This is a genomic window from Peptoniphilus indolicus (assembly GCF_900454665.1).
In the GTDB taxonomy this organism is placed as follows: Bacteria; Bacillota; Clostridia; order Tissierellales; family Peptoniphilaceae; genus Peptoniphilus; species Peptoniphilus indolicus.
Map to the genome: position 1 here is coordinate 1,266,125 of NZ_UGTH01000001.1, position 461,373 is coordinate 1,727,497.

Sequence of the window (461,373 nt, forward strand, 5' to 3'; positions counted from 1 at the left end):
GGCTGATAAAACTTATGAAGGTAAATATATTTAAAATATTTCTCAAATGTCAGTCCGTCCTTTTCAAAAAGAGTGATGAAAAATATAGGGAGTGTGGACAAAATGAGAAATATGACGGCTATATCATTTGGAACGATCTTTCGCATAAATAAATAGACTGGTAGTCCTACCAGTCCTGCGAGTGTGAAACCTATCATCTGCCTTTTTGTTAAGTTAAAAGCTACCTTTGTTTTTACCTTCTTTAGGTCTTTTGGGATTGGTACATACGCCATAACTTACCTCCCATCTTCTTTTTCCTTTGAAAGCTCTGCCATGTGTTCATAAACAGAGCCGATTTCTTCCTGAATGCTTTCTATCTGTTTATCTGTATTTTTGTTATATCTTTCCTGCAAAATACAAAAGTCATTATGGCAGCGACCGATGTCTTTTGTTCTTTCTTCCAAGTCATTAATCTTGCTAAAAAGTTTGATTCTATCAATCACCGCTATAACACCTGCTCCGATTACTACTGCTGTAAATACTGTTTTTCTTTTGATCATCCTATCCTTCCTTTCTGTTAGTGTGCATTTAATACGCTTTTGGCCAGAGTTCCGCTCTTTAGCATCATTAACCCCAGCAAAACCGCATATCCAAGTATCGTCATGGTACTTGTGTGTATATCTGTTATCTTTATTGTCTTAACTAATACTGCGTATATTCCAAGACAAACCATTAAAAAGAGTCCTTGTAGCCCAAGTGCAAATAGTCCTTTGATATAGTTTGTTCCAATTTGTCCCCACTCTTTGTTTCCCATTGTGGCAAATGGAATGGCTGAAACCGATGAGTAAACATAAATCTCAAACATTCTTCCGTAAACCACAAGCATGATTACAATGGAAATTACCTCTATGGCAACCTTTATGAGTGAGGTTTCAAAGAGAATCATGACAAGCTCTCCAAGCCCCTTTTCTTTTAAGGTATCCATCATTGCCACTATCTGATCTCCGGAAACGGTGGCAGAGGTATTTATCACCCCTGCCGCCTTATTTACCATATGTTGTGCCACATCAAAGACTGCCATTGAAAATTCAAAAGCATGAGATACTAACCATACAGCAATCCACATCTTAATGATGTACTTAAAAAATTCAAAGGTGTCCGTATCATGCATATTGTTCTTTTGCATTACCATATTGATAAGCTCAATACAAAGGACTGCTGTGATGATTAGTCCCGCTATGGGAATAATGACGGAATCGTTAATGCTTTTGATAAAGGCAAATACATCTCCGTTCCACCCCATGGGAGTTTTTCCTACATCTGTTGCAACTGCACCAACTTTATCGTTGATGTCAAGAAACATGGTCTCTAAGTTTGCTTGGATACCGCCCAGTAGAAGTTCCTTAAAAAATTCTTCTATCTTGTCGAATATTCCAAACATCTAAGCTCTCCTTTTCTTCTTACTTGAGTACATTGGCAAGAAGTGGAATGAGCTTTAATCCGATAAGGACAATACCGCCTCCTGCCATAAGCTGCTTAATACCCTGAGATTTTGCACCGGGATTGTCATTCCCATATCCTTCCATCAGGTTAATAACGCCCCATGCTCCAAGTCCTGCACCTACTGCCATAACTAAAATCTTTAATACATTTACTGCCTGTGTAAAAAATTCCATAATTTATTCCTCCTCGTTTTCTTCTTTCTTTTCAATTTTATTGTATGACTTCACAACAAAGTTTTTGTAAGTCTTTCCGTCTTTTTCACGCTTCTTAAAGTAACCAAAGATATGAATCAAATCGCCCTTTTCAAAGGCTTTTGCTGTTTCTGACTTTTCACCATAGGCTGCACAATTGATATATTCCTTACCTTTTCCATACTTTTTTACAAGTGTGAAGTTTGCAACCTCAACAGCTTCTCCCTCTTTGTCAAAACTCGAAAAAGTTGGTTCTGCCAATAAATTGGCATTGATGTTAATCATTTCTTGCTTCATTAAAAATTTCTCCTTTTCTTTTCAATAAAAAAAGCGATCGGAGTTTTTCTTTTCCAATCGCTAATACTCTTGCTATTTAGTTTTCCTTAGTGGGACTTCTTATCCTTATCATATCTTCTCCTTGCAATAAAAAAAGCAGTAAATCTATGTTCTTTAGACTTACTGCACTCTTGTAATAACCGTTTCTCTATTTAATTTTGCTTTCCCTTTTCGCTTGATATATTCCTCAATATCAAAGGCATTTTTCTTATCAAAATCTTCAAGTAACTTGTAATTCTTATGCTTTGTAATATCAAATTTATCTGATAAAAACGGTCTTACACCTCGAAGCTGAAAAATACATTTACTGCCATCCATAACCGTTATCTCATCTTGACTCATCAGCTCTTTTCCTGTCTTTTGGTAATTCAGTCCATAGCTATTGGCATTGGATCGTGTTTCCGATGTGTTATATAGATCTATGGTTTCTTTACCAAGTGTTTCAGATAGCTCCTTTAGTGTGGTCTTTTCCTTTCCACCAAGAAACAAAGTGCTATCGCAGTTGCCTACAATGGTATCTGCATTATCCTTGTAGATTGCCTTTAGCTGAGATTGTGCCTGCAAGATAATACTTGCTGAAATCTCTCTGCTTCGGATTGTTGCAATCAATTTCTCGAATTTTGGAATTAAGCCGATGTTGGCAAACTCGTCAAGCAAGCACCTTACATGAACAGGTAATCTTCCCCCGTATTCATCATCTGCCTTATCGCAAAGTAGGTTAAATAACTGCGAGTACATAATAGACACCACAAAGTTAAAAGTATCATCTGTATCAGAGATAATAACAAAAAGTGCTGTCTTTCTATCTCCGAGTGTATCAAGCTCAAGTTCATCTTCTTTCATCAAGTCCCTAAGCTCTTGAATATCAAAAGGAGCAAGCCTTGCACCACATGAAATAAGAATAGACTTCGCCGTTTTTCCAGCAGCAAGTTTGTACTTTTTATATTGCTTTACCGCAAAGTGCGTAGGCTCTTTCTTTTCCAATGCTTCAAATAGTCTATCAATGGGATTCATATATGTTTCATCATCTTCCCTGACTTCTGAAGCGTCTATCATATCCAGTAGTGTTGCAAAGTTCTTTTCTTCTCTTGGAGCTTCATAGAAGATATATCCAATAAGAGCTGTATAGTAGAGTTTTTCGGCTTTCACCCAAAAGTCCTCACCTGCTTTTTCACCCTCTCCCTTTGTGTTTGCAATAATTGTCTGCACTAATTTGAGTATATCTTTTTCACTTCTAAGGTAGGCGAATGGATTATACTTCATGCTCTTTTTGAAGTTGATGGTATTTAAAATTTTTATCTCATAGCCATTATCTTCAAGCATCTTGCCACACTCAATGACTATCGTTCCTTTAGGATCTGTTACGCAATATGACGAGTGCATCTGCATAAGATTCGGTTTTACATAAAATCTCGTTTTTCCACTTCCTGATCCACCGATTACAAGCACATTTTTGTTACGAGCATATTTAGGATTTGCCGGTCTGCCATTCATGGTTAATCGCTCAGTTTGGGTAAGTAAGATGTTATTTTGGAACTTTTCATCAACATAAGGCTCTATATCTTTTCTCGTTCCCCATCGTGCTGATCCATACTCTTTCCCCTGTCTGAACTTTTTAGCATTTTTCCCTTTGGTATAGACTATAAATTTAATTAAAACTGCTACTCCTACGCCCATTAAAATATCAGTTGGATGAATACTCGGAATAAAGCTCATGGTATTAAGCTCTAATATTCCTTGAAAGATTTTGTCTATCACATCGCCACCAGTATAGGCTCTTACATGGTGAGAAAAGATATTGCCAACATAGAAAAATGCAAGATAGGGAATATTCTGCTTTAGAAACTTTGCCTTATCTTGCACCTTAAATAAGCCTTTGATGTCTTTTAGTATCTTATCTATCATAGGCTCTGCTCCTTTTGTTTATTCTTGACTTTATCTTTAGAAATAGTATTCTTTGCCATCTCCTTGAACTTCTCAATATTTTTGTGAATGGACTCTTTCCTTTCCGTTTTCTTTTCCGATTCTGAAAGAGCGTGTTTAAAGGCTTTATCCATCACTTTCATATCTTTCGCTTGAAAGAACACTGAGTATTTACCTGATTCTTTGTCTTTCATTACCGAAAACTTAACTCCATATCTGTTCAGTTCTTTTTTCAGTTCCTTCAATTCTGTTTCTTCTACTGGTATCTCTTCAAGCTGTCCCTTTTTAACCATATCTTTGAGCTTCACTTCATTTCCTTTGCTACTAACGAGCTTTTCCAGTCCTCCGAGTTTCTCAGCCTCTTTCATTAGTTTCTTGAGTAAAGTCAAAAGAAGTTTTGCTGTTACTTTTCCGGCTTTAACCTCCATATTCAGCGTTTTTCTTGCAATTTCTTCATTGATCAAGTTCTCTCACCTCCAGTCAGTAATCTTTCTTTATTCCTCTTTAATTTTTCTTCCTGAATAACTTTTCTGTAATCTTCTCCAAGTACCATCACAGGAATACACATCTCAATAATCCTTGAGTAAATCCTCTGATATTCCACACTATCCGTACAGTTTTCAATTTGGCTGTATGAAAAATTTGTGGTAAAGATTGTTGGCTTATGCTTTAAATACCTGTTATTCACAATGTTATATACCTGCTCTTTGGCATAGCTTGTATCTCTTTCAATTCCTAAATCATCTAAGATGAGAACGGAAGTGTTTACAAGGGATTCGATATATGCGTTTTTATCAAGGTCAAATCCGCCTTTTTGCAGTTCGTTGATTATCTGTGAAAAGTTTCTAATCTTAACGCTTATCTGATATTGTTCAATCAGTGCATTGGCAATAGAGCAGGCAAGATAGGTCTTTCCGCTACCCACCGAACCATAAAACAAAAGTCCGATGTTTTCTTTTTTCATCAGTTCATAATCTTTTACAAAATTCTTTGCGATAATAAGGCTCTGATTTTCTTTTCCATGATAGTTTTCAAAGGTATATGCCCATTGAATCATGGATGTGAAGCAGATACTTTTTAATCTCTCGATTTCAAGCTGCTTTTGTCTTTCTTTTTCTTTTGTTTCTCTATCTCTATCGCATTTACAAGCTGTCTTAAATATCATCTGTTTTCCGAAAAATTCTAATGCTTTTCCATCTTTTCTTTCATGACACACTTTACAGTAGGCGTGTCCGTCTTTAATGTATTCTTTTTCAGGATTGAAGCTGTACTCCACATCTTCTATCATCACTTTCTCTAATTCTTTAATCATAAATGTACTCCCTTGTTATATTCCTCCCATGTAGGGATATTGGATTTTTTCTTACTTCCCTGATCTTTATAAAACCAAGAAAGGATTGTTGCTTTATGGTCTTTATATGTCTTTCCGGTACTTTGAAGATAGGTTGATAGTCTTTCAATGTAGTTATCAAGCTCTCCTGCCATTTTTATTTGTAATTCTCCTATGTCTTCGTCCTTTAAAAAGACATTTTGAAATGTTCCAAGTCCGCTTTTCCCAAAACTATATTCTCTCTTACTATACTTACTCTTATTATTCTCTATATAGTTAGAGTCAACATTTTGAACTTCCTGAAGTTCATTTTCTTTACTTCTGAGGTTAAAATCTCTTACTTCTGAAGTTAAGTTTTTTGACTTCTGAAAGTCATTTTCTTTTACCGCTATTATGCTCATAAAGTCTTTGACATAAATGACATTCGGCTTACCAAGTCCAAGCCTTACTCTTTCAATCAGTCCTATTCCTTTTTTGCTGTCTAACTCGTCCAATGTTTTTATGGCAGTAGGCTTTGAGATATTTCTTCTTCTCATAATTTCTTCAACAGTAAAATAGATAAATACTCTGCCTTCCTTGTCCACCCAGTTATTCTTAAAGGACATTCCTGTGCGTTTCAAAAGCATGGAGTATAGGATAATGGCTTCAGCAGATAGTCCCTTAAATTCTTCTCCATCTACCAATATTTCAGGTACTTTCAGAAAGTTAAATCTTTCCGCTTCTCTGTTATAGAAATAGTCAAAGTCCATGCAAGATCACCTCCCTCCTTAAAAATTTGCAAAGAAAAAGACGATAGTTTTTTCTTCTATCGCCTTTGGCAACCATTTTTATGAAATTTTTTAGATTGATTTTATCGCTTCATTGATACCTTGTAAAAAAGCTATAACTGTTGCTCCAACCATCGGTATTCCGTATGGACTAACTAAGAATCCAATAATCAATGCTTCGATTCCGATGGTAACTTCTTTTTGCAGAAAAGATGCAATTGCTCCAAATATGCAAAAAATCATCAGCAAATACAGTAGGGCTGTTCCGATACCAAGTAGAAATGTCAGAAATGCTGTGAGGATACTTAATACCAAGCTAATTGGAAATAAGATTATTTTTATTATCCAACTCATAAATACCCTCCATTTCTATTAAATCATTTTAAAATGCCTTAAAGCATCCATGATAGCTTCCTCTTTTTCCGGTGTGCATTGTGGAATAACTTGTTTATCTTTTTTTGACTTATTATAGTGCTCCCTTAATTCAATACCACATTTCCTTTTAATCTGAGCAATATAGAGTGTCGAAACCTTTAAATTGAATTTTTCTAATATATATTCTTTGATTTGTGCATAAGTAGCCTTGCTTTCAGCACTTGTCAAATCAAGCTCATCCAGCTTAATTTCAACATCTATATGCTTATCGACATCAAGTTTGGACAATAACGCTACCGTCTCCACATGAGAAGTTCTTGGGAACTGGTCAAGAGCCTTAATTTGAACTATTTCATATCCACGTTCTACAAATTTTTTTAAATCTCTCGCCTGTGTCACCGGATTACATGAAATATATAAAAACTTCTCTGGTGAAAAGTCTATTATTTTATCTATTGCCTTTGGATTTATTCCCTCTCTTGGTGGATCAAGCACTATTACATCCGGCACATATTCCAAATCTTTTACTGCATTTAAAACGTCGTCTGCTATGAATTTTATATTTGTCATGCCATTTAGTTTGGCATTTTCTCTTGCAGCTTCTACAGCTTCTTCAACTATCTCTATGCCAAGGGCCTCTTTTGTTCCCTGTCCCATTATTTGAGTTATAGTTCCCGTTCCACAATATAGATCTAGCAACACTTTGTCTCCCATATTTCCAAGCATATCTCTCGCCAAGCTATACAACACCTCGGCAGATTTTGTGTTTGTTTGGAAGAATGAATACAAACCAACTTTAAATTTCAATCCTAAAACTTCTTCGTTTAGATAGTCTCTTCCGTAATAAACTTCAACAACTTCCGGAACAATTGCATCGGATAGCGCATCATTCTTAGTGTGTATAATTCCGACTATTTTTCCATCTAGTTCTAATTTTAAAAGTTCTTCAAAATATGTCGTGTAATCAAATTCTTCGCTTGTTGTTACTAAATTTACCAATATTTCTCCAAGAATAGATTTTCTAATCAAAAGGTGTCTTAAATTTCCAACATGTCTCATCTTGTGGTATGGTTTTAAAACTCCGTCAAAATAATCTCTTGTAAAAGCTCTTATTGTGTTGAAATCCTGACTTACTATGTTGCAATCTGTTGTGTTTACAACTTCATAAAATCTATTTTTCATGTGTAGCCCAAGCGCTAATGGACCGTCCTTGTACTCATCTGAAAATGTGTACTCCATTTTATTTCTGTAGTCTTTATAAACGGGCGAAGCGACCATTTCTATATCAAAGTCAAATCCCTCGTCTCTATATAATTTATTTAATAATTCTCTCTTGTATTCTATTTCATTTTCATACGAAAATCTTTGGTATGTACATCCTCCGCACACTTCTAAATGTTCACAATTATTTTCTGTTTCAATCGGTGCCGATTTTAATACATTTATCAGTTTCCCTTTTCTGTGTCCTGCTTTTTTAATTTCTACAACTTGTCCTTTTATTCCGCCCTTTATTTTAAGTTCAAAATTTTCTCCCACAACTGTTGACTTGTTTGGAAATTTTGAATCTATTATAGTTCCTGTAAGTATTTTTTTCATAATTCACTCCTCTTTTGAATTATACCATAGAAGATTGTTTCTTAGGTTTATGTTAAAATGTTTACAACACATTATTTTAATCGGAGGACTTTATGAAAAAGTATATATTTTTAATTCTCATCGTGCTTGGTTTCGGACTTATATATTGGTTTCGAATTAGGACTGTGGGCAAGGGAACTCTGCCAGTGATAACTTACCATGGAATAAGTGATGAAAATCCAACTAATAGTGAATATGTGATTTCAAATGCCAAGTTTGAAGAAACTATAAAAGCTTTGAAGGAAGCTGATTTTACTTTCCTAACTCTATATGATTTAGACAAGCTTGTGAGTGGAGAGATGAAACTTCCAAAAAATCCTATATTTATAACTTTTGATGATGGTTACAGAAATAACTATGAAAATGCATATCCGATACTAAAAAAATATGGTGCTAAAGCTTCTCTCTTCATGGTAGGCTCTCAGCTCGAAAGACCTGATTTTCTAACTCGCCCGCAAATTATAGAAATGGCTGAATCGGGTGTATTTGCCTTTGGCAGTCACACTTATAGTTTAGATGGAACTTTTTTGGATGGTGCAAACAAGGGCAAGACTTTTCTCTCTTCTAAACTCGAAGGGGAAACTGACGCGGAATTTTACGCAAAAATAAAAAATGATCTGGTTTGGAACAATGACGTAGTTTACAATATGTCTTCAACTTTTCCAAATGCAATTGCATATCCAGGTGCAATGGTAAATGAAATTGCCAAAAAAGCGGTTGTTGATGCGGGATTAAAATATGGTTTTGTCGGCGCAAATAAGTTTGCTACAAAACTCAGCAAACTAGACCCTGATAATCCTGAAACCTTGCTTGAAATCCACAGATTCCACGTAAGTCCGTCTACTAACGTAAAAAATTTAGTTAGATTTTTACAATCAAATAACTAGCAAAATATTTTGAACTTTGTACTCAATAGGAGTTAGCTATGGTATTTTCCTTCTTAATTTTATTTTCTGTAACGATAATTTTATATGTGCTTTACAATAATGGTATTGTCTCTTTATCTACTAAGGTTGCTCTACTCTTTTATGAAAAATTTAGTCTTTCAAATGACAATCACTATGCTAAATTTAAATTTTGTACCGGTTTTACAAGGCGTGTTTTAATACTATTATCCTATTAAATCTAGATATATAACCAATCCCTATTGGTGATACTTTTAACCATCTCTTTTGTTAATTTATTTATCGTTTCACACAACCTATCCACTACGTCTGATAATGTGTGAAAAAATTCATTTTTAAATCCCATAGTCCTAATTTGTTTCCAAATCTGTTCTATGGGGTTCATTTCTGGTGTATATGGTGGTATATGCATTATTTCTATGTTTTCCGGTATTCTTAATCCTTTGGATTTATGCCATGTTGCTCCATCACATACTAGTAGTATCATATCATTCTTATAGGTTTTGGAGAGTTCTTTAAAAAATATGTTCATACAGTCTGTATTACAATACGGCAATATTAAAAAGAAGTTTTCTCCTGTTGTTGGTTCTACTGCTCCATAAGTATATCTGTATTCTCTTAAATGATGACAAGGTATTGATGGTCTTATTTTATGGTTACACCAACAGTATTTCGGCTTATTTATGCGACCGAATCCCGCTTCATCTTGGAACATTATTCTTACTTTTTTATCCGGGTTAACGTTTCTAAGTTTTTTTGCTCTGCTGTTAATTTTTTTGAGGTCTCTATGACCTCTTTACTTGCTTTCTTAGGATGTTTACTTCTTGGCATTATTTTTCTAAATCCGTGTCTTTTTAGTACTCTATATATTTGACCCGTTCCTATGGAATGTCCTACAAGCTTTACATATGCTTTTTCTATTTCTTTGGCTGTTACTATTTGTCCACTTTCTGCTTTTTCTTCAAATTGCTTTAGGAATTCTTTTTCTTCTTCAAAGCAGAGATTTCTATGATTGCCTTGTCTTTTTTTATTTTTTAATGCGTTTACAGAATCTTCTCTGTATGCTTTTAACCATGCGAATACTGTAGATTTTCCAACATCTAATTTTTCAGATATGGATTTGGCACTGTTGCCTTTAAGTTTTAGCATTATGGCTTTAATCCTTATATATTCTCTTTTGTTATTAGTTTTTTTGAGGTCTACTTCTAATTCTTGAATTTGTTTTTGTATATCTTTCATAATATTATTATACTACATTAAATCACACAATTGTATCTATTGTTTAACGGATATTAGTATAAAATTTGAACAAGACAAAATATATGATTTTTATTTAGAAAATAATCTTTCAAGAGGTGAAGTTTGTGTGGAAATTTTAGATTCGAAGAAGAATGTTTTATTTACTTTAAATAGTTTAAATCCTTCGCACAGCCAATATATGCTAACTGATGCAAAATATTTTTTTAAAGTCAATTTTAAAAAGGCTTCCGGTTATTATAAATTTTCCTGGAAATAATAGACAAGCTGAACACTTAAATTGTGTTCAGCTTGTTTCATTTTATTATTTAATTTTCTGCCAACTTTTTATATTTAGCATATCTAAATTTAGAGTCTTCTTCTGCCATTTGATACAATTGTTCTGCAACTTCAGGGAATGTCTTCTTCAATGAAGTGTATCTAACTTCTGAATCTAAAAATTCTTGGAATGATGCTGTCGGTTCTTTAGAGTCCAATGTGAATGGATTCTTTCCTTCTACTATCAATTGAGGATTGTATCTATATAAGTGCCAATATCCTGCTTCTACGGCGCGTTTTTCTTGCGCTATACTCTTGCCCATTCCATTTAGTAGCCCATGGTTTATACATGGTGCGTAGCAAATTACTATTGATGGTCCATCATAGCTTTCTGCTTCTTTTAAAGCTTTCATCAATTGATTCATATTTGAACCCATTGCAACTTGTGCAACATATACATAACCATAAGTCATAAGCATTGCGCCAAGATCTTTCTTTCTAACTCTCTTTCCACCTGCTGCAAATTTTGCCACTGCAGCTCTTGGTGTTGATTTTGAAGATTGACCACCTGTATTTGAATAAACTTCTGTATCGAATACCAAGATGTTAAAGTCTTCTCCACTTGCCATTGTGTGATCAAGTCCGCCGTATCCAATATCATAAGCCCAACCGTCTCCACCAAAGCTCCAAATTGATTGTTTTACAATGTAGTCTTTAAGTTTATATATTTCTTTTAGATTTTCATCGTCTGAATCCTTAGTAAGCTCTACGATTTTAGATTCTAATTCACGAGTTACTTTAGGGTCTTTCATATTTTCAATCCACTCTGTGAAGATTTCTTCTTTTCCGTTTGCTTCCATGTATTGTTCCATATGGAATTTTATAGTATTTCTAAGCTTCTTAACTGCAAGCGCCATACCATATCCATATTCTGCATTGTCTTCGAATAGTGATGATGCCCAAGCTGGTCCATGTCCATGTTTATTTGCACAGTATCCTGCTGATGGATATGAACCTCCCCAAATTGATGAACAACCTGATGCATTTGCTATAAGCATTCTATCTCCAAATAGTTGAGTTACAAGAGTTGCATATGGTGTTTCTCCACAACCCGCACAAGCTCCGTGGAATTCAAGAAGTGGTTGTTTGAATTGTGAACCTTTTACTGTGTTATCTTCCATAACATCTTCTTTAGGTTCAACTTTCATTGCGTATTCCCAATTGCCTGCTTGTGAAAGTTCTGCTTCCAATGGTTCCATTGTAAGAGCTTTTTCTTTTGCCGGACATGTGTCGGCACAGTTTCCACATCCTGTACAGTCAAGCACTGAAACTTGAATTCTATATTGTAAATCTTCAAGCCCTCTACCTTTTGCTTCAAGAGTTTCAAAAGCTTCCGGTTTAGATTCAACTTCTTCTTTGTTTAATAAGAATGGTCTGATTACTGCGTGAGGACAAACGAAAGAACATTGGTTACATTGTATACAGTTTTCTATGTGCCAATGAGGTACATTAACTGCAACTGCTCTCTTTTCATATCTTGCAGTTCCTGTAGGCATTATACCTTCTTCAACTCCAACGAATGCTGACACCGGAGTTTCGTCTCCCTTTTGAGCATTTAGTGGATTTAAGATTGTCTTTACATATTCCGGCAAGTCTTTTTCTGCAAGTGTGTCTTCGCCTTCTAACCAAGAAGCATCAAGTTCAATCTTTTGTAATTTTTCTATACCAGCGTCAACTGCAGCATAGTTCATTTGAACTATCTTGTCGCCTTTTTTGCCGTAAGTTTTCTTTATTGATTCTTTTAATTTAGCTACAGCTTCTTCGATTGGCAATACTTCTGCTAATTTGAAAAATGCTGATTGCATAATCATATTAGTTCTTGAACCAAGTCCTATTTCTTCAGCTATTCCTGTTGCATTTATAGTGTAGAATTCAACTTTCTTTTCAACTAAAGTCTTCTTCATTTGAAGAGGTAAGTTTTGTTTTAACTCTTCTTCTGTCCAAAGTGTATTTAGTAAGAATTTTCCACCGTCTTTGATTCCTTCTAACAAATCATAGTTGTATACATAAGATTGTTTTGAGCAAGATATAAAGTCAGGTTTTGTAATTAAGTATGTTGAGCGTATTGGTTTGTTTCCAAATCTCAAGTGAGAAATTGTAACCCCACCTGATTTTTTAGAGTCGTATGCAAAATATGCTTGTGCATACATTTCTGTTTCATCACCTATTATCTTTATAGCTGATTTATTTGCGCCAACTGTACCATCTGATCCAAATCCCCAGAATTTACACTTAATTATATCTTCAGGTTCTGTTTGAATTTCTTCTTTAACTTCAAGAGATGTATGTGTAATGTCATCGTTTATTGAAATTGTGAACTTGTCCTTTGGTTTTTCTTCTGCCAAGTTGTCATACACACTCTTTATATGTGAAGGTGTTGTGTTTTTAGAAGCTAATCCATATCTTCCCCCAACTATGATTGGCGCATTTTTTTCTCCGACAAATGCACTTAGTACATCAAGATGTAGCGGCTCATAAGGAGCTCCCTTTTCCTTAGTTCTATCTAGAACTGCTATCTTCTTAACTGTCTTTGGAACTACGTCTAAAAGATATTTTTTAGAGAATGGTCTATACAATCTAACTTTTATAAGACCTACTTTTTCTCCGTTTTTATTTAAGTAATCTACAGTTTCTTCTATAGTTTCATTTACAGAACCCATTGCTATGATAACTCTTTCGGCATCTTCTGCTCCGTAGTAATCAAATGGTCTATATTTTCTACCTGTTATTTCGCCCATCTTATCCATATAGTAAACTATTGTCTCTACTACATCTTCATACATTTGGTTTGTACTCTCAGCTGCTTGGAAATATACATCTGAGTTTTGAGCTGTACCTTTTGTGTATGGTCTGTTTGGATTCATAGACTTTAGTCTAAATTCATTTATAGCTTCAAAATCTACCAGCTTTTTATAATCTTCATAATCTACCGCTTCTACTTTTTGAATTTCATGCGAAGTTCTAAATCCATCAAAGAAGTGCATAGTAGGTATGCGAGATTTTATTGAAACAAGATGAGATACTGCACCTAATTCCAATATTTCTTGCACTGACGAAGACGCTATAATATTAAATCCGGTTTGTCTTGCTGCCATTACGTCTTGATGGTCTCCAAAAATTGAAAGCGCATGTGTTGAAAGAGCACGAGCTGCAACGTGTAGAACTCCCGGTAAAAGTTCCCCACTCATCTTGTACATATTTGGAATCATGAGCAAAAGTCCTTGTGATGATGTAAAAGATGTAGCTAAAGCTCCAGCTGATAATGCTCCGTGCATTGCTCCAGCTGCTCCACCTTCTGATTGAAGTTCTGAAACTTGAACTTGTTCCCCAAAAATGTTTTCCTTTCCGTTAGCAGCCCATGCATCTATTAACTCTGACATATCACTTGATGGCGTGATAGGATAGATAGGAGCAACTTCAGAGAATGCGTATGCAACATATGCCGCAGCTGTATTCCCATTCATGGTCATCATTTTTTTCATTTAATTTCCCCCTGTTAGTTATGTGAAAAATACTTCTTAACACCTGTATATATACCTATTAACTATATTGAACAAACTTCTTTATTTTGTATAGGTTTATAATTGCTAATTTATAGTTCATACGGTATAAATTTAGCACTCATTTTTTCTTAGCTCTTACATTCTTTAAAAGAACTCACAAGTTAACTCATGAGCTCTTTTATCATATTTTCTGTAGGATCAACAACATTTAATTTCGTCATAGATTTTATCTCATTTGATAGTTTTGAGAAATGTGTACATCCTATCAAGAGTGTATCAATCTTATATTCTCCAGTTATTCCCTCTATATAATTTAAAAAACCTTGTATATTCAAGACATTTAAAACATCCGTGTCCTCTGCTTCTATCTTTTCTACAAACGGCATATTGCCAATACATACTGAAGAATTTATGACATTATTTTCTGCAACTAATCTATCTAGAGAATAAGCTGAAAATCCATTAGCAGCTATAATAGCAAGATTTTTAACTCCTTTTAAATTTTTGTAAGTTTCAAGCGGAGTAATAATTTCTATCTTCTCGCGTTCTCCAATTTCTTGATAATCCACAGATAGACTTAGCGAATTACAATATACAAAAATTTTCTCTGCGCCTAAAGTTTTTGCCTCTTGAACATTTTTTTCAAACATTTTATTCAATTCTTCCCTTGAAAAATATTGCATTCTTGTCTGTTCTTCAGGTGTGTTTGAAAAAGGATATTCAATTGTAGAAATGTCAAATTTGTTTAAAATTTTCACCCCTTCTCTTGTATCTCCCTTTGTTCCTGCAAAAACTGCTACTTTCATAAATCCTCCCTATGCAATAAATTATACTAGTTGGTCCAACGCCGCTTTAAGGTCTGCAATTATATCTTCTGCATCTTCAAGACCTACTGAAAGTCTAACCAAACCTTCTGCTATGTCAGATGCTTTTCTTTCTTCCGGTGTGTATGGAGAGTGCGTCATTGATGCTGGGTGTTGAATAAGTGTTTCACAATCTCCAAGACTTACTGCAAGTGTACACAGTTTAACATTATTCATGAGTTTTATTCCAGCTTCTTTGCCACCTTTTACTTCAAAAGATATCATAGCCCCTGGAAGTCTCATTTGTTTTTTAGCCAATTCGTATTGTGGGAATGATTCAAGTCCCGGATAAGCAATTTTTTCAACTGCCGGATGTAATTCCAAGAATTTTGCAACTTCAACAGCATTTACACAGTGTTGTTTCACTCTAACCGCCAAAGTCTTCATTCCTCTGCCAAGTAAATATGCTTCAAAAGGTCCTATTACCGAACCTGTACAATCTTTTATACCCACAAGTCTAACAGCATCTATTATTTCTTTTGAACCCACTGCAAATCCTGCAACTACATCTCCATGTCCATTTAAATACTTAGTTGCTGAGTGAACTACTACATCTGCTCCCAATTCAATTGGTCTTTGGATATATGGAGTACAATAAGTGTTGTCAACTACCAATATACATCCTTCAACAGAGTGAGCCACCTTTGCCGCCGCTTCTATGTCTGTTAAATACATATTTGGGTTTGCCGGCGTTTCTATATATACTATCTTAGTGTTTTCTCTCATGGCATTTTCAATATTTTTTACATCTCTTGTATCTACAAAATCAACTTCTATGCCAAATTTAGAAAGTCCGTGATTTAATAGTGCAAATGTACATCCATATAGTGTCTTTGCCGCTACAACATGATCTCCCGCTTTTAATTGAGACCAAAATACAGATGAGATGGCTCCCATTCCTGATGAAGTTGCAACTGCTGCATCTGCTCCTTCAAGATTAGCTAATTTCTTTTCTATTACTGTTGTAGTTGGATTGCCCAGTCTTGAATATATGTATCCTTCTTCTTCAAGGGCAAATCTCTTTCCGCCTTGTTCTGCTGAATCAAATACAAATGTTGATGTTTGATAAATAGGTGTAGCTAAAGCACCATATTTATTTGTGTCGCTACCTTCGTGAATTGCTCTTGTTGAAAACCCTCTATTGATCATTTTTTACCCCCTGTTTATTTAAACCAACTTATATTTCTTTAGGTTGCCACTTTTCAAAATCCCAAGGATGTTTCTTTATAAAGCCATCTGCAAAAGGAATAAAAATTGAAAGTATTACAAAGAATGCAAGTGCAAACTGATACCATAACAACGGCATTATTTCAAATGGAGAGACTTTTCCCTCTGTGAATTGTACTGCCATTAATACTTGAGCTCCGTAAGGGATGAACCCTTGCATAATAGCTCCAAAACTATCTAACAAAGATGCTGACCTTCTTGGGTCAACTTTATATTCTTCAACTATATTTCTAACAATCGGTCCGTCGATTATTATAGCAACTGTATTATTGGCTGTTGCCATATCTGTCAATGAAGTTATAAGTGCAATACCTACTTCTGCTGACCTTCTGCTCTTGATAAAACTCTTAATTTTAAGTAGTAGCCAATCTATACCACCACCATAGCTAACAAGACCTGCAAGTCCTCCAGTGAGCATTGACAAAAGGAATATTTCAAACATTCCCGCAAAGCCATCATATACAAAATTTGAATACTCTAATAAGTTAAATACTCCAGTTGACATACCTATAACCCCTGAAAGCAATGTTCCAAGAACAAGTACAACGAATACATTCATTCCTGCTATAGAGGCAACTAGTACAAATATATATGGAATAACTTTTATAAATTCAAAATCATAAACTGCCTTCGTTGGCGCAACTTCCGGTCTTCCAAAAATAACTAACAACACTAAAGTAACGATCATTGCCGGAACTGACATCGCCAAATTGGCTCTGAATTTATCTCTCATAGCAACCCCTTGAGTTCTTGTAGCTGCAATTGTAGTATCTGAAATTACAGATAAGTTATCTCCGAACATAGCCCCACCTATCAATGTTGCAATTATAAGTGACATTGAGATTGTTGTCTTCTCAGCAAATCCTACTGCTATAGGTCCAAGCGCAACTATTGTTCCAACTGATGTTCCTGTTGAAATTGATATAAAACAAGCTATTACAAATATACCAACTGTGATAAGTCCTGGAGGAATAAATGATAATCCAAGATTTACTGTCGCATCAACACCACCCATTTGTTTTGAAACAGTGGAGAATGCCCCTGCAAGTATATAGATTATGCACATTATAATTATGTTTTCGTCTCCACAACCTTTTATAAAGACATCAAATTTTTCATCAATCTTTCCCTCTATTATTAAAAATGCTGCGATTATACCTATGATTACTGCTATTGGAGCTTTAAATCCATAAAATCCCATTGCATCTCCATTAAAAACCAAACTCATTCCTATTACCAAATAGGAAACTATAAATAGTAGAAATGGTATCAATGCTATAAAACTAGGTTTTTTCTTTTCCATACTCTAAACCTCCTACATTTTGTCTAATGAGTATTTTTTAATTCTATTAAGTAATAGAGTGTGAGTAGTGTTTAATTTTTTAGCCGCACTCCTTATAGAATTTGAATTTTTAAGAATACCTTTTATATATTGCTTTTCAAAATCTTCTACAGCTTCTCTCAAACTCTTTCCGTCTTGTTCCATAAACGCTTCTTCATGATCAAATTTTATATGCTTAGGCAAAACTTCTTGGTTATTTGACAAAACAACAGCTCTCTCCAAAACATTTTGAAGCTCGCGTATATTCCCCGGCCAAGAATAATTTTTTAGCATATCTTTTGCAGAATCGGTAAACACTATTGAATTTCTATTATATCTTTTACTCATTCGCTCTAAAAAATAACTTATTAAAATATCCAAGTCTTCCATCCTATCTCTCAAAGGTGGTATTTCGACAGAAAAAGTATTTAACCTGTAGAACAAATCTAAACGAAATTTACCTTCTTCTATAAGTTTTATAAGGTCTCTATTCGTTGCTGATACTATCCTTATATTCAAATCTATTTCTCTATTTGAGCCAAGACGTCTTACTTTTCTCTCTTGGATAACTCTTAAAAGCTTTGCTTGAAGATGATAATTTAATTCTCCTATCTCATCTAGAAAAACTGTTCCACCACTGCATGCTTCAAAGATTCCCATTCTACCGGCTGATTTAGCCCCGGTAAAAGCTCCAGCCTCATAGCCGAACAACTCTGACTCCAAGAGTTCCTCGGGAATTGCAGCACAGTTTATGCCCATAAATTTTTCATTTGGCCTTGAATAAGAGTGAATGGCCCTAGCAAACATCTCCTTGCCTGTCCCACTCTCTCCCAAAAGCAAAATACTGGTGTCAGAATCAGAGAACAATTTTGCCATTTCAACTGCATTTAATAAATTTGCAGATTCTCCAATTATATCATCAAAAGTTATGTAACTCTTGGTTGAAAAATTAAGCTCCCCAAATTCTCTTAAAGTGACCAAATAACCACTAAAAATATTTTCTTCAGAAAATAATTTATCTACATTTAGTAAAAAATTTCTTCCATTTATCATACAGATTTTATTTTTTATATTCTTATCAGCTTTATTTATAAGCTCTTCAACTTCTTTTTCTAAGATATAAGATGTTATCTTTTCTCCATCTTCAATATTTACAAAATACTCTCTCGCAAACTTATTTGCATATTCAATTGTTCCTTTCTTGCTAAGTAACATCACCCCTTCTGTAATCAAGTTGAGAACCGACTTCATTTCAATATCTTTTTCTTCAAAACTCATTACGTCAATTTCTTCAATGTGATCAAATCCATAGACGTTTTCCCATTCTGCATAAACTGACTCATAAACTTTATTTGACATATCAGGCAGTTTCAGATAAATTACATTACTATAGACTTCCATTGAAAGAATCGGTACGTCATGAATTTGTAAAACTTTTAGAATATCGAAGGTCAGATGCGGTCGGTTAATGTTAAATATTATTTTAACCCTTTTGATTTGCATGACTCCTCCTATGTTCTCATTAAATGTATAAGCAAATTTCATGCCAAGTTTTGTTCGCTAAAACTCTGTATAATAAAAAAGTATCCGTTTCTACTTTGGAATAATATTAAACCATCGTAATAAAAAAGTAAATATTAATCTTTTAAATGGATTAATTTTAAACCAACGTGGTAATATTTTATTCCATTTTTGTATTTTAAATTTTTTGAGGTGACTTATGGACGATTTAAGACTTACTATAAATAAAATAATTAGAACTTTTGATGATGAAGATTTGAATTTGGTGTACTCTCTTGTTAAAAGATTGAGTGAATCTTATGAAGAATATGAACCGACACAAACAGACTCTGAAAAACCAAAAGAGCAAATTAAAAATAAAAATGAAGTTATGGAAGACGAAACAGAAAGATTTAGCGTTGATGATGTTCCTTCTAAAAAATTGGACTATGCATCTGATGAACTATTGGAAGACTATGGATTATCTGAAAATGAAGAACTTTTAGAGCGTCTTATGATGTGGAGAAGAGATTAGCTTTTTGAATAAAATTAATCTTTACTACTTTATTTAATTTGTTATATTCTAAAGAGGGTGAGCAAATTGGAAATAAATCATACTCTCTTTAAAAAAATTCTTTTATATTTGATTGTGATAATTTTGCTGTATTTAGTCATAGATGGAGTAAATCTTTATCCTATTAAAAGTGTTGAAGATAATAACAAGAAAATTATTACTCAAAATAATTTTAATTCATATCAAAGTGAATTAACTAATAAATCCGGTAATACAATCGTTTATGTCTACAGAAAAAATGGCAACGTACTATTTTTAAACTATCTAAAAAGCAATGTTTTTAATAAATATAAATTAAGCTCACAATTTGTCACTAAAGATAAATCTTTAATTGGTACTGTCGCAACCGAGCAATTTTTAGTCAAATTAATTCATGTTTCAAAAGAAGATATTTTAATTAAAACTGTCGGTAAAACTGAAACCATAAAATTCTTTTTCTATAGTATTATAATTAAATTAGCAATTGCACTTTATAAAATGATTAGAAAAAAACTCCAACGCTGATATTAACCAAATTACTTGAAATATCAATGTTGGCGTTTCTATTTTAATCTAAATTGTGTAGTTCGTATCTTTCTATTATTGAAATAATTTTTTCGGCATACCTTGGGTCCGTTGCATATCCAGACTTTTGTAGTGCTCTGCAAGCTTCTTCATAGCTTCCGGCCTCTTTTACACTCTTATACCTCTTAGCTCCGGTTATCAGCCTTGCATAGTCCTCAAAACTTTCAGTCTTGGTATTATAACTTCTAAATGAAGCGCTTAAAGTTTCTTCTTTCCCGTCTATATATTCAGTGGTTTTGTAATCTACATAATCTTTACTATTTCCTCTTTTAATTCCAAAATAGTTGTTGTTTGTGTTGGACAACTCGCTATTTCCAAAGTTTGATTCGAGTGCTGATTGCGCCAACACCACTGATGGAAATAATCCAAAATTATTTGCCGTCTGCACCGCAAGATAAGTTGTATTATCCAAATATTCTCTTTTCCTATCTACAGTTTCTCTATCTGCTTCTCTTGAAATTACCATAAATATTATGAGAATAAATAAAAAACTGCTAAAAAAGAAGAATCCTCCACGTCGTCTCCTACGTCGTCTTCTCATACCTTCTCCTAACTTGTGATGAGGCTATTCCCAATTCATCACGATATTTTTGAACTGTTCTTCTCTTTATCTCAATTCCATCTTCTTCTAAAATAGCAACTATTTTGCTATCTGAAAGAGGTTTTGAGTTATCTTCAGCCATTATCAACTCTCTTATCTTCTTTTTAATATAATCTTTTGACACTGTATTACTTAAAGTTGCTCCTGCAAATAAACTTTTTAAAGCAATCGCACCCTTTTTATACTCTAAATATTTCCCATTTATCGCCCTTGAAACAGTTGAAATAGATATGCTCAAATCATTTGCAACATCTCTTTGTCTCAATGGTTTAAGCGGCAAATCATATATGAAAAAATCTCGTTGATGATTTATTACATACTCCATAACTTCTTTCAAAGTCTTATTTCTCATCTCTACAGACTTCATCAAAAGCACAGTTCTATTTAACTTGTTTTTTAAAAATTCCTTAGTTTCTTCATCTATTTCAGTTGATAACATATTTAAATAACTTTCATTTAGATGAATATTGTTTACTAAGTCCATCTTTATTAAGACATCCCTATTATCCACTTCAACAAATACATCCGGAATTACATATTCCACTCTTTTTTGAGTTTGGTAAGCTTGCCCCGGCTTAGGATTTAACTTTTTCAACGAAGAAATTAAAAGCGTAACCTCTTGTTCAGTTACCCCTAAGCTCTCTGCAATTTTTGATATTTTATTTTTTGCAACATCTTCCAAATGAAATTCTATTAATTCTCTTAACTTAGTTTCAGATTTTGGAACCTGACTTATAAGACATTCAGATAAATTTCTTGCTCCAATCCCCAATGGTTCGAATTTTAACAACATAGAATGAGCATTTTTAACTTGTTCTATACTTTGCGATAAAGTTTTAGCAACTTCTTCCAATTTAATTTTTAAATATCCCGACTCATCTAAATTTAAAATCAAATAGTGAACTATCTTTGCAATATCTTTATCTATCTCACACTCTCTAAGTTGTTCAAGTAGATATTCTGTCAAATCAATCTCTTGAAAAGCCAATTCTTCTATAAAATTTTCAGAGTGATTTACACTTCCTACTTTAGATTTTAAACTCTTGACATATCTTTCATCTTCTAGCCTAGATTTAAAATCCAACATCACATTTTCTTCACTTTCATCTTTTAAAAATGTCTCAAGTTCAAAAGAATTCATAGAAAGAATTTCCAATGATTGAATAAGACCATTTGAAATATTTAGTTTTGGTTGTAATTTTAAATCTAATTTTAACATATTCTCACCAATGAAATTATATCATAGTAAAGTGACCAAACTTCTAAGATATTCCTACTTTTTGTTTAAATTTACTGATTTGACTTTTTATAAAATTTAAATTAAAATTATCACGATATCAAGTTGTGCACACATAGCTCAGTAGGATAGAGCAACGCTCTCCTAAAGCGTAGGCCGGAGGTTCGAATCCCCCTGTGTGCACCAATTGTATCTCAGTGCTAGATTGAAAGCACTTTTTTATTTTATATTTACAAAAAAGGCGTTTTACATGATCCATGTTAAAACGCCTTCTCAACTTATTTTATATTCCCTTTAAATTTACAATTTATATCACTCTTTATATACTACTTTTCCATTACAGATAGTGTATTTTATTTTTCCAAATAATTTTTCTCCTATATAAGGTGAGTTAGATGATTTTGAATGAAATTTATCTACTACAAATTCTTCATCTATATCAAAGATTACCAAGTCTGCAACTGCTCCAACTTCTATTGAGCCTCTTTCCAATTTGTATAGTTCTGCTGGATTTATAGTCATTTTTCCAATGAGTTCCATCAAACTCAAATGTCCCTTTTTAACTAAGTTTGTAAATCCCAATCCAAATGCTGTCTCTAATCCTATTATTCCACTTGGAGCTTTTGTAAATTCCACCATTTTTTCATCTTTTATATGTGGAGCATGGTCTGTTGCGATTATATCTATTGTTCCATCTTTTAAGCCTTCAATTATCGCTTTTCTATCAACTTCTGTTCTAAGAGGTGGATTCATTTTAGCAAGAGTTCCCTTCTCTCTTACCAACTCTTCTGTACTTGTAAAATGATGTGGAGTTGCCTCTGCATAAATATTTGCTCCTCTGGATTTAAAATATCTTACAAGTTCAACCGCTCCAGCTGAAGAAATGTGTTGTATATTTACTTTACATCCTGTTTCTAATGCAAATACTCCTTCTCTTGCAACCATTACATCCTCTGAATATGAAGGTGCACCAAAAAGTCCCATCTCATCTGAAACAACTCCATGATTTATTCCATTTTCTACATTTAAATTTGGATCCTCTTCATGAAATGATATTGGCACATCCAATTCTTTCGCTTTTCTCATAGCTTCAAGTATCAAAGGATTATTAGTATTTGGAATTCCATCGTCTGTAAATCCTAAAGCACCATTCTCTATCATAGCATGCATATCAACGAGTTCATTGCCGTTGAAATTTTTTGTGAGCGCTGAAATTGTCAGTACATTTATGTCTTCTTTGCTTGCTCTATTATTAAAGTCTGACAAAGTTTCTACATTGTCCATAATTGGTTTTGTATTTGCCATGCAAATCACTGTTGTATATCCACCTGCTGCAGCTGATTTTGCCCCTGTGTGAATATCTTCTTTATGTGTAAACCCAGGATCTCTAAAATGCACATGCACATCTATAAAGCCCGGAGCCATTACTAAATTTGTTCCATCTATGTCACCCATAGAATCTATATCCCCTATTTTTTTTATACGTTCGCCTTCAATTAAAATATCTGTAACTTCATCTATACAACTTTTCGGGTCAATAATTCTTATATTCTTAATTATCATTTCTCACCTCTAAAAATCAATAATATTTTCTTTTAGCTTTTCTTAAATTTATTTTTACATACATTAATAAGCTTTGTAAAGTTTATATCATATCTTTAGTTTTCCGAATAGAAAACTCCCTCGAAATTTTCTTAATTTATCCTAAGCGATATTTCTATACTTGATTATTTATAATTGATTTTTTACTAATTTTCTATGTAATTGATTGAAATTCATCTCCAACGCAATAAATATATAATAAATTACTTTATTTAAACATTAGTATGATTAATCTTAAATAAACATCTAATACGTCATTTATTCTTCTAAAAATATCACATCATAATCTTTTTAGAAGAATATTCTATTCCTCCCATAATTTCTAAATATCTTTCACATAATTTTAATTTTTCAATTCACTACTGATAAAACTCATAATTTTTAGTTTTGTGTTCTTCTCTCCTTTGTCTTGTACAAAATCTGCCTTTTTACATAGGTAATTAGTTTGTTCTATATCAATAAAATATACTTTTTAACTTCAAATAGTTCTAATTTATCTAACAATCCTAATTTTTTTGTGTGATTTTAATAAATTAACTATAAAAAAACGGCTCATTCTCATAAATTTGCCGTTTTTTTGAAGCTGTTTTACAACAGCTCTTTATCTAATTCTATAGTATAATTATAAATTCAAAATTTAATCTTCCTTTTAATTTATTTTTTATTTCGTATGATTCCAATACCCCTTATGTAACTCAAAAAATTTATCTTCCAATTCCAAAAAAGGTCCTAATGTTTCAAATTCTTTTTGTCCACAAGCCAAGACAACTCTGCTTGGCAAATCTAAAGTTGGATTTCTTATATCATCACCAGTGTATTTTTTTAATTCTGACTCTCTTGCAATATATACATGTCTGCCCAAATTAGACCAATACATTGCCCCTGTACACATAGCACATGAATCAGCACAATTATACAAAGTAAAATCATTCATTTCTTCTTTAGAATAAATTTGAGATGCTTTTCTTATTAATAATGCTTCTGCATGTGCAGTACAATCCCCTCCTAAACTAACTTCTTCATTCCCCTGTTCCATAAGTATATTTCCTTCTTTATCCGCCAATAAGCAACCAAAAGGATGATTCCCTTTTTCTTTGGATTCTTTGCATATTTCTAAAACCCTATACAATAATCTCACTTCGAATTCTTTTAAGTCAGTCAATTTATAGTTTTCTTTTTGTTCGTATTCTATACTAAATCTCTTTTTCATTAAATTTCCTTTTCTCTATTTCACCTATACCTAACAGCTGTAATTTGAATTATATCAGTATTTATATACTCTTTAGTAAACAATACAGGTTCATTGTCTGTACTATACTCAATTCCTTCAATCATCAAATATTTTTTAGGCAATTTATGCTTTATATCAGTACATAAATTTAAATCATTATCATTTGCTCCGTGAAACTTTATACTTCCAACTGTCAATTTAATATTGTGATTTTTTTTCAAATACTCAAAAATTGAATCTGAGTATTCTTTTAGTTCGTCTATATTTTTCTCATATTCATTGGATAAAAAATCTATACAGACAACTGCTATCTGACTGTCAGCATAAAAGATTCTAACAGTCATAACCATTTTTTCTCCATCATAAAGCTTTGATTCTCTAATAAATTCAGGTGTATCAACTATTTTAGTAATAAAACTTTCTACTTTTAAATAGTGTCCTGCTTCTTGTATCAGTTGTCCATATGTTTTCATCCTAAATAAATCTAACTTCATATTGTCAAAACTTGGGCTTATGTAAGTTCCACTACCTTGTCTTCTTGTAATTTTGCCTTCTCTTTCAATATCAGCAAGAGCACTTCTCAAAGTAACCCTGCTTACTCCAAACTTACTTGATAATTCTTGCTCAGTAGGTAATTTATTTTTTCCTTCTTCTTTTAATAGATTTATCTCTTCTAAAATCAGTCTCCTTACTTTATCTCTTAAGATCATTTTTTCTTCCATTATGGTTGCCACCTTGAAAAGCCTATAACTGACAAAACAATACTAATACATAACAATATAGTACCAATATTAATATACATTTTTTCAGTAGCTAAACAACTCATAAAAGATGCGATTCCCATAAGTACAATTCCTATAATAGCTATAATTCTATACTTTTTTACAATATCATTATCTTTCATTTTCTACTCCTTTTTGCTAATTTAACAATCAAAGTGTAAATAATCAACCCGGATAAAATTCCATTTAGTGCCGGTAACCCGAAAATACCGTTCATCGCACTTCCACCACTAAATATACTCTGAAGTAATTTTACTACTATCAAAGACGCCCCCCAGCTAACCCAAGGTATCCACTCCCAATCTCTTATTTCATCACTATCTAATTCAGGATATTTACCTCTATTTATAAAGTAATAATTAGCGAGTATAATTCCGGCTAAAGGTGGTACCACAACTCCTAGCACATTTAAAAATTTAAATAGCATAGCTATATTATATGGCTTTGTCAAACATAATAATCCTGAAACTAATAAAACTATAGCTATTATTTTTCTTCTATCCGTCCTAAAACTATTAGCTAAGTTTAATGATGATGAATATAAATTTGCCGCATTTGTTGTAAAAATGTTTGTAGTCATTAAAATTAAACTTGGAATAACTAAGCCTAACTTAAGAAGTACTGACGTTAAATCACTTTCATTCATTGCTATTCCCGCAATTGCTCCACACAAAATTAAAAGACTGTTTCCTCCTAATAATCCAACTGCAGCACTAATCATAGCTTGTTTGCTATTCCTTGCAAACCTCATCGTATCCGCTATACACGTAGCTGTAGATAATATCCACGTTCCTATTACTATAGTTACTCCATTTACCAAAGATATATTTTCATTTGGAATCCAAGTGATTACGTATTCCCATCCTGCTAAACTTCCTGCCTTAATAGCAGTCCCTATCGATAAAAAAATAATGGCAGGAATAGCTACATATCCCAATATTGTAATTGCTCTAATCCCTGAAAAAGCGAAGATTCCCATAATTATCGCACTTAAAAATAAAATTAAAAATTCTCCGATTCCTTCTATGTTTAGAACACTTGCTATAAAATTCCCATAAGTTGCCGCCTGAATTGTGTACCATCCTATGTTTACTATGGGAACAAAAAGTGTCGCTATTTTGGATCCCTTATTTCCAAAAGTATAACGTGTTATCAAAGCAAAACTTAAACCTGTTCTGCTTGACATATTAGCTACAGCAATAGCTATAATACTTAAAAATATATTTCCAATTGTAATAGAGATTAAAATTTCTTTGAAAGAAAGACCCGCAGCCAAGCCTCCTCCTGTCATCATACTTGTTATAACAAATACAAATCCTAACCACACAATAGTTATACTCCAAAAACTTTTTCTTTCTTTTTGTGGAACCGCAGAACTTTCAAAATCCATATCAATAGCAGAACTTTCAGCCTGATTTAAATCTCTCATCTTAAAACTCCTTTCATAAACATTTTAAAATTGGTATTACCAATTTAGTTTGAGTATATCATCAGTGTATATTTTTTACAATTAAAAGTCTGAAAATTTTTTAGGCTTTTTATTTGTTCAAAATTATTTTAATATCTTTATTATGATTATCTATTGCGAATTGTCTTTTTATCTTTAAATTCTCAATTAAATACTAGTTTTAAAATTTTTGTTGACATATTAAAAACTAGATGATATTATTCACTTAGTTAGTTAAGTGATTAACCAATTTACTTGGAGGGATTATATGGAATTTACACAAGATAAACCCATTTTTCAACAAGTTGCTGAATTTATAGAAAATCAAATTTTAGATGGTCTTTTACTCCCCGATGAACAGACACCTTCTACAAACGAATTTCAAAAAATATATGAAATAAATCCAGCGACTGCACGAAAGGGACTCAATATTTTAGTTGATGAAGGAATAATTTATAAAAAAAGGGGAATGGGAATGTACGTGAGCGAAAATGCTAAAGAAATAATATTAAATAAACGACAAGAGGAATTTTTTAATACGCACATTCCTCAAATCATAAAAGAACTTAAAAGAATAAATATCACTCCGGCGCAACTTGCCTTAGAGATAGAAAAAAGACAGAAAGAAGGGAAATAAATGATAACTGTATCTAACCTAAATAAAAAATATGGTTCTAACATAGTTTTAAACAATTTAAATTTTGAAATAGAGCCCGGAAAAATATACGGTCTTCTTGGAAGAAATGGTGTAGGTAAAACAACTTTATTAAAAATACTTTCAAACCAAATCGTTTCATACACAGGCGAAGTTAAACTCGATGAAGAAATTGTAAAAGAAAATCAATCTTCTACTGATAGAATTCTCTTTATCAGTGAATTTATGGTTCCTGACTCAATGAAAGGTGAAAAAGTAAATACAATTTTAAAATTTGCTTCAAATATGCTTCCGAATTGGGATGAAGATTATAAAGACGAACTCCTAAAAGAATTTAAATTAAATCCCAAATTATCTATAAAAAAACTTTCAAAAGGCAACAGAAATCTTTTGAGCTTAATAATTGGTTTGGCCTCAGGTGCTCAATATACACTGTATGATGAACCGTCTGTTGGTTTAGACGCCAACAACAGATATAAATTTTACCAACAAATTATGAAACTTTCTGAAACTAGCGAAAGAACTTCAATTATCTCCACTCATATTATAGATGAGGCTGAAAATATTTTTGAAGAGGTAATAATTTTAGAAAATAGTGAAATTTTATTAAATGAAGATATTTCAAACATCCAATCAAAAGCTCTTTCAATAACAGGCTCTAAGGGTGAAATTTTGAGAATTCTAAACAATAAAAATATAATTTCAGAAGATAGTATTGGAGCAGTTTCAATTGTTTCGATATATGATGAATTGAATTTTGATGAAAGAGCACGTCTAAAAAATGCAGGTGCTGAAATCACAAATCTCTCTCTGCAAAAATTATTTATCCATTTGACAAATAAGGAGGCTTAAAATGAATACTATAAAAAATATATTTAAATTTCAGTCTATAACCTTTTTAAAGAGTTTAATAACAACAAATATTGCAGCTGTTGCGATTGTTACATTTATGCTAATTTTTGGGTTTGCAGCTAACTCAGATCCCACTTTAATATCAAGCGACCCTGATTATAACGTATCTACCCCGTTTGCGATCTTAGCTGTATACCTTACTGCAATAGCATTTGCTTCATCAGCTGTTTTGGTCACAAAATGCTTCAATGCTTTTTTTGTAGATCTTAAATTCAGCTTACGTCTTGGCACAACTCGTAAAAATTTTATAATTTCAAATATAATATTTTTTACAATTTCAATAATAATATTTGCTCTTCTTGCAATTATATATACTCAAATAATGAGATTTGCATTTCAGCAAACCATTGATAGTATTGAAGTACTTGGCAATAAGTTTCCCTTTTACGAAATAATGCCTAAGATCTTTTCATTTCTGTTTTTTATGGTGGGAGTATTCAACATATTAGCAGTACTTGTATTCCTATTCAGATGGAAAACTATAGGCTTTTTTGTAGCTCATAACATCTTTTATAATTATGTAGATGCTTACACAAAGTTTATAGATTTCATATTCTGGGAGCTTCAATTATCTCGTGGAATTGTGTTCTATATAGTATCATTCATCCTTGTTTCTCTTGTAATCTATAAATACAATGATGATTCCAATTAAAAATATCTCTAAAAAAACTCTCTTTGCTAAACAAATAGTAAAGAGAGTTTTTAATGCTCCACGTGGAGCATTAGTGTCTAAAATGTCTTGTTCTCGTAAATATGAGCGTTATATCTGCTTCATTCGCGGCTTCTATAACTTCTCTATCTCTTATAGAACCTCCAGGAGAGATGGCAGCTTTTATTCCATGGTCTTTTAAAAGTTCCACTGTATCGGCAAAAAAGAAGCCGTCTGATGCCAAAACTACTCCATCCAAACTTCTCGTTCTGTGAATAACTTCTTCAACTGCCCAAGCTCTCTTAGTCTGTCCTTGTCCTATTGCATAAGTTGAACCGTCTTTTGCCAAAACTACTCCATTTGAAGCAACATGTTTAACAGCTTTAAATGCAAATTCTAAATCTTTAAGTTCTTTTTCTGTTGGCTTTCTCCTGCTCACAACTTCAAACTTTTCAAATTCTACTTCGTCTAAATCTTGTACTATTACTCCGTTCAAAGTTTGTTTAAACTGTCTTCCAACTTCAAAATCCATCAAGTTTGAAATCTCAACCAATCTTATATTTTTCTTTACGCTAAGTATTTCAAAAGCTTCTTTGGAAAACTTCGGAGCGATTATAACTTCCAAAAATATCTTTGAAAGTTCCTCTGCAACGTCTAAATCAACTTCTCTATTCAACGCAACTATTCCGCCAAATATTGATTCCGTATCACATTCATACGTTTTTAAATATGCTTCTTTTAAATTTTCACCTGTTCCTATACCGCAAGGATTGGTGTGCTTTATTGCAACAGCCGTTGGCTCTTTAAAATCTTTTACAACTTTTACAGCTGCATAAATATCGTTCAAATTATTATATGAAAGTTGTTTGCCGTGAAGTATTTTAACCTCTGCAACTTCTTCTCCCACATAATATGCCGCCTTTTGATGAGGATTTTCTCCGTATCTCAAATTTTCTTTCAGCTTGCAATTTAAACTAAAGTTTTCGCCACTTAGATAATCTGAAATAGCTCTGTCATATCTAGCTGTAGTTTCAAAAGCTTTAATTGCCATTTGCTTTCTGTAATCTTCTGAAATAGAATCTAAATTATCCAACACATCTTGGTAATCACAAGGGTCTGTAACAATTAGTACATCTCTATAATTTTTTGCAGCTGCTCTTATCATAGACGGCCCGCCTATGTCTATCATCTCTATAATCTCGTCTAAGTTATCTGTCTTTGTTATTGTATCTTCAAAAGGATATAGAGTGTTCACTACCATATCAATTGATATAATTCCCTCTTCTAATATAGTAGATTGGTGTTCTGTGTTCTCTCTTATATTTAATATTGCTCCGTGTATCTTCGGGTGAAGTGTCTTAACTCTGCCATCCAAAATTTCTCTCTGTCCCGTTACCTCTTCGACAGTCATAACTTTTATGCCACTCTCTTTTAACAAATTGTAAGTTCCACCAGTGGATACTATCTCCCAATTTCTCTTTTCAAGTTCTCGTGCAAATTCTTTTATTCCAGTCTTGTCAAAAACTGATATCAAAGCTCTCAAATCCCCACGTCCCTTCTGTAATAAGCATCTTTAAATTTTATTTTCTCAACGTCTTCATACGCCATCTTTGTCGCTTCTGCTCTATTCTTTCCTCTTCCAATTACCATCAAAACGCGACCACCTGATGTATAGAACTTTCCATTTTCAAAAGATGTTCCGGCGTGCACTACCGTTGAGTTAATTACATCTTCTATGCCACTTATTTCATACCCCTTTGCATAGCTTCCAGGATATCCGCCTGAAACCATCATCACACCAGTATAGTAGTCATCATTGTATTTAAAATCTTCTTGAGTCAGCGTTCCTTCAATTGCCTTTTCTGCCAATTGAATTAAACTTGAATCAAGTTTCTCCATTATAACTTCTGTTTCAGGGTCTCCAAATCGTACATTGAATTCCAATACATAAGGTTTATCAACCACCATAAATCCTACAAAAAGTATTCCAGTGTAATTAAAATTATCTTTTTCCAGCCCTAAAGAAATCTCATCTAATATTTTTTGTATTTGAACTTTTAAATCATCCGACATATCCTCCACGGGAATTATATTTCCAACTCCCCCGGTGTTTGGCCCTTTGTTGCCATCACCTATTTTTTTATAATCTCTTGCATATTCAAAAGGATAAATCTTGTTGTGAGATACCATACATATTGCCGATATTTCATTTCCGTCTAAAAACTCTTCAATTACAACTCTATCCGAGTTCATCTTCTCTTCGACAAATACATCTCTTAGTGCAGCTTTTGCTTCTTCCATGTTTTGAGCTATTGTAACTCCCTTGCCAAGACAAAGTCCGTCAGCTTTTATCACTATTGGATAGTTTATTTCGCTTAAGTACTCAACTGCCTTTTCATATTCAAAAAAAGTTGCATATTTTGCAGTTGGAATATCATGTCTTACTAAAAATTCTTTGGTAAAGTCCTTGCTCGCTTCAAATTTTGCTCCGTTTTTCTTAACCCCAAAAATTTTTAAACCCTCTTCTTCAAATCTGTCTGCTATTCCAAGACACAATGGATTTTCCGGGCCAACAATAGTCAAATCAATTCTATTTTCCTTTGCAAAATTTACCAATGACTCTACATCTTCCGGCTCTATGTCTATATTTTTAGCAAATACACTTGTTCCACCGTTTCCCTTAGCTGCAAAAAGTTCAACGCCATCTTCCGATAACTTCTTTAATATGCTGTATTCTCTTCCGCCATTTCCAACTACAAGTACCTTCATTTAGTTTCCTCCAAAACTTTTTGGACTGTTTCTACAATCAATCTGTGTTCAACTTTCAAAACTCTCTCAGCCAAACTTTGAGCCGTATCATCTTCTTCTACCTTTACACTCTCTTGTAAAATTATAGGTCCTGCATCAGCCTCTTCATTTACAAAATGAGTGGTGACTCCGGTAACTTTGCACCCTCTATCCAAAACTGCTTGATGAACTCTTTTCCCGTGCATTCCCTTACCACAAAACGAAGGAATTAAGGACGGATGAATATTTATAATTCTATTCGGATACGCCTCTATAATTTTCTTAGGAAGTATCTTTAAATATCCGAGAAGAAGTATATAATCTATCTCTTCAGATTTTAATACACTCAAAATTTCATCAAAATTATTTGAAACTAATTTTTTATCTGCAAATTGTAGACCTTCCGCCATACAATTTGAAATTACTATCGATATTTCAGCATCTATTTTTCCACTTTCAATAGCATTCTTTACCGCTAAATAATTAGACCCTCTTCCAGATATAAAAACTGCAAGTTTAGAATTTGATTTCAAGTTCAGTACCTCTTATCTCACCTATTTTAAAAGCTCTGTAATCCTTAAAATGTTCTATTACCTTTTGTTCATCTTCTCTATCAATCACCAAAACCATACCTATTCCACAGTTAAAAGCACTTAGCATATCTTCTGTTGCCACATCTCCCAGCTCTTGTAACTTTTCAAATAGAGCCGGCATTTTATACTCTGTTAAGTCAATTTCTGCACCATGTCCATTTAAAGCTCGTGGTATGTTTTCATAAAGCCCACCACCAGTTATGTTGGCAATGGCTTTTACTTCAACCTTTTCAATTAAATCCAAAACATCTCTTACATATATTCTCGTTGGTTCCAATAATGCCTTTTTTACAGATATACCTTCATACAATTCGTCTTCAATGTCTAATCCCGCTTTTTCAAACACTATTTTTCTAACCAACGAAAAACCATTTGAATGTACCCCTGAAGATTCAAGAGCAATTACCAAATCTCCGTCTTTTATATTTTTCCCATCAACTATTTTTTCTCTATCTACAACTCCAACTACAAAGCCTGCCAAATCATAGTCTTCTTCGCCGTACATATCTGGCATTTCCGCAGTCTCTCCACCAATTAGAGAGCAATCAGAAATTTCACAGCCTTTGGCAATTCCCTCAACTATATTTGCCATTTTAGTAGGCTCAAGTCTACCGGTTGCAATATAGTCTAAGAAAAATAACGGCTTTGCACCTTGGCATATAACGTCATTTACACACATTGCAACAAGGTCTATACCGCAAGAATTGTGCACATCGGCTTTTTGTGCAATTAAAAGTTTTGTACCAACTCCATCAGAGCCACTTACTAAGACGGGATTTTTATACTTTGTAATGTCTAAGTTGAACATAGCTCCAAATCCACCAACACCTGATAATACATCCTTGCTGTAAGTTTTTTCACACATTTTTTTGATTAGAGAAACTTCTTCATAGCCTCTCTCTACATCCACACCTGCATCACTATACTTCATTATTTTACAGACTCCTTCTCTTGTTCAGTTTTAAACTCTTCAAGCTTTTCTTTTAAACTATCATCACAAATAGCAAGCATTTGAACTGCCAAAATTGCCGCATTTTCTCCACCATCTATTGCAACTGTCGCAACCGGCACTCCTTTAGGCATTTGAACAGTTGAAAGCAAAGAGTCTAAACCGTCCATTGTGGAACTCTTAACCGGAATACCTATTACAGGTTTTATAGAAAGACCTGCTATAACTCCTGCTAAGTGCGCAGCTTTTCCCGCAATTGCTATAAATACACTTGCTTCTGAATTTCTAACATAATCTACCAATACATTGTGTGCTCTGTGTGCTGAAATCACTCTAACTTCATGCTCTATGCCAAAATAATTTAACTTTTCAACAACTTTATCTGCAATCTTTTGGTCTGATGAGCTTCCCATTATAACTGATACTTTCATTATATACCTCTTTTCTCTAATCCTAAAAAATAAAGCCCAAGAAGAGAAGGTTGAACCTCCCCTCCTGGGCTTTTATCCCTTAGGTGTAATATCTTACGATATCCATATCGCTAGGTCCTTAGCCTACGGCTCGGCTCCCTAGATATGCTTCCAGTTTACATTTTTGTATAATTTGGTGATTCTTTTGTGATTGTTATGTCGTGAGGGTGGTTTTCAACTAAACTTGCTGAAGTTATTTTCACAAACTGTGCCTTTTCATGAATTTCTTTAATATTTGCACTTCCTATATAGCCCATACCTGACCTTAGTCCACCTAAAAGTTGATATATTACATCTGAAACTCCACCTTTAAATGGAACTCTACCCTCAACTCCTTCAGGTACTAACTTTTTGGTATTGTTTTGGAAATATCTGTCGCTTGAGCCGGATTTCATAGCTGCAAGAGAACCCATTCCTCTGTATTCTTTATATCTTCTACCTTCGAAGATAACTTCTTCTCCAGGGCTTTCGTCACATCCCGCAAATAGAGAACCTGCCATTACTACGCTTGCTCCACAAGCCAACGCCTTTGTTATATCTCCTGAATATTTTATACCACCATCGGCAATAATTGGAACTCCATATTTATTTGCAACTTCAACTGCGTCCATTATAGCTGTAATTTGTGGAACACCAACTCCGGTTACAACTCTTGTCGTACAAATTGAACCAGGTCCTATACCTACTTTGACACAATCTGCACCAGCTTTTATAAGCGCTTCTGTGCCTTCTCCCGTAGCCACATTCCCAACTATCAACTCAACATTTGGATATTTTTCTTTGATGCTTGAAATTGCCTTTAAAACATTTAGTGAGTGTCCATGAGCTGTATCCACAGTTATAATATCAACATTTGCATCAACAAGAGCCTTTATTCTGTCCATCATATCAACAGTTATACCAACTGCCGCCCCTGCCAAAAGTCTTCCCTTTGCATCTCTTGCAGAATTTGGATATTGTTTTAATTTTTCTATGTCCTTTATAGTTATAAGGCCGTCTAAAGTTCCATCATCTTTTATTATTGGAAGCTTTTCAATCTTCTTTTCTTTCATTCTAAAAAGGGCTTCTTCCATAGATATGTGAGGTCTTCCGGTAACTAAATTTTCTTTTGTCATTACCTCATCTATAATTCTGTCCTCATTCATTTCAAATCTAACATCACGATTAGTTAGAATTCCAACAAGTTTCATATCTTTATCTACGATGGGAACCCCTGAAATTTTATATCTTGACATAATTGTAAGAGCATCTGAAATTTTATGGTCTCTTGACAAATAAAAAGGATCTGAAATAATTCCGTGCTCAGATCTCTTAACTCGATCCACTTCAAGCGCCTGTTCTTCAATAGACATATTCTTGTGTATTATACCTATACCACCTTCACGTGCTATAGCTATAGCCATTCTGCTTTCAGTTACTGTGTCCATTCCCGCACTCATAAGAGGAATATTCAATTTTATATTTTTTGTAAGTCTTGTACTCAAATCAACTTCATTAGGAAGTACATTAGATTCGCCCGGAACTAAAAGTACGTCGTCAAATGTCAAACCTTCTTTTAATTTAAACATACTACACCCCTTTCTTCTTCAACTCAAATTTACAATAACCTTTAACCATTGTCAAGATGTTTAGATTAAATTATCAATTTATTGTCTTTTTCTACTAAAAATTTTGCCTTTTATTATTTTTACAATAAATTTTTATTAAAATTATATTTACGCAATAAAATAAGACACTTTTACGTGCCTTACCAATAAATTTTTACTTCTATTCCCTCATCATATAAATCGCCAAATACATCTAAAATTTTTAATCCATATTCTTCAAGTGCCCTTGGAATTTCTCTAGCATTTTTTATCTCGATTACAACATCTTCTAAATCCGTAAGTTCATCCCAAAGAGCATCTAAGTTGTTTCCAAATGAGTCAGAAAATCCAAATACTTTAGTTAAGTGATTATATGCTGACTCTCGTGTTGCAAACTCATTGCCATCTACTATATATTTCTTCATAAAATCTCCTGCTCAATAAAGTCTCTCAAAAGTTTCATAGTGGTCGTCAGTGTAGTATATAAATCCGTCGTCAGAATATATAATTCTCATCGCACCTCTATTGTGAGAATAGCCTTCAGAAATATCAGCTTCATAATATTTTTTGCCTTTTACTTTCGGAAGTTTTTCTTCTCTATTTCCAAATCTATCCCCGCCTATTACAAAACCTCTACTGTCCTCAACAGACCAATTGATTTCTTTAGCTTCTTTCTTGGTTATATAATTCTTTGGCAACTTCCCATATTGATGTACATACTCCACCACATCATCTTTACTGTAATAACTTTCGTCTTCTAACAGAAGTCTTTCCTTACTGTCTTTTGTGGCGCTACTTGTTGCATTAGTTTTACTTTCATTATTTTCGACATTTTCTGTATTCTGACAACCTACAGTAAATAACATAAGGATCAGTAAAAAATACAGCGTTATATTTTTTAAAAACTTTTTCAATAAAAACCTCTATCTATAATTCATTTAATAGTTTCTCAGCCACTGCCACCATACTCAAAATACCGGTTGGTATAGCTTCTTCATCTGCCATAAATTTATCTGAATGTAGCGGTGCGTTTTCTCTATCCTTAAAGCCAACTCCTAGCCTATACATAGCTGATGAAACGTAATCAGAATAATATGCAAAATCTTCCGAGCCCATAGACGGTTCAGGATTTTCTATATAATTTTCATCTCCTAAAACTTCTCTGCAAGCTCTCTCAATAAGCACAGAAACATTTCTGTCGTTATACGAAACCGGAACTCCTTTGTGTATTTTCACTTCAGAACTTCCTCTCATGGACTTGGATACATTTTCTACAACTTCTTCAATTCTCCTATGAACATACTCTCTGGTATCTTCTGAAAGAGTTCTTATCGAACCCTTGAGTTCAACTTCTGACGGTATTTTATTCGATACATTCCCACCATTTATTGCCGCGAAACTCACAACCGCTGAATCCAATGGGGATAATTCACGAGATACAATGTTTTGTATCATAACTATTACATTTCCTGCAATTACTATTGGGTCCACTGTCTTTTCAGGGTGTGCTGCATGCCCGCCTTTTCCAATTATCTTTATTTCAAATCTATCCGAAGCTGCCCCCATCTTTCCATGTCTGTGAAATATCTTACCAGCTTCTACATCAGGCCAAGTGTGAAGTCCAAATATCGCAACAGGCTTGGGATTTTCCAAAGCACCATTTTCAATCATATACTTTGCTCCTATTCCCTTCTCTTCGGCCGGTTGAAATATAAGTTTCACAATGCCTTTTATTTCATCTCTATGTCTATTTAATATATATGCACTTCCAAGTAGAGATATTGTGTGAATATCGTGTCCACATGCGTGCATAATGCCATCTAATTTAGAAGCATATTCAAGATTTGTCTTCTCTTCAATATGTAATGCATCTATGTCCGCCCTTATTGCAACACATTTTTCGCCATTGCCCCTTATAATTGCAACAACACCAGTCTCGCCAATTTTTTCTATCTCATAAACTCCAAAACTCTCGAGAGTTTTTATAATTAAATCAGTGGTTTTAAACTCTTCCATTCCTGTTTCAGGGTTCATATGAATTTTTCGTCTAATTAAAATAAATTCAGGCAATCTCTCTGCAATTTCATCTTTAATTAATTCAAAATTCATACTCTCTCCTTTTATTTGTGGTATGGATATCCGTTTATAATTCTAAAACCTCTGTATATTTGCTCTATTAAAATCAATCTCATAAGTTGGTGTGGAAATGTCATCTTAGAAAAAGACAACTTATATTTACAAGCATTTAAAACTTCCGGTGCCAATCCCAACGAACCACCTATTATAAAATTAATTGTCGACGCTTCCATTGTTATATCTGAAATTTTTTCTGCAAATTCTTCTGAAGTTAAAGTCTTTCCCTTTAAATCCAAAGCTATGGTATAATCCGAGTTTGATACGTACTTTAAAAGCTTCTCTCCCTCTTTTTGCTTAACTCTCTGTTCTTCACTCTCTGATAATTTTTCCGGAGCCGGTTCGTCAGGAACTTCTATAATTTTAATATTACAATGAGGAGTCAGCCTTTTGGCAAACTCCTCTATTCCCATCAATATATATTTTTCCTTAACTTTTCCGACAGCTAAGATATTTATATTCATTATGAGTTTAACTCTTCTACTGCTTTTAATGCTCCGTCAAAGTTTACTTCATTAGTAACTTCTTCAACATACTCAACATATTTTACAACGCCTTCTCTATCAACTACAACAACACCTCTTGATAGAAGTTTTAACTCATCAATCAAGAAACCATATTTTTCTCCAAACTCACGATCTTTATAATCAGAAATAATTTTAGCATTTTCAATTCCTTCAGCAGCACAGAATCTACCTTGTGCAAATGGAAGGTCAACTGTTACAGTATAAATTACAACATCATCTGAAAGTTGAGTTGCCTTTTCGTTAAATGTTCTCGCTTGAATTGCACAAACTCCTGTATCAATAGATGGTGCAACTGAATAAACTACAATCTTTCCCTTTAAATCTTCCGAGTTAAATTCAGAAAGGTCAGGATTTACAGATTTAAATTCCGGTGCCTTATCTCCGACTTTTATTTCTTTTCCAACTAATGTCAATGGTTGTCCGTTAAATTTTATATTCAATTTCAATTCCTCCTTATTTTTTATATTTATATCCATTTTATACTTCATACACTCATAATATTTAAAATAAATATGGTATAATTATCATTAATTAACTGGAGGTGTCTTATGAAATATAAACACAAAGCAGTAGTTTTAGGAACCAATTATTACATAGGTCTTGCTGTTGTTAGAAATTTAGGTCGAAATGGAGTTCAAGTTACTACCGTAGACTACGAACCATCACACTATGGTGTTTCTAAATATGTAAACGAAAGACTTATTGCTCCTCACTACAAAAATGATGAAAAAAATCTTGTTGAATTTTTAATAGATTACTCAAAAAAGCAAAGCGCTAAGCCAGTTCTATTCCCCACAGCCGACTTATATGTCGAATTCATGGAAAACAACTTTGATGCGCTTAAAGAATATTATCTATGGCCAAATGACCAAAAGGGTCTACTCACAGAGTTAATGGACAAAGAAAGCCTTTTAAAATATACTGAGCCATTAAATATTCCAACTCCGGAGATAATTCCAATGGACGACCCTAATCTATACGCAAGAGCAACTGAAGAGCTTGGATATCCTTGTGTTTTAAAACCTCGTGATTCAATGCCTTTTGTAAATTTATACAGAGAAAAAATGTTCTTTATAAATTCAGAGGCAGAACTTCGAGAAAAAATGGAAATTTGTAAAAAGGATAATCAAGATGTATTTGTACAACGTATAGTTAAAGGCCCTGAAAGCAATTGTTATTCATTTGATATGTATATGCAAGATAACGAAGTAAAGGCATTTTTAACTACATCAAAAATCAGACAGTGGCCAATAAATTTCGGAGCAAGTACTTACGCTAAGCAAGAGTACATTCCAGAGTTATACGATTTATGCTCGCCTCTTTTCAAAAGTGTAAACTACAAAGGTTTCGCAGAAGTTGAATTAAAAAGAGATGAAAGAAATAATAAAATATACTTAGTCGAAGTAAACGTGAGATTTATAAACTTCACAGAAATGCTTTGTCAACTTGGTTTCAACTCACCTATGATGTACTTCTTGGACTCTTTAGGAGAAAAAGTATCCGGTGCACAAATCAGAAAAAATACAGAAACTCACTGGAAATATAAATACGAAGATATTCCTGCAATCAAGAGATATTTGAGCACAGGTCAAATGACTTGGGGCAAAATTATTTCAGATTACAGATTCAAAAAAGTCAGCTCAACTTGGGCAAGTGACGATATCGGACCGGGCTGGACTTTCTTTAAGTGGGCAATAAGCAGTAAATTAAAAAGAATGTTTAAATAGAAAGTAGGTAATATGAAAGAAATCTAATCTCTCATATTACCTATTTTTATTACTTATTTTTTAATATTTATGATAACATTATGTCTCATTTTTTAATTTTATTATTATTTTCAAAATATATTGATAAAAATTTATATAAACCGAGTGGTTTTGAGGAATTTTTAATTTATTGTGCTATAATATTTGTTAGTTCTAATTATCAAGCACTTTTAAATGTTGTCCTAATTTTGGAGGAATGACATTGAAAAAGTATTTATCATTAGTTGCTATAATTGCAACTCTTACACTATTCGTTGTTGGTTGTGCTAAAAACCAACCTAAAACTGAAGACGCTGCTGAAAAAACTGCCACAGTTCAAACTATGGAAGGCGCTGAACTTGACAAGATTATGGAAGATAAGAAAGAAAAAGAAAATTATCTTGTTATCGATGTGAGAAGTAAAGAAGAATATGATGCCGGTCACGTTAAATTTGCTATCAACATGGATATCGAAACATTCGAAGAAAATCTTGATAGAATTGCAGACTTCAAAGATAAAAATGTTGTTACAGTTTGTAACACAGGTAAAAAGAGCTTAAAGGCTGCTGAAATTCTAGTTGCAAACGGATACACAAATGTATTCAATGCTCAAGGAGTTAAAGATTTCGAATATACTACTATGTCTCAAATAGAAAATATATTTGGTTCTGAACTTCAAGCTATCGCTGATGCAAATGATGGTAGCAATACTATCATTGATGTTAGAGATGCTAAAGACTATGAAGCTGGTCATTTAAAAGGTGCTATAAACATTCCTGTTGATGGCATCGAAGCAGCTTTAGCAGACATCCCAATGGATAAGGGAGTTGTAACTTATTGTTATTCGGGAAATAAATCAACAGTTGCTGCTGAAACTTTAGTTAAGAACGGATACAAAGACGTTAAGAACTCTCTTGACGGAACTAAAGAATTTGAATTTACTCTTGAAAAATAATTTTAAATTCTTGTATAAAATTTAAATAACCTCTACACTTTATACTATGAAGAGAAAAATTATTTTTTTTACAAAAGCTCCTGCTCTCAATTATGGCAAATCAAGACTGAAAAATTTTCTATCTGCAAAAGATAGATATGAACTATCTGTATTTTTAATAAAGGATAACTTAAAAGTGCTTGAAAAATCAGGTTATGAATTTGTCGTATACTTTTCAGGAGATATCGAAAACCTAAACTTTATAGATTATGAAAAAATCCCTCAAAGAGGAGAAAATTTGGGGGATAGAATGTTTAACGCTTTAAAAGCTGAATTAAATTCAAATGACCAAGTTATCCTCTTGGGTTCTGACCTGAGAGGAATAACTTTAAAATTAATTGAAAGTGCCTTCTCAGGACTAAATAATTCAGATTGTGTTATAGCACCTGCAGAAGATGGTGGCTATGGTTTAATAGGACTTAGAAAACCTTTAGATTTATTTTCTAACATAGTCTACAGCCAATCAGATGTCTTTGAAAAAACTTTACAAAAAGCAACTGCGCTTGATATTTCAATTGAAAGGCTTGATACAGTGAGAGATATTGATGAAATTATAGATTTAATAAAAGAAGAACTACAAACAAAAGATGTTGAGATTCTTGGAAGCGGAGAATATAACTTAAACTATAGATTTAACAAAAATTTTGTATGTCGAATTAACTTGGGAAGTCAACTGCACCTTGGAGATGAGCAAATTACATACGAATACAATGCCCTCAAAACACTTGAGTCATCAGGTGTAACTCCAAAGCCACATTACTTAAAAAAGAATTCAACTTACATTCGCAAGGGGTTTTTAGTTATGGACTATTTAGTAGGTCGTCCACTCAACTATGACACAGATATGTCCATTGCTGCATATCTACTTTCAAGAGTACACAACCTCGAATTTAAAGATACAGACTTAATTCGCGTTGAACAACCTTTTAAGGCTATGTTTGAAGAATGTTTTGAAATGTATTCAGTTTATAAAAATTCTAAAATTTATAATAATTCAATTGGAAAATATATAGAGCATTTTTTTGACTATGTAAAAGAACTTGGCATTAAAGATAACATTTCAAACCCTTGCATTATAAACACCGAACTAAACAACAGAAATTTCATAATCAATGGTAATAATTCTTACATAATAGATTGGGAGAAACCTCTAATCGGTGAAGCTGAACAGGATTTGGCTCACTTCTTAGTTCCCACTACTACAAATTGGAAGACAGATAAAATTCTTTCTGATTCTGAAATAGAAAAATTTATATATAAATATGAAAAGTATCGTAAAATAAATAGACAAAAACTAAAAAAATATTTTGCCTTTAATGTCTTGCGCGGCATAACTTGGTGCAGTATGGCAAAAGTTGAATACGAAGCTTCAGAAAGAATACTTTCTAATCAAGATACCTATGAAAAAATTAATAAATTTTTAAGCGAAGATTATTTGAAAATGTTACATAAAAGATTTTATGAGGTTTAAATATGAAAAAACATACACCTAAAATATTTTTAATTTTAACACTACTACTGTTTTTAGTAGTATACCTGCTTGTACCAAGTGTAAATCAATCAGTTAACGATGCAATCAAAATACTTTCAACAATGGGAGTTGATGGAGTAATAGAATATATAAGAGGCTATGGAAAATACGCAGCTGCAGTATCTTTCTTACTTATGATTTTACAATCTATCATAAGTCCCATCCCCGCTTTTTTAATTACACTTTCAAACGCAGCCATATTCGGTTGGATCAAAGGTGCAATTCTATCTTGGAGTTCCGCGATGGTAGGCGCTGCAATGTGCTTCTACATAGCAAAGATCTTAGGACGCGATTTTGTTGAAAAACTAATTTCCAAAACAGCTTTAAAATCAGTTGATGACTTCTTTGCAAGATATGACAAGTATGTAATTTTAATTGCAAGACTACTTCCGTTTGTATCTTTTGACATTGTAAGTTATGCAGCCGGACTTACATCTATGAAATTTTGGCCTTTCTTCATTGCAACCGGCATAGGTCAATTGCCGGCAACTATAGTTTACTCATATGTTGGTGGAACTTTAACCGGTGGCGCTAAGACAATGATGACGGGACTTTTAATATTATTTGCAATAAGTATAGCAATTTTTGTAGCGAAGAGTATGTACAATGAAAAACTTAAAAAATCTAACTAAAATAATAATCAGCCTATTAATTCTAATAGGCTCAATTTTCATTATAAAGATAGCTTCGTTTGAGTCACTGAGAAATTGGGTGAATGAATTTGGAAACTCAGCTCCAATTGTTTACATATTACTCTACACAATACTCCCTATCTTCTTTTTTCCAGTTCCAATTTTTGTATTAGTTGCAGGAATCTTATTTGGAATTTGGAACGGATTTATCTACACAATGATTGGGTGTACCTTAAACAGTACAATTATGTTTTACCTCGGTAGATTTTTAGGACAAGATTTCTTTGAAAAACTAATTTCAAAAATACAACCCAATTTAAAAAACCGTCTCTTACACTCTGAGCAAAAATCTCTTTTTTATCTATTTTTCATTCTCAGATTAGTCCCCTTAGTTTCTTACAACTTGATAAACTATGTGGCGGGTTTCACAAAGATAAGCTATCTAAACTACATCATCACAACTATCTTGGGAATAATTCCAGGTATGCTAGTGTTTTTAAACACCGGAGATAAATCACTAAACACGAATAGCAGTGAATTTATTGTTTCAATTTTCTTGTTAATAGCGCTTGTGTTGGTTTCTACTGTCTTTGCAAAAATTTATATAAACAGAGGTAATGATGATTTCGATAATAATTCCAACATATAATGAGTCTTTAAAAATTGAAGAGTTTCAAAAACAACTAGAAACACTTAAAGGTGACTTTGAAGTTATTTTTTCGGATGGATTCAGCACTGATAACACTTATGAAAAAATCTACTTTCCAAAAATACAAGAGTCTAAATATAGAAGCAATCAGATGAATTCGGCTGTCAAATATTCTAAAGGCGACTACCTTTGGTTTCTACACGCCGATTCTAAAATTCATGAGGATTCAATCTTGGAGATAGAAAATTCAAACTCAGATGTAGGGTGCTTTACCCTTGCCTTTGACTCTCCAAAATGGCAAATGTCAATGGTCGCATTCAATAGCTCTCTAAGAGTTAAATTTAGGAATATAGCTTTTGGGGACCAGGGAATATTTATAAAACGAGATTTGTTTGAAAAAATTGGAAGATATGCTCCAATACCTCTTATGGAAGACTACCAACTGTCAATGGATTTGAAAAAATTAGGAAAGAAATTCTATCTTTCTCCTCTTCCGATAACCACCTCTGCAAGAAGATTTGAAGAGAATGGAATTTGGAAGACTGTACTAAAAATGCAATTACTACAATATAAATATCGAAAATCACATGATATAGACGAAATTTACAGGAGATATTAAAATGATTGAAAAAACTAAAAGAGAGTGCATAAACTGTAATCTGTGTACAAAACATTGTAGTTTTTTAAAGAAGTACAACTTAAATTTAAAAGATTATACTTCAAGAGAAGACCTAAAAAATGAATGCTTTATGTGTGATTCGTGTAGGCACTATTGTCCTAAAGATTTGTCGGGAGCTGAAATCACAAAGAAATTTAAATCTAAATCAAAAAATAAATTTTTAATAACTCTCTCAAAAGACCCTTATATATTCAACAACAACTCAGATAAAAAAAGTAAAACTCTCTTATTTTTAGGTTGTAACTATCCTAAATACTATCCTGAGACTTGTGAAAAATTAATATCCATCTGCAGGGATAAAGACATAGATTTTTCAGTTGAATGTTGCAGAAAACCGCTCTATGAAAACGGAGTTGCACCAACTTCAAGGCTTGATGATTTATTAAAATTAAAAAGTACTGAAAAATTAATATGTCTATGTCCAAATTGCTACCATACTTTAAAAGATAACCTATCAATTGAAGTTATAAGTGTGTATGAATTTTTAAAACAAGAAAATATCGGCTCAACTATTATGGAATCTGCTGACATATTCTTTCCATGTTCAGATAAGTACAACTTAGAAATTTTTAAATATATAAAGCCTTTCTTACATTCATACCAAGACTCTTTCTCTGATATAAACTGTTGTGGTTTGGGCGGTGGAGTTTTGTCCAAAAATAAAGATATTGGAAATGAAATAAAGTCACAAATTTTAGCTAAAGAGAAAAGTTGTATATACACTTACTGCTCTTCTTGCTCTCACGCTTTTGACAAATATGGAATTTCAAATATAAAAAATATTTTGTCTGAAATTTTAGGTGCATGTGAAGAACCGTCATCAAATACATTAAAAAACAGTCTGTATTTTAAATTTAAAGACTCCAGGAGATAAATATGAATAGAGAATTAGTTATGAAATTTTTAACCAACGGATACAATTGTAGTCAAAGTGTCTTGTGCTACTTTGCCGAAGAATTTAACCTAGACCATCTCGCTGCAAAAAGAATTGCCGAAGCTTTTGAAAGTGGACAATTCCAAGGCACAACTTGCGGCGCTGTGTGTGGTGCATATATGGTATTGGGATTAAAATACGGCTCAGATAAACCTGACCACCGTCAAATAATGGAATCGAAGATAAATGAATTCAATAAGCTCTTTAAAGAAAAATATAATTCAATACTTTGTAGAGATTTACTTGGAGAAGATATCTCCGCAAAAGACGGTCTTGAAAAAATTATAAATCAAGGTCTGCTTGAAAAAGTGTGTCCTAATGCAATCTTTACATCAATAGAAATTTTAGAAAAAATTTAACACCCCTAAACTGACTCCCTTACCAAAAGGTAACGAAACAGTTATAGGGGTGTCTTTATACTTAAATTTGTCCCAATAATTTTAAAATACCTTGTGCTATAATTGCTGAACCCAAGTATGTTCCAAGCATTACAACTATTGCAAGAACTATTATCTTCGGTCCTGTCTTTTTAAGTTGGTCTATATCTTTTCCTGTGTAGATACCTGCGTATGCAAGTATTGGTGTACAGAGAGATAAGAAGTCAACATTTGCAGTGTGTTCTGATACAATTTCTGAAAAAGGAACTCCGGGTATTGTAAAAATTGTAGCTATTGTAACTATATATGCAACTGCCGGAATTTTAACCGGAATAATTTCTGCAAGTCCAATTCCAATAATTGAGAATAAAACTAATATCAAAACTCCCGGTATAGATTTCATTGGACTGGTTCCAAGTCCCACTAAATTACCTACAACAGTTAAAGCTCCTGTAATTAAAAGGACGATTATTGCTTCCTTAAGTTTTAATTTCATTTGTTATTCCCCCTTTTAAGTTTTGCATACAGCTTTTCTGCCAAAGGCAATGCTATAAATACAGACATATACACTCCATCAAGTCCTGAAAGTAAATTTGACGAAGCTCCAAAAGCTGTTATCATCTGTTCCATATCAGGATATAACTCAACAAGAGTACCAACTGAAGCAGTCATCATTGACGCACTTCCAACTCCACTTGCCATTGCAAGTGCATAAGGGTGAAGTGGTGTTGAAGTTGCAAGTATACCTGCAAGAAGTCCGATAAGAATAGTTCCAAAAACTGTTCCCACAATATAAACTCCCAAAACTCCTCGACCTTCTTCTGAATCCAAACCATATTTTTCTGAAACTACAGCTATGTTTGGCTCTCTTGCTATTGAGTGTGCTCCACCTATAACTTCTCTGTTTAATCCTAAAGCTATTCCCAGAGGAACCCCTAGCAATACTGTCCCCAAATTACCAAATTCTTGTAGTATAAGTGCTGGAGATGATTTTACAATAACTGAAATAGTAGGTCCTATAGTAGTTCCATACTTAGCCATCAAAAGCATTAGTGTGAATGCAATTAGAGAGCCCGCATCCACCATTTCTTTTTCTGATGAAATTTTTAAAAATTTTGGTGTAGTAAGTACGCCTATAATCAATGCAAACAGCATTGGTAACAGTACAATTTTACCTATTCCTATGTCGAATGAATGCTTTCCTATTAACTCTGCAATAATTACTATCACAAGAGCTATCAAATGTAGTTTTATATTTTTCATTTAATCTCCCCTAATTTTCTAATTGTATCTAAAAATATTGCAATTCCCTTGTAAAACTCAGATTCATCGACATCAAACTTAGAATTGTGATGAGGATATATCTTTCCATCAACCTCTTTTAAATTCGACATGAAAAAATAGCATCCCGGTACTTTTTGTAAGAAAAACGCCATATCTTCTCCTCCCATATTTGCAGTTTCAAGTTCTCTAACATCTTCCGGGAATAGTTCCGTTGCTACGCCCTTCACTAACTTAGTAACCTCAGGATCATTTACAAGTACAGGATACATTCTGTTGTAATCCACTTCAGCATCTCCGCCATGAGTTCTGGCAACACCTTTGCATATTGCTGTTAATCTACTCTCTACAGTATCTCTGTCCTTTTCATTTAAAGTTCTCGCCGTTCCAACAAGCACTACTTCGTCAGGTATAATATTTTGGCTGCTTCCACCATTTATTTGACAAATTGATATAAGTGCAGATGAAGTAGGTGCTATCTCACGAGATACTATCTTTTGAACCGCCAATATTATTTCAGCTGAAATTACAACCGGGTCTATCGTATCTTGAGGATTTGCTCCATGTCCGCCTTTACCCTTCACCTTTATAGTAAATTTATCCATTGAGGCCATCATAGAACCCTCTTTAAAATAAATAGCTCCCTTGTCCATTCCCTTTACAAGTCCACCTTCGTGAAGTCCAATAATATAATCTACCTTCGGGTCTTCAAGAGCCCCCTCGTCAATCATAGGTTTAGCACCGCCCGGAATTTCCTCTCCCGGTTGGAATAAAAATTTTACTTTTCCTTTAAAAGAGTCTCTGTTCTCAGCCAAAATTTTAAGAGTTGTAAGCGCCATAGCCGAATGTCCGTCATGTCCACAAGCGTGCATCTTTCCCTCGTGAGTTGATGAAAATTCAAGTCCTGTCTCCTCTTTAATTGGCAAAGCATCCATATCAGCTCTAACTCCAATACAAGGACCATTTGTATCATTCGCTTCAACTGTCGCCACAATGGCATTTCCATTTACAAGCAACTTGTATTCAACACCAAGTTCTTTAAGTTTACCGGTTATAAACTCTACAGTCTTTGGAAGCTCAAGTTCAAGCTCGGGAATCTTATGCAACTCTCTTCTAACTTCGACAGCATAACTTTCATTTTCTCTTGCAAGTTTTAAATTATCCATCTTAATTCCTCCTTTCGAAGTAGTATAACACTTTAATCCGATTAGTAAAGATGTATTCACGTTTTAATTGTTTATTCTTTCAATTTCTAAACCATTACAAAAATAGTAAAACCCTTTAGTCCAAATTTGGACCTCAGGGTTTATTCTAATCACATCTTCTATTTTTTATGTTTTTCACCATCTATTACATTGTAAATATAAATAATCATTCCTATAGCAAATAGTATTCCAAATAAAAACATAGGTATTACATTCGCATTTGTTTCCATGGACACAAGACCTGTTATCAAAACAAGGAAAAATATAATATAAGTTAGCGCTTTATAAGTTTTAAAACCGGCTCTATAAGCTTCCAATTGTTCTCTTTCGTCCAAAGAATCCATATATTTTTTCCCAAATTTTATATCGAGTGTATTTTCATACTTTTCAGGATTGTATGTCTTTATAAATCCAACAATTAATTGATTTAATACTAATGTTTGTAGAACTCCTATTATAAAAACTGCCAAAGCTATTCCGAAAATTTTATTAGTTATATAGTCTTCGCTAATACTTCTCATAAAATTTGCAAAAAATATAATTCCAAATATTGCTATACAAGCAGTAATTACCATTGAAATACCCAATAGAAAATCCTTTACATATCCCTCTTCATTCTTAAGAGACCTCTTTACTTGCGCCTTTCCTAAAAAATAAAATATCCAAGCAGCTACACTTAGACTCAGAATTGAAATTACCAATGCATTAAATCCATTTTTATATAATGCTTTATCTAAATCTATAATAAAATCATAAATTAATAACCCCAAACTGTTCCTTGAAGACATAAAACCAAAAATGCCCCCGATAAATCCGATTCCTATTAAGATTAAAATACTTTTAAACTTCGACTTCACTTAAAATATCCTCCTCTAACCTTTCGTGTGGTGTCTCAATTCTAAATTCTTCTCTTCTGATGTATTTGCTAAATATAAAACCACCATAAATTAACAATACTGATACGATATTTATAGCTACCATTTGCCAACTGTATACTTGATTTTCAATCACACTTGAATCAAAATTAGTTGCAAAAAATAAAATCAAGTTGTTGTTAAAATAGTGCATCATTACCGGAGCCCAAATAGATTTTGAATACGCATATGCAAACCCAAACATTATACTATACGCAAGGCAAACTCCTATTTGGTTAACTAAACTCAAAAATCCTGTGTTTTCTGCTGAATAATAAAATAGATTAAGTGGTAAGTGCCACACTCCCCAAATAAGTCCAAGCAATAAAATTCCCTTGACCATTCCATATCTTTTTTGCATTATCGGCTGCAAAAAATATCTCCATCCATATTCTTCGCCTAAAAAAGGTATGAACACCAAGAAGAAATTCGGAACTAATATGAAAGCGAAAATTAATTTCTGTAGCGTGAAATATGATATGAAAACATCAATGCCTTCAGTTGGAATAACAGCTACAGCAATCCTCAAAAAATATAAACATAAAAATAGAATCACAATTAAAGTTACCTTCTTCACACTTCCTCTATTCAAGCTAAATAAATATCTCTTTTGTTTCTTATCTACTTTTATGCCAATTAAAAATAATATCGTGCTTACTATCAAGGTAATATTCATGACATTATTAACAGGGAAATTCTTTACAAATAAAGATGCTATACTCAAAACCCCCATCACAAAACTGACTATCGTATATATTACAAAAGAAAACTTTGGAACTTTATCCCAATCTGTCCACATAAATGCAACCATAACTCCTAAAGCCGGAGTCATCATTTGAAAGACGGGAAACATATTTACATCTACACCATTGCTCTTGCCATAGTAAATTCCCAAACCCATCAGATAATTGAGTCCAAATGCAATTGCAAAAAATATTTTCAACTGTTTTTTAACCTTATCTTGATAATGCTTATTTTCAAAAATGTCTCTATTCATCAATTTCCTCCTCATAAATAAAAATTTCTTCAACACTTACACCTAAAATTTTTGACAATTTGAGACAAACCGTTATCGACGGATTATAATCTCCTCTTTCAATTAAACTTATCGTCTGCCTACTAACTCCGACCAAAGAACCCAAATCTTGTTGATTTAATCCTTTTGCTGAGCGGAGTTCTTTTAACTTATTTAGTAAAGGCATATCTATTTCCCCTTTCATTTGACAACTATTATTGTCATTAATTATATATTTGACAACTATTATTGTCAAATAAAAAGAGATACCCTTTCAAGTACCTCTAAATTTCTATCAGATTATTTATTTTTCTGAAATTATTTTATAATATGCCTTTGAAGTCATCTTGTATACAACAAAATATATCCACAAGTACAAGATAAAAATTATTCCAAACGATGTTGCCTTATCAACTGTGTTTGTAATTCCAATTATCAAAAACAAATCATTGATTAAGAAAAACGCAACAAATATGTGTATAAAAGCTACGCTCGGCGGCAATAAAAACACCATCCAAACCTGTGATTTTATAGATTTTTTTATCTCTTCCTCTGTCATTCCAACCCTACGCATTATGTTGAAATTATGTTTTGACTCATAACCTTCTTGAAGTTGTTTATAGTAAATTATAAGCGCAGTCCCAACTATAAACACAAATCCCAAGAAAGTTCCTACAAACATCAAAGCTCCAAATATAGCTAAAAATTCCGATTTAGCATCAGTATAGCCGGTAATTTGTATATCATATTTCAAATTAGACCTTACATCTTTCATCGCTAAGCTTGGGTCTCCGTCAACATTAAACATTTCAAACTCAACCAAGCTCGCATCTCCTAATTTAAAATTCTTTAAATCTTTTACCTCTAAAACTAAGCTCCCCAAAATACTCATTTGATTTATAGCTTTCTCATTTGCAAACTCTTTTCTCTTATCTACAACCTTATAAATATTTCCATCTATGTTTAATTCATTTGCAACATCGTGCTTAGAATATGCAATTACCTCATCAGACTTTAAATTCTTATCACTTGTCTGAATAACTACCAATGCCGTTGACGCACTATTAAAAGTCTTTACAAACTTTACGTTGCTACCTTCAATTTGAGTCATTTCCATTTTGTACTCTATTTTTTCGTCATCTTTTTTCTTATAACTTCCCTTTGAAAGTCCAGCATTGATTTGAGATTTTATCTCCTCTATTTCAGCTTTAGAATATATTTTATGCTCTATAGAATAAACTATATCTCTTGGGAAAATTCCTCTTAAAATTTTATCTCCTGACCAGTAAATTGAAAAAGCAGAACCAAGCAGTACAATAGCGGCACAACTCATAATAGTTATGCTCGCAAGGCCATTTGCATTTTGTCTTATTCTGTGTACTATCCCGGACAGAGAAGTAAAATTCTGAGGTTTGTAATAAAAATTCTTTTTCTTCTTCAAAAATCCTATCACAACTTCAGTAACCGCTCCAAACCCGACAAAAGTTCCAAGCACAACAAGTAATGTTGCAATGAAAAATATCTGTAGCGATTCAAGAGGATTCTTAGTCTTGAGCGCTAAATAATATCCCGCTCCGATTAAACAGACACTTAAAAGAGCACTCACACCAATCTTTAGAGAAGACTTTTTGTGCATTCTCTTCGCCTTTATAAGTTCTAAATTTCCAAGTCTTTTTATTTTGTATATTCTTCTAAATAATATTAAAACTTCTATTCCGGTAAAAACCAAAAAAGTAATTACGATTGGAATCATAGTAGGTAAAAAACCAGTTTCAGCTTGCACATGAATAGTTTTTAAAAGAAGACTTATCTCCAATTTATAAAACAAAACCGAAAAACATATCCCCAAAACCATTCCCATTGCATAAACTAATAGAGAATCTAAACAAACCACTTTAATAATTTGGCTTTTGTCTAAACCAAGCACACCGTACAGCCCATACTCATCACTTCGCTTATCCATCAAAAAACCATCACAGTAATATAAAAACTGTGTGGAAAATACAAACAGTACAATTGCTCCGAGACCTAAAAGAGTTTGAACATGCTGCATACCATACTCTTTTGCCAAGCCCTCCATAACCGCAAGAGATACCAACGTTGAAAAACTCATTACCAAAAAACTGAAAGCTAAAATATATGGAACGTAGACACTTTTATTCTTTCTTATTCCCTCTAAACTCAGTCTTCTATAAAGATTCAATTTTTACCTCCTAAATTTGTTAGAGTGTTCATAATATCTTGGTACATTTCCATAGGTTGTCTATTCGCTCTATAAAGTTGATGGAAAATTTCGCCGTCATTTATGAACAAAACCCTACTCGCATAAGAAGCAGCCTTAACAGAATGCGTAACCATTAAAATAGTTTGTCCAGATTTATTTATCTCATCAAAATATTCAAGAAGCGTATTCGACGAATTAGAATCCAAAGCTCCGGTCGGTTCATCCGCCAATATCAAATCAGGAGAAGTTATAAGACTTCTTGCAATAGCCGCCCTTTGAGCCTGACCACCCGACACTTCATAAGGATACTTATCAAGTAAATCTTCAATCCCCAAAATGCCAGCGACATTTCTCAATTTATTTTGCATAATTGTTGGCTTTTCCTCAGACAACACCAAAGGAAGCACTATATTTTCCTTTATAGTCAACGTATCTAACAAATTATAATCTTGGAACACAAACCCAAGATGTGTCCTACGATACTTCGCCGACTCACTCTCAGAAATTTTTGAAATATCACGCCCATCAATCATAACCGAGCCATCAGTCGCCCTATCCAAAAGCGCAAGAATATTTAATAAAGTCGATTTACCACTTCCAGACTCGCCCATTATCGCAACAAACTCACCCTTTTCAACCTCAAAGTTGACTGACTTCAACGCCTCAACTGTCTTTAAACTAAATTTTGAACTATATATCTTTTTTAAATTTGAAACTTCTATAAATGCCATATCATCACCTCATAAATACATTATATAAAAAAAGAGAAAATGTACCTTTATAAAAAACTTACATTTTCTCCTTTGACCTTACATTTTTGTAAGATACATATTTTATTTTTCCCCTATAGCCCGCTTGACTTAAAATGGGTGGTTAAATTGGATAAGAAAAAGAAAAACCCCACAAGGCTGAGTATTTAGAGTTAATAACGGCAATTATTAACCTACTTACAACACTTGCAGGACTATTCAAAATTTTCAAAGGGTTAGGCTTTTAGCCTTTCCCTTAACTTCTTACCTATAAGTTTAACAGACGAAATAGGTAAACACAATAGCAAACGCATACAAAAGCACTGAGGTAAAACTCAGAGCTTCTGCTAAATGGAATAAAATAGGCTTTAAATGAAAACTTAATAATAGTTTCTATCCCCTGTCGGGGATTTTTTTGTTTTTTCATTTGAAGACACGTATGCTTGCGGACATACAGGTAAAATAGTTTCCGTCCCCTGTCGGGGATTTTTTTGTTTTTTCGAATTGAAGAAATCGGCTTTATAAAAGCTGAAAATTTAACGTTTCCGTCCCCTGTCGGGGATTTTTTTGTTTTTTCAGTTTTAGCTTCTAACTCTAAACATTCATATTCTATTAAGGAAAAGTTTCCGTCCCCTGTCGGGGATTTTTTTGTTTTTTCATTATTGAAAAATTTGGTAATACCAAGGATTTCATGTTTCCGTCCCCTGTCGGGGATTTTTTTGTTTTTTCCCTGTCCTTTATAGATGTTGAATTTGCTGGATTGTAAAATGACTTTGCGGACAGGGGTTGTTTTTATAGATTTTATCTGAATAATTTTTTAATTTAAGGCCCTATCTCTTGATTTTAAGCCATCGGTCAAAATATAACTATATCTTCTATGGCATCATTCTTTTCACTTCCAAAGTTATAAACTTTCCCATGAGCTGATAATTTGTAACAGCGTACATTATCTTCTTCTTTATCTATATAGAATGGGATTCTGTAAGCTAATTTTTCGAATTCACTTTCTGTTAAATGTGATTCGAAACAAGATTTTTGAACCGATATCATATATCCTGATAATAGTTTAAAAAATTTATTCCTTCTTTTGTTATCTACTATATCATAAATTATCAAAATTAGGTGTTTTTCTTCATAGAAAATATCTTCTTTTGCTTTTATAAGAAAGTCTTTCTGCATAATTCATCCTACCTTATTCTTATTGGGTTATATTCTTCGATATTTTTATTTTCTATAGCTCTTACTAATTTAGTTGTTTGATGGTATAGTGTCTTTCTGTATGTTATTGGCGTTTCTATTTCGTCGATATATTTATGTGTTGATGCCAATTTTTCCTGAAATTTTTTTAAGAATTCTTTTAAAAATTTAGGTTCTAAAAATACTCCTTCTCTTGTAATTTCAAAATCTTCTATTTTTGTGCTACCTGAGTTTATTAAATCCATTACAAATGCGTCTACTATTATTGCTCTGTACTCCTCTAACATATCACTCCCCAACGATGGATGATTTAATCTATGTCCATGTATTATTCCCCCATAAGGTGATAGTCCTACGCTTTCTATCTGGCCTATTATTTCGTGTAATAATATTGTATAACCCAAGCTTATCATTGAATTAAACGGGTCTCTTGGAGGCTGTCTTGTTCTCTTGTCAAATTTGAATTCTTCGGGCAATATTTTGGATAGTGCTCTAAAATATATTCTTGAAATTGCTCCTTCGTATCCCAACATTTGGTCCACGTTATCTTTTTGTGTAATTTTTCTCTTTATTATTCCTATTTCTTCTATTTCTTTATCTACTATATTTCGTCTTCGGTTCAACCTTCTAAGTAGTGTTAATTGGTTATTAATTTTATTTTCAATTATTTTTTCTGCAAATTTTCTTCTAAATTCTTCGTCTTCTATTGCTTCTATCTGGAGTTTTAACCGTTTGAAATTTCCGCTCGATGTATTTACTAATTTACCAAAGTATTCTCCTGTGTTAGAATAAAATGAAACTGTTATCTTTCTTTTTAGACAATGTTGAATAAATTGTGTGCTAAGTTGTACATTTCCAAATACCGCTACATTTTCTATCAATTCTTTAGGTACGCTTCTTTTTAAGTCGTCAGTCTCCATTACAATCCTGTCGTTATTTATTCGAACGTTACTTCCTTGTTCTGTTATTAATAAAATCATTTATTTTATCTCCTCAAACTTTATACTGCATAGTCCCATTTCAAATTTTCGATTGTTATAGTTTGTTAGTTTTATTACTCTTGGAGAAACTCCTTTTTTCCAGTCGTCTTCGTGGATATTTTTTGTATCGTTATTTCTTTTTTTATAATTAAATTTATCGTCTAATATTCTACTAACTATTTTTGTACTAATTTTCTTATCTCTTATAAGGTTATAGACTGAAGTTTTGGATTGATAACCTACACCTCCTCCTATATATATTTTTAAGTCTTCTTTTTTTGAAATCTTAAAATTTCTTATGAATTTTTCGTAAACTACAGATTCAAATTCTTTTATTGCTTCTTTTATATCTTCTATATTGTATGGAAATCTTTCATCAATATTTAATGTAAATTTAATTTCTACTTCTGGTTTTATGGCTTCTCTGTATACTGGTAGTAATTTTTCTTTTCCATCTGTTCTTCTGTCAATTTTTCTTGCAAATATTAAATTTTCTATATCTATCGGTTCACTATCTGAAATGGATATATATTTCATATAGCTATCTTTATTTTTTTCATCTACCTCAAATTCAAATGCTGCTTTATCAATATTATTAGCCATTTTTTCTAATCGTCTTATTCTATTTCTATTATTATCTTCTGAGTTTAAATATTCTTGGAATGTTCGATTCTGAGTATTTTTCATTTTATAGCTAAATAATATATTTCTTATAGCTCCTTTTAAGCTGCTTCCCGGTATATAAGGCATTCCATAAGCGTCTTTTACAAATGTTTGGATATCGTTTAATCTCTTTTTTTCATAATTTGATAAAGACTTCGCACTTAATTTATAGGCTGAAAAATCTTCTACTCTCTGCATTGGTGCAACTCTCTTAAACCATTCATATAAGTCTTTATTATCTTTAGTGTATAAAAAATTTTTTTCGTATTCTGATAGTAGTCCTTTTTTAACTAGCCAAGTTAAAAATTTGTTTTCATCTATTACGTGTACTTCCGATCTATTCATATCGTATATATATTGGCTCTTATTCTTTGTCTCTCCACTTCCTATAAATACCGGCCCTTTTGTTTTTAATGTTACTATATAATTTTTCAAGTTACACCTCCATCCATAAAGGTACTCCATATCTATAAATTTTATGATATTCATTTTCTCCTATTTCAAATATATCCCCTTCAAATTTATTATTAAATATAGAGCCTGTATCGAAATAATACATTGTATGTTTTTTAAATGTCGGCTTTTTACTTCCTCTTATATCTTGACTGTATGAAAAACCACCTCTCCTAATTATTTTATATTTTGCTTCTTGATCTAGTGTTTCAAGTTCTTCTATTCTTGCCATGCTTGATGCGAGTAACATTTTTGATTTTTCATTATTTAATTTATTTTTTAGATTTTCTGGTATGTCATCTTCTTCCATTTCAAATTTGCCTAATCCTGATGTCTTTTTGCCTCCTATTCCTGTAAAACTCAAAGAATAGAGAATGTCATCAAATAGTTCATAGTCTTCTTCATAGCCCAAGATAAAATACAATCCGTTTCCTTCGTAAAATCTATAGTATGATAAGTTATATATTTCATTTTCGTCTTTTTTATAGATTTTGGTATCCAGTGCTGATTTCCCTAATTTTTTATTTAATTTTACGATTTCCTTAGGGTTTGACTTTCCTTTTATATATTCATTCCATAAGCTTAGTGGAATGTGATTTATTTTTTTATACAGTTTTTTCTCTGTTGAGTCTCCTATATTGTCTGATATATTCAAAAGTGGCTTAGGTAAAAATAGTTCTTCTCCTATAAACGGAAATGCGTTACTTATAATTAACTTTCTATTTTTAAATTCTTCTAGTATAGTTTCTATTTTTTCTTCATCTTGAGCCGCTTCATTTATTATTGCTGAAAATATTATGTCCGCCGGAATTTCTACTACACTACTATCTATTTTCCCATTTCCTATTCTAAGCCCTGTCTTGAAATACAATTTATATATCTTGTACTTCATCATACTTCTCCCATAATTTCTCTAAGCTTTTCTATATTTTCATAATCACCTACTGCCATATTAATTTCTATATTTTCTATTTTTACTCTTCCATATCCTCTTGATCCACTCCCTCCTAGATAGTCAAATTCTAAAAGTTTAAATGCTTCTTTTAGTATTTCAAAGTCTTCTTCTATTTCTTCTTCGTTTTGTATGTTGTAGATTATTTCTAAATCAAATTCAGCGCCTCTTATAACTCTCTCTATCTGTCTTGGATTTGCTACTGCTGTGAACCTGTTTATTGAGTTTTCAAACTTAACTTCTGTTATAGATTCTATGCCTATTTTTTCTAAATCTTTTTTATTTGATATGAAAGCATCAGAAAAATATAATCTGCTAATTCTATTTTCTTCGTTTGTGTTTGTTGAGCCAAATAGTCTTAAAACTTCCGGTTCATCATTTTCGTGTCTTCCACTTACATCAATATTTCTTTGATATTGTCTTTGTAACAAATATCTAAGTTTTCCTTTTAGTGAACTTCCCGGTATAAACGGGTCATTTGTGAGTGTATCTCTCATAACTGGTGAATCTACTGCTCCTATTGCTGAGAATTCTACTGAGCCTCCTATATGAAGTCCTGTTATTAATCTGATTTTTCCTGTTATTTCTATTTTCCCGTACATTTTATACTCCTTTATTAATTACTCTTATTTGCTAAATAGTACTTATGATATGCTACCAATGCTTCCATATATCCACAAAATATTAATAATTTTTCTCGGCTATCTCCTATTTCTTTGATATTTTCTACTAGTTTTGCTTCACTTACAAATCTTCTAACTCCCTCATCTCTTCCTGAATCATATATTAAGTGTGCTCTTAATACTTGTAAGTCCATTTTTTCTTGTTCTGTAAGATTCCCTGTCTTTCTTTTTGCTTTTTCATATATAACTGAAACTTTGCTCAGTATCTTACGTATTTGATTTGTATTTAAGAGTTTTCGTTCACTTAAATTTTTTATTATCTTTTCTGCTTCATCTACGTATCCTAATTTACTTATCATTTCTTACGTCCCTTTCTAAATATACATATATATAAATAGCTGCTATTAATTCTTTTCTATCTTTTTTATTTTTTGAATAGCTATAAATTTTTTGTGAAAATTCTCTGTGCAATAAAGAATTTTCTTTGTTACTTGGCTCCAATCTTCCTAATATATAGGCCAATCTTGCCAAGTCTAATTTTTCTTTTTCCAAGTCGCCTCTCAATAACTGAACTATTTTATATATAAAAGCTTTTCCTCTCTCCTCAACTAAACTTAAATATCTGTCTATTAATTTAAATTTCTCTCCTAAAACTTTTTCTTCAAATTCTTCCCATGAAAAAGTTAGTCCACTTTCAAATAAGCTTACAGAATTTTTTGTTTTTTCTACTCCGTCTACATAATAAACATTATTTTTAGCATTTTCTTCTAAATCTCCTGTTTTTAATGACATTGTCTTAATAGGATATTTTTCTGGATATATTCCTATCCCAGCTGATATAGTCAGTGAATTCATAGTAAACTTCTTTAGACTGTTTTTTATGTCTATTGAAAATTCTAAAATATCTTTCCATGCACCTACTATAAATATGTCATCTCCGCCAGAGTATATTATCATTGCTTTTCTATTTTCTGGTTTTACATTTCTAATAGAAAATATGGGATTTTCCAATATATAATTTATGTTGTACTTAAAGAATAATGACATATTTCTTGAAAATGTCGCACTTCTTGTAAGTGATGCATATTTTGCTTCAAATCCTTTTACAAATGCTTGCCCTAAATTATCTACGTCTGCTCTAATTACTGCCAGTCTATTTATCCCTTCGCTATCTTTTGACAATATATTTAATTCTTTATTGTACACATAATCTCCAACCCACAGTTTTGTTGACATTTTTTTGCCTGAAAAACTATCATTTTTACTATATGCTCTTATCAATCCTGAATCTGATATTAATTTTTGTTGAAGTCTTTTTTTGTTTATAGCTGTTAAAATATGATTAAATGGTAAATTTAAATAATCAACTTCCGCACTCTTTTCTGCATTTTCGACACAAAAAAATTCGGCTTCCATTATCTTGTTTGAAAATTTATTGATATTATCACAGTTAGTACAAATCATATCTCCATCGTCTGATTCAATAAGATTATCTGTACATTGGCATATTTTACACTCTCTTTGATTTCCTACTTTATCTGTAAAATTTAATTTTTTTAATTGTTCTTTGTCATATCTATGAAGTTTGCTGTTTGATAATTTTTGAGATATATTTCTAAATATTTCTGTATAGGATTCTGTATTTTCTGCATTAAATGCACTACTACTGCAAGCAGTTCCTCCATACGCTAAAAATAGTTCAGTTTTAAACTTATCAATTATCCAATCATTTACTTCTTTAATTGTTTCTTCTACTATCTGCTTAACTCTTTCTGTATTTGGCAAAAGTAAGTAACAATGTCCTCCACCTGAGTACAATAAATTCGCTCTACTAAGTGAAAGTTTGTTTAAAAGCGTATCTATAACATCTTCTAATAATATTTCTAAATAAAACGATCTTGTTCTAAGACCTTTTAGTGCGTTTTTACTATTTACTGTATATATAAAATTTTGAATTCCTGACAGATCAAAACTACACATATAAAACATTTTCTCTTCATAGTATTTTTTAGAATCACTTTTTAGTGCAGTAAAATCATCAATTTTTTTATCTTTTAAATAATCATATATACATAAAGCAAATGCTGCTGTCAATTTTAAATGGTCAAATAATGAAATATCACCTATCTGATATACTGATGTAGATGATGGCACATATGTTAAATATCCTTCTAAAATTTCTTGTAATGATTCAATATATTCTTCACTTAACTCAAATTGTTTTAGTTTATCTATTAAATTTAATTTAATATCTTTATAATAATTTGAATCATACCCAACTTCTTTTTCTTCCGGAAAATTTATTCCCTTATCATGATTTAAATATTGTGCCTTATACTTTCCTTGTTTATTATTTCCATTTAAAATATTAAAAACACTGGTTAGCGCCAATTCTTTATCAAAGCCATATCCATTTTCTATATTTCTTCTATCAGCTGCCGCTGACATATTGTCGGCGATATATGTTATATACGCCAAATCATTTTTTTCTAATTTTGCTCCTTTAAAATCTTCTCCATGATGAAAACGAATGCAATTTAAAATTTGTTTGTCTTTTATATTGCATTCATTTTCTATAAATTCTAAACCTAATAAAGAGTGCTTCCTTATATCGTTTGTTCGATAAATAACTTTTCCTATGTCATGTAGCATAGAACCTATTAATAATTTTAATTTATCGTCTGTTGTATTCCCTATTTCCAACTGTCACTCCCCCCATTCCTATTGATGTCTTAATACCTATTCCGCTATATTCTGCAAATTTTAACAATAAATTTGATATGTTTATTAATTCCTTTGAACCTTTGGTTGAAATATCTAAATTACCTTTAAAACTTGCTATCTTAACTCCTTCTAAACTATACTTTGAGCTCATTATATGGTATCTACTTATATGACTATTATTCACAAGTTCATTTAACAACTCTTCACTATAGAGCTTATCGCTACCAGTACTATCAAATTTATTTAATAGATTTTGATATATTAGCTTAACTGACGGCATATTTTGATAATATCCTTGGCTTTTAAATGAAATTGGTGTAATTACCTTTAAATTTTTAGTCCTCTCATTTTCTTTTCCAAACATTATCTCACTTACAAAATCTTCTTTTTTTACAACAGCTTTTCTGACTTCTTTTACGGTTAACAATAGATTTTTACTATCTAAATTAATTTCTCCAATATTTTCTATTTTCTCAATTATATTTTTGTATGCAAATTCATCTATTCCTGATACTATCCACTCCACTCCTTCTTCTGTTTTATTTATATATTGTGAGTATGGATTATATGGTAATGTATGCAAATAGCTTGCAACATCGCTATCTAAATTTTCCATCAAAAATCCTTGAAACAATGAACCTGAATTATAGTTTAATACATTTGCTTTTTCCCCTAGCTTTAAAACTATTTTACTAAGCAATATACATTTCCTCCTATTTAAATGACTTTTTTATTTTTTTGTTCATTAAATCATAAGAATCGTAATGATTATTTCCTATTTCTAATCCACTTAATTTCATTAGTTCGAATATTTTATCCAATATTTCATCTGAACCAAATTTTGACTCTCTTTTTATTAGACTATCATCTATTCTTATAATTTCATGTGCTGCTCTATTTCTAAGCTTTCCTTCTACATCTCTAATTTCTAAAGATAAATCCAGTATTTTTTGATTATCTATTATTCTTTCATTTTTTATTATCTCTATCAAATGAACATTTTGTATAAAACTATTGTAAGTAAAATATGGGAATTTACTTTTTATAGCATTAACTATCTCTCTTCCTTTTTCATCCCTATTTAATTTATCTTCATCCCAAACATAATGTTTTTTCCCATAATTGTATTTCCAATAATTCTTAAGTTTTATATCTGCATTTTTATCTATTATCAATATAAATAACTCTGTTACTAGCGGAGTAATTCCTCTTATTAAATCCAAAAACATTTCTTTATTTTTTAGAGTTTTCAAATATAGGAAATATTCAAGTATGTCTTCTCCATCCCCTTTAATTCTAAAAAAGTCTTCATCAGCTTTTCTTAAAAAACTTACCATTGATTTTATATTTAAAATTGATCTATAATAAGCTGCATTAAGTAAGTTCATTGTTTTTTCAGATAACATTTCTTCAATTGTTCTTGCTATTTGAAGTGCAGATGAATAATTATAACTATCTAACTGTGAAAATATTAATTCTCTTTTAATTTCATAGTTAAAGTTATTACTTGCAGCTTCTCTACTTCTATTAACTATATTTTCATTAGATTTTTCTGCTATAATTTCTAATACTGCATCTAAGTCAAAATCATTATCTTCAAATTTTCTATTAGCCGCTTTAGTTGGTGTATCAACTTGTATGGCTTTCATTTTGTAGTTTCCCAATTTACTAAGCACGAATAGAGCGTTTTTCATTGCCGGTGTTCCTGAAGATATATTCAATAAAATCTCATCATTTGGATTTTTATAGTGTATATCATTTAAAGTTTCTCTAAATATCTCATAAAAATTATCAAATATTTGAACTTCTTCTAAAGATTCATCTTTTATAATCTCAATTTCAACATTTTTATTCATACTTTTATATAAAGTCTCAATTGAAAGCACATATCTATTATCTATTTTATGCAATTCATATATTTCTTTAGAGAAAAACAAAACTATCTTTTCAGGTTTATACATTCTACTTATATGTAATAATGAACCTTCATCATAATTTGAATAAGAAACCGGATCTGTCATGCCGACAGGTGAAAAAAGAATTTTCATTTAAACCTCCAAAATCACTAGAATAAACATTTTCCCAAATATATTATATAACTATTATATTTTTTGTTAAACCATCTTTCTAAAATATCTTTTACTATTTTTTATAAATCTATATAATTATTTAAAAAGAAAAAGTCAATCTAATCTACCTGGTACGATGTTTTAAGCAAAATAAATAAACCAAGCGGAATAACTCAGCCAACTAAATTTACAATTAATCAACAAAAAACTTAAAGCTTAACTAATGAATCTACTGATAATAGTATTGCTAATTCCGTATTTTCCAAATTATTCAATCAACTGATGAAAAAAGATACATATCTTTAGAATGCCTCTTATTAAAGAAAGAGCAATATAAAATCCTATATAAATTGCTGTTAAAAACATTACTATGACCACTGAAATAATAATCTTACCCTTAAGAATTCCAAAATCAAAAGACAGAAAATTTTCTATATACCTATCAAAATATAACAAAGAAACAAAAAATAATTCTAATAACCTTATTAGACATGTATATTCAAAGTATCTTAACTAAAAATATCAAAAATAAGACTGTGTAAAATTTTGTGTATAGAACTTCCTAATTAGGGTAAGGAGAACTAATCCGGATAAATTTTTATTCCAAGAAAAATATCAGAAACAAGATCAAATAAAATATCAAAATGTTAATCCAAGAGTATCAACCGTAAACAGTACAGTACCTACAAGAAACTTAAAAAATTTTTAGGAGATACAATGGAGCGAATATTAAAAGCTGAATTAGGTAATCATTTATACTATGAATATGGTGAAAAATCCTTATCTTTTAATGCAATAAATGATTCAATTAAGAAAACCGTTAAATCATCTTATGGAAATGATATTCCAAGAGATAGAGAAGGATCCTTCGAACCACAAACTTTAAAAAATACGAAAAATATATATCAAACTTTGACAGTTTATTAAATTTATGTAAAATTAAGTTAAGCTTCATTTCTATATTAATGGATATTTATCAATACATAAAAAATGTATCAACCCTTATCCTTTTTCAGGATTTAAGTTGATACACAAAATTCACTAAATATATTCTTATAGAAACATATAGCCTAGACTCTCATAAATATTAGCTTTTAATCTAATTATAAGAATTTCCATAAAAAATTATTTAATAGTCTTTTATTTTCGTGTCATATAAAAAGTGAAATAATTAGGATTAAAATATGATCTTCTATAAAAGGCTACCGTTCCATCTTGTTTTCTCATAACCTCACTAAAATAAATAATATAATCTCCAACATGTATATTCATTTTATTAGCTATCGATTCTCTAGCCTTAAATCCTTGAAAATTCAAATCGCTTTTTACAATTTTTCTTACTATGAATTTATCTATAAATTCTTTAAGTTCACTTTTCGTTCTTAAATTAAGATCATACTCTTTAACTTCATCATAATTTATAAAATACATCAATAGAGCTGCTACTTGATCTTTTATATAATATTTTACATTTATCAACATGATTATAAAATTTTCATCACGTTCAAAAAATTCTTTCATCTTAATTCCGGCAGGTTGAAATTCTGTCACAAACTGTACATTTGTAAACTCTACATTATTGAAATCAAAAATAGGAACATTTATAGATTCCATCCCCATCTTTTGATTTTTTTTTGGATCCAATAATATATTTCCTACTCCTTGTTGATTATATAAAATACCATCTTCTTTTAATAAAGCAATAGCCTGTCTTACAGTACCTCTACTCACATTAAATAACCTAGATAGTTCATTTTCAGATGGAATTGTCTCTTCAGGTTCTATATTTTTATCTTTAATAAGCTTAAGAATTTCTTCATATACTTCTACATATTTTAATTTAGTTCTTTTTATATTCATTTTTTTCTTCATAACTTATTTCTATCATTAATAATTATTTTACGTAAAGATTCTATACCAACTTGTATTGCTCTGTCAATGTAATTGATTGGATATCCATTAGAAGATATATCGCTTGAAACTTTATTTTCATAATCGGTTGCTGATACAAGTACTGAAGCCGCTCTTGAATTTAAAGAGGCTGATACTAAAAATAATGTAGCTTCTTCCATTGCCGTACAAACAGCTCCTCCTTTAATATAAGAATTCCAACGATTTATTAAATCATATCCCACAGGTTTTGTTTCAGGTTCAACTTGCGTATAAAATGAATCTTTAGTTATTGAAATTCCTACTTTAGTCTTGTATCCTAACTCAATTGAAGTTTCCTCTAATATTTTTGTTAAACTATAATTAGGTACAGCCGGAAATTCCATTGGTAAATAATGTAAGCCTGTACCTTCCATTCTAACGGCTCCATTTACTACAACAATATCTCCCTTTGAAACGCTAAAGCTTGTAGATGCTCCTGTTCCTATTCTTATAAATGTATCAACTCCACATTTATAAAGTTCTTCAATGCAGATAGCTGTTGAAGGTCCTCCCATTCCCGTTGAAGTTACAACTACTTTTTCACCCTCCAAGTATCCCTCATAAGTTGTATGCTCTCTATTTTGTTGTATTTTTCTTGAATTTTCTAAATGTTTTGCTATAAGTTCGCATCTTGCCGGATCTCCCGGAACAATTGCATATCTACCAACGTTATCTGAGTTTAATTTTATATGAAGTGTTTTTTCTTTTTGCATTATTATCTCTCCTTATCCAATTTTATAACATTTCTTATTGATTCAACTCCAACTTCACAAGCTTTATATTCAACTTCTTTTGGATAACCATTTTCAGAGGTGTCTATGGAACTTTCATCATTATAATTGGTTGCGGAAACAAGTACCGTCGCCATTCTTAATCCATAACAACTTGCTATTAAAAACAATGTTGCCGATTCCATAGAGGTTGCAATTGCTCCCCCTTTTTCATATGAATTCCAACTATTGTATAAATTATATCCAAAAGGTTTTTCTAGTGGATTGATTTCAGTAAAATATGAATCCTTTATAATAGTTATTCCGACTTTAGTGTCAAATCCTTTTTTAATCGAAGTTTCTTCTATTATTTTTAACATCTTATAATCAGGAATAGCCGGAAACTCAAGTGGTAAATAGTGAAGTCCCGTACCTTCCATCCTTACCGCTCCATTAGGTATGACTATTGTACCTAATTTCACCATTTTGCTGGTTGAAGCACAAGTTCCTACTCTAATAAATGTATCAACTCCACATTTCTTTAGCTCTTCCATGCAGATTGCAGCAGATGGGCCTCCCATTCCTGTTGAAGTTACTATTACTTTTTCTCCTTCTAAGTATCCTTCATAAGTTGTATGTTCTCTATTTTCTTGGATTTTCCTAGGATTTTTCATAAGCCTTGCAATTTTTTCACATCTGTCAGGGTTCCCTGGAATGATTGCATACCTTCCCACATCTTTTTTATTCAATTTTATGTGTAACGTTTTGTCCATATTATTATTCAACCTTTCCTAATGCTTTTGGAGATTGTTTTCTATTACCAAAAAAAACTAGTGCCAAAATTGTTATTAAATATGGAACCATCTGTATAAATTGATCCGGGATTTTTAAGCCTACAAGATTAAATCGAATTGCTTGTGCAATAGCAAATATAAAACTTGACCCCACTGATCCAAGAGGTGTCCAGCCACCAAAAATATTTGCTGCTACTCCTAAAAACCCTCTTCCTGCTACCATATTATTTACAAAAACATTGTTTTGAACTATTGATAAATAACTACCACCAAGTCCAGCCAAACACCCAACTAATAACATGGATACGTATTTATATTTTTTAGTATCAATCCCAACACTATTTGCAGCAATAGGATCATCGCTTATTGCTTTCAATCTAAGTCCTGTCTTTGTATACTTTAATACATACCAAATTAATCCTGCAAATATTGCAGTTATATATAAAACTGGCGATTGATTCTTAAATAATATTCCTATCCCGGGTATGTTTTTAAGAAAAGGGATACTAATTAAATTTAATTGAGTAACTTTTGCGCTAATTCCTTCTTGTCCCCAAATTATAAAAGTTCCAAATGCAGTAAAGCCCTGAGAAAATAAATTTAACCCTACTCCGCAAACAGTTTGATTTGCCTTAAATTTAATACATAAAATAGCAAATAACAAAGCAAATATTGCAGTAAAAATCATTCCAAAAATAATCCCTAATATAGGACTTCCTGTAAAATATGTACCTACAACAGCTCCAAAAGCTCCCATAAGCATAAGTCCTTCTGTTCCTAGACTAATTATCCCACTTAGTTCTGATAATGTGCTTGAAAGTGAAACTAAAATTAAAGGAATAGCTAATCTTATAATCATCAAAAATGTATCTGCTGAAAAAAAATAATTCATTTTTTTATTCTCCTCTTCTTAGTTACAAATTCAAAAATACCTGGAGTTGCAATAAAAAATATTACCAATCCCTGAATAACTACTACCATGTTAGCTGAAAGTCCTGCTCTTATATTCATCATTCTCGCTCCTGAATCCATAATCCCAAATAAAAGACCTGATAAGATTACAATTAGAGGATTATTATTAGCGAGAACAGCAACTGCTAAACCTGTAAATCCAACATTACCTGAAAATCCATTGAACAGCTTTCCATACGTTCCCATAAGTTCAGTTGCTCCAATCAAACCTCCGATAGCTCCCGAAATAAGCATAGTTATTATTACAGTTTTATTAACCGATATTCCTCCTGCTAAAGCAGCTCCATAATTATCTCCAACAGCTCGTATCTTATAACCCATAACAGTTTTGTTTATAACTATATAAGTTACAAGAACGGCAATAAAAGCTATAAATACACTGGCTGAAAATTGAGTAGACTTAACTAGAGTGAGAAACCTAAAATTCTTTGAAATCATTTCAGTTTCAGGCAATCTGGCAGATGAAATAAAGGGATAATTTATCATATATGATGTAAATTCTATTGCAATATAATTTAACAAAATAGCAATTATTACTTCATTTATCTTTAAATTAACCTTTAAAGTTCCAATCAAACCTCCCCATAACATTCCTCCTAATATACTTGCAAATAATGCAAGTAGTATTGCTACTATAGGTGGCGTAGTGTTTGGAATAAAATATAAAACAGTATATGCAAAAATTGCTCCTATATGAATTTGTCCTTCAACCCCAATATTTAAGATTCCCCCTTTAAACGCAAAACTACAAGCTAATCCTGCAATAACTAAAGGAACAGTCTTATTAAAAGTATTAGCTATAGCTGTATGAGATCCTAGAGCTCCTTTCAATAAAGAACTAAATGCTAAAATAGGAGACTTCCCCACAGCTAAAATTAAAATAGAAGCTATAGAAATGGATAAAAGAATAGAAAATATTGAAATAAGAACTGTACTTCTTGCCTTACTTAAATTTTTCAAACTTGACATTTCACTATTCACTCCTTCCGGCCATTAATAGACCTAATCTTTCTTTAGTAAAATTTTCAGCATAATCAATAGCCATAATTTCGCCTTTATACAGAACAGCAATTCTATCAGACATTTCCATTATCTCATCAAGGTCTGCAGAAATTAGCATAACACACTTCTTATCATTTCTTATCCTAACAAACTGTTCATGAATAAATTGAATAGCTCCAATATCCAACCCTCTACTAGGTTGAGAAGCTAGAATAAAATCATTATCATTACTAATTTCTCTAGCAACAACAAGTTTTTGCTGATTCCCTCCTGATAATCCTGAAATATTTTGGTTAATATCAGAATACTTAACATTAAATAGTCCTAAAATTTTAGAAGTATACTCTTTCAATTTTTCGTATCTTACAAATATTTTATTCCTAAACTGATCAGATTCCTGATTTCCAAGCATTACATTTTCAAATAAAGTCATATTTGGTAAAATTGCTCTTAAAAATCTATCTGATGGTATGTGGCCTATCCCACTATCTTTAATTTTTGCTGTTGACAAATTCGATAGTAACTTGCCTTTATAATAAATTTCTCCATCATATTTCATAAGTCCCATAACCATTTCTTCAAGTTCAAGCTGTCCATTACCATCAACACCTGCTATCCCAAATATTTCTCCAGCCTTAATTTTTAAATCAACAGTGTTTTGTGAATTCTTTAAAACCTTTAAATTCTTAATTTCAAAAATCACTTCATCTGTATTTATTTTTTTATGACTGCTAATTTGGGCAATAGAATGTCCTACCATTTTAGTTGCTAAATCTTCGGCTGTTTCATTGGCAATATCAACTGTTTCTATAAGTTTTCCATTTCTCAAAATAGTAGCTCTATCAGCTATTTCCATGGTTTCATTTAATTTATGAGTTATAAAAATTATCGTCATTCCCTTAGTTTGAAGATTTTTTAATACCTTCATCAAAAGTTGAGACTCTTTAGGAGTCAGTACTGCAGATGGCTCATCGAGGACTAAAATATCAGCGCCTCTATATAAAGCTTTAATTATTTCAGCTCTTTGCTTCATACCAACTGATAAATTTTTTACTTTTTCGTCTAGATTTATATCCAAACCATACTGTTCAATTATTTTTTTTACAGATTTTTTATTTTCTGCATAATCAATTTTATATTTTCCAATTTCATTTCCTAAAATAATATTCTGTAATACTGTCATATTTTCAATCAACATAAAATGTTGGTGTACCATACCTAACCCATGGTTAAAAGCATCCCCTGTATTTTTTATTTCAACATTTTTGCCATATAATTTCAAATATCCTTTATTGGCCTGGTATAGACCAAAAAGGATATTCATAAGAGTTGTTTTTCCAGCTCCATTTTCACCTAGAAGACAATGAATTTCTCCCTTTTTAACACTAAAATTCACATCTTCAAGTGCGGCTTTACCATTGAAATATTTTGAAATATTACACATTTCAACAGCTAAATTCATAAAATCACCTTAGTTTAAAGTATCTTCAAAAGTTACTAATTCATCCATATTTGATGGAACTTTAATTTCTTCATTTATTATTTTCTCTTTAGCTTCATCAACAGACTTTATAATTTCATCAGGAAGTTTTACATTAGATCCCTCAGTTACAAAATCTACACCATTTTCTTTCAACCCTAATTTAATAACTTCAGCTTTGAAATTGTCTTCTACTACAGACTTTATTGCTTCGTAAGCTTCAATATCAACATTTTTAATCATAGAGCCTACTATAACATCAGGTTCTGTAGCATTTTGATTTAAATTAACACCAAAAGCAAAAGTGCCATTCTCTTTGGCAGTTTGAAAAAGGCCATTACCACTCATTCCTGCTGCATGAAATATAACATCAGCCCCTTGCTGGTTCATAGATTTAGCAATTTCTTTTGCTGTAGTAACATCAGTAAAACCACCTACGAAATCTGACACAGATTCAATTGAAGGATTTACAGATTTTGCTCCCGCTGTATATCCTGAATAAAATACACGAATGTTAGGTGCGTCTACTCCTCCAATAAATCCAATTTTATTGTCTTCTTTTAAATTAAATCCTGAATTTTGAAATTTCATACTTGCTGCCACAACACCTACTAAGTAAGAAGCTTCTTCATCTCTTGTCATATAACTAACAACATTAGGTGCTTCAATAGAAGTATCAATCAAAGCAAATTTTTGATCCGGAAATTCAGGAGCAACAGTTTTCATAGCCTGAATAGCTTCATAAGTTAATCCTATTATTAAATCATAGTCTCCGGTAGAAGCCATATCTCTAAGTGATAATTCAATATCTCCAACAGCTTTAATTTGAACTTTATCATACTCAATTCCAAATTCACTTTTAGCCCTTTCCACCCCTTTTAAGGTCAAATCATTAAAAGCCCCGTCTCCGAAACCACTGCTTGAAGAAACTAATCCTACTCTAACAACTTCTTTTTCATTGGCGATATCCGCATTCTTCTTAGCGCATGCCGTAAAAATAACCATAATTAAAAATATTGATACTAAAACTTTTGCCTTCCTCATAATAAATCCCTCCATTTTTTTAGTTGTATATACAACCTAGCTTTGTTTATATGATGTTAACATTTTCCCATACATGTTGTCAACACCTTTCTTAATATTATAGGTGATTTAAGGATTTATTTGCCCCTTTAACTTGTATATACCTATTTACCTTCATTTGATATCTAACTGTATTCTCTTATTTTGATAAAACTGTGACTCTTAGAGTCAACTAAATTCGTGCACAAATGTATCAAAAAGGTGTATATGATTTGGACATTTTATAATTCTATTATTAATCTCCATTATATTTTTAATTAATTCTTCTATATATAATATTTATCAAAATTTAATAAGGGTGGTGTTGTAGAATGAGATGAAATCATTCTACAACACCACCTTGTCTTCAGATTGAATTTTATATTTATTTTCTATTTAAAATATATGCCGACTTTAGTGCCTGATTCTGATTCTATTTTTAAATCTAAATTTAATTTCTTTAAGATTTCTTTTGTTAAATAGAGTCCTATGCCTGTTGATTTTGAATATATTCTTCCATTGTAGCCCGTATATCCCAGTTCTGTAACTCTTTTTAAATCTTCAGGCGCTATTCCTATGCCCGTATCGGTTATAAAAATTCCATTTTCTTTTATCTCTATTTTTACTTTTCCTTTTTCTGTATATTTTAAAGAGTTTGACAGCACTTGTTCTATCGCAAACATAAGCCATTTATAGTCCGTAACTATTTCTACTTTTTGTGGCTCATATTCGATTTTTATCCCCTTTTTAATAAACAATGGTGCATATTTTCTGATGACTTGTCTAGTCAAATCGTCTAAACTCACTTTTTTAAATACATAGTCTGTGGTTTTTGAGTTATGCCTTAGATAGTTTAAAAGCAAATTCAAATATTCTTCAACTGAAAAGATATTGTTTTTTAATTCAAATTTATCTATATCTCCTTCTAATTGCAGATTAATTGCTGCTATGGGTGTCTTTATTTGGTGAGTCCAAGTGGTTATAAATCTTTTAAATTCTTCTGTATTCTTATTATTTTCTGATATTTGTCCCTTACATTCTTCAGTGATATTCTTCATTTCCACTATGGCTTCTTCTAATTCAACATTATCTATCTCTAAGTTTGAATTGATATTTTGCATATATGCTTTTATATTTTCAATGTTCTTTTTTGTCTTATTAACTTTGTATTTTAAAACTATTCCCCAAAAAACTATCGTTATCAAAGAAGTATATGCATAAATTCTTAAGTCTATATCAAATGCATAGAAGAAAATTCCATATAGCACCAACATTGAAAATACTGTAGTATATATTTCTCTGTGATGTCTTAAATATCTATTCCACATAATATCCCATTCCGATTTTTGTCTTTACAATATCTACTACGCCTATTTCAGACAACTTTTTTCTAAGTCTGTTTATATTCACCGTTAATGTATTGTCGTCTACATATTCATCTGATTTCCAAAGTTTTAACATCAGTTCTTCTCTCGATACAATTCCCGGTCTTTGAATTAACAGTGTTTCTAATATTTTTAATTCGTTTTTAGTAAGACTTTGTTGATTTTCATCTTTTTCTACTTCCATAGTTCTAAGGTTTAGGATGAAGTCTTCATGCTTTATAACTTCTTCTTGTTGCTTTTTACCTGTTCTTCTTAGAATAGTTTTTATCTTTGCCAACAACAAATCCATATCAAACGGTTTTGTAAGGTAGTCATCTGCACCCAAGTCCATTGCCATTATCATGTTCAAGTTATCATCTGCTGATGATAAAAACAGTATTGGAACTTCGGATATATTTCTTATCTCTCTTGTCCAGTGATATCCGTTGTAGTATGGTAATTTCAAATCCATTATCACAAAATCCGGCTCAAAGTTTTTAAATGTTTTTAAGACGTCTTTAAAATCTAATTCACTTTCAACTGTGTATTCCCACTTAGTCAATTCTCTTTTTAGTATATCTCTTATATTTTTATCATCTTCTACCAATAGTATTTTCATATTCACCACATTAATTTATTTTTTCTCTTGTATTCGTATATAAATAAAAGCAAAACTCCCATAATTGCTATATAGTTTATATAACTATTTTCAACGTATTTAAAACAAATTATACCACCAAATACCAACAGCGACTCCAAGTAAAAATACATTACTCCGATTGTGTTGTTATTTGTTTTTATATCTTGCCACAATAGATATTTTAATACTTGTAAAATCATGTTAATTTATCTCTTAAAATTTATTTTATACTGAAAAATTCTATTGCATTGTTGTGTAATATTGAATCCACTTCTTCTTGATTTAATCCTGATTTTTCGATGTATTCTACAGCTCTTATATATCTTTTCATCTTTAAAATACGGATAGTCACTATAAACAAAAAATTTATCCGGATATTTTTTCATCATATCAGCATATAAATTGTTTATCATCTGTGCTGACTCCAAGGCTTCTTTTGCACTTCCATATTCCGACACTTGATGTGTTGCTGAAATAATTTGCATTCTAGCTCCAGCTTTATCCATCAATGAAAATCTATATTTTAAATCTTCTTCAAAATTTGTATTGTTCATCATTATCGCTATTTCAGCACCTTATGAGCAAAGCTTTTCAATTTTATCTAAGTACTCTTTACTCCACAAGTGGGAGTGTGTATCTGTGTGCTTCATAAAAAATCATTCTCCCTTTCTAAATTTTTATACCTTTTGAGATAATTATACCCCTTATTTTCCACTTGAATTTTCAAATTAAATTAAAATAAGACAGAAATAAATCAACCTTAAGAAACCTTTAAATATTAAGTTGTCAAATATTGTATAATATTATAAAAACTATATTAAGTAGAAGATTAATTTGAGATACAATATGGGATTTTCCTATGATAAATTATGGAAAATTTAATAGATGCAAAGATGAATAAGCTAGAGCTGCAAAAATCTACAAACACTACTCCTAATACCTTAGCCAAAATAGGACGAGATTAGAATGTGAGCATGGAGATACTTGGTAGAATTTCTAAATATTTTAAACGTAATATATTTGAAATATTATAGTATGAAAATGAATTATAGATTATATAAGTAATTAGTATAAATCGTCTTACTTTAATCTTTAATTGAGTGAGGTTATACATATGAAAAAGATACTGATAATTGGAGATGATAAAAATTTAAATAAAGGTCTTTCCATAGCTTTAAAAAAGAATTACAAATTAATTTCTACATTTACTATAAGTGAGTCAAAGAATTATATTGGCTTTTCTGATTTAATTTTATTAGATATGAATTTACCGGATGGTGATGGACTTGAAACAATAAAGTATACAAGGCAAATTTCCACAATACCTATAATAATTCTTTCTGCCGTGAATTTAGAGTCCTATATAATTTCAGCCATCGATTTAGGTGCAGATGATTATTTAACCAAGCCTTTTTCTCCGGGAATTTTAGAAGCTAAAATAAAAAGAACTTTTGAAAAAATCAATTCTGATGATTTAAGCATTTATGAAAAAAACGGACTTAATTTTAACTTTAATGAGAATAAATTCATGGTTAATAATAAAAACATTGATTTGACAAGAACAGAAATAAAAATTTTGTATTATTTTATAAAAAATAAAGCTCAAGTTTTGACGAAAGAATTGTTATTTGATTTTGTTTGGGGAATAGATAATGAATTTATCGACCAAAATACTCTAAGTGTCAATATTTCTAGAATCAGAAATAATACTAATATCCGTTAAACAATAGATACAATTGTGTGATTTAATGTAGTATAATAATATTATGAAAGATATACAAAAACAAATTCAAGAATTAGAAGTAGAACTCAAAAAAAACTAATAACAAAAGAGAATATATAAGGATTAAAGCCATAATACTAAAACTTAAAGGCAACAGTGCCAAATCCATATCTGAAAAATTAGATGTTGGAAAATCTACAGTATTCGCATGGTTAAAAGCATACAGAGAAGATTCTGTAAACGCATTAAAAAATAAAAAAAGACAAGGCAATCATAGAAATCTCTGCTTTGAAGAAGAAAAAGAATTCCTAAAGCAATTTGAAGAAAAAGCAGAAAGTGGACAAATAGTAACAGCCAAAGAAATAGAAAAAGCATATGTAAAGCTTGTAGGACATTCCATAGGAACGGGTCAAATATATAGAGTACTAAAAAGACACGGATTTAGAAAAATAATGCCAAGAAGTAAATATCCTAAGAAAGCAAGTAAAGAGGTCATAGAGACCTCAAAAAAATTAACAGCAGAGCAAAAGAACTTAGAAACGTTAACCCGGATAAAAAAGTAAGAATAATGTTCCAAGATGAAGCAGGATTCGGTCGCATAAATAAGCCGAAATACTGTTGGTGTAACCATAAAATAAGACCATTAGTACCTTGTCATCATTTAAGAGAATACAGATATACTTATGGAGCAAGAGAACCAACAACAGGAGAAAACTTCTTTTTAATATTGCTGTATTGTAATACAGACTGTATGAACATATTTTTAAAAGAACTCTCCAAAACCTATAAGAATGATATGATACTACTAGTATGTGATAGAGCAACATGGCATAAATCCAAAGGATTAAGAATACCGGAAAACATAGAAATAATGCATATACCACCATATACACCAGAAATGAACCCCATAGAACAGATTTGGAAACAAATTAGGACTATGGGATTTAAAAATGAATTTTTTCACACATTATCAGACGTAGTGGATAGGTTGTGTGAAACGATAAATAAATTAACAAAAGAGATGGTTAAAAGTATCACCAATAGGGATTGGTTATATATCTAGATTTAATAGGATAATAGTATTAGGTAGTGAAGAAGGAATTGACAAAAAGTTTATTGATGAAATAGAAAACTATAAAGGTTTTAAAGGCGGGGGAGCATTATACTATTATGGTTATGAGTACGCTTATCCAGATATAAAAATAGAAGATAATAAAGTTGCTCCAATATTATTGGGAATAGATGAGTTTCTAATAAACAAACAAAAAATTACAGATGGAGAGTTTGATAAAGAAAAATGGAAAACAGGAAATTATGTTATTATAGGCGAAAGAATAAAAAATAATTCTGACTATAAAACTGGCGATACAATAAAAATCAATGTAAAAAATAGGGTCAAAGAAGTCCAAGTTATGGGCAAGGTTGAATATAATTTTTCAAATGGTCTTAGATATTTTCCTGTAATTAAGGAAGATATAAACAACGAATCTAGTCCTACTTTAGGTTTGGAATATATTTATATGAATCCGAATGAGTATAAAGAGCTCACAGGAGATAAGAGTATAATGTCCTATGGATTTGATGTGGCGGATAGTGAAAAGGAAAATTTTAATAAGTTATTAAAATCTTTTGAAAATGAACCGGAATTTTCCTACGATTCAAGAGACCTTCAGATAAAATCTACAATGGAATTCAAAAACCTAATAGAATTTGCTGGTTACAGCTTATCAATAGTATTGTTTTTAATGTCTGTATTAAACTTTATAATTATTATTGCTACTGAAATATTGAGAAACATGGTTAACTTATCAATACTTGAAGCTATAGGAATGACAAACAGAAGCATCAAAAAATACTTATTCAAAAAGAATTTGATTTATTCTTTTTCAAGCTTAATACTTTCTCTTCTAATCATGCTGCTTGTAAATAAATTTATTTTAATAGATTTTATGGCACAGACTAAGTGGAGTTCATTTCACTTTGTAATTATTCCGCTTATACTTGTAAATTTAGTAAATATGATAATAGGAATATTATTTACCAGCAAATTTTATGAAAACCGCAGTCAAAATAGTCTTGTCGATAGAATGAGAAATTTAAAATAAATATTTTCTCTAAAACAAAAAATAAAAAAGGTATGGGCATTCAACCTCATAGCCTTTTTTATTACTCCTAAAAACTCTTAGAATCAGTTTTCTAAAATCCCTATCCTTTCTGTCCGTTCATACTAAGCCTCTCAATTTAAACAGTCCATAAAAAACTGCCAACACAATATAGAGAACTGCTAAATTTTTTGTAAGATTTTTTGGTGCATCTTTATCTTTTTTCTCTTTTGGCTCTCTGTCATAACTAATTGTAAATCCAAAGCTCGTTGTCACAACCAAGATTAACAAAATAATTCTTGCTATCTCCATCTCTTGAGGAACTTGCTCCATCTTTGTAGCCACATAGTGCACTACTACAAATATTGTCACAAAGAGTATCAAAAGCCTTTGTATATTTTTATTCATAACTTTCTTTATATACGTCTAATGCTTTTTTAATTATTTGTATACTTCTTCTAATGTCTTTTTCATTTATTACATATGCAAGTCTAACTTGTTTTTTTCCTATATCTGTTCCATGATAAAATCCAAATGCCGGTGCAACCATTACAGTTTCGCCATTGTCATCAAATTCTTCTAATAACCACTTTGCAAAATGGTCTGAATCTTTAATTGGAAGTTCAGGCATTACATAGAATGCTCCTTCAGGTTTTGTTAGTTTAACCCCTTTAATTTTTGAAAGCTCTTCATATATTGCGAGTCTTCTTTTGTTGTATTCTTCGTTTACTTCTTTGAAGTATTCTTCGCTAACTTCGTAAAGAGCTGCTGCTCCAACTTGGTCAACTGTAGAAACTGCAAGTCTTGATGTTGCAAGTCTTACTGCTGCGTCCATTACTTCTTTATTCTTAGATAGTAGAGCTCCTATTCTTGCCCCACAAGCTCCAAATCTCTTTGAGATTGAATCTAAAAGAATAAGTCTGTCGTCTATTCCTTCAAATTCTGTAAATGAGCAGAATTCTGCACCATCAAATACAAATTCAGAATAAACTTCATCTGCTAAGATGTATAAGTCATTTTCTATAGCTACATCTACAACCGCTTGTAGTTCGTCTCTTGAGTACACTGCTCCTGTTGGGTTTGATGGGTTTGAAATCAAGATTCCTCTTGTTCTTTCATCAATTCCTTTTTGTATAACTTCCTTAGCCGGTAGTCTGTATCCTTCTTCTACTAATGTATCGAATGTATTTAAGTGAATCCCTATTTCTCTAAACATTGTATAATAGTTTGAGTAGAAAGGATTTGTTGTAACTATATTTTCGCCCAAGTCCGCAACTATTTCAGCTGCAAATTTAAGCGCTTCACTTGCCCCTGAAGTAATTACTATTTCAGTTTCCGGATCATATTGTTTGCCCTTTTTAGCATAATAGTTGCAAGTAGCTTCTCTAATTCCCTTCATACCTTTTGATGGAGCATAGTCAATCGTATCTAATTCAATTGCTCTTATTGAATCCAAAAATTCAACAGGTGTCTTTGTATCGGGTGCTCCTATATTTAAATGATAAACTTTTTTTCCCTGTTTTTTAGCTTTTTCAGCTACCGGTGTCAATTTTCTTATTGCTGAAAAAGGTACTTCATTTACTCTTTGTGATAGTTTCATCTTCCCATTCTCCTTGTCATCTTAATCTTAAGTCTTCTCCATAAAATTTCAAAGGTACAAACTTTTGAAATACTCTGGAAAAAACTCTGTCTGTATAAGTTCCAGAAAGTTCTTTTGGAGATAAATTAGTAGATATCAAAGTCTTTTTAGCTGATATTAGTCTTGTATTGACTATGTTAAAAATCTCTGATGTACTAAATGAATTTATCATCTCTATTCCCAAATCATCGATTATAAGAAGTTCAGCTTCAAAAAGCATATCATATTTCATCTGTGCCATTTCTGAATGTCTAAATCTCTTATTTTCAACTATATCAAGTATATTAAATGCCGTTTGATATATTACATTTATACTTTTATCTAACAGCTCTTTAGCTATACAGTTTAACATAAAAGTCTTGCCTTGTCCTGTACTCCCATAAAAAAGCATATTAAAATCATTGTCTTTGTTAAATGTGTCTATAAATCTTCTACTCACATTTAAAATCTCACTTATATTTTCTCTCGGTGTCAATTCTTCATCTTCAAATTTTTGGTCTGAAAATACTTTTATATCGAAGTTTGTAAAATTTTCCTTGGTAAGTGCATAGTTTATGTTGCTTGCATAGTAGAGCTCTTGTGAAATTTTATTTTTAAAACAAGTACATCTGCTACCGTCTTCAAGCTTTCCCGTGTCTTTACACAATGTACAATCATATTGCACATCTAAATAGTCACTTAAATATCCATTTTGCATTAACAAGTTCTCTTTCTCTTTTTTTAGAGAATATATTTCCTCGTTCAACTTCATAAGACTCTCACTTGATGGATTTAAAAGCTGTTCCCTTGAGCCTCTTATTCCAATTTTAGTGATGTACTTATCTACTTCTTCTATTTCCGGTATTTCTCTATATATCTTTTTTATTCTTCGTTCGTTTTCTCTCTGATTCTTATCTCTTATTTGTTGATATTCTATCTCTATTTTCTTGAAAACATCCATATCATCATCCTAATTTCTTATAAAAGTCTTCACGTTTCTTTCTCGCTAAATTTTCCATTTCATCTTCTGACATCTTGTCTGTTGCCTGAGTAAAGTTGTGAAATTTCGTTCTCTTAGCTATTTTTTTCTTAACATCTTTTTGAACGATTTCTGAAACTTCTGTAATTCCCTTTTCTCTCCAATTCATCAAAATCCTATCTACATATCCTATGTTAGGGTTTGATGTGTTTACTGTTCTATCACAAGCTGCCATAACAAGTTCCATGCTAAATTTATATTCATCAAACCATGAATTCACTTTTTCAAAATCAACTTGTTTGTATGCTTTATTAGCAAGTCCTATTCTCTCTTTAACTTTCATAAGTCTATAGAATTTTTCATCATGTTCTCTCGATGCTTTTTCTATATCTTCCTTAGTTCTTATATTATCTCTAGACCAATTTCTAACAACTGCCTCAACATAATCTACACTTTCTTTCTTTTTTATTTCTGTTGAGTACCAAAATGCTTCTTCAATCATTTCAACCGGCATATTGTAAGTTTCTCTCCAACTTGCAATATCAAGTTTTTTTGAGTTTGTCAGCATCCCTCTCATATAGTAGTCAGCTGTAGACAATAGTCTGGCTATATCATTGTCGTCTAATACACTACTTCTAGTGCTCTGTTTTGGTTCAGGTTTAGTATATACATTCTCAACATAGAGTTGTTTTAAGTTTACAAACACAATATCAAAACTTCCGTCTTGATTTAATTCTCTCCTTACAACTCCAGCCCTCTCCCAATATTCAAACGCTCTTCTTATGTCCGATTCTATAAGCCCGAGCAAATCTGCAAGTCTTCCAAAGTCAAAACTGGCAACCCCCTCGGGCTCACGGGCCAGTTTCAACCCCAACAAATATACTTTTACAAAATTTCCATCTGCTTGAGGAAGATAGTCATTTATAAAAATATTTTCTATGGGAGTATCCCCTAAATCCATATTCATTTTTTCAAGTTTAAATTCCATAATTCCTCAAACCTTTCCTTTGTAAGAACCAATTTATCTACTGTAAAAAATGTAATTCCCAAAAAATTAAAAAATACATCTTTATTTTCTAAATAATCTTTGCTTTTTTTATCCAATCTGCCATTTGGATATTTTATAATGATAGAACTATATTTTTCAAAACCTATTTTTTTATAGAGATGATACGCTCTTTTGTTGTATTTTGCAACATCTAAATAGATTTTATTATATCCTAATTCAATAAAATAAAATTTAAGCATTTCCATTAAAGTTTCATACCCAAATCCCTTGTTTATATAATTTGGGTCTAATACAATTCCAAGCTCTGCTGTTTTTAAAATTGGTTTTTGATTTTTAAAAGAGATATACCCTATTGCTATTTCCTTTAAAAATATAGTATAGTATGTCGACATTGCTACATTTGTCTTCCACTCATACCAATTTTTTACATTTTCTTCTGTTTGCTCTGAAAAATTGTAATCATCATACATTTTAGATTTGTGCTTACCCCAATTTCTAAATTGACCTACATCTTCCAATTGCATTTCTTTAAAACTCAAATGCTCACTTTTTATCATAATTTACTCACAATTCTAACATAAAGACTGTCATATATTGGTGGACAGTTTAACATTTCAGCTGTAACTAATGCCACTATACTGACCACTGCAAGCATAAGCATTACCGAAAAATTCCCTGTCATCTCCAACACCAATATTATAGCTAGTATCGGCGCTCTTACCACTGCTGATAAGATTCCCACCATTCCTAGTATTATAAAGTTAATTAAGTATATATTAAAAATATTTTGGTCGAGTAATTGGTAGATACAAGAGCCTACTATTGCTCCAAGAACAAGCACCGGTAAAAAGATACCTCCTTGAGCTCCACTTCCATAAGCTACCACTGTATACACCATTTTTAATATCAAAAATGCTATTAAAATCTTTATTCCATATTGACCTTTGGCAAAATTCTCAACTAGTCCGTGTCCGCCTCCAGTAACCGGGAAGAATAAAATTCCCATAAACATTCCAATAACTACTAAGATTTGCATCTTAGTTTCCATTGAAATCTTCGCCCTATTCCAAATGTCTTGACTTTTTAAAATTCCTCTATTAAATAGCATACCTATAATGCCCGTTGCTATTCCTATAATCACTGCCACCCAAATATATTTTAATGGTAAAATTTCATCTACTCTGAATGAAAATGATCTTTCATGTCCCATAAGTAAATATGAAACTGAATTAGCAACCGTTGTAGCTGCAATAGTTGGCACTAATATTCTGTGAGAAACTTCTTTGTGTAATTCTTCTACACAAAACATAACACCTGCTATTGGTGCATTAAATGCTGCTGATAATCCTGCGGCTGCTCCTGCTGAAATCAACATCTTCACATCTTCGGCTTTTAATTTAAAGAGCTTTCCACACAGTTTACCTACCATGCCACCTGTCTGAATTGAAGGGCCTTCTCTACCAAGTGAAAGTCCCACGATATTTAACAAACTTCCACCTGCAAGCTTTGAAACTATTACTCTTTCAGCTCTCATTTCAATTTGACCTTCTAATTCAGCTTTTATTTGTGGAATCCCTGAACCGCCTGAAAAGGGAGCCCATTTCAAGAGCTTTGCTGCTAAAGTTCCTATTGCAATAAATATCAATACTATAAACAATAAATACAAAGGCTCTAATCCATAGACATATTTTCTAAGGTCATCTGTAAAATGAATTAAATATCTGTAAAAAACAGATATTATACCCGCCAAAGCTCCAACTAAAATTCCAAAACACAAAGGCTTTATTACTTCACTCTCATTAAATTTTTTTAAAACTCTACTCCGATACATTACTTAAAGCACCACTTTTCCAATTCCCAAACTTATAATAAATAGCCATCATTACAAAAGATATAATCCATGTAAGTGGATATGATACATAAATCACTTCAATTTGATATCTAAAGCTCATTACTGAATATAGGAAAATCAATCTGATTACACACATTGAAATTATAGAGATATACATCGGCACAATTGCACTTCCTGAACCTCTTATAAATCCACTTAATACTTGACTACTTCCCAAGAAAACATAAGCCCAAATCAAATATCTCATAAAGTCTACACCATATTTTACAACTCCCGGGTCACTGTTAAACATAGATATTAAAGGAACTGCAAAAGTATAACCCAAAACTCCTAACACAAATGAAATCCCAAGAACCATGTAAAGAGAAATCTTAACCCCCTCTTTTATCCTGTCAATTTTTCCTGCTCCAAAATTTTGACCTGAAAAAGTTGTCGCTGCAAGAGCTATTGCGTCAAGAGATAGAAATATAAAACCATCTACTCTACCCTCCGCTGCAGCACCGGCTATAGCATCCGGTCCAAATTTATTTATCATACCTTGAATCATAACATTAGAAAATGATATTACGGCTGAAGCTATTCCCGTTGGAATACCTATTTTAAATATTATTCCAAGGGAACCTCTGTAAAATTTTATATCTTTTAAATCTAATCTGAAAACTCTGTCCGATTTTACAAGGTTGTAAGTTACAAGCACTGCTGATACAACTTCAGAAGAAACTGTTGCTATACCTGCTCCAACTACGGACATCTTAAATAAAGCTATAAAAATTATATCTAAAACGACATTTACTAAAGCTGATATAACCAAAAAATTAAATGGTCTTCTTGAGTCGCCAACACTTCTTAAAATTGCCGCACCCATGTTGTATACCAAAAGTGGCACCATACCAATGAAGAATATTCTCATATATAACACTGAATCATGCATAATTTCCTGCGGTGTGCTCATCATATTCAAAATCATAGGAGCAAAGACACAACCTATTACAGAAAGTAATATACCTCCTGCAATTGCTATTGCATAGGAAGTATGTATTGCCGAGCGCAAATTTTTTCTATCCATTGAACCATAAAATTGACTTACTACAACTGAAGCTCCTGTTGTGAGTCCAACAAACAATCCAATCAATAAATTGGCTATTGGTGCTGTTGCTCCTACTGCCGCCATTGGATTTTTTCCTGCAAATTGTCCAACTATCATAAGGTCTGCAGTATTATAAAGCTGTTGTAGAAAATTAGACAGTAGTAAAGGTATTGCAAAGTATATTATTCCTGAAACTATTGAACCTTCCGTTAAATTTATATTTCTCTTTTCATTAAGTCTTAATCTCATAAATTACCTTCTTATTTTCATTATACCATATGCTAAAATAGCAAAAATCTACAATAAAAACTTCCCTATATTACATTATATTTGAAGTTGTTTTTCATACCAAGAGTAAATTGAAATTTAAATTGAATATATAATTAAGATTTATCCAATTTCTTACATAACATCAAATTTTTGGAGCTGATAGGGGGATTTGAACCCCCGACCTATTGATTACGAATCAATTGCTCTACCAACTGAGCCATATCAGCTAATTACATTTATTATTTATATTGTACTCTTACAAAATGTTTTTTTAAAGTTTTGTAATCAGTTTATCTAAATAAACTGTTGAACTTGTTTTTTTCTTAAAATATAATTATTGGTAGAAAGGAAGTGAGCTATGCATTTTAGAGATAAAAACTCAGCCCAGATTTATAAACTATTATATTTTTTAGCATCTGTACTATTTTTTTCATCATTTATTTTTAATACACCATTTGAAGTTTTGAATGGATTTTTCAAAATATTAGTTACTCCATCAAATCTTTTAACTGATTACATGGCAGTTGGAGGAATTGGTGCAGCATTTTTTAACGCTTCTACCATAATGTTTGTATCTGTTTCAATTACAAAATCACTTAAAAATGATATAAATGGCTCTGAAGTTGCCGCAATAATATTGGTTACAGGATTTGCCTTCTTCGGAAAAAATATTTACAATTCCATTCCAATAACATTGGGAGTTTTTCTATATGCAAAACTTGAAGGTTCAGATTTAAAATCTGTTATCTTACCCGCACTTTTTGGTACAGCTTTAGGACCTATTGTGAGTGAGATTACTTTTGCATTTGGATATTCATTTTTAAAAGGATTTTTAATCAGTTATGCTGTGGGGATTTTAATAGGACTTATAATAACTCCTGTGGCGGCGGCTTGTCTTCGTTTCCATCAAGGTTATAACTTGTATAACTCCGGCTTTACTGCCGGCATTATTGGAATGATAGTCGTTGGTGGGCTCAGGATGTTTGATTTAGAAATTGAAACAGTGAATGTTGTGTATTTAGAAAATGATTTTAGAATAAGAATATTATTGTACTCAATATTTATAGCAATGATTTTATATGGTTTTGTTAAAAATAAGATGAGCTTCAAAGGTTTTTCAAACATCTTGAAAAACTCCGGCCGTCTTCCAAGTGATTTCATATCTCTAAATGGACTGTATCCGACTATTATTAATATGGGAATTATGGGACTTATATCCACTAATTATGTTATATTAATTGGTGGTAAATTCAACGGCCCTATAATCGGTGGAATACTTTCTGTAACTGCCTTTGGCGCATTCGGTAAACACCCTAAAAATTCTATTCCAATCTTAGTCGGCGTATATTTAGCTTCGCTATTAAACATCTATGATATAACAGCTACATCAAGTATATTGGCAGGGTTATTCGGCACGACTCTTGCTCCTATCACTGGAGAATTTGGTTTCTTCCCAGGAATCATTTCAGGATTTCTACACATGGCGCTTGTATTTAACATAGGTGCTGTTCATGGAGGAATAAATCTATACAACAATGGATTTTCAGGTGGTTTTGTAGCTGCAATGTTGGTGCCAATTTTGAAAGAATATAAAAAAATAATGCTTAATTTAAGGAGACATTATGATAGAAGACCAAAAACACAAATCTAAACTTATAAGTTCCGGACTTTTAGAATATTACTTTCACATCGGAGGAAATAATATTCATCTTGATATAAAATTTGTAGATAATAAATTAATTTTTAACTGTTCAGGTGAAGTTCCCAAAGAACCCGATGACCTTGAACACATAAACGAACTCATAAATCTTCCAAGATATGATGATGTTGAGTTATACTATGCTGAATTGTTGGACCTTTCCGATGGCGATAGTTCTATGTTTAATTTATTAAGTGATTTAATAGATAGCGGAAGCGCTGTATATAAAGATGGAGTTTTATCTTTTAATTTAGAAAGAATTTATATTTAATATGAGAAAAGTGTGTTGAAAATTTCCAACACACTTTTTATACTAAATTTAATTTTTGATTTAATACATATATCTTTTCAAGACCATAGAGCGCCAAATCTTGAATTAATTGAACTTTAAAATTTAATTCCTCAAGTATTAACTTGCTATGTTCTCCTGTCGCCACAATTTTTAAATTTTCGTGTTCTTTAGATATATTTTTTATCACATATTCTACTGTGCTCAAATAATGGTGGTATATTCCAGCTTGGATTGCCTTTGTTGTTGAGTTGCCAAATATTGAATCAACCTTCACCAATTCAACTTTTGAAAGCTTGGCCATCTCTTTTAAAGAATTCAAAGCCATATTCATACCGGGTATTATCATCCCACCCATAAAATTATTTCCATTTAAGAAGTCTATTGTTATAACTTCATCTATATTTATAATCAGCGCCTTCTCTCCTAAAGAATAAGCCGCTCTTATAATTCTATCCGAACCAACTTCTTTAGGATTTTCACATTTTATATTTAATCCCGTCTTCACTCCAGCCCCAACTACTAATGCCTCCGGAAATATTTCTCTATAGGATTTTGTCACATCCGGAACTACTGATGATATTATAGAATTTGTAACTTGATTTAAGCTATACGGCTCCATAAGTTGTTTTATCTTAAGTTTTATTTCATCTTCCGTTTCAGACGGGTCAGTTTTTATTTTAAATTTATGAACCAAGAGATTATCTTTAAATAACCCTATTTGAACACTTTTATTTTCTATATTTATTGCTAAAAGCATAATTACCTCTTTGAAAGTAGAACTCCCTTAACTACTGCCGTAGTTACTATTACAGAAAGTATTGCCTCTGGAATTCCCGAAGTTATGGCAATGCCAAAAATAACTTTTCTTGCTAGTTCAACAGGTTGTCCAACTGCTATCATATATTGTTCTGCGTATAATACGTACATCATTCCCAAGAAGAATACTGTATTGGTCATAGAGCCTATAAATGAGCTTGCAACTGCTGCAAAATCTGAATTCATCTTTTTATTTGTGTAATACAACATAAACAAGCTAAGTGCTAAAAATATTGCACTTAAAATTATTGTCATGGTAGTTCCACCATTAGCAATATTAGAATATAGTACATACCCTAAAAATGCTGAACAAATTATCCATGCGATGTATGATAAATTCTTGAGCAATTTTTCATCTAATTTTTTTACCCAAATATATGTGTATCCTGCAAATATACCTATTAAAACTCTTGGCAATACAGACACCAATGGATTCATTATAAAAGGAGTAAGTGGTGTGGTGTTCATTATTGACCTCATTATTGACGATATGCCAAAAATCAAGCCTACCAATGCTCCAACTAATGGTCCTTCAACTATCGCTCCTATAATTACCGGAATGTGTAAAGTAGTCGCATTTAAAATTCCAAGCGGAATAAATCCCAACGGAGTAAATCCTAAAGCGACCGTAATCGCACCTAAAATCGATGTAATAATAAGCTTTCTGTTTTTTGTCCTACTGTTTGTTCTATTCATTTTTCCTCCTGATAGAGTTCTGTTAAGATACTCTTCAAATTTTTAGAGATTTAAAGATTTAAAACTTTTTAAATCTCCACCGTCTTCTGAACCATAAATTGCATTTGCTATACTTCTTGAAATACACCTTGCTGCCATAGAGCCTGTAAAAGTTACATCACATTCAACTTCTCCAGTTGCAACTGAAAATATTGTATCTCCATCAAACATAGTGTGAACGGGTTCAATAGACCTTGCATATCCATCATGAGCCATTTGAGATACTTTATTTAGTTGTACTTTTGAAAGTTTTCCATTTGTGGCAACTATTGAGATTGTGGTGTTTCTTCCCTTAAACGCATCATAGTCACTCAAATTTTCATATACTTTTAATGTATCTAAAAATTTTCTCTCTTCTTGTGAGTAACATCCTGCAATTTGAATTCTTCTTTCAGAATCAAACACATCTCCAAATGCATTTAATATTGTAAGCGCTGCAATTTTAAGTTCTCCGAACTGCATACTTGCTTGCCCTAAACCGGACTTCATGGCATATTTATTTCCAAGTATTTTTCCAACACTTGCCCCTGTACCTGCTCCAATAGAACCCATACCGGTGCCCTTTGAAACATTTTCACAAGCAGAATATCCCATTTTAAAATCCGGTCGTATATTTGCATTGCCAACGGATAAATCAAATATTACGGCAGATACGACAATCGGAACTTTAGCAAAACCTGTATCAAGTCCAATTTCTCTTTCTCTTAAATATTCCATAACTCCGCTGGATGCTTCAAGACCAAATGCAGAACCTCCTGATAGGACTACTGCATTGACCTCGTCAACCATGTTTTCGCTCTTTAACAAGTCAGTTTCTCTTGTCCCCGGAGCTGAACCCCTAACATCAACTCCGCACTTAACTGCTTTGTCAGGTATTATTACAGTTACTCCTGTAAGAGCGTCATAATTTTGAGCATGACCTACCTTTATGCCCTCTATATCACTTAAATAACCCGGATAAAATTTTTCAGTCATTTTTTCTTATTTCTCTCTCCAATTCATAGAATAAAACGTCTTTTTTTATCTTTTCAGAAGTTTCATCATCTTTAAATAAACTTATTAATTTAAACGCCAAAATTTGAGCTATTGAAGGTCCCATAGCAGTGATTATATTCTCATCTTCAACTACTATCTCATCAATTCTATCTTGGTTTGTAAGTCTATTTTCAACTCCTGGATAGCATGTAAATTTTTTGCTTTTAAGCACTCCTGCCGCATCAAGCACCATTGGACCTGCGCAAATTGCAACAACATACTTGTCTGAGCTGTCATACATTGAAACCAATTCTCTAACTCGGCTATTATTGCTCAAATTAGTCGAGCCAGGTTGTCCACCGGGAATGTATATACCTCTGTAGTCATCAATTTTAACTTCATCTAACAAATAATCAGCTATAATTTTTACTCCATGTGATGACTCAACTTCTCTAACATTTTTTACTGATACTAAATCGACTTCTATTTCAGCTCTTCTAAGATAGTCATTTATCGTAAGAGCTTCAATTTCTTCAAAACCATCTTCAAGTAAAATTATTAAATCTCTCATATCTATTCCTTTCTCATAGTCTTGGATTTCTTCTCAGCCGCAAGTATTGCATCTATAACTGTTCCTCTAAATCCCTTTTCTTCAAGTGCTCTAACACCTTCAATTGTAGTTCCACCCGGAGAAGTTACCATATCTTTTAATTCTCCCGGATGTTTCTGAGTTTCCAAAACCATCTTAGCTGAACCAAGTACAGTTTGTGCAACAAATTTGTATGCATCATCTCTCTTTAGTCCGGTTAAAACAGCCGCATCAGAAACCGCCTCTATAAACATATATACATACGCCGGCAAAGCTCCACAAGCTGCTCCAAATCCATGAAACAAGTCACTATTTAAAATACTTACTTTTCCAAATGAACTAAAAATTTTCTTAACATCTTCAATTTCTTCTTCAGTTACTTTTTCACTAGGACATATAGCGCTCATTCCCTCTCCGACCATCGCCGGTGTATTTGGCATTGATAAGATAAATTTTCTCTTCCCGAGTAAATTGGTTAAACTCTCAATGGTTTGACCAGCTGCTATTGAAATTACAATAGTCTCTTCTCTTAAATGGTCTCTTATTTCATCAACTACCACTGAATAAACATGAGGTTTCACAGCTAAAATTATATAGTCTGATTTTTGAGTAAGCTCTTTTGCTCCTACTATATGTACATTTTCTCCTTTGAACTCTTCTAAATTTCCTGACTTATTTGTCAAATATAACTCGAATCCATTTTTTATAAGAGCATGAGCGATTGCTCCGCCCATATTACCTACACCAATTATTCCAACTTTCATATTTATTCACTCCCATTCTTATTAGCTATTATCACACAAAATCTTTTAAATTTCCACATTCCTAAACTAGTGATACAATATAATTTAGGAGGATAAAAATGAATATATCTCTATTTGAATTGTTTATAATTTTCTTTAAAATAAACGCCATAACATTTGGTGGGGGCTATACTATAGTTCCTATAATTTCTAATGAATTTGCTAAGAATAAGAAGCTTTTAAGTGAAGATGAAATGTATGATATTGTTGCACTTGCACAGAGTGGCCCGGGAGCTATGGCAATCTCTACTTCATTTTTAACAGGCTACAGACTTAGAGGATTTTGTGGAGCTATAGTTTGTTTAATAGCTTCAACTCTTCCTTGCTTGATAATTTTGAGCATTGTTTCTATGTTTTATGTTCAGTTTAAGACAAATTTTTTTGTAAGGTCAATTTTAGATGGAATCAGTGGAATAATTTGCGCTGTACTCTTAGTTACGGTATACGAGATGGGTAAAAATGCTACAAAAAAATATAAATACTTTTCATCAATAATAATTGTTTTGGTGTTCATCTTGAGTTTCTTTTTTAAAGTTGACACTGCAAAACTTATTTTTGGAAGTGCAGTTATAGCTATTTTAACTTTTTACCTTAGAAATGGAGATGTGAAATGATGTTTTTAAAATTATATCTGACATTTCTTAAAATTGGCACATTCGCCTTTGGTGGTGGTTATGCAACCATTCCCCTTATAAGAAAATTTGTAGTTGAAAAAAACGGATGGCTCACAATGTCAGAATTTATTGATGTGGTAAGCATATCCCAGATGACTCCAGGTCCTATAGCGATAAACTGTGCAACATTTGTCGGACAAAAAATTGGTGGAATTTTAGGCTCTATAGTTGCAACTACAGGCTTCATAACCACTCAATCAATTTTGATGTTGCTACTAGGATATTTTTTATTTAAAAAGCGTAAAACTTTTAAAGGTTTGAATTATATGTTGATAGGCATAAAAGCTTGTGTGGTATCGCTTATATTTATCACAGCACTCTCTCTAATACAGAGTTCAATTCTCACAAATCCTTTAAATATTTCCGCTATGGTAACTTTTGTCGTAGGACTTATATTGTATTTGAGAAAAGTTAGTCTATATAAGCTACTATTAATAGGTGGAGTTGTCGGATTAATTATCAATATTGTACTTAACAATTTTTTATATTAAAATTAACTTAATATTACAATATAAAGGAGGATAATATGTGGACTAGACCTGAGTTAAAAAACAAATCAAAACAATTTTTAAGAGAATATATCCTAAAAGCTGTAATAGCTTGTCTTATACTTACTCTGGTGGAAGGAATATTTTCAGGAAATGGTGGGTCATCTAATTCAAGTTATGAAGATAATAACACTTCGGTTGAACAAAACCAAATAATTGATGCACCAAAAAATCTTCAAATTGAAAAATTTAAAAATTTCCATGTTGATATGAATGAAAAATATGAGTATTCAATCTACAACAAAAACACATCAGATAATATTTTTATCAATAAATTAACTACAACTCCTAAAAATAGTTTTGATAAATTGGCAAAATTTGCCACAATATCTGTAACTGGTACACTACTTTTGATTTTGTTTGTAGTTGGTATCTTAGGCTCAATATTTATTGTAAAACCTATGCGCATTGGACTTAAAAGATTCTTTTTAAACGGCTATAGATATGATGAAGTCAGAGTCGCAGATATGTTTACAACTTTTACAGATAATCATTGGGTTGGATATGCTCTTAAGATGTTATATGTGGATATAATTATATTTTTGTGGTCATTACTTCTTGTAATTCCTGGAATAGTTAAAGGATATCAATACTACTATGTACCATATATTCTATCTGACCATCCTGAATATTCCGCTAAAGAGGCCATGATGCTCTCTAAAGAAATGACTTCAGGAAAGAAATTTGAAATTTTTATATTAAATCTTTCTTTCATTCCATGGGTTATTGTATCTGTTCTTACATTTGGGCTTGGATTTTTAATTCTAACTCCTTACATGGAGGGAACTTATGCAGCACTATATTTGCATGAAAATGATGAAACAAAAAGTGATTATGAAATAATAGAAGAGCTTTAAAAACCAAAGGTGGTGTTGCAGAATGCGTAAAAATCATTCTATAATACCACCTCTTTAGTCAATTTTATTTTTTCAAATTTACCGGGATTTCAAATTCTATTACATTTGGTATTTTTTCATACACTCTTCTGTCTTTTATTTCATACTTTTCAATTTTTCCCTGTTCATTATAGCCTATTATATCTGATTTTCTCATTGTGCATTTTAAAATATAGTCTTGGTCAGTATCTATCTTTTTAGAAAATTTAGCTTCTGAATTTACAATATCTTTATTTCCCCAAATACCTTTTTGTTCTAATTTAAAGCTATTCCCATTTGTGTCTACTAAATAAATATCATCAACTTGATTTATCATAGCATCTAATTTTAAATCATTCCACCAAGAAATTTTAAAATTAGTTCCCACATCATCAATCTCAATCCTATCTATGTTCAAATAGATTCCATTTTGTTCTTGTTTATTATTTAATACATGCACATCTGACTTTAAATTTTCTAATTCTATATCAAATTTCCAATTTCCTTTTATCTCTTTCTTGGTTTCATAGTTAAATATCCCGTCAATTTTATACTTAACTTTTATCTTGTCAGCTTTTTCAGCAAATTTTTTTGATTTATGCTCTTTAAAATCTATATTCATCTTACTTTCTGATATATAGATCCCATTTCCCATATATTTAACTCCAGAATTACCTGTCATTCCAAGAATATTAAAATTTTTAATTGCTAAATCTGAACTCAAAGCTACATTTTCTCCAATTGGCTCTTTCATTTTTATAATAGTGGTCAAACTAACTTCATTGTTTGAGTAAACAGCATCTACAAGTCTTATGCTAACTCCATTTGAAACTACTTCTTCATCAATGTGCTCACTTGCACTCTGATAGTTTCCATCTCCAAATAACTCAAATATATTGTTATACAGCGGTAAATCTTTTGTATATTTTGGAAACGCCATTCCCAATACAAATATAAAAGCCAAAGTAGCCGCTATATAAGAATATCTGAACTTCTTAGCCTTACTATTCATTTCATCTCTATACAATTTTTCTTTTAATCCATTCAATTCTTCTGGAATTTTTATATTATCTAAATTTTTTAAATCCATATTATCCTCACTCCATATCACTCCATTGAAAATTTAAGCTTCTTTAAAATTCTGTGTACCCTGCTCTTCACCGTTCCCTCTTTTATATTCATTTCCCGAGCTATTTCAAAATTTGAGTATCCTTTAAAATACTTTAAAAATATTAATTCTCTTTGCTCACTTTTCAATTCTCCTATTGCATTTATGAGGTCTATTGTATCTTCATAATTTTCTATTATCTCTTCTCTTGTTATTTCTTCATTTAATTGAACTGTACTTTTATTTTTATTTATATAGTCGATACAAGTGTTGATTAAAATCCTTATAATCCAAGTGTCAAAGTATTTTTTATTTTGAAGTGTATGATAGTTTTTTAGTCCTTTTAAGAGCGTCTCTTGAACGCAATCCATAGAGTCATCTCTATTTCTCAAATAAGTAAATGCAATTTTATAAAGTTTATCTTCTCTATTTTCCATTAAATTTTTAAAATCTTCATTTACGCCCATTTCTCCCTCCTTTTATACTATTAGACTCTATAAAATCAAAATAGTTCCATTTAAATAAATATTTTGCATAAAAAATAGTGTCGATAATTTTATGACACTACTTTTATAATATTTACCTAATACTAAATGAATCTTTAATTGTACATCTTCTTATTCTACAAAAACTTTTTGCCGAAGTTATTCCTTCCCCTGTAGGTCCCGCAATCGTAAATGTAGTACTTCCTTCTCCCCCTACTCCTATTCCTGCGTAAGATGGTGCATTTTTAACAAAAATTGTACACTCTAAAAGTTTTGCCATATTTGATAAATTATCTACATTTTTAGAATGCATAATAGCCGTATGTCTATTACCATGTTCCGCTTCATGTGCATATTTTATTGCTAAGTCTACATTTTCACAAGCTACTATAGGTAATATAGGCATCATCATTTCTTCTTGAACTAAATGATGATTCTTCCCAACTCTCATTATTATTAGTTTAATTTCATCAGGCACATCTACTCCTAATTTATTTAAAATATATTTAGCACTCTTTCCAACAAATTCCGTTTTAGGTTTGCCATTTTCTTGACTAACCAATTCATCTAATTGCTGAATTGTCTCTGCAGATGTCAACTCATATGCTCCATATCTCTTCATATAATGTATTAACAAATCGCAAATATTCATATCCGCAAATACTTCTTTTTCAGCTATACACGGAACATTATTGTCAAAACTTGCTCCCGCAACAATACTTTTTGCAGCATTATCCAAATCTGCTGTTCTATCTACTACAACCGGAGGATTACCGGCTCCTGCTCCTATTGCTTTTTTACCTGATGACAATACTGACTGTACTATTCCAGGTCCTCCTGTAGCTACTAACAATCTTATCTGCGGATGATTCATCATTATGTTAGTATTTTCTATTGATGGCTCTTCTACCATTGTTATTAAATTTTTTGGTGCTCCCCTTTCTTCTAATGCTTCATTTATCATTTTTATTAATAATTTTGAAGTTTCTTTAGCTCTTGGATGTGGAGAAAATACTACTGTATTACCACCAACTATCATAGATATAGAATTATTTATTATTGTTTCAGTTGGATTAGTGGTTGGTGTTATTGAGCCAATAACACCAAACGGACAGTATTCTTCTATCATTAAACCATATTCTCCAGAAATTGCTCTTGTAATCAAATCTTCTTTTCCGGGTGTTTTTTCAGCCGCAACTTTATTTTTTATAATCTTATCTTCATATTTTCCAATCCCAGTTTCTTCTACGGCTTTATATGATATTAACTCCAAGTTTTCTGTTTTTAGTACAACTTCTCTTATAATATTAGCTATCTCATTTCTCTGTTGTAAAGATAGAGAATATAACTTTTTTTGGGCTTCTGCACTGGCTTCTATCGCACTATTCATGTCTTCAAATATTCCAAATCTGCTCTGAGTATATTCTATACTCTTTCCTTCATTTTTTATATCATCTATTACTTTTCTAATTAAATCTTCCACTATTATTTTATCCATATTGCCTCCAAACTAACAGTTCTTTGCTATGCCCAACGGTGTTATCAAATGTGGGTTTTTTGCTCTTTCAGTTTTTATCCCTGTAATAGTATTAAAGATTTCTTCTATTCCGTTAAAATTAGAAGCCCCTCCAACTAAATAAATTTTATTGACGGAAAAATCTTTAATAAAGTTTTTAGTTATATATGCCATTTTTTCTAAAACAGGTTTAATTATAACAAAAACTTCTCTTTCTCTCTTCATATCTATTTTTATTTTTTCTGCTTCATCAAAATCTATATTGTAATATCCAGCTATAGTTAAAGTCATATGTGAGCCTCCCGTCGGTTCATCAGCAGTGAATATAATTTTACTGTCATTTAAAATACTTATTCCTGTAGTTCCCCCACCTAAATCTACTATAGCTCCCTCTTTTATTTCTAAAACTGTAGCAGCAGCTGTAGGCTCATCTAATACAACTGAAACTTTAAATCCTGAACTTTCAACAACATTCTCTATTATTCTTATACTGCTTTTGTGTATTCCTGGCGGTATTGCACAACTTGCAACATCCAGCGTTGTATTTAATTCTTCTTCTAGCTCTAATTTTAATTTTCTAACAACTTGTACAGCTTGTATATAGTCAACAACTATACCATCTTTTACCACTTTTGATTTACAAGATTTAGCTGCTATAAGCTTATTTCTTGAATCTAATACTACTAAAACTATATTAGAAGTCCCTAAATCAACTCCAACTTTTAATTTCCCTTTAAATTTATTTTTTTTATTAATTTCTATTAATTTACACAACTCTTCTACTTCTTCTTTTTCAATCAAAATATCACCCGTTTAAAATCTTGCTTAATATTATGAAATCACCATTCTTAACTCCTATAGCATTTGCTTCATCTGTATCTAAATGCATTTCTATAGAATATTTTTCTGAAACTCTAATTAAGACATTACTTATTGTAGCTTTTCTGCAACCAAAACACTGTACATCTACAAACTCTCCTTCTTTTACATTAAACTTTTTAGCTTGAGATGGTGTCAAATGAATATGTCTTAATGCTACTATAGTTCCTCTTTCTAATTTTACACTTCCTTTTGGCCCAACTATTTCAATTCCCGGAGTGTTTTCTAAACTTCCCGACTCTTTTATTGGCGCTGATACTCCCAATCTAAAAGCATCTGTAAGTGATATTTCAACTTGACTCTCTCTTCTAATAGGTCCTAATATCCTAACATTTTCAAATTGTCCCTTTGGTCCTACTATAGTTACTGCCTCTTCCGCCGCAAATTGTCCCGGCTGTTTTAATTCTTTTTTTACTGTTAATTCATAGTCTTTTCCAAAAAGTATATCTAAATCTTCTCTTGAAATATGAACATGCCTATTGGATACTCCTACCGGTATTTTATAATTTTCAAATTTTTTTAATTCTAACATTACTCTATCGGCTATTTCATCTATTAATTTTTCTTTATTCATAGGTTGTTCCTCTTAAAAAATTAAATTAGCTATCAATAAACTTGTTGCTATAACAATAGCTGGAGGATCTATATATGTATCACAATCAGTATTAAATATTTTTGCCGCTAAAACCCACCCTATAGAATTTAAAGCTGAAAAAATTGTTGCCACAACTATGCTTCCCGACATAATATAAACTGCTGCTGCAGGATATGCTATATGGTGTGTTATAGGTATGCTCCATCCAGCTTGCAAAAATATAAGTGAAAAAGCACTTATTCCGAATATAAGTACAGGATAAATTTTCATATTTTCTTCAGATATTCCTACACCAATCAGCTGTTTTGCACCTATTATTACTAATAATCCTAATACTGCACCAAATAAACCATGGTGTATGATTTCAATCGATGTTGGTTTCCACACTTTTTTCTGACCATTTAAAGGTTTCCCAGTAATTCCTGTATTCCCCAGTACATATCTATTTATTATAAGTACTCCCGTTACAGAAACAGCTGGAAAATCAGTTATCATAACTGTTTGATTACTAATTAAATACCATATTATATATCCTAATATTCCATACAATCCTCCCACCAATAAAATAGTGGGATCGTTTTTCCCAAATAAAGGGGTTAAGATTTCCTGAGATGATTCTAATTTATTTCTTCTGTTTTTTGCAAATGCTGCTGCAGCTGCTCCTGCTGCAAAAGTTATATGTGGTCCAAAAAAAGGTCCAAAAGCTATAATTCCTAAAGTATTATCACTTATCCCTGACAACCCCAATATGCCTGATATTATTGCAAAAAATCCTGTCATTATAAATGCAGGTATTGCTCCTATAGAGGCTCCTACAAATCCGCCACAAAATGCTACTATTATTGATAATATTTCCATACCTTTACTCCTAAATTAATTTTTTTAACAACTCAACTTTATCCAGTCTCTCCCAACTAAAATTTCTACCAAAATGGCCATAACAAGCTGTATCTCTATAAATTGCTCTTTTTAAGTCTAAATGTTCTATAATTGAATTAATGTTAGTATCAAATATTTGTCTTACTCCCAAATATAAATTTTCTAAATCTATATTTTCAGTTCCAAATGTATTTATATTCATGCTCTGAGCTTCTTCTCTACCTATAACATAGGCTAATTGTATTTCACATTCTCTAGCTAAACCTGATGCAACTATATTTTTTGCAATATATCTTGCCATATATGCTGCACATCTATCTGCTTTAGAATAATCTTTGCCTGAAAAGGCTCCTCCACCATGTTTTCCTGCTCCACCATAGGTATCAACTATAATCTTTCTGCCTGTTAACCCTACATCTGCTTTAGGCCCCCCTATAGAAAAATTTCCCGTAGCATTTATATATATTTTTGTTTCATCAGTAATATATTTCTTGTCAATCTCTTTTAATATAACCTCATCAACAATTTTTTTCTTTAGTCTATTTAAATCTATGTAGTCATGATGTTGAGCGGCAATAACTATAGATTTTACAGATTTAATTTTTTTATCTTCGCTATATTCTATATTTACTTGGCTTTTACCATCCGGATACAATCCTTCAACTATATTTTCTTTTCTAACAAAAGCTAGTCTTTTTACAAGATTATGCGCTAATTCAATTCCCATAGGCATATAATTTGAACTTTCATCTACTGCGTAACCATAAACTAATCCTTGATCTCCGGCACAAATTCTTTCCTTATTTACTCCTTGGGATATGTCTTTAGACTGCTCATCTATATTTGTAATAATGGTACACTTATCTACATTGAATCCGGAGTTATCATCTGTATAACCAATTTCTTTTAAAACTTGTTTCGCTATTTCCTCTATATTTACTTTAGATTTTGATGTTACTTCTCCTGCTATTACTAATAAATTATTTGAGATCATCGTTTCAACGGCAACTCTTGAATCCGAATCTTTTTTTAAATACTCATCTAATATAGCATCTGAAATTTGATCACACACTTTATCCGGATGTCCTTCTGTAACAGATTCAGAAGTTAACAAATATTCTGTCATATTATCCCCTCAACTTAAATTTAAATTCCTCTATTGTGCTCCCTTCGTACTTTTTAAACACTTTACTAAAATATCCCCTTTCATTGTATCCTAGTCTAAAAGCCACTTCTGTTGCACTAATATCCTCTTCAATAAAAATTCTTTTAGCTAAATTTATTTTTTTTAAATGAATATATTCTAAAACTGTAAGATTGTATTCAAATTTAAATAACCTGCTCAGGTAACCTTGAGAAATTGCACATATATCAACCACATCTTTTAAAGAAATATTCTTTTCCAAATTTTCTGATATATAAACAAAAACATTTTCCAGTATTGGATACTTATCTACCGATTTAGCATTAAAATAATAATCTAAAATTTCAAAAATCCAAACTAAAGCACCTTCTTTAGAAATGTCCATTAATGAGTCTGCATATAACAGTTCTTTTATGCGCTTTTGACTATATGTATTACTTGATGTAATAATATTTTGTCCTAGCACAAATGTTTTATCTTTCATTTGCATTATTGTTCCCGTATTATATACATCTATTAATTCTTTTTTTATAACTGCATACGAATTTAAAAAATCTCCCTTACATATTAAACTGTTTATTTTATTAATTTTTGCTCCGTATTTTTCTTTATACATTTCAGTAGTTGTATTTATCAACTTTTCTTTTATATCTTTTACACTTATTGGTCTAAGTATAATATTATTTAATCCTATCTTCATTACATCAAATTGCTCTAATTCAAATTTGAAGACTATTATGTACAGTATTGTGTTATTTATTTCTTTAATTATTTTTTTAAAATTAATAATTTCTTCATTTGTTGTCAGCAAATCTGAAAAAACTACATCTATTTTTTTATATTTGCATATCTCTAATGCATCTATGTAATTCTGAGATTCATTAAATACCTTTATCGAACTAAATTCAGAATTGACTATTTTACATATTGTTTTCTTTAATAAATTTTGATTACTAATCAATAATATATTTTTCATAATTTATCCTGTAATTTCTGAATTGGAAATTTTATACACACAGTAGTTCCATTGGATGATTCACTATAATTAGTAGAGTACTGTTTGCCAAACTCAATAATCATTTTTTCATTTAAATATTTTAAATGCTCATCTAATATCGATATGTCTTTTCTTTCACCATTTACAACAACATTTTTGTCATCATTTATGCTCCTATTGTCCTTTATAACGATTTTAATATCCTCTCCATCTTTATTTATATCTAACGAAATATTATAATTCTTATTTCCTAAAGAAAGTCCAATTACACTTAATTTATACATGTATGGAATTAATATTCTATACGGCATTATAAAATTTTGAACTTCTTCATTAACCTCTATTCTATAATTTAGTCTTTCTCCATACTCTATTTTTCTTATTTCAAAATAGCTTTCTATGGCTTTTATGGTTTTATATATAGTTTTAGGAGAATCATCTAAAGCATAATTTAAATATTCATTTAAATAACTTATATATTCTGACAAAATAGTTCTATCTTCTATCAATAAAAGGTTTGATATTGAGTCAATCACTTTTAAAATAAAAAACTTATTTACTGTATTAGTTACAATCTTTAATTTTGAATCTATTTCATTATTTTTTTTAATCATAATTTCCAATTTATTTTCCAATTCTCTTATCTTAGATTTATTTTTATTCTCATGATATCCTGAAATTAACTCTTTTTTTATTATTTCTAAGATTATAAATTCTATTAATTTTACCACTGAAACAAATTCGCTATAACTATATACTCTATCTTCTTCGTATTCTAGATCCCTTATCTCATCCAATACAGATTGTTCTAATAAAAACTCCTCCATTTTATACACGTTATCCGGAGCATCATTGCAACAAACTTGTCCTCCTAAAAAAGCTCCTAAATAATGTCCCTTTATAACTATTGGAATCGCTACTTCTAATCTACCAAAAGGACAAAAATAAATACTTGTCTTATGTGTTACTGCAGCTCTTATAGCTCCTGATGCATCTGATAATTTGCATATCATTTCTGCCATTTTATGTTTTCTAAGTTTTTTACATTTTTTTGAAAAATTAGTCATACTTGTAACAGGTTCACCTTTATAATCAACTATTACTATTGCTAAACCTGTAACATCCGAAATTATCCTCTGTAACTGTTCTAAATAATCCTTTCCAAATATTGAAATAATATCTAAATCTTTGATATTTTCAGTATATTTATCATCTATTTGATTTTGAATATTCATATTACATAATAAATCTTTCGAAACGTTATCTGTATTCATAATATTTCCTCCATAAAACAATACATTTTTCTTTGTGTATTATTTTACAATATTTCAAAAAATTTTTTTCAATATCTTTATAATCGCTTCTTCTGTAATATTGATTGGTGTAGTTTTCATACAATTATCTTTCTTTGCATTAATTGCTATTTTTTTTAATTTGCTAAAATAAACTTCCTTACTTATATTACACTTAGATATATTTTGTGGAATATTCATTAAGCGCTGTATTGCATGTATAAATCCTTTTAATAAAACTATTGTTTTTTCATCTGACATAGAATTATTTGCCAGTCCTATTTTTACAGCATACTTTACATATTTTTTCATAACATCATTATTGCTTGAATTATAATCTATAACTTTTTCCAATAGTAAACTGTTAGCTAATCCATGGGTTACTCCGAATTGCCCTCCTATTTGATGTGCAATCGCATGGTTTAATCCGAGTCCAGCTATCTCAAAAGACATACCCGCAAGCGTAGAAGCATAGTGCATTTGCTCTTTAGAGTATTCTTCGCCTTTATAACTTTTATATAAATGCTTTACTACGATTTCTCCAGCTTTTTCTGATAAAGCATCTGAAAATATATTACTATTTTTGCCTACATAAGCCTCTAAAGCATGTGTAAATACATCCATTCCCGTATTTGCCACTATTGTATTTGGTAAACTTTTAGTAAGTTCTGCATCTATTATTGCAACTTTTGGTAACATTAATTCTGACTTTAACAAATGTTTTAAATGTTTGTCTTCATCTTTTATAACTGCAACACTTGTAACCTCTGATCCGGTACCACTTGTTGTAGGAATTGCTATTAATTCACAATTTCTCATATATCCCTTCTGAGCCACATATGCTACTGCTTTAGCGGCATCTATTGGAGAACCTCCACCAAATGCTATTAATACATCTATTTCATTTAATAGAAGTTGTTTCAAAGCATTTTTTACAGTATTTAATGTTGGGTCAGGGAAAACTTCATCAAAAAGATTAACCTTATTCTCTGACAAATTTTTTAATACGTTATCTATTAACTCACTATGTGCCAAAAATTTATCTGTTATAATTAAAATATTTTTATTTTTATAATCTTTTAAATAGTCTAATGAATTTTTCCCAACAATAATTTTTGTATTGCTATTTATAATATTCATTCATATCACCTTATTGAAAAAGCATCTACCAATGTACATCTTCTCCTTCTTGCAAAATGTCTTGTTGTTATAGCCCCTTCTCCGCTTATATTTGCTATTGTAAAACTAACAGGATTTCCATCAGAAAAACCTATTGCGTCTAGAGAAGACCCATTCTTAACAAAAATTGAAGTCTGCAATTTTCTAGCTGCAATATTTAATCTTTCTATAATATTAGAATAAATCCCTGCTGTATGATGTAATCCCTGCTCAATAAATATTGCTTCATCTAGAGCGCTTTCAAAGTCCTTAGTTTTAACTATCGTTATTAAAGGTACTAATAATTCTTCTGTGACAAATGGATGAATTTTAGGAACATCTACCGCTATTAAAGCATACTCCTTGTCAACTTCTATTCTAGCCATCTTTAAAAGATCACTTGCTGATTTTCCCCCGACAAACTTGTTTGGTTTTAAATCCTCTGTCAACAATATTTTTGCAAGTTTTAACATTTCATCAATTGAATCAACATAATAAACTGAATTTTTTATAAGTTCTGATTTTAAATTTTCATATACATCATCAACAACAACTATATTTTTTTCAGTAACACATAATATATTATTATCAAAAGTTGCACCTTTTACTATATTTCTGGCAGCTTTTTCTATATCTGCTGTTTCATCTACTATAAACGTTGGATTGCCGGGACCCGCAGAAATTACTTTTTTATTACACTTATTGGCATATTTGGCTATGTATGAACCTCCTGTAACCACTACAAGATCTATGTCCGGATGATTCATGATTTCAGATATATTTTGCATCGATATATCTTCAAGCGTAACTACTAAATTATCTAATCCGGTAATTTTTGAAATAATATCGCTGATTATACTTACTAAAAATTTAGTTGTTTCTATTGCTCTTGGATGAGGGCATATTATTACTCCATTGCCTGCAGACAACAATCCTATTACATTATTTATAACTGTTGCACAAGGATTTGTACTTGGTTGTATTGCACACGCTATTCCATATGGAGATAATTCATATAAAGTCATTACTTTATCTCTTGTGATAACTTCGGTGTATAAATCTTCAGTGCCCGGTGTTCTTTCTATTGCTAATTTTATCTTTTGTTTTTTTGAAGCTATATCCCCCATACATATTTCATCTATAGTTTTTTCAGCCAACACATTTACATGTTTTAAAAGTTCTTTTCTTATCTCCCTTACTATTTCTTCTCTATCTGATATTCCAAATTCTCTATATGTTTTGAATGCTAACGATACGGATTCTATAGTTTCTTGAACTGAATTGAAAACCCCTCTAAATTTTTCCATAAAATTAACCTCTAAACTATTAATTCGTCTATTATTCCAATTATCGCTAAATCTATAACAGATGATTTTTTACTCTCTTCAACTCTTACAGAAGAACCTGAACCAACTAATACAATTTCACCTATTCCGGCACCGACATAATCGGCAGCTACGCTTTCTCTTCCTGTATTTTCTCCTTTAGCCGTTAAAGGTTGAATTATCATCAGTTTATATCCTATTAAACTTTCACTTTTTCTTGTAGCAACAACATTGCCAACGATTTTTGCAATAAACATACAATCCCCACTGTCACTTTATTTTTATAAATATGCACTACTGATTTTTTTTATCTTTATCAAACTTAGCTTCTATCTGTTTTTCATTAGTTTTTACCTTATTTTCTTCAACTTTTTTATTTTCTTCTTTTTTATTCTTTTCTTCTTTTTTATTTGTAATTTTACCGTCAATCACTTCCGTATTTTTCAAAAATCTTTTATTTATAACATCAGCCGGTCTTGGTATAACCTTAGATGTAATAAACTTATCATTTTTTATTGCCAAGGCTTTTCCCGAACTTATTGCTGCATTTACAGCTCCTACATCGCCAGTTATTTTGACAGTTACATATCCGCATCCTTTAGTTATTTCAATGTCTTGTATAGTTATATTTGCTGTTTTAGCCATAGCATCTGCTACAACTATCCCATTAGTTAATCCAATAACCTCTATTAATCCAAGAGCTTCTTTCATTCTTGACTCACCACCTCTAAATCAACTATATCTACTCCCATCTTAGAAATCTCATCATAATACGATAGAAGTTTTTTTCTGTAATAAGAATTTTCTCCTTTTTTAAATCTCTCAACACTACATTTCCACAGCAAAATTTTAGTGCCTTTTTGGAGTAATTTAGATACTAACTTACTTTCAAAATCCCCTTCTCTAAGAAGTGCAATGTCTACCAAAGAGTTTCTGTTTATATTTAAAAATAATGTCTTTATCTCAGCCATATCTTCTAAACTTACTTCTTTAAAAAAAATTATTTTATTCCAATTCAAAAATTTAGTTATAATATCTTTATAATTTGCTTCTAAATCCTCAGAAATAACTGCGTTTAATTTTATTTTAAATTCCCTTAAACAATCCAGTGCTAAAAAATACTTATTTTCCCATGGAGCTGAAAAAACTATATTGTATTCTTCAATTTTTTCTTTTTCTTTATAGGCGGAAATAATTTGAAATAGTCTTTCTAAATCTTTTTTATTTATATTCATAATATTAACTTCCTCAACTCACATACTACAGTTAAAGTATTGAATTTAATTAGATTCAATACTTTAACTCATAGCAATATTAACTAAAGAAAATAAATAACATTTAAAAACAATTTATTTGCCAAAGTTTGGAATAATTTTTTCTGTATCTGTATGTGGTCTTGGTATTACATGAACAGATATTACTTCACCTATGGCTCTCGCTGAAGCTGCTCCAGCATCTGTAGCCGCTTTAACTGCACCTACATCTCCTCTCACCATTACTGTTACTAAGCCCGATCCTATCTTTTCATATCCAACTAATGTAACATTAGCAGCTTTTACCATGGCATCTGCCGCTTCTATAGCTCCTACCAAACCTTTAGTTTCTACCATTCCTAATGCATCTGAATTCATAATTTCCTCCTTATTCTAATAACTATTCTAAAATTTATATATATGGTGTTGTTGTAGATTTAGGTTCAACATCTAATGAGCCTAATAATTTCTTACCTACCTCTATGGCTGCCCTTACCGATTGTCTAACGGCGCCTGAATCGCCTGTAAAAGTCAATATTGTTTCATTTGAATATGAAGTCCCCTCTGCCGGTGATGCATATCCTACCACCTCAACATTTGCAGCCTTAACTGCTACATCCGCTAATACTGTACCTATAGCGGCAGGAGCTCCTATTACCATTCCAAAACTTTTTCCTATTGGTGTACCAAAAGCCTTTTCTAAACAATAACTTGCTCTTGCTGTATATTGAAATTCAAGATGTCCAGCTTCATTTGAATATACATCTCCGAAATACTTAGGAAGAACATCCAATGCTATTTCAACTGCACGTCTTGCATCTGAAACATCTTCTGCCCCTATGTATATTAGAACACCATGTCCTGCTCCACCCTTTGTATCCCTTGGTAATTCTACAGAAATGACCTCAGTATTAGTCGCTTTTACAGCATCATCTACTGCCATTATTTGAGGTCCTGCCCCTGTTCTTGAGCCAATTATTCCTATTGATTTATACTTACCTAATTTCATTGTTTCAGTTAATAAAGGATCTACGCTTGCAATAACTAGACCTATAGTATCACCTATGGCTGTTCCAACAAATTCGGTTACTCCTATATCACGATCTCCTGAACATTTTTCTTTGTTATCATTTATGTTCAATTCTTCAGAAACTTGACCCATGATTTTCTCTAACATTTCTCTATCCATTTCTACCTCCATTAGCCTCCTATTTCACACTTATAACCGAACTCTTCAACTATGTTTTTTAATTTATCCACATATTCTTCGTTTAATTTTTTAGTTTTTGAAAGCTGATAGTCTCTTCCTAAAAGATAATATTTGCTCTCTCCAAAATTATGATATGGCAGAATGTGTATCTCATTTACATTTTCTAATGTCTTAACAAATTTTATTATGTCTGTAAATTCTTTAATATCACTGTTCACTCCTGGTATTAAGGGAATTCTAATAACTGTATTTGTCATTTCTTGTATAATTTTTGCATTTTTCTTTATTAATGTATTGTCTACTTTTGTAAATTTTTTATGAATTTCGGAATTATTTGCCTTTATATCCAACAAAACTAAATCTACATACCTCAGAATATCTTTTATAACATTTTCTGAAACATAGCCTTCTGTCTCTATAGTAGTATGCCATCCCCTTGACTTTGCAGCTTTTAATAATTCCTTTGTAAATTCAGGTTGCATTAATGCTTCTCCTCCCGACAGTGTTATTCCTCCATTAGATTTTAAATAATAAGATTCATCTTTTTTCAATTCACTTATTACTTCTTCAACACTCATCAGTTTACCTTTTACAACTAATGCACCTGCCGGACAAACATTCACACACTCTCCACAAACTACACATTTTTTTCTATCTATCCAATTTTCATTTTGGGGTCCTATAGCTTCATTTTTACAAACCTTTACACAATTCCCGCAATTTATGCACAATATTTTTCTATACATTAATTCTTTTTCATACGTTTGTGACTCAGGATTTGAACACCAAACACATCTAAGTGGACACCCTTTTAGGAAGACTATAGTTCTTATACCTGGTCCATCATTTATAGAATATCTCTGTATATCAAAAACCATGCCCTCTTTACTGTAATCTATCGCTTCCATAGTCTCCCCCTAAGAAATATATTTACATCATATGTTCTGTTCTACTTATGATATCGTCTTGAACTTCTTTCGCTAAAGTAATGAAATGAGCTGAATAACCTGCCACTCTTACCAATAAATCTTTATTTGCTGCAGGATCTTTTTGTGCATCAAGTAATGTTTGTTTATTTACTACATTAAATTGAACATGGCTTCCTTTATGATCAAAATAAGTTCTTATTATCGAAGCAAAATTTTGTAATCCTTTTTCACCTTCTACAGCCTTAGGTGAAAATTTTTGATTGTAAAGAGTTCCGTTAGAAGCTTGAGCATGTGGTAATTTTGCAACAGAATTTGCCGCCGCTGTAGGACCATTGACGTCTTTACCTTGTCTTGGTGATACTCCATCAGCTAAAGGCTTCTTTGCAAGTCTTCCATCAGGTAAAGCTCCTACATCTTTCCCGAACAATACATTTGCTGATACCGGATAAATTCCTGCTTGGAACTGTCCTCCTCTTGGATTTACATACTTGTCAACTTCATTACAATAGATTTTTGCACATCTTATCGCAAATTCATCACATTTTTCATTATCATTTCCAAAGCTATCTGTATTTTCAAGAATTTTTTGAATAGTTTTAAATCTTCCTGTTGTTTCTTCACAAGAACATCCACAGCTTGTATTAATATTTCCTTCATTTAATTTCTTTTCCAAGATATCTAAATCTACGGATCCTGTACTTGCTAAAATATTTTTAACAGCTTCATAAATTTCATTTTCAGACATTTCTCCAGTTGTTTTTTCACAAGAACCCGGCATTATTGAATCTGTGAAGCCAAAATTTACTTCTAATGCTTCTTTTAATTCTTCCAAAGTTATTTTTTTATCTTCAAAAACGTTTTTATATATTGCATATAGAGAATCCCCTGAATCAGCCACACCAAAAGCTTGAGGTCCTGTAAAGTTATATAGCGCTCCTCCTTCTTGAGCAGCTTTTCCTCTCTTTATACAATCATCAACTAACGCTGACATAAACGGCAATTTTGCTCTTTCCATATGTGCATAATCTACACAGTTGTCTGCCTCAGCAAGTAATTTTACAAAATATTCCATTTGTTTTTGATATGCACAAAAGATATCTTCTATTGACTTCATATCAGTGAGCTCACCCGTTTTCGGACCCAATTGTAACCCATTACAACGTCCATTATTCAATGTTATTTCCAAAACTTTTGCTATATTAAAGAAAGCTGCATCGTGCCAACCTTCAGTTCTATGTGCTGCCTGAGGTTCTACACATCCTATAATTGCATAATCTCTTGCATCTTCTAACGATACTCCTCTTGCAACTAATCCTAAAATAATTACCTCATCATTATAAAATGCAGGTACTCCATATCCTAATCTTGAAACTTCACATGATCTTAATAAAAATTCTTGAGGCGTATTTTGGTGAATTCTTACAGAGAAAGATGGTGCCGGTAATGCAACATGTGCTACAGCTTCCATACACATATATGAGATTTCATTAGTTACATCTTTACCTTCTGAATCTTGTCCTCCTACGCAAAGATTTTGGAATGCTTGATATCCTGCAAATGCTTGTGAAGAAACATCGTCTCTAGCCTTATTAATATCATTAAGTTTTACAAAAACACAATCTATTAATTCTTGAGCAAATTCAGGATCTATATTATCATTCTTATAGAAAGGATACATATATTGATCAAATCTTCCTGGTGAAACAGAATGTCCATTTGACTCTATTTGAACTAAAATTTGAACAAACCAGAAAGATTGACATGCTTCATAAAAATTAGTTGCCCCATACTCCGGAACTTTTTGACAGTTTTCAGCAATTTTCAGCAACTCTTGTCTTCTGATAGGATTTGTTTCAACAGATGCCATCTCCCTTGCTTTTTCTGCATATCTGTGCGCAAAATTTATTGCTGCTGTATAAGAAATTATTACAGCTTTATAAAATTGAGTTTTTTGAATACTTTCAGGATCATTAGGATCTAAATCATTCATAGCTTTTATAGAATCTTCAATTATCCCTCTAAATCCTCTTTTTAGTATTTTTTCATAGCCAACATTTACGTGTCCCACACCACCATAAAAATAGTTTCCTACTGTAAAGATACCATTAGCTATACAATCTTTTGTTTCTTTACTCATAAGTGATTCAGCCAGAGCAGAAGTAGTTTTCCCTTTCCAATATTTAAACTCTTCATGTAATATTTTTTGAGTTTCTTTAGGGATTTCAAATCTATCTGTCATTCTTGTACTCATCGTATCAAATTCTTTTTCAACCCAATCATACGAGAACTCCGGACAAAGTCCTGTTGATCTTGGAGATACCGTTATAGCCCCTACTATTAATTCATCATCACGAATTGTCACAGGTAAATTATTGAAAATTTTTTCTACTGCTTTAGCACGTCTTAATATATTAGGCATTCCTTCTGTTTCTTTATAAGACTCAGTAATCAAAACTACTCTGTCTGCTTCAACTTGAGGTTTAGCATCAATTATTACTTGTCTTAATCTCTTAACTCTTTCTGTAGGATTTGAAAAACCTTTTTCTATCATTCGAATATCCTCCTTTTTACTGATAGTTTTATGTAGCGACAAACCTTAAACTTGATAATTCTTGTATCAGTTTTCATTAATTTTACACAATAATTTAAGCTTTTCGAGAATAGTTATAAGACTTTTTTATGGTAAAATTAAAACTTATTTAAAAATTAATATCATCAATATAATTGTTATTTTTTAATTGTGTAAAATATAAAACTATATTATGCTCTTTCAAAACCTTTTCATATAATTTATTGCATTAGTTTTAATAAAGTATATAATAATCGTTAACTAATCAAATAGGAGGATTGTACATGAATAAATCTTTTATTCTTATAGAATTCAATCAAATTTCTAAATCTTATGAAATTTTAAATAATATTCTTCTGAATTATCCGGTTAAAATTTTTTTAAGTAAAAACATATGTCCCGGTAGAATATTATTTATTTTAGAAGGTTTTGATTCAGATCTTATATCTATAAATATTTTTTGCAAAGATAATCATGTTAACTCAGATCTAGTTTTAAACATATCTAAAGATATTATAAAAATTATAAACAAAAATCCTTCATTTAAAAATTTTTCATCTCTATTTGTTTTAGAATCTAAAAATAGTATTACTGCTATTAAAGCTGCCGATATATGCAATAAATATTCAAATATAAATTTACTGAAAATTCAAATAAATTTAGGATTATTCGGTAAAGGCCTATTCTTTGCACAAGGAGAACTTTCCTCTACAAAGCAATGCTCGAAATTAATATCAAAATTTTTTAATGAAAATGATATTATAAATACTTCTATAATTGAACGACCTACTCAGGAGTTGTTAAAAATAATATGAATAATATAAAAATTTTACAAGAACAATATAAAACCCTTTTAAAACAAGGAAAAGAAAAAGATATCCTTCCTATAATTGAAAAATGTATTAAACTTTCAGTAAATGAAAATAATATTGTAAAGTTAATTGAATTATTAAATGATTATGGTGGAGCCCTTAGAAATACAGGTAATTATAAAAAAAGTATCTCTACTCTTCTCTTGGCAAAAGAATTAATTGAAAAAGAAAATTTAAAAAATACAGAAGCTTACGCTAATACCCTTGCTAACTTAGGAAATGCCTATCGCTTGAAAGAAGATTATAAAAAAAGTATAGAATACTTTTCACTTGCTAATATTATTTTTGAACAAATTCATTCCTATGGCTATTCATATGCTGCAAATTTAAATAATCTATCTTTATTGTTTATTACATTAAAATTTTGGGACAAAGCTTATGATCTTTTAAAAAAAGCTGAAACTATATTGTTGGGTTTGCCTGAATATAAAATACAATTAGCAACTACATATAACAACTTATATGAAGTTGCCTTAAATCTAGAGAAATTTGATGAATCTAAATACTGTTTATTCAAAGCTGAGGAAATTTTATCTTTGAATATAAATGCTAATAATCCTTTATACGCAAGTGTTTTAAATAATCTAGGAGATTATTATTTTAGAAAAAAGGATTATCAAAATAGCCTAAAACTTTACAAATTGTCTAAAAACTTTATAACGAATACATATGGAATAGATAGTGAGGCATATAAAATAGTGCTTAAAAATATTAAAAAAATTGAGTCATTCATAGAAGATAGTTCAAAAAGAATATCCGGCTTAGATCGAAGTGAAAATTTTTTTAATAACTATGTTTCAGATTATGTTTTAAAGCATCATAAAGATTTATGGAACATTTCATGTTTTGGTCTTGTTGGAGAAGGTTCTGAATGTTACGGATATGATGATTACATATCTGAAGACCATAATTTTGAAACAAAGTGTTATTGGTTTCTTCCTAAAAGTGCCTATAATGTTATAAAAAATAAAAAAATAGAAATTAATTCTAATTTACTATTTATAAAATCAATAGAAAGTTTTTATAAATATTACACTCTTTTTGAAGAAGGTCCCGTAACTATTTCTGAATATAGAAAAGTTCCTCAAGATTTACTAAGTTTAGCTACTAACGGAAAAATTTTCTTAGATAATTTAGGTTATTTCACTAAAATACGAAATAGGCTTTTAAATTATTATCCCCAAGATTTAGTTTATAAAAAAATTGCTTATTGTTGTAATAAAGCTGCTCAAGCAGGTCAATATAACTATGAAAGATGTTTAAAAAGAAATAATTACTTTGGAGCACAAATATCATTGAGTGAATTTTTAGAAAACTACTGTGAATTAATACATTTAATAAATAAAAAATTCATGCCTTTTTATAAATGGCAATATAGAAGTTTAGAAAATCTTAAATTATTAGGATATGAAAGTAAGTGTAAAATAGATGATCTGCTTTCATTAAATGATAAAACAGATTCTATTAAAAAAATCAAAATTATAGAAGAGTTATGTGTTTTATTTGCTAATTATTTAAGAGAAAATAAAATTTCAAAAACTGCAGATAATTTTCTATTAAGACATTCTTCTGAAATAGTTGAAAATATACATGACAATAATTTAAAAAATGAAAATACTTGGATTAAGTAGGTTATTATATGAATAAAGAAATTTTATTAAAAAATATTTTAGTATCCGAATGGATATTTTTTAAATCAGTAAAAAGTATTAAAGGTAAAGAACCTTGCCAAAAAGATATGGCTACTTTTTTAAACTCTCGGTTAAGTTACTGGTCTATATATAATGAAAATATTCTAAAATCTTATTTATTTGATTTGGAATTAGCAAAATCTCAAGATAGAAATTTGATAACTGAAAAATATGCTTATATGATGAAAGAAACAGACTATTTATATTATAAAGAAATTGAAAATTTTCTTCCCATTGTAGATTCAGAAAAAAGTTCATTAGTTAATTCTATTTTAAATATACATATTTTTTGGGAAGAAGAGCTGGTATCATCACACTCTAATTTGTTAGATAATAGCCGCAATCTTTATAAGAATACTCTATTACCATCTATATTAACTTATTTTAGAAGTGAATTATATACATACTCTAAACAAACTTTAAAATTAATTTTAGAACAATATAATAATTCTTATAGTTTAGGAATTAATTTAGTTGAAGAAAATTTAAAAAATTTAAGAAAATAAATTTCATTGACTTAGAATTAATTCTTTAATCTATAGTTTTTAAAATATGTTATACTTCTAAATATAATATTAATATTAAGAAGTGGTGTTATGAATAGAAAAATACAAATGTCAGAAACAATTTTAATAGGCATCTTACTTGCTATTTCAGGTGGGTTTATGGATGCATATTCCTATATTTTTAGGGATCATGTATTTGCAAATGCTCAAACCGGAAATATAATTCTCTTTGGAATTTATCTTTCTGAAGGAAATATCCACGAGTCTATTAAATATTTTTGGCCTGTTATTGCCTTTGCATTTGGAATAATTTTAGCTGATTTTTTTAGATATTTTGAAAATAAATATAAACTACACTGGAGACAACTTTCTGTCCTGATTGAAATTTTAATTTTTTCCGTTGTTGCTTTTATTTCAACTGAATACAATCTTTTGGCCAACAGTTTAATTTCTCTAGCTTGTGGAATTCAAGTCGAAAGTTTTAGAAAAATTTATTCTCATCCAATTGCAACAACAATGTGTATCGGAAATCTCAGAAGCGGAACTGAAAATTTGTATAACTTCTTGATGTATAGAGATGAACTCAGTTTAAAAAAGACTCGACTATATTTTGGTATTATACTTTGTTTTATACTTGGAGCAATACTTGGAAATATATTTATTGAATTATTCTCCTCTAAGGCAATTTTAATGAGTTCTATAATACTTAGCATTGTATTCGTTTTAATGTTCATAGAAGAGTTCAATCCTGAAAATTCAATTTTTAAGTAAATTAAGGTAGAGTTTAGAAATATTTTATTTTCTAAATTCTACCTTTCTACATTTTTCTAATACAATAAATATGTTTTTAAGCAACTCCTAAAATACTCACTATAATAGGTATTATAATTGATGCAATTATCGCATGAAGTCCTATTGAAAGCCCACTTATTGCTCCTTGAACTTCACCTATTTTTATAGCTTCACTCGTTCCCACGGCATGGCTTGCTGTACCTATTGCCAAACCTTGAGAAATTGGATTTTTTATTTTAAAAGTTTTTATAATCGGCCTTGCTATTACAGCACCAACTATTCCTGTTGTACATATATACATGACTGTAATAGATGTCATCCAGCCCATTTTATTTGATATCTCTATTCCTATTGCTGTTGTTACTGACTTAGGTATGCTTGCAAGTAAAACATCTTTTGGCATGCTCATTGCACTTCCAATAAAAATTACAAACAATACTACAAATACACCTCCAATAAATGTCGATATAATCATAGATATAAAATTTTTCTTTAGTGTTTCTACTTGTTTATACAACCCCACTCCTATAACTATAGTCTCAATTGGAGATATCATAAATTTTATTATTTTACCTCCGTTTTTATAATTTTCAAGCGGTATTCTGAATAATACCAATGTAAATATTACAATTAGCATAGCTACCAACATTGGATTGAGTATGTTATAGTTATGTCTTTCTTTTATTTTTGTCGCTAATAAATAGGCACTTACTGTTATAAATACGCTAAATAGAGGATCTTTTGTCAATATATCAATCATTTATTTCCCCCTTATTAAATATTTTTATTGTAAAATCTGAAGCCTTTCCGGTAATAATCATTGTTGCTGCTGTAGATAATATTATTAATAAAAATATTTTCAACCATACTTCTATACTGAATTGAGTTGCATATTCTAAAATTCCAACTCCTACAGGAACAAAGAAAAGAGCTAAGTACTTATGTGATACATCTATTATTCCCTTTAGTTTGTCTATTTTTATAATTTTCATCTGTAAAAGTATAAATAAAATCAAACTGGCAATAATTGTCCCCGGAAATGGAAATGGTAATATATTTGATATAAACTGCCCTATATAGGCTGTTCCAAACATAACAAGTAATTGAAATAACATAGTTTCCTCCTAATTGTGTTTTTTAGAAATCGTTTTAAATTAGTAGTATTAACTTATAAGTGTTATTATTTATTTGTTACTGACAATCTTATTTATCTCTGTATTGAATAGTGGTAATATTTTTTCGCAGTCTCCAACTATTCCTATATCGGATATATTGAAAATTGGAGCATCTTCATCTTTATTAATTGCAATTATAAAGTTAGATGATTGAATTCCTGAAACGTGTTGTACTGAACCACTCACACCACATCCTATATACAGTTTTGGTGCAACTATCTTTCCTGATTGACCTATTTGTGATGTCTTAGGTAAAATACCATCGTCTATCACCGGTCTTGTTCCTGAAATAGGAGCTTTTAATATATTAGCTAATTCATTTACCAGCTCATATCCTTCGCCTTTTGAAGCCCCTCTTCCACAAGTAACTATAATTTCTGCATCTTCTAAAGCTATTGTGCCTTGAGATTCTTCAAATATGCTCTTTATATTAGTTTTTAATCCTGCTCTTTCTACCTCAATATTTTCTTCTGTTGCTAAGTTATTTAAATTTTCTTTTTTCTCAAATGAACCTAATCTAATATTTGCAACTTTAATTTTTTCATGCTTTATTTTAGCTTCTGTAAGTACAGTTGAGCCATAAGTTGGATATATAAATTTAATATCATCTTCTTCAACTTCTATGGATTGTACATCTGTAACTGAAATTGAATCTAATTTAAATGCTGTATGTGCTGATATATCTTTACCATCCAACGTTCCTGCCATTAAAACAAATTTTACATCTTTTTCTGTTGCAATTTTTGAAATAATGCTAGCATAATCTCTTGCATTAAATTCTTCTCTTTTTACATTTATTACTAAATCTGCACCACTTGATGCCAACATTGAAGTATCAGCATTTTCACTTATTACAACTGCTATTACTTTTGAGTTGACCTCTCTTGAAAGTTCATGTGCTTTAGATAGAACTTCAAGGCTTGATTTTATAGGAGTATTCTCTTTTGTTTCCACATATATTAAAAAATCTTTTGTCATATTACACCTCAAAGAACTTTTTCCTGAACCATTATTTCTATGGCTTTTTTTACACTGTCTTCAATCTCTTCTTCTTGAATTTTAATTCCTGATTGTCTCTTTGGAGGCTCTGAATTGGATATTATTGTAAAATTATCATTTGGTATAATTTCTATCTCAATTTCAGAAATTTCTTTTCTTCTAGCTGCCATTTTAGACTTTATAGTAGGGTATCTTGGGTCATAATCCGGTTTATTAATAGTAACTACACTTGGTAGTTTAGTTTCTATTATTCTGTAGCCAAAATCTGTTTGTGATTTTGCTTCTAACAAATTATTATTTACCTCCATTTCAATAACGTTTGTTATAACACCAACATCTAGTTCTTCAGATAAATATATCCCTACTGAAGAAGATTGAGTGTCTGTGGATTCTTTTCCTAAGCAAATTAAGTCAAATTTTTCATCTATCTCTAACTTACAAATTGCCTCCTTAAGTGCAGTTGCAACATCTCTTGAATTTAAATCTTTATAATCATCATATTTTACAAGAACAGCTTCATCAGCTCCAACGGCCAAGCAATTTTTAAGAGAATTTTTTACTTCTTCATTTCCTATCGAAATCACGGTTACTTTTCCACCCAATTTTTCTTTTAATCTAACTGCCATCTCTAATGAATATGTGTCAAATGCATTAATAACCGGTGTTATTTCATCTACGACAGGTACTCCTGATTCTACCTTAACATCTACAGAATCATCTGGAACTTCTTTAATACAAACTAAAATATTCATATTTAACCTCTCATCATGTTATTTGCAACTACAATTCTCAAAATTTCGTTAGTTCCTTCAAATATTTGGAAAATTTTTGCATCTCTTAATAATTTTTCAACAGGGTATTCTCTACTATATCCATATCCGCCAAATAATTGAATTGCATCAGATGCTACCTGCATAGCTATATCAGAACCATAACACTTAGCTATAGCTGATTCTCTACTAAAAGATAGTCCTTCATCCATTCTATTTAATGCACAAGCAACCATTTGTCTTGCTGTTTCAGTTTTTATATCCATATCTGCCAATTTAAATTGAAGTGCTTGGAATTTTATTACAGGTCTTCCAAATTGTTCTCTCTCATTTGTATATTTAAAAGCTTCATCTATTCCTCTTTGGGCAATTCCAACTGCGATACATCCCATCCAAGCTCTTGCTTGATCTAAAGTTTGCATGGCTATTGAATAACCTTTTCCAACTTCTCCAATTAAATTTTTTGCAGGAATCCTACAATCTTCAAACACTACATCACAAGTATTTGAAGTTCTAATTCCCATCTTATCTTCTTCTTTTCCGGCAGATAATCCTTTTGTTCCAGCAGGTACTAAAAACATGGACATAGACCTTGAACCTACAGATTTATCAGTTATAGCTGTTACACAATAGAAAGAGGCAACTGCTCCATTAGTTATAAAGCACTTTCTTCCATTTAATACATATTCATCTCCATCAAGAATTGCAGTTGTAACTCCAGAGCCAGCATCACTTCCTGCGCCAGGTTCTGTTAGACAAAAAGCTCCTATTCCTCCTTCAAGTACATTATCACAAACCCACTTTTTTTGTTCTTCATTTCCTGCAATTAAAACCGGTTTCATTCCAAGACCTGAGGCTGAAACAGTAGTTGCAAAACCTGCATCTGCCTTTGCCATTTCTTCTATTAGTGCTGCTACATCAACTCTTGAAAGCCCTGGTCCACCAAATTCTTCTGGAACTTCCAATGCCAAATATCCTTGCTCTATTGCCTTATTATATATTTCCTCTGGCCATTCACCTGTTCTATCAAACTCTTTACATTGTTCTTTTACTTCTTTTTCACAAAAATTTTTAACATCTTGTAGCAAATCCTTTGCTTCTTCTGAAATCAAATATGCCATATTCTATTTCTCCCCTCTCAAATTTAAATTATTTTATTTGGATTTAAAATAAATTTAGGATCAAATGCCTTCTTTATTTCTCTCATCAAATTTACGTTTAATTCACCTTCAAACTGTTTTAGATATTCTTTCTTTCCATATCCTATTCCATGTTCTCCGGATATCTGTCCACCCATTTCATAAGCTTTTTGATATATAACGGTCATAAATTCATGCACTTGTCTCATAAATTCATCTTTTTCCATACTATTTGAACAAGCATAGATGTGTAAATTTCCATCTCCTGCATGTCCAAAACTCTTTACAGAAAAATCGTAATTTTCTCCTTCTTTATTTACAAAGTTTATATACTTGGCAATCTTATTTATAGGTACTACTACATCACATTCATCTAATAGTTCTGTTTCTGCTTCTATTGCTTCTAAGAAAGATGATCTTGCTGCCCATGCATCTTTTATTTTTGCTGGTGTATCAGCTACTAAAACATCTATTGCTCCAGCTTCTATTACAACTTCTGCAGCTTTTTCCACTATGTCATCCAACATATCTCTATTTTCACCATCAAATGTAACTAATAGGTATGCTCCTATTTCAATTCCTTCTAATTCTTTAGGAAAAGTACTTTTACCTATGAATCTTTCAGAAGTTAAGACTATTTCTCTTTCCATAAATTCTATGGCTTGTGGATTTAAATTACTTCTGAACAGTTTAGGAACAGTTGATATACAATCATCTAAGTTTTCATATGGAATTACTAGAGATACTGTTTCTTTTGGTGCTGTTATAAGTTTTAAAGTCAACTCTGTAATTATTCCAAGTGTTCCTTCAGAACCTATCATTAAATTTATAAGCGAATATCCTGTTGAAGTCTTAGCAACATTTGCTCCAAATCTTGTAATTTCTCCTGTAGGAAGTACAACTTCCATTTCTTTTACATAATTTCTTGTAGTGCCATATTTCACAGCTCTCATTCCACCAGCATTAGTAGAAACATTTCCACCTATTGTCGCAAATTTTTCACCCGGGTCTGGTGGGTACATATATCCTCTTGAAAGAGCATCTTGAGCTAAATCATTTAAGTAAACTCCAGGTTGTACTCTAACTACAAAATTGTCATCATCATATTCTAAAATTTGATTCATAGATTTTAAATCTATCATTACTCCGCCTTTAATGGCTACACCTGCTCCGGTAAGTCCAGTTCCTGCACCTCTTGGCACAATTGGCAAATTGTTTTGATAACATATTCTAACAACGTTTGCAACATCATTTGCATTTTTAGGTCTTACCACTACATCAGGTATACCTTCTCCATAAATAGGCATCTCATCATGAAAAAAATCTTCATTTATTTCATTTCCAACATATACTTTTCCTTCAACAGAGGATTTAATCTGTTCTTTAATTTCATTTGTAACAGCATTGTATTCTCTATTCATAAACTTCCTCCTACTTCTTAATTCCTAAAATTAATTTAATTTTGTGATAATAATATATTTTTTAAATTTCTTTGTCAATTTAAAAAAACCTTCAAATTGTGTATTTGACTAATTTATAGAGGTTTTTGATGTTCTATTTTGTATGAATTTTTTATTGTTATTTATCAACTAAATCAAGTAATAATCAAATTTCTATTTATTTTAACAAAATAAATTGTTATCACAAAATCTTACAAAAAATTGTATTTTTTGAACTTGTTGAACTTTTATTCAACTTAGGTCATATTTAAGTTGTTTTTATTCCACACAAAATTATTTATCGTATGTTATAGAAAACGTTTTAAGTTATTCATGTAGATAATTACTTATTATGTTGTAATTAAAAAAAGTAGGAGGAACAATTATGGATTTTAATTTAACAAATGAACAATTAGTAATTCAAAAAGCTATGAGAGATTTCGTCGAAAAGGAAATAGCACCTGGTGTTATGGAAAGAGATGAAAAAAGTGAGTTTCCTATAGAACAATTTAAAGCACTTGGTAAATGTGGTTTAAATGGTATTCAATATCCTAAAGAATATGGTGGACAAGGTGGAGATTATATATCATATGCAATAGCTGTTGAAGAACTTTCAAAAGTTGATGGTTCTATTGGTATTGCTTATTCAGTTAATGCTTCCCTTTATGCTTTCCCTATTTTTAAATACGGTAGCGAAGAAATCAAAAAGAAATATCTTCCACCTGTTTTTAATGGGACTTCTATAGGAGCTTTTGGCTTGACAGAACCTAATGCCGGTTCAGATGCCGGCGGTTGTGTCACTATAGCAAAAAAAGAAGGTGATAATTATATTCTTAACGGTTCAAAATGTTTTTCAACAAATGGGCCTTTAGCTGACTATTACATAGTATTTGCCTTAACTGAACCTGAAAAAGGCGCTAAAGGATTATCAGCATTTGTAATTGAAACTTCTTGGGAAGGAGTAAGTGTTGGTCATATAGAAGATAAGATGGGCATTCGTTCTGCTAAGGTTAGTGAAATGTTCTTAAAGGATGTAAAAGTTCCTGCTTCTAATTTACTTGGTGAAGAAGGACAAGGATTCAAGATTGCAATGGCTACTCTTGATGGTGGTAGAATCGGTGTTGCTGCTCAAGGTTTAGGTTTGGCAAAAGGCGCTTTTGAAATCGCTAGAAAATATATGATGGATAGAAAACAATTTGGTAAACCAATTTGTGCTCAACAATATCCTGCATTTAAAATGGCTGAACTAAGAACTAAAATTGAATACTCTGAACTATTACTTTACAAAGCAGCTCAAGCAGAAACTGAACATAAGCCATATACTATCCCTGCAGCTATGGCAAAACTTACTTGTACAGATACAGCTATGGAAGTTACAACTCAAGCAGTTCAATTCTTGGGTGGAAATGGATACATGAAAGATTATCATGTTGAAAGAATGATGAGAGATGCAAAAATCACTCAAATATATGAAGGCACTAACGAAATACAAAAGCTTATTATAAGCGGTAGTCTTTTTAGATAATTATTATATATAGGTTATAAAAATATATCCTATAATTGGAGGCAGATTATGATACCCAAATTTACAAATCTCAAAGAAGCTCTTTCGATAATAAAAGACAATGATGTTGTCGTAACATCAGGTTTCGTTGGTTGTTCAAACCCCGAAGCATTAGAAGCCGGAGTAGAAAAAAGATTTAAAGAAACTAATAGTCCAAAAAATTTAACTTTATTTTATGTTGCCGGTCAAGGTGACGGTGATGATAAATCAGTAAACCATTTAGCACACGAAGGTCTTTTAGGAACAGTCATTGCAGGTCATTTCAATAAAGCACCCAAATTGATGGATTTGATGGCAGCTAATAAGATCAAGGGCTATAATGTTCCTCAAGGCGCTCTAGCACAAATGTTAAGAAATGTTGCCGGAAAAAAAGTTGGAGTTGTAACTCATGTTGGACTAAATACTTTTGCCGACCCTCGTAAAGAAGGTAGTAAAGTAAATGATGTCACCACAGAAGATATAGTTGAACTCATAAACATTGGTGGAGAAGAAAGACTTTTTTATAAAGCTATGCATTTTGATATAGCTCTAATTAAAGGAAGTTTTGCTGATGAAAGAGGAAATATTTCTATGGACTTGGAAGTAGTTCCTACAGAAGTTTTATCAATTGCACAAGCAGTTCACAATTGTGGTGGAAAAGTTATTGTTCAAGTAAACAAAGTGGTTAAAAATGGTTCTTTAGACCCTAAACTTGTTAAAATACCTGGTGTTTGTGTTGACTATGTAGTTGAAATACAAGAACCTTCCCTAAAACAACAAGCTTACGGTATAGACTATGAACCGGAACTTGCAGGTAACACAAGAATCGCTGAAAAAAATTATAATGCTTATATACCTCTAAATGCAAAAAAAGTAATAGCAAGACGTGGTGCTATGGAAATTGTTCCTGGCCTTGTTGGTAATTTAGGTATAGGCATACCTGAACTTGTTTCAAACATTGCAGCAGAAGAAAATATAAGTGACCACATAGTTTTAACGGTTGAATCAGGACCTGTTGGAGGTATTCCTCAATCCGGACCAAGATTTGGTGGGTCAATAAATGCAGATGCAATAATTGATCAACCTTACCAATTTGATTTCTATGATGGAGGAGGTCTTGATATATGTTATCTCGGACTTGCTCAAGCAGATTCTCATGGAAATCTAAATGTATCAAAATTTGGTACTAGAATTGCTGGATGCGGAGGATTTATAAGCATCTCGCAAAATTCAAAAAAAGTTATTTTCTGTGGAACTTTCACAACTAAAGGATTAAAAACAGAAATAAAAGATGGAAAATTAAACATCTTAGAAGAAGGACAAGTTAAAAAATTCAGAAAAGATGTTGAACAAATTACTTTTTCTGGAGACTATGCAAGAAGTGTTTCTCAACCTGTTTTATATGTAACAGAGAGATGTGTCTTTGAATTAAAAAAAGACGGTTTAACACTTGTTGAAATCGCCCCGGGAGTGGATCTACAAAAAGATATATTAGACCAAATGGAATTTGAGCCTATAATTGATAAAAATCTTAAATTTATGGATCCAAGAATATTTATAGACAAACCAATGGGTTTGAAATAAAAAATTAAAATTACTTTATCCTAAAAATTCAAATTGAAGTAAAATTCATAAAATATTAATTAACCTATTAACGTGAAATTAAATGTATCAATTACAAAAAGAGTGTCAGGAACTTATCCATTCTGACACTCTCTCCTTTTAAAGTATATAAAATTTAATCTTCTACATTCTCTGAAGAAATTTCCATAATTTTTAAAAACATACTTCCATAATTATTCCATTTTTCTTCAAGCTCTTCAACAGTATATTCTCTACAATTATCTCCATTTTTTAAATTTTCTAAAAATTCATTTACGCCATCAACTAAGTTTTTATCAATTACGGTATGTATAAATGGTTCTAAATTTTTAAAAAATCTTGCATAATTCTTTATAAAAAATTTCTTTTGATTTAAATATATTCCAATGTTAAATTCTTTAAAGTCACCACTAACTTTTTCACCATCTATAATATATATTTTTATATTTTTATTCTTTTTCATCAGTCTAATTACATTGAAAAAATGCTCTTTTCTCTGCTCTATTGACATGGTATATTCTGTATCTATATATACTAATTTTCCCGTTTGTATATACTTATAAAGAGAAACTTTAGGTATAAAAAAATTTATATTTCTTTCATGAAAAATTTCTTCCCACTCTATTTGAAGTTTTTTTATTTGTAACATATTTTCCAATACATTAAAATCTTTGTTTTCTCTCTTTTTAATATTTTCACATTCTTTTTTTGCAATGTCTTCAATTATTTCAGATGGTAATAAAAATTCAAACCCATAGCAACAGAACATATTAAAGTGATTATCTGTATAAAAATCCGTTCGATAGCCACTCCTATTCATTTCAAGACTATTTACATTTTTCATTAAGATATTTTCATTTTTAAATTTTGCAGCTAAAATCTTATAAGCTTTATCAACTTCTTCCTCATCATTTGAATAAGATATTATCTCCATCTTTTTATTTTTATCAAGAGAATAGTTTATTACAAAATTGTTTTTTGCTATTATTGCATTAAAGTATTTGAATTCGCTATTCTTATACATTGTTACATTCAGGTTAGATTTATCATTTAAAAGTTGATATAGTTTTTTTAGTTTTTCTGATTTTTCTCCTTCTAAGTCATCCACATCAAGACCTATTTTTATATTTATATTTTTAACCTCACTTATCAAGTTTAAAATATACTCTACTCCATCTGATATAAAATCCATTGTTATTAATAAGTCTGTAAAACCTTCTTCATTTTTTAAGTTTTGTTTTTGTATTACATCACTTAAAAATAGTTTTATATTGCTATTACCTATTACCATTCTGGTGTTATTTTCTACACTATCATAATTTTTAATAGAATCTTTATATTCTTTCATAAGTATTTTATTAATCTTTTCTTCAATGAATTTTGAATCTTCTAGATAATTTGAATTTTCCGGTAATTTTATATCAAATTCCAGAAAAAAATCTAATACTTTATTTTGTTCAAAAATTTCCCTTGATAATACCTCACTTATTTTTTTATTTGTTGTTCTTATGTATTTTTGAGATGGTAATTTAGAAGCATTACACCACTTGCTTATGTATGAGATATCATAATCTAATTCATTTGCAAGTACTATTAATTTAATATTAGTAAAATCAATCATTTTTTTTAAAACCGGTGAATATTTATTCATAACATAACTCCTATCCTCACAAATAGAAACAAAATTTCTTACAATAACTTATCTTGTATATAGCATAAACTTTTTCATTTAAATTATCATTTGAATTTATTGAATTTTTTGTTCAAAATTGAATTTTTTGTTCAACATCGGGCATACTATGACGATTTAAAAGCCATTGATGTTTTTGTAAAATTATATCAAGAGAGAAAAACATTTTCAATTATTCAAATCTATAATTATATTGAGATTAAATTGTATAAAATATTCTGAAATAAATCAAATCCCAATATATTATAGATTAGACAATCGTTTTTCTTCAAATTTTAAGGAGTTGAAGTTATATGAAACCAATGAGAATGCACCATGTGGGAATTGTACTTCCTACACTTGAAGAAGCTTATGAAATGATTGAAAGACTAGGTTTAGAAATCGATTACAAAGGTCATGTAGATGCTTACCAAGCAAAATTAATTTTTACAAAATCCGGTGATCATTCAAGTCCTATAGAATTCATCATTCCTGAAGCAGGTGTTTTAAAAGATTTTAATAATGGAAAAGGTGGTATAGCGCATATTGCCTTTGAAGTTGATGATGTTGAAGCAGTTAGAAAAGAGTACGAAGAAAAGGGATTACAAATGCTTGAGCGTGAAGCTGTTCCAGGTACAAGCGATATAATAGTTAATTTTCTAAGACCTAAGTACAATAGTGGGATATTGGTAGAATTTGTTGAAACTATAAATCCTATTGATAGAGAATATAATAAATTCTAAATAAAATCTAATACATTTATTTAAAGGAGATATATTGATATGTACACTATGGGAGTAGATATCGGTTCTACATCATCTAAAATCATAATACTTGAAGATGGAATAAAAATTATCGGAAATATTGTAGTACAATCTGGAACCGGTACAAGTGGGCCAACAATTGCTACTGCAAAAGCTAAGTCCTTTCTTTCAAATAATAATTTAACTTTAGATGATATATCTAAAATCGTTGTCACAGGTTACGGCAGATTTTCATTTGATATTGCCGATAAACAAATAAGTGAAATAACTTGTCATACAAAAGGTATTAACTTTTTAGTGCCTGAAGCTCGAACTATTTTAGATATAGGTGGACAAGATACAAAAGCTATTTCAGTTAATGATAAAGGTCAAGTTCTACAATTTTTCATGAATGACAAATGTGCCGCCGGCACTGGCAGATTTTTAGAAGTCATGGCTAAAATTTTAGAAATACCTTTAGAAAAAATGGGTGAATATGATAGATTATCAACTAATCCGGTAGCTATAAGTAGTACTTGTACCGTTTTTGCTGAGTCTGAAGTTATTTCTCAGCTATCAAAGGGCATATCTAAAGAAAATATATTAGCCGGTGTACATAATTCAACTGCTAACAAAGTTTGTGGTCTTTTATATCGTACAGGAATTAAGGAAAAAATAGTTTTATGTGGAGGAGTTGCTCAAAACCAAGGTGTTGTTAGAGCGCTCCAAGAGGAATTAAAAAAAGAAATAACCATAGCTCCTCACCCACAAATGACAGGCGCCATAGGTGCTGCTTTATTTGCTTATGAAGAGGCGAATAAAAATTTATAGAATAGAAGGGTGAATATGAATACTATAGATATATCAAATATGAAAGCTAAAGAAATGCTTGGATATTTTCAAAACAAACTTGACGAAGAAGCACGTGAAGCTAAAAAAAATGGAAAATTAGTTTGCTGGTCAGCCTCTGTAGCTCCATCTGAATTTTGTGTAACCATGGATATCGCATTAGTTTATCCAGAAACTCACGCAGCCGGTATAGGTGCTAGAAAAGGCTCTTTAGCTATGTTAGATGTTGCTGATAGAAAAGGTTATAATACAGATATATGTTCTTATGCCAGAGTAAACTTAGGATATATGGAACTTTTAAAAGAATATGCTAAGACAGGAGTGAAACCTAAAGAACTTGAAGAATCTCCTGCTGCAGATGTTCCTCTACCTGATTTAGTAATAACTTGCAATAATATATGCAACACTTTACTAAAATGGTATGAAAATTTAGCTGCAGAATTAAATATTCCTTGTATAGTTATAGACGTTCCTTTTAATCATACTATGCCTATTCCTAAGTATTCTAAAGAATATATTGCTGACCAATTTAAGGAAGCAATAAGACAACTTGAAGAAATAACAGGAAAAGATTTTGACTATGATAAATTTTTAGAAGTTCAAGAGCAAACGCAAAGATCTGTTGCTCAATGGAATAGACTTGCTGCACTTTCTAAATATGAACCGTCTCCTCTAAATGGATTTGATTTATTTAACTATATGGCTCTTATAGTTTGTGCAAGAAGTAAAAATTATGCTGAATTAACTTTTAAAAAATTTGCCGATGAACTTGAAGAAAATATGCAAAATGGAGTGTATCCTTACAAGGCTGGAGAACAATCCAGAATTACTTGGGAAGGTATAGCTATTTGGCCATATTTAGGACACACTTTTAAGACTCTTAAAGGCTATGGCTCAATAATGACAGGCTCTGCTTATCCTGGACTTTGGAACTTAGAATACACACCTGGAGATATGCTTTCAATGGCAGAAGCTTATACGAGAATATATATAAACACTTGCCTTGACAATAAAGTTGATGTATTGAGAAAAATCATTAAAAACGGTAAATGTGATGGGGTCGCATACCATCTAAATAGAAGTTGTAAATTGATGAGTCTTCTAAACGTTGAGACAGCTGAAATTTTAAATAAAGAAAATAATCTTCCATATGTTAGTTTTGATGGTGATCAAACTGATCCTAGAAATTTCTCAGAAGCACAATATGATAACAGAATACAAACTCTTACTGAGATGATGTCTGCCAATAAAAAAATGAGGGGTTGAAATAATGAACAAAATTAATGAAATAATAAATTTATTGGATGAAGTTTCTAAAGATCCTAAACTAACAGTTAAAAAATATAAAGAAAAAACAGGAAAAGGTGTTGTAGGTGTCATGCCATTATATGCACCTGAAGAAATTATTCATGCTGCAGGTTTTCTACCTATGGGACTTTGGGGTGCACAAAAAGAAGTATCTAAAGCAAGAATTTATTTACCTCCTTTTGCATGTTCAATAATGCAAACTAATATGGAACTTCAAATAGAAGGTGCCTATGATGACTTAGATGCAGTTGTATTTTCTGTACCGTGCGATACTCTAAAATGTATGAGTCAAAAATGGAAGGGTAAAAGTCCTGTTATAGTATTTACTCATCCTCAAAACAGAAAATTAGAATCTGCAAATAAATTTTTGGTTACAGAATATGAAATCTTAAAAGATAAATTAGAAAAGATATTAAATGTAAAAATATCTGATGAATCCATAACAAATAGTATTGAAATTTACAATGAAAATAGAAAAGTCATGAGAGAATTTTCAGACCTAGCTGGTCAATATCCTAATATAATTGACCCTATTCAAAGACATATTGTATTTAAGTCCAGATGGTTTATGGAAAAATCAGAACATACTAAATTAGTTAAAGAACTAATATCTGAAATTAAAAAATTACCTATTGAAGAATGGGATGGCTATAAAGTTATAGCAACTGGTATTATGATAGAACCTGAAGAAATACTTCAAATATTTAAAGATAAGAAAATAGCTATTGTTGCAGATGATTTAGCTCAAGAATCAAGACAATTTAGACATGACGTACCTGAAGGAGATCAACCTCTTTTAAGACTTGCTAAGTGGTGGCAAAATTTAGAAGGATGTGCTCTTGCAACTGATACAAAAAAATTAAGAGGCCAAATGCTAATTGATATGGCGAAAAAATATAATGCCGATGCTGTATTGATATGTATGATGAAATTCTGCGATCCTGAAGAATTTGACTACCCTGTATACTATAGAGAGTTCCAAGAAGCTGGCATAAAGAATTTACTAATTGAAATTGACTTAGAAATGACAGCTTTTGAACAAACTAACACAAGACTTCAAACTCTTGTAGAAACTCTCTAATATAAGGAGATTAAAATGCTGGAAAAAGGTAGTACACAAGAACTTACCGAAATTGTTACAAAAGAAAATACAGCTGATGCTGTAGGAAATAAATCAGTATTTGTTTATGCAACTCCATTTTTAGTAGCATTAATGGAGCGAACTTGTATAAAATTGATGGAAGAAGATTTAGACAGTGGAGAAGTTTCAGTTGGAACTAATATAAATTTAGATCATCTTGCTCCAACACCAATTGGAAATAAAATTTTATGCAGAGCAGAACTGCTTGAACAAAGTGGTAAAAAATATGTATTTGATGTAAAAGCTTTTGATAATGACAAACTTATTGGAAAGGCAATACATACAAGATACAAAGTTAACTTAGATAAATTTTTAAATAACATTTAAAGATATATTCAATATAAATCACTCAATATTAAACCAAAAAAGATTTTGTATTTTCACAAAATCTTTTTTGGTTTTATTCGAAAAATTAAATTCTTATTTTAAAATGTGTATCGAAATCTCTTCAATCAATCCCTCATCATGTATTTTCTGTATTTCATAAATGTATTTTCCATCATCCAACATCTTTCCAACTTCTAAATCTTCTCCCTTTTCTGAAAGTAATTTAGAAACAAGACCACCTAAAGTTTCAGCACCTTTTGAATCTATACTGTAGTTATATACCTCATTTATCTTGGTTATTGGCGATGATGCTGAAAATACTTTATTATTTCCTAATGAAATCAACTCCGAACTCATATGTGTTTGAATTAAATACTTTCTAATTACAAACAATACCGCAAGCGAGATTACACCTATTAAAATATCAGATAAAGATTCTGTATATATTAACATTTTTCTCGCTATTACAAGTGTTACCAGATGGACTATTGTAGTATCATTATGAGCAACCATTAAAAGTATAAACTCCATAGCTATTACCAACAAAAATACATGTGATAAAAACTTTTTAAATAATTCTATACTCTCTATAGCTCCACTACCAAGTATATTTATATAGTACTTAAATATATCAGGTACCGATATGAGTATTCCTATCATAAGTAATATAGATATTACTATTTCAAATAAAAAGACAACTCTGTTGAGCTTGAGTAAAAATTTTCTCCTGTTCATTTTAGTTTCCTCTTATACTTGCATTGTTTTTTTTAGTTCAGCTTGCATTTTTTTCAATACTTTTTTTTCTATTCTAGATACTGTCATTTGTGATATATCTAACTTTTTAGCTATGGCAACTTGAGTTTTCTTGTTCATATATCTGTCAATCAATATTGTCCTTTCAACTTCATTTAAGTCTACCATCGCCTTTTCTAGTAAATCATTTATTTCTATTTTGTCGAAATATTTTTCTTCTTCTCCAATCAAATCTGAAAGATTTATTTCTTTATCGTCCCCACTTGAATCATATACTACATCTAATGATTGAGGTGAATACACTTTTGAAGCTTCTATGGATTCCAATATCTCTTCAGGAGTTGAATTCAAATATTCAGCTATATCTTCAACAGTTGGAATTCTTTGGTATTTTTGAGCAAGTGTATTTTTTGCAAGATTTATCTTCTTAGATAACTCTTGAATTCTTCTTGGGACTCTTATTGTCCAACCCTTATCTCTAAAATATTTTTTTATTTCCCCTATTATTGTAGGTGTTGCAAAAGAAGAAAATTCATATCCTCTGCTCAAATCATATCTATCTATCGCATAAATCAAACCTATTGATGCAACTTGGTATATATCATCGTAATCTATACCTCTTCCCGCATACTTTTTAGAAAGAATTTCTGCTATATATAGATGCTCTTCAATAAGAATATCTCTTATATCAGGGTCTTGAGTATCTTTGTAGATTTTAAAGAGTTCCCTTCGCTCTTCTTTTGTAAGTTTTCTGTTTAATTTATAATATTCTTCTCTATTCATTTTCAAACCAAATTTATAATAAGTTGAAGTTTATCTTCTTCTATTCTGCTTTCGTCAACTAAACAATTTATTATTGTCTTAGCAAGTTCTGTTTCTTCACTTGTTTCATCTGTGACATTTGGACAAAATCCTGAAATTTCTATTTCAACTTTTTCTTCTGAAATTCTGTACTCCAAGTCAATATCCAATGAGCAATCATGTTTCATTGCTATGTTAAGTCCTTCGTTCACAGCTGCTTTAACATCTTCTATTTGGTCAAAGTCCAATTGATAGCTCATAAGTAGTCCAGAAGTCAAAAGTCTTACCGAACTAAAAAATTGTGGTTCCTTAGGTATATTTAATTTTATAACTTTCATTTACTCACCCATTTTAAAAACAGTATCAAGTTTTGTTATTGTAAATAACTTTTTGATTGATGGTTTTACTTCTTCAACTTTTATTTCAAATCCGTCTTCTTTTAATTGATTGAGAATGTAAATTAAAGCTCCTAACCCTGTTGAGTCTATATATTCAAGTTTTGAACCATCTATAATTATATTTGATTTTTCTTCTAAATATTTTTTTATAACTTCTTCTTTAAATTGTGAAGTAGTAGTTATATCCAATTCTCCAATCGGAATTACTTTTAAATTTTCTTTTCTTTCAAATTCTATATTAAAAGCCATTTTTAATCTCCTATATATTTAGCAACTGCAACTACATCTGAATCGGTTATATTCATAAGCTTAACACCTGATGTAGATCTACCCATTACTGAAATTCCTTCAATTTGAATTCTTATGATAATACCTTTAGAAGTTATCATCATAATATCATCATTACTTTCCATTATTTTAGCAGATACAAGCTTTCCTGTCTTTTCTTTTACTTTATAAGTTATTATACCTTTACCGGACCTGTTTTGTACCTTGTATTCAGACATAGGGGTTAATTTTCCATATCCTTTTTCAGATATTACTAACATAAGCTTATCATCGCTTGCAATTTCCATACTGACTACTTCATCATCTTTATTTAAACTTATTCCCTTTACTCCCATAGCAGTTCTTGCCATAGTTCTTATGTCCGTTTCTTTAAATCTTATACTCATACCGTCTTTAGTAACAAGCATAATCTCTTCATCACCTTTTGTGATTCTAGTTGAAACTATTGAGTCTCCATCTTTTAAAGTAATAGCAACTAGTCCTGATTTTCTGATATTTTTAAATTCTTCAAATGATGTTCTCTTAACTATACCACTTCTTGTAGCCATTACAATATTTAAATTTGGATCAAAGTCTTTTACATGAATTATTGATTCAACTGACTCATCTTGTTCTAAGTTAAGCAAGTTTCTTATTTGAGTACCTTTAGATTGTCTTGAGCTCTCCGGTATTTCATAAGCTTTAAGTCTGTATACTCTTCCTCTTGTTGTAAAGAATAAGATTGACTCGTGGCTTGATGTTATGAATAAATCACTTACAAAGTCTCCGTCTTTTGGAGTTGTAGCAGATATCCCCCTTCCACCTCTCTTTTGAGGTTTGTAAGTTCCCTCAGGCATTCTCTTTATATATCCACTTTGAGTTAGAGTAATTATTACATCTTCTTCTTTGATAATATCTTCAATTTCTATATCACCTTCAGAATTTTTTATGACTGTACGTCTAAGGTCTGAATGTTTATTTTTTACCTCAACAAGTTCTTCTTTTATTACTCCCATAAGTACATCATGGTTTTCTAATACTTTTGTCAACCATTCGATAGTTTCCAAAAGTTGTCTGTATTCTTCATCTAACTTATCTCTTTCAAGACCTGTTAAACGTCTTATTCTCATATCCAATATAGCTTGAGATTGTGCATCTGAAAGTCCGAATTCTTCCAAAAATTTATCTTTTGCTTCTTGGTCATTGTTAGATCCTCTAACTATTTGAATTATTCTCTCTATGTTGTCTAGTGCTATCTTTAACCCTTCGACAATATGTGCTCTTGCCTTTGCCTTCTTTAAATCGAATTCAGATCTTCTTGAAACCACTTCTATTTGATGGTCAACATAGTGTGTTATCAAGTCTTTTAAATTTAAAACTTTAGGAACTCCGCCAACAAGAGCAAGATTTATAATACCAAATGTTGTTTGCATTTGAGTATTTTTATATAGCTTATTTAAAACAACATTAGGATTTGCATCTCTTCTAAGGTCTATTACAATTCTTATTCCCTTACGAGATGATTCATCTCTGATTGCGGTTATTCCGTCTATTATCTTGTCTTTGGCAAGTTGTGCCATCTTCATTATCAAGTTTGACTTATTTACTTGGTAAGGTATTTCTGTTACAACTATTCGTGTTTTATTTTTTACTTCTTCAAATTCAGCAACTGCTCTTACTTGAATTTTTCCACGTCCTGTTTGGTAAGCTTTTTTTATTCCATCACGACCCATAATTTGAGCACCTGTAGGAAAATCAGGACCCTTTATAGTCTTCATTAATTCATCAATTGTGATGTCATTGTTATCAATGTATTCAATTACACCGTTTATAACTTCTCCCAAGTTGTGAGGAGGCATATTTGTTGCCATACCTACAGCTATACCATTTGAACCATTTACAAGTAAGTTTGGAAATCTTGATGGTAATACAACCGGCTCCATTTCTTCTTCGTCGAAATTTGGAGCGAAGTCAACAGTTTCTTTATTTATATCTCTTAACATTTCAAGGGCAAGTTTTGACATCTTGACTTCTGTATAACGCATAGCAGCTGCGCCATATCCGTCTATATTACCAAAATTTCCCTGTCCGTCTACAAGAGGGTATCTAGTACTAAAACTTTGAGCAAGCCTTACCGTTGCATCATATATTGAGCTGTCACCATGAGGGTGAAACTTACCCATTACATCTCCTACAAGTCTTGCAGATTTTTTAAATTGTCCTGTTGGAACCAATCCCAAAACTTGCATTCCATATATAATTCTTCTGTGAACAGGCTTCAAACCATCTCTTACATCAGGTAAAGCTCTTGCCACGATTACACTCATGGAATAATCGAGATATGACTTTCTCATTTTCTCATTTAAGTCTACTTCAACTATTCCATTCTTAGTTTCTGTCATATATATCTCCTAAATTATGCATCTATGTTTTCTGCAAAAAGTGCATTTTCTTCAATAAATTCACGTCTTGGTTCTACATCAGAACCCATCAGTATAGAGAATGTTTCATCTGCTTCAACAGCATCTTCTATATCTATCTTTAAAAGTACTCTCTTTTCCGGATCCATTGTAGTTTCCCACAAATCTTCAGCATTCATTTCACCAAGACCTTTGTATCTCTTAATATCATATTTTTTATCTCTTCCAAGTTCCTCTAATGATTTTTTAAGTTCTAACTCGTCATATACATATTTCAAAGGCTTATTCCCCTTTAAGATACCAAATAGAGGAGGTTGTGCAACATAAACATGTCCTTGTTCTATAAGAGGTCTCATATATCTAAAGAAGAATGTTAGTAACAATGTCATTATATGCGCACCGTCTACATCGGCATCGGTCATTATTACAATTTTATTGTATCTAAGATTTTCGATATTAAAATCTTGTCCAATTCCAGTACCAAAAGCTGTTATCATGGCTTTTATTTCATCTGATGCCAACATCTTATCAAGTCTCGCCTTTTCTACATTCATAATCTTTCCACGAAGAGGTAGTATAGCTTGGAATACTGAATCCCTTGCCTCTACTGCAGAACCTCCCGCAGAATTACCTTCAACTAAGAAAATTTCTGTATTTTCGTTATCCGATAATTGACAATCTGAAAGTTTTCCCGGAAGTGGCATTGCATCCAACATATTTTTCTTTCTTGAAAGATCTCTTGCCCTTCTTGCCGCTTCTCTTGCTCTTCTCGCTGAAAGAGCCTTATCTAAAATAAGTTTACCGACTTTAGGATTTTCTTCTAAGAAATCTGTCAATACATCTGAAACTACAGAATCCACAATTCCCCTTGTCTCAGAATTTCCAAGTTTAGCTTTGGTTTGACCTTCAAATTGAGGATTTGGAAGTTTTACACTTATTACAGCGCTCAAACCTTCTCTTACATCATCTCCGGATAGATTTTCTTCTTTTTCTTTTATGATATTATACTTTCTTCCATATTCATTAATAGTTCTTGTAAGAGCAGACCTGAAACCACTTAAATGACTTCCTCCCTCTTCAGTGTTTATATTATTTGCAAAACTTATTACATTTTCTGAATATGCATCAGTATACTGTATAGCTATTTCAACTAATGTCTTATCTTTTTCTTGGTCTATATATACTATTTCTTTGTGTATAGGTGTCTTTTTTCTATTGATGTATTCAACAAAAGATTTTATACCACCTTCGTAGTGATAAACCTCTTCTCTGACTTTTTCTTCTCTATAATCTCTGAAATTTATTCTAACACCTTTGTTTAAAAATGCCATTTCCCTAAATCTCTTAGACAAAATATCCCATTCAAAAATTAAAGTGTCAAATATTTCCGGGTCAGGACTAAATGAAATCTTAGTTCCTGTATCACTTTCAGCTACTTTACCAATTATTTCTAATTCCGAAGTAGGAATACCTCTTGAGAAAGTTTGTTGATGTATCTTTCCTTCTCTTTTTACAGTTGCTGTAAGTTTAGTTGAAAGAGCATTAACTACACTCACACCAACCCCATGTAGACCTCCTGACACTTTATAAGCGTCATTAGAGAACTTACCACCTGCATGCAGTATTGTAAGTACAGTTTCCACAGTGCTCTTCTTTGTTTGAGGGTGTATATCTGTTGGTATACCTCTACCATCATCACTAACAGATACACTTCCGTCTTTTTCAATTTCTATAGTAATTTCACTACATCTTCCTGCAAGAGCCTCATCTATTGAGTTATCAACTATCTCATATACTAAATGATGAAGTCCCTTGGAACCTGTAGAGCCTATGTACATACCAGGTCTTTTTCTTACCGGTTCAAGACCGGTAAGTACCTGTATGTTTTCAGCTCCATAATGCTGATTATTCTTTTCCATTTAATTCTCCTGTTCGTAACAGTTTAAAGTCGTTCTACATTAATTTTATTTGAATCAATTAAAAAACTATCTTCATTCAAATTTGTACTAGTTATAAAAGTCTGCATATTATCTAAACTTTGAGAAAGATACATAGCCCTTGTCTTATCAAGTTCCGAAAACACATCATCTAAGAGTAGTATTGGTCTTCTCTTGTTAAATTTCTCAAGAAAATCCATCTCGGCAAGTTTAAGAGCAAGTACTATACTTCTCGTTTCACCTTGAGATGCAAAACTCTTTGCAGACATTTCATTTATTTTAAAATCTAAATCATCTCTGTGTGGTCCTACAGTTGTAAATCTACTTTCAAAGTCCTTTTCTCTCTGTTCTAACAAAATTTCCATAAAAGTTTGTTCCATTTTATCTTTTAAAAATTTAACAGTTGAAAGATAAGTTATCTTTAGTTTAGAACCCTGAGAAAGTCTACTGTAGTGTTTTTTTGCAAATTCTTCAATTTCCTTAATATACTTAAGTCTTTCAAAGAGTATCTTCACACCATACGACGCAAGTTGAAAGTCATAAACTTTTAGCAATTCTTCATTAGGTCTCTTTAATAGTTTATTTCTTTCAAAAAGTATTTTTCTATATTTAGCTAAATTATATTTATATACAGGACTTACTTTTTCTATTAAAGAATCAATGTATTTTCTTCTTTCGCCAGGTGATAATTTTATCATATTTAAATCATTTGGTGAAAATATCACACACGAGAAATCCCCAGCATAGTTTTTTATATTTATAGAATCCGAATTCATTATATATTCATTCTTCTGATTTAAATTTAATATTATTTTAAGCTCATCTGAATATCCTCCACTCTCTACAGTAGCTCTTATATTAGCTGAGCTCTCTCCCAATCTTATCATTTCACTGGCTTTTAAAGTCCTAAAACTCTTTCCAACTGTTATCAAGTATATAGCTTCTAATAAGTTTGTCTTTCCTATTGCATTTCTACCTAATATTAAATTTATTCCATCACTGGGTTCTATTTCAAAACTTTGATAATTTCTAAAATTAGTAAGTTCTAATCTGTCTATCCTCATTCTACCATATCTACTATAAATTCTTCTGAATCAAACTCAACACGATCTCCCTTTACAAGTTTTCTACCACGTCTTGTTTCTACTTCAGAATTAACTTTTACAAGTCCTTCTTGTATCAAAATCTTGGCTTCTCCACCACTTCCAACCAAGTTTTTATACTTTAGGAAAGAATCTAATTTTATATAACCACTTTCCATTTAATTACCTACTTTGCAAGTCTTACAGGAAGTACTAGATATAGATAATCTTCGTCATCTTCTCTTATTATGCAAGGGTTAACTGAGTCTGTGAAATAAAGTCTAACTTCTTCTGACTCCATAATTTTTATTCCATCTAATAGATATTTTGAATTAAATGCAATTTTTAAATTTCCACCCTCAACTTTGGATTCTACAATTTCTTCAACATTTCCTATCTCAGAATTAGATGATATCTTGATAAATCCCTCTTCAATTTCAAATTTTACAAGATTTGCTCTATCTTCTTTAGCAAGTAAACTTGCTCTTTCAAGAGCTGATTGTAAATTTACTCTTGATATAGTACAAATTGTAGTATGAGATTCAGTTATAAGACCTTGATATTTAAAGAATTCACCACTTAGAAGAGTTGTATAAACTTCTGTAGTCTTAGTTCTGAAAAGAGCCATATTTCTTGAAATACATACGTTCACATCTTCGTTTTCTAAAACTTTTATAAGTTCATTTAAAGTTCTAGCTGGAATGATTGCTGAAGTTGTATTCTCATTAGGATTATTTACTGTTTTAAGTGCCATTCTAAATCCATCAAGAGCTACAAAATTTATCTTTGCAGGGCTTAAATCCATTAAAACACCTGTAAATACCATTCTTGTTTCGTCCATAGAAACTGCAAAAGATGTCTTTTTAATTGAATCGCTAAGTTCTTGTGATGAAATATTAAATGTATTATTTTTTTCAACTATAGGTAACATTGGATATTCATCAGGTAATTGACATTGAATGTGAAAATTTGATTTTTCACATTTCAAATTCATTGAAGTTCCATCTAAATTTATATCAATTGTATCACCTTGAAATTTTCTTATTATATCTCCAAATAATCTTGAATTTACTACTATTTCTCCTTCTTCCATAACAATTGCAGCAATTGAAGTCTTAATAGTTATTTCAGTATCAGAAGAAATCAAAACTATTTCATTATTTTTAGCCTTTAAAAGTATACCTTCTAATATTTGAATTGTACTTCTAGGAGATATTGCTCTTTGAGCAATTTGTATAGCTTTTATAAATTCTTTTCTACTTACTTTGAGTTTCATAAAGCCTCCTTTTTAATGCCCTATTATATTTTAGTTAGATAATAATAGTAGTAGGGCCTGTTAATTTGTGTATAAGTCGATTTATTATTAAAACTATCGAAAAAATTTAAATTAATAACATGTTGATAACTTTTTAATTAAAATTTACTTATCAACAACTATTCTTTAATCTCTTTTATTAAATTATTTATTCTTATTTTAAAAGATGTATCTTGATCCATATCTTTTTCAATTTTATTATATGCATGTATTACTGTTGTATGGTCACGTCCGCCAAATTCCTCACCTATTTTTGGAAGAGATAGTTCGGTCAGTTCTCTTGTTATATACATGGCTATTTGTCTTGGATAAGCTATATTTTTAGTTCTCTTTTTAGAATTTAGTTCGTCTACTGTGACATGGTAGTGTTTCCCTACAAATTCTTTTATTAAATTTACATCTATTACCTTTTCTTTTTTAGTATTATAGATATCTTTAAGAACTATTGCGGCAGTTTGCTCAGTTATTACACCAGTTGTCAGTTTAGAATATGCCATTACACGAGAAAGAGCACCTTCTAATTCTCTTATGTTACTTTTTACATTTTCAGCTATAAAATTTATTACATTTGCAGGTACATCATATCCCTCAGAATCAGCTTTAGACCTTAATATTGCAATTCTAGTTTCTAAATCCGGAGCTTGTATATCCACCACAAGGCCCCATGCAAATCTTGATATTAAACGTTCTTCTAAAGCTTTTATTTCTTTAGGTGGCTTATCTGATGTGAGTACGATTTGTTTATTTGAGCCGTGTAATTCATTAAAAGTATGAAAAAATTCTTCTTGAGTTCTATCTTTATCGGCTATAAATTGGATATCATCTATCAATAAAAGGTCAACTTTTCTGTATTTGTTTCTGAATTGCTCATTTTTATTAGTTTGAATTGAGTTAATCAGCTCGTTTGTAAATTGCTCACTTGTGACATACAGAATTTTTTTAGACGAGTCCATTTGATTTATAAAATGTCCAATAGCCTGCATTAAATGTGTTTTTCCAAGTCCTACTCCACCATATAAAAAAAGTGGGTTTGAATGCGCCATTGATGGATCTTTGTAGTTTTCAGCTACTGATAAACTTGCTGCATGAGCAAATTCGTTACTCTTACCTACTACGAAATTTTCAAAGACATATTTTGGATTTAATCTAGATTCAGGTAAGAAGTTATCAGATTGTGTTTTAACCGGAGATTCATTACCAGTTAAGATTCTAACGTCATAATCTTCATCCATTACGTCTTTTATACATTTTTTAAGAGTTCTTAGTTGCGAAGGATTGTTTTCAATCCTATGTTTTATAAAGTCTGATGTAACTAAAACATAGAAGATTTTATTGTATTCATCGATATCTTTTAGTTTCATATCTTTGAACCAAGTATCGAATGAAACTTGACTCATGGATTGACGTTCAAGAACACTCATAACTCTATTCCATAAATTGGATAGTGGGTCCATAATTCCTCCTGTTGAAAAGTATTTGTTGATAAAAAAATATGTATAATGTTATACACAATTGTAGATAATATATTGATTGATTTAAGATTAATATTGTTGGTTGTGGAAAAAATAACCACTATAATACAGCTATTTAAACAAAATAAGTTTAAAAAATAGAGTTTATCAACATTCTATCAACAAAATGTGGATAACCCTACTTATAAACAATATTTTTAATATAAACAGTCCTAAAAATTTATCCACATATATTTTAACAAAAAAAGATACACTTATCAACAAGCCAAAAGGCTTATAAACTTGTTTTAAGTGTATCTAAAATAAAAAAATATTAATTTGACATGAAACAAAGTCTTTTTAAATTTAAAATTTTAGAAGGGCCTGCAATTGTAGTTCCGTAGAAATATACTTCTTTATTTTCTAAATTTAAGAAATTCATAATACTTCTATTTCCTATAGTAGAACCTGTACAGAGTATTATATTAGCCCAACTTATTGCCTCTTTAAATAAATTGCCATCTTCTATTTTGATTCCATATCTAATTTCTCCTATGTTGTCTACATTTAAATCTAAAACTCTAAGATTGTATCCGGCTGATGAAAGTTTATCTATAAAAGCTGGTTGATAGCCAATCAAAAGTATGTTTTTATATAAATCGGCATTTAAAAAATTAGCTATTTGTTCAGCGCATAATTCAGGCTCTTCGTTTTTACAGTGAACGGTATTTGATATCAATCCTAAGTGCTTCATAACTGAATTTAAAATAGATATGAAAATTGCAATGTCATAATCGTTATTTTCTATATCTAAATCTCTTACATTAGATAATTTAATAGATAGTGCAGAACGTGAACTTGTAAAAGCTTGTCCAAGTGAATTTTTAAAATTTGCCTCAATTAAAACTTCTTTTCCATTTAGTAGAGGAAAATCTTTCCTTTCGGTTATACCTATAGCTTCTTTTTCAGTTAAAGATTTTAGAGAAACAAATATTTCTTCATCATCAAGATTATGTTCAGATATTAAATCTGAAAAATAATTCATCAAAATTTTATATATACTCATGGATTTTATTCTCCTTTATAATTTTATTAAAATCTTCAGATGAAAACTTATTTGAAAGTTCGCCTTTTTTCATAAAATAAATTTCATCTGCAAAGTATTTACATTCTTCAATATCGTGTGTAACTAAAATGCTCACAATTCCAAACTCTGAAATTAGATCTTTGGTTATTTGTTTAGCCGAGTCTTTATTTATATAGTCAAGAGCACTGAAAGGCTCATCTAATAAGAGTAAATCAGGTTTTTTTAGTAGAGCTCTACAAAGTGATACTCTTTGCTTTTCTCCACCTGATAGATTGTGTACAGGTTTGTCTTTTAAGTAATAGATATTTAATTTTTTAAGCAGGTTTTCAGCTTCAATTGTGTAAAAAAATTTATTTTGTTTTAAAATTTTAGGTGCGAAAATTATATTTTCAAACACATTTAAAAAGGGAAACAAGTTAAAATTTTGATATACAAGAGAAATATTTTTTTCATAGGACGGTATATTTTCTAAATGTCTCTTATTTAATATAATTTCTCCTGTTTGTTGATATTTTCCAGCTATAGTTTCTAAAAAAACAGTTTTTCCACTTCCGCTCTGGCCTAAAATTACAATATTTTTGGCTTCAGATTTTAAAGATATGTTTTTTAAACTAAAGCCATTTAAATTAAGATTTAGATTATTTATAGTAAATATTTTTATCACCCACACTTTTCTCTTTTATGATTATTTTAATCATTAAATTTATAAATAGATTGATTAACATTAAGATTATTGCAACTCCGCAGGCCACATCAAAATCTCCTGTGGTCATATTTAAAAATATAGAGGTTGCAAGAGTTTCAGTCTTCATTCTCGTAACCCCAACCAACATCATAACAGCTCCAAATTCTCCAAGACATCTTGAAAATATTAGTAGCACCATAGTTATGATATGTTGTCTTATAAGTGGAATTAAGACGTGAATAAATACCTTAAAGTTGTTTAGTCCAAGATTGTTAGCTGTAAAAAATATACTGTCGTCTACAGAATCCATAGCAGAATTTAGAAAAATTATTGCATATGGCAAATTTATAAAAAATAGCGCAAGAACTATTCCGGATGGTGTGTAGACGAAATCTATATTAAATATTTCCAAGTATTTGCCTAAATTGTTGTGACCATATAGCGTTATAAGAGCAAGTCCACTTACTAAATGAGGCATACTAAGAGGAAATGAATATATATATTTTAAAATTTCTTTATGTTTAGGATTGAAATGTATTTTTTGTGAAATTATAACTGAAGTTACGGAAACTAAAAAAGTTGCCAAGATAGAAGTTTTTAATGATAATTTAATTGAAAAAACAATTTCTTGTGGAAATGGAAGAGATATTATGAAATTGAAACCTTCAAAAATTATAAAAATAAAAGGTGTGATAATAAAGAGTATCGAAAAAATAACAAGTATTTTTGATACTCTTTCAAATAACCAATCCATTATTTTACAGTTTTGAATCCAAATTCTTCAAAGGCAAAACTTGCAGAATCTGATTTCATATATTCAACTAGCTTTTGAGCTAATTCTTCATTTTCTGAAATTTTTAAAGTGCCTATTGAAATAACTTGGTCTATTAAGAATTCAGGCTCAATTTCAACTATTTCTAAGTCATCTTTTCCAAATGCAGAGTCTTTAGTTACAATAGCAGCATCTACAGAACCTGTTTTAATAGCTTGATAAAGTTCGTTTACAGTTGCTGTTTTAACAACTACATTTTTTTCATAGTCAGTTATACCTGCTTTTTCAAACATTTTTACGGAAGTTTTTCCTATTGCATTTGCTTCTGCATCTCCAAGTGCAAGTTTTATGCCATCTTGATTTAAATTCTTTAAACCATATATGTTCTTTTCATTACCTTTTTGTGTAACTATAACGGGTGTATGATGAGCTACAGGCACAGATTCATTTGCAAGACCTTTTTCAATAGCTGCGTCATATGTAGGTTTTGAACCAACTATAAACACATCACCTTTTCCTGATTGTTCAAGTTGTGCTAAAAGTTGTCCTGAACCGGCATAAACTATTTCTAATTTTGCACCCGTTTTTGTTTCAAATTCGTCTTTTATTTTTTCCATAGGTTTTTTAAGACCCGCTCCGGCATAAACCAATAGAGTTTGGTTTTCGAATTGATTTTTTTCAACTTCAACAGCAGTTTTTGAATTGTTTTTTTCTTCAGTAGCTTTGTCTTTAGCACACGCTGTTAAAAATAAAAGACATATACATAAAAATAAAGCTGAATTTTTAAAATAATTTTTCAAAATAAATCCCCCTAAACGAAAAGTTTTTATAAACTATACGCTAACATATAACGTTTACATTGTCAATAATTCATAATATTTGTTCAAAAGTTATAAAAAATATAAAAAAACAAGTAAAATTTTTGAAAAATTAAGTACTGTCAGCTAATTTACTTGACTTGAAGGGATAAGTACAATATAATTTAATGATTGAAAAGAAAGGGGTGAAGTCATGAAGAGAACTTTCCAACCAAAGAACAGAGCAAGAAAAAGAGAACATGGTTTTAGAGCAAGAATGAGAACTAAATCAGGAAGAAGAGTATTAAGTGCAAGAAGAAGAAAAGGTAGAAAAGTACTTTCAGCGTAAGTTGAATATAAAGGATTGTTATTTAAAAAAGAATAGAGATTTTCAGAGAGTATATTCTAAGAAGAGAACAGATGGAAATAAGACTTTCACGCTCTTTTATAAGAAAAATGGTTTAGACTATAAGAGAGTGGGTTTTGTAATAACCAAGAAAGTTGCCAAAGCTGTTTGGAGAAATAAGATAAAGAGAAGACTTAGAGAAATATACAGAGCTAATTTTGATGTTTTAAAAGACGGATACGACTATGTATTTGTTGTGAAAAATCAAGCTATAGAACTGGAATATAAAGATTTAGAAAAGTCATTTCTTCATCTTGCAAAGAGGTTTGAAAAAAATGGTAAAAATAGCAAAGTTGTTAATTAGATTTTATCAAAACTATATTTCCAAATATATACTCGTGGGTAGTCATTGTAGATTTACTCCCACTTGTTCTGAATATGCCTATCAAGCCTACGATAAATATGGATTTTTTAAGGGAACTTACTTAGCGGTGAGAAGAATTTTAAAATGTCATCCATTTCATAAAGGCGGATATGATCCTTTAGTATAAGGAGGCAAGATGACCTACATTAGTAGTATCTTGGGAAGATTTCTAAAGCTTATATATGATGTATTAGCAGGTGCCTTCCCGCAAGAACCGGCGAGTATTTCTTTTTATGCAATAGCTATAATTATTGCAACAATAATTATAAAGGCAGTTGTATTGCCAGTTAATATTCACATGATGAAAAGTCAAAAGAAAATGGCTGAATTACAACCTGAAATACAAAAGCTACAAAAGAAATATAAGAACGATCCACAGACACTTGCTGTAAAACAACAACAACTATATAAAGATGCAAATTATAATGCACTTTCAGGTTGTCTACCTATGATTATTCAATTGGTAATATTAATGGCATTCTATAGAGTGTTTATGTATCCGGAGAAATTTGCTTTCACTGATAAAGTTATGTTTGAAAGTATGAATAAAAATTTCTTTTATCTGAACACTTTATCAGCAACAGATAAAACTATGATATTGCCATTAATAGCAGCATTTACAACTTTCCTTACTTCATTTTTAGCAAGCAAGAGTCCTGCAAATGCAGCAACTAATAATCCAAAAGCTCAATCAATGAATACATCAATGATGGTAGTTATGCCTATAATGATTTTTATGATGGGAAGAAATTTCCAATCAGCACTTACTTTATATTGGACTGTAAGTAATATATTTTCAGCAGTACAACAATATATAACAAATAAAGTTATAGCGCATGAAGTGGCGGAGGAAATTAAATGAATTATGTAATCAAAACAGCAAAAACTGTAGATGAAGCCGTAAGTCAGGCTCTAATAGAATTGAATATAGATAGAGAAGATGCTCAAATAGAAGTAATTGAAGAATCTTCAAAAGGTCTTTTTGGATTAATAGGTTCTAAAAATGCGACAGTAAAAGTTTCTAAGATAGAAGACACAGAAGACATCTTAAAAGAAATATTCACCGAATCAGAGAAGAGCCAACCAACAGATGAATTTGAAAATACAGTATCGACTGAAGAATTTACAGTTTCAACACAAGAAGTAGAAGAAGTTGAAGTTACTGATAAAAAATCAGCAACATCTGGAGAAATAGAAGAAATCAGTCGAGAATTTTTAGATAAGGTACTTAACTCACTTGGCATTGAAACGGATTTAGACGTAAACTTTGAAAACAACGTCTTAAAAGTTGAAATAAAAGGTGATGAAGAAAAATTAGGTATAGTAATCGGTAAAAGAGGTGTAACTCTTGACTCAATACAATATCTACTAAGTCTTATCGTAAATAAAAATACAGATGAATATGTGAGAGTTCAACTTGATTCAAGCGGCTATAGACAAAAGAGAGAAGACACTCTTAAGGATTTAGCTCAAAAGATGGCATCTAAAGTCTTAAAGACAGGTAGAAATGTCAAACTTGAACCAATGAATGCACACGAAAGAAAAATCATCCACGAAGCACTACAAGAGTATGAAGGAGTAATTACACATTCAGAAGGTAAAGACCCTTACAGAAAAGTAGTAATTCAAAAAGAAAGAAAATACTAAAATTAATCCCCAAAGCTTATGCTAAGGGGATTTTTTTATTTAGTTTTAATTTAAAAGCTGTCAACGTCTAGGGATTTGAAATTATTTTTTAAGTTCTAATTCACCACGGCACTTGCCGCATTTGATATTTTTAGAGTTGGCCTCTAAATATTTTATAACTTTTCCTTTTTTAAAATATTTGTATTCAAGACCACAGTTTTTACATACGACGATGTATTTAGGTTTGACATTGGCTTCAGAAATATCTCCAAGCCTTGTGATATTGTATCCATATTTTGAATTTACTTTTTCAGCCATAGCTTTCCATTTTTTTTGATGGTTAAAACAACCTTTTACAGAGTGTAAAATTTCATGAGCAATGGTATTTTTAAGAGCTTGTTCATTTGCAATATACTTTGTAATTCTAATTTCAAAATCAAAATCAGAATTGTTTAGTTTATTACAAGTGCCAAGAGTTGTCTTATTTGATGTCAACTTTACACTTGGTTTAATCTTGCCAACTTGTATGCCGAGTTGCTCGATTTCAGATTTTACTTTTAATAGAGTTTTATCTGCAATTTTTTGAGTAATGTACATAAATTACCTCTTTATTCATTATTTATGTATTATATCAAAAAAAGAAGCCAGCTGTTGATTAGCTAACTTCTAACAATAATTTATTCTTCAATTTTATCTATAAAGAACATTTTGATAGCAGATACAACTTGAAGTATGAATATAAACAGTACTACAAATCCACCTGCTGCGGCAAGAGCTTTTACTCCGGCAACTCCTTGCTCTCCTCCGCCAAATGCTGCCATTACTATGGCGATAACACCTATTGTAGCCCCCCAAAGTACCTTTAGTGTTCCAGGAGCTTCTGAGCCTATAGGAATGTCTTTAATACACATAGAAGCGATGTTGTTTGCTGTCGCATCTGCAGATGTTATGAAAGAAATTAAGATGATAAATAAGTTTACTGGAACTAATATAGCTGCAAATGGTAGATGTTTCATAAATTCAAATAGACCCATTACAGCATTTGAATTTTGAATAATACCTATAAGGTCAGCTTGACCTGTAAGTTGCATATTGATAGCTGTGTTTCCCCATACTCCAAACCAAATAATACCGAATACTGATGGTAAGATAAGGTTTACTATTAAACATTCTCTTATTGTTCTTCCATAAGAAATTTGCCCTAAGAATATACCTGTAACAGGAGCATATCCAACCCAGAATGCAAAGTCAAAAAGTGTCCAAGAACGAACCAAAGGTGCTCCACCTATATCTATAGGGTCAAGTCCCCATAACCAGAAGTTATGTAGCCATTCAGCCATACCTGCACTTGTGTTTCTAAGAATGAATAGCGTAGGTCCTGTAACTAGTAGTAATATTAAAACACCATAGTAGAAATAAGCATTTATATCGGCTAATTTTTTTAGACCTTTATCAAGTCCAACGTATGATGAAAGTGTGAACATAGCTACTATGAAAATACCTAGTGCAACGAAAAGTGTAGTGTTAGTTTCAAATCCGTAAGATGCTTTTAGTCCTGTGGTAACCAATGTTATACACATTGTAAGAGCTGAACAAAGACCTATTGAAATTGCAAGCATTGAAAGTGTGTCTATTATGTTTGCAAAGATACCACCTTTTATTTTATCTCCAAATAGTGGAGTAAGTGTTGCTGTTACGTTTAATTGTTCTTTTTTATTGAAGTAAACGTAAGCTACGATAACACCTGCCAAAGCATAGATTGCATATGGTACAAATGTCCAGTTGTAGAAACTTCTTGCAATTGCAAATCTAACGGCTTCTGGACTGTTAGCAGCGATTCCAAGTGCGTCAAGTTCTCCCCAAACATTACCAAGATATATAATAGGTTCGTTTACACCCCAAGTTACTATACCTGTTGCAACTCCACCTGTAAGAGTCATTGCAAAGTAAGTAGCAAAAGAGTATTTAGGTTTTGCATCTATTCCACCAATTCGAACATTTCCAATTTTAGAGAACATAATTACAAATGTAACGATGAGTACAGTCATACAAAGTAGTTGGTAAAGCCAACCAAATGATTCAAGAGACCAAACAAAGAATTTATTTGAAACATCACTAAGTGTTTGGTTACTTACAACGCCTATTATTGCAACTAATAGTACGAATAAAAATGCCGGAATGAACACTGGCCATCTCATTCTATTTTTCATAATTTCACCTCATAATTTCCAATAATTTTTTAGATTTTATAAATTGATATATTGTTTCTATATCTTTACTTAAGTTTCTATCTTTTTCATAGAAAGGCAACACTTTTCTAATTGCTTGGTAAGCGAGCTTTGTGCCTTCTCCGAGTTTAATATCTCCCCTTAAGTCTATTGCCTGTGCTGCGTGCATTGCTTCAATTCCAAGTATGTACTTGATGTTGTCTAACATTTGTAAGATTTTATAGCAAGCAAGTGGCAAATTAGAAGCATGATCTTCAATGGTTCCTGCTAGTGAGTAGAAATCCATTGAGGATGGATTTGCAAGGCCTCTGTTTTGAGTATCAAGCATTGTATAAGTTTTTTGAATTGTACCAAAGGCGATAACATCTATTTCCTTTGGAGTTAAAAATCTTGTCAATTTTGTAAACGCAGGGTCTGCAAGTTTAATCATTCTATAGCAAGATGTCTTAGACAAATGTGCCAAAGATGTTGCGACCATTTCAACTCCTATTGCAACAGTTGTGACTTCAAAGTTTGCACTTACAAAAGAAGTTCTCTTGTCTATTAAAACGCAAGGGTTGTCGTCTGCTGAGTTTACAGTGTTGTATAGGTGCATTTTTACAAAGTCAAGGGCATCTAGTACTGTACCGTTTATTGAATGTGCTCCTCTAAAACTTAGAGGGTCCTGAAGTGCACGGTCAGGATGTGGCTCGTTTAAATAACTGCCTTTTAAATATTCTCTACATTCTCTTGCAACTTTAACTTGACCTGGTATATTTCTAAGTTCATTTACATCTTCTCTAAGCGATTCAACAACTCCGTTTAAGCCTTCTAAACTCAAACAATAGATGATGTTTGACATCTTAACTATGTCTTCAACTTCTTTTATGATTATAGCTGCCATAGCTTCACCTTGAGCATTTGAAGAAACTATACTTAGACCGTCTTTAGGGCCGAGTTTTGCAGGCTTCATACCAACTTTATCCATAGCTTCTTTTGAATTTATAATTTCTCCGTTGTATGAAACATCACTCTCTCCTATAAAGGCAAGCCCAATGTGAGATAGAGTGGTTATATCTGCCTCTCCAATTGACGAACGCATAGGAATTCTCGGATATATACCATAATTTAAGAAATCCTTATACATGTTTACGATTTCAAGAGACATACCGGTATGCCCTTGAAGTGCTTTATGTAGTCTTATTAGCAAGATAAGTCTAACCTGTTCATCTGTGTGGTAAGGTGGAACTCCAAGACAGTGGCTGTTTAGAAGATTTCTGTTATATGTTTCAAAAAAATCTTCATCAAATTCCTTATCTTTATTCCAACCTACCCCACGATTTAAGCCGTAAACCGGCTTTCCTTCAGCAGCCATTTCAAATAAAATACTTCTGGCTTCTTTGACTCTTTCTTGCGCTTCGGGAGATATTTCCAATTCAACATTGTTGAAGGAAATATCGTATAGCTCTTTTAAACTTAGAGGCTCTCCCGTTAACACAAATTTTCCCATTTATTACACCCCTTTCGCTTTAAGTTCTAAAGCTTTTATAATTCTTTCCGGATTTGCCGGATAGTTGGTAATGTTAGTTCCAAGAGCATTATTTATTGCATTTATAGTTGCAGGACCTGGAGCTACAGCGGAAACTTCCCCAACACTCTTGATTCCATAAGGAGAAAATTCATCTTCTGTTTCGATGAGTTCAATTCTGACTTTAGGCATGTCTTGAGAGTTAAGTATGTGATATTTAGATAGTGTTCTGCTTGGAACGTATCCATTTTTATCTACGACTACTTCTTCATTAAGAGCCATACCAAGTATAAATTGACATCCTCCGTGTATTTGTCCTGCCACTAGTTCAGGATTTACAGCCTTTCCAATATCGTGTACTGCAAGAATATCTTCTATTTCGACAAGGCCTGTATATTTGTCCACTTTGACTTCAACAAATGCAGCGGCAAAAGCAGCTGGATTTTTATCAGGTGCATGGTGTACATATACAGATGTTTGGTCGGCGTACATCTTTTCTCTTAGAATTGCAAGTTCGGCATAGGTATATTCTATGTCTGAATCTTTGACCTTAATTTTTCCAAGGTCTGAATAAATTCTATCTATTTCAATATTTTCAATTTTGCTAACAGTTTCGATGAGTTTAGATCTTAATGCTTCTCCGGCTTTCTTTAGTGCCCCACCATTTACAAATGTAACTCTGCTGGCTTGTGTTCCGGCTGAATCATAAGGAGTAAAGAAAGTATCGGCTTCTGGCATGTGTATTTTTTCAATTGGTATATCAAGTGCTTCGGCTAACATTTGAGTAAGTGAAGTGATAGTTCCACAACCTTGCTCGTGAATTGCTATTTTGGCTAGTACACTACCATCAAAGTTAAGTACCAATTCTACATTTGTAAAATCAGGAAAGGCTCCAACATATCCGTTTCCATGAGTTGCACAAGCCATTCCAACGCCATAGGCATACCTGTCGGTATTCTTTGAGTGGATATTTTTATATTTTTCATACCAGTCAAATTTTTCCATGCCAACTTCTATACACTGTTTTATTCCTGCATTCCCGATATTAGGTCCCCCTACTCCATCTTCTGAATGAGGAGCAAGTAAATTTTTAATTCTAAATTCACAAGGGTCCATTCCAAGTTTTTCGGCAGTGTTTGTCATATTTATCTCTGTTATAGCGTGAGCTTGTGGCCCACCATAAGCTCTGCAAGCTCCACCGGGGATAGCATTTGTATAATATGCAACACCATGGAAATTTTGGTTTGGTATGTCGTAAAGTCTGAAGATTTTTTTTGCAAAGGCATTTGTAATACTTGTGTTGTTGGTATCATAAGCTCCGCCATCAACTGATAAGTCCACAAATCTTCCGAGGATTTTTCCTGATTTATCTACTGCCGTCTTTACATTTATCTCAGTTGAATTACGAGTAAAAGTTCCTATTATGGCTTGCTCTCTATCCATATATATTTGAACGTGGCGATTAAATTTATAAGCCACCGCTCCGGCAATTAGCTCTAAAAGAGGCATTTGCTTTCCGCCAAATGACCCACCCATTGTGGATTTTATAACTCTAATGTTTGAAACAGGCAGAGAAAGTATTCTTGAAAGTTGCATTTGTATCGCATATACAACTTGGCTCGGGCTTGAAACTGTGAGGATATTACCTTGCATATAACCCTCAGCAATGTGCGGTTCTATTGCCAAATGGTGTGTACGAGGAGTTGTTCCGGTGTCTTCTACAATCATATAGGCTTCATCTTTGATTGAGTTGTAGTCTCCCCTCGCAATTTCCTTTTCGTATGCAATGTTTGAATCACCGTGAACACAAATTTTATTCTCACGAGCTTGTTTAAGTCCAAGGACTGTTGGAAGTTCTGTATAATTTACGACTATTCGTTTTAAAGCTTCTTCAACACATTCTTTGTTATCGCCAAGCACAAGAGCAATTCTATCTCCAACACACTTGGCTTCGGAGTTTAAAAGACGTTCGTTTTTAGTGGCATTTATACCTGAAAACCACTCCATTGAATTATAGGGAACATCTGGTAAATCTTCAGCAGTCAATATTTTAAAAATCCCATCAACTTTTAAAGCTTCTTCAAAATCAAATTCGAAAGTAGCATGAGGTTTTTCACTCAAAAGTAGTTTTCCATAGAGCATATCTGAGTTATAAAAGTCTCCAGTGTATTTAAGTTCACCAGTTACAGCCTTTGTAGTATCAAATTTTTTTATGTTTTTTCCAATAAATTTATAATTCATAATTTTAAATCCTGTAATAAATCATCCATTAGACCCTTTATAGCAACTCTCTTGTAGTGTCTGGACTCTCTTGTTGGAATTGCCAAGTCAACTTCTTCGCTTGCAAGTTCTTGTAATTTTTTCAAGTCAATTTCACTAGTTAAGACAGAAGATAAGTATTCTTCAATCAATTTTGCCCTTGTAGGCACTACTCCAACTGCTCCTAAATATACAGTTGGATTTGAAATTTCAGAGTCTTTTACAATTAAGTTTACAGCACAGCTGATTTTGGAAATTGTAACAGCTTTTCTTGAGCCAATTTTACAAAATCCTGTAATTTGGTTATCTTTTTTCTCTAAAATTATTGATTCAATTACTTCGTCATCAGCTAAAGATGTCTTTTCCCTACCAAGTATCAATTCTTCGATAGGAATGATTTTTTCTTCACCTAATGAATTTAAAATCTTAATTTTTGCATTTAAACTATATAACGCAAGCAATACATCTGCTGATTGAGATGCATTGGCAAGATTTCCACCGACAGTTGCTAAATTTCTAATTTGTTCAGAACCTAGATGGTAAGCAGCTTGATATACTGAATGGAAATATTTTTTGATAAGTTCACTCTCTGTAAGTTCTGTCATAGTGACGATAGAGCCGATAGATACAGTAGAATCGTTTTCTTCAATTTTTGCAAACTCGCTCATTTTAGTTAAATCAATTATGTTATAATCAGTGAGTTTTTTATTTTTTATTTTGATTATGATATCGGTACCACCGGCAATAAAATATGTATTGTTATCTTTTATTTTAATTAATTCAATTAATTCGTCTTTAGTTTTTGGAGAGTATATCATTTAGAAACCTCCTTAACAGCAGCATCAATAGCCTCAATGATTTTTATATATCCTGTACAACGGCACAAATTGCCCTCTATTGCCCTTTTTATATTATCCATAGTTGGGTTTGAGTTATTCATCATAAGAGCCTTAGCGCTCATTATAAATCCCGGAGAACAGAAGCCGCATTGAACTGCGCCGTGTTCTACAAATTTTTCTTGAAGAATATCGAATTCGCCATTTTGTTTTAGCCCTTCAATAGTCAAAACTTCACAGTCGTCAACTTGAGCGGCAAGCATTGTACAAGAAGTTACAGCTCTCTTGTTCACTATCACAGTGCAAGCACCACATTCACCTTCAGAGCAACCCTCTTTAGTTCCGGTAAGATGTAGTTCATCTCTTAAAAAATCAATAAGACGAGTTTTTTCACTTACATCTGCAGAAACTTCCGCTCCATTTATATTACATGTAATATTCATATAACCACCTCATTATGCACTGTGCATACTTTAACATAAAAATAATACCAAGCTAAAATATTTATGTCAATACGTTTTAACGTGATAACATAGAAAATAAATTTTTAATTTGATATTATTTTTGATTTAAAACTCGAAAGATGATTCATCTTTATTAAACAATTCTTTTAGAGAGTCTTTCATCTTAGAATAGTTTTTTTCAACAAGAGCATTATATATTTCAATGTGTAATTTGTAATGAACATCTCTGTATGTTTTTTTATTATATGAAGTTGCCAAGATTAGAACTGAAAACAAGTTATCAAAAATTCTAAGCAAGAATTTATTATCAGCTGCCAAGACTATATTTCTATTAAAATCTACAAAAGTCTTTACAAAGTTAAAGTTTATATCGGCTTGTTCATCTTGAAGTTTCTTCTGTTTTTTTAGAGATTGTTTTTCAAATTCAATTAATTTTTCTGTGTGATTTTCTTCGATTACTATATCCAGCGCTGCAAGAATATTTACTAAAACTGCATTATTAAGTTGGACTATATCTTTTACAGTGAGATTGACAACAGAGTATTTGCCATCAGAAAATTCCACAAGTCCTTCAGATTCTAAATAACTTAAAGCCTCTCTTATAGGAGTGTTGCTAATACCGAGTTCATCACTTAATTTAGAAATTTTTAAACTTTCACCAAGTCTATATTGTCTTTTCAGTATTCTATCTTTTATTAAATTATAAGTTTGTTCTTTTAGATTGATCTTTTTAATTTCCAAATCGTACCTCCTCAATTAATTATAAACCAAGTGTTAAATTAAGAGTAGTTTTAAAAATCAAAGTCTTGTAATAATTGTCAAGAAATGGTTAAGTTTAAATTAAATAAATCAATTAAAGTTTTACTTAAATTGCAACTTTAGTATAATAGAATTTAAGGAGGGAATATGAACGACAGATACGATGACGGAGAAAACAAAAATAGAAATAATTTCTTTTTAAATTCTGATGAACTAAGTAAAATTGCAAAGACACTAAAGAATAGCTTTGGAAATTCCGTAAGAGAAATTATGGATATGATAAACAATGCGGAGGTCCCTCAAAGAGCGATAGTTCCGGCAAAGAATAAAAAAATAGTCGAGCAAAACCCAAGAGAGATAAAAAATTCAGCTAGTATGGTTAAACTATTAAATATAGCTACAATTTTTTCTATTGCTACGGGAGTTATAGTAATATTTCAGGGATTTATTGACTTTTTAGATATAACAACAATATTTGCAGGACTTATGTTCTTAGTTGCAGGATTTTTTACAAGAAGAGAAATGAGAAAGCAAAAACTTATTTCCAAAGTAATGCAAAGATACAATAAATATCTAAGAGGTTTTGGAAGCGGGGCAATTTGCAATATAAGAGAACTTGCACTACTTGCAAATGTAGATGAAGAAACAGTTTTGAACGACATATCATACTACATTCAAAAAGATTATTTTAAAGAGGCAAGGATTGTTGACGGGGCAGTTATGCTCGACAATAAGACCTATGAAGAATACAGAAGAATACCTATAAGAAGTGTAAAGCAAGAAGAAAAAATAGAAGAGCCTAAGGCAATAGAGAGAAACTATCTTGGAGAGATGTTGAATTACCATGAATCTCTTGAAGAGCCTATGAAGTCTGAAGTTAAAGAACTATTGCTCTTAGTTGAAAAGATATATTCAAATGCAAAGGCCAAGCCTCAAGATTTGGAGCAATTTGAAAGGTTCAGGGAGTACTATCTACCATCAGTATTAAAATTGTTAGGAGAGTATGAACTAATTCAAAAATCAGGATTGGATTCGCCAAAGATTTTAGAATTAAAAGAAGACATTAAAAGCTCCATAAAGATAATAAATGAAGCATTTAGAAATCTGCTTGAAGATATGTACGAAGGGGCTGTAATAGATATAAAGACAGACATTTCAGTTTTAAAGAGCATGTTGCACCAAGAGGGATTACTAGATAGATTATAGGAGGATATATGGATTTTGAATTGACGCTCGAACCGAATGAGCCGAAGAAAGAACAAGAAACACAAGTTATAGTTGAAAATACAGAAGAAGTAGATATAAAGCTGACAGAAGAAGAGCGAAAAAAAGTAGAAGAATTTGCCAAAAAGATAGACATCACAAATTCAAACCAAGTCCTAAGCTATGGAAGCGGAGCGCAAAATAAAATAGCAAGTTTTTCAGAAAAGACTTTAGAATCAGTATATACAAAGGATTTAGAAGAAGTTGGAACACTTTTATCAAATGTAGTAAATCAGTTAAAGAGTTTTGAAATAGACGAAGAAGATAAGGGGTTCTTTAAAATTTTCAAAAAAGGAGCCAACAAAGTCACAGCATTTAAGACCAAGTTCACAGATGTAGAACACAATGTAAACGATGTAAAAAAAGCACTTGAAGGACATCAAATAACTTTGATGAGAGACATTGCAAACCTAGATGAGATGTATAAATTAAATGCAGATTACTACAAAGAACTTTCCATGTATATAATTGCAGGAAAGAAAAAATTAGAAGAAGCTAAAAATGTAGAATTAAAAGCATTAGAGAGCAAGGCAAACACATCAAATTCTCCGGTAGATGCCCAACTAGTAAGAGACCATATCAACATGATAAACAGGTTTGAAAAGAAACTTCACGACCTTGAACTCACAAAGATGGTAAGCCTTCAAATGGCACCGCAAATTAGAATGATACAATCTTCAAACACAGTCATGCTTGAGAAATTGCAATCCACAATAGTGAATACAATACCACTTTGGAAGAATCAGATGGTTCTTGCGCTTTCAGCAGGACACTCACTAGATGCGGCGAGAGCTCAAAAAGAAGTTACAGACTACACCAATCAGTTGCTTAGAAAAAATGCCGAAAATATTAAAATGGCGACAGTTGAGACACAAAGAGCAACAGAGAGAGGAATTGTGGACATAGATACAATTAAGTACACAAACGAAAAGCTAATAGAAGCCTTAAATGATGTCAAAGCAATACAAGCAGAAGGAAGACAGCGAAGAGCAGAGGCAGAAAAAGCTCTTGCAGAAATTGAGGGAAATCTTAAAAAGACACTTATGGAAGGCAGTAAGATAAATTAATTAAAAATACAAATTTAGAAAATATCTATTGGGATTGCTCCGATAGATATTTTTAGTTTTGAGGAAGATTAAAGACATACCAACTATAAAAATTTAGATATGTTTACATATACCTGATTGAGTTATATAATACTGTTGTAATCAACTAAATCGACAATTAAAATACATATTTTTTAAGGAGGAAAATTATGAAAGACAAAAAGATAAAGGTTTTGCTTGGAATTTTATTGTCTTCTACACTAGGACTTGTATTAGTCGGATTTACATTAATGGGCGATAAATATAGAACCAATACTATTGATATTGAGAGAAACTTAAAAGCTATAGGGGTAAATGAAATCAGTAGAAATGAAGGAGAAATTTATTTTTCAGAAAATCAATTATTAAATGTCTTTAATTCTTTAGAAGAGGTAGAAGAGAAATTAGACTATAAATTTTTACATTCTTATATAACAGAAGGTGCTAAAGTTGCATATTCAAATAGAGACATGACACGAATTGATGTTTTTCATCCTTCAAAAGAACTTACAGATGATAACATTCTAGAGCAGATAGGTAGAAGACCAGTGACATATTATACTATGCAATTTTTAAGAGAAGGAAGTGCAAATTTTGAGCACACTTATGGTGGATACTATACTGATGAGGGAATTGTCAGCGTAAAAGGAGTTTCAGCACATATTTTAGGACCGACAGAAGAAGTTAGAGGCGGATATACATTAGATTTTCAATATAATGATGTTATTTATATAGTAGACCGAATACCATCTAAAGAAGAAGCAATTAAAATTTTTGAATCGTTTTTGTCAGAAATTTAAGTATTTAAATAGATTACCGTAAATTATGAAATCAATTAATATAATTTAACACGTAGTATTCACTTTGTTTTCTTTTACCAAATATTTAGGAGGGAAAATGAAAGACAAGAAACTTTTAAAATTTATATCGCTGGTTATTGCAATATTATTTTTAGCTAGTTGTTCAAAACAACAAAAAGCCATGGAAATAAAGCAAGAAAACCTTAATACAATAAGTGATAAAATTGGAAATTTAAGTGATTTTGAAGTAGTGAATTTTCAAAATGGTTCTTTTCTTGGAAGTAAGTCAAAAAATGATGAAGAAATATATTTTTTAAAGCTTACAGACAATAATTTAAAGATAGTAGTGAAGAAAGTTAGACCTCAGTATATAGATTATTATGGCAAATACAAAGACAAGAATATTATTGTTTATACAGAAGGAAGTGTATTAAATATATATACTGTTGATGATTTAGGAAATGAAAATACACAGGTAATTGACTCAATAAATTCTGTGGCAACTTATGATATGGATGAGTACATAGCTGTAAATTATAATTACTTAGAAAATAATGAGATGACTGATGTAATCGGTTTAATAAGCAAAGACGATTTAAGTTATACAAAAATAAAAGAAGAAAAGAGCATCTCTGGTGATGGAAGTATTTACAAATTATCGGGCAATGTATTTTCCGGCGTATCAGCTGTAAATGAGAGAGTATATTTTCAAGTTTTGAATTTGAAAAATGAAAGCTTAGTTGATAATAATGCGGATGTTGTAGGTTCTTTTGTATATGACACAAAAAGTAAAAAGGAAGAAAAAATTGATTTGTCAAAAAGGGTAAATTCATTTTTTATATTCAACGACATGTTAATTTATAACGAGTATTTAAAAGGAAAGCCGTCAGAACAAGGTTCATATATAAAAGTAGGAGATAAAATCGAGCCTATCCCTTTGGGTGACAGTGCAAATTATTTTTATGAAATTAATGAAAAAAATAATAGATTACTTATAATATCTCAAAGAGCTATTTACTGTATTAGAGAAAACGGAAATATAGAATATATTGAAAAGAAGTTTACAGAAAAAGACAATGGAATAGTCTCGGAAAGTGGTTTTAGTTTAGATAAAACGGGTGAATATGATTTAATTAGACCTGACCATGAAAATGGTTGTATTGAGTATTCGAATTTCAAATAAATTTAGAAAGAAACTTGTAGATAACAGGTTTCTTTTGTTAGGTAATAATAAATATGTGATAAAACAATAAAAAAATAGGAAGCCATCTGGTAATATAAGTTTAATCACAAAACAAAATATCAGAAAGAAGGCTTCCTATGCAAACCAGCATAACAGAAGAAATGAGATTTCGTCAAATGTTTGAAATCCTAGAATAAAAATATTAAATAATAAGCTCTCTATTTTCTTAAAAATTCTTTTTTATATAATCAAATACGATTAAAAGTAAAGAGATAATATAAGATAAGATTAAATAAAGAACTAATTTATTTGAGAGGTAAATATTGATTAAAATAATTGGAATTATTAAAAGTAATATATAAGGCTTATATTTTTCCTCTTTAGTATATTTACTGTTTATAAATATACTAAATAAAGAGTATAGAACAACAACTCCAATTATAGCCTTTAATCTATTTTGCCATATTAAAAGATATATTAAAGATATTATAAATAAATTTACAACAAAAGTAACTCTTCTCATATTAATTAATAGCATCTCCATACCAATATGAAGTTTCAGTATGTATATAGTCTCTATAAGCACTATCTCTATAAAAATCTATTATATCGCGACCTTGATATCTATTAGTAGAATAATCATGTCTATAACTTCTTTTTCGAACATACCATAAATCACCCAAACCTTCGTTAACAACTGCGACGGCCATTCCGGCAGCTAAAGAATATGTTATACCACCACCAAGGACACCAACGATGATAGTAACCGCAGAAGACAGAGTAATACCTCTAGGAAAAGATGTATGTCCTCTTGTAATAGTTGGAGAATTCCATTCACTCCAAGAATAAGGTTTTATTAATAAGTCTTCAAAAGTATCATCATTAGGAATGATATTATGTGAAGAACTATCAAATTGCATTTCTTCAATGATATTTCCGTCCGTATCTTTTAAAATATATTTTGACGTACTTCCATTAAGATATGTTTCAGCAACATAAGTATCTCCATTTTTCTCTTTTAAAATTACTTTTTCATAATTATCATTTTGTTCAACTATGTAAAAATCTGCACGGTCGGAACTAAACGAAAATGCGCTAACATCAACATTATTTAATAAAATAATAACAACTAATAACACTGAAATGATTTTTTATACGTTTTCCCCATTTTCACAATAAACAAATAATAAAACAATACATATTATTTTTATAATGAAATAGCATATAAAAATAATATATTGCCACAAGCAAATGATATCATAAACTTAAAAAGAAGACAAACACTATAAAGATTCTCAAATATCCCCTATTGACATAATATACAAAATTAGATGTATTATTGTAGAAAGTTTTAAAATATTTAAATTAAAAATATTATTGAAAAAGCATGGTTATCAATTTATTGTAAACTATTTACTTCTGTTATATGATATAAAGTCAGGGGGTGTATGATGTTAACAGATACTATAGCTGCTATTTCAACTGCTACGGGGCAAGCCGGAATAGGTATTGTCAGAATGAGCGGGGATGAATCGATTAGAATAGCAGATAAATTTTTTAGACCAATTTCTAAAAAGACAATTGAAGACAGCAAGAACAGAACTATGATGTACGGACATATCTACGACAGTGAAAAGCTTGTAGATGAAGTTTTAGTATGTAAGATGCAGGGCCCTCATAGCTACACTCGTGAAGATATTGTTGAAATATATTGTCACGGTGGGATAGTTTCTGTGAGAAAAATTTTAAATTTATTGTTATCTGCCGGAGCAAGGCTTGCCGATAGAGGGGAGTTCACTAAGAGAGCTTTCTTAAACGGAAGACTGGACTTATCTCAAGCAGAGGCTGTAATAGATGTTATAAATTCTAAGAGTGAAATTTCATACGATATGAGCATTAAGCAACTTGAGGGGAACTTGAGCGGTGCGATAAGGTCGATGAAGGAAAAGATAATGAGAATGACGGCTCTTATAGTTGCAAATATTGATTTTCCGGAAGATGAAATTGATATGGCAAATTATAGAAGACTTGAAGAAGAGGCAATCGATGTGATAGGGGATATTGATGGGTTGCTTGCAAATTCAAACAGAGGACGTCTTATAAGAGACGGCATAAATACCGTAATCTTAGGTAAGCCAAATGTTGGAAAGTCATCTTTGCTAAATGCCATGTTAAAGGACGAAAGGGCGATAGTTACTGACATTCCTGGAACCACAAGGGATATAATCACAGACTATGTAAATTTAGAGGGAGTGCTTTTAAAGATAACTGATACTGCGGGCATTCGTGAAACTGATGATGCAGTTGAAAAGATAGGTGTTGATCGTGCAAAGCAGAGCATTGAAGAAAGTGATTTGATAATTACAATTTTTGATTTATCAAGAGAGCTGGAAAGTGACGATTATGAAATACTAAAGTTAGTTGATAATAAAAAGCACATAATTTTATTGAATAAAATAGACTTGGATAGAAAAGTTTCTGATAAAGAGCTTAGAGAGTTTTTAGGAGACAGGGAAGCGATAGAGATATCCGTTGAAAGAGACGGAGCTAAGGTGCTTGAAGACAAGGTTGTTGAGATGTTCTTTGATGGAGAGATAAAGGAAACATCTGATATATATGTAAACAACGTAAGGCATATAGAGTCTCTAAAGGCGGCCAAGAAGTCTATGGAAGATGCTCTAACGGGTGTAAAAAACGAAGTGTTTATGGATTTAATAGAGGTGGATTTGGAAGATGCAATTTCAAGTCTATCCAATATTACAGGAGAAACTACTACAGAAGACGTGCTTGATGTGGTGTTTAGTGAATTCTGTATTGGAAAGTAGGTATTATGGAAAAAGTTAAAAGATATGAAGCCGGAAGCTATGATGTTGTAGTCATAGGTGGAGGGCATGCCGGCTGTGAGGCGGCTCTTGCTTCAGCTAGAATCGGCAAGGATACGTTGATGTTGGTATTAAATTTAGATTCCATTGCAGCTATGAGTTGTAATCCGAATGTCGGAGGAACCGGCAAGGGACATTTAGTAAGAGAAGTTGACGCCTTGGGCGGTCAAATGGCAAAAGTAATAGACGCAACTTATATTCAGTCGAGGATGTTAAACACATCAAAGGGACCGGCAGTACACTCTCTAAGGGCACAAGCGGACAAGAGAGCGTACCATGATGAGATGAAGAGAGTCATCGAAAATCAAGACAACTTGAGAGTTAAAGAAAATGAAGCTGTGGAACTTTTAATTGAAGACAAAAAAGTTACCGGGGTTGTAACTCACACCGGAGCAATATACAGAGCAAAGGCAATTGTTGTTGCAACGGGAACTTATCTTCACGGCAGAATTCATATTGGAGAGTTAAACTACGCCTCAGGTCCGCAAGGCTTTAAACCGGCAAATGAACTTACTTCTTCACTAGAGGCAAACGGTCTTGAAATAATAAGATTGAAAACCGGAACACCGGCAAGGGTTAACAGAAGAAGTATAGATTTTTCCAATATGCAAGTTCAAAAGGGAGATTCTAAGGTTGTTCCTTTTTCTTTTGAAAATTTTGGAAAAGATTTTAGCAAAAAGCAAGAAGATTGCTATTTGACTTATACTACAGAGAGATGTCATGAGATAATCAGAGAGAATATCGGGCGTTCAGCACTATCTCTTGGGAATATAGAGGGTGTTGGGCCTAGATATTGTCCTTCTATTGAAGATAAGGTTACAAGATTTTCAGATAAGCCTTCGCACCAGGTGTTCATAGAGCCGGAAGGGCTTACGACTGATGAAATGTATATTCAAGGGGTTTCATCGTCTCTACCTGAAGATGTTCAAAATGAATTCTACAAGGAGATTATAGGTCTTGAAAACTGTGAGATTATGAGACCGGCTTATGCGATAGAGTATGATGCAATAAATGCAATGGCATTAAAGAGATCTCTTGAACACATGGAGATAGAGGGGCTTTTCTTTGCGGGACAGATAAACGGCTCGTCAGGATATGAAGAGGCGGCGGCACAAGGTATAGTTGCCGGAATCAATGCAGCTTTAAAGGTTGCCGGAAAAGACGCAATGGTATTGGATAGGTCGGAAGCATATATTGGAGTATTAATTGACGATATTGTAACTAAGGGAACGAGAGAGCCTTATAGAATGATGACTGCAAGAGCGGAATACAGATTGACCCTTAGACAAGATAATGCGGATTTAAGACTCACTCCAAGGGGATATGAAGTAGGACTTATAAAAGAAGATAGATACCAAAGATTTTTATCACGTAAAGAGGCAATAGAAAAAGAGCTTGAAAGAATTGAGAGCATAAAGATAAATCCAAACGAAGAAAACAATAGAAAAGTTCAAGAGCTTAGTTCTACACCACTTGTAAATACGGTTACTTTGAAAGAACTGTTGAGAAGACCTGAGTTGAATTATGAAAAATTAAAAGTGTTTGATTTAGAGAGACCTGAGTTGACAGATGATGTAACTGAACAAGTTGAAATAGAAACTAAGTATGAAGGATATATCACTAAGCAACAACAACAGATAAATCAGTTCAAAAAGTTGGAAAGTAAAAAGTTGGAGCAAGACTTTGACTATACAAAGGTAAATGGATTAAGACTTGAGGCGGTTGAAAAACTTAGCAGAATCAAGCCTGAGTCCATAGGTCAAGCTTCAAGAATAACAGGTGTTTCACCGGCAGATATAAATGTGTTGTTGATTCATTTGGAACTTAGGAGAAGAGATGCTGAAAGACAGACTAATTGATTTCAATTTGGACACATCAAAAGTAGAACAGCTTGAAAAATACAAAGAAATGCTACTTGAAAAAAATAAAGTAATGAATTTGACTGCGATCACAGATTCTGATGAAGTTGATGTTAAACACTTTCTGGACTCGCTATCAATAGCAAAGACGGAGTATTTAAAAGCAGGGAAGACTTTATTAGACGTGGGAACCGGAGCGGGGTTTCCCGGACTTCCACTCAAAATTTATAATCCGGAAATTGAAGTGACACTACTTGACTCTCTAAACAAGAGAATTGTTTTTTTAAGAGAAGTAATAGGAGAACTTGGATTAGAGGGCATAGAGGCAATCCATGGAAGGGCGGAAGAAGCCGCAAGGGGAGAGATGAGAGAATCATTTGACATAGTTACATCAAGAGCTGTGGCAAATATGAGGACACTACTCGAATATGATTTGCCTTTTGTAAAAGTTGGAGGACATTTGATTTGCATGAAAGGCCCTGAACACAAAGAAGAATTGAAAGAGTCGAAGAATGCACTTTCAATTTTAGGCGGAAAACTGAAGGAGATTATCGAAGTTAAATTGCCGAAAGATATAACTCACTACCTAGTAGTTATAGAAAAGGTGAACTCAACAAAAGATAAGTATCCAAGAGCCGGAGGCAAACCAAAATCACAGCCACTATAAGCACTGAGATATCAGTGCTTTTTGTATGCAGAAAACTTTAAAACGTGAGAGCTGTAAAAAGGAAAATAAAAATGCTCCACGTGGAGCATTTTGCCACCAAAGCATTGAAAACACTGGATTTCATTTTTAAAAAAGCAAAAAAATGACTCGAAAAATAAAAGGAGCATGAGGAGAATAAAAACAAAATAGAAATTAAAAATAGTTTTGATAAGAAGTGATAAAAAAATAAATGAGAGAAATTAAAAAATATAAGTTGAATTTAAAAATGCTCCACGTGGAGCATTTTACCTCTAAAGCATTGAAAACACTAGGTTTAAATTTTAAAAACATCAAAAATGAAACTTAAAAATAAATTCTAAATAATATTTATTGTAGTGATTCGCTTGAAAAGTTTTTAAAGCAATATATAATTAATTATAGGAAATAAAATTTGTTGTAAAGATGACAAAAATTTTCTAATAAATAAATTGTAATAGATAGAAATTATGGAGGGGAAATGGCTAAGGTCATAAGTGTTTTTAATCAAAAAGGTGGAGTTGGAAAAACTACCACAGTTATAAATCTCTCAGCTGCAATAGCGAGAAAAAAGAAAAAGGTATTAGTTATAGATATCGACCCACAAGCTAATGCAACTTCAGGTTTAGGACTTGGAGAAAGTGAAGGAAAAAACATATATGATCTTCTTGATTCAGGAGAAGTTGAAATACTACATTCTTCAACAAAAGGCTTGGATTTAATAGCATCAAGCCCTGATTTAGCGGGGATTGAGCTTGAAATATCTAAAAGAGATAATTGGCAATATATTTTAAAGGTAACTCTTGAAAAGATAAAAGGAGATTATGATTATATATTTATAGATTCTCCTCCGTCATTGGGAGTTCTTTCAATGCTTTCTCTTGTAGCTTCTGATTCTATATTCATTCCGGTTCAAAGTGAATACTATGCCCTTGAAGGAGTTGGGCAACTAATGAATACAATCTCTATGGTAAAGGAAAATTTTAATCCTGATTTGACCATAGAAGGTGTAGTTATGTGTATGTATGACAGTAGAACCAAGCTTTCTACGCAAGTTAAAGATGAAGTCAAAAAATATTTCAAGGAAAAAGTATACAACACTACAATTCCGAGAAATATAAGATTGGCAGAAGCACCAAGTTTTGGAGCGCACATTTTTGACTATGATAATATTTCAAAAGGCGCTTGGTCTTATAGAAAGTTAGCTAAAGAGTTTTTGAACAATCAGGAGTAGTATAGATGAAAAAAGGTGGATTAGGTAGAGGATTAAATAATTTTCTAAAAGATACTGATGAAGTAGCGAAGATTTTAAACGAAGAAAGTAAAACTGGGGTTACTAAAATTCCAATTAGTAAAATAAAGCCCAATGAAAAACAGGCGAGAAAGTTATTTAATGAAGAAAAATTAAAAGAGCTTGCTGAATCTATAGAGGAATTTGGTATAATTCAACCGTTGATATTAAAAGAAAATGGCGAAGAATACCAAATAATTGCTGGGGAGCGTAGATATAGAGCAGCTAAACTTGCAGGACTTGAAGAAGTTCCGGCAATCATTAAAAATATAACGGAAGAAGAAGCTGATAAAATTTCTTTGATTGAAAATGTGCAAAGAGTTGACTTAAATCCAATTGAAGAAGCTTTGGGATATAAATCGGTAATGAAAGAGTACAATATAACTCAAGAAGAGCTTTCAGATGCGATAGGAAAGAGTAGACAGTACATAGGAAACACTGTCAGACTATTAAAGCTTGAACCAAGAGTAATTGAGTTTTTGCAAAAGGGATTGTTGTCGCCGTCTCACGGAAAACTTTTGTTGACTATAAAAGACCCTAAACAACAGTACAGAGAAGCAAAGAGAATAGTTAAACTTGGGAATACGGTAAAAGAGACAACTCTATTGTTCTCAAGACCCCCTGAAAAGACAAAAAATATCTTTTTAGATGATGCACGAAGAAGCTTAGAAGATGCACTTGGAACAAAAGTTGAATTTAAAGGTAAGGGAAAAAACAAGAAGATTGTAATAGAGTACTATTCAGAAGAAGACCTTGAAAGAATTTGTGAGAAGATACTCGGAAGTGAGGAAGAATGAGATATTTAAATATGTATCTTGTAAATGCATTTACAGACAGAACTTTTGATGGCAACCCGACGGGAGTTGTTGTTGGCTCAAATAGTTTAAATGATGAAGAAATGCAAAAGATAGCAAGAGATTTGAGAATGTCTGAAACTGTCTTTATAGATAGACTTGATGTGGGAGTGTACAAAACCAGATTCTTTACACCAAACGAAGAAATATCATTGTGTGGACACGCCACTATTGCCACTTTTTACGCACTTTGCAAACACAACTACATATTGCCGATAGAAGACGGAATAAAAAAAGTTGTGCAACACACTAAGTCAGGTAAAGTGTATGTGGATTTAGAATATAAAGATGAAGAAATTCAAAATGTGTATATCTTATTAGATGGAGTTATCAACAAGAGGATAAGTTCTGATGAAGAAATAATAAATGCACTGGGGATAACCAAAGACAAGCTTGGAATTGGGGATAAGTTTTATGCTCCGGCAAAGGTAAAGACCGGGTTACAGGATATAGTTGTGCCGGTAAAAGATATTGAAACTCTATATTCAATAGAACCGAGTTTTGAAGAAGTTTTAAAAATATCTGAAAAAGATGAGGCAATTAGCGTTGAAGTGTTTACAGTGGTGAATGGCAGTCAAATCGTGCAGAGAACATTTTCATCGAGCATAGGAATAGACGAAGAAGCCGGTTCAGCTACCTCTACAGGAGCAACACTCTTGTATCTAAATAAAAACACAGATTTAAACTTTACGAATATAAAGTCAACTCAAGGAGCCTGCTTGGGAAGAGAGTCAAAACTTTCAGCCGAGATGATAGGAGAAGACAGAGTTAGAGTTGGCGGAAAAGCATTTGTATTTATGGAAGGTGTCCTTCACATATAGAAAGGGAAGTAATGTCGAGAAGAGAGAGGAAAAAAAATAACAATAAAAAGATGAATCAAGTGTTGATATCTACATTCTTTTTAATATTGCTCTTAATATCATACAATGTGTTGGCGGAGAGAAATAAGGTCATACACTTAGAACTTGGAAATACATCTTATGTAGAACTTTTAAAATATGAAAATTCAAGCATGAAGACCATAACCGACAGAGTTGTAATCAGAGATATACTGCTAATGATAAATGATTTAGGAGCTAAAGAAGTTGAGATGACAACAAGTCCGGTGAGTGAGAAGTTTATCAATATATATGACAAAAGTTATAAAAAGACAATGGTTATAAAGTCGGGAAAATATATAAAAATTGAAAATAAATGGTATCTTTTAGATGATAGGAGCGTAAACAGCTTTGAAAAGATATTCAATAAATATAACTAAAGCAGACAGAAATGTCTGTTTTTTTGTTAAAGTATGTTTAAAAATAAAAAAGATGGGTAAAGGTATCGCAGATCGCGTTAACATATAATTCATGAATTGATTGTCATTTTCGCGAAATGATGGAAGATTGGTGTTATTAGTTATGAAATGTAAATTTATGAATTAGGATAAAAATGAAAAAGAAATTTAGCTTTTTGTTAGCAATGACTTTTTTAATCCAGTCTATGAGTTTTGTATATGCGAATGATGTTCTTGATTAAGAATTGGAATGGAGATAGATAATGGAAAATTTATTGATTCAAACACCATTGAATAGCTTTATTTTGCTATATAGTTTCATTATTTTGAGTGCAGCTGTTAAGTCGTATAGGGAAAATCAAAATAAATACGTTTTTGTAAATCTGTTTTTAGCGGTGGGTATTAAATATATATTCATGATTTTAGCATTGATGAGAATGTCGCTACCTATAGATTTTAAACCTATTACATTCACTTATATTTTGGGACAAACAAGTTTTTTAAAAGCTATTATGGCAGTGGATTTAATATGTTTTATAGGCGGAGTATTCGCTTATAAGAAGAAGAATTACAAAATATTACTTACTTTAGTTTTTGTTGCAGTATTATTCCAATATTTGGGATTAGTGTTATAGACAAAAAGGGCAGACATTATAGAAATGTCTGCTTTTTCGTGTATAAATATAATGTTTATTTTGCAAAGAAACTTTTTATAAAATCTATGATTTGAGCGAATATTCCCTTAGATTTTTCGAGAGCCTGCTGTCCTTTTTCAGAACTCAAATAATCGCTTGCTTTATTAGCCAAATCCTTGGCAACTTTTGAGTACTTATTCGCTTCTTTAGCCACTTTATCCCAATCTACATTTGAATTTTTCATCTTAGTAAATAAATTTACAAGAGAATCAACTTGGCTGTCGCTGATGTTGATATTGTACTCTTGAGAGACGCTGTTTATAATTGTACGCACTTGCTCCTCATTTTCAGGCATATTTTTGCTCATTTGAATTTTTATAGCATTGATTAAATCGTCAGTTTTTTTCTCACCAACTTCTTGTTGTAGATTTTGAGTAACTACCATCTCTTGATTGGCAACTTTTTTTAAATTCTCATCAAGCTTGACACCGCTTGATTGTTCGTAGGCTTTTAAAATGCCTGTCAGAGCTGCCGTTCCGGTTACAGAAACCGGTGCGGTAATCTTGACTTCTGCATCAGTTACACCGGCTGTTGTCAAGGCATTTCTGTAAGTTGATTCAGTTATGAAATTTATATTGTCAGAAACTTCGATCTTTAGACCACTGCCGGGTTTTGTGTAAGTTATCATGGAACTTGAAATAGATTTATTACCTATTTTAGATTTTGGAATACTATCTCCAAGATATTTATACTCTTCAGCATTGGTAACCTCGATAATTTCAGCTGCTTGTGGTGCATCCAACTCATCTAAAATAGCTTTTCGTTGGTTTCGGTCCAAATTGGCACCAATACTTACAATACTGTCTCCAACTGCCACATCTGCAAACACCAAATTAGGCACTAAACTAAGTCCGATAAGCGCAACGGCTCCGGTGTAATTTATTTTAGATTTAAAATTTTGTATCTTCATATTTTCACATCCTTTAACAAATAAAATTTTATCAAAGGAATTTGAATTTTTGGTGAAATAAAGAAAAAATTAGAAAATTCTTAACTAAATTAATCAACATGTGCAAAAACTTTAAAAAAGTTGTCAAATGTGGACAAAATTAAGCATAAAGACAGTTTTCGCATGTGGATAATACAAAAATATTAATAAAGCTAACAAAATCTGAGCGGATTTTAGAAAAATAATCCACAAATTAACCGAACTTATTAAAAATTGTGGACTATTTAAAAATAAAGCTCAAAAATATAAGAATTGTCTATTAAAATATTAAAATATGAATTATAAATAAGCATCTTAAAATGTATAAATTTTATATTCTAAAAACGGAATATAAATTCAATTCAGTGTGATATAATCAAGCTAATAGAAGGAGGTTTTTATGAATAAGAAAGATTTGACAAAGTTCAAAACTCCACACACCTATGCAATCATATTTTGTGTTGTACTCTTCTCTTGGCTGATAACTTTTTTAGTGCCTGCGGGAAAATTTACCACTCATGAAGTGGAGTATTTGGATTCGAGTGGGGAAACTAAGACAAAGACAGTTTTGATGGCGGAAACTTTCAGATATAGCTATAATTTGAATAATAATTTTTTATCAGAAGAATTGCCGAAATTGTCAAATGATACGGCTAAGCTGGAAGAGTTTGAGGTTGATAAGGAGGCTTTTACAGCTCTTGTTGCAGACCTTAAAGATGTTGACCAAGCAAAGCTTGATGAAGTTGGACTCAGTGATGATGAGTTGTACTCAATGTATGGTGAGTCAATGTATGACATAAGCACAAAACTTCACAAGACAGCTAAGCTCTGGGGAACTGATGACTTTGGGGGATTTGGTTTTTTAAATTATCTATTTGAAGGTCTTGTGAGCGGGGATAAATACGGTTCAGCAGTCGGGATAGTTGCACTGATCTTAGTTGTAGGTGGAGCATTTGGGATAATTATGAATACGGGTGCAATTGACGCCGGAATATATGCGTTTATATCTAAGGCAAAGGGAATGGAGAGATTGGCTATACCGCTATTTTTCTTTTTATTTTCACTTGGCGGAGCGACATTTGGCATGGCAGAAGAGGTAATTCCGTTTTCTATGATAATGGTACCTTTTGTAATTGCTCTTGGATATGACTCAATTGTTGCAGTAACAGTGACTTATGTGGCATCTCAAGTTGGAAATGCGGTTTCATGGATGAGTCCGTTCAGCGTGGCGGTGGCTCAAGGGATAGCCGGCATACCTGTGCTTTCAGGTGCAAAATTCAGACTTATAATGTGGTTTGTAGTTACAACTCTTTCTGCGGCGTACTTGATGAGATATGCTGAAAAAATCAGAAAAAATCCTGAGCTGTCAGTTATGCACGATGCAGATGCTCATTTTAGAAATGTAGTGACCAATGCAACAGAGGAAGAAAAAGAATTTAAACTTGGACACAAATTGATATTACTTGAAATGCTATTGGGGTTTATTTGGATAGTTTGGGGAGTTACTTCAAAGGCGTACTATATACCTGAAATTGCATCTCAATTTTTTGTAATGGGATTTGTCTCCGGTATTACAGCTATAGTATTTAAGCTAAACAATATGACTATAAACTCTATGGCTTCAAGTTTCCAAAACGGTGCATCTGACCTTGCCGGAACTGCAATAGTAGTTGGTATGGCAAAGGGAATACTTTTGGTGCTTGGCGGTTCAGAGGCTAATGTGCCTTCAGCGCTTAACACAATACTTTACAGTGCAGGAAATGTTTTAAATGGAGTACCAAAGACAATTGCCGCAATAGGTATGTATGTGTTCCAAAGTTTATTTAATTTAGTAGTTACTTCAAACTCAGGTCAAGCAGCACTTACTATGCCTATAATGGCGCCGCTTTCTGATATAGTTGGAGTTTCAAGACAGATAGCAGTTCTATGTTACCAACTTGGAGCGGGATTTGTAGACGCCTTTACACCGGTTTCAGCAAGTCTTATAGGTGTGCTTGGAGTAGCGGGGATAGATTGGAGCAAGTGGGCTAAATTCCAAATTAAAATGCAAGCTTTCTTCATGTTAATGGGATTTGTAATAGTTTCAATTGCAGTGGCGATGAATTTCCAATAGGGTGAAAAATGTTAAAGATAATAAAGAATATAGACGTGTATTCTCCTGAAAAATTGGGCATTAAAGATGTCTTGATAGTAGGAAATAAAATAGGTGCTATTGGAGAAAATATAGAGATAGACACCAAGGTTATTGAGATAGAAAAAATAGATGGAACAGGGAAGATTTTGGTGCCGGGCTTTATAGATTGTCATGTGCACATCCTTGGTGGAGGAGGCGAAGGTGGTTTCGCAACTAGAACACCGGAGGCAAACTTATCTGTTTTAACTACTTCGGGAGTTACCACAGTTGTTGGGACTCTTGGAACAGACGGAGTTGCAAGAGATATGCAAGCTCTACTTGCAAAGGCTCATGGGCTTGAAGAAGAGGGAATCTCAACTTATGTATACAACGGCTCATATAGATTGCCGATTAAAACTTTAACCGGAAGTGTTATGGGAGATATAATGGCAATTGATAAAATAATAGGGATTGGAGAAATTGCCATTTCAGACCACAGGTCTTCACAACCGACCATTGAGGAGTTTTCAAAAGTTGTAGCCGATACGAGAGTTGGCGGAATGCTTTCAGGAAAAGCCGGAATAATAAATGTACATCTTGGAGACGGCAAGAGAGGACTTGAGTTGATAAATAGAGTTGTAGATGAAACAGAAATTCCAATTACTCAATTTTTACCAACGCATATAAATCGAAATCCTCATTTGTTTGAAGAGGGGATTGAATACGCAAAACGTGGGGGATATATAGACTTCACCGCAAGTGAAAATCCTAAACTTTGGGAAGATATGTACGGAGAAATTAAGTTTTCAAAAGGCTTAAAGCGACTATTGGACGAAGGAGTTAGCGAAGAAAATTATACACTTACATCAGATGGTCAGGGAAGTTTGCCTATGTTTGATGAAAAAGGAAAGTATCTTGGCATAGGTGTCGGAAGTTCAAAAAGCCTTTTGAGTTCTATAAAAGATGCAGTCATAGCAGAAAAATTGCCTTTGGAAAAAGTTATAAGAGCAGTCAGCTCAAACCCAGCTGAAATTTTGAAATTAAAAAATAAGGGCAGAATTAAAGAAGAGTTTGACGCAGACTTATGCATACTAAATGAAAATTTAGATATAGACACAGTTATAGCAAAAGGTAAGATAATGGTTAAAGACGGCGAAGCTGTTCGATTTGGAACATTTGAATAAGAAGTAAAAATGGGAGGGCGTTGCTCTCCTTTTTTATTTGTTTGAAAACAAGATACTTTAGTTTGTTTTAGCAATATAATTATAATATAATAAAGGAAAGTTAATATTTGGAGGAGCCTATGAAATATACAAATAAGAGCAAGCTAATAGCAGGAGCATTAATTTTAGTAATAGGGTCAAGTTTATGGCTAAGCAAAGATTATTTGACAAAAGGGAATGCGTTTCCAAACCTGCCAAGAGTTGAACAGACAGTGAATACAACAGAAGACTATTTAGCAGACTTTGACTATGCCTACGAAGTTTTAAAAGAAACTTATCCATATTTTGAAGTAAATAAAATTAAAAGCGGAGTGGATTGGCTGGCAAACAAAGATAAGTACAGAGCTGAAATCGCAAAGAGCAAAAGTACTTCGGATTTTTATAATAGAATGAATTTGATTTTAGAGGATTTACATAATGGGCACACACAACTGATTGATGAAAAAATAGGGTTTAATATGTATATGCTTATGAAAAGTTATCAAATCAAACCTGAAGATAAATTTTATTATTATAGGGAGCAGGAAATAGAGCAATTCGAGGCACCAAAGGTAAGAGCAAGATATAACATAAACAATGAAAGTATAAAAAAGGCACTTGAAAATGGAAATAAAAAAGATTTTTTAAATAATATAGTAAACAATGGAAATTTAGGTAATGTATTAGTAGGAGATATAAAAAATGATATAGGATATATAAAAATAAATGCAATGCAAACTGATATGGGAATTGAAGAAGATAAGAAGACAATCTTGCCATATTTAGAAAAAATTAAAGACTATAAAGCATTGGTAATTGATTTAAGAGGTAACGGAGGTGGAGATGAAAGTTACTATTTGAGATTTTTATATCCTAGTTTAATGGATAAACCTTATTCAACAAAAAGATACCTTTTTATAAAATCTGATTTTTTTAAAAATAGAATAGAGAATAGATATAATAAGTTAGATAAAAAAATATTAGAGTCTTTTAAATTTTCTTCAGAAACAAATGATTTAATAAAAGATTTTAAGTATTATATGACATATGATACAAATTTAGAACCGAATGATGACTCAATTAAGTTCAAAGGGAAAATTTATTTATTAGTAGATAGAGGTGTGTACAGCGCAGCAGAATCAATGGCATCTTTTTCAAAAGAAAGTGGATTTGCCACTTTGATTGGAGAGAGAACCGGTGGAGATGGCATAGCAGAAAATCCAAGGATAGTTGCACTTGATAAAACAGGTTATATGATGAGATATTCTTATAGTTTAGGAACTACAGAAAGTGGCAGTGTAAATGAGTTGGAGCAAACAACACCTCACATAGTTTGCAATCCTGATACAAGAGGTGCATTGATAGACCAGCCTTGCATACAAGAGGTTTTGAGACTGGAAGAGTAGAGCGATGGGAAAGATCCGCAGGACAGTTTTGGTTTACTTTATGGATGAAATTTTATTTAAACGTAGGGGCGGCACGTATATGCAAGACAGAAAATGAAATAAAAATAGAACAGACAAAGAGAAATAGGAAGTAAAAAAAACAACATAGGCCCGCCCGCAAATGAAAAAATAAATAGATGGTATGGAGTTAGTATTAATAAATTTATTTGTTTAGGTTATTAATATTTCAAAATATAGTATTTGACGGGACGGCCTCACGCTGAATCGTTAGTGCGTCCTCTACGATTTTATGAAACATAAGTTATTTTGCCAATCAAAAGTAGGGGCGGCACGTATATGCAAGACAGAAAATGAAATAAAAATAGAACAGACAAAGAGAAATAGGAAGTAAAAAAAAACAACATAGGCCCGCCCGCAAATGAAAAAATAAATAGATGGTATGGAGTTAGTATTAATAAATTTATTTGTTTAGGTTATTAATATTTCAAAATATAGTATTTGACGGGACGGCCTCACGCTGAATCGTTAGTGCGTCCTCTACGATTTTATGAAACATAAGTTATTTTGCCAATCAAAAGTAGGGGCGGCACGTATATGCAAGACAGAAAATGAAATAAAAATAGAACAGACAAAGAGAAATAGGAAGTAAAAAAAAACAACATAGGCCCGCCCGCAAATGAAAAAATAAATAGATGGTATGGAGTTAGTATTAATAAATTTATTTGTCTAGGTTATTTATATTGTATTTCATAATTTATTATTTCGAGAGAGAGCTAAGGGAGTTGAGATTATCCATAACGACCTCCCTCAAGCGCCCTTCCCCGAAATCCTCAAAACGTTTTTTGGGTTTATTTTTATACATATTATTTCTAAATTGTTGATGTTTTGGATTGTTTGGCTTGATGGGAAATTTTCACTGTTACAAATTAGCGTGTCCCCACGTATTTAAGAATTATTGTGTTCTGTAATCCTATTTTATTTGTTCCATAATTACAAAAAATCGGACCTAAGTCCGATTCATAAAATCAAATTAAATTTTAGTAAGTTTCTTTGAAAACTTCAAAATGTGCACGTGGGTGAGCACAAGCCGGACAAACTTCAGGAGCTTCCATTCCTTCGTGAATATATCCGCAGTTGTTACATTTCCATAGAACTACCTCATCTTTTTTGAATACTCTGTCATTCTTGATATTTTCAAGAAGTTTTCTATATCTCTTCTCGTGAGCCTCTTCAACTTCTGCAACTTCTCTAAATACTTTTGCAATCTCAGGGAAGCCTTCCTTTTCTGCAATATCTGCAAATTCAGGATACATTTCGCTGGCTTCTTCATGTTCGCCGTCAATTGCGCCTTGCAAGTTTTCCTCAGTTGTTGAGAAAACCACCGGGAAACTTCCTGTAACTTCAATAGTTTCTCCGGAGTCAAAACTATTCTTTAAAAATTTATAAAATCTCTTAGCATGCTCTTTTTCATTTCTCGCCGTTTCTTCAAATATGTTTTGGATTTGTACATAACCATCCTTTTTTGCTTGTGATGCTGCATAAGTATAGCGCATATTTGCTTGAGATTCTCCTGCGAAAGAAGCCATCAAATTTACTGCTGTTTGTGTACCTTTTAAACTCTTCATAATTTCCTCCTACTATTAAAATAACTTTATCTACTTTCTAATTATTACCCTTATTCAGCGAAATAAACACAATAAGCTAACGATTTTCCTAAATATAATTGTAAAATTTACCAAGACCGAGTATAAAGGAAATTCCCACTAAAAAAGCCAAAACTTCAGAAACAATAGTCGCAGCCCAAATACCACTAAGACCATAGAAAATAGGCAGCACAAGCACTGCAACTATTTGAAATACAAATGTCCTCATAAACGAAATAATTGCCGACACAAACCCATTGTTAAGCGCAGTGAAAAAAGAAGATGAAAAAGTGTTAAATCCAACAATTAAAAAAGAAATCGAAAAAATTCTAAAGGCTTTAGATGTCATATTAAAAAGCTCAAAATCATAACCTACAAAAATTGTGCTTATACTATCCGTTCCAATTTGAGCAACTAAAAATAACACAACACCCGATGAGAATAGTAACACCAAGCTCTTTTTCAACATATTATTTAATTCCAAATGATTTTTCGCGCCATAATTATATCCAATAATAGGAGCAGTACCGATATCATATCCCAAATAAATTGAAATAAATATAAATTGAACATACATAATTGCCCCATATGCAGCCACACCATTCTCTCCGGCAAATTTTAAAAGTTGTAAATTATATACTATACTTATCACTGATGTCGATACGCTTGTCATCACCTCGGACATTCCATTGGAACAAGATTTTAATATTACATCCCACTTAATATCAGTCTTTGTCAACTTTAAAATACTTTCCTTAGAAATTATAAAATATATTAGAGGTATAACTGTACCGACGGTTTGACTTATACCCGTTGCAAGAGCCGCTCCAAATACACCCCAGTTAAACCATATAATAAAAATAGCATCTAAAACCATATTGGTTATACCGGCTAAGATGGTAACCTTTAATCCTAACTTGGGATTCTCTGCAGTTACCAAAAAAGTTTGGAAGATATTTTGTAGCATATACGAAACATTAAATATCAACAATACTTTTCCGTATATCAAACAATCTTTCATCATATCGTTTGTTGCCCCAAGAAGTATGGAGATGTCCTTTAAAAATAAAATGCTAACGATGCTTATACCTATGCCAAAAATTATTGCAAACAAAATGAGCATTGAAAAATACTTACCGGCAAGTTCAATTTTCCTTTCCCCGAGAGTTTTGGAAACTAAGGCGCTTCCTCCGGTGCCTATCATAAATCCAAATCCGCCAATCATAAGTAGGAATGGAATTATTATGTTCACAGCAGCGAAAGATGTCTTGCCTATAAAATTTGAAATAAAGAGTCCGTCTATGACAACATAAAAAGAAGTAAACAACATCATAAAAATAGACGGCATACAAAATTCAATTAATTTTTTATATGTAAAATGTTCTGATAACTTCATTTTTTCTCCCCAAATATATTAATTATCTTATTATACATTATTATCAATTAAATTTTCATTCACATATATTTTAGAGGTATTTAATTTTGGTGTTTATTTTGTAGAACTTCCACTAACCCTTTAGTAAGGTAGACCCATCATACTAAAGATGATGAAATTTTTGAAAATCATAGATAAATTAGATTATGCAGATTAAATTCCGCCAATTTGTTTTTGACAATAAAACAATATGTATTGCTAAATTCATGTCACCTCTGCATTTATTTTCAAAAAAATATAAATCTAAATATATAAATTTTAAAGGATTATATAATGAACTGTTTATGATCTTTATAAAAGATAATTAAACATAGATTGAATATGGATTTTATATACTATAAATTTTAAAAAAATTGAGATTTTAATATTTATAGGCATATTAGAGAAGATATTAAATCTATATTATATTTCGTACCATCAAGATGTAGTGAGTTTTAATGAATATAAAATTAAATTTTATTTAGATTTTTGTGTTTATTACAGTGCAAGAGGAAAGATTAAAAAACAATTTAAATACAATTATTTTATTTAAAATAATTGACATAAAATATTTTCGAAAGTATAATTTCTAACTGGTAAAAATTTACAAATATTAAATAGATTTTAACTAAAACATATTGTTTTGTTATTTAAAAGTGAATAAAAAAGGAGAATTATATTAATGCAAAAAAATCAATTAAAAACAATGGGAAAAATTAGAGTTAGAAAAACAGGGAAAAAAATGTTTTTAGCCAGCGCAGCAATGGCAGTAGTACTTGGTGTATCTACAAGTACAGTTGGGGCATGTAGTGTAAGCCCAACTGTATGTGCTAATCAGAAAGGACTTACTTCAAGAGCTGATGATAAATTTAATTGCGTTGCATGGTATGAAGAAAATGAAAGAGAAACTCTTAGTGGACAAACTCCAATGGGAAGCCTAGAAGGAATAGATAGAGAAACAAACTATCCAACAGAATCAGGATTTGGTGGACAAACTCCAATGGGAAGCCTAGAAGGAATAGATAGAGAAACAAACTATCCAACAGAATCAGGATTTGGTGGACAAACTCCAATGGGAAGCCTAGAAGGAATAGATAGAGAAACAAACTATCCAACAGAATCAGGATTTGGTGGACAAACTCCAATGGGAAGCCTAGAAGGAATAGATAGAGAAACAAACTATCCAACAGAATCAGGATTTGGTGGACAAACTCCAATGGGAAGCCTAGAAGGAATAGATAGAGAAACAAACTATCCAACAGAATCAGGATTTGGCGGACAAACTCCAATGGGAAGTTTAGAAGGAATAGATAGAGAAACAAACTATCCAACAGAATCAGGATTTGGTGGACAAACTCCAATGGGAAGCCTAGAAGGAATAGATAGAGAAACAAACTATCCAACAGAATCAGGATTTGGTGGACAAAAGCCAGGAGAAACTGAAAATGATGGAACAGAGACACCTCATTGCTCTACTCAAAAAGGGCTTACTTCAAAAGAAGACGACAAACATAACTGTGCTGCTTGGTATGAAGAAAATGAAAGAGAAACTCTTAGCGGACAAACTCCAATGGGAAGTTTAGAAGGAATAGATAGAGAAACAAACTATCCAACAGAATCAGGATTTGGTGGACAAACTCCAATGGGAAGCCTAGAAGGAATAGATAGAGAAACAAACTATCCAACAGAATCAGGATTTGGTGGACAAACTCCAATGGGAAGCCTAGAAGGAATAGATAGAGAAACAAACTATCCAACAGAATCAGGATTTGGTGGACAAACTCCAATGGGAAGCCTAGAAGGAATAGATAGAGAAACAAACTATCCAACAGAATCAGGATTTGGTGGACAAACTCCAATGGGAAGCCTAGAAGGAATAGATAGAGAAACAAACTATCCAACAGAATCAGGATTTGGTGGACAAACTCCAATGGGAAGTTTAGAAGGAATAGATAGAGAAACAAACTATCCAACAGAATCAGGATTTGGTGGTCAAAAGCCAGGAGAAACTGAATGTAATTGCGTTGGATGGTCACAAAGAGATAATAGTGTTTGGAAAAAAATTAAAGATTCAATTTCAGGAGCTTGGTGGAACTTCACAGGATGGATTAGAGGCTGATAAGATAATATTTATCTTTTAGACTATTAACATTTATATAAGGTTTGATTTATTATAAATTCAAGTTATAAAAATATCTGTTAGGGAGTAATCTTTAACAGATATTTTTATGTATAGAAATACTCTATAATGTTTGCAAGAATTTTATCTAAAAAATATTATAGGGATTAAAATTTTAATTTAATTTTGTGAATCGGGCTCAGGCCTGATTTTTTATAATTTTTAGAGTATTAAATACAGCTGCTGAGTTGAAATTATACAACTGAATTTCATAAATAAATTTATAGAGTAAGAATAAATTAAAAAATATTTTTAATATTGGTAATTAATTGCAAATAATGTTCTGTTCACACAGGATCCGTGGTATATAGCACATTTTAATCAAAAAAAACCTGAGGAGGGTAAAAATGAACAGTTTATTGTTCCTAAAAATATTCATTTGTGGCAAGGTTCAAAGGAGAGCGGAGTTTATGGTGTTTTAGGTAAGATATTGCCAGCAACAAATGGAGAGCCGGATAGATCCAAAGGGGAATATCATAAATGGGAAGATAAGATACCAAAACAAGATTTTATATTAAAAGAGGGTACTAATCTCACTATGGCATATATGAAGGTGCTTTCCGGAGTAAATATTATAGTTGAAAATGGTGCGGTATTAAATTTATATGATTCTTCAATTTTTGGAAAAATTACAGTTGATGGCGGTACTTTAAGAGTAAATTATGATACGGAAGACAAGTTTACCGGTGATATAGAGGCAAAAAATCCAAATAAATTAATATCCGGAACATCGATACAGGGTCAGATAATTTTAAAAAATGGAGCGGTGCTGGAAGATTCATATGTGTATTCACATACAAACAATCTGGTAGATGGGGGAGCTGCGCTTGAAAATATAAGACCTGTTGTATTGGTCCAAGGAAAGGCTTTTATCAAAGGCAATGTCTTTATAAGAGGGGATGAGTCGCCGACAGGAGAGGATAAGCAAACTAAAAAGGTATATAGGGGACAGAATGCAATGGCTATAGAGAATGGAAGTCTCACAATAGCTGATAAATCTTCTTTGTATTTATATGAAGGAGGAACTAATGTTACAACATCTTTAGGAGGAAATGCGCTTGAGTTAAAAGATGGAAAAGTTTTAGGCGAAGGAACTCTTGTTGCAATGGGAGGAGTAGGGCATGCTCCGATCAAGGATGAGAATATAGCAGGTTATGCAGTTGTTGGCAGAGGAGATATTTCTTGTGAGAAGGTCTATTTAAGATCCGGAAATGCTTATGCAGGAAGTGAGGAACAAAGAGCGATTAAGAGTAATGATGGTATTAAAATTCATAAGAATGTAAAGGGAAAGATCATTGACTCTAAAGGATGGGATGGAGAGTACAGGGAATATTGGAAAAGGTCGTCTATACTGTATAAAGTAGATTCACTAATACCAAATGAAATATTACGACCTGATGGTGATGAAAAAATATTTGGAGAGGCAGTTCCGGCGGATATTTTTAAACCGGGCAAAAAGATAAAAAGAGTTGATTTAAAATCATCTAATGTATATCAAAAATCTATAGCAGTAAGTTTAAATGACGAGGGCAGAGCTTGGTTAGAAGAAATTAAGAATAAATATGAGAATGAAACTACAGGTCAAAGAGAAACCGGGCACTATGAATATAGAAAATTAGTGAGAAACGGCGAGGGAAAAGTACATAAAACTGAGAAAACTAAAGTTGAAGAAGGATATATTGAAGGTTATCCGGACGGAAGTTTTAAGCCGGAAAATTCGATAACCAAAGACAAAGAAAAAAAGGATGAATTTAAGTTAAAGAAAGTAAAATTTGAAGCACAAGGATGGATACCAACGCTACAAGGTATAAAAATTTCAAGATACAAAGAAAGCCAAGAATGGTTAAAAGCCATATCAGAAGGTAGAAGCGAAATAAAGAAAGAAAAAGGGGAAAAAATAGAAAAACAGAAACATGGTAAAGAAGGTTACAGTGCTAACATAGAAGCCTCAACACTACAGATAAGTGGCTTGAAAGAGAAAGACACAGTAACTATAGAAGTAGAAGGATATGAAACTGTAACTCTAGAAGCTAAAAATGACAGCTGGGGAATTTATTACCTAACTCAAGTAGAAAATACTAAAAAATCAGAAGAAGAGAGACTTTGAAATAGTTTGTCTATAAAATTCCTCCTGATAAGATAATAATCAGGGGGAATTTTTACGCCAAGAAAAAGACTGGAAACAAAATTAAAAATATTAAAAATGTCAATCTAAGAGTATCAACTGGAAACAGCTGAGGACGTACAAGAAGCTATAGAAGAGTTTTTAGGAGATACAATGAGGCAAATGTTAAATCAAACTGGATTAGCATCTTTCTTTGGATACATTTATTTAAAAATTCAGTTTTTTCTAAATCATATATAGCATCCTTTATTAATTAAAATATTTAAAAAAATTCATAGTTTATTAAAAAAATATTAAAAAAATTTATTTATATTATTTTTTTAAAAAAATGTGATATATTTACATATGTCAATTAAATTTTTAAAGGAGGATTTAGAAAATGAGAGGAAAAACAAGTATCAGTTTTTTACTAGCTTTTGTTATGTTTTTTTCACAAGTATCTGTTTCTTTTGCAAATGAAATTAAATTTTCAGCTAAGAATACTGAGAATAGTTTGAAAGTTCATAATGAATTTATAGAAAAAACAGCAAATAAGTACAAAGATGATGATCAAGTGGAGATTATTGTTACTTTAAAAGATGACAAAGAGGAACTTTTAAAGGCAATGAAGAACGATTATAGTCAAAAAAAGGTTGCTCCTTATACAAAAGTAGCATCAATTGATTATTATGAGGCTGAAAGGCAAGCTAAATTGTATAAACCGCAAACTGTTCTAAAACCAACTGATGAACATGGTGTAGTAAATACAGTTAGGTATAATCTAGCTACTCAGAATTTATTTGAGTATGCACTTGATAATAAAGGCTATAGGTTTGAAATTATAAATCATATAGATTATATTTTTAACGGAATCGGGATAAAAACTAATTATAAAACTGCAAAGGAGATTGCAAAACTCCCGTATGTAGAATTAGTAGAACCTGTTGTTGAATACAAGAGAGTAGAACCTATCCATACTGAGATGCACACATCTACAAGTATTATTAAAGCCAATAATTTAAACAAGACAGGTTATACAGGTAAAGGAACTGTAGCAGCAGTTTTAGATACGGGATTATGGCATGGAAGTGAAAGTAAAATAAAACCTGAATTTAAAGATGATAAATTAGATAAGACTGCTTTAAAACTTAAAGCAGAAGAAGCTAAAGCATTAATTGCAGAGATAAATTCACATAAAAAAAATAATGCTGATGCTTTTTATATTAACAATAAAATTCCATTTGCAAAAGATTATTATAAATTTGGAGATAGTGAAATAATTGATATTACCAATGATCATACTTCTCACGGGACTCATGTTTCAGGTATATTAGTTGCAAATGGAGATCCTGAGCAAAATCAAATAAGAGGTGTTGCACCTGATGCACAGCTTTTATTTATGCAGGTTTTTAATGAAGTTGGAGGAGCAACGGGTTCAAACTTTATAGCAGAAGCTATAAACGATGCTATTAAATTAAAGGCGGATACTATTAATATGTCTCTTTCTATGGGAAATGTTGGTAACACAAGATCTGGAGATAAAATTATAGAAAATGCTATTAACAAAGCTACAAGCGCTGGCATTACAGTAGCTGTTGCAGCTGGAAATTATGGTTCGTCTGCTTATCCAAAGTTGGAAGTTAGAAGAGATAACTTTGATTATGGCACTCTAAGAGATATGGCAGCTTTTGAAAATTCTTTTTCTGTAGCGTCTTTTAATAATGAAAAACTTTATACTAACTATATTAAAATCGTGGGTAGTGAAGTAATAGTTCCTGCTTATTTAACTGATGGATTTGCAGGTGCAGCTATTAGTAATAATTTCAACAGGGAAGAAGAAAAAGAACTTGAAGTAATAGATGCAGGGATCGGAACGGATGAAGATTTTAAAAGATTAAAGGAACAAGGCGTAAAGTTTGAGGGAAAGGCTGTTATTATGAGAAGGCAGCCAGGGACTTTATATGTGACAAAAGTTGGAAATGCAAAAAAATATGGAGCTCTTTTAGCAATTGTCTACAATAATGTAGGCGATGAGCTTCAAAGTATGGGAGTAGGAGATTACTCTTCATCGATGCCATCTTTATTTATAGGGCAGAAAGCAGGAGAAGAAATTGTAAAAACGAAGGCTAAGGTAGTGTTAGGGAAAGGGTCTATAGTAATAGATAATCCTAATAAAGGGAAGATGTCTGATTTTTCAAGTTGGGGAGCAACTATTGATTTAGGGTTTAAGCCTGAAATTACTGCTCCTGGTGAGGGGATTTATTCAACTAATACCGGAGCACCAGATGAGTATATAAGTATGAATGGAACGTCTATGGCATCTCCTCATATAGCTGGAGCAAGTTTAATTTTAAGGCAATATTTAAAAGATAAGGCGCCTGAATTAGCTAATAGGGATGATATTTCTTATGTAGTTAAAAATATTATGATGTCAACTGCCAAACCTGTAATTGAGCCTTTATCCAATGTAGAATATTCACCTAGAAAAGAAGGAGCAGGATTGGTAGATTTAAAAGCGGCAACTGAAACTAGGGTTTATGCTTATGAAAAAAATACCAAAGAATCAAAGGTCAACTTAAAAGAGTTGCAAGAGAATGAGTCTTTTGATATAGATTTGAAAAATTTTGGGGACACAACTGCATCATATAAGGTATCTCTTGTTATAAATACAGACCTTGTAAATGAAAATCACATAACTTTGAGACCTAGAAGAATAAGTGAACAAGACATTGGAAGAATAGATGTAAAACCAAAAAGTATAGCAGAACAAAAAGTAACTATTAATGTTTCTAAAGAAGAACAAAGAAAATTAATAGAAGATATGCCTAATGGGTTTTGGATAGAAGGATTTGTATATTTTAAATCAGAAAAACCAGAGGAATATCCTGATCTGTCTATTCCTTTTATTTCTTTAAAGACAAAGGGTAATTTAAATGCAGGAGCTGTAGGGGTTATTGAACCTTTAATTTATGATTTAAACAAAGGGTTAAATAATTTAAATATGTTTTATAATGAAAAGAATAATGAAGAAGTTGGAAGGTATCAAAGTTACTCTCCGATAGAACAATACAAGACTATTGGTTTAGAAGTTGGAGGAACATTAGAGAATTTAAAGGCGAGAAAGGATAAGATAGCAATTTCACCAAATGGAGATGGTATAAGCGACAATATTATGCCTAAACTTGTTTTGAACAGATATATTTCAAGAATCTTTTTTGGAATTGAAAAGGATGGTAAAAATATAATAGAGACTTCGGCTATGAGCGGAAGCAAACTTGATCAATTTAAAGGGGTGTTTTTTAATTCAAACCTGATTTTAACAGTGAATGATGATATTAAAGATGGAGAATATGATTTAGTAACTACTGCTATAACTGATTATTCTGAAGCAGGAATCAGAAACGAGTCTAGTGACTATGAAAATGATGAAAAGTATGTTCTTAAAAACAAGATAATAATTGATAGAAATAAACCAAGAGTTACTAAGGTAGAAGTATTTGGTAATAAAGCTATATTGAATTTTACTGATCAATATCCTGAATTTAAAGGTTCGGGCGTTAAGTTAGTTGAAATTAAAGATAAAAGTCCTGGAAATATTATAGCAATAAAGGATGATCAAACGTCTTTAAGCATTATATTACCAGAAGGAAAAACTGTAAAAGATACAAAAGTTGCAATAGAAGACTGGGCAGGGAATAGATTAGAAGGAACTATTGAAGAGCTTAAAGAAAAAACAGTTTATAAAGCTATTAATGTTGTACCTATTGTAACTAATTCAGCATATAATGCTAAAGGCTTTTCTTACACAATAATAAATAAGATGACAAATCAAAAAGTGGAAGATGATAAATTAATTGCAGGAACCTATATTGTTAAAGTTACAGACTTGACAGGGGGATTGGAACTAGTTGATGAAAGAGAAAAAGAAGTTGTTTTAAAAGATGAAGATATTTCAAAGACAGTTTTCTTTAAAATATTTAGACCCGAAGATGCTAATAGAGATAAAGTGGATACTGTTACTTTGAGCTATCTTAAAGGATTTAATGGAAGTGAAAATTATGATCCTAAAAAGATAAAAATAACTGCTACAAATTTAATAGGTCAGGAATTTGAGTTTAAACAAAGTGATTTTAATGAACTTGAATTTATAAATGACTTGAATTTAGGGAAAGTTTATAATTTTAAGATTAGTCTTGAGGACTCTGAATACATAGCAGTTCCATCAGAATTTAGTACGAAGCTTAGTTATAAGGATCAGGTAAGAACATTCCAAGTTTATAAAAAAACAGATAAGTTGCTTGATACTGTAGATATAAATGTCAAATATGAATTTGAAGAAAGCAATATTTATCCTATTGATAATAAATTTGTTCAGTTATTAGTAAATGGAGTTGCGCCTAAATATGATAATGGTTACCCTAAAATGGGAACAAGGATAGAGATAGATTTTTCGAATAAAGGAACTTTTTATAACATGCCAAAGTATGACAGTTCTGGGAATATAATCAACTATGATATTCAGGCTCAGTATAATAGAAGACATGATTATGAACTGGCAGGATATAATAAGGATTGGGAGTTAGATAAAATTGAAAAGGTTTCTGACTACAATTTTGTCATTAAATACAAATTAACTGAAAAGTCTAGAACGGAAGGAAAAGCAGGAAATTATAATCCTAAAGTAGATGTTTCTGTTAAGGCAAATTGGGAAGGAGAATATATTGATAAAAATAATTTACCTGATGTGTATTTTAAATTAATGAATGGCAACAAAATTGTTAAAGGACCTACAAAACTTGAATATGGAAAAGATACTTTAGTTTGGAAGGATCTTCCCAAAGAAAAGGACGGACTGACAATTTATTATAGTGTTGAGATGGTAAATGCAGATGGAAGCCCTTGGAAAGCTGAAAATTTTGAGGGGGGAAGAATTATAAGAAGAGGTAACACCAACGAAGAAGATATTAATTCATTTAATTTCTCAGTTACAAATTCTTTTATTAAAAAAAGAGGAAATAGATTTATAACAAAAGAAATTCATGTAAGATAAATTATAAATGTAAGATGCTTAGATTAATATTGAAGCATTAATTAAGATATCATAATAGAATAGCAGTTAGTCTTAGTAGAACTTAATTAAAAATTATTAAAGTTTATTAACTATTTTATGTATCAACCTAAATTCTTAACAAAGATAAAGGGTTGATACATTTTTTATATATGTATTCATTTCTTTAAACAAGAGGAATTTATTTATATGGTATTGTTTATAATTTTCTATAAGTGGTATAAAATACTTAAATATGGAGGTTGAAAATGAAATTAATTATAAAAGTGCTTGTAAGTGCATTGGCAATAGCAATAGCAGCAGCTCTTAGTCCTATGAGAGTTTCAAATTTTTCAGCGGCGATAATGGCTGCGATTGTAATGGGTGGTTTGGATTGGTTAATAGGTAATTACACAAATTTGAGAACGTCTTCAGCTGGAAGAGGCGCTTCAGGATTTTTGGTAGGAGCGGCTGTAATTTATATTACCGGTAAATTGGTAAGTGGATTTTCATCTGGAATTATAGGTTCATTGATAGGAGCGGCAGTTCTTGGCATTGTAAGTGCAATAATACCGGGAGAAAAGACATTTAAATAATATGTTAAAAAACAAATTTTTAAAGGGAAGTTATTATTTTATAGCATTTGCAATCTTTTCAAATATGATTGCAAATGAAAACGACTTAAAGATTAGATTGTTATTATCTGTAATGATAGTAGCATCTTTGAGTTATTTTTTTAACTTACTAAGAAATAAAGATTGAATAAGATAAGTTTGGGCGAAGTTATTATACTTCGCCTATTTTTTCACAAAAAGAGTCATAGAGAGATATTTTTAACTCAACTCCAAGCTCTTTAAAACATTCATCTAAAGCTTTGAAGAGAGCTTTAAAGTTATCTTTTGAAATATTTTGACCCATGTGTCCGATTCTAAAAAGTTTTTCACTCATATTTCCAACGCCTTTTGATATGGCAATATATTTCTGTCTCATCAATTTAAGAAGACTTTCGGATTCAATTTCATTTGGCATCAGTACGGCTGTTACAGTATTAGAACGGCAATTTTTTGCATAGAGTTCAAGTCCTGCTGATTGAATTATTTCTCGAGTTATATCAGCGTAAGTTTTGTGAAGTTCTATTGAATTTCTGTTAAATAGCTCTTCAAGTGCAATGTCCATTGCATAAATTAAATTTTCATTCATTGTGTAACAGAAAGGTGCGCCTTTAAAATCATAGTAGTTTTTAAAGTTCATATAGTATGAAATTACGGGAGTTTTTCTGTCATCAATGACTTTTTTGGCTCTATCTGAAATAGTAACTATGGTTATTCCAACCGGCGCTGAAAGACATTTTTGGCTTCCTCCGAGCAACACATCTAAGCCGCTTTCATCAAAGTCGATAGCTTCTCCACCCAGTGAAGAAACACAATCAGCTATTGTAAGTATGTTGTATTTTTTTAGTACGCTGACTATTTCGTTTAAATCATTGGTAAGTCCTGAAGGAGTTTCACAGTGCACGAAAGTTGCAAGTTTGAAGTTTGAATCTTGTTGTAAGAACGAATCCAGTTTATTTACATCAATGCCATTTCTAAAATCAAACTCCAACACGACAGGGGTTCCACCGGCAAACTTTACATAGTCTGCAAAGCCGGCGCCAAAGAAACCATTTGATAGTACTAAGACTCTATCTTGTGGCTCCACAAGTGAAATTATGGCTGCTTCAAGTCCCATAATTCCCTCGCCAAGCATGAAAAAAGAAGTAGCTTCTGTATTTAGTAATTTTGAAATCTTTTTTTCAACGCTTCTGTGAAAAACTTGATACTCCGGGTCTAAGTCGGGGTTTGTTTTTGATTTAGAAAGTGCATTTAAAACTTCAGGGGATATTGAAGTTGGACCGGCACAAAGAATTTTCATTTAATCACCTCAAATACATTATATATGATATTGTCGGGAATACAATTTTAAGTAAGGATACTTTTTATATAGCAAAAACTTTTTAGAAATAGGATAAATTTTAATTATATACATTTGAAAAAGTATAAGGGTTTAGATCAGTAAAAATTTATTTGAAACTAGTTTCTATATTTTTACCACCTGTTAAGTCAAGGATGATAGAGTGATTATCGTCCTTTTCTTATGTGAAAATTTAGAGCAATGTTAAAAATGACAATAAAAATATTAAGTTTAATAAGTATATAAATATTTTAATTTATAACAAGAAAATATATTATAGTGTATGGAATAGTTTAATGTATAGCTCTAGAATCTAGAGACATCAAATTAATAGTAGGGTTTAAATTTAAATTATGAATAGCAAATTTTATCAAACTATGGTATTTGATTTGCAGAAAAAGTAAATACATATTTTTCTATGGGAATGGGAGGGAAAAAGGTGAAATATGGCTACGTAAGAGTATCAACCAAAGAACAAAATGTAGATAGGCAAATGTCAGCTATTCTAGAAGAGGGAATTGAAATAAATAAAATATACATTGATAAAGCAAGTGGTAAAGATTTTAATAGGAAAAAATATAAAAGACTTATAAAAAGAATAAAGGAAGGGGATGAACTCTATATAAAATCAATAGATAGGTTGGGAAGAAACTATGATGAAATTATAAAAGAATGGAATAAAATTACCAAGGAAAAAAATGCAGATATTATTGTCTTGGATTTTCCACTTCTTGACACAAGAGCTAAAGTCAATGATTTAACAGGGAAATTTATAGCTGATATAGTTCTTCAAATATTATCTTATGTTGCTCAAATAGAAAGAGAAAATATCCATCAAAGACAAATGGAAGGCATAAGAGAAGCTAAAAAAAGAGGAGTCAAATTTGGCAGGGTTAAAAAGGAAATACCAAAAGAGTTTTATAATTTAGCAGAAAAATGGAGTAGAAATGAAATAAGTCTTAGAAAAGGAGCTAAAGTTTTGGGAGTGAGTCATACTACTTTTTCTAATTGGGTGAAAGAAAAGGGATACTATTTGAGAGAAGTGTAAAAAATACTAGACTTTTATTTACATATAAATCACATACTAATTTAGTGATAGTAATCTTTTATAAAACAGTAAATTTAACATCTATATGTACTTTATTAGTATATCACAGTTTGTATTTTATTTCCTAAAATTATTGCCAATTAAAGTCTAACATTATTGACAGTTAAGGTAGAATCAAACCACAAAAATTACAAGAAGGAGGAGTTAAAAGGCAATAATTAAATAGAGACATACTATTAATTTTAGGTATTTTTGATGTGGTTTTAAAGCTTAGATATTAAATCAGTACAACTAATTAATGACAGGTAAATCTATATGACACAGGTCTTTATTAAGCAAAAAAAACTTAAAATCAAGTCACAAGGAGGAAAACATGACAAAAAAAATTAAAAGTTTACTAGCTATAATGATGGCGCTAGTAATGATTCTATCAGTAGGGTTTGGAAGTGAGAAGGCTTTTGCTTATGCAATTGCTAATCAGGGGAAAATTACAGTAAATAAAACAATAAAGGATAAGAAATATGCTATTTATAAAATCTTTGATTTAACTTATACAGGCGAAGATGAAAACAAAAATGTTTCTTATACCATTGCAGAAGATTGGAAAGATTTCTTTGAAAATGGCGCTGGAAAAAGTTATATCGTTAATGACAATACAGGAGAATTAAACCCTATAACAGTAGATGGCAAGGTAAAATATATTAATATCACTGAAGCGAATATTAAAGACTTTGCAAAAGCTGCACAGAGTCAACTAAGTAAGATGAATAAAACCGAAGTAAAAACGGCACAGGGAGAAACATTAGTTTTTGAAAACCTAGAGCTTGGTTACTACATGGTTAGTCCGGAAGGAGCTACAGAACCAACAGGTGAGAAGCATGGTTCAATCGTATCTTTAACATCAACCTTACCAGAAGTAACAGTGAACTCAAAAGGTAAGTATCCAACTATAACGAAAAAAGTGGATAAAAAGTCTGAAGACTATAGTAAGCCGGTTAAATTTACACTTGAATCTAAGATTCCCGATACAACAGGATATGATAAGTATGAATTTTTTGTAACAGATACCCTTTCAAAGGGACTTGAACTTGATACAGATACTATAAAAGTAAAAATTGGAGATAAACAAGAACAAACTGTAGGTATAGAAAAAAGTGCAAACTATTATTATGAAAAATCAGCGGGAACAGATGGTTCAACTGTTTTAAAGATATTTTTCAATATGAAAGAGCTACAAGAAGATGTAAATAAAAAACTTGAAATTACCTATCAAGCTAAAATAGGAAAAGATGCTCTAGTAGGAAATACTGGTAACCCAAACGAAGTTGAATTAGAATACAGCAATGACCCTAAAAATAATGATTCAAAAGAAAAAACACCAAAGGTTACTGTAAAAGTTTATACAGGGAAAATTAAGCTGATAAAACATGAAAAAGATAATGAGGGGAAAAAACTTCAAAATGCCGAATTTGTTTTATACAAAAAAGAAGGAGGCAACAAAGTTAAATACTATAAGTTAAATGAGAGTAGCGATAAAAAAGAAGTTATTTGGGTTGATGATATTAACCATGCTACAGTTGTTTATACGGATTTTGAAGGTAAAGCTGAGTTTAAAGGTCTAGCAGCCGGAACATTTTTCCTAAAGGAAACAAAAGCACCGGACGGATATAACCTACTAACAACAGATACAGAGGTTACGCTAACAGATGATGATTCAAGTACAAGTACATTAAAAATGGAAGCTGAATCCAAGATAGCAAACTCAAGCGGTATAGCACTTCCTGGCACAGGCGGTATGGGTACAACCCTATTTGCAGTTCTAGGTGGAGCAATCATCCTAATCGCACTATATAGTCTTGCAAAAGGAAAAGTAAAAAAAGAAAGGAACTAAAAAATCTTGGGTAGAGCCGGTTATCCGGCTCTGTTCAAATAAAAATTATTTATGGAAAAAAGCAAATCAATTTTTTTTCGTGTTCTTTTATTAATAGGTTGTAGTATTTTCTTCTACCCTACTATCAGCGACTATGTCAACAGCATCACTCAATCCAGAGCGATTGTTGAATACCAAGAAGCACTAAGTCAGTTTGAAGGGCTGGAGATTGAGCAAATAAAAGAAAGGGCGGATAAGTACAATCAAAATTTATTAAAGATAGAACATCCATTATCCAATCCTCTTTCACTCATAGGATATAGAGAAAACCTGGACCCTTTTAAAAACGGAATGATGGGAACAGTCACGATAGACAAAATAAATATAAACCTTCCTATCTACCACGATGTAAACGAGGGGGTTATCCAAGTAGGAGTTGGACACCTGCCGGGGTCATCTTTACCGGTAGGAGGTAAGGGTACTCATACCGTTATATCAACCCACAGCGGACTGCCGTCAGCCAAACTGTTTACCGATTTAAATAAGCTGAAAATTGGGGACGAGTTCATCTTATCTGTATTAGGTGATGATCTAACCTATAAAATAAATCAAATTATTACTGTTTTACCAAAAGAAGCAGAAGCCTTAAAAATAGAAGAGGACAAAGAATATGTAACCATGTTTACATGCACCCCTTACGGAATAAATACTCATAGGCTTCTAGTAAGAGGGGAAAGAATAATAAAAGATACAAACCATAAAGAAGTAAAAACTCTTGAAAAAGCGGAAAAAAATATAAAAACACATCTAATTAAGATGATAATTTTCTTGAGTGTATTTCTTATCATTCTATTTACAATTATAAAAGATCTAATATCTTTAAACCAAAATAGAAAAAAAGATAAAAATTAAAAATTTGCTTTAAGCAAGATTTATTGGAGGTGAAAGATGAATAAAATAAAAAAAATCCTACCATTATTTCTTATGTGCTTAATAATTAGTCTTATGATATTTCCCTTAGATGCTTTGGCAAGTAGCGACTTTGATATAGATAAATACGTTCAATTTATTATAGACTATCAGAATGATGGAAAGAAATTATCTAATGCAGACTTTGATATATATAAAGTGGCAGATGTTGATAAAGATCTAAATATTAAACTCACAGAGAAATTTAGTAAATATCCTGTGGATTTAACAAAATTAAATCAAGAGGCCTGGAACGATTATGCTCTGACTCTTAAGGGATATGTACAAAGAGACGGGTTAAAAGCTCTAGTTACAGGTACAACTGATGTTAACGGAATTTACAAAACAAGACTAAAAGCAGGCTTGTATCTTGTTATCGGTAAAAATCTAACTTTGGATAATTATATATATGAATCCAGTCCTTTTCTAGTTTTACTACCTAATGTAGAAAAAGAAACAGGAACATGGAATTATGATGTTATCTCAAAGCCAAAGACAACAAGAAATGAAAAAATCATAAAGGAAGTATCTAAAAAAGTTATTAAGATTTGGAAAGATAAAGGTTTTGAAAACTTTCGTCCTAAAGAAATAGAGATTGAACTATTAGGAAACGGGAAGCTAAGAGAGACCATAGTTTTAAGTGAAAAAAATAATTGGCAGCACACATGGCATAAATTAGATGCAAGTGTTAATTGGACAGTGGCAGAAAAAAGTGTGGACAAAGGTAAATATAAGGTGATGATATGGGAAGATTGGAATACTTTCTTTGTTGAAAACACTTGTATTCCACCGGAAACATTACCGGGGAAACCGCCTAAAGTTCCACCCGAAATGCCACCTAAAACAGCATTAAAAGTGCCATTAGAAATACAACCGGAAATAACGTCAAAAGAAACAAAGCAACATTTACCACAAACAGGTCAGTTGTGGTGGCCGGTGTATACACTAGTTGGTCTTGGTTCAGTTATGATTGTGTTAGGCTTTATTCAAAATAGGAGAAAGAAGGTGGATGAATGAAAATTAAAATTAAAAAAGTTCTATCGCTTGTTTTAGCACTGCTAATATTACTTTCAAATTTTCCTATTTCTCTAGCTATGGGTAAAGAGTCTTTTGATGAACAAACAAAAAAGGCTGAGTCAATTATCACAACAAAGGAAGAAAGAAAAAAAGGATTTTTAGATAAAAAAGGAAATAGTGAGAGTAAAGGTAATGTGTTAGAGGAAGAAAATAGCGATGAACCTACAAAAGAATCTAAAACAGTTTTAGATGAAGAATCGAACAAGAGAAAAAGCACAGATTTATTTCCTATAATTAAGGAAGCAAATGACGAAAATAGCAAAATTCAACTTCTAGGTAAAAACTATGAACTTAACTTACAGAGAGATACAAATAGTAGTATTGATTTTTCAGATAAAATAACAAGCATTAGAATTTCTAAACAAGTCGGTGGTTCATGGATTCCATCAGAGGAATTTCAGGATGGAGATAATGTTAGAGTAAATATAAACTATTCTTTAAAACCTAATGATATAGGACCGAAAAATACAAAAATACATTATCAACTTCCCAGAGGAATAATGGTTTCAGAAGAGGAAATGGGACAGGTTTATTCTAAGGGGAAGGCTGTTGGAACTTATAAAATTGGGACTGACGGCAAAATAGAAATAACATTTAATGATGATTTTATTGAATTTGGAGCAGGTATTGATGGCACAGTAAGTTTTAAAGGAACTGCTTCAAAAGATGGTGCAGATGAAGAAGGAAAAATTAAATTTCCAGGCACAAATTTTGAAATTACAATTGTGAAACCACCAGCTCCACCGGAAGAAAATAAGTACGATATAAATACAAAGAAAACAGGAAAGATATCGGACAATAAAGATATAATTGATTATAAAATAGTAGTTTCTACATGGAAAGGAACCGGTAATATCATTAAAATAGAAGATACGATACCTGAATGGAACTCCAATACAATTAATTATTACCAAAATCGTGATATTGTCGTTAAGAAAATTTATTCTAATGGTTCGAGTACAAAGGTTAATAATCAATATAACCTACGTTGGAAAGATAAGGAAGGAGGATTTACAATTGAAAGTCTTCCTAAATTAGAACCGGGTGAAAAATATGAAGTAACTTATAGTGTAAGGGTATCTCCAAAAGACCTTAATGCTGAAGTGTATCAACTAAATAATAATGCGTATGCCAAATCAAACAATAATGAAGATAGTGGCGAAAATTATATAAAATGGCATAAAAATAATATTAAAAAATCGGGTTCTTATAATCCTAAAGATGGTTTAATTCAATGGACAATTGAGATAAATCCTGATGGAATGGATTTAACAAATTGGACTTTCGAAGATTGGGTATTTGGAGAAATTCATGGAGATGTAACTCTTCGTAGAGACTCAGGAGATTATAAATCAATCAATATTAATGATTCTGTTCATAAATATTCAGATAGAAGCTTAATCCAATATACTTTTCCAAATTTTATAGACGAAGCTGCTAAGAAGTCAAAATATACTATCTTTTTTTATACAAAAGCCACTGAACAACAAAAAGAACAAGGAGAGGCTAAAAATACAGCCACTATCAATAATGAAAGTGATGAAGCTACTGTTAAAATTTCAAAAAGAGAATTTGATTTACAAAAAACATTTGATAAGCATGAGTTAGTTGAAAAATCTAATAAGTTATTAAAAAACAAATGGTATATTAATATCGATCTTCCAGAGGGAAATCTTCCAGAATTTACTTATGAAGATGAAATTTTAAATGCCGTTGATGAGAAAGGAAATGATTTAGGAGCGGATAGCCACTATGGGGTCGCTTCTGAACTTGACCATATTTTTAAAAGTGAGATTTATTTTCATGAACAAAATGGAGAGCATATTGATCAAAGTAATATTGATGTAGCCATTAAATATTTTGATCAAGCTGGAGCCGAGATCTCATCTAGTGATTCTACAAAAAAAGTAAAATCATTTAAGATTATTGTTATCCCAAAAGAAGGTAAGGCTTTTAAGGCTAGATACATGAGAACAGGTCTATATTTTACCTATACAGATTTATCCAAAGCTTCAGCGAATGCAGAGGTGAAATCTGTAAATAAGGGTAAGCTTTCTAATGTCGAAAGAGAAGCTGAAAGTAAGTATAAAAAAATTCCAAAACTTTCTAAGAGTGTATACAAGGGCAAAGATAATTCAGGCAAAGGCATTTATGAGTATGAATCTTCTGAATTAGCCTATAAAGCTTTTGGCGGAAAGATTAAGTATCGAGTAATGTTAACTACTTCAAAAGAGGATACTAATAAAGACTTAATATTAAAAGATGCTTTACCAAAAGGTATAAAATTTGATGAAAGTTCTTTAAGAGTAAAATATTTTGAGTCTGAGTATTACCAGCCAGAAACTATTTGGCTTAATGGTCAACAATATAATATTAATGAAAATTCGACATCTAATTTAGATAAAAACGATTTAAAGATTACAATTAAAAAATTTCAGTTTGATGAATCACATCCTTTAATTGTCGTATATTATGACCTAGATATAAGTCAAGATGACTATTGGGACGATATAAAAAACTCTGAAAAAGAGTATTTAAATAAAGTAACATGGGGGAATGAAGAAAGCCAAGTAGTAACTAAGGTTAAAAGAGATCCTGAAAGGATTGATAAAAGAGGAGTACAACTGGATGACAAAGGTAATCCACTTATAGGATCTGATGGTAAACCAATTCCTGTGAAAAGACCAGCAGGTAGAATTAAGTACACAATACCAATAAATCCAGCAGGAGAAGACTTGAATAAGGGTTCTAATACATTAATCTTAAAAGACAAGTTTTCTGGTCCTGAGAATTTACAGGCTATGCTCGATATTGATTCTGTAAAGTTATATAGATATGACCTTAAAGCAGGTAATAATAAGGGAACACTAGTAGATGAAAGTAATTATACTCTAAGTTATGATTCAGATAATAAAGAATTAACGATGAAGATTCCTGATGAAATGGGATTAGTTTTAGAATACGAGTATGTTTTAGATACTAATTATGCTGGTGATATAAAAGTTTCTAATGAAGTTTCATTAGATGGTGAATGGTCAAATAAAGATGAGACTGTACTAAAGGAAGTATCATCATCTGCTACTGCAACTAAAAAGCTTATAAAAATATATAAGGTTGATAGTGATAACTTTAAAAAGGTCTTACCTGGCACAGAATTTAAGCTAGAATACTGGGATAAGCTAGAAAACAAATGGAAAACCCACAAAGAACGAATTGTAGTTGAAAAAGATGGATACATCTTGTGGAATTTAGCGGGAAGAGATAAAGATTTAGAAGAGGATACTCTCTACAAATTAATTGAAACAAAGCCAGTGATTGGTTATCAAAAAATAGAAGAAGAAATTTATATAATATGGCAAGGTGACCATGAAAACTTTGATACTTCTTATAATAATTCTGGGGCCTTAAACGCTGGTATACAGAAGAATAAGATACTAAAATTTGCGAACGGTGGTGGCATTAACTATATTACAAATAAATATACTAGACTTACTGTAAATAAGATTTGGCAAGATGCACAAGGAAATGTTATCAAGAAACCTAGTGACAGAGATATCAACATTAATTTGTATCGTAGCTTAAAAAAACCAGATGGCTATGAAGTTAAAGTTATATTAAAGTCTATGGCTTCTTGGGTGCAAGATGACCAAGAATATACTGTAATAGTTAATAAGTCTACGGGAATGGGAATAACAATAAGTTTTAACGGCTGGATGGGTAGTCCAAGCTATTCTTATGATGGCAACAAAGGAGAATTGGACGATAATAATGCAAGTTTAACCATTCCGTCTATAACTAAAGATACAGTTATTACAATAACACACAATAATAACCATGTAGTCCCTAGTTTTTCTAACTATGATAAACCTATCCTTAAAATAGAAGATAAGGAGTTTATGGAAAAAATTACTTTGAATAGTAGAAATAATTGGACAAAAAGTTGGGATGATTTGCCTTATCAGGACACAAATGGAAATTCATATTACTATACTGTCGAAGAAGAATCAATTGCAGGGTATACAACAACATATACCAATAATGAAGGTATCCAGCAAGGAGACATTAATGTAATTAATACTTCCGATGAGGTAAAAGGCTATGAACTGCCAACAACTGGTGGATCAGGAAGTACTATGTTCAGATTAACAGGGCTTTTCGTCTTATCTATTGGCTTAATAATCCCTTATAGAAAGAGACAAATTAAATGCTAAAGGTAAATAAGTTTTTCTTATTTGGCACGATCTGTATTTTGTTTGGACTCCTACTTTTTTCTAAAAACTTATGGGAAGATTATCAGGTAGGAAAAGAAACTGAGTTAATCAAGGAAAGTCTTAAAGAAAAAAGTCGCACAGAAATTGAAAAACTAATGGATAATAGACCTGATTATATTAAAAATCCGCATATGGAAATGCCAAAGCTAACAATAAATGGCAATGACTATATCGGATATGTAATTATACCGAGCTTAGAGCTGGAACTTCCGGTTCTGAGCTCTTGGTCTTATCCTAAGCTTAAGATCGCCCCAGCAAGATATGAGGGATCGGTATACCTAAATAACATGATCCTGTTAGCACATAACTATAAAGTCCATTTTGGCAAGCTACATCGATTAAATATTGGAGATATCATTCAATTTAAGGATATGGATGACAATCTATTTGAGTTTACCGTAGAAAAGAAAGAAGAGCTGGATAAAACACAAGTTAAAGATATGCTTTCCGCAGACTGGGATCTAACCTTATTCACTTGTACTCTAGGTGGTGAAGCAAGAACAACGATACGATGTAAAAGAATACAAAAGTAAGTGTTATCGATATAGCATTGTATAAATAAAATTTAAGAGAGATTTTTTTGAAAAAAGAAAATTTTTGTAGATATGGTATCGAAGGATTTAAAAGAAATAAATAAAAATGATGAGCTTATAGGGAAAAGGTTTGGAAAACTGAAAGTGATATCTGTTTATAAAAAAGGCAAGTACAAAAAATGTAAATGTATTTGTGATTGCGGAAACACTACTTATGTATACTATAGCAATCTTATCTCGGGAAGAACCGTAAGCTGCGGTTGTAGAGGGGCAGAGATTGCTAATAGCTATAAAAACATAGTAGGAGAAATATATCACGACCTTATAGTTGAAGAGAAAACTGAAAAACGTAAAGATGGCTTGATAGTTTGGAAATGTAGGTGTCTTAAATGCGGAAAATATATTGAAGCCACCAAAAAACAACTGGACAGAGGATATGTCAAAGACTGTGGGAATCATAAATATGAAGACTTATTGGGACAAAAATCGGAGAACTTACAGTTATCTCATTTGATAAAAATAGAGAAAAATATCTTTGCCTATGTTCTTGCGGTAAGTCCACTTATGTATCCAGATCTAATTTAATCAGCGGGCATACACTTAGTTGTGGTCATCTTGGTAATGACCGAAAATATAACTATGTAGACGGAGCTTTACCATACCTATTAACAGGAAAAGTCCCATCAAATAATACCAGTGGTGTAAAAGGCGTTAGTCAAACTAAAAGTGGCAATTGGGTTTCATATATTACATTAAGAAAAAAGAGATATACACTGGGAACATTTAAGAAAAAAGAAGATGCTATTATAGCTAGAAAAAGGGCTGAAGAAAAACTATTTGAGCCGATTTTAAAAAAAGCAGGTAAAAATATTAAGGTAAACAAACAAGAACAGCAAAAACAATATGTCGTTAAGAAAAAATATAGATGGGGTGAAAGGTAAAAAGATAAAAACAAACTATTAAAATGCTCCGGTTTATTTTCGTAGTAAGAAAGATGGTTTATATTTCGTATTTTCTATATACTATTTAAGAAAACTTATAAAACTTTAACATTTTAAAAAATTTTACAACTCACCACAGTATTTCTATGAATTATGTAATTTAATTTATTTAAATTAAATCAAATAAGTATTAGATAATGTTTTTGTTATATTGAGTTGTGTTTAATAAAGAGACTAGTATAAAAAGGATTAGGCTGATGCAAAATAGCTCAAATTCAAGAAAAGGCTTACTCATTTCAAGGTAGTCGGTTTTCTTTTTGACCATTTTGCATCAGTCTATTTTTTATTAAATATTAAATTAAAAAAAGTTATAGACTATGGAAGAGTTTACGATATTTTTTGGGAGTTAAACCGTATTCTTTTAGAAACAGTTTATTATAATAGCTTTGTTGAAAAAATCCACATTCTAGTGATATTTCTGTTATAAGAGCGGAAGTCTCTTCAAGCATTTGAGCGCTACGTTCCAATCTATAGCTATTTAAAAATTCTATAGGTGATTTACCGGTGTATTCTTTAAAAATTCTCATGCAAGTACTTTTACTTACTGAGCCGGAATTTGCAATATCATCAAGAGAGATTTTTGAACCAAAGTTTTCGTAAATAAATCTAGACATTTTACGTTGGATTTGTATGTTCGGATTTTCTCGGTCCTTTATAGTTTCGTTTGATGTTTGATATGCAATATATAGTCTGCGCAGTATCATAATCATAATTGAGGTTATTTCCATTTCATAGCCAAGTGGTTTTGAATTGTAAATGTCTTCAATTTCATTTATGAGATTTAGTATTTCTTTAGATAGTGAACTTTTATAGCTAAATCTCATGTGAGAAAAGCCGTTATCAGAGAGCATAGGCAACATATATTTTTTGTACATAGTTTCATCTTTAAAGAGTATATCCGGGTTGAAGATAAAAGTTTTCTTTTTGCAAATTTTTAATGAGTTATCGTTTAATATTCGGTGAATTTTTCTGCGATTTATCACACATACATCACCAGCTTGAGCCTCAAGGTTTTTACCGTTGACTTGACAGATGAATTTACCTTCTATAACTTTTATTATTTCTATGGAATTGTGCCAATGAGCTAGTTCTTCATTTTTATTTTTTGTAGAGCAAGTATTTTCTTCTATATAAAAAGGTATTTCTATATCAGTTATTTTCATTTTCTATAAATCCTTTACAAATGACCATATATTATTATTTTTTAGTTATAAAATACTATTTAGTAGTCCTTTTGTATCATATAATATCAATTACAAAGAAGCAATATAAAAAAGGAAAAGATTTATAAAATAAAGGAGAAAATTATGGAAAAGAAATTAAATGTTTTATTGTCAGATCTGATCGTATTTTATCACAAGTTACAAAACTTTCATTGGTATGTTTCAGGACTTAACTTCTTCCAAGTTCATGGACAACTAGAAGAAATGTACAATGGAATTTTACCTCAAATAGATAGTATTGGAGAATTAATTCTGATGATAAATGGAAAACCGGTATCAAACATGAAACAATTTTTGGAAAATGCTGAAATAGAAGAATCGGAAGGAGAATTCCAAAATGATGTTAAAAAGATATTTGAAGTATTAAAGGAAGATTACAAACATCTATTGAATAAAGCTGAAGAGATTAAAGCTGATGCAGATGATAAAAATGATTATTTAGTTTCTGCTAATATGGATGAACTTATTGGAAGTTATAGCAAAGTAATTTGGATGATTTCACAAGCAAGTAAATAATGAGGATAAGAGCTAAAGATATTAAATTGTCTTTAGCTTTTTTATTTGTTGTCTTTAGTTAATTGGAATATAAAATAATGCACTTGAAAAAATGTAATAAAATCTCAAAGATAATATAAAAAACTATTATATGGATGTCTAAATAGTCAAGAAAAATAAATTTTGAAGAAAACTAAGGTAGTGACTTTAGACTATAACTAGGAAAACTTTGGATTATAACTATCTATCAAATCATATCTTTAATAAGAAGCTGCGAATGTATGTTAGAATAATTAGTAAGATGTAGATTGTAAACAGAAGGAGTTGAGCTTTATGTATGGTGCAATTTTGGGAGATATAATAGGCTCTCCTTATGAATTTGATAGAGGAGAAAAGACAAAAGATTTTGTTTTGTTTAATAGAGAGTCTAAATTCACTGATGATACGGTAATGACTTTGGCAGTTGGGGAAGCTTTAATGAATTTAAAAATCAATACCGAATTGAAAGATGTAGAAATTGAAGTTGCAAAGTCCATGCAAACTTGGGGTAGAGAGTATCCAAATAAAAGTTATGGACTGTCTTTTAGAGAATGGATATTTGAAATTGATCCTAAGCCATATAACAGTTTTGGAAATGGTTCGGCAATGAGAGTTTCTTCTGTTGGTTGGTTATATGATTCGCTTGAAAGAACTAGAGAAATAGCTAAGGCTACAGCGGCAGTAACACATAATCATCCTGAGGGGATAAAGGGAGCTGAGGCAATAGCTTCTGCAATTTATCTAGCTAGGAATGGAGCTACTAAAGAAGAAATAAAAGGTTATATCGAAAGTGAATTTGCGTACGATTTGAATAGGACGATAGACGAGATAAGGCCAACTTACCAGAGGTATGAAATTTGTCAAAAGACAGTTCCTGAAGCAATAATTTCTTTTTTAGAGGGGATTGATTTTGAAGATACTATTAGAAATGCTGTGTCATTGGGTGGGGATACAGACACAGTAGCAGCTATAAGCGGCAGTATTGCAGAGGCTTTTTTTGGGATTCCTGACGAGTTAATTGTAAAATGCAATAAGTACATAGATGGAAAAATGCTGAGCGTGTTAGAAAAGTTCTACGGTATTTTGAGCTGAAAAGTGTTAGATGAATTAGGGGATTAAATCTGAAAAAGTTAATGTTAAATAAAATAATGGGAAGCATAACATTTAAAAAATTAATATTTTACTGGGTGATTATGGTAATACTATTTAATTTACTAAATGATTTTACAATTAGAAGTTCATTTTTAAATTGTTTGATATTTGCTTCAATAGGGATATTTTTGTTGTTTTATCCGGTGTATACTTTTGAGATGAAACAAAAGTATGGGCTTGAAAAGAGTAAAAAATATATAAGAATAATTGCAATTATAGAAATAATTTTAGCTTTTTTATTAAACTATTCTCTTTAAAATAACAGACTGTTTAATTGTATAGAGAATAAATTTGTAAAAAGTATTAATTATTCTTGCAAATATAAAATTTATTGTTATTCTATTACTTAGAGATGGTATTTTTTTAACTATACTCATGACACAAACTTATAAAACTGAACAATCAAGCTTATATTTTTAATAAGACTTTAAATATTGTAAATACATGACTTTGTCATTTATTTTTTCATGCGATGAATTGATATTTGAGTGTTAGTCATTTTTTTATTTTATGGGTTGAATGTCGTGCTGTCTCTAATAAAATTTAGAGGAGAAAATATGAAAGTAGTAAAAACAGTAGCAGAAGTAAGAGAGATTGTAAATCCCATAAAATTACAAGGGAAGAAAATAGGATTAGTTCCAACAATGGGATTTTTACATGATGGGCATATGAGTTTAATTAAAAGAGCCAGAGAAGATAATGATTTTGTAATGGTATCTATATTTTTAAACCCAACTCAATTTGGTCCTAATGAAGATTTAGATAATTATCCAAAAGATTTGGAAAGTGACCTTAGCAAGTGTGAGGCACAAGGAGTTGATTTAGTTTTTACTCCTGATGTTGATGATATGTATGACAACTTAAAAACTTATGTAAAAGTTGAAGAACTTACAAATCAATTGTGTGGGATGTCTAGACCGATACATTTCCAAGGAGTTTGTACAGTAGTGTCTAAACTATTTAACATAAGCAAAGCTGACAGAGGATATTTTGGACAAAAAGATGCTCAACAATTGGCCGTTTTGAGAAAAATGGTTAAAGATTTAAATTTTGATATAGAACTTATAGGATGTCCAATAGTTAGAGAAGCTGACGGTTTGGCAATGTCTTCAAGAAATAAATATTTAAATGAACAAGAGAGAAAAGACGCTCTTTGTCTTTATAAATCAATACAAAAGGCAAAGGAAATAATAGGAAAGGGAGTTGCTTCAAAAGATATAATATCTGCGATGACAGAAGTTATAAATGAAGTACCTTATGCAAAAATAGACTATATACAAGTTGTAGATTCTGAATTTTTACAACCCGTAGAAACGGTAGAAGGGGATGTATTGGTTGCTCTTGCTGTTGATATGGGAAGTGCAAGACTAATAGATAACTTCACTTACGAGGTGTAAAATGGCAAAATTTAATAAATTTTCAAGTTTTGTAGTTAATAAAATTATCTTCATAATAGTGATTTTATCTACAATAGCATTTTTTTATCCATCGGGATTTGCGTGGATGACAAAATACACTGCAATTTTCTTAGGGGTAGCAATGTTTGGAATGGGTACTACAATTGATTTTTTTAGTATGAAATCTATAGTTGTTAAGCCAAAAGAAATAATAATAGGTGTTATAGCACAATTTATATTTATGCCATTAATAGCATGGGGATTGTGTATAATGTTGAATTTGCCAAGCGATATAGCATTGGGTGTGATTTTAGTCGGATGTTGCCCGGGTGGTACGGCAAGTAATGTAATGACACACATAGCTGGTGGAGATGTAGCTCTTTCAGTTACAATGACAACTGTTTCAACTCTCCTTGCACCATTCTTGACACCGGTTTTAGTATACCTATTGGCAGGAGCGTGGATAAATGTTTCGCTATATGCTATGTTTATAACTGTTATTAAAGTAATTTTGATACCGGTTTTATTGGGGATATTTGTAAAAAATATAGCTGGAGAAAAAATGGAATATGTAACTCCTGTATTGCCGCTTGTTTCATCAATTTCAATAATTCTTATAATATCAGGAATAATTGCAATTAATTCAGATAAAATAGTTGAAAGCGTAATGCTAGTTACAATGGTTGTATTTATACACAATGTATTGGGGCTTTTGATGGGAATGGGAATTTCTAAGCTATTTGGAGTGGAATACAAAAAAGCTACAGCAGTTGCGATTGAAGTTGGAATGCAAAACAGTGGTTTAGCTGTGTCATTAGCTACAGCAAACTTTGCAATGAATCCATTGGCAACTTTGCCGGGAGCAATTTTTAGTGTAATGCACAATTTAACAGGCTCTGTATTCGCAAATATCAGAAGAAGTGGAAGTAAAAATATAGAAAATAATATGAAAGCTGAGTTAGAGAGTATTTAAAAGTTTTCATAATATTTAGAGAGGTTTAATATGAGATTGTGGCATGAGGATCTAATAAGTAAATTACCAAGGCAACAACTCTTAGGTCAACACAGAGAATGTTGTGCGCTAAGAGGAAATGGATGGGGCAAAAGACATTCCACAGTTGACTATGTATTTACTCACTCTCCTTATAAATTGTATAAGTACCACTCTCTTGTTATGCAAGAGATGAAAAACAGAGGATATAAACCGAATTTAAAATGGGAAAATCATTTGTATAGAGGAGAAAAATGTAGAGCGTACGATACACTCGAGCATGAAAAAATCTCAAAGCCAATATATTCTGAACACGACGATAAATATTTAGAAGAGTGTTTAAATAATTTAGCCGAAAAAGGAATTAAAATAGAATATAAATAAATTTTCAATAATCCTGAGTTATGTAACTTGGGGTTATTTTTTATTATTAAATAAAAAATTTAGGAAATAAATAATTTAATATAAATTCAAAAAAACTATTGCAAATATATTAAAAAAAATGTTTAATATATTATGATATTTTTTTGAGGAGGTAGTTAATTGAAGAAAAGGTTAAAAGTTTTAATGAGTGTGCTATTTTGCATTCTCGTTGTTGTAGGTTGTGGGCAGAAAGGTAATTCTGTGGATTCAAAGTATTCAGAAATTCAAGAAAAAGATTTTAAAAATTACTTGGAAAAAGTAGATACTGAATATGCACATAAGATTGCACTTGACTTGGGAGAGTTCAAACAAAATCAAGAACTAGGGTATAGAACAGCGGGAAGTTCTGCTGAATATGAAGCTGGAAAATACTTAGAAAAAGAAATGAAAAACATAGGCCTTACTGAAGTAAGTGCTGATGAGATAAGAGTAGATAAGTGGGAATTTGAAAAAGCTAATCTTATTTTTAAAGATAAAAGTGGAAATGAAGTTAAATCAGTTTTAGGTGGATATCAGATAAATTTTGACACTAAGGGTGAAAAGGAATTTGATATAGTTTATGCCGGCAAGGGCACTAAAGATGATTATGAAAATATAGACGTAACTGGTAAATTGGTACTCTTAGATATAAATCAAAGAGAAGAATGGTGGGTAAATTATCCTACGCTACAAGCTCATTTTAAGGGTGCGGTGGCAGTGATTGTTGCCCAAGATGGTGGATATTCTGAAGTAGATGATAAAGCTTTAAACGCTCAAGATATTTGTGGGCCAGATTATGCTCCGGTATTTTCAATATCAAAAGCTGACAGGAATGTGTTAAAAGAGGCCATTGATAATGGGAATACAAAAGTAAAGTTAGATGCAAAATCTAAAGTTGATTTTGACCAAAAGACTTATAATTACATTGGGAAAATAGAGGGTAAGGATAAAGATAATGTAATAGTTTATTCTGCACACTATGATGCTTATTTCAGTGGTCTGCAAGACAACAGTATGGCTGTTGGACTTATGATGTCAATAGCTAAGGCAATGGTTGAATCAGGATATCAACCTGACAAGACAATTGTATTTGCTGCATTGTCTGCTGAAGAGTGGGGAGTATCAAACACAAGATATGATTGGAGTACTGGAGCTTACAGACAGATAAACGAAGCCAGACCTGAGTGGATAGGAAATGCTCTTTTAGATATAAATTTTGAGTTGCCGGCTTATGAGCATGAAACTCACGATGAAATAAGAGCGATATATGAATTGAAAAATTATCTAACTGATTTTTCTAAATTAGTTCCAAAAGTAGATGGTGTGTATAAGGATGGCATAGAAGTTGTTGCTCCGCTTAGAACGTGGTCTGATGATTTTTCTTTTGCAACTTCTGGAATTCCTGCGCTTAGAAATGATTTTCAAGACAGTGAATTTATGAAGACTCATTACCATACTCAAATGGACGACAAAGAAACTTACAATGAGAAAGCTTTAAAATTCCACCAAAATTTATATGGGTTACTTGGAATTTATTACGATAAGACAGCAGTTGTGCCACTTGATTTTTCAAATAGAATGGAAGCTTTAAAAGAATCTATAAATGCTGAAATGAATAAATCAGAGGGAACGGAATATAAAGAGTTAATTGCTGAGAGTGATAGAGCAATTTCAAATGCCAAAGAAGTAATGAAGAAAGTTGAAAAATTAAATCAAGACTATAAAAATGCCTTGGTAAATAATGAGCCAACAGATGGAATCTTAAAAGCGTCGAAGGAATTAAATTCTAAATTGCTTGAGACTTTTAAATATGCTGAAAGTAATTTGGTGAGACTTACTTGGGAAGATGAGCCTATCTTTGCGCATCAAAATCCTCAAACTAACATAGAAGCCTTGTCAAATTCGAAAGGTTTGATAGAAAAAGGTGATGTTACAAAAGCTTTAGATGAGGAATTATATAAAGTTGACAACAATTGGTACGCATATAGTTTTGACAAAGATGTTTTTGAATATTTTACTAACTATGTAATCAATGCAGAAAAAGGAAAACTTATGTGGGGCGCTGGCAAAGTTGTTTCGCATAGAGATTTGTATGATTTAATAAATTCTTTACAAGAAAAAGGCGATGGAAAAGAGTACAGTGCTGAACTTGAAATAATTTCTAAATCTATAAAAGAAGAGCAAGAAATTTTAAAACAAACTGTAGCTGAAGAATTAAAATCTGTGAAAGAAATTAACAATTTGTTGGAATCAATTAAGTAATACTTATTTGATTGGAAAATTATAAATAAAGAGATAAAAGTATGAAGAAAATAAAAGTTGTCGCGGCAGTCATAAGAGCTGAAAATAAATTTTTTATAGCTAAGAGAGGCTATGGAGAATTCAAAGGATTTTGGGAATTTCCCGGTGGCAAAGTTGAAGCTTTAGAGAGCGATGAAGAAGCTTTAAAAAGAGAGATTAGAGAAGAATTAGAAATTGAAGTCGAAGTTTGTGAAATGCTGTGTAAAATAGAACACAACTATGAAAATTTTTCTGTCGATTTGTCTGTATATATGGCAAGAATTTTAAAAGGTAACATAATTTTAAAAGAGCATATGGATTCAAGCTGGATTACCATAGATGAAATTGACAAATTTGAATTTTTAGCTGGAAATGTCAAAGTCATTGAAGAGTTAAAATCAAAATTTATAGTTTGAAATTTAGGTTTATAATTAATTTTTTGGATAAATATATTTAAAAGCTAAACTTTTTGTGGGGGTGTATAATTTGGATAAGTTAAATAAGTTAGAAATACTTAAAGTTATATTGGAAGATGTTGAAGAAGAATTAACGGATGAAGAAATTCTTCATCTAATATTGGATAGGACAGTATTTAAAGATTTAGCGTCTAAAAAGAAATATACACTTGGTCAAAAAGCAGCTGATAAATTAGCTAAGTTTGCGGGAAGTTGGACTTTTATAATATTATTTACTGTGGCTCTTGCGGCTTGGATTATGATAAATAATAAATTAGGAAATAAAGCTTTTGACCCGTTTCCTTTTATATTATTAAATTTAATCCTTTCTTGTACGGCAGCTATACAAGCTCCGTTGATTATGATGAGTCAAAATAGACAAGAAGAAAAAGATAGGCAAAGAGCAGAAAATGATTATAAAGTCAATTTAAAGACAGAAATAATTATACAAGATATTCACAGAAAATTAGATATTTTGTTAGAAGAAAAAGATAAACAAAGTGAATAAAAAATATTATTTGGTAGCAATATCTAGCTACTGTTTAAAAAGTATTGTTTGCATTAATCACAAATATAGCGTAAAATTGATTAAAGGAAAGAATTTGGCAGTCGAGTTCAGCTCGATTGCCTTTTTCAGTTTAAGAATCAGAAAGGAAAAATTATTGAAATTTAATGAATTATCTCTTTCAGCAGAGATTTTAAAAGCTGTTGAGGAAATGGGATTTGAAGAAGCAAGTCCTATTCAAGCACAAAGTATAACACCACTCTTAGAAGGTAGAGACCTTATAGGACAAGCTCAAACAGGTACGGGAAAGACTGCCTCTTTTGGTATACCTATGATAGAAATTGTAGAACCTGAAAATTATGTACAAGGTTTAGTCTTATGTCCTACAAGAGAACTTACAATTCAAGTTGCAAATGAAATAACAAAATTAGCTAAATATAAAAAAGGGATTCACGTTGTTCCAATTTATGGGGGAACAAATTTTGATAGACAAAGAGTTGCATTAAAAAATGATGCTCAAATAGTTGTTGGAACTCCGGGACGTATAATGGACCATTTACGAAGAAGAACATTAAAACTCGGCGATTTAAAGATTGCAGTTTTAGATGAAGCGGATGAAATGTTTGATATGGGCTTTAGAGATGATATGAAGACCATATTCGACCAAACGAATAGAGAAAAACAAACTTGTTTCTTCTCAGCGACAATGGGAAAAGAAATAACAGAATTTTCAAAAATATATCAAAATGACCCTGAGGTTATAAAAGTAAAACACAAAGAGCTTACAGTTGAAAATATAACACAATATTATCTTGAAATGTCAGAAGTAATGAAGACAGAAATTTTAAGCCGTATAGTGGATATTTACAATCCTAAACTTTCTATAGTGTTCTGTAATACAAAGAGAAAAGTTGATAAATTGGTTGAAGACCTTTTATCACGTGGCTACAGAGCAGATGGACTTCATGGAGATTTGAAACAAAATCAAAGAGACCAAGTTATGAAGAAGTTCAGACAATCTAACATAGAAATCTTAGTTGCAACAGATGTTGCTGCAAGAGGTATTGATGTTGGAAATGTTGATGTAGTAATAAACTTCGATATACCACAAGATGAAGAGTACTATGTACACAGAATAGGTCGTACGGCTAGAGCCGGTAGAAAAGGAAAGGCATTTTCTTTTGTTGTAGGAAGAGATATCTACAAACTACAAGATATAATGCGTTACACAAAAGCTCAAATGGAATATATGGAACTTCCTACAATTTCAGATATGGATGCAAGACAATTTGACAGATTGATAGAGATTGTTGAAGAAAAAATGGAAAGAAAACCAGATATTTCTAAGTACCTACCTATAATTGATGGACTATTAGCCAGAGAATATGGAGCGGTTGAAATTGCAGCACTACTTCTTAAAATGGTAGATGAGCAAGAAAACCAAAGAAATCATCAAAGACTTGACCAAGTTGACTACGGTAAAAAATATAAGTGGTCAGGAAAAGGCGGTTCCAAAAAAGGTAAAGGCTTTAATAACTACAACAGAAACAATAACAACAAAAATAGAAATAAGAATGGCAAGAAATCTAATAACTATAAAGATTTCAAAAAAGGCAACAAAAAAAGATATTCAAATTAATTTAGAAACTGTGTGATGAGCACAGTTTTTTTGGTACAAAATAAAAAAATTTGTTATACTAGTAAAAATAAATTTAGGGGTGAAATATGAATATAAGAAGAGTTAATTTAGATGACACAAAAGACTTACTTGCAATATATAGTCCTTACGTTATAGATACATCCATAAGTTTTGAATATGAACCACCAACAGAAGCTGAATTTAGAGACAGAATAGAGAGCATATCTACCAAATATCCTTACATAGTTGCGGAAGTTGATGGAGAGATAGTTGGATATGCATATGCAAATGTATTTAAGAGCAGAGCGGCTTATGACAAATCTGTTGAAACTTCGATTTATTTGAGAAAGGGAAATAGAAGAAACGGAATAGGTAGAAAACTATATGATAAACTAGAAGAACTTTTGATAGAACAGGGAATAGTGAATATGTGTGCTTGTATAACTACAGCAGATGAAAAAGATTCAAAGAGTGATGGAGCAAGTATTGAATTTCATAAGAAAATGGGATTTGAATTTGTTGGAGAGTTTAAACACATAGGATATAAGTTTGGTAAATGGTATGGAGTTGTATGGGCTCAAAAGACTATTGGAGAAATTAGATAAAACTATTTTTTAGGGTATAAATTAACTACACTATAATGTGCAGGAGGATAAAATGCTTAAAAAAATCTTTTTGGGTTTAGGATTAGTTTTGGTGATTATAGTTGTTTTTTGTGTAAATGCTTTTAGACCCACTCCAGAATTTATGAGAAATAATACGGTTGATGGTGTAAAGGTGGATGTGAGACTTAGCACTGATAAGAGAATACCAATAGTAAAGACATTTACACAAGAGGAATTTTCAAAGAAGGATGAAGCTGATTTTGAAAAATTAAATGATTTTCTAAACGGCAGAATTGAAGGCGATATTCCAACGATTCACTTGGAAGAAGATAAAAACATCTATCTTTTATTTAATAAGGATGGGAAAGTCATAGAACCGGATGAAACTCCTAAGATAACTATTGTATCTAAACCGTCTTATTTAGATGTTCAAGATGGCGAGAGAGTAATAGAAGGGAAACTGAAAAAACTTGACAGTGGATACGTCTATGAAATGAATAGATACAGAACTCAATTTGAAAAATATTTTATGGAGTCAAATCTTTTAACCGTGAACTTTGCCATAGATGGAGAAGCATTTGTAACATCTTTTTATGCAATTACTAACAATGCCATTGAAGGAACAGATTTTTTTGAAAATGAAACATTAGCAGAACCAATACCTGCAGAAATTTAAAGGAGAAGAATATGTGGTTTTTTAAATCCGTTCCCTCTGCAACATGGGACGAGATAGAAGATGATGGGATTATAGTTGATGTAAGAGAACCTTATGAGTTTAAAGCTGGACACGCACCTAAGGCGAAGAATGTACCTCTTTCTCAAATTCAAAATTTTGAATCAAAAAAGAAAATTTATTTAGTTTGTGCAAGTGGAGCGAGAAGTAAAAGAGCAGCAATTTATTTACAGAAAAAAGGAATGGACGCTGTGAACATAAAGGGTGGAATGATGACCTATAGAGGCTAGAAAGTGTATCAAAAGATGCACTTTTTATTTTTTATAAATAGTTGGTGGCTGTGTATAATTTTAATAATATTAAAAATAATTTTTAAATAGAGAGTTGAAAAATGACAAAGGGATTAGTTTACGTAGCAGATGATGAAAAAGATATAAGAGAATTGATAAAGAGTTTTTTGGAAGAAGCAGGACATACTGTGAAGATTTTTGAAAATGGAGATTTATTATTTGAAGAATTTAAGAATCAAGAACCGGATTTGATAATATTTGATGTTATGATGCGAGGGACTGACGGATTTGCAGTGACAAATAAAATAAGAGAGATATCAGAAATTCCAATTTTATTATTAACCGCAAGAGATACAGACATGGATTACATAACAGGTTTTACAGCGGGGTGCGATGATTATTTTACAAAACCATTTTCGTTGGTAAAGCTTATGATGAGAGTAAATGCTATTTTAAAACGTGAAAACAAGACAAAAAAAGAGTCTGATGAACTTGTTTTTGGAGATATAACTCTATTTCCGTCGTTAAAAAAGTGTGAGATAAATGAGGCAGAAATAAATTTAACCAAGACGGAATACAGTCTTCTTAGTTATTTAATAGAGAGAAAAGATTTGGCAGTATCAAGAGAAGAACTGTTAAATGAAGTTTGGGGTTACAGTGTGTCAGTTGAAACGAGAGTAACTGATGATACAATCAAAAGGCTTAGAAAAAAATTAAAAGATAGTGGCAGTGAAGTTCAAATAGAAACTGTTTGGGGATATGGATTCAGGTTAAAATTAAAGGATTAAATTATGAATAAGAGAAAAAAACTTTCAAATAGTCTTTTGATAATTCCTCCAATAAGTATTTTGTCAGTTTTTATTTTTGTAACTATAATATTTCATGTAATTATGAAGGGATATATAACAGAGATAACGGCAGACTCCATAAATGAAGAATTTGTTTTAAGGTATGTAAATGAGCCTGAGATGACAGAATATTCATTGGAAACCTACAACAGAATATTTTTTCCAGTACACACAATCATAGTGCAACCTCAGAAAGACCCAAATAAGTATATAGGAGATTGGTACACGGATAGAGAAAAGATAGAGTCAGAAGCAATCTTAAGAGAATTATCGAAAAAAGATGAATTAAAAGACGGACAAACTTCTGTAACTGTTGGAGACCAATCATATATATTTGAGAGGAGAATGTACACCGGAGAGTTTGATGGATATTTTATATTTGCAGCTGGAAAGGAAAAAGAGCCATATGAAATAATAGTGTATATAAACACAACTTCTGTGCAGAGCATAGTGAAGTTGATGGATAAATTTATAGTTGTGCTGTTTACAATTTTTGCAGGACTAAGTGTTTTGTTAATTTCTCTACATCTAAGACGAATAAATATTTCTTTTAGAAATTTGAATAAGTATTTGTTGAAAGTCGGTCAGAGGGAAAAGGATATAGAAAAGGCAGATGTACTGTATGAAGAATTTGAAAGTGTTGTAGATACGATAGACAATATGTCAAATTTGATAGATAAATCAGAAAATTTACAAAAGAGCTTTTTTCAAAATGCCTCACATGAATTGAGAACTCCACTTATGTCAATTCAAGGGTATACAGAGGGTATAATGCATGGAGTGATAGATAAAGAAAAAGGGCTTGGTGTAATTTATAAACAGAGCAAGAAAATGTCCCGATTGGTCGATGATATTTTATATTTATCAAAATTTGAGACAAAAGAATTGGACGAGAGAGAAGTTGATATTTCAGATGTAATTTACGAGTCTTCAAATAACATTTCTGTTGGCAACAACAAAGATATAAGTTTTAAAATAGATTTAGATGATGATTTAAAGATTATCGGAGATGAAGAACTTATCGAAAAAGTATTTGATAATATAATTTCAAATGCCTATAGATATGCCAAGACTACTATTAAAATAAGTGGATTTAAATCTGAAAATATGATAAAAATAGACATAGTTGATGACGGAAATGGAATAGAGCCTACTGAAATAGAGCATATTTTTGAGAGATTTTATAAGGGGAAAGAGGGAAATTTCGGGATAGGGCTATCTATTGTAAAAGACATAATGAAGAAATACGGTGGTGTAAATGTCAGTTCAATGATTGGAGAAACTAAATTTACATTGTAATTTAGAATATAGAAATAATTTGCCACAGTTTTGCCACAAATAAACTAATAATTCATTCAAAGTTGAGGGGATTTCTCCTAAACATATTTTGTAGAATAATGACAGATAGAAAAACAAACTATCTAAAAAATAAAAATAAAGATGAATTTAAGGAGTGAATTATATGAAAAAACTAGGTACATTATTATTAACAGAGGTAGTATTTGGAAGAACAATATTGACAGGCATGATGCCAGTAAATGCATCATCACAAAACAAAGATAGCAAAGAAACTACAGAATGTGCTTGTGTTTTTGAAGACGGACAAAAAGAAAAAAGTTTTATAGATTGTATAAAGAGTTCAAAAAATATTACAGAAGCAGAAAAGCAACAATTGCTTAAAACAGAGGCAGAACTTGCACCAACTTGGAAGAAGATTGATGACTTAGAAGCACAAGTGGATATCATCTATGAAAAAATTATGAATCCTATCTATGAAAAGTATGACAAAATATACGGCTCAAACGAAAAACTATGGGAAAAATTCTATGAAGGAATAGATGACGAAGCTATGTCAGAAGATACAATAGCTGAAATTGAAAAAGCTAAGAATTTAACAGCCGGAGAAAAAGCTACTCTAAAGGCAGAACAGGAGAAGATTAACACTTTAGATTCAGAATGGGATAAGCTAAGTGAAAAAGCTGAAGCAGAGACCAAAGAATTGTCAGTTGAATTAGACAAACTATATTCTGTAGTAGAAAAAGCTAACGAAAAAAATCAAAAGATATTAGATAAGTTATTTCCTGAAATAACACCGATAGACGAAGAATTTAATAGATAAAGTTTAAAAGGCAGCTGGAAACAGTTGTCTTTTTGTTAAGTAAGATTTGGTAGCAGTGGGTAAAAGTATAGTATTAAAAGGGAGGAATAATTTTATGAAAAATATATATTTAGCAGGCGGATGTTTTTGGGGCCTTGAAGATTATTTCAGCAGAATTGAAGGAGTAATAGATGTAGTGTCAGGTTATGCGAATGGAAGTGTTGAAACTACAAACTATCAACTTATAAAGACAACAGGTCATGCAGAGACAATACACATCACTTATGATGAATCAAAAATATCTTTAAGAGAAATTTTGCTTTATTATTTCAGAGTTATAGATCCAACTTCAATGAATAAACAGGGAAATGATGTTGGAACGCAATACAGAACTGGAATTTACTATACAGATGATTCAGAATTAGAAGTCATTAAAAAAGTATTTGATGAAAAACAAAAGAACTATGCTGAAAAAATAGTAGTGGAAGTAGAGCCATTGAAACACTTTGTGTTAGCTGAAGAATATCATCAAGACTATTTACAAAAAAATCCAACAGGATATTGCCATATAAACGTCTTAAAAGCTTATGAGCCATTAGTTGATTCTGAAAAATATGTAAAGCCAAGTGAAGAAGAAATTAGAAACAAACTTTCAGAAGAACAATATCAAGTCACACAAAACAGCGCAACAGAAAGACCGTTTGAAAATGAATATTGGAACTCTAAAGAAGAAGGACTTTATGTTGATGTAGTCACTGGAGAACCACTTTTTGCTTCAAAAGATAAATTTGATTCAGGTTGTGGATGGCCAAGTTTCACAAGGCCAATTGCTCCTGAAACTGTAAAATATAATCAAGACAATAGCCACAATATGAATAGAATAGAAGTTAAAAGTAACTCAGGAGAATCCCACTTAGGTCATGTTTTTGAAGATGGTCCGGCAGAAAAGGGCGGACTTAGATATTGCATAAACAGTGCGTCAATTAAATTCATTCCAAAAGAAGATTTAGAAAAAGAAGGATATGGATATTTAAAAGAGTACATTAAGTAGCAATGAATACGTTCAAAAGAATAGAGATAAATTTACTAGAAAAATTTGGAGTAAGTGAAAAAAGTTTTGAAAAGTTAGATAATTTTGAAAAAAGAAAAATAGTTACAAAAATTTTTTTAATAGAAGAATTAGAGGAAATAAAGAATAATAAAAGACAATTAAGTGAACTTATTAAGTTTCATGCTAGAAATAAATATTTATATTTTTGTTATGATATAAATAAAAAAGACGAACTTGGAAGGATAATTGCAAACAGTAAAAGTAAAAACTTAGAAAAAGTATTTGAAGATTATAAAAAAGTACTACTTGAAATTTTAGATGAGCCGATAACAAAAGGTAGAGCAGTAAATGCATATTTTCATATTTTTGGATATTTTAGAAGTGATTTATCAGAAGATGAAAAGGCAGATTATTTTAGAATTATCAATGAATTTGAAAAAACAAATATCAGTGATTTTGAAATCAGAAATAAATTGTTTGAGTTTTCAAAAAAATATAAAAAAGAATATATTTCAAACCAGTTCATATTAAAAAAATTTTGGTGGGAATAAAAAGTCGTGTATTTAGCTTGGATTTAAACTAATTACACAACTTTTAATTTACTTATAAAAATTATCTAAATAAGAAATGTGCGAAAGGTGCAGCTAAAAGTATAGACAGAGCAACTCTTTCAAACCAAATTATAAAATAATCTCTCATTTTTAAAGGTATTTCTGTACTCAACATTGAAGGGATTGAACCACTGAAGAATAAAATTTCAGAAACACAAGTCACTCCAACTACAAATTTTGTTACCATAGCAGATTCAGTCATAGGCATTGCAGGTAAGAACATTTCAGCAATACTCATTGAAAGAGATTTTGCAGCCAATCCAGCATCAGGAAGACGTGTAATATACGTAAATGGATAGAAAATATATCCTACAATATCAAATACAGGAGTGTATTTAGCTATGATAAGACCTATAGAACCTACAGCCATAAGAGATGGAGCCATTGCAAAAGCAAGTTTTATACCGTCGACAAAATTTTTCTTAGTGTTTTCAACCACACCAGGAGCTGAAGAAGCAACTTCAACAGCAAGGTCTGTCGCAACCGCCAACTTATTTTGTTTAATATCTTTTTCAACGTCTCCTTCAATGCCATCATAATATTCATCAGGTTTTTTAGAAAGTGGATAAATTCTTGCAGTGATTGCTGTTACCAAGAAAGTAACTATTACTGTAACTAAAAAGTATTGAGTCCAATGAGTTTCCATAAAACCAAGAGTCTTAGCTACTATAATCATAAATGTAGCGGAAACTGTAGAAAAACCTGTTGCAATAATACAAGATTCTTTAGCAGTGTATTTGCCTTCTTTATATACTCCATTAGTTATTAAAAGGGCAAGAGAATATGAGCCAACAAAAGATGCAACGGCATCTATTGCAGAACGACCGGGAGTTTTAAATATAGGCATCATTACAGGTCGCATAAATACACCGACAAATTCCATCAAACCGTAAGAAATTATAAAAGCTAAGAATACAGACCCAATTGGAATTATAGTAGTTACCGGAACTACAACCTTATTAAATACAAATGGAATCATACTGTCTTCCAATAGACCTTGAGGTCCAACATTAAACACAGCCATTATTACAAATGGAATAGCTAGTAAATTTATAAATGTAAATGCAGTTTTGATTTTACTGCTTTTCCAAGTTCGCTTTACAAATGGATATATAACTCCAAATATAACTATTATTAATCCATAAACTGCTTTATAATAAGGTATGCTTTGAATTAATGTAACTATATGGTCAAGAGGAATCGAACTTTTACCGTTAAATGTAATAGGTACAAAAAACATGAAAATTCCAAAAAGACTATACAGTATAAATTTTGATAGCGCACTACTTCTACTGTTTTTCATAAAAACCTCCTTTTTATATATTATAACACGATAAAGATTTTACGGTGACTAATTAGCTAAGTAAACGATGATTGAAATATTTAAAAATCAAAAAAAGAAATGTAATTAGATTTGACTTTGTGTAGACAGTATAGGAGTTAAAAGGGGGTATATAATGTGTTGTTATATGGGGAAATATAGTGTAAGATTTACTGACGGAGGTATCTATGAATTCTGAAAAAATGGCTAACCAACCTATACCTGAGTTGGTTTTAAAAATATCAATACCTATAATGATATCAATGCTTATACAAGCTCTATATAATATAGTCGATTCAAAATTTGTATCTATGATAGATGAAAAAGCATTCACGGCAGTTTCAATTGCATTTCCAATACAAAATTTGATGATAAGTTTGGCAATAGGAGCAGCAGTTGGCTCGAATTCACTTTTGTCGAGAAGCTTGGGTGAAAAGAATAAAAAACTTACAAGCAAGATTGCATTTAACAGTTTATTTTTGTGTGTAGTGCACAGTATTATATTTTTAGTTTTTGGACTTGCATTCTCTAAACAGTATTTTGAATCTCAGACTACAGACCCAACTATAATAAAGTATGGAGTAGACTATATAACTATAATTACAGGAGTTTCAATCTTTGTATTTTTGCAAATCATGACTGAAAGACTTTTGCAAGCTACGGGTAAAACTCTCTTTACAATGTTATCTCAAGGGATAGGTGCAATTGTAAATATAATTTTGGACCCTATATTGATATTTGGTCTTTTCTCTTTACCGTCAATGGGAGTAAAGGGAGCGGCAATAGCAACTGTAATAGGTCAAGCAGTGGGCGCCATAATAGCGATATTATTTAATCATTCATATAATAAGGAAGTTGAATTTAACGTCTCAAAACCGGATTTTGAAACTATAAAAAAAATATATGATGTTGGTTTACCAAGCTTTGCGTTGATGTCTATAACTTCTGTGGCAGTATACTTTTTGAATAAAATCTTAAATCAATTTTCTGACTCAGCAGTTGCAATTTTAGGGGCGTATTTTAAATTACAAAGTTTTATATTTATGCCATTATTTGGTCTCACAAACGGAATGGTTTCAACTTTGGCATATAATTATGGAGCTGCAAATAAAGAAAGATGTATGGAAATAATAAAGTTCTGTATGAAGGGTGGAATAATAATTTGCACGATAGGATTTTTAATATTCCAAATATTCCCAGCTCAATTAATATCTTTCTTCAATCCATCACAAGAAATGTATGAACAAGGGATACCGGCGCTTAGGATAATTTCTACTTGCTTTATATTGGCAGCATATAACATAGTTGCAGGTTCGACTTTTCAAGCGCTTGGAAATGGAATGATATCTTTTTGTTCATCATTGGTAAGACAAATTGTGGCATTAGTTCCAGCGGCTTATCTGTTGTCTTTTTTGGAAAAGATAGAATATGTTTGGGGATCATATCTGATAGCAGAGATAGTAAATTTTATATATTCAAGATATTTTATAAAAAATTATACGTATAAAAAAATTAACGAAAGAGTAGTTACGATAAAAGGCTAAATATTGATTTTACAAACTTTTTATTGTATTATAGAGACAATTAAAAAGAAAATTAGGGAGGCATGAAATGGCTAAAGCTAAATTTGAAAGAAACAAACCACACGTAAACATAGGAACAATAGGACACGTAGACCACGGAAAAACAACACTAACAGCAGCAATAACACTAGTACTAAACAAAAGATTCGGATCAGGTGAATTCGTAGACTACGCAAACATCGATAAAGCACCAGAAGAAAGAGAAAGAGGAATTACAATCTCAACATCACACGTAGAATACGAAACAGCAAACAGACACTACGCACACGTAGACTGTCCAGGACACGCTGACTACGTAAAGAACATGATCACAGGAGCAGCACAAATGGACGGAGCAATCCTAGTATGCTCAGCAGCAGACGGTCCAATGCCACAAACAAGAGAACACATCCTACTAGCAAGACAAGTAGGGGTACCAAAAATAGTAGTATTCCTAAACAAAGAAGACCAAGTAGATGACCCGGAACTAATCGAATTAGTAGAAATGGAAATCAGAGACCTACTAAGCGAATACGACTTTGACGGAGACAACACACCAATCGTAGTAGGATCAGCCCTAAAAGCATTAGAAGATCCGGACGGAGAATGGGGAGACAAAATCCTAAAACTAATGGAAGCAGTAGACGAATACATTCCAGAGCCAGTAAGAGACATAGACCACCCATTCCTAATGCCAGTAGAAGACGTATTCTCAATCACAGGAAGAGGAACAGTAGCAACAGGAAGAGTAGAACAAGGAACAGTAAAAGTAGGCGACAACGTAGAACTAGTAGGACTAACAGAAGAAAGAAGAACCCTAGTAGTAACAGGAGTTGAAATGTTCAAGAAGCAACTAGACCAAGCCCAAGCAGGAGATAACATCGGAGCCCTACTAAGAGGAATCCAAAGAGATGAAATCGAAAGAGGCCAAGTACTAGCAGCACCAGGAACAATCAATCCACACACAAAATTCGAAGCCGAAGTATACGTACTATCAAAAGAAGAAGGTGGAAGACACACACCATTCTTTAACGGATACAGACCACAATTCTACTTTAGAACAACAGACGTAACAGGAGACATCCAACTAGCAGACGGAGTAGAAATGGTAATGCCGGGAGACAACTCAACATTCACAGTAACACTAATTACACCAATCGCAATGGACGAAGGATTAAGATTCGCAATTCGTGAAGGTGGAAGAACAGTAGCATCAGGCGTTGTTTCTAAACTTATCGACTAATTTAATTAACAATTAGGCCTTAGACCTTAGATTATTCTAAGGTCTTTTTTTGAGCAAATAAAATAAATTAAAAAATTATAAAAATATTTCTATTAAAAAATTAAACCTTTATTTAGCATTAAGCATGGTTGGGGTAAATAATAAAAATGAATTATTTTCTAATTAATTATTGAGACTTAAAAATAAATAGAGTAAAATACATAAGAAAGTTTGAAAAAAAGTTGAATTTTTAAAAACTAAGATGGGGGGAGAAATGAATAAGAAGATTATAGGAGTGGATGAAAAAGTACCTTTAAATCTGCTTATACCTTTGAGTTTGCAACATACGTTTGCTATGTTTGGAGCTTCTGTACTAGTTCCATTAGTATTTAAAATGGATCCAAGTATTGTACTTTTAATGAATGGTATAGGAACATTTTTGTTAATTTGGATAACCAATAAAAAAGTGCCAGCTTATTTAGGTTCAAGTTTTGCATTCTTAGGACCAACTCAAGTTATTTTATCAAAATATCCATTTGAATATGCACTTGGCGGATTTGTGGCAATAGGATCAATAGGTTGCCTTATTGCATGGTTGATTAAAAGAAAGGGAGTTAGTTGGTTAGATATAGTTCTTCCTCCAGCAGCAATGGGAGCCGTAGTAGCGCTTATAGGACTTCAATTGGCATCAGCGACAATATCTGGTGGAACAATAGGAGCTAATATAATGGGAGAAACTGCAACTAATCCGGACAGAATAGTTTTTGCAGTGACATTATTAACAGCAATTTTTGGTTCAGTTCTATTTAAAAAATTTTGGGCAACAATACCAATCTTAATAGCAATAGTAGTTGGATATATAACAGCGTATTTTTTTGGAATGATTGATTTTTCGGGATTAAGAGAAGCTAATTTATTTGTGGTTCCACATTTTCAAGCGCCAGCTTTTCACTGGGAACCGATTTTGACAATGTTACCTGTGACATTGGTTATAATGAGTGAAAATATAAGTCATCAAGTGGTAACAAGCAACATAATAGGAAGAGATATAATAAAAGACCCAGGACTTGATAAGACTATACTTGCAGACAATTTTTCTACAATGGTCTCAGGATTTTTGGGTTCAGTTCCGACTACAACATACGGAGAAAATATAGGTGTAATGGCAGTTACTGGAGTATATAGTGTTCAAGTAATAGCTGGAGCGGCAGTAGTTTCAATATGTATGGCATTCATTGGACCTTTAGCGGCACTTATTCAAACAATCCCTGGAGATGTAATAGGAGGAGTTACGTTCTTATTATATGGAATGATAGGGGCAAGTGGATTGAGACTTTTGGTTGATGCAAAAGTAGACTATTCAAAAAGTGCAAACCTGATTTTGACAAGTGTAATATTATTTACAGGTCTTAGTGGTTTGATAATTTCTGTTGGAAATGTAGAACTATCAGGAATGGTATTGGCAAGTGTGGTTGCAGTTATTTTAAGTATAACATTCCATATTTGTAGAAGATTAAAAATATTAGAAGATTAAAAATATTAGAAGATTAATAATAACAAACTCTGATTTACTAAGTAAGTTGGAGTTTGTTTTTTATTGATTTGAATTTCCAAAATATAGTTATTTTGTGCAAATACTATTTTCTAATAAATTTGTGAGCATTTTTTGGACTTATATTTAAATTAGTTCAGAGTAGTTTTTGAATCTTTTTAATTTCTTCGATTAATAGATTATTAAATGCTTTAACATAATGTGGTAGATCTATGTATTTATTCTTAACAATATCAATTCTTAAAGGATAATTAAAATCTTTTATAGGAAATAAGAAAATTTCTGGATTGTCTAATAAATGTATTGATAACATTCTAGGGACAATAGCACAGGTAGTGTTATTTAAACATAAACTAATTTGAACATCACATTCACTTATAAAGTAGGGAGTTTTATTTAATTGTATACCATGACTTAGAATATGCTGTTGCATAAGTTGATATAAAGCCCCAGTATTATAGTACATAGTGATAGGGATATCCTTTAATAAATTTAAATCAAATCCATGCTTAAATAATAGAAGATTTTCTTTTGAAAAATATTTTTTAAATAAATTTTTATTAATAACTATGTACATGTAATCTTCTGCGACAGGAGTAATATCTAAATCTAAGTCTAAACTAGAATTAATTCCAAGAAATAAGTCAATTTCATTCTTTAATAATTTGTTTTCTAATATAGATGTATCTCCACTAAAAAAAGAAATATTCACTTCTGGGAAATACTCATAATATTTATTAAGGACTTTTGGAAGTAGAACCTTAGATCGAGATGTACTAATTCCGAAAGTAAAAGAACCCCTTTTTTCATTAGAAAAATTTTCAATACTTGATTTTAGATCATTTTCGATTCTATTTATGGTAGATAATGATTTATATACTGTTTCACCAGCTTGAGTTAAATGTAGATAAGGCTTTCTATAAAATAATTTAGTTCCATATTCATTTTCTATTCTGTTAATATGGTCACTAATACATTGTTGAGTAACAAAAAAATGTTTAGCAGCTTTACTAAAACTTAAATTTTCAGCGATAAATAAAAAAATTTTTTGATTTTGTGTCATATTATCACCCCACAAGAAATATATTGTTAATAATTATATATTATTGAAAAAACTTGTGCTAAATAAAAATGATTAATTTATTTGATCAATAAAACAATAATAATACATAAATTATAACATTACGGGGGAATATAACAAGTTAAAACTTTAATCAATAAAAAAATTGCTTGTTTTACTTTGTTAAATTAAGTTTATAAAATAAATATGAAAATACTTAGAAAGGAGAAAAAGTGGAAGATTTAATTTTAGATTTATTAATAGGTTCATATGATTTACATACACATAGTAGTCCATCTCATGTAAAAAGAAGTATAGATGATATAGATTTAATAAAAGAGGCAAATAAATATAATATGAGTGGAGTAATGATAAAAAATCATTATGAATCAACCATAGGTAGGGCGCAGTTAATAAATTCGCATTTTAATTTTAATACTAAAGCTTATGGAGGGATAGCGTTAAATTATCCAGTAGGAGGATTGAATCCATATGCATGTGAAAGTTCTTTAAAATTAGGTGGAGTATTTATTTGGTTTCCTACTAGAGATTCAGAAAATTCTTTAAAGTATGGAAATATGAAAGGAGATTTTTTTAGTAGAAAAGGAATAAGCATTTTAAATGATAAGGGAAAATTGAAAAAAGAGGTTTACGAAATTATTGAGGTTGTTAAAAAATATAATGCAGTTATAGCTACAGGGCATCTTAGTGTTGAAGAAAGTATTATTTTGTGTGAAGAATCAATTAAAAACAAGGTTAAAACAGTACTAACACATCCCGATTGGCTAAGAACTGATATTGATATTGGCACACAATTAATGTTAGCAAAAAAGGGAGTAATATTAGAAAAAGTTTGGGCCAATTTAGAAGATGGAGATTGCTCAAAAAACAAGTTTTTAAATGTAATGAGAAATCTAGATTATGAAAACATTTTTATTAGTACTGATAGAGGTATATATAATAAAAAAACACCTATAAATTCAATGAAAGATGCTATCAAATTTTGTTTAGAAAGTGGAATAGAAATAAAAAATATAGAAAAAATGATAAAGTTTACACCTAAAAATTTAGTGGAGGGCTGAAATTGAAAAAATATGCAATAGTAGTAATTATTTCATTATTAATGTTAAATTTAGTAGGTTGTTCGAAGAGCAGAACTGAAAATAAGGTATTTCAAATTGGTTTTACAACAGCTCCAGTTGAAGATGACCCTTATTTTATATTTGCTAAGAATTTTTCAAATGAAGTTTATAAAAAAACCAATGGAAAAATTGTTATAGATATAAAAGGTTCAGGCCAGATTGGGCAAGAAGGGGAAATGTTCACTGGAATGCAAATAGGTACAACTGATATGGCTATTATGACAAATGCATATATAAGTGGTTATATAAAAGAAGCAGGTTTATTTGATTTACCTTTTATTTTTGAGAATTCAAAAGAAGCTGCAAATATACTTGATGGGAATATAGGGAAAAAAGTTTTGAATGAGTATGAAAAATATGGGATAAAAGCATTAGCTTATGGAGAAGGTGGATTTAGACATTTAGTAACAGCTAATGCAGAAGTTAGATACCCTGGTGATTTTAAAGGTCTAAAAATCAGATGTATGGAAACAGATACATATATAAAGACTTATCAACAACTAGAGACTAATGCGGTTCCAATGTCATGGTCAGAAACTATAACAGGATTACAACAAGGAACTATAGATGGGTTAGATATACCTATAAGTGTAACTTATACAAATGGGTTTGTAGATATAGCAAAAGATCTAAATTTAACAGGGCATTTTTACTCACCATTAATTCTATGTATATCAAAAAATATATATGATGAATTAAATGATGAAGAGAAAGAAATATTGAAACAGGCTGCAGAATATGCAGGTAAGATTACTAGAACTAGTAATGCAGATAAAGAAACTAAAATGTTAAAAGAAATGGAAAATCAAGGTATGAAAATAATTAGAGATATAGATAAAGGCGCTTTTAAGAAAAAGTTTAAAGATTTTTATAAAAGTAGATCTCAAGTTATCGGAGAAGAATATTTTGATGAATTATCGAGTGAATTAAACTTATAAAGGTGGATTTTATGGTGAAGTTAAATAATTTGATTACTAAGGTATTGAAAATATTAATTATAACAGTTTTTTTAGCGTTGATAATATCTTGTGTATTACAAGTATTCACAAGATTTATTCTAAACTCTTCTTTATCATGGACAGAAGAATTAGCTAGATATAGCTTTATATGGGCTAATTTATTAGGAGCAGCATTATGTACAAAAAACAAAAGTAATGCCACCGTGAGTGTAGTTATAGAAAATATAAATGAGAAGAATAGAAAGAAACTAAGTTTAATAATAAATATTTTAACTATTTTAATAGGAACTATATTAATAGTTTTTGGATCAAAAGTAGCTTGGGCGGTTAGAACTCAGCTTAGTCCTGCATTGAGGATTAGCATGGCATTTGTATATATGGCTGCACCGATATTTGGAGCATTGATAACTTTTTATTCTATATATGATATATATATGAATATGGCAAATTGTATAGGAGATGATATTTAATGGTAGGAATTATGTTTTTGTTAATGTTCATATTAATTTTTATAGGGCTACCAGTGTTTTTGTCTATATTGGGTTCAGGTATTATATTTTTATTAATAACTGACATGAAACCTTTATTACTAGTAAGTCAAAGATTTATAACAGGATTAGATTCATTTCCTTTATTGGCAATACCATTATTTGTATTAGTGGGCGAGATAATGGATAAAGGGGGGATATCAAAAAGGATGATTCATTGGGCTGATGAATTGATTGGTTGGTTACCAGGAGGATTAGGAGTTGTAACAATAGTTTCATGTGCTATTTTTGCAGCTTTAACGGGGTCGGGTCCTGCTACAGTAGCAGCTATTGGAAGTATAATGATACCATCTTTAACTAAGAGTGGATATGATAAAAAAACAGCAGCGGGAATGGTTGCTGCTGGGGGAGCTTTAGGGCCTATAATTCCTCCAAGCATTCCTATGATAATTTATGGAGTTACAATGGGAATTTCAATACCTAAAATGTTCATAGCTGGAATTATACCTGGAATTGTAATGATGTTATTTTTGATTTTAGTAAATTTTGTAATTATAAAAAATAATCCGAAAATAATGGAGAATGATAGGAAAAAGTTTAATTTTACAGAATTAATAAAATCTACATGGTCAGCTCTTGGAGCTCTACTTTTACCGATAATAATATTAGGGGGGATTTACTCAGGGATATTTACACCTACAGAGGCAGCTGCTATTGGAGTAGTGTATTCATTAATATTAGGTATGGCAATATATAGAGAGATAAAAATTTATGAATTACCAGGGGCGTTATTAAAAGCGATGGAGACATCAGCCATGGTAGGTATAATCATGGGGGCGGCAAATTTGCTTTCTTGGATAATGTCAGTAACTAATATAGGGTCTACAATAGCATTATATTTGAGTGAAATAATAACTAATAAGTATGTATATTTATTAGTACTAATGATAATTTTATTCTTTGTGGGGGCTTTAATGGATACTGTTGCAGCAATTATTATAATTGCTCCTGTAATTGTTCCTTTTGGATTACAACTTGGAATAGATCCGTTACATTTAGGCATGATTTTTGTAATAAATTTGGTTATAGGATATGTTACACCTCCTTTCGGATATAATTTGTTTACAGCAGCATCGATAACAGGATTAAAATTTAATGATATTGTGAAAGGAGTTTTACCGTTCTTGATTATAGAATTACTAACTGTATTGTTATTTGCTTATATACCTCAAATAATTCTTTTTTTGCCAAATATATTAAAATAAAAATAAAATTTTTATGTAAAATGAATTATTAATATATTAATTATAGAAAATATTAGAAGATTAATAATAACAAACTCTGATTTACTAAGTAAGTTGGAGTTTGTTTTTTATTGAAAATTTAATTTACGAGTTTAAAATTTACTAATACTATCATCCTATTAAATCTAGATATATAACCAATCCCTATTGGTGATACTTTTAACCATCTCTTTTGTTAATTTATTTATCGTTTCACACAACCTATCCACTACGTCTGATAATGTGTGGAAAAAATCATTTTTAAATCCCATAGTCCTAATTTGTTTCCAAATCTGTTCTATGGGGTTCATTTCTGGTGTATATGGTGGTATATGCATTATTTCTATGTTTTCCGGTATTCTTAATCCTTTGGATTTATGCCATGTTGCTCCATCACATACTAGTAGTATCATATCATTCTTATAGGTTTTGGAGAGTTCTTTTAAAAATATGTTCATACAGTCTGTATTACAATACGGCAATATTAAAAAGAAGTTTTCTCCTGTTGTTGGTTCTACTGCTCCATAAGTATATCTGTATTCTCTTAAATGATTACAAGGTATTGATGGTCTTATTTTATGGTTACACCAACAGTATTTCGGCTTATTTATGCAACCGAATCCTGCTTCATCTTGGAACATTATTCTTACTTTTTTATCCGGGTTAACGTTTCTAAGTTCTTTTGCTCTGATGTTAATTTTTTTGAGGTCTCTATGACCTCTTTACTTGCTTTCTTAGGATGTTTACTTCTTGGCATTATTTTTCTAAATCCGTGTCTTTTTAGTACTCTATATATTTGACCCGTTCCTATGGAATGTCCTACAAGCTTTACATATGCTTTTTCTATTTCTTTGGCTGTTACTATTTGTCCACTTTCTGCTTTTTCTTCAAATTGCTTTAGGAATTCTTTTTCTTCTTCAAAGCAGAGATTTCTATGATTGCCTTGTCTTTTTTTATTTTTTAATGCGTTTACAGAATCTTCTCTGTATGCTTTTAACCATGCGAACACTGTAGATTTTCCAACATCTAATTTTTCAGATATGGATTTGGCACTGTTGCCTTTAAGTTTTAGTATTATGGCTTTAATCCTTATATATTCTCTTTTGTTATTAGTTTTTTTGAGTTCTACTTCTAATTCTTGAATTTGTTTTTGTATATCTTTCATAATATTATTATACTCCATTAAATCACACAATTGTATCTATTGTTTAACGGATATTAGTATAAGCTTATAAATTTTTATTATAGAAATTATTTTAAAGAGAAAGAACAAAAGTCAAGGATTTAGAACGTATGTTTACAATGTATAGGGCAAATGTTATAATTTTTTAAGAGGTGAGAGCATGGAGTTTCAAGAAAAGTTGGAAATTTTAACAGATGCTGCAAAATATGATGTAAGTTGTTCGTCCAGTGGCTCGGATAGAAAAAATAATAAAGGGCTTGGCAATGGACATATGGCGGGGATTTGTCATTCTTGGAGTGAAGATGGAAGATGTATTTCATTACTTAAAATTTTACTTACCAATAAATGCGTATACAATTGTGAGTACTGTGTCAATAGAAGAGATAATGATGTACTAAGAGAGGAATTCACTCCAAGAGAAGTTGCGGATTTGACAATAAATTTTTATAAGAGAAATTACATAGAGGGTTTATTCTTGTCATCGGGAATAGTTGAAAGTCCGGATAAGACTATGGAAAAGTTGATTGAAGTTGCAAGAATTTTAAGATATGAATACAATTTTAATGGTTATATTCACATGAAGGGGATTCCGGGAGCTAGTGAAGAATTGATAAGAAGTTTGGGAATTTTGATTGATAGAATTAGCATAAATATAGAGCTCCCAACTGAAAATTCGTTGGCTCTGTTGGCCCCACAGAAAAACTATCTAAAGATATTTAAACCTATGAAAGATATAAAAAATAATCTCTTACAAAATATTGAAGAACGAAAAAAATTTAGAAGTGCGCCAAAATTTGTACCGGCGGGACAAACTACTCAAATGATTGTTGGAGCAACTGGAGAAGATGATTTGACTATTATAAACAGAGCTGAGGGATTGTACGAAATTTTTGATATGAAGAGAGTTTATTATTCAGGTTATGTGCCGGTTGTAAAATCTAAGTATACAAAGGGAATTGAAAAAGTTCCGCTCCTTAGAGAACACAGAATTTATCAAGCTGATTGGTTGCTAAGGTTTTATGGTTTCAAGGCAGATGAAATTTTAAAACGAGAAAATCCATTTTTTGATCTGAGAATAGATCCAAAGGCAAATTGGGCAATAGAAAATATAGATTTATTTCCGATTGAAATAAATAGAGCAACTTATGAAGAGCTTATGAGAATTCCGGGATTTGGTAGAAATTATGCTCTTAGAATCATAAATGCAAGAAAGTTTGCAGCTCTAAAGTATGACGACTTAAAGAGTTTGAAAATATCTACTAAGAGAGCTGTTAATTTTATAACTGTTGGCGGAGTTTATAGAGGGAGAAATTTTTCTACAAAAGAATCCTTAAAAGATTTTATGGGGCAACGCGATCCAGATTCAGTTGAGCAGCTAAAGATGTGGTGATTATGAAATATATATATGACGGAAGTTTTGAGGGACTCTTAACAGCTGTGTTTGAAGCATATTCTATAATAGAAAATGTTAATTTCTCAACTGAAACCGAGCAAGTAAATTTTTTTGAAGATATTCATGTGAGTACAGATTTGAAAAAATATAATAGAGTTAAAAACTCTATTATAAAAAATATTTCTAAAAGCTTTTTTAATGATTTAGTTGTAGTTTATCACTCTGATAATTTGCAGAAAGCAGATGTTATAGCTAAGTGTATAAAAGGAGTTTATAAGTATGGATTGTCATATTTGAATTCGGCGAAAGAAGAAGCTGTGATGTATAGAGGTATTTTAAAAAATTTTGGCTCAGAAAATCATGACTACAAAGGACTGCTTAGATTTAGAGAAATTCAAGATGGATTTTTATTTGCAGAGTTCACACCTCACAATGACATATTAAAATTTATAACTCCACATTTTTTAAAGCGAATGCCAAATGAAAAGTTTGTTATATATGATGTGAGTAGAAAGACAGCAGCATTTTGTATGCATGGGAATTGTGAATTTATGGAAGTTGAGTATATAGAAGCGGTAGATAGTGCTAGAGAGATGTTTTTTAAGAGTGCGTGGAAGAAATTTTATAGTGCAGTGGGTATAGATGAAAGAAAGAATAAAAAACTTATGGTGTCAAATATGCCTAAGAAGTATTGGAAATATCTTCCTGAAAAAGATATAGAAAAGAGTGATTGATTTGAGCAAATTTACAGGATATGAAGTAATAGATTATTTATACGGATATATAACTAAAAATTATAACGGAGCAGTGTTGTTGCAAGAAAAAAGTTTGGATTTAAAAGACTTTTTACAAAGTGAATTTAAAAAATCAAATAAAAATTGCTCGATAGTTTCAATAACTCGAGTTTTGAGTTACTACGACAAAATTTTTGGCGATTTATCGGAACAAGAAATTTTTGACCAAATTTTTACAATTGCACAGAGCTACGGATTTGATGAAACAGTTGGAACATTGCCAACAAAAATAGATGATATAATGAAAGACTATTTCAGATATTATGGAATAAAAGTTAAGGCGAAGGGGAAGTATTTTTCTAACTTTTATAATCCGGTAAAAAGTGAAATCGATGCAGGAAGACCACTTCTTATGAATATAGCTTTTGGAGAGTATCACAATCATACTGTAACCATTAGCGGGTATAAAATATTTAGATATAAAGGAATGAATATAAAATTTATAGAGGTATTTGATGGGTGGAGAAAAAATAAAACATATATAGATTACAATATTTTTTCTCATAGTTTATTATCTACCGGACTTTGTTCGTATAATACTCTGGCAATTTTAAAAAATTAATAAATAAATTTTAAAATTGCCTAAATTGGATAAAATTGTTAATTTTTTAATTGACAAATGTGATAAAGAGCAGTATAATTTTATTAAATAGAGGAAAACGTTATGAAATAAAATCTATTATAATTTAATAATATAATTTATATAAGCTTATAATTTGGTTAAGCGTATCTATCGACTACCTAATAGTCCGACTATAAATTATAAAATACATTGTTATGCCTGTATCTCTGTAGTTTTGCAATGTTTTTTAATTTATAGTGGGTTTTTGAGTAGTTTTTTTATTTTTAAATTAGAAAATAGTATGTAGAAGTTTGTCTCCTCTATTTTAACGGTCATATTTTAGGAGGGAAAGTTATGAAACAAAAACAACAGGGATTTTTTGAAAGATTTTTTGAACTTTCAAAATACAACACAAATGTAAAGACTGAAATTTTAGCCGGTATTACTACGTTTATAACAATTGCGTACATATTAATAATTATACCAATGACAGTTTCAGAGCCTTTACGAATATTAGGGCAAGATGCGTATGCGACAAAAGTATCAAACGGTGCATTTATAGCTACGTGTATAGGAGCTTTTATAGGAACCTTTTTAGTAGCTGTTTATGCAAAGCTTCCATTTGCACAAGCTCCGGGGATGGGTCTTAGTGCTTTCTTTGCATATACTGTAATGTTAGTAATGGGTTACACATATTCACAAGCTTTAGTAATAGTATTTTTATCAGGGGCAATATTTATAATAATCACTGCCATAGGACTTAGAGAAGCTATAATAAGAGCAATTCCAAACTGTATAAAAGATGCTATGACACCTGGGATAGGTTTATTTATAACTATAATAGGTTTAAAAAGTGCCAATATTGTAGTAGATAACCCGGCGACATTGGTCAGTATGATCGATTTTTCACAATGGCAAAATCCTGAATTTGATACACAACTAATAATGAGTGCAACGGTTGCATTAATAGGGCTTATAATAATAGGAGTATTGAACGCAAAGAAAGTAAAGGGCTCTATATTAATAGGGATAGTGATTGCTACTTTAATAGGAGTGCCATTAGGAGTTACAAAATTTGACGCTTTTGATTTGAACTTGGCTACAAAATTCCATGATTTTTACGAAGTATCACTTTTTAAGTTAGATTTTGTGGGACTTTTTGCAGGGGAAGATTTAATACACAATATATTTATAGTATTTATGTTGGTAGTAAGTTTTTCGTTAGTTAATATGTTTGATTCTTTAGGAACATTACTTGGAGCTGCTAAACAAGCAAATATGATAGATGAAAATGGAGAAGTTATAAGAATGAAGCAAGCTCTTATGTCAGATGCAATTTCGACACTTACAGGAGCTTTAGTTGGGGCGCCAACTGTAACAACTCTTGTAGAATCAAGTGCGGGAATAGCAGAGGGAGGACGTACAGGGTTAACAGCGCTTACAACATCTATGTTGTTTATAGCAGCAATAATTTGTGCTCCATTTGTAAGTATAATTCCGGCAGCAGCAACAGCACCGGCTTTAATTTATGTAGGGGTTTTAATGCTATCTAATGTAAAAGATGTTGATTTTAGTGATATTACAAATGCTATTCCGGCATTTATTACGATAACATTTATGCCATTTACATATTCAATTGCAAATGGTATAGCAATGGGATTAATAAGTTTTTGTTTATTGAAATTATTCACTGGAAAAATTAAGGATATAAAATTATTAACAGCAGTGGTTTCAGTTATTTTTGCATTACGATATGTATTAATTTCATTAGGTTAAAGAATGGAGGATGTTTATGAGAGCATCTTTTATAATAAAAGGAGATATTTGCTATAGCGAAAATCTGGAAAATTTAACAACAAGAGAAAATAGCTATTTGGTGTGCGTGGAGGGTTATTCATGTGGGGTATTTGATAAAATACCTGATGAGTATAAGGACTTGGAGGTCTGTGATTATAGTGATAAGTTAATAATACCGGGTCTTATAGATTTACATGTTCATGCGCCACAATATCATTTCAGAGGGCTTGGAATGGATTTGGAACTTTTGGATTGGCTAAATACATATACATTCCCTCATGAGGCAAAGTATATAGACACAGAATATGCTAAAAAAACATATGAAAAATTTGTAGGAGACTTGGTAAGTAGTGCAACTACAAGAGCGGTTGTGTTTGCAACATTACACGTACCAAGCACCATAATTTTAATGGATATGCTTGAAAATTCAGGATTGGTTTCTTACGTTGGAAAAGTCAATATGGACAGAAACTCAATACCGGAATTACAAGAAGTTTGTGCAAGAGAGAGTATTGAGAATACAATAAAGTGGTTAGATGAAACCAAAGTAAAATATAAAAACACATATCCGATAATAACTCCAAGATTTACACCATCATGTACTGATGAATTGATGGAGAGCTTAGGTAAAATTACAAAAGAGGAAAAACTTCCGGTGCAGTCACACTTATCTGAAAATCAATCAGAAATAGAATGGGTTAAAGAGCTATGCCCTGGAACAAAATGCTATGGAGAGTCTTATGACAGATTTAGACTGTTTGGAGAATATTCCAAGACTATAATGGCTCACTGTGTATGGTCAGACGAATACGAGCGAAAATTGTTAAAAGATAGAGGGGTATATATAGCACACTGTCCTGATTCAAATATGAACCTATCTTCAGGAATAGCCCCAATTAGAAAATACTTAGAAGAAGGGCAGAGAGTTGGGCTTGGAAGTGACGTTGCAGGTGGAGCATATTTATCTATTTTTAGACAGATGACAGATGCTATCCAAGTTTCAAAACTTTTCTGGAGACTTATAGATGGAAATTCAAGCCCATTGAAAGTAGAAGAAGTATTTTATTTGGGAACACTTGGTGGTGGAGAATTTTTTGGAAAAGTTGGTTCGTTTGAAAGAGGATATGAATTAGATGTAGTTGTAATAGATGATTCAGAATACAGAACAGAAGATTTAAATTTACGACAAAGATTAGAGAGGACAATATATTTGTCTCAACACAAAGATATTAAACACAAATTTGTAAGGGGAAATAAAATATTCTAAATAATAAGTAATAGAGACGAAAAAAAGCGTATTTTGGCTTGATGCCAAGATACGCTTTAAAAATTAATAAAATCTATTTACTTTAGAGTTAAAATAGTTTGGCAGCTCAGAAGGGTCATAAATTCCCTTGTCAGTTATAACACCGCGAATTAACATAGGTGGAGTGATGTCAAACGAAGGATATATAGCTTTTACACCCTTTGCAGTCCAGTCGCCCAAAACAAGAGATGAGTCTCTCAATTCAATTTTTATATCATCTTTTGAAAATTTATCATCGTCAGGAATGCCGGTTACAAAATAAGGAATATTAAACTCTTTAGCTAAAAGAGCAATTTGGAAAGTACCTATCTTGTTTGCTACATGAGCATCTCGCGTTATAGTGTCAGCAGCTGAGGTGAATAAATCTATTCCAATATTTTCCATAGTATAGGCAATCATATTGTCTGTTAGAATAGTTGTCTCAAAACCCATTTCGTTGCAACAAGTTGCAGTTAGACGAGCACCTTGATAATAAGGGCGAGTTTCTGCACAGTAGAAGCTGACAATTTTTCCGCTTTCTTTTAAAGTTCTAAGCATCATTCCAACTATAGTTTCTCCAAAGCACTGAGTCAAAACTTTTCCATTTTCAGGAATTAACTCACATAGATATTTTGCAACTTTGTTCATAGTATAATATCTTCTGTTTAAAGAGGCAACGGTATTTTTTAAAATAGCTTGAATTGGGTCAAGTCCATTTTCCATAGCATTTATTGCAACTTTAACAGAGTCTTCAGTAATTTTTTTCATCCTGTTTGCAGTAGTCGGACGTGCGTTGGAAATTTTATCAGAAGCTTTTTTTAAAAAATTAATTTTTTCATCATCATTTAAATCACGAGTTTCATAAGCCGCAAGAGCCATACCCATTCCAGCTGCGGTATAAGGTCCGGCACTTTGAGTGACCATGTCAGTTATGGCTTGAGCCACATCAACATGACTAAAACATTCTACAAATTTAACCTCTTTGGGATAAATTCTTCTATCTAAAATTTTAACACTACCATTTTCATACCAAGCAACATGTTCATATTGAAGCATAAAAGGTAGATTATAATCTTGTCTTTCCATATTACCCCTCAAATTTTTCTAACATTTTCAGTATTAAATTTCTAAAGTTTTCAGAAGCCGCCATTGCAACATCTTCAACTTCGCTACCGTCCATGTTGTCCACTCTGTCAGAGCTGTAATTAGTTGCCAAAGAAAGACACAATACCTTTATGCCACAGTGCCCAGCAGTCAGAGATTCAGAAAGAGTAGACATTCCAACTAAATCTCCGCCTAAAAGTCTTATCGCTCTTATTTCAGCCGGAGTTTCAAAGAAGGGACCTACAGTGTAGAAATAAACGCCTTCCTTTAGAGAAAAGCCAAGTTCAATAGCACAATTTTTTGCAAAAGTTCTTAAATCTTTGTCATATAGATTGTCTATAGGATAAAATCTTTCGCCGAATTCATCTAAGTTGTTTCCACGAGTAGGAGAAACCCCACCAAAGTTTAGATGGTCAGTTACAACGCAAATATCTCCAGGGTGGAAATTATAATTTATTGCACCCGCAGCATTAGTTAAGATTACAGTCTTAACACCAATAAGCTTTAAAACATACATTGGAGTTGCCAACTCGCTGTGGTCATAGCCTTCATAGTAGTGGAATCTACCGGACATACAAATTATATTTTTACCGGACAATTTACCATAGATAAACTTTCCTGGGTGACTTTTAACAGTAGAGATTAAAAATCCCGGAATTTCTTCATAAGGTATTTCAATTTTATTTTCCATACAGTCAAGTAGAGTGCCAAGACCAGTTCCAAGCACTATGGCAAAATCAACAGGATCTCCTATTTTAGATAAAATATAATCTGCACTTTCTTTGTAAACACTAAAATTTTTTTCTTTTAACATAACAACCTCACTTATTTATGACTTTTTGATATAAGGTTCTCTAAGCTTAGCATAAATAGCCACTATCACACAATATCCAAACAATACTTTCATTCCAAATGGGCCTATGAAGTCTACATTAGAATAAAATCCTGCAGCGAAAACTATTAAGCAAAGTACAGGAAGTACTCTCATAGCCCATAAAGGTAATTTAAAATAAGCATTTTCATAGGCATTTTTGTTTCTTGAAGGTAAGAAAAGCACAGCGACAATTGGAAGAGCGGCAAATATAAGACCTATATTATTTCCAAGAACAGCTATGATTTCCAAAGTTCCACCAGTTAAGATAGGAATCATACCAAGTATGTAGAAAATTAAAAGCAGATAATGTGGAGTTCCGAAGGCTTTGTTTTCAGTAGCTAAAAATTCAGGAAGCCAACCATCTTCAATTGCAACCTTAAGTCCTTTAGGAGCCCAAGCAAAAACAGCATTTAAAGAAGAAGCAACAGCAAACATAGCTCCGCCAACCATGAAGAAATAATAAACAGGTTGAGAGAAAATTTCTTTAGCAACACTTCCAAGAGTTTTAAAAGCTACCTCTTCAATAGGAAGTACACCGGTAGCTACAAAACCAACCCCCAAATAAATTATAGAAACTATAATCGTTGAAATTATCATTGCAAGAGGGATGTTTTTACCGGGATTTTTAGCATCATTACCAAATTCATTTATGTATTCAGCTCCGACAAGTGAAAATCTAACAAGGAATATAGCTGCGATAAACTCAGAAAAACCATTAGGCATAACCTTAGTGATATCCATATAAGGAGAAAAATCATTTATCTTAGGAAGACCTAAAAAAATGAACAAACCAATAGATACTACAAGCACTACAACAAGTAGGTTTTGGAACTTAACAGCAGTTTTTACACCTGTTAAATTCACAATAAAAATTATAGTCATCATAATAGCTGAAACCAAAGTTACATTGATTGAAGGAACAAGCTCCTTTAGGTATTCAGAGAAACCGATTGCATAATTTGCTAATACCAATTGACCGGCAGCTAAGAGTGCAACATAAAAGAAACCAGTTTTTTTACCGATTAAGTCCCTTACATATGTATACATGCCGCCGTTAGCAGGAATTGCAGAACCGAGAGTTGCAAGACATAAATTAGTTATGGCAACTATGATTCCGGCAACTATAAAAGCCCAAGTAACACCATGACCGGTTTTGCCGACTGCAATTCCTGTTAAAATCATTACTCCGGAGCCAATTATTTGTCCAACCCCAATTCCAATTAAATCCAACAAAGAAATTTTAGAATTTTTCATAAATCCTCCTTAAAATTAAATTATAATTTTATTTTAACATTAGGCAGTGAAAAGTCAAACAAAATTGGTTAAAGTTGGAAAAGTAAAAATCAAATAAATCCGATAAAATAGAGAAAAAAATAATAATTGAAATCAAAAATGATATAAAAACAAATAAAAACCAATAAATAACAAAAATATTTGCGTAAAATCCAAAAAACTCCAAAAAAATCGATTGCAACTTTTTTATATTTAAAATATACTTAATAAATAAATATAAATTTAGAAATTTAAATTAGAGGTAGAAAATGAATTACAGAAAAATTTTAGTAGAAGCAGGGATGAGATTGTACAATACAAAATTAGTAGCGGGAACAAGTGGTAATATCAGCCTTAGAGGAGAAGATGAAGACAGTTTTTATATAACACCGAGCGGAATGGACTATGGAAAAATAGAAGAAAAAGATATCGTTAAAGTACATGCAGATGGAACACCTTATGCAGAAGAGCAAGTGCCATCATCAGAATGGCAAATGCACCTTGAAGTATATAAAAATTATCCTAAATACAGTGCAGTAGTTCATACGCATTCAACATTTGCGACAGCTTTTGCGGTTGCTAGGGAAGAAATACCATTGATTTCAATAGAAATGGAGCCGTTTATAGGTGGAGAATTAAAAGTTGCACCATTTGAAAGAGCAGGTTCAATTGAACTTGCAAAAGCTATAATACCTTATTTAGAGAAATCAAACTCATGCCTCTTGGCAAACCATGGAGTTATATGTTGTGGAGAAAATATGGAAAAAGCATTTTTATCAGCAGAATATGTAGAAGACTTGGCAAAAATATATTACTACTCAAGAGGAATAGGGAAAGTATATACAATAAATGATTGATTTTAATATTTTATTGGCAAAGTATCTTCCTTCCAAATAAAAAATAAAACCGTAGAGAAAAAGAGGTGCAAAATGATAAAAATAGAACGTCATAGCCAAATAATAAGATATCTAGAAACACATAACGTACTCAGCATAGCTGAAATCGCAGAAATGCTAGAATGTAGCGAAGAGACTATTAGAAAAGACTTAATAGAACTAGAAAAACAAAACAGATTAAAGAGGACAAGAGGTGGAGCATATTTAGAAAACATATACGATAGAGGATTTGGAAACTATATAAAAAAAGAGTTGATGAAGGATGAAAAAAATTACATAGCAATTATGGCTATGAAACGCATAAAAGCAAAAGACTTAATCATAATGGACTCAAGCACAACATGTGTTGAATTAGCCAAAAACCTAATAGGTAAAAAAATATATGTCACAGTGATAACAAACTCATTGGAAATAGCTAACCTGTGCTCAACCTCAGAAAATATAAATCTAATAGCAATAGGAGGAGAATTTCACAATAAAACAAACTCATTTATAGGATACCAAACTCTAGATATGCTGAAAACATACAGAGCGGATATAGCATTTGTGAGTTTTCCTACAATAGATATGGAATTTGGATTAGGAGAAAATAATATAGAAAACTTAAAAATTAGAAAAATTATGCTAAAACATAGTAAAAATAAAATATTACTAATGGACCATACAAAATTTACAGATGAATCGGCAGTTATTTTCACAGAAATTGAAGGCATAGATACTATAATAACAGACCAAGAGCCATCAAAAGAATGGAAAAATTTACTTTTAAGAAAAGGAATAAGAGTAGAAAGTTAAATGTGCTTTCAAAAATTAATCGCTGGCATTTATAAATTGCCATAAAATTTAAGAATTTTCACGGGAAAATTTTAAAAGTAATGAAATTATGCTAAAATCATTTTTTTAATAATACTTAAGTATTATTAAAAAAATGATAGATCTTAAGATTAAAGAATTGAGTTGTAAAATTAACTTCAAGTTTATTGATAATTAAACGTAACTAAATATGATTTACTTGTTTGCCATAAAATAGTATCAGTTCCAATTTCCAATGAACCTTCTGAATTAAATATATAAGGGTCAACTGTAATTAAGTTACTAATTATAATCTTACCTTTTATTGTTTCTTGGTTTTTAGTGGAAAATGTTTATAGTGGTTTATAGTTTCTCTTGACTTTTAGTTTTATTTGCTAATTCTATTTTATCAGAAAATTTTGAATCATTTTTTGTTGTGCTTAGATTATAAATTCAAGAGACATGAAAACTCCCCATGTTTATTATCATCTTATTCGGGAGGAGTTTTCAAATACAAATTACTTCACATTGCATTATTTTATTACAAGTAGGTTTATAAATTTTTAACACTGAAAGTATCTCCAGCTTCAATTGTTCCGGATTCATATCCTTTTTTGAACCATCTCATACGTTGTTCGCTTGTACCGTGTGTGAAAGTATCAGGTATTGATTTTCCATAAGCTTGTTCTTGAATTCTGTCATCACCAACTCCGGCGGCAGCATTCATGGCCTCTTCTATATCACCAGGTTCTAAATATCCCATTTTTTTCGCATAGTGTGCATAAACTCCAGCATAATAATCTGCTTGAAGTTCAAGCCTAATCATATATTGATTAAATTCTACTTCACTTAATTTATTTTTTAGAGCAAAGACTTGGTCTAATACACCTAATTGGTGTTGAACATGGTGTCCAACTTCATGAGCTAATACGTATGCTAGAGCGAAGTCTCCAGTTGCACCAAATTTATTGTGCAAGTCATCATAAAAATCTGTATCCATATACACTGTTTCATCACCCGGACAATAAAATGGTCCTGTTTGAGATGAAGCTGTCCCACAGGCACTTTGGGCTGAACCTGTATAGAGTGTAAGTTGTGGTTCTGAATAATTTAAGTTATGTTGTTTAAATATTTCCTTCCATACGTCCTCTGTGTCAGCTAAGACAACTGAAAGAAATTCTTGACGTGTTTTAGTTTCTTGTGAATGTTGTGTTGAAACTTGCTGAGTTGTATTTCTACTTGAGCCATTATTTAATACTTCAAGTGGATTTCCTCCCATTAAAAATACTATTAACATGATTATTAAGAGTCCGCCACCTCCGATTGGAGCCATACCACCTCTTCTTCCTGCTCCACCTATATTTACATTAGAACTTTGTCGTCTACCTTGCCATTTCATAATATCTCCACCTATTTATTACATTTTTATCTATTTACCCAAAATGTAAATGTAATAATAAAATTATAAAGTGAAAGAATAAATCTATTTCTATGGTTAATTGAAGATTTAATATGGTTTTGATATAATTATTTCTAATAAATGTTCTGAGGTGAGAAAAAATGAAAGAAGTAATTTATAGGGCATACGAGTTGTATACAGAAAATAATCCTTTGATAATAGCTACTATTATTTCTAAGAGTGGTTCAACACCAAGAGGAGAAGGTTCTTCTATGATTATAACTGAAAATGGATATGATTTTGGAACAGTTGGTGGTGGGGCTCAAGAATTTCAAGCGATTGAATTAGGGAAAAATTTAGTTAGAGAAAAAAATTCTGACAATCATAAATATATATTGACCAACAATGAAGCTGAAGATATAGGAATGGTTTGTGGTGGAACTAATAGAATTCATTTTGAATACATTGACCCAAGTGATAAATTGGCTGGGGAGTATTTAAAGTTTATTATGGACAATTATTCTACTGCTGATATTTCTGTAGTATATGATTTAGATTTGAGTTGTGGTTTTACTATTGAAGTAGATGGAGGATTAAAACCATTTACTAAAGGTGGAAGTTCTGAAAATTTATTCAAATTTAAAATTGAAGCAGAGCCTAAGATGTTTATTTTAGGTGGGGGGCATGTATCTCAAGCAACAGTTCCAATTTTGAATTATCTAGGATATGAGACGATAGTTGTAGAGAACAGAGCAGAATTTTTAAAGGAAGAAGATTTTCCAAATTCTAAAAGATATTTGATTGAATATGAAGATGTAAAAAAATTGGATATAACTAGAGATGACTATGTGATAATACTCACAAGAGGTCATATTTCTGACAAGATTGCTCTTAAGTCAGCACTTGATAAAAAGCCTAAGTACATTGGAGTAATAGGAAGTAGAAAAAAAGCTATTTTGATGTTTAAAGATTTAGAGGGCACAGAGTATGAAGAGATTGCAAAGGGAAGAGTATTTTCTCCTGTTGGCATTGAGATAGGTGCTGAAACTCCTAAGGAGATAGCAATTTCTATAACTGCTCAGATAGTGGCAGTAGCGAGGGGGATGTATGAAGACAATAAGAACTGAAGATGCTGTTGGATACGTTTTAGGACATGATTTAACTCAAATAATAAAGGGGGTAAGCAAAGGGGCGAGATTTAAAAAAGGTCATTTAATAAAAGAAGAAGATGTGCCTGTGCTTTTAGAAATGGGAAAAGAGCATATTTACATTTTTGAAGTATTGGAAGATGAATATCATGAAGAAGATGCTGCAAAGGAGATAGCTCGAAAAATTTCTGGAGACAATATAAAGTTTTCAGACGTATCTGAGGGTAAAGTTAATTTAATTGCGGATGCTGATGGGGTATTGATTATTGATGTAGAAAAGCTTTTTAATTTGAATTCAATAACTGATGTAACTATAGCGACTAAGTTTTCTGACATAGCTGTAAAAAAAGGAGATATTATAGCTGGAACTAGAATAACTCCGGTAAAGATAAAAAAAGATGTCATTGATGAAATTAAAGATGAAAAAGTAATAGAAGTTGTTCCTTTTAAAGCTTTAAAATATGCAATAGTTACTACCGGAAGTGAAGTTTCAAAGGGTAGAATTGAAGATAAATTTACAGATGTTGTAAGGACTAAGTTTGCTCAGTTTGATTTTGAAGAGATAAGCCAAGAATATGCGTCTGACGATTTAGATGAAATTTCAGAAAAGATAGATAGAGCAGTAGTAAAAGGAGCAGATGTTGTAGTTTGTACTGGTGGGATGAGTGTGGATCCTGATGACAATACACCGGGAGCGATTAAAAAATCTTCATCTGAAAAGATAACTTATGGTACTCCTGTGCTTCCAGGGGCAATGTTTATGGTTGCTTACAAGGATAGTACGGCTCTACTTGGGTTGCCGGGGTCTGTTATGTACTGTGAAAAGACAATCTTAGATATGATATTACCTAAGATTGCAGCGGGAATAAAGTTGGGAAAAAATGATATTGTCAAACTTGGTCATGGAGGTCTACTATGACAGATTTAACTCATTTTGATGAAAATGGGAATGCAAGAATGGTGGATGTAACTGAAAAATCTGTAACGGATAGGATTGCTATTGCAAGTGGGATAATAAAAATGTCAGAGGTTGCTCTTAGCAAGATAGTTAACAAGGAAATTCAAAAGGGAGATGTTTTAACTGTGGCTCAAGTTGGTGGGATTATGGCGGTTAAAAAAACTTCTGATTTAATTCCAATGGCACATCCAATAAGCATTACAGGTACAGATTTGAATTTTGAAATAGACGAAGAAAATTTACAGATAAAAGCTATTTGTAAGGTAAAAGTTTCTGAAAAAACAGGTGTTGAAATGGAAGCTTTAACTGGTGTTTCTATGGCATTACTAACTATATATGATATGGTTAAGGCGGTAGATAGGGCTATGGAAATAACTGATATAAAATTAGAATATAAGGCCGGTGGTAAAAGCGGTGAATTCAAGAGGAATTGTTGATAAGTCAGGCAGAATAATAGACTATATAAGAGTTTCTGTAACACAACAATGTAATTTGAGATGTGTTTATTGTATGCCTGAAAATTGTAGGATTGAAGAAGAAAGACTAGACTTTGAAGACTATTTGAAAATTTTAAGGGTTTTCAGAGAGTTAGGTGTGAAAAAAGTTAAGATAACAGGTGGAGAACCTCTAGTTAGAAAAGGTATTAATGAGTTTGTAAAGTCGCTAAAAAATGATATTGGATTTGAATCTGTTACATTGACAACCAATGGAATTTTATTATCTGAAAATATAGATAGCTTATTAGAAGCCGGAATAGATGGAATTAATATTTCTCTAGATACTATGGACAGGCAAAAATATAGAGAAATTACTCGATTTGGAGAATTTAATTCTGTAAAAAATGCAATAGATAAACTTTTGGCTAAAGGGTTTAAAAATTTAAAGATAAACATGGTTCCAATTGATGGAGTTAATAGCAACGAGATTTTAGCATTTGCAGACTTTGCACATAATAATCCTGTTGCAGTGAGGTTTATTGAGCTTATGCCTATATCAGAAGCTGTAAACTATAGAGGAATTAAGAGAGAAGAAATAATTTCTAAAATAAGAGTGAAATATGGTGAAGAAAAGCTATTAAATGAAAAATTGGGAAATGGACCGGCTGAATATTATACTTTTAAAAACTTTAATGGAAAGATTGGTTTTATAGATGCAGTTGGACACAGATTTTGTGAAAACTGCAATAGAGTTAGAATGGATTCAAATGGTAATTTGAGACTTTGTCTTGAATATGGAGATGGAATTTCTATGTTAGATTTTATTGAAGGGAAAATTTCCAAAGACGAATTTAAGGAAAAGTTGAGAAAAATTATTTATAAGAAACCAATAGCTAATGATTTTGATATGAATTCGGTTAGTGATTTCAATATGAATAATATTGGGGGTTAAAATGTATAGTGTATTTATTTTAACGGTGAGTGACTCAGGTTATTATGAGCAAAAAGCGGACTTTAGTGGTCCGGAGATTGTAGACTTGATGAAAGAAAATGGATATGAGGTAGTAGGAACTGGAATGGTTCCGGATGATAGAGAACTCATTAAAAAAGAACTGATAAAAAATGCAAGCGCAAATTTAATTTTAACTACAGGCGGAACCGGGCTGGGTATGCGAGATATAACTCCTGAAGCAACAAAGGATGTAATTGATAGAGAAGTTCCTGGGCTTTCTGAGCTTATGAGAATGAAATCTTATGAAGTTGTGAAAAGTGGTATTTTATCCAGACAAGTTTGTGGAACAATTGGAAGTTGCCTAGTGGTAAATCTACCGGGCAGTCCAAAGGCAGCTAAAGAAAATATCAGTTTTATCTTAAGTCCGTTAAAACATGCTCTTAAGATGCTAAATACTGAAAAATCCAATTGTGCGGGGATAGAGAGATGACAATAGCTATTATAATTCCAGATGAAGATTACAACTTAGATGTGCTTAGGACACTTATGGTAAATGTAAAGCCGGCTGTGAGCGATGTTTTTGTAGTGGAAAATAATGTTGATAAAAATCACTTGATAAAATCGGGTGCTATTTTTATAGATAAGAGTTCGACAGAAGAAATTATTGATAAGTATGAGAGAAAGTTCATATTTGAAGATTTAGTTGAAGATTTGTTAAGAGTTGATTATTTAGCTCTGGAAAAAGAGAGCGCAAATGGTATCTTCAAAGTTAAAGACGGTTCCTTTAGGTTAGTCACGTCTGAAAATGAGACGGAAAAATTTGAAGCTCCGGGAGACATTCAAATGACTTGCCAGGTGAAATTGACTCTAAATAAAAACAGAAGATTTTATGGTCCGGGGACTGCCCAACTGCTTAATTTAATAGATAGGACTCAATCTGTTAAATCAGCTGCCGCAGCTATGAATATTTCTTATTCTAAAGCTTTACAGATGATAAGAACTATGGAAAAGGGATTGGGATACAAAGTTGTGGAGAAAAAACAAGGCGGAACAGGTGGAGGAGAAAGCTTTTTAACGGAAGAGGGAAAGTTGTTTGCAAAGAAATACATTAAATTTAACTTAGAGGTAGAGGAATGTGTAAGAAAAATTTTCAAAAAGTATTGGTAGGAATAATGATGTTGATGTTAGTTTTGGCAGCGTGTCAAAGTAAGTCAGCTGAAGAAACTAAAAACAATGCTCCAAAAGAAGAAGTTCAAGCTATGGAACCCATAACAGTTTCTGCAGCAGCTTCATTAAAAGAAACTATGAACATTATAGGCGAGCAATATGGAAGTCCTGTTGAATTCAACATGGGTGGTTCAGGTACTTTGAGAACTCAAATTGAGTCAGGAGCACCGGCAGATGTATTTATCAGTGCCTCTAAAGAACACGTTGCAAAGCTTGAAGATAAGGGATTAGTAAAAGAATCTCAAGATTTATTAAAAAATAAATTAGTAATCGTCGGTAAAAAAGATTTAGCGTCAATCGAAGATGTATTAAATGGTGGAAAATTTGCAATCGGAGAACCTGAATCAGTTCCAGCAGGTAAGTATGCAAAAGAAGCTTTGACTAACTTAGGATTATTTGACAAAATGCAAGACAAAATTGTATTAGGTTCAGACGTTAGAAACGTATTGGAATGGGTTAAGAGCGGAGAAGTTGACTACGGAGTAGTATACAAAACAGACGCTTTAGTTGCTAAAGACGATGTTAAGATTGTATATGAATTCGAAGATGGAACTCACAAGGATATAATTTATCCAATGGCTCTTTTAAATGACAAACCTGAATCAAAACAATTCTATGAATACATCAAAGGCGAAGAAGTTAAGAAAGTATTTGAAGAATATGGATATGAGGTAATAGATGGAGCTAATAAGTAATTCTATTTTATTTGCAAGTGTGGCTAGTATATTTACATTTATACTAGCCATATTAGCAGCACGAGTTGTTCTAAAAAGAGAGTCGAGAATTTTAGACATATTATTTACACTGCCAATGGTATTGCCGCCAACAGTAATGGGTTTTTTGTTACTTATAGTTTTAGGAAATAAAGGTATATTTGGTGGATTTTATAATTTGCTGAACATACAAATACTTTTTACACCAGCAGCTAATATTATAGCAGCGACAGTTGTCAGTTTTCCAATTATGTATAAAAGTGCATATGCAGCATTTAAATCAGTTAACGAAGATTGTATATTAGTTTCAAAGACACTTGGGTTATCTGATGGAGAAATATTTAGAAAGATAACATTGCCACTTTCTAAATATGGATTGGTTTCAGGACTTATCTTATCTTTTTCAAGAGCGCTTGGAGAATTTGGAGCAACGATGATGGTCTCAGGCAACATAAAAGGCAAAACTCAAACTCTTTCGACGGCAATATATACAGCTGTGCAAGCCGGCAATTATAATCAAGCATATATGTTGGTGTTACTTGTTATTGCAATCAGTGCGGTGTTGATATTTTTAACTATGTTTTTTACGGAGAAGAAATGACACTTGATATAACTATAAAAAAGAAATTAAAGAGTTATGACTTAGATATTGAATTTAAAAGTGATTTCCAAAAAATAGGATTGTTTGGGCCATCAGGTGCAGGCAAAACTCAATTATTAAAGAGTATTGCCGGAATAACAGAACTTAAATCGGGATGTATTAAACTTGATGGTGAAGTACTTTATAATTCAGATAAAAATATAAATGTGAGACCTCAAGATAGAGAAGTTGGGTACCTATTTCAAAGCTATGCACTCTTTCCACATATGACTGTAAGAAAACAGATAGAGTTGACATCAAAAGTAGAAAATTTGGAAGAACTCTACAAAAAATTTAGAATAGAACATCTACTTGATTCTAAACCAAACAATATAAGTGGTGGTGAGGCGCAAAGAGTTGCAATGGTGAGAATGTTGGCAAGCAAGCCAAAGATAATACTCCTAGATGAACCTTTTTCAGCTATTGATATGAATTTGAAAGTCAAGCTGAGAAGTGAACTTAAGGAAATGCTAAAAGAGTTTTACGGAACAGTTGTAATAGTTAGTCATGATATAGACGATATAACGGAATTATGCGAAGAAATTATCTTTATTGAAAAGGGTAGGGTAATTGCAGATGAAAGAGTTGAATCTTTTGGAAATTATTTAAATAAAGATATGGCAAGATTAATAGGGTATGAGAGCATAAAAATAAAAGGTAGAGACATTTACTATAACCCTAAAAAATTTAAAACCGAGTATAGCGATGGTGATACTAAATTTAAAGGAAAAGTAGTTTCAATTGTAAATTCTTTGAATTACAATATTTTAAATTTAAAAGTTGAAGGGCAAATTTTAAGAGCTGAATTTTTAAGAGATCTATACACTTTTGAAGTTGATAGTGATTTAGAACTTTATCAAACAACCGTTAATTAATTTTTAAAAATAGGATAAAATAAAAAAAATATCCTATTTTTTCTGTTTATAATAAAATTCTATGTTATAATAAAAAAACAACAATATTCGTAATCTATATAAGAGGTGTAAATTATGGAAAATACTTTTGAAGTAATAGTAAATGGGAAAAGGTTTATTCATGATAAGGATATAACCTTGTTAAATTTTTTAAGGGATGAGCTAAAGATTAAGTCCGTAAAAGACGGTTGTAGTCAAGGCGCTTGTGGAACTTGTACTGTAATCGTAGATGGTAAAGCAACAAAAGCTTGTGTATTTAAATTATCTAAGCTTGTAGGAAAAGAAATCATAACTATGGAAGGTTTAACAGATAGAGAAAGGGAAGTATATACATATGCATTTGCAGAAGTAGGGGCTGTACAATGCGGGTTCTGTACTCCGGGAATGGTTATGAGCGCAAAAGGATTGTTGGATAAAAATTTAAATCCAACTGATGAAGAAATAAAAGCTTCTATAAAAGGTAATATCTGTAGATGTACTGGATATGTGAAGATTGAAAAAGCTATTAAACTTGCTGGAGAAATTTTCTCTGGAAAGACGGAAATGAAAAACAAAAATACAAATGGTGTTGGAGAAAATGCTATAAAAATTGATGCTGAAGCAAAAATTCTAGGTACTGGAAAATATGTGGATGATATGGAATTTGATGGCATGGTATATGCATCATGTGTGAGAACTGCTCATCCACGTGCAAAAATCTTAAAAATAGATACATCAGAGGCTGAAAAATTAGAAGGTGTAGTTGGGATTTTAAGAGCTGAAGATGTTCCTAACAACAAAGTTGGACATATTCAACAAGATTGGGATGTTTTAATTGCGGAAGGAGAAATTACAAGATGTATAGGCGATGCAATTGTACTTGTAGTTGCAGAAGATCAAAAGATTCTCGAAGAAGCTAAAGCGCTTGTAAAAATAGATTATGAGGTGTATGAGCCTATAACAGATATTTTTGAAGCACTTAAAGAAGATGCTCCAAAGATACACTCTAATGGAAATCTTTGCCAACAAAGACATGTTACAAGAGGAAACGCAAAAGAAGCCATAGCTAATTCTAAATATGTTATAACTCAACATTACTCAACTCCTTTTACTGAACACGCTTTTATGGAGCCTGAGTGTGCTATTGCTATGCCATATAAAGATGGTGTTAAAATATATACATCAGACCAAGGTACTTTTGACACACGCAAAGAAATTTCTATAATGTTTGGTTGGGAACCTGAGAGAGTAGTTGTAGAAAATGCAATTATAGGTGGAGGTTTCGGAGGAAAAGAAGATGTATCCGTACAACATATTGCAGCTCTTGCAGCGGTTAAATACAATAGAATAGTAAAGGCTAAATTCACAAGACCTGAATCCATAGCTTTCCACCCTAAGCGTCATAAGATGGAAGCTGATTTTACAGTTGGGTGTGATGAAAATGGAATTATACAAGGATTGGATGCTGAAATTTATTTTGATACAGGTGGGTATGCATCGCTTTGTGGACCTGTACTTGAAAGAGCTTGTACACATTCAGTAGGCCCATATAGATATGAAAATACTGATATCCGTGGATATGGAGTCTATACAAACAATCCACCAGCAGGAGCTTTTAGAGGATTTGGGGTTTGTCAGTCAAACTTTGCTTTTGAAATGATTTTAACTCAATTAGCAGAAAAAGTTGGAATATCTCCATGGGAAATCAGATATAGAAATGCTATTAGACCGGGGGATGTTCTTCCTAATGGACAGTTTGCGGATGTATCGACAGGATTAGTAGAAACTCTTGAAGCAGTAAAAGATGTCTATGAAGAAAATAAAGGACATGTTGGAATAGCCTGTGCACTTAAAAATTCAGGTGTAGGAGTAGGTTTACCTGATAAAGGTCGTGCAAGACTTGAAGTGAGAGATGGAAAGTTGTATCTTTATGCAGCGGCATCTGACATTGGACAAGGTTACTTGACGATAGCAGTTCAATTTATAGTAGAAACATTGGGAATAGATAGAAATGATATAATTCTTATGCCACCTAATACTGAAACTTCTCCTGACTCAGGTACTACATCAGGTTCAAGACAGACGCTTTTGACAGGTGAAGCTATTAAAAAAGTTTGTGAGTTATTAAAAGAAGATATGGTAGGAACCGACCTTAGCAGTGTTGAGGGAAAAGATTATTACTATGAATATTTTGAGCCAACAGATCCTCTTTCTTCAGATAAACCAAATCCTAAATCACATATAGCATATGGATATGCAACACACGTTGTAATTTTAGACGATGAAGGAAAGGTTAAAAAGGTAGTAGCAGCTCATGATTCAGGGCAAATAGTAAACCCAATAAATTTTGAGGGACAAGTTGAAGGTGGAGTTCTAATGAGTTTAGGGTATGCATTAACAGAAGATATGAGATTAAAAGACGGGGTTCCTACTGATAAGTTTGGACAATTAGGACTTTTACGCTCAACAGATGTTCCTGAAATAGAAACTATAGCCATAGAAAAAGAAGAACTTTTAAATGTTGCCTATGGAGCTAAAGGGGTTGGAGAGATAGCTTCTATTCCAACTGCAGCAGCAGTGGCAGCAGCATATATGGAAATGGACGGAATTGTAAGAAGAAAGCTTCCTCTTGATGAAACAGCTTATTCTAAACCTAAGAAAGTTTTTAATAAATAAATTATTTTAAACCTCTCATTTTTAAAAATGAGAGGTTTAAGTGTACATAGGGGTTTTGGGATGTATAGAAAATTTGAAATACAAAAAAATGATGTAGTATCCATTGTGGGGAGTGGGGGAAAAACTACTTTAATGTTTAAGTTGGGAAGAGAATTAAAAAAAATGGGTAAAGTATTAATAACAACTTCTACCAAAATAGGTATTCCAACTGAATTAGAAGATGATGAAATATGCGTTGAAAACTTTGATGGAAATTTCAATGGAATAAATTTAGTGATTACAGGTGGAGAATCTACAGATAAAAAAATAACGAGCGCTGACTATGATTATTTAAAAGAGATTTTGTCAAAATTTGATTATGTACTAATTGAAGCTGATGGTTCTAAACAAAAACCATATAAAGCCTCTCGCGAAAATGAGCCTGTAATATACGATATAACTACTAAAACTATAGCAGTATTGCCAATGATGAAATATTTAAATGAGTTGAACAAAGATGATATATTTAATTTTAAATTGTTCAAAGACAGATTTGGAAGAGTAGTTTTAGATGATTCATTAATTTTAAAAATGCTATCTCACAGGGAGGGAATTTTTAAAAATTCAGTTGGCGAAAAATATCTCTACTTAAATAGAGTTGAGGAAGATATTTCAAAACTTGAAGAAGAAATTGGAAAATTAGATATAAAACTTAGGAGGTAAGTATGAATATTAGCGCTATAGTAATGGCTTCCGGATTTTCAAAGAGAATGGGAGATAACAAATTAAAACTTGAAGTCAAAGGTAAGAGAATGTTTGAATACACAGTTGATTTATTAGATAGTTTAGATTTTTCAGAAAAAATTTTAATAACAAATGATGAAGATATTAAAAATATGCTGAAGGAAAGTTGAAAGTATATGACAATGAAAAAGCTGATATAGGTAAGAGTGAATCAATTAGAATAGGCGTAGAAAACTCAGGTAATGTTGACGGATATATGTTCTTTGTATGTGACCAACCTTTTGTCAGCGAGGAAACTGTTAGAAAAATAGTGGATAAGTTCTATCAAGATGAATTGATAACTTTTCCGATGTACGGCAAAAAGCGTGGGGCTCCGATGATTTTCCCGAAATTTTTTAAAGATAGATTGTTGAGTTTAAAAGAAGATGAGGGCGGAGTTGTTTTAATAAACGAAGAAAATTCACAAAAAGTTGATATAGAAAGTGAAATGGAACATATAGATATAGATACAAGGGAACAATATGAAAAAATTAGATAATTTGATAATAATTAGGGGTGCGGGAGATATTGCAACGGGTTCAATTCAAAGATTACATCGTTCCGGTTTTAAAGTGCTGTGTCTCGAAGTGAAACAACCAACTGCAATAAGAAGAACTGTTGCACTATCTGATGCTATTTACGTTGGAGAAACAAGCGTAGAAGATATAACAGCAAGAAGAGTTGAAACTATATCTGAAATGGAAAAGGCATTTGAAGATAGAGTAGTGCCTTTGATGGTGGACCCTGAATGTAAAATCCTAGAAGAACTTGAACCTGATGTATTGGTTGATGCGATTTTAGCTAAAAAAAATCTTGGCACAAGAATAGATATGGCAAAGGGAACTGTTGCACTAGGACCGGGATTTATTGCTGGGGAAGATGTTGACATAGTTATTGAAACTAACAGAGGTCACGATTTAGGCAGACTTATATTTGAAGGCTCTGCAGCACCAAATACAAATAGACCGGGGAATATAGATGGTTTTACAAGAGAGAGAGTACTGTATGCACCTAAGGCCGGAAAAATAATAAACAGACACGATATAGGGGATATAGTAGAGCAAGGAGAAGTCATAGCTACAGTTGAAGGCGGAGAAGTTACAGCTAAAATTTCAGGGATTTTAAGGGGGATTATTAGAAATGGTACTGAAGTCTTTGAAGGTATGAAAATAGGAGATGTGGACCCAAGAACTACTACAAATCCAAATACAATATCGGACAAAGCAAGAGCATTAGGTGGAGCAACTCTCGAAGCCGTTATGATTTTGAAAAATAGAAATGCTGATAAGTAAAGTAAGTTATGAAAATATAGAAATTTATAAAATAGGAAGTTGAATTATCATCATTTCCGATTTTATTTTAGTGTGTTAATATGTTTAGTAGTTGAATCAAAAGTGCATTGAATAAGAAATTTTATGACGAAATATTATTAGGTAGATTAATAAGATAATTAAAAGGTGATGATAATGGATAGAGATAATTATATATTAGGACTTGCACTAGGTAGAATACCAATGGAAGCATGTAAAATAGAATTAACAGAAGAAGAAAAAGATTTACTCGAAGGTATGAAAGAGCGTATAGAAAAAGATATATCAGAAGGTAAAAAGTATATATACGAAGTGCCATTCGATGATTAATTTAAACTTTAATGATATAAGTTAAATTTAAACAATTTGAAGAAAAGAGGAATGAATAAATGGGAATGAGCAGAGATAATTATATACTAGGACTTGCAACAGGTAGAATACCAATGGAAGCTTGCAAAATAGAACTAACAGAAGATGAAAAAGAAGAACTTGAAGCATTAAAAAAGGAAATAGCAGAAGATAAAGCAAATGGATACAATTATATTTACGAAGTTCCACAAAATTGGGATTGATAGATATAAAAAATTAAAAAGATTCAAAGTTAATATTTAATTTAATATATAAGTTTTGTTATGTTAGTGAACATATTGTAAAAGCAGCTTTCTCTATATGAGTTAGCTGCTTTTGTGTTTGTTTTATTAAATTATTTGGTAGGGGCTATCTACCACCGCCACCAGTTCCACCACCTGAGAATCCACCGCCTCCACCAGTTCCACCACCTGAGAATCCACCGCCTCCACCAAAGGAAGCTGAACTCGAACTTGAACTTAAGCTGTAAGCTTGATATGAATTTTTAGAGAAATAAGTTAAATATAAATAGTGTGGATATAGACTGTTAGGACCAACGTATAAAGGTATGTGACCGGCATATTTATCTTCAGGATAAAAATGTTTGAATGCATCGGTTACTTCTTCGGCGGCGCCCAATAACACTCCCATAATTAATAAATCATCGAAATTTGAAATTTCTATTGATTCTTTTTCACTCAAATCTTCTAAATCATATAAAAATCTTTCAAAGGCACATAGACGAGAAGTTTCAGTAAGTCCTTTTTCTGTTAGGTAATATTTATTAGAAGCTCTTTCTTCAAGATATCCATTGTCTATTAAATAATTTCTTCCTTCTTCTTTTGTAGATTTTAAAAACTTATATGGGAAGTCTTTTGATTTAAATAAAAATCTTTTGAACTCTTTTGGAGTTAGAATATCATCGTCGCCCTTAGCTTTTAAAATAAATTCAAATAAATTGGATTCAAATCTATTTTTTGTATTAGGAACACTATTTATCTTTAAGACAGTATCTTCTGGTTTTAACTTTTCTTTTGGTAATGCTAAATTTTTAGCACTTTCAAATGATAAATTACCAGATTTTACCCACTTTAGAATTTGAGCTGAGATTATAGCATTTAATATATTGATTTCTTTTTGTCTTAAATAAAGTAAGGCCGTCAGATTGCCGTTGAAAGGTGCTTCACGGTAATATTCGGGATGGTCTTCATCGACCTCATTTATATTCTTCGCTATAGTACGCTTTTTTGAAGTAGATACTAGAATCGAAAAGAATATGAAGACAGGCATTAAAATAATAAAGAAAATTATTAAGGTAACCGGGCCTGAAAAATCTTTAGAACTTTGCGAAATAGCATCTCCTGAAATACCATTTAAATCATTATAGTCATTTTCATAGCTTGAATTTTCAAATGCAACTGATTTTAAAGTTTCAAAACTATCATTTAGGGTGTAAGAAGGATTTATTATTCCCTTATTCAAAGACATTAGAATAGTTAAATTTTGATTATTTGAAAAAGGTTCTGTATTTTTAGCAACGATTTTGCCATCTTCAAATAAGATATTTCCAATGTATCCGAATGCCCAAATCTTTGCATTGCTCTCGTTTAAATCAACACCATTTTTTTGAATAGTTACTTTTACATTATCAGGGACCGGATCCATATCATGGTTTATAAATCTAATATTAAATCCGTCTAAATCTGTGTAACCTATCATGGCATTTTTCAAAGTGTAGTTTATTGTGTAGGTCTTTGGTTCTAATGCAGTTTTACCAAAGCACAATTCAATGCCGTCGACTGTTTTATTAATTCCGTATTTGTTCGCCTTTTCTTCAAAAGAAACCTCTACATCCCAAGGAACTTCTGTATAAGGACCATTTTCATCTGAAACTTTAAAGTCAGTTAGTTGCATGTGGTTTAAGTTTTGCATGGGAATATAAAATTCTGTTCCGCTATCAGCTGTTGCTTTCCAAACTTGTGTTACTTGTAGAGAACCGTCATCAAGTATATTTGCATTTACTTCAATAGAGTCTATTGAATCAGCAAAGACTATACTTGGAGCGATTGCAAATAGTAGTAATAGTATAGAAAATAATTTTTTCATAATAATCACCTGAATTTTAAATTTAGCATTTAACAATGTAAAAATTTACGAAGTAGTTTTTGCAAGACGATACTATTTATTTTTTAATTATGTATAATAAATATAATTAGTTTGTACAACAGTAAATGCTATTTAAATCTATTATATAGTATTTACTTGAGATAAATATACAGTTATTTGAAATAGTAGAGGTAAATTATGAAAATAGTTTTTTTAGATTATAAGACATTAAATCCCGGAGATTTAAGTTTTGATGAATTGGAAAGTTTAGGAGATGTAATTTTATATAGAGATACTGATGTTAAAAATGAAAGTGAAATTATAGAAAAAATTGGAGATGCTGAGGCTATAATAGTGAACAAAGTTCCAATTTCAAAAAATATCATTGAGAAATGCAACAATTTAAAATATATAGGCCTTTGCTCTACCGGATATAATAACATTGATATTGTAGAGGCTAAAAAGAGAAATATATCTGTGAGAAATTGTCCTGAGTACTCGACCTATGCGGTCAGTCAATTTACAATTGGACTGTTGCTTGAAATTTGTCACAACACATATAGGCATACTGAATCAGTAATGGCAGGAGAATGGATTAAGGCGGATGATTTTTGCTATTGGAAGCATCCTGTGATTGAGCTATATGGAAAGACGATGGGTATAGTTGGGTTTGGAAACATAGGCAAAAACACCGGACGTATTGCTAAGAGTTTGGGAATGAATGTAATCGCAAGTGGTTCAAGACCAACTGACGAGGGCAGAGAGATAGGAGAGTATGTTTCGTTTGATGAGTTATTGGAAAAGTCGGATGTAATAGCTCTGCACTGTCCATTAAATGAAAAAACTGAGAAGATTATAAATAAAGATACTATTTCCAAAATGAAAGATGGAGTTATTTTGTTAAATACTGCAAGAGGCGGGTTGATAGATGAAGCTGATTTTAGAGAGGCTTTAGATTCTGGAAAAATATATGCTGCAGGGATAGATACTGTTGCAGTTGAGCCAATGTTAGAGAACAATGCTCTACGTGGAGCACAGAATTTATTGATTACACCGCATATAGCTTGGGCATCTTTAGATACGAGAAAGAGGTTGCTTGACATAATAGTTGGGAATTTACAATCTTATATGAACGGAGAGTCAATAAACGAAGTTAAATAAATATTTAGATTATAATTTAGCTTTTGTTTCTAAAATGTATCTTAGTCTTAGAGAGCATATTGCAAAGATAAATTGAAATGAGAGTAAAGATTAAATATAATATACAAAGGAAGGGCAATCAAATGAAAATTATAATAATTGGCGGAGGAATCTCCGGTGTCTTTGCAGCAATTGAATCTAAGAGGTTAGGGCATCAAGTGACTGTTTTAGAAAAGAAAGATAGAATCTTAAAAAAAATGCTGACAACTGGAAATGGAAGATGTAATTTAACTAATTTAGATGTATCTTATAAAAATTATAATTCAAAATTTGTAACAGAAGCCATAAATGGATTTACAAATGAAAATTTTATAGACTATTTGAAAACTATTGCGATTTTTACGACTTGTGAAGGGAATAGGGTCTATCCTCAAACTTTAAAAGCTCAAACTGTTGTGAATCAACTTTTAGAGGAACTCGAAGAGTTGGGTGTTGAAGTTATTACGTCTTCGCCGGTTTTGAAGGTGGAAAAAGAGAATAATAAATTTACAGTTTATACCAATGAAGAGAAGTTTGTGGCTGATAGAGTGGTATTTGCAACTGGAGGCTGTTCTTCTCCTAAGCTTGGGAGTGATGGCAAGAGTTTTGAAATTTTGAAGAGTTTGGGGCATAAAGTAACTAATCTTTATCCCGCATTAACTCAAGTTACTTCTGAGTCAAAGGATTTAAAATCAATAAGTGGTGTAAAAGTATACTCTAAGCCAAGGCTGTATATAGATGATGAACTAGTACAAGAGGAAGAGGGAGAAGTATTGTTCACTGATTATGGATTAAGTGGCCCACCTATCTTAAATTTATCTAAGGCAGTTAATATTAAAAGCGGAAATAAATATATTAAATTTTCTCTAGTAAATTATTCTGATGAAAAAATCAAAGATGAGCTTTATAATATGTATTATATGTTGAGTCATTATTCACTAAAAAGATGGCTTACGGGAATAATAGATAAGAAATTAGTTGGATATATCTGTAAAAATTTAAATTTGCATCAAGATATTCCAATGAGTAATATTGACGAGAAAGTTTTTGAGAAAATGGTTGAAGAAATTTTAAATCACAGAATAGATATCTCAGGGACTAAGGGATTTGATACTTCTCAAGTCACTTTAGGTGGAGTTGAGTTATCACAAGTTGATGAAAAGACTTTCGAGTCTAAGTTGGTAAAAGGGCTTTATATAATAGGTGAGGCTCTTGATATAGATGGAATTTGCGGAGGATACAACATACAATGGGCAGTATCTTCGGCTATGATGATGAGCAGAAATCTTTAGGAGGTAGAATGTTCTACTTACAGAATAGATTAAAAGAATACGGAAATATATCGGTTGGAATAATTGGTTGTGGAATAATGGGAAGTTCACTTTTAACTCAATTAAAGGGATTACAAAATTTCACACCGCTTATTTTGTCCTCAAGAAGAATTGAAAAAGTGAAAAATACTTTTATATCAGCAGGGTTTACTGAAGATGAGTTTTTGGTAACTGATGATATTGAAGTGGCAAGAGAAGCTATTAAAAATGGAAAGTCAATTGCCACAACTGACAACATGATTGCAGCAGAGCTACCTGATGTGGTTGTGGATTGCACAGGAGATACTAACGCCGGTTGTGAAGTTACATTGAGAGCAATCGAATCCAACACACATATTGTAAGCTTAAATGTTGAAATGGATGCGACAGTTGGTCCTTATTTAAAATCATTGGCAGATGAAGCAGGGGTTGTTTACACCGGTTCAGCTGGAGATGAACCGGGTGCTATAATTGAACTCTATGAATTTTTAAATACAATGGGGTTTGAAGTTTTAGTTCTTGGGAAGGGAAAGAACAATAAGTTGGATAGAAGTGCCACACCTGAGGATCTAAGCGAAGAGGCAATTAATAGAGGGTTAAATCCAAGAATGTTGACTTCTTTCGTGGATGGTACAAACACAATGACAGAGTTAAATGCCGTGTGTAATGCAACCGGATTTGTTCCGGATATTAGGGGTTGCCATTCTTTTACGACAACTCCTAAGACAATAGCACAGGATATAGATTTAGAATCAAGAGGGTCTAAGTTGAATTCTTATGGGACGGTAGATTTTTCAATGGGAATAGCGCCGGGAGTTTTTGCCATTGCAAAGGCTAATTCTGAAATAATAGATAATGAGATGGAATATTTGAGTGTTGGCAAGAGACCAAATTTCGCCATATATAGACCGTATCATCTAACAAGTTTGGAAACTCCAATTTCAATAATAAGAGCAGTTGTTTTAAAAGATTCTACAATAGCACCTTATAAGGGTTCTGTAGCAGAAACTATTGCAATTGCAAAGAAAGATTTGAAAAAGGGAGAAAAACTTGAGGGAATAGGTGGAAACTCAGTTTATGGAGTGTTGGAAAAAGCAGAAATTCAAAGACGAGAAAATCTTCTGCCGATAGGAATTATCACAGAGAAAACTAAACTTGCAAGAGATGTTGAGATCGGCAAAGCTTTAACCTATGAAGATGTAATTTTAGATGAGGAAGCAAGTATAGTTAAAATAAGAAGGCTACAAGGTAATTGACAACTAAGGTGATATTAATATAAAATATAAAATTGAAATGCATAGTTACATTTTAGAGAATGACTTTGGTAGAGTAGTGCATTTAGAAAGGACGAAAAGCCATGAGAATCACAAAAGAAACAGATTATGCATTCAGGATATGCGGTTACTTAGCCCAACATGAAGGAGAAGTAGTAGGAGCTCCCAAAATTGCACATGATAGAGTTATACCGGAAAGATTTACTCTTAGAATACTTAGAAAGTTGAATTTAGCGGGGATAACTACAGCAAAAAGAGGAGTTACAGGCGGATATATGCTAAATAAGCCAAAAGAGGAAGTTTCTCTTTATGATATAATGGTTGCTATAGACGGACCTATAGTTGTTAACAGATGCATGAATGCAGAAGATCCATATTGTTCATATATGGGAGTTAATTCTTCAGATTTTGACGGTTGCAGGTTTCACGTAGCTCTTGAAGAAGTACAAAATTCGGTAATAAAAATTTTAAAATCCAAGACACTTGAATGTTTTGGAGAAAATAAGCAATGAAGAGACAGTTATAAATAGAGAGTTTCAAGAGAGCATTCGGTTGGTGTGAGAATGTAACTTGAGTTTATAAGATCAACTTGGAGCAAATTGGTAAGTCTGCCTTAAAGACAATTAAGTGATAGGACCTATAATAAGGGTGGTACCGCGGCGTAAGTCGTCCCTTAGTTGGGTCTTTTTTATTATATAAATAAGGAGGAAAAGTTATGGAAAATTTTAAACCGCTTTCAAAATCTCCAGTAAAAGATAGAGAATCTGAAATATCAAATTACTGGGACGATATTGATCTATTAAAAAGATCTGTTGAAGCAAGGGAAGGTAATCATTCGTATATTTTTTATGAAGGACCGCCAACAGCAAATGGTAAGCCGGGTATTCACCACGTAATTGCAAGAACTCTAAAGGATTTAACTTGTAGATACAAGACAATGAGTGGTTATAAGGTAAAGCGTAAAGCAGGTTGGGATACTCACGGTTTGCCGGTAGAAATTGAAGTTGAAAAGAAATTAGGACTTCACAATAAACAGGACATAGAAAAATATGGTGTTGCACAGTTCAATGAAATGTGTAGACAATCCGTATGGGAATATGAGTCTGAATGGAGAAAATTGACTCGAAGAATGGCATATCTAATCGATTTAGATGACCCATATGTAACACTAGACAATAACTTTATAGAATCTGTTTGGAGTATTTACAACAAAATGTTCAAAGACGGATTAATCTATGAAGGACACAAGATTCTTCCATATTGCCCACGTTGTGGAACAGGACTTGCATCTCACGAAGTTGCACAAGGTTATGAAGAAATCAAAACTGAAACAGTTACAGCTAAATTTAAGGTTAAAGGAAAAGACAATGAGTATTTCTTGGCATGGACAACAACTCCTTGGACACTTCCTTCAAACGTAACACTTACTGTAAATCCTAAAGTTGAATATATCAGAGCAAAAATTCATGATGATGTTTATATAGTTGCTAAAGAATTGGCAGATTCTGTATTTGAACACGAATATGAAATTCTTGAAACAATGAAAGGTAGCGACCTTGAAGGCGTTGAATATGAACAATTATTGAAATTTATACAAACTGACCAAAAAGCTTTCTATGTTACAACAGCAGATTATGTAACTACAGAAGATGGTACAGGTGTTGTACACACAGCTCCAGCATTTGGGGAAGACGACTATCAAACAGGAAGAAGATATGGGCTACCAGTTTTCAATCCAGTTGATGAGTCAGGTAGATTCACTGAAACACCTTGGAAGGGTATGTTTGTAATGGATGCAGACAAAGAAGTTATCCAATACTTGAGAGAAAATGATTTATTGTTCAAGAAACATAAATTTGACCACAATTATCCTCATTGTTGGAGATGTCACACTCCATTAATCTACTATGCTCACCCATCTTGGTATATCGAAGTTACTAAGTTTAAAGAAAAACTTGTAGAAAACAACAATGGTGTAAATTGGTTCCCAGATTATGTAGGTGAAAAGAGATTTGGTAATTGGTTAGAAAATCTAAACGATTGGGCAATTTCTCGTTCGAGATATTGGGGAACTCCACTTCCTATTTGGAGATGTGAAGAATGTGGACACACAACTTCAGTAGGTTCAAGAAAAGAACTTGCAGAAAGAGCGATTGAAGATATAGATGATTCAATAGAACTTCACAGACCATACGTAGATGACGTTCATATCAAGTGTGATAAGTGCGGCCATACTATGTCAAGAATACCTGAAGTAGGCGATGTTTGGTTTGACTCGGGAGCAATGCCTTTTGCACAATGGCACTATCCATTTGAGCACAAAGATGATTTCAACGAATTGTTCCCAGCAGATTTCATCTGTGAAGGTATCGACCAAACAAGAGGTTGGTTCTACTCACTTCTTGCAATTTCAACTTATATGACAGGCAAGAGCCCATATAAGAATGTACTTGTAAATGATTTAATTTTAGATAAATTTGGTAAGAAGATGTCTAAATCAAAGGGAAATACTGTTGAACCATTTGATTTATTTGATAGATATGGAGCAGACGTAGTTAGATGGTACTTGATGTATGTATCTCCACCATGGACTCCTACAAAATTTGATGAAGATGGACTTAGAGAAGTTGACTCTAAATTCTTCAGATCAATCAGAAATATCTATAACTTCTTCAGTCTATATGCAAACACAGACGGTATAAATCCTAGAGAATTTGATATTGCATATGAAAAGAGAGATGAAATTGACAAGTGGTTATTGTCAAAATACAACAATCTTGTAAAGACTGTAAGAGAAGATATGGATAAATTTGAAGTTACAAAGGTTGTTAGAAATATTCAAGAATTTGTAATAGAAGATTTGTCTAACTGGTATATCAGAAGAAACAGAAGAAGATTCTGGGCAACTGAAATTGATGATGACAAGAAGTCTGTTTATGCGACAACTTATGAAGTTATGCTTGGAATAGCTAAGTTAATAGCACCATTTGTTCCTTTCACTTCTGAAGAACTTTACAGAAGTCTTACTGATGGAGAGTCAGTTCACCTTGAACTATATCCTGAAGTAAACGAAGAATTGATAGATGAAAAGATAGAAGAAAAGATGGACTTAGTTAGAAACTTAGTAGCATTAGGACGTGCTTCAAGAGAAAATGCTAAGATAAAAGTTCGTCAACCACTTTCAAAAGTAATCATTGATGGTAAATACAAGGAAACAATCGCTGAGTTAGATGAACTTATAAAAGAAGAACTTAACGTAAAAGAAGTTCACTTTGAAGAAGATCTTTCTCAATTTATGAACTATGAATTAAAACCTAACTTCAAAGTTGCAGGTTCAATCCTTGGAAGTAAGATAAAAGAGTTCTCAAAATATTTGAATTCTGTAGATCCTAAAAAATTTGTTTCAGAACTTTCTAATGGTCCAAAAGAAATAGAATTAAACGGTGAAAAGACTGAAATTAAAGAAGAATATATCTTGATAAACATCAAATCAAAAGAAGGTTTTGACGTTACAATGGAAAACAATCTATTTGTAATCCTTGACACAGAACTTAGTGAAGAATTGATTAATGAAGGATATATCAGAGAATTCATCTCAAAAATTCAACAAATGAGAAAGAACTTAGATTTAAATATCTTAGACAACATCAAGATTGAGTATACTTCTGATGGAGAAGTAGTAAAAGCAATTGAATCTGGAGCGGAATTTATTAAGTCTGAGACTCTTGCAGTCGAAGTGACTAAGAATGATTCTGTTGATGGAGAAGAAGTAGACCTTAACTCTCATATGTCAAAAATAAAGATACAAAAAGTTTAAAAATAAATCCCTTGAGCTATTAGCTTGAGGGATTATTTATTTTAAAATAAAAGAATAGTTTCTAATTATAAAGGTTAGTAAAAGATTAGATTAAATTTATTTAAATTTGATTTATTTTAAGATTATAATTACATATTTAATGGTATTATATGATACAGCAGTATAAGTAATTACAACTAAAAATTTTTAGAAATATTCAAGTTATATATTGCATATGTCTAAAATTTATGATATCATCAAACGTTTACTTTATTTACTTGCTTTGATATACTATATATGTCCAGGAGGTATTGTGATGTATAACGTTGGAGACAAGATAGTATATCCTATGCATGGAGCAGGTGTAATAGTTGGAATCGAGGAGCGAGAAATTCTCAGTGAAAAAAGAAAATATTATATATTAAAGCTACCTGTAAAAGATATGGAAGTAATGGTACCGGTAGAAAATGCAGATGAAGTTGGCGTAAGAGATATTCTTACAAGAGAAGATATGGACAAGGTGTTTGAGGTATTAGGAAGTGAAGAAAAGGTTGAAATGCCTAAAAACTGGAGCAGAAGATATAGGTTCAACATGGATAGAATTAAATCTGGAGATATTGAAGAAATAGCTAGAGTAGTAAGAGCCCTAGAAAGGTCGGATACTTCCAAAAACTTATCAACAGGTGAAAGAAAATTACTTAATAGTGCTAAACAAATTATAATCTCTGAAATGGTATTAGTTTATGACGAAGATTATGAAAAAATTGTAAAAATTGTAGATGATGCCATTTTAAGATAAGGGGTGAATGGTATAAGCAGAAATAAAAAAATAGTAACTACGATGTTTAGGTTCTTATTTACTATTATAGGAGCAGGTCTTGGAGTAGCGCTCGTGATATTTTTAAAATCTATGGATTTTGCACGAGGCTTTAATACAACCATAATTAACATAGCAACAGTTGTGATAATTGGTATTTTCGCACTCATATTTTTTATTTTATCTCCAAAGATTTTTAGGTATATAGAAGTAAATTTAAAGGGAGTTGAAACAGAACTCAAAAAAAGGACTCTGTCGGAAAATTTAACCGGTAGTTTAGGACTTATACTCGGCCTTTTTATAGCATTTCTTCTATCACAACCAATTAATAGAATTCCAGTGATAGGAACGGCGCTTTCTTTAATACTCTATGGAATTTTAGGCTATCTTGGAATTAACCTATCTTTAAAGTATAAAGATGAATTAATTTATAGGCTTAGAGAAGTTAGTTTACCTAAAGCAACAAGTAGAGAAAAAGATAAAGACAAAAAGAAAGTTATGGCCGGAGCAAAAATACTCGACACAAGTGTAATAATTGATGGACGTATTAAAAATGTTTGCGAAGCAGGATTTTTAGAAGGACAGTTAGTCGTATCTAAATATGTGCTTGAAGAGTTACAACATATTGCGGATTCTTCAGATGCATTGAAGAGAAATAGAGGTAGAAGAGGCTTAGATATTTTAAAAGAACTTCAAGATAATTCTAATCTGGATATTGTCATATATAATGAAGACTATGATAATATAAAAGAAGTTGACTCTAAGTTAATTCAAATTACAAAAGATTTAAAGGGGAAAATTGTAACAAATGACTACAATTTAAATAAAGTTGCGGCGGTACAAAATATACCGGTTCTAAATATTAATGAACTTGCGAATTCAGTAAAACCTGTGTATTTACCTGGTGAAATTATGAAGATACAAATTGTAAAACATGGTAAAGAACATGGACAAGGACTTGGATATTTAGATGATGGAACTATGATTGTAGTAGAAGATGGTAAAGATCGTGTAGGTGAGGATGTCGAAGTAATTGTTACATCGGCGCTACAAACCTCTGCCGGCAAGATGATATTTGCAAAACCGACAAAGGGGGAATAATTTGGAACAAAATATTTATTTAGACAAGGAGCGCTTAAATGAAGCGAAATCCTTAGTAGAAAGCCTTGGTGAATCTCTTTGACCTGGCTGGTCTAAGAGAAAAGGTAAAAGAATTAAATGATAAACAGTTAGAGCCTAATTTTTGGGATAACAGTGAGTCAGCTCAAAAGGTGATAAAAGAATTGAATCATCATCAAGGGAAAGTTGATAAATATGACAAGCTCTCTAAGAAGATTGAAGAAGCAAATGATTTAATTGAATTGATGGAATTGGAAGAAGATTTCACTTTCTATGACGAATTTAAAAAAGATTTAGAAGACATAGAAAAATTTGCTGATGAGTTTAAGCTAGAAACGCTATTAAATGGGGAATATGATGCAAATGACTGCATTCTTACAATACACGCAGGAGCAGGTGGAACAGAGGCTCAGGATTGGGCTAGCATGCTTCTTAGAATGTATACAAGATATGCAGAGAGCAAAGGCTTTAAAGTGGAGATATTGGATATCCAAAAAGAAGATGAGGCCGGAATAAAATCTGCAACACTTTTAATTTCCGGAGACAATGGATATGGATATATGAAGGGGGAAAAAGGAGTTCACAGATTAGTTAGAATTTCTCCTTTTGACTCAAATAAGAGAAGACATACATCTTTTTCATCAGTTGATGTGTATCCACAAATAGACGGAGCTGTTGAAGTGGAAATCAGAGCTGAAGATTTGAAAGTTGATACCTACAGGTCTTCCGGAGCTGGCGGACAACATGTAAACACCACAGATTCAGCCGTTCGAATTACACACATTCCAACTGGAATAGTGGTTCAATGTCAAAATGAAAGAAGTCAGATACAAAATAGAGAAACTGCAATGAATATGTTAAAAGCAAAGTTGATTGCTCTTGCTGAAGAAGAACAAAAAGAAAAAATTGACGATTTGCAAGGGAACTATTCTCAAATTGCATGGGGTTCTCAAATAAGGTCATATGTATTCCAACCTTACACACTGGTAAAAGACCATAGAACAAATACAGAAGTTGGAGATGTAAATCGTGTAATGGATGGAGATTTGGATGAGTTTATAAATAGCTATCTACAACTAAAAGCTACTGAAAATTGAGGTATAATATGATAATTACAACAACTGATAAAATTGAAGGTAAAGAAATTGTTGAATATTTAGGAGTTGTTTTCGGTGAAACTGTAAACGGAATTAACTTTGTAAAAGATTTTGGTGCAGGGATAAGAAATTTAGTAGGCGGTAGAAGCGCCGGCTATGAAGAAGAATTGGTTTCAAGTAGAGAAGATGCCATTGCAGAAATGACTAGTAGAGCTACTAAGATTGGTGCTGATGCAATAGTTGGATTAAAGATGAATGTTGAGGCATTTGGACAAGGTAATATGCTTTTAGTAAATGTAATTGGAACAGCGGTTAAGTTAAAATAAAATTTTAGATTTAGTTAGATTTAAATAAATGGAAATTTAATTATATATGAAAGAATTGAAATTTTATCAATTATTATAATGGTGATTTCTCCTGTAATTATTTATTTAATTTTTGCTCAGAAATATAAAAATAATTTTAATTAGGGGGATTCTTAATTAGGGATTTATATTCTTGACATTAAATCGGCATGAAGGTATTAACCTTTGTGCCGATTTTTAAATATCAAATTTTCCCATAAGGTGTTAATAGAACCAAATTGCTTGTTTTTTATATCAACAAATAATTAAATTTTTATATTCAGCCAATCTCTATGAGTGATGCTTTCAACTATTTATTTAGTTAAATTATCCATGATTCTATCATATAATTTTGTCAAGACATAGTCAGTGATTAGTATAATATTGTATTTTGAACTTTTTCTGATTGTTCTGCATAGATCTTGCCTACAAATGTTTTAATGATTTCCGGGTAAAGTTCTTAATATTTGTATATTTTTTACAAGTTTAAGAAATGATTCTATATTAAATTAGTTAGATTGTAACTTTGTAATAGCCTCTTCAAGTTCAGCAATTTTTTGAAGTGTTTTCTTCATCATAAGCTTTAGAAATTTTCTCAAATCGTTTATAAAATATTTTGATTTCCAAGTTATCTTAATTTAGATTTTGAACAATGAGTCAAGTTTGATTGCCTTATTTTTATATAATATCTATTATTATCTAAAATTCTAAAAATTTGTAACATATGTTTTGACAGTTAAGATTTTATCAATAGAAAAATTGACACATTTATTGAGAATGGGATATAATAGACTATATTTGATAATGATAATCAATAATTTATTGTAAATTATATAAATTTGTGAATTAAATAGGTGAAAAAATGGATCAAAAATTTATTTTTAATAAATATAAAATAAGTGATGGTGTTTTTTTAGAAATCTATGATTTGGAAATTGAAGAATTGGAATATAAAACTAAGAATGGGTATGGAGATGAAGATTGGACTCTTAGAATTGATCATTGTTTAAATGGACGAATGGAGGCGGATTTTTTTAAACACAAGTATTCTTTTATTGAAGCGGGTGAATTTGCCATAAACAGCAGTAAATATCATTTGATTTCCAGTGCTTTTCCGGGAGGAAGATATAGAGGCTTGAGTATTATTTTTCATGAGGATAAGATGAATAAATTTAATCGCGAGATGCTTAGCTACATTGGAGTAGACTTGTTTAATTTCAATAAATGTATTTCTCCCAATAAACCTTGGTATACAAGAAGAGTATCTGGTAAAATTGAAGATATTTTTACGCTTTTATATATTGAATCTAGACTTGAAACACCACATTACATATGGTTAAAAATAGTTGAACTTCTATACTTTCTAAAACTAAATGAAGTTGAAATAGAAACTGATTTTGATTATTTTTCTGGTGCTTATATAGATATGATGAAAAAGAATGTTAATAAAGCTCTTAAGTCAGATGAAGTAGTAAAATTAAAAGAATTAATTAAATCTACTGGATTAAATACTACTATTTTTTACAAATTGTTCTATCTAATTTATGGTTCCACACCGGCAAATTATTTTAGAGAATATTATTTAAATCTTGCATCTACTAAGTTAGCTACTACAGATAAAAGTATCCAATCTATTGCTATGGAAGCAGGATACAATAACGCCAGTAAATTTTCATCAGCTTTTAAAAAAATTTATAAAGTTTCTCCAAGAGAATATCGTAAAAAAAATTTAATTTTGGAGCATTAAGAAGAAAGATGGGGGAGAGTTAGAAAATTATTTATTATAAAATAGTAACTGAAGTTTATTAAAACTAGCTTCAGTTACTATTTTTTTAGGAGGAAATATGAAGAAAAAAATTTTTATAATTATGTTTTTAATTTTATCTTTAATTATAGTTTCGTGTACAAATAAATCGAAAGAAGTAAATAGCAGTGATGATAAAAAGAGTAAAGTTGCTACAGCAGATATAAGAACTGAAGATAACGTTTTAAATGTGGGTTCAATTAAAGATTTTAAAACTTCTAAAGAGGGACATAGTTTAATATTTGACTCTCTAACTCGTATTGATCATTTATATAAGCCCATACCATGGTTGGTAACTAAATGGGAAATAAGCAAAGATTATATGGAGTATGATCTTTTTTATAATACAAATGTTAAATTTCATGATGGAACTATGCTAACAGGTGATGCTCTAAAATATAATATAGAAACTGGCGGCACTATTAATTACTGTTCTTATTCATATGTTTTAGATAATGTAGAAGTAGTTGAAGATGGACATTTGAAGGTTAAGTTAAATGCGCCATACCTATATTTGTTGCAGGATTTATCAAAAATTCCAGCTGTTCCAAAAGATAGTTTGGATGATAAGGGTAATAAGACTTCTCTTGTTGGAACTGGTCCTTTTAAATTTGTTGAAACTACTCAAGCAGAAATTTCAATTTTAAAGAAAAATGATGATTATTGGGATAAGAATTATAAGACTGATATAGATACTATAAATTGGCATGCAATAGCTGATGAACAAACTAGAAAACTTGCTCTTGAAAGTGGTCAAATAGATGTTTTAGGTTTGACAGAGCATTATATTTCTCTACCTTATAGTACAATTTACGATTTTAAAAAAAATAAGAATTACAATATTGTAAAAGAGTCTGATGAAAATTATACCTCTGTAGCTAGTATAAATTCTAATTGGAAAACTGGAAAGATGTCAGATATTAATTTAAGGAAAGCTATTTTAACTATGTTTGATCGTGAAGAATTGGTGAAAACTGTATTGTTTGGTATACCTAATCCTTGTGGATATTTATATAATCCTAAATTTGAAGATGGTCCTGATGAAAATAGTGAACTTAAATATGATTTAAATATGAGTAAAAAATATCTTGAAAAAGCTGGTTATAAAGTTGGAAATGAAAGTACACCTACTGTTGATAAAGATGGAAAGGTGCTTGACATGAAATTCATTATAGATGATGAAGAATACCAAAAAGATGTCTCTATTTATTTAAAATCTCAAGCAGCTAAACTAGGAGTTAACTTAAATATAGAAGTTTTATCTGGAGCTAAAAGAATTGAAACAATTAAAAGTGGTAATTTTGATTTAATTATGTCTCATCCGTGGTTTGTACCTCTTATTGACAGTTTGGGCTATATGGGATTGTCAGATGACTATTCGGATTATGGTTTAGGATATGGAATTAATCAAGAGATGAAAGATGCGGGTAAGAATTTTATAGAAGCTACAGATCCGTCAAAAATAAAAGAATCTGCTCAAGATATTTGGAAAATTCAGCAAGATGAAGCAGTTTCAACTCCGTTATTTAGTGATATAAGATATATAATTCACAACAAAAAATTTGAAGGATTTAAATTTGATGGAAATGTATTCCAAATTGACTTAAACGGAGTTAGGAGAGTAGAAGATGAAAGCTCGCTTGATTAGAAGTTTTATTTTATTAATACCAACAGTAATGATAGTATCTCTACTCTCTTTTGCCGTTATGTATTTTGCTCCTGGAGATGCTGCCAGACTTTTACTCCAGGAGCAACTTGATACAAACAATGTAACAGAAAAGCAGGCCGATGATTATAGACAAAGATTAGGGATTGATAAATCTTTTGGGAATCTTTATTTTGATTGGCTTAAGGGAGTTTCTAAGGGAGATCTTGGAAAATCCTTAAGTTTTAATAAGCCCGTAAGTGAAATTTTCTGGTCTAAATATAAATTAACTTTAAGAATATCACTTCTTAGTGTTTTATTTGAGATTTTGCTTGCATTTCCAATTGCACTTAAATCCGGAATGAAACCAAGGGGACTTGCAGATAAATTTGTTAATTTTTGGTCTGTATTGACTTGCTCAATACCATCTTTTTGGATTGCTTTAATTATAGTTTGGATTCTATCTGTAAAATTAAAGTGGAAATATACAATAGGATATTATGGGCTCAAAAGCTTAGTAGTGCCGGCTTTGATTATGTCTTTTTTATCAGCAGGAAATTTGGCTAGAATATTAAGAAATAAATGTATGGATGTAATGAGAGAGCCTTATATTGAATTTGCTCGCTCTTACGGCTTAAAATCTTTTGATATTTTAAAATACCATGTCCTTCCGCACGTTCTTCCGGTTTCTATTTCCATTTTGGTCCTTGATATTTCAAATTTTTTGGGTGGGGCAGTTTTGGTTGAAACAATTTTTAATATACCGGGCTTTAGTACTCTTATCCAAAAAGCAGTTCAAATTAAAGATTTTACGCTTATAAGCGGTTCTTTGTTCATTATTGGGATTATGATATGTTCTTTAAATATTTTTGCTGACTTCATATATCCAAAGCTTGATTCAAGAAATAAAAATGATATAAATCATAAAGTTAATAAGAGGAATTTAAAATGAAAAAAATTAGGAATAAAAAAACTTTAATACTAGGTTTTACATCCCTGTTTATAGTTGTATCAGTAATTGCCATCTCCACATTTACTGACGGCAATTTAATTAGTGTATATAATAGTTTTGAACAACCATCACTTTCTCACTTTTTTGGAACGGATAATATGGGCAGAGACCTTTTTTTAAGAACAATAGTTGGATTTAGAAATACATTTTTATATGCCTTATTAGTTCAAATTATTCCTTTTGTTTTAGGTTCGTTTATAGGTGCATTTTTAGGATATTATGGAAGTATAATTGACGAAGTTCTTTTACATTTTTTTAATATATTGTTATCATTTCCATCCATATTAGCTGCTATATTTTTGAGTGTGTTTGTTGGAGGTGGTGTATCTGTTGTTATAATGATTTTTTCAATATACGGATTAATTTACAATATAAAGCTTGTAAGAGCGGAAATTGGTCAAGTAAAAAATAGTGATTTTGTTTTAGGATTGAGGCTAAATGGAATTAGTGAAAAAAAGATTTTGTTTTCACATATGATTCCAAGAGCATTTTTTATTTTATGGCCACTTCTTCCTCTTCTTATTGGGCATACAATGATAGGGCTTTCTTCGTTTTCATTTTTAGGATTGGGAGTTCAACCTCCTACACCGGAGCTTGGAGTAATTCTAAAAGATTCTTTAAGATTTGCTAATAGCTTTCCTCATATGATAATTTTTCCGGGCCTATTTCAGATAACTTGTGTTCTAATTTTTACGTTATTTTCAGATTCTTTAAATATGGATTTAAGAACTAGACGTTTAGGAGGAATAAATGATTAATAAAATCTTTATAGAAAATCTTAGCATAAGTCATAGAGAAGCCGGAATGCTTTTGAAAGATATTTCCTTTAATATACCAAATGATGGGATATTTGCTATTTTGGGAGAAACCGGTAGTGGAAAGAGTTTGCTGGCAAAATCTATATTGGGTCTAACTTCACCTGAAATGAATATTTGCGGAAGTATAAAATATTATGACGAAAAGTATATAGAATATTCGCTTTTAGATCTTAAGATAAAGGAAATTGAAAAACTAAGGGGGAAAGAATTGCTTTGGATTCCGCAGAACGCCGGAGGAGCATTAAATCCTCTTGTAACTTGTGGCAAGCAAATTATTATAGCTTTAAGAAATAGTTTGAAAATTTCTAAAAGTGAATCTTTAGATAGAATTGATAAACTATTTAAACTTTTGGATCTTACGCCGACAAATAAAATTATGTCGATGTATCCTTATGAATTAAGTGGTGGTATGAAAGTTAGGCTAATGATTGCTATAGCACTTTTAATGGAAACTAAAACTTTGATTCTTGATGAGCCAACCAAGGGATTAGATGAAAAAAAGGCTTTTACTTTAATAAAACTTATGAAAAAAGTGGCATATGAAAGAAATATTAAACTAATAATCATTACTCATGATTTAAAACTTGTATTAGAATACGCTAAGTATTGTGCTGTACTTAATAAGGGCGAACTTGTAGATTATGGTAATACAAAAAACACATTAATGGATTCATCGATTCCTTATATAAAAGAACTTTGGAAAGCTTTACCTTCAAATGGAATGGGGATTTTAAATGGATAGGTTAGTAGAAGTTAAGGATATTTGTGTTTCTTACAATAATAGTAAGAAGATTTTAGAGAAGGCTTCACTTTATATTAATAAAAATGAGATTGTAGGATTAGTAGGAGAAAGTGGTTCAGGCAAGTCAACACTTCTATATGTAATTTGTGGTATAAAAAATGTCGATTACGGAGAAGTTTCTGTATACACAGATGATATAGGAATAGTCTTACAAAATCCGCAAACTGCACTTGATCCGTTAAAATCAATTGGATATTCATTAAGGGAATCCTTAGTAAGTTTTTTTAAAAAGAAAAATTTACCACGATTAAGTAAAAAAGAAATGAATCATAAAATAATTAAAGAACTTGAAAAGGTTGGGATTTCAGGAAGTAGAATCAATGACTATCCATATCAATTTAGTGGAGGTGAACTTCAAAGGATTTGTTTAAGTCGTGTACTTATTAAAAATCCGAAACTGTTGATTTTAGATGAAGCTACTTCCATGCTAGATGTATTGGTTCAAGCAAAGATTATGAAATTACTTTTAAAGTTACAATTAGAATATAATCTTAGCTATTTGATAATAAGCCATGATATGGATTTGATCAATTTAGTTTGCAACAGAGCCTATATTTTAGAAAATACACATATAAGAGAATTATTCAATAAAGAAGGTGATAGACAGTGATGATTCATAAAAGAATAGTTGAAATGACCCAAGGGGTAAGAAAATATATTTTTTTGAAGGGCGCAATTGGAATAATAATCAGCATAAGCTATATTATACAAGCCATATTTTTAGGAAAAGTAATTGCTCAAATGTACCAAGGTTCAGCTTTATTAGCTATGAAGAATAATTTAATTGTTTTAGCATCAATGTTATTATTGAGAATTATATTGGTTTGGTTTAATCAATTGTATGGTAAATGGATAGTAGCAAAAGTTAAAAATTATCTCAGGATGAGAGCTTACAAAAAATTAATGAAACTTGGACCGGGATATATGATTCATAATAGAACGGGAGAAATTGAATCTACTATTGTGGCCGGAGTAGATTATTTAGAAGGGTATTTAACATTATACATTCCTCAAATACTGGTATGTATCATGGGATCAGGGGCTATGGTTATTTATATTTTTTCGATTAAATTTGTATTGGGAATGATAAGCTTAATTTCAGTTTTAGCATCTTTGTTTGCGCCTATGCTTTTTGTATCAGTTCTAAAAAGGTTTACAAAAGAGCATTGGAGTTCATATATGGATCTAAATGCAGAGTTTGTGGATGCTGTACAGGGAATGATAACTTTAAAAGCTTTTAATGCAAGCCAAAGAATAGGAAAATTTTTAAAAGCAAAGATGCATATTCTTTTCCAAAAGACAATGAAAAGTTTAAGGTTTAATCTTCTTGATGTAGGAATTGCAGGTTTTTCTGCATCTATTGGATCAGCTTTTACTCTTGGACTTGCCGCATATTATACGGCAAAGGGAGAATTAGCTATTGAAAAATTACCGACACTTTTATTTTTAACTTCTGAAGTTTTTAGACCTATTACAGAACTTTCAATTTATTTTCATGCAGGTTTTATGGGAATAACATCAACTGATGGAATATTAAAACTTTTTGATGAAGAAGAATTTGTGATTAATAAAAAAGATAATGAATATAATCACTTAAAATCACCGATAGAATTAAAATTTAACTCTATTTCTTTTAATTATCCTAAATCTAAAAAAACTGTATTAAAAGATATGAGTTTTAAAATTAAAAAATTAGAAAAAATTGCAATTGTAGGAGAATCGGGAAGTGGAAAAACCACTCTAATAAACTTGTTGTTGAGATTTTATGACCCTGACAAAGGGAAAATTTATTACAATAATATTGATATTAAAGATATTCCTTTAGAAGTTTTAAGAAAGCAAGTAGCGGTAGTATCTCAAGACACTTATCTATTTAACGGAACTATTATGGAAAATTTGAAACTTGCAAAAGAAGATGCGAGCATGGATGAATTAATAAGTGCTTGCAAAGCAGCAAAAATTCATGATTTTATAAGCGGTATGGAAGAAGGATACTTAACTTTTGTAGGTGAAATGGGGTTAAATCTTTCAGGTGGTCAAAGACAAAGAATAGCAATTGCTAGAGCGCTTTTAAAAAATGCTCCTTTAATAATATTAGATGAAGCTACATCGAGTGTAGACATAGAAAACGAAAAAGCTATACAAGAAAGCTTAGATATTTTACTTAAAAATAAGACATCGATAACAATTGCTCATAGGCTTTCAACAATTAAAAATGTAGATAGAATTTTAGTGTTAAAAGATGGTGAGATAGTTGAAGAAGGAAAACATAAAGAGCTTATAAAAAATAAAAAAGAGTATTATAAATTAATTTTAGCTCAAAGAGAGGTTATGTAAAATGATGGATAGATTTGAAAAATATATCAGCATAAAGAAACTTTCTCCTTATGCTTTCAAACATAAAAAAGTATTTATAAAATCAATAATTGCAGGAGTTTTTAATAGCTTATTTACATTGACTTCTCTTTTACTTGGAGCATATCTTACAGCCCTTGCATTTTCCGGAAGTTCACCAAATGAGATTTCAAGATATTTTCCTTTATTGCTGGGACTAATTATAGGCAAAGGTATAACAGCTTATCTTCATATGTTATTATGCCATGATGTAGCCTATTTAGTTTTAGAAAATTTACGTGGAGATATGTTTGATGCAATTGAATTTGCATCTCCATTAAATCCCGTAAAATATAGAACGGGAGAAGTATCATCTATAATAATGGAAGATGTAGAAACTTTGGAAACTTTTTTTGCTCATATGTTAGGAGATTATATTATAGCCATAATATGTATGATTTTATACATATTATTGTATTTAATATTATCATGGCAAGCAGCATTACTATCATTAATGGCAGGCATTATAATTATTACAATTCCCTATTGGTTTGGAAGTATAAATCAAAAATTAGGAAAGGAATCAAGAGAAAAACTGGGAAAAACAAACGCATCAGTAGTTGATACGGTTCAAGGTTTAAAAGAAATTATAATTTTTGGCAAAGAAAGTAAATATATACAAAAAGTAGTGGATGATACAAAAAAATTGGGAAAAATAGATACCAAGGATGGATTTATGAAAGGATTACAAGCTGGAATAATAAATTTTGTAATGTCAGTAGTATTAATTTCAGTGCTTATATTAGGTAATAAAATGGTAATAAGAGGACAATTAAATCCAAATTACATTGGAATTTTAGTAATGATGGCATTAAATATTTTTATACCGGTAGTTACTGTATCATCAACTGCAGGAAAAATAAATGTGGTTGCTGCATCAGCAGATAGAATAAATGCATTGTTAAATGAGCAACCTATGATTTTTAATATCCAAAATACAAATTCAAAAATTATTAATAATGATTTGCTTTTTGTAAAAGATGTATCTTTTTCTTATGAAAATAAAAAAGAAGTATTAAAAGATTTTAATCTTAGTGTGAAGCCCATGGAAAATATTGCGATTACAGGAAAATCCGGTGCCGGGAAAAGTACGCTTATCAATCTTTTGATGAGATTTTATGATCCTTTAAAAGGAGATATTTTTTTTAATGGACGAAATTATAAAAATATGACCGCTCAAGAGGTTAGAAAAAATATTGCATACGTTCCTCAAGATGTATACCTTTTTCATGGAACTTTGATTGACAATCTTAGGATTGGAAAGCCGGATGCGAGTTTTGAAGAAGTTGAAAAAGCTTGTAAAATTGCTGTAGCAGATGAATTTATTAAACAACTTGATGACGGATATAACTCTTTTGTAGGAGAACGCGGAATTACCTTATCCGGAGGCCAAAAACAAAGAATAGCAATAGCAAGAGCTTTAATTGTGGGAGCTCCGATTTTAATAATGGATGAAGCTGTTTCAAACTTAGACACTAAAAGTGAAGAATTGTTCCGACAAGCTTTAAAAAATATATCTAATGAGAAAACTATCATTACAATTGCTCATAGGATGTCAACTATACTTGAAGCAGATAGAGTCGTTGTTATTGAAAACGGACTAAAAGCTTTTGATGGGAAATTAGAAGACTGGAAAAGATTGTAAATATAAATTAATAATACTTTTACAAAGGCTATGAGTTTGAATTCTAATAACCTTTTCTCTCAGTGTTTAAGACTTCCTCTTCAAATTTTTATAGTAATCAATAATTTAATGAACCTTTTAAGGAGTTTTCTATTTATATATGGCTAATTTATGTTAAAATCTTTGAAGGGAGGCGATAAAATGAGCAGAGATGTAATAATTGCTTTAGACTTTGATTCTTCTGAAAAAGCTTTAAATTTTATAGATAAATTTCAAGAAGATGAAGTCTATGTAAAAATTGGTATGGAATTATTTTACAAAGCAGGTCCTGAAATTGTAAGAGAATTTAAAAAGAGAGGACATAAGATATTTTTAGACCTTAAGCTACACGACATACCTAATACTGTAAAAAAAGCTACATTATCTTTAATGGACTTAGATGTTGATATGATAAATTATCATATAACCGGCGGTTCGAAGATGTTGAAGGAAGCTATTGAGGCAGCTAAGAAAGTTAAACCTGAGATTATAACTTTAGGGATAACAATGTTGACTTCAACTGATGAAGAAACAATGCACAACGATATACTTATAAAAGATGAATTAACTGTTGCAGATACGGTTAAAAAATATGCCGAGATTGGTAAGAATAGTGGACTTGATGGGGTTGTATCTTCAGCTTTAGAAGTACCTGAAATAAAAAAAGTTGCAGGGGAAGACTTTTTGACAGTAACTCCCGGAATTAGACTTGATCAAATAAAAGGTGATGACCAAAAACGTGTGGTAACTCCGGCTGATGCAAGAATGTTGGGTTCTGATTATATAGTTGTGGGACGTCCGATAACAGATGCAGAAGACCCCGTTAAAGCATATAGAGAAATAAAGAAAATGTTTATAGGTGAATGATGAAAGAGATATCAAAAATTTTATTAGACATAGAAGCTGTTAGTTTATCGCCAAGTGAACCGTTTACATGGGCATCTGGGATTAAATCTCCAATATACTGTGACAACAGGTTGACACTTTCTTATCCTGAAGAGAGAAGAATTGTGGAAAGTGGTTTGACTAAATTGATTGAAGATAATTATCCTGAAGTTGAATATATAATGGGTACCGCTACAGCAGGTATTCCTCACGCAGCTTTAATCGCTGAAAATTTAAAACTTCCAATGGGTTTTGTAAGGTCATCAAATAAAGACCATGGAAAACAAAATAAGATAGAAGGAAAGATTATAAAGGGAGCTAAAGTTGTGGTTATAGAAGATTTAATTTCAACAGGGGGGTCTTCTATTGAAGCTGCTAAGGCACTTGAAGAAGCAGGTTTTGAGGTGTTGGCTATAGTTGCAATATTCTCTTACAATTTAGAATCTGCGAATGAAAATTTTAAGGGAATGAACTTTGGATTAAAAACTCTAACTAATTTTGAAGAGTTAGCAGAAGTTGCGGCAGAAAATGGAATTATAGAAGAAGAAGATATATTGAAGTTAAATAAGTGGAGAAAAAATCCAAAAGATGAATCTTGGATAAAATAAATTAAAGATATAAGAAAGAGGAGTTTATTCAGCTTCTCTTTCTTTTAACTTATTATTTTCTCTATATTTTTTCAACTTTAATATAAACATAACTGAAAAGGGTACTACCATTAAAACTGAAACAAAATCTATTATGTTATAAATATAATCACTTTGCATGGACGGAGGAAGTGTTGAATAAAAATTATTTAACATATGCAATAAAACAGGATAAAATAAATTTTTAGTTTTCATATAAGTGTAACCAAGGATTAAGCCCATAATTGCTGTATAAATACTTTGAACAGCTTGCCCATGCCAAATTCCAAATAAAACTCCAGATAATATAGCAGGGAATAAACCACTTTTATATTTTTCTAAAAAATTATATACAATTCCTCTAAACAAAATTTCTTCAAATAATGGTCCAATAAATACGATTGACAAAAATACCCAAAAGTAAGCTCCGTTTTCAAATTGAGTCCACATATTAGAAAAATCAGTAAATTCATCTTTTAAAATTCCAATAGGAACCAGAAATCTTTCTATGAGATCTAAGACTATATATGAAATGCCGCCTAATGCTAATGAAAAAGGTATAGATAGCAATATAAAATTTGATTTTATAGGTTGTAATGTAATTTTATTTTTAGTAATCCATTTGTAGAGTGGGAAGAATAAAATTATTAAAAGTAGGCTGATTAAAGTGTCAGTCATAGCATAATTGTTTTCTAAAAAATTACTTAATCCGTCATAAAGAGATGATATGTAAAGTAATAAGTTATAAATTATTGCATTTAACAAAGGATATGTAAATACTATTATAATGGGGATGAAAAGATATATTAAATTCTTAGTTTTTAATTTCATAATAACTCCTTGTAATATTGTTTGATAAGTTTCTCATATATTGTTTAAAAAACAATATTAATTATCAAATTTTTAAGATTGTAATTAATTTGTTAGAAATAGTTTGTTTAGATAAATAGACAAAAGATAGAATGCTGTAAAAAGCTTGACAGTTGGCTGATTTTCTACTATAATCAGTTAGAATTTAACGGAGGGCGTAATAAGTATAGCGCCTTATTTTTATATATAAGGAGAGAATTATTTTGGTAGAAAAAGACATTTTTTTTACAGCTGAAGGTTTAGAAAAAATTGAAAATGAGATAGAATATTTAAAAACTGTTAGGAGAAAAGAGGTAGCTGAAAGAATTAAAGTGGCTCTTGGTTATGGAGACCTTTCTGAAAACTCTGAATACGATGAGGCTAAGAACGAACAAGCTTTAGTTGAAGAAAAAATAGCTAAACTTGAAATGATGGTTAGAAATGCTAAAGTCATTTCTGAAGATGAATTGAATTCTGAAATTGTAAATATAGGATCAACTGTTAAAGTTAAAGATGTACAAAGTGGAGAAGTGGATGAATATACAATTGTAGGTTCTGCTGAAGCTGACCCGCTAGAAGGAAAGATTTCAAATGAGAGCCCGGTAGGTGGAAAATTATTGGGACTTAAAGTTGGAGAATTTGTAGAAGTTGATGTTCCAGATGGAATCATTAAACTTGAAGTTGTAGAAATCTCATTATAGGAGGAAAAATGCAAAGTACTGAAGAAAAGAAGCTAAATGAAATGCTTGTTGCTAAGAGAGAAAAGCTACAAGAATTAAAAGATGCTGGTAAGGATCCGTTTCAAATTTCAAAATTTGACGTAACTCATCATTCAATAGAAATTAAAGATAATTTTGAAGAACTTGAAGAAAAAGAAGTATCTATTGCTGGACGTATAATGAGTAAAAGACGTCATGGTAAAATTGCATTCCTAGACCTTCAAGATTCTCAAGGCAGAATTCAAATTTTTGCAAAGAAAGATGTTCTTGGGGATAATTATGAAGATATAAAGGGATATGATATTGGCGATATCGTAGGTGTAGTTGGGAATGTATTTAGAACAGAAGCAGGAGAAATAACTGTAAGAGCTGGTAAAACTTTATTGATGTCAAAATCTCTTCAAATTCTTCCTGAAAAATTTCACGGACTTAAAGACCCTGATTTAAGATACAGACAAAGATATGTAGATTTAATTGTAAATCCTGAAGTTAAAGACATATTCTTAAAGAGAAATAAAATTATAAAATCAATTAGAGAATACCTTGATAACAGAGGATATCTAGAAGTTGAAACACCTATTTTGGGAACTGTTGCAGGTGGCGCAAATGCAAGACCATTTATAACACACCACAACACATTGGACTTAGATATGCAACTTAGAATTGCAAACGAGTTATTCTTAAAGAGATTAATCGTTGGTGGATTCGATAAAGTTTATGAAATGGGTAAGATGTTCAGAAACGAAGGTATGGACACTCGTCATAACCCTGAGTTTACAAACATAGAGTTGTATGAAGCATATGCAGATTACAATACAATGATGGAAATTACAGAAGAAATATTTGAAAATGCAGCAATGACACTTTATGGAACAACTGTTGTGAATTTCCAAGGAAAAGAGATTGACTTAAAAGCTCCTTGGAGAAGAGTTACAATGATTGATATTATAAAGGAACTTTCTGGAGTTGACTTCAATCAAATTCAAACTGATGAAGAAGCTAGAGAAATAGCAAAGGCTAAGGGTGTTGAAATTGAAGAAGGTTGGACTAGAGGAAAAATCATAGCTGAGTTCTTTGAAGAATTCTGTGAAGATTCACTTATTCAACCAACATTTGTAATTGGTCATCCTGTTGAAGTTTCTCCTCTTTCAAAGAGAAATGTAGAAGACCCAAGAATAACAGATAGATTTGAAGCGTTTATAAACGGATGGGAGTTTGCGAATGCATTCTCAGAACTTAATGACCCAATTGACCAAAAGGAAAGATTTGAATCTCAATTAAAAGAAAAAGAAGCTGGAGATGAAGAAGCACATCCAATGGATACAGATTTCATCAATGCTCTTGAAGTTGGACTTCCTCCTACAGGTGGATTAGGTATTGGTGTAGACAGAATGATTATGCTTCTAACAGATCAACCATCTATTAGGGATATTGTATTCTTCCCTACTATGAAACCACTAGGTAAAGAATCTGCTGGAAATTCTGATAAAGTTACAGTTGAAAAAATTGACTTTTCAAAAGTAAAAGTTGAGCCGCTATTTGAAGAATTTGTAGAGTTTGAAACATTCCAAAAATCAGATTTCAGAGTAGTGAAGGTATTGAATTGTGAAGAAGTTCCAAAATCTAAGAAGTTATTGAAGTTTACATTAAATGACGGTTCTGGAGTTGAAAGAACAATTTTATCAGGAATTAAAGAATATTACTCAGCAGAAGAATTGATTGGCAAAACATTAGTTGCAATTACAAACTTACCGGAAAGAAAGATGATGGGCATCCCATCACAAGGTATGTTGATATCCGCTGTATGTGAATATGAGGAAGAAGAAAAATTGAATTTGTTGATGTTAGACAATAACATTCCAGCAGGGGCAAAATTATATTAATAAATAATTTATTAAAAGGTGATGTTGCAGAGTAGAATCATCTATTCTGCAACATCACCTTTTTATATTTATGATTATTTTTTTATTTTATTTATATTAAGGCGTCAACTATTGTAAATTTGTCATATTCAATTGAAAAAGATATCTATTTATGGCATAATGAGAAATGCGAGTTGATGGTATATTGCTTTAAATGGGAAAAGAATTGTAATTGAATCTAATTTATTATGAGCAGTGTACTGAGATTTAAATTTAAGGAGAAATAATGAGACTTAGAAAAAAACATTGGGCAATTCCTGAAATGGAACAGAACCCATATATATTTTTTGAACCTGAGGTATATAAAGGTAAATGGAAAAATGTATTTGGAAATGAAAATCCAATACATCTTGAAATTGGCTCAGGTAAGGGAAGTTTTATAGCTAAGATGTCAAAAAGGGAGCCTAATATCAATTTTATAGGCATTGAAATGGAAACTAATGCATTTGCATATGCAGCGAGAAAAATTGCTGAAGAAGAGTGTTTTAATGTTAGAGGAATTTCAATCAATGCTGAAAAGGTTGAGGAAATCTTTGAAAAGGGAGAGATAGAAAGGATATACATAAATTTTTGTAATCCTTGGCCAAAGAAAAGACATCACAAGAGAAGATTAACTCATACAAGATTTTTGGACAGATATAAAAATATCTTAAAGTCTGGTTCAGAAATAGTTTTAAAGACTGACGATAGACCATTCTTTGAAGATACTATTGAATATTTTAAAGATGGTGGTTTTGAGCTTACTAATTGTACATTTGATATGAAACTTGAAGATTATCCTGAAAATATTGTCACAGAATATGAATCAAAATGGAGATCTCGAAATATACCTATTTGTCATTTGGTAGCAAAGTATAAATAGGGGGTTTGAATATGGAAAATAAAAATAGAACTTTCAGTTCTAAAATAGGATTTATTTTAACAGCTGTTGGCTCGGCTGTTGGTATGGCAAATGTATGGGGGTTTCCATACAAATTACAACAAAATGGTGGGGGAGCCTTTTTATTAGTCTATCTATTTTTTGTTTTAGTTTTTGGATATGTTGCGCTTTCTGCTGAGTTTGCAATAGGAAGAAGAGCTAACACCGGTACATTGGGTGCTTATGAGTATGCTTGGAATTCGAGAAATCTTGGAGTTGTAGGTAAATTTATAGGCTTTTTACCTTTGATAGGGTCTTTGTGTATCGCACTTGGATATGCTGTAATCATATCTTATGTTGCAAAGGCTTTGGGGCAATCTATAACTGGTACACTTATGAGTGTTGATTCAGGAAAATGGTTTGAACAGTTTTCAGGAATGGATTACTCTGTAGTTCCTTATCATGCAATCATTTTATTTGTAACTTTACTTACTTGTATAAAAGGTGCTGATTCAATAGAAAAATCAAACAAGATAATGATGCCTGCATTTTTTGTGCTGTTTTTAATTTTAATGATTAGGGTTGCAATGATACCTGGTGCATTTGATGGATATACTTTTATGTTGAGACCTGATTTTTCAAAGGTTTTAAATGTAAATACTATTGTTACTGCAATGGGGCAAGCATTTTTCTCTCTTTCAGTTACTGGTTCAGGGATGATAGTTTGTGGTGCATATCTTTCAAAATCTGAAGATATAGTAGATGCAAGTAAGCAAACTGCAATATTTGATACCGTAGCAGCTATGGTTGCGGCGTTTGTAATGGTGCCGGCTGTTTTTGCGTATGGAATGGACCAAGCTGGCGGACCGGGACTTTTATTTGTTGTTTTACCTAAGATATTACAAGATATTCCCGGGGGAAGAATATTTGCGATGGTTTTATATACTGCTGTAATTTTCGGAGGAATTTCTTCTCTTCAAAATATGCTTGAAGTAGTTACAGAATCTTTGATTCACAGATTTCCAAAGTTAAAAAGAAAATCTGTTTTAGCTGTTCTTGGAGTGCTTTTATTTGGAATAGGTGTAAATATGGAATCTATAAGCAAATGGGGACCTTGGATGGACTTAGTTTCTATATATATAATTCCTATAGGAGCAACTATAGGAGCTATTTCATGGTTTTGGATTTTGAAAAAAGAGGAATTGTTAGAAGAAATAAATACTTCATCTAAGAAAAAATATGGTGATTTATGGTATAACATAGGTAGATATCTGTATGTTCCTTTTGCTATAATAATTTGTTTTATAGCATTGGCATATAAAGTCGCTTTTTAATTTTAGAAAGAAGGATTGCAATGATAGAATTTAGATATGATACACAACTTTTAATTGAAGGTAAACATTTAAGTGAGGAAGAAATAAATGATTATTTTGTAAATAATTTCAAAGGGGATTGCCTTCTTGCTGTTGGAGATGATGAACTTATAAAAATTCATTTTCACACAAATGAACCTTGGCAAGTTTTAGAATATTGTTCAACTCTTGGTGAAATCTTTGATATAGTAATTGAAGATATGGACAGACAGGCAAGAGGACTACAAGGATAGATAAAAATAGCTCGTAAATGGAAACATCTACGGGCTATTTTTTATTGAAGAATTTTAATTATATAATTACATATATTTGCCAAATTTATTTCTAGCTTTTATTCGGGTGTTTAAATATACAATTTTGGCAAGGCGTTTGGTTGGAAATAGACTTTTCTTACCAGTAACTTTTGTGATTACAGCTTTTTTAGCACTTTTTAACAATAATTTTTTTAACATAGTACACCACCTTTAATACATTTATACCACTTTAACATAATTTTAATACAGAATTTAGCTAATTGGCTATAATTATTGTATAATGTTATTATGGAAAATAATATAAATAACAAAATAGAAAGAGTAATAATAGTTGGAACAGACATAGGGGCTAGACCTCATAGTCTTGCAACTTCAATAAATGAGTTAGAAGAGTTAGTAAAAGCAGCAGGAGCTGAAGTTGTGGGAGTTGTAACTCAAAATATAGATAAGTACTCTCCAAAATTTTTAATTGGTACAGGAAAATTACAAGAAATAAAAGATATGATACCAAAACTTGAAGCCAATGTAGTTGTTTTTAATGACGAACTTTCAGGAGTGCAACTTAGAAATATAGAAGATGAATTAAAGGTAAAAATTTTAGACAGAACAAGCCTTATACTTGATATATTTGCAATACGTGCTTCAACTTATGAGGCTAAATTGCAAGTTCAATTAGCTCAACTAAGCTATCAATTGCCAAGACTTTTGGGAATAGATGGCTGGTCCAGAACTGGGGGAGGGATTGGTACAAGAGGACCAGGCGAACAGATAATTGAAACTGACAGACGTAGAATATTAAGAGAAATTCAAACTATAAAGGAAAAGTTGAAGAAGGCAGAAAAGACCAGAGAAACTCAAAGAACTGGAAGAAAGAATTCTATGATTCCAATAGTTTCTTTAGTTGGATATACAAATGCCGGAAAATCTACTATCTTAAACAGAATAAAAATTTCAGATGCAAAAGAAGTATTTGTAAAGGATATGCTTTTTGCAACTCTTGACCCAAGTTCAAGAAAGGCTAAGCTATTAAATGGAATGGACTTTATAATTTCAGATACAGTTGGATTTGTATCTAAATTGCCTACAAAACTTGTAGAAGCATTTAAGTCAACTCTTGAAGAAATAAAACATTCGGATTTAATTCTACACGTAATAGATGCTTCAAATGAAGATTTGGAAATTCAATATAAGACTACAATGGACATATTGGAGGAACTTAAGGTAGATAGAAGTAGAATCTTAACTGTGTTTAATAAAATGGACAAAGTGGGCGGAGATTTGATGATAAATCCAAGGCATGGCGAAAATAGAATTTATATTTCAGCTACTCATGATGAAAGTATGGATAAACTTTTAGAGGCAATAGAGGAGAATTTACCTGAAAGATTTTATAATGTAAAACTTTTAATAGGATATGCCGACTCAGATACATTGTCAGAAATTTTGAATAAGCACAATCACGAAAATTTAGAATACAGAGAAGATGGAGTTAGTCTTGAAGTAGTGTTAAGTGAAGCTGAATTTAGAAAGTATGAAAGGTTTGTTATGTGATGTTTTTAAGCATATTTAAAAATGGACGAGATGAATTTATTGAAAAGAAATCTAAATTTATAGGACATAGCTTCATTATTCACAGCGAAGAAGAAGCTCTTGAAAAACTTGAAAAGATAAAATCAGAGTATAAAGATGCAACTCATAATTGTAGTGCTTATATAATTGGAGAAGACAGACTTATCCAAAGGTATAACGACGATGGGGAACCTTCAGGAACGGCAGGTATACCAATGCTTGAAGTTTTAAAAAAGGAAGAACTAACCAATGTTTTGGTAGTGGCTACTAGATATTTTGGGGGTACTTTGTTAGGAGCCGGAGGATTGGTAAGAGCGTACACCAAGACGGCAAAAGTGGCAATAGACGCTGGGATAGTCGTGTCTATGATTGAGCATGAAGAAATCGCATTTTCGTATGACTACACTTTTCATGGAGCAATAACTAATTATCTGATTAAAAATGAATATATAATTTTAAATGAAAATTATACAGATAAAGTTGAAGTGACTTTGCATAGAAGATTAGATGATGACAAACTTATAAAAGATATGATGAATATGACCGGTGGGGGAGTTAGTTACGAAGTTAAAAATACTCTCTTGTTGCCGGTCAAGGAAAATAAAATACTTTATTAAGAGGAAATTATGAAAAGAGAAATTGAAGATATAGTAAAATGGATGAGAGAAACAGTTGAAAATGCCGGATCAAAAGGTCTTATATTGGGACTTAGCGGAGGAATAGATTCAGCGGTGGTTGGAGCACTTGCAAAGCGTGCATTTCCAGATACGACATTGGGTTTGATTTTGCCTTGTGAGAGTAACGAAAATGATGAAGCAGACGCAAGGTTAGTTGCGGAAGCAATAGATTTGAAAATTGAAAAAGTTGATTTAACACAAACTTATAGACAGTTGATATCAAGTTCATTTAATTCTGAAAATAGAATGGCTAGGTCAAACATAAAACCACGTCTTAGAATGACAACTTTATATTATTATGCACAAGATTTAGGATACTTAGTATTAGGAAGTTCAAATGCTTCTGAATTTTATATTGGGTACTATACAAAGTATGGAGATTCAGGTTCTGACTTAATACCTTTAGCTGAATTTTTAAAAAATGAAGTTTATGAGTTGGCAAGGGAACTTGGGATACCAAGCAAAATTATAGATAAAGAGCCATCTGCGGGACTTTGGGAAGAACAGACAGATGAAAAAGAAATGGGATTTAGTTATGCCACTCTAAATGCTCACATCAAAGGAGAAAAGGCTGATGGAGAAATTGGAGAAAAAATAGATAGAATGCACAAAAATTCTGAGCACAAGAGAAAATTTGCCTTAATTTACAAGAGAAAAAAGTAAACTATAAACAAGTTGATTTTAAAAAATATGGAATTTATAAAAGCTACAATAGCTGATTTACCAAAGATAAACACGATATATGCAGAGCTTGTAAAAAAGATAGAAAATGATGGGATGAATTTTTGGAATGAAGAATATCCTTTTTGTTTTTTAGAACAAGATATTTTAGAAGAGTCTCTCTATTTATTAAAAGATAGAGGAGAAATAATATCTTGTATAAAAATAAGTTCAGAAAGAAGTGAGTCCAAGGGGATTGAATGGGCAGAAACTGATAAAAAAATAATATATTTTTATAGATTTGGAGTAAATGTCAAATACCTTAATAAGGGTTTGGGATTTAAAACCATTGAATGTGCAAAAAAAGTAGCAAAGGAAATGGGTGGAGAGTGTATAAGATTTTTAGTAGTTAGAGAGAACACACCAGCTATAAACTTGTATATCAAAAATGGTTTTACAAAAGTTCCGGGAATGTACACAGAAGTCATAGATGAAAACTACACTTTTCATGAATATGGATTTGAACTTATGATTTAGAATAAGTATAAATAATAAAATAAATATAAAATTTTAGCTCTTAATAATTAAATTTATGGTGTTGCCAGGATAATTTAATTTTTTATGAGCATTTTTCATGTTTTATAGTAAAAGTTTGATAAAAACTTTTATGTTATATTTTTTATCTATACCCAACTATATTAAAACAGTATTAACACTAATAACACAATATCGTTTATATTAAATAAATAGCATAGGAGGGGTTAGATGAATTTAATTGCACAAAAGTTGGCTGAATTCTCAGAATGGATTTGGGGTTGGCCATTAGTTGGAACGATATTGTTAGCGGGAATTTTACTGACATTTTTTTATAGGGGAAAATATTTATTACATCCGATTTTTCATTTTAAAAATACTTATTTTCAAATATTTCAGAAAGATAATAAGGGGAAGGGAACAATTTCAGGATTTGCAGCAGCTTGTACAGCTCTAGCCAATACGATAGGTATAGGCAATATAGGGGGAGTTGCTTCGGCGGTTGCCTCAGGAGGACCAGGGGCGGTATTTTGGTTGTGGGTAGCTGATATTTTTGGAACATCACTAAAAGCTTCTGAAATAATTTTAGCTCAAAGGTATAGAGTTAAATTTAATAAGTCCATTGATGAATACGTAAGTGATAGGTCTTTTGTAATGAAGAATTCAATGGGCTGGAAAAAGGGTGGATACATAGTGGCGTTCTTTGTAATTATCTTTGGACCTTGGACTAATGTGGTTCAAAGTGAATCTATTCAGTCGTCAATCAGACAAGCGGCTGATATATCATCTGTAATAATATTAGGAATTTTGGGACTGAGTGTATTTTTTACGATATATAAAGGAATTAGAAGAATATCGGAACTATTAGAAAGAGTAGTGCCTGTAATGGCAATTTTTTATGTTTTATTTGGAATAATAATCATGGTAGTTAATGCGGATAAAATCTTACCGTCATTTCAATCTATTTTTATATATGCGTTTAATCCGGCAGCTGCGAAAGGCGGTTTTATAGGAGCTACTGTTAAAGAATCAATAAGGTATGGAATTGCAAGGGGAATATATTCCTCAGACGCTGGAACGGGTTATGGAATGGTGGTTCATGCACCGGCTATAACAGACCACCCTGTTAGACAATCATCTTGGGGATGGGGAGAGATTATAGGTGATTTGGTAATATGTACTGTAACCGCCTTGATAGTAATAGTTACTGACTCATATATAAAGTTTGGAGAAGCTTACAGCGCTGAGCTTACAACTCTTGCTTTTGGAGAAGTTTTTGGTAATTTTGGAATAGTTTTAATGGCAATAATAATATCTGTATTTGGTTGGACTACAATTGTTGGGATGTATTATAGTCTTTCAAAGTCTGTAAATTATATTTTTGGGGATACTAAATTTAATAAGATTGCGACAAATTTATATATTATTTATTTTTTAGCTCCAATAGTCTTTTTCTCAAATATTAAAGCTGACTTGTTGTGGTCTATAACAGATTTAATTTCAGGAATGTATGTATTGTTGACATTAGTGTTAATAGTTGGAAATTTAAAGGAGATTAAAAGATTATTTACAGATTTTTGGTACAGATATTTACCGGCTTTGAATAGAGGAGAAAATCCACCTATAGTTTCTTACGGTGTATTGGAGGAGAGAAATGAAGAAAAGTATTGATGAATTAATTAGTTTAAAAAAGATATTAGTTTTAGATGGAGCGCTTGCCACTGAACTTGAAAGGGCGGGCAAGAATATAAATGATTCATTATGGAGCACTAAAATATTAATAGAGGATTCAGAGGCTATAAAGAAGGTTCATCTTTCTTACTTAGAGGCGGGATGTGATATAATTTTGACATCTAGTTATCAAACGACGATAAAAGGTCTTATGAAGAGAGGTTATACAAAAGATGAGGCAATAGAGATAATCAAGAAGTCATTTAGAATAGCCAATGAAGCTAAGGAAGAATATTTATTAAAGAATAGTGTTGAAGTTGAACCTATAATTGGTGCGTCAATAGGACCGTACGGAGCTTTCTTGTCAGATGGAAGTGAATATACTGGTAATTATGAAGTTTTAGATAGTGAGATGAGAGATTTTCACTATGAAAAGATTAAAATTTTAAAAGATGAAGGGGTAGAGTTATTTGCTTGTGAAACTATACCTTCTTTTAGAGAGGCTTTAGTAATTCAGAAAATTTGTGAAGAACTTGAAGTTGAATACTATATAAGTTTTAGTGCAAAGGATGAATATAGTATTTCAGATGGAACGTCTATACGAGAGTGCGCTGGTAATTTAAATGGAAAATATTTAAAAGGTATAGGAATAAATTGTACTGCCCCTGAATTTTTAGAGAGTTTGATAAGGGAAATAAAGTCAGTTTACAACGGAAATATAGTAGTATATCCAAATAGTGGAGAAATTTTTGACCCTGTTTCAAAAACATGGTCTGGAAATGGTCAATGTGTGTTTGATTTAGCTGAAAATTGGATAAGAGCTGGTGCTAATATAATAGGCGGTTGTTGCAAGACTACACCGCAAGATATAAAGAAACTTGCAGATAGTATAAAAAACAAAAAGATTAAAAACTTGTTGACATCAATTGCACTTTAAAGTAGAATACATTTAAAGCTGAGAAAGAGAAAAAGATATGTATCTTTATCCAAGAGAGTCGGGGTTGGTGAGAGCCGATATAAAGTAAGTATGTAATATTCACTCTTGAGCTTAATGGTAGAAATTTTAAGTAGACTGTTACGGCGGCCACCGTTATCTAAGGCAAGGCGTTTATTGACGCTAGTGAGGTAATCTATACATAAAGTTAGATTATAAAATTAGGTGGTACCACGATGCTTCGTCCTATGTAGGACGAAGCTTTTTTTATTATCTAAATTGTATATTGCTGCTGTAAAAATTAAAAATGTATTTTAAAGAGCTTAAGGCCTTAGCTCATACAAAATAAATTTAAACTTAAAATATTTAAGAGTGTATTTTTAGGAGGAAGAAAAAATGAAAAAGTTATTATCGCTATTAGTTCTTTTGTTATTAGTTGGTTGTCAAAGTAGTAAACCGGCTGAGCAAGCTGCAGAGAGTGGAAAAGAAAGTGGAAAGAAAGTAAAAGTTGGAATTGTACAATTTATGGACCACGTATCATTAGATGCGGCAAGAGAAGGATTCGTTGAACAACTTAAAGAGAGTGGAATTGATGCTGAAGTTATTGAGCAATCAGCAAATGGAGATATGTCTCTAACTAACACAATTGCTCAAAGTTTAAAAGCAGATGGCGTGGATTTAATCTATGCAATTGCTACACCGGCTGCTCAAGCTGCAAAAAATACTGTAACAGATATTCCAATTGTTTTTAGTTCAGTAACAGACCCTGTAGGTGCTGAGCTTGTAAAAACTTTTGAAAAACCTGATTCAAATGTAACAGGGGTTTCGGATTATGTAAGCAGTGAAGCTCAAATTGATAGCTTCTTAAAAATATATCCTGATGTAAAAACTTTTGGAGTAATCTATAACACTTCTGAGCAAAATTCTTTAGTGCAAATAGAAGAATTAAAGAACAATTTAGCTAAGAGAGGAATTAAACTTGAAACTGTTGGCGTAAGTGCAGTAACAGATATACCACAAGCAGTTGCTTCAATAGCTCCTAAGATTGATGCATTGTTTGCACTAACTGATAATTTAGTTGCAAATGCAGCTCCTATTGTTTCTGATACTCTTATAAAGAGTAAATTGCCATCATTATCAGCAGAAGAAGGACAAGTTAAAAATGGTCTATTGATGAGCGAGGGAGTTAACTATAAGGAACAAGGAAAGCAAGCGGGTAGAATGGCAGTAAAAATTTTAAATGGAGAACAAGTTGCCAACATTCCTGTTGAATTAAATGAAGTTAATACAAAGCTTGTAAATGTAAAAACCGCTGAAGCATTGGGCGTAGACTTAAATGCAGAGGGTTTTAAAGATGTAGAAAAAATTCAATAATTAATCTTGACTTTAAACCGATATAGTACTATAATTCATATTAATTTAAAAAAGCCTATTGAGGAAAGAAAGAAATACAAGGTTAATCACAGAGAGTCGGACTGAGCTGAGAGTCGATATTAAACGGTATTTTAATACATTCCTCAGGTTATCTATTGAAATAATAGTAAGTAGATACGTGTCTGTCGTTACCAGAAAAGAGATGTAGCAAGTGCTATAATCAGGGTGGTACCGCGGAGTTTAGTCCTTCGCCCCTCATACTAGAGGGGTTGAAGGGCTTTTTTTATTAAGGAGGAGAAAGAGATGAAAAAATTATTATTAGTACTTATCAGTTTGGTGTTAGTGGGTTGTGGAAACACAGCAACAAAGAATTCTAAAGTTGAGAATTCAAACGAAGAAAAAGTTAAAGTTGGAATTATACAATTTGCAGAGCACATTGCACTTGATAGAGCTAGAGAAGGTTTTGTGGAAGAACTTAAAACTTTGGGAGTAGACGCTGATGTTGAAGTTGTAAATGTGCAAGCGGATATGGGACTTATTCCAACAACTGCTAAGAAATTTGAGGGAGATGGAGTAGATTTAATCTATGCGATTGCTACACCAGCAGCACAAGGAGCTCAAAGTGCTGTAAAAGATATTCCGATAATATTCAATGCAGTAACAGACCCTGAAAGCGCAGAACTTGTAGCAAGTAATGAAAAACCGGGTGCAAATGTAACAGGAGTTTCAGATTACTTTTCAGTAGAAACACAATTAAATAAATTTTTAGAAATTTTCCCTGAGACAAAGAGCATAGGAATTCTTTACTCAACAGGAGAAGTAAATTCAGAAGCACAGATAAAAGAAATAAAAAGTTTTGCTGATAAAAAAGGAATAGAGATAGTTGCACAAGGACTTAGTTCAACTAATGATGTTGCTCAAGCTATAAATTCTTTAGTTCCTAAGATTGACGCATACTTTGCAATACAAGATAATTTAGCATCATCAGCAGCAACTACAATTTCAAAAGTATTGATGGAAAATAAAATTCCTTCTCTAGCTGGAGAAGAAGGACCGGTTGAAAATGGAATGTTATTAACTGATGGAATTGATTACAACGTACTTGGAAGAGAAGCCGCTAATATAGCTAAGAAAATAGTAGATGGAGAAAAACCATCTGACATACCGGTGGTATTTTTAAAAGATTCAACAAGAGTGGTTAATAAAAATACAGCAGAAGCCTTAAATATTTCTGATAGAAAAGATTTATTTGAAGGAGCAAAAGAAGTAAGTAATTAAACGGAGGAAAAAATGTTAGAAAGACTATTGCCGGTTGTTACGGCATCTGTAGAAATGGGATTAATATTTGCCCTATTATCAATAGGAGTCGTAATCACATATAAAATTTTAAGAATAGCAGATTTATCGCTTGAAGGTACATTTCCTTTAGGAGCATTCATATTTGCAAAATTTGTAACTCAAGGAATGAATATATATGTTGGAATGGCATTTAGTTTTTTAGGAGGGCTATTGGCAGGTTGGATAACATATTTATTGTATAAAAAGTTAAAAATAGAAGCACTATTAGCAGGTATCTTAACCATGACAATTTTATATTCTGTGAATTTAAAAATAACTGGAAAGGCGAACATACCTCTTATAAACAGCGAAACTATTTTTACAAAATTTCCAAATGTTCCCAAAATAGTGTTACTTGGAATAATAGTAATAATAGTTAAATTGGCCCTTGATTATTTCTTTAAAACAGAAAAAGGATATCTTCTATTTGTAACAGGAGATAACGAATCATTAGTGAAATCATTGGGACAAAACCCAGACTTTTATACAATGTTCGGGCTTATGATTTCAAATGCGATAATAGCCTTTAGTGGAAGTTTAATGGCACAATACAATGGATTTGCAGACGCAGGAATGGGAGCGACAATGATAGTAACAGGACTTGCTTCTATAATAATTGGAGATACTTTTTTAAGAAATTCAAATAAATTGGGAGTTACTACAAGAGCCATTATAGGTGCAATAGCATATAGATTAATAGCAGGACTTGCGCTTTACAAAGGACTTGACCCACAAAGTTTGAAGATGGTAACAGCACTTATTGTAATACTTTTCATTGCATACAATAATACAACAGCAACTTATGGATTAAAATTTATACAAAGTAGGAGGAATAAAAATGCTTAGTATAAGAAATTTGAGCAAAACTTTTTATGCATCAACACCTGAAGAAAATAGGATATTTGATAATTTTTCACTTAATATAGAAGAAAATAAATGTACAACAATTTTGGGACCTAATGGATGTGGAAAGAGCACTTTGTTTAATATGATAAGTGGTGCAATTGATGTTGACAGCGGCAGTATAGATTTAGACGGAGTGGATTTAACAAAACTTTGTGAAAAAGATAGAGCTGTATATATAGGAAAAGTAAGCCAAGACCCGTCAAAAGGAGTTAGCCCATCATTAGATATATTAGAAAACATGGCGCTATCTTTGAAAAAATCTGAGAAATTTTCGTTTGCAAGGCTGTTGAGAAATACAGATGTAAATTTAATAGTAAATAAATTGAAAGAAGTTGACTTAGGACTTGAAAATAAATTGAAAACAAAAGTGAAATTTCTTTCAGGAGGGCAAAGACAATCCCTATCACTTTTGATGGCAACTTTAAAAAAACCATCAGTATTACTACTAGATGAACATACAGCAGCCTTGGACCCTAAGACTTCTAAAATAATAATGGATAAGACAGCAAATCTTATAAAAAGAGAAAAAATCACTACTTTGATGATTACACATAATTTAAAAAATGCTATTGATTATTCTGATAGAATAATTATGCTAAATAAAGGTAAAGTTATATTAGATGTAAAAGCTTCTGAAATAACAGAAGATGAATTAAATAGGAAATATAACGAAAATATAGAAAGAAGCATAGCATAAATAAATATAAATAATAACTAACTCCAGCTAAAACTGGAGTTTTTGGTTGATATGAGGGCTTAATAACGATAAAATATTAACATAAGGGGGTTTATATGATAAAAAATAATAATAATTCACTGTTTGATTTAGATGGTCAACCAAGTTTCAATAGGTCGTTTCCTATAGCTTTGCAACATTTATTGGCTATGATTGTAGGAAATAGTCTTCCGGCACTTGTGCTTGCAAATGCTCTTAAGGGAACACCGCATGAAATAGCTCCAGAACAATCTATCTATATCATACAAGCTGGAATGTTTTTAGCTGCAATAGCTACAATGATACAATTGTATCCTGTTTTAAAATTCGGTGCAAAATTACCGGTGATTATGGGAGTTTCATTTTCTTACATACCTATTTTATTACAAATAGGATTAAAATATGGAATGCCGGCTGTTTTTGGTGCTGAAGTTGTAGGTGGATTGGTAGCTATAATAGTTGGTATGTTAATTGGGAAGATAAGAAAGTTTTTTCCACCTATAGTTAGTGGTACAGTGGTATTGACAATTGGATTGTCACTATATTCTGTTGCAATTGGATACATGGCAGGGGGAAATGGCAATCCTATGTATGGAAGTATTTACAACTGGGGAGTTGCAATTCTGACATTGGTTGTAGTTTTAATCTGTAATATGTATGGAAAGGGGATAATTAAGTTAGCTGCAATTCTAGTGGGAATGTTAGTAGGTTACATAGTTTCTATTATTCTCAATTTAACTATTGCTCCAGGCTTTATTAATTTTACAAATGCACAAAATGCAGCTTGGTTTACATTTCCCAAAATTTTACCTATGGGAATAGAATTTGTACCGTCCGCATTATTTGTGATGTCCATAATGTTTATCGTGAACTCAGTGCAAGCAGTTGGAGATTTATCTTCAACTACTATAGGAGGATTGGACAGAGAAGCTACTGATGTAGAAATCTCAGGAGGAATAACTTCTATGGGGTTATCTTCTATATTAGGTGGATTTATGGGATCTCTTCCTACAGCTACATATTCACAGAATGTTGGTATAGTATCAATGACTAAAGTTGTAGCTAGAAAAGTTTTAGTAATCACTGCTGCAATGATTTTAATAGCAGGTTTTATACCAAAGTTTGGAGGAGTTATGATGTCAATACCTCAATGTGTAATTGGTGGAGCTACTATTTCAGTTTTTGCACAGATAACTATGAATGGTATGAAGCTTATAACTTCTGAAGAACTTTCAGTTAGAAACTCTACTATAGTGGGTTTGGGAATTGCACTTGGAATGGGAGTCAATTCAGTAAAACCGGCAACTGAATTGTTAGAAGCAGCTCATCCTACAATTCATATGATACTAACTTCATCTCCTGTAATTTTGGCTACAATGGTTGTTTTCTTTTTAAATATAATTTTACCTAAGAAGACTATTGAAGAAGAACAGAGAGAAAGAGAAGAAATAGATAAGTGTAATTAATAAATAGTAATTTCCTAAAATAAATAAAAAAGTCGCTTTCAATGATATTTGCAGATTACCAATTAAAAGCAAATATGAACAAATCTAAAAAGGCGATTTTTTTATTACTAAAATTTATTGAGAAATACATTATTATTAAATTAATAATTTTGTTTTATTAAAATGGCTAAAAGCAAACATTTAAATTAGAAAATAGTAATAAGATATGAAAAATAAAGATAAAATTCTAGCATTTAAAATTGAACGCTTTAGTTAACTATGATATACTATTTTTTGATTAAACATGGTATAAGAATACGTTTATTAATCAATAAAAAATTATACCAATAAAAAATTATTTAAATCAACTTGAAAATGCAAAAATTTTATTAAAATTATAAAAAATCTAAATTTATAAAAAAAATTTCTTAAAAAAAGTTGATTTTTAGAAAAAAATATTATAAAATAAACTTAAGAGGAGTGAGAAGTTGAATAAATTAGAAAAAAATCAACTTTTAAAATCCTACATACCTTATGTGGATTTCATGGCAAATGTGACAGGGAAGAAATGTGAAGTAGTGCTTAGGAATTTTCATGAAGGAGAAAGCGATATCATCTATATAGTAAATGGTCATCTTTCAGGCAGAAAAGTGGGTGATTCTGTAACGGGATATGCACTTAAGAAAATAATGAAAGCTGATTATAGAAGTAATAATTATGTTACCAACTATATAATGATAAATGAAATCAACCAAAAAGTTTTCAGAGCTTCAACTTACTACATAAAAGAAGCTGGTGAGTTAATAGGTCTTATAAGTATCAATTATGATCTTACTGATTATTTGAAATTTAGAGATTTCTATAATGAAGCTGTACTATATGGTATAGAGGAGTCACCTGAATCTAATAGTAAGGATTATTTTGGAGATTCATTAGATGATATAACAGAAGCCGTCATACATAATGTACTAATCTACTGGGACAGATCGATACCGATAAGACACATTTATCATGACGAGAATCCAATAAGACAGATGTACAACCTAGGCGTGTTCAAGTACAAAGGTGCTGTGAATAAGGTTGCTGAAATGCTTGACATTTCAATTCAGACAATTTATAGGTATATCAAAAATATTGAGAGCTCTAATGAGCGAGTAAAGAAGGAGAAGTAAATGGAATTTAAAGATTTGATAGGAAAGCTTGATGATTTAAACTTTGAAAATTTATACCAAGATGATTTTTTACTAACTTGGGATAAAAGCGATGAAGAATTGGAAGCTGTATTTGTGGTAGCTGATGCTATTAGAGAATTAAGAGAAAATAATAAATCTGCTAAGATTTTTGATTCTGGATTAGGTATCTCAATTTTCAGAGATAATTCTACAAGAACAAGATTTTCATACGCATCTGCTTGTAACTTATTAGGACTTGAAGTTCAAGATCTTGATGAAAAGAAATCTCAAATAGCTCATGGAGAAACTTTACTTGAAACAGCTAACATGGTTTCCTTTATGGCTGATGTTGTAGGTATCAGAGACGATATGTACATCGGACAAGGACATGAATACCAAGTTGAATTTGCTGAATCAGTTCAAAGAGGATATGAAGAAGGAACACTTAACCAAAGACCTACTTTAGTATCTCTACAATGCGATAGAGATCACCCAACTCAAATGATGGCTGATACACTACACTTCGCAAACTATTTTGATGGACTTGAATCATTAAAAGGTAAGAAAGTAGCTCTTACTTGGGCTTATTCTCCTTCATACGGAAAACCGTTATCTTGCCCACAAGGCGGTATAGCGCTTTGGTCAAGACTTGGTATGGACGTTGTACTTGCTCATCCGGAAGGATATGAAGTAATGGAAGATATCGTTGAAATAGCTAAGAAGAATGCTGAAGAATCAGGCGGATCTTTCACAGTAACTAATGACATGGCTGAGGCTTTTAAAGATGCTGATATAGTATATCCTAAATCTTGGGCACCTTTTGCAGCAATGGAAAAGAGAACTAACCTTTACTCAGCAGGTGACTTTGACGGAATCGATGAATTAGAAAAAGAATTATTAAAACAAAATGCAGAACACAAAGACTGGACAGTAACTGAAGAATTAATGAGCACAACTAAGGATGGAAAAGCTCTTTACTGTCACCCACTTCCAGCTGATATAACTGGTGTATCAACTAAAGAAGGAGAAGTTGAAGCTTCTGTATTCGACAGATATAGAAAAGACCTTTATCAAGAAGCTAGCTACAAACCATATATAATTGCAGCTATGATATTCTTACAAAAGATAAAGAATCCTAAGGCAAAATTAGAAGAACTTTGGAACGCTGATACTCCAAGAATTAACAAATAAGGAGAGTTATAAATATGTTAGATTTTGAAGCAATAAAAGCAAAAGCAAAAGAATACGAACCGGATATGGTAGCTTTCTTAAGAGATTTAATTAGACTTAAGGGAGAATCATGTGAGGAAGGCGATAAAGCTAAGAGAATCAAAGAAGAAATGGAAAAACTTGGATTTGATAAAGCTTGGATCGACGGACAAGGAAATGTTCTTGGTGAAATGGGAACTGGAGAAGTTCAAATAGCATTTGATGGACATATCGATACAGTAGGTATCGGTAACATTGAAAATTGGGAATTTGATCCATATGAAGGATTTGAAGACAAAGACTTAATAGGTGGACGTGGTGGTTCTGACCAATTAGGTGGCCCTGTTTCAGCTGTTTATGGCGCTAAAATCATGAAAGACTTAGGACTTTTAAATGACAAATACAGAGTTCTAGTTACAGGTACAGTTCAAGAAGAAGACTGTGACGGAAATTGCTGGCTATATATGATTGAACAAGAAGGAATCAAACCTGAATTTGTAGTTTCTACAGAACCAACTGATGGTGGTATCTATAGAGGGCAAAGAGGAAGAATGGAAATTAGAGTTGAAGTACAAGGTGTTTCTTGTCACGGCTCTGCTCCAGAAAGAGGAGAAAATGCTATTTACAAAATGGCAGAAATCCTTAAAGAAATCGAACAACTTAATGAAAACCCAGCTGATGATTCAGTAGAAATCAAAGGTCTAGTTAAGATGTTAGATGAAAAATACAATCCTGAATGGAAAGAAGCTAGATTCTTAGGAAGAGGAACAGTAACAACTTCACAAATATTCTTCACATCTCCTTCAAGATGTGCAGTAGCTGACTCTTGTGCAATTTCACTAGACAGAAGAATGACAGCTGGTGAAACTTGGGAATCTTGTATAAAAGAAATTGAAGATTTACCAGCAGCTAAAAAATATAATGCGAAAGTTACTATGTATGATTATGAAAGACCATCTTGGACAGGACTTTCTTACAAACAAGAAGCTTACTTCCCAACTTGGGTAATTCCTGAAGATCACAAAGTTACTAAAGCATTAGAAGAAGCTTATATAGGTCTTTACGGAGATAAGAGAATTGCTCCTCCAATAATTAAAGAAGAAGAAAAGAGAGCTGCAAGACCACTTACAGACAAATGGACTTTCTCTACAAATGGTGTAGCTATAATGGGTCGTCATGGAATTCCAGTAATTGGTTTTGGACCAGGAGCTGAAGATCAAGCGCACGCACCTAACGAAGTTACTTTTAAGCAAGACTTAGTTACATGTGCAGCGACTTATGCAGCGCTTCCTACTATTTATACAAAATAATTGTTAAGGAAATAAACTTTGAGCTCATGAATTTTTACATGAGCTCTTTTACTTAAAAAATAAAGAGGGATATTTTAAATGAAAAAAATAGTTTTAGCACTTGGTGGAAATGCTCTAGGAGATACTCCTGAAGAGCAAAAAGAAGCAGTAAAAAATACAGCAGTTTCAATTGTAGATTTAATCGAAGAAGGCAATGAAGTAATAGTAGCTCATGGAAATGGACCTCAAGTAGGTATGATAAACTTGGCTATGAGCACAGCTAATGCAACAGATAGCTCTGTACCATCTATGCCTTTCCCAGAATGTGGAGCAATGAGCCAAGGATATATAGGATACCATTTACAAAATGCAATTGGAAATGAATTGTCAAAGAGAAATATTAATAAACCTGTAGTTACACTTGTAACTCAAACATTAGTAGATAAAAATGACAAAGCTTTTTCAAATCCTACAAAACCTATAGGAACATTCTATTCAGAAGAAGAAGCGAAAGAACTTGAAGCAACAAAAGGTTACACAATGAAAGAAGATTCAGGAAGAGGATTTAGACGTGTAGTACCTTCACCAAAGCCAATTGATATAGTTGAAAAAGAAGCTGTTGAATCACTAGTTGGTAAAGCGGTTATTATATGCGGCGGTGGCGGCGGAATACCTGTTATAAAAACTGAAAGTGGTTTAGAAGGTGTTGCAGCAGTTATTGATAAAGACTTTACATCAGCTAAGATAGCAGAAGTATTAAATGCTGATTCACTTATAATATTAACAGCTGTTGACAAAGTTGCTATTAACTTTGGAAAAGAAAATGAAAAATGGCTTGATGAACTATCAATTGCAGAAGTTCAAGAATATATTGATGCAAATGAATTTGGTGCTGGCTCAATGCTTCCAAAAGTAGAAGCTGCAGTTGGATTTGTTAAGAGTAAAGAAGGAAGAGAAGCTCTTATTACATCTCTTGAAAAAGCAAAAGCAGCTTTAAAGGGTGAAACAGGAACTAAAATTATCAACAAATAAAAAAATTTTATTAAATTTAAAATAAATGATAAAAAGATAAAATTAATTTGTTATAATAAATGTAACAAGTTAATTTTATGTGATAAAGCGATGTTTTTTAGGAGGCAAACGATGGATAAATTTAATTTAGTTGAATTAGAACTAAATAAAGATGAAGTCAACATAGACTTTGTAAACGATGAAGTGGCAAAAAAAGCAATAGGATTTCATAAGAGCTTTCCACAATATTCTAAAACACCTTTAGTAGAGCTTAAAGATTTAGCAAAAGAAGTTGGAGTTAAATCAATTAATGTAAAAGACGAATCATACAGATTTGGATTAAATGCGTTCAAGGTATTAGGTGGCAGTTTTGCAATAGGGAATTATATTGCTCAAAAACTTGGAATGGACATTAGTGAACTTCCATATGAAAAAATGATTTCAGAAGAAATTAAAGAAAAACTTGGCGATGTAACTTTTGCAACTGCTACTGATGGAAACCACGGAAGAGGTGTGGCTTGGACAGCTAATCAATTAGGGCAAAAGTCTAAAGTGTTTATGCCAAAGGGTTCAGCAAAAGAAAGACTTGAAAATATTAGAAAAGAAAACGCAGATGCTGATATCTATGAATATAACTATGATGAATGTGTAAGACTTGCAGATAAATATGCAAAAGAAAACAATGGAATCATGGTACAAGATACATCTTGGGATGGATATGAAGAAATTCCAACTTGGATTATGCAAGGCTACATGACAATGGCTAAAGAAGCTTATGAAGAATTGAAGGAAAAAGGACAAGAGCCAACTCATATATTCCTTCAAGCTGGAGTAGGTTCAATGTCATCAGCTGTAACAGGATACTTCGCAAATGTTATGAAAGATAACATGCCTGTAATTACAATAGTTGAACCAAATCAAGCAAATTGCTTATTTAGAACAGCTAAAGCAGATGATGGAAAACTTCATATTGTAGAAGGAGATATGGATTCAATTATGGCAGGACTTAACTGTGGTGAACCTGTTACCATTGGATGGCCTGTATTAAAGAAACACGCTAAATTCTACTTGTCAGTAGATGATTTATATGCAGCTCATGGAATGAGACTACTTGGAAACCCACTAGGAAATGATACTAAGGTTATTTCTGGTGAATCAGGAGCAGTTACAGCTGGTGTTGTACACAAGCTTTTGACAGATGAATCATTAAAAGCTGAAAAGGAAAAATTAGGTTTAAATGAAAATTCAGTAGTACTTTGCTTCTCAACAGAAGGAGATACTGATAAAGAAGGATATAGAAGAATAGTTTGGGATGGTCAAAACCCTAGTCTATAAGACTAAATACTTTGTAATTATTTAATGTGAGAACTTGCGCTGTGCGTGAGTTCTCAAAGTAATATTTGTAGGAAAAATTTAGGAATTGTATTTGTAACATTACAAATGTTTTCAGTACATTAAAGTCACAGGAGGATAATTATGAGTGAATTTATGAGACCGATTTCGTTTAAACATCTTATCGAGTGGAGTTTAGAAGAATTTAAAAATCAAGAGACAATCTTCGGAATACACAAAGACAAATTTTATAGGAATACTAGTGGAAATTATTTAAAAACAGTTTTTGGAGATGAAATAGCAAGTGCTGTAGGTCCTGCTGCTGGTCCTCATTCACAATTAGCACAAAACATAATAGCTTCATATTTGACTGGTTCAAGATTTATTGAAGTAAAGACAGTTCAAATAATGGATGGAGAACAAATTCAACAGGCTATAGGAAGACCATGTATTTGGGCTGAAGACGAATGTTATAACTGTGAATGGTCAACAGAGCTTACTGTACAAGAAGCGTTTAATGAATACACAAAGGCTTATTTTGCAATTCAAGTTTTAGCTAAAGAACTTGGAATATCAGATAAAAAAGACTTTATGTATAATATGTCTGTAGGATATGACCTTGAAGGAATCAAATCTGAAAAAGTTGACAATTACATAGAAGGATTAAAAAATGCTTCTAATACAGAAATCTTCAAAGAATGTAAAGAATATTTAAAAGAAAACATAGGACAATTTAAAACATTTACAGTAGATGATGTAGAAAAAATTTCTCCAGAAATCTGTCATTCTATAACACTTTCAACACTTCACGGATGTCCGGCAGTTGAAATAGAAAGCATAGCTAACTATCTGTTAACAGAAAAGAAATTAAATACATTTATAAAATGTAATCCAACACTTTTAGGGTATGATTTTGCAAGAAATACTTTAGATGAAATGGGATTTGATTACATTGCATTTACGGATTTCCATTTTAAAGATGATCTTCAATATGCAGATGCTATAGAAATGTTCAAGAGATTACAAAAACTTGCAAAATCAGAAAATAAAGCATTCGGTTTAAAACTTACAAATACATTCCCTGTTGATGTAAAAAGAAATGAACTTCCATCAGAAGAAATGTATATGTCAGGACGTTCACTATATCCACTAACTGTAAGCTTAGCTGCTAAATTATCTAAAGAATTTGACGGTAAGTTACCTATGTCTTATTCAGGTGGAGCAGATGCATTAAATATAAGAGATTTATTAAAGACAGGTGTTCAACCTATAACAATGGCAACAACAATATTAAAACCAGGTGGATACCCGAGATTTAAACAAATCGCAGAAGCATCAGAAGACCTTTTATCAAAAGAATATAGAGATATCGATGTTGAATATATTACAAGATATGCTAAAGAAGTGGTAGAAAATCCACAAAATAATAAACTATATAGAGAAAAGGTAAAATCAAGAAAAACAGAATCTGAACTTCCTTTAATTGATTGTTTTAAAGCACCTTGTAAAGATGGCGGTTGTCCAATTAACCAACAAATACCTGAGTATTTAAAATTAGTTGCAGAAGAAAGATATGATGAAGCTATGAAAGTCATAGCTAATGACAACACAGCTCCTACAATTTTGGGAACAATATGTGCTCATCACTGTCAAACTCACTGTACAAGAGTGGATTATGAAAAATCACTACAAATTAAAGATATAAAACTTATAGCAGCAAATAATGCACAGGATAAATTTATAGAAGAAATTAAAAAAGTTGATATAAAATCAGATAAGAAAGTAGCAGTAATTGGCGCCGGTCCAGTTGGTATAGCGGCAGCTTCTTATTTGAGAAGAAATGGTGTTGATGTAGTTGTATTTGAAAAACTTTCAAAACCATATGGAATTGTAAGCCATATCATTCCTGAATTTAGAATTTCTGATGAAATGATAGAAAGAGACTTCAGAATTGCTGAAGCTCAAGGGGTTGAATTCAAATTCAATACAGAAGTAACTCAAAGCTATGAAGAGCTTAAAAAAGATTATGATTATGTAATCGTAGCTACAGGAGCATGGGAAAAGGGAACTTCTCCAGTAAAAGAAGGTACTGAAAACATCACTGATGCACTTGATTTCTTATGGAAGATGAGAATGGAAGATGGTTTTGAACTTGGTAAGAAAGTTGCCGTAGTAGGAGCTGGAGACGTTGCTATGGACTGTGTAAGACTTGCTCATAAACAAGGTGTTGAAGCTGTCTTAGTATACAGAAGAACTGAAGCTTATATGCCTGCTACACAAGAAGAAGTTGAAGAAGTTAAAGAAAGCGGAATCCAAATCATGGAACTTACAGCACCTGTAAAATACGATGGAAAGACTTTAACTTGTGAAAAAATGATGCTTGGAGATTTTGACGCATCAGGAAGAAAATCAGTAGTTGGAACTGGAGAATTTATAGACTTAGAATTCGATACTGTAATAGGAGCTACTGGAGCGAAAGTAAATCTTGCACCTTTTAAAGAAAACGGAATAAATATGGATGATAGAGGAAGAATGAAATTACTTCCAACTCTTGAATCTAATATAGAAAATGTATATATCATAGGGGATTGTAAAGAAGGTCCTTCAACAATTGTAAAGGGAATGGGAGATGCTAAGACTGTAGCTCTTGATATTCTTAAAAAAGAGGGATTAGACAATGACTTTGAAAGATTCATCGTACCTGAAAAAGATAAAGTAGTATATGAAAAGAGAGGTATACTTGAAAATATTCTTGAAGGTAACAAAGAAGGTAACCGCTGCTTGAAGTGTGACCAAATTTGTGAAGTTTGTACAGAAGTTTGTCCTAACAGAGCAAATGTTGCAATCAACTTAGAAGGATATGAAAACAAACACCAAATCGTTCATATAGATGGAATGTGTAACGAATGTGGAAACTGTGCTGTATTCTGTCCACACGCTGGAAAGCCATACAAAGATAAGATAACTTTATTCTGGACTAAAGAAGACTTTGAAGATTCAACAAATGTTGGATTCCTAAGAACAGGTGAAAATACATTCCTAGTTAGAGCTGAAAATGGAAATATAATTGAACATGAATTAGGCGATGGAAAGATTTCTGATAACTTAGAAAACTTTATAAAAGGTCTTTTAAAAGAATACGGATATTATTTTGAACCAACAGTTTGTTAATAGGAAACTATTAACAAACAGGTTCTTTAGAGAAAAGGAGTTGCGACAATGATAATAGGTAATGGTAAATTAATTACTAATGATGCTGAAAATAACTTTTACGACAATGGAGCTGTTTTAGTAAGAGGAAACATCATTGAAGAAGTCGGAAATTTTGAAGATTTAAAGAAAGCTTATCCAGAAGAAGAAATAGTAGATGTAAAAGGCAATGTAATAATGCCAGGTATGATTTGTGCTCACTCACATATTTACAGTGCTTATGCAAGAGGTATGGGAGTAAGTAAACCTACAGTTGACTTTTTTACAGTGCTTGAAAATTTATGGTGGGCTCTTGATAAAAAACTTACACTTGAAGATGTCAAGTTAAATGCTTATACAACTTATATCGAATCTATTAGAAACGGTGTAACAACACTTATAGACCACCATGCAGGTCCAAATTCAGTTACAGGTTCATTGTTTACAATAGCTGATGCGGCAAAAGAACTTGGGATAAGAACTTCTTTATGCTATGAAGTTTCAGACAGAGATGGAAAAGAAATAGCATTAAAGGGAATTAAAGAAAATGTAGACTTCATAAAAGCTTGTCAAAAAGATGATAATGGAGATATGATAAAAGGCCTTTTTGGAATGCACGCTTCATTTACAATTTCAGATGACACTCTTTACAAAGCAAGAGAAGCTATGGAAGGTGTATACGATGGATATCATATTCACGTAGCAGAAGGAATTGAAGATGAGTATGACTCACTTAAAAAACATGGTAAGAGAGTTGTAGAAAGACTACACGATTTCGATATTCTTGGCGAAAGAACACTTGCAGTTCACTGTGTACACGCAAACCCAAGAGAAATTGATATAATAAAAGCTACAAACACAAATGTAGTACACAACCCTGAATCAAACATGAACAATGCAGTCGGTTGTCCACCTGTAAAATATATGTTAGATAAGGGAATAGTAGTTGGACTTGGAACAGATGCGTACACAAATGATATGTTTGAATCAATGAAAGTTGCAAATATATTACAAGCACACCACTTATGTGATCCAACAGTAGGATTTATGGAAACTATAAATATGCAGTTTAAAAATAATCCTATAATCTTATCTAAATACTTCAACAGACCATTGGGAGTTATAGAAAAAGGAGCATATGCTGATTTAATCACATTAAAATATGATCCATTAACTCCATTAAATGCAAATTCTTGGTATGGACATTCACTATTTGGATTTAATGGTGGAATAGTACAAGATAACATGATTAATGGTAAGTTCGTAATGAGAGGCAGAGAAATACTAAATGTAGATACTGCTGAAATTATGGCAAAATCAAGAGAAAGAGCCGCTAAAATTTGGCCACAAATGTAATATAAATTAAGATAGCTGTGAGGTTTGCTCACGGCTATTTATTTTGGCTCTATGTCAAACATTGGGGAGGCTCATAAATCGAGCCTCTCATTTTATGTAAAAATCAACACATAGCAGCTAAAATAAGTCCAAAACTAAAATAAAACAAAAACCACTAAAAATAAGCATAGCAAACAAAACTCCTAGGAGTTTTCAGAAAATTTAATACCCTTTTACCAACTACTTACACGAAAACATAATTCGTTTTCTAAATAAATCAAAATTCCTCATAACAAAACAATTTCTCTTTAAAGTCTTTATCTTAGTATGCGTACCCTCAAGAAGACCATTAGACCAAGGATAATCAAAAGAATTACATATCTCATCAAACCAATCATTAAAAGCAGTAATACAAGAACTAAATTCCTTTAAACAGTACTCCTTAGCCCTTCTTATCCACTCACTCAAACATATACTAGCCATCTTTTTATTAGGCTGAGTAAGAACATATTGCTAGAACAACTCTTTTAATTGATAAGCTAACCTTAAATCCTCACTTAACCCAAGCATTAAAGAAACCTCACTAGCCTGCATAGAACTAAGCATAGAAGAAGGCTTTGTAACTAAACCCTTACTTCTCTTAAAACACCCTAAGCTTAGAAGAAACATCCCTTTGAATCCTCTTTCTAACATTCTCCAAAGCCCAAGAAACCTGTCTTATGAAATGATACCTATCAATAATATGAATCGAACTTCTAAAGAACCTATCCCTAACAGATTTAAAAATATTAGACATATCATTTACAAAAAAACGGCTCTATAATATCTGTTAGAGATTTATTCCCCAACAGATATTTTAGAGCCTTTTGCATATTGTAAACTTTAAATACTAAAACAGATGACAAATCTACTTGGAAATGTTAATCTTTTGAAGGGGTGAAAAATGAAAGCTAGAAAATTATCTTTTATTGCTATTTTATCTGTGTTGATAACTATGAGTGCATTTTTTAAATTGCCAAATCCATTTTTAGGAGGAGAGTTTCAAATGTCTGCACCTATTGCAATTATAATAGCGTATATATTTGGGTTTAGGAATTATTTTATAGCAGGTATTATATCAAGTATAATTTCTTTTATACTTGGATTTATGACAGTTTATGGAATAATAATTTCAATGGTTTTTAGAGTATGTGTTGGGATAGGCGTTTATATTTTTAAAAATAGAAACATAGGCTTTTTTATAATAGGACCAATTTCAACTTTTATAGCACGATTAGCTCTTAGTTTAATTTTTAAATTGAACTTGTATACTATATTAATACCTACAATACCAGGGATGATATTTACTGTTATAATATGTAAAGTTTTTTTTAATGGATTTTACAAAGTAGTGGAAAATAGTGTGTATAGTGATTTTATAGTTTGTAGAAGGAGTTAAAAATGATTTATAGTGTTAAAATGAGAGCTTCTAAGAATATAAATGGCGAGAAAGTTCATATATCAGGAGCAGAAAGAATGGTTGAAGAAAGGGCACTTAGTGAGGTGATAACCTATTTAAAAAATAGGGCAATGAGTCATGAAAAGGGTAAGCCGGATTTTATAAATATAAAAATAGAAGAAATTGATAAAAATGAAATACTAGAGTTAAATGCTTTAAAAGTTAGAGACATTAAGGTTAAATCTGTTATAGAAGGGTTTGTATTTATAAAGTCATTTTTAGAAAGTCAAAATATAAAAAATGCAGATTACATATTAAATTTATTAAAAAGTACTTCGAATATGAGAGGGGCAATAATCTTAGATGTAAATTCATTAGAGCGATTGGAGCCGGATTTGAAAAGCGGAGTTAGAGTAACATATATGGATTATAAAAAGATAAAAAATTTTAAAGAATATAAGATGCATTTTAATGAAGCTCTTGTATTAGCAACTAAGGTTGCAAATGCACCAGGTATAGTAGGGGAGTTATGTATTTCGGATGATCCAAATTATACAATAGGATATGTAGCGACTAAAAAACATGGATATATGAGAGTTAGTAAATTAAAAGAAATTGGTTCGCAAAATGGCGCTAGAATTTTTTTATATGATAAAAATAAAGCAGATCTAAAAGAAACAATAGAATTTTTAAAAAAGAAGAAGGTGCTTGTTATTGGATGATAAGTTTAATTACATAGATTCTAAAATGAAATTTTTAAGTAATCAAAATTTAATTAGAAAACAAAACATATTTTCTAGTACACAATCTGCAATTTCAAAAATTAATGGTAAAGAGTTATTACTTTTTTCTTCAAGTAATTATTTATCAATTATTGAAAATGAAAATATTTTCGATAAGGGAGTTAACTTAGCTAAAAAATTTGGTATGGGGTCAGGAGGTTCAAGACTTACTACAGGAAGTACTATACTACATATGGAACTTGAAACGAAATTAGCTAAATTTTGCGGGTATGAATCTGCTTTAGTTTTTAACTCGGGGTATACAGCTAATTTAGGAGTGATATCATCAATTGCTACAGAACAACATATAATATTTTCAGATGAAAAAAACCATGCTTCTTTAATCGATGGATGTAAATTATCAAAAGCAAAGATAGTTGTATATGAACACAATAATTTGAAAGACCTAGAAAATAAGTTAAAATTATGTTACAAATTTAATAAAATAATAGTTTCTGATTCTGTATTTAGCATGGATGGAGATATTATAAATTTAAAAGGTATAAGCATGCTAGGGAATAAATATAATGCACTGACAATAATCGATGACGCTCATGGATTTGGGGTTCTTGGAGAGAATGGCAGAGGAATTATAGAATTAACCGAAGAAAAATTAAAACCAGACATACTTATTGCCACACTAAGTAAAGCAATAGGGGTTGAGGGGGGATTTGTAGGCACCTCTAAAAAAATAAGAGATTATATATTAAATCATGCTAGAAGCTATATTTTTTCAACTTCTATGAGTCCTTTAACAATAGCATGTAATATAGCTTCTTTAGATTTTATTTCAGAATCAAATGAAAATTTAATTAGGCTTAAAGAAAATATGCAATATATTAAATTAAGCTTAAAAGATATAGGAATTGAAGTAGATGGTAGAGTACCTATAATAAAAGTTTTAATAGGTGATGAGGAAAAAGCTATTAGAATTTCTGAAAGTCTATATGATGATGGAATTTATGTTCCAGCAATAAGATTTCCAACTGTAGAAAAGAATAAAGCAATTTTGCGAATTACTTTAATGAGTTCTCATACTAAGGAACAAATAAATTTTTTAGTAGACAGATTAAGATTTTATATTAATGAAGAGTGAAAAATAAATTAAGATAAATAGATATTTATAATGAAAAAGGGTATAATATAAATAATAACTTACCAGTACAATGGGGAGTAGCTAATTACTTACAGTCGTCATTACGAATTTTTATTCCGGCTGTAAGCCATAACTATGGTAGCAAGACCACTGTTTCTCGTCAGAGACAGTGGTCTTTTTTAAAAGTATTTAAGGGGGAATTAAATGCAATGGTATAACAAAACTTCTGAAGAAGTTTTTACTGAACTACATAGCTCTAATCAAGGGCTTTCTACGGAAGTAGCTGTTCAAAAGCTTCAGGAGCATGGGAAAAATGAATTAAAGCAAGAGTCAAAGACACCTTTTACTCAAAAACTTTTAGCTCAGTTACTTGACCCAATGATTATAATACTTGTGCTTGCAAGTGTTGTTTCGGCAGTGGTTGGGGAAGTAATAGATGCACTTATAATAATAGCAATTGTGTTGATAAACACTGCACTATCTCTTTATCAAGAGGGTAAAGCTGAAGCTGCTATTGAAGCTTTACAAAAGATGTCATCTCCTAAAGCTAAGATTGTCAGAGATGGCAAAAGAGTTGAAATTGATTCTACAGAATTAGTTCCTGGGGACTATGTTATTTTAGAAACTGGAGATATAATTCCGGCTGATTTAAGGCTTGTAGATTCTGCAAACTTAAAAATTGATGAATCATCTTTGACAGGAGAGTCAGTTCCAGTTGAAAAAGACTATAAACAAACTTACGAGGGTAAGATGGAAATAGGAGATAGAGAAAATATAGCTTATTCTTCAACTATTGTATCTTACGGAAGAGGTGCGGGAGTTGTTGTAGAAACTGGTGAAAATACTGAAATTGGTAAAATAGCTACTTCAATAAGTACACCAGAAAAAGAGCAAACACCTCTACAAAAAAGACTTGCTGGTCTATCAAAGACACTTGGAATTTTAGTAATTGGAATATGTCTACTTGTTTTGGTAGTTGGAGTTCTTAGAAAACACGAAATACTTGAAATGTTTATGACTTCAATCTCACTTGCCGTTGCGGCTGTTCCTGAGGGATTACCGGCTATAGTTACAATTGTATTGTCTCTTGGAATGAGCAAGATGGCTGAAAAAAATGCGATTGTAAAGAAGCTATTGGCTGTTGAAACTTTGGGTACTACAACTGTAATATGTTCGGATAAAACAGGTACTTTAACTCAAAATGAAATGACAGTTGTAAAGGCATACACTGATGGCGAAGTTTATGATGTTGTAGGAACTGGATACAATCCAAATGGAGAAATTGTTTTAAATAACGAAAGCGTGGATGTAAAATCTAAAAAAGGTTTGAACCTTTTAGCTAATATAGCAGCACTTACTAATGACGCAAAACTTATTCAAAACAATGAAGAGTGGGGTATAATAGGAGACCCTACAGAAGGTGCATTATTAACTTTTGCCGAAAAAGCAGGATATGGAATTGAAGACACCAATGCAAAATATGCTAGAGTGGAGGAAATTCCATTTGACTCAGATAGAAAGATGATGACTACTTTCCATTCGGAGTTTATAAAAGATAAAGTGATTTCTTTTACAAAGGGAGCTCCAGACATAGTGCTTTCAAATTGTAAATACTTTTTGGACGGAGAAGAAGTAAAAGAACTTACTGAAAAAGATAGAGAAAATATAATGCAAAAGAACTCTCTATTTGCAAGAGATGCCCTAAGAGTTTTAGCTTATGCATATAGAGAATGGGATTCTATTCCTAATAAGAAAACTACTGAAAATGTAGAAAATGATATGATTTTAGTTGGGTTAACAGGAATGATAGACCCTGCAAGACCTGAGGCTAAAGAGGCAATTAAAGAATGTAAATCTGCGGGAATTATACCTATAATGATTACCGGAGATCACTTGGAAACAGGGTTTGCAATAGCTAAAGAACTTGGAATAGCAACCGAAGAATCACAGGCTATAATGGGACGTGAGTTAAACGAATTATCAGATGAGCAAATGAGAAAAGTGGTAAGAGAAAAGAGAGTATTTACCAGAGTTTCTCCTGAAAATAAAGTTCAGATAGTACAAGCGTTAAAAGAAGAAGGACATATCACAGCGATGACTGGAGATGGGGTAAATGACGCACCGGCTATAAAGAAAGCTCATATAGGTATTGCGATGGGAATAACTGGTACAGATGTTGCTAAGAGTACAGCCGAAGTAATCTTAACTGATGATAATTTTGCTACAATAGTCCACGCTGTTGAAGAGGGAAGAATTATCTACTCAAATATTAAAAAGTTTGTAGGTTTTTTACTTTCTTGTAACTTAGGAGAAGTATTAATAGTATTTATAGCAATTCTATTAAACTTGCCAGTACCTTTACTTCCAATACAACTTTTATGGTTGAATTTGGTGACAGATTCATTCCCGGCACTTGCACTTGGAGTTGAAAAGGGAGAGGCAGAGATAATGGAAGAACCGCCAAGAAACCCTGATGAACCTCTTTTAGATTCAGAACTAAAATTGACAATTGCAATTCAATCAGTGGCTATTACGATAGCTACTCTAGGAGCATATATGCTTGGTCTACAATGGTATGGGAATCAAGAAGAAGGCGTAGCTATTGCAAGAACAATGGCGTTTGCAACTCTTATAATTTCTGAATTGTTGAGAAGTTACTCTGCAAGGTCTATAAAAGACACGCTATTTAGTATAGGAATATTCTCTAACAGAAAACTTGTTTGGGCGACACTATTATCACTTGCATTGACATTGGTAGTAATGGAAATTCCAGGAGTTAGAGAGCTATTTAAATTAACTCCATTATCGCTTAAAGATTGGGTTGTAATATTAGTAGGAGCTCTGATACCGCTTGCGCTAGGTGAAATTCAAAAAGTAATTAGATTTAATAAGACACATAACTCAAAATAAATTATTAAGAGAACTCCTAGATTAGTTTTGGAGTTCTCTTTTTATACTATTATCCTATTAAATCTAGATATATAACCAATCCCTATTGGTGATACTTTTAACCATCTCTTTTGTTAATTTATTTATCGTTTCACACAACCTATCCACTACGTCTGATAATGTGTGGAAAAATTCATTTTTAAATCCCATAGTCCTAATTTGTTTCCAAATCTGTTCTATGGGGTTCATTTTTGGTGTATATGGTGGTATATGCATTATTTCTATGTTTTCCGGTATTCTTAATCCTTTGGATTTATGCCATGTTGCTCCATCACATACTAGTAGTATCATATCATTCTTATAGGTTTTGGAGAGTTCTTTTAAAAATATGTTCGTACAGTCTGTATTACAATACGGCAATATTAAAAAGAAGTTTTCTCCTGTTGTTGGTTCTATTGCTCCATAAGTATATCTGTATTCTCTTAAATGATGACAAGGTACTGATGGTCTTATTTTATGGTTACACCAACAGTATTTCGGCTTATTTATGCGACCGAATCCTGCTTCATCTTGGAACATTATTCTTACTTTTTTATCCGGGTTAACGTTTCTAAGTTCTTTTGCTCTGCTGTTAATTTTTTTGAGGTCTCTATGACCTCTTTACTTGCTTTCTTAGGATGTTTACTTCTTGGCATTATTTTTCTAAATCCGTGTCTTTTTAGTACTCTATATATTTGACCCGATCCTATGGAATGTCCTACAAGCTTTACATATGCTTTTTCTATTTCTTTGGCTGTTACTATTTGTCCACTTTCTGCTTTTTCTTCAAATTGCTTTAGGAATTCTTTTTCTTCTTCAAAGCAGAGATTTCTATGATTGCCTTGTCTTTTTTTATTTTGTAATGCGTTTACAGAATCTTCTCTGTATGCTTTTAACCATGCGAATACTGTAGATTTTCCAACATCTAATTTTTCAGATATGGATTTGGCACTGTTGCCTTTAAGTTTTAGCATTATGGCTTTAATCCTTATATATTCTCTTTTGTTATTAGTTTTTTTGAGTTCTACTTCTAATTCTTGAATTTGTTTTTGTATATCTTTCATAATATTATTATACTACATTAAATCACACAATTGTATCTATTGTTTAACGGATATTAGTATTAAATAAAATATAAAAAAACAATTTTTTTTTAATGATAATAATTATAAATAACTCTCAAACAAGTTGAGAAGTCTAGCGCTTAAAACTTAATGAAATATAGTATCAATAAGGGTTTCAGCCATTTTTGATTTGAAAAATTATTATTGTTATGTTAAAATCTATTCATAAGTTGAGGAGTCAACAAACTAATAGGAGGTGCTATTATGGCATATGTAATTAATGATAGCTGTATCGCATGTGGAGCATGCAAACCAGAATGTCCGGTAGATTGTATTGAAGAAGGTTCAATTTACACAATCGATGCTGATTCTTGTATCGACTGTGGATCATGTGCATCAGTTTGTCCAGTTGGCGCACCAAACCCAGAAGACTAATTAAAAATTATTTACTTAGAAATTAAGATGGAGTTCAAGCTCCATCTTTTTTCATGTACAAAAAATAGCAATTCATTTTGGGTATATATATAAAAAAATTATTTAAAATAAATTGTATTGAATGAGAATTTTTTGTGGTATAGTTTCTATACAATTTTAGTTTTCTATTTTTGTATTGTTTTAAGGAGAAATAAAAGATGAAGATACACATGGGTCTTGATATTGGTTCAACTACTGTTAAATTAGTAGTTTTGGACGATGCTTTCAATATACTTTATCAAACTTACAGAAGACATTTTTCGGATGTTAGATTTACTGTAAAGCAAGTTATAAATGATGCTTATGCACATTTTAAATATGATACGGTTACGATAGCAGTGACGGGTTCGGGAGCTTTATCTATACACAAGTCATTACAAATCGAATATATACAAGAGGTTGTGGCTGCTACAGAGGCTATTCAAAGATATATTCCACAAACTGATGTTGCAATTGAACTTGGTGGAGAAGATTCAAAGATTACCTATATGAGCGGTTCGGTAGAACAAAGAATGAATTCTATATGTGCAGGGGGTACAGGAGCTTTTATTGACCAAATGGCATCATTACTACAAACAGATGCTTCAGGTTTAAATGATATGAGTCAAAGCTATGAAAAGATATATCCAATAGCTTCAAGGTGTGGAGTATTCGCAAAAACAGATATCCAAGCTCTTATAAATCAAGGCGCAAAAAAGGCGGATATAGCAGCATCTGTATTTCAATCGGTAGTGAATCAAACAGTTTCAAATTTGGCTTGTGGTAGGCCTATAAAGGGAAAAGTAGCTTTTTTAGGAGGGCCATTACATTTTTTACCAATGCTTAAAAATAGATTTGTGGAAACTTTGAAACTATCTGAAGAAGAGACCATAGTTCCTGAAAACTCTGAAATTTTTGTGGCGTTGGGTGCAGCGTTGTCAAGTTTTGATGGAGATATGATTTCTTTTATGGAACTCTACAAAAGAGCAAATAATTCTAAGGAAAAAATAGATAAGGAATCGAAGATTTTACCTGCTCTATTTGAAAGCGAAGAAGAACTTTCAAATTTCATTGAAGAACATAAGACTAAAGATTTAAAGAGAGAAGATTTAAAGTCATATTCCGGAGCAATGTACCTTGGGATAGACTCAGGCTCAACAACTTCAAAGGTGGTTTTGATGGGGGAAGACAATCAACTTCTATATACTTATTATGGAAGCAATGAAGGGAATCCACTTGATATAGTTGTAGAGCAATTAAAGGAAATTTATAAGAGAAAAAATGAAAATTCATATATAAAATCAGCTGGTTGTACAGGATATGGAGAAGATTTTTTAAAGGCTGCACTCAATTTAGATTTTGGAGAAGTTGAAACAATTGCTCATTTTAAAGCCGCTGAATTTTTTGAACCGGATGTAGATTTCATACTCGATATAGGTGGTCAAGATATGAAGAGTATGAAAATAAAGAATGGAGTAATAGAGTCTATTCTTTTAAATGAAGCTTGCTCTTCAGGGTGTGGTTCATTCTTAGAGACTTTTGCAAAAACTGTAAAAATGGATGCAAAGGAATTTTCTGAAATAGCACTACATTCAAAACAGCCTGTTGACCTTGGTTCAAGATGTACTGTATTTATGAATTCCAATGTAAAGCAAGCTCAAAAAGAAGGTGCTCAAGTAGAGGATATCTCAGCGGGACTTGCATATTCTGTAATAAAAAATGCAATACAAAAAGTTATAAAGGTCAGAGACCCAAAACAACTTGGAAAGAACATAGTTGTTCAAGGTGGAACTTTCCTATCAGATGCAGTTTTAAGGGCATTTGAATTAATCACAGGGGTAAAGGCTACAAGACCGTCTATTGCAGGGATTATGGGAGCTGTGGGAATGGCTTTAATAAGTAAAGAAAGAGCAGATTTTGAAAAATCAAGCATATTGAATTTGGAAGAACTTGAAGCATTCACATATAAGACGGTCCAAACTCATTGTAGACAATGTACAAATAATTGCGCACTCACAGTAAATACTTTTTCAAATGGAAAAAGATTTATAACCGGAAATAGATGTGAAAAAGGTGCTGGAATAGTAAGAAAAGAAGCTGACCTTCCAAATTTGTATTCTTATAAATACAAGAGATTATTTGACTATAAATCACTTAATGAAGAAGAGGCTAAGAGAGGGACAGTTGGTTTGCCAAGAGTGTTGAACATGTATGAAAACTATCCTTTCTGGCATACATTTTTTACACAACTCGGGTATAGAGTAGTGCTTTCTGATGAGTCAAATAGAAAAACTTATGAGAAGGGGATAGAATCCATAACTTCAGAGACAGCTTGTTATCCTGCAAAAATATCTCATGGACATGTGGAAAACTTAATAGAAAAAGGAGTAAAGTTCATATTTTATCCTTCAGTTTTCTATGAGGAAAAACAATTCGATACAGCTAATAATACGTTGAATTGTCCAGTAGTAGCCGGATATTCAGAAGTAATTAAAAATAATCTGGAAAATTTAAGGGAAAATCATATAAAATTTATGAATCCTTTTATGTCATTTGACAATAGAAAAAAACTTGAAAAGAGACTTTCAGAAGTTTTTGAAAATATTCCATCAAATGAAGTAAAAAAAGCTGTTAAAATAGCTTATGAAGAGTCTGATAGGTATAAAGCAGATGTGAGAGCAGAGGGTAAGAGAGCCATGATGGAAATTGAAGAAAGAGATATAAAGGGAATTGTGTTGGCAGGTAGGCCATACCATATTGACCCTGAGATAAACCATGGAATACCGGAGCTTATAAATTCTCTTGGACTAGCAGTTTTATCAGAAGATTCGATTTCAAACCTGGTAGATATAGATGGTAAACTCAGAGTATTAGATCAATGGAATTACCATTCAAGACTTTATAGAGCAGCTAAATTTGTCGGGATGCATAAAAATTTAGAGATGATTCAATTAAATTCATTCGGCTGTGGAATCGATGCGGTAACAACAGACCAAGTAAATGAAATATTAAGCGGTTATCACAAGATATATACGGTTTTGAAAATAGACGAAGTAAATAATTTGGGAGCTATAAAAATTAGAATAAGATCTCTACTAGAAGCATCTGACAGACGGGAGATAAATGAAGAACCTGAGATAATTGACGAAAAACCGGTTGAGTTTACAAAGAAGATGAAAAAAGACCATACAATATTAATTCCACAAATGGCTCCAACACATTTTGCACTGCTAAAACCAATACTCAAAATTCTTGGATATAATTTTGAAGTGTTACAAGACTTAGATTCAAAAGTTGTAAATGAAGGGCTTAAATACGTAAATAATGACGCTTGTTATCCTTCAATATTTGTAGTTGGTCAATTTATGGATGCACTTAAGAGTGGAAAGTATGACCCAGACCACATAACATTTTTGATGTCACAAACAGGTGGAGCTTGCAGAGCATCAAATTACGTAGGATTTATAAGAAAGGCATTAAAAGATGCAGGATATGGACAAATTCCCGTGCTTGCACTATCTCTACAGGGAATAGAAGAACACGAAGGGTTTAAACTGAACCCAACAGAGTTAATACCACTCGTAAATAAGATCATAATGGGACTTTTATATGGAGATTTAATTATGAGATTGACTCAAAAGATTAGACCTTATGAGATGATAAAGGGTTCAACAGATGTTTTATATAGAAGATGGGTTGAAATTTGCCAAAATCCGTTGAGTTTTCAATTAAAGAAATTTAAAGAAAATGTAAAACAAATGGTAAGGGAATATAGTGCGCTTGAAATAAGTGATGAGGTTAAACCTAAAGTTGGGATAGTTGGAGAAATATTGGTAAAATATCTTCCGGCAGCTAATAACTATATTGCAGAAAAAATGGAAAAAGAAGGTGCTGAAGTAGTAATACCGGATTTGACAGACTTTATAATGTATTCATTTAAAAATGCTGAAATCAAACACAAAGAACTATCTAAAAGATTAATTCCTGGTATTATATGTAATTTTGGAATAAAATACATTGAAAAATATAGAACAATAGTTAGAAATGCCTTGCAAGAACATGGTTTTCATACTCCAAGGAAGATAGAGGATATAATGGAGTATGCTAAAAAATACGTGGACTTGGGCAATCAATACGGAGAAGGTTGGCTTTTGACAGGAGAAATGGTCGAGTTAATAGAGGACGGATGTGAGAACATAGTATGTGTTCAACCGTTCGGTTGTCTGCCAAATCACATTACCGGAAAAGGTGTGATAAAAGCTATAAGAGAAACCTATCCAACTTCAAATATAGTTCCAATAGACTGCGACGCTTCAGCTTCTGAAGTAAATCAGTTCAACAGAATAAAACTTATGTTGGCACAGGCAAAGAAGAATTTAGAAAATAAAGAAAGTGTACCAATAATTAAAAAGAATATCAAAATAGCAAAGAGATAAGGTGAAATTCTTATCTCTTTCTTATTTTGATTTTAAGTGTTAAACTTATATAAATAAATCTTTTTACAAAGCTAATGAAAATGATTATTGACATGTGGGGAGGTAAATATATACTAAAATCAAGCGATGGCTATTATAGAGTTTGTAATTCTAAGGTTTAAAGCAGTAAACTTTAGTTAAGGAGATAAAATGAAAAAAGTATATAATATTTTTATGTTGTTGTTTTCTTTTGTTTTAATAGTGTTGTGTGTAAAGAAGACAAGCATAGATGAATTTAAAAGAGTTATGGAAAACCCATTTAGAAATGGTGTTAAAATAGAACAACAAAAAGGGTCAAAAGAAGTTTTAGAAAAATTGTTGGATATGTCTAAAAAATACAATTTGACAATAGTAAAATCAATAAACGAACATAGTAGTGTTGATTATTACATCTATTCGCCGAATAATGAATTTCAAAGAAATATTTTAAAAATTTCAGATGATAATTTTAAAACTATTACAAATATGCCAAGTGATTCAAAAGAAAAGGTCTTTAGCATGTTATATAATAATAAAATAAATTTTAAATCACTTGAAGAATTAAAAAATATAAGTCTTGAGGGAATCTATAATATCTATGGCGAAAGCTCAAATATATTTTTGAACGATTTAGAAAAAGTTAATACGGAATATCAAGAATTTTTTAATGTTTCTATAGAAAATAGCGATAAATACCATGGGAAGGGCTTTAATGATAATTATGAAAGCGATATGTATTTGATATTATCTATGGGAATGTTGGTAATCGCTTGTGTATTGGCTATGTACTTGGTTGATTCAAATGAGAGAGGATTTGCCATAAGAAAATTAAATGGGCATGATGAAAATACTATATTAAAGAGGACTTTTTTTAAAGATATAGGATTTCCTTTAGCTTTAAGTGTAGGTATAAGTATTATAATTTCAATTTTATTTATATATTTAAAAGGTTACTTATCAAGAGTAGAAAATCTTTATATATTTTTTAAAGGATTAAAGTACTATATTATATTTTTATTTGTACACTTAGTTTACGTAGCCTTATATTTAAAATTTAAATTGAGTAGACTAAGAGCTAAACAAATGGCAATGGTAATAAAATCCGGAAGACGAAACGGCAATATTTTAAATCAATTGACAGTTATGGGGTCGATTTTTATTGTAGTCATTAGTTTGGTATGGCTCTATCCGGATGCAAGTGAGCTGGCATCTAAGAAGAGTATGATGAATAACTATAAAAAGTATATGGACTATACAAAAGTGGGTGTTTGGAATTCTAAGGAGGTAAAAAATGAAACAATATATAAATTGGGAGAACTTTGGAAAATTTTAAATGACAACGGGGCAATTTTGTTTAGTAAAATAGGCGAAGATGATGCAAAAGTTCCAATTAATTATATTTACATAAACAAGAAATATATAGAGATTTCAAATTTAAAAGACCAAAATAAATCGCTTCAAAATTTATCTGATGACTCAAAGGTTATGGATATTATTGTGCCAAAAAAATTAAGGGAATATGAAAGTGATATTTTACAAAAGGCTCATATGTACCACGTGAGAGATAAGTTTTTGTACGAAGATATATTGAATAAAACAGACTACTATTCTGAAAATATAAACAATCCTGATTATAGGGAAAATATATACTATATAGAAGATAGTAAAAATTTATTTAATTTCTCTAATGCTGCTAGATCAAATGGCAATGATGTATTTCTTGTAATAAATAATAAAAATGTAAACGGTAATGCCTATATACCGACATTACCGGAATTAAATATACCAAATGATAAAGTGCTTGAACAGAAAATTGAACAATTTTTTCAAAGCGATAGCATGAGGCGTACTACTGACTACACTATTACTCCATTAAAGGTTGCATTAGGAGATGGGCTTAGGTTTTATGAAATAAATGTGAAGATAGCTGTTTCTGTGTTTATATTTAGTTTATTATTTTTACTAATGTCAATCTACACTTATGCGTCTGTATATTTTCAAAATAATAAGAATAAAATTTCTATTAAAAAATTCTTAGGATTTGATTTTTTCAAGATACATAAGAAGATTATGATAAATTTTGTTGTATCTGAAATATTAATTTTTGCATTATCAATAGCAATGGCTAAGTATTTTGAAAATAGTATTAAATATTTTTATGCATTGAAACCCGCGGTAGTAATAAATATATTAGTTTTATCTATAAGCTTTATAGTTTTCATATTTACTTTGAGAAGAAATGAAAAATATAAGATTGTAGAAGTATTAAAAGGAGAATGATATGGAAAAAATCATAGAATTAAAAGATATATCCAAAAGCTATGGGGAACATAATGTACTAGAAGGTTTTAGTGATATATTTTCAACCGGAGAAATGGTTGCCTTGGTTGGAAAGAGCGGAAGCGGGAAGAGTACGTTGTTAAATATTATAGGTCTGTTGGAAAATAGTGATAGCGGAGAAATAATTTATAAAGGTCAATCCATAGGCAATATTGATTCTAAACAAGCTATGCGGATTAGAAGATATGGACTGGGATATGTATTTCAAAATTTTGCATTGGTTGAAAATGAAACTGTTCTAGAAAATTTAAAACTGGCACTTGAGTATAGAAAAGAAGCAAATAAAATGAGTTTAATTGAAGAGGCTTTGAACAATTTTGGGCTGAAAGATTATGTAAACCACAAAGTATATCAGTTATCTGGGGGACAACAACAGAGAATAGCTATGGCGAGAGTTGAGTTAAAACCTTGTGATGTTATTTTAGCTGACGAACCTACGGCATCTTTAGATAGAGAAAATGGGGCTGTTGTAATGGAAACTTTGAAAAGATATAGAGAGGAAGGAAAATTAGTAGTTATAGCAACTCATGATATGGAAATAGCTAATGAATGTGATAGAGTAATTAATTTAGATTAAATTATAGTTTAAAAATAATTTTAAATAGAGTAAATTATGAAGCCTACAGTAAAGTTGGCTTCATTTTTATATCTAATTATAATCATAAGGGTTGGAGCATAAGTTTGATTAAGATTAAGGGTTAGTAAATATATGATTATTAGAAAATATATTTTATTTAGCAATATATATTCGTAAAATGTATAATGTTAAATATTGACAACAGATATTTTTTGAAGTAAAATTAAAAATTTGACTTAAGTAGTGAAATAGTATATAATAATCATGATAGTTTTCGCACGTGTAGAGAGGACGGTAATCCATGAATCAAATGTATGAAATAAGAAATGAGTTGGAAGAAAATCTTGGCAAGAAAGTTATCATAAAAGCTAATAAGGGTAGAAAGAAATACATTACAAGACGTGGTGTTTTAGAGTCTGTATATCCTAGTTTGTTTTCTATTTCTGTAGAAAATGGCGATGAAAAATCAATAGTAACTTATACTTACTCAGATGTACTTACTGAGACGGTTAAAATTTTAATTTTAGATGATGATGTTGATTTTAGCGACTTGAAATCAAAAAAGATATCGTAAAATAGAGATAGAGCCTGAAGGCTCTATTTTTTTGTGTTATAATTTCAAAGAGGTGGATATGGTGAAGTCGTATGCGAAAATAAATTTATCTTTGGATGTGGTGTCTAAAAGAGAAGATGGCTACCACAACATTGCAAGTATTATGCAGAGAATAGATATTTATGATGAAATGGAAATTGAAAAGTCGGATGTTTTTAAATTTTTCTCTGATATGGAATTACCTGATGAGAACACTGTAACTAAGGCGTACAAGATAATTACAGAGTATATTGGAAGAGAATTGCCTGTTGGTATTAAATTGTATAAGAAAATTCCAACCGGAGCCGGACTTGCCGGTGGATCAGCTAATGCTGCGACTTTGTTTGAAGAGATAAATCGGATTTATAATTTGAATTTGAATACAGATGAGCTTAGAGAACTTGGGGTTAAGGTTGGAGCTGATGTTCCATTTATGATAGGAGGAAAAACTGCACTTTGTGAAGGAATAGGCGAAGCGATTACAGATTTGGATATTGATTTTAAAAAGTTAAAAGCTCTTATTGTTAATCCGGGGTTTGAAGTAAGTTCTAATGAAGTTTATTCAAATATGAATTTAAAAGTTGATAGGGTTGATTTCAATTCACTAATATATGCATTAAGGAATGAAAATTTAGTAGAAATTTCTAAATATCTTAGAAATGATATGGAAGATTTCGTGTTTAAAAAATATATTGAAGTGGAAAATATAAAGAAAGAGATTTTAAAGTACACAAGTGCTACACTTATGAGCGGTTCCGGCTCTACTGTGTATGGTCTTTTTGACAACGAAGAAGCTTTAATGAAGGCGTATAATAATTTTAGAGAAATCTATAAAAATACTTACATGGTGAATTTAATATAATGGTTTATTTGATTGATGATTCAATAGGAGCGCTTATTTTTTTAAATGAGTGTAATGTGGGCGGTAATGTAATCATAGATAATATGTACTGGCCCTTGGCGATGATGCCAAAGACAATTAAATATAGGATTGATAATATTGAAAAAAATACAAATGGGAAGTTGATATGCACTAATCCATCTATGTCTATTTTTTTCGAAGATGCTATCACTGGAATTGAATCATTTAAAAAAGATTTTGAAGCAAAAGAGGGAGTGGTGTTGTCCAACAAAATTTTTGCTGAAAAGTTTAATGGTGTAGATGTTCAAGTTTTAGCTAATACTGTGGTGGATGGAAATGTGAGCGAGTATGTTGCCAAAAACTTATTGGATTCTTACATAGGTGATGCAAAAGTTGTCTATATTATGGAGCCTTGTATTCATTATTACAGAGAGTTTATGGAAAAGTTTTATCCGAATGTAGAGTTTAGGTTTTTATTTGACTATTTAAAGGCTGAGATTATAGGATTAGAATTTACAAAGAGTAAGTTCTACGTTACTGGAAATAGAATAGGACTTTATATGGGGGCTGAAGAGCTACTTGGAGGGAACTATTCTTCTTTTAGGAGATTGAAATGGTAGAAATTGATGATTTTCAAGAAATTCTTGAGGAATTATATGAAGAACTTCCTGAGAGTATTTACGATGGTCTTACAGGCGGAATAATTGTTGAAGAAGAATGTAAGTACTATGAAGATGAACCTGGTCTTATATGTCTTGGAGTATATGAAAGAAGTATGCTTGGGAAGTGTATAAGAATTTACTACGGCTCATTTATGAATATGTATTCTTGGTATGATAGAGATAGTTTAAAGGATGAGCTTAGGAAAACTCTACATCATGAATTGACTCATCATATAGAATTTTTGGCTAAAGACAATGATTTGGAGTTAGAGGACATAGAATTTTTGAATAAGTATAGAGAAAATAAGGAGAGTTAATGAATAAAATCGCAGGTTATTTTTATAAGTCGGTGGGGTCTATAATAGACTATACACTTCAAGGGCTGATATATATTTTTACAGTGTTAGTAAATATATTTTCGTCTATAAAACAGTTGTTTGGTTTAGTTTTTTCGGCGGCCGGATGTTTAATATTATTTTTTATATTCAATCCTTTCTTTTTAGCAGCACTTTTGAGAAGCCCTTTATTTTGGATTGGAGTATTGTCTTTAATAGTTCCGATTATAGGGACAATTGCCGTAAGTTATTTGAAGTATATCCACTATATGGCGACTGAATATTTCTATGATAAGGCAGATTTTTACATACTTGGAAGAACTGCAGCTTATAAGAGAATGGAAGATTATGGGAATAAATATAGAGAAAATCTTGAAAGGGAGAGATTAAAAAGAGAGCAGGAGAGAAGAAAAAGACAAGAGGAAGAATTTAGAAGACAATTTGGAAATTTTGGAGAAGGTGCTCAATGGGGAAGTTGGACTTTTGGCTCTTTTGAAGATTTTGAACAATTCTTCGGACAAGCTCAAAGTGGGGGCTATTATAATGGCTATGGTCAACAAAGTGGAAATCAAAATCAGAGATATCAAGCTCCTAATTCATTTAAAAATCAGTATGAATCAGCTTGTGATGTCTTAGGAGTTCCCTATACAGCAGATAAGTATGAAATAAAGTTGAGTTATAGAAAAATGGCTAAGATTTACCATCCGGATTTAAATAAAGCAGAAGATGCTGCAGAAAAATTTAAACAGATAAATAATGCGTATGAGTTTTTAAACGATGAAAATATTGTGAGGTATAAGAATTTACATTGAAACAGAAACAAAATTATAATTTTTTAATGGAACAAGAGTTAAAAAGATTAGACCATAGACCAACACTTTTATTACACGTTTGTTGTGCTCCATGTTCATCAGCTGTAATAGAGAGAATGGTAGAATATTTTGATATATGTGTGTTGTTTTATAATCCAAATATGGACACTGATGTTGAGTTCATCAGAAGAGCAGAAGAGATTGATAGACTTTTGAGTGATTGTGGGTGGAGTGTGGATGTAAAAGTTTTAGACTATAACCACGATGAGTTTTTAGAAATTGCAGAGGGTCTTGAAGAAGCTCCGGAAGGCGGAGCAAGATGTATGAAATGTTATAGACAACGTCTTGAAAAAACTGCCGAGTATGCAGCTGATAATGGGTTTGAATATTTTACTACAACACTTTCAATAAGTCCCTATAAAAATGCAGAGGCATTAAATTCAATAGGTAAAGGGCTTGAGAAAGAATACAATGTAAAATATTTGTATTCGGATTTTAAAAAGAAAAATGGGTTTAAACGTTCGACAGAACTTTCAGAGGAATATGGACTTTACAGACAAGATTATTGTGGATGTGAGTTTTCTAAAGTGGAGAGGTAAGTGCCTCTCCATTTTTTGTTTTGAAATAAAAATTAGCCCTGTAGTATAAAATTAATCTACAGGGTTGGGTTTAAAAATTTAATATAGTTCTTCGATTTTAAAGAGTTTATGCAAATTATTTATGATGTCAGAAGCTATCATAGAGTCCATACTCAATTCTTCTGCGGCAAAATCTCCCGCCATTCCGTGAATAAACACTCCAAGCTTGGTTGCAGCAAATGGTTCAATATTTCTCCCAAGAAGTGAGGTAATTATACCTGATAGGACATCTCCTGAACCGGCCGTTGCCATACCGGGGTTACCTGAGTTATTAATGTAAGTCTTGTCTTTTGAAACAACAATTGATTTATTTCCCTTTAAAACTAAAATTACATTGTATTCGCTTGCAAATTTTTTGGCAGATTCTAATCGATTTTCATTTATGTAGTCAGAAGACAATCCACTAAGTCTTGAAAATTCAACCGTATGTGGAGTGAGAATAGTTGGGTATGTCCTTGTCTTTAGTAAGTCTAAATTTTTGGCAAGCAAGTTTATTCCGTCGGCATCTATTAGAAGTGGTTTTTCTAAAGTTAAGACGGCCTTTAATATTTCTTCAGCTTCTTTTTCCGTTCCGATTCCAGGACCTATACAAATTGAATTTAAATTTTGTAGAAATTCTAACATTGAATTTAAATCATCAAAACTTTTTGCAATTGGTTCTACATATTTTAGTGTCATAATATCTAAAATATCTTTTGAAACAACATTGTATACAAGACCTGAGCCAGTTCTAAGAGCTGAGTTACTAGCGAGGTATGCTGAACCTGTCATACCTTTTGAGCCGGCAATTATTCCGATTTTTCCATAAGTTCCCTTGTGTGAAGATGGGTCTCTTTTTTTTAATATTCCCTTTATTTCTGATGGGATGTAATACGATTCAAAAAATTTTTTCATAATTCACCTACTTTTAATTAATATTATCATAAGGAGTTGATAAAATAAAAAGGCTTGAGATACACTCAAACCCATAATTATTTATGCTCTATTACATATTCAAGAATTTGTATTGCGTTTAGCGCCGCTCCTTTTCTTGTGTTATCTGAAACACACATAAAGTTTATACCATTTTCAACAGAATGGTCACGTCTTATTCTACCAACGAAGACTTCATCTTTTCCGGTTGCAGTGATTGGCATAGGATAGATATTATTTTTTACATCATCTTGTAAAACAATACCTTCTGAATTTTTGAAGATATTAAAAATTTCTTCAACTTCAAATGGTTCTTCGGTTTCCACTACAATATTTACCATATGACTTTCAAAAACTGGTATTCTAACGGCAGTGGCAGTTATTCTTAGAGAGTCATCAGATAAAATCTTACGACTTTCATTTACCATCTTAAGTTCTTCTTTTGAATATCCATCTTCAGTAAAATCATCTATGTGAGGAATTGCATTGTGTGAGATTTGGTAAGGATAAAATTTATTCTTTCCACCCCAATCTCCTAATTTTAAATCATCAATTCCATTTACTCCACTACCTGCAACTGCTTGATAAGTAGTGTATATAATTCTCTTTATTCCAAAATTTTTATATATAGGGTTAAGAGCAACTACAGATTGTATTGTAGAGCAATTAGGATTTGCTATAATTCCGTTCGCCTTCAAAGCTTCTTCCGGATTTATTTCAGGTACCACAAGAGGAACTTCAGGATCCATTCTAAAAGCTGAAGAGTTATCTACAACAGTTATTCCGTTTTTAGCAGCTAAGTTAACATATATTTTTGCAAGTGGAGAATCAAGTGCTGAAAGAGCATAATTAATATTATTATTTAACAAATTTTCTTCATTTAATTCGATTATTGTATATTTTTTACCCTTAAAATAGATATCTTGCCCAGCAGAATTTTTTGAAGCAAAGAAGAATATATTATCAAATTTAAAGTTTCTCTCAGCTAAAATTCTTCTCATTTTTTGTCCGACAAGCCCTGTCGCACCAAGTATTGCTAAATTTATCATCTATTTCCTCCCGTCTTTTTAAGTATTTTAGCATTATAATAACTATTTTTCAATATCATATATTCATTAACTTATACTTATAATTTTAAATGAGTGGTATAATAAATCCAAAAGAGAAAGGGAAAAGTTGATGATAAATATAGCATTTTTAGGATATGGCACAGTTGGGAAAGGTGCATACAAGATAATTAATGAAAAGAAAAGTGAAATAGAGTACTTTGTAGGCGATGAAGTAACAGTAAAAAAAATATTGAGAAGAAATATAAATGTTACCACAGAAGATGGAAGAGCAATTTTCACTTCTGATTTTAATGAAATTGTAGATGACGAAGATATAAGTTTAATTGTTGAGATGACAGGAGATTTAAAATCAAGTTATGAGTATATAAAAAGAGCTCTTGAAAACAAAAAACACGTTATTTCAGCTAATAAAGCAGTTGTAAGTGAATATTTTGATGAGTTTAATAAATTAGCTGATAAAAATGGGGTATCATTTTTATATGAAGCCGCTGTTGGAGGAAGTATTCCAATAATAACTCCATTAAAGAGCCAAGCTATCATAAATAAAATAAATAGAGTGCGAGGAATTTTAAACGGCACTTCTAACTATTTGTTGAGTAGAATGTATAACGAAGGAAAATCTTATTCAGAAGTTTTAAAAGACGCTCAAGAACTTGGATATGCAGAGAGTGACCCATATGATGATGTGGAAGGCGTAGACACTCTTAGAAAGTTGACAATATTATCTACAATTGCATTTAATGGCATTGTAAAAAATGAAGACATTTTGAGATTTGGTATATCTAAGATAAATGATACAGATATCGAATATTTAAAGTCTAAGAATTTAAAGGTTAAGTTAATGGCAGAGAGTGTGCTTGAGAGCGAAGCTTTTTCAGCCGTGGTAGAACCTGTTGTCTTAGATGAGAGAGATAATTTATACAATATCGAAGGCGCGGATAATAGTGTGGAAATTTTTGGAGAAAACTACTCTTCACTTGTATTTAAAGGCGAAGGCGCTGGAAGTCTACCGACTGGGAATGCAATTGTTTCAGATGTGATTGATGTGCTAAGAGGAGCGGCACTAAAAGTTAAAACGGATGAGAGTTTAATTTGTAGCAATAAAATAGATGCTAAGTACTATGTCAGAGTTCCAAAAGATTTTAGTTTAGATGTTGAAGTTGAATCTGAAGAAGTTATTGGAGAATATAAGGTATTTAAAACTGAGAATGTATCGAGAGAAACCCTAATTGAAAAATTAAATTGTGAAGATTATTTTATGGCGAGGTATGAAATTTAAATAAAGGTCGTGATAAATTGAAAATAAGTAATGAAGCAATGGAGTATTTAAATAAAAATAATGCTGATTATATAGTTATAAACTCTGAAATTTCTTTTGATAGAGTCGCGTCATGTTGTGCAAATGCTGTAAATCCAAAATTTGATATGAATGTAAGTTTTGGAAACGGCACAGTTGATGAGAAAAATTATGTTGTAAAACAGTATGAAGATAAAAAAATTTATATAGGTCAAAAGGCTGAAGAACTTATCGGAAATGATTTTATAATAACATTGAAAAAGAGTTTATTTTCTAAAAAATTAATTGTAGAAAATTTTGAAGCTATAGATTTAACTCACGTTGAAGATATGAAAGGTAAGATAGGAGGCTAAATTGAAAGTTTTTATAACAAGTAGAGTACCTAAAGAAATTTTACAGAGAATTGAAAATTTGTGTGAAGTTGATTATGAAGATTCTAATATACCGTTAAAAAATGATGAGATAGTCGAAAGACTTAAAGGTGTAGAGGTCTTGATATGTCCGCTTTCAGATAAGATAACAAGAGAAGTTTTAGAGAGTGAGAATGCTAAAAATTTGAAGTTGGTTGCAAATTATGGCGCTGGATATGACAATGTGGATATAAAAGCTGCGAGAGAGAATGGAATTGATGTGACAAATGCTCCTGCGCCGTCATCTGCAGTTTCTACTGCTGAACTTTCTTTTGCTCTAATGCTTGCAACTGCAAGAAAGATAGTGCAAGGCGAAAAGAATTTAAGAGAAGGTAAATTCTTTGGTTGGAGACCAACTTATTTTCTTGGTGAGGAACTAAAAGGGAAAACTCTTGGTATAATAGGTATGGGAAATATAGGCAAAAATCTTGTAAAGAGAGCATTGGCATTTGATATGAATGTAATTTATTATTCAAGAAATAGAAAAGAAGACATAGAAGCTTTAGGAATAGAGTATTTATCAAAGGATGAAGTGATAAAAAATTCAGATTTCTTGTCTTTACACACTGCTTTTTCTCCTGAGTTAAAGCATATGATAGGGGAAAGAGAATTTAAGATGATGAAGCCTACGGCACATTTGATAAATGCAGCAAGAGGACCTTTGGTTGATGAAAAAGCTCTTGCAGAAGCTCTAAAGAATAAAGAGATACGTTCAGCGGCGCTTGATGTATATGAATTTGAGCCTAATGTTACAGAGGAATTGCTTGAATTAGATAATGTTGTATTAGCTCCACACCTTGGAAATGCAACAGAAGAGGCAAGACTTGAAATGGGAAATGCAGTGGCAGATAATTTAGAGGATTATATTGCCAAGAGAAATTTAAGGAATAGGGTGAATTAATGAAAATTGGAATTGGGTCAGACCACGCAGGGTTTGAATTAAAAGGAAAATTGAAAGAACATTTAGAAGCTAAAGGCTATGAAGTTGTAGATTATGGAACACATTCGCTTGATTCAGTAGATTATCCTGACTACGGAAAAGCTGTTGCAAATGCAATTTTAGCAGAAGAAGTTGAAAAAGGAGTTTTAATTTGTGGAACAGGAGTTGGAATTTCAATTTCTGCGAACAAAGTAAAGGGAATTAGAGCTTGCGTATGCTCAGAACCATATTCAGCAAAGATGAGTGTAAGACATAACAATGCTCAAATAATTGCAGTTGGCGCTAGAGTTGTTGGCGAAGACCTTGCAAAGCTAATAGTTGATGAATTTTTAGCAGAAGAATTTGAAGGTGGCAGACATCAAAGAAGAATCGACAAGATGCTGGAAATAGAAAAATAATAAAATGATTTTATTACGCTCTCCAATTTTTAAAAGTTGGAGAGTTCTTTTATTTTAAAGGCTTTCAAAAGTGAGTTAATTCAAGTATACTTTCTATAGTATGAGGAGGGCGTATGAACAAAATTATAACTAAAATTATTTTAATTGTATTTATCTTTATGTTGATACCAACAAAAATTTTCGCATCAAATTTTGACACAGAAAAGATAAATGACTACACAAAGTGGTTGAGAAATTATCAAGATGGTTACAGAATTCAAGTGCCGGTAAATTCTGAAATCGAAATGAAGAGAAATTTGCTGTCTACAGAAATTAACTTCTTTGATGTGAATATGAAAATTTTTATTCAAGATTTGAACAAAGACTTCAACTATGAAACATATGAGTATTATTCACTAAGAGGAGTAAGAAACACTAAAGAACATAAAGTATCATTCGATGGAAAAGTTAGCACAAAATTGGGGAATATGCACAAGATAAAATTCACAAGACAACACTTAAGTGCAATTGAAAATGACAAACCTAATTATATGATACTGTTTAAAAACTTAGGAGGAAAAGCTCTTACAGTTATGATTAAGAGTAGCACACCGATAAATGAAAAATTGGTTGTGCCAATGGTGGAGTCAATTAAGTTTGATGTTGCAAAAAATCCTAAAGCTCCTGAAAAAGTGCCAAATAGTATGAAAGATGGAAACTTTGATAGACTTCTTGATAAGAAGACATTGGAAGTATATCAAAAAGATTTTAATTCAGAGCATCCGACAACTTGGGGATTGTATTCAGTGGATTTTTGGAGATTTCCAGACACTACAAATGTTGAGTCAGAAATAGGACATAAATTTAAATATGCATTGGTGTATCACGATTTTAGTTTTCCAAATTCTCAAGTAAAAGATGCACTTGATGTGGCTATGATACAAGAGAAGACAGTTGAGTTAACTTTCCAATCTCAAATAGTGGACGGAGAAAATCAAACCTATGATGTTTTAGATGGAAAGTACGAAAATTATTTCAGAGAGCTTGCACGAATGATAAAAGTTAAAAAGTTGCCTATTTTATTTAGAATAGGAAATGAAATGAACGGAGATTGGTGCGCTTACTCAGCTTACAATACGGGGCTTGATTCTGATATTTACAGAGAATTCTATAACTACATCTACAAAATATTTGAAGAAGAGGGAGCAAATCCATATATATTATATGTGTTTAACCCAAACGGCAGAAATTTCCCAAACTTTAATTTTAATGACGGTTCAGAATACAGACCAAGCGTTGAGAAATACGACATAGTTGGAATGACACTTTACAACACCGGAAATTATTATTCATTTGAAAAATGGGAGACATTTGATGAACTCTATACACCACTTTATAAAAAAATGGTGAATTCATACGACAAACCACTTATGATAACAGAGTTTTCTTCTTCAACAGTTGGAGGAGATAAAGTCAAATGGACTAGAGATATGTTTGAGGCTTTAAAAAAGTTCGACAAGATAAAAGTGGCTATTTGGTTCAGTGGAACTGACTTAGATGAAAACAAAAATCCTGCAAGAACCTATAAAATTGATGAACCAAAAGAAGTGTTGCAAGTGTTTAAGGAAAATTTACCAAAGAATAGATAAATTGAAAAAATAAACTTTGTTTATAAAATCAAAAATATAAAATTGGCCTATAATTTAATTATAAGCCAGTTTTTATATTTAAAAGAAAGATGAATATTTAGTAAATAGTCATAATAAAAGGTTTATGATATAATCTATATCAAATCAATGAAAACGAATTCTCAAGGTTATTTATTATAAAGAAGTTATATAGTGTAATTTATGTGATAATCTAACTTTATAAAAAATTTAGATGCATTAAAATTTATTTAAAATATACAGTGATACCATAAAAATAGTGATTAGGGAAATATGGTAAAATTTATTGATAGTACTTAGGAGGAAATATGAAAAATCTATCAAAGAGAACTATTGTTTATATAGGATTATTTATAATTATATTTGCTATAGGATTTAGTAAAGTTTATATGAAATATTATAATAGTGATAAAAAAATTATGAGTGATGTTTCAAAATATATGGTTGAAGAGAATGGAGAGAGATACTTCAACTTAGAAAAAGCTAAAAAAGATAGAGTTAGAGAAAAAGTAATAAATTTAGGAAATTTAGTAAATGATTTAGCTGATGTTTGGGAATTTAGAAATTTAGAAGAAACAGAAGATAATAATGTATCTAAGAAAGTAATATATGGGAATTTTTGTGGAAAAGATAATAATGGATGGGATAAAAATCCTATTGATGATTTAGATGCAGCTTGTAAAGGATTTGCTAAATGCTCTTTATACAACAAAGATAACACGGGTTGTAGTATCCAATTTTGTAAGGAATTAGATTGGGTGATAGAATTTGCTCAAGATGGGAGTAGGAAAAAAGAATATGCTATGGCATTAAGAGTTTTGTTTGGATATAAGAATCAATGAGTTTTTATAAAACAATTATTAATGAAAGAGATTTAAAGATAATTTACCAAAGAATAGATAAATTGAAAAAATAGTTTGACTTTAATTTATTTAAGTGTTAGAGTATATACAATTTAAAAAAACAGACGATTGTAAAAGAGGCTGCGAATTTCATCAGTAAGAAATGAAAGGGGAATTCGCCGAAGGGAAACCTGGGGATGCGTAGAATATGCGTATAACTGTCTATCTAAGAGTGCCCGCTTTTGGATAGAGGTGCTTTTACAAATCGGGGGCGAAAGTAAACCATGGTGCTTTTGCTCATGGTTTTTTTGTATTTAAAGGAGGGATTATGAAAAGAGTTGTTATGAAGTTTGGCGGCAGTTCAGTTGCCACAATAGAAAAGATAAAGAAAGTTGCGGAGATTTTAAAACGTCGAAAAAACGGAATGAACGACATAGTTTGTGTAGTATCAGCCATGGGAGATACTACAGATGAACTACTAAGCCTTGCTGGAGCACTCTCTAAAAATCCTTCAAGACGTGAACTAGATATGTTGCTGGCAACAGGAGAGATGGTTTCAGCTTCTCTACTTGCAATTGCGTTAAACGAAATTGGAGAAAAGGCGATAGCTTTAAATGGAGCTCAAGCGGGTTTTGAGGTTAAAGGTAGATATGGATTTGCAAAAGTTGTTGATGTAAATACTTCGAGAATAGAACGCGAGTTATCTGAAGACAACATTGTAATTGTTACTGGGTTTCAAGGTATGAATTCTAAAGAAGATTTTTCAACTTTGGGAAGAGGTGGCTCGGATACTTCGGCTGTTGCAATAGCTTCGAAACTTGGAGTGGATTGTGAAATATACACTGATGTAGATGGGATATACACAGTTGACCCAAGATTTCACAGTGAGGCGAAGAAGTTATCAAAAGTATTTTATGATGAAGCTATGGAGATGGCGCACTTAGGTGCAAAGATAATAGATCCAAGGTCTGTTGAGATTGCTAAAAAGTACGGAATAAGAATTTACGTTGCGCTTAATAGTGCAAATGTGTTGGGAACATATATAGGAGAGGAAAACGTGGAAGAAAGTATAATTTCAAATTTATCTGTTCAAGATAATATTTTATTAGTGAAAAAGACTTTAAGGAATGAATCTGTTGCTGAGCTATTTTTAAATTTGGCTAAGGAAGATGTAAATATAGACATAATTTCAAAGATGGACACTGAGGGGAAAACTCTTGTAAGATTCACATCTGTGGTGGATGAAAGAGATTTGATTGAAAAAGTTGCTGACGATTTTGAATTTGTAGAAAATGTTTCAAAGGTTAGCATAATAGGAAATGCTATGAGAAATCAACCGGGAGTTGCAGCGAGAGTATTCGATTTATTAAATTCTAACGGAATAAATTTTCACGGACTTTCAACTTCTGAAATATCAATTTCAATAATTGTGGATACGTTGGTAAAAGAAAAAGTTATGAGTTTATTGATTCGTGAATTTGAACTGTGAGGTGCGAGATGAGTATTTTTAGAGGTAGTGGAGTTGCATTGGTTACTCCTTTTAATGAAAATGGCAGTGTAAATTACGGTGTGTTGGATGAGTTATTAGAGTATCATTTGGAAAACAAAACTGATGCAATTGTAATAGTTGGAACAACAGGTGAAGCTTCAACTTTGACAGACGAAGAGCAAGTTGAAGTTGTAAAGTTCACAGTAGATAAAGTAAATAAAAGAATACCTGTAATAGCTGGGGCTGGTTCAAACGACACAAGACACGGAATAAATTTATCAAAGATGATAGAAAATGTTGGAGCAGATGCCCTACTTCAAGTTACACCATACTACAATAAGACTTCTCAAATGGGACTTTTAAAACATTATGAAGCAATGGACAATGCTGTAAATATACCAATGATAGCTTATTCTGTTCCAGGTAGAACTGGAATGGGAATAACGCCTGAGAGTGTAGTTGAAATTTCAAAGATGAATAATTTTGTAGCACTAAAAGATGCGACTGGAGATTTGGGATACACAGCAAAGGTTGCTTCTATGATAGATGAAAATTTTGATATCTATTCAGGAAATGACGATGTAGTTTTACCGCTATTATCTCTTGGAGGTATAGGAGTTATATCAGTTTGGGCAAATATTTTTCCAAGGGAAGTACATGAGATGTGCGAAGCATTTTTCAACGGAGATATTTTAAAAGCAAGAGAAATCCAACTTAAGTTTAAAGAATTTATAGACGCATTATTTATGGAAGCAAGCCCTATTCCATTAAAAGCTGCAATGCAAATTTTAGGTTATGAAGCTTGTAACTTGAGATTACCACTTTATGAAGCGAGTGAAAATACTAAAGAAACACTCTCAAGAATTTTAAAAGGACTTGGTAGGTTATGAGAATATTTTTAGTTGGGATAACTGGTGCTATGGGAAGTACAGTGCTGAGTTTAACAAATGAAGTTGTTGCTGGATATGCTTCTGAGTCAAAATATATCAATGGTATAAAAGTATACGATAAATTTGAAGATGTAGCAGAAGAATTTGATGTAATTTTAGATTTTTCTAATAGAAACATAACGAACGATGTACTTTGTTTTGCAAAAAGAGTTAAAAAACCACTTGTGATTGCAACAACAGGTCTTGATTCAGAAATAGAGGGCAAAATTTTAGAATTGTCGAAAGAAATATCAATTGTATATTCTAAAAATTTCTCTATGGGAATGAATGTAATGAGCGAAGTGGTGAAGGTATTGACGAAAGCTTTAAAAGAATTTGATATAGAAATAATAGAAAAACATCACAATCAAAAAGTTGACGCACCTTCGGGAACGGCGAAAATGTTATTTGACTCAGTAAAAGAAGAGAGAGAAAATGCAGAGGCTGTGTATGACAGAACACAGATGAGTGAGAAGCGAAAAGCTGAAGAGGTTGGGATTTCAGTAGTAAGAGCAGGTAGTATAGTAGGAGAACACTCAGTTATATTTGCGGGACTTGATGAAGTTTTGGAGATAAAGCATCAAGCGGGTTCTAAAAAGATTTTTGCAAGCGGAGCTTTAAAAGCTTGTGAGTTTATAGTTGAAAGAAGTAACGGAATTTATGATATGAAAGATGTAATGAGGGGATAAAGATGATAAAAGTAGGTATAGTTGGATATGGAAATTTAGGTAGGTCATTAGAAGCTTTAATTGACTTAGAAGAAAATATGGAGCTTGTTAGAATTTTTACAAGAAGAGACCCTAATTCTATTAATAATGAAAGAATGGAGTCTTTGAAAAATATTTTAGATTACAAAGACAGAATAGACGTCATAGTATTAGCTCTTGGTTCAGCAATAGATATTCCTGAAATGGGGCCTGAGATTGCAAAGAATTTTAACACAGTGGATTCATTTGACACTCACGCAAAAATTCCGGAATATTTTAGTGAGATGGATAGAATTTCAAAAGAAAATAATTTAGTTTCTTTTATTTCAACAGGCTGGGACCCAGGTTTATTTTCATTAAATAGAATGGTTGCAGAAAGCATTCTTCCTCGTGGGAATACTAACACATTCTGGGGGAAGGGAGTTAGCCAAGGACATTCCGACGCAGTTAGAAGAATAGCGGGTGTAAAGAATGCAGTACAATATACATTGCCGAAACAAGAAATTATAGAAGATATATATAATGTAGAGAGAGATTTAAAATCATACGAAGCTCATTCCAGAGAAGTATTTGTTGTAGCTGAAGAAGGTGTAGATAAAGAAGCTATAAGAAGAGAAATAGTTACAATGAAAAATTATTTTGACGAATATGAAACTACTGTACACTTTATATCACAAGAAGAATTTGAAAGGGAACATACGGGAATGCCTCACGGAGGTCATGTGATAAGAGTTGGAGAAACTCCAAATGGAAAGGAAGTTTATAAATTTACACTTGAATTAGATAGCAATCCTGATTTCACAGCTTCTGTAAATGTGGCTTGTATAAGAGCTTGCCAAAAATTTTTTGAAAATAATAGTTTTGGAGCTCATACTGTTCTAGACACTCCACCAATATATTATATTGACTTCAATTCACGAAATGCCATTGAAAAATATTTGTAAACTATATTTAATTTTATAAACATAAGGGTATAAAAAAATTGGCTCTATTAAAAATTTTTAAATTTATATAGTAAATATTTTGACACTAAAAAATTTATTATGTAAAATAAAGAGCGTGTTTATAAATATTATACTAATGGGAGGAATCGATGGAGAGAACAGTAGTAGAACTAGGGATGTTTGAGACCCTGTTCTTAGCGGTAATAGGTATATATTTGGGTGATTTTTTAAGAGCTAAGTTCCCGGCACTTAAGAAATACTGTATACCTTCAGCGGTAGTAGGTGGAACAACAATAGCAATCATAACAATGATTTTATATTATGCTAACATTTTAGAACCAAATTTTGACTTCAAAACAGTTAATACTTTGTTCTATTGTATATTCTTTGCGGCAAGTGGTACAGCTGCAAGTATGGCACTTTTGAAAAAAGGTGGTAAGCTAGTAGTAATCTTTGCAATTTTAGCAGCAGTATTATCAGCAGGACAAAATGCGGTTGCTTTAGGAGTAGGTTCAATTTTAAAAGTAAACCCTCTTATTTCAATGATGACTGGTTCAATTCCTATGACAGGTGGACATGGTAATGCTGCAAGTTTTGCTCCAATAGCTGTTGAAGCTGGACAATCAGCGGCAATGGAAGTTGCAATAGCTTCAGCAACATTTGGTCTTATCGCAGGTTCTATGCTAGGTGGACCTTTTGGTAACTTCTTAGTTAAGAAATATCACTTTGAAGACCCTGAACTTGATAACAATTCAAGAACTCTAACAGATACAGTTTCTGATATTTTATTCAACAAAAAGACTGTTATGTCAGCTGTATATATGTTGATGGTTGCTTGTGGTATAGGTCAAGTTATATTCTTAATACTAAAATATTTCGGACAAAACTTCCCAATACACGTTTGTTGTATGTTCGGGGGTATTATGGTTAGATTATTCTTAGATAAAACTAACAGAGTTAACGACAGTATTTTAGAAGCTTTAGATACAGTTGGAGAGTTCTCTCTTGGATTGTTCGTATCTATGTCAATCGTAACAATGAAGTTATGGCAATTGGCTGGACTAGGCGGACAATTAGTAGTACTTCTAATAGCGCAAGTTGTATTCATCTTACTATTCGTTTACCTATTAACATTCAGATTATTAGGAAAGAATTACGATTCAGCAGTTATGGCAGTAGGTCACCTTGGATTTGGTACAGGAGCTGTTCCAGTTTCAATGACAACTATGAAAACTGTTTGTGATAAGTATAGATACTCTAAGATAGCATTCTTTGTAGTTCCAGTAATCGGAGGATTCATCAGTAACATTACTAATGCAATCATAATTACTAAATTCTTAGACATTGCACTTAAATTAAACGCAGGTATGTAAGAACATTTTATAGCAGGGCTTAGGCTCTGCTATTTTTTATGGATTTTATTAAAAGATAAAGCTAAACTTTTAAATTAAGTTATAATGTATTTAAGAATTTAATTTGTTAAGGAGTAAATATGTTTGCGATAGTTAATGTAGATGAAAATTGGGGAATAGGTGCCGACAATGATATGTTGGTGCATTTAAAAAGTGACTTAGAATTTTTTAAAGAAACTACTATGGGTAAATTGATTTTAATGGGAAGAAAGACTTACGAAACACTTCCAGATAAAAAGCCACTACCTGGCAGAAGAAATGTAATTTTGACAAGAAGTGATATAAATCCAGAAGGATACGAAGTGATACACAGTCCTGAAAAAGCTATGGAGATATATTCTGAAATGAATCCTGATGATTTTGCAATCATTGGTGGAGCTGAAGTGTATAAAATGTTTTTGCCTTATTGTGAGAAGGCGATTATAACTAAAACTCACACTGCATTTGAACGTGTAGAAAAATATTTTCCAAATTTAGATGAATATGAAGATTGGGAAATTGAATCAGAAGGGGAAACTGTTGAAGATCCACAAATTGATTATCATATAGTTGTCTATAAAAACAATAATGTGAAAAAATGGGACGGAGTAAAATTCTAATATAAAAGTAAAATCAACCCTTGTGTTTGGGTTGATTTTTAATATCCAAAATTATGTACAAGATTTAAAATTATAAATGAAAGGCTAAGTCCAAAAATAGGTAACATTATAGCTAATATAAAACGCAACAAAAGTGAAACAAAACTTATTTTTAGATACAAATTTCTATTTGAGTCTTCGCTTGAAAAAATGTAATAGATAAATCCAAACAATGGAAACATAAAGCATAGAAACATTAGAATTATCTTTTGCATGACAGTCTCCTTTTAGGAAAGTTTAACACAGTGTATACAGTCTGAGCAATGTTTTAATCTAATATTAATCTAATTAATGGATAACAAATTATAACGTTTAAAAATTTATATATAATTTAAAATATAGTTTTAAAATATAAAATTGCAAGAATAAAAAGATAAATTCTATTTGATAAAATAAATCTGAAAGTATATAATAAAAGAAAACACCTCAAGATTTTGTCTTGGGTAATATTTTTTTTCATATTGGCATTGGGTATGCCAATTTTTTTGTTTTTTATGGAAAATTTATTATAGTGGAGGAACAAGATGGAAAATTTTGGGAAGATGACGTTTAACAAGGCGCGTATGAAAGAAAGACTACCTCATTCAGTTTATATTAAGTGGAAAGAAGTAGTTAGAAATAATCTTGAGTTAGATCGTGATACAGCAGATGCCATAGCTCATGCTATGAAAGAATGGGCAATTGAAAATAATGCAACACATTATTCACATTGGTTTTTTCCATTAAATGGTCTTACTGCTAAAAAAATGGAGGCTTTTATAGATAGAACTGACAATGAACCTCTTATGCGTTTTTCAGGAAAAGAATTGATAAAAGGGGAGCCAGATGCTTCATCTTTTCCAAGTGGAGGTATAAGGTCTACATTTGAAGCGAGAGGATATACTTATTGGGATGTTACTGCAAACTCTTTTATTATAGATAATGTGTTGTATATTCCAACAGTTTTTGTTGCTTTTACAGGTGAAAAATTAGATACTAGAGCACCTCTATTGTCTTCAACAAATAGGTTGTCAAAAATTGGCTCTGACATAATGAATATTTTAGAGAAAAAGCATACTTACAGAATGAGAGTTAAGGTTGGACTCGAACAAGAATTTTTCTTAATTGATAGAGATTTATATAATAAGAGAATTGATTTGGCATGTACTGGGAGAACTCTTTTCGGTGCAAGACCACCTAAGGCACAAGAGCTTGAAGACCATTATTTTGGTATAATACCTGAAAGAGTTGAAAAATTTTATCGTGAAGTAGATGAGAAACTTTGGAGTTTGGGAATTTACGCTAAGACTGAGCACAACGAAGTTGCTCCGGGACAATTTGAAGTTGCAATTCTTTTTGAAAATGTAAATATAGCTGTTGATGACAATCAACTTTGTATGGATATTTTAAAGTCGGTTGCAAAAAAACACAATATGGTTTGTCTACTACATGAAAAGCCATTTAAGGGAGTAAACGGAAGTGGTAAGCATAATAACTACTCAATAGCTACTAATTATGGATTAAATTGTTTTGACCCAGGGGACAATCCTGAAGAAAATTTACCGTTCTTAGTTTTTGTAAGTGCCCTCATAGAAGTTGTGCACAGAAATCAAACACTTCTTAGAATAGCTTCATCAAATGTATCAAATGACCATAGATTAGGAGGGAATGAAGCCCCACCTGCAATAGTTTCTATGTTTTTAGGTACAGATTTAGAAGATGTATTTAGAAAAATAAGTGATACTAATTACAAGCCAAAGACTAAATTTGAACCTATGAGAATTGAAACTCTAGGGGAAGTTCCAAGTGATAAAGCAGATAGAAACAGAACTGCTTCTGTTGCATTTACTGGAAATAAATTTGAATTTAGGATGCTTGGCAGTTCTAAATCAGCAGCTGAGTTAAATATTGTAATAAACACTGCAATGTCTGATGCTCTTGAAAGAATGTATGAAGAGTTAAAGAATGCTGTTGACATAAAAGAAACGGTGTATAATATTGTAAGAGATAGAATGGAAAAATATAGTGGAGTAATTTATGATAAAGACAATTACTCTGAAGAGTGGGTTCAAGAAGCTAACAGAAGAGGTCTTAAAAATCATAAGACTTTATTTGATGCTTTAAAGGCGGTTAAAGATGAAAACTGCTATGAAATATTCTACAAGCAAGATATTTTTTCAAAAGTTGAGTTAGAGGCTATTTACAAGATAGCTTATGAAGAAATAAAACAAGTTCATCTATTAGAGCTTAGAACAATGCAAGAAGTAATTCAAAAACAAATTATTCCGGTTGCGATGAAACAAGCCGTTGCATATGGGAAGTATTTAGATACAATAGAAAATCCTGTTGTAAGAGCTGAACTTGAATTATTCAATGACTCAATAACTGAACTTTATAATTTAAGAGAAGAAATGGTTGAATTACACGATAGGCTTGAAACCGATGAAGATATTTTTAAGTCTACCGAGGAATTACAAAAAAATGCTACAATGTTATTAGAAAAAGTTAGAAATATAATTGATGAATTGGAACTTAGAATTTCAGAAAAGATTAATTATATACCAACTTATAGGGAAATGTTTAATTCATTAGTTTAGGAGGAATTAATGTCAAAGTTTATATTCGTAACAGGAGGAGTTGTATCTGGAATAGGAAAGGGAATATCTGCAGCAAGTATAGGTCGCCTTTTAAAAGAAAGAGGACTGAGCGTGTTTATGCAAAAATTTGACCCTTATATAAATATTGATCCGGGAACAATGAGTCCTTATCAACATGGAGAAGTGTTTGTAACTAAAGATGGAGCGGAAACTGATTTAGATTTAGGACACTATGAAAGATTTATTGATGAAGAGTTGACTAAGAGAGCGTCTATAACAACAGGTAAAGTTTATTCAAAAGTTATTGAAAAAGAAAGAAGAGGAGATTATAACGGTTCAACAGTACAAGTTATACCTCACATAACTGATGAAATAAAAAATGCTGTGTATAAAGCAGCTAAAGAATCTCAAGCAGATGTAGTAATCACTGAAATTGGTGGTACTGTTGGAGATATAGAGTCTCTACCTTTTTTAGAAGCAATAAGACAAATTCACGCTGAAAGCAAACCTGAAGATGTACTTTTTGTACACACTGTATTAGTTCCTACTATACCCGGTTCTGATGAATTGAAGACTAAGCCGACACAACATTCATATAAGGTGTTGATGAGCTATGGAATAAAAGCTGATATCATAGTAGTTAGAAGTGGAGTGGAAATCACAGAACAAGTAAAAGAAAAGATTTCTCTATTCTGCGATGTGCCAAAGGAAGCAATAGTTGAGTCAAAGACAGTAGATTTAATTTATGAAGTTCCAATGGTATTTCATGAACAAGGAATTGACAATTATATTATAGAAAAACTTGAAATAGAACCTGAAGAATCAAAACACCAATGGAAAGAAATGGTTGAAAGATTTAAAAAAGCAAGTGAAGAAGTTAAGATTGCTTTAGTTGGTAAATATGTAGATTTACATGATGCATATCTATCAGTAACTCAAGCTCTTATAGATGCAGGATATGAAAATGGAGCAAAAGTTTGTATAAAATGGGTTAATGCAGAAAATCTTGAAAAAGAAAATATTGAAGAAGTATTTTCAGATATAGATGGCATTATTGTACCAGGAGGGTTTGGAAGTAGGGGAACTGAAGGGATGATATTGACTTCAAAATATGCAAGAGAGCATAATGTACCTTATTTTGGGATTTGCTATGGTATGCAAATAGTTCTCATAGATGTTGCAAGAAACAAACTTGGACTAAAAGGAGCTAATTCATCTGAAATAGACCCGGATACAAATTATCCTATTATAGATTTGTTAGAAAATCAAAAGACTGTCGAAAACATTGGAGGGACTTTGAGACTTGGAGATTATGATTGTACAGTTGAAGAAGGCACTCTAGCTAGAGCGCTTTATCAAAGTGAACACATAGTTGAAAGACACAGACATAGATATGAATTTAACAACTCATTTAGAGGAGAGATAAGACGCGCCGGAGTTGTATTCTCAGGAATAAATGAAGATTTAGATTTGGTGGAAATCATAGAAATACCGGAAAATAAATTTTTTATAGCATGTCAATTCCATCCGGAATTTAAGTCAAGACCTAATAGGGTTCATCCACTATTTAATGGATTTATAAAAGCTTGCTTAAAGTGAGAAAATAAATTTTATGGCTGAATTTTGGGATGTATATAGTAAATCCGGCAAAAGAAAAAATAGAGTCATAAAACGTGGGGACAAGATGCTAAATGGAGAATATCACTTAGTCTCTGAAGGTTGGATTAGGGTTGATGAAGACCATTATTTGATTCAAAAGAGGAGTAAAAATAAAAAACTTTTTGGGGATATGTGGTATTGTTCTGTTGGCGGTTCAGTTCTTGCAGGAGAAGAGCCCAAGGAAGGGCTTATAAGAGAAGCAAGGGAAGAAATAGGTATTGATATTTCAGATGCTAGGATAAGATTGAAGAGAATTATTGTAGAGAGTTTTGGAATATTTTATATCTATTTGATAGATAAGAAGATAAAATTGGAAGATTTAGTTTTACAAGAAGATGAAGTTTCTGAAGTTAAGATTGTAACTTTGGAAGAAATCTTTGAATTGATAGAAAATGGGGATATGATAAAGTTAGATTATTATGAAAAGTTTTTCGATTCGGTAAAGAAGATTCCAATTAGTTTAGATAATTGACACATAGGAGGAAAAATGAAATTATACAATACTTTATCCAGAAGTCTGGAAGAATTTCATCCTGTAGTAGAGGGTGAAGTTAGGATGTACAATTGTGGACCTACTGTCTACAACTATATCCACGTTGGGAACGCAAGACCTCTTTGTGTTTTTGATACTTTGAGAAGATATTTCATATATAAGGGAAATGATGTTAAGTTTGTAGTTAATTTTACAGATATAGATGACAAACTTATAAATAAGGCTAACCAAGAAGATACAACTGTAAAAGAAGTTGCTGAAAGATTTATAAAAGAATTTAAAACAGATGCAAATGGATTACATCTTTATGATTACAATACAATGAATCCAAGAGCTACTGAACACATCCAAGAGATAATAGACTTTATAGCAGGTTTAGTTGAAAAGGGAGCTGCTTATGAATCTGACGGAGATGTATACTTTAAAGTTGAATCTTTTACTGAATATGGAAAGTTATCTCACAAAAAATTAGAGGATTTAATAAGTGGGGCAAGAGTTGATATTTCATCACTAAAAGAAAATCCGGCAGACTTTGCACTTTGGAAGAAAAAGAAAGAGGGAGAACCATATTGGGAATCTCCATGGTCCGAGGGAAGACCTGGCTGGCATATTGAGTGTTCTGTAATGGCAAAATCTCTGCTTGGAGATACAATAGATATCCATTCAGGGGGAGAAGATTTACAATTCCCACACCATGAAAATGAAATAGCGCAATCAGAAACACTAAACGAAAAACCTTTTGCAAATTATTGGCTTCACAATGGAATGATTACAGTGGATAATGAAAAAATGAGTAAGTCTAAGGGGAATTTCTTCACAGTTAGAGAAGTTGCCGAGGAGTTTGATTTAGAAGTATTGAGATTTTTCTTATTGTCAAGCCACTACAGAAGTCCAATTAACTTTTCAAGAGATGTAATGGTTCAAACTAAGAATTCTCTTGAGAGAATCTATAACGGAAGAGATAAATTAGTTGATTTACTTGAAGTTACAAAAGAAGTTGAGCTTTCTGATAAAGATAGGGAATTTTTAAATTCAATTGAAGAAGAGGTTAAATTCTTTGAGACTTCAATGGAAAATGATATAAACACAGCAGATGCAATAACAGCAGTGTTTAACATAGTTAAAAAAATCAACACGGGACTTAATGAAAACTCAAATAAAAAAATAGTTTCATCAACATTTGATACACTTTTAAAACTTACAAAAGTTCTTGGTATTTTAGAGATGAGCCAAGAGACAGATATAGAAGTTGAAAGACTTATTGAAGAACGTGTCCAAGCGAGAAAGAATAAAGATTTCAACAGAGCGGATGAAATAAGACAAGAACTTCTTGATATGGGAGTAGTAATAGAAGATACAAGAGCGGGAACGAAATGGAAAAGAGCTTAAAGTTTTTAAAAATTTCAAAAGGATATGATGAGAGTTCTATTAGGGAACTCTCTCCTCTTGCTCTAGCTTTTTTAGGCGATTCAGTTTATGAATTGTTGGTTAGAACTACCATTTTAAATAAAAATAAAAATCCAAAAAAATTACACATAGAGACAATCAATTATGTAAAGGCATCTAGTCAGTCAGATTCTATAGAAAATATTTTAGATAATTTAACAGAAGAAGAGTTGAGTGTCTTTAAAAGAGGCAGAAATGCTAAATCGCATACAGTACCAAAAAATCAAAGTGTTTCTGACTATAGAAATGCCACGGGGTTAGAATGTCTATTTGGATATTTGTACTTATTGGATAAGTCGGATAGAATACTTGAGTTGTTTGAAATGATTACAGAAAGTAGGGGTAGAATATGAAAGTCGAGATTATAGCTCACACTCCAAATCCGGAGGAGTTGATAGCAAAATCAGCAAAATTATGCTATTCAAAAGTAGGAGTGGAAGAAATATCTGAAAATATGACAAAAGAAGATGCTCAGAAATTTTTGAAAATGTTGATGAGTTTTTCTCACGCATCACCTATTGAGCATGCAAGTTTTACTTTTGCAGTTGAAGGAGTTTCAAGAACTTTGACTCATCAATTAGTAAGACACAGAATTGCATCTTTCTCACAACAATCGCAAAGATACGTTAGGCTTGATGAATTTAACTATATTATCCCACCTGAAATTGAAAAAAATGAAGAAGCTAAGAAGATTTTTATAGATGCAATGGAAAATTCAAAAGAAGCTTATAAAAAGATAACAGAAATTTTGATTGCTGATAAAGAGGGAGAAGGCAACAAGAGTGCCATAGAAAAAGCTTCAATAGAAGATGCGAGATATGTATTTCCAAATGCTTGTGAAACTAAGATTGTATTTACGATGAATGCAAGGACTCTTTTAAACTTCTTTGAACTAAGATGCTGTAATAGAGCTCAATGGGAAATTCGTCAATTGGCAACTGAAATGCTTAGAAAGTGTAAAGAAATAGCACCGACACTATTTAGTTTAGCTGGACCAAGTTGTGTTTCAGGAAGCTGTCAAGAGGGAGCTATGTCATGTGGAAAAGCTAAAGAAGTTAGAGAGTTTTACAGAAGTCTATAAATTTTGGCTCGATAGGAGAAATTATGAAGTATATATATGGAAGAAACCCTGTAATTGAAATGCTAAAAGCTGAGAAAGTAGACAAGCTATATATTCAACAAGGCAATAGAGAAGGCTCTATCAAAAAAATATTTGGAATGGCTAAGTCAGCCGGAGTATTGATAACAGAAGTTAACAAGAATAAATTAGATGAATATGCAAATGGCTCAAACCACCAAGGAGTTGTTGCTTTGGTATCAGACTTTGAATATTCAAGCATTGAAGAAATTCAAAATTTGGGAATAGAAAAGATTTTGATATTGGATAAGATAGAAGACCCACACAATTTTGGTGCTATAGCAAGAAGTGCAGAAGCTTTTGGTTTTAATGGAATTGTAATTCCAAAACACAATTCAGCTTACGTAAATGATGTAGTTTATAAAACTTCAGCCGGAGCAATAGAAAGACTTAAAGTGGCGATTGTTGTCAACCTTACACAAACTATAGAAAAGCTTAAGGAAAATGGATACTGGATATATGGAACTGATTTACAAGGGGAGAACTATAGCTCTGTAAATTTAAAAGGGAAAATAGCTCTTATAATTGGCAATGAGGGCAAGGGAATGTCTCAAGGTTTGAAGAAACACGTAGATGGAATGCTTACAATACCGATGATAGGCTCAATAAATTCTCTAAACGCATCGTGTGCAGCATCTGTTTTGATGGCAGAAGTTTTAAAACAAGATGAAGCGACTAAACTATAAGAAATCAGAAAAATATTTGTTTGTAGATGGGTACAACATAATAAATGCTTGGGGTAGTTTTGATAAATCAATTCCGCTTGAAGACCAGAGGCTACAACTTGCAGATGTACTTTCGGAATATGCTCACACAGTTGATGAAAAAGTAATAGTTGTGTTTGATGCGTACATGGTAAAAAAATCTGCTGGAGCTATTTATGATTACAAAGGAATTTTAGTTGTATTCACAAAAGAATTTGAGACAGCGGACCACTACATCGAAAGACAATTATCAGAGATGAAAAGAGTCAAGGGTGTAAGAGTTGCCACATCAGATAATATAGAACAACAGATTATATTATCAAGAGGTGGGGTTAGACTTTCGGCTAGAGAATTTCAAGTTGAGGTAGAACTTTCAAAACAAAAAATTTCTACAAAACAAAAAGTATTAAAGAAAAAAGCTGAACTCACAAATAGAATTGATGATGAGCAGTTGAATAAATTAAAAGATATGAACCTATAAAACACAGTACTAAACAAACTGTGTTTTTTGTTTGTTAAGTTGCAAAAAATATTAAATTTATTTATTTAATATTTGATAAAAACTATTAAAAATTTGAAAATATTGTTATAATAAATAACAGAGCTTATGTTTATACATAGTAGTTAATCGTGTGACGTAGTAAAATATGCTATGTCTTTTTAAATTATATAAATTTTTCAAAGTTTTGTTTAACTTTTTCGGAAAAACTATATTTTTTTTGAAATAAAGTATATAATAAGGGTTAGCATAAAAATGGCTTAACAGAAAGGGTGGTTAAGTGGGTTTATTTGAAAAAATCTTTGGAAGTTATTCCTCAAGAGAATTAAAAAAGATTGAGCCTATAGTAGATAAGGTTATGAATCTTGAATCAGAAATTGGGAAATTAACTGATCAAGAATTAAAAAATAAAACACAAGAGTTTAAAGACAGATATAAAAATGGAGAAAGTTTAGATGACTTATTGCCAGAAGCATTTGCAGTAGTAAGAGAAGCTTCATGGAGAGTTTTGGGAATGAAGCATTTCCGTGTGCAAGTCATCGGTGGTATTATACTTCATCAAGGCAGAATTGCAGAAATGAAAACAGGGGAAGGTAAGACTTTAGTAGCGACACTTCCTTCATATTTGAATGCAATCACAGGAGATGGAGTTCATGTAGTTACAGTAAATGATTACCTAGCAAACCGTGATAAACAATGGATGGGAAAAGTATACAATTTTCTAGGACTTACTGTTGGATGTATCATTCACGATATGACTCCGGAAGAAAGACAAGTTGCTTATGGAGCAGACATAACATACGGAACTAATAACGAGTTTGGATTTGACTACTTAAGAGATAATATGGTCATCTACAAACACGAGAGAGTTCAAAGAGAGCTTAACTATTGTATAGTTGACGAGGTCGACTCAATTTTGATAGATGAAGCTAGAACTCCACTTATTATTTCAGGTATGGGAGATGAATCAACTGAACTATATACAAGAGCTCGTGATTTCGTAGAAACATTGAGTTTTAGAATAAAGACAGAAGATGAATCAAACTTTGAAAGATTTAATAGAAAATTTGATGAAGAAACGGTTGATTTTGTAATTAGTGAAAAGGATAAAACAGCTACTCTTACTGACCATGGTATAGAAAAAGCTGAAAAATACTTTGGAATTCAAAATTTAGCAGACCTTGAAAATATGGAATTATCTCATCACATAAACCAAGCTCTAAAGGCTAAGGGAACTATGAAAAGAGATATTGACTATGTAGTAAATGACGGCGAAATTATAATCGTAGATGAGTTTACAGGTCGTTTGATGTATGGTAGAAGATATTCTGAAGGTCTACACCAAGCAATTGAAGCCAAGGAAGGACTTGAAGTTAAGGCTGAGAGCAAAACTTTAGCTACAATAACATTCCAAAATTACTTTAGAATGTATAAGAAACTTGCAGGTATGACAGGTACTGCAATGACAGAAGAAGGCGAATTCAGAGACATCTACAATATAGACGTTGTTGAAATTCCAACAAATAAACCTATACAGAGAGTAGATAACAACGACTCAATTTACAAAACTGAAGAAGCTAAATTCAGAGCCGTAACTCGTGAAATTAAAGAAGCTCATGAAGTTGGACAACCGGTCCTTGTTGGTACAATTTCAATTGAAAAATCTGAAGAACTTTCAAAATATTTAAAACACGCAGGGATTAAACACAACGTATTGAATGCCAAAAAGCATGAACAAGAATCTGAAATAGTTGCACAAGCAGGTCGTTTTGGAGCTGTTACAATAGCTACAAATATGGCGGGCCGTGGTACTGACATCGTGCTTGGAGGAAACCCTGAATTCATGGCTAAACAAGAGATGAAGAAAAAGGGATACGAAGAAGCAGTTCTTGAAGAAGTGGATTCATACAATGAAACTGATGATGAAGTAATTGTAGAAGCAAGAAAGACTTATCAAGAATTAGTTGCTAAATACAAAGTTGAAACAGATAAAGAAGCAGAACAAGTAACAGCTGTTGGTGGACTTAGAATAATCGGTACAGAGCGTCATGAATCTCGAAGAATTGACAATCAGTTAAGAGGTCGTTCAGGTAGACAAGGAGATAAAGGCTCTACAAGATTCTATATTTCAGGTGAAGATGATTTAATTCGTCTATTTGCCGGAGATAGATTTAAACAAACTATGGAAATGGTGGACACTCCTGATGATGAACCGATAGAAGCCGGAATTTTAACAAGACTTATTGAGTCTGCCCAAAGAAAAGTTGAAGGTAATAACTTCTCAATTCGTAAACACGTTCTTCAATATGACGATGTTATGAACAAACAAAGAGAAGTAATTTACGGAGAGAGAAAAAGAGTTCTTGAAGGCGAAGACCTAAGAGAATATATAATCTCTATGATTGAAGACTTAATCGATAAAACTGTAGACTTCTACAACAAGACTAACGAATCTAATCAAAAATATATTGATATGGAAGGTCTTAGAAACTATGGAATAAATCAATTTGGGTTTGAAGAAAATTTCTTAGATGGAGAAGAAGCAAATGTAGATTCTCTAAAAGAATTATTCAAAGACCTTGCTCTTGATAAATATGAAGACAAGGAAGATGAATTCACACCTGAGAAATTTAGAGAAATAGAAAGAGTTGTACTTTTACAAAATGTCGATCAAAAGTGGATGGACCACATTGACGCAATGGATCAACTCAGAAAGGGAATAGGTTTAAGAGCAGTAGGGCAAGTAGATCCTGTTCGTGCATACGGACAAGAAGGATTTGATATGTTTGAAGAAATGAACGAATCAATCATGGAAGATACAATTAAGATGTTGTACCATGTTGTAAATCCTGAAAGAGTTGAAAGAGTAAGAGTTGCAAAAGAAGTAGAAACAGTAAATCCTGATGATGGAAAGAAAAAACCTTATGTTAGAAAAGATAAGAGAGTAGGACGTAATGATCCTTGTCCATGTGGTTCAGGTAAAAAATATAAAAATTGCTGTGGCAAAAAATAAATAGTTTAGTTTATAAGAATCTCAAGTTTAGGCTTGAGATTTTTTGTATTGTAATAGTAAAAGAAAGGTGATAATCTGAATAAAATAAATTTAATTAAAAGGGAAGTGAAGTAATGAATATTATAAAGAAAAATATAATTTTAATTTTATTTTTTATAACAATTAATTGTGTATTTATATTGGCATTTAATTATATAGTAGGAAATGATGAAGCGAAATTCCCTTATAACATGAGTGAAAATTATATAATTTTTACTAAAGATGAAGATTTACCATACAAAAAGAAAAGTTTTGACTTTTTAAATATGTATGATGATATAAGAGTTATAGCAGAGGGAAAAGATAATATAGTTTTGGGGGTATATGACCCTCAAATGTACTATTATATACTTTCTACTAAATTTGTTATTCCGAAATGGTTTAGGTACTTTTCAAGTGAGGATTATGCAGATAAAAACAAAGTAGGAATTGCAATTGTATCGATAGAAGATATTAAGAGAAAAGGTTTTGACAATAAATTTATGACTGAAGTAGAGGCTAGTTATGATTTTGAACTCATAAATTTGTTTGATAGAAGTTCAGTTATAGCTGATGGACATTTTCAAATTATTAAAAATCTATTTGCAATGGATGAAGAAATATCAAAAATTTACATAGATTCACATGATATAAAGACAATCAAAAATGTGAGTAAGAATTTTAAAGATTTAGGATATAAAGAAACATCAACAAAGAATACGAAGGCTATATTAAGTTTATTATCTGAAACGTTAGAGAGCAAGAGATATGTACAATATATGGTACTAAGTGTAGCTTTTATATATTTGTTATTAATATATGGGATTTTTATTGGGTTATTAAAATACGATAAGCATATTTATATAAGTAAAATATCAGGGGCATCAACATGGGATATGTTTAAAATATTTATAAAAAGAATATTGCCTATTTCTATAGTTATGAGTGCAGTTTCAACTTTATTGTCTATATCATATTTAAACTTTGCAGGTAAGATAGATATCAGTGGAGTACATTTAATTAAAATTCAAGGGTTTATACTTTTTAGTTTGTGGACTGTTTTATTTATAAAATATTTTTTAACAAGTTTAAAAATTAAAAAGATAATGAGGTGAATGAGATGTTTTTAGATATATTAAAATTAGGCATAAAAGATATATTTAAATATAAACGTGAATTTCTTATTTTAGAACTTGTTATTATGATAATAACTCTAATATCTATATCATCTTTTGGCTCCATGATTTCTGCCTTTGAATCTGAAAAATTTGAAACCTATTATTCTGCTGTCCCGATATCTTATGATCAAAAAGAAAAAGATAGTATTATAAATAGATTAGATTCTATTTTTAAAAAGGGTGGATATACTTATTTTTACTCAAATTATGTAAATACAAAATTTGATGTAGAAGTGTTGGTATTAGTTGGAAAATATGAAGATAGGTCTGAGAATAATATAATCTGGTGTGTTCATAAAGAGGATTTAAGAAAATTAAAAAACAGTTCATTAGGGAAGATTGAAATTATAAATTCAAGAAAAATTAATGAGAAAAAAATGGAACTTATTGGAATGGAGAATTTATTAAAAGATAAGAGTGTACAGCTTATAAAGTTTGAAGGCGAAGAATTTAAAAATTTGGTAAATTATCAAATTGCAGATATTGAACTCATAGCTTTATCAAAAGATGCAAAGTTGGTAGACGGGATAGATAATAATGATGTGCATAAAGAATTTGAAAAAGCTTTTGAGAATACTTTTTTACATTTACAAAAGGATAAATTTTCAAATATTGAGGAAATTAGTTTTGTAAAGAGATTTATGTCTGTTTATATTATTGTTAGCATAATGGTTGTTGCTTTGGGGATAGTAATTGTAACTAAACATATATATGCAAAATTACACAGAGAGTACATTATTCATTTGATATGTGGAGCAACAAAGCTAAATATTTTTATAAGAAACTCAATATTTTTGATGTTTTTAATAGGCATAAATTTTTTGTTTATGGGTTATTTAAATGCTTTTCATATAGATGCGTTTTTTATTATTAATATTTTCATCTCATTAGTATTTATAATAATTTTTGAACTTATTACTTTGAGAATTTTAATAAAAGAGGATTTAAGTATCAAGTTGGAAGGGGAATAGAAATGTTGGAAATAACTAATTTAGTTAAAAAATATAATGAAAATTCTAGTTCTGAACAAATTGTATTAAATGATTGCTTTTTTAAAATAGAAGAAGGAGAGAAAGTTATTATAACCGGAGAAAATGGCTCGGGGAAGACAACTTTGTTAAAAATTGTAGGATTATTGGACAAAAACTTTTATGGCAAATATCTAATAGATGGCAATAATATAGATAACTTATCTAATAGAAAAATAGCAGAGCTAAGAAATGAGATGTTTGGTTTTATTTTTCAAGAATATAATCTCTTGGAAGAAGAAACTGTTTACGAAAATATAGTAATACCACTAATATATTCAAAAAAATACAATAGATTAGAGAAGAAGGACAGAATTTATCATGTTTCTGAAATTTTAGAGATAAAGGAGTTTTTAAATAAGAAAGTTAAATTTTTATCCGGGGGAGAAAGACAAAGGGTAGCTATAGCAAGAGCTATAATAAATGACCCAAAGGTGCTCATTCTTGATGAACCCACAAATGCTTTAAATCCAAGATTGAAAGCAAAGGTGATATCATATATAGAAAAATTGGGAAGTGAAAAGAGTTTGATTTTAGTTACTCATGATTACTCTTTAGTCGAATTATTTAATTGGCATCACTATGAAATAATAGATGGGAAATTAATTAGGAAATAAATAATTAAGTAATAGGTTAATAATTAAGTTAGCTTATTTTTTAGGTTCTATAATATCTGTTGGGAGTAAATTTCTAACAGATATTATAGAGCCTAAAATTTAAAGCATAGTTTTTGAAAATATTTTCAAAAACTATGTTATTTTTTTGTTAATTGGGTATTAATGAATAGACAATTTGATACGGTACATTTACAAAAAAAAGTAATGTAATAGACTAGCATATACAACACTATTATGGTATAGTTTATTGCGTGGAATTTATTTGTAGGAAAAAGTTTTTATCAATACTTAAATGTATAAAAGCAAGATAGAAATATAAATAGTAAATATAAATGAGTTTTACTATAGGTTATGCCGGGGATAATGTTATAAATAATCAGCAATAGCTGAAACTGATGAGATTTAAATTATGTAGTAAGAGAGATTTAGATTTCTCTTGAAATTAGTAGGAAAGAGGAGGTACAACGATGTTGTATAGCACTACAAAAGAACATGAGGAACTCCGTAAGGCTATAAGAGAGTTCGCAGAAGCAGAAGTTAAACCGATAGCATTTCAATTAGATCAAAACAATGAGTTTCCGCATGATGTTGTAAAGGCAATGGGAGAACGTGGATGGATGGGAATCCCTTATGCAAAAGAGTATGGTGGAGCAGGTTTAGATGCTATATCATATGCTATCGCTGTTGAAGAGTTATCAAGAGTTGATGGTGGGGTGGGTGTAATTTTATCAGCTCATACATCACTTGGTTCATATCCAATTGAAGCATTTGGTACAGAAGAACAAAAGAAAAAATACTTAATACCATTGGCTGAAGGTAAGAGCATAGGGGCTTTTGGTTTAACTGAACCTGAAGCAGGTTCTGACGCTGGTGGAACTCAAACTGTAGCAGAACTTGACGGAGACCACTATATATTAAATGGTAACAAAATATTTATAACAAACGCTCCAGAAGCGGACACATATGTTGTATTTGCTGTAACTACTCCAGGAATCGGAACAAAAGGTATTTCAGCATTTATCGTAGAAAAAGGTTGGGAAGGGTTCTCTTTTGGAGATCCATATGACAAGCTTGGTATAAGATCATCTAAAACTGCTGAACTTATATTTGACAATGTAAAAGTTCCTAAAGAAAACTTACTTGGTCAAGAAGGTCAAGGCTTTAGAATCGCTATGCAAACACTTGATGGTGGACGTATTGGTATAGCGGCTCAAGCTTTAGGAATAGCTCAAGGTGCGTATGAACACGCTCTTAAATATGCAAAAGAAAGAATTCAATTTGGAAAACCTATAGCACAACAACAAAGCATAGGATTTAAATTAGCTGATATGGCTACTAAATTAAGAGCAGCAAGATTCTTAATTTATTCTGCAGCAGAAATGAAGACTTTACATGTTCCTTATGGAACTGAATCAGCTATGGCAAAGATGTATGCTTCTGATATAGCTCTTGAAGTTGTAAATGATGCTCTTCAAATCCACGGAGGTTCAGGTTACCTAAAGGGTATGGAAGTAGAGAGATTCTACAGAGATGCTAAGATTACTACAATCTACGAAGGAACTAACGAAATTCAAAGAGTTGTTATCGCAGCTAGTTTAGTAGGTAAAATGCCTAAAAAATCTAAAGGAGCAGCTACAGCTCCAGGCAAAAAAGAAGGTCCTATCACTGGAGAAAGAAAACGTCAAATAATTAAAGCTGATACTGCAAAAGAAGCTGTAGATGAACTTATAAAAAACTTAAAGAAAGACGGATATGATTTTTCCGTAGGTATAGATATCAACACACCTATTGCCGATGCTGAAAGAGTAGTTTCAGTTGGTAAGGGAATAGGTAGTGAAGAAAACATGGAACTTGCAAGACAAACTGCAAAAGCTTTTGGAGCTGCACTAGGTAGTTCAAGACCTGTTGCTGAAAACCTTAAATTAGTACCGCTTGAAAGATACGTTGGTATGTCAGGACAAAAATTCAAAGGCAATCTTTATGTAGCACTTGGAGTTTCAGGAGCATCTCAACACTTAAAAGGTATTAAAGACGCAGCGACAATAGTTGCTATAAACAAGAACTCAGGAGCTCCTATATTTAAAAATGCTGACTATGGTATCGTAGGGGATATGTTTGAAATCATGCCACTTCTAATTGAAGCTCTTGGAACAGAAGAAAAAGCTCCAGCACCTGAATTTAAAAAAGTTAGAAGATCAAAACCAAGAAAATTAGCTCCTAATTACGGTGTATATGTATGCCAAGGTTGTGGATATGAATATGACCCTAATGTTGGAGATCCAGAAGGAGAAATAGATCCGGGAACAACATTTGAAAAACTTCCGGAAGATTGGATTTGCCCTAAGTGTCAAAAGGAAAAATCACAATTTGTAAAAGAAGAATTCCCTAAAGATAGACAATAGTTTAAAGTTTGTGTAAGATTAGGGAAATAGAATAGTAGTTATAAATTTAGGAGGCAAATATGTACACTGTTAGAAACGTAACAGAAGATTTATATTGGGTGGGAGTCAATGACCACAAAACAAGTTTATTTGAAAATATTTTTCCAATACCAGAAGGAGTTTCATACAACTCATACCTATTATTAGATGAAAAGACAGCTCTTTTCGATACAGTAGATTGGCAATTCGCACAAGAGTTTGTAAAAAACATTGAATACACTCTTGATGGAAGAGATTTAGATTATTTAGTAATACACCACATGGAACCGGATCACGCAGGAACAATTGAAGAAATTTGCTACAGATATCCAAATGTAAAGATTGTTTCAAGCGAACAAGGTTTTGAAATCATGAATCAACTTGGCTATACAAAACAAGATGAACATGAACAAATTATAGTTAAAGAAGGAGATACTCTAAGCTTTGGTAAACACACTAATGCTTTCGTAGAAGCTCCTATGGTTCACTGGCCGGAAGTCCTAATATCTCTTGACTTAACTGATGGAGTTCTATTCTCAGCAGATGCTTTTGGTACTTTTGGTGCACTAGATGGTAAACTTTTTGCAGATGAATTGGATTTCGATAGAGACTATTTAGATTATATGAGAAAATACTACAGCAATATCGTAGGAAAATATGGTCCATTCGTACAAGATGTTTTAAAGAAAGCGGCAGATTTACCAATTAAATATATCTGTTCTCTACATGGGCCGGTTTGGAGAGAAGATTTAGGATATATCATTGGCAAATATGATACTTGGTCAAGATATGAACCTGAAGAAGAAGGTGTTATGATAGCTTATGCATCAATGTATGGACACACAGAATATACTGCACAAGCATTAGCATCAGAACTCTGCAGAAGAGGAATGACAAAAGTTATACTTCACGATGTGTCTACAACAGATGTAGCTGATTTGATTTCAGATACTTTCAAATATTCTCATCTTGTATTAGCTTCAGTAACTTATAACTTGGGAATTTATCCTAAGATGAAAGACTTTATCCACGACTTGGAAGCTCTTAACGTTCAAAACAGAACGGTTGGTATAATTGAAAATGGTACTTGGGCTTGTACAGTTGGAGACAAGATGGAAGACTATGTAAATGAAAACCTAAAGCTTGTTGACGTATTAGGCGATAGAGTTACCGTAAATACTTCTCTAAGTGTTGCTAATAAGAATGATATGGAATCTCTTGCAGAAGCAATTTTAGAATCTATGGCTAAAAATAGAGAACTAAAAGCAAAGTTAAGCAAATAAATTATAAAGGGGCTACTTAGGTAGTCCTTTTTATATCTATTTTTAATAGATTTTATTTATATCGTCATATAAAAATAAATTTTCAAAAAAAGTATTGATTTTTTTTTTTTTTTTTTGTGATATAAAGCTTTTAAAAGCGATAGGTTATAGTAAAATGTTAACTTAAAAAAGGAGGATTGTAATGAAAAAGACGATATCAACATTCTTGAGTTTTTTATTGTTATTTGTTTCAGTTCCACAAATGAGTAGAGCACAATCATTTACTATTGGTGGAGGGTACGAAGTTAAATCCGATAAAGAGGAAATAAATTGTTATAGAATTGGAAATAAGATTTATGTAAATGGAATACATGAAGCTACTATAAATTGAAAATACATTTCCTAATAATTTAAATAATAATATAAATGAAAATATGCTTAGGACAGGCTGGATGTATACAGAAACTTGTCCTTTTGGAACAGCATCTGATTATACAAACTATATTGACACAAAAACCAGGAATATTTATCTGGAAAGAGAAATAGCAACATATACTTCAATTGTTTTAGGGGCGATAATTTCAAGTGTTTATTCTAGTATACCTCAAGGGATAGCTATAGGGATAGCTGGAAAAATTTTAAGTAACTTACCTGGTTCAAATTATGGTAATTTAAAAACTTTGTATTTTAAAGAAGATATATATGCTCATAAATCAGTGGGAAGTATTTATAGAAAAAATGTATTAAATTTTTATTTTGATTCTAATTTTACAGAGTATGCTACAAGTCAAGTTATGTATAGTTGGTGGGGTTAGATTTATTAGTTAGTAATAATATCATTAAAAATAGTATTGTTTTAAGTATAATTGGAGAATCCTATGCTAAAAGAAAGAATTAAATCAAAGAAGCTATTTGTTATAGTCAATAGTATTGTTTATATATTGTTACTTTATCCTTTAATAAATGGACTTTATAATATATTTAATCCACTTTTTATTGTGTGCTATACAATCAGCTTTATTTGGAGTTTTAAATTATTGAAAGATGAAAATAAAATATCAATAAATAATGTCTTAGGAATTACCATAGTATATGGGCTTGGATTTTATATGATGTGGCAAGTTTTTTTTAAACATAATATATAATGTTGTTATAATTTCAAAACATGTGTTTAATTTTATGGTTTATGAGTAAAATAAGTAGTATAATAGACGGTCTCATTTAGTTATCTTTATAAAGGAGGATTGTAATGAGCTTGAAAAAGGTTTATAAAAAAATTATATTTTTTGGATTGCCAGTAGTTTTAGTTACAGCAATTTTTATGAATTACACAAGAGAAGAAGTACATATTCAAAGTTTTGGAAAAGATAATCCTATTTATGTAGCTGAAAGGAATGGAAACTATGTAAGTTCCTTTAGAAATATGTATTTAAATCATTTAAATATAGCTACTACTGGAAATGGAGAAAACTTAACTATAAAATTTACTGATAATAAGAACAATGAAGTTACAGATTCCGTTACTATGAAAGCTGGAGAAAGTAGGGAAATAAAATTATCAAAATTACTGACTTTTGATGATAGTATAAATGTTAAAGTAGTTTTTGATGATTCGTTAAAAGATAATGTAACTATAGTTGCTAAAAAAGCAGGGTTACATTGAGATATAAGATGAGGTGAGATGCCTCATCTTTTTTATGTTGTGAAAATATTTAAACTTAGAAAATAAAAAATCAGCCCGAAGGCTGATAATTATATACTCTATTTAGTTGCGTAGTTATCGAAGTAACCTTGGATTAAGATTACAGGAGTTCCCTTATCTCCAGAACCTGAAGTTAAGTCGCAAAGAGAGCCAAGTAAGTCAGTAAGTCTTCTTGGAGTAGTACCAAGAGTTTCATTTTTACCAACTAAGTTGGCATCTTTATTATTTATTTTTTCTCTCATAGCTTCAGAGGCTTCTTCGCCTGAAAGACCTTTAAGTTCTGTATCAGCGATATACTTAATTTTAAGTTCGTTTGGAGTACCGATGAGACCTTTAGTGTGTCCAGGACTTACAACAGGGTCTGCAAGTTCCCAAATTTTACCTACTGGATCTTTGAATGCTCCATCTCCGTAAACCATCACTTCAATGTTGTTACCTGAGTATTCGTTAAATTTCTTTTGAAGTTCCTCAACGAATGGTTGAGCATCTCTTGGGAAAAGTTTAACAGTTTCTTCATCTGAAAGGTTAGAACCTAATAGACCGTATTCAGAGTTGTATCCACTTCCGTCAATAGATTCGTTCATTATGTCATCAAGACCATAAACTAGGTTTGCACCGGAATCTTTAAGTTCTTGTTTAACAAGTTCACGAGTGTGGATAGAACATACTAAAACATCTTTAGTGTATTTTAATATTGCCTTTGGGTCATTAGAAAAGTGAATTTCTGAATTTGGAGCAATTTCTTTATAAAGAGAAACATAGTCTATTCCAGTGAATTCATGTTTAACTTCTTCTCCAAATAATTTTCTATAATCACTTTCTTCTAATACATCAGAGTAAGGATTGATATGTTTGTCATAAAGGGCTTTTTCGTCCATTAAGTGATTTCCAACTTCATCAGATGGATAAGAAAGCAATATGTGAAGCTTTCTGCCACTCTTTGCAATTCCTCTTAAAAGAGTTGAAAATCTGTTTCTGCTTAGTATTGGAAAAACTAATCCGATTTCGCCATCAAATTTTTCTCTAACATCTTGAGCGATATTGTCTGTGCTCACATAATTACCTTGAGCTCTAGCAAGTAGAGATTCAGTAATTGCAACTACATCTTTATCTACAAGTTTAATGTTTTGAGATTCTACAGCTTTTACAACTGAATCAAATACGATATCTGAAAGGTTATCTCCTTCTTTTACAATCGGTGTTCTAATTCCTCTAACAACAGTACCAAAATATCTTTCCATTTAATTTCCTCCTACAGGTGTAAATCCATCTTCAGATAGAAATAGATGTAACTGTTGGTCATTGTCATCGTGGTCAAGCTCGTCAGATAACATATACGAATAACCTATACCTAGACGAGTTGGGTTAGTTTTGAGAATAGCGAAGAATTTATCATAAAAACCTCCACCATAACCAATTCTATATCCATTAAGATCAAATGCAAGACCTGGAGTTAAAACTAAATCTAAAACTTCAGGATCTACTAAGTTAATGTTTTTCTCAGAAGGCTCGAGTATTCCCATATAATTAGGCTGTAAATCTTCAAAATTTTCTATTTTGGAGACGCCCATGGTGAATGTTTCTCTATCGACTACAGGCACATAAATATTTTTTCCGTCTTTTAGAGCTTGTTTTATAAACTGATGGGTATCAACTTCATTTTGATAGCTAACAAATGTAAAAATGTGTTGGCTATCTTTGTATAATTCTGAGTTGGTTAAATTTGTAAAAATTTGAGCCGATGCAGAATTAATATAATCGGTCGTAAGATTTTTTCTTTTTCTTAAGTTTTCTTTTCTCATTTGGATTTTATCCATTCTCATCACCTCAACATTAACATTATACACGAATTTTATGGAATTTCCAGTTTTTTATAAATTTAGAACAATAAAAATTTATAAAAAATAATTTATTCTACTGTTAAAAATGAGTTTAATCCATTAAAATATCGATAAAGGTTGTAATTTGTTACTGTTTTGTAATATAATAAAAAATCAAGAATAATTAATTTTTATGAAAGGAATAACAATGATAGAATTTAAAAATGTATTTAAAGAGTATGGTAACGGAGTTATGGCTCTTTCAAATATAAACATGGTTGTTCCGAGAGGGGATTTTGTTTTTTTAGTTGGTCCAAGTGGAGCTGGAAAATCAACTCTTGTAAAGCTACTCATAAGAGAAGAAAAAGTTACAAGGGGGAACATCATAATAAATAATACTGATATAACTAAGTTAAAGAACAGTCAAGTTCCTAAGCTCAGAAGAGATATTTCAGTAGTGTTTCAAGATTTTAGACTTTTGGCCAAAAAAAATGTATTTGAAAATGTGGCATATCCTCTTGAAGTTCAAGGAGAAAGTAAAAAGAATATAAAAATAGCAGTGGAACATGCTTTAGAACTTGTAAATTTGGAAGATAAAATGAAATCTTATCCTTCGGAATTGTCAGGTGGACAAGACCAAAGAGTATCAATAGCAAGAGCTATAGTAAATAAGGCGCCTATACTTGTCTGTGACGAGCCGACAGGTAATTTGGATCAAGAAACTGCTTGGGAAGTTATGAATACTCTTGAGAAAATAAATAATCAAGGCACTACAATCATAATGGCGACTCATGCAGTTGAGATTGTAAATAATATGAAAAAACGTGTTATAACTCTAAAAGATGGTCAAGTTGTAAATGACGTTAAAAATGGAGGATATTATGAGAATATTTAGACAATTCATAAATATCCTAAAAGAGAGTTTAAAGGGAATAATAAGAAATTTTGGTATGGCGACTGCATCTACTATTTCAATAGGTGCTATGTTGACTCTTTTTGGAATTGTATTGTTACTTCTTTTAAATATAAATAGCGCTGTTTATAATTTAGGTCAAGAACTTGATAAAGTTGTGGTTTTCATAAGAGATGAAGCGCCGGCAGCAGACATAAATAACCTGATAGCTAAATTGAGCAAAGATGAACGTGTAACTCAAGTGCAATATATATCAAAGGAAAAAGCAGTTGAAAAATTCAAAGAACGTTTGGGAGATAAGGCTTATGTAATGGATTCATTGCCGCCAGATGCACTTCCGGCATCTTTAATTGTGAGTTTAAATGATTTGACAATTGCATCAGAAGTTGCAAGAGAAATGACAGGACATAATATTGTAGAGAGAGCTGACTATCAGTACGAATTGATTGAACAAATGTATAAATTTGAAAACATGGTAAAGTATGTTGGTGCAGCAATTGTATTGGCATTAGTGTTTGTTTCAGTTTTAATTATCCATAATACTATTAGAATAGCAGTTTCTAATAGGAGCCACGAGATAAATATAATGAAATATATAGGAGCGACAGATTCGTATATTAGAAGTCCATTTTTAATAGAAGGAATAATATTTGGATTAGTTGGCGCTGCGTTGGCGTTTTTTATTGTTCACCATTTGTACAGTTTTTACTATGCAGGTCATAATGCACAAATAACAAATATAATTGAGGTTGGGCTTGTAAGTCCTACTATAATAGGTAAGCATATTTCAATTATATTTGCCTGTATTGGAGCAGGCATAGGTTATTTAGGTTCGTTGGTGTCTACTGAAAGACATTTAAATGTATGAGGAGACTTTAATGAAAAATATGAGGACATCAGTGGCGATTATATCAGCTACTGTTTTATTAAGTAGTAGTGTATATGCTTCAAGTAGTTCACTTGAGAAACAAAAGACTAACATACAAAAACAAAAGCAACAAATTTCAGAGCAACTTAAAAAAAGCAAAAACAGTATAAATGAAGTTCAAAAGAATGTTAATACTGTGCAAGGTGAAATTATAGAAATAGATAAAAAAATAAGTGGTTTATCAAATGGCATCTATGCTTTAGAAACTGAAATTACAGCTTTAAAAGAGGACATAGATAGAAAGAGCAAAGAGTTAGTTACAGCCCAAGAAGATTTAGAAAAGAGTAAAAAATTATTTACTGAGAGAGTAAGGGCAATGTATATGAATGGAAAAGTAGAATACATTGAAGTAATTTTAAATTCACGTGATATTGAAGAATTGCTTTTAAATTATGAAATTATTTCGTCCATAGCTGATTCAGACAAAAAATTACTTGATGAAATTTCAGAAAAAATCAATGTGATAACTAATACAAAAAAGATTTTAGAAGATAACAAAGTAAAAATCGAAGCCTCAAAGAGTAAATTAGAATCTGAAAAAAATCAATACGTTGCGGCAAATCAAAAGAAACAAGAATATATGAATAAACTTCAACTTGACGTTCAAGCATATACTAAAGAATATGAAATTGCTGAAAATGAATGGACTAACTTAGATAAAGAAATTCTAAAATTACAAGATGAAATAAAAATTGCTAAACAAAGAGAAGCTTTAGCAGCACAACAGGCAAAAGCTGGAATAAATAGAACTGCAAATTTGAGGAACTTAAATTTAGGACCTAGAAACGGAGCAAATTTATCTTGGCCAGTTCCAGGATGCTATAGCATTTCATCTCCTTTTGGCTACAGAATTCACCCTATTTTAGGAACTAGCAGATTCCATTCTGGAGTAGACATTCCGGCCTCAAGTGGAACACCAGTAATAGCAGTTAGAAAAGGTACTGTCATAATGTCAAAATTTATGAATGGATATGGTAATGTTGTAATGGTGGATCATGGAGATATCGTAACCGTATATGCGCATAACAGTGCACTAAAAGTTATGCCAGGGCAAACAGTTAGTACTGGAGATGTAATAGCATTAGTAGGTTCAACAGGTCTATCTACGGGACCGCATTTACATTTTGAAGTAAGGGTTGAAGGGCAGCCGGTTAACCCATTAAATTATATATAGGTAGATACAATGAAAAAATACTTAAAAGTTTTAGTGTGTATAATATTATTAATAGTTACACATATATTTACCTTTGTCTTAGGGGCAGGGGGATTCATTAAAGTAGATAAAGATAAATATACACAGATTGCACAATTAGAAGATTTTGTAAGGAAACATTATCTATATGAAGTTACAGACAAACAACTTTTAGAAGGAGAATTAAAAGGTGTTGTATCCGGATTGAATGACCCATATTCAGAATATTATACAAAAGAAGAATATGATAGACTTATGGACTTTACAACAGGAAAATTCTTCGGAATAGGCGTGGTCATAACTAAAGGCGAGGATAATTTAATAACTGTAATTTCTCCAATAAAGGGCTCTCCAGCAGATGTAGCCGGTGTAAAAGCAGGAGATAAAATATTAAAAGTTGCAGACCAAGAATTTAGTGGGGATAAATTACAAGAAGCGTCTAACCTTATGAAGGGTAAAAAAGGGACAGAAATAAAGATTACTCTTTTAAGAAAAACTGGTGAAACTGAAGACTTGACTATAAAACGTGATGAAATAAGAGTTGATACAGTAAATTCAGAATTAATCGGCAATATAGGATATGTAGATATATTACAATTTGATGAGATGACTTCTAAAGATTTTGAAAAGACTTTAAAAGAATTTAAGTCTAAAAATGTAGAAGGAATGATTTTAGACTTAAGAGGAAATCCAGGTGGTGTAGTTACATCAGCAGCTGAGATAGCAGATTTACTTTTACCTAAGGGTAATATAGTCTATGCAGAAACTAAAAATGGCAAGAGAGATTTTGAATTCGACTCTGACGAAAATCATTACAGTGCACCTTTAGTGGTATTGGTTAATGAGGGGTCGGCATCTGCGTCAGAGCTTCTAAGCGGAGCTCTTAAAGATTATAAAAGAGCTACCATAGTAGGTAAAAAGACATTTGGTAAGGGAATTGTTCAAACTGCAGTTAGATTTCCAAACGGAGATGGAATAAAATTAACTACATCTGAATACTTTTTACCAAGTGGTAAATCAATTCACAAATTAGGAGTAGAACCTGATGTTGAAGTTGAATTGAATAAAGAGACTAAGGGAATAGGCCCTAATTTTAAAGACACAGACAATCAATTACAAAAGGCAATTGAAATATTGCAAAGTGAAATAAATAAAAAATAAGTTTAGAAATCCTTTTAAAATGAAAAATTTTAAGAGGATTTTTTAATTGTAAATCTATAATAATTTTAATAAAAATATTTTAATACTATAAAAAGTAAGTTTTAATGTTGAGTAAACTCGATTTGATATGTATAATAGTTTTAGAAAAATGTAAAGGTGTGGTAAAAAAATGAAGGTTTCTGTAATCCTTGCGGCAGGCGAAGGATCAAGAATGAAATCAAAAAAACCTAAAGTAATTCATGAAATACTGGGAGAACCAATGCTTGGATATGTCGTTAAGGCTGCGAGAGAAAGTGATGTCAGTAGAGTAAGTGTTATAGTGGGACATGGCAAAGAAGAAATTGTCAAACGTTTTGAAAATTCTGAATTGATTTTTAGAACTCAGCCCATAGGAGATGATGTGCCTTATGGGACTGGATTTGCAGTTATGCAAGCCATTGAAGATTTTGAAGATGAAGATACAGTACTTATATTAAACGGAGATACACCTCTTGTTAAGGCTGATACTTTAAACGGACTTATGGAGTATCATGAAAGAGGTAATTTTTCATGCACAATTTTAACAGCCGATATGCAAAATCCATTTGGCTATGGAAGAATAGTTAGAAATGAAGATGCACAGATTACAAGGATAGTTGAAGAAAAAGATGCCGGAGGAAAAGAAAAACTTATTAGAGAAATAAACTCCGGAATTTTTGTGTTTAACGGTAGAGAATTAAAAAATTCTTTAAAAAATCTAAATACGGATAATTCTCAAGGTGAATTATATTTAACAGATGTAGTAAAAGATTTATTCGAAAGTGAAAAGAGAATAGGTGGCTATAAGTTAAAGGATAATACAGAAATTCTCGGGATAAATTCGAGAGATAGCTTGTGTATTGCAAATGAAATTATGCAAACTAGAGTTAATGTTGAGTATATGAAAAAAGGTGTAACAATGATAGATAGCAAATCAATTATCATTGAACCTACAGTTGAGATAGGACGTGACACCAAAATATATCCAGGAGCTATTTTACAGGGCAATACAGTTATCGGTGAAGACTGCACCATTTATGGAAATACAAGAATTATAGATTCTAAAATAGGCAATGGAGTTATTATAGACAATGCACTAATTGAGGAATCTGTTGTTGGAGATGGAACTACAATAGGACCATTTGCACACTTAAGACCTAAGAGTAATGTTGGCAAAAAAGTTAAAATAGGTAATTTTGTAGAAGTTAAAAATACAAATTTTGGAGACGGATCTAAAGCGGGACATCTTGCATATATTGGAGACGCTGATGTGGCAGAAGATGTAAATGTTGGGTGTGGAGTAGTGTTTGTAAATTATGATGGAAAGAACAAATTTAGAAGTCAAATAGACGAAGGTGCTTTTTTAGGTTCTAATTCCAATATAGTTGCACCAGTTCACGTTGAAAAAAATGGCTATATAGCAGCTGGTTCTACAATAACAAAAGATGTTGTCGAAGGTCAATTGGCAATAGAGAGAGCAGACAGAAGAGATATTAAAGGTTGGGTAACAAAGAAAGGTTTAAACAGGAGGTAGTTATGTCAGTTTCAGGAGATATTCAAATATTTACAGGTAATTCAAACAAAAAATTAGTTGAGGACATTTGCAGAGAACTTGGAGTGGAAATGGGAAAATGTGAAGTAAAGACATTTTCTGATGGTGAAATAGCAATAGACATCGCAGAAACAGTTAGAGGAAGAGATGTTTATGTAATTCAATCAACTTCAAATCCTGTAAATAAGAATTTGATGGAAACATTGATTATGGTAGACGCTCTTAAGAGAGCTTCAGCAGGGCATATAAATGTTGTGCTTCCATACTATGGATATGCAAGACAAGACCGTAAAACTAAGGCTCGTGAACCAATCACATCTAAATTAGTTGCAGACCTTTTAACAGTTGCCGGAGCAAACAGGGTAGTTACTATGGACCTACACGCAGGTCAAATTCAAGGTTATTTTAATATTCCTGTTGATCATTTGACAGCTGTCCCAACTCTTGCAAAATATTTCACAGATATAGTTGAAGGAGAAAATTTTGTAGTTGTGTCTCCTGATTTGGGGGGGGTAACTAGAACAAGAAAGTTTGCCAACCAATTAAATTTACCTATCGCAATTATAGAAAAGAGAAGACCAAAGCCAAATGTATCAGAAGTTATGAATATAATTGGGGATATTGAAGGTAAAAATTGTATTTTGGTTGACGATATAATCGATACAGCTGGAACTATTTGTAAAGCAGCAGAAGCTTTGAAGGCAAAAGGGGCAAAGAAGGTATATGGTTGCGCAACCCATGGGGTACTATCGGGACCGGCAACTGAAAGATTAGAAAGTAGTGTTATGGAGAAATTTATTATATCGGATACAATTTTCTTACCTGAAGAAAAGAAAATTGACAAAATTGATGTAGTGTCTGTTGCAAGTTTATTTGCTGCTGCAATAAGAAGAATAAACTCAAATAGTTCAGTAAGTGAAATGTTTGAATAAGGTGATTATTTGTATATAGTAGCGGGCCTTGGCAATCCGGGCAAGAATTATGAGTACACAAGACACAACGTTGGATTTTTGGCAATTGATAAATTAGCAGAAAAGCTCAATGTGAAAGTCAAAAAGATAAAATTTAAAGGACTTTATGAAGAGGTCCGAATAAATAATGAAAAAGTAATACTGTTGAAACCTCAAACTTATATGAATAATAGTGGAGAGTCTATTAGAGATGCCATGAATTTTTATAAGCTTGAGCCTGAAGATGTGATTATTTTAGTTGACGACATAGATATAGCTCCATATACTCTTAAAATAAAAAAAAGCGGCTCTGCTGGAACGCATAATGGATTGAAGTCAATTATATATCAGTTACAAAGCGATAAGTTTTTGAGGATTAAGATAGGCGTTGGAAACAATGAACATAAAATAGATTTAGCAGAATATGTACTTGGGGGATTTAGCAAGGCAGATGGCCCTAAGATAGAAAATGCTATAGAAAGAGCAGCTGATTCGGTTGTAGAAATTATTGAAAACGGGTCAGATGCTGCGATGAATAAGTTTAACTAATCGGGGAGCACTCTTCCCGATTTTACTTGTTATATTAGATTCTAGGAGAAAATATTGTTATTAAAATACGGTTTTAGAAATTTAAGCAATTTTTCAGAAATTCAGAGTAGCATAGAGAGAGGGGATACCTTACACATTTATGGTGTAACTCCATCAGCAACTTCTCATTTTGCATATGCAATTTTTGAAAATAGACCCTTAGTGATTGTAGCTAACGATGGTTTAAAAGCCAGAAAAATATATGAAGACTTGAACAGTCTTGGTCAAAAAACTGAATATTTTCCTGAAAGAGAAGTATTTTTATATAATAAATTTTCTAAGTCGGCAGAAAATACTTACAGTAGATTAAAAACCATGACAAAGTTGGCAAGTGGAGAAGTAGATTTTTTAGTTTGTACTCTGGGTGCATTGGCAGATAGATATAATCCAGTTGAAATTTTTAAAAATTATTCATTCGAAATAATTCAAGGTAAAAATATAATTGAAAATATCGAAGAAAAGTTAATTCAACTTGGTTATGAGAGATATTCGCAAGTAGAAGCTCAGGGTCAATTTGCAATCAGGGGGAATATAATCGACATATATTCTGAAAATCCATATAGAATAGAGCTTTTTGATATTGAAGTAGATTCGATAAGAACTTTTGATATATCTACTCAAAGGTCAATTGATACTTTGGGAAATATAAAAGTACTGCCAGCTCAAGAAATGATTTTAACTTCAGAGATGAAGGAAATAGTTATAAAGAAAATAAATTCTGAGTTAAAAAAGACAAAGCTTACAGGCAAAGAAAAGGAAAGGCTTGAAGAAAAATTTAAACGAGTTATAGAAAAAATTGAGACAGGAGATATAGGACCGATAATAGATTTGGCGACACCTTTTTTAGAAGCGGAACACACATCAACTGTACTTGATTATTTTGTAGAAAAACCAATTGTTTTGATGGAAGAACCAAACATATCTTTTGAACATTTTGAAGCAAGTTCTAGGGACAGCCTGGATAATTTGTCTGAGTTGATTGCAAGAGGAGAGGCTTTAAAAGCACATGAGAATGTAAAATTTGATGAAGCATTTTTGATTGAAACTTTAAATAGTTCAAATTTGATAACTTTAAACACACTGACTGTTTCTCAAAAATATTTTAAAACTGGAAAGCCTTTTAATATAAAAATAAAATCATCTACGAACTATCGAGGAAAAATAAAATTATTCATCGATGATTTGAAAGATTATGTTTATAGAGGCAATAAGGTAATAATATTAGCGGGTAGTGAAACTAAAGCTAAAAAATTTGTTACGACTTTGGAAGAATTTGATTTACATTCAAGGTTTGATAAAGATTTTGAAACTGAAATAAAAACTTCTGAAATTGTAGTTACAGAAGGAAGTATTCACGAAGGCTTTGAAATAGTAGATTCTAAATATGTCGTTTTAAGTTATTCAGAAATTTATGGCAGCTCAAATAAGAAAAAACACAAAAAAGATAAAAATGCCAAGAAGATAAATTTTGATGATTTAAAAGTTGGAGATTATGTAGTACATGAAGCCCATGGTATCGGAAAGTATATGGGCACTGATAGACTTGAAGTACAAGGAACTCAAAAAGACTATGTGATTTTAGAATATCGTGGCGAAGACAAACTATTTATTCCCATAGAAAATCTGGATTCAATCTATAAATATGTTGTTGGAGACGGTACTAAACCGAAAATAAATAAATTAAACTCTGTTGAATGGAGTCGTACAAAGCAAAAAGTAAGAAAAAACATAGAAGATCTGGCAGATGATTTAATAAATTTATATGCTACAAGAGAGAAAATTAAGGGATATAAGTTTAGTGAAGACACTCAATGGCAAAGCGAGTTTGAAGATGCATTTATATATGAAGAAACAGAAGGACAAACAAGCTCAATAGCAGAGATTAAAAAAGATATGGAGTCTGAAAGACCAATGGATAGATTGTTGTGCGCCGATGTGGGATATGGAAAGACAGAAGTTGCACTTAGAGCAGCTTTTAAGGCGATTATGGATTCAAAACAAGTTGCATTTTTGGTGCCGACAACTATACTTGCAGAGCAACACTATAACACAATCGTAGAAAGGTTTAGAGATTTTCCAGTGAAGATAGCATTGTTGTCAAGATTTAGATCAAGAGCACAGATTAAAAAAGATCTTGAAGATTTAAAGGACGGATTCGTGGATATAGTTGTTGGAACTCATAGATTACTTTCAGAAGATGTAAAGTTTAAGGACTTGGGATTATTAATTATAGATGAAGAGCAGAGATTTGGAGTAAGACATAAAGAGAAGTTAAAGACTTTGAAAAAAAATGTGGACACATTGACCCTTACAGCAACTCCAATTCCAAGAACATTGCAGATGTCTATGATTGGCATAAGGGATATGTCAGTTATAGATGAACCGCCGGAAGAGAGATTTCCAGTTCAAACTTATGTGTTAGAGCACAATCCTCTTATGGTTAGAGAGGCGATTATAAAGGAAATTGAAAGAGGCGGACAAGTTTTTTATGTGACCAACAGAGTTCAAGAAATGGAACTCAAAATGGCAGAGTTAAAAGATTTAGTTCCTGAGGCGAGTTTTACAATGGCTCATGGGCAGATGAGTGAGAGAGAACTTGAGAAGACTTTCGTAGATTTTATTAAGGGAGAATATGATGTTCTTATAGCATCGACAATTATAGAAACCGGATTGGATGTTCAAAATGCAAATACAATTATAGTAACTGAAGCAAACCGATTGGGACTATCTCAGTTATACCAATTGAGAGGTAGAGTAGGTAGGTCAAACAGAATTGCATATGCATATTTTACGTATGAAAAAGATGTTTCACTTACAGAAGTTGCAACTAAGAGACTTAAATCTATAAAGGAGTTTACGGAATTTGGAAGTGGATATAAACTTGCTCTAAAAGACCTTGAAATAAGAGGCTCAGGCTCCATACTTGGTTCAAGACAATCGGGTCATGTAAATTCAATAGGATATGATTTATATATTAAATATTTGAAAGAAGCAGTTGCTAAAAAGCGAGGAGAAGAAGTCGAAGAAGTTGAAGATACACAAGTAGATATAAAAGTAAATTCATTCATTCCACACAACTACATTATGGATAATGAACAAAGACTTGAAATTTACAAAAAAATTGCTATGATTGATAGTGAGACTGAATACCAAGACTTAGTAGATGAGTTGATAGATAGGTATTCAGATGTACCAGAAGAAGTTTCTAATTTGATGGATATTTCCTTGATAAGAAATAAAGCTAGAGAATCAGGCATTACATCAGTCATGCAAAGCGGCGATAGATATGATTTAAGGCTTAAGAATTTACCTAATTTAGAGTTGATAAATGTGTTGCAAGATATGTTTAGAAATATAACTTTTGACTTGGGAACCTCGCCGGGACTTATAATAAAAGGTTTAAAATATCCACTACAAGATTTGTTGAAAATTGTTGGGATAGTTAAGTTACACAAAATTAACACCAATGCAACGGCTTCTTAGTGTATAATAAATAGAAAAAGAGAGGATGAATGTTTTGAATTTAAAAAATACTATGAATAAAATTGTGTTGGGAGTAGGACTTTCAGCATTACTTATTACAACAGCTTGTGGAACACCTAAAAAAGAAGGAGTTGCCGCTACAGTTAATGGAGTGGATATAACTCAAGAAGAATTTGTAAAGAACTATGCAAGCCAAAGAAATTATTATACTCTGTCAGCAGGAAGTGAAAGTTATTTAACCGAAAAATCACCTCAAGATCCATCAAAAACTATGGACCAAGTTATTAAAGAATCTGTTTTAAATGACTTAATTGATATGGAAATTTTAAAACAAGATGCTGAAAAATTAGGGATCAAAGCAGAAGAGGCAGAAATTGACAAGGAATTAAATACTGTTAAAGAGCAAATGGGTGGACAAGAAGCTTTTAATGAACAATTAAAGCAAATGGGTTCAAATGAAGCGTATTACAGAAAATACTTCACTAACTTAAATATAATGAAACAATACTATAAAGTAAAAGAAAAAGAATTTAAGGCAAGTGAAGACGAAATTAAAAAATATTATGATGAACATAAAGATGAATACTTTACAGCGGATGCAGCACATATTCTTGTTAAAGATGTAAATGAAGCTAATTTAATCAAGAAAGAGCTATCTAAAGGTGCGGACTTTGCCCAAATTGCAAAAGAAAAATCAACAGATAAAGGTTCAGCTGAAAAAGGCGGAGAACTTGGAGAATTTTCAAATGGAATGATGGTAAAAGAATTTGAAGATGTTGTTAAATCTATTAAAGTTGGAGAAATATCTGACCCGGTAGAATCTCAATTCGGTTTCCACATCATTAAACTTAATAAATTTGAAAATAAGAAATTAGAAGAAGTTAAAGAAATTATTGAAAGTGCTGTAACTCAACAAAAATATAAAGATCATCTTGATAATCTTAAAAAAGAAGCTAAAATAGAAAAATATGTAAATGTAAAAGACGACATCGAAATTCCTGAAGAATTTAAATTACCAACAGCAGCTACAAAAGCAGAAGACAAGAGTAAAGAAACACCGGCAGATGAAGTTGGAAATTCAACAGTAGAAACAAAAGAAAAAGCTAAAGCAAACAAAGCTTCAAATACAAAAGAAAATAAGAATGCAAAAAATACTGAAAAAACAGAAGAAAAAAGCAAATAATTAGAAAAGAGGAGGGGTGGCTTTAAGCCACCTTTTTTATAAGATGATAAATATAATAGGACTTGGAGCAACAGACCAATATGGCATCACTTTACAAGCTTTAGAATATATAAAAGATGAAAATCCAAATTATTTGAGAACTGAAAAAGTAGATGCAATTAAAAAATTTATTGAATTAAATGTAAAATACAACACATTTGACTATCTATACGAAAGCGAAGAAACATTCGAAGAAGTTTATGATAAAATAGTAGAAACACTGATTGAAAAGTCAAAAGAAAGAGATATAAACTATTTTGTACCAGGGACACCACTTATAGCAGAAAGAACAGTTTTAAAATTAATTGAAAAGAAAATTGATATTCACTTGGTGGCTGGAGTGAGCTTTATAGAACATATTTTAAATGCTGTGAAAAGAGACCCATCAACAGGCTTTATGTTACTTGATGCAGATGATTTTACTCCATTTAACATAAACACTAAGCTTGATATAGCAATAACTCAAGTTTATAACATGAGAACAGCAGTAGACTTAAAATTGTCTCTATCTGAAATATACGGGGATGAATACAAAGTTTACTTTATAAAAAATGCCGGACTCGAAGATGAAACTGTAGAATATATATCCATATATGAAATGGACAGAATAGAATATAATCATCAGTGTGTAATCTATATTCCAAAATCAGATATAGTTGGGTTTGGAGATATATTAAATAAATTTAGAAAAGAAGATAAGAAAATAGATGTGGATGTGGAAGAATTAATTGAAAATTTAAAAAATGATTTAGAAGAATTAGTTGCAGTTGACACAAATGGAGAGAGTTATATATACGATATTTTACAGAAAATTTACAATAAAAATGTCTAAAATTAGGCTTTTTTTATAAATTTAAGTGGAAAGATTAGGTAAGATAGGGTATAATAACGATAGTCTTAGAAGATAAGGTAATTGCACAGCAAAAAAACATGGCTGAAACGGCAATTAATAAAGGAGGATTTATAGTGAACAAATCAGAATTAGTAACAAGCATAGCAGAAAAAAGTAATTTAACAAAAAAAGATGCTGAAATGGCTCTTAACGCATTTTTAGAATCAGTACAAGAAGCTCTTACAGATGGAGAAAAAGTACAATTAGTAGGATTCGGAACTTTCGAAGTTAGAGAAAGAAAAGCAAGAGAAGGAAGAAACCCAAGAAATCCTGAAGAAGTTATCAAAATTCCTAAGTCAAATGCCCCTGTATTCAGATCAGGTAAAGCATTAAAAGAAGCAGTAAATAAAAGCAAATAAGCTATTGGGGGCATAAGTAGCTCCCATTTTTAATATGAGATTAGATAAATTTTTAAAAATATCAAGAATTATAGTTAGAAGAACTGTAGCTAAGACAGCAGCTGAAGGTGGTCATATTAAAGTGAATAACAATGTGGCAAAACCATCAACTGAAGTTAAAGTTGGAGATTTAATTGAAATAGAATTTGGCAATTCTACAAGAAGAGTAGAAGTCTTAGAGATAAAAGACCATGTAAAAAAGGACGAAGCTGATAGTTTGTATAAAATTATTGACTAACTCCTTGAAAAAACTACTTTCGGGTGTGATAATGACTTTGGAGGCTATTTTATGAAAAGAAGAGGAATTCCTAAAATATACATAGCTATCGTAATTATTTCGGCGGTTTATGCTGGACACAATATGAGTACAGCTATGTCTAAAGCTCATGATAAAAATATTCAGTTAGCGGAATACAATAGGGAAATAAAAACTTTAAAGTCAGATATAAAAAATCTTGAAGAAGAAAAAAAATCATCAGGCTCTCTTGAGTTTATTGAAAAAGTTGCAAGAGAAGAACTTGGGATGGTTAAACCTAGAGAGGTAGTTTATATTGATAAGGAAAAAGCCGAGAAAAAATAACAGAAGAACATAGGAGGAATTATTTAATGGCATTAACTGTAGGCCAAATAGTAGAAGGTGTTGTATCAAATGTAATGAAATTTGGTGCGTTTATTAGTTTACCGGAAGAACAAAGCGGGTTAGTACATATATCCCAAATATCAGATTCATACGTTGAAAATGTCAGTGACCATTTAGAGAAAGGTCAAACAGTAAAAGTTAAAATACTTTCAATGGAAGATGGCAAAATTGATCTTTCGATAAAACAAGCACTTCCGAAGACCTCTAAACCGGCTGTAGTCGATTTTGAAAAAACTGAAAAAGACTCTTCTTTTGAAGATAAACTTTCAAAGTTTTTAAAAGATTCAAATGAAAAATACGAACAAGCAAGATCAAGACAAAATGCCAAAATGGGAACAGGTAGATCTCGTAGATAATGGCCATCAAAGATGGCCATATTTTTTTGATATGAAATATAATAAATCATTTTATGAAAACTTAAAAAAATATAATATGATAGATGGTGGAGAAGAAGTCATAGTTGCGTGCTCAGGTGGAGCAGACAGTATGTTTTTACTCTACAATTTATTTTTGTTAAGAGAAGAATTCAATATAAAAATTAAAGTTTGTCATGTAAATCATGGGATAAGAGCAACTGCAAAAAGAGATCAAGATTTTGTAAGGAATATTGCTCAAAAATTAGAACTCGAATTTGAAACCATTGATGTGAACATGGATGAATTTGCTAAAGAAAATAAAATGAGTTCAGAAGAAGCAGGAAGATTTTTAAGATATGAGTTCTTTAGAACTTTTAACACAAAAATATTTACAGCTCATAACCAAGATGACCAAGCCGAAACTATTCTGTATAGAATAATTAGGGGGACAGGTTTAGAAGGGTTACAATCAATAGAGTATGTAAATGGAGATTTATATAGACCAATGCTAAATATTAGTCGTAGGGAAATAGAAGAGTATCTTTTAGAAAATGGAATAGACCATGTAGATGATGAAACAAACTCAATGGCTGTATACACCCGAAATAAATTAAGACTTGAATTAATTCCATACATTGAAAAAAATTTGAATTCTAATTTTAAAGGAGCTCTTTTGAGGTTACAAGATTTAGCACATAAACAAAATACATATTTTCAAAAAATAGTTGATAGATATTTTTTGGATAATATGAAAGAAGATGTATTAGATATTAAACCTTTAAAAGATGAAGATGAATATTTAGTAAGCATCATAATAAGAGAATACCTTAGAAGGTTAAATCTTATCGAGGGTATTAGGAAAGTACAGATTGAAAATATAGTTGATTTAATAAAGCAAGATTCTGCATCAATTACAGTGCATAAATTAATTTTTGAAATTTCTCAAGGATATTTATTTTTAAAAAAAGAAGTTGAAAAGATCGATGAAACTTTAAAATTTGGAATAAATAAAACTAAATTAGGAACTTTGATTGTGGAAGAAGGCATTAAAAAGGGTAAAAATTCAATTCAAGTAGACGCCTCAAAGATTAAAGGACAATTGAGAATTAGAAATAAAAGAGATGGAGATAAATTTACTCCAATAGGAATGAAAGGGTCAAAAAAGATAAAAGATTTTTTAATAGATAATAGAGTTCCTAAGTACAAAAGAGATTTTGTGCCTCTAATAGTTGATGATGAAAATATAATTTGGGTTGCTCCGTATAGAATGAATGAAAAATACAAGATAGAAAGTAGGACTGAAAAGATAATTAGTATAAGTTTGGAGGTATAAATTGGGTAATATAAAAGAAGTGTTAATCAGTGAAGATAAAATACAAAATAGAATTCTTGAGTTGGCACAAGCAATAGAAAAGGATTATGATGGTGAAATTTTGATGATTGGTATTCTAAAAGGATCCACTATTTTCATGTCAGATCTAGTTAGAAAAATTAATAAAAATGTCTACATGGAATTTATTCAAGTTTCAAGCTATGAAGGAACTGAGTCCACAGGGACTGTAAATATCAAAAAGGATGTCGAAATTGAGCTGGTTGGAAAGGATGTTTTAATAGTTGAAGATATCATAGATACAGGGAATACTATGGGATATCTTATTGAAAATTTAAAACAAAGAGGCGCAAAGTCTGTTGAAATAGTTACATTGCTTTCAAAACCTGCAAGAAGATTAAAAGAAATAGAGTGTAAATATATAGGATTTGAAATAGAAGATAAATTTGTAGTTGGATTTGGTATGGACTATAATCAAAATTACAGAAATTTACCATATATTGGTATATATGATAACTCTGAAGAAAATATTTAAACAGGAGGTATGTATTGAATAAGAGAATAAGTGGGATATTACTCTATTTGATGTTAATAGGACTTGTTTTATTTGGCTTTAGAATGATAACTCCACCGCAAGAAGTGGTAGATAAAGTTTCAGCAACTAAATTTGTACAAGCGCTTGAAAAAAATGAAGTAACAGATATACACTATGATGATTCAAAAGTAACATATAAATTAAAAAATGAAAAAGCATATATAACTTATCTTCCAAGTGAATCAAGAGTAAATATATATGAGAAATATATAGCTCCTAAAGTGAGTACAGGTGATATAAATATTTCACAAGAACCAATTAAAGTTAAACCATTTTATGTTGAATGGATACCAACAATACTGATACTTGTAGTATTTGTAGGCGCTTGGTACTATATGATGAATCATACTCAAGGAAGTAGCGGTTCTAAAATGGGAAGCTTTGGAAAGAGTAAGGCTAGAATGATTAAACCGGAAGATAAAAAGGTGGTAACATTCAACGAAGTGGCAGGACTAGTAGAAGAAAAAGAAGAACTATCTGAAATAGTGGATTTTTTGAAAAGTCCTAAAAAATTCGTTGAGATGGGAGCTAGAATTCCAAAAGGCGTTCTCATGGTAGGACCTCCGGGAACCGGTAAAACTTATCTTTCAAGAGCAGTTGCAGGAGAAGCTAAAGTACCTTTCTTTATAATGAGTGGTTCAGACTTCGTAGAAATGTTTGTAGGGGTTGGAGCTAGTCGTGTTAGAGATTTATTTGAATCAGCTAAGAAAAATGCACCTTGCATAATATTTATAGACGAAATAGATGCAGTTGGAAGACGTCGTGGAGCCGGAGTAGGTGGAGGACATGACGAAAGAGAACAGACATTAAACCAGTTGTTAGTTGAAATGGATGGTTTTGGAGAAAATGAAGGCGTAATAGTTATGGCAGCGACTAACCGTGCCGATATACTTGACCCGGCGCTAATGAGACCAGGAAGATTTGACAGAACTGTTTATGTTGGAAAGCCTGATGTAAAAGGTAGAGAACAAATATTAGAAATACACTCTAAGAATAAAAAAATTGCAGAAGATGTAAATCTAAAGACCATAGCAAAGAGAACACCAGGATTTACTCCAGCAGACCTTGAAAATCTTATGAATGAAGCAGCTCTTTTAGCAGCTAGAAGAGGCGAAATAAAAATCAGCATGGAAGATGTCGATGAAGCCTCTATAAAAGTTCAAGCAGGTCCAGCTAAAAAATCTAAAGTAGTTACAGAAAAAGAAAGAAAACTTACAGCAGTTCACGAAGCAGGTCATGCAGTTGTATCTGTGTCATTAAAAAATACAGACCCTGTCGATATGATTACAATAATACCTCGTGGAATGGCAGGAGGATTTACTTCATATCTACCAGAAGAAGAATTGACTTTTATGACAAAAGGTCAAATGGAAGATAAAATAGTTACACTACTGGGTGGAAGAGTTGCCGAAGACCTTGTCTTAGATGACATTTCTACCGGAGCTCACAACGATATTCAAAGAGCAACTCAAATGGCAAGAGATATGGTCACAGAATATGGTATGAGTGAAAAAATAGGTACTATAAATCTTTCAACAGATGAAGGAGAAGTATTCATAGGTCGTGATTTGGGAAGAAGCAGAAATTATTCAGAACAGACAGCATATGCAATAGACCAAGAAGTTAAGAGAATGATTGATGAAGCATATGCTAAATGTAAAGCGATACTTTCTGAAAATATGGCTAAACTATTAAAAGTTTCAGATACATTACTTGAAAAAGAAACAATTACAAGAAATGAATTTGAAAAAATAATAAGCGGTGAACAAGAACCGGTTGAAGGTGAAGTCCACATAGAAGAATCAGACTTATCAAAAGAAGCTAAAAAAATAATAGAAGAATAAAAAGTCTTTAGAAATTTTATTCTAAAAAAATCGGCATAGCTAGTAGAAATAATAGCTATGCCGATTTTTTTGTGATCTATTTTATAAGTTTTAGATTTTATTTAATACAAAAAGAGAATAAGATTATGCAATTAAAGGCTCTATAATATCTGTTGGGGAGTAAATCTCTAACAGATATTATAGAGCCAAATTAAAAGGCATCTAATAAAAATTAAATTATCTTACTAAAATTATCTAATGATTTAAGATTAAAAGAAATAAATTTATTTTATCTGAAATGGTATAATTAAAAAAAATCATAAGAGGGATTTGTAATGATAAAGGTTCTAATAGCAGATGATAAAAGTTTAATACGGGATGGGATTTCAATGATATTGAGTTTGTATGAAAATATAGATGTAGTTGGTGAAGTTAATAACGGTCAAGAAGTTATAGACTTTGTATCTAAAACAAACGTAGATTTAATATTAATGGATATTAGAATGCCGGTAATGGATGGAGTAGAGGCAACAAAGATTATTAAAGCAAGATATCCTGAAATTAAAGTTTTGATACTGACTACGTTTAATGAAGATAAATATATTTTTGAGGGATTAAAAAATGGAGCCGATGGTTATCTATTAAAAGATATAAATTCAGATAAGTTAGTTGAGTCAATAGAAATGGTGTATAGTGGAAGTGTATTACTACAACCTGAAGTTGCAAAAAAGATGGTAAATTTTATTGATAGAGGTAGTTTAGAAGAGAACTTTAAGGGAAATAAAAATTTTTCTATTTTAACTAATAGAGAATATGAAATAGCTATTTTAGTCAGTGAGGGGAAATCTAATAAAGAAATAAGTGAGATGCTTTTTATAACAGAGGGAACTGTAAAAAATCACATAACCAAAATATTAGACAAATTAGAAATTAGAGATAGGACTCAATTGGCTATATTAATTAAATAAAATTATGACTTTAGTAATGGTTTTTACATAAATATCATTACTTTATTCAGTTTTGATAAACATCTTATATTTTTATAATATTTTTGTAGTTAACAAGTTTTAGAAATATTATAAGAAAGTAGGTTGTAAATTGAAAGAATTAAAAAGAATTGTGTATTATACATCTTTTTCGAAAATATTTATAAGTATATTTATACCGGTTTATATTCTATCTTTTGAAACAAACATTATACACCTAGGGGGTTTTTATTCGGTATTTAATATATTCGGAGTTTTGTTTAGAAGGATAGTAGGTAAAATAATTGATAATAAGGGAAGAAAAAGCGGAATATTTAGCGGAATTATTTTACATATTATTTCTATGGCGGTTTTTATAAAAGGATATAGTTTTATTAATGTTATTATAGGTACTGTAATTTACAGTATAGGAGAATCTTTTTTACTTGTGAGTTTTGATTCATTAGTAGCTGATTTAAGTAATGAATTTGACATATCAATTAATTTTGGAATAATTAATGAAACTTTTAGTAAGGGGAGTATAACAGGATGTTTATTAATATTACCTTTATTATTTAAATTTTCATTACAAGATGGATTAAAATTTATATCTATATTTTTTATTCTCGTAAATTTATTTGCTCTATACAAGGCTAAAAATTATTTCTATGATACATCATTTTTGAGAAATAAGAATGAAATGTGGTTTAAAGGTAAAATTATTAAAAAAAATAATTTTTTTCTGTATATAGGGGTTGTATCGTTTGTGACAAGTTTAACTTCTCCTTTATATCTCATCTATTTTAAGGAGAATGTAATTTCAGAAATTAATTCACTAGCATATTTATATTTGCCATCAGCAATTTTCATGATTTTTCTACCTAGTAAGCTGGGGAAATTTATTAGCAAGGCTAACAAATATGATAGTGTTTTTTACGGAATATTATTTACATCTGTACTGTATATGATGATATCATTAAGTAATTCAGGAATATTTTTTATAAGTATTTTTACTGCTATTTTAATGACAGAGGTATTTTATACTCAAGCTTCCAGCAGTATTTTAATTGAGATAACAGAGCCCCAAAAAATAGGTATAGCTTATGGAAATTATCGAAAAGCATTAGGAATTGGAAAGTCAATAGGTCCAATTCTAGGAGTCTATCTATATAGATTTTCAGGTGGTAAATTATCGTTTTTCATAATAGGATTTATCTTATCTATTATAGTTTTTATTTTTTATAGAAAGTACAAAAATAATATGTTATTGAGCATTAGGAAGTGAATAATGAAAAAAACATTTAAATATAATTTATATATTAATATTATTTTACACTTTATGATAGGAATAGAAGTCATAAATAGAACTAAGGCACACGGACATAATTTAAAAATTTTTTTATCCATTTTCTTATTTTTGTCTATAAATAATTACTTACGTGTAAATAATTATTTTAAAAATAAGGTTTCTTTAATTATATCCATTTTAATTTATTTAATACTTGGTAGTTTTATAGTTTATAAAATAGGTGGATATACAGATATTTTATATTTTATGATTATTTATGAGACAGTTCTGTTTGGAAGTGATAAAGAGGCATTGTATATAACTTTAACTTCATTGATGGTAATTTTTATATCAAGTTTGGCGAGAAAAGTTAATTTGAGCACAAGTTTTATTAAGCTAAATTTTCAAGATTATATATTAGATGTTTCAATGCTTATGATATATTTAATATTTTTTTGTTTACTAGTATATTCTTACAAAATAGTTGTATTTGAGAGATTGAGAATAAAAAATTTAAATATAGAACTGGAAAAGGCATATGGAGAGATTTTAGAAATAAATAAAAAAGTTAAGGAACTTACATTGTTTGAAGAGAGGAATAGAATAGCTGGAGAAATACACGATTTTTTAGGACACAACTTAGTTGCACTTAATATGAATCTAGATGTTGCTAATAAGGTTGTGGATAAAGATATCAATATGTGTAAGGTTTTATTGAAAAAATCTAAATATTTGGCAGAAAAAAGTATGGATAGTTTGAGAGATGCTGTATATGCACTTAATGAAGATGATTCTAAAAGTTTAAAAGATAAGATAAATGAATTGGTGGAAGAAATTAATAGTACAAGGATTTTAGAACTTAATATAGCTTATGTTGGAGATTTAAATGAGATAGATAGATATAAACAGAGTTTAGTATATAGAATAATAAAGGAATCTATATCGAATAGTATAAAACATGGGCAGTCAAGTAAAATAAATATTTTTATTAGGATAAAAGATGGTATTAGAATAGAAATTATAGATGATGGAAAAGGATGTAATTTTATATTTAAAGGAAATGGATTGAAAGGCATTGAGGATAATGTTAACAAATTAAACGGGAATATAGTCTATAGAGCTAAGATAGACGAAGGCTTTCAAATTTTTATAGATTTTTATAATGAATAATTCCACTATAGTTGTGCATAAATTATGAGGATTAAATTTTATGTATAAGTATACTTTTATTTAAAGGAGAGAATTTATGAATAATATTATTGAGTCTTTTAATAGTACAATTAATTATATTGAGAAAGTTTTGTGTGAAGAAATTGAAGAAAGAAAAATTTTAGATTTTTCTGGTTATTCGTTATCAATGTTTAGTAGGATTTTTTCTATTTTAACAGACATGACTTTATCGGAATACATCAGATATAGAAAATTAACTAAAGCTGCTATTGATTTGAGAGAAACTAAAATTAAAGTAATAGACATAGCAATAAAATATGGATATGAGTCTTCAAATTCTTTTGCAAATGCGTTTAAAAGATTTCATGGAAATTCTCCTATAGAAGTGAGAAAGGGAGCAAACTTTAATGTTGTTTCCTGTGTGCAGTTATCTGTAATTGTAAGTGGAGGTAGGGATATGAATATAAGTATACAAAGAAAGAAAAGCTTCAAAGTTGCAGGAATAAAATCAACAAATATTGATACTTCAGAATGTTCAAAATTATGGGAAAAATTTTATTCTGAATTTAGACATGATGAATTAGCAAATCTTGGTAATGGACAGATGTATGGGATGTGTTATGATGTAAAAGACTGTAATAATATTAATTATATGGTTTGTTATGACGTTAAAGATGTAGAAGTTGCAAATAAAATGGGGCTTGAGATTGTGGAAATAGAAGAAAGTGAATACGCAATATTGAGTTTAGAAGGTAAGATACCAGAAAGTATTCATAATGGATGGAAATATGCCATGGAAGTATTTTTCCCACAAAATGGGTATATGCATTCAGGAGATCCAGATTTTGAAGTATATGGCGAGGGTAACATGGATGAAGAAAATTATAAGATGGAGTTATGGATTCCAATTGTTAAAGTAAATAAATAACTATGAAAGAGTCGGGTTAACCGACTTTTTTAATTTACATCATTTGAAAAAAGTATTTTTTAATTTTATAATCGGTATAAGATTTAGTTTTAAGGAGGGAAAGTGTGTTGTATTTAAGGGAATTTAAATTTCCTACGATGGAAGCTGAAGCATATTATTTTAGAACTTTGAAAAGGACTTGCCATGATACATATTATCCTTTCCAAATTTTTAGAAAGAATAGGCTTACTCATCTTGCTTTTGAACCAATAACTATCTTGTATGGGGGAAATGGCTCTGGGAAGTCTACAATTTTGAATATTATATCTGAAAAATTAAAATTAAATAGAGATGCTTTATATAATAGGTCCAATTTTTTTGAAGATTATATTAATCTGTGCCATTATGAATTGGATAATAAGATTCCAAGGACAAGTGAAACTATAACTTCTGATGATGTATTTAATTTTATGCTAGATTTGAGAAGTATAAATAATGGAATTTCGTCAAAAAGGGAAGAGCTTTTTGAGGAGTATTTGGAAAATAAATATACTGATTTTCAATTGAGGTCGTTGGACGATTATGAAAAACTGAAAAAAATAAATATGACACGAAAGGTATCACAGTCTCAGTATGTGAGAAATAATCTGATAAATAATACACGAGAGTATTCAAATGGAGAGAGTGCTTTTATGTATTTTCAAAATAGAATAAGGGAGAATGCTCTTTATTTATTGGATGAGCCTGAAAACAGTTTGTCTCCTCAGAAGCAACTTGAGTTGATTAAATTTTTAGAGGATAGTGTCAGATTTTTTGAATGTCAATTTATAATAGCAACTCATTCTCCATTTATTTTGTCGCTTAAGTATGCCAAAATTTATGATTTGGATGGAGATTTTGTAACTGTAAAGGATTGGACTGAGCTTGAAAATGTGAGGATTTATTATAATTTTTTCAAGGAGCATTCAGATAGTTTTAAGGAGTAATATGTACGAAATTATTTTACTTGATTTAGATAATACGATTTTTGATTTTGATATGGCTGAGGAAAATGCATTAAAAGATGTTTTTAAACTCAATGGGTTGAGTGAGAGTAGGGAAAATTTAGAGGCGTATAGAAAAATCAACGTGTATATGTGGGGCGAGTTGGAAAAGGGAAATATGTCCAAGGGCGAGATTTTGACTAAGAGATTTGATGAATTTTTTAAACTTTATAATATTCAAGTAGACTCTGAAAAAATAGAAAAGATTTTTAGAAGTAATTTGGATAGAAATTGTCAGTTGATTGACGGTGCATTTGAATTGTTATTAGACTTGAAAAAAATGGGTAAAAAAATTTATACAGCTTCTAATGGAGTTTATAGCACTCAAATTAAAAGGATGACTGATTCAAAAATATATAGTTTATTCGATGGACATTTTATTTCTGAAAGGATTGGTTTTGAAAAACCTGATAGGAGATTTTTTGAATGTTGTTTTGAAAATATTGATGGAGCAAATTTAAAGAATGTGTTGATGGTTGGAGATAGAATAGAGTCGGATATAAATGGTGCTAAAAATTTTGGGATTGACAGTTGTTATTTTGACAGAAAAGGTACAATGAATGGTAAGTTTGCAACATACACTATAAGCAACTTAACTGATTTGTTGAAAATAGTATAAAAAATGCCAAGCTCTCCACAAAGCTTGGCGAAGTAGACAGATTTCTCTGCCCAACGGTATTTAAAATTATACAAGAGAATTTAAGTCGTGTCAAAGCTTTACAAATATTTGTAGAGCTTTATAATTTAAAGTAATAGATTAAATAGGAGGATAAAATGGAATTAAAAAATAAGTCAGTGTGGCAATCAATAAGTCCGGAACAATACAAAGAAATTTTTGAATATTCAGATAGATATAAGAATTTTTTAGATAAGTCAAAGACGGAAAGGGAAGCTACTAAATTCATAATTGAAGAAGCTGAAAAGAGAGGATATGTTTCTTTAGAAGAAGCTTTGAAGAGAGATATAAAGTCAGGGGATAAAATTTATTTAAACAATCACAACAAGTCATGTGTTTTGTTTGTAATAGGTAAGGAAGAATTGGAAAATGGTATGAACATAGTTGGTTCTCATATCGATTGTCCAAGACTTGATTTAAAGCAAAGACCTCTTTATGAAGATTCTGATTTAGCTTTATTTAAAACTCACTACTATGGTGGAGTTAAGAAATATCAATGGCCTACAATTCCTTTGGCACTACACGGAGTTATCATCACTCAAGACGGAGAAAAAAAGGAAATTGCAATTGGCGAAAAAGCTGATGACCCTGTATTTTTTATAAATGATTTATTGCCACATTTAAGTCAAAACCAAAATACTAAAAAACTTAGCGAAGGTATCGAGGGGGAACAGTTAAATGTAGTTGTAGGACATTCAACTTACGGAAGCGATGAAAAGGAAAATCCTATAAAGAAACTTGTACTTGAACATTTAAATAGAGAGTTTGGAATGGTTGAGGAAGATTTTATTGTTTCTGAACTTGAAATTGTACCGGCTAGTCCGGCAAGGGATGTTGGGTTTGATAGGTCGCTTGTGGCAGCTCACGGACATGATGACAGAGTTTGTAGTTATGCAAATTTAGAGGCGATATTTGAGGTTGAAAATCCTAATAAAACTGTAGTTGCTCTTTTTGCAGACAAAGAAGAGATAGGTTCTGTAGGGAACACAGGAATGCACGCAAGATTTTTTGAAAATGCAGTTGCTGAACTCATAAATAAAATGGGTGATTACAACGATTTAAAACTTAGAAGAGCTCTTGCAAATTCAAAAGTTCTTTCAGCGGATGTAACAGCGGCAATTGACCCTGCTTTTAAAGAAGTTATGGATGAAAAGAACGCATCTAAGCTTGGATACGGTATAACAATGTCAAAGTATACAGGTTCTCGCGGTAAAGGTGGATCTAATGATGCCAATGCAGAATTTTTACATGAAATTAGAAAAGTATTTAATGAAAATGGAATAATTTGGCAAACAGGGGAACTCGGAAAAGTTGACCAAGGGGGCGGTGGAACTATAGCCTATATATTAGCTGAGTCAGGTGCTCAAGTTGTAGATATGGGAACTGGAATGCTTTCAATGCATGCTCCAATAGAATTGGTTTCCAAAGCTGATGCTTATATGACTTATAAAGCTTATGAAGTTTTTATGAAGAATATATAATGAGGTAATATATGAGGAGAAAAGATAGGGAACAAGATACAAATTTTGGACTAAATGTAATAGATAATACAAATTTTGGAGTAATGACTTTAAAGAAAAATGGTTACTCTCTTCCACTTACTTTTAGTAGAGATGAAAATACTCTTTATTTTCACTGTGCTATGCAAGGTCAAAAAGTAGATTATATCGAAGATGGAGATTTAGTGAGAATAGTGTTTGTGTCTCAATCTGAAACTCCAAGAGAGTACACTCCTCAAAGTATGAGAGATATAATAAAAAATGGTGGGAACACATCTGGTAAAATTTTTACAATTGAGTACAAGAGTGCAATTGTAGAAGGCAAAATTTACAATGTAGAGGATGAGAAAGAAAAGATACATTCTTTGAAAATTCTATGCGAAAGGCTTGAACCGGATATGATGGAGTTCTTTGACCACGCAATAGAAAGGTCTCTCAAAGTTACAAAAGTTTATAAGATAGAAATAGATGAAATAGAGGCAAAAGCCAAAGAAGTAGTGAAGATGTAGAAAAGGTCCATTGTGTAAAAGCAATGGATTTTTTATTTTTATGGAAAATAGTTTATAATAGTAGTGTAAGTTTAAAATTAATTTAGTTTAGATATAGAGGTAATTTGTGAGCAGAGAAGAAAAAGTTATAGAGAAAAAACACAATATGCATAATTGTGCGCAGGCGATTGCTTGTACGTATTGCGATTATGTTGGCATAGATGAAGAGACTATGTATAACTTAACTCAAGGGTTTGGAGCGGGAAATGGCACAATGGAAGGAACTTGTGGAGCTATTTCAGGAGCTGAAGTAATAATTGGTTTAATCAATAAAAATCCGGGGGAGACAATGAAAGACAGCAGAAAGATAATGAATGAATTTAAAGAGAAAAATAAATCCGTCTTGTGTAAAGATTTAAAGGGAATTGAAACTGGAAAGCCTCTAAGAAGTTGCGAAGGCTGTGTAAGAGATGTGGTTAAAATTTTGGAGAGTATAATACACGAAAAACCATTATAAAATTTAAATGTAAAGAGATGATTTGATGGCAAAACAATATACAAAAGAATTGATTAGAGATGTATTTTGGGAATTAGCCGGGAAGAAGACATTAAAAGATGTTAAAATGAGTGAAATAGCAAAGATATGTGAAATCAACAGAAATACTTTTTATTACTACTATGAAGACATATTTAGATGATCCGAATTATAGCAATTGTCGTATCACACATAAGTGTGGAGAGAGATGGGACAATGCTAAATTTAATTTAGGACAAGATTTAGTAAAAGAGATAGTGATGTTTTTGTCCATGCCGAACGAAGCACTACAAGATTTAAAAATAGAAGATGTATTATCACCTGAACTGCTCAAAACTGATTTTTGGACTTTCTGGAGAAGTATGTTTGCTTTTGAAAATTGGCACAGTGCTTTAGAAATGAAACTCTATATGAATCGTTTCATTCACCACGTAGAGGGATTACCTAATTTATCAGCACTACAATTTACAAGACATGACCAATTTATCTCAATTGTAGAGTCGATGATAAAATGGCTAAAGGAAAAAGGCGTTCAATTCGATTACAATACAGCTGTAAAAAATGTTGAATTTGAAATTTTGACAGATAAGAAAGTCGCTAAAAAAATAGTTGCCGAAGATAATAAAGGCAATGATAAATCTATAGAGCTTACAGAAAATGATTTAGTATTTATTACTAACGGTTCAATTATAGAATCTTCCGGATATGGAGATGACGACACTCCGGCACCATTTATAAGAGAACCTGGAAGCAGTTGGGAACTTTGGAATAACATTGCTAGTCATGCGAAGAATTTAGAAATCCGGAAGTATTTAGTACTGATTTTGAAAAGACAAATTGGGAATCTTGTACTGTAACTTGCCACGATAGAAAAATAGCACCTTATATCGAGAAGATAACTAAGAGGTCTCCATATACTGGAAAAACTGTTACAGGTGGTATTGTAACTGAAAGAGATTCATCATGGTTGATGAGTTGGACTATAAACAGACAAGGTCAATATCCTACACAACCTAAAGATGATGTAGTAGTTTGGGTTTATGGATTGTTTACAGACAAAGACGGAGATTATATATAAGAAGAAGATGAGAGATTGCACAGGTAATGAAATTACAAAAGAATGGCTTTACCACATAGGAGTTCCTATAGAAAAGATAGATGAAATAGCTCAAACTTGTACAGCAGTGCCTGTTATGATGCCATTTATAACATCATATTTTATGCCGAGAAAATTTGGAGACAGACCTTATGTAGTTCCAAAAGATGGAGTAAACTTTGCATTCATAGGTCAGTTTGCAGAAACTCCTGATAATCCGGGAAGAGATACAATCTTTACTACTGAATATTCATGACGTACTGCTATGGAAGCTGTCTATATTTTAACAGGAGTTGAAAAAGCTGTACCCGAAGTATTTGCTTCAAGATATGACATCAGATATCTATTGAGTGGATTGGTTGGTCTATTAGATGGAGAAAAACCGGAAATTAAATTGCCGTGGATAGTAAGTCACAAAGTAAAAGCTATGTTGGCAGGAACTGAGATGGAACAGATTTTAAAAGAGTACAATGTAATTGAATAGTGATTATTTTCAAAATAAAGCATAGTTGGTGAAAGCCAGCTATGTTTTTTAATTAGTCTTTAAAGAGAAATTCTTATTAAATATATATTTTAAAATGATATACTTAATATAAGCTTAATAAAAATAAATTTAAGAGGAATATTGTGAAAAAATTAATTTTAATTACTATAGCTTTTACTTGTATAGGTAGTTTTATAATTTATCATAATAAAGATATAGTTTTTCAAAAGGGAAATCCAATTCCATACTTAATAGCAATATCAAAAATAAAAAAAGAAAAACCTTATGTAAAATTAGACAAAAATATTCTAATCTCAAAAAATGGAGATGTTTCATATCTTTTTAAACATTTTGAGAATGATATGGGAATTAAGTTTAAAGAACAAATGGGAAGTGGATATATATTTAGTGACGGTAATAAAGATTACTTATTAACTTCAGAAATATATTTGAAAAAATATATAGTGTGGAGTATACATGAAGAAGATAAGTATTGATAAATTTAAAGTTTTTAGAGAAATTTATAAATATATTAAATTTAATCCAAATATAGAGGTGAGTTTAGATTGTATCTTATAAGAATTATTTTGCCAGTGATATTGGTAGGAATCGCAACAATTTATATTATTAATCTTGTGAAGAATAAATCTAAAAGAAGCAATAAAAATGAAGATGAAAACTATCTATCAGAAGGAATGTCATTAGGAATGTGTTTTGGGACTGCAATTGGGGTTCTACTTGGTCAAGATAATTTAGGTATATTTGTCTCATTGGGAATGTTGTTAGGAATAACGGTTGGAACTAGTATTAAAAAATAAATTATTTAAAACTATAAATTGAAATCTATCAACAAGATTAGAAAATTTTCTAAAAAATAACAAACTTTAACAAAAAAATAACAATTATTGTATAAAGTTCGATTATCATATAATATTATCTATAGTAGATATATTGAATCAAATAATATGTAGGTATTATTTTTAGGGGGAGAGCTTGTGAGCAGATTAGAATTAGAATCACCGAGTAGAGCTAAAATTGTAATCGATGATATTTATGAAAATTTGAAAAAACGTATAGAATCCAGCCCACCTGGATTATGCCCTGTTGATACTACGAGAGCTTTTATAGAAATGTGCCATGCACAGACATGTGGCAAATGTATTCCTTGTAGGGTAGGACTTCAACAACTTAAAAATTTATTGACTGATGTTTTAAATGGAAAAGCTAATATGGGCACATTGGACTTAATTGAAGAGACGGCAAAATCTATTTCTGAAACTGCCGACTGTGCGATAGGATATGAAGCTGCTCATATGGTACATAGGAGTATAGTCAACTGTAGGGATGACTATGAAGAGCACGTTATAAATGGAAGATGTATATGTATGACTACTCAACCTGTTCCATGTGTTGCATTATGTCCGGCGAACGTGGACATACCTGGTTATGTAGCGTTGATTAGAGAACATAGATATGCTGATGCAATAGCACTTATAAGAAAGGACAATCCGTTTCCAACCACTTGTGGGTTTATATGTGAGCATCCTTGTGAAGATAGATGTAGAAGAAATATGGTTGATGATTCAGTGAACATTCGTGGGCTTAAAAGATTTGCTGCGGATATGGCGGGCAAGGTTCCAACTGAAAAGTGTGCAAAGTCAACTGGTAAAAAAGTTGCCATAGTCGGAGGTGGACCGGCAGGTCTTTCTACAGCATATTATCTACAGTTGATGGGGCATCAAACTACTGTATTTGAGATGCTTCCAGGTTTGGGAGGTATGCTTAGATATGGTATTCCAAATTACAGATTGCCAAAAGAGAGATTGGATGATGATATTGAAGCTATACTTGAAACTGGTGTTGAAGTTAAATATGGACTTAAAATTGGTATAGACATAGATTTAAATGATTTAAGAAGAGATTATGACGCAGTACTTATAACAGTTGGGGCATCCACTGATAAAAAACTTGGCTTAGATGGAGAAAAGAGCGAGGGAATAGTTTCAGCTGTAAAATTTTTACGAGATGTTGGTATGGGGAAATTGCCGGACATTTCAGGTAAGAGGGCAGCTGTAATAGGCGGCGGAAATGTTGCCATGGACGCAGTTAGAACTTTGGTGCGTTTAAATGCTTCAAAAGTTAGTTGTGTTTATAGAAGAAGAATAGCAGATATGACTGCTTTGCCTAATGAAATTGAAGGTGCTTTAGCAGAAGGGGTTGAAATGGTGACATTGAAAGCTCCTTCAAGACTTGAGATAGAAGATGGGAAGTTAAAGGGTATTTGGGTTGAACCTCAGATGATATCTAAAATAAAAGGTGGTAGAGCGTCAGTTGTTCCAAATGGAGAAGCAGAACAGTTCATTCCTTGTGAAGTGTTGGTAGTAGCAATTGGACAAAATATTGAAACTGAACACTATGAAGATGTGGGAGTGCCTATCGAAAAGGGAAAGATATTCACACTACCTAATGGAGGTTTTAGAGGAATACCTGGGCTCTTTGCCGGTGGAGACTGTGCGTCGGGGCCTGCAACTGTAATAAAGGCAATAGCAGCTGCGAAAGTAATGGCAGCTAACATAGATGAATATCTTGGCTATCATCATGAAATCACTTGTAGTGTAGATATACCTGAGCCTAATATAGAAGACAAGACTTATTGTGGAAGAGTTGAACTTCCGGAAAGAGAAGCTTGTATGAGAGTATTAGATTTTAATGGAGTGGAGCTAAATATGAATGAAAAAGCGGCTCATCAAGAGGCGGCAAGATGTTTGAGATGTGATCACTTCGGCTTTGGAATATTTAAGGGAGGTCGTGAAAGCATATGGTAAATTTAACTATTGATAATGTAAAAATTGAAGTTGCTGAGGGAACTACCATAATGCAAGCAGCAAAGAGCAAAGGAATAGAAATACCACATCTATGTTATTTAAAAGATTTAAATGAAATAGCAGCTTGTAGGGTGTGTGTAGTTGAAGTTGAAGGCAAGGGAAAACTAATAACAGCTTGTAACAATGTAGTTGAAGAAGATATGGTTATATTTACCAACAGTCCTAAAGTAATGCTAGATAGGATGAGGACAGTACAGATGATACTTTCTCAACACGATTGTAAGTGCGCAACTTGTGTGAGAAGTGGAAACTGTTCACTTCAAAAACTTTCAAATGATTTAAATATACAAGATGTTTTGTATGAAGAAAATTTAGAACATCAAGCGTGGGATAATTCTTTTCCGCTCATAAGAGATTCTAAAAAGTGTATAAAATGTATGCGCTGTATACAAGTTTGTGATAAAATGCAGAGTTTAAATATTTGGGAGTTAGAGGGAACAGGAGCAAGAACTACTGTAAATATATCAGGCTCAAGAACCATTGCTGAATCTGACTGCTCATTGTGTGGACAGTGCATTACACATTGTCCTGTTGGTGCATTAAAAGAAAGAGATGATACGAGTAAGTTGTGGGAAGCAATAGCGTCTGAAGATAAAGTTGTCGTAGTTCAGGTTGCACCGGCTGTTAGAACTTCTTGGGGTGAAGAAATTGGTTTAGAGATCAAAGAGGCAACTGTAAATAAAATTTTTGATGCGCTTAAAAAAATAGGTGTAGATTATGTTTTTGATACAGCGTATTCTGCTGACTTGACAATAATGGAAGAGGCAAATGAATTTTTAGATAGGTTTAACAACAATGAATTAGATGAAAGACCTATGTTCACCTCTTGCTGCCCGGGATGGCTGAGATTTATCAAGGGACAATTTCCGCACTTGGTTCCTCAACTTTCAACTGCAAAATCTCCTATGCAAATGTTCGGCTCAGTTATGAAGACATATTTTGCAGAAAAAATTGGAAAGAAGCCGGAAAATATATATTCTGTAGCAGTTATGCCTTGCTTGGCAAAAAAAGGCGAAAGTGAAATGGAACTATTTTATGAAGAATATGCCGGACACGATACAGATTGTGTAATAACAACACGTGAACTTGTGAGGATGTTAAGAGCGGCACACATAAATTCCAACACTCTTGAAGATATAGAACCAGATAAGCTTTTTGAAAAGAGCTCAGGAGCCGGTGTGATATTTGGCGCAACTGGGGGAGTTATGGAAGCTGCTTTGAGAACGGCATATTATACTATTATGGGTGAAAACTGTTCTCCTGATGCTTTTGAAGTTGTCAGGGCAGAATCTCAAGACACTGGAGTGAGTGAAGCAAGTTTTAATTTAAATGGCGTTGAGTTGAGAGTTGCGGCAGTGAATGGACTTGGAAATGCAAGGAAGTTAATCGAAGAGATAGAACGTGGCGAAAAGAAATATGATTTTGTGGAGGTTATGGCTTGCCCCGGAGGATGTGTAGGAGGCGGAGGTCAACCTATACACGACGGAGATGAGCTAGCCTTTGAAAGAGGAAAGAATTTATATTTCCTAGATAAAAAATCTGAGTTGAGATACTCTCATGAGAACGAAGATGTGAAATCTCTATATGAAAATTATTTTGATAAACCAAACAGCCATAAAGCTCATATGCTTTTACACACAGACCATAATTCTTGGGAGATGCCAAGAAGTCCTAAGAGAGATAGAAATGGTTATGTAATAAATGGATTTTAATTATAGACTATTCGAACTTTATAGTTCGAGTAGTTCTTTTTTTATGTCAAGAATTGTATAATTTAAAGTGTACAGTTACAAAATATGAAAGAGGGAATTTAATGTTAGCTTTTTTTACTTCGGTTGTGAGTATAATGCCAATAATTTTTTTAATTATTATAGGATATTTGATGCAGAAGTTTGGTTGGTTTGAAAATTCATTTTCAAATAACATATCTAAATTGATTATGAATGTGGCCTTGCCAGCGTCTGTTTTTGTATCAGTTTTAAAATATCTGACGGTGGAACTTTTAATAGACTTATCAAATGGTTTTATCTATACAGTGTTGGCAGTAATACTTTGTTTTGTAACAGGATATATACTTTCAAAATTTTTAAAGGTGAGGGTTGGAAGAAGAGGAGCTTTTATAAATATGTTTGCAATTTCAAACACAATATTTATAGGATTGCCTTTAAATATGGCTTTGTTTGGAGAAAAAGGACTTCCCTATTTTTTGATATATTACATAACCAACACAATTGCAACTTGGACAATAGGAGTTATACTAATCGCCAATGACACACCGGAAAAGAAAGTTAATTCTAAGATACAGTGGAAAAAGTTAATACCAATTCCATTTACAGGATTTATTTTTGGGACAATATTTTTGATATTTAAAATTCCAGTTCCAGCAACAATAAATTCAACTTTAACTTATCTAGGGAATATGGTAACTCCTCTTTCTTTGTTATACATAGGTATAATATCAGCTAAGTCAGATTTTAAAAGTGTAAAATTTGACAGAGATACATTTGTTGGATTGTTGGGAAGATTTTTGATAGCTCCATTGATAATGTATTTAGTGGCTAAGTTAGTGGGTATTTTAGGAATGAGAATATCCGGAATGGAATATCAAATATACATGGTTCAATCGTCCACAGCTGGAGCGGCGGTAACTCCTATTTTAGTAAATGAAGCTAAAGGTGATGTTGAGTATGCTACGGGTATAATAACCATTAGTATGTTGATTTGCATATTTGTAGTTCCACTTATAGCTACTCTTGTAATGTAAATCAGTGCATACAGATTTTAATTTTATATGGTGATGAGTAATAAAAATTGTATTTTATTTTGACATTTCGTTACTTTTTATTCACCTGTTCTTCACAAAATATAATTATTATTAATTAAAAGCAAGGGGGGAAAATATGGAAGAAAATAATTACAGCTATCCTAATAGGAGAAATAGAAAAAAGAATAGTAATAATATAGTAGTAATTGCTCTTCTATGTGCAATTATAGGTGGAATCATAGGTTCTGCAATATCTTATGCGGTGATGAGAGAACAAGCTTCAATGCCTGCTATTTCAGAACAAGATTCTAAAAAAATAGTTATAAATGCTAAAGATTCTTCTACAATTGCTTCAGCTGTTGCTGAAAAGGCAATGCCATCAGTAGTTGGAATCACAACCAAGGGTGTAGTTGAAACTTGGATGGGTCAAGCTCAAGTTGGCGGAACCGGTTCAGGGATTGTAGTTGATAAACAAGGATATATTCTAACTAATGCACACGTTGTAAAACTAAGTGGTCAAACAATAGAAAAGCCGAGCGTACAATTGTATGATGGAACTACAGTTGAAGGTAAGACAGTATGGGTTGACTCAACTATAGATATAGCAATAGTAAAAATTGAACCAAAGACAGAACTTATTCCTGCTGAGCTTGGAAATTCAGATGATTTAAAAATTGGACAAGCGGCAATTGCAATCGGAAATCCTCTTGATTTGGCATTCCAAAGAAGTGTTACACAAGGTATAATATCAGGCTTAAATAGATATGTTGGTCAAGTTTCAGGCGGAGGATATATGAATGGTCTAATTCAAACTGACGCTTCAATAAATGGTGGTAACTCAGGTGGACCGTTACTTGATTCAGAGGGAAGAGTAATAGGGATAAATACAGTAAAAGTTTCAACAGCCGAAGGACTTGGTTTTGCAATTCCTATCAATAGCGTAAAGACAATATTGGAAGAAGTAATAAAGACAGGAGATTATAAAGTTGTATCTCTAGGTGTTCAAACTATGGATATGACATTGGCTAAGAGATACTATAATTTAAATACTAACTTAGATTCAGGTGTTTTAATTATGGACGTTATGAAGGGAACTCCTGCTGAAGCTTCAGGATTGCAAAAGAGCGATGTAATACTAAAAATAGGAGATACAAAAATCGAAGGAGTGGATTCACTAAAGGCAACTCTATATAAATACAAAGTTGGAGATACAGCTAAGTTAAACATATTGAGAAACGGTAAGACTGTAGATATAGATGTTAAATTTAATGAATATTCTATTTCAGACGATGAAAACACACAAAAAGATAACAGATTTATTTTGCCGGACAATGAACAAAATAGTTGATAATTGACAAATGTGATATTATTTTGTATAGTTATTTGACAATAGAGTAAGAGGCCTACATACGCAAAAAGACGTTGTAGGCTATTTTATTTGTAAATTAGAATGGAGAATTATGAAAGACAAATATTATGTTACAGGGCATAAAAATCCCGATACAGATTCAATATGTGCTGCAATAGCTTATGCAGAATTAAAGAGAAAGAAGACCGGATTTGATGTTGAGGCTATAAGACTTGGTGAATTAAATCAAGAAACTAAATTTGTATTAGATTATTTTGGCGTGAAACCGCCAAGACTAAAAGACAGTATAAAAGCTCAAGTTAAAGATTTGGAAATGGACAAGGCGTACTGTGTTTCGGAAAATATATCTCTATATAAGGCGTTACAACTTATTCAAGAAAACGGAGTGAATTCACTACCGGTAACAGACCAAGACGAAAGACTGGTCGGAATTGCAAGTTTATCGAATATAACTATGTCATACATGGACGTTTGGGACGATTCAATTTTGGGAAGAAGCAACACTTCTTATCAAAATATAATTGAAGTTTTGGCTGGAAAATTTATATATCAACCTGAAATTTTCAAAGCTATAGATGGCAAGATAACCGTTTATGCAATGTCGCCAATGCATATAGGAGATAAAATCTCTAAGGGAGATATTATAATACTTGGGGACAGAAAAGATGCTCAATTAGATGCAATGGACAGAGATGTCAGTCTGATAATTGTCACAGGTGGCTTTAAAGTAGATGATGAGGTAGTTGAAAAGGCAAAATTAACTGGCACAACAATAATATCAACTAATTATAATACATTTATGGCTGGTAGGTTATTACCACAAGCTGTGCCAATATCACATGTGATGAGTAACAAAGACTTAGTTACTTTTGATTTGGAAGATACCGTTGAAGAAGCTAAGAAAATTATGGGGATGAGTAGATTTCGCTCATATCCCGTATTAGATAATAAGAAGAGGGTTATAGGTTCGATAGGAAGATTTCATCTTATTTCAAGCGATAAAAAACAATTGATTTTAGTTGACCACAATGAAAAAAATCAATCCATAGATGATATCGATTCAGCTGTGATTAGAGAAATCATAGACCATCATAGAGTTGCAAACATTGCGACAGATGAGCCGGTGTATTTTAGAAATGAGCCTGTGGGTTCAACTTGCACAATTGTAGCAGAGATGTATTATGAAGCTGGAATTATGCCTTCAAGAGAGATAGCTGGAATTTTAAGTGCAGCAATAATTTCTGACACACTTTTGTTTAAATCACCAACAGCTACGGAAACTGATAAGAGAATTCTGGAGAGACTTTCAAAAGTTACAGGAATAGACCATGAAGAGTTTGCGATGGAGATGTTCAGAGAGGGAACTAAGCTTGAAAATAAATCAATGTCTGATTTAGTAAATGGCGATGTGAAAAAATTTGTGGTAGAAGATGAAAATATACGTGTTTGTCAAATATTTACTATGAATTTGGATAGTCTAAATAGTATAGAAGAAGGACTAAAGGAAAAGATGGAAGAAGTCAGAGTTGCAAATGGAGAGTCAACTTTTGTAATGATGCTCACAGATATATTTAAAGAAATTTCTGAAGTGATAGTGGTTGGAGAATATATAGAGAGCATAAAAAATGTGTTTGGTGTAAATTCTCCTTCAAATTCATTTAAAGTTCCTGGATTATTGTCAAGAAAGAAACAATTAATACCAAGCATAACAAGCGCAATTCAAAAATAAAAATAACAACTTAGCATAATTAAAAAACATAAGGGGATGACAAAGTAACTAATTATAATTAATAGTTAGTAAATAAAATAATAAATATTACGTAAAAACATATTGATGAAATAAGTCATTGATATGTTTTTTATTTTTTTAATGTATACTTTTGAGGATTTTTAGAAAAATTTATTGACATTTAGTTTGTGTGGGTGTAATCTTTAAGGGCAGCAATGAAATGAAGTTTGCAGGAAAGTGGTTTTTAACCTACCGAAGGAGTAAAACTCTCAGGTGTCTTATTTTAAGATGAAAACTGTAAATGGATCATTACTCTGGAGAAGTCTTACCATGGATTTAGGTAAGATGCCGAAGGTGCAACACAGCTTATAAACTGTGAAATCTCTCAGGCAAAAGGGACAGAGATGCGGAAATATAATATTTTGAATTTATTTTAAATTATAGTGTCTTTTTGTGTGAACAAATGGGTTTATTTGTTTTACTTTTTAAAAAGATATAGTTTAAAATGAAAATATTAAAGTTTTACTTATTAGGTATTACTTATTATTTATTATTATCCACATAACCATTTTGACTTTGAGACCGTATTTTATGGTCTTTTTTTGTTTTAATGCAATAATTTACCATTTATTTACGGTTTTTTAGTCCATTTATTTTTCCATAAACTAAATAAATTCCAATCTGTTGCTGCAGAAAGGACTTATAAGATGTTGAATATGATTAATAATTTTTTGGTAAGAGTGAACGATATTGTTTGGGGAATTCCTCTGATGATTTTGATTTTATCCGGTGGTATATTTTTAACTTTAAGGTTAAAGGGTCTACAAATTCACAAATTACCATTGGCTTTAAAATGGCTGTATCACAATGAAGATGGAGCTAAAGGTGAGGTATCAAGTTTTGCAGCACTATGTACTGCTTTGTCTGCAACAATAGGGACAGGAAATATTGTAGGAGTTGCAACTGCTATTTCTACAGGCGGACCGGGAGCTTTATTTTGGATGGAAATTGCTGCATTTTTTGGTATGGCTACAAAGTATGCAGAAGGATTGCTTGCAATTAAGTACAGAACTGTTGCAGAAGACGGACATAGTTTAGGAGGGCCATTCTACTATATAGAAAAGGGAATGGGAGAAAAATGGAAATGGTTAGCGAAGTCATTTGCATTTTTTGGAGTGTGTGTTGGACTATTTGGGATAGGTACTTTTAGTCAAGTCAATGGGATTGCAAGTGCTGTTCAAGGATTATTTGACCCTAACTATATCCATACTGTAGCTTTGCCATGGCTTGGAAAGTATTCTATAGCTGTTGTTATTTCGTCACTTATCTTAACTTTTTGTGTTTCAGCGGTATTGGTTGGAGGACTTAAGCGTATAGTAAATGTCAGCCAAATTATAGTTCCATTTATGGCTGTAATATATATAGTTTTTGCAATTTTACTTATGATATTTAATTATAAAGAGATACCTGCGGCAGTTGTTTTAATAGTTAAGTCAGCTTTTGAGCCAACTGCATTAGCAGGAGGAGTTATAGGAACAATGATTGTGGCAATGCAAAAGGGTATTGCAAGAGGTATTTTTTCAAACGAAGCTGGTCTAGGTTCAGCACCTATTGCAGCTGCAGCAGCGCAAACAAATGAACCGGTTCGTCAGGGACTTGTAAGTATGACTGGAACTTTTATCGACACAATATGTATATGCACTATGACAGGATTAGCTATTGTATTAACAGGGGCATGGCAAGTTGAAGGTATAGAAGGTGTTCAGATTACAACTTATGCATTCCAAAATGGATTACCATTCTCACCTGTTTTTTCAAATGTAGTTTTAGTAATGTGCCTTATTTTCTTCGCTTTTACAACTATTCTTGGCTGGGATTACTATAGCGAAAGATGCTTAGAATATTTAACACATGGCAATAATAAAGTAATTATAAGCTATCGATATTTATATATTTTGGCAATTTTTATTGGACCATATATGACTGTAAGTGCAGTTTGGACTATAGCAGATATTTTTAATGGGCTTATGGCAATTCCAAATATGATTGCTATTTTTTCATTAAGTGGTGTGATAGCAAAAGAAACAATAGATTTCTTTGAAGATGAGAAGCATATTGGCATAGACTAAATCATTTATAATTTAAAGTTTGTATAAAAAGTTATAAGATTATAATTTATTGGGTAATAGTTATACAGATGATTTAAAGGAGCTGATATTATAGATATTTCAAAGATTTTCAATAATCTAAAAGGTAAATCTACTGCTATATATAATGACAAAAACAGATTTGTAAAGCTTGTAAAAAATGCAACTGAAAAATCTAAAAACAATCAAAATTTGTCAGTAATTAAAAAAGAATTAGTTCTTGTATTAAATCTGACTAAAGATTTTATAGCTGGAAGATATAAAGGTGTTAGTAAAAAATCTATGATAATGGTTATAGCAGCGCTTATATATTTAGTAAATCCCATGGACATAGTACCTGATATGGTGCTTGGAATTGGTCTGTTAGATGATATAAGTGTGTTCACTTATCTTATGACTAAAATAAAATCGGAAATAGATAAATATGAAGAATGGGCACTCAACAATCAACACTGATAATGTACTAAAAAGAAATTTTTACCAGAGAGACACACTAATGGTTGCAAGAGAGTTGCTTGGAAAATATTTAATCAGTGAAAGAGATGATGATATTTTAATTGCCAAAATAGTTGAAGTTGAGGCTTATTTAGGATATGAAGACAAAGCAGCTCATACTTATGGTGGGAGGAGAACTCAAAGGACAGAAGTGATGTATGGAAGCGCAGGACTTGCATATGTATATTTCACATATGGTATGCACAATTTATTAAATGTGGTAACCAGAGAGAAATCCATAGGAGAGGCTGTTCTAATAAGAGCGGTTGAACCTATTTCTGAGTTTGATAATTTTTCAATGAGAAGATTTGGTAAAAACTACGCAGAATTGAATTCTTATCAGAAGAAAAATATAACAAATGGACCTGCAAAGCTTACAAAGGCAATGGGAATTGATTTAACTTATAACGGACTAGATATGACTATTGGAGAAAAGTTATATATCGTAGAGGGAGAAAGTGAATTTAAAATTACTTCTTCAAAGAGAATTGGTATAGATTATGCTGAAGAAGCAATAGACTACTTATATAGGTTCTATATTGAAAGCAATAAATATGTTTCAAAGTAGATAATATTTTGAAACTGTTTAGTTTTTATTAAAATAGGTATATATAATATATAAGTTTTATAATATGGTTGAAGAAGAAAGGAAGTACAATTATGATAGCTTGGTTAATTTTAGGGGCTTTATCCGGTTGGATAGCTAGTAGAATAATGAAACGTGATGAACAAATGGGAGCTATAGCAAATATAGTTGTAGGTGTAATAGGGGCTTTTATTGGAGGTTTCTTAGGTACTAGATTACTTGGGGTTGATGTAACAGGACTTAATATTAGTTCAATCTTGCTGTCAGTTTTAGGAGCAGTTATATTGTTAGCTATTTTAGGCGGCATTAGAAAATAAGATATAAATTTTAAATCCTACCGAGGAAAGATAAACTTATCTATTTGAAATATGATAGAAAATTTATCCTACTTGTGTAGGATTTTTTGTTTTAAAAATTTAAATTGATATTGACTATCGAATAACAAAAAGTTAAAATGAAAATATAATATATGAATAAATTTTCATAAGTTCATAGGAGGCGGTTATGGAAAAGAATCTTGAATATAGATTGCGTTTGAAAGGTTTAAACTGTGCAAATTGTGCTGCAAAAATAGAAGGCAAGACAAAAAATATAGTTGGAGTGGAGGAAGCTGATTTTAATCTTTCAAATGAAATATTTACTCTAAAAATAAAAGAAAATGTGGACAGAATTAAACTTGCAAAAAAAGTAAAACAAATAGTAGATGAAACAGAACCGGGTGTTGAAACTTTGAGCATAGATGAAGATGTTGAAGATGAAAAAAGTTATGTAGAACTTTTAAAACATATTTTGATTTTATTTGGACTAATATTAAATATAAATATTGAGCACAAATATAAATTGATAGTATTTTTATTTTTATACATATTAGCCGGATATGAAGTAATCTTTTCAGCAATAAAGAAAATAAAAAATGGAGATTTTCTAGATGAAGAATTTTTAATGAGTGTTGCTTCATTAGGAGCACTTGTTATAGGAGAATATCCTGAAGCGATAGCAGTTATGTTGTTTTACAATGTGGGTGAATTATTCCAAGATAGAGCAGTGGATAAATCAAGAAATTCAATTAAATCAGCATTAGAATTAAAACCTGAGTATGCGAACATTGAAGTAAATGGAAATATTGTAAAAGTTAGACCGGAAGAAATAACTGTTGGAGATTCTATAATTGTAAAACCGGGTGAAAAAATTCCTTTAGATGGAAAAATTGTAGAAGGGAGTTCAAATCTTGACACATCTATGATTTCAGGAGAGTCTTTACCAAGGTTTGTAGAAGAGGGTGATATTGTTGTGTCAGGTTGTGTAAACACTACATCACTATTGAAGATAAGAGTGACTTCAAACTATGATAACACTACAATTTCCAAAATAGTTGATATGGTAGAAAATGCTTCTGCAAGAAAGAGTACTACTGAAAGATTGATTACGAGATTTTCAAAAATTTATACTCCAATGGTCGTAGGAATAGCTACTCTAATGGCATTATCGCCGGTAACGGGAATATTGGAGTGGAAAGATGCACTATTTAGAGCCTGCACATTTTTAGTAGTTTCTTGTCCGTGTGCATTTGTACTTTCAGTACCGCTTGGTGTTTTTGCAGGAATAGGTTCAGCGTCAAGAGAGGGGATTTTTGTAAAAGGTGGAAATTATCTTGAAGCTCTAGCGGATATAAAAGAGTTGTTTTTCGATAAGACAGGAACTCTTACTAAAGGTAAATTTAGCGTTGTGAAAGTTGTTGGAATAAATGTCGATGAAAATGAAGTTTTAAAATTTGCATATTCTGCTGAGAGAAATTCAAATCACCCTGTAGCCACAGCTATAAATTCTTATTACAGGGGAGATACATTGGAAATTGAAAACCTAGATGAAATTGCGGGCTATGGGATTAAATATGAGTATGATAAAAAAAGAGTTTTAGTTGGCAGTGACAAACTTTTAAAGAAATACAATATTGAACACGAAAATTTTGAAGAAAATGGCGTGGTTGTATATGTCGCTAGAGAAGATGAACTCTTGGGATATGTAGTTGTAGAAGATACATTGAAGAATAATATTTTAGAGGATTTAAAAGCTTTAAAGAAGAAAGGAATAAAACTTACGCTTTTATCCGGAGATAAAAATAAAAATGTAAAGAGAGTTGCAGAAGAGCTTGGAATCGAAAATTTCCACGGAGAATTGTTACCGGCTGATAAGGTTAGAATTCTTGAAGATAGCATAAAGAATGCTAAAGGTAAAGTGGCATTTGTTGGAGATGGAGTAAATGATGCGCCGGTGCTTGCAAGGGCAGACATAGGAATGGCGATGGGAACTATAGGCTCTGATATTGCAATAGAGTCAGCAGATGTAGTTATAATGACAGATGAGATTTCAAAGATACTAAAGGGAATGAAAATTTCAAACAAGACAAACAATATAGTAAAACAAAATATTAGTTTTGCATTAATTGTCAAATTTATAGTTTTAGTGCTTGGTTTTTTTGGAGTTGCAAGTATGTGGGCGGCAGTTTTTGCAGATGTAGGAGTTACGATAATTGCAATTTTTAATTCAATGAGAGCTTTGAATTCATAGATTTTACTTTTTAATCAAGACATTGTATAGTTATTAGGAAGTAATTAAACATAGGAGAGTTTATGGAATATAGAAAAGCAAAAGTTGATGAAATTGATTTATTAAATGAAATGTATAAAGCTGGTTCTGAGCTTTTAAAAGAGCGAGGGATAGACCAATGGCAAGGTGTAAATTTACCAAAGGCATCAATGGATAACATAGGTGCAATATATGTCTTAGAAGACGATGGAGAAATAGTTTCAACAGCGCTCCACGTGGAGCACGACTCAGATTATGATAAAATCTATGATGGAGAGTGGATAGGAAATGAAAATTACTATGCAATTCACAGAGTGACTACAAAGTCTTCAAAAAGTGGAAAAGGCTATACGAACAAAATGTTCAATGAAATAGAAAAGTTGGCATTAGAAAATGGAAAAGAGTCGGTTAGAGTGGACACACATTCAGATAATATATCTATGCAAAAGATTTTAGCTAAGAGTGGATACACTAAATGTGGAAAAGTCTATCTATATAATGGAGTTCCAAGACTTGCATATGAAAAACTTATAAAGTAGAAATTCCCCTGTGATAAGGGGAATTTTTAATCTCATATTAATTTGTTTAAGAATACAGACGCAAGACCTAAGAATATAAAGAATCCACAAGTATCTGTAAAAGTTGTTAAAAATATTGATGAGGCAACAGCCGGGTCAATATTTACCTTATCTAAGATAAGAGGGATTAAAAATCCTGTTATTCCGGCTAATATTATGTTTAAAATCATTGAAAAAAACATAATTACGCCAAGGAAAGGATTTGAGTACATAATTGCCAATATTACACCGGCACCTACACCTATTATGGCACCGTTTAAAAGTCCTAACCCTATCTCTTTAAAGATAAGACGCCAATCCTTAATTAAGTCCATATCACCTCTTGCCAAAGAAGTCAGTACAATTGCAAGAGTTTGATTTCCAGCATTTCCACCCATGCCGGTAACAATTGGCATTGCCGCTGAAAGTGCTACAACTGCTTCAATGGTATCTGAGAACATCCCAACTACAGAAGCCGCCAAAAATGCTGTAAATAAATTTACAATAAGCCAGGGAATTCTGTTTTTAAAACTTTCAAAGAATTCAGAGTCAAATTCTTCGTCTTGGCTTACACCCCCCATAGCAAGGATATCTTCAGTGTACTCTTGGTCTATGACAGAAACTATGTCATCGGCAGTGATTACACCCAAAACGGCCATACTATGGTTAACTACGGGTAAAATTTCCAAATCGTATTTTGTAATCATATTTGAAGCTTCTTCTTGATCGTCAGTTGCAAAAACATAGAAGGGAAAATCTTCAAGTAATTCTTTTAATAGAGTGGTATCATCTGCTACCAACAGTTGCCTTAAATCGACAATGCCTTGTAATTTATGGAGCTTATCAGTTATCAAAAGATAGTCTATTATTTCGGTAATGGGGGCAATTTCTTTAATTTTTATAATTGCTTGTCTAACAGTTAAATTTTCTTTTAATGCAATAAACTCAGTGGTCATGATACCACCGCAACTTTCTGCATCAAATGAAAGTATCATCTTCAAAATATCAGAATCAGAATCTTTCATATATCTTAAAAGTTCTTTTCTACGTGAAGTAGAAAGAAAACCCAATAAATCAGCTACATCAGCATTAGTCATGTAAGAGAATATATTTATAAGTTCTGCATTAGTGAAAAAAGGTGTTACAAGTAATTGAAAATCATCCCAACTACTTTCTAAAAGCCCTGCGACATCCTCAAACGGTAGCATCTTAATAAAGGCTTTTACTTGATAATCTTCCATTTCATCAAGTGCCTCACAAATATCGACATAGTGGACTTCTTTACACAAATTTACAGCACCTTCTACATCATTATATGAAACTATATCTTCTATTTTTTTGATAATTTCCTTTTCTATGTCAATATCCATTTCCATAAGATACACCTCCTCAGTATTTTGAAATTTCGTTAATAAATGGTGAACTCATAGCAGGTTTAGAATTATGAGTTTTAGGAGCTAAAAGAAATAGAGATTCTTTAGCACGAGTCATTGCTACATAAAATAATCTACGTTCCTCTTCTGAGTCCAGTTCATTATCGCTTTGATTAGACGGTATTACTCCATCAACTATATCAACGACAAAAACACAATCAAACTCCAATCCTTTTACAGAGTGGATAGTTGAAAGTGTTAAGTTAGATTTTTTGATAGTTGGTTTTGAAAGTAGAGCTTCTAAATGTTTCAACCGACCTATAAGACTTTCTAAATCATCAGAACTTTCGGCTATAAATTTTAAATAGTGAATAAATTCAGCCAAAGAAGAATAACTGAATCCAAACTTATTTGCAAAATCATTTAGATAATTATCATACCCCATTGAGTATAACACATATTCAATTTGTTCATGAATCTTTAGAGATTTAAGTTTTTTAAAGTCATTCATAAGAGAGAATATGTTATCTCTATAATAACTAGGAAGCTCGGGATAATTTATTAAAGACCTTAAAATATTTTTTGAATAACTCTTTTTTAAAAATAAAATATGTTTTTTTGAGATATATCCTTTTATTTTGTAATATATTTCTGAAAATAAATCTATATCATCCATATTATAACTAAATTTTATTATGTTGAGTACATCTCTAACCACAAAATGATTAAAAAATTTCAATCTATTTCCCTTGACGTTAAATTCAACTTTATTTCTTTCAAAATATTCAACCAATCCAAGAGAAGACAGGTTATTTCGATAGATAACGGCATAGGATTTATCAGGCGATTCTACCATTTTCTTTTTGATAAATTTATACTGTTCTTTATTGTTTTGAACTTTAATTATGTTAACCGGACTTATATAGTCATTTACGGTAACTATATTTTTATTAAATCTATTCTTATTATTTCTGATAAATAAATTTGAAGTAGAAACTATATTTTTAGATGAACGGAAATTATATTGTAAGTAGTAGTACTTGACGTCTTTATAAACTTTTTCAATATTTAGTAGATAATTTGGGTTAGATCCTCTAAAAGCATAGATTGACTGGTCATCATCTGCAACGATAAATAAATTATGCTTTGGGGCAGTTAAATATTTTAAAAGTTCAAATTGAGATATAGAAGTATCCTGTCCCTCATCAAGTTGAATATATTTATACATATTTTTATATTTATTTCTAATATTGACTTCTGACTTTAGGACATCTAAAGCTTTTACAACCATATCGTCAAAGTCGATTAAATTATTTTCATCTTTATATTTTTCATAGGCATTATAAATTTTTGTGAAGTTTATAATTTTTGCACTTTTATCAGTTGGAATTTCTAAAGAATTTTTAAAGTAAGAAATTTTAGAAATAATTTGTTCAAGTGTTTCTTCACCGACATTTTTATGGTTGATTTGAAAATATATTTTACGAAGTATTTCATATTTTCCAGAAGAAGTTTCATCTATCAAGAGCATATCTCTACCTTTTAATCTATAGTAATCACGAATTATTCTATAAGCATGAGCGTGGATGGTAGAGAAGTGAGGCTTAGAAGAAGTTTTTATATCCATTTCTTCAAATCTTTTTTTCATATCCATTTGAGAAGCTTTAGAGAAAGTTATTGTTAAAATTTCAGATGGATTCACACCTAAATCTACAAGTTTTAAAATTCTGTGTAAAAGCATTGTTGTTTTTCCGGAACCTGGCACAGCAAGGGTAAGAGCAGGGCCTGTCGTATGTTCAATGGCTTTAATTTGTTCTGAAGATAATTGCAACTCTACACCCCCTTTGTATTAATTGTAATATAAATTTGTCAAAAATTAAAGAAATAAGGGACTTTAATTGGTTTTTGATAAAAGAATATGAAGTTAAAAGAATATTTTTAAATAAGATAAAATTATTATTTGGAAAATTTTTAAGAATATAGTACAATTTATTCGAGTTAGTTATAAAAAACATTCTATCGATTAAATTACTACATAAAAGTGGAATGGAGGTTTGAGTTGTAAGTTCATTAAAACCGAGTGCAATTTCAAGTAGCAGAGAAGATAAATCAGCTAAATTCGTTTCAAAAGCAAATACTTCAACTGTAGAAAGTAAATTTAATGACCTAAAGGGGCATTGGGCAGAAGACAAAGTCAATTATTTAGTTAGCAAAGGTTACTTTAAAGGCATAAATGAAAATAATTTTAGTCCTGATAATCCAATAAAAGGAACTGAATTTATAACAGTGCTTGGACGTATAGCAAGTGTAAAAGATGAAAATTCAAATGAATATTATAATACACACTTAGCTTGGGCAAACCAAAACAATATATTAAAAGGACTTGAAGATTTTGAAATTAAAGATGATTTGAATAGAGAAGAAATGGCTTTAATTTTAGATAACTTTGTGAAATTCAAAAGTATGAATTTAAAACCTAACTCATATATTGAATTTAAAGATGAAGATAAGATATCAGATTGGGCAAAAGAGGCGGTTAAGAATTTATCTAGCAAAGGTATATTAAAAGGAATGGAAACCGGAGAATTCAGCCCAAAGACAAACTTTACAAGAGCTCAAGTGGCACAAGTTTTATATACTTTGGACCATTTGAAATAAAACTTATTTCCTAACTTTAGAACTACTCTCAAACATTTAAAGAGAGTAGTTTTAGATTTAATTATTTTAGGAATAGTCAATATATTTAAAAAGACTTTTACATTATGAAGCGTTGTTATATAATTAATTAGAGGTGCCTATGAAGAATCCATTTAAAATGTTTGACAACTTTTTTATAAAGTTGATAAACCAAAAAATGAATAGTAGATACACTAATTTTTTATTTTATCATATAACGAATTTAGGCGGAGCAGTGAGTGTGATATTGATTACTCTCATAATGTTTTTAATCGGTGGTAGAATTAGAGAATTATCTGTAGAAATAATTTTGAGTTTGATTGTATCAACACTATTTGTGCAGATTTTAAAGAGAATTTTTTCAAGAAACAGACCGTACTGGATTTTGGAAAATTTAAATACTTACGGAATTGACCTTTCAGATTATTCATTTCCATCAGGTCATTCAGCTGCAGCCTTTACACTTGGCGTGACTATTGCATTGAATTATCCGGCAATAAAATTAGTTGTATTAATAATTGCAACGCTTATTGCAATTTCAAGGATATATTTAGGAGTACATTACCCCACAGATGTGCTTGCAGGAGTTATAATTGGAATAATTGCCAGTGTAATTGTGCATGATCATATATATCAGGTAGCTATTACATATTTAAGAGGAAAATTTATTTAGGAGGAACTAATGTTAGTAACTAATTTTTTACAAAAGAGAAAATCTGTAAGGGATTTTAAACCAATGAAGGTAGATAAGTACGAACTTGAAATTATAAAAGATGCAATAGAGCAAATTTCAAAAGAAGAAAATGAGCTTCTTAAGTTTCAACTTTTAGAAAATGGTTCAATAGTTTCTGAAGGGTTAAAGGGTAAGGCAGGATATGGCGGAGTTATGATTGAATCTCCACACTATGTGAGTATATCTTCAGAAAAAGAGACATTAGAAAACAAATTAAAAATAGGTTATGCTCTTGAAAAGTTAAATACTAAAATTGTAGATTTAAATATAGATACTTGTTGGATTACAGTTGATGAAGTAGATAAAGACACAATGAAGAGTGTATTTGGAGAAACTGGAGATAAGATAAATTATCTTATAGGTTTTGGATATGGAAAAGCAAAGAAATTTTTCTCCAAAGAAACTACAAGCTCAAGAAACCCTGTAAAAGAAATGGTTTTTGATGGTGAAATTGGAAATCCTATTTCAGCTGAAGTGCTTGAAGAAAGAGGACTATTAGATATATTCTCAACAATTATATATGCTCCAAGTCATAAGAATTTCCAACCATGGAGATTTGTTATAAAAGACTCTGAAGTAGAAATATTTATGGTAAAATCGGATGAAGATTTGAGAAGTTTAATAGATATCGGAGTAATAATGTTCTATTTTGAAGAGCTTGCAAGAGAAAAGAGTTTGGAAGGAAAATGGAATTTAAATATTCATGAAGAAGGAAACTACTTAAAGATAGCGTCTTTTAAATTATAAATTTTAGAATTGAACCGAAGTTTTCGGTTCTTTTTTATATATTTTTTAGCATTAATAAAATTATTGAGAAAAATTTTATAACTAATAATTATTAAAATAGCTAAATTAAGGGGATTGAAGGCTTGTGAAAAAAATAATAATAATATTTTAAAAAAATAAAATTCTATGTTATAATACAAGATGTAATAGATAAAAGGAGAAAACACTATGTCGAATAAGTTTGTAATTGATATTCATAATGTTTTTATGTTGGTTAGCAATATTCTACAAAATGATTTAAAAACAAGCCTAGGAGATAGTGTAAACTTTTCTAAGAAAGCTATAGTTGTAACTAAAAATATCTAACTAAGAGAATCGTTGTGCGATTCTCTATTTTTTTTGGAGAAATGATATGGAAAAAATTTATGAAGGCAAAGCTAAGGAAGTTTATAGTACAGAAAATAATTCTGAGTACATTATCAAGTATAAAGATACTGCAACGGCAGGTAATGGAGAAAAAAGAGCCGACATATTTGGCAAAGGCGAATTAAATCTTGCAATTACAACAGCGATATTTAAGATGTTAGAAGAAAATGGGGTTAAAACTCACTATGTTGAAACTATGGACAACAGACAAATGAAGGTTAAGAAAGTTGAAATTATGCCTTTAGAAGTTATTGTAAGAAATATTTCAGCAGGTTCTTTTGCAAAGAGATATGGAGTTGATGAAGGTATTGTATTTGAAGTTCCAACTTTTGAATTGTCATATAAAAACGATGATTTGGGAGACCCTTTGATGGTTGAAGACCATGCTATAGCATTAGGAATAATTACAAAAGAAGAATACGACTATTTAAAGAGAGAAACTTTAAAAATAAATGATTTATTAAAAGATTTCTTTGGAAAGATAAATTTAAAATTAGTAGATTTTAAAATTGAATATGGTAAAGATGGAAATGGAAATATTTTGTTAGCAGATGAAATAAGCCCTGACACTTGTAGATTGTGGGATAAAGATACTAATCAAAAATATGACAAAGATATTTTCAGAAGAGATTTGGGAGATTTGATAGAAGGTTACAAAGAAGTTTTGAATAGGATAAATGGCTAATGTGTGGAGTAATAGGAATATATTCAAATAAAGAAGTTAGTAAGAAGTTATTCTATGGACTTAATTCACTTCAACATAGGGGACAGGAATCAGCAGGACTATGTGTATTTGATGGCGAAAAAATGCGTTTAGAAAAGAGCATGGGTCTGGTTTACGATATTTTCAGTGAAGAAGTTTTGAATAGGTTGCCGGGGACTATTGGAATAGGACATGTAAGATATTCTACGGCAGGAGGTTCATTTGAATACAATACACAGCCTTTAATCGGATTTACAAAGGGCAAGGAAATATGTTTGGCACATAATGGAAATTTAATAAATCATCAAATCTTAAAGACAAGATTGGAAGAAGATGGAATGATGTTCCAAACTACCATAGATAGTGAAGTAATCTTGTTCTTGATATCAAGATACTATAAAGATGACATCATTGAAGCTATAAAAAAGACAATGGGAATAATTCAAGGGGCTTATTCAATTGTTATGATGTTTGAGGATAAACTGATTGCATTTAGAGATCCAAATGGATTTAGACCTCTTGTGCTTGGAGTTGGTGAAGATGGAGAATGTATAATAGCCTCAGAAAACGCACCACTTGAAATAATTGGGGTATCTGAAAAGAGAGATGTTGAACCGGGTGAAATAATCGTAATTGATAAGAATGGAATAAAATCTAAATTCTATGAAAGTAAAGATAAAAGACACCACTGCATTTTTGAATATGTTTATTTTGCAAGAGATGATGCAACTCTTGATGATATAAACTCATACAATTTCAGAAGGCGATGTGGGGAAATTCTCTCAAGAGAAGCACCGGTTGAAGCTGATTTGATAATTTCAGTACCTGACAGCGGAACTCCGGGAGCGATAGGATATGCTCAAGAAACGGGAATTCCATTTGCAGAGGGACTTGTAAAGAACAGATATATGGGGAGAACTTTCATAAAGCCAACAAATGAAGAAAGAGAAATAAGCGTAAAGATGAAGTTAAATCCACTTGGAACTGTGCTAAAAGGTAAGAGAATAGTTGTCGTGGACGATTCAATTGTAAGGGGAACTACTTCAGCAAATTTAATCAAGAGAATGAAAGAAGCAGGAGCAAAGGAAGTGCATATGAGAATAGTTTCTCCACCAGTTGAGTACCCTTGTTACTATGGCATAGACACTCCGTCGAGAAAGAATTTAATTGCAGCAAATTATTCTATTGAAGAAATTAGAAAAAAAATAGGAGCGGACTCTTTAGCTTTTATCTCAATGGATGGAATGATAGAGGCAAGTTTAAAAGAAAAAGATATATTTTGTAAAGCTTGTTTCAACGGAGATTATCCCGTTGACCCGATACTCATTTGAGGAGGATATAAATCATGAATGAAGATGTAAAAATAATTTATGTCAGAAAGAAAGATGAATTTGATTATGAGTCTGAGGACCTAAAAAAAGAAATTGGAAATTCTTTAAATATACAAGTAGAAAAGTTGAGAATTTATAGAAGATATGATTTGAAAATAGACGAAGAAACTTTAAATTCAATACTGTATACAATTCTCTCAGAAAAACCTGTAGATGAGCTTTACGTTGGAGATGGAGCAAAAGATTTAGAAAATAGTTTTGATAAAGCTATAAGAGTTTCATATCTTCCTGGGCAATTTGACCAAAGGGAACAGGGTTTGTTGGATACAATAGCATTGTTTACAAATGACAATATAATTGCGAAAGTGACTAAGGTGTATGAGTTCACAGGAGTTAGTGAAAAAGAACTTGAGAGAATAGAAAGCATATTGGTAAATCCTGTAGACTCTGAAAGCATAAAATTGGATTATGAATATCAAACTTTAGAAGAAAACTCTAAAGCTAGTGTTGAAAATATTACTTATGATGGATTTATAAATTTCTCAGATGTAGAACTTGATGAATTTTTGAAAAATAAAAATTTAGCTATGAGCTTGGAAGATTTAAAAGTTTTTCAAGAATACTTTAGAAGTGAAAATAGAAATCCAAACGAAACAGAATTGTCGATTATAGACACTTATTGGTCAGACCATTGCAGGCATACTACATTTAATACCGGACTTGATATTGATTTTGAAGAAAAGACTAATTTGGATAGAGAAATTAAAAAATCTTTTGAACACTATTTAAAATTACGTCAAGAATTGAATATTAAAAAGCCGATAAGCTTGATGAGTTTTGGGACCATACTTGCAAAATACTTAAGAAAAAATGGAAAACTTGAAGACCTTGAAGTTAGTTCGGAAATAAATGCTTGTTCAATAAAGATAAAAGTTAAGGTTGAAGTTGACGGAACAGAAGAATTAAGAGATTATCTTTTGATGTTTAAAAATGAAACTCACAACCACCCAACAGAAATAGAGCCAATAGGTGGAGCAAGCACTTGTCTTGGGGGAGCTATAAGAGACCCGCTAAGTGGAAGGGCATTTGTATACCAAGCTATGAGAATAAGTGGGGCAGCTGATCCATTTACATCAGTAGCAGACACTTTAGAAGGAAAGTTGCCACAAAAGAAGATAACCACAGAAGCGGCAAGGGGCTATTCATCATATGGCAATCAAATTGGTTTAGCAACAGGTTATGTAGACGAAATGTACCACAGTGGATATGTTGCTAAGAGACTTGAAGCAGGGGCAGTGATAGCCGCAGCACCTTTAGAAAATGTGAAGAGAATAGAACCTGTAAAAGGCGACTTAGTAATTCTATTGGGAGGAAGAACCGGTAGAGACGGCATAGGTGGAGCAACGGGCTCGTCTAAGTCACACGTTGTATCTTCAATTAAGACAGAGTCAGCTCAAGTACAAAAGGGAAACGCACCAGAAGAGAGAAAAATACAAAGGCTTTTCAGAAGAAGAGAAGCTGCTGAATTAATTAAAAAGTGTAATGATTTTGGAGCAGGCGGAGTCAGTGTTGCAATTGGAGAACTCTCAGATAGCATAGAAATTTATTTAGATAGAGTACCTCTAAAATACGAAGGATTAAAACCGAGAGAAATTGCCATTTCAGAATCACAAGAGAGAATGGCAGTTGTGATTGCACCAGAAGATAGTGAAACTTTTATAAAACTTGCTGAAGAAGAAAACTTGGAAGCTACCCATGTTGCGACAGTTACGGACGATAGAAGAATGGTCATGTTATATAAAGATCAAATTATAGCAGATATGAGTTATGAATTCATCAATTCAACCGGAGCGGAGAGAACTCAAAAGGTTAAAGTTAAGTCTGAAAGCATACCGAACTCTTTAAAGGTTGAAGATAAAAATCCTAAAAATTTAAAAGAATATCTAAGTGATTTAAACATAACTTCAAAAAAGAATTTGATTGAATTATTTGACCAATCTGTTGGAAGAGCAACAATACTTTCTCCGCTTGGTGGAAAAAATCAAACAGTACCAATACAAGCTATGGCTGCTAAAATTCCATCATTTGATGGAGATGTAAAGACAGCGTCACTTATGAGTTACGGATGCAATCCAAAATTATCGGAAGAATCTCAATACTTAGGTGGTTACTATGCTGTAATTGAATCAATTTCAAAATTGATTGCAACTGGAAGCTCAGTTGAAAATATAAGACTTTCTTTTCAAGAGTTTTATGAAAGACTTAGCACTGAAGAATCTTGGTCTAAGCCTTTAAAATCACTGCTTGGAGCACTTGAAAGTTCTGCATTTTTTGAAACGCCTCCAATTGGTGGAAAAGATTCAATGAGTGGTACTTTTGAAGATATAAATGTTCCTCCTACGCTAATTTCATTTGCAGTATCAACAGAAGATGTTGAAAATATAGTTTCACCTGAGTTTAAGAAAAAAGGTAAGTTGGGATTAGTTGAAATTGAATACGATGAAAACTTCAAATTGAATTTAGAGAAGCTAAAAGAAAACTTTGAAAAAATTCATAAAGATATATTGGAAAAAAATATTATCTCAATAAGTGCTGTAACAGCTAAAGGGACTCTTCCTCAAATTTATGAACAAGCTCTTTATAAGACTGGATTTGATATAGAACTTGACGATTTATATTCTCCAAGGTATGGAAGTTTTATAGTTGAATATTTAGAAGACAGAGATTTTATAAAGAATATAGGTGAATTTTCTGAAAAAATAGTTGTAAATGGAATAGAACTTGAGCCAAATGAACTTGAAGAAAGTTACATTCATACTTTAGATAAAATATTTAAGCCTAAGGCAAAAATAGAGTTAAATACAGAAATTGTAAATAAAAAAGTAGAAAAGAGAAGATTAAAATCAAATAGACTAGTAGGAAAAGTAAAAGTTGTAATTCCAGCATTTCCAGGGACAAACAGTGAATGGGATACAAAGAAAGCCTTTGAAAAAGAAGGCGCAGAAGTAGACATACTTTTATTTAGAAATAGAAATACTTCAGACATAAGTGACTCAATAGATGAATTTGCAAGATTGATTAGAAATGCTCAAATTTTAGCAATACCTGGAGGATTTTCAATGGGAGATGAACCGGACGGATCAGGAAAGTTCATAGCAAATGTAATAAGGTCGCCAAAAGTAAAAGAAGCGATAGAGTATATGCTAAAAGAAAATGACGGTTTGATTTTGGGAATATGCAACGGATTCCAAGCTCTTATAAAAACAGGGTTGCTGCCTGACGGAGAAATAAAAGAATTGGGAGAAGATGACCCTACATTGACATTTAATACTGTTGGAAGACATATAGCTTGTCTGGTAGATACAAAAGTTTTGACTACTAATTCACCTTGGTTGAGCACTTTAGAAGAAAATAAATCTTACAAAGTTCCTATCTCACATGGGGAAGGTAGATTGGTAGGTAGTGAAGAATGTGTGAGAAGTTTATTTGAAAATGAGCAAGTTGTGGCAATGTATGAAGATTGTCCAAACGGTTCAGTTTTAAATATAGAATCATTGATTTCTAAAGATGGTAAAATCTTAGGAAAGATGGGTCATTCTGAAAGAGTTGATAGTGACTTGTATAAAAATATAGAAGGCATAGAGTATCAAAATATATTTAGAGCCGGAGTAGAATATTTTAAGGAGAAATAATGGATAGAGAACTTTACAATAGCCCTTTAAACACAAGATACGCAAGTAGAGAAATGAGTCATATTTTTTCAGATATGGAAAAATTTAAAACATTTAGAATCTTGTGGACAGAACTTGCCAAAGCTGAAATGGAACTTGGATTAAATATCTCATCATCTCAAATTAAAGAATTAGAAGAAAATATAGACAATATAGATTTTGAAAAAGCTGCTGAATATGAAAAAGAACTTAGACACGATGTAATGGCTCACGTAAAAGCTTATGGAGACGTGGCAAAGAGTGCAGCGGGGATAATACATCTTGGTGCGACAAGCTGTTATGTAAATGACAACACAGATATAATAGTTATGAGAAAAGCTTTAAAGTTGGTGGCTAAAAAACTGGCTGTATTGATAAAAAATCTATCTGAATTTGCAAAGAAATATAAAGGCTTGCCAACATTAGGATATACACATTACCAACCGGCACAGCTCGTTACAGTGGGCAAGAGAGCAACTCTTTGGATTCAAGATTTCTTAATTGACTTAGAAGAAATTGAATATAGAATAGAAAATCTTAAACTTAGAGGAGTAAAGGGCACAACCGGGACTCAAGCTTCGTTCTTAGAATTATTTGATGGAGATCACGAAAAAGTTAAAGAACTTGAAAAGAAAATAGTGAACTCACTTGGATTTACAAGTGCAATTGCAGTTTCAGGACAGACTTATACAAGAAAAATAGATTTTCAAATTTTACAAGCTCTATCACAAATAGCTCAATCAGCTCATAAAATGACTAATGATATACGACTTTTACAAAATTTAAAAGAAGTAGAAGAACCTTTTGAGAAGAATCAAATAGGTTCTTCTGCAATGGCATATAAGAGAAATCCAATGAGAAGTGAGAGAATAGCATCATTGTCAAAATATGTGATAAACATAGCACAAAATCCTGCAATGGTTGAAGCGACACAATGGTTTGAAAGAACTTTAGACGATTCAGCAAATAAGAGACTTTCAATTCCCGAAGGATTTTTGGCGACAGATGCAATTTTAGATATAGCTATAAATGTTACAAGTGGACTTGTAGTGCATGAAAAAGTTATAGAAAGACACGTTGAACGAGAACTTCCTTTTATGGCAACTGAAAATATATTGATGGAAGCTGTAAAAAGAGGTGGAAATAGACAAGAACTTCATGAAAAAATAAGACAGTACTCCATGATAGCTGCGAGCAGAGTAAAAGATGAAGGGAAAGATAATAACTTATTAGAACTACTTGCAAAAGACAAAGATTTTTCGATTACAGAAGATGACATTAAAAATATTCTAAATCCTGTGAATTATATAGGCAGAAGTGAAAAACAAGTTGAAGAATTTTTAAAAGAGATTGTAAATTTTGCAATATTAGATTATGATACAAAATATAGAGTTAAATTAAAAGTTTAATATCTATGTATATATAATTTTTAAATAAGGGAATGAAAAAAGGTAATTACAAAATGTAGGTAAGATGTTTTTAACAGATTATGTTGGGACTATGGATAGAACATTACTTGAAACAAGTACAGTTACAACTTTATAATCAGGATTTTTCTTGATTTTATTATGTTTATTCTCACCATTTTAAATAGCTACTTCAGAAGAGCTTGTAATGGTTGGATTATTTATTATGTCACCTGTATTGGCAGTAGACAAATATTTTTTATATTGTTGATATTGGATATTATATTCTCTGCAAGAATAATAATGAAAGCATTTTAAAATTAAATATTAAATAGAGGCCTCAGTACAAGCCTCTATTTTTTATATTAAAATGTATAATATAAAATCTGAATTTTATAATTTATAATTTTGATGTGATATGATATTATAGTACTTAGAAAAATGTTTTCTTAAAACATATGGAGGTTAAAATGAATAGAAAGTTGAAAAATGTAATACTATTTGGAATTTTTATTGTCATTCTTTTTTTATCTACATTAACAAAACAGTTTTCAACAGATATTTTATGGAAGCAGGATGAAAATTCTACAAGAGAGTTTCAAGGAATTCTATTTCAAAATCCATCTGATATCACCAACTTAAGGGTTTCAAGAACTCCAGTTGATGGATATGGTGGAAGACTTATAAAGTATGGTGTTGAATTTTCATACATAGGTGATGGATCTAATTTTAGAATTTTAGGAACGCCGGTAAGGCAAGTATTCTTTGAAGCACCGATAGAAGCAAAATATAGCGTAGCTAATTTAAAAGGTGATTATGATAAGATAAGTAATATGCTGTTTAATGAAAAATTGTCATTAAAACTTCCGCTTGATTCTAAAGAAACTAATCTTAAAGCTAAATCTGAAATAAGAGTTAAGCTTGATTCAAATGTTGAAAGCTATAATTTCTCGTTGTACTATGAGCCAATGGACATAAAATACAGACAAGAGGATGTTATATCCAGAACTTCAGTATTTTTGACAAATGCTAAAGTGGATAAGTTTACAAATTCACAAAAAGTCACTGATGCACAAAATATATCTTTTTCAGATTCAGGATTTACAGTAAATGCACAAGAGTTTAAAGATAACGCTAAGCTATCCGGAATAACTATAGTGAATAATTTGGCTAGAATAATATTTATAGTGTCCACACTTTTAGTCCTAGCACTTATTTGGCTAGATAAAAAGAATGTATTATCACTTAATATTTTGTTGAATATGTTGATGATTCTTACGTTCTATAGATTATTAGATATGGGAGTGACTTCACTAGGAGCGCTTTTAATAATGCCTATAATAGGATATATATCAACTTGTATAGCAAGACTTATGGGCAAGGATACAATTCACTTGACAACAAAAGAATTAAAACAAAATTTAGCTTATACAATAATATTTTTTATAGTAATACTTATTGTGATAATAATACCTAGAGCAATTTAAAATTTAGCACTGATAAGTAAGTGTTCAGAATTAAGACAAACCCGGGAAAAATCTCCTGGGTTTTTATATTATTAAATTTTTAATGAATCCCATGATATTTGGATTGTTTGTTTCTGTTTTCTTAAAAATAGTGCCAATTTTTTATATTCATATTGTTGCAATTTATAAAAATTAAAAATAATCGATTTTTAGATACTATAATTAAAAATTTAAATAAGCATATTTATTAACAAATAATAAGTTAAATAAAAGAAATATATAAAAGAGTATAGTATACATTTAATACTCGATAAAGTGATAAATTAATAAAAATAATTTATTTACAAAATAGATGAAAAGTAATAAAATATTATTTAAAGAAATCGTTTTATTTAATTATGGAGGTTATTAATGAAAAAATCAGATTTTTTAGAAAGGGTATTTAATTTATCGGGCAGGAATACTTCTGTAAAAACTGAAGTTTTTGCAGGAATTACAACATTTATGACTATAGCTTATATTTTAGCTGTTATACCTGGTAATTTAAGTGAAACAGGGATACCAAGAGGTGCTGTGTTTACCGCAACAATTATAAGTACTATTTTTGCAACATTAATAGCTGGGTTATATGCTAATTTACCATTTGTTTTTAGTGCACTATTGGGATTTGATTCATTTTTTGTATTTTCAATTGTATTTGGAATGGGAAAAAGTTGGCAATTTGCTTTAACATCAGTTTTAATAGCCGGAATAATCTTAACAATACTTACAATTTTTAAAATACGTATAACATTAAGTAATGTAATACCCATGAATTTAAAAATTGCAATGGTTGTTGGACTCGGTTTATTTGTAACATTTATAGGATTAAAGAATGCTGGTATTGTAGAAGCAGGGGGGGCTATTTTAAAAATAGGAGATATAACAAAGCCTGAGGCTTTATTAGCTTTGTTTGGGATTATTGTACTTTCTGCTATGAATTATTTTAAAATAAAAGGTTCTTTTTTAATTACAATAATAGGAAGTACGGTAGTAGCAGTTATTACAGGGATAACATCTTTACCGGAAAATATTGTAAGTTTGCCGCCTTCTTTTATGCCAACAGCTTTTAAATTTGTAGGAACTGAAGAAATTTTTACTACAGACATGGCCGTATGTGTATTCGTTTTCATTTTTATGTCTATTTTTAACAATATAGGGACTGTAACAGGTCTTTCAATAAAAGCTGGATTAACAGATGAAAATAATGAAGCAAAAGATATGAATAAATCTTTTTTAGTAGATTCTTTAGGAACAATTGTAGCGGGGTGTTTAGGAACAAGTGTTGTAGGAACAACATTAGAAACTTCAGCCGGAATAGAAGAGGGAGGACGAACAGGACTTATGGCGGTAACAAGTGCATTAATGTTTGTACTCGCATTATTTTTTAGCCCATTATTTTTAATAGTACCAAGCGCTGCTATAACTCCGGTTCTTGTAACAGTTGGATTGTCAATGACAAGTGCAGTAAAAGCTATAGATTTTGATAATATAACAGAAGCTATACCTGCATTTTTAACTTTTATCATAATTCCTCTTACTTACAGTATTGCTGATGGTATTATGATAGGAATTTTATCTTATGTAGTATTAAATATTATAACTGGTAAATTTAAACAAATATCTTTACCAATGTATGCTATGGGAATTTTGTCTTTAGTTAAAATGTTATTTTTATAAGGAGAGAGAAATGTTAAAGAGTGATATGAAAGCAGATTTGATAATAAAAGATGCCAGAGTAATAGATGTATTTCAAAATGAAATTTACAAGGGAAATGTAGCCGTGAAGAATGGAAAAATTATTGGTATTGGAGATTATGAAGATGCAGATGAGATTGTAGATGCAAAAGGAGCCTACCTATCACCAACTATGACTGATGGACACGTACACATTGAGTCTTCAATGGTATCTCCAGCTGAATTTTTAAAATGTTTAGTTGCAAGAGGAGTTTCAACTATAATAGCAGATCCGCATGAAATAGCGAATGTGTGTGGGCTAGATGGACTTGAATACATAATAGACGAGACAAAAGATTTACCGGCACATGTATATGTAATGTTGCCATCATGCGTTCCATGTACACCATTTGAAACAAGCGGAGCTATTTTAAAAGCTTGCGATTACAAAGAGATGATAAATGACCCTAGAGTTTTGGGGTTAGGAGAGATGATGGATTTTGTGGGAACAGTAAATCGTGCAGAAGACATCTTGGAAAAAATTGACTTGGCTAAAAATAGCAATAAGGTAATAGATGGACACGCTCCCCTTTTATCAGGGAAGGCGTTGGATGATTATGTATTAGCAGGAATTTTAACAGACCATGAGTGTTCAGCTGTAGATGAAATGAAAGAAAAGATTCGCCGTGGAATGTACATTCAATTAAGAGAAGGTACAGCTGCTAAAAATTTAGAAGCACTGATAAAAGGAGTTACAAAAGATAACATAAGTCGTTGTTTCTTCTGTACAGATGATAGACATCCGGAAGACTTGTTAAAAGATGGAAATGTAGATAACAATGTGAGAAAAGCAATTAAATTGGGGATGGAACCTTTAGATGCAATTAAAATGGCAACTTTAAATCCGGCTCAGTGTTACAAAATGGAAAATTCAGGGGCAATTGCACCGGGGTATGTTGCAGATTTCTTTTTATTCGATGATTTGAATAACATAAACGCAAAAGCAGTTTTCATTGGAGGTAAGAAAGTAGCAGAAGACGGAAAAGTAATAGTAGATTTTTCTCCAAAACTTTCTCCAAAAGTACTTTCAAAAATGAAAATAAAAGATTTTAAATTAGAAGATTTAAAACTTAAATTGAATTCAAACAGAGTCCATGTGATTGAAATGGAAAAAGAATCACTTTTGACAAAGAAAGTTGTCTGTGATGTAGATGTAAAAGATGGATACTTCGAATACTCAGATGACGGAATAAGAAAAATAGTGGTAATTGAAAGACACACAGGAAATTCTACAATAGCAATTGGCTTGATAAAGGGATACGATATAAAAAATGCCGCTGTTGGGACCACAATAGCACACGATAGCCATAATTTAGTTGTAATTGGAGACAATGATGAAGATATGCTAAACGTAATAAAGAGAATAGATGAGATGAGCGGTGGAATGGCAATATCTTCAAATGGAAAATTAGAAGGCTCTTTAAGACTTGATATAGCAGGAATTATGAGTAGCAAATCAATGACAGAAGTACATGAAGACATAAAAAAATTGCTAAAAAAGGCAAAAGAGCTTGGAGTAGGAGATGGAATAGATCCATTTATGACTCTTGGATTTATGGCTCTGCCGGTTATACCGGATATAAAGATGACAGACAAAGGATTGTTTGATGTAAATGAGTTTAAACACATTCCTTTAGAAGTTTAAATTTTAATAAATTAGAAAGTGCTTTTAGTAGCACTTTTTATTTTGCAAATTCCCATTGACAAGTAAACTTGGCGGGGATATAATTCAATTACCAAGTAAACTTGTCAGGAGGTATTAAAATGTTAAAAGAAGAAATACTTAAAAAGAGTAGAGATGAAAATTTTGATGAAGCAAAAGAAAGTTATTCAATGCAAGGTCTAAAAATAGGTTTCAATTTGATGTCTTTAGTATTTGTGTTAATTTATGTTTCATGTGCTATAAGAGGAAAAGATGTAGTTTGGAGAGAATCTATTCTTGGAATGTATCTGATATTTGTCTCATCTCAAGGCTATACATTATATAGATTTAATAGACAAAAATTTTATTTATTTCAATTTTTAGTAGCTTTAATGCCGGCAGTGATTTTAATTTTAGCTACTCTGTATTGGATATGGTTGAAATAACTTAGGAGATTACAATGGATATAGAAGAAATATTAAAAAAGAACAGAGACAACAAAGAAGATGAAGTAACGGGAAATGTACACACTAGAGGATTGAAATTAGGATATAAAACATTTACATTGTTAGTTATATTTTTTATTGTATTTAATATTTTTACAGGGCAAACAAGTTATGCAATACAATCTATATTTTGTGGAGTTATAGCGGCTGAATATTATGAAAAGCATAAATTTTCAAAAGAAAAAATTTTTTTAGCAGTGTTTATTTTAAGCTGTATCGCATTCATAGTATTGTTACTAAACCATGTAAAGCATATTTTGTCATAGAGGTGAGGGTATGAATAAAGATGAAGTATTAAATAAATATAAAAAAGAAAATACATTTGGTGATGAGAGAGAAAGAAGTCTTAAACTAAAGAGTTATGAATTGGGAACAATTTTTGCAAGTATAGCTTTTATAATTGTGTGGATTGTTGGAAGATATAAAAATTTAGATATTTCTCAAGCTACTTTTGTATTTATGGCGACAATAGTTGGTAGATTTGTTTCAAAGTTATATAATAAAAATTATAGTGGTAATTTTGAAAAAACATCATATATTTTAGTGATAGTTGGCGGGTTAATTTTATTTTTTTCACAAATAGTGGATTGGTTGAGATAATGGACGAAAGCTTAAAGTTAAAAAACAATTTAAAAGAGATAAGAGCAGAAAAGAAAATGTCACAACAAAATTTAGCTGATATTGTTGGCGTTTCAAGAAATACTATAAGTTCAATTGAAACAGGACAATTTAACCCAACGGCAAAATTAGCACTTATAATATGTATTGCACTTGATAAAAAATTTGAAGAAATATTTTATTTTTAATATCAATAAGAGAGGGACTGTTGTAAAATGTCCAAAAGAAAAACGAATAGCGGAATGAGCTGACCCTTAAAGTTGGAATACAAAACCTAACTTAAGGGGTTTTTTATGCCAAAATATAATTTAGAATTTAAAATAAAAATAATAGGGAAATATCTATCAGTTAACATTGGCTTGAATTCACTGTTTAATAAATATAACTTTGAATTCTGATTAGAACGTAAATTAATTCTTATTAAATTTTAGGGGTGGAAAGATTAAAACGCTTTCTCAAAAACAATTCGTATAGTATAGAATTTAAATTAAAAGAGAACTAAATTTTAATGTATAAAGTTTAGAGTATTTAAAAACACTAATACGAAAAGGAGTGTTATAGGTGGATGACTATAGAAATATTATCAGTAATTTTGGAGTAGGAAATTTTGCTAATAACAATTTAAAAATATCAATGAATATAAAATGAAATATTCATTGATATTTAAACTTGTCAACGTTATAATGTATATGAATAAAAAATAAAAAATTCATAGAGTTGTTTATAAAATTTGGAGGCTTAGATGGCAAAGGCATTTACAGAAGAAGAGAAGATTAAAATAAAAGAAGATATTATGGAAACGGCTCTTGATTTGTTTCACGAAAAAGGAAAAAAATCACTTAGTATTTCAGAACTGACAAAAAGAGTAGGGATAGCTCAAGGGAGTTTCTATAGTTTTTGGAAGGACAAAGAATCTCTCATTATTGATTTAATGGCATATAGATCCATACAGAAATTGAATGACATAGAAAAAGAATTCTCAAATTCATTAACAAATCCTAAGAAATTTCTTTTAGATGTGATTTATAGGTATGCCATAGATATGACAATGAAAATTAAAACACAGCCTATTTATCAAGAGGCATTTAAAATATTTGCAAGTCAAGATTTAAAGAAAGTAAACAGAGTAGAAAATCTTTATGGAGATTTTGTAGATGGGTTAATAGACTATTGGTACAAAAATAATGTAGTAAAAAGCGTAGATAAGCAAGGCTTATCAAATGCTTTCGTTGGAAGCTTTGTTCTATGTTCAAATTATTTTCATTTTAATGAAAATACCTTTGAGGAAGTGTTACATATTTACATAGAGAGTATTATTAACAGGTATATAGAAATATAGTTTTAAAAGGGAGACCGTTATGATACTAAATTTTGATGAGATAAAAAAGGAAGATGTTTTACTCGCCGGAGGAAAGGGGGCCAATCTTGGAGAAATGACCTCTGCAAATATAAATGTTCCGAGTGGATTTGTTATTACATCGGATGGCTATAGAGATTTTTTAAAGGAAAACAGTATTGATATTTTTATTGAAAATGAAATTAAGAAATCAGGAAATGATGAAAAAGTTCTATTAAGTATATCTGAACATCTTAGAAACAAGATAAAATCCGGTAAATTTCCTAAATTACTTGAGAATACAATAAGACAAAAATATTTTAGTCTTGGAGATAATGTAAGAGTTGCCGTGCGTTCATCTGCAACGGCGGAAGATTTACCGGATGCAAGTTTTGCAGGACAACAAGAAACTTATTTAAATGTGCAAGGTATTGAAAGTGTATTAAATGGGGTGCGTAATTGTTATGCTTCTCTTTGGGGAAACAGAGCGGTGAGCTATAGATTACACCAAGGTTATGACCAAAGTTCCGTTTCAATTGCCGTTGTTATTCAGGAGATGGTAGAAAGCGAAAAAGCGGGAGTTTTGTTTACTGTGAATCCGGTAAGTAAAAAAGAAAATGAGACGCTAATAAATGCAAGTTATGGTTTAGGAGAGAGTGTTGTAAGCGGAAGAGTTACAGCAGACAGCTATATTGTTGACAAAAATGGAGAAATTATTGAAGTAGCTATTGGAAGCAAGGAAACCCAGATTATATATGCAGAGAAAAACACGGTAGAGGTAGCGGTTTGTGATAACGATAGAAAAAAACGAGCATTAAATGATAAAGAAATATTAGAGCTGATAAAATCTTGTTTGAATATTGAAAAACATTATAAAATGCCAATGGATATTGAGTGGGCAATTAAAGATGATGAAGTATATATTTTACAGGCAAGAGCTATTACCACATTGAAACATTCTATAGATAGTCTATCTGAAGACAATTTGGTCCAAAAATATACAAAGGATAAAAAAATCAATAAAAGTACACGAAAAATGATGTCATTTCTTTTAGAAAAAATGCCTTTTGCATATAGAGTGCTTGATTTCGACTATTTTACGGCAATTAATGATCAGAAAGTTAACATTTTATCGGAAGTCGGAATTGTTTTACCAAGAAATCCGATTATAGATGATGATGGAATACAAACCTTTTCTGATACAGGCAAACGAATCAATAAAAATATATTTAAGTTTTTTAAAATTTTAAGAAATATGAAAGACTTTAACAGTTGTTATCATAAGTGCAAAGATTTTATGAGAATATATAAGTCGAAAATAGAAAAAATTAAGTGTTTAAATTTTGAAAATATGACATTGGAAGAATGCAAAAATTTTATAGAAGATAGTTATATTTTTTTACAAAAATTAGCATATGACAGATTCAAATACGCTTTATTCCCATCAGTTTTAAACGATAAAAAATTTACAAAAATAATCAAAAAAGTAAATGCCAACTATTCTTCATTTGATTTTTATTGGAATTTGGATAACAAAACATCAGCAGTTACAAATGATATTTATGAAATGGCTTGTGAGATAAGAAAAAACGAATCCTTAAAAAGAGATGTTATTTCAGGAGAAAGTTATAAAGAATTATATGAAAACCATGATGATTTTAAAGATATAACAGATAAGTTTATGAGAGATAACGGATTTAAATCTGATTATAATTGCTATTGTTTATCTGCAAAAACATTTATTGAAGATCCCGATAGGCTGATAAATATATTAAGACCGATATTAAACACAGATGAAAGTAGTGATGAGATTAAACAGAGTAAAGACTTTTCCGAATTAATGATAAGGCTAAAAGAAATTTATGGACATAAGTTTCAAGATATAGAAAAACAAATAGAATATTTCAGATATTTTCATGTAGTTCGTGAAGAAACTCAATATATTTGGGAAACCTTATTTTATTATGTAAGACAGTGTGTTAAAAGAATCAACTGTATTCTTATTGGAACTGAAGATTATGAAATTGGGATTGCCAATCTGTTTTATAAAGAACTCTTGGAAGCAATGAATAGGGGTAGTCTAAATGAATCGGATAAGGAAAAAATAAATAGGAGAAATGAAAAGTTTCCTTTGGCAATAAAAGTATGGGATGCCTCAAAGTTGTTAATTTTTGAAACAAATGGGGATGTTTTAAAGGGCGTAAGTGGAAGTGCTGGTATTGTAGCCGGAAGAGTGTGTATAATAAATAATCCGAAGGAATTTTATAAGATGAAAAAAGGTGATATATTAGTTTGCCATCTTACCGATCCTGAGTGGACACCGTTATTTAAGCTGGCAAGTGCAGTTGTAGCTGATACAGGTTCTGCTTTAAGTCATGCTGCAATTGTTGCAAGAGAGTTTAATATTCCGGCGGTGCTGGGGGTAGGATTTGCTACTACAAAATATAAAGATGGAGATATGATTCAAGTAGATGGTAATAAGGGCGTAGTTAGAGGTTTGTAGCATGAACTCAAATAATAAAAAGGAATTGAGAATAAAAGCTATTTTAAATGATGATCTTCTTCCATTATTGGTAAAAACTTCCATTCCTACCATTATAGGTATGCTCGTCATGGTAATTTATAATTTGACTGATACATTTTTTGTCGGTATTTTAAATAATAAATACATGACAGCTGCTATCGGCATTGTGTTTAGCTTTATGGGTTTTATTCAAGCGATTGGATTTTGGTTTGGGTATGGAAGTGGAAATATAATGTCGAAAAAGATTGGAGAAAATGAAGAAAAGGAAGCAGAGATTATATCGTCTATTGGAATACTCTTTGCTATTGTCATTGGTATTTTGATAGCTGTTTTATCATGGTTTTTTATTTTACCGCTGTCAAGATTTATAGGTGGAAATGCTTCTGAAAACTTGTTGAATTTTACAGTAGAGTATCTAAAGGTAATTATTATCAGCATTCCATTTGGTCTTTATTCTATTACGCTTTACAATCAATTAAGACTTTGTGGGAATGTAAAAGACGCAATGATAGGATTACTGGTAGGAATGGCTGTTAATATGCTTCTTGATCCTGTATTGATGTTTGGGTTTAAACTTGGCTTTATCGGGGCCGGATATGCAACTTTGATAGGACAAATTACAGGGTGCATCGTATTAACGAATTTATCAGAGAAAAATGGGAATATTGCTGTTGACTTAAAAAAAGTAAAACTGAATAAAGAAAGAGTATACCATATTTTGGCAGGAGGAATGCCTAATTTTTCAAGGCAATCTATTACAAGCATAGCTCTGATTTTGCTTAATGTTGTAGCTGCAAAATACGGTGATAGTGTTATAGCAGCATTGACAATAAGCTCAAGGATAGTGGCATTGGCATATATGATAATGATAGGTTGGGGACAGGGATTTCAACCTATCTGTGCAATGAATTACGGAGCAAAGCAATATGATAGAGTTAAGAAAGCTTTTAAGATTTCAGTAATAGTTGGGACAGTTTTTTTAATCGTGTCGGCAATTTTGTTATATGTTTTTTCTGAACCGCTTATTAAAGCTATGTCAAATGATAATGAAGTTATTTTAGTCGGTTCTGAGATACTGCGTATGCAATGTATTACATTGCCACTTTTAGGATACTTTGCAATAAGTAGTATGCTTATGCAGAATATAGGACAATATTTTTGGGCATCAATCATTTCAATTTCAAGGCAGGGAATATTTTATATCCCATTGATATATATTTTGTCAAATATGTTTGGGGAATTTGGAATATATTTGCTACAACCGGTGGCAGATGTTTTATCATTTGTTTTAGCGGTTATTTTAGTTAGAAAAATAAAATTTACTAATTATAAATTCAAACAAGATGTTAATTAAAGTTTATAAAATATTTATTCAGGAGGCAAAAATGTATAGCTAAACAATGAAGTGATAAATAATAAAGATAAAGTATGTAATTCGTGTAAAATACTTGAAACTGAAGAAGTATGCAAAGCCTATTGTAAGATAAAAAGCATGAAAAATATCTTTAGAGAAAATATTGAAAGTATGGCGTTATTATATTTTTAGTAATTAATTATGATATACACTTTGCAGATAAAAGGATAGATGAAAGAAAAGACATTGAAATGGATAAGATAAATCTAAACAGACAATTTAAAACATAATTCTGTATTCAAAGCATTAGAGATGGTATGATATAAATAAAAAAGAGTAGTATTGGGGAATTTATTGATTTGACATTTCTAAAAGTATTTGTTATATTTTCAGTAAATTAAGAGGGTGTCTCACTACATATACCCCAAAAGTGAAGCATTAAAGCAAGTAGAGAGGATAAAACCTCTCTGTTTTTTTAGAAGAAGGAAATTACAGAAGTAATTAAATATGAATTTTATACTGTGAATCCCGATTACCTTGAGTAACTAAATCAAATAGATCCAGAAGTTTATTACAATCCATCATATAGAAACAAGTAGTAAACCGTTTGTTGGAATTGTTGTTGGGATAGAAAATTATAATTATTTTATTTCAGTTTTTTTCTTCGAAAGAAAAACACAAAAGATTGAAGAATTTTTCCGATGAACATTTCTTGATTGATGAAGATAGCATTAAAATAAATGGAGATATTTATAAATTATGATAATTAAGCTGACCTGCTATTATGGAGTTTTGAAATATGAAAGAGATAATAATTATAGATGATGATGTTGTATTATGTAATCTAATTAAAAAGTGTTTAAGTACAGACGGATATTATGTAGATATTGCCAATAATGGACTGGAGGGATACAAAAAAATTCGAAATTCAAATAATCTGTGCTTGATTTTATTAGACATTATGCTTCCCGATTTTGACGGATTTCAAGTTTTGGAGATGATAAGAGAAGAATATACTGTTCCGGTTTTAATGTTGACCGCAAAGTCTGATGATGATTCGAAAATTTATGGACTTAAACAAGGTGCGGATGATTATCTAACGAAGCCATTTAATATTAATGAACTTAAAGCAAGAGTTGAAGCTATGGTTAGAAGATTCACAGACTTTAATCAAAAAAATATAAATCGTTCTAATGAAATCATAATAAAAAATATGAAAATAGATAAAGAGAATAGAACTGTAAAATTAGACAATAATAATATCGAATTGACAAATAAAGAATTTGACTTGCTATATTTTCTTGCATCTAATAAAGGAAGAATTTTTACAAAAAAACAGATATATACAAATGTATGGAAAGAAGATTATCTTTTTGATGATAGCAATATCATGTCCTTTATAAGTAAACTCCGAAAAAAAATAGAACCTAACCCTGAAGAGCCGACTTATATTTTGACGGTTAGAGGAGTTGGTTATCGCTTTAATAAGGAGGAGTGATGTATGGACATAAAGACCATCATAATCTTAATACTTTTATGTGTGATCCTATATTTAGTAAAAAAGATCACGCATATAAAAAAGGAAATAGATAGGATTAGGGAGGTACTTGTTGATATCAAAGATGGTGATTACAATCGTAGAATTTTAATTAAGAAAAATGATACTACAGAAAAAATTTGCCACGATATAAATGAGATAACACTACAAAGTCAAAATAAACTAATAGAGCAAAAACAGTCGGAGCAGGCATATAAATCACTTATGACAAGTTTATCTCATGATGTAAAAACTCCTTTAGCATCTATGGTCGGATATTTGGAAGCAGTGCAAGCAGGACTTGTTATAGGGGATGAAAAAGATGACTATATAAAGGTTTCTTTAAGTAAAGCAAATTACTTAAAGGATTTTGTAGAGAAACTTTTTGATTGGGTAAAATTGGATTCGGGAGAATGGAAGTTTTCTTTTGCGGATAAGGATTTGAACGAATTAACAAGAAATGTGATAAGTGATTGGATTCCTATTTTTGAAGAAAAACATATAAGTTATGAAATTGAAATTCCGGAACAGGAATGTAACATAAGGATAGATGAAAATGCTTATTTTAGAAGTTTAAACAATATCATAAACAATATTATTGTTCATAGTAATTGTGATAGAGTACGTTTGAAATTAGAAGAATCGGATACAAAAGTTATTTTGACGATTTTAGATAATGGAGATGGTATAAGTGAAAAGGATTTACCGTATATATTTGACAGAATGTATCAGGCAGATAGTTCAAGATTAACAAAAGGTTCAGGACTTGGATTATCAATCGCCAAAGAATTATTGCGAGTAAATAATGCTAAAATAAGCGTAAGTAGTGTGCCAGGTATAAAAACTGTTTTTAAAGTGGAGTTTGAAATGTAAATAGCTGATTTAGAAAGTCTCTTCGGGGACTTTTTTTATTTAAGCAAGATAAAAATAAGAGTGTCACAAGATTATGGCAAGGTTAATCATTTACAATATTTATTGTAAGGAGGTGCAATATGTTTTTAATAAAAGCTGAAATAAAAAAATGGAAGAGAAATAAAATTTTTATAGCTATTATTATATTAACTTTTGTCTTGAATTCATTTGCAATTGAAAGGGCATTTTCAATTTCAAGAGAAAGTCCTATAATGGATAGCTTTGGAGACTTATATTGTTTGGCATTCAAGAATATAACCTTTGTGTTCCTGCCAATCGTAATTGGAATAATTTCGACCATGTTATTTTTCGATGAAAAAAAGAATGATACTTTAAAGAATGTACTGATAACTTCTGTTAGCAGATTTAAAGTATTTTTGGTGAAATTTATTCTGATTGAGTTATTAACTATATTTTTAATGATATTAACATATATATCATCTGTATTTGGTGCAGTAATAAGTGGAGGTTTTATAGATTTTAATTTAGTTACATTAAAAGAGGCAGCAATATTATATGTAGTTGCAGCTTTATTAATTCCGATTGCAATGCTTCCGGTGATTTATATTGCTACTTTTTCTAAGAGTTATGTTTTACCTATTTCTATGTGCTTGCTTTATTTAGGAATTGGGATATTTGGAGCTTCGATATTAGTTCATATACATCCGCTTGCGAGTTTATTAGGAATATATCAAAATGTATCATCTGCTGCTAAAGAAATGGTAGAAAATAGTATTGGAGGATATTCACTAAATGTTTCCTCGTTTAGTTGCTTACTATCTATTTTATCAATTGGAATAGTGTTTTTTATACTTTCTATAAAATCAATTAAAAGACAAAATTATTAAGGAGAAAAGTAAGATGAAAAATTATATTATTGAAACAAAGAATTTAACAAAAGTGTATGGACAACAAAAGGTTGTAAATTCTGTAAATTTGCATGTTGAAAAAGGTTCAATCTATGGTTTATTAGGACGAAATGGAGCAGGAAAAACAACCATTATGAAGATGATATTGGGTCTTACGGATATTTCGAATGGTGAAGTAAGTGTTTTCAATCAAAACATAAAAGGTAACGAGAAAAAGATTTATCCAAGAATTGGTGCAATTATTGAAACACCCGGATTTTATCCTAACCTTACGGGGACAGAAAATTTGGAAATATTTGCAATGTTAAGAGGAACGGCTTTTCCTAATGCAGTTAAAAATGCTTTAGAAGTAGTTGGTCTGCCATATAAAGATAAAAAACTTTTTGGGAATTATTCTTTAGGAATGAAACAAAGACTGGGAATAGCTAATGCAATTTTACATGATCCTGAGGTTTTAATCTTAGATGAACCAACAAATGGATTAGATCCAATAGGAATAGCAGAAGTTAGAAGCTTTATAAAAGATTTAAGTGTAAAAAAAGGAAAGACGATTTTAATTTCCAGTCATATTCTATCTGAAATAACACTCCTTGCTGATACAGTGGGAATTATAGATAAAGGAGTTTTGTTAGAAGAAAACAGTATGGAAGAATTAAATAAGAAAAATAGAAAGTATATTATGTTGGAAGTATCAGACGTATCAAAAGCTACTATTATTTTGGAAAAGGAATTTGGAATAACAAATTATTCAGTTGAAGATAATAATCATATAAGGATATATAGTCATGGAACAGATATAGCTAAAGTTAATAAGTCTTTGGTTATGAGTGGTATATCAGTGATTTCATCACAAACATGCAATGATTCTTTAGAAGATTACTTCAAGAAAATAACCGGAGGAGAGGGAATTGCTTAATTTAGTTAAAGTAGAGTTTCTTAAATTGAAAAGGAAAAAGATTGTTTGGATGATGTTTCCGGCAACACTCTTAATGCCATTGCTTGCCACTGTATACTTTAGGAATATAGACCTTTCAGATAATCCGATGAAATATTTTAAATGGGCAATCTTTAGTTATAATTTATGGCTGATTTTGCCAATTACACTAGGAATATTTTCTACAATGATCATGTCCGTAGAGCATGAGAATGATATTTTTAAATCGTTATGGATTATTCCAATTCAAAAGATGAATCTTTTAGTCAGCAAATTTGTAATTGTGCTTATTTATAGTTTAGCATTTATGAGTTTGTCAATTTTATTTACAATTCTTTTTGGGAAAATTATTCATCATATAGAGATAGATTATTCTTTGTTTGCTTTTCTCATTAGAAAGTGTTTTGAGATTAGTGGATTTTTAGCAGTTTCTATGCTTCCTATTTTATCTGTCGCATTTTTGACAAAAAAATATATTCTACCTGTTTGCTTGACGATTGTTTATGCTTTTTCAGGGTTTGTAATTTTGATGGTTAATATGTATGTGCATCCATTATCGAGTTCTACTGCAATTGTTTTAAGAGATGTTCCGGGAATAGTATTAAATCAAGATATAAATATAGTTTATTCTCTTCTTTGTATAGGAGGATGGATAGTTGTATTTACAATATTTACAAAATTATTATTGAAAAGGAGAGGATGGTAAATGAAGACCCTTTTATTAGCTGAATATAAAAAGCTTCACAGGTCAAAATTGATGTTTTTGATTGTATTTGCACTCATAATGACATTAGGGATTGTATTTTTTCAAGGACGATTTTCATTTGGTGGCAAAAAGTATATAGATACATTTGGATGGTATATTTTACAGGTGCATTCCTTAACAACATATTTTGTATTGCCAAGTCTGATAGCATTATTTGGAGGATATATTATTTGTCGCGAGAAACAAGAAGATGTACTTAAATCATTGAAGTTAATACCGATAGATGAGAAGAACATGATTACTGCCAAAATGATAATTACTCTATTGGGTAGCATTTTTATTTATCTAATATTGTTTATGGTATCTTTAATTATAGAAACTGCACTACATTTAGATGCTGTAAATATAAGTGAAGTAGTTCACTATTTTGTTGTATATGTATTAACCGGGATAGGCGTTTTTATGGTAATATCTCCAATTATTGCACTTGTTGGACTGGTTAAAAGGAGTTATTGGATAGCTCTGATTATCGCTGAAATATACTCTTTTATAGGAATTTTCTTCGCCTCTAAAGAAGTTGCAAGAGCTATGTATCCAATATCATCTGTGTTTGTTTTGTCAGGAATATATGAGGCATCAGCAATTGAGATTATGCTTAGTATAATCGTAAATATTTTTTGCTGTTTAATAGCGTATAAGATATTAAAAAAAATTAAATATTAGCAAAGAATAATAAAAATGAGCCATGGAGATTTAATCTTAAGGACTTTTAAAAAGATATTCATACAGTCTGTATTACAATATGGTGAGACTAAAAAGAAATTTTCTCCTATTTTTGACTCTACTGATCCATAGGCATATCTATATTCTCTTGCACGATGTGAGGACACGTCCGATCTTATTTTTTATTACATCAACAATATACTTTGAAAGTATATCTGATTTTTTCCTTCACTATAATAAAAATCAATTAGACAAAAAGAATAGATTTTAGGATAAATATTGACCTTTTAATTTTATTATTCTAAATTAGCTTACAAAGGTTTATAAAAGTGAATTTTTGCATATATTAAATTTTAAGATGTTTTTATGAAAAAAATATCAGCTACATCATATCATGGTAGGCTGATACACAAAAATTTTACACTATAATTTTTATATATGAGATTTTTATGTTTATTTTATATTAGGCTGGAATTTTATCGGATATATTCTTTATAAAATTTATCAAAAAATTTGTTTGTAGCAAAATATAAAATTTGATAATTGTAATATAAGATTGTGTGCGATAAAGTGAAAATGAAATATTATATATTACAGCTAAACAAAAACCAAAATAAAAAGAATAGGGTTAGGAGTACCTTTATTAAGTAGCTAGTTTAGAGTTTTTATGTGTAGTTGTTTTACAACCGCACATAAAAACTTTCCCTAATATAAGAATACAGATTTTATGAATTAAAAATTTGAAAATTATAGAGAAATAATTAGCTTATTAAAAATTAAAATCTTATAAATTTTCTTGTTGATAATGTTATTAAGTTACTTAATATTGACATTGTAAAATATACACATAATTTACGACAAAGAGCAGACAGAGGGGAAATAAATGGATAATAAGTTTGATGAAAAATTAGAAAATTTTTTGAATGAAATAGATATTTATAATAATGATAGATCTGGAAAAGAGTTTATAGAAAATTATCATAAAAATAAAAATATTTTTGACGAAGATAATTTTTACGATCTTACGGAAATAGCTCAAAATGCTAATAGTGAAACGGAAGCTTTAAAATATGTAAATAAGGTCTTAAAGTTAGAATCTAATAATGTGGATGTTTTAATTTTGAAGGCTTAAATAAAAGCTAATTCAAATATTGATCTTTTAAAAAAGTTGAAAAAATTCTAGAAAGTGGCAAAAACTATATCTTTAAAACCAAATAAATTTATTATAATACTACCTTGTACTTATATCCACCTCCAATTTTTTATTTCTTATTTAAAGTTTGAGACTAATTGTATGTGGGTGAAATTTCTTTTACATAAAAATATCTGTTAGAGTTTTATTCTCCAACAGATATTATAAAGCCTTTATTTTTAATAAATACATTATATTAAAGCCAAGGATTTTTTAGTCTCCTTGTTTTTTTAATTTTGGGACTTTTGTAAGAGTCCTTTTTAAAATATATATTAGTCATTATTTTTAGAAGAACGAGATTTTGATTTTTCATTATCTTTACTTCTATCTTTTGACTTACTTTTACTCTTTGATTTATTATTGTCGTTTTTACTATTCTTATCTTTATCGTCGTCAGATTTCTTTTCTTTTTTAGTTTCGCTACTATCATACCAACCAAGTTTGTTAGTATAGTGAGCTTGAGTTCCCTTTAAGAAATACTCACTTCTGCCAATGGCTCTTACATATTTCTTTTCAACGTCATTTGGTTGTTCAGGGACTTTGTTTTCTAAATCCTCATGAATAGGTTTCATTATGCCCTTCCAAAGAGTAGCGGCGGCATAAGACATGAATGGAAGTCTTTCGTGTCTATCGTTACCAATCCATACAGAACAAACATAATAAGGAGAGTACCCAACAAACCAAGCATCCTTTTTATCGTTTGTAGTACCTGTTTTGCCGGCCAAATACATTCCTGAGAAATTAGCATTTGTACCAGTTCCTTGAGTGACTACATCGTGTAATATATTTGTAAGTATAAAAGATGTTCCAGGTTTTATAACTTGAGTTCCCACAGGGTCCTTTTTGTAGATAACATCACCTTGTGAATTTGTAATTTGATTTACAAATGTAGGTTTTTGATAAATACCTTCGTTGGCAAGAGGAGTATATGCTCCAGCCATTTCAAGAGGAGATATACCATGAGTCATACCTCCAAGAGCAAGTGCAGCAGCATTTGCATCATTGTATTTAGGATTGTCTTTAGGACTTATAACAGAACTTACACCAATGGATTTTAGATTATCAATAATCATATTGTATGCTTTATCTGTGTTAACTGCTCTTGAGTAAGTTGTCTTAGTGTGAGCATTTAAATCAGAGCCGATATCTCTTGCAACTAATATTGCGCCAACGTTTGAAGACCTTTTAATTAAGTTTCTTATTGTAGTCCATCCTACATAGCCACCAACGTTTGAAGGGCTCCAACGGCTTGTGCCCAAGACTTTTGGAGGTATCTTAGCATCTAAGTATACATCTGCGGCAGTTGAACCATTTTCAAGCGCTGTCATATATACAGAAATAGGTTTTATAGATGAACCGGGTTGACGAGGAACATCAGCACGATTTAGAGTTTGTCCTCCTGAAATTCCACGTCCACCGATTAGAGCTTTTACTTGACCATTGTGTTGGTCCATAAGTACAGCTGAAACTTGCGGTTGAGGTATTCCATTGTCATCTGTTCTATTTCCAGGATAATATTTAGCATTTGAAGTAACTTCTTCTAAGTGTTTTTGTAATTCTAAATTCATAGAAGATACTATGTTAAATCCACCGTTATATAATTTTGCATGAGCATCTTCACTTGAATAGCCAAGTGATTCCAATATATTTACAACTTCTCTCTTTACTTCGTCAACGAAGAAAGAACTCAAACCCTTTTGGCTTCTATTTCCAATTTTAATTTCAATTTCTTGAGCTTTAGCACTGTCGTGTTCATCTTGGTTAATATATCCTTGTTTTAACATCAAGTCTAAAATCAACTCTTGTCTTTGTTTAGACACGGGATTGAATTCAGCCTTGATAGGAGTGTACACATTGTTTTTAACTTGGCTTAAATCAAATTTATCTATTCTACCCAAGTCAAAAAGTGTTTGAGCAATTTGAACAGTTTCACTAGAATTTTCTTTGTCTTTAGCTGTAGGAAGCAGTACAAATTGTACAGTTTCCATATTATCTTCTGGTGTTAAAGCAGCGTTGTTATATGGAGAGTATTTAGTAGGTCTATTTGTAACACCTGCAAGAAGAGATGATTCCGCCAATGTCAATTCTGAAACATCTTTATTAAAAAATGTCTTAGAAGCAGCTTGTACTCCAACTGTACCTTTAGAAAATCCTGCTGAATTTAAATAAGCTTCAAGTATTTGATCTTTTGAAAGATGAGTTTCTATGTTAAAAGCGTAAAATATATCTGTAAGCTTTCTGTTTACATCTTTAGATGAAGATGTGTATAAATTCTTGGCAAGTTGCATTGTAAGAGTTGATGCACCTTGGTCAAAAGATCTGGTTTTTAAATCGTGTACTAAAGCGCCGACAACTCTCTTGAAGTCAACACCGTTGTGTTCGTAAAATCTTTCGTCTTCAACTGATATGACAGCTTTTTGTAAATGTTCAGGAATCTTATCAAGCGTTACATATTCTGAAAATTCACTGCTGACTAAAGTTTCAACAAGTTGTCCATCGTCTGAATAAACTTGAGAAGTTTCATTGATTAGTGACCTGTAATTACTTGGGTCGATTTGAGGAGCAGCTTTTAATACTGAAAGCACATAACCTCCCGTAAGTGTTGCCAAAGTAATCAGTCCTATCAACAAAAGTATCAAAAATATTTTAATAAGGCCAGATATACCTATGCCCTTTTTTCTATTTTTCATCTTTGCCTCCTTGATTTTTTTATTATAACAGATTTTGAGGGATTAGGGTATAATGTAGAGAAATTATAAACTTAGGGGTAAATTTATGGCAAATAAAAGTAATTTATTTTTTAATATGAGTGAAAGTGAAATAGAAAAATTTTTAAAAGACTCAGATTCATTTATAAAGAATTTCAAAAGTGGAGAATATATTTTTAATCAAGGAGACATACCGGAATATACATTCATCATAGAAAAGGGAAGTGTAGTGGTTGAAAATATAGATTCAAATGGAAAGAAGAATATAGTTAATGTATTTAACTCTACAGGGACTGTATTCGGAGAAGTGTATATGTACTTAGAATCAGAAGGATATGATTATTCAAGTTATGTAAATGAAGATAGCAAAATACTTTGTATTCCAAAAAAATCTTTGATTGTAAGTGGAGAATTAAATGATTTAAATTTAAAAATAGTAAATAATATGTTAAAAATTTTGGCTAACAAATCTTTCTTTTTAAATCAAAAACTTTTAATGATGGGAGCAGTAACCTTAAGGGAAAAATTAATTAAGTATATATTAAATCATTCGCAAGAAAATGAACTAGTATTGACACTAACTAGACAAGAAATGGGAAATTATTTGGGGGTACCAAGACCATCAGTTTCAAGAGAGCTTATGAATATGAAAAAGGAAAATTTAATAGAAATAGATAAGAATAAAATTATTTTTAACAGAGAAAAATTAGAAAATTTAATTTGACGTAACATATGTTACAGATGACATTGGAAATAAAATATATCATGTAATCACGATAAAAGGTAAAGCAATTTTGAAGAAGATATATTAAAGATTTATTTGGAGGATTAAGATGGAAAATAAAATGTTTTGTTACCAATGTCAAGAAACAAACCAAAATAAAGGTTGTACTAAAGTGGGAGTTTGTGGTAAGACTGCAACTGTTGCGAATTTACAAGATATGTTAATTTGGGTTACAAAGGGACTTGCACAAGTGATGGTTGAAATGCGTGAGCAAGGTCACAATGTAGAGAAGGAATTAAATCATGTAATCTCATACAATTTATTCACAACTATTACAAATGCTAATTTTGATGAAAAAGCATTTGATAAGATAATAATAGATACAATTGAATTAAAAGAAAGATTACTTAACAATATAAAAAATAAAGAAAATTTATTTGAGGCAGCTTTATACAATGAAAAAGATTTAGAAAAGATATATCTAAAGGCCACAGAAGTTGGAGTTTTGGCAACAGAAAATGAAGATATAAGAAGTTTGAGAGAGCTAACTGTATATGGTCTAAAAGGTCTTTCAGCATATTCAAAACATGCAAATGCTCTTTTAAAAGATAGTGAGGAAGTAGACGAATTTATTCAAAGAGCTTTGGTGGAAACTCAAAAAGATTTATCATTAGATGAATTAGTGAATTTGGTTTTAAAAACGGGAGAGTACGGAGTGAAAGGTATGGCACTTCTTGATGAAGCCAATACTTCAGCTTATGGAAATCCTAAAATTACAAAAGTTAATATTGGAGTTAGAAATAATCCGGCTATACTAATCTCAGGACACGATTTAAGAGATATGGAAATGCTTTTGAAACAAACTGAGGGAACTGGAGTAGATGTGTATACTCACTCTGAAATGTTACCTGCAAATTATTATCCGGCATTTAAAAAGTATTCACACTTTGTAGGAAACTATGGAAACGCATGGTGGAAACAAAGAGAAGAGTTTGAAACTTTTAATGGACCTGTTTTGTTTACGACAAATTGTATAGTTCCACCTAAAGAAAGCTATAAAGATAGAATATATACTACCGGAGCAGCTGGATATCCAGGATGTAAACATATTGAAGGGAAAATAGGAGAAGAAAAAGATTTTTCTGAAATAATTGAACACGCAAAGAGATGTAAAGCTCCAATTGAAATTGAAACCGGAGAAATTGTTGGTGGATTTGCACATAACCAAGTATTTGCCTTGGCTGATAAAATAGTAGAGGCAGTAAAGAGTGGTGCAATAAAGAAATTTGTAGTAATGGGCGGATGTGATGGACGTCACAAAGGTCGTGATTACTATACAGAATTTGCGAAATCTTTGCCAAATGATTCAGTGATTTTGACAGCTGGTTGTGCAAAGTATAGATACAACAAATTAAATTTAGGAGATATAGCCGGAATTCCAAGAGTACTTGATGCAGGGCAGTGCAACGACTCATATTCACTTGCGTTAATAGCGTTGAAATTAAAAGAAGTTTTTGAATTAGATAATATAAATGATTTGCCTATAATATACAACATAGCATGGTACGAGCAAAAAGCGGTTATAGTTTTACTTGCACTTCTTTCATTGGGAGTTAAAAATATTCACTTAGGACCAACCTTGCCGGCATTTTTATCGCCAAATGTAGTTGATGTTTTGGTTGAAAATTTTGGAATAGCAGGTAATCAAACTGTTGAGGAAGACATTAATTTATTCTTTGGAGACGATTCAGAAAAAGTTGTAAAAAAAGCTAATGGAATAAATCCAAACGCAACTATTGGAGATTTAATAAGAGAAAATCCGAAATATATTTCAGTTTTAATGGAAATGGGAATGGGTTGTATATCTTGTCCGGCTTCACAAATGGAAACTTTGAGCGAAGCAGCTATGGTCCATGGATATGATGTAAATGAAATAGTAAAGAAATTGGAAGCTGTGAAATAATGAGTGCATTTTTAGGGTTTATTCATCATTTAATGTGGGAAAAGATAAATTTCACAGAGAGTTTGTCAGAAGAAGTTGTGAAAGATTTAAATAACATAGATGAAGTTGAAGCTGAATTAAATAAAATAGGAACTTTGGAAAAAGGTGAATTGTCGGAGTTAATAGACAATTCAAATATACATGGCTGGCTTTTGGAAAGAGTTAATTTAGTTGAAAAAAGATTTGCTAAGGCAGTTGAAATATATTTGCAAACAAATAGCATAGATGATTTAAAAATCAAGTTTTTTGAAAAGGGGAAGGCTGAAAATTTCACGGGTTCAAAAATAGATGCCTACAAACTAATAACATCAAAATTCTTAGATGGTATGCCTTGTGATGGTTCAATAAGAGTTTTGTCGGATTCAGATGATATAGAATTTATGATAGCAAATGACGTTCACAAAAGTGTATGGAATGATTATGCTGGCGTTGATGTATATTGGCTTTTGAGAGATGAATTTGTACGAGGGTTATTAGACAATAAATATTCATATGAAAAAGAAGAAAATATATATTTTATAAGGGGTTAAAATGAAAGCTATAGACTATTTAGTAGAAGAACATGAAGAAATATTATTGTTCACTAATAGATTAGAAGAAGAGTGTCTTAAGATAATTGAAGACAAGATAATAGATGAAGATTTTTTTAGAGCGGCTATACAATTTATAAGAGAATATGCTGATGGAGTTCACCATAAAAAAGAAGAAGATATACTTTTTAAATATATGGAAGAAAATTTAGGAGTTGCAGCGAGCAAATTAGTTAGAAGTGGGATGTTAGTTGAACATCAATTTGGAAGAAGCTATTGCCTTGGAATCGAAGAAAACTTAAATGCCTATTTGGATAATTTTGATAAACTAAGTCTTCTACAGATAGTAGTTAATGCAATGAGCTATGTAAATCTCTTAAGGGAACATATAAAAAAAGAAAATACTGTGGTGTACCCTTTTGGTGAAAATAATTTGTCTAAAGAAATAAAAGAAAGGATAGAATATGAATCTTTAGAATTAAAAGAGCAAGAAAAAGAATTAATGGATAGAAAATACGAATTGAAAAAAATAATATTTAACGAACAGTAATCTTTGAAAAATAAAAGTAGTGCAAATGGAAAATTCTAATTTGTACTATTTTTTTATTAAAAACTACAAATTAAAAAATATTTTTTTAAAAAATATATTTAAAAAGTATTTTTTAGTATATAATGGGTATTAATACAACACTATATAGATAGAAAATTAAATAACAATAAAATATGTATTTTCTATGATAATCATTTATATGAATAAGGGTATAAGTTACCTGGAGGTGAACTATCTATGGAATTATACAGAGATGGAGATTTAGTATATAAAGTTATTGATAAGAGTAATTCAAGAGAAATCATGGAATTAGTTGAAGATATATATTCAAGGATTGACAACAAAGATACTTTTATAAGAGATACAACGGAAGAGATGACTTCTGGAAATACATCTTTAATTGGGGTGTATAAAGAAGATGAATTAGTTGCTTATAGGTATATGAGATTTACAAATAAAGAGGATAGTTTAGCGAAGTATGTGAAAAATTTAAATATACCAGATCAACCAATAGTTATAATGGAAGCAGTTATGGTTCATGAGGACGCAAGAGGAAGAGGTGTTCAAAATAAGAGTAGGGAACTTATGATGAATTATTTAGAAGGAAAAGGGTATGACATATTTATGTCAACCGTTTCACCTGATAACGAACCTTCTTTTAGGAATGTGTTGACAAGTGGATTTCAATTGATAGAATTAGCTGATGTACATGCAGATGAAGATCGACCGGAAGGCTGGACTAGATTTATTTTTTATAAAAATTTAAATAGACCACTTGAATTTATAGAAGAGGAAAAGTTTATAAAACCAAAGGATTTTGAAACGATTAAAAATTTAATTAAAAATAAATTTTTTGGTGTTGATTATAAAGAAGGATATATTATTTTTAGAAAGTTAAAAGTACAGGAGGAGTAATTAAAAATGGATTACGATAATAGGCAACTTGAAGAACGCTCAGAAATGCTAAAAGTTTTAGCGCATCCAATTAGATTATGTGTGGTAAAGTATTTGATAGAAAATGGGACTAAAAATGTTTCGCAATTACAATCAATATTAGAAATACCACAACCTACAGTTTCATCACATTTAGGCAAATTGAAAAGAGCAAGAGTATTGACAAGCAGAAGAGAAGGAACTGAAATATATTATGGGGTTGAGAGTAAGTTAGTTCAAGATTTAATAGTGGCGATTTTTGAAAAGATTTAAGCTATTTTTGAATATTATTGTATATGTAAACTCTTAAATTTAAGAGTTTACATATTAAGTTTAATTTGAATTATATTTTCAATTTTTATATCATGGATATGTGGGAAAATTATTATTTAATATGTTAAAATTTTACCAATTAGAATTTAATTTTTTTGTAAAATAGTAGATTTAAAATATACGGGCAAATTAGCCCGTTTAATTTTGAAGGGAGACGAAATGGAATATCTTGTGTTGATGAAACACGTACCTAAGTTTACAAGAGTACAGTTAGATCCGATAACTCATAATCTTTTAAGAGATGGAATGAGAATGATAATAAACCCTGCTGATTTAAATGCACTGACTTTGGCAATTCAATTAAAAAGGAAGACAGGAGGAAGGATCACAATTCTTACAATGGGTCCTGAAAGGTCAGCAGATATGGTAAAAGAAGCAATAGCTATGGGAGCGGATAGAGGGTATGTGCTTTCGGGTGGGGCTTTTAGAGGATCAGATACACTTGCAACTTCTTATGCGCTTTCTTCTGCTATAAAATATATAGGAGAATTTGACGTAATTCTTGCAGGGACTCAAACGGTAGATGGAGATACAGGGCAAGTCGGTCCTGAAGTAGCTGAATTTTTAGGAATAAATCAAGCAACTTATTTGAAAGATGTAAGTTATAAAGATGGAAAGTTTGAAGTTCTTAGAGAACTATCATCAAGTGTTGAAAAACAAAGAGTTAGCACTCCAGTTTTATTTACAGTAGTTAGAGAAGCTAATGAAGTGAAAAAAGTTAGCAAAGAAAAAATAGAAAGTATAAGCGATTCGCTTATAAAGATAATTTCTGACGAAGATGTTGGAATAGATAAAGAACAATTGGGAGTTTCAGGTTCACCTACTGTTGTAAAAGAAGTATTTGCACATCAAAATAGAGCAACAGGATTATTACTTGAAGGAAGTATTGAAGAACAAGTAAATAAGTTAGTTGAAGTTTTAAAAGCAGATGGAATTATAGGTAGGTAGTATTATGGAACATAAAAATATATTGACAGTTGTTGAAGTAAATGATGGAGTTACAAAGACATCTTACCAAATTTTGGCAAAGGCAAGAGAAATAGCAGATGAATTGGGACAAGAAGTATACTCACTAATCATCGGAGCTGAAGTAGAAAAATATTCTAAAGATTTAATAGCTCATGGAGCAGATAAGGTAGTGGTTGTTGAAAATGAATCTTTAAAAGAATATAGAACTCTTAGCTATGTTAAAGTTTTGAATGAAGTTTTAGATGAATTTAGACCGTTTGCCGTTATGATGCCGGCAAGCCAAAACTTAAGAGATTTGGGTGGAAGAATTGCAGCGAAGAGAAGAATAGGTTTGATTGCAGAATGTGTACAAATTTTGTTGAATGATGAAAAAAATGACATAAAATGGATAAGACCGACATTTGATGGACAATTGTACTCAGATATCAGAACAAATACTTTCCCTCAAATGGGTACAGTTGCAGAAGATGTCTTCAAAGCATTAGAAGCTGACGAAGAAAGAACTGGCGAAGTGATAAATTTCAATGTAAATATTGAAATGGAAAATATGATAACTGAAATTTTGGGAAATGTTAAGAGAAGTTCAAGCAACTTATCTCTTGAAGATGCGAAGATAATAGTTGCCGGAGGACTTGGACTTAAAGAACCAAAAAATTGGCATTTAATAAATGAATTGGCAGACCTATTAGGTGCAGCTACAACAGGTACAAAACCTATCTCAGACCAATTGTGGATTCCTGCTGATAGATATGTAGGTATGTCCGGTAGAAAAGTTCACCCAAGATTATATATAGCAATAGGGATATCAGGTTCAGTACAACACGTTCAAGGTATGAAAGATTCAGATATAATCATTGCAATAAACAATGACCCAGATGCGGCAATATTTAATGTAGCACACTACGGAATAGTTGGAGATTTATTTGAAGTAGTGCCAATGCTTATAGAAAAATTAAAACCATTAGTTTAAAAGGTTCACGTTATGTGAGCCTTTATTTTTTATAATATTAAGAGTTTATGTCATTTGGAGATGATATGTTATAATATTTAAAATATTATAGTTAGGAATTAAATCTTAACTTAATCTTTATTTTATATTAGGAAACAGAAACATCACTTTTGATAAAATAAATCAGAAGGAGAAAGAAATGAAAGTTTTAATAGCTACAGATTTATATAAACCGCAGATAAATGGAGTGGTTACTTCGGTTTTAAATTTATCTGATGAATTAAAAAAATTGGGAATAGAAGTTAGAATACTCACTTTATCAAAATCATTTAAATCATATTATGAAAACGGAGTATACTATATATCAAGTTTCCCAGTGAAAATATATCCGGATATAAGAGCTTCACTTTCTGTAATAGACCCTGTTATTTTAAGTGCAATAGAATGGAAACCGGATATAGTACATACACAAAGTGAATTTTCAACATTTAATTTTGCAAGAGTTATAGCTACGGGAGCAAAATGTCCAATAGTTCATACATATCATACAATGTATGAGCACTATATAAAATACGTAATTAAGTATCAAAAAACAGGAGAGAAAATTTTACATACTTTTTTAAGACGAATCTTTAAATCTTGTCAAAAAGCAATTGCTCCAACAAAAAAAGCTAAAGAATCTCTAATTGACATGGGAATAAAGTTAGACATAGATGTAATTCCAACAGGTATTGATTTGTCTAAATTTGAAAAAGAAATAAGTACAATAGAAAAAGATTCTTTAAAAGATAGACATAAAATACAAAAAGATGACTTTATATTTATATTTTTAGGAAGAGTTGCTAAAGAAAAAAATTTGGATGAAGTGATAGAAAATTTTAAGAAGTTACAAAGTGAATATGAAAATATAACACTTTTAATAGTAGGTGGAGGCCCTTATTTTGATGAAATAGTGAGCAGAACATCTCATCCTAAAGTAATCTTCACAGGAATGGTAAATCCTGATGATGTAGGGAAATATTATAGAATTGCAGATGCATTTTTATGTGCATCTCAAAGTGAAACACAAGGCTTGACTTTTGTGGAAGCCCTGGCAAATTCACTACCTTTAATTTGTAAACCTGATGAGTGCTTAGATGGTCTTTTAGAAGATGGAGTAAATGGGTATTACTTTAACAATTATATAGAATTCAAGCAAGTGGCAGAAATTTTGTTTGATAAAAATATTAGAAATAAAATGAGCAAAAATGCATACATATCTTCCCAAAGGTATTCAAAAGAAAATTTTGCTAAAGAAGTATCAGAATTATACAAGAGAGTTTTGCTAAATTATAAATATGTTTCCATACCAAAAAGGCCTATAGTAAAAGTGAAGAAAATAGTTAAGAAATATACAATTTCAAAAAAATAACTTAGGAGTAATATGAAAAAAATTATAACAGTTTTAATATGTGTTTTTATAATGAGTTCTCTGTGCTTTGCAGGCGAGAGAGAATTGAAAGTTTCTATAATGGGTAAACAATTTGAAGATATATCAGGTGTATTTTTGCAACAAGAAACTGGCAGAGTGATGGTTTCTGTGAGAGGGATAGCTGAAAAACTTGGAGCAACAGTTGAATATTTGCCATCTACAGAAGAAAGAGGCGCAGGTTTTGTAATAAATCACAACGATGTGTCAATTAGAATGTTTGAAGATAGCTCAAGGGCATATTTGATGAAAAATTCAAATATGAAATCAATAGATATGGGAGCTAAGGTTGTGAATATAAATTCAATAAACTTTGTTCCTGTTAGATTTATAAGTGAGAATTTAAATTTTAAAGTTGAATGGAAAAATTTTGATATGTATGATTTAGTAGAGATAACAGAAAATAAAAATATATAAAATTTATTTAAACAGAGCGTATTTAAAATATGCTCTGTTTTTTTGGTATGACGGGAATGCCGTCAGTCTGTGGTGAAAGTCCACAAGAGGCGTAGTTGCCGACGAACTCCATAGTGATTCCCAAGGTTTGCATCGAGAGATGTAGGCGAGAAGAAGAGATAGCAAAATCGTAGCTTGACTGTAAACGGTAAAATAAGAATGTACAAAAATGATTAAATAGGAATGTACAATTTGATAAAATAATGAATATAACATTTTGGAGGAAATAATGGAATATTCATTAATAAATAACTTGAAAATTAAAATACAAAAGGTTAATTGTAAAATGAAAATGAACTAAAAAATCCATAGTAAATCACATTTGGTACAATTGATTCACCAAAAACAAAAAACCAAAAGGTGATGACTATGGAATATAATAATACTACAACAAATTCAAGAAAAAATAAACATTAAAATGATTTAGAAAGAAGACAAATTCAGCTTTTACACAATAAAGGCTATTCTGCGTACAAGATAGCTAAAGAACTCAATAGATCTTCAAATACAATCAGAAATGAATTAAAACGAGGAACAGTCCCCCAAATTAAAAACGATAAAGAAGTAGAAGTATATTATCCCGATACAAGAAAGAGAGTCTATGAGAAACATAGAAAAAATTCTAAGAAACCATATAAAACTTTGGAATGTAGTAAATTTTTAGAATTTGTTCATACTAAATTTACCAAAGATAAATGGCCTTTAGATGTAATTTGTGGATATGCAAAGAGACATAAACTTTTTTCTGGTGAAATGCTCTGTACAAGAACCTTATATAACTATGTAGACCTAGGTCTTTTAAAAATAAAATCTATAGACTTGCCCCTGAAATTAAGAAGAAAAACATCTATTAAAAGAACTATAAAAAGTAAAAGAAAACTTGGAAAAAGCATAGAAGAAAGACCATTAGAAATAGAAGAAAGGTCAAGCTTTGGCAATTGGGAAATAGACACAGTAGTACCAAAGAAAAATAAAGAAGAACCAGCTTTAATTACTATAAACAGAAAGAAAAACAAGGATGGAAATAATACTAAAAATTGCAACAAAAAATTCATCATCAGTTAATGAAAAATTAGAAAAATTACTATCAAAACTAGAAAACTCCACAGCAATATTCAAAAGCATAACAAGTGATAATGGATTAGAATTTGCTAACTTAACAAAACTAGAAAATAGCTTAGTTAGAGATATATACTATTGCCATCCAAATAACCCACAAGAAAGAGGAAGTAACGAAAAACATAATAGCCTAATAAGAAGATTCCTTCCAAAAGGAAAATCCTTATTAAACTACGATGAAGACCACTATTTAAAAATAATGAACTGGATGAACAATTTACCAAGAAAAATCCTAAATTACCGAACGCCTCTAGAGGTGTTCATAAAAGAACTAAATAAATTAGGGTTAGTTGATATTTTGGGAGAAATAGTTCAATTTGATATTGCAATTTAGGATTTAAAATAAAAACGTTATCTGCAAAAAATACTGTTGCACGTTAATTAATAAAGTAGTAGAATTTTTACTAAGCATTTAAACGAGGGATAAGTTTATTGCAATAAATATTTATTTTAAGGAGGATAACTATGAGTAGAATATTAAATTTTTCAGCTGGACCTTCTATGTTGCCTGTAGAAGTTCTAGAAAAAGCTGCAAAAGAAATGTTAGATTACAAAGGTAGTGGAATGTCAGTTATGGAAATGAGTCATAGAACATCCTCCTACGAGCAAATACAAGAAGATGCCAAGAGTACATTCAAAGAATTATTGGGATTGGATGACAAGTATGAAATTTTATTTTTACAAGGTGGAGGACATACTCAGTTTGCTATGGTGCCTTTAAATTTACTAAATAAAAATGAAAAGGCAGATTATCTAATAACAGGGTCATGGGCCCAAAAAGCATATGAAGAAGCAAAAAGATATGCAGATGTAAAAATTTTGGCGTCATCAAGTGATAAGAATTTTACTTATATTCCAAAAATACTAGAAGATGAAATAAGAAGTGATGCAAAGTTCATATACATTTGCACTAACAACACAATATACGGTACAAGAATTAGGCCCGAAATAGTAGATAAGATTAGTTTGCCTATTGTGGCAGATATGTCATCTAATATTTTATCCGAAGAGTATGATATGAATAAATTTGACTTGGTGTTTGCAGGAGCACAAAAAAATATAGGTCCAAGTGGAGTAACTTTAGTTATTGTGAAAAAGGATTTGGTTGGAAATGCTCAAGAAATTACACCAACTATGTTAAATTATCAAACACATTTAGAAAAGGACTCAATGTATAATACACCACCTTGTTATAACATATATATTTCAGGACTTGTTGCACAATGGGTTAAAGAAAATGGTGGGGTAAAGGAGATGGAAAAGAGGAATAAAGAAAAGGCTAACTTAATTTATGATTTTATAGACAACAGCAAGATTTTCCAAAATCCTATAGAAACTAAAGATCGCTCTTTAATGAATGTAGTATTTGTTACGGGCAATAAAGACTTAGATTTAAAATTCGTAAAAGAAGCTAAAGAAAAAGGCTTTGAAAATTTAAAAGGTCACCGTTCCGTTGGTGGAATGCGAGCAAGTATATATAATGCTATGCCTGTAGAAGGTGTAGAAAAATTGGTTGAATTCATGAAAGAATTTGAAGTTGCTAATCGCTAAGGGAGGGACTACATGGGAAAATATACAGTAAAAATAATAAATAATATTTCTAAAAAAGCATTAAATTTATTGGCAGATAATTTTTTGATAGAGGACGAAAGTGAACCGGTTGGAATTTTGGTCAGAAGTGCTGAAATGCATGACTACGAATTTTCACCAAACACTTTATACATTGGAAGAGCAGGTGCGGGAGTTAATAATATTCCAATAGACAAGTGTTCTGAAAATGGTATAGTGGTTTGCAATGCTCCGGGAGGTAACGCAAACGCAGTTAAAGAGCTTGCTCTTACTGCACTACTTTTGGCATCAAGAAAAGTAGTAGAGGGAATAGAATGGACTAAAACTCTAAAAGGCAAAGAAGATATCCCAAAATTAGTTGAAGCAGGGAAAAAAGAGTTTGTTGGTCCTGAATTATACGGAAAAAAATTAGGTGTTATAGGCCTTGGTGCAACGGGACAGCTAGTAGCTGAGACGGGAATTAATATGGGCATGAAAGTATACGGTCATGATCCTTTTATTTCACTAAAAAATGCGCTACACCTAAATTCAAAAGTAAACTATGTTACAGAAGTTAGAGATATTTTTACAAATTGTGATTATGTTACAATTCATATACCAAAAACAGAAGAGACTGAAAATTTTGTAAATAGAGAACTTTTAAGTATAGCAAAAGATGGGATAAGAATTATAAATATAGCCAGAGGTGGTTTGGTAGAAATAGAAGCATTAAGAGAATCATTAGAGAGCGGAAAAGTTGCTAAGTATGTGGTCGATTTTCCGGACAATGATAGCTTTGAATTACCTAACACCATAAATATTCCTCATTTAGGAGCTTCAACTCCAGAAAGTGAAGAAAATTCTGCCATAATGGTTGTTAATGAGATGATTGAATATTTATTATTTGGAAACATTAAAAATTCAGTTAATTTTCCGGATTGTGATATGGGAGTTTGTAATTCAGTTAATAGAATTACTGTAAATCATAAGAACATTCCAAATATGATAGGGCAAATAAGTGCGATACTGGCCAATGAGGGAATTAATATAGCAAATCTTTTAAATCGTCATAAAGGTAATTGGGCATATACCATGATTGATATAGACAGTGAAGTAAATGAGGATTTAAGAGAAAAGTTAAAAGCTATTGATGGAGTGGTAAGAGTTCGTTTTATAAAGTAGGAGAATTATATGGTACAAATTAGAAAATTTAGTGCAGTTCGACCTATGAATGAATTAGCGGATAGAGTTGCCGCACTTCCATATGACGTTTATAGTGTAGAAGAAGCTAAAAGAGATATAGAAAAAGAAAAATATAGTTTTTTAAAAGTAGATAGTCCTATAGCTACATTACCAGATGGAACAGATGAGAAATCTCAAGAAGTTTACAATAGAGCAAAACAAAACTTTGATGAAATGAAAGAGAATATTTTAATCAAAGATGATAAGCCAAATCTATATCTTTATGAGTTGACATTCGAAGGAAGAAGACAACTTGGATTGGTGTGTTGTGTTTCAATAGATGATTATTTAGATGGCACTATAAAAAAACATGAAAAGACAAGAGCTGACAAAGAAGACGATAGGGTTAAACACATAGATGTTTTAGATTCAAATACAGGACCTATTTTTTTAATTTATGATGATAGGGTAAAAATAAATTCAATTTTAGAAAGCATAGTTTCAAGCGTTCCGGAAATAAACTTTACAACAAGTGATGATGTCACTCATAGAGTTTGGACTATAAAAAATGAAGAAATAATAAAAAAATTAGAATCTGAATTTGAAAAAGTTAATAATTTATATATAGCTGATGGACACCATAGGGCAGCCGCTGCTGTAAAAGTTGCAGAAATGCGAAGGTTAGAAAATCTTAATTATACTGGACAAGAAGAATTTAACTTTTTTATGTCAATTTTATATCCAAAAAGTCAGGTCAAAATTTATGATTACAATAGAGTTGTAAAAGACTTAAATGGTTTGTCAGACAATGATTTTATAGAAACAATAAAAAAAGATTTTTATATAGAAAATGTTGATAAAGAATTTGCTCCAAAAGAAAAGGGCGAATTTGGAATGTATATAAATGGCGAATGGTATAAAATAAAACTTAAAAATAGTATAGAAAACTCAAGTGTGATAGATAAATTGGACGTATCAATTCTTCAAGATAAAGTACTGGATAACATATTGGGAATAAAAGACCCAAGGACAGATGATAGAATTGACTTCATAGGTGGAATCAGAGGTATAAAAGAGTTGGAAAGAAGAGTAGGAGAAGATATGAAAGTGGCTTTTGCGTTGTATCCAACATCTTTAAAAGAATTGATGAACATTGCGGATTTAGGAGAAGTAATGCCTCCAAAATCAACGTGGTTTGAGCCAAAACCTCGTTCAGGATTGTTTATACATGAGTTAAAATAAAGTGGAAGTGGCATAAGAATATTCTTATGTCATTTCTTATAAGGTAAGCTGAAAATGTAAATTATTTTTATTTATTCTATATTTTTAGTCTATTAGAAATAAAATATTTATGGAGATGCAAGATGAAAGTAGCTTTTTTGGATAGAGATGGAACAATAAATTTGGATTATCCCGATGAAAAATGGAAGTTAATAAGAGAACCTAAAATGTTGGAGGGTTCAATTGAAGGTATGAAATTTTTATTGAGTAAGGGATATCAAATAATTATCTTAACGAATCAATACATAATTGGTGATGGAATAATAAGTATAGAGCAGTACTATGAATTTACAAATAAGTTACTTGAATGTTTAAAGAGTAATGAGATAGAAATTTTAGACATATTTTTTTGTCCACATTCTAAGTCTAAAAATTGTGACTGTTGCAAACCTAAAACGGGAATGATGAAAAAAGTACTGGAAAAATATCCTGAAATAAATTTAGAAAAGTCTTTTTTCTGTGGTGATTCAGAAAGTGATATGCAATTTGCTAAAAATTGTAATTTGAAATTCTATGGAATAAATATTGGAGAAAATAGTATTTCTAATTTAAGTGATTTAAAAATAATATTATAGATACATAATTTATAAAGATTTTTAAATAGTTTGTTTAACTTTAATGAGTTGGGATATAATAAATTTAAGAATAATTGTACAAGAAAGGAATTAATATGAAATTTAATTTAGACAAAAAAGGTGGGGCAAAAGTTATATTTACTTTTTCTGATGAAGCAAAAGATTTCAGGTTAGTTAAGTGGGCTAATGAACATGGTTTTTTAGGAAAAGTAGGAGAAGTTGTATATTTTCCAAATATTGAAGGAGAAAGTTCATTTTTAGTTGGATTAGGCAACAAGAGTGAATTAAATGAAGAAAATATTAAGCTAGCTTCTTTTAATTTATATAAGGAATTGAAAAATAATAAAGAAAGTATTGTTTCTTTTGAAATGGAAGATTTTGGACTTTGTCATAGAAAAACTATGATGTCTATATATGAAGGTCTTTGTCAAGGAAGTTATAATTTTACAAAGAAATCATCTAAGGAAGAAGATTTTGAATTAGAAGTAAATTACACACCTTTTATAAGACCTGAAGGAAAGCTAGAAGAAGGGTTAAAGTATATTGAAAATCAAATGAATGGGGTTTTCTTTGCTCGTGAGCTTTGTAATGAAACAGCAAATGTAATGACTCCTGAGTTTTTAGCTACAACAGTTAAAACTAATTTACAACCTTTGGGAGTAAAAGTTACTGTTTATGAGAGAGAAGAAATCGAAAACATGGGAATGGATGCATTTATGTCTGTTGCAATGGGCTCAGATAACGACCCAAGATTCATAGTCATGGAATACAACGGAGATAGAAGCTCTAAGTTTAGAACAGGACTTGTAGGAAAAGGGATAACTTATGATAGTGGTGGATATTGTATAAAGCCGGCTGATAGTATGGCAAGTATGCACTCAGATATGGGGGGTGCGGCTACGGTAATAGGTACTATGATGGCAATTGCAAGGTCAAAAGCTAAGGTAAATGTTGTTGGAATCGTTGCGGCTTGTGAAAATATGATTTCAGGTCACGCTTATAAGGCTGGAGATATTATTTCTTCAATGGCTGGGAAGACTATTGAAATAGGAAACACTGATGCTGAGGGTAGACTTACTTTAGCTGATGCTGTTTATTTTGCAACAAGTGAACTGAAAGTAGATAGAGTAATCGATTTGGCGACTCTTACTGGAGCTGTTTTGGTTGCCTTGGGCGAAGAGTACACTGGTGTGCTTACAAATAACAGTGAATTTTTAGCTGAGTTAAAAGAAAGTGCTAAAAATGCTGGAGAAAAAATTTGGGAACTACCTAATGATGAAGCATACAAAAAATTATTTGAATCAAAAGTTGCAGATTTAAAGAATACTGGAGGACGTTATGGTGGCTCAATAACTGCTGGGCAGTTTGTAGGCTGCTTTGTAGATGGAAATACTCCATGGGTTCACATGGATATAGCTGGAACTGCATATCTTTCAAAAGCGAATGGATATCTTCCTGAAAGAGCAACAGGAGTGCATGTAAAAACACTTTATCAACTTTTAAATCCTATGGAAAGTTGTTAATTTAATATTTTATTAGAGTGGGAATTTGATTTTCCACTCTTTTTAAATTGTAATAAAAAACTTAAATTTTTATTGTATAATTGTTCTAGAATATATACGACAAGGGAGATTTATGAACAAAAAGTCAAAGGCAATTAAGGCGCATGAAATTGCTAATTATAGGTTTGTAACTTGGATTTATTGGATGACTATGCTTACGGGTGCGATAAATGTGTATGCGATAAAAGAGCTTGGCACTCCAATAACACACCATACTGGGAATTCAAGTGAAATAGCAATTAGTTTGTATGAAAATTTAGATATTCCATATAGATTATTTATTTTGTTAGGAAGTTTTTTTATAGGCTCTGCACTATCCGGAATTTTATACTATGACAAAGTTAGAATTCCCAAAAAGAGATATGGCATTTCACTTATAGTAGGTGGAAGTGCTTTAATTTTTACAGATTTTTTAAATATTGAGTCATCTAGGTTGTTTTTGATTTCTCTTTTAATAGGTATGCAAAATGGGATGTTTATAAAGTATAAGGGCACACTTATAAGGACAAGTCATGTCACGGGTTATTTAACAGATGCGGGATTTGCGCTTGGCTCATACATAAGAGGTAGAGAAACAGAATTTTGGAAAGTTAAATTTTATATCTTATCCATAGTATTTTTCATAGTGGGTGGATTTGTAGGATATATAATACTTGAAAATTTCAATAAACCGCTTGGAGCTATAGGTGTTTTATATTTGTTGTGTGGGGGATATTATTTCTATCTTAGAGAGTATAATCAAATTCATTTAATAAGGAAGAGGCAGAAAATTTAATAACGATTTTAATAGGCTAACACTAATTTGGTGTTAGCTTTGTTATTTGGGGTATAAGAAGTTTAAGTTATAAATTAAACGTTTTAATGTGGGAATTTAAATTATGAGGGGGATATGATGAAAAAATTTTTAATCTACACTATGGAAGGCAAAAAGATGTGTTTCTTACACGCTCTAATGAATGCTAAACAATTAAAAGAAAGTGGAAATGAAGTAAAGATTGTACTTGAAGGGCAATCTGTAACATTACCTAAAGAACTGGAAGAAGAAAAGAATCCATTGTATTTAACTTTGAAAGAAAATGGAACAATTGTTGGAGTTTGCTATGCTTGTTCTAAAACTCTAGAGGTGCTTGAAGATAATAAAAAAGCTGGATTAGAATTGATGCAAGATATGAATGGACACGCAGGGGTAACAAAATATGTTGAAGAAGGATATGAAGTTTTAGTATTTTAAAAATAATAGGGGACAGATTTAAATCTGTCCTTTTTAAAGTTCAATTTTTTGGGGGAAAGGATTTTCTTTCATAATTCCCCACATTTTATCTATATAAGATAGTGTATAGAAATTTTCGTAATAGTGGAAATAGAAAGAGCCTTTAGGAGTTAGGGTATAGACACCATCTTTTTCTTCGATGAATTTCAATAATTTAGCTATTTTAATTTCCAAGCCAAAATATTTTTTTAAGGAGCAATTGAAAAATTTTTCGAAGTCTTTTTCTGATACCTTTGTAGAGTATGCTGTCCAAAAAAGATAGTATAACATTCTCTGTCTTTTAGTAAATCTTGTAGTCAAAGAAGTGGGGAGTACTTTATTTTCTATCCGAGCTATATAATCATCAATTGAGAAGGTGTTGATTTTAAATTGGTCTTTTAATAAAGTAGTTGCTGAACAACCAAAGCCAAGATAGTTTTCTCTAGTCATAGAAGAATATATAGAATTATTTTTTGAAAAAGTCCATATTGAATTTTGAGAATATCCTTTATCAGTACAATGTTTGATTATCGAATAGTATAAATTTCTTTTTTCTTTTGTGTTAAGTGCACTAATAGGACTTTTGGTGAATTTAAAGTTTATAAAAGGATACAGGGCTATGTGATTTGCTCCAATATCAAATGCCAAATCTATATCATTTTTTAAATCTAAATAGTTTTGATTAGGTAAGGCGAATATAAAATCCATTGATACAGTTTCAAATTTAACTTTTGAAAGAGAATCAGACAAGGATTGTAAATTGACAAATTTTCTACCTAAAATATTTTGAAATTTACTTTGAAAAGACTGAATGCCAATGCTTATTTTATTTATTCCAAGACTTTTTAATTTTTCTAAACACTCAACAGTCACATCTTCGGAGTGTAGTTCAATTCCAATTCCATCTTTAATATAAAAATATTTTGAAATCGTGTAGAGAATCTCATCTAATCTATCTATTGCAAGAGCAGGACTTCCACCGCCAAAGTAGAGAGTGGTAATTTCTTTTTTTATACGAGATTGGTTTGCAACGAGTTCTATTTCCTTTAAAAGATAATCTAAGTATTTATCACATTTTTCTTTAGAATATATTGTTTTACAGTATGGGCAAAAATCACAAATGCTTCTACAAAAAGGTATGTGAATATAAAGTCCAAGATTATCTAAATTTAAATAGGACAGAGAATTATCATATTCTCTATTAAAGATAAATGGTTTAATAGAACGAGTAAGCCATATTTTTCCAAGCTTTGTTAACATATCTTCTCCTTAAATATATTTTAAATACGTTTTTAACATTTCAAATATTATTTTTACATTTCCACTAAACAAGAGTGTGTATTCAGCAACGAAAAAATAACCACATTCTTCACATAACCCTGAAATTTCAATGCATCTACCACAAGGTGAAATAGTATTGTTTTCGATGACAACACATTGATAACAAGGCGTTGGAAAACTATTTTCAACCAAAAAAGGAAGAGCAGATTTTAAATTAAATATAGGTTTGCCATTGTCGATTTCATTTGCAATAATCTTGGAAACATCAAGTTTTTCGGATTTTGAAAGTTTTAAATGAGCAGTGTCAGGATATGGAGTATGAAAATTGAAAGAAACTGCTCTAATATTTTTATAGTCTGTAGAAAGATTACAAACATCTTTAACTGAGTTTTTATTTATTTTGTTTATTGCCATATATAGGCAAATATTATCAGATGTAGAATTTTTTATATTTTCCAAAATTAAATCATATGTATTTCCTCGTATAGTATTGTGGCTTTCTCTATCGCCATCTAAACTCAAGAGAATTAAATCAGCTTCTGGTAAATCAATAGGATAAGTACCATTTGTAACAACATTTACAATTAAAAATCCCATATTCTTTGCTTCAACCACTAAATCTTTTAAAGTTTTGCCGGAATCTTTCCAAAGAAAAGTTTCTCCACCACAGAAAAATAAAATTCTAACTCCTAAATTGTAGAGGATACGCATTTCATTTTTTATTTGAAAGTATGTATAGATTATGGAACTTATATTATTAACCGAACAGTGTTTACAACTTAAGTTACATTTATCTGTAATTATAATAGTTCCAAGAATAGGGTTTTTCTTTTTAAAAAGTATCGTATTTATACCAAAGTTTGCAAAATATAAAAATGATGATAATTTCAAAACTACCTCCCAAGAAACCGATATTAAGATTTATAAAAATTATATCATAAAATTTAAATGTAAATTTTAATAAAGATAGTATAATATATACTACAAAATACTATATATTGAGAGGGTACATGAAAAGAAAAATAGAATTATTTTTAATGATACTCCCGTATGCATTTTTGGGATTATACATAGATGCAAAATATGGCTCTTTGTTGGGTTATTTTTTAGGAATAGCAATTTTAATATTTACAATAAATTTTATAAATAAAAATACTACAATACTTCCTATAGTAGTTGGAAATATTATTTCAACAGCATTATCATTGGAGTTAACAAAAATCTTTTTAGGTGATGAATGGAACTATTATTTTAAACCATTTACTGCAATTGAATTAGTATTAGTTATTATGGCAGTGGTTTTGGCAATAGAACTATTAGTTTTTATGTTAAATAGAAAAAGATTTAAAATAGAAAAATATTGGCAAGATACTTTGAACCAAGATGAAATTGCTATTAGAGAATATTTTTCTCATGAGGCGATTATATACTGGCACAATACAAATGAAAAATTTACGGTTGAAGATTATATACTGGCAAATTGTAAATATCCTGGAAATTGGTCGGGTGTTATTGAAAGAATTGAGAAGTTAGAAGATTTGATAATAACTGTAGTAAAAGTATGTGCAAAAGATAAAAGTGAATTTCATCATGTTGTTTCATTTATTAAATTAGAGAATGGAAAAATTATTTCTTTAGATGAATATTGGGGAGAGGATATTGAATCTCCAATATGGAGAAAAGAAATGAGAATAGGCAATAAAATTCATAAATAGGGGGTTCTATGGAGCACAAGGGAACGGTTAGGTTAGAAACTAAAAGATTGGTGCTTAAAAAGTTTTCATTAGATGATAGCGAGCAAGTTTTTAAAAATTGGGCAAATGAAGATAAGGTTACAGAATTTTTAAGATGGAAACCTCACAATAATATTGAAGTCACAAGAGAAGTATTGAGTGAATGGGCTGAAAATTATAAAAATTTAGATTTCTATCAGTGGTCAATAGTTTTAAAGGAAACAGAAGAATCAATAGGAACTATTTCTGTAGTAGGAATGGATGAGATGACAAATAAAGTTCATATTGGATATTGTATAGGGAGCAAATGGTGGAATTTGGGAATTGTGAGTGAAGCTTTTTCAAAAATTATATCTTTTTTATTTGAAGAGGTTGGAGTTAACAGAATAGAATCACAACATGACCCAGAGAACGTTGGTTCAGGAAAAGTTATGCAAAAATGTGGATTAGTGTACGAGGGAACACTTAGAAAAGCAGATTGGAGTAATAAGGGAATGGTTGATGCTTGTATGTATTCAATATTAGCGGAAGATTATTTTGAAAATATATAATATTGTCCAATAGTTATTTGATTTATATTCTAATGAATTTAAATAAGGCAAGACTTAAGAAGATATCTCGCTAAGAGGTATCTTTTTTGTGTAAAAGATTATTTTTAATAGTTTTATGATAAAATCCTAAAGAGAAATATTTAAAAAGTTAAATTTGGAGCTGAGATTTATATGAGGATATTAGTTAGTGCTTGTCTACTTGGAGAAAATTGTAAGTACAATGGTGGAAATAATTTGAATGAAAATTTAAAGAGAGTTTTGAGTAAACATGAAGTTATTGCAGTTTGTCCTGAAGTTTTGGGGGGGCTTTCGACACCAAGAGTTCCAGCTGAAATTGTAGATGGAATTGTTACTAATAGGAATGGAAAAGTTGTGAATAGTGAATTTAAAAAAGGTGCTTCAATTTCTCTTGAGATTGCAAAACAAAATGAAATTGAATTAGCTATATTGCAGTCAAGAAGTCCGAGCTGTGGAGCTAAGCAAGTATATGATGGGACATTTAGTGGTAATTTGATAAATGGTTCAGGAATTTTTGCTAAATTGTTAAGAGAAAATGGATTTTGTGTGGTGGATATAGAGGATTTTTTATATGTATTAGGTGGTAGAGAAGATGCTTGATTGTTTAGTAGTTGGTTTGGGTGGTTTCATAGGGAGCATTTTAAGGTACTTAATAGGATTGATAGGCGTTGATAAAACTCAATTACCTATGAAAACTTTGATTATAAATATAATTGGGTCATTTGTGATAGGTTTAGTTGTTGCTATTGGATTAAAGAATAAAGACTTGGACTATAGATGGATATTATTTTTTAAGGTTGGAATTTGTGGGGGTTTTACAACTTTTTCTTCATTTGCATTTGAAAATTTTCAATTGTTTAATAAAGGAGAGGTTTTAATTGGAGGCATATACATTTCTTTAAGTGTAGTGCTAAGTATATTGGCAATAGTTTTAAGTCAGTATTTAGTTGGAAATTAAAAGGTATTTTATTAAAGGCGATTAAATCGTCTTTTTTTGTAAAATAAAACTATTTAAAAAATTTGACATATCAATTATAGTGTAATAGAATTACTTACATAAAAAAATGAAATAAATTTGGGGGATATAAAAATGACTTTTGAAGAATTAAAAAATTTAATTTGTGAGAATTTTGGAACTGAAATGGATCAAATAACAGAGGAAGCTAATTTACAAGATGACCTTGGATTAGATTCTCTAGACGCTGTAGAACTTTCAATGGCTATAGAAGAAAATTATAATGTTGAAATTCCGGATGAGGATTTTGCAAATTTTATAACTGTTGGAGATGTATTTAAGTATATTAACAGTAAAAACTAATGGAAAAGTACTTAGAACTTACTAAAAGTTTAATAAAAGAGTTTGATAACTCAAAAAGTAGTTCTCTAGAAATGAAGATAGAGAATTATTCTTTGAGTTTAAGAAAAGAAGATTTCAGATATTATAAGACTGAAAATTTTGAATCTCAACAAGTTGAGGTTAGCGGAGTAAATAATGTTGAACCTACTGTTGAGGTTATGGATAAAGAGAATAAAGGGGAAGAGATAAAATCACCTTTGGTGGGAGTATTTTATTCTTCTAAAGACCCTGAGTCTAAACCTTTCGTATTTGAGGGTAAGCAAGTTAAAAAAGGAGATGTAATTTGTATTTTGGAATCTATGAAGATGATGAATGAAATTAAATCTCCTTTTGATGGAATTATAAAAAAAGTTTGTTGCAAGAATGAGGAACTTGTTGAATTTGAGCAAGTACTTTTTATCTTGGAGAAAATAAATGCTTAAAAAATTATTGATAGCAAATCGTGGAGAAGTTGCACTAAATATTTTAAGAAATTGTAGAGAGTTGGGAATAGAAACAGTGGTTGTGTACTCAAATGTAGATAAAGAGCAACCAGCTGTCTATTTAGCTGACCAAGCTGTATGCATTGGAGCGGGGAAGAGTCAATCTTCATACTTAAATGAGTCTAATATTTTAATGGCTGCATTAGAAACAGGATGTGATTCAATACATCCTGGATACGGGTTTTTATCTGAAAAGGGAGATTTTGCAGATAAAGTTGAAAAATGTGGCTTGAAATTAGTTGGACCAAGTTCTAATGTAATGAAGACAATGGGAGAAAAGATATCTTCAAAAAATTTGATGATATCAAATGGAGTTCCAACTGTTCCGGGGTTTAATGAGGAAATAAAAAGTGAAAAAGATTTAATTGATGCTGCCGAAAAAATAGGATTTCCAATTTTACTCAAGGCTTCTGCTGGTGGCGGAGGCAAGGGAATGAGAAAGGTTTCTAAAATTGAAGAGTTAGTTTCTGCATGGGAATTGACAAAGAGAGAAGCACAAGCATCATTTTCAAATGACACTATTTACATGGAAAAGTTTATTGAAAATCCAAGACACATAGAAGTGCAGATACTTGCTGATTCATATGGAAATGTAGTGCATCTTTTTGAAAGAGAGTGTAGTTTACAGAGAAACAATCAAAAAATACTTGAAGAAGCACCGTGTATATTTCTAAGTGAAGATTTATTGGAAAGAATAAGAATGGCGGCTGTGAATTGTGCTAAGGCTTGCAAGTATGAGGGAGCGGGTACTGTAGAGTTCATAGTGGATAAAGATGAAAAATTTTATTTTATGGAAATGAACACAAGACTTCAAGTGGAACACGCAGTTACTGAGATGATAACTGGAATTAACATAGTCAAGGAACAATTAAAGATTGCATCTGGGTTACCACTTTCTATCAAACAGAGTGATGTAAAAAAAGAAGGACACTCAATAGAAATAAGAGTTAATGCTCAAGATCCTTTAAATAGTTTTCAACCTCAATGTGGAGAAGTGAGTTTCTATTTACCGCCTGGGGGAATGGATACAAGGTTTGAATCTTCTCTATATAAGGGAGCTAAGATTTTACCTTTTTATGACCCAATGGTTGCCAAACTCATCGTAAAAGATAAGACACGCCTAGGCACTATAAAGAAAATGAGAAGAGCGATAGAAGAGACCATAATTGATGGAGTTAAAACAAATTTAGGTTTCCAATATGCTGTTTTGCACGACAAAGATTTTATAAGAGGCAGAATTAATACAGGCTATTTAAGGGAAAAAGAAGAGTCATTAGTTGAGGCAATGAGAAGTATAGAAAAAGGTGAGTAGATGGGAAGTTTAAGTAAGAGGAAAAATCTGCTTGATATTGTAAGAAAAGTTAGGATTCCTCATTCAAAAGATAAAAAAGTTGCTAAGGAAATTCCCGATTTATTCAAAGGTTGTAAAAAGTGCAAAAAAATAATTGAAATTGAAGATTTAAAATCAAACTTATATGTGTGTCCAAATTGTGGTCATCATTTAAAGATATTGGGTGAAGATAGATTTAAATATCTTTTTGATGAAGGATATGAAAATTTGAAATTCAATTCAAAACACAAAGACCCTATTTCTTTTCCTGATTACGATAAATTAAGAGAGGAACAGAGACATAAGTCTGGTTTAGAGGAAGCAATTTCTATAGCTAAAGGCACTATTAAAAATATTAAAGTTGTCATAGCTGTTCTTGAACAGGATTATTTAATGGGAAGCTTAGGAACTTTTGTTGGAGAAGAACTGACTTCTATGTTTGAATATGCAATGGCGGAAAAGTTGCCTGTAATAATTTTTTCGTCAAGCGGTGGAGCTAGAATGCAAGAAGGCATTTTTTCACTTATGCAAATGGCAAAGACAGCAGCCGTTATAAATGAATTTTCAAAAGAGGGATTGTTGTACATAAGTGTGCTCACTAATCCAACAATGGGAGGGGTTAGTGCAAGTTTTGCAGGCTTAGGAGATATTATTATAGCTGAACCAAAAGCATTGATAGGTTTTGCTGGACCAAGAGTAATAGAGCAAACTGTTAGACAAAAATTACCTGAAGGTTTTCAAAGAGCTGAAAAACTTGAAGAATGTGGTTTTATAGATTTAATTTGTCCAAGAGATAGACAAAGAGAAGAAATTTATAAAATTTTAAAGTTACATGAAAAAACAGGAGCTAGTTATGAGCGTATATGAAATTGTAAAAAATGCCAGGTCCGATAAAAGAATTAGAACTATAGAATTAGTGGAAAATATTTTTGAAGATATAGTCTATTTAAAAGGAGACCGTAGTTTTGGAGATTCTCGTTCTATTATAGGGGGCATTGGTAGTTTCGAAGATATTCCTATAACATTTATTGGAATAGAAAAGGGAAATGGTGTGGAAGATGGTGTCAAAAGAAATTTTGGTATGCCATTACCGGAGGGTTATCGTAAAAGTATGCGACTTATGCGCCAAGCAGAGAAGTTTAGAAGACCTATAATTACATTTGTAGATACTCCTGGAGCATATCCTGGGATTGACGCTGAAGAAAGAGGACAATTTGAAGCGATAGCAAGCAGTCTTAAATTGATGGCTTCGCTCACTGTGCCCGTAATTACATTTGTAATAGGTGAAGGAGGTTCAGGAGGGGCTCTTGCACTTTCAGTAGCAAATAAAATATATATGTTTGAAAATGCAATTTATTCTATTTTATCACCTGAAGGGTTTGCCACAATTCTATGGAAAAACGCAGCTCTTGCAGATAAAGCTTCTGAGATTATGAAGATAACTTCAAAAGATTTATATGAATTTGGAATAGTTGATGAAATTGTACGAGAAAGAAATAATATGCCTGATTATATGCAAATTAAAAAGCTGATAAGTGAAGAACTCAGCAGAACTAATTTTATGACAGCTGAGAATTTACAAAGAGAACGTTATGAAAAGTTCCGTATGATAGGGAGATAAGATGGGACTAAAATTTTTAGATATAAAAAAATTAGATTTAGAAAATAAAGTTGAAAATGAATATTTTACAAAGATTTTAGATACTTCTGATGAATGGATAAAGACTAGGACAGGAATATCGTCAAGATATTTTACAAAGATGTCTGTGGCTGAAATGGCTGTTGAATTAGCTAAGAAATTAGATTTTGATAGAGAGAATATTAAACTTGTTTTAGTTGCATCTTTTACATCAGAGAGAATTTTACCTTCGTTGGCAGGGTTTATAAATGAAAAACTTAATTTGAATAAAGATTGTCTTTCTGCAGATATCAATATGGCTTGTACAGGATTTGTGGGGGCAATGGTATTAGCAGAAAGATTTTTAAGAGATGGGGAATGTGCGCTCTTAATAGCTGCTGAGAAAATATCAAGTGTTTTAGACTTTAATGACAGAACTACAGCTGTGTTATTTGGAGATGGTTGCGCCGGTGCAGTTGTTCAAAAAAATAATAAGTTATGGGTAAGTGATGAAAAAACTTATGGAAATGAAAATGCATTAGCTATGGAAAAAGGAAATTTCGTTGAAATGCAAGGAAAAGAAGTATATAGATTTGCAGTTGATAAGGTTCCAAGATCTATAGAGGCTCTATTTGAAAAGTTAAAAATTGAAAAAAAAGATATTGATTATATTTTTGCGCACCAAGCTAACAAGAGAATTTTAGAGCAAGTTTCACAAAAACTTAGTTTGGGAATGGATAAATTTAAAGTTAATGTGAATGAGTATGGAAATACTTCGGCAGCTTCAGTTCCAATTTTACTATCTGAAAATAAAGAGTGTTTAAAAGATGGGGATAAGTTAATTTTTTCAGCATTTGGAGCAGGTCTTAGCATCTGTTCAGTGCTAATGGAGTGGTAATTTGAATATAAATAAGTTATTAAATATAAAGTATCCTATATTACAAGGTGGAATGGCGCATGTTGCAACTGGAGAATTTGCAGCTTGTATTTCAAATTCAGGAGCGATGGGAACTATAGGCTCAGGTGGTATGACTCCTGAGATACTTAGAAGGGAAATTGAAATATGCAAATCAAAAACGGATAAACCATTTGCAGTAAATCTTATGATGTTAAGACCGGATATAGATGAAATGGTAGAGATTATAGTTGAGTCCGAAGTAAAAGTTGTAACTATAGGGGCGGGAAGTCCAAGTAAATATATGGAAACTTTTGACAAGGAAGGAATAACTGTCTTACCTGTAATATCTTCTCCTGTGCAAGCTAAGAGATTGTCTAAGTTTGGATTAAATGGAATTATAGCTGAAGGAATGGAAGCAGGCGGTCATATTGGAGAGATGACATCAATGGTGCTTATTCCACAAGTAAAAGATGAGGTTGATATTCCAATTATTGCGGCTGGGGGAATAGGTTCCGGGAAGCAAATGCTTGCGGCTGAAATCTTAGGCGCGATAGGAGTTCAAATAGGAACGGCATTTTTATTTACTGAGGAGTGCCCAATTCACGAAGAGTATAAGAGAGCGCTTATAAAATCAAGTTCATCGAAAGTAACTACGGTTGGTCATATAAATGGACTTCCAATGAGATTATTGAAAAATAATATGACAAGAGAATATAAGCAACTTGAAAAAAATGAATTTAACATAGACGTATTAGAGACATTTACTGTAGGAAGACTTAGAAGAGCTGTTGTTGATGGAGATGTAAAAGAGGGTTCTTTAATGACAGGATACACAGTTGGGCAATATGATAAATTGATGCCGGCAAAGGACTTAATTGAAAAGCTTATGAGCGAATATGAAGAGGCAAAGAAATGTCTATTAAAATAAAAGATAAATTAATGAGCATACCAATAGTACAAGGGGGTATGGGCATAGGAATTTCAATGGGCGAGTTAGCGGGGACAGTTGCTGCTGAAGGTGGAATGGGAACAATATCTTTCGTTAACTGCGGATATATGGAAAGTGATTTTTTTAAAAATCCTATGGAAGCTAACAAGAGAAGTTTTTTAAGAGAAGTAAAAAAAGCAAAAGAAATTGCAAATGGCAAGGGCATTATTATGGTCAACATAATGCACGTGGTGAATAACTTTGAAAATTATTTGAAGTTTATAAACGAAACAGAAGTTGATGGTGTAGTAGTTGGCGCGGGATTGCCTCTTGAACTACCTGAGTTTATAGACAATAA

At 31.4% G+C, this 461,373-nt stretch carries 448 protein-coding genes, 2 tRNA genes, 4 pseudogenes, 1 CRISPR repeat array, 3 riboswitches and 3 other annotated features (2 of these 461 only partly in view); of the genes and pseudogenes, 300 read left to right on the forward strand and 154 right to left on the reverse strand.

Annotated features, from left to right (window positions below):
• From DYE58_RS06000 to rlmD, 11 genes are all read right to left on the reverse strand, one after another.
• Positions 1-272: the 5' portion of a PrgI family protein gene (locus tag DYE58_RS06000; protein ID WP_004819933.1), read on the reverse strand. The gene continues 130 nt to the left of window position 1, outside the view; 272 of the gene's 402 nt are visible here — the first part of the coding sequence; its start codon is at positions 270-272; its stop codon lies beyond the left edge, outside the window.
• Positions 273-275: 3 nt separating this feature from the next.
• On the reverse strand, positions 276-539 hold the full coding sequence (locus DYE58_RS06005; protein ID WP_000595839.1) for a hypothetical protein: 264 nt from the start codon (positions 537-539) through the stop codon (positions 276-278).
• Positions 540-556: 17 nt separating this feature from the next.
• Positions 557-1,420 carry a VirB6/TrbL-like conjugal transfer protein, CD1112 family gene (locus DYE58_RS06010; RefSeq protein WP_004819928.1) on the reverse strand — a complete coding sequence of 288 codons (864 nt, stop codon included), beginning with the start codon at positions 1,418-1,420 and terminating at the stop codon, positions 557-559.
• 19 nt (positions 1,421-1,439) lie between these two features.
• Positions 1,440-1,655, reverse strand: a complete 216-nt coding sequence (locus DYE58_RS06015) for a Maff2 family mobile element protein (RefSeq protein WP_000394208.1) — start codon at positions 1,653-1,655, stop codon at positions 1,440-1,442.
• A gap of 3 nt (positions 1,656-1,658) precedes the next feature.
• Positions 1,659-1,970 carry a single-stranded DNA-binding protein gene (locus tag DYE58_RS06020; RefSeq protein ID WP_000807039.1) on the reverse strand — a complete coding sequence of 104 codons (312 nt, stop codon included), beginning with the start codon at positions 1,968-1,970 and terminating at the stop codon, positions 1,659-1,661.
• Positions 1,971-2,129: 159 nt separating this feature from the next.
• The gene (locus DYE58_RS06030) at positions 2,130-3,914 is read right to left on the reverse strand and encodes a VirD4-like conjugal transfer protein, CD1115 family (protein WP_004819908.1); all 1,785 of its coding nucleotides are present in this window, start codon (positions 3,912-3,914) and stop codon (positions 2,130-2,132) included.
• Positions 3,911-4,396 carry a PcfB family protein gene (locus DYE58_RS06035; protein ID WP_004819906.1) on the reverse strand — a complete coding sequence of 162 codons (486 nt, stop codon included), beginning with the start codon at positions 4,394-4,396 and terminating at the stop codon, positions 3,911-3,913. The genes DYE58_RS06030 and DYE58_RS06035 overlap by 4 nt, the downstream gene beginning before the upstream one ends.
• Positions 4,393-5,244, reverse strand: a complete 852-nt coding sequence (locus tag DYE58_RS06040) for an ATP-binding protein (protein WP_004819904.1) — start codon at positions 5,242-5,244, stop codon at positions 4,393-4,395. Before DYE58_RS06040 ends, DYE58_RS06035 begins: the two co-directional genes overlap by 4 nt.
• The gene (locus DYE58_RS06045; RefSeq protein WP_000344986.1) at positions 5,241-6,011 is read right to left on the reverse strand and encodes a replication initiator protein A; all 771 of its coding nucleotides are present in this window, start codon (positions 6,009-6,011) and stop codon (positions 5,241-5,243) included. Before DYE58_RS06045 ends, DYE58_RS06040 begins: the two co-directional genes overlap by 4 nt.
• Positions 6,012-6,101: 90 nt before the next feature.
• Positions 6,102-6,383 (reverse strand): CD1845 family protein, encoded by a 282-nt coding sequence (locus tag DYE58_RS06050; protein WP_004819900.1) that lies wholly within the window; start codon positions 6,381-6,383, stop codon positions 6,102-6,104.
• Between the two features lie 18 nt (positions 6,384-6,401).
• Positions 6,402-8,000: a 23S rRNA (uracil(1939)-C(5))-methyltransferase RlmD gene (gene rlmD / locus DYE58_RS06055; RefSeq protein WP_004819898.1), complete on the reverse strand. Its 1,599-nt coding sequence runs from the start codon at positions 7,998-8,000 to the stop codon at positions 6,402-6,404.
• 92 nt (positions 8,001-8,092) lie between these two features.
• Here rlmD and DYE58_RS06060 point away from each other — a divergent pair, with 92 nt between their 5' ends.
• On the forward strand, positions 8,093-8,926 hold the full coding sequence (locus DYE58_RS06060; protein ID WP_004819896.1) for a polysaccharide deacetylase family protein: 834 nt from the start codon (positions 8,093-8,095) through the stop codon (positions 8,924-8,926).
• Between the two features lie 238 nt (positions 8,927-9,164).
• Here the strand turns inward: DYE58_RS06060 and DYE58_RS06065 are convergent, their stop codons facing one another.
• From DYE58_RS06065 to DYE58_RS06095, 7 genes are all read right to left on the reverse strand, one after another.
• Positions 9,165-9,659: an IS630 family transposase gene (locus DYE58_RS06065; RefSeq protein WP_115312104.1), complete on the reverse strand. Its 495-nt coding sequence runs from the start codon at positions 9,657-9,659 to the stop codon at positions 9,165-9,167.
• Between the two features lie 5 nt (positions 9,660-9,664).
• Complete coding sequence (locus DYE58_RS06070) at positions 9,665-10,183, reverse strand: helix-turn-helix domain-containing protein (RefSeq protein WP_115312105.1); 519 nt, start codon at positions 10,181-10,183, stop codon at positions 9,665-9,667.
• 326 nt (positions 10,184-10,509) lie between these two features.
• A complete protein-coding gene (gene nifJ / locus DYE58_RS06075) occupies positions 10,510-14,001 on the reverse strand; it encodes a pyruvate:ferredoxin (flavodoxin) oxidoreductase (RefSeq protein WP_115312106.1) in 3,492 nt (1,163 codons plus the stop codon).
• Between the two features lie 182 nt (positions 14,002-14,183).
• Positions 14,184-14,828, reverse strand: coding sequence for an aspartate/glutamate racemase family protein (locus DYE58_RS06080; protein ID WP_004819888.1), 645 nt, complete (start codon positions 14,826-14,828; stop codon positions 14,184-14,186).
• Between the two features lie 21 nt (positions 14,829-14,849).
• Positions 14,850-16,034, reverse strand: a complete 1,185-nt coding sequence (gene megL, locus DYE58_RS06085) for a methionine gamma-lyase (protein ID WP_004819886.1) — start codon at positions 16,032-16,034, stop codon at positions 14,850-14,852.
• Positions 16,035-16,062: 28 nt separating this feature from the next.
• Complete coding sequence (locus tag DYE58_RS06090; RefSeq protein ID WP_004819884.1) at positions 16,063-17,415, reverse strand: Na+/H+ antiporter NhaC family protein; 1,353 nt, start codon at positions 17,413-17,415, stop codon at positions 16,063-16,065.
• A gap of 12 nt (positions 17,416-17,427) precedes the next feature.
• Positions 17,428-18,936 carry a sigma-54 interaction domain-containing protein gene (locus DYE58_RS06095; protein ID WP_115312107.1) on the reverse strand — a complete coding sequence of 503 codons (1,509 nt, stop codon included), beginning with the start codon at positions 18,934-18,936 and terminating at the stop codon, positions 17,428-17,430.
• A gap of 217 nt (positions 18,937-19,153) precedes the next feature.
• On the opposite strand from DYE58_RS06095, the gene DYE58_RS06100 reads away from it, so the two are divergent.
• Positions 19,154-19,468, forward strand: coding sequence for a hypothetical protein (locus DYE58_RS06100; RefSeq protein ID WP_004819877.1), 315 nt, complete (start codon positions 19,154-19,156; stop codon positions 19,466-19,468).
• A 66-nt stretch (positions 19,469-19,534) separates the two neighbouring features.
• The gene (locus DYE58_RS06105; RefSeq protein WP_040552162.1) at positions 19,535-20,011 is read left to right on the forward strand and encodes a hypothetical protein; all 477 of its coding nucleotides are present in this window, start codon (positions 19,535-19,537) and stop codon (positions 20,009-20,011) included.
• A 43-nt stretch (positions 20,012-20,054) separates the two neighbouring features.
• On the opposite strand, the gene DYE58_RS06110 is transcribed toward DYE58_RS06105, so the two are convergent.
• Together DYE58_RS06110 and rpoN are read right to left on the reverse strand one after the other, a co-directional pair.
• Positions 20,055-20,612: a glycoside hydrolase family 73 protein gene (locus tag DYE58_RS06110; protein ID WP_040552161.1), complete on the reverse strand. Its 558-nt coding sequence runs from the start codon at positions 20,610-20,612 to the stop codon at positions 20,055-20,057.
• On the reverse strand, positions 20,596-21,891 hold the full coding sequence (rpoN, locus tag DYE58_RS06115; protein ID WP_004819872.1) for an RNA polymerase factor sigma-54: 1,296 nt from the start codon (positions 21,889-21,891) through the stop codon (positions 20,596-20,598). The genes DYE58_RS06110 and rpoN overlap by 17 nt, the downstream gene beginning before the upstream one ends.
• 127 nt (positions 21,892-22,018) lie before the next feature.
• Between rpoN and DYE58_RS06120 the strand changes: the two genes are divergently transcribed.
• Positions 22,019-22,095 (forward strand) — tRNA-Arg (locus DYE58_RS06120).
• Positions 22,096-22,221: 126 nt separating this feature from the next.
• On the opposite strand, the gene DYE58_RS06125 is transcribed toward DYE58_RS06120, so the two are convergent.
• The 5 genes from DYE58_RS06125 to DYE58_RS06145 all read right to left on the reverse strand — a co-directional run bounded on the left by DYE58_RS06125 (position 22,222) and on the right by DYE58_RS06145 (position 26,953).
• A complete protein-coding gene (locus DYE58_RS06125; protein ID WP_115312108.1) occupies positions 22,222-23,472 on the reverse strand; it encodes a dihydroorotase in 1,251 nt (416 codons plus the stop codon).
• 700 nt (positions 23,473-24,172) lie between these two features.
• Positions 24,173-24,721, reverse strand: coding sequence for a nucleoside deaminase (locus DYE58_RS06130; protein ID WP_004823170.1), 549 nt, complete (start codon positions 24,719-24,721; stop codon positions 24,173-24,175).
• Between the two features lie 20 nt (positions 24,722-24,741).
• The gene (locus DYE58_RS06135) at positions 24,742-25,464 is read right to left on the reverse strand and encodes a GntR family transcriptional regulator (RefSeq protein ID WP_004823171.1); all 723 of its coding nucleotides are present in this window, start codon (positions 25,462-25,464) and stop codon (positions 24,742-24,744) included.
• Positions 25,464-25,646 (reverse strand): hypothetical protein, encoded by a 183-nt coding sequence (locus DYE58_RS06140; protein WP_004823173.1) that lies wholly within the window; start codon positions 25,644-25,646, stop codon positions 25,464-25,466. Before DYE58_RS06140 ends, DYE58_RS06135 begins: the two co-directional genes overlap by 1 nt.
• Positions 25,643-26,953 (reverse strand): cytosine permease, encoded by a 1,311-nt coding sequence (locus tag DYE58_RS06145; RefSeq protein ID WP_115312109.1) that lies wholly within the window; start codon positions 26,951-26,953, stop codon positions 25,643-25,645. The genes DYE58_RS06140 and DYE58_RS06145 overlap by 4 nt, the downstream gene beginning before the upstream one ends.
• Positions 26,954-27,239: 286 nt before the next feature.
• Between DYE58_RS06145 and DYE58_RS06150 the strand changes: the two genes are divergently transcribed.
• The 3 genes from DYE58_RS06150 to DYE58_RS06160 are packed head-to-tail and all read left to right on the forward strand — an operon-like array spanning position 27,240 to position 29,190.
• Complete coding sequence (locus tag DYE58_RS06150) at positions 27,240-27,608, forward strand: GntR family transcriptional regulator (protein ID WP_040552159.1); 369 nt, start codon at positions 27,240-27,242, stop codon at positions 27,606-27,608.
• Positions 27,609-28,478 carry an ATP-binding cassette domain-containing protein gene (locus DYE58_RS06155; protein ID WP_004819863.1) on the forward strand — a complete coding sequence of 290 codons (870 nt, stop codon included), beginning with the start codon at positions 27,609-27,611 and terminating at the stop codon, positions 28,476-28,478.
• A gap of 1 nt (position 28,479) precedes the next feature.
• The gene (locus DYE58_RS06160) at positions 28,480-29,190 is read left to right on the forward strand and encodes a hypothetical protein (protein WP_004819860.1); all 711 of its coding nucleotides are present in this window, start codon (positions 28,480-28,482) and stop codon (positions 29,188-29,190) included.
• A gap of 70 nt (positions 29,191-29,260) precedes the next feature.
• On the opposite strand, the gene purH is transcribed toward DYE58_RS06160, so the two are convergent.
• From purH to tpx, 11 genes are all read right to left on the reverse strand, one after another.
• On the reverse strand, positions 29,261-30,730 hold the full coding sequence (gene purH / locus DYE58_RS06165) for a bifunctional phosphoribosylaminoimidazolecarboxamide formyltransferase/IMP cyclohydrolase (RefSeq protein WP_004819859.1): 1,470 nt from the start codon (positions 30,728-30,730) through the stop codon (positions 29,261-29,263).
• Positions 30,727-31,956: a phosphoribosylamine--glycine ligase gene (gene purD / locus DYE58_RS06170; RefSeq protein WP_004819856.1), complete on the reverse strand. Its 1,230-nt coding sequence runs from the start codon at positions 31,954-31,956 to the stop codon at positions 30,727-30,729. Before purD ends, purH begins: the two co-directional genes overlap by 4 nt.
• The gene (gene purN, locus DYE58_RS06175) at positions 31,953-32,507 is read right to left on the reverse strand and encodes a phosphoribosylglycinamide formyltransferase (RefSeq protein WP_004819855.1); all 555 of its coding nucleotides are present in this window, start codon (positions 32,505-32,507) and stop codon (positions 31,953-31,955) included. The genes purD and purN overlap by 4 nt, the downstream gene beginning before the upstream one ends.
• Positions 32,491-33,498, reverse strand: coding sequence for a phosphoribosylformylglycinamidine cyclo-ligase (gene purM, locus DYE58_RS06180; protein WP_004819852.1), 1,008 nt, complete (start codon positions 33,496-33,498; stop codon positions 32,491-32,493). The genes purN and purM overlap by 17 nt, the downstream gene beginning before the upstream one ends.
• The gene (purE, locus tag DYE58_RS06185) at positions 33,498-33,947 is read right to left on the reverse strand and encodes a 5-(carboxyamino)imidazole ribonucleotide mutase (protein ID WP_004819850.1); all 450 of its coding nucleotides are present in this window, start codon (positions 33,945-33,947) and stop codon (positions 33,498-33,500) included. The genes purM and purE overlap by 1 nt, the downstream gene beginning before the upstream one ends.
• 155 nt (positions 33,948-34,102) lie before the next feature.
• Entirely contained in the window at positions 34,103-35,554 is a 1,452-nt protein-coding gene (gene guaB, locus DYE58_RS06190) for an IMP dehydrogenase (protein WP_004819849.1), read from the reverse strand.
• 179 nt (positions 35,555-35,733) lie between these two features.
• Entirely contained in the window at positions 35,734-35,997 is a 264-nt protein-coding gene (locus DYE58_RS06195; protein ID WP_004819847.1) for a barstar family protein, read from the reverse strand.
• Positions 35,998-36,009: 12 nt separating this feature from the next.
• Complete coding sequence (locus DYE58_RS06200) at positions 36,010-36,486, reverse strand: ribonuclease domain-containing protein (protein WP_004819846.1); 477 nt, start codon at positions 36,484-36,486, stop codon at positions 36,010-36,012.
• A gap of 13 nt (positions 36,487-36,499) precedes the next feature.
• Complete coding sequence (locus DYE58_RS06205) at positions 36,500-37,681, reverse strand: M20 metallopeptidase family protein (protein WP_004819844.1); 1,182 nt, start codon at positions 37,679-37,681, stop codon at positions 36,500-36,502.
• 11 nt (positions 37,682-37,692) lie between these two features.
• Complete coding sequence (rlmH, locus tag DYE58_RS06210) at positions 37,693-38,169, reverse strand: 23S rRNA (pseudouridine(1915)-N(3))-methyltransferase RlmH (protein ID WP_004819842.1); 477 nt, start codon at positions 38,167-38,169, stop codon at positions 37,693-37,695.
• Positions 38,169-38,672, reverse strand: a complete 504-nt coding sequence (gene tpx, locus DYE58_RS06215) for a thiol peroxidase (RefSeq protein ID WP_040552158.1) — start codon at positions 38,670-38,672, stop codon at positions 38,169-38,171. The genes rlmH and tpx overlap by 1 nt, the downstream gene beginning before the upstream one ends.
• 108 nt (positions 38,673-38,780) lie before the next feature.
• On the opposite strand from tpx, the gene DYE58_RS06220 reads away from it, so the two are divergent.
• The 8 genes from DYE58_RS06220 (at position 38,781) to DYE58_RS06255 (ending at position 45,755) form a co-directional block, all read left to right on the forward strand.
• Positions 38,781-39,959 (forward strand): carboxylate--amine ligase, encoded by a 1,179-nt coding sequence (locus tag DYE58_RS06220; protein WP_115312110.1) that lies wholly within the window; start codon positions 38,781-38,783, stop codon positions 39,957-39,959.
• Positions 39,960-40,194: 235 nt separating this feature from the next.
• Positions 40,195-40,932 (forward strand): rhodanese-like domain-containing protein, encoded by a 738-nt coding sequence (locus DYE58_RS06225; RefSeq protein WP_004819834.1) that lies wholly within the window; start codon positions 40,195-40,197, stop codon positions 40,930-40,932.
• 46 nt (positions 40,933-40,978) lie between these two features.
• On the forward strand, positions 40,979-42,442 hold the full coding sequence (locus tag DYE58_RS06230; protein WP_004819832.1) for a TIGR04282 family arsenosugar biosynthesis glycosyltransferase: 1,464 nt from the start codon (positions 40,979-40,981) through the stop codon (positions 42,440-42,442).
• 2 nt (positions 42,443-42,444) lie between these two features.
• A complete protein-coding gene (locus DYE58_RS06235) occupies positions 42,445-43,134 on the forward strand; it encodes a TVP38/TMEM64 family protein (protein ID WP_004819831.1) in 690 nt (229 codons plus the stop codon).
• Positions 43,109-43,783, forward strand: a complete 675-nt coding sequence (locus tag DYE58_RS06240; protein ID WP_004819830.1) for a TVP38/TMEM64 family protein — start codon at positions 43,109-43,111, stop codon at positions 43,781-43,783. The genes DYE58_RS06235 and DYE58_RS06240 overlap by 26 nt, the downstream gene beginning before the upstream one ends.
• Complete coding sequence (locus tag DYE58_RS06245) at positions 43,755-44,402, forward strand: TIGR04283 family arsenosugar biosynthesis glycosyltransferase (protein WP_040552156.1); 648 nt, start codon at positions 43,755-43,757, stop codon at positions 44,400-44,402. The genes DYE58_RS06240 and DYE58_RS06245 overlap by 29 nt, the downstream gene beginning before the upstream one ends.
• A gap of 1 nt (position 44,403) precedes the next feature.
• Positions 44,404-45,336: a (Fe-S)-binding protein gene (locus DYE58_RS06250; RefSeq protein WP_115312111.1), complete on the forward strand. Its 933-nt coding sequence runs from the start codon at positions 44,404-44,406 to the stop codon at positions 45,334-45,336.
• A gap of 2 nt (positions 45,337-45,338) precedes the next feature.
• Entirely contained in the window at positions 45,339-45,755 is a 417-nt protein-coding gene (locus tag DYE58_RS06255) for a C-GCAxxG-C-C family protein (RefSeq protein ID WP_004819823.1), read from the forward strand.
• Between the two features lie 61 nt (positions 45,756-45,816).
• Here DYE58_RS06255 and DYE58_RS06260 read toward each other — a convergent pair whose 3' ends face one another.
• The 17 genes from DYE58_RS06260 to csm6 all read right to left on the reverse strand — a co-directional run bounded on the left by DYE58_RS06260 (position 45,817) and on the right by csm6 (position 62,801).
• Positions 45,817-46,269: a hypothetical protein gene (locus tag DYE58_RS06260; RefSeq protein ID WP_004819815.1), complete on the reverse strand. Its 453-nt coding sequence runs from the start codon at positions 46,267-46,269 to the stop codon at positions 45,817-45,819.
• Entirely contained in the window at positions 46,266-47,036 is a 771-nt protein-coding gene (locus tag DYE58_RS06265; RefSeq protein WP_004819807.1) for a DUF3100 domain-containing protein, read from the reverse strand. The genes DYE58_RS06260 and DYE58_RS06265 overlap by 4 nt, the downstream gene beginning before the upstream one ends.
• Entirely contained in the window at positions 47,033-48,220 is a 1,188-nt protein-coding gene (locus DYE58_RS06270) for a M20 metallopeptidase family protein (RefSeq protein WP_040552154.1), read from the reverse strand. Before DYE58_RS06270 ends, DYE58_RS06265 begins: the two co-directional genes overlap by 4 nt.
• Before the next feature lie 158 nt (positions 48,221-48,378).
• Complete coding sequence (locus DYE58_RS06275) at positions 48,379-49,116, reverse strand: DUF3169 family protein (RefSeq protein WP_004819800.1); 738 nt, start codon at positions 49,114-49,116, stop codon at positions 48,379-48,381.
• Positions 49,100-50,170, reverse strand: a complete 1,071-nt coding sequence (locus DYE58_RS06280) for a CPBP family intramembrane glutamic endopeptidase (protein WP_004819798.1) — start codon at positions 50,168-50,170, stop codon at positions 49,100-49,102. The genes DYE58_RS06275 and DYE58_RS06280 overlap by 17 nt, the downstream gene beginning before the upstream one ends.
• Positions 50,163-50,375, reverse strand: coding sequence for a helix-turn-helix transcriptional regulator (locus DYE58_RS06285; protein ID WP_040552451.1), 213 nt, complete (start codon positions 50,373-50,375; stop codon positions 50,163-50,165). The genes DYE58_RS06280 and DYE58_RS06285 overlap by 8 nt, the downstream gene beginning before the upstream one ends.
• 117 nt (positions 50,376-50,492) lie before the next feature.
• On the reverse strand, positions 50,493-52,391 hold the full coding sequence (locus DYE58_RS06290; protein WP_004819794.1) for an FtsX-like permease family protein: 1,899 nt from the start codon (positions 52,389-52,391) through the stop codon (positions 50,493-50,495).
• Positions 52,388-53,143, reverse strand: a complete 756-nt coding sequence (locus DYE58_RS06295; RefSeq protein WP_004819793.1) for an ABC transporter ATP-binding protein — start codon at positions 53,141-53,143, stop codon at positions 52,388-52,390. Before DYE58_RS06295 ends, DYE58_RS06290 begins: the two co-directional genes overlap by 4 nt.
• A 407-nt stretch (positions 53,144-53,550) precedes the next feature.
• Positions 53,551-53,890: direct repeats of the CRISPR family, unit length 36 nt; unit sequence GTTTCCGTCCCCTGTCGGGGATTTTTTTGTTTTTTC.
• A 126-nt stretch (positions 53,891-54,016) separates the two neighbouring features.
• On the reverse strand, positions 54,017-54,340 hold the full coding sequence (gene cas2, locus DYE58_RS06300; RefSeq protein ID WP_004819787.1) for a CRISPR-associated endonuclease Cas2: 324 nt from the start codon (positions 54,338-54,340) through the stop codon (positions 54,017-54,019).
• Between the two features lie 8 nt (positions 54,341-54,348).
• Positions 54,349-55,338 carry a CRISPR-associated endonuclease Cas1 gene (gene cas1, locus DYE58_RS06305; RefSeq protein WP_004819785.1) on the reverse strand — a complete coding sequence of 330 codons (990 nt, stop codon included), beginning with the start codon at positions 55,336-55,338 and terminating at the stop codon, positions 54,349-54,351.
• Entirely contained in the window at positions 55,339-56,436 is a 1,098-nt protein-coding gene (csm5, locus tag DYE58_RS06310) for a type III-A CRISPR-associated RAMP protein Csm5 (protein ID WP_172463324.1), read from the reverse strand. It lies immediately after the preceding gene.
• 1 nt (position 56,437) lies between these two features.
• Complete coding sequence (gene csm4 / locus DYE58_RS06315; protein ID WP_040552152.1) at positions 56,438-57,346, reverse strand: type III-A CRISPR-associated RAMP protein Csm4; 909 nt, start codon at positions 57,344-57,346, stop codon at positions 56,438-56,440.
• The gene (csm3, locus tag DYE58_RS06320; RefSeq protein WP_004819777.1) at positions 57,346-58,008 is read right to left on the reverse strand and encodes a type III-A CRISPR-associated RAMP protein Csm3; all 663 of its coding nucleotides are present in this window, start codon (positions 58,006-58,008) and stop codon (positions 57,346-57,348) included. Before csm3 ends, csm4 begins: the two co-directional genes overlap by 1 nt.
• Before the next feature lie 14 nt (positions 58,009-58,022).
• Entirely contained in the window at positions 58,023-58,388 is a 366-nt protein-coding gene (gene csm2, locus DYE58_RS06325) for a type III-A CRISPR-associated protein Csm2 (protein WP_004819774.1), read from the reverse strand.
• A complete protein-coding gene (cas10, locus tag DYE58_RS06330) occupies positions 58,378-60,732 on the reverse strand; it encodes a type III-A CRISPR-associated protein Cas10/Csm1 (RefSeq protein WP_004819772.1) in 2,355 nt (784 codons plus the stop codon). Before cas10 ends, csm2 begins: the two co-directional genes overlap by 11 nt.
• Positions 60,704-61,453 (reverse strand): CRISPR system precrRNA processing endoribonuclease RAMP protein Cas6, encoded by a 750-nt coding sequence (cas6, locus tag DYE58_RS06335; protein ID WP_004819771.1) that lies wholly within the window; start codon positions 61,451-61,453, stop codon positions 60,704-60,706. Before cas6 ends, cas10 begins: the two co-directional genes overlap by 29 nt.
• Positions 61,454-61,466: 13 nt before the next feature.
• Positions 61,467-62,801, reverse strand: coding sequence for a type III-A CRISPR-associated CARF protein Csm6 (gene csm6 / locus DYE58_RS06340; protein WP_115312113.1), 1,335 nt, complete (start codon positions 62,799-62,801; stop codon positions 61,467-61,469).
• 738 nt (positions 62,802-63,539) lie between these two features.
• Here csm6 and DYE58_RS11355 point away from each other — a divergent pair.
• The gene (locus tag DYE58_RS11355) at positions 63,540-63,749 is read left to right on the forward strand and encodes a transposase (RefSeq protein WP_245946061.1); all 210 of its coding nucleotides are present in this window, start codon (positions 63,540-63,542) and stop codon (positions 63,747-63,749) included.
• 213 nt (positions 63,750-63,962) lie between these two features.
• Here the strand turns inward: DYE58_RS11355 and DYE58_RS06350 are convergent, their stop codons facing one another.
• From DYE58_RS06350 to DYE58_RS06400, 11 genes are all read right to left on the reverse strand, one after another.
• Entirely contained in the window at positions 63,963-64,694 is a 732-nt protein-coding gene (locus tag DYE58_RS06350) for a GntR family transcriptional regulator (protein WP_004819767.1), read from the reverse strand.
• A complete protein-coding gene (locus DYE58_RS06355) occupies positions 64,691-65,467 on the reverse strand; it encodes a nucleoside phosphorylase (RefSeq protein WP_004819766.1) in 777 nt (258 codons plus the stop codon). The genes DYE58_RS06350 and DYE58_RS06355 overlap by 4 nt, the downstream gene beginning before the upstream one ends.
• Before the next feature lie 2 nt (positions 65,468-65,469).
• Positions 65,470-66,237: a nucleoside phosphorylase gene (locus DYE58_RS06360; protein ID WP_040552443.1), complete on the reverse strand. Its 768-nt coding sequence runs from the start codon at positions 66,235-66,237 to the stop codon at positions 65,470-65,472.
• A 4-nt stretch (positions 66,238-66,241) separates the two neighbouring features.
• Complete coding sequence (locus DYE58_RS06365) at positions 66,242-67,150, reverse strand: ABC transporter permease (protein ID WP_004819764.1); 909 nt, start codon at positions 67,148-67,150, stop codon at positions 66,242-66,244.
• Positions 67,147-68,199 carry an ABC transporter permease gene (locus DYE58_RS06370; RefSeq protein ID WP_050794608.1) on the reverse strand — a complete coding sequence of 351 codons (1,053 nt, stop codon included), beginning with the start codon at positions 68,197-68,199 and terminating at the stop codon, positions 67,147-67,149. The genes DYE58_RS06365 and DYE58_RS06370 overlap by 4 nt, the downstream gene beginning before the upstream one ends.
• Before the next feature lie 4 nt (positions 68,200-68,203).
• Positions 68,204-69,694 (reverse strand): ABC transporter ATP-binding protein, encoded by a 1,491-nt coding sequence (locus tag DYE58_RS06375; RefSeq protein ID WP_004819762.1) that lies wholly within the window; start codon positions 69,692-69,694, stop codon positions 68,204-68,206.
• Positions 69,695-69,703: 9 nt separating this feature from the next.
• Positions 69,704-70,756, reverse strand: a complete 1,053-nt coding sequence (locus DYE58_RS06380; protein WP_040552150.1) for a BMP family lipoprotein — start codon at positions 70,754-70,756, stop codon at positions 69,704-69,706.
• A 410-nt stretch (positions 70,757-71,166) separates the two neighbouring features.
• Positions 71,167-72,102 (reverse strand): sensor histidine kinase, encoded by a 936-nt coding sequence (locus DYE58_RS06385; protein WP_004819757.1) that lies wholly within the window; start codon positions 72,100-72,102, stop codon positions 71,167-71,169.
• Positions 72,092-72,757, reverse strand: a complete 666-nt coding sequence (locus DYE58_RS06390) for a response regulator transcription factor (RefSeq protein WP_004819756.1) — start codon at positions 72,755-72,757, stop codon at positions 72,092-72,094. The genes DYE58_RS06385 and DYE58_RS06390 overlap by 11 nt, the downstream gene beginning before the upstream one ends.
• Before the next feature lie 2 nt (positions 72,758-72,759).
• Positions 72,760-72,978 (reverse strand): hypothetical protein, encoded by a 219-nt coding sequence (locus DYE58_RS06395; protein ID WP_004819754.1) that lies wholly within the window; start codon positions 72,976-72,978, stop codon positions 72,760-72,762.
• Positions 72,979-72,984: 6 nt separating this feature from the next.
• Entirely contained in the window at positions 72,985-73,332 is a 348-nt protein-coding gene (locus DYE58_RS06400; RefSeq protein WP_147285876.1) for an amidohydrolase family protein, read from the reverse strand.
• 560 nt (positions 73,333-73,892) lie between these two features.
• Between DYE58_RS06400 and DYE58_RS06410 the strand changes: the two genes are divergently transcribed.
• The 4 genes from DYE58_RS06410 (at position 73,893) to DYE58_RS06425 (ending at position 76,606) form a co-directional block, all read left to right on the forward strand.
• A complete protein-coding gene (locus DYE58_RS06410) occupies positions 73,893-74,501 on the forward strand; it encodes a response regulator transcription factor (protein WP_115312114.1) in 609 nt (202 codons plus the stop codon).
• A gap of 116 nt (positions 74,502-74,617) precedes the next feature.
• Positions 74,618-75,064 (forward strand): helix-turn-helix domain-containing protein, encoded by a 447-nt coding sequence (locus DYE58_RS11685; RefSeq protein ID WP_115312115.1) that lies wholly within the window; start codon positions 74,618-74,620, stop codon positions 75,062-75,064.
• 5 nt (positions 75,065-75,069) lie between these two features.
• The gene (locus tag DYE58_RS06420) at positions 75,070-75,564 is read left to right on the forward strand and encodes an IS630 family transposase (protein ID WP_115312116.1); all 495 of its coding nucleotides are present in this window, start codon (positions 75,070-75,072) and stop codon (positions 75,562-75,564) included.
• A 169-nt stretch (positions 75,565-75,733) separates the two neighbouring features.
• On the forward strand, positions 75,734-76,606 hold the full coding sequence (locus tag DYE58_RS06425; RefSeq protein WP_245946062.1) for an FtsX-like permease family protein: 873 nt from the start codon (positions 75,734-75,736) through the stop codon (positions 76,604-76,606).
• A gap of 117 nt (positions 76,607-76,723) precedes the next feature.
• Here the strand turns inward: DYE58_RS06425 and DYE58_RS06430 are convergent, their stop codons facing one another.
• The 8 genes from DYE58_RS06430 to DYE58_RS06465 form a co-directional block, all read right to left on the reverse strand.
• Entirely contained in the window at positions 76,724-77,011 is a 288-nt protein-coding gene (locus tag DYE58_RS06430) for a hypothetical protein (RefSeq protein ID WP_004819747.1), read from the reverse strand.
• Complete coding sequence (locus DYE58_RS06435; RefSeq protein ID WP_004819744.1) at positions 77,004-78,203, reverse strand: pyridoxal phosphate-dependent aminotransferase; 1,200 nt, start codon at positions 78,201-78,203, stop codon at positions 77,004-77,006. The genes DYE58_RS06430 and DYE58_RS06435 overlap by 8 nt, the downstream gene beginning before the upstream one ends.
• Positions 78,204-78,219: 16 nt before the next feature.
• Positions 78,220-79,182 carry an ATP-binding protein gene (locus tag DYE58_RS06440; RefSeq protein ID WP_004819741.1) on the reverse strand — a complete coding sequence of 321 codons (963 nt, stop codon included), beginning with the start codon at positions 79,180-79,182 and terminating at the stop codon, positions 78,220-78,222.
• A gap of 4 nt (positions 79,183-79,186) precedes the next feature.
• Positions 79,187-80,188, reverse strand: coding sequence for a DnaD domain protein (locus tag DYE58_RS06445; protein ID WP_004819740.1), 1,002 nt, complete (start codon positions 80,186-80,188; stop codon positions 79,187-79,189).
• Positions 80,164-80,766: a GNAT family N-acetyltransferase gene (locus tag DYE58_RS06450; protein ID WP_115312117.1), complete on the reverse strand. Its 603-nt coding sequence runs from the start codon at positions 80,764-80,766 to the stop codon at positions 80,164-80,166. Before DYE58_RS06450 ends, DYE58_RS06445 begins: the two co-directional genes overlap by 25 nt.
• Positions 80,763-82,040: a ClC family H(+)/Cl(-) exchange transporter gene (locus DYE58_RS06455; protein ID WP_004819738.1), complete on the reverse strand. Its 1,278-nt coding sequence runs from the start codon at positions 82,038-82,040 to the stop codon at positions 80,763-80,765. The genes DYE58_RS06450 and DYE58_RS06455 overlap by 4 nt, the downstream gene beginning before the upstream one ends.
• On the reverse strand, positions 82,027-83,397 hold the full coding sequence (locus DYE58_RS06460) for an MATE family efflux transporter (RefSeq protein WP_004819736.1): 1,371 nt from the start codon (positions 83,395-83,397) through the stop codon (positions 82,027-82,029). Before DYE58_RS06460 ends, DYE58_RS06455 begins: the two co-directional genes overlap by 14 nt.
• Before the next feature lie 172 nt (positions 83,398-83,569).
• Positions 83,570-83,645 (reverse strand) — tRNA-Thr (locus DYE58_RS06465).
• 131 nt (positions 83,646-83,776) lie between these two features.
• Here DYE58_RS06465 and DYE58_RS06470 point away from each other — a divergent pair.
• Positions 83,777-85,069, forward strand: coding sequence for a DUF1576 domain-containing protein (locus tag DYE58_RS06470; RefSeq protein ID WP_004819734.1), 1,293 nt, complete (start codon positions 83,777-83,779; stop codon positions 85,067-85,069).
• Positions 85,041-85,388 (forward strand): hypothetical protein, encoded by a 348-nt coding sequence (locus DYE58_RS06475; RefSeq protein ID WP_115312118.1) that lies wholly within the window; start codon positions 85,041-85,043, stop codon positions 85,386-85,388. The genes DYE58_RS06470 and DYE58_RS06475 overlap by 29 nt, the downstream gene beginning before the upstream one ends.
• 37 nt (positions 85,389-85,425) lie before the next feature.
• On the opposite strand, the gene DYE58_RS06480 is transcribed toward DYE58_RS06475, so the two are convergent.
• Genes DYE58_RS06480 through proC form a run of 5 tightly spaced genes read right to left on the reverse strand, consistent with a single transcriptional unit; the run spans position 85,426 to position 89,288 of the window.
• A complete protein-coding gene (locus DYE58_RS06480) occupies positions 85,426-86,166 on the reverse strand; it encodes a type III pantothenate kinase (RefSeq protein ID WP_004819730.1) in 741 nt (246 codons plus the stop codon).
• 2 nt (positions 86,167-86,168) lie between these two features.
• A complete protein-coding gene (locus tag DYE58_RS06485) occupies positions 86,169-86,921 on the reverse strand; it encodes an ECF transporter S component (protein WP_004819729.1) in 753 nt (250 codons plus the stop codon).
• 42 nt (positions 86,922-86,963) lie between these two features.
• On the reverse strand, positions 86,964-87,935 hold the full coding sequence (locus DYE58_RS06490) for a P1 family peptidase (protein WP_004819725.1): 972 nt from the start codon (positions 87,933-87,935) through the stop codon (positions 86,964-86,966).
• A complete protein-coding gene (locus DYE58_RS06495; protein ID WP_004819724.1) occupies positions 87,928-88,506 on the reverse strand; it encodes a DJ-1 family glyoxalase III in 579 nt (192 codons plus the stop codon). Before DYE58_RS06495 ends, DYE58_RS06490 begins: the two co-directional genes overlap by 8 nt.
• 2 nt (positions 88,507-88,508) lie before the next feature.
• Complete coding sequence (gene proC, locus DYE58_RS06500) at positions 88,509-89,288, reverse strand: pyrroline-5-carboxylate reductase (protein WP_004819723.1); 780 nt, start codon at positions 89,286-89,288, stop codon at positions 88,509-88,511.
• A gap of 98 nt (positions 89,289-89,386) precedes the next feature.
• Between proC and DYE58_RS06505 the strand changes: the two genes are divergently transcribed.
• Genes DYE58_RS06505 through DYE58_RS06515 form a run of 3 tightly spaced genes read left to right on the forward strand, consistent with a single transcriptional unit; the run spans position 89,387 to position 91,406 of the window.
• The gene (locus DYE58_RS06505; RefSeq protein WP_004819721.1) at positions 89,387-89,941 is read left to right on the forward strand and encodes a chromate transporter; all 555 of its coding nucleotides are present in this window, start codon (positions 89,387-89,389) and stop codon (positions 89,939-89,941) included.
• Positions 89,938-90,492 carry a chromate transporter gene (locus tag DYE58_RS06510; protein WP_245946065.1) on the forward strand — a complete coding sequence of 185 codons (555 nt, stop codon included), beginning with the start codon at positions 89,938-89,940 and terminating at the stop codon, positions 90,490-90,492. Before DYE58_RS06505 ends, DYE58_RS06510 begins: the two co-directional genes overlap by 4 nt.
• Positions 90,493-90,527: 35 nt before the next feature.
• Entirely contained in the window at positions 90,528-91,406 is an 879-nt protein-coding gene (locus DYE58_RS06515; RefSeq protein WP_050794607.1) for a DUF975 family protein, read from the forward strand.
• A gap of 64 nt (positions 91,407-91,470) precedes the next feature.
• On the opposite strand, the gene DYE58_RS06520 is transcribed toward DYE58_RS06515, so the two are convergent.
• The 18 genes from DYE58_RS06520 to DYE58_RS06605 all read right to left on the reverse strand — a co-directional run bounded on the left by DYE58_RS06520 (position 91,471) and on the right by DYE58_RS06605 (position 108,745).
• The gene (locus DYE58_RS06520) at positions 91,471-92,514 is read right to left on the reverse strand and encodes a DUF4179 domain-containing protein (protein ID WP_040552147.1); all 1,044 of its coding nucleotides are present in this window, start codon (positions 92,512-92,514) and stop codon (positions 91,471-91,473) included.
• A 17-nt stretch (positions 92,515-92,531) separates the two neighbouring features.
• On the reverse strand, positions 92,532-92,999 hold the full coding sequence (locus tag DYE58_RS06525; RefSeq protein WP_004819711.1) for a sigma-70 family RNA polymerase sigma factor: 468 nt from the start codon (positions 92,997-92,999) through the stop codon (positions 92,532-92,534).
• Between the two features lie 112 nt (positions 93,000-93,111).
• Complete coding sequence (locus DYE58_RS06530) at positions 93,112-94,515, reverse strand: aldehyde dehydrogenase family protein (RefSeq protein ID WP_004819707.1); 1,404 nt, start codon at positions 94,513-94,515, stop codon at positions 93,112-93,114.
• A 12-nt stretch (positions 94,516-94,527) separates the two neighbouring features.
• Positions 94,528-95,334: an ethanolamine utilization protein EutJ gene (gene eutJ, locus DYE58_RS06535; RefSeq protein ID WP_004819706.1), complete on the reverse strand. Its 807-nt coding sequence runs from the start codon at positions 95,332-95,334 to the stop codon at positions 94,528-94,530.
• Positions 95,335-95,338: 4 nt separating this feature from the next.
• Entirely contained in the window at positions 95,339-95,986 is a 648-nt protein-coding gene (pduL, locus tag DYE58_RS06540; RefSeq protein ID WP_004819703.1) for a phosphate propanoyltransferase, read from the reverse strand.
• Positions 95,987-95,998: 12 nt separating this feature from the next.
• Positions 95,999-96,865, reverse strand: coding sequence for a DUF7973 family transport facilitator (locus DYE58_RS06545; RefSeq protein ID WP_004819702.1), 867 nt, complete (start codon positions 96,863-96,865; stop codon positions 95,999-96,001).
• Positions 96,866-96,875: 10 nt separating this feature from the next.
• The gene (gene metK, locus DYE58_RS06550) at positions 96,876-98,012 is read right to left on the reverse strand and encodes a methionine adenosyltransferase (protein ID WP_004819701.1); all 1,137 of its coding nucleotides are present in this window, start codon (positions 98,010-98,012) and stop codon (positions 96,876-96,878) included.
• A gap of 1 nt (position 98,013) precedes the next feature.
• Positions 98,014-99,006 carry a helix-turn-helix transcriptional regulator gene (locus tag DYE58_RS06555; RefSeq protein WP_004819700.1) on the reverse strand — a complete coding sequence of 331 codons (993 nt, stop codon included), beginning with the start codon at positions 99,004-99,006 and terminating at the stop codon, positions 98,014-98,016.
• Positions 99,003-100,301, reverse strand: a complete 1,299-nt coding sequence (locus DYE58_RS06560) for a PocR ligand-binding domain-containing protein (protein ID WP_115312119.1) — start codon at positions 100,299-100,301, stop codon at positions 99,003-99,005. The genes DYE58_RS06555 and DYE58_RS06560 overlap by 4 nt, the downstream gene beginning before the upstream one ends.
• A 54-nt stretch (positions 100,302-100,355) precedes the next feature.
• The gene (locus DYE58_RS06565; RefSeq protein WP_115312120.1) at positions 100,356-101,459 is read right to left on the reverse strand and encodes an iron-containing alcohol dehydrogenase; all 1,104 of its coding nucleotides are present in this window, start codon (positions 101,457-101,459) and stop codon (positions 100,356-100,358) included.
• Positions 101,460-101,464: 5 nt separating this feature from the next.
• Positions 101,465-102,784 (reverse strand): aldehyde dehydrogenase, encoded by a 1,320-nt coding sequence (locus DYE58_RS06570; protein WP_004819694.1) that lies wholly within the window; start codon positions 102,782-102,784, stop codon positions 101,465-101,467.
• A gap of 11 nt (positions 102,785-102,795) precedes the next feature.
• Complete coding sequence (locus DYE58_RS06575; RefSeq protein WP_004819687.1) at positions 102,796-103,059, reverse strand: EutN/CcmL family microcompartment protein; 264 nt, start codon at positions 103,057-103,059, stop codon at positions 102,796-102,798.
• Positions 103,060-103,096: 37 nt separating this feature from the next.
• A complete protein-coding gene (locus DYE58_RS06580) occupies positions 103,097-103,513 on the reverse strand; it encodes a BMC domain-containing protein (protein ID WP_004819686.1) in 417 nt (138 codons plus the stop codon).
• Positions 103,510-104,037, reverse strand: coding sequence for a hypothetical protein (locus tag DYE58_RS06585; protein ID WP_115312121.1), 528 nt, complete (start codon positions 104,035-104,037; stop codon positions 103,510-103,512). Before DYE58_RS06585 ends, DYE58_RS06580 begins: the two co-directional genes overlap by 4 nt.
• 114 nt (positions 104,038-104,151) lie before the next feature.
• Entirely contained in the window at positions 104,152-104,433 is a 282-nt protein-coding gene (gene pduA, locus DYE58_RS06590) for a propanediol utilization microcompartment protein PduA (RefSeq protein ID WP_004819684.1), read from the reverse strand.
• A gap of 34 nt (positions 104,434-104,467) precedes the next feature.
• Positions 104,468-105,244 (reverse strand): propanediol utilization microcompartment protein PduB, encoded by a 777-nt coding sequence (gene pduB, locus DYE58_RS06595; RefSeq protein ID WP_040552427.1) that lies wholly within the window; start codon positions 105,242-105,244, stop codon positions 104,468-104,470.
• Positions 105,245-105,255: 11 nt separating this feature from the next.
• Positions 105,256-106,173 (reverse strand): glycyl-radical enzyme activating protein, encoded by a 918-nt coding sequence (locus tag DYE58_RS06600; protein ID WP_004819681.1) that lies wholly within the window; start codon positions 106,171-106,173, stop codon positions 105,256-105,258.
• Between the two features lie 22 nt (positions 106,174-106,195).
• Positions 106,196-108,745 (reverse strand): glycyl radical protein, encoded by a 2,550-nt coding sequence (locus DYE58_RS06605; RefSeq protein ID WP_004819676.1) that lies wholly within the window; start codon positions 108,743-108,745, stop codon positions 106,196-106,198.
• A 302-nt stretch (positions 108,746-109,047) separates the two neighbouring features.
• Between DYE58_RS06605 and DYE58_RS06610 the strand changes: the two genes are divergently transcribed.
• From DYE58_RS06610 to DYE58_RS06625, 4 genes are all read left to right on the forward strand, one after another.
• Complete coding sequence (locus DYE58_RS06610) at positions 109,048-109,578, forward strand: BMC domain protein (RefSeq protein WP_115312122.1); 531 nt, start codon at positions 109,048-109,050, stop codon at positions 109,576-109,578.
• On the forward strand, positions 109,575-111,266 hold the full coding sequence (locus DYE58_RS06615) for a DUF4037 domain-containing protein (RefSeq protein ID WP_115312123.1): 1,692 nt from the start codon (positions 109,575-109,577) through the stop codon (positions 111,264-111,266). The genes DYE58_RS06610 and DYE58_RS06615 overlap by 4 nt, the downstream gene beginning before the upstream one ends.
• A gap of 8 nt (positions 111,267-111,274) precedes the next feature.
• The gene (locus DYE58_RS06620) at positions 111,275-111,832 is read left to right on the forward strand and encodes a DUF4125 family protein (protein ID WP_115312124.1); all 558 of its coding nucleotides are present in this window, start codon (positions 111,275-111,277) and stop codon (positions 111,830-111,832) included.
• A gap of 90 nt (positions 111,833-111,922) precedes the next feature.
• A complete protein-coding gene (locus DYE58_RS06625; protein WP_004819674.1) occupies positions 111,923-112,603 on the forward strand; it encodes a YoaK family protein in 681 nt (226 codons plus the stop codon).
• Positions 112,604-112,679: 76 nt separating this feature from the next.
• On the opposite strand, the gene DYE58_RS06630 is transcribed toward DYE58_RS06625, so the two are convergent.
• The 6 genes from DYE58_RS06630 to DYE58_RS06655 all read right to left on the reverse strand — a co-directional run bounded on the left by DYE58_RS06630 (position 112,680) and on the right by DYE58_RS06655 (position 118,128).
• The gene (locus DYE58_RS06630; RefSeq protein WP_004819672.1) at positions 112,680-113,384 is read right to left on the reverse strand and encodes an LrgB family protein; all 705 of its coding nucleotides are present in this window, start codon (positions 113,382-113,384) and stop codon (positions 112,680-112,682) included.
• A complete protein-coding gene (locus DYE58_RS06635) occupies positions 113,377-113,739 on the reverse strand; it encodes a CidA/LrgA family protein (protein WP_004819669.1) in 363 nt (120 codons plus the stop codon). Before DYE58_RS06635 ends, DYE58_RS06630 begins: the two co-directional genes overlap by 8 nt.
• A gap of 69 nt (positions 113,740-113,808) precedes the next feature.
• Positions 113,809-114,777 carry an electron transfer flavoprotein subunit alpha/FixB family protein gene (locus DYE58_RS06640; protein ID WP_004819667.1) on the reverse strand — a complete coding sequence of 323 codons (969 nt, stop codon included), beginning with the start codon at positions 114,775-114,777 and terminating at the stop codon, positions 113,809-113,811.
• 8 nt (positions 114,778-114,785) lie between these two features.
• Positions 114,786-115,550 carry an electron transfer flavoprotein subunit beta/FixA family protein gene (locus tag DYE58_RS06645; RefSeq protein WP_004819666.1) on the reverse strand — a complete coding sequence of 255 codons (765 nt, stop codon included), beginning with the start codon at positions 115,548-115,550 and terminating at the stop codon, positions 114,786-114,788.
• A gap of 2 nt (positions 115,551-115,552) precedes the next feature.
• Positions 115,553-116,689 carry an acyl-CoA dehydrogenase family protein gene (locus DYE58_RS06650; RefSeq protein WP_004819664.1) on the reverse strand — a complete coding sequence of 379 codons (1,137 nt, stop codon included), beginning with the start codon at positions 116,687-116,689 and terminating at the stop codon, positions 115,553-115,555.
• A 23-nt stretch (positions 116,690-116,712) separates the two neighbouring features.
• The gene (locus DYE58_RS06655) at positions 116,713-118,128 is read right to left on the reverse strand and encodes an FAD-binding oxidoreductase (RefSeq protein WP_004819662.1); all 1,416 of its coding nucleotides are present in this window, start codon (positions 118,126-118,128) and stop codon (positions 116,713-116,715) included.
• Positions 118,129-118,531: 403 nt separating this feature from the next.
• Between DYE58_RS06655 and DYE58_RS06660 the strand changes: the two genes are divergently transcribed.
• Both DYE58_RS06660 and DYE58_RS06665 read left to right on the forward strand, forming a co-directional pair.
• Positions 118,532-119,671, forward strand: a complete 1,140-nt coding sequence (locus tag DYE58_RS06660) for an acyl-CoA dehydrogenase family protein (protein WP_004819660.1) — start codon at positions 118,532-118,534, stop codon at positions 119,669-119,671.
• A 48-nt stretch (positions 119,672-119,719) separates the two neighbouring features.
• Positions 119,720-121,273 (forward strand): acyl CoA:acetate/3-ketoacid CoA transferase, encoded by a 1,554-nt coding sequence (locus DYE58_RS06665; protein ID WP_004819657.1) that lies wholly within the window; start codon positions 119,720-119,722, stop codon positions 121,271-121,273.
• A gap of 154 nt (positions 121,274-121,427) precedes the next feature.
• On the opposite strand, the gene DYE58_RS06670 is transcribed toward DYE58_RS06665, so the two are convergent.
• Positions 121,428-122,942, reverse strand: a complete 1,515-nt coding sequence (locus DYE58_RS06670) for a hypothetical protein (protein WP_115312125.1) — start codon at positions 122,940-122,942, stop codon at positions 121,428-121,430.
• 332 nt (positions 122,943-123,274) lie between these two features.
• Between DYE58_RS06670 and DYE58_RS06675 the strand changes: the two genes are divergently transcribed.
• From DYE58_RS06675 to DYE58_RS06695, 5 genes are read left to right on the forward strand one after another with little or no spacing between them, the layout of a single operon-like run.
• Entirely contained in the window at positions 123,275-123,703 is a 429-nt protein-coding gene (locus tag DYE58_RS06675; protein WP_004819647.1) for a VOC family protein, read from the forward strand.
• A 39-nt stretch (positions 123,704-123,742) separates the two neighbouring features.
• A complete protein-coding gene (locus tag DYE58_RS06680) occupies positions 123,743-124,534 on the forward strand; it encodes an acyl-CoA dehydratase activase (protein WP_004819644.1) in 792 nt (263 codons plus the stop codon).
• Positions 124,535-124,549: 15 nt separating this feature from the next.
• Positions 124,550-125,818, forward strand: coding sequence for a 2-hydroxyacyl-CoA dehydratase subunit D (locus tag DYE58_RS06685; protein ID WP_004819643.1), 1,269 nt, complete (start codon positions 124,550-124,552; stop codon positions 125,816-125,818).
• 4 nt (positions 125,819-125,822) lie between these two features.
• On the forward strand, positions 125,823-126,941 hold the full coding sequence (locus DYE58_RS06690; RefSeq protein WP_004819640.1) for a 2-hydroxyacyl-CoA dehydratase subunit D: 1,119 nt from the start codon (positions 125,823-125,825) through the stop codon (positions 126,939-126,941).
• 15 nt (positions 126,942-126,956) lie between these two features.
• Positions 126,957-127,328 carry a thioesterase family protein gene (locus DYE58_RS06695; RefSeq protein ID WP_004819638.1) on the forward strand — a complete coding sequence of 124 codons (372 nt, stop codon included), beginning with the start codon at positions 126,957-126,959 and terminating at the stop codon, positions 127,326-127,328.
• A 93-nt stretch (positions 127,329-127,421) separates the two neighbouring features.
• Here the strand turns inward: DYE58_RS06695 and DYE58_RS06700 are convergent, their stop codons facing one another.
• The 13 genes from DYE58_RS06700 to DYE58_RS06760 all read right to left on the reverse strand — a co-directional run bounded on the left by DYE58_RS06700 (position 127,422) and on the right by DYE58_RS06760 (position 140,110).
• Positions 127,422-128,063, reverse strand: a complete 642-nt coding sequence (locus DYE58_RS06700; RefSeq protein ID WP_004819637.1) for a transporter associated domain-containing protein — start codon at positions 128,061-128,063, stop codon at positions 127,422-127,424.
• Between the two features lie 12 nt (positions 128,064-128,075).
• The gene (locus DYE58_RS06705; protein ID WP_004819636.1) at positions 128,076-128,864 is read right to left on the reverse strand and encodes a SigB/SigF/SigG family RNA polymerase sigma factor; all 789 of its coding nucleotides are present in this window, start codon (positions 128,862-128,864) and stop codon (positions 128,076-128,078) included.
• Positions 128,865-128,866: 2 nt separating this feature from the next.
• Positions 128,867-129,220, reverse strand: coding sequence for an ATP-binding protein (locus DYE58_RS06710; RefSeq protein WP_004819635.1), 354 nt, complete (start codon positions 129,218-129,220; stop codon positions 128,867-128,869).
• Positions 129,221-129,529: an STAS domain-containing protein gene (locus DYE58_RS06715; protein ID WP_004819634.1), complete on the reverse strand. Its 309-nt coding sequence runs from the start codon at positions 129,527-129,529 to the stop codon at positions 129,221-129,223.
• Between the two features lie 2 nt (positions 129,530-129,531).
• Entirely contained in the window at positions 129,532-131,949 is a 2,418-nt protein-coding gene (gyrA, locus tag DYE58_RS06720) for a DNA gyrase subunit A (RefSeq protein ID WP_004819633.1), read from the reverse strand.
• Between the two features lie 14 nt (positions 131,950-131,963).
• Positions 131,964-133,886, reverse strand: a complete 1,923-nt coding sequence (gyrB, locus tag DYE58_RS06725; RefSeq protein WP_004819632.1) for a DNA topoisomerase (ATP-hydrolyzing) subunit B — start codon at positions 133,884-133,886, stop codon at positions 131,964-131,966.
• 23 nt (positions 133,887-133,909) lie between these two features.
• Entirely contained in the window at positions 133,910-134,968 is a 1,059-nt protein-coding gene (gene recF / locus DYE58_RS06730; protein ID WP_115312126.1) for a DNA replication/repair protein RecF, read from the reverse strand.
• Entirely contained in the window at positions 134,965-135,165 is a 201-nt protein-coding gene (locus tag DYE58_RS06735) for an RNA-binding S4 domain-containing protein (RefSeq protein ID WP_004819629.1), read from the reverse strand. The genes recF and DYE58_RS06735 overlap by 4 nt, the downstream gene beginning before the upstream one ends.
• 8 nt (positions 135,166-135,173) lie before the next feature.
• Positions 135,174-136,262: a DNA polymerase III subunit beta gene (gene dnaN / locus DYE58_RS06740; RefSeq protein ID WP_004819628.1), complete on the reverse strand. Its 1,089-nt coding sequence runs from the start codon at positions 136,260-136,262 to the stop codon at positions 135,174-135,176.
• 158 nt (positions 136,263-136,420) lie between these two features.
• Positions 136,421-137,755 carry a chromosomal replication initiator protein DnaA gene (gene dnaA, locus DYE58_RS06745; RefSeq protein ID WP_004819627.1) on the reverse strand — a complete coding sequence of 445 codons (1,335 nt, stop codon included), beginning with the start codon at positions 137,753-137,755 and terminating at the stop codon, positions 136,421-136,423.
• A gap of 331 nt (positions 137,756-138,086) precedes the next feature.
• Complete coding sequence (locus DYE58_RS06750) at positions 138,087-138,818, reverse strand: Rossmann-like domain-containing protein (protein ID WP_004819626.1); 732 nt, start codon at positions 138,816-138,818, stop codon at positions 138,087-138,089.
• A complete protein-coding gene (locus DYE58_RS06755) occupies positions 138,805-139,503 on the reverse strand; it encodes an ATP-binding cassette domain-containing protein (RefSeq protein ID WP_004819624.1) in 699 nt (232 codons plus the stop codon). The genes DYE58_RS06750 and DYE58_RS06755 overlap by 14 nt, the downstream gene beginning before the upstream one ends.
• Positions 139,478-140,110, reverse strand: coding sequence for an ABC transporter permease (locus DYE58_RS06760; RefSeq protein ID WP_245946114.1), 633 nt, complete (start codon positions 140,108-140,110; stop codon positions 139,478-139,480). Before DYE58_RS06760 ends, DYE58_RS06755 begins: the two co-directional genes overlap by 26 nt.
• Between DYE58_RS06760 and DYE58_RS11360 the strand changes: the two genes are divergently transcribed.
• On the forward strand, positions 140,052-140,294 hold the full coding sequence (locus DYE58_RS11360) for a hypothetical protein (protein ID WP_245946131.1): 243 nt from the start codon (positions 140,052-140,054) through the stop codon (positions 140,292-140,294). The two genes, DYE58_RS06760 and DYE58_RS11360, sit on opposite strands and share 59 nt — an antisense overlap.
• On the opposite strand, the gene modA (DYE58_RS06765) is transcribed toward DYE58_RS11360, so the two are convergent.
• On the reverse strand, positions 140,278-141,096 hold the full coding sequence (gene modA, locus DYE58_RS06765) for a molybdate ABC transporter substrate-binding protein (RefSeq protein WP_004819620.1): 819 nt from the start codon (positions 141,094-141,096) through the stop codon (positions 140,278-140,280). The genes DYE58_RS11360 and modA (DYE58_RS06765) overlap by 17 nt on opposite strands.
• 211 nt (positions 141,097-141,307) lie before the next feature.
• Here modA (DYE58_RS06765) and rpmH point away from each other — a divergent pair, with 211 nt between their 5' ends.
• Genes rpmH through jag form a run of 5 tightly spaced genes read left to right on the forward strand, consistent with a single transcriptional unit; the run spans position 141,308 to position 143,510 of the window.
• Positions 141,308-141,442, forward strand: coding sequence for a 50S ribosomal protein L34 (gene rpmH / locus DYE58_RS06770; protein ID WP_040552137.1), 135 nt, complete (start codon positions 141,308-141,310; stop codon positions 141,440-141,442).
• A gap of 1 nt (position 141,443) precedes the next feature.
• On the forward strand, positions 141,444-141,803 hold the full coding sequence (gene rnpA / locus DYE58_RS06775; RefSeq protein ID WP_306424711.1) for a ribonuclease P protein component: 360 nt from the start codon (positions 141,444-141,446) through the stop codon (positions 141,801-141,803).
• Positions 141,775-141,990 carry a membrane protein insertion efficiency factor YidD gene (gene yidD / locus DYE58_RS06780; protein WP_004819613.1) on the forward strand — a complete coding sequence of 72 codons (216 nt, stop codon included), beginning with the start codon at positions 141,775-141,777 and terminating at the stop codon, positions 141,988-141,990. Before rnpA ends, yidD begins: the two co-directional genes overlap by 29 nt.
• Before the next feature lie 9 nt (positions 141,991-141,999).
• Complete coding sequence (locus tag DYE58_RS06785) at positions 142,000-142,725, forward strand: YidC/Oxa1 family membrane protein insertase (RefSeq protein ID WP_004819612.1); 726 nt, start codon at positions 142,000-142,002, stop codon at positions 142,723-142,725.
• A complete protein-coding gene (jag, locus tag DYE58_RS06790) occupies positions 142,722-143,510 on the forward strand; it encodes an RNA-binding cell elongation regulator Jag/EloR (RefSeq protein WP_004819611.1) in 789 nt (262 codons plus the stop codon). The genes DYE58_RS06785 and jag overlap by 4 nt, the downstream gene beginning before the upstream one ends.
• 81 nt (positions 143,511-143,591) lie before the next feature.
• On the opposite strand, the gene DYE58_RS06795 is transcribed toward jag, so the two are convergent.
• The 7 genes from DYE58_RS06795 to DYE58_RS06825 form a co-directional block, all read right to left on the reverse strand.
• A complete protein-coding gene (locus tag DYE58_RS06795; RefSeq protein WP_004819610.1) occupies positions 143,592-144,086 on the reverse strand; it encodes a SprT-like domain-containing protein in 495 nt (164 codons plus the stop codon).
• 80 nt (positions 144,087-144,166) lie between these two features.
• Entirely contained in the window at positions 144,167-145,699 is a 1,533-nt protein-coding gene (locus DYE58_RS06800; RefSeq protein WP_004819609.1) for a BCCT family transporter, read from the reverse strand.
• 4 nt (positions 145,700-145,703) lie between these two features.
• Positions 145,704-147,206, reverse strand: a complete 1,503-nt coding sequence (locus DYE58_RS06805) for an HAL/PAL/TAL family ammonia-lyase (protein WP_004819607.1) — start codon at positions 147,204-147,206, stop codon at positions 145,704-145,706.
• Positions 147,207-147,209: 3 nt separating this feature from the next.
• A complete protein-coding gene (locus DYE58_RS06810) occupies positions 147,210-149,465 on the reverse strand; it encodes a xanthine dehydrogenase family protein molybdopterin-binding subunit (RefSeq protein WP_004819605.1) in 2,256 nt (751 codons plus the stop codon).
• Complete coding sequence (locus DYE58_RS06815; protein ID WP_004819604.1) at positions 149,462-150,301, reverse strand: FAD binding domain-containing protein; 840 nt, start codon at positions 150,299-150,301, stop codon at positions 149,462-149,464. The genes DYE58_RS06810 and DYE58_RS06815 overlap by 4 nt, the downstream gene beginning before the upstream one ends.
• On the reverse strand, positions 150,298-150,762 hold the full coding sequence (locus DYE58_RS06820) for a (2Fe-2S)-binding protein (RefSeq protein WP_004819602.1): 465 nt from the start codon (positions 150,760-150,762) through the stop codon (positions 150,298-150,300). Before DYE58_RS06820 ends, DYE58_RS06815 begins: the two co-directional genes overlap by 4 nt.
• A gap of 126 nt (positions 150,763-150,888) precedes the next feature.
• On the reverse strand, positions 150,889-151,524 hold the full coding sequence (locus DYE58_RS06825) for a GntR family transcriptional regulator (RefSeq protein WP_004819601.1): 636 nt from the start codon (positions 151,522-151,524) through the stop codon (positions 150,889-150,891).
• Between the two features lie 165 nt (positions 151,525-151,689).
• Between DYE58_RS06825 and DYE58_RS06830 the strand changes: the two genes are divergently transcribed.
• The 4 genes from DYE58_RS06830 (at position 151,690) to DYE58_RS06845 (ending at position 155,873) form a co-directional block, all read left to right on the forward strand.
• The gene (locus DYE58_RS06830; RefSeq protein WP_004819600.1) at positions 151,690-152,748 is read left to right on the forward strand and encodes a 5-bromo-4-chloroindolyl phosphate hydrolysis family protein; all 1,059 of its coding nucleotides are present in this window, start codon (positions 151,690-151,692) and stop codon (positions 152,746-152,748) included.
• 8 nt (positions 152,749-152,756) lie between these two features.
• Positions 152,757-153,872, forward strand: coding sequence for a toxic anion resistance protein (locus DYE58_RS06835; RefSeq protein ID WP_004819599.1), 1,116 nt, complete (start codon positions 152,757-152,759; stop codon positions 153,870-153,872).
• A gap of 188 nt (positions 153,873-154,060) precedes the next feature.
• Entirely contained in the window at positions 154,061-154,690 is a 630-nt protein-coding gene (locus tag DYE58_RS06840) for a hypothetical protein (RefSeq protein ID WP_115312127.1), read from the forward strand.
• Between the two features lie 97 nt (positions 154,691-154,787).
• Positions 154,788-155,873, forward strand: coding sequence for a hypothetical protein (locus DYE58_RS06845; RefSeq protein WP_115312128.1), 1,086 nt, complete (start codon positions 154,788-154,790; stop codon positions 155,871-155,873).
• Between the two features lie 524 nt (positions 155,874-156,397).
• Here DYE58_RS06845 and DYE58_RS06855 read toward each other — a convergent pair.
• On the reverse strand, positions 156,398-157,012 hold the full coding sequence (locus tag DYE58_RS06855) for a hypothetical protein (protein ID WP_004819592.1): 615 nt from the start codon (positions 157,010-157,012) through the stop codon (positions 156,398-156,400).
• A 309-nt stretch (positions 157,013-157,321) separates the two neighbouring features.
• Between DYE58_RS06855 and mnmE the strand changes: the two genes are divergently transcribed.
• The 8 genes from mnmE (at position 157,322) to DYE58_RS06895 (ending at position 165,352) form a co-directional block, all read left to right on the forward strand.
• On the forward strand, positions 157,322-158,698 hold the full coding sequence (mnmE, locus tag DYE58_RS06860) for a tRNA uridine-5-carboxymethylaminomethyl(34) synthesis GTPase MnmE (RefSeq protein WP_004819591.1): 1,377 nt from the start codon (positions 157,322-157,324) through the stop codon (positions 158,696-158,698).
• 5 nt (positions 158,699-158,703) lie between these two features.
• Complete coding sequence (gene mnmG / locus DYE58_RS06865; protein WP_004819589.1) at positions 158,704-160,614, forward strand: tRNA uridine-5-carboxymethylaminomethyl(34) synthesis enzyme MnmG; 1,911 nt, start codon at positions 158,704-158,706, stop codon at positions 160,612-160,614.
• On the forward strand, positions 160,592-161,281 hold the full coding sequence (gene rsmG / locus DYE58_RS06870; protein ID WP_004819587.1) for a 16S rRNA (guanine(527)-N(7))-methyltransferase RsmG: 690 nt from the start codon (positions 160,592-160,594) through the stop codon (positions 161,279-161,281). Before mnmG ends, rsmG begins: the two co-directional genes overlap by 23 nt.
• Positions 161,282-161,777: 496 nt before the next feature.
• Complete coding sequence (locus DYE58_RS06875; RefSeq protein ID WP_004819585.1) at positions 161,778-162,530, forward strand: ParA family protein; 753 nt, start codon at positions 161,778-161,780, stop codon at positions 162,528-162,530.
• A 5-nt stretch (positions 162,531-162,535) separates the two neighbouring features.
• The gene (locus DYE58_RS06880; protein ID WP_004819584.1) at positions 162,536-163,384 is read left to right on the forward strand and encodes a ParB/RepB/Spo0J family partition protein; all 849 of its coding nucleotides are present in this window, start codon (positions 162,536-162,538) and stop codon (positions 163,382-163,384) included.
• A complete protein-coding gene (locus tag DYE58_RS06885) occupies positions 163,381-164,262 on the forward strand; it encodes a PhzF family phenazine biosynthesis protein (RefSeq protein WP_004819582.1) in 882 nt (293 codons plus the stop codon). Before DYE58_RS06880 ends, DYE58_RS06885 begins: the two co-directional genes overlap by 4 nt.
• Positions 164,263-164,312: 50 nt before the next feature.
• A complete protein-coding gene (locus tag DYE58_RS06890) occupies positions 164,313-164,699 on the forward strand; it encodes a hypothetical protein (RefSeq protein WP_147285877.1) in 387 nt (128 codons plus the stop codon).
• A gap of 281 nt (positions 164,700-164,980) precedes the next feature.
• Positions 164,981-165,352: a hypothetical protein gene (locus DYE58_RS06895; RefSeq protein WP_004819578.1), complete on the forward strand. Its 372-nt coding sequence runs from the start codon at positions 164,981-164,983 to the stop codon at positions 165,350-165,352.
• A gap of 55 nt (positions 165,353-165,407) precedes the next feature.
• Here the strand turns inward: DYE58_RS06895 and DYE58_RS06900 are convergent, their stop codons facing one another.
• A complete protein-coding gene (locus DYE58_RS06900; protein ID WP_004819577.1) occupies positions 165,408-166,322 on the reverse strand; it encodes a DUF1002 domain-containing protein in 915 nt (304 codons plus the stop codon).
• A gap of 418 nt (positions 166,323-166,740) precedes the next feature.
• On the opposite strand from DYE58_RS06900, the gene yfcC reads away from it, so the two are divergent.
• The 3 genes from yfcC to DYE58_RS06915 all read left to right on the forward strand — a co-directional run bounded on the left by yfcC (position 166,741) and on the right by DYE58_RS06915 (position 171,061).
• Positions 166,741-168,453 (forward strand): putative basic amino acid antiporter YfcC, encoded by a 1,713-nt coding sequence (gene yfcC, locus DYE58_RS06905; RefSeq protein ID WP_004819576.1) that lies wholly within the window; start codon positions 166,741-166,743, stop codon positions 168,451-168,453.
• 8 nt (positions 168,454-168,461) lie between these two features.
• A complete protein-coding gene (iadA, locus tag DYE58_RS06910) occupies positions 168,462-169,637 on the forward strand; it encodes a beta-aspartyl-peptidase (RefSeq protein ID WP_004819575.1) in 1,176 nt (391 codons plus the stop codon).
• Positions 169,638-169,756: 119 nt separating this feature from the next.
• A complete protein-coding gene (locus DYE58_RS06915; protein WP_115312130.1) occupies positions 169,757-171,061 on the forward strand; it encodes a S41 family peptidase in 1,305 nt (434 codons plus the stop codon).
• Between the two features lie 1,037 nt (positions 171,062-172,098).
• Here DYE58_RS06915 and rbr read toward each other — a convergent pair.
• Complete coding sequence (gene rbr, locus DYE58_RS06920) at positions 172,099-172,686, reverse strand: rubrerythrin (RefSeq protein WP_004819573.1); 588 nt, start codon at positions 172,684-172,686, stop codon at positions 172,099-172,101.
• Between the two features lie 88 nt (positions 172,687-172,774).
• A complete protein-coding gene (locus DYE58_RS06925; RefSeq protein WP_004819572.1) occupies positions 172,775-174,100 on the reverse strand; it encodes an MATE family efflux transporter in 1,326 nt (441 codons plus the stop codon).
• Positions 174,101-174,800: 700 nt separating this feature from the next.
• Between DYE58_RS06925 and DYE58_RS06930 the strand changes: the two genes are divergently transcribed.
• The 5 genes from DYE58_RS06930 (at position 174,801) to DYE58_RS11050 (ending at position 184,210) form a co-directional block, all read left to right on the forward strand.
• Positions 174,801-176,237, forward strand: coding sequence for a hypothetical protein (locus tag DYE58_RS06930; RefSeq protein WP_115312131.1), 1,437 nt, complete (start codon positions 174,801-174,803; stop codon positions 176,235-176,237).
• Between the two features lie 439 nt (positions 176,238-176,676).
• A complete protein-coding gene (locus DYE58_RS06935) occupies positions 176,677-178,404 on the forward strand; it encodes an S-layer homology domain-containing protein (RefSeq protein WP_004819570.1) in 1,728 nt (575 codons plus the stop codon).
• A gap of 397 nt (positions 178,405-178,801) precedes the next feature.
• Positions 178,802-183,451 (forward strand): S8 family serine peptidase, encoded by a 4,650-nt coding sequence (locus DYE58_RS06940; RefSeq protein ID WP_115312132.1) that lies wholly within the window; start codon positions 178,802-178,804, stop codon positions 183,449-183,451.
• A gap of 266 nt (positions 183,452-183,717) precedes the next feature.
• Positions 183,718-184,044: a phage holin family protein gene (locus DYE58_RS06945; RefSeq protein WP_004819561.1), complete on the forward strand. Its 327-nt coding sequence runs from the start codon at positions 183,718-183,720 to the stop codon at positions 184,042-184,044.
• Position 184,045: 1 nt separating this feature from the next.
• A complete protein-coding gene (locus DYE58_RS11050) occupies positions 184,046-184,210 on the forward strand; it encodes a hypothetical protein (RefSeq protein WP_004819559.1) in 165 nt (54 codons plus the stop codon).
• Between the two features lie 24 nt (positions 184,211-184,234).
• Here the strand turns inward: DYE58_RS11050 and DYE58_RS06950 are convergent, their stop codons facing one another.
• Positions 184,235-185,359, reverse strand: a complete 1,125-nt coding sequence (locus tag DYE58_RS06950; RefSeq protein ID WP_004819557.1) for a pyridoxal-phosphate-dependent aminotransferase family protein — start codon at positions 185,357-185,359, stop codon at positions 184,235-184,237.
• A gap of 478 nt (positions 185,360-185,837) precedes the next feature.
• Here DYE58_RS06950 and DYE58_RS06955 point away from each other — a divergent pair, with 478 nt between their 5' ends.
• The 7 genes from DYE58_RS06955 (at position 185,838) to DYE58_RS06985 (ending at position 195,751) form a co-directional block, all read left to right on the forward strand.
• Positions 185,838-186,446: a recombinase family protein gene (locus DYE58_RS06955; protein WP_040552129.1), complete on the forward strand. Its 609-nt coding sequence runs from the start codon at positions 185,838-185,840 to the stop codon at positions 186,444-186,446.
• 373 nt (positions 186,447-186,819) lie between these two features.
• Positions 186,820-188,337, forward strand: a complete 1,518-nt coding sequence (locus DYE58_RS06960; protein WP_004820768.1) for a SpaH/EbpB family LPXTG-anchored major pilin — start codon at positions 186,820-186,822, stop codon at positions 188,335-188,337.
• 51 nt (positions 188,338-188,388) lie between these two features.
• Positions 188,389-189,228: a class C sortase gene (locus DYE58_RS06965; RefSeq protein ID WP_115312133.1), complete on the forward strand. Its 840-nt coding sequence runs from the start codon at positions 188,389-188,391 to the stop codon at positions 189,226-189,228.
• A gap of 36 nt (positions 189,229-189,264) precedes the next feature.
• Entirely contained in the window at positions 189,265-190,302 is a 1,038-nt protein-coding gene (locus tag DYE58_RS06970) for a Cna B-type domain-containing protein (protein WP_004820771.1), read from the forward strand.
• Positions 190,299-194,573 (forward strand): Cna B-type domain-containing protein, encoded by a 4,275-nt coding sequence (locus DYE58_RS06975; RefSeq protein ID WP_004820772.1) that lies wholly within the window; start codon positions 190,299-190,301, stop codon positions 194,571-194,573. The genes DYE58_RS06970 and DYE58_RS06975 overlap by 4 nt, the downstream gene beginning before the upstream one ends.
• Positions 194,567-195,166, forward strand: coding sequence for a sortase (locus tag DYE58_RS06980; protein ID WP_004820775.1), 600 nt, complete (start codon positions 194,567-194,569; stop codon positions 195,164-195,166). The genes DYE58_RS06975 and DYE58_RS06980 overlap by 7 nt, the downstream gene beginning before the upstream one ends.
• A gap of 72 nt (positions 195,167-195,238) precedes the next feature.
• Entirely contained in the window at positions 195,239-195,751 is a 513-nt protein-coding gene (locus DYE58_RS06985) for a hypothetical protein (RefSeq protein WP_004820777.1), read from the forward strand.
• Positions 195,752-196,475: 724 nt separating this feature from the next.
• Here the strand turns inward: DYE58_RS06985 and DYE58_RS06990 are convergent.
• The gene (locus DYE58_RS06990; RefSeq protein ID WP_115312134.1) at positions 196,476-197,330 is read right to left on the reverse strand and encodes an AraC family transcriptional regulator; all 855 of its coding nucleotides are present in this window, start codon (positions 197,328-197,330) and stop codon (positions 196,476-196,478) included.
• Positions 197,331-197,474: 144 nt separating this feature from the next.
• On the opposite strand from DYE58_RS06990, the gene DYE58_RS06995 reads away from it, so the two are divergent.
• The 18 genes from DYE58_RS06995 (at position 197,475) to DYE58_RS07080 (ending at position 212,861) form a co-directional block, all read left to right on the forward strand.
• Complete coding sequence (locus tag DYE58_RS06995; RefSeq protein WP_040552307.1) at positions 197,475-197,906, forward strand: Dps family protein; 432 nt, start codon at positions 197,475-197,477, stop codon at positions 197,904-197,906.
• Positions 197,907-198,218: 312 nt separating this feature from the next.
• The gene (locus DYE58_RS07000) at positions 198,219-199,016 is read left to right on the forward strand and encodes an ADP-ribosylglycohydrolase family protein (protein WP_004820780.1); all 798 of its coding nucleotides are present in this window, start codon (positions 198,219-198,221) and stop codon (positions 199,014-199,016) included.
• 41 nt (positions 199,017-199,057) lie between these two features.
• On the forward strand, positions 199,058-199,333 hold the full coding sequence (locus DYE58_RS07005) for a hypothetical protein (RefSeq protein ID WP_004820782.1): 276 nt from the start codon (positions 199,058-199,060) through the stop codon (positions 199,331-199,333).
• Positions 199,334-199,633: 300 nt separating this feature from the next.
• Entirely contained in the window at positions 199,634-200,473 is an 840-nt protein-coding gene (panC, locus tag DYE58_RS07010) for a pantoate--beta-alanine ligase (protein WP_040552309.1), read from the forward strand.
• Position 200,474: 1 nt separating this feature from the next.
• On the forward strand, positions 200,475-201,446 hold the full coding sequence (locus tag DYE58_RS07015; RefSeq protein WP_004820788.1) for a bile acid:sodium symporter family protein: 972 nt from the start codon (positions 200,475-200,477) through the stop codon (positions 201,444-201,446).
• A gap of 30 nt (positions 201,447-201,476) precedes the next feature.
• Entirely contained in the window at positions 201,477-201,848 is a 372-nt protein-coding gene (locus DYE58_RS07020; protein ID WP_004820791.1) for a TIGR02328 family protein, read from the forward strand.
• A gap of 159 nt (positions 201,849-202,007) precedes the next feature.
• Positions 202,008-204,128, forward strand: a complete 2,121-nt coding sequence (locus DYE58_RS07025) for a M28 family peptidase (protein WP_115312135.1) — start codon at positions 202,008-202,010, stop codon at positions 204,126-204,128.
• A gap of 41 nt (positions 204,129-204,169) precedes the next feature.
• Complete coding sequence (locus DYE58_RS07030) at positions 204,170-204,562, forward strand: (deoxy)nucleoside triphosphate pyrophosphohydrolase (protein ID WP_004820794.1); 393 nt, start codon at positions 204,170-204,172, stop codon at positions 204,560-204,562.
• 61 nt (positions 204,563-204,623) lie between these two features.
• Positions 204,624-205,109 carry a DUF1003 domain-containing protein gene (locus DYE58_RS07035; protein ID WP_370882801.1) on the forward strand — a complete coding sequence of 162 codons (486 nt, stop codon included), beginning with the start codon at positions 204,624-204,626 and terminating at the stop codon, positions 205,107-205,109.
• A gap of 154 nt (positions 205,110-205,263) precedes the next feature.
• Positions 205,264-206,745: a DEAD/DEAH box helicase gene (locus DYE58_RS07040; RefSeq protein WP_245946067.1), complete on the forward strand. Its 1,482-nt coding sequence runs from the start codon at positions 205,264-205,266 to the stop codon at positions 206,743-206,745.
• Between the two features lie 86 nt (positions 206,746-206,831).
• The gene (locus tag DYE58_RS07045) at positions 206,832-207,350 is read left to right on the forward strand and encodes a GNAT family N-acetyltransferase (protein ID WP_004820800.1); all 519 of its coding nucleotides are present in this window, start codon (positions 206,832-206,834) and stop codon (positions 207,348-207,350) included.
• A 52-nt stretch (positions 207,351-207,402) separates the two neighbouring features.
• Positions 207,403-208,026 carry a hypothetical protein gene (locus DYE58_RS07050; RefSeq protein ID WP_040552314.1) on the forward strand — a complete coding sequence of 208 codons (624 nt, stop codon included), beginning with the start codon at positions 207,403-207,405 and terminating at the stop codon, positions 208,024-208,026.
• Between the two features lie 11 nt (positions 208,027-208,037).
• Positions 208,038-208,313 carry a rhodanese-like domain-containing protein gene (locus DYE58_RS07055; protein ID WP_004820803.1) on the forward strand — a complete coding sequence of 92 codons (276 nt, stop codon included), beginning with the start codon at positions 208,038-208,040 and terminating at the stop codon, positions 208,311-208,313.
• Between the two features lie 101 nt (positions 208,314-208,414).
• A complete protein-coding gene (locus DYE58_RS07060) occupies positions 208,415-209,101 on the forward strand; it encodes a response regulator transcription factor (RefSeq protein ID WP_004820805.1) in 687 nt (228 codons plus the stop codon).
• Between the two features lie 3 nt (positions 209,102-209,104).
• A complete protein-coding gene (locus tag DYE58_RS07065; protein WP_004820807.1) occupies positions 209,105-210,460 on the forward strand; it encodes a sensor histidine kinase in 1,356 nt (451 codons plus the stop codon).
• Between the two features lie 163 nt (positions 210,461-210,623).
• A complete protein-coding gene (locus DYE58_RS07070; protein WP_004820808.1) occupies positions 210,624-211,280 on the forward strand; it encodes a hypothetical protein in 657 nt (218 codons plus the stop codon).
• A 94-nt stretch (positions 211,281-211,374) separates the two neighbouring features.
• Positions 211,375-212,310 (forward strand): peptide-methionine (R)-S-oxide reductase MsrB, encoded by a 936-nt coding sequence (gene msrB, locus DYE58_RS07075; protein ID WP_040552316.1) that lies wholly within the window; start codon positions 211,375-211,377, stop codon positions 212,308-212,310.
• Between the two features lie 2 nt (positions 212,311-212,312).
• Positions 212,313-212,861 (forward strand): DUF1722 domain-containing protein, encoded by a 549-nt coding sequence (locus DYE58_RS07080; protein ID WP_115312136.1) that lies wholly within the window; start codon positions 212,313-212,315, stop codon positions 212,859-212,861.
• 61 nt (positions 212,862-212,922) lie between these two features.
• Here DYE58_RS07080 and DYE58_RS07085 read toward each other — a convergent pair whose 3' ends face one another.
• A complete protein-coding gene (locus DYE58_RS07085) occupies positions 212,923-214,224 on the reverse strand; it encodes a YjiH family protein (RefSeq protein WP_004820813.1) in 1,302 nt (433 codons plus the stop codon).
• 206 nt (positions 214,225-214,430) lie between these two features.
• Here DYE58_RS07085 and DYE58_RS07090 point away from each other — a divergent pair, with 206 nt between their 5' ends.
• From DYE58_RS07090 to uraA, 3 genes are all read left to right on the forward strand, one after another.
• Entirely contained in the window at positions 214,431-215,786 is a 1,356-nt protein-coding gene (locus tag DYE58_RS07090; protein ID WP_004820815.1) for an MATE family efflux transporter, read from the forward strand.
• Positions 215,787-215,853: 67 nt separating this feature from the next.
• Positions 215,854-217,047 (forward strand): elongation factor Tu, encoded by a 1,194-nt coding sequence (tuf, locus tag DYE58_RS07095; protein WP_115312137.1) that lies wholly within the window; start codon positions 215,854-215,856, stop codon positions 217,045-217,047.
• 253 nt (positions 217,048-217,300) lie between these two features.
• Positions 217,301-218,560, forward strand: a complete 1,260-nt coding sequence (gene uraA / locus DYE58_RS07100; RefSeq protein WP_245946069.1) for a uracil permease — start codon at positions 217,301-217,303, stop codon at positions 218,558-218,560.
• 154 nt (positions 218,561-218,714) lie between these two features.
• Here uraA and DYE58_RS07105 read toward each other — a convergent pair whose 3' ends face one another.
• On the reverse strand, positions 218,715-219,641 hold the full coding sequence (locus DYE58_RS07105; RefSeq protein WP_115312138.1) for a LysR family transcriptional regulator: 927 nt from the start codon (positions 219,639-219,641) through the stop codon (positions 218,715-218,717).
• Between the two features lie 230 nt (positions 219,642-219,871).
• Here DYE58_RS07105 and DYE58_RS07110 point away from each other — a divergent pair, with 230 nt between their 5' ends.
• The 4 genes from DYE58_RS07110 to DYE58_RS07125 are packed head-to-tail and all read left to right on the forward strand — an operon-like array spanning position 219,872 to position 223,492.
• On the forward strand, positions 219,872-220,720 hold the full coding sequence (locus DYE58_RS07110; protein WP_115312139.1) for a DUF6282 family protein: 849 nt from the start codon (positions 219,872-219,874) through the stop codon (positions 220,718-220,720).
• A 2-nt stretch (positions 220,721-220,722) separates the two neighbouring features.
• Complete coding sequence (gene dctP, locus DYE58_RS07115) at positions 220,723-221,718, forward strand: TRAP transporter substrate-binding protein DctP (RefSeq protein WP_245946070.1); 996 nt, start codon at positions 220,723-220,725, stop codon at positions 221,716-221,718.
• An 11-nt stretch (positions 221,719-221,729) separates the two neighbouring features.
• Positions 221,730-222,209: a TRAP transporter small permease gene (locus DYE58_RS07120; RefSeq protein WP_004823291.1), complete on the forward strand. Its 480-nt coding sequence runs from the start codon at positions 221,730-221,732 to the stop codon at positions 222,207-222,209.
• Positions 222,209-223,492 carry a TRAP transporter large permease gene (locus DYE58_RS07125; RefSeq protein WP_115312140.1) on the forward strand — a complete coding sequence of 428 codons (1,284 nt, stop codon included), beginning with the start codon at positions 222,209-222,211 and terminating at the stop codon, positions 223,490-223,492. The genes DYE58_RS07120 and DYE58_RS07125 overlap by 1 nt, the downstream gene beginning before the upstream one ends.
• Positions 223,493-223,656: 164 nt before the next feature.
• Here DYE58_RS07125 and DYE58_RS07130 read toward each other — a convergent pair whose 3' ends face one another.
• Together DYE58_RS07130 and DYE58_RS07135 are read right to left on the reverse strand one after the other, a co-directional pair.
• Complete coding sequence (locus DYE58_RS07130; protein ID WP_115312141.1) at positions 223,657-224,151, reverse strand: IS630 family transposase; 495 nt, start codon at positions 224,149-224,151, stop codon at positions 223,657-223,659.
• A gap of 5 nt (positions 224,152-224,156) precedes the next feature.
• Entirely contained in the window at positions 224,157-224,675 is a 519-nt protein-coding gene (locus DYE58_RS07135) for a helix-turn-helix domain-containing protein (RefSeq protein ID WP_218563704.1), read from the reverse strand.
• Positions 224,676-224,853: 178 nt separating this feature from the next.
• Here DYE58_RS07135 and DYE58_RS07140 point away from each other — a divergent pair, with 178 nt between their 5' ends.
• The 5 genes from DYE58_RS07140 (at position 224,854) to DYE58_RS07160 (ending at position 230,506) form a co-directional block, all read left to right on the forward strand.
• Positions 224,854-226,083, forward strand: coding sequence for a putative DNA modification/repair radical SAM protein (locus DYE58_RS07140; protein ID WP_040552318.1), 1,230 nt, complete (start codon positions 224,854-224,856; stop codon positions 226,081-226,083).
• 2 nt (positions 226,084-226,085) lie between these two features.
• Entirely contained in the window at positions 226,086-226,820 is a 735-nt protein-coding gene (locus DYE58_RS07145; RefSeq protein WP_115312143.1) for a TIGR03915 family putative DNA repair protein, read from the forward strand.
• A 1-nt stretch (position 226,821) separates the two neighbouring features.
• The gene (locus DYE58_RS07150) at positions 226,822-227,442 is read left to right on the forward strand and encodes a C39 family peptidase (protein ID WP_172463325.1); all 621 of its coding nucleotides are present in this window, start codon (positions 226,822-226,824) and stop codon (positions 227,440-227,442) included.
• A 117-nt stretch (positions 227,443-227,559) separates the two neighbouring features.
• Positions 227,560-227,656: riboswitch (purine riboswitch) on the forward strand.
• 140 nt (positions 227,657-227,796) lie between these two features.
• Complete coding sequence (locus tag DYE58_RS07155; RefSeq protein WP_004820828.1) at positions 227,797-229,218, forward strand: NCS2 family permease; 1,422 nt, start codon at positions 227,797-227,799, stop codon at positions 229,216-229,218.
• Positions 229,219-229,234: 16 nt separating this feature from the next.
• Positions 229,235-230,506, forward strand: a complete 1,272-nt coding sequence (locus tag DYE58_RS07160; protein WP_040552320.1) for an amidohydrolase family protein — start codon at positions 229,235-229,237, stop codon at positions 230,504-230,506.
• A 63-nt stretch (positions 230,507-230,569) separates the two neighbouring features.
• Here DYE58_RS07160 and DYE58_RS07165 read toward each other — a convergent pair whose 3' ends face one another.
• The 3 genes from DYE58_RS07165 to DYE58_RS07175 are packed head-to-tail and all read right to left on the reverse strand — an operon-like array spanning position 230,570 to position 233,756.
• The gene (locus tag DYE58_RS07165; RefSeq protein ID WP_004820832.1) at positions 230,570-231,610 is read right to left on the reverse strand and encodes a s-methyl-5-thioribose-1-phosphate isomerase; all 1,041 of its coding nucleotides are present in this window, start codon (positions 231,608-231,610) and stop codon (positions 230,570-230,572) included.
• 1 nt (position 231,611) lies between these two features.
• Complete coding sequence (locus DYE58_RS07170) at positions 231,612-232,442, reverse strand: purine-nucleoside phosphorylase (protein ID WP_004820835.1); 831 nt, start codon at positions 232,440-232,442, stop codon at positions 231,612-231,614.
• 15 nt (positions 232,443-232,457) lie between these two features.
• Entirely contained in the window at positions 232,458-233,756 is a 1,299-nt protein-coding gene (locus tag DYE58_RS07175) for an APC family permease (protein ID WP_004820836.1), read from the reverse strand.
• A gap of 287 nt (positions 233,757-234,043) precedes the next feature.
• Between DYE58_RS07175 and DYE58_RS07180 the strand changes: the two genes are divergently transcribed.
• Together DYE58_RS07180 and DYE58_RS07185 are read left to right on the forward strand one after the other, a co-directional pair.
• Positions 234,044-234,631, forward strand: coding sequence for a class II aldolase/adducin family protein (locus DYE58_RS07180; protein WP_004820839.1), 588 nt, complete (start codon positions 234,044-234,046; stop codon positions 234,629-234,631).
• A 72-nt stretch (positions 234,632-234,703) separates the two neighbouring features.
• Entirely contained in the window at positions 234,704-235,465 is a 762-nt protein-coding gene (locus DYE58_RS07185; protein WP_004820840.1) for a DeoR/GlpR family DNA-binding transcription regulator, read from the forward strand.
• 550 nt (positions 235,466-236,015) lie between these two features.
• On the opposite strand, the gene ypfJ is transcribed toward DYE58_RS07185, so the two are convergent.
• Positions 236,016-236,861, reverse strand: a complete 846-nt coding sequence (gene ypfJ, locus DYE58_RS07190) for a KPN_02809 family neutral zinc metallopeptidase (RefSeq protein WP_004820842.1) — start codon at positions 236,859-236,861, stop codon at positions 236,016-236,018.
• Between the two features lie 161 nt (positions 236,862-237,022).
• Between ypfJ and DYE58_RS07195 the strand changes: the two genes are divergently transcribed.
• The 15 genes and pseudogenes from DYE58_RS07195 to DYE58_RS07265 all read left to right on the forward strand — a co-directional run bounded on the left by DYE58_RS07195 (position 237,023) and on the right by DYE58_RS07265 (position 249,149).
• Positions 237,023-237,988 (forward strand): XdhC family protein, encoded by a 966-nt coding sequence (locus DYE58_RS07195; RefSeq protein WP_004820843.1) that lies wholly within the window; start codon positions 237,023-237,025, stop codon positions 237,986-237,988.
• Positions 237,969-238,928, forward strand: a complete 960-nt coding sequence (locus DYE58_RS07200) for a molybdopterin-binding protein (protein ID WP_004820846.1) — start codon at positions 237,969-237,971, stop codon at positions 238,926-238,928. Before DYE58_RS07195 ends, DYE58_RS07200 begins: the two co-directional genes overlap by 20 nt.
• Positions 238,925-239,404 (forward strand): cyclic pyranopterin monophosphate synthase MoaC, encoded by a 480-nt coding sequence (gene moaC, locus DYE58_RS07205; protein ID WP_004820849.1) that lies wholly within the window; start codon positions 238,925-238,927, stop codon positions 239,402-239,404. Before DYE58_RS07200 ends, moaC begins: the two co-directional genes overlap by 4 nt.
• Positions 239,382-240,356: a GTP 3',8-cyclase MoaA gene (gene moaA / locus DYE58_RS07210; protein ID WP_004820850.1), complete on the forward strand. Its 975-nt coding sequence runs from the start codon at positions 239,382-239,384 to the stop codon at positions 240,354-240,356. Before moaC ends, moaA begins: the two co-directional genes overlap by 23 nt.
• 1 nt (position 240,357) lies before the next feature.
• Positions 240,358-240,846 (forward strand): MogA/MoaB family molybdenum cofactor biosynthesis protein, encoded by a 489-nt coding sequence (locus tag DYE58_RS07215; protein WP_004820852.1) that lies wholly within the window; start codon positions 240,358-240,360, stop codon positions 240,844-240,846.
• Positions 240,843-241,523 carry a winged helix-turn-helix domain-containing protein gene (locus DYE58_RS07220; RefSeq protein ID WP_004820854.1) on the forward strand — a complete coding sequence of 227 codons (681 nt, stop codon included), beginning with the start codon at positions 240,843-240,845 and terminating at the stop codon, positions 241,521-241,523. Before DYE58_RS07215 ends, DYE58_RS07220 begins: the two co-directional genes overlap by 4 nt.
• Positions 241,490-242,278, forward strand: a complete 789-nt coding sequence (gene modA, locus DYE58_RS07225; protein WP_004820855.1) for a molybdate ABC transporter substrate-binding protein — start codon at positions 241,490-241,492, stop codon at positions 242,276-242,278. Before DYE58_RS07220 ends, modA (DYE58_RS07225) begins: the two co-directional genes overlap by 34 nt.
• Positions 242,262-242,897, forward strand: coding sequence for a molybdate ABC transporter permease subunit (gene modB, locus DYE58_RS07230; protein ID WP_004820858.1), 636 nt, complete (start codon positions 242,262-242,264; stop codon positions 242,895-242,897). The genes modA (DYE58_RS07225) and modB overlap by 17 nt, the downstream gene beginning before the upstream one ends.
• Complete coding sequence (locus DYE58_RS07235; protein WP_115312145.1) at positions 242,894-243,811, forward strand: ATP-binding cassette domain-containing protein; 918 nt, start codon at positions 242,894-242,896, stop codon at positions 243,809-243,811. Before modB ends, DYE58_RS07235 begins: the two co-directional genes overlap by 4 nt.
• Before the next feature lie 114 nt (positions 243,812-243,925).
• The gene (xdh, locus tag DYE58_RS07240; RefSeq protein WP_004823236.1) at positions 243,926-246,505 is read left to right on the forward strand and encodes a selenium-dependent xanthine dehydrogenase; all 2,580 of its coding nucleotides are present in this window, start codon (positions 243,926-243,928) and stop codon (positions 246,503-246,505) included.
• 60 nt (positions 246,506-246,565) lie between these two features.
• The gene (gene yqeC, locus DYE58_RS07245; RefSeq protein ID WP_172463326.1) at positions 246,566-247,207 is read left to right on the forward strand and encodes a selenium cofactor biosynthesis protein YqeC; all 642 of its coding nucleotides are present in this window, start codon (positions 246,566-246,568) and stop codon (positions 247,205-247,207) included.
• 47 nt (positions 247,208-247,254) lie between these two features.
• Positions 247,255-247,766, forward strand: a pseudogene (locus tag DYE58_RS07250) (nucleotidyltransferase family protein).
• A complete protein-coding gene (yqeB, locus tag DYE58_RS07255) occupies positions 247,750-248,559 on the forward strand; it encodes a selenium-dependent molybdenum cofactor biosynthesis protein YqeB (protein ID WP_004820867.1) in 810 nt (269 codons plus the stop codon). Before DYE58_RS07250 ends, yqeB begins: the two are co-directional and overlap by 17 nt.
• Positions 248,560-248,733: 174 nt before the next feature.
• Positions 248,734-248,907 carry a hypothetical protein gene (locus tag DYE58_RS07260; protein WP_004820869.1) on the forward strand — a complete coding sequence of 58 codons (174 nt, stop codon included), beginning with the start codon at positions 248,734-248,736 and terminating at the stop codon, positions 248,905-248,907.
• A gap of 59 nt (positions 248,908-248,966) precedes the next feature.
• Positions 248,967-249,149 (forward strand): hypothetical protein, encoded by a 183-nt coding sequence (locus DYE58_RS07265; RefSeq protein WP_004820870.1) that lies wholly within the window; start codon positions 248,967-248,969, stop codon positions 249,147-249,149.
• Positions 249,150-249,294: 145 nt separating this feature from the next.
• On the opposite strand, the gene DYE58_RS07270 is transcribed toward DYE58_RS07265, so the two are convergent.
• Positions 249,295-251,031 carry a DUF2207 domain-containing protein gene (locus DYE58_RS07270; RefSeq protein ID WP_040552321.1) on the reverse strand — a complete coding sequence of 579 codons (1,737 nt, stop codon included), beginning with the start codon at positions 251,029-251,031 and terminating at the stop codon, positions 249,295-249,297.
• Between the two features lie 198 nt (positions 251,032-251,229).
• Here DYE58_RS07270 and DYE58_RS07275 point away from each other — a divergent pair, with 198 nt between their 5' ends.
• The 19 genes from DYE58_RS07275 to pyrE all read left to right on the forward strand — a co-directional run bounded on the left by DYE58_RS07275 (position 251,230) and on the right by pyrE (position 273,598).
• Positions 251,230-252,192, forward strand: coding sequence for a D-2-hydroxyacid dehydrogenase (locus DYE58_RS07275; RefSeq protein WP_004820875.1), 963 nt, complete (start codon positions 251,230-251,232; stop codon positions 252,190-252,192).
• Positions 252,193-252,269: 77 nt separating this feature from the next.
• Positions 252,270-253,502: a BaiN/RdsA family NAD(P)/FAD-dependent oxidoreductase gene (locus tag DYE58_RS07280; protein WP_004820876.1), complete on the forward strand. Its 1,233-nt coding sequence runs from the start codon at positions 252,270-252,272 to the stop codon at positions 253,500-253,502.
• Positions 253,503-253,510: 8 nt separating this feature from the next.
• Positions 253,511-254,776 carry an NAD(P)H-dependent oxidoreductase gene (locus DYE58_RS07285; RefSeq protein WP_004820879.1) on the forward strand — a complete coding sequence of 422 codons (1,266 nt, stop codon included), beginning with the start codon at positions 253,511-253,513 and terminating at the stop codon, positions 254,774-254,776.
• A gap of 101 nt (positions 254,777-254,877) precedes the next feature.
• A complete protein-coding gene (locus tag DYE58_RS07290; protein WP_004820880.1) occupies positions 254,878-255,306 on the forward strand; it encodes an RrF2 family transcriptional regulator in 429 nt (142 codons plus the stop codon).
• Positions 255,294-255,471: a binding site (T-box leader), on the forward strand. It overlaps the preceding gene by 13 nt.
• Before the next feature lie 38 nt (positions 255,472-255,509).
• Positions 255,510-258,611, forward strand: a complete 3,102-nt coding sequence (gene ileS / locus DYE58_RS07295) for an isoleucine--tRNA ligase (RefSeq protein ID WP_004820883.1) — start codon at positions 255,510-255,512, stop codon at positions 258,609-258,611.
• 295 nt (positions 258,612-258,906) lie between these two features.
• A complete protein-coding gene (locus tag DYE58_RS07300) occupies positions 258,907-259,389 on the forward strand; it encodes a CarD family transcriptional regulator (protein WP_040552323.1) in 483 nt (160 codons plus the stop codon).
• Positions 259,390-259,431: 42 nt separating this feature from the next.
• Positions 259,432-260,508: a PIN/TRAM domain-containing protein gene (locus DYE58_RS07305; protein WP_040552324.1), complete on the forward strand. Its 1,077-nt coding sequence runs from the start codon at positions 259,432-259,434 to the stop codon at positions 260,506-260,508.
• Position 260,509: 1 nt separating this feature from the next.
• Positions 260,510-261,623 (forward strand): peptide chain release factor 2 gene (prfB, locus tag DYE58_RS07310; RefSeq protein ID WP_115312148.1). Its coding sequence is split into 2 segments (ribosomal slippage): positions 260,510-260,587 and positions 260,589-261,623, totalling 1,113 coding nucleotides; the frame shifts between segments, so codons are not numbered across the junction.
• 8 nt (positions 261,624-261,631) lie between these two features.
• Positions 261,632-261,949, forward strand: coding sequence for a YbjQ family protein (locus tag DYE58_RS07315; protein WP_004820891.1), 318 nt, complete (start codon positions 261,632-261,634; stop codon positions 261,947-261,949).
• A gap of 880 nt (positions 261,950-262,829) precedes the next feature.
• Entirely contained in the window at positions 262,830-263,714 is an 885-nt protein-coding gene (locus DYE58_RS07320; RefSeq protein WP_004823539.1) for a helix-turn-helix domain-containing protein, read from the forward strand.
• Positions 263,715-263,811: 97 nt separating this feature from the next.
• Positions 263,812-265,419: an ABC transporter substrate-binding protein gene (locus DYE58_RS07325; protein WP_115312149.1), complete on the forward strand. Its 1,608-nt coding sequence runs from the start codon at positions 263,812-263,814 to the stop codon at positions 265,417-265,419.
• Positions 265,400-266,368: an ABC transporter permease gene (locus DYE58_RS07330; protein ID WP_004820896.1), complete on the forward strand. Its 969-nt coding sequence runs from the start codon at positions 265,400-265,402 to the stop codon at positions 266,366-266,368. Before DYE58_RS07325 ends, DYE58_RS07330 begins: the two co-directional genes overlap by 20 nt.
• A complete protein-coding gene (locus DYE58_RS07335) occupies positions 266,365-267,186 on the forward strand; it encodes an ABC transporter permease (RefSeq protein WP_115312150.1) in 822 nt (273 codons plus the stop codon). The genes DYE58_RS07330 and DYE58_RS07335 overlap by 4 nt, the downstream gene beginning before the upstream one ends.
• Positions 267,179-267,988 (forward strand): ATP-binding cassette domain-containing protein, encoded by an 810-nt coding sequence (locus DYE58_RS07340; protein ID WP_004820899.1) that lies wholly within the window; start codon positions 267,179-267,181, stop codon positions 267,986-267,988. Before DYE58_RS07335 ends, DYE58_RS07340 begins: the two co-directional genes overlap by 8 nt.
• The gene (locus DYE58_RS07345; protein WP_004820900.1) at positions 267,981-268,658 is read left to right on the forward strand and encodes an ABC transporter ATP-binding protein; all 678 of its coding nucleotides are present in this window, start codon (positions 267,981-267,983) and stop codon (positions 268,656-268,658) included. The genes DYE58_RS07340 and DYE58_RS07345 overlap by 8 nt, the downstream gene beginning before the upstream one ends.
• The gene (locus DYE58_RS07350; protein WP_245946116.1) at positions 268,658-270,385 is read left to right on the forward strand and encodes an ABC transporter ATP-binding protein; all 1,728 of its coding nucleotides are present in this window, start codon (positions 268,658-268,660) and stop codon (positions 270,383-270,385) included. The genes DYE58_RS07345 and DYE58_RS07350 overlap by 1 nt, the downstream gene beginning before the upstream one ends.
• Before the next feature lies 1 nt (position 270,386).
• Positions 270,387-272,087, forward strand: a complete 1,701-nt coding sequence (gene cydC / locus DYE58_RS07355; RefSeq protein WP_004820905.1) for a thiol reductant ABC exporter subunit CydC — start codon at positions 270,387-270,389, stop codon at positions 272,085-272,087.
• A 180-nt stretch (positions 272,088-272,267) separates the two neighbouring features.
• Entirely contained in the window at positions 272,268-272,972 is a 705-nt protein-coding gene (gene pyrF, locus DYE58_RS07360) for an orotidine-5'-phosphate decarboxylase (protein ID WP_040552328.1), read from the forward strand.
• Positions 272,972-273,598 carry an orotate phosphoribosyltransferase gene (pyrE, locus tag DYE58_RS07365; protein WP_281269842.1) on the forward strand — a complete coding sequence of 209 codons (627 nt, stop codon included), beginning with the start codon at positions 272,972-272,974 and terminating at the stop codon, positions 273,596-273,598. Before pyrF ends, pyrE begins: the two co-directional genes overlap by 1 nt.
• A gap of 24 nt (positions 273,599-273,622) precedes the next feature.
• Here pyrE and DYE58_RS07370 read toward each other — a convergent pair whose 3' ends face one another.
• The gene (locus tag DYE58_RS07370) at positions 273,623-274,447 is read right to left on the reverse strand and encodes a CPBP family intramembrane glutamic endopeptidase (RefSeq protein WP_004820912.1); all 825 of its coding nucleotides are present in this window, start codon (positions 274,445-274,447) and stop codon (positions 273,623-273,625) included.
• A 242-nt stretch (positions 274,448-274,689) separates the two neighbouring features.
• On the opposite strand from DYE58_RS07370, the gene greA reads away from it, so the two are divergent.
• From greA to DYE58_RS07395, 5 genes are all read left to right on the forward strand, one after another.
• Positions 274,690-275,166, forward strand: a complete 477-nt coding sequence (gene greA / locus DYE58_RS07375; RefSeq protein ID WP_004820913.1) for a transcription elongation factor GreA — start codon at positions 274,690-274,692, stop codon at positions 275,164-275,166.
• Positions 275,167-275,174: 8 nt separating this feature from the next.
• Entirely contained in the window at positions 275,175-277,067 is a 1,893-nt protein-coding gene (gene lysS, locus DYE58_RS07380; protein WP_004820915.1) for a lysine--tRNA ligase, read from the forward strand.
• Positions 277,068-277,332: 265 nt separating this feature from the next.
• A complete protein-coding gene (gene trmB, locus DYE58_RS07385) occupies positions 277,333-277,968 on the forward strand; it encodes a tRNA (guanosine(46)-N7)-methyltransferase TrmB (RefSeq protein WP_115312152.1) in 636 nt (211 codons plus the stop codon).
• 11 nt (positions 277,969-277,979) lie between these two features.
• Positions 277,980-279,299 carry a sodium-dependent transporter gene (locus DYE58_RS07390; RefSeq protein WP_004820918.1) on the forward strand — a complete coding sequence of 440 codons (1,320 nt, stop codon included), beginning with the start codon at positions 277,980-277,982 and terminating at the stop codon, positions 279,297-279,299.
• A 20-nt stretch (positions 279,300-279,319) separates the two neighbouring features.
• Positions 279,320-279,571, forward strand: a complete 252-nt coding sequence (locus DYE58_RS07395) for a hypothetical protein (RefSeq protein ID WP_004820920.1) — start codon at positions 279,320-279,322, stop codon at positions 279,569-279,571.
• Between the two features lie 66 nt (positions 279,572-279,637).
• On the opposite strand, the gene DYE58_RS11055 is transcribed toward DYE58_RS07395, so the two are convergent.
• Complete coding sequence (locus tag DYE58_RS11055; RefSeq protein ID WP_004820922.1) at positions 279,638-279,790, reverse strand: hypothetical protein; 153 nt, start codon at positions 279,788-279,790, stop codon at positions 279,638-279,640.
• Between the two features lie 90 nt (positions 279,791-279,880).
• Here DYE58_RS11055 and hflX point away from each other — a divergent pair, with 90 nt between their 5' ends.
• The 18 genes from hflX (at position 279,881) to ssnA (ending at position 301,973) form a co-directional block, all read left to right on the forward strand.
• Positions 279,881-281,143 carry a GTPase HflX gene (gene hflX / locus DYE58_RS07400; protein ID WP_004820923.1) on the forward strand — a complete coding sequence of 421 codons (1,263 nt, stop codon included), beginning with the start codon at positions 279,881-279,883 and terminating at the stop codon, positions 281,141-281,143.
• Positions 281,143-281,778, forward strand: coding sequence for a YigZ family protein (locus tag DYE58_RS07405; RefSeq protein ID WP_115312153.1), 636 nt, complete (start codon positions 281,143-281,145; stop codon positions 281,776-281,778). The genes hflX and DYE58_RS07405 overlap by 1 nt, the downstream gene beginning before the upstream one ends.
• Positions 281,779-281,787: 9 nt before the next feature.
• A complete protein-coding gene (gene nadE / locus DYE58_RS07410) occupies positions 281,788-282,501 on the forward strand; it encodes an NAD(+) synthase (protein ID WP_004820930.1) in 714 nt (237 codons plus the stop codon).
• A gap of 27 nt (positions 282,502-282,528) precedes the next feature.
• Positions 282,529-283,035, forward strand: coding sequence for a GNAT family N-acetyltransferase (locus DYE58_RS07415; RefSeq protein WP_004820931.1), 507 nt, complete (start codon positions 282,529-282,531; stop codon positions 283,033-283,035).
• Between the two features lie 228 nt (positions 283,036-283,263).
• Entirely contained in the window at positions 283,264-284,703 is a 1,440-nt protein-coding gene (locus tag DYE58_RS07420; RefSeq protein ID WP_004820934.1) for an alanine/glycine:cation symporter family protein, read from the forward strand.
• Positions 284,687-285,640 (forward strand): homocysteine S-methyltransferase, encoded by a 954-nt coding sequence (mmuM, locus tag DYE58_RS07425; protein WP_004820935.1) that lies wholly within the window; start codon positions 284,687-284,689, stop codon positions 285,638-285,640. Before DYE58_RS07420 ends, mmuM begins: the two co-directional genes overlap by 17 nt.
• Positions 285,641-285,651: 11 nt before the next feature.
• Positions 285,652-285,889 (forward strand) — a binding site (T-box leader).
• Between the two features lie 144 nt (positions 285,890-286,033).
• The gene (locus DYE58_RS07430) at positions 286,034-287,011 is read left to right on the forward strand and encodes an ABC transporter substrate-binding protein (protein WP_004820937.1); all 978 of its coding nucleotides are present in this window, start codon (positions 286,034-286,036) and stop codon (positions 287,009-287,011) included.
• A gap of 48 nt (positions 287,012-287,059) precedes the next feature.
• Positions 287,060-287,270 (forward strand) — a binding site (T-box leader).
• 44 nt (positions 287,271-287,314) lie between these two features.
• On the forward strand, positions 287,315-288,289 hold the full coding sequence (locus DYE58_RS07435; protein WP_004820939.1) for an ABC transporter substrate-binding protein: 975 nt from the start codon (positions 287,315-287,317) through the stop codon (positions 288,287-288,289).
• 12 nt (positions 288,290-288,301) lie between these two features.
• On the forward strand, positions 288,302-289,195 hold the full coding sequence (locus DYE58_RS07440; protein ID WP_004820941.1) for an ABC transporter permease: 894 nt from the start codon (positions 288,302-288,304) through the stop codon (positions 289,193-289,195).
• The gene (locus DYE58_RS07445; RefSeq protein ID WP_004820942.1) at positions 289,188-289,952 is read left to right on the forward strand and encodes an ABC transporter ATP-binding protein; all 765 of its coding nucleotides are present in this window, start codon (positions 289,188-289,190) and stop codon (positions 289,950-289,952) included. The genes DYE58_RS07440 and DYE58_RS07445 overlap by 8 nt, the downstream gene beginning before the upstream one ends.
• Positions 289,953-290,047: 95 nt before the next feature.
• Positions 290,048-291,436, forward strand: coding sequence for a uracil-xanthine permease family protein (locus DYE58_RS07450; protein WP_004820944.1), 1,389 nt, complete (start codon positions 290,048-290,050; stop codon positions 291,434-291,436).
• 467 nt (positions 291,437-291,903) lie between these two features.
• The gene (locus DYE58_RS07455) at positions 291,904-292,587 is read left to right on the forward strand and encodes a helix-turn-helix transcriptional regulator (protein WP_004820945.1); all 684 of its coding nucleotides are present in this window, start codon (positions 291,904-291,906) and stop codon (positions 292,585-292,587) included.
• Positions 292,588-293,778: a knotted carbamoyltransferase YgeW gene (ygeW, locus tag DYE58_RS07460; protein WP_004820948.1), complete on the forward strand. Its 1,191-nt coding sequence runs from the start codon at positions 292,588-292,590 to the stop codon at positions 293,776-293,778.
• A gap of 14 nt (positions 293,779-293,792) precedes the next feature.
• Positions 293,793-295,106: a YgeY family selenium metabolism-linked hydrolase gene (locus DYE58_RS07465; protein ID WP_004820949.1), complete on the forward strand. Its 1,314-nt coding sequence runs from the start codon at positions 293,793-293,795 to the stop codon at positions 295,104-295,106.
• Between the two features lie 78 nt (positions 295,107-295,184).
• Positions 295,185-296,117: a carbamate kinase gene (gene arcC, locus DYE58_RS07470; protein WP_004820951.1), complete on the forward strand. Its 933-nt coding sequence runs from the start codon at positions 295,185-295,187 to the stop codon at positions 296,115-296,117.
• 111 nt (positions 296,118-296,228) lie between these two features.
• Positions 296,229-297,431, forward strand: coding sequence for a diaminopropionate ammonia-lyase (gene dpaL / locus DYE58_RS07475; protein WP_004820953.1), 1,203 nt, complete (start codon positions 296,229-296,231; stop codon positions 297,429-297,431).
• 141 nt (positions 297,432-297,572) lie between these two features.
• Positions 297,573-300,599, forward strand: coding sequence for a putative selenate reductase subunit YgfK (gene ygfK / locus DYE58_RS07480; RefSeq protein ID WP_004820955.1), 3,027 nt, complete (start codon positions 297,573-297,575; stop codon positions 300,597-300,599).
• 48 nt (positions 300,600-300,647) lie between these two features.
• Positions 300,648-301,973 (forward strand): putative aminohydrolase SsnA, encoded by a 1,326-nt coding sequence (ssnA, locus tag DYE58_RS07485; RefSeq protein WP_004820957.1) that lies wholly within the window; start codon positions 300,648-300,650, stop codon positions 301,971-301,973.
• A gap of 219 nt (positions 301,974-302,192) precedes the next feature.
• Here the strand turns inward: ssnA and DYE58_RS07490 are convergent.
• From DYE58_RS07490 to DYE58_RS11690, 3 genes and pseudogenes are all read right to left on the reverse strand, one after another.
• A pseudogene (locus DYE58_RS07490) lies at positions 302,193-302,444 on the reverse strand (transposase); the annotation flags it as partial.
• 21 nt (positions 302,445-302,465) lie between these two features.
• The gene (locus DYE58_RS11060) at positions 302,466-302,645 is read right to left on the reverse strand and encodes a hypothetical protein (protein ID WP_004820962.1); all 180 of its coding nucleotides are present in this window, start codon (positions 302,643-302,645) and stop codon (positions 302,466-302,468) included.
• A complete protein-coding gene (locus tag DYE58_RS11690; protein ID WP_083827170.1) occupies positions 302,593-302,748 on the reverse strand; it encodes a transposase in 156 nt (51 codons plus the stop codon). The genes DYE58_RS11060 and DYE58_RS11690 overlap by 53 nt, the downstream gene beginning before the upstream one ends.
• A 147-nt stretch (positions 302,749-302,895) precedes the next feature.
• Between DYE58_RS11690 and DYE58_RS07500 the strand changes: the two genes are divergently transcribed.
• From DYE58_RS07500 to DYE58_RS07515, 4 genes are all read left to right on the forward strand, one after another.
• Positions 302,896-303,390, forward strand: a complete 495-nt coding sequence (locus tag DYE58_RS07500) for a hypothetical protein (protein ID WP_115312154.1) — start codon at positions 302,896-302,898, stop codon at positions 303,388-303,390.
• A 2-nt stretch (positions 303,391-303,392) separates the two neighbouring features.
• A complete protein-coding gene (locus DYE58_RS07505) occupies positions 303,393-304,112 on the forward strand; it encodes a 6-carboxyhexanoate--CoA ligase (RefSeq protein WP_004820966.1) in 720 nt (239 codons plus the stop codon).
• A complete protein-coding gene (locus tag DYE58_RS07510) occupies positions 304,105-305,268 on the forward strand; it encodes an aminotransferase class I/II-fold pyridoxal phosphate-dependent enzyme (protein WP_115312155.1) in 1,164 nt (387 codons plus the stop codon). Before DYE58_RS07505 ends, DYE58_RS07510 begins: the two co-directional genes overlap by 8 nt.
• A 204-nt stretch (positions 305,269-305,472) precedes the next feature.
• Positions 305,473-308,178 (forward strand): calcium-translocating P-type ATPase, PMCA-type, encoded by a 2,706-nt coding sequence (locus tag DYE58_RS07515; protein WP_004820973.1) that lies wholly within the window; start codon positions 305,473-305,475, stop codon positions 308,176-308,178.
• 63 nt (positions 308,179-308,241) lie between these two features.
• Here the strand turns inward: DYE58_RS07515 and DYE58_RS07520 are convergent, their stop codons facing one another.
• Both DYE58_RS07520 and DYE58_RS07525 read right to left on the reverse strand, forming a co-directional pair.
• Positions 308,242-308,736 (reverse strand): IS630 family transposase, encoded by a 495-nt coding sequence (locus tag DYE58_RS07520; protein WP_115312156.1) that lies wholly within the window; start codon positions 308,734-308,736, stop codon positions 308,242-308,244.
• Between the two features lie 5 nt (positions 308,737-308,741).
• The gene (locus DYE58_RS07525) at positions 308,742-309,260 is read right to left on the reverse strand and encodes a helix-turn-helix domain-containing protein (protein ID WP_115312157.1); all 519 of its coding nucleotides are present in this window, start codon (positions 309,258-309,260) and stop codon (positions 308,742-308,744) included.
• Between the two features lie 264 nt (positions 309,261-309,524).
• Between DYE58_RS07525 and DYE58_RS07530 the strand changes: the two genes are divergently transcribed.
• From DYE58_RS07530 to DYE58_RS07575, 10 genes are all read left to right on the forward strand, one after another.
• On the forward strand, positions 309,525-309,695 hold the full coding sequence (locus DYE58_RS07530) for a DUF362 domain-containing protein (protein WP_115312158.1): 171 nt from the start codon (positions 309,525-309,527) through the stop codon (positions 309,693-309,695).
• A 197-nt stretch (positions 309,696-309,892) separates the two neighbouring features.
• Positions 309,893-314,149, forward strand: coding sequence for an acyl-CoA dehydratase activase-related protein (locus DYE58_RS07535; protein ID WP_004820974.1), 4,257 nt, complete (start codon positions 309,893-309,895; stop codon positions 314,147-314,149).
• A gap of 189 nt (positions 314,150-314,338) precedes the next feature.
• A complete protein-coding gene (locus DYE58_RS07540; RefSeq protein ID WP_115312159.1) occupies positions 314,339-316,447 on the forward strand; it encodes a DUF1430 domain-containing protein in 2,109 nt (702 codons plus the stop codon).
• Between the two features lies 1 nt (position 316,448).
• Entirely contained in the window at positions 316,449-317,084 is a 636-nt protein-coding gene (locus tag DYE58_RS07545; protein WP_004820979.1) for a putative bacteriocin export ABC transporter, read from the forward strand.
• Between the two features lie 301 nt (positions 317,085-317,385).
• Complete coding sequence (locus DYE58_RS07550; RefSeq protein WP_004820981.1) at positions 317,386-317,658, forward strand: Veg family protein; 273 nt, start codon at positions 317,386-317,388, stop codon at positions 317,656-317,658.
• Positions 317,659-317,716: 58 nt separating this feature from the next.
• Positions 317,717-318,538: a 4-(cytidine 5'-diphospho)-2-C-methyl-D-erythritol kinase gene (gene ispE / locus DYE58_RS07555; RefSeq protein ID WP_004820983.1), complete on the forward strand. Its 822-nt coding sequence runs from the start codon at positions 317,717-317,719 to the stop codon at positions 318,536-318,538.
• Positions 318,538-319,158 (forward strand): hypothetical protein, encoded by a 621-nt coding sequence (locus tag DYE58_RS07560; RefSeq protein WP_004820994.1) that lies wholly within the window; start codon positions 318,538-318,540, stop codon positions 319,156-319,158. The genes ispE and DYE58_RS07560 overlap by 1 nt, the downstream gene beginning before the upstream one ends.
• On the forward strand, positions 319,152-319,517 hold the full coding sequence (locus DYE58_RS07565; protein WP_004820995.1) for a metallopeptidase family protein: 366 nt from the start codon (positions 319,152-319,154) through the stop codon (positions 319,515-319,517). The genes DYE58_RS07560 and DYE58_RS07565 overlap by 7 nt, the downstream gene beginning before the upstream one ends.
• Positions 319,517-320,347 carry a DnaJ domain-containing protein gene (locus DYE58_RS07570; RefSeq protein ID WP_004820997.1) on the forward strand — a complete coding sequence of 277 codons (831 nt, stop codon included), beginning with the start codon at positions 319,517-319,519 and terminating at the stop codon, positions 320,345-320,347. The genes DYE58_RS07565 and DYE58_RS07570 overlap by 1 nt, the downstream gene beginning before the upstream one ends.
• Positions 320,344-320,946 (forward strand): epoxyqueuosine reductase QueH, encoded by a 603-nt coding sequence (locus DYE58_RS07575; RefSeq protein WP_004821000.1) that lies wholly within the window; start codon positions 320,344-320,346, stop codon positions 320,944-320,946. Before DYE58_RS07570 ends, DYE58_RS07575 begins: the two co-directional genes overlap by 4 nt.
• Positions 320,947-321,024: 78 nt before the next feature.
• Here DYE58_RS07575 and DYE58_RS07580 read toward each other — a convergent pair whose 3' ends face one another.
• Both DYE58_RS07580 and DYE58_RS07585 read right to left on the reverse strand, forming a co-directional pair.
• Positions 321,025-321,879, reverse strand: a complete 855-nt coding sequence (locus tag DYE58_RS07580) for an NAD(P)H-hydrate dehydratase (RefSeq protein ID WP_245946073.1) — start codon at positions 321,877-321,879, stop codon at positions 321,025-321,027.
• 77 nt (positions 321,880-321,956) lie between these two features.
• Positions 321,957-322,946, reverse strand: coding sequence for an aspartate-semialdehyde dehydrogenase (locus DYE58_RS07585; protein ID WP_115312160.1), 990 nt, complete (start codon positions 322,944-322,946; stop codon positions 321,957-321,959).
• A gap of 130 nt (positions 322,947-323,076) precedes the next feature.
• Between DYE58_RS07585 and DYE58_RS07590 the strand changes: the two genes are divergently transcribed.
• The 29 genes from DYE58_RS07590 to DYE58_RS07740 all read left to right on the forward strand — a co-directional run bounded on the left by DYE58_RS07590 (position 323,077) and on the right by DYE58_RS07740 (position 354,333).
• A complete protein-coding gene (locus tag DYE58_RS07590; RefSeq protein ID WP_040552339.1) occupies positions 323,077-324,246 on the forward strand; it encodes a homoserine dehydrogenase in 1,170 nt (389 codons plus the stop codon).
• A gap of 17 nt (positions 324,247-324,263) precedes the next feature.
• A complete protein-coding gene (locus DYE58_RS07595) occupies positions 324,264-324,617 on the forward strand; it encodes a hypothetical protein (RefSeq protein WP_115312161.1) in 354 nt (117 codons plus the stop codon).
• Between the two features lies 1 nt (position 324,618).
• The gene (locus DYE58_RS07600) at positions 324,619-325,575 is read left to right on the forward strand and encodes an NAD(P)-dependent oxidoreductase (RefSeq protein ID WP_004821012.1); all 957 of its coding nucleotides are present in this window, start codon (positions 324,619-324,621) and stop codon (positions 325,573-325,575) included.
• Positions 325,575-326,012: a ribose 5-phosphate isomerase B gene (gene rpiB, locus DYE58_RS07605; RefSeq protein ID WP_004821013.1), complete on the forward strand. Its 438-nt coding sequence runs from the start codon at positions 325,575-325,577 to the stop codon at positions 326,010-326,012. The genes DYE58_RS07600 and rpiB overlap by 1 nt, the downstream gene beginning before the upstream one ends.
• Before the next feature lie 113 nt (positions 326,013-326,125).
• Positions 326,126-327,640: a glycoside hydrolase family 26 protein gene (locus DYE58_RS07610; protein ID WP_004821015.1), complete on the forward strand. Its 1,515-nt coding sequence runs from the start codon at positions 326,126-326,128 to the stop codon at positions 327,638-327,640.
• A 326-nt stretch (positions 327,641-327,966) separates the two neighbouring features.
• On the forward strand, positions 327,967-328,500 hold the full coding sequence (locus tag DYE58_RS07615; protein WP_004821016.1) for a phospholipase A2 family protein: 534 nt from the start codon (positions 327,967-327,969) through the stop codon (positions 328,498-328,500).
• Between the two features lie 127 nt (positions 328,501-328,627).
• Positions 328,628-328,766: riboswitch (Lysine riboswitch) on the forward strand.
• Between the two features lie 62 nt (positions 328,767-328,828).
• Entirely contained in the window at positions 328,829-329,989 is a 1,161-nt protein-coding gene (locus DYE58_RS07620; protein WP_004821017.1) for an aspartate kinase, read from the forward strand.
• Between the two features lie 8 nt (positions 329,990-329,997).
• Positions 329,998-330,879: a 4-hydroxy-tetrahydrodipicolinate synthase gene (gene dapA, locus DYE58_RS07625; RefSeq protein ID WP_004821019.1), complete on the forward strand. Its 882-nt coding sequence runs from the start codon at positions 329,998-330,000 to the stop codon at positions 330,877-330,879.
• Positions 330,876-331,607: a 4-hydroxy-tetrahydrodipicolinate reductase gene (gene dapB / locus DYE58_RS07630; protein WP_004821020.1), complete on the forward strand. Its 732-nt coding sequence runs from the start codon at positions 330,876-330,878 to the stop codon at positions 331,605-331,607. The genes dapA and dapB overlap by 4 nt, the downstream gene beginning before the upstream one ends.
• 2 nt (positions 331,608-331,609) lie before the next feature.
• The gene (locus DYE58_RS07635) at positions 331,610-332,569 is read left to right on the forward strand and encodes a diaminopimelate dehydrogenase (protein WP_115312162.1); all 960 of its coding nucleotides are present in this window, start codon (positions 331,610-331,612) and stop codon (positions 332,567-332,569) included.
• Positions 332,570-332,718: 149 nt separating this feature from the next.
• Entirely contained in the window at positions 332,719-333,942 is a 1,224-nt protein-coding gene (locus tag DYE58_RS07640) for a sodium/glutamate symporter (protein ID WP_004821024.1), read from the forward strand.
• Positions 333,943-334,061: 119 nt separating this feature from the next.
• Positions 334,062-334,580, forward strand: a complete 519-nt coding sequence (locus DYE58_RS07645) for a dihydrofolate reductase (RefSeq protein ID WP_004821027.1) — start codon at positions 334,062-334,064, stop codon at positions 334,578-334,580.
• Between the two features lie 563 nt (positions 334,581-335,143).
• A complete protein-coding gene (locus DYE58_RS07655; protein ID WP_004821031.1) occupies positions 335,144-337,195 on the forward strand; it encodes a glutamine synthetase III domain-containing protein in 2,052 nt (683 codons plus the stop codon).
• A 9-nt stretch (positions 337,196-337,204) separates the two neighbouring features.
• The gene (locus DYE58_RS07660; protein WP_004821033.1) at positions 337,205-338,794 is read left to right on the forward strand and encodes a CTP synthase; all 1,590 of its coding nucleotides are present in this window, start codon (positions 337,205-337,207) and stop codon (positions 338,792-338,794) included.
• Between the two features lie 13 nt (positions 338,795-338,807).
• Positions 338,808-339,326 carry an NUDIX hydrolase gene (locus DYE58_RS07665; RefSeq protein ID WP_004821035.1) on the forward strand — a complete coding sequence of 173 codons (519 nt, stop codon included), beginning with the start codon at positions 338,808-338,810 and terminating at the stop codon, positions 339,324-339,326.
• A 15-nt stretch (positions 339,327-339,341) separates the two neighbouring features.
• Positions 339,342-340,736 (forward strand): cysteine--tRNA ligase, encoded by a 1,395-nt coding sequence (gene cysS, locus DYE58_RS07670; RefSeq protein ID WP_004821036.1) that lies wholly within the window; start codon positions 339,342-339,344, stop codon positions 340,734-340,736.
• The gene (locus DYE58_RS07675; protein WP_115312163.1) at positions 340,721-341,146 is read left to right on the forward strand and encodes a Mini-ribonuclease 3; all 426 of its coding nucleotides are present in this window, start codon (positions 340,721-340,723) and stop codon (positions 341,144-341,146) included. The genes cysS and DYE58_RS07675 overlap by 16 nt, the downstream gene beginning before the upstream one ends.
• Complete coding sequence (gene thyX, locus DYE58_RS07680; protein WP_004821043.1) at positions 341,143-341,874, forward strand: FAD-dependent thymidylate synthase; 732 nt, start codon at positions 341,143-341,145, stop codon at positions 341,872-341,874. Before DYE58_RS07675 ends, thyX begins: the two co-directional genes overlap by 4 nt.
• 23 nt (positions 341,875-341,897) lie before the next feature.
• Positions 341,898-342,617, forward strand: coding sequence for a 23S rRNA (guanosine(2251)-2'-O)-methyltransferase RlmB (rlmB, locus tag DYE58_RS07685; RefSeq protein WP_004821045.1), 720 nt, complete (start codon positions 341,898-341,900; stop codon positions 342,615-342,617).
• Positions 342,598-343,116 carry an NYN domain-containing protein gene (locus DYE58_RS07690; RefSeq protein ID WP_004821046.1) on the forward strand — a complete coding sequence of 173 codons (519 nt, stop codon included), beginning with the start codon at positions 342,598-342,600 and terminating at the stop codon, positions 343,114-343,116. Before rlmB ends, DYE58_RS07690 begins: the two co-directional genes overlap by 20 nt.
• Before the next feature lie 298 nt (positions 343,117-343,414).
• On the forward strand, positions 343,415-346,147 hold the full coding sequence (gene secA / locus DYE58_RS07695; RefSeq protein WP_115312164.1) for a preprotein translocase subunit SecA: 2,733 nt from the start codon (positions 343,415-343,417) through the stop codon (positions 346,145-346,147).
• A 113-nt stretch (positions 346,148-346,260) separates the two neighbouring features.
• Positions 346,261-347,280, forward strand: a complete 1,020-nt coding sequence (locus DYE58_RS07700) for a hypothetical protein (RefSeq protein WP_115312165.1) — start codon at positions 346,261-346,263, stop codon at positions 347,278-347,280.
• Positions 347,281-347,285: 5 nt separating this feature from the next.
• Positions 347,286-348,314 (forward strand): hypothetical protein, encoded by a 1,029-nt coding sequence (locus tag DYE58_RS07705; RefSeq protein WP_115312166.1) that lies wholly within the window; start codon positions 347,286-347,288, stop codon positions 348,312-348,314.
• Positions 348,315-348,316: 2 nt separating this feature from the next.
• A complete protein-coding gene (locus DYE58_RS07710; protein WP_115312167.1) occupies positions 348,317-348,988 on the forward strand; it encodes an ABC transporter ATP-binding protein in 672 nt (223 codons plus the stop codon).
• Between the two features lie 467 nt (positions 348,989-349,455).
• The gene (locus tag DYE58_RS07715) at positions 349,456-351,390 is read left to right on the forward strand and encodes an acyl-CoA dehydrogenase family protein (protein ID WP_004821052.1); all 1,935 of its coding nucleotides are present in this window, start codon (positions 349,456-349,458) and stop codon (positions 351,388-351,390) included.
• Between the two features lie 59 nt (positions 351,391-351,449).
• On the forward strand, positions 351,450-352,691 hold the full coding sequence (locus tag DYE58_RS07720) for an FprA family A-type flavoprotein (RefSeq protein WP_004821053.1): 1,242 nt from the start codon (positions 351,450-351,452) through the stop codon (positions 352,689-352,691).
• A 181-nt stretch (positions 352,692-352,872) separates the two neighbouring features.
• Positions 352,873-353,061 carry a hypothetical protein gene (locus DYE58_RS07725; protein WP_115312168.1) on the forward strand — a complete coding sequence of 63 codons (189 nt, stop codon included), beginning with the start codon at positions 352,873-352,875 and terminating at the stop codon, positions 353,059-353,061.
• A gap of 43 nt (positions 353,062-353,104) precedes the next feature.
• On the forward strand, positions 353,105-353,485 hold the full coding sequence (locus DYE58_RS07730) for a hypothetical protein (RefSeq protein WP_004821059.1): 381 nt from the start codon (positions 353,105-353,107) through the stop codon (positions 353,483-353,485).
• A 434-nt stretch (positions 353,486-353,919) separates the two neighbouring features.
• Complete coding sequence (locus DYE58_RS07740; protein WP_115312170.1) at positions 353,920-354,333, forward strand: hypothetical protein; 414 nt, start codon at positions 353,920-353,922, stop codon at positions 354,331-354,333.
• 98 nt (positions 354,334-354,431) lie between these two features.
• On the opposite strand, the gene DYE58_RS07745 is transcribed toward DYE58_RS07740, so the two are convergent.
• Positions 354,432-355,613: a coenzyme F420-0:L-glutamate ligase gene (locus tag DYE58_RS07745; protein ID WP_004821065.1), complete on the reverse strand. Its 1,182-nt coding sequence runs from the start codon at positions 355,611-355,613 to the stop codon at positions 354,432-354,434.
• Entirely contained in the window at positions 355,614-356,189 is a 576-nt protein-coding gene (locus tag DYE58_RS07750; protein WP_172463327.1) for a 5-formyltetrahydrofolate cyclo-ligase, read from the reverse strand.
• A 211-nt stretch (positions 356,190-356,400) separates the two neighbouring features.
• On the opposite strand from DYE58_RS07750, the gene ftsE reads away from it, so the two are divergent.
• The 41 genes and pseudogenes from ftsE to DYE58_RS07955 all read left to right on the forward strand — a co-directional run bounded on the left by ftsE (position 356,401) and on the right by DYE58_RS07955 (position 399,484).
• Complete coding sequence (ftsE, locus tag DYE58_RS07755; protein WP_115312172.1) at positions 356,401-357,087, forward strand: cell division ATP-binding protein FtsE; 687 nt, start codon at positions 356,401-356,403, stop codon at positions 357,085-357,087.
• On the forward strand, positions 357,074-357,973 hold the full coding sequence (gene ftsX / locus DYE58_RS07760; protein ID WP_040552343.1) for a permease-like cell division protein FtsX: 900 nt from the start codon (positions 357,074-357,076) through the stop codon (positions 357,971-357,973). The genes ftsE and ftsX overlap by 14 nt, the downstream gene beginning before the upstream one ends.
• Positions 357,974-357,983: 10 nt before the next feature.
• The gene (locus DYE58_RS07765) at positions 357,984-359,207 is read left to right on the forward strand and encodes a murein hydrolase activator EnvC family protein (protein ID WP_245946074.1); all 1,224 of its coding nucleotides are present in this window, start codon (positions 357,984-357,986) and stop codon (positions 359,205-359,207) included.
• 9 nt (positions 359,208-359,216) lie between these two features.
• On the forward strand, positions 359,217-360,386 hold the full coding sequence (locus DYE58_RS07770; protein ID WP_004821074.1) for a S41 family peptidase: 1,170 nt from the start codon (positions 359,217-359,219) through the stop codon (positions 360,384-360,386).
• Positions 360,387-360,555: 169 nt separating this feature from the next.
• Complete coding sequence (gene glmU, locus DYE58_RS07775) at positions 360,556-361,938, forward strand: bifunctional UDP-N-acetylglucosamine diphosphorylase/glucosamine-1-phosphate N-acetyltransferase GlmU (protein WP_004821077.1); 1,383 nt, start codon at positions 360,556-360,558, stop codon at positions 361,936-361,938.
• A 2-nt stretch (positions 361,939-361,940) separates the two neighbouring features.
• A complete protein-coding gene (locus DYE58_RS07780) occupies positions 361,941-362,888 on the forward strand; it encodes a ribose-phosphate diphosphokinase (RefSeq protein ID WP_040552344.1) in 948 nt (315 codons plus the stop codon).
• Between the two features lie 9 nt (positions 362,889-362,897).
• Entirely contained in the window at positions 362,898-363,455 is a 558-nt protein-coding gene (gene pth / locus DYE58_RS07785; protein ID WP_004821081.1) for an aminoacyl-tRNA hydrolase, read from the forward strand.
• Positions 363,456-363,509: 54 nt separating this feature from the next.
• Positions 363,510-366,977 (forward strand): transcription-repair coupling factor, encoded by a 3,468-nt coding sequence (gene mfd / locus DYE58_RS07790; RefSeq protein ID WP_004821082.1) that lies wholly within the window; start codon positions 363,510-363,512, stop codon positions 366,975-366,977.
• Between the two features lie 25 nt (positions 366,978-367,002).
• Entirely contained in the window at positions 367,003-368,160 is a 1,158-nt protein-coding gene (locus DYE58_RS07795) for a peptidylprolyl isomerase (protein ID WP_004821084.1), read from the forward strand.
• A gap of 43 nt (positions 368,161-368,203) precedes the next feature.
• Positions 368,204-369,031, forward strand: a complete 828-nt coding sequence (locus DYE58_RS07800; protein ID WP_004821085.1) for an SAM-dependent methyltransferase — start codon at positions 368,204-368,206, stop codon at positions 369,029-369,031.
• Positions 369,032-369,165: 134 nt separating this feature from the next.
• Positions 369,166-369,450 (forward strand): HU family DNA-binding protein, encoded by a 285-nt coding sequence (locus tag DYE58_RS07805; RefSeq protein ID WP_040552346.1) that lies wholly within the window; start codon positions 369,166-369,168, stop codon positions 369,448-369,450.
• Positions 369,451-369,484: 34 nt separating this feature from the next.
• The gene (locus DYE58_RS07810) at positions 369,485-369,727 is read left to right on the forward strand and encodes an RNA-binding S4 domain-containing protein (protein ID WP_004821090.1); all 243 of its coding nucleotides are present in this window, start codon (positions 369,485-369,487) and stop codon (positions 369,725-369,727) included.
• A 51-nt stretch (positions 369,728-369,778) separates the two neighbouring features.
• Positions 369,779-370,069 (forward strand): FtsB family cell division protein, encoded by a 291-nt coding sequence (locus DYE58_RS07815; protein WP_004821091.1) that lies wholly within the window; start codon positions 369,779-369,781, stop codon positions 370,067-370,069.
• Between the two features lie 26 nt (positions 370,070-370,095).
• Positions 370,096-370,485, forward strand: coding sequence for a S1 RNA-binding domain-containing protein (locus tag DYE58_RS07820; protein ID WP_004821093.1), 390 nt, complete (start codon positions 370,096-370,098; stop codon positions 370,483-370,485).
• 31 nt (positions 370,486-370,516) lie between these two features.
• The gene (gene tilS, locus DYE58_RS07825; protein WP_040552347.1) at positions 370,517-371,818 is read left to right on the forward strand and encodes a tRNA lysidine(34) synthetase TilS; all 1,302 of its coding nucleotides are present in this window, start codon (positions 370,517-370,519) and stop codon (positions 371,816-371,818) included.
• A gap of 1 nt (position 371,819) precedes the next feature.
• Positions 371,820-372,350, forward strand: a complete 531-nt coding sequence (hpt, locus tag DYE58_RS07830; RefSeq protein ID WP_004821096.1) for a hypoxanthine phosphoribosyltransferase — start codon at positions 371,820-371,822, stop codon at positions 372,348-372,350.
• 14 nt (positions 372,351-372,364) lie between these two features.
• Positions 372,365-374,254: an ATP-dependent zinc metalloprotease FtsH gene (gene ftsH, locus DYE58_RS07835; RefSeq protein ID WP_115312173.1), complete on the forward strand. Its 1,890-nt coding sequence runs from the start codon at positions 372,365-372,367 to the stop codon at positions 374,252-374,254.
• Between the two features lie 314 nt (positions 374,255-374,568).
• The gene (locus tag DYE58_RS07840; RefSeq protein WP_115312174.1) at positions 374,569-375,201 is read left to right on the forward strand and encodes a response regulator transcription factor; all 633 of its coding nucleotides are present in this window, start codon (positions 374,569-374,571) and stop codon (positions 375,199-375,201) included.
• A 151-nt stretch (positions 375,202-375,352) separates the two neighbouring features.
• Positions 375,353-376,483, forward strand: coding sequence for an MFS transporter (locus DYE58_RS07845; RefSeq protein WP_245946118.1), 1,131 nt, complete (start codon positions 375,353-375,355; stop codon positions 376,481-376,483).
• Positions 376,484-376,486: 3 nt separating this feature from the next.
• Positions 376,487-377,656 (forward strand): sensor histidine kinase, encoded by a 1,170-nt coding sequence (locus DYE58_RS07850; protein ID WP_115312176.1) that lies wholly within the window; start codon positions 376,487-376,489, stop codon positions 377,654-377,656.
• 76 nt (positions 377,657-377,732) lie between these two features.
• A complete protein-coding gene (locus tag DYE58_RS07855; RefSeq protein WP_004821101.1) occupies positions 377,733-378,584 on the forward strand; it encodes an AraC family transcriptional regulator in 852 nt (283 codons plus the stop codon).
• Positions 378,585-378,688: 104 nt separating this feature from the next.
• Positions 378,689-379,549, forward strand: a complete 861-nt coding sequence (locus DYE58_RS07860) for an AAA family ATPase (RefSeq protein WP_040552349.1) — start codon at positions 378,689-378,691, stop codon at positions 379,547-379,549.
• 1 nt (position 379,550) lies between these two features.
• Positions 379,551-380,225, forward strand: coding sequence for a YjjG family noncanonical pyrimidine nucleotidase (locus tag DYE58_RS07865; protein ID WP_004821105.1), 675 nt, complete (start codon positions 379,551-379,553; stop codon positions 380,223-380,225).
• Positions 380,226-380,380: 155 nt separating this feature from the next.
• Complete coding sequence (locus DYE58_RS07870) at positions 380,381-381,763, forward strand: aminopeptidase (RefSeq protein WP_004821106.1); 1,383 nt, start codon at positions 380,381-380,383, stop codon at positions 381,761-381,763.
• An 11-nt stretch (positions 381,764-381,774) separates the two neighbouring features.
• Positions 381,775-382,290 carry a pyridoxamine 5'-phosphate oxidase family protein gene (locus tag DYE58_RS07875; protein ID WP_004821109.1) on the forward strand — a complete coding sequence of 172 codons (516 nt, stop codon included), beginning with the start codon at positions 381,775-381,777 and terminating at the stop codon, positions 382,288-382,290.
• 106 nt (positions 382,291-382,396) lie between these two features.
• Complete coding sequence (locus tag DYE58_RS07880) at positions 382,397-382,786, forward strand: C-GCAxxG-C-C family protein (protein WP_004821111.1); 390 nt, start codon at positions 382,397-382,399, stop codon at positions 382,784-382,786.
• A 25-nt stretch (positions 382,787-382,811) separates the two neighbouring features.
• On the forward strand, positions 382,812-382,967 hold the full coding sequence (locus DYE58_RS07885; RefSeq protein WP_004821113.1) for a TetR/AcrR family transcriptional regulator: 156 nt from the start codon (positions 382,812-382,814) through the stop codon (positions 382,965-382,967).
• Positions 382,954-384,384: pseudogene (locus tag DYE58_RS07890) on the forward strand (oleate hydratase); the annotation flags it as partial. The gene DYE58_RS07885 and the pseudogene DYE58_RS07890, both read left to right, overlap by 14 nt.
• Positions 384,385-384,527: 143 nt before the next feature.
• The gene (locus DYE58_RS07895; protein ID WP_040552350.1) at positions 384,528-384,881 is read left to right on the forward strand and encodes a hypothetical protein; all 354 of its coding nucleotides are present in this window, start codon (positions 384,528-384,530) and stop codon (positions 384,879-384,881) included.
• 69 nt (positions 384,882-384,950) lie between these two features.
• Positions 384,951-385,202 (forward strand): glycine zipper domain-containing protein, encoded by a 252-nt coding sequence (locus tag DYE58_RS07900; RefSeq protein ID WP_004821121.1) that lies wholly within the window; start codon positions 384,951-384,953, stop codon positions 385,200-385,202.
• Positions 385,203-385,379: 177 nt separating this feature from the next.
• A complete protein-coding gene (locus DYE58_RS07905; protein ID WP_004821123.1) occupies positions 385,380-387,209 on the forward strand; it encodes an NAD(P)-binding protein in 1,830 nt (609 codons plus the stop codon).
• Positions 387,203-388,981, forward strand: coding sequence for a [FeFe] hydrogenase, group A (locus tag DYE58_RS07910; protein WP_004821125.1), 1,779 nt, complete (start codon positions 387,203-387,205; stop codon positions 388,979-388,981). Before DYE58_RS07905 ends, DYE58_RS07910 begins: the two co-directional genes overlap by 7 nt.
• A 101-nt stretch (positions 388,982-389,082) precedes the next feature.
• A complete protein-coding gene (locus DYE58_RS07915; RefSeq protein WP_004821127.1) occupies positions 389,083-390,033 on the forward strand; it encodes an AEC family transporter in 951 nt (316 codons plus the stop codon).
• A 136-nt stretch (positions 390,034-390,169) separates the two neighbouring features.
• Positions 390,170-391,381 carry a S1C family serine protease gene (locus tag DYE58_RS07920; RefSeq protein WP_115312177.1) on the forward strand — a complete coding sequence of 404 codons (1,212 nt, stop codon included), beginning with the start codon at positions 390,170-390,172 and terminating at the stop codon, positions 391,379-391,381.
• 112 nt (positions 391,382-391,493) lie between these two features.
• Positions 391,494-393,131: a putative manganese-dependent inorganic diphosphatase gene (locus DYE58_RS07925; protein WP_004821132.1), complete on the forward strand. Its 1,638-nt coding sequence runs from the start codon at positions 391,494-391,496 to the stop codon at positions 393,129-393,131.
• 304 nt (positions 393,132-393,435) lie between these two features.
• Positions 393,436-393,543: riboswitch (glycine riboswitch) on the forward strand.
• A gap of 304 nt (positions 393,544-393,847) precedes the next feature.
• Positions 393,848-395,260, forward strand: a complete 1,413-nt coding sequence (locus tag DYE58_RS07930) for an alanine/glycine:cation symporter family protein (RefSeq protein WP_245946075.1) — start codon at positions 393,848-393,850, stop codon at positions 395,258-395,260.
• A 210-nt stretch (positions 395,261-395,470) separates the two neighbouring features.
• A complete protein-coding gene (locus tag DYE58_RS07935) occupies positions 395,471-395,734 on the forward strand; it encodes a YkvA family protein (RefSeq protein ID WP_004821139.1) in 264 nt (87 codons plus the stop codon).
• Complete coding sequence (locus DYE58_RS07940) at positions 395,703-396,341, forward strand: DNA-3-methyladenine glycosylase (RefSeq protein ID WP_050794622.1); 639 nt, start codon at positions 395,703-395,705, stop codon at positions 396,339-396,341. Before DYE58_RS07935 ends, DYE58_RS07940 begins: the two co-directional genes overlap by 32 nt.
• A gap of 92 nt (positions 396,342-396,433) precedes the next feature.
• Positions 396,434-396,676, forward strand: coding sequence for a GlsB/YeaQ/YmgE family stress response membrane protein (locus DYE58_RS07945; RefSeq protein WP_040553355.1), 243 nt, complete (start codon positions 396,434-396,436; stop codon positions 396,674-396,676).
• Between the two features lie 625 nt (positions 396,677-397,301).
• Positions 397,302-398,927 (forward strand): heavy metal translocating P-type ATPase, encoded by a 1,626-nt coding sequence (locus DYE58_RS07950; protein ID WP_004821143.1) that lies wholly within the window; start codon positions 397,302-397,304, stop codon positions 398,925-398,927.
• Positions 398,928-398,989: 62 nt separating this feature from the next.
• Entirely contained in the window at positions 398,990-399,484 is a 495-nt protein-coding gene (locus DYE58_RS07955) for a GNAT family N-acetyltransferase (protein ID WP_004821145.1), read from the forward strand.
• Positions 399,485-399,516: 32 nt separating this feature from the next.
• Here DYE58_RS07955 and mgtE read toward each other — a convergent pair whose 3' ends face one another.
• The gene (mgtE, locus tag DYE58_RS07960) at positions 399,517-400,878 is read right to left on the reverse strand and encodes a magnesium transporter (RefSeq protein WP_004821148.1); all 1,362 of its coding nucleotides are present in this window, start codon (positions 400,876-400,878) and stop codon (positions 399,517-399,519) included.
• Positions 400,879-400,891: 13 nt separating this feature from the next.
• Positions 400,892-402,706: an ATP-dependent helicase gene (locus tag DYE58_RS07965; protein ID WP_115312179.1), complete on the reverse strand. Its 1,815-nt coding sequence runs from the start codon at positions 402,704-402,706 to the stop codon at positions 400,892-400,894.
• A 254-nt stretch (positions 402,707-402,960) separates the two neighbouring features.
• Here DYE58_RS07965 and DYE58_RS11695 point away from each other — a divergent pair.
• The 27 genes and pseudogenes from DYE58_RS11695 to DYE58_RS08095 form a co-directional block, all read left to right on the forward strand.
• Positions 402,961-403,143, forward strand: a pseudogene (locus DYE58_RS11695) (S-layer homology domain-containing protein); the annotation flags it as partial.
• 18 nt (positions 403,144-403,161) lie between these two features.
• Complete coding sequence (locus DYE58_RS07975) at positions 403,162-403,533, forward strand: S-layer homology domain-containing protein (protein ID WP_004821155.1); 372 nt, start codon at positions 403,162-403,164, stop codon at positions 403,531-403,533.
• A gap of 139 nt (positions 403,534-403,672) precedes the next feature.
• Positions 403,673-404,224 carry a phosphatase PAP2 family protein gene (locus DYE58_RS07980; protein ID WP_004821157.1) on the forward strand — a complete coding sequence of 184 codons (552 nt, stop codon included), beginning with the start codon at positions 403,673-403,675 and terminating at the stop codon, positions 404,222-404,224.
• Positions 404,225-404,233: 9 nt separating this feature from the next.
• A complete protein-coding gene (locus tag DYE58_RS07985) occupies positions 404,234-405,031 on the forward strand; it encodes a nitroreductase family protein (RefSeq protein WP_004821159.1) in 798 nt (265 codons plus the stop codon).
• A 207-nt stretch (positions 405,032-405,238) separates the two neighbouring features.
• Positions 405,239-405,376, forward strand: coding sequence for a hypothetical protein (locus DYE58_RS11065; protein WP_004821160.1), 138 nt, complete (start codon positions 405,239-405,241; stop codon positions 405,374-405,376).
• Positions 405,377-405,422: 46 nt separating this feature from the next.
• Positions 405,423-406,121 carry a phosphoribosylaminoimidazolesuccinocarboxamide synthase gene (purC, locus tag DYE58_RS07990; RefSeq protein ID WP_004821161.1) on the forward strand — a complete coding sequence of 233 codons (699 nt, stop codon included), beginning with the start codon at positions 405,423-405,425 and terminating at the stop codon, positions 406,119-406,121.
• Complete coding sequence (purF, locus tag DYE58_RS07995; RefSeq protein WP_004821164.1) at positions 406,121-407,470, forward strand: amidophosphoribosyltransferase; 1,350 nt, start codon at positions 406,121-406,123, stop codon at positions 407,468-407,470. Before purC ends, purF begins: the two co-directional genes overlap by 1 nt.
• Positions 407,471-407,484: 14 nt before the next feature.
• On the forward strand, positions 407,485-411,162 hold the full coding sequence (locus tag DYE58_RS08000) for a phosphoribosylformylglycinamidine synthase (RefSeq protein ID WP_115312180.1): 3,678 nt from the start codon (positions 407,485-407,487) through the stop codon (positions 411,160-411,162).
• Entirely contained in the window at positions 411,162-412,589 is a 1,428-nt protein-coding gene (gene purB / locus DYE58_RS08005; protein WP_004821176.1) for an adenylosuccinate lyase, read from the forward strand. The genes DYE58_RS08000 and purB overlap by 1 nt, the downstream gene beginning before the upstream one ends.
• Positions 412,590-413,056: 467 nt before the next feature.
• A complete protein-coding gene (locus tag DYE58_RS08010; protein WP_040552353.1) occupies positions 413,057-414,073 on the forward strand; it encodes a hypothetical protein in 1,017 nt (338 codons plus the stop codon).
• A 390-nt stretch (positions 414,074-414,463) separates the two neighbouring features.
• The gene (locus DYE58_RS08015) at positions 414,464-415,771 is read left to right on the forward strand and encodes an NCS2 family permease (RefSeq protein ID WP_004821180.1); all 1,308 of its coding nucleotides are present in this window, start codon (positions 414,464-414,466) and stop codon (positions 415,769-415,771) included.
• Between the two features lie 10 nt (positions 415,772-415,781).
• Positions 415,782-417,473 (forward strand): adenine deaminase, encoded by a 1,692-nt coding sequence (ade, locus tag DYE58_RS08020; RefSeq protein WP_004821181.1) that lies wholly within the window; start codon positions 415,782-415,784, stop codon positions 417,471-417,473.
• Between the two features lie 119 nt (positions 417,474-417,592).
• Positions 417,593-417,916 (forward strand): DUF6442 family protein, encoded by a 324-nt coding sequence (locus tag DYE58_RS08025; RefSeq protein WP_004821184.1) that lies wholly within the window; start codon positions 417,593-417,595, stop codon positions 417,914-417,916.
• A 14-nt stretch (positions 417,917-417,930) separates the two neighbouring features.
• On the forward strand, positions 417,931-418,242 hold the full coding sequence (locus DYE58_RS08030) for a DUF6442 family protein (RefSeq protein ID WP_115312181.1): 312 nt from the start codon (positions 417,931-417,933) through the stop codon (positions 418,240-418,242).
• Positions 418,243-418,252: 10 nt separating this feature from the next.
• On the forward strand, positions 418,253-418,576 hold the full coding sequence (locus tag DYE58_RS08035; RefSeq protein WP_004823565.1) for a DUF6442 family protein: 324 nt from the start codon (positions 418,253-418,255) through the stop codon (positions 418,574-418,576).
• Positions 418,576-418,782 (forward strand): helix-turn-helix transcriptional regulator, encoded by a 207-nt coding sequence (locus tag DYE58_RS08040; RefSeq protein WP_004823566.1) that lies wholly within the window; start codon positions 418,576-418,578, stop codon positions 418,780-418,782. Before DYE58_RS08035 ends, DYE58_RS08040 begins: the two co-directional genes overlap by 1 nt.
• A gap of 554 nt (positions 418,783-419,336) precedes the next feature.
• Positions 419,337-419,933: a TetR/AcrR family transcriptional regulator gene (locus DYE58_RS08045; protein WP_004821187.1), complete on the forward strand. Its 597-nt coding sequence runs from the start codon at positions 419,337-419,339 to the stop codon at positions 419,931-419,933.
• Positions 419,934-419,952: 19 nt separating this feature from the next.
• The gene (locus tag DYE58_RS08050; protein WP_115312182.1) at positions 419,953-422,433 is read left to right on the forward strand and encodes a PEP/pyruvate-binding domain-containing protein; all 2,481 of its coding nucleotides are present in this window, start codon (positions 419,953-419,955) and stop codon (positions 422,431-422,433) included.
• 1 nt (position 422,434) lies between these two features.
• Positions 422,435-423,808: an MATE family efflux transporter gene (locus tag DYE58_RS08055; RefSeq protein WP_004821194.1), complete on the forward strand. Its 1,374-nt coding sequence runs from the start codon at positions 422,435-422,437 to the stop codon at positions 423,806-423,808.
• A 51-nt stretch (positions 423,809-423,859) separates the two neighbouring features.
• Positions 423,860-424,000 (forward strand): hypothetical protein, encoded by a 141-nt coding sequence (locus DYE58_RS11070; RefSeq protein WP_004821195.1) that lies wholly within the window; start codon positions 423,860-423,862, stop codon positions 423,998-424,000.
• 607 nt (positions 424,001-424,607) lie between these two features.
• Positions 424,608-425,306: a response regulator transcription factor gene (locus DYE58_RS08065; RefSeq protein ID WP_004821197.1), complete on the forward strand. Its 699-nt coding sequence runs from the start codon at positions 424,608-424,610 to the stop codon at positions 425,304-425,306.
• A 3-nt stretch (positions 425,307-425,309) separates the two neighbouring features.
• On the forward strand, positions 425,310-426,218 hold the full coding sequence (locus DYE58_RS08070) for a sensor histidine kinase (RefSeq protein ID WP_004821199.1): 909 nt from the start codon (positions 425,310-425,312) through the stop codon (positions 426,216-426,218).
• Between the two features lie 119 nt (positions 426,219-426,337).
• On the forward strand, positions 426,338-427,105 hold the full coding sequence (locus tag DYE58_RS08075; RefSeq protein ID WP_115312183.1) for an ABC transporter permease: 768 nt from the start codon (positions 426,338-426,340) through the stop codon (positions 427,103-427,105).
• 13 nt (positions 427,106-427,118) lie between these two features.
• On the forward strand, positions 427,119-428,042 hold the full coding sequence (locus DYE58_RS08080) for an ABC transporter ATP-binding protein (protein ID WP_004821202.1): 924 nt from the start codon (positions 427,119-427,121) through the stop codon (positions 428,040-428,042).
• On the forward strand, positions 428,035-428,766 hold the full coding sequence (locus DYE58_RS08085; protein WP_004821204.1) for an ABC transporter permease: 732 nt from the start codon (positions 428,035-428,037) through the stop codon (positions 428,764-428,766). The genes DYE58_RS08080 and DYE58_RS08085 overlap by 8 nt, the downstream gene beginning before the upstream one ends.
• Entirely contained in the window at positions 428,767-429,489 is a 723-nt protein-coding gene (locus DYE58_RS08090; protein WP_115312184.1) for an ABC transporter permease, read from the forward strand. It abuts the gene before it with no gap.
• 883 nt (positions 429,490-430,372) lie between these two features.
• Entirely contained in the window at positions 430,373-430,621 is a 249-nt protein-coding gene (locus DYE58_RS08095) for a hypothetical protein (RefSeq protein WP_115312185.1), read from the forward strand.
• A gap of 332 nt (positions 430,622-430,953) precedes the next feature.
• Here DYE58_RS08095 and DYE58_RS08100 read toward each other — a convergent pair whose 3' ends face one another.
• On the reverse strand, positions 430,954-433,371 hold the full coding sequence (locus tag DYE58_RS08100; RefSeq protein WP_004821210.1) for a transglycosylase domain-containing protein: 2,418 nt from the start codon (positions 433,369-433,371) through the stop codon (positions 430,954-430,956).
• 85 nt (positions 433,372-433,456) lie between these two features.
• Between DYE58_RS08100 and DYE58_RS08105 the strand changes: the two genes are divergently transcribed.
• The 19 genes from DYE58_RS08105 to DYE58_RS08190 all read left to right on the forward strand — a co-directional run bounded on the left by DYE58_RS08105 (position 433,457) and on the right by DYE58_RS08190 (position 450,801).
• The gene (locus DYE58_RS08105) at positions 433,457-434,113 is read left to right on the forward strand and encodes a Crp/Fnr family transcriptional regulator (protein ID WP_004821213.1); all 657 of its coding nucleotides are present in this window, start codon (positions 433,457-433,459) and stop codon (positions 434,111-434,113) included.
• Positions 434,114-434,222: 109 nt separating this feature from the next.
• Positions 434,223-436,076 (forward strand): hydroxylamine reductase, encoded by a 1,854-nt coding sequence (gene hcp / locus DYE58_RS08110; protein WP_004821215.1) that lies wholly within the window; start codon positions 434,223-434,225, stop codon positions 436,074-436,076.
• Entirely contained in the window at positions 436,076-436,645 is a 570-nt protein-coding gene (locus DYE58_RS08115; RefSeq protein WP_004821217.1) for a hypothetical protein, read from the forward strand. The genes hcp and DYE58_RS08115 overlap by 1 nt, the downstream gene beginning before the upstream one ends.
• A gap of 1 nt (position 436,646) precedes the next feature.
• Complete coding sequence (locus tag DYE58_RS08120) at positions 436,647-437,195, forward strand: hemerythrin domain-containing protein (protein ID WP_115312186.1); 549 nt, start codon at positions 436,647-436,649, stop codon at positions 437,193-437,195.
• A gap of 237 nt (positions 437,196-437,432) precedes the next feature.
• Complete coding sequence (locus DYE58_RS08125) at positions 437,433-438,110, forward strand: GNAT family N-acetyltransferase (RefSeq protein WP_004821220.1); 678 nt, start codon at positions 437,433-437,435, stop codon at positions 438,108-438,110.
• A gap of 6 nt (positions 438,111-438,116) precedes the next feature.
• Positions 438,117-438,401 (forward strand): ArsR/SmtB family transcription factor, encoded by a 285-nt coding sequence (locus DYE58_RS08130; RefSeq protein WP_004821222.1) that lies wholly within the window; start codon positions 438,117-438,119, stop codon positions 438,399-438,401.
• Between the two features lie 204 nt (positions 438,402-438,605).
• Complete coding sequence (locus tag DYE58_RS08135) at positions 438,606-439,409, forward strand: electron transfer flavoprotein subunit beta/FixA family protein (RefSeq protein WP_004821224.1); 804 nt, start codon at positions 438,606-438,608, stop codon at positions 439,407-439,409.
• Between the two features lie 4 nt (positions 439,410-439,413).
• Positions 439,414-440,400 carry an electron transfer flavoprotein subunit alpha/FixB family protein gene (locus DYE58_RS08140; protein WP_004821227.1) on the forward strand — a complete coding sequence of 329 codons (987 nt, stop codon included), beginning with the start codon at positions 439,414-439,416 and terminating at the stop codon, positions 440,398-440,400.
• A 178-nt stretch (positions 440,401-440,578) separates the two neighbouring features.
• Positions 440,579-441,790, forward strand: coding sequence for a glycosyltransferase (locus DYE58_RS08145; RefSeq protein ID WP_115312187.1), 1,212 nt, complete (start codon positions 440,579-440,581; stop codon positions 441,788-441,790).
• A 12-nt stretch (positions 441,791-441,802) separates the two neighbouring features.
• Entirely contained in the window at positions 441,803-442,264 is a 462-nt protein-coding gene (locus tag DYE58_RS08150) for a copper amine oxidase N-terminal domain-containing protein (RefSeq protein WP_004823386.1), read from the forward strand.
• A 477-nt stretch (positions 442,265-442,741) separates the two neighbouring features.
• Entirely contained in the window at positions 442,742-443,368 is a 627-nt protein-coding gene (locus tag DYE58_RS11560) for an IS30 family transposase (protein WP_218563723.1), read from the forward strand.
• Positions 443,322-443,756, forward strand: coding sequence for an IS30 family transposase (locus tag DYE58_RS11565; protein ID WP_004821243.1), 435 nt, complete (start codon positions 443,322-443,324; stop codon positions 443,754-443,756). The genes DYE58_RS11560 and DYE58_RS11565 overlap by 47 nt, the downstream gene beginning before the upstream one ends.
• A 131-nt stretch (positions 443,757-443,887) precedes the next feature.
• The gene (gene serC / locus DYE58_RS08160; protein WP_004821246.1) at positions 443,888-444,973 is read left to right on the forward strand and encodes a 3-phosphoserine/phosphohydroxythreonine transaminase; all 1,086 of its coding nucleotides are present in this window, start codon (positions 443,888-443,890) and stop codon (positions 444,971-444,973) included.
• Positions 444,974-444,985: 12 nt separating this feature from the next.
• Positions 444,986-446,152 (forward strand): phosphoglycerate dehydrogenase, encoded by a 1,167-nt coding sequence (locus DYE58_RS08165; RefSeq protein WP_004821250.1) that lies wholly within the window; start codon positions 444,986-444,988, stop codon positions 446,150-446,152.
• A 9-nt stretch (positions 446,153-446,161) separates the two neighbouring features.
• Positions 446,162-447,394 carry a DUF1015 domain-containing protein gene (locus tag DYE58_RS08170; protein ID WP_115312188.1) on the forward strand — a complete coding sequence of 411 codons (1,233 nt, stop codon included), beginning with the start codon at positions 446,162-446,164 and terminating at the stop codon, positions 447,392-447,394.
• A gap of 122 nt (positions 447,395-447,516) precedes the next feature.
• Positions 447,517-448,008, forward strand: coding sequence for a D-glycero-alpha-D-manno-heptose-1,7-bisphosphate 7-phosphatase (locus DYE58_RS08175; protein WP_115312189.1), 492 nt, complete (start codon positions 447,517-447,519; stop codon positions 448,006-448,008).
• A 95-nt stretch (positions 448,009-448,103) separates the two neighbouring features.
• The gene (locus DYE58_RS08180) at positions 448,104-449,531 is read left to right on the forward strand and encodes a leucyl aminopeptidase (protein WP_004821253.1); all 1,428 of its coding nucleotides are present in this window, start codon (positions 448,104-448,106) and stop codon (positions 449,529-449,531) included.
• A 112-nt stretch (positions 449,532-449,643) separates the two neighbouring features.
• On the forward strand, positions 449,644-450,345 hold the full coding sequence (locus DYE58_RS08185) for a YoaK family protein (protein WP_004821254.1): 702 nt from the start codon (positions 449,644-449,646) through the stop codon (positions 450,343-450,345).
• Positions 450,346-450,462: 117 nt separating this feature from the next.
• Complete coding sequence (locus tag DYE58_RS08190) at positions 450,463-450,801, forward strand: hypothetical protein (protein WP_040552360.1); 339 nt, start codon at positions 450,463-450,465, stop codon at positions 450,799-450,801.
• 33 nt (positions 450,802-450,834) lie between these two features.
• Here DYE58_RS08190 and DYE58_RS08195 read toward each other — a convergent pair whose 3' ends face one another.
• The gene (locus tag DYE58_RS08195) at positions 450,835-452,079 is read right to left on the reverse strand and encodes a coproporphyrinogen-III oxidase family protein (RefSeq protein WP_115312190.1); all 1,245 of its coding nucleotides are present in this window, start codon (positions 452,077-452,079) and stop codon (positions 450,835-450,837) included.
• A gap of 9 nt (positions 452,080-452,088) precedes the next feature.
• Positions 452,089-452,991: a radical SAM protein gene (locus DYE58_RS08200; RefSeq protein ID WP_115312191.1), complete on the reverse strand. Its 903-nt coding sequence runs from the start codon at positions 452,989-452,991 to the stop codon at positions 452,089-452,091.
• Between the two features lie 119 nt (positions 452,992-453,110).
• On the opposite strand from DYE58_RS08200, the gene DYE58_RS11375 reads away from it, so the two are divergent.
• The 12 genes from DYE58_RS11375 to DYE58_RS08260 all read left to right on the forward strand — a co-directional run.
• A complete protein-coding gene (locus DYE58_RS11375; RefSeq protein WP_245946076.1) occupies positions 453,111-453,815 on the forward strand; it encodes a hypothetical protein in 705 nt (234 codons plus the stop codon).
• A gap of 8 nt (positions 453,816-453,823) precedes the next feature.
• A complete protein-coding gene (locus DYE58_RS08210; protein ID WP_004823301.1) occupies positions 453,824-454,384 on the forward strand; it encodes a GNAT family N-acetyltransferase in 561 nt (186 codons plus the stop codon).
• Between the two features lie 171 nt (positions 454,385-454,555).
• A complete protein-coding gene (locus tag DYE58_RS08215; protein ID WP_004823300.1) occupies positions 454,556-455,002 on the forward strand; it encodes a 2-thiouracil desulfurase family protein in 447 nt (148 codons plus the stop codon).
• Entirely contained in the window at positions 454,995-455,360 is a 366-nt protein-coding gene (gene crcB / locus DYE58_RS08220) for a fluoride efflux transporter CrcB (RefSeq protein ID WP_115312192.1), read from the forward strand. Before DYE58_RS08215 ends, crcB begins: the two co-directional genes overlap by 8 nt.
• Before the next feature lie 132 nt (positions 455,361-455,492).
• Positions 455,493-455,720 carry an acyl carrier protein gene (gene acpP / locus DYE58_RS08225; protein ID WP_004821267.1) on the forward strand — a complete coding sequence of 76 codons (228 nt, stop codon included), beginning with the start codon at positions 455,493-455,495 and terminating at the stop codon, positions 455,718-455,720.
• Entirely contained in the window at positions 455,720-456,181 is a 462-nt protein-coding gene (locus tag DYE58_RS11380; RefSeq protein ID WP_004821268.1) for an acetyl-CoA carboxylase biotin carboxyl carrier protein, read from the forward strand. The genes acpP and DYE58_RS11380 overlap by 1 nt, the downstream gene beginning before the upstream one ends.
• Positions 456,174-457,553 (forward strand): acetyl-CoA carboxylase biotin carboxylase subunit, encoded by a 1,380-nt coding sequence (locus tag DYE58_RS08235; protein ID WP_004821270.1) that lies wholly within the window; start codon positions 456,174-456,176, stop codon positions 457,551-457,553. The genes DYE58_RS11380 and DYE58_RS08235 overlap by 8 nt, the downstream gene beginning before the upstream one ends.
• Positions 457,554-458,438 carry an acetyl-CoA carboxylase, carboxyltransferase subunit beta gene (gene accD / locus DYE58_RS08240; RefSeq protein ID WP_004821272.1) on the forward strand — a complete coding sequence of 295 codons (885 nt, stop codon included), beginning with the start codon at positions 457,554-457,556 and terminating at the stop codon, positions 458,436-458,438.
• The gene (accA, locus tag DYE58_RS08245) at positions 458,425-459,192 is read left to right on the forward strand and encodes a carboxyltransferase subunit alpha (RefSeq protein WP_115312193.1); all 768 of its coding nucleotides are present in this window, start codon (positions 458,425-458,427) and stop codon (positions 459,190-459,192) included. Before accD ends, accA begins: the two co-directional genes overlap by 14 nt.
• Before the next feature lies 1 nt (position 459,193).
• Positions 459,194-460,087 (forward strand): beta-ketoacyl-ACP synthase 3, encoded by an 894-nt coding sequence (locus DYE58_RS08250; RefSeq protein WP_004821276.1) that lies wholly within the window; start codon positions 459,194-459,196, stop codon positions 460,085-460,087.
• A gap of 1 nt (position 460,088) precedes the next feature.
• Positions 460,089-461,015 carry an NAD(P)H-dependent flavin oxidoreductase gene (locus tag DYE58_RS08255; RefSeq protein WP_004821278.1) on the forward strand — a complete coding sequence of 309 codons (927 nt, stop codon included), beginning with the start codon at positions 460,089-460,091 and terminating at the stop codon, positions 461,013-461,015.
• On the forward strand, positions 461,000-461,373 hold the 5' end (the start) of the coding sequence (locus DYE58_RS08260) for an NAD(P)H-dependent flavin oxidoreductase (protein ID WP_004821279.1). 670 nt of this gene lie beyond the right edge of the window; only the first 374 of its 1,044 coding nucleotides appear in the window; it begins with the start codon at positions 461,000-461,002; its stop codon lies off the right edge, out of view. The genes DYE58_RS08255 and DYE58_RS08260 overlap by 16 nt, the downstream gene beginning before the upstream one ends.

Coding starts and splice junctions, on each gene's coding strand:
- DYE58_RS06005 (WP_000595839.1), bottom strand. CDS start 539: ATGATCAAAAGAAAAACAGTATTTACAGCAGTAGTAATCGGAGCAGGT.
- DYE58_RS06010 (WP_004819928.1), bottom strand. CDS start 1,420: ATGTTTGGAATATTCGACAAGATAGAAGAATTTTTTAAGGAACTTCTA.
- DYE58_RS06015 (WP_000394208.1), bottom strand. CDS start 1,655: ATGGAATTTTTTACACAGGCAGTAAATGTATTAAAGATTTTAGTTATG.
- DYE58_RS06020 (WP_000807039.1), bottom strand. CDS start 1,970: ATGAAGCAAGAAATGATTAACATCAATGCCAATTTATTGGCAGAACCA.
- DYE58_RS06030 (WP_004819908.1), bottom strand. CDS start 3,914: ATGATAGATAAGATACTAAAAGACATCAAAGGCTTATTTAAGGTGCAA.
- DYE58_RS06040 (WP_004819904.1), bottom strand. CDS start 5,244: ATGATTAAAGAATTAGAGAAAGTGATGATAGAAGATGTGGAGTACAGC.
- DYE58_RS06045 (WP_000344986.1), bottom strand. CDS start 6,011: ATGGACTTTGACTATTTCTATAACAGAGAAGCGGAAAGATTTAACTTT.
- DYE58_RS06050 (WP_004819900.1), bottom strand. CDS start 6,383: ATGAGTTGGATAATAAAAATAATCTTATTTCCAATTAGCTTGGTATTA.
- rlmD (WP_004819898.1), bottom strand. CDS start 8,000: ATGAAAAAAATACTTACAGGAACTATAATAGATTCAAAATTTCCAAAC.
- DYE58_RS06060 (WP_004819896.1), top strand. CDS start 8,093: ATGAAAAAGTATATATTTTTAATTCTCATCGTGCTTGGTTTCGGACTT.
- DYE58_RS06065 (WP_115312104.1), bottom strand. CDS start 9,659: ATGTTCCAAGATGAAGCGGGATTCGGTCGCATAAATAAGCCGAAATAC.
- DYE58_RS06070 (WP_115312105.1), bottom strand. CDS start 10,183: ATGAAAGATATACAAAAACAAATTCAAGAATTAGAAGTAGACCTCAAA.
- nifJ (WP_115312106.1), bottom strand. CDS start 14,001: ATGAAAAAAATGATGACCATGAATGGGAATACAGCTGCGGCATATGTT.
- DYE58_RS06080 (WP_004819888.1), bottom strand. CDS start 14,828: ATGAAAGTAGCAGTTTTTGCAGGAACAAAGGGAGATACAAGAGAAGGG.
- megL (WP_004819886.1), bottom strand. CDS start 16,034: ATGATCAATAGAGGGTTTTCAACAAGAGCAATTCACGAAGGTAGCGAC.
- DYE58_RS06090 (WP_004819884.1), bottom strand. CDS start 17,415: ATGGAAAAGAAAAAACCTAGTTTTATAGCATTGATACCATTTCTACTA.
- DYE58_RS06095 (WP_115312107.1), bottom strand. CDS start 18,936: ATGCAAATCAAAAGGGTTAAAATAATATTTAACATTAACCGACCGCAT.
- DYE58_RS06100 (WP_004819877.1), top strand. CDS start 19,154: ATGGACGATTTAAGACTTACTATAAATAAAATAATTAGAACTTTTGAT.
- DYE58_RS06110 (WP_040552161.1), bottom strand. CDS start 20,612: ATGAGAAGACGACGTAGGAGACGACGTGGAGGATTCTTCTTTTTTAGC.
- rpoN (WP_004819872.1), bottom strand. CDS start 21,891: ATGTTAAAATTAGATTTAAAATTACAACCAAAACTAAATATTTCAAAT.
- DYE58_RS06125 (WP_115312108.1), bottom strand. CDS start 23,472: ATGATAATTAAGAATATAAGAATTATTGACCCGAAAAGTTGTATAGAT.
- DYE58_RS06130 (WP_004823170.1), bottom strand. CDS start 24,721: ATGAAAAAGAGATTTAGTATAGAATACGAACAAAAAGAAAACTATAAA.
- DYE58_RS06135 (WP_004823171.1), bottom strand. CDS start 25,464: ATGGAAGAAAAAATGATCTTAAGAGATAAAGTAAGGAGACTGATTTTA.
- DYE58_RS06140 (WP_004823173.1), bottom strand. CDS start 25,646: ATGAAAGATAATGATATTGTAAAAAAGTATAGAATTATAGCTATTATA.
- DYE58_RS06145 (WP_115312109.1), bottom strand. CDS start 26,953: ATGAGAGATTTAAATCAGGCTGAAAGTTCTGCTATTGATATGGATTTT.
- DYE58_RS06150 (WP_040552159.1), top strand. CDS start 27,240: ATGGAATTTACACAAGATAAACCCATTTTTCAACAAGTTGCTGAATTT.
- DYE58_RS06155 (WP_004819863.1), top strand. CDS start 27,609: ATGATAACTGTATCTAACCTAAATAAAAAATATGGTTCTAACATAGTT.
- DYE58_RS06160 (WP_004819860.1), top strand. CDS start 28,480: ATGAATACTATAAAAAATATATTTAAATTTCAGTCTATAACCTTTTTA.
- purD (WP_004819856.1), bottom strand. CDS start 31,956: ATGAAGGTACTTGTAGTTGGAAATGGCGGAAGAGAATACAGCATATTA.
- purM (WP_004819852.1), bottom strand. CDS start 33,498: ATGAAGTATAGTGATGCAGGTGTGGATGTAGAGAGAGGCTATGAAGAA.
- purE (WP_004819850.1), bottom strand. CDS start 33,947: ATGAAAGTATCAGTTATAATGGGAAGCTCATCAGACCAAAAGATTGCA.
- guaB (WP_004819849.1), bottom strand. CDS start 35,554: ATGTTTAAATTAAAAGAAGGTTTGACATTTGACGACGTACTTTTAGTT.
- DYE58_RS06195 (WP_004819847.1), bottom strand. CDS start 35,997: ATGAAGAAATATATAGTAGATGGCAATGAGTTTGCAACACGAGAGTCA.
- DYE58_RS06205 (WP_004819844.1), bottom strand. CDS start 37,681: ATGAATTTTGAATTAATTAAAGATGAAATTGCAGAGAGATTGCCTGAA.
- rlmH (WP_004819842.1), bottom strand. CDS start 38,169: ATGAATATAAATATCTTAGCTGTCGGAAAAGTTAAGGAAAAATATATA.
- DYE58_RS06220 (WP_115312110.1), top strand. CDS start 38,781: ATGAAATATAAACACAAAGCAGTAGTTTTAGGAACCAATTATTACATA.
- DYE58_RS06225 (WP_004819834.1), top strand. CDS start 40,195: ATGACATTGAAAAAGTATTTATCATTAGTTGCTATAATTGCAACTCTT.
- DYE58_RS06230 (WP_004819832.1), top strand. CDS start 40,979: ATGAAGAGAAAAATTATTTTTTTTACAAAAGCTCCTGCTCTCAATTAT.
- DYE58_RS06235 (WP_004819831.1), top strand. CDS start 42,445: ATGAAAAAACATACACCTAAAATATTTTTAATTTTAACACTACTACTG.
- DYE58_RS06240 (WP_004819830.1), top strand. CDS start 43,109: ATGAAAAACTTAAAAAATCTAACTAAAATAATAATCAGCCTATTAATT.
- DYE58_RS06245 (WP_040552156.1), top strand. CDS start 43,755: ATGATTTCGATAATAATTCCAACATATAATGAGTCTTTAAAAATTGAA.
- DYE58_RS06250 (WP_115312111.1), top strand. CDS start 44,404: ATGATTGAAAAAACTAAAAGAGAGTGCATAAACTGTAATCTGTGTACA.
- DYE58_RS06255 (WP_004819823.1), top strand. CDS start 45,339: ATGAATAGAGAATTAGTTATGAAATTTTTAACCAACGGATACAATTGT.
- DYE58_RS06260 (WP_004819815.1), bottom strand. CDS start 46,269: ATGAAATTAAAACTTAAGGAAGCAATAATCGTCCTTTTAATTACAGGA.
- DYE58_RS06265 (WP_004819807.1), bottom strand. CDS start 47,036: ATGAAAAATATAAAACTACATTTGATAGCTCTTGTGATAGTAATTATT.
- DYE58_RS06270 (WP_040552154.1), bottom strand. CDS start 48,220: ATGGATAATTTAAAACTTGCAAGAGAAAATGAAAGTTATGCTGTCGAA.
- DYE58_RS06280 (WP_004819798.1), bottom strand. CDS start 50,170: ATGAATAGAGACATTTTTGAAAATAAGCATTATCAAGATAAGGTTAAA.
- DYE58_RS06285 (WP_040552451.1), bottom strand. CDS start 50,375: ATGCCTTTACTAAATAAGTTAAAAGAACTCCGCTCAGCAAAAGGATTA.
- DYE58_RS06295 (WP_004819793.1), bottom strand. CDS start 53,143: ATGGCATTTATAGAAGTTTCAAATTTAAAAAAGATATATAGTTCAAAA.
- cas2 (WP_004819787.1), bottom strand. CDS start 54,340: ATGCAGAAAGACTTTCTTATAAAAGCAAAAGAAGATATTTTCTATGAA.
- cas1 (WP_004819785.1), bottom strand. CDS start 55,338: ATGATTTTATTAATAACAGAACAAGGAAGTAACGTTCGAATAAATAAC.
- csm4 (WP_040552152.1), bottom strand. CDS start 57,346: ATGAAGTACAAGATATATAAATTGTATTTCAAGACAGGGCTTAGAATA.
- csm3 (WP_004819777.1), bottom strand. CDS start 58,008: ATGTACGGGAAAATAGAAATAACAGGAAAAATCAGATTAATAACAGGA.
- csm2 (WP_004819774.1), bottom strand. CDS start 58,388: ATGATAAGTAAATTAGGATACGTAGATGAAGCAGAAAAGATAATAAAA.
- csm6 (WP_115312113.1), bottom strand. CDS start 62,801: ATGAAAATTCTTTTTTCACCTGTCGGCATGACAGATCCGGTTTCTTAT.
- DYE58_RS11355 (WP_245946061.1), top strand. CDS start 63,540: ATGGAGCGAATATTAAAAGCTGAATTAGGTAATCATTTATACTATGAA.
- DYE58_RS06350 (WP_004819767.1), bottom strand. CDS start 64,694: ATGAAGAAAAAAATGAATATAAAAAGAACTAAATTAAAATATGTAGAA.
- DYE58_RS06355 (WP_004819766.1), bottom strand. CDS start 65,467: ATGCAAAAAGAAAAAACACTTCATATAAAATTAAACTCAGATAACGTT.
- DYE58_RS06360 (WP_040552443.1), bottom strand. CDS start 66,237: ATGGACAAAACGTTACACATAAAATTGAATAAAAAAGATGTGGGAAGG.
- DYE58_RS06365 (WP_004819764.1), bottom strand. CDS start 67,150: ATGAATTATTTTTTTTCAGCAGATACATTTTTGATGATTATAAGATTA.
- DYE58_RS06370 (WP_050794608.1), bottom strand. CDS start 68,199: ATGTCAAGTTTGAAAAATTTAAGTAAGGCAAGAAGTACAGTTCTTATT.
- DYE58_RS06375 (WP_004819762.1), bottom strand. CDS start 69,694: ATGAATTTAGCTGTTGAAATGTGTAATATTTCAAAATATTTCAATGGT.
- DYE58_RS06380 (WP_040552150.1), bottom strand. CDS start 70,756: ATGAGGAAGGCAAAAGTTTTAGTATCAATATTTTTAATTATGGTTATT.
- DYE58_RS06385 (WP_004819757.1), bottom strand. CDS start 72,102: ATGTGGAATAGATATTTAAGACATCACAGAGAAATATATACTACAGTA.
- DYE58_RS06390 (WP_004819756.1), bottom strand. CDS start 72,757: ATGAAAATACTATTGGTAGAAGATGATAAAAATATAAGAGATATACTA.
- DYE58_RS06395 (WP_004819754.1), bottom strand. CDS start 72,978: ATGATTTTACAAGTATTAAAATATCTATTGTGGCAAGATATAAAAACA.
- DYE58_RS06400 (WP_147285876.1), bottom strand. CDS start 73,332: ATGAACAATACAAATTTTGAAGAAGATTTAAAATATAGATTTTCATTG.
- DYE58_RS06410 (WP_115312114.1), top strand. CDS start 73,893: ATGAAAAAGATACTGATAATTGGAGATGATAAAAATTTAAATAAAGGT.
- DYE58_RS06420 (WP_115312116.1), top strand. CDS start 75,070: ATGTTCCAAGATGAAGCAGGATTCGGTCGCATAAATAAGCCGAAATAC.
- DYE58_RS06430 (WP_004819747.1), bottom strand. CDS start 77,011: ATGAATAAAAATATACAAAGGCTTTTGATACTCTTTGTGACAATATTT.
- DYE58_RS06435 (WP_004819744.1), bottom strand. CDS start 78,203: ATGAAACTATCACAAAGAGTAAATGAAGTACCTTTTTCAGCAATAAGA.
- DYE58_RS06440 (WP_004819741.1), bottom strand. CDS start 79,182: ATGGATGTTTTCAAGAAAATAGAGATAGAATATCAACAAATAAGAGAT.
- DYE58_RS06445 (WP_004819740.1), bottom strand. CDS start 80,188: ATGGAATTTAAACTTGAAAAAATGAATATGGATTTAGGGGATACTCCC.
- DYE58_RS06450 (WP_115312117.1), bottom strand. CDS start 80,766: ATGATAAAAAGTGAGCATTTGAGTTTTAAAGAAATGCAATTGGAAGAT.
- DYE58_RS06455 (WP_004819738.1), bottom strand. CDS start 82,040: ATGTATCGGAGTAGAGTTTTAAAAAAATTTAATGAGAGTGAAGTAATA.
- DYE58_RS06460 (WP_004819736.1), bottom strand. CDS start 83,397: ATGAGATTAAGACTTAATGAAAAGAGAAATATAAATTTAACGGAAGGT.
- DYE58_RS06470 (WP_004819734.1), top strand. CDS start 83,777: ATGCATTTTAGAGATAAAAACTCAGCCCAGATTTATAAACTATTATAT.
- DYE58_RS06475 (WP_115312118.1), top strand. CDS start 85,041: ATGATAGAAGACCAAAAACACAAATCTAAACTTATAAGTTCCGGACTT.
- DYE58_RS06480 (WP_004819730.1), bottom strand. CDS start 86,166: ATGCTTTTAGCAATAAATATAGAAAATAAAAGTGTTCAAATAGGGTTA.
- DYE58_RS06485 (WP_004819729.1), bottom strand. CDS start 86,921: ATGAATAGAACAAACAGTAGGACAAAAAACAGAAAGCTTATTATTACA.
- DYE58_RS06490 (WP_004819725.1), bottom strand. CDS start 87,935: ATGACTGAAAAATTTTATCCGGGTTATTTAAGTGATATAGAGGGCATA.
- DYE58_RS06495 (WP_004819724.1), bottom strand. CDS start 88,506: ATGAGAGATTTAATAATTTTACTTGAAGATGGTTTTGAAGAAATTGAA.
- proC (WP_004819723.1), bottom strand. CDS start 89,288: ATGAAAGTTGGAATAATTGGTGTAGGTAATATGGGCGGAGCAATCGCT.
- DYE58_RS06505 (WP_004819721.1), top strand. CDS start 89,387: ATGAATATATCTCTATTTGAATTGTTTATAATTTTCTTTAAAATAAAC.
- DYE58_RS06510 (WP_245946065.1), top strand. CDS start 89,938: ATGATGTTTTTAAAATTATATCTGACATTTCTTAAAATTGGCACATTC.
- DYE58_RS06515 (WP_050794607.1), top strand. CDS start 90,528: ATGTGGACTAGACCTGAGTTAAAAAACAAATCAAAACAATTTTTAAGA.
- DYE58_RS06520 (WP_040552147.1), bottom strand. CDS start 92,514: ATGGATTTAAAAAATTTAGATAATATAAAAATTCCAGAAGAATTGAAT.
- DYE58_RS06525 (WP_004819711.1), bottom strand. CDS start 92,999: ATGGGCGTAAATGAAGATTTTAAAAATTTAATGGAAAATAGAGAAGAT.
- DYE58_RS06530 (WP_004819707.1), bottom strand. CDS start 94,515: ATGGATAAAATAATAGTGGAAGATTTAATTAGAAAAGTAATAGATGAT.
- pduL (WP_004819703.1), bottom strand. CDS start 95,986: ATGAATAAAGAAAAATTAATAGATGAAATAGCCGATAGAGTAATGTTA.
- DYE58_RS06545 (WP_004819702.1), bottom strand. CDS start 96,865: ATGGAAATATTATCAATAATAGTAGCATTTTGTGGCGGATTTGTAGGA.
- metK (WP_004819701.1), bottom strand. CDS start 98,012: ATGACAGAATATTTGTTAACTTCTGAATCTGTTACAGAAGGACATCCG.
- DYE58_RS06555 (WP_004819700.1), bottom strand. CDS start 99,006: ATGAAAAATATATTATTGATTAGTAATCAAAATTTATTAAAGAAAACA.
- DYE58_RS06560 (WP_115312119.1), bottom strand. CDS start 100,301: ATGAATACAGATAACGTTTCGAAAGATTTATTATGTAATATGAATATT.
- DYE58_RS06565 (WP_115312120.1), bottom strand. CDS start 101,459: ATGAATATTATAAATAGCAATACAAAAATTATTGTTGGGAAAAATTCA.
- DYE58_RS06570 (WP_004819694.1), bottom strand. CDS start 102,784: ATGGAAAAATTTAGAGGGGTTTTCAATTCAGTTCAAGAAACTATAGAA.
- DYE58_RS06575 (WP_004819687.1), bottom strand. CDS start 103,059: ATGTTTATTGCAAAAATCGTTGGCAATGTTGTTGCTACAAGAAAAAGT.
- DYE58_RS06580 (WP_004819686.1), bottom strand. CDS start 103,513: ATGAAAGAAGCTCTTGGATTAATAGAGGTTATTGGATTAACTAATGGG.
- DYE58_RS06585 (WP_115312121.1), bottom strand. CDS start 104,037: ATGAATATAAATAAAAAAGATTTAGAAAGACTATTTCAAATTATTTCC.
- pduA (WP_004819684.1), bottom strand. CDS start 104,433: ATGAATTCAGATGCATTAGGAATGGTAGAAACTAAAGGTTTGGTAGGA.
- pduB (WP_040552427.1), bottom strand. CDS start 105,244: ATGGATAGAGAAATGTTAGAGAAAATCATGGGTCAAGTTTCTGAAGAA.
- DYE58_RS06600 (WP_004819681.1), bottom strand. CDS start 106,173: ATGGAAGCGATAGATTACAGTAAAGAGGGCATGGTTTTTGATATACAG.
- DYE58_RS06605 (WP_004819676.1), bottom strand. CDS start 108,745: ATGATAGAAAAAGGTTTTTCAAATCCTACAGAAAGAGTTAAGAGATTA.
- DYE58_RS06610 (WP_115312122.1), top strand. CDS start 109,048: ATGAATAAATCTTTTATTCTTATAGAATTCAATCAAATTTCTAAATCT.
- DYE58_RS06615 (WP_115312123.1), top strand. CDS start 109,575: ATGAATAATATAAAAATTTTACAAGAACAATATAAAACCCTTTTAAAA.
- DYE58_RS06620 (WP_115312124.1), top strand. CDS start 111,275: ATGAATAAAGAAATTTTATTAAAAAATATTTTAGTATCCGAATGGATA.
- DYE58_RS06625 (WP_004819674.1), top strand. CDS start 111,923: ATGAATAGAAAAATACAAATGTCAGAAACAATTTTAATAGGCATCTTA.
- DYE58_RS06630 (WP_004819672.1), bottom strand. CDS start 113,384: ATGATTGATATATTGACAAAAGATCCTCTATTTAGCGTATTTATAACA.
- DYE58_RS06635 (WP_004819669.1), bottom strand. CDS start 113,739: ATGTTATTTCAATTACTTGTTATGTTTGGAACAGCCTATATAGGGCAG.
- DYE58_RS06640 (WP_004819667.1), bottom strand. CDS start 114,777: ATGACAAAAGATTTTTTAATATATGTGGAAACAAAAGAGAATACTCCT.
- DYE58_RS06645 (WP_004819666.1), bottom strand. CDS start 115,550: ATGAATATTTTAGTTTGTATTAAAGAAGTTCCAGATGATTCTGTAGAT.
- DYE58_RS06650 (WP_004819664.1), bottom strand. CDS start 116,689: ATGGCATATTTGATTTCAGAAGAAGCAAAGGATTTGCTACAAGATGTT.
- DYE58_RS06655 (WP_004819662.1), bottom strand. CDS start 118,128: ATGAATAGAGAATACAATGCTGTTACAAATGAAATTAAAGAACAGATT.
- DYE58_RS06660 (WP_004819660.1), top strand. CDS start 118,532: ATGGATTTTAATTTAACAAATGAACAATTAGTAATTCAAAAAGCTATG.
- DYE58_RS06665 (WP_004819657.1), top strand. CDS start 119,720: ATGATACCCAAATTTACAAATCTCAAAGAAGCTCTTTCGATAATAAAA.
- DYE58_RS06670 (WP_115312125.1), bottom strand. CDS start 122,942: ATGAATAAATATTCACCGGTTTTAAAAAAAATGATTGATTTTACTAAT.
- DYE58_RS06675 (WP_004819647.1), top strand. CDS start 123,275: ATGAAACCAATGAGAATGCACCATGTGGGAATTGTACTTCCTACACTT.
- DYE58_RS06680 (WP_004819644.1), top strand. CDS start 123,743: ATGTACACTATGGGAGTAGATATCGGTTCTACATCATCTAAAATCATA.
- DYE58_RS06685 (WP_004819643.1), top strand. CDS start 124,550: ATGAATACTATAGATATATCAAATATGAAAGCTAAAGAAATGCTTGGA.
- DYE58_RS06690 (WP_004819640.1), top strand. CDS start 125,823: ATGAACAAAATTAATGAAATAATAAATTTATTGGATGAAGTTTCTAAA.
- DYE58_RS06695 (WP_004819638.1), top strand. CDS start 126,957: ATGCTGGAAAAAGGTAGTACACAAGAACTTACCGAAATTGTTACAAAA.
- DYE58_RS06700 (WP_004819637.1), bottom strand. CDS start 128,063: ATGAACAGGAGAAAATTTTTACTCAAGCTCAACAGAGTTGTCTTTTTA.
- DYE58_RS06705 (WP_004819636.1), bottom strand. CDS start 128,864: ATGAATAGAGAAGAATATTATAAATTAAACAGAAAACTTACAAAAGAA.
- DYE58_RS06710 (WP_004819635.1), bottom strand. CDS start 129,220: ATGAAAGTTATAAAATTAAATATACCTAAGGAACCACAATTTTTTAGT.
- DYE58_RS06715 (WP_004819634.1), bottom strand. CDS start 129,529: ATGGCTTTTAATATAGAATTTGAAAGAAAAGAAAATTTAAAAGTAATT.
- gyrA (WP_004819633.1), bottom strand. CDS start 131,949: ATGACAGAAACTAAGAATGGAATAGTTGAAGTAGACTTAAATGAGAAA.
- gyrB (WP_004819632.1), bottom strand. CDS start 133,886: ATGGAAAAGAATAATCAGCATTATGGAGCTGAAAACATACAGGTACTT.
- recF (WP_115312126.1), bottom strand. CDS start 134,968: ATGAGGATAGACAGATTAGAACTTACTAATTTTAGAAATTATCAAAGT.
- DYE58_RS06735 (WP_004819629.1), bottom strand. CDS start 135,165: ATGGAAAGTGGTTATATAAAATTAGATTCTTTCCTAAAGTATAAAAAC.
- dnaN (WP_004819628.1), bottom strand. CDS start 136,262: ATGAAACTCAAAGTAAGTAGAAAAGAATTTATAAAAGCTATACAAATT.
- dnaA (WP_004819627.1), bottom strand. CDS start 137,755: ATGGACCCACTATCCAATTTATGGAATAGAGTTATGAGTGTTCTTGAA.
- DYE58_RS06750 (WP_004819626.1), bottom strand. CDS start 138,818: ATGAGTATATATAAAATTTTGATGAATTATTTTTCAGATTTAATATCT.
- rpmH (WP_040552137.1), top strand. CDS start 141,308: ATGAAGAGAACTTTCCAACCAAAGAACAGAGCAAGAAAAAGAGAACAT.
- yidD (WP_004819613.1), top strand. CDS start 141,775: ATGGTAAAAATAGCAAAGTTGTTAATTAGATTTTATCAAAACTATATT.
- DYE58_RS06785 (WP_004819612.1), top strand. CDS start 142,000: ATGACCTACATTAGTAGTATCTTGGGAAGATTTCTAAAGCTTATATAT.
- jag (WP_004819611.1), top strand. CDS start 142,722: ATGAATTATGTAATCAAAACAGCAAAAACTGTAGATGAAGCCGTAAGT.
- DYE58_RS06795 (WP_004819610.1), bottom strand. CDS start 144,086: ATGTACATTACTCAAAAAATTGCAGATAAAACTCTATTAAAAGTAAAA.
- DYE58_RS06800 (WP_004819609.1), bottom strand. CDS start 145,699: ATGAAAAATAGAATGAGATGGCCAGTGTTCATTCCGGCATTTTTATTC.
- DYE58_RS06805 (WP_004819607.1), bottom strand. CDS start 147,206: ATGGGAAAATTTGTGTTAACGGGAGAGCCTCTAAGTTTAAAAGAGCTA.
- DYE58_RS06810 (WP_004819605.1), bottom strand. CDS start 149,465: ATGAATTATAAATTTATTGGAAAAAACATAAAAAAATTTGATACTACA.
- DYE58_RS06815 (WP_004819604.1), bottom strand. CDS start 150,301: ATGATATACTCTCCAAAAACTAAAGACGAATTAATTGAATTAATTAAA.
- DYE58_RS06820 (WP_004819602.1), bottom strand. CDS start 150,762: ATGAATATTACATGTAATATAAATGGAGCGGAAGTTTCTGCAGATGTA.
- DYE58_RS06830 (WP_004819600.1), top strand. CDS start 151,690: ATGAACGACAGATACGATGACGGAGAAAACAAAAATAGAAATAATTTC.
- DYE58_RS06835 (WP_004819599.1), top strand. CDS start 152,757: ATGGATTTTGAATTGACGCTCGAACCGAATGAGCCGAAGAAAGAACAA.
- DYE58_RS06840 (WP_115312127.1), top strand. CDS start 154,061: ATGAAAGACAAAAAGATAAAGGTTTTGCTTGGAATTTTATTGTCTTCT.
- DYE58_RS06845 (WP_115312128.1), top strand. CDS start 154,788: ATGAAAGACAAGAAACTTTTAAAATTTATATCGCTGGTTATTGCAATA.
- mnmE (WP_004819591.1), top strand. CDS start 157,322: ATGATGTTAACAGATACTATAGCTGCTATTTCAACTGCTACGGGGCAA.
- mnmG (WP_004819589.1), top strand. CDS start 158,704: ATGGAAAAAGTTAAAAGATATGAAGCCGGAAGCTATGATGTTGTAGTC.
- rsmG (WP_004819587.1), top strand. CDS start 160,592: ATGCTGAAAGACAGACTAATTGATTTCAATTTGGACACATCAAAAGTA.
- DYE58_RS06875 (WP_004819585.1), top strand. CDS start 161,778: ATGGCTAAGGTCATAAGTGTTTTTAATCAAAAAGGTGGAGTTGGAAAA.
- DYE58_RS06880 (WP_004819584.1), top strand. CDS start 162,536: ATGAAAAAAGGTGGATTAGGTAGAGGATTAAATAATTTTCTAAAAGAT.
- DYE58_RS06885 (WP_004819582.1), top strand. CDS start 163,381: ATGAGATATTTAAATATGTATCTTGTAAATGCATTTACAGACAGAACT.
- DYE58_RS06890 (WP_147285877.1), top strand. CDS start 164,313: ATGAATCAAGTGTTGATATCTACATTCTTTTTAATATTGCTCTTAATA.
- DYE58_RS06895 (WP_004819578.1), top strand. CDS start 164,981: ATGGAAAATTTATTGATTCAAACACCATTGAATAGCTTTATTTTGCTA.
- DYE58_RS06900 (WP_004819577.1), bottom strand. CDS start 166,322: ATGAAGATACAAAATTTTAAATCTAAAATAAATTACACCGGAGCCGTT.
- yfcC (WP_004819576.1), top strand. CDS start 166,741: ATGAATAAGAAAGATTTGACAAAGTTCAAAACTCCACACACCTATGCA.
- iadA (WP_004819575.1), top strand. CDS start 168,462: ATGTTAAAGATAATAAAGAATATAGACGTGTATTCTCCTGAAAAATTG.
- DYE58_RS06915 (WP_115312130.1), top strand. CDS start 169,757: ATGAAATATACAAATAAGAGCAAGCTAATAGCAGGAGCATTAATTTTA.
- rbr (WP_004819573.1), bottom strand. CDS start 172,686: ATGAAGAGTTTAAAAGGTACACAAACAGCAGTAAATTTGATGGCTTCT.
- DYE58_RS06925 (WP_004819572.1), bottom strand. CDS start 174,100: ATGAAGTTATCAGAACATTTTACATATAAAAAATTAATTGAATTTTGT.
- DYE58_RS06930 (WP_115312131.1), top strand. CDS start 174,801: ATGCAAAAAAATCAATTAAAAACAATGGGAAAAATTAGAGTTAGAAAA.
- DYE58_RS06940 (WP_115312132.1), top strand. CDS start 178,802: ATGAGAGGAAAAACAAGTATCAGTTTTTTACTAGCTTTTGTTATGTTT.
- DYE58_RS06945 (WP_004819561.1), top strand. CDS start 183,718: ATGAAATTAATTATAAAAGTGCTTGTAAGTGCATTGGCAATAGCAATA.
- DYE58_RS11050 (WP_004819559.1), top strand. CDS start 184,046: ATGTTAAAAAACAAATTTTTAAAGGGAAGTTATTATTTTATAGCATTT.
- DYE58_RS06950 (WP_004819557.1), bottom strand. CDS start 185,359: ATGAAAATTCTTTGTGCCGGTCCAACTTCAATATCCCCTGAAGTTTTA.
- DYE58_RS06960 (WP_004820768.1), top strand. CDS start 186,820: ATGACAAAAAAAATTAAAAGTTTACTAGCTATAATGATGGCGCTAGTA.
- DYE58_RS06965 (WP_115312133.1), top strand. CDS start 188,389: ATGGAAAAAAGCAAATCAATTTTTTTTCGTGTTCTTTTATTAATAGGT.
- DYE58_RS06970 (WP_004820771.1), top strand. CDS start 189,265: ATGAATAAAATAAAAAAAATCCTACCATTATTTCTTATGTGCTTAATA.
- DYE58_RS06975 (WP_004820772.1), top strand. CDS start 190,299: ATGAAAATTAAAATTAAAAAAGTTCTATCGCTTGTTTTAGCACTGCTA.
- DYE58_RS06980 (WP_004820775.1), top strand. CDS start 194,567: ATGCTAAAGGTAAATAAGTTTTTCTTATTTGGCACGATCTGTATTTTG.
- DYE58_RS06985 (WP_004820777.1), top strand. CDS start 195,239: ATGGTATCGAAGGATTTAAAAGAAATAAATAAAAATGATGAGCTTATA.
- DYE58_RS06990 (WP_115312134.1), bottom strand. CDS start 197,330: ATGAAAATAACTGATATAGAAATACCTTTTTATATAGAAGAAAATACT.
- DYE58_RS06995 (WP_040552307.1), top strand. CDS start 197,475: ATGGAAAAGAAATTAAATGTTTTATTGTCAGATCTGATCGTATTTTAT.
- DYE58_RS07000 (WP_004820780.1), top strand. CDS start 198,219: ATGTATGGTGCAATTTTGGGAGATATAATAGGCTCTCCTTATGAATTT.
- DYE58_RS07005 (WP_004820782.1), top strand. CDS start 199,058: ATGTTAAATAAAATAATGGGAAGCATAACATTTAAAAAATTAATATTT.
- panC (WP_040552309.1), top strand. CDS start 199,634: ATGAAAGTAGTAAAAACAGTAGCAGAAGTAAGAGAGATTGTAAATCCC.
- DYE58_RS07015 (WP_004820788.1), top strand. CDS start 200,475: ATGGCAAAATTTAATAAATTTTCAAGTTTTGTAGTTAATAAAATTATC.
- DYE58_RS07020 (WP_004820791.1), top strand. CDS start 201,477: ATGAGATTGTGGCATGAGGATCTAATAAGTAAATTACCAAGGCAACAA.
- DYE58_RS07030 (WP_004820794.1), top strand. CDS start 204,170: ATGAAGAAAATAAAAGTTGTCGCGGCAGTCATAAGAGCTGAAAATAAA.
- DYE58_RS07045 (WP_004820800.1), top strand. CDS start 206,832: ATGAATATAAGAAGAGTTAATTTAGATGACACAAAAGACTTACTTGCA.
- DYE58_RS07050 (WP_040552314.1), top strand. CDS start 207,403: ATGCTTAAAAAAATCTTTTTGGGTTTAGGATTAGTTTTGGTGATTATA.
- DYE58_RS07055 (WP_004820803.1), top strand. CDS start 208,038: ATGTGGTTTTTTAAATCCGTTCCCTCTGCAACATGGGACGAGATAGAA.
- DYE58_RS07060 (WP_004820805.1), top strand. CDS start 208,415: ATGACAAAGGGATTAGTTTACGTAGCAGATGATGAAAAAGATATAAGA.
- DYE58_RS07065 (WP_004820807.1), top strand. CDS start 209,105: ATGAATAAGAGAAAAAAACTTTCAAATAGTCTTTTGATAATTCCTCCA.
- DYE58_RS07070 (WP_004820808.1), top strand. CDS start 210,624: ATGAAAAAACTAGGTACATTATTATTAACAGAGGTAGTATTTGGAAGA.
- msrB (WP_040552316.1), top strand. CDS start 211,375: ATGAAAAATATATATTTAGCAGGCGGATGTTTTTGGGGCCTTGAAGAT.
- DYE58_RS07080 (WP_115312136.1), top strand. CDS start 212,313: ATGAATACGTTCAAAAGAATAGAGATAAATTTACTAGAAAAATTTGGA.
- DYE58_RS07085 (WP_004820813.1), bottom strand. CDS start 214,224: ATGAAAAACAGTAGAAGTAGTGCGCTATCAAAATTTATACTGTATAGT.
- DYE58_RS07090 (WP_004820815.1), top strand. CDS start 214,431: ATGAATTCTGAAAAAATGGCTAACCAACCTATACCTGAGTTGGTTTTA.
- tuf (WP_115312137.1), top strand. CDS start 215,854: ATGGCTAAAGCTAAATTTGAAAGAAACAAACCACACGTAAACATAGGA.
- uraA (WP_245946069.1), top strand. CDS start 217,301: ATGAATAAGAAGATTATAGGAGTGGATGAAAAAGTACCTTTAAATCTG.
- DYE58_RS07105 (WP_115312138.1), bottom strand. CDS start 219,641: ATGACACAAAATCAAAAAATTTTTTTATTTATCGCTGAAAATTTAAGT.
- DYE58_RS07120 (WP_004823291.1), top strand. CDS start 221,730: ATGGTGAAGTTAAATAATTTGATTACTAAGGTATTGAAAATATTAATT.
- DYE58_RS07125 (WP_115312140.1), top strand. CDS start 222,209: ATGGTAGGAATTATGTTTTTGTTAATGTTCATATTAATTTTTATAGGG.
- DYE58_RS07130 (WP_115312141.1), bottom strand. CDS start 224,151: ATGTTCCAAGATGAAGCAGGATTCGGTTGCATAAATAAGCCGAAATAC.
- DYE58_RS07135 (WP_218563704.1), bottom strand. CDS start 224,675: ATGAAAGATATACAAAAACAAATTCAAGAATTAGAAGTAGAACTCAAA.
- DYE58_RS07140 (WP_040552318.1), top strand. CDS start 224,854: ATGGAGTTTCAAGAAAAGTTGGAAATTTTAACAGATGCTGCAAAATAT.
- DYE58_RS07145 (WP_115312143.1), top strand. CDS start 226,086: ATGAAATATATATATGACGGAAGTTTTGAGGGACTCTTAACAGCTGTG.
- DYE58_RS07155 (WP_004820828.1), top strand. CDS start 227,797: ATGAAACAAAAACAACAGGGATTTTTTGAAAGATTTTTTGAACTTTCA.
- DYE58_RS07160 (WP_040552320.1), top strand. CDS start 229,235: ATGAGAGCATCTTTTATAATAAAAGGAGATATTTGCTATAGCGAAAAT.
- DYE58_RS07165 (WP_004820832.1), bottom strand. CDS start 231,610: ATGGAAAGACAAGATTATAATCTACCTTTTATGCTTCAATATGAACAT.
- DYE58_RS07170 (WP_004820835.1), bottom strand. CDS start 232,442: ATGTTAAAAGAAAAAAATTTTAGTGTTTACAAAGAAAGTGCAGATTAT.
- DYE58_RS07175 (WP_004820836.1), bottom strand. CDS start 233,756: ATGAAAAATTCTAAAATTTCTTTGTTGGATTTAATTGGAATTGGGGTT.
- DYE58_RS07180 (WP_004820839.1), top strand. CDS start 234,044: ATGAATTACAGAAAAATTTTAGTAGAAGCAGGGATGAGATTGTACAAT.
- DYE58_RS07185 (WP_004820840.1), top strand. CDS start 234,704: ATGATAAAAATAGAACGTCATAGCCAAATAATAAGATATCTAGAAACA.
- ypfJ (WP_004820842.1), bottom strand. CDS start 236,861: ATGAAATGGCAAGGTAGACGACAAAGTTCTAATGTAAATATAGGTGGA.
- DYE58_RS07195 (WP_004820843.1), top strand. CDS start 237,023: ATGAAAGAAGTAATTTATAGGGCATACGAGTTGTATACAGAAAATAAT.
- DYE58_RS07200 (WP_004820846.1), top strand. CDS start 237,969: ATGAAGACAATAAGAACTGAAGATGCTGTTGGATACGTTTTAGGACAT.
- moaC (WP_004820849.1), top strand. CDS start 238,925: ATGACAGATTTAACTCATTTTGATGAAAATGGGAATGCAAGAATGGTG.
- DYE58_RS07215 (WP_004820852.1), top strand. CDS start 240,358: ATGTATAGTGTATTTATTTTAACGGTGAGTGACTCAGGTTATTATGAG.
- DYE58_RS07220 (WP_004820854.1), top strand. CDS start 240,843: ATGACAATAGCTATTATAATTCCAGATGAAGATTACAACTTAGATGTG.
- modA (WP_004820855.1), top strand. CDS start 241,490: ATGTGTAAGAAAAATTTTCAAAAAGTATTGGTAGGAATAATGATGTTG.
- modB (WP_004820858.1), top strand. CDS start 242,262: ATGGAGCTAATAAGTAATTCTATTTTATTTGCAAGTGTGGCTAGTATA.
- DYE58_RS07235 (WP_115312145.1), top strand. CDS start 242,894: ATGACACTTGATATAACTATAAAAAAGAAATTAAAGAGTTATGACTTA.
- xdh (WP_004823236.1), top strand. CDS start 243,926: ATGGAAAATACTTTTGAAGTAATAGTAAATGGGAAAAGGTTTATTCAT.
- yqeC (WP_172463326.1), top strand. CDS start 246,566: ATGTATAGAAAATTTGAAATACAAAAAAATGATGTAGTATCCATTGTG.
- yqeB (WP_004820867.1), top strand. CDS start 247,750: ATGAAAAAATTAGATAATTTGATAATAATTAGGGGTGCGGGAGATATT.
- DYE58_RS07260 (WP_004820869.1), top strand. CDS start 248,734: ATGGATAGAGATAATTATATATTAGGACTTGCACTAGGTAGAATACCA.
- DYE58_RS07265 (WP_004820870.1), top strand. CDS start 248,967: ATGGGAATGAGCAGAGATAATTATATACTAGGACTTGCAACAGGTAGA.
- DYE58_RS07270 (WP_040552321.1), bottom strand. CDS start 251,031: ATGAAAAAATTATTTTCTATACTATTACTACTATTTGCAATCGCTCCA.
- DYE58_RS07275 (WP_004820875.1), top strand. CDS start 251,230: ATGAAAATAGTTTTTTTAGATTATAAGACATTAAATCCCGGAGATTTA.
- DYE58_RS07280 (WP_004820876.1), top strand. CDS start 252,270: ATGAGAGTAAAGATTAAATATAATATACAAAGGAAGGGCAATCAAATG.
- DYE58_RS07285 (WP_004820879.1), top strand. CDS start 253,511: ATGTTCTACTTACAGAATAGATTAAAAGAATACGGAAATATATCGGTT.
- DYE58_RS07290 (WP_004820880.1), top strand. CDS start 254,878: ATGAGAATCACAAAAGAAACAGATTATGCATTCAGGATATGCGGTTAC.
- ileS (WP_004820883.1), top strand. CDS start 255,510: ATGGAAAATTTTAAACCGCTTTCAAAATCTCCAGTAAAAGATAGAGAA.
- DYE58_RS07300 (WP_040552323.1), top strand. CDS start 258,907: ATGTATAACGTTGGAGACAAGATAGTATATCCTATGCATGGAGCAGGT.
- DYE58_RS07305 (WP_040552324.1), top strand. CDS start 259,432: ATGTTTAGGTTCTTATTTACTATTATAGGAGCAGGTCTTGGAGTAGCG.
- DYE58_RS07315 (WP_004820891.1), top strand. CDS start 261,632: ATGATAATTACAACAACTGATAAAATTGAAGGTAAAGAAATTGTTGAA.
- DYE58_RS07320 (WP_004823539.1), top strand. CDS start 262,830: ATGGATCAAAAATTTATTTTTAATAAATATAAAATAAGTGATGGTGTT.
- DYE58_RS07325 (WP_115312149.1), top strand. CDS start 263,812: ATGAAGAAAAAAATTTTTATAATTATGTTTTTAATTTTATCTTTAATT.
- DYE58_RS07330 (WP_004820896.1), top strand. CDS start 265,400: ATGAAAGCTCGCTTGATTAGAAGTTTTATTTTATTAATACCAACAGTA.
- DYE58_RS07335 (WP_115312150.1), top strand. CDS start 266,365: ATGAAAAAAATTAGGAATAAAAAAACTTTAATACTAGGTTTTACATCC.
- DYE58_RS07340 (WP_004820899.1), top strand. CDS start 267,179: ATGATTAATAAAATCTTTATAGAAAATCTTAGCATAAGTCATAGAGAA.
- DYE58_RS07345 (WP_004820900.1), top strand. CDS start 267,981: ATGGATAGGTTAGTAGAAGTTAAGGATATTTGTGTTTCTTACAATAAT.
- DYE58_RS07350 (WP_245946116.1), top strand. CDS start 268,658: ATGATTCATAAAAGAATAGTTGAAATGACCCAAGGGGTAAGAAAATAT.
- cydC (WP_004820905.1), top strand. CDS start 270,387: ATGATGGATAGATTTGAAAAATATATCAGCATAAAGAAACTTTCTCCT.
- pyrF (WP_040552328.1), top strand. CDS start 272,268: ATGAGCAGAGATGTAATAATTGCTTTAGACTTTGATTCTTCTGAAAAA.
- pyrE (WP_281269842.1), top strand. CDS start 272,972: ATGAAAGAGATATCAAAAATTTTATTAGACATAGAAGCTGTTAGTTTA.
- DYE58_RS07370 (WP_004820912.1), bottom strand. CDS start 274,447: ATGAAATTAAAAACTAAGAATTTAATATATCTTTTCATCCCCATTATA.
- lysS (WP_004820915.1), top strand. CDS start 275,175: ATGCAAAGTACTGAAGAAAAGAAGCTAAATGAAATGCTTGTTGCTAAG.
- trmB (WP_115312152.1), top strand. CDS start 277,333: ATGAGACTTAGAAAAAAACATTGGGCAATTCCTGAAATGGAACAGAAC.
- DYE58_RS07390 (WP_004820918.1), top strand. CDS start 277,980: ATGGAAAATAAAAATAGAACTTTCAGTTCTAAAATAGGATTTATTTTA.
- DYE58_RS07395 (WP_004820920.1), top strand. CDS start 279,320: ATGATAGAATTTAGATATGATACACAACTTTTAATTGAAGGTAAACAT.
- DYE58_RS11055 (WP_004820922.1), bottom strand. CDS start 279,790: ATGTTAAAAAAATTATTGTTAAAAAGTGCTAAAAAAGCTGTAATCACA.
- hflX (WP_004820923.1), top strand. CDS start 279,881: ATGGAAAATAATATAAATAACAAAATAGAAAGAGTAATAATAGTTGGA.
- DYE58_RS07405 (WP_115312153.1), top strand. CDS start 281,143: ATGTTTTTAAGCATATTTAAAAATGGACGAGATGAATTTATTGAAAAG.
- nadE (WP_004820930.1), top strand. CDS start 281,788: ATGAAAAGAGAAATTGAAGATATAGTAAAATGGATGAGAGAAACAGTT.
- DYE58_RS07415 (WP_004820931.1), top strand. CDS start 282,529: ATGGAATTTATAAAAGCTACAATAGCTGATTTACCAAAGATAAACACG.
- DYE58_RS07420 (WP_004820934.1), top strand. CDS start 283,264: ATGAATTTAATTGCACAAAAGTTGGCTGAATTCTCAGAATGGATTTGG.
- mmuM (WP_004820935.1), top strand. CDS start 284,687: ATGAAGAAAAGTATTGATGAATTAATTAGTTTAAAAAAGATATTAGTT.
- DYE58_RS07430 (WP_004820937.1), top strand. CDS start 286,034: ATGAAAAAGTTATTATCGCTATTAGTTCTTTTGTTATTAGTTGGTTGT.
- DYE58_RS07435 (WP_004820939.1), top strand. CDS start 287,315: ATGAAAAAATTATTATTAGTACTTATCAGTTTGGTGTTAGTGGGTTGT.
- DYE58_RS07440 (WP_004820941.1), top strand. CDS start 288,302: ATGTTAGAAAGACTATTGCCGGTTGTTACGGCATCTGTAGAAATGGGA.
- DYE58_RS07445 (WP_004820942.1), top strand. CDS start 289,188: ATGCTTAGTATAAGAAATTTGAGCAAAACTTTTTATGCATCAACACCT.
- DYE58_RS07450 (WP_004820944.1), top strand. CDS start 290,048: ATGATAAAAAATAATAATAATTCACTGTTTGATTTAGATGGTCAACCA.
- ygeW (WP_004820948.1), top strand. CDS start 292,588: ATGGAATTTAAAGATTTGATAGGAAAGCTTGATGATTTAAACTTTGAA.
- DYE58_RS07465 (WP_004820949.1), top strand. CDS start 293,793: ATGTTAGATTTTGAAGCAATAAAAGCAAAAGCAAAAGAATACGAACCG.
- arcC (WP_004820951.1), top strand. CDS start 295,185: ATGAAAAAAATAGTTTTAGCACTTGGTGGAAATGCTCTAGGAGATACT.
- dpaL (WP_004820953.1), top strand. CDS start 296,229: ATGGATAAATTTAATTTAGTTGAATTAGAACTAAATAAAGATGAAGTC.
- ygfK (WP_004820955.1), top strand. CDS start 297,573: ATGAGTGAATTTATGAGACCGATTTCGTTTAAACATCTTATCGAGTGG.
- ssnA (WP_004820957.1), top strand. CDS start 300,648: ATGATAATAGGTAATGGTAAATTAATTACTAATGATGCTGAAAATAAC.
- DYE58_RS11060 (WP_004820962.1), bottom strand. CDS start 302,645: ATGTTAGAAAGAGGATTCAAAGGGATGTTTCTTCTAAGCTTAGGGTGT.
- DYE58_RS11690 (WP_083827170.1), bottom strand. CDS start 302,748: ATGTCTAATATTTTTAAATCTGTTAGGGATAGGTTCTTTAGAAGTTCG.
- DYE58_RS07500 (WP_115312154.1), top strand. CDS start 302,896: ATGAAAGCTAGAAAATTATCTTTTATTGCTATTTTATCTGTGTTGATA.
- DYE58_RS07505 (WP_004820966.1), top strand. CDS start 303,393: ATGATTTATAGTGTTAAAATGAGAGCTTCTAAGAATATAAATGGCGAG.
- DYE58_RS07515 (WP_004820973.1), top strand. CDS start 305,473: ATGCAATGGTATAACAAAACTTCTGAAGAAGTTTTTACTGAACTACAT.
- DYE58_RS07520 (WP_115312156.1), bottom strand. CDS start 308,736: ATGTTCCAAGATGAAGCAGGATTCGGTCGCATAAATAAGCCGAAATAC.
- DYE58_RS07525 (WP_115312157.1), bottom strand. CDS start 309,260: ATGAAAGATATACAAAAACAAATTCAAGAATTAGAAGTAGAACTCAAA.
- DYE58_RS07530 (WP_115312158.1), top strand. CDS start 309,525: ATGGCATATGTAATTAATGATAGCTGTATCGCATGTGGAGCATGCAAA.
- DYE58_RS07535 (WP_004820974.1), top strand. CDS start 309,893: ATGAAGATACACATGGGTCTTGATATTGGTTCAACTACTGTTAAATTA.
- DYE58_RS07540 (WP_115312159.1), top strand. CDS start 314,339: ATGAAAAAAGTATATAATATTTTTATGTTGTTGTTTTCTTTTGTTTTA.
- DYE58_RS07545 (WP_004820979.1), top strand. CDS start 316,449: ATGGAAAAAATCATAGAATTAAAAGATATATCCAAAAGCTATGGGGAA.
- DYE58_RS07550 (WP_004820981.1), top strand. CDS start 317,386: ATGAATCAAATGTATGAAATAAGAAATGAGTTGGAAGAAAATCTTGGC.
- ispE (WP_004820983.1), top strand. CDS start 317,717: ATGGTGAAGTCGTATGCGAAAATAAATTTATCTTTGGATGTGGTGTCT.
- DYE58_RS07560 (WP_004820994.1), top strand. CDS start 318,538: ATGGTTTATTTGATTGATGATTCAATAGGAGCGCTTATTTTTTTAAAT.
- DYE58_RS07565 (WP_004820995.1), top strand. CDS start 319,152: ATGGTAGAAATTGATGATTTTCAAGAAATTCTTGAGGAATTATATGAA.
- DYE58_RS07570 (WP_004820997.1), top strand. CDS start 319,517: ATGAATAAAATCGCAGGTTATTTTTATAAGTCGGTGGGGTCTATAATA.
- DYE58_RS07580 (WP_245946073.1), bottom strand. CDS start 321,879: ATGAAAAAATTTTTTGAATCGTATTACATCCCATCAGAAATAAAGGGA.
- DYE58_RS07585 (WP_115312160.1), bottom strand. CDS start 322,946: ATGATAAATTTAGCAATACTTGGTGCGACAGGGCTTGTCGGACAAAAA.
- DYE58_RS07590 (WP_040552339.1), top strand. CDS start 323,077: ATGATAAATATAGCATTTTTAGGATATGGCACAGTTGGGAAAGGTGCA.
- rpiB (WP_004821013.1), top strand. CDS start 325,575: ATGAAAATTGGAATTGGGTCAGACCACGCAGGGTTTGAATTAAAAGGA.
- DYE58_RS07610 (WP_004821015.1), top strand. CDS start 326,126: ATGAACAAAATTATAACTAAAATTATTTTAATTGTATTTATCTTTATG.
- DYE58_RS07615 (WP_004821016.1), top strand. CDS start 327,967: ATGAAAAATCTATCAAAGAGAACTATTGTTTATATAGGATTATTTATA.
- DYE58_RS07620 (WP_004821017.1), top strand. CDS start 328,829: ATGAAAAGAGTTGTTATGAAGTTTGGCGGCAGTTCAGTTGCCACAATA.
- dapA (WP_004821019.1), top strand. CDS start 329,998: ATGAGTATTTTTAGAGGTAGTGGAGTTGCATTGGTTACTCCTTTTAAT.
- dapB (WP_004821020.1), top strand. CDS start 330,876: ATGAGAATATTTTTAGTTGGGATAACTGGTGCTATGGGAAGTACAGTG.
- DYE58_RS07635 (WP_115312162.1), top strand. CDS start 331,610: ATGATAAAAGTAGGTATAGTTGGATATGGAAATTTAGGTAGGTCATTA.
- DYE58_RS07640 (WP_004821024.1), top strand. CDS start 332,719: ATGGAGAGAACAGTAGTAGAACTAGGGATGTTTGAGACCCTGTTCTTA.
- DYE58_RS07645 (WP_004821027.1), top strand. CDS start 334,062: ATGTTTGCGATAGTTAATGTAGATGAAAATTGGGGAATAGGTGCCGAC.
- DYE58_RS07655 (WP_004821031.1), top strand. CDS start 335,144: ATGGAAAATTTTGGGAAGATGACGTTTAACAAGGCGCGTATGAAAGAA.
- DYE58_RS07660 (WP_004821033.1), top strand. CDS start 337,205: ATGTCAAAGTTTATATTCGTAACAGGAGGAGTTGTATCTGGAATAGGA.
- DYE58_RS07665 (WP_004821035.1), top strand. CDS start 338,808: ATGGCTGAATTTTGGGATGTATATAGTAAATCCGGCAAAAGAAAAAAT.
- cysS (WP_004821036.1), top strand. CDS start 339,342: ATGAAATTATACAATACTTTATCCAGAAGTCTGGAAGAATTTCATCCT.
- DYE58_RS07675 (WP_115312163.1), top strand. CDS start 340,721: ATGGAAAAGAGCTTAAAGTTTTTAAAAATTTCAAAAGGATATGATGAG.
- thyX (WP_004821043.1), top strand. CDS start 341,143: ATGAAAGTCGAGATTATAGCTCACACTCCAAATCCGGAGGAGTTGATA.
- rlmB (WP_004821045.1), top strand. CDS start 341,898: ATGAAGTATATATATGGAAGAAACCCTGTAATTGAAATGCTAAAAGCT.
- DYE58_RS07690 (WP_004821046.1), top strand. CDS start 342,598: ATGAAGCGACTAAACTATAAGAAATCAGAAAAATATTTGTTTGTAGAT.
- DYE58_RS07700 (WP_115312165.1), top strand. CDS start 346,261: ATGAATATTATAAAGAAAAATATAATTTTAATTTTATTTTTTATAACA.
- DYE58_RS07705 (WP_115312166.1), top strand. CDS start 347,286: ATGTTTTTAGATATATTAAAATTAGGCATAAAAGATATATTTAAATAT.
- DYE58_RS07710 (WP_115312167.1), top strand. CDS start 348,317: ATGTTGGAAATAACTAATTTAGTTAAAAAATATAATGAAAATTCTAGT.
- DYE58_RS07715 (WP_004821052.1), top strand. CDS start 349,456: ATGTTGTATAGCACTACAAAAGAACATGAGGAACTCCGTAAGGCTATA.
- DYE58_RS07720 (WP_004821053.1), top strand. CDS start 351,450: ATGTACACTGTTAGAAACGTAACAGAAGATTTATATTGGGTGGGAGTC.
- DYE58_RS07725 (WP_115312168.1), top strand. CDS start 352,873: ATGAAAAAGACGATATCAACATTCTTGAGTTTTTTATTGTTATTTGTT.
- DYE58_RS07730 (WP_004821059.1), top strand. CDS start 353,105: ATGCTTAGGACAGGCTGGATGTATACAGAAACTTGTCCTTTTGGAACA.
- DYE58_RS07740 (WP_115312170.1), top strand. CDS start 353,920: ATGAGCTTGAAAAAGGTTTATAAAAAAATTATATTTTTTGGATTGCCA.
- DYE58_RS07745 (WP_004821065.1), bottom strand. CDS start 355,613: ATGGAAAGATATTTTGGTACTGTTGTTAGAGGAATTAGAACACCGATT.
- DYE58_RS07750 (WP_172463327.1), bottom strand. CDS start 356,189: ATGGATAAAATCCAAATGAGAAAAGAAAACTTAAGAAAAAGAAAAAAT.
- ftsE (WP_115312172.1), top strand. CDS start 356,401: ATGATAGAATTTAAAAATGTATTTAAAGAGTATGGTAACGGAGTTATG.
- ftsX (WP_040552343.1), top strand. CDS start 357,074: ATGAGAATATTTAGACAATTCATAAATATCCTAAAAGAGAGTTTAAAG.
- DYE58_RS07765 (WP_245946074.1), top strand. CDS start 357,984: ATGAAAAATATGAGGACATCAGTGGCGATTATATCAGCTACTGTTTTA.
- DYE58_RS07770 (WP_004821074.1), top strand. CDS start 359,217: ATGAAAAAATACTTAAAAGTTTTAGTGTGTATAATATTATTAATAGTT.
- glmU (WP_004821077.1), top strand. CDS start 360,556: ATGAAGGTTTCTGTAATCCTTGCGGCAGGCGAAGGATCAAGAATGAAA.
- DYE58_RS07780 (WP_040552344.1), top strand. CDS start 361,941: ATGTCAGTTTCAGGAGATATTCAAATATTTACAGGTAATTCAAACAAA.
- DYE58_RS07795 (WP_004821084.1), top strand. CDS start 367,003: ATGAATGTTTTGAATTTAAAAAATACTATGAATAAAATTGTGTTGGGA.
- DYE58_RS07800 (WP_004821085.1), top strand. CDS start 368,204: ATGATAAATATAATAGGACTTGGAGCAACAGACCAATATGGCATCACT.
- DYE58_RS07810 (WP_004821090.1), top strand. CDS start 369,485: ATGAGATTAGATAAATTTTTAAAAATATCAAGAATTATAGTTAGAAGA.
- DYE58_RS07815 (WP_004821091.1), top strand. CDS start 369,779: ATGAAAAGAAGAGGAATTCCTAAAATATACATAGCTATCGTAATTATT.
- DYE58_RS07820 (WP_004821093.1), top strand. CDS start 370,096: ATGGCATTAACTGTAGGCCAAATAGTAGAAGGTGTTGTATCAAATGTA.
- tilS (WP_040552347.1), top strand. CDS start 370,517: ATGAAATATAATAAATCATTTTATGAAAACTTAAAAAAATATAATATG.
- DYE58_RS07840 (WP_115312174.1), top strand. CDS start 374,569: ATGATAAAGGTTCTAATAGCAGATGATAAAAGTTTAATACGGGATGGG.
- DYE58_RS07850 (WP_115312176.1), top strand. CDS start 376,487: ATGAAAAAAACATTTAAATATAATTTATATATTAATATTATTTTACAC.
- DYE58_RS07855 (WP_004821101.1), top strand. CDS start 377,733: ATGAATAATATTATTGAGTCTTTTAATAGTACAATTAATTATATTGAG.
- DYE58_RS07865 (WP_004821105.1), top strand. CDS start 379,551: ATGTACGAAATTATTTTACTTGATTTAGATAATACGATTTTTGATTTT.
- DYE58_RS07870 (WP_004821106.1), top strand. CDS start 380,381: ATGGAATTAAAAAATAAGTCAGTGTGGCAATCAATAAGTCCGGAACAA.
- DYE58_RS07875 (WP_004821109.1), top strand. CDS start 381,775: ATGAGGAGAAAAGATAGGGAACAAGATACAAATTTTGGACTAAATGTA.
- DYE58_RS07885 (WP_004821113.1), top strand. CDS start 382,812: ATGGCAAAACAATATACAAAAGAATTGATTAGAGATGTATTTTGGGAA.
- DYE58_RS07910 (WP_004821125.1), top strand. CDS start 387,203: ATGGTAAATTTAACTATTGATAATGTAAAAATTGAAGTTGCTGAGGGA.
- DYE58_RS07915 (WP_004821127.1), top strand. CDS start 389,083: ATGTTAGCTTTTTTTACTTCGGTTGTGAGTATAATGCCAATAATTTTT.
- DYE58_RS07920 (WP_115312177.1), top strand. CDS start 390,170: ATGGAAGAAAATAATTACAGCTATCCTAATAGGAGAAATAGAAAAAAG.
- DYE58_RS07925 (WP_004821132.1), top strand. CDS start 391,494: ATGAAAGACAAATATTATGTTACAGGGCATAAAAATCCCGATACAGAT.
- DYE58_RS07930 (WP_245946075.1), top strand. CDS start 393,848: ATGATTAATAATTTTTTGGTAAGAGTGAACGATATTGTTTGGGGAATT.
- DYE58_RS07940 (WP_050794622.1), top strand. CDS start 395,703: ATGAAGAATGGGCACTCAACAATCAACACTGATAATGTACTAAAAAGA.
- DYE58_RS07945 (WP_040553355.1), top strand. CDS start 396,434: ATGATAGCTTGGTTAATTTTAGGGGCTTTATCCGGTTGGATAGCTAGT.
- DYE58_RS07950 (WP_004821143.1), top strand. CDS start 397,302: ATGAGTGTTGCTTCATTAGGAGCACTTGTTATAGGAGAATATCCTGAA.
- DYE58_RS07955 (WP_004821145.1), top strand. CDS start 398,990: ATGGAATATAGAAAAGCAAAAGTTGATGAAATTGATTTATTAAATGAA.
- mgtE (WP_004821148.1), bottom strand. CDS start 400,878: ATGGAAATGGATATTGACATAGAAAAGGAAATTATCAAAAAAATAGAA.
- DYE58_RS07980 (WP_004821157.1), top strand. CDS start 403,673: ATGAAGAATCCATTTAAAATGTTTGACAACTTTTTTATAAAGTTGATA.
- DYE58_RS07985 (WP_004821159.1), top strand. CDS start 404,234: ATGTTAGTAACTAATTTTTTACAAAAGAGAAAATCTGTAAGGGATTTT.
- DYE58_RS11065 (WP_004821160.1), top strand. CDS start 405,239: ATGTCGAATAAGTTTGTAATTGATATTCATAATGTTTTTATGTTGGTT.
- purC (WP_004821161.1), top strand. CDS start 405,423: ATGGAAAAAATTTATGAAGGCAAAGCTAAGGAAGTTTATAGTACAGAA.
- purF (WP_004821164.1), top strand. CDS start 406,121: ATGTGTGGAGTAATAGGAATATATTCAAATAAAGAAGTTAGTAAGAAG.
- DYE58_RS08000 (WP_115312180.1), top strand. CDS start 407,485: ATGAATGAAGATGTAAAAATAATTTATGTCAGAAAGAAAGATGAATTT.
- purB (WP_004821176.1), top strand. CDS start 411,162: ATGGATAGAGAACTTTACAATAGCCCTTTAAACACAAGATACGCAAGT.
- DYE58_RS08010 (WP_040552353.1), top strand. CDS start 413,057: ATGAATAGAAAGTTGAAAAATGTAATACTATTTGGAATTTTTATTGTC.
- DYE58_RS08015 (WP_004821180.1), top strand. CDS start 414,464: ATGAAAAAATCAGATTTTTTAGAAAGGGTATTTAATTTATCGGGCAGG.
- ade (WP_004821181.1), top strand. CDS start 415,782: ATGTTAAAGAGTGATATGAAAGCAGATTTGATAATAAAAGATGCCAGA.
- DYE58_RS08025 (WP_004821184.1), top strand. CDS start 417,593: ATGTTAAAAGAAGAAATACTTAAAAAGAGTAGAGATGAAAATTTTGAT.
- DYE58_RS08030 (WP_115312181.1), top strand. CDS start 417,931: ATGGATATAGAAGAAATATTAAAAAAGAACAGAGACAACAAAGAAGAT.
- DYE58_RS08035 (WP_004823565.1), top strand. CDS start 418,253: ATGAATAAAGATGAAGTATTAAATAAATATAAAAAAGAAAATACATTT.
- DYE58_RS08040 (WP_004823566.1), top strand. CDS start 418,576: ATGGACGAAAGCTTAAAGTTAAAAAACAATTTAAAAGAGATAAGAGCA.
- DYE58_RS08045 (WP_004821187.1), top strand. CDS start 419,337: ATGGCAAAGGCATTTACAGAAGAAGAGAAGATTAAAATAAAAGAAGAT.
- DYE58_RS08050 (WP_115312182.1), top strand. CDS start 419,953: ATGATACTAAATTTTGATGAGATAAAAAAGGAAGATGTTTTACTCGCC.
- DYE58_RS08055 (WP_004821194.1), top strand. CDS start 422,435: ATGAACTCAAATAATAAAAAGGAATTGAGAATAAAAGCTATTTTAAAT.
- DYE58_RS08065 (WP_004821197.1), top strand. CDS start 424,608: ATGAAAGAGATAATAATTATAGATGATGATGTTGTATTATGTAATCTA.
- DYE58_RS08070 (WP_004821199.1), top strand. CDS start 425,310: ATGGACATAAAGACCATCATAATCTTAATACTTTTATGTGTGATCCTA.
- DYE58_RS08075 (WP_115312183.1), top strand. CDS start 426,338: ATGTTTTTAATAAAAGCTGAAATAAAAAAATGGAAGAGAAATAAAATT.
- DYE58_RS08080 (WP_004821202.1), top strand. CDS start 427,119: ATGAAAAATTATATTATTGAAACAAAGAATTTAACAAAAGTGTATGGA.
- DYE58_RS08090 (WP_115312184.1), top strand. CDS start 428,767: ATGAAGACCCTTTTATTAGCTGAATATAAAAAGCTTCACAGGTCAAAA.
- DYE58_RS08095 (WP_115312185.1), top strand. CDS start 430,373: ATGGATAATAAGTTTGATGAAAAATTAGAAAATTTTTTGAATGAAATA.
- DYE58_RS08100 (WP_004821210.1), bottom strand. CDS start 433,371: ATGAAAAATAGAAAAAAGGGCATAGGTATATCTGGCCTTATTAAAATA.
- DYE58_RS08105 (WP_004821213.1), top strand. CDS start 433,457: ATGGCAAATAAAAGTAATTTATTTTTTAATATGAGTGAAAGTGAAATA.
- hcp (WP_004821215.1), top strand. CDS start 434,223: ATGGAAAATAAAATGTTTTGTTACCAATGTCAAGAAACAAACCAAAAT.
- DYE58_RS08115 (WP_004821217.1), top strand. CDS start 436,076: ATGAGTGCATTTTTAGGGTTTATTCATCATTTAATGTGGGAAAAGATA.
- DYE58_RS08120 (WP_115312186.1), top strand. CDS start 436,647: ATGAAAGCTATAGACTATTTAGTAGAAGAACATGAAGAAATATTATTG.
- DYE58_RS08125 (WP_004821220.1), top strand. CDS start 437,433: ATGGAATTATACAGAGATGGAGATTTAGTATATAAAGTTATTGATAAG.
- DYE58_RS08130 (WP_004821222.1), top strand. CDS start 438,117: ATGGATTACGATAATAGGCAACTTGAAGAACGCTCAGAAATGCTAAAA.
- DYE58_RS08140 (WP_004821227.1), top strand. CDS start 439,414: ATGGAACATAAAAATATATTGACAGTTGTTGAAGTAAATGATGGAGTT.
- DYE58_RS08145 (WP_115312187.1), top strand. CDS start 440,579: ATGAAAGTTTTAATAGCTACAGATTTATATAAACCGCAGATAAATGGA.
- DYE58_RS08150 (WP_004823386.1), top strand. CDS start 441,803: ATGAAAAAAATTATAACAGTTTTAATATGTGTTTTTATAATGAGTTCT.
- DYE58_RS11565 (WP_004821243.1), top strand. CDS start 443,322: ATGGAAATAATACTAAAAATTGCAACAAAAAATTCATCATCAGTTAAT.
- serC (WP_004821246.1), top strand. CDS start 443,888: ATGAGTAGAATATTAAATTTTTCAGCTGGACCTTCTATGTTGCCTGTA.
- DYE58_RS08165 (WP_004821250.1), top strand. CDS start 444,986: ATGGGAAAATATACAGTAAAAATAATAAATAATATTTCTAAAAAAGCA.
- DYE58_RS08170 (WP_115312188.1), top strand. CDS start 446,162: ATGGTACAAATTAGAAAATTTAGTGCAGTTCGACCTATGAATGAATTA.
- DYE58_RS08175 (WP_115312189.1), top strand. CDS start 447,517: ATGAAAGTAGCTTTTTTGGATAGAGATGGAACAATAAATTTGGATTAT.
- DYE58_RS08180 (WP_004821253.1), top strand. CDS start 448,104: ATGAAATTTAATTTAGACAAAAAAGGTGGGGCAAAAGTTATATTTACT.
- DYE58_RS08185 (WP_004821254.1), top strand. CDS start 449,644: ATGAACAAAAAGTCAAAGGCAATTAAGGCGCATGAAATTGCTAATTAT.
- DYE58_RS08190 (WP_040552360.1), top strand. CDS start 450,463: ATGAAAAAATTTTTAATCTACACTATGGAAGGCAAAAAGATGTGTTTC.
- DYE58_RS08195 (WP_115312190.1), bottom strand. CDS start 452,079: ATGTTAACAAAGCTTGGAAAAATATGGCTTACTCGTTCTATTAAACCA.
- DYE58_RS11375 (WP_245946076.1), top strand. CDS start 453,111: ATGAAAAGAAAAATAGAATTATTTTTAATGATACTCCCGTATGCATTT.
- DYE58_RS08210 (WP_004823301.1), top strand. CDS start 453,824: ATGGAGCACAAGGGAACGGTTAGGTTAGAAACTAAAAGATTGGTGCTT.
- DYE58_RS08215 (WP_004823300.1), top strand. CDS start 454,556: ATGAGGATATTAGTTAGTGCTTGTCTACTTGGAGAAAATTGTAAGTAC.
- crcB (WP_115312192.1), top strand. CDS start 454,995: ATGCTTGATTGTTTAGTAGTTGGTTTGGGTGGTTTCATAGGGAGCATT.
- acpP (WP_004821267.1), top strand. CDS start 455,493: ATGACTTTTGAAGAATTAAAAAATTTAATTTGTGAGAATTTTGGAACT.
- DYE58_RS11380 (WP_004821268.1), top strand. CDS start 455,720: ATGGAAAAGTACTTAGAACTTACTAAAAGTTTAATAAAAGAGTTTGAT.
- DYE58_RS08235 (WP_004821270.1), top strand. CDS start 456,174: ATGCTTAAAAAATTATTGATAGCAAATCGTGGAGAAGTTGCACTAAAT.
- accD (WP_004821272.1), top strand. CDS start 457,554: ATGGGAAGTTTAAGTAAGAGGAAAAATCTGCTTGATATTGTAAGAAAA.
- accA (WP_115312193.1), top strand. CDS start 458,425: ATGAGCGTATATGAAATTGTAAAAAATGCCAGGTCCGATAAAAGAATT.
- DYE58_RS08250 (WP_004821276.1), top strand. CDS start 459,194: ATGGGACTAAAATTTTTAGATATAAAAAAATTAGATTTAGAAAATAAA.